The following is a 374,564-nucleotide window of genomic DNA, read 5'->3' on the forward strand; positions in this document are numbered from 1 at the left end:
GGTTTATAACGCTTTAACCAAATGACTTATAATGCTTAGTAAAAAAAACAGTTTTTTCTTAATTATTGTACTTACAAGCCTTTTTATGAATGGGCAAAAAGATTATAATACTAAAATTGATTATTATGTATCGCATTTTCAATATGACTCCGCTTATTATTTTACTCAAAAAGGAATCAAAGAAAATAAAGAAGACAGCCAACTAAAAGCGAATTATTATATTCGATATGCCAAAATATTAAAATCACTTTCTAAAGCAGATAGTTGTTTTTATTTTTTAGACAAAGCTGAAAATTATTATAAAAAAGAAAAAGACACTAATGAAATATTTCATATTTTAACCCTTAGGTCTGAAATTTCAAGATATTTAGTAAAGCAAAATTTAGCCAATAGTTATATCTACAATGCTGAAAAATTATTTAAAAAGAATACTAATTTGCAATACAAATATTACTTCTTAAATAGAAGAATGGCTATCCTTGCAGAGTATTACAATACGACACCAGATTCTCTTAATAAAGTCAAAGAAATTGGAAAAATAATTCTTGAAAACGCAGCTGAAATTAAAGACAAAGCTATAATTGTTTATACTTTAAATGAAATTGGCTATTTAGATTTTAATAGAAATCCTGAAAATGCTTTACCTTATTTTCTAAAAGCCTATAAAGTTGCAAAAGAATATGATATAAAAATTGCTTTTATAGACGTTTGTATTAATCTGGGAAGATTCTATCAACAGAAAAAAATAGATATTAATTCCGCTTCAAAATATTATCAAGAAGCAGTAAATCAAGCTAAAATTATAAATAATTTATGGCAAATTCAACAATGTTATAATGAATTAAAAAACATTAATACGTTAGATAACAACTTTAAAGAAGCAATGCTTTATGGTGATTCATTAAATGAAATCAATCAAAAAATTTCATTATATTCTAGTAATAAAAAATATGAAATTTTAGAAAATAAAATTATTATTGATTTAAAAGAAAAACAATTAAAAACAACTAAGAAAAACATTTATTATTTATTTACGGTTTTATTCATCTCTCTTTTAGGCTTTTTTATCCTTATCTTTTACAGTAAAAAAATTCAGCAAAAAAACAAATTACTTGAAAAATTATCAGAAGAAAATCAATTTCTAATTAGTGAAACCAATCATCGAGTAAACAATAATTTACAGTTGATTACTTTATTAATAGCCGACACTTTAAGAAAAAAACAAAATGAAGAAAATAAAAACGATTTTATTCGAATTTTGTCAAAAATTGAGACAATAGCTTCTCTTCACAGACATTTGTATAAAAATAAAAACAAGAACGAAATAGCTTTAAATGAATACCTCTTTGAAATTAAAAATAACTTTAACGACATTGCTAAAGACAAGAATATAAATATAGATTTTGTTATTGATGATTTAAAAATCCATTCAGATGATGCTATGTATCTAGGATTATTGATAACCGAATTAATCATTAACTCAATAAAATATGCATTTATAGAAAATCAAGAGAAGAAAATTACTGTAAACATAAAAAAAGAGCTTCAAAGTCTTCATTTTGATTATAAAGACAACGGTAAAACAAGTATTAATAAAGAAATACATCCAAAATTAATTCATCAACTTTGTTTACAATTAGAGGTGGAATATACGATCGACACTTCTAATGGATTTCAACTTTCATTTTTAAAAAAATAAATATACCATCACTCTATGCTTAAAATTCTAATTATAGAAGACCAAGTACTTATCGCCAATCATATTAAAGATATACTTGTTGAAAATAATTACACCAATAATGATTTAGCTTACAAATTATCTCAGGCAACTTTAAAATTAAAAGATTTCAATCCCAATTTAATTTTATTAGACATTAATGTGGAAGGCAAGGATTCGGGTATTATTTGGGCGCAAGAAAATTTAAACGATCAAAAAGTGATTTTTATTACGGGCCAAACGGAAATAGAAACCATAAAAAAAGCATTAGCCTCTAAACCTATTGCTTATTTAACCAAACCTATCAAACCAATAGACTTAATTGCAGCTATTGAATTAGCTATTGAACAATCTAAACTAAACCATATTTCCATAAGAGAAGGTTATAATGAAATTAAATTAGCTATAGAAGACATTCTCTTTCTCAAAAGTGACAAAAATTATATTGATATACAAACCACATCAAAAATTATTACTTTGCGTAATTCTTTAGACAATTTTCATGAAGAATTAGACAAAAATCAATTCTTAAGAGTACATCGTTCTTACATTGTAAACAAAAATAAGATAACCAGCAAAAGCAATAATTTTATAAAAATTAATCAATTTGAAATACCTATTTCAAGGACATTTTCGTTCAAATTATAACTTTTATATACAAACTTTTACCATTCGTCCCATGAAAAGAAAAAGAATAGTTATTTGATTTACTTTTGTATCCTAACTCTAAATCACTCTTTATGAAACAAAAATACTTTTTAACTTTCTTACTCTCTTTTGGTTTTATTCTAATTTTTGGACAAAACAATGCGATTAATTTAACTGGAAATAATGGGTTTTTTTTTTCTGGCCCAAATGGAACTACTAATTATGCATTAAACGCAACTAATTTTACTGTAGAATATGATTTCTATTTAAACGCTCCTGCTAATCAAAATGCAAGATTTTCTTCTGCTGCAGCGGGTTATTCTTTTGTTCCAAAGCCTATCGATTTTTATATCGATGGTGCTGGAAATTCTATCTTAAGACTTGGAGATGGTACCAATACCGAAACCATTTCTGGAACACCTTCGTTTTCCGTTGGACAATGGTATCATGTGGCATTTGCCGTAAACAACACGGCAACAAAAAATATTAAAATGTATGTCAATGGGGTTCCTGTCGTAGATTATAATTTCACCATACTATTAGGAACTAACACTACTTCTTATGATTATATTGGTTTTGGAAGCGGGAGTTCAACTAACATGGATTGTAAATTTGATAATTTACGCATTTGGTCCAGTCTAAGAACAGATATTGAAATTGCGACTAATTACAATAGTTGTTTAAATAATAACGAACCCAACTTGGATTATTATTTTAATTTTGAAAGAAGCAACAATGCTATAATTAAGAACCAAGTAATCAATCAAAGTTGTAAAATCGCTGTCGCTAGTTCAAGCGCAACCTATTCTACTGGAATAGGTTGTACCGTTCCTTATGTTCACGCACCCATAACCGTAACTGGTGATTATGCAGGTATTTATTATTATGTGGATGATGTAAACGGCAAACCTCATTATAAAACTGATGATTTCGACTGTAACTGTATATTAGCAGAAAGCCTTTGCGATTTTGCGAATAGTAATAATAATAATGCTATCTATGAAATTTATTGGGATAACACCCAATGGGTTTTAGTTCCTGGAGATTGTGTTTGGCTCTTTACTTCTTGTGCAAATACTACGGACTTCGAGCCAAGTTTATTAGCTACTAATGCTAATGACACTCCCTTAGCTCCGTGTACTGGATGGGTTTTTGACTCAGCAACAGCAAGTGGTACTTTTACTTCAGATGATTGTCCAGCTTTAAGTAATATGAGTTTTAATAGCGAAGGCTTTACGTTGTACCCAAATCCATCTAAAGGAATTTTCTTTATTTCGAGTACAGAAGCATTAAACCTAGAAATATTTGATTTATTAGGAAATAAAATTTTAGATCAAAAAATGGATACTCCAACCACTTCTTTTGATGTATCTAAAAATGCGAAAGGAGTTTACATATTAAAAGTGACAGATAAAAAAAGAAATACTAACTTTCGAAGAATCATAAAAGAATAAGAGGTCCATTTAAAAAAAGACTGTCTAAAAAGGTGTCACTCTGAATGTATTTAACTCCGTTGAATCTTCAATTTCAGAATCTTAAAAATGTTGATTATTAGTTTAATTTAGAATCTGAAACAAGTTCCGATTGACAAAAATCATTGCTTTTTGGATAGCTTTTTTTCATTCATATACAAACTTCTGCCATTCGTCCCTTTTAAAAGCCATCAATCCTTATAATATTTAATTTTACATCATAAAAAAACACTATTCTATGAAACAAAAATACTTTAAATTATTATGTGTATTATTTTGCCTTTCGAATTCAATGATGGGGCAAAATAATGCTATCGACCTAGCAGGAACAAATAATTATGTGAGCCTCCCCAATACTTATTCATTAAACAATTCAGGATTTACAATAGAATTTGATTTCTATATGCATTCCTTACAAAATTATAATGGTGGAGTATCTGCCACTACCAACACAGGCTTGCCACAGCCTATAGATTTTTATGTTGATAGCACGGGTAAAGCCAAATATGTTTTTGGCGATGGTGTAAACTATGAAATTATCGATTTAATCACATTAAATGCAGGGCAATGGTATCATATTGCTATTGTTCTAGGTCAAGACGAAATAAGTGTATATATTGATGGTGGTTATATATCTTCTTTTTTCCCTAATAATTTTGGTTTAATACCTGAATATGGTATCGGGAATGTTAGAATTGGTGACCGTATGGATGGTGTGACCAATGCTAATGCTAAATTTGATAATGTTCGTATTTGGTCAGTAGCAAGAACAAATACCGAAATAGCCAATAATTTTAACACCTGCTTGACAGGTAATGAAGCTGGTTTAGAAGTTTATTATACCTTTGAAAGTATTTCAGGAAATACCGTTATCGATCTTGCTACAGCTAATGGTAGTCAAGACGGAAACATTGTGGGTACTTTTTCAACTGCCTCAGGTGCTGGTTGTTCTCAAAGTATAAATAACACCGCTTTACCTACCACGAATTATACCACTCAAGTATATACTGGAGACAATAAAACACTAGCTACTCTTCAAGTTACCGGAACCGATATAAAATGGTACGATGCCTTTACTTCAGGAAACATATTAGCCCCTAGTACAATACTAAATGATAATAGTATCTATTATGCATCACAAACAATTGGAGGTATAGAAAGCAATCGCTTGCCAATAAGAGTAAAACGTATTTCTGACAACCAACAATATTTATGTGATGTAACCAATCCTACTGTTGCAGATTTATCAAGTACTCCTAGTAATGATGCAACAGCGCAGTGGTTTAGTGTTTCAACGAATGGAACTCCATTAACTACTACTGATGTATTAAATAATCAAGACTATTACATACAACAAATTACAACACCTTCTATAACAAATTTAGGAAATGGGTTTAGTGTACCCTGTGGTATAGCTATTCAACCCGACGGAAAAATACTTATCGCTGACTTTTTGAATAATTCAATTAAAAGAATGAATGCTGATGGTACTGGAGTTGTAACACTTAATTCTAGTTTTAATAAACCGCAAGGAGTAGCTGTTCAATCGGATGGAAAAATTATTGTAGCAGATACCTATAATAATAGTATCAAAAGAATGAATGCTGATGGCACGAATGTGGTAGTACTAGGTTCTGGATTTGCTAGACCTCAAGGAATAGCAATACAAGCAGATGGTAAAATTGTGATAGCTGACAATGAAAATAATGCTATTAAACGTATGAATAATGACGGTACGGGAATCGTAACGCTTGGAACTGGATTTATGTTACCTTATGATGTAGCCATTCAATCGGACGGAAAAATTATTGTTTCCGATTATGGAAATTCTAGAATTAAACGTATGAATGAAGATGGTACTAATATAGTAACTCTTAGTACAGCATTAAGTTCGCCTATAGGCGTGGATGTTCAAGCTGACGGAAAAATTATTGTGACCAATTTAGGTACAAACGAAATAAGAAGAATGAATAGTGATGGAACCGGAATAGAAACATTAGCTTCTGGTCTTAATGGTCCTTTTGGTGTAACGGTTCAACCGGATGGTAAAATTGTATTTTCAGATTCAAATAATAATTTGATAAAAAGAATAACGGAAGCCACTATTACAAATAGAGTTCCTGTTGTGGTTAAAAACTTGACCGCTACAATTTCTAATGTAAATGGTGTAAGTACATGTGGTGCCGAAGACGGAACGGCTACTTTAATACCAACTGCTGGTGTACCGGTTTATGCTTACCAATGGTCAGACAATGGTACAGCTGCTGCTCGTAATGATTTAAAGGCTATAACTTATACTGGTACTATTCAGTATTTAAATGGCTGTATTGCTACTGCAACAATTACAATAGATGATGCACCATTTACAAGTCCTACGGTAACATCACCAGTAGTTTATAATCAAAATGATACTGCAGTACCTTTAACAGCAACCTCAGGAAGTGATGACTTACTTTGGTACACTTCTGCTACGGGAGGAATAGGTGATAATAATGCACCAACGCCTAGCACAAGTACTGTGGGCAGTACTTCTTATTTTGTTTCAAGTACTTCTATTTACGGATGTGAAAGTGAAAGAACAGAAATTGTAGTTCAAGTAGGCCCTTTACAACCTGCTAATTATCTTACATTTAAAGGGGATAATGACTACATAGAATTAACTCATTTTGAAAAACCAAATGTATTTACCATTGAAGCATGGGTAAAGACCAATTATGATTATAACAACACAATTATTTCATGGTCAAAAAACTCTAATGATACGAGCCATACCAAATTGCGTGTAGATGATGGAGATGTAGATTTTTACATTTATGACTATGTAAACGATATTAATAATACCATTTCTTCTTCTATAAGTATTAATACTAATTGGCATCATATAGCAGTAGTTAAAAATGCGAATGCAACCAACAATTTAGAAATTTATATTGATGGGGTTTTAGGTGTAACTGGTACTGCAAATATCAATATTACGTCAGATAATTTATTTATTGGAGGAAGATCCTATAATAATTTAACCCCTTCTGAATTATATGGAGGAGGATTAGATGAATTACGTATTTGGAATATTGCTAGAACTGTTACAGAAATTAATGCTTCTAAAGATTGTGAGTTAATAGGAAATGAAAGTGGATTATTAGCTTATTACAAATTCAATCAAGGTAATGATAGCGCAGATAATACAACTGTTACTACATTATTGAATGAAGTTTCTGGAGGATCAAATGGTACATTACAAAATTTCACTTTAAGTGGTTCACTTTCTAATTGGTTAGCTGGATCTGCAGTGGCTTCTGGAATCACTTGCGCAAGCTTATCTAATACTAATTTTAATAATTCTGAAGATTTCTTAATATATCCAAATCCATCTTCAGGTATCTTCAATTTACACTTAAAACAAGCTGCAACAATTGAAGTTTTTGATTTATTAGGAAATAAAATTTTAGAACAAAAAGTGGATACGCCAACAACTTCTTTTGATGTATCTAAAAATGCGAAAGGAATTTATATCCTAAAAGTGACGGGTAAAAACGGAAACACTACCTTTAAAAGAATCATAAAAGAATAAGAAATCTATTAAAAAAAGACTTGTGAAAATCAAGTCTTTTTTCATTCATATACAAACTTCTGCGATTCGTCCCTTTTAAAAGGGACGAATCCTTATAATATTTAATTTTACATCATAAAAAATACTATCCAATGAAACAAAACTACTTTAGTTTATTACTTGTATTATTTTGCCTTTCAAATACCTTATTCGCGCAAAATAATGCTATCGACCTTGCTGGAACAACTAATTATATTAGTATTCCTAATACCTATTCTTTAAATAGTAATGCATTCACTGTAGAATTTGATTTCTATATGAATAGTTTGCAAAATTATAATGGAGGTGTAACTTCTACATCAACAATAAATTCTAATATTCCTGAACCTTTAGATTTTTATGTAGATAATACAGGCCAAGCTAATGTAGTTTTGGGTAATGGTTCGCAATTTGAAACTATTAATTTAACCACTTTAAGTGCAGGACAATGGTATCACATAGCTATAATTGTGGATAATGTAACTTTGAGAGCGCATATAAATGGCAACTTAGCTGCTCTTTCTCTTATAAGTGTTCCTCTATCAAGTACAGGAAACATTAGAATTGGAGATCGTATGGATGGCGCAACCAATGCCAATGCTAGATTTGATAATGTGCGCATTTGGTCTGTTGCAAGATCTGCAACAGAAATACAAAATAACATCAACAGTTGCTTAATTGGAAATGAAACTGGTTTAGACATCTATTATACTTTTGAAAATATTTCTGGCAACACGGTTGTTGATATTGCAAGTAATAATGGTAGTCAAAACGGTACTATTGTTGGTACAACATCAAACACTACTGGTACAAATTGCACACCAAGTGTTCCAGCAGCACCTACAACTTTATATGCTACACAAATTTTTACTGGTGACAATAAAACAGTGAGTGACCTCCAAGCAACAGGAAATAATATTAAGTGGTATTATGATGCTGCAGGTAATTCATTATTACCAAATAATTATCCTTTATATGATAATTTAACGTATTATGCTTCCCAAACTGTAACAGGTGTAGAAAGTACCAATCTTTTACCCGTAACATTAAAAAGAGTTTCTAATAACACACAAATTGTACCTTCTACAAGTACTGTAGCAAATTTAGTCGCTACTACTAGTACAGGTGCAACCGCAAAATGGTTTACAACCGCTTCAGGTGGCACAGCACTTAGCAATACGGATGTAATAACTCCTGGTACCTATTATGTAGAGCAAGTAATCCCAACAACTATTCAAACGCTAGGTAGTGGTTTTAATAGTCCAGAAAGTGTTGCTATACAAGCTGATGGTAAAATTGTTGTAGCAGATACACAAAGTCATTTAATAAAACGCATGAATGCTGATGGTAGTAATATCGTAACATTAGCTTCCGGACTTAACTTTCCTGGTGGCTTAGCTATACAATCAGATGGTAAAATTTTGTTTACTGAAGCAAACAGCACTACTATAAAACGTATGAATGCTGATGGTAGCAACATAGAAACATTAGGGTCTGGATTTAGTGGACCTTATGGAATTGCCATTCAAGCTGATGGCAAAATCATAATTACTGACGCCAATGATTACCTTATAAAACGTATGGATGCAGATGGTAATAATATTGTGACTTTGGGTAGTGGATTTAATAGTCCTACAGGTGTTACTGTACAGGCTGATGGTAAAATTGTCCTAGGCGACACAAATAATAATGCTGTAAAACGAATGGATTCTGATGGCAGTAACATTGTAACTTTAGGTTCCACTTTTAATCGCCCTTTTGGAGTTGTTATACAAGCTGATGGTAAAATCGTGGTAGCAGATGCAATCAATGATGTTATTAAACGTATGGATGCAGATGGCACTAATATTGTAACTTTAGCTTCAGGTTTTGATCGTCCTTTTTCGATTGCGATTCAAAATGATGGCAAAATTGTTGTAACGGATACTTATCATGATGCTATTAAGCGTATAACTGAAGGATCAACAAGCAACCGTGTAGCGGTACAAATAACCACTACCTCTACAACGGCTTCTTATTTAAATTTTGATGGGAATAAAGATTATATTCAATTAACTCATTTTGAAAAACCCAACGAGTTTACCATTGAAGCATGGGTAAAAAGTGATTATGAGAATGGAAATATTGTATGTTGGGGCAAAAATTCAACCGATACAAGTCACACAAAATTAAGAGTTAATGATGGAGATGTAGATTTTTATATTTATGATTATGTGAACGACATAAACAATACTATTTCGTCTTCAATTAGTATCAATAGCAATTGGCATCATATTGCTGTAGTCAAAAATGCGAATACAACCAACAATTTAGAAATTTATATTGATGGTGTTTTAGGTGTAACGGGTACTGTAAATATCGATATTACTTCTGATAATTTATTTATTGGAGCAAGAGGTTATAACAATTTAGCACCAGGAGAATTGTTTGATGGCGATTTAGATGAAGTTAGAATTTGGAATACTGCAAGAACGGCTACTGAAATTAATGATTCTAAAGATTGTGAATTACTTGGAAATGAAAGTGGTTTATTGGCTTATTACACATTTAATCAAGGGTATGACCAAGCAAATAATAGTACTGTTACTACTTTAATAAATTCCGTTTCTGGTGGTTCTAATGGTGTATTAAATAATTTTAATCTTTACGGAACAACTTCAAATTGGTTACATGGTTCTCCTTTAACTTCTGGAGTAACTTGTGCTAGTTTAGGGAATAGTTCATTTAGCAATTTTGAAGATTTCTTGGTATATCCAAACCCTTCTTCTGGAATTTTTAATATTGATACAGACCAAGAAATTGAAATCCGTGTTTTTGATATTTTAGGAAAAGAAATAATTACAAAAACTAATCGCAAAACAATAGACATTTCAAGTTATTACAAGGGCGTTTATTATTTGGAGATTATCTCTAAAGACGGAGGAAAGAGCTTACACAAATTAGTTAAGAAATAATGAAGTTTTTTCATAAATATAAACTAGAAACACTATTAACCATCTTATATATAGTATTGATTTTACTTGCTATTTATATTTATCAAATGTAAAAGAAGAGGCTGTTAAAACAGCCTCTTCTTAATTAAAAGAAAGTATTTCTTAATTACAAAAACTACTTTCAACTAAAAAAATTAACAAAAAATCTAATTGAATTTTAAAATACCCTTGTCAAATAATAAAGGTTTCCATATCTTAAATGAAAAGGCAATTAAAATAATATTGGCAATTAAAAAGGTAAGCGTTAAGATAAGTTCACCTAGTTCATGCGGTTCTAAAAATAAATGAAATAAAAAGATATTTATGGTTATGGGTAAAACCAATACTGCACCTATTCTAGAGCAAACTTGACTGATGAGCAACAATCCTGCAAAAAGTTCAGCAAGTCCAAGAAATTGCCAGAAAAAACCAGATTGTTTTAATCCAAACACATAATTTTTAATTTTTAAAACTTCTTCATTTGGAGCTACTTCTTCGCCTTTTTGCACTTTTTCGATTATCTCTGTTGGTTTAGATGAAGGCTTAAATTTATTTAAGCTACCATAAATCATAAAACCGCCCAAGTACAAGTTTAATAGTATAATTACAATTTTAAATGCTTTCATGATACAATTACTTTACTATTTTATATTCAAATACAGGATAACCTCTTTCACCACTATCATTCGTTAAGGCTAAAAATCTAAGTTTGTATATATTTTCTTCCCCATCTTTTATGATATAAAAACGATCATCTTTTATACTTGGTAAAGAACTAGGTCCACCACCATTTCTCCATGAAGAACCAATAACTCTTTGATCAGTAATAGATGTAGCAAATTGAGTCTCATCAACATTCGCTAAAGAAAAGCTTTCAAATTCTGTAGCTGTTTGTGCTGCTTCAGTTGCTAAAACTTCATACACTTTAGTACCTCCTAAAATATTTGTAGTAATAAAATCTGAAAAATAATAGGTAATACTCGAAGTTCCGTAAGGATAATAATTGGTAAATCCACTAAAATTTAAATCCCATTTTGCTTGTTTGGGTTGTACATTTACAATTTGTCCGCTATTTAAACTTACAAAAACGAAGTTATATTCTGCATTTTTTGAAATAACTACCGACTGAGCAGTTGTTGCATCTAAATCAGCATATTGAAGTAAATAATCATTACCTTGTTTTGTAATTCTAATCTTTTTCCATCCTCTTGCATTTCCATCCATAGCAACCGAACCTGTCGTAGGTGTAGCATTTCCTACTTCATAACCTAAATTCACGAGATATACTTTGTTCTCTTGATTATCTGTTGAAATTTCAGCAATTGCTGTACCTTCACCATTTCCATTTCCTTCTAAAATTCCAGTGGGATTATCTACATAACCCATAGTAGATAAAGTAGAATAACCTACAGCGACACTAGCATCTTGTGTTTGAATTTCAGTTATATCTGTAGAAGTGGTTTGCTTAACAGCCATTTTTATAGAACCATTAATAATTACTCTAAAATCAGCATCAGTAGAGAATCCTAAGTCCCAAGAATCTCTTAAGATAGCAGTTTGTTCATTAGAACTTAAATCGACATATACTTGATTTTGTTCATTAGGACCACCAAGTAAAGGAGAAACTATAGCTTCAGCAACTGGAGCATTTTGATTGTTGCTTTCAGAACCATTATCATCATTAGAACATGATATAAATAGAATGGAAAATAATGTGAATAAGAAAAATTGATTTTTCATAATATAAAATTAATTTGGTTATTAAAAATTTAGATTACAGGTTAATTTTAAAAAATAGCTTCTGCCATAAGCTAATAATATCTGTGATGAGACTTCGTGTCCACCGCTTTGATTTAAATTGGATTGATTTACGTTATTAACATCTAAAAGATTTCTAGCGCCCAGTGTTAACTCAAAAATGTCGTTATAAAATAGCTTCCTGACAGATAAGTCTAACCAACTATACGGTTCAATTTCTGACAAAAGATAGCCGTCTGTTGCAGCAATATATTGTTGCGTCTTTCCTGTAAATTTATAATATGCAGAAAGTATAGTTTTGTATTTTAAGAAGGTGTATGAAACGTTAGAATTTAAGTTGAAATTATACAAAAAAGTATCGTCTGAGGAAAATTCTAAATTATCAATTTGTCTTGAAATACCAGTTAAAGAACCTCCTAAAGAAAAATTCCATTTTTTTGATTGATAATTATTTGACCATGTAAAATTTAAACTCCTAAACTTACTTATGTTTATATATTCATAAATAGGTGTTGCTCCTTCAAACCCAGTTAATGCACTAGTAATTTTATCGTTAACAAGTAAATAATTCGTTATGAAATTAGATTTTAAATACCCATTATTTAAATCCAGTTGTTTTTTAAGGCTTATTTCATAAGAGGTACTTTTTTCAGGAACTAAATTTTCATTTCCAACAAAATAATGACCGTCAAAAATGATTTGATTATAAAGTTCTGTAAATGTTGGCGTTCTATACGATTTGCCCAAAGAAGCTCTAAACTCATAATTTTTAGGCAACAATATTCGGTTTCCAAGTGAGGCCGCATATTGGTTTTTAAATAAAGATTGAAAAGAATATCTAAGACCAGAACGAATAGAAAAAGAATCGCTCAAATTGATTTCAGAAATACTAAAAAAGTCGATATTATCTATACTTTTACTGACTTCTTTTTCTTGATTATTTTCTTCATCTACAATTGCAAAGCCTTTATTTTTAATGGCTTCATAGCCTAATTGTAAATCCATCTTAGAATTTGAAAAAGAAGGGTTAAATGTACCAATTGAATAAAAAACCTCCATCGATTGATCTTTTCTTTTAATAGAATTCAATTCAACATCATTTGTAATATTATATCTATATTCCTCCGTTTCTCTCTTTTGATATTGGTAAGACAATGACACATTATAATTCCATTTAGAAAACATTTTGCCTACTGCATTTAAATGATTATATAATCTAGAGGTAAAATATTTTTGATCATCACCATACTTGTATGCCCCATACATTGTATTATAACCAGACTGAACTGTTGCACTATAATAATCCACTTCTTCATCTAGTTTTTCAAACTTGTAAAACATCCTAAACAAATCATTTTTATAAGATAGAAGTACATTATTCTGCCATTGCTCTTTTGGTAACCATGAATATCCCCTAGTGCCATCATTTATAGTATAAGTTTTACCATTATTATTTCCTAAAAAACCTTTAAAATCATTTCGATTACTGCCTATACTTACAAACCAGTTCTCTTTAAATTTATGAGATAACTTTACATTTTGAATATGTCGTCCTTTTTCAAATAAAGAAAACTCTTTCCCTACAGTTTCTTCTTGTAATGAGGTGGTAATATTCCATTTTTTATTGCTTGTTTTTTTAGTAATGATATTTAAGATTCCTGTTACAGCATTAGCCCCATGAGTAACTCCCATAGAACCTTCAATAATTTCAATTTGCTCAATATCATTTAAATTAATTTGAGATAAGTCGATATTATTTCCAAATCCAGATTCATTAACTAAAGGCACATTGTCAATGAGTATTTTAAAATATCCTGCATCTAATCCAAACATAGCAACAGTAGATTTTCCAGAATTACTACTAGGTCTAACTGTAATGTTTATATATTGATTTAAAATATCTCCTAAATGGGTTGCTCCAAGATTAGCAATGTCTTCAGATGAAATTATCCTAACATTGTGAACTGATTTTTTTAACGATTGCGGTTCTATTTGGCCTGTTAAAACCACTTCTTTTAAAGCATGCATTTGTAAAGAATCTTGTTCTTTATTTTGAGAAAAAATGACAAAAGTATTCAAACTAAATAGCAGGGCAAAAGATAATTTTTTCATTATTTAGAATTAATCTTAATAAAATTATTTTTGCAAATATATATGTTATTTTTATTTGTTCTAAATTAATTTAATATTTTTGTATCAGAAATTTTTTAAAATTAAACTATAATCATGAACAAATTATTTACCATTTTGATTGCATTTATCTCATTTCATTCGAGTTATGCACAAGAAAAACAAAAAGACATCGAATCTATTAAAAAAATGTGTGGATGCTATGAAGTAAAATTTAATTTTACCGAAACATTTCAAACCATAAATGATTCTACACATAAACCATCACCAACAAAAAAAGATTATGGATTAGAATGGGTAGAACTTGTAGAGGATACTCCTAATAAATTAGTTCTTCAGCATTTGTTAATTGTTAGTGATAATATGATTATAAAACATTGGAGACAAGATTGGTTATATGAAAACACTACTTTATACCAGTTTGAAAAAGATAATACTTGGAAATATGTATCATTACAACCTAAAGACGTTAAAGGGCAATGGACACAAAAAGTATATCAGGTAGATGATAGTCCGCGTTATGAAGGTACTGCATCTTGGATACATAAAGATGGTAAAGACTACTGGATGAACACCACTGACGCGCCACTACCAAGAAGAGAACATACTATTCGTAAAGATTATAATGTATTAGAGCGAAGAAATATTCATGAAATAACTTCTTATGGTTGGTTACATGAACAAGACAATAGAAAACTAGTGCGAGATGGTAAAGGGAATGATACTGAAATTGCACAAGAAAAAGGACTTGACTTGTATGTTAAAGTAGATAATTCGAAGTGTTTAGCGGCACAAAACTGGTGGAAAGTAAATCAAAAGCTTTGGAAAAATGTGAGAGAAAAATGGCAAACCGTTTTTAACAAAAAGCAAAATATTCAATTAGAAAGTACCGTAGATAACAAACCGTTATTTTCACATTTATTTGATTTAAAACCAGAAACAAAAAAAGAGGAAACAGATAAAATTATTGATTCATTTGTAAAATAAATCACTATGTGCAATCATTTTAAATACTTAACAAAAAACAAAAATGGCTTTTTAATTTATTGTTTTAAATCTAAAGCCTATCAGTTGTCTTATAAAAACTTAAATTTTAATTTATCTGATTATGAGTTAAATAGCTTAGTTAAGTATTTAAAAAACATAGATTGTTCCTATTGGGAAAAAGAATATGAGAATTCTATTTATGAGAAAAAAATTCCAATTCCAACCCTGCAAAATAATTTTATGATTCTCTTAGAACGTCATGAAGTTGCTGAATTAGTATCATTATTAGACTTTAAAAAGAAACCTGGATTTCTTTCATATATAGATATTAATTATCCCATGAACTTAAATTAAAAAGCGAGATTAAAATCTCGCTTTTTAATTTATTTTATTGTTCAGGTGCAATCTCTAATTCTAAGCCATCGAGATCTTCTGTTAGATGTATTTGACAGCCTAAACGGCTATTTTCTTTAACATGATAGGCCTCAGAAAGCATAGCTTCTTCGTCATCGTTCCGTTCAGATTTTAAAACATCATTTAAAACATAACACTGACAGGAAGCGCACATGGCCATTCCGCCACAAATACCAATAGTTCCTTCTTCTGCTAATTCATAAGAACGAATTAACTCCATAACATTCATATTCATATCGGTAGGAGCTTGTACTTCATGAAGTACTCCATTTCTATCTGTGATTTTTATGGTAATATCTGTCATTAATTAAAAGTAATTAGGAGTTAGTTTTTAGTTATTAGTATTTTTATTCATAGAATTTATCAAGCCATATAACATTTTTGAAATTTGATTTGTCATATCTAGAATCGATTTCGACTTTTCTAAACTTACAAAATTTAATCGAATAGCTAAATATAACATCGAACGAACTTCACTAACTGAACCAAGAGAAAAAAATAAAAAACGAGTAAAATCAGCATTTGAACTCCTTTCAAAACCTTCAGCGATATTATTTGAAATCGATACAGTAGCTCTTGTAATTTGGTCCTTAAAAGCAAAATCTTTGCATTCTCTAAAAATTGAATAAATTTCAACTGCTAAATCCTGAGATTTTTGCCAAACTATTAAATCTTCAAATTTTTGCACAGCCATCCTAAATCCAATTTCCTAACAACTAACAACTATTTAATCTATCGATTTTACAACTGCTTTTTCAGCTTCTTTACGTGTTCCATCAAAACCATCTACACCAGAAACAGTTGTATATTTTAAAACATATTTTTTCCCAGGATTTAATTTATTATACACGCTTTGACACATTAAAGTCGCTTCATGAAAACCACAAAGTATCAATTTTAGTTTACCTGGATAAATATTCACATCACCAATAGCGTAAATTCCTTCCACATTGGTTTGATAATCTAAGGCATTATTCACCTTAATCGCATTTTTTTCAATTTCCAAACCCCAATTCGCAATAGGTCCTAGTTTTGGTGTTAATCCAAAAAGTGGAATAAAATAGTCTGTCTCCACATTCATGCGTGCGCCATTGATTTCAATATCTAAAGATTGGATACGTTCGCTTCCTTTAAAACCAACAACCTCAGCTGGAGTGATTAATTTAATTTTCCCTTCAGATTTTAATTCTTGTACTTTTTCAACAGAATCTAAAGCGCCTCTAAATTCATTTCTTCGGTGTACCAAAGTGACTGATTTAGCCACATTAGAAAGGAAAATACTCCAATCTAAAGCAGAATCTCCACCACCTGCAATTACAATATTTTTATCACGATATTTTTCAGGATCTTTTACAAAGTAATCTACACCACGATCTTCTTGTTCATAAAACTCGATGTCTTTTAAAAGTGGTTTTCTAGGTTCAAAAGTACCTAATCCACCCGCAATTGCAATGGCTTTCGCTTTATGAGGTGTTCCTTCTTTTGTGGTAACAATAAAAGTACCGTCTTCTTGTTTTTGTATTGTTTCGGCAGTTTCTCCTAAAGTAAAACCAGGTTGAAACTGTTTGATTTGCTCCATTAAGTTGTTCACTAAATCCCCTGCTAATACTTCTGGATAACCTGGAATATCAAAAATGGGTTTTTTAGGATATAATTCTGCTAATTGTCCTCCTGGTTGAGGCAATGCATCAATAATATGACATTTTAATTTAAGTAATCCTGCTTCAAAGACCGCAAAAAGCCCTGTAGGACCAGCTCCTATGATTAATATATCTGTTTCTATCATGTATTCAAAAGTTTAAAATCAAACAATAAATAAGTTCAAATTTCTATAATTTAAACCTGTTATTCTATGACTTTTATCATTTAATTAAGCAATGTTTTCTACCGTTTCAATTTGAGGTACATACTTTTTAATCGTAGTTTCTACTCCCGCTTTCATGGTACTAATACTTAAACTACAACTAGTACAAGCTCCTTCTAAACGAACTTTTACATGCTTATCATCTACAATATCCACTAATGAAATGTCTCCTCCATCTGAATTTAAAAAAGGGCGAATTTCATTTAATGCTTTTTCGATGTTTTCTATGATTTCTTCTTTATTCATCTTATTTTCCTTTAACAGCAGCACAACCTGCCATTGTCGTTATTTTTATGGCTTCTGTAGCCGGTAAATTTTCATTTCTATTGACAGTCTCTTGAACCACATTTCTTGCTAGTTCTTCAAAAGCTTTTTCTAATGGTGTTGCTGTTTGTAAAGCAGCCGGACGGCCATAATCTCCAGCTTCTCTAATACTTTGCACCAAAGGAATTTCACCTAAGAAAGGCACATTCAAATCTTCAGCTAAATTTCTAGCTCCTTCTTTTCCAAAAATGTAATATTTATTGTTAGGTAATTCTTCAGGAGTAAAGTAGGACATATTTTCAATGATTCCAAGAACGGGTACATTAATACTTTCATTGGTAAACATGGAAACTCCTTTTTTAGCATCTGCCAATGCAACAGCTTGAGGTGTACTCACTACAACAGCACCTGTGATTGGTAAGGATTGCATAATAGACAAATGAATATCTCCTGTACCTGGTGGTAAATCAATTAACATAAAATCGATTTCTCCCCAATTCGCATCAAAAATCATTTGGTTTAAAGCTTTAGCAGCCATTGGTCCTCTCCAAATTACTGCTTGATCGGGCTTTGTAAAGAAACCTATCGAAAGTAATTCCACACCGTAACTTTGCACGGGTTGCATTTTGGATTTCCCATCCACTTCAATTGATATAGGCTTTGCATTTTCAACATCAAACATGATAGGCATCGAAGGTCCATAAATATCGGCATCTAAAACACCAACTTTAAAACCCATATTAGCTAAAGTAACTGCTAAATTAGCTGTAATTGTAGATTTCCCTACTCCTCCTTTACCCGAAGATACAGCAATAATATTACTGATTCCTGGGATAGCTTTCCCTTTTATTTGATTAGGTGTATCTTCTTTTGCTGGAGTTTCAACTTTAATATTTACTTTTATTTTAGCTTTTTCATATACTTTTTCATGAATGACTTTCATGATATCTACTTCAGCTCTTTTTTTGATATGCAATGCAGGAGTACTCAATACTACATCTACCACAACTTCGTCTCCAAAAGTAATCACATTTTGAACAGCTCCACTTTCAACCATATTCTTACCTTCTCCAGCAACCGTTATTGTTTCAAGAGCTTTAAGAATTTCTTTTCTATCTAACTTCATTGTTTTTTACTATTTAAAAGTTTAATTGTAAATGATTTGAATCATTTATTTAAACTAATTCTGAATTGCAAAGATAGTTAGAAGTTTAAAAGTTTAAAAGTTTATATCTTTAAACTTTGTAAATAATAGCATAAGATTTTTCTATTTTATTATAACTGATTAAACTCTATTAGATTCTTTTTGAAATGAGTATATTGAATTTGCAAATTATTCTTTAAAACTTCATATTCAGAAAGCAACAAATTATTCTTTGCCATTGAAAAAGTATAAGCGTCTGTTTTTCCTAGTACAAATTTTGATTGTGTCGTTGTAAATGTTTTTTGAGCGAGGATAAGAATTTCGTTTAATTTTTTTTGGAGCACAATATAGTTCGCTTCTTTTTCATTTTCTAAAAGTAATTGATTTTCTAATTTTTGCTTTTCTTGTTCTATTTTTAAAACATGTTGTTCTTCTTCAATTTTAGCTGCATTTATTTTTTTATTGTTTTTAAAACCGTTGAAAAGCGGTACATTTAATTGTATGCCAAATTGTTGGTTTTTATTATTCTTAAGTTGGTTTTCAAATCCTTCTATCATATTATCCGAATGATTTAAAGGTTTATAGTAAAAAGATGAGATTTGATAAAATGCTGATAAAGTAGGCAAATTATTTGCTCTTAAACTATTCCTTTCTATTGTGCTTTTTTCATGATTAAATTTTGCAAAAGAAATTTTTGGATTGTTAAAATTATATTGAAACTCTTGTATTTCAACCTCAATTTCTAAATAAACCTCATTTATAGGATAAACAGTATCGTTCATTAACTGAAATAATGCTGCTTTATTTAGATTCAACAACTGATTGGTTTCAATAATTTTCTTTTCTTCTTGTAAAAACAATAGTTCCATATCGTACAAATCGCTTTTGGGTTTGCTTCCTAAATCGACTTCTTCAGAAATTCTAGCTAAATTATTTTTTAAATTTTCAATTTGCTTTTTTTGAATTTTAAGCAATTCTTGAGTAATTAAAGCTTGATAATAACTATCTAATATTTGCAATTTATATTCGTTTTCTATAATTTCTTTCTCTGCTTGGGCTAGTTTTATATTGATATTGTTTTTTTGAGCATTAGTAATGGAATTGAAATTCAACAAATTCATCTGAGCATTTAAATAGAAATTATCATATTGAATATTAGAACTTACTCTACCATTTGTCGCAGGATCTATTGTAGAACCGAAATTATAACTTTGACTCCCAAACAAATTCACTGTTGGTAACATTTCATTCAATAGAGAAACATTCGTTTTTTTAATCTTTTTTATCTCTAATTGCTTTATCTTAGTTTCGATGCTATTTTTAAGTGCTGTATCTATGCATTTTTGTAATGACCAAGATTGTTCCTGGCCATTTACAAAAAGACTTTTAACTAACAAAAACGACAAAAGGAACAATCTACTCATATTTTAGATATTTTAAAACATCTACTTTTGTAGCTTGATATGCTTTCGAAAGAACAATTATGAGTGTTAAAAAGAGGAGCACCACAAATCCTATTACAAAAGGAATAAAAGAAACATCTATTCTATACGCAAAATTATTTAACCAAAGGTTTAATAAATAATAAGCTGGAAAAATGGCCAATACAAATCCGATGAGACAAAAAAGAACATATTGTTTTGATAATTCTTTTAACAAAACATGCGTTTCTGCACCTAAAGTTTTTCGAATGGCAATTTCTTTCATCCTCCTTTGAATGGAATAGCTTGCTAAGGCAAAAAGTCCAAAAAGAGCTATTAGTATTACAATAATATTTAAAAAGGAAAAGACATTTTTTTGATTAATAAATTTATCAAAAGTTTTAGCATAACTTTTATCTACAAACTCATAGTTAAAAGGATAGTCTGTATCTACGTTTTTTATCCAAAATTTCTCTATAGCATTTAAAGTTGACTCTAAATTTTCCGCATTAACTTTTACATATATTGTATTCACGTTTTGCAACATCCAGTCAATCGTTTTAAAATGAAAAAAAGACATGGGAGGAATTTCTGCTTGTGGGCCATATAAATGAAAATCTTTAACCACTCCTATTATTTTTAAATCTTTACCATTCCAACTAATTGTTTTACCGATAGGGTCTTTTTCACCTATCATTCGTTGTACCGTTTCATTAATTAGCATAGAATTAATTGTATCTGAAGCAAAATTTGAGTCAAAATTTCTTCCTTCTTTCATTTCTATTTTTAACATTTCCAGCAATCCAAAATCGACTGCCATATTTTGTCCTTGAACATTTCTATCTTTATATTGAAAACTAGAAGATGAAGATGCCCCATCACCAAATTTAAAAGTTCCTGTAGATACTTGATTTACACCTTGTATTTTACTAATCTCTTGTTTAATAGTATGGTATCTTGTAAGTAGTTTTTTCCTGTACCCTTCTTCTTTATAATCATAAGGATTTCTATATGAAATAGCAATTACCTGATCTCCTCTAAAACCTAAATCCTTATTTAACATGTATTTTACTTGCTCATAAACCACGTAAGAACCTACGATAAAAAAAGTAGCAATAGCAAATTGAAGTATTAATAAACCGTTTCTAAACCAAATTCCACTTTTACTTCTAATAAAATTTCCTTTAATAACTTTTAACGTTTCAAAATTAGATACATAAATAGAAGGGAATATTCCTGCTACAACTATGGTAATAATAAAGATGAAAATTATTTGCAAATAAAATTGCTTTCCGTGTATGATTAAATCTTTATCTAAAAAATCATTATAAAATGACAAGGATAGTTCTACAATGACTAATGCTAAAAAAATAGAGAACAAAACTAAAATTACAGTTTCAAAAATAAATTGTTTCACAATATTACTTTTTGTTGCACCTAAAACTTTTCTTATTCCTACTTCTTTTGCTCTTTTAACCGCATTAGCTGTGGCTAAGTTCACGTAGTTTACAATGGATAATATTAGAATTAAAATAGATAATCCAAATAATATCAAAAGTGTTTGATAATTTCCTCTTCCTTCAGGGTAACCATGTGCTTTTGAGTGCAATCGAGAAATTGCAAGTGGCTCTAAAATATTTTTTATTGAACCGTATTTGTCTTTGTACTCTTCTATTGAAATCCCTTCATCTTTAGCTTCTTTACTCAATTTATACTTTAAAAACAACGCGTCCAATTCATTTTCAACTTTTTCCTTTTTAAGAGGATCTTTAAGTTTTAAAAGTAATCCATAATTAAAATTACCCCATTGATCTTTATTTTCTAATAATTGCTTATCAATAATGTTTGTAACTGCTTCTGGTGCAATTGAAGATTTTTTATTTAATCTATAAACCCCTCTTACAACTAATGTTCTTCCAGAATAATGAACTTGTTTCCCTATTGGATTAACATTCCCAAATAATCGTTTAGAAACTTCTTCAGATAAGGCAATACTATTATTATCTTGAATAGCTGTTTTTGGATCTCCTTTAATAAATTTGAAAGGGAAAAATTCGAAGAAATTATTTTGCGCATCAAATATTTTTTCAATTAATTCTTTTTTACCATTATATTCTATTATTTCATTGTAGTACCAAGTATTAAAATAACAATGTGATGCTACATCTGACATATCTTTAATATAAGATTCTAAAGGGCTTGCCGTATAACCCCAAATAATCCCTTCTCCTAAATCGCTAATTACTTGGTGTATTCTTTCTTTTTCTGGATTCCAAGCATTATAACTTTGTTCTTCATTCCAATACAAAATAGCAAATATTAACCCTGCTATTCCTATACTTAATCCAGTAATATTAAGAAAAGTAAAAAGTTTATTGGTTTTGATATGATATAGGAATAAATTTATCCAATTTTTTAACATAACTGTTGGTTTTTGATTTGATGATTATTTGTTAATTATGGCTCCCGATGAATTTTGCTCTTTATTTATTTGTTTGGGGTTGCCATAATATTCTATTCTACCACTAGAAGTAGCCTTAGCTTCCAATGATTTAGTTACACTTATTGAAACACTTGCAGATGAGTGTGCTTCTAGTTTTGCTTTTTCTACCGTTAACTCTTTTAAATTACAACTAGCAGAACTATTTGTTTTTACATTTATACTCGAAGTGTTTCCAGTGAGATCAACAGCACTTGAACTTGATGATTGAAGTGTTGTTGAGGCAGCATTTATTTTCCCTTTTAACAAGGCACTTGAAGACACGTCAATTGTTAAATTAGAAGTGATAAAGTTTCCATATAAATAGGCTGAAGAGCTTAAATTAATATTTAAATTCGTTGATTTATTTATATTTTCTATTTTAATTTTTGCAGAAGAATTGGCTTCAATGTTTTCTAAATTTGGTCCAGAAACAACAACTTTTAATACTTGAAAAGTAATTCCATTTACACTTTTTACATTTTTAAAATGGAGTGATTTTTTTTGTTTGCTACTTTTAATTTCTTCTGTATCAACGTAAACTTTTAATGTTTCATTTTCTACCACTGTTTTTATCAACCTCAACTTTTCATTATCATCTGTTTCAACTTTTAGGCTTTTAGTATTAGAAACTGTATAAATAATTTCTACCGCTGTTGAAGCTCTTAATTTTGTAAAGTTGCTAATATTTCTATTTTCTGAAACTTGTGCAGCAGCTACAAATCCTATTAAAAAGGTGGTTAATGTGATTATTATTTTTGACATGATTTTAAGTATTTCATCTTTTATTTATCTTAAACTATTCTGGTTTATTCCAAAAAATTTTTGGATTATTTGTTTTATAATTTATAAACTTCACTCCTGTTTTATTGTTTGTTTCTTCCATTTGTGGTGTTTGCACAATACCGTCGAGAGGTAAAAGTTCTACATAAACAATTTCTTTGTCTTTTTTTACTGTTTCACTATCATATTCACTAACTAAAGGGGTTAAAAAACGATATAGGTTCTTTGCCATATAATTTTCTAAATATTCTTCTTTAGTTTTTAGATATTCTCTATTCCAATTAGCATCCGCATTTAGCACTAAAGGTTGACCAGTTATAAGTCTATCTCTTACTTCTTCTATTCCTAATAAATTCCCTTTTTCGTTCATAACATAGGCATCAAAAGTAGGATCTATCCAAATCCATTTTTCTAATTCAGTACTATATACCATATTTATTACATGACAATCTTCAAATTCTGTTTCTTTGGGCATACATGTTACATGTCTAGATTTTATATTAAGTGAGAGATAACATTCATTTAAAATTGTTGCTAACATTCTACAGTTGACTCCTCTATTTTCAGATTTACATATTTTTATTAAATCAATAGCGTTTTTAAGCGTTGGATTATCACTTCCCCCATCGTGCTTAACCAAATTATGCACCCAATGCATTAAGTTGAATATTTTAGATAGTTCGCTTCCTTTACCCGCAATGGAATCTAATTTTAATTCTTGTCGAATTTTAATCAGGCTTGGATTATCATTAGATTGATAAGTAAACTTTGGAATAAATCGAATATCATTGTTATTGTATTCAGAAGCCTTTTTTAATTTAGTTAAATAGGATTCAACATATTTAATTTTAGTAAGTGCTTTCTTCTTCCCTTTGAGAAGTACAATAAAATCAAAATCGGTTAATTCTGTTATTGGTATTGTGATTGAATCTAAATCTGTAATAAAAACTAAATTTTCTCCTATTGCAGTTGTATAAAATATATCTGGAGAAATTTCTGGAGAAATTTTCCAATTTCCTTTCCCAAATTCTTTACCATTTCTTATGTCTGCAAATTCAGAATTGGCTTTTATAATTTTTAAATCCTTTTGTGAAAACACATTTTGAATTAATAGTAATGTGAAAAGTATGATTAAAATTTTATTTTTCATGGTTAATTTCTTTGTAATTTTTAGTATAATATATTATGTAGCACAACAATTATTTATAGTTAAACAAATACTTCAACATTTCTAGAATTGTTTTTTTCTGAGAGTATCATTCCATCTTTCATTAAAATTGTTTTTTGTGAAAAAGAAGCATCATAATCTGAGTGAGTAACCATTAGAATAGTTGCGCCTTGTGCATGTAAATCAGTTAAAAGTTCCATAACTTCGTTGCCATTTTTAGAATCTAAATTACCTGTAGGCTCATCGGCTAAGATAATTTTTGGATTATTAATTAATGCTCTAGCTACAGCAACACGTTGTTGCTGTCCTCCCGAGAGTTGTTGTGGATAATGTTTTAATCGATGAGAAATACCTAATCTCTCAGCCATTTTTTCAACTTTTGCTCTTCTCTCTGATGCAGATACATTATTGTAAATTAATGGCAGCTCGATATTTTCAAAAACGGAAAGCTCGTCAATAAGATTAAAATTTTGAAATACAAATCCAATATTTTGCTTTCTTACTTTGGCTCTTTCTGTTTCTTTTAATCCAACCATTTCTTTTTCTAAGAGTTGATAACTTCCAGCAGATACACTATCTAGAAGTCCTACAATATTTAATAATGTAGATTTACCACTTCCACTTGGTCCCATTATGGTTACAAATTCTCCCTGATTGATTGTGATTGAAACCTCATTTAATGCTTTTGTTTCCACTTCTTCTGTTTGAAAAACTTTTGAGATGTTTTTAATTTTTATCATTTTTAAATATTTTATTTATTGTTCAATATACAACTCTTCAATCTCTTTATAATTTTTATAGGATGAGGTAATTACTTTTTCATGAGGTTGTAATCCTTCTAAAACTTCATAATAAAGTGGATTTTCTCTACCAAATTTAACAGCCCTTTTCGTTGCTCTATTTCCATTTACAACAAAAACCCATTGCCCTGCCGTATCTTGATAAAAAGCTCCTTTAGAAAGAACAGTTCTTTTTTCTTTTCCAGAAAGATTAATTTTAACTCCAAATGATATTCCTTGATTTAAGGTTAATTCCTCTTGATGAATAAAATTTAACTCAACCAAAAATCTTCCATCTTTTACTTCAGAAATTATTTTCGCTATTTCTACATTTAAATTCTTACCATCATACTCAACAGTTCCAGTAAGTCCTTCCCTCAATTTATTCAAATAAAATTCATCCACTTCTGCTGTTAATTTATATCCTTTCATCATATCTATTGTTCCAATACTGTTTCCTTGAACAAAAGTTTTTCCTAAAATAGGTTCAAATGATGACAAACGGCCTGAAAGTGGAGCTACTATTAAAAAATTGTTTTTATTTTTTCTTAAAATAGACAAACTCTGATTCATAATAGCAATGGATTGATTTAATTGAACTATTTGAATACTGTTTGCTTGTTTTTCTTTAGATACACTTTGCTTTATAATATCCATTCTTTCTTTTTGAAAGCGATAATTTTCTTGAGTTACAATCCATTCATTTTTAGCTAATATTTCTTTATCATATAAGTTTTTGTTTAAATCGTATAAGTTTTTTGCATCTTGAAAATCGTGTTCTATAGCTATCAAGTCTTTAGCTAAATTTAATTCTTGATTTCTGAGATCTAATTTCGCTTTATTAAGATTATTAATTTGCTCTATAATGGCGGTTTCTTGTTGCATATAATTAAGCTCTGTATTCGGATTATATAATCTTACTAATGGCTGTCCTTTAGTAACCCTATCTCCATTCTCCACATAAACTTCCTGAACAGACCCACCTTCAATTACATTTACTAACATAGCATGTAAAGGAGTAACTTTGGCCTGTATTAAAACAAAATCTTCAAAAAAATCGTTCTGTACATTTTTAATTATTATTTCTTCTTTTTTTACATTCAGACTTCTTTTTTTACTCATGGAAGCAAACACAAAATAACCCATTATTAAAATTAATGGTAAGACTATTAGTAACTTCTTTTTTTTACTACTTTTACGACTGATGATGGTGTCCATTATTGATATTTTAATTTATTAACAACAATTTTGTGCCATCTTTTTAAAATTTACAAAAGCTTGTTTTACAATACTTTAAAATCGAATTTTTATTCCAACTGTCCGATTATGAACACCATTTGTACGAAACCGAACAATACATGAAAAAGACGCAAGCAAGTATATTGATTATTGATGATCAAGAAGATATTATTTTTTCTGCCAAAATACTTTTAAAGAAGCATTTTGAAGTAATCCATACTTTGACTAATCCAAAAAACATCATACAAATTTTAGCTGATAATACAATTGATGTAGTTCTTTTAGACATGAATTATCGTATTGGTTTTGAAGATGGAAAAGAAGGCTTATATTTTTTAAAAGAAATAAAGAAGTTATCTCCAAAAACAAGTGTCATTTTAATGACCGCTTTTGGAAAAGTCGAAACCGCTGTTGAAAGCTTAAAATCGGGTGCTTTTGATTATGTTTTAAAACCTTGGGACAATGACAAACTTCTAGAAACTGTTAAAAAAGGAGTGGATGAATCCAGAAAAAATCAAAAAAAAATCAAAAAAGATTTAGGCGATCAAAGCTACTTCATTGGAAAATCGTCAAACATACAAAAAGCCTATTCTTTGGCTGAAAAAGTTGCAAAGACGGATGCAAACGTTTTAATTTTAGGAGAGAACGGAACGGGCAAATTTGTCTTAGCACACTATATACATTCTCAATCCAATAGAAAAGACAGTACTTTTATGCATATTGATTTAGGTGCTTTGAATGAAAACATCTTTGAAAGTGAACTATTTGGCTATGCTAAAGGTGCATTTACTGACGCTAAAACAGATACTGCTGGACGTTTAGAATCTGCACAAAATGGCACTGTTTTTTTAGACGAAATTGGAAATGTTCCATTACATCTACAGGCGAAACTATTACAAGTTATTCAAACTAAAACGGTAACAAGACTTGGAGAATCTAAACCAAGACCATTAAATCTTCGATTTATAACGGCTACCAATTTAGATTTAAAAGCTGAAGTAGCTAAAAAATTATTTCGCGAAGATTTGTTTTATCGCATTAACACTATGGAAATTGAATTACCTCCTTTACGAGAACGTCTCGAAGACAAAATTCCTTTAGCTTATTTTCTATTGCATAAAATGATGTTTAAATATGAGAAAGACTCAGTAGTTTTTAACCAAAAAGCGTTGGAACAAATAGAAAAACATGCTTGGAATGGAAATATTAGAGAAATGGAGAATCGGATTGAACGTGCCATTATTCTTTGCGAGAATAACATAATTACTTCAACTGATTTAGACCTAGATTTTGTTACTGTTTATGATGAAAAAACGGATGATTTACCTCTATCTGATATAGAAAAAGCAACTATTGAAAAAGTATTAATAAAAAACGATTTCAATATTAGTAAATCAGCTGAAGAACTTGGTTTATCAAGAGCTTCATTATATAGAAGAATAGAAAAATACAATATTACAACACTATAAATATGTTCCATTCTTTCAAAATATACAATCAATTAATATTACGACTACTTTTTATTCTTTTGGGTTTTATAGGTATTCTATTTTTTATATACCAATCGCTTTTCTATACTTCCTTTTTTACTGGTCTTTTACTTGTTTTATTATTCATTGAACTCTTTTTTTATGTAAAAAATGCTTTTTTATTTTATGATAAAACAATTTTAGCAATACTACAAGATGACTTCTCAGCCGATTTTTCAAAACACAAATCCTACAACAATTACAAAAACTTATTTTATCTATATGATACTTTAAAAAACAAACGCAAAGAACAAATATCTACAGATCTTATTTATCAATCCATTTTCAACAATATTGAAACTGGTATTTTAATACTAAAAAAACAAAATGATGATTGGATTATCTTCTTAATGAATGATTATTTCTCTACTCATTTTAAAGTTCCAAAAGTTTCTAAATGGTTTTATCTCAAAAAACAACTCCCCTCACTTTGTAATATCATTGAAGAACAAAATTTTAATGAAATAAAAACCAGCCTTCAAATTAGAGTAAACAAGCAAGATACTCAAACCTTTATTATGCAATCTTCTAGAACAAAAACTTATAATCAAGAATATTATGTTATTTTATTAGATTCTATACAAAAAGTAGTTGAGAAAAAAGAAAAAGAAGCTTGGATTAATTTAATGAAAGTCATTTCACATGAACTTTTAAATTCGCTAACTCCTATTAGATCACTTTCTCAAAATTTAAAAGAGTTAGTTGAACAAGAAAACTTAACAACGGAAGACTTTGATGATATGAAGCAAAGTGTTCAAACCATGCTCAATCGTAGTAATCATTTACAACAATTTGTAGAAAGTTATCGAAAATTAGCCATGTTACCTACTCCTCAAAAAGACAAAACAGAGTTGAATGAAATAATTAATGAAGGATTAAAAATAATGCAACCCTTATTCAAAAAAGAAAGCATTACCGTTCACAATACTATAGATTTTAAACATTGGTTCTTTGTTGATAAATTACAAATGGAACAAGTAATTATTAATCTGCTAACTAATAGTTTATATGCATTAGAAGGCAAAAAAAATAAAGTTATAACTATTGCAGCCGAAACAAAAGAAAAAAGATTATTCATTTCAATTATGGATACAGGTAATGGTATCGATGCAGCAATTGAAGATAAGATATTTCTACCTTTTTTCACTACTAGAAAAGAAGGTGCTGGTATAGGATTAACCCTCTCAAAAAATATAGTTGAAGCTCATGGCGGTTATTTAACCTATTATAATAATGAAAACATCACTTGTTTCACTATTTGCCTAATTGAGTGATGCTAAATTAAAAATCAGGTTCCCAAAAATGTTTTTCAAAATCAACTATCTTGTTATCAATTACTTTTATACCTTCACTTTCTAATAATTGTTGCATTAAATTTGTTCCATCAAAATGATGTTTTCCAGTTAAAAGTCCTTTTCTATTTACTACTCTGTGTGCTGGCACATCTTCCATATTATGACTTGCATTCATTGCATAGCCAACCATTCGAGCAGATCGAACTGCTCCTATTGCTTTCGCAATTGCTCCATAAGAAGTGACTTTACCTTCCGGTATCAATCGAACAATTTCATATACACTTTCAAAAAAACTATCGTTATTTTTTGCTTTTGCTTTCATGATTAAGAAGTAATCATCTTATAAATTGAAGAAATTGCTACAATACCTGTAATAGCTGCGATAAAAAAATTAATATTCTTTATTAAGAAGCTTACTCTATCCTCTATTTTTCTAAAAACCATTGCATAAATATAAAACACTAATAATGTGCCACTTCCCGCACCAACTATAAAGAAAAAATTAGATAAAGGCGAAAAATCGAAAATATTTTTTGATGATAACGTTAAACTTGAAAAAACATAATAAGGTATAGCAAACATATTGAAAGAAGAAAGCATCATACCATATAAAAAACGATTGCTTTTACTTTTGATTTCTACATCTTTCTTAGGTTTTTTAGACTTAATTCCGCTGTAAATAAAAAATAGGGTTAATAGAATAAATATAACTACAGCGAACTTCTTTAAGTTTTCACTCACTGCTGGGTGACTGTCTAAAAATTTAGCAAAATAAAGTCCTAAAAAACATTGAATAATTACAATTGTAGCCGCTCCATATCCAAAAAGCATTCCGGATTTTTTCGTTTCATTTACACTAAGCTTGGCCACCATCATGTTTAACATTCCTGGCGGAATAATACCAATGAAAGCGATAAAAAAACCTAATAGTAAAGAGATCAAATATTCCATTTATGATTTTATCTTAAATTGTATATAGGTAATTGGCTTATTAATTTCAAGATATTGTTTCTCATAAAACGTTTGTATATTAACTACTTCATAAGGTGCTCCTTCATTTTTATATACATTATGATTCGCATACAAAACTTCATGTCCTTCACCGTGCAATAATCCTAAAGTGTATCCATGCATAAATTCACTATCCGTTTTTAAATGCATCAATCCATTTGGCTTTAAAATCTTTTTATAGCGTTCCAAAAAATTAGAATTCGTCATTCTGTGTTTAGTACGCTTGTATTTTATTTGCGGATCTGGAAAAGTAATCCATATTTCATCTACTTCGTTTTCTGCAAAACAATGCTCAATAAGTTCTATTTGGGTTCTTAAAAACGCTACATTATTCATTCCCCCTTCTACAGCAGTTTTTGCTCCTCTCCAAAAACGAGCTCCTTTAATATCTATACCTACAAAATTTTTATGCGGATATTTTTCAGCTAAACCAACAGAATATTCCCCTTTTCCACAACCTAATTCTAAAACAATCGGATTTTCATTTTTAAAAAAATTGCTATTCCATTTACCTCTTAAAGCAAAATTATCTGAAACTACTTCCTCTCTTGAAGGTTGAAATACATTATTAAAAGTTTCGTTTTCTTTAAATCGCTTTAATTTATTTTTACTTCCCACTCTTTTTTAAATTTTTGACAAAATTAATGAAATAAAGTTTTGATAATGATTGATTAACTTTAATTAAAGGTAAAATTTATTTTTTTGCAAGATATTTATTGAATTAAACCACTTTATTTCAATAAAATAGAAATGATTCTTATTGGTAGAAAATGAAAAAAAGAAAAGTAGAACTAGTAGTTATTTCAGATGTACATTTAGGTACTTATGGTTGCCATGCTAAAGAATTATTAGAATATTTATCATCCATAAAACCCAAAACGTTGATTTTAAATGGTGATATTATTGATATTTGGCAATTTAGAAAATCGTATTTTCCTGCAAGTCATCTCAAAGTAATTAAGAAAATAATTTCTCTAAGTACAAATGGTACAAAGGTGTACTATTTAACAGGTAATCATGACGAATTCCTTAGAAAATTTACAGACTTACATTTAGGGAACTTACATTTACTTAACAAATTAGTTTTAGACATTGATAATCAAAAAGCATGGATTTTTCATGGTGATGTCTTTGATTCTTCAATAACTCATGCAAAATGGCTGGCAAAATTGGGTGGATGGGGATATGATTTATTAATTTTAATCAATAGATTTCTGAACTGGATTCTTGTAAAATTTAATCAAGAGCCTTATTCACTTTCAAAAAAAATAAAAAGTAATGTAAAATCTGCTGTTAAATTTATCACTAATTTTGAAAAAGTTTGCACTGAATTAGCTATCGAAAATCAATACGATTATGTAATTTGCGGACATATACATGAACCTAAGATTGAAACTGTTACAACTACTAAAGGCACTACTATTTATTTAAATTCAGGTGATTGGATTGAAAATTTAACAGCTTTAGAATACAATAAAAAGAAATGGAAACTACACAAATATAAACCTGAAGTAGAGTATAATAGTGATGAATTGTATTTTGACTATGAAAATCAATTAGCTGAGCAATTTATAACTTTACTTAAAAAATAAATCTATTCCTAATGCCAAAAAGAATTCTTATAGCACCACTTAATTGGGGCTTAGGTCATGCCACAAGATGTATTCCCATTATTAAAGCACTTGAAAAAAATAATTTTGAGCCTATTATTGCTTCTGATGGTGTTGCACTAGATTTATTAAAAAAAGAATTTCCTCATTTAACACATATATTACTACCTTCATACAATATAAAATATGCTGAAAAAGGAAAAAATTTTAAACTTAAATTATTTTCTCAAGTTCCCAACATCATAAAAGCCATTAATCAAGAAAAAAGAGCAACTAAAGAAATCATCGAGACATACCATATTGAAGGAATCATTTCAGATAATCGATTGGGAATTCATTCAAAAAAAGTACCTTCTGTATTTATTACACATCAATTGAATGTTTTGACTGGTAATACAACATGGATTACAACAAAATTACATCATTATTTTGTAAAAAAATTTAACGAATGTTGGGTTCCTGATAAAGAAAAAGGACCAAATTTATCAGGTGAGTTAGGTCATTTAGAAGAACCATTCAAAAATATAAAATACATTGGCCCTTTAAGTCGTTTATATAAAAAAAACATACCTATAAAATATGAATTAATGATTATTCTTTCTGGTCCTGAACCACAAAGAACCTTATTAGAAAAAAAAATAATTGACGAATTAAAATTCTACAAGAAAAAAACGTTATTCATAAAAGGAGTGGTTGAAAACCAACAAACAGTAGTTGAAAAGAATAACATTACTTTTTATAACTTTATGAATAGCGAACAAATTGAAACTGCCTATAATGAAAGTGAAAAAATTTTATGCCGTTCGGGTTATACAACCATAATGGATTTAGCACAATTGAGTAAAAAAGCATTTTTCATTCCTACTCCTGGTCAATATGAACAAGAATATCTAGCTAAAAAATTTAAAAAAGAAGGTATCGCACCAAGTTGTAAACAAGAAAAATTTGACATTTCAAAATTAAGCAACATTGATTTATATAGAGGGTTTAATCATTACAATACCGACGTAAGTTGGAAAAAACTATTTAGTCTTTTCTAATGTAAATGAAAACTCAGAGCCAATTCCATATTGACTTTCTACATAAATTTTTTCATCATGTCCTTCAATTATGTGTTTAACAATAGCTAATCCCAAACCTGAACCTCCTTCACTTCTTGCACCACTTTTGTCAACACGATAAAATCTTTCAAACAATCTAGGAATATGCTGCTTTTCAATTCCTTCTCCATTATCTGTAATTCTAACAATAATTTTATTATTAACTAAATCTTCAATACTCACTTCGGTAGTACCTCCTTGTTTACCATATTTAATTGAATTCATTACTAAATTGGTTATAACTTGTTGGATTTTTTCTTGATCAGCTATGACTTTTATAGGCTTATAATTGGTGTCAAATGTTAATGAAATATTTTTTTTAGACGCCCTCATTTCTAATAGTTCAAAAACATTCTGAACCACTTCAACTATATTAAACTCAGACAATTCTAAATTCAAATCGCCAGTTTCTAATTTAGTTATCATATCTAAGTCTTTAACAATGTAAATTAACCTTTCTACACCTTTTTCAGCTCTCTGCAAATATTTCTTACGAATATTTTTATCATCCATTGCCCCATCAAGTAAAGTTAGTAAATAACCTTGAACTGTAAATAAGGGCGTTTTTAATTCATGAGAAACATTTCCTAAAAATTCTCTTCGGTATTCTTCTCTAATTTTTAAAGTTTCAATTTCTAACTTTTTGTCTCTGGCAAATTTCTGCACTTCTCTTGTAAGAGTTGCCATATCAGTGGTTATCGGTTGGTTTCTAAAGGAAGCATTTTCAAGAAGAGAAACATCGTCATATATCTTTTTTACTCGTCTGTAAATAAACCGTTCAACCCTATATTGCAAAACAAAAAATGCGAAAACAAATATTATAAAAGCAAAGACGAAGACAAACCAGAGGTTGCTTTTTAATAAAAAATAATTAAAGGCCAATAGTACTCCTGAAGAAAAAAGAGTAATATAGGAAGCTGATTTTACAGCAAACTTATACGATTTTTTAAAATTAATGACCATTAAAATTCTACCTTATAGCCTACTCCTTTGATAGTTTTGAAAAAATCATCACCAATTTTTTCTCTTAATTTTCTAATGTGAACATCAATTGTTCTACCTCCCACTACCACTTCATTGCCCCAAACTTTATCTAAAATTTCTTCTCTTGTAAATACTTTTCCAGGTTTAGTTGCTAGTAGATAAAATAATTCAAACTCTTTTCTTGGCAATATAATTTCTTCTCCTTGATGAATGATTTTATATTCTTCCCTATTGATTTCAATATTACCAAATCGCAAAGTATCCGTAGTGGTGGAATCGTCTTTTAGCCTTCTTAATAAAGCTTTAACTTTGCTCACTAAAATTTTTGGTTTGATAGGTTTCGCTATATAATCATCTGCACCCGCATCAAAACCAGCTACTTGAGAGTAATCTTCAGAACGAGCCGTTAAAAAAGTAATAATAGTATTTTCTAATTCGGGATATTTTCTAATATTTTCGCAAGCTTCTATACCATCCATTTCAGGCATCATTACATCCATAATAATCAAATGAGGTAGTTCTTTTTTTGCTTTCGTTATAGCTTCTTTACCATTTGATGCTGTGATAATTTGATATCCTTCTTGAGATAAATTGTAACCTACGATTTCTAAGATATCTGGTTCATCGTCAACTAATAATATCTTAATTTCTTTTTTTTTCATAAACTTTTGGCATGTTTCTTAGCGGTAAAGGTAAAGATAATATAAAAAGATTCAAGTGCTTAACAATAATTTAATCACTTTACATTTTATTAACCTTATGTAAACGTTTTTATAATTTCCAAGTAACAGTCTAGTAACTTAATTACAATTCCTTTGCACCAAAATTCAACAACACAATGAAATTAAAATTTTTACTAGGCTTTTTGCTATTAACTACGTTAACATTTTCTCAAAATGGAACCGTAAGCGGAGTAATTACAGACAAAGAATTCAATAACGAACCCCTTCCATTTGCAAATGTTCTTATTAAAGGCACCACCATTGGAACATCTACAGATGATAACGGAAAATATAGTTTATCTATAAAACCTGGTAGTTATGTTTTAGAAATAGGTTATTTAGGATATGAAACTAAAGAAATTCCTTTCACTATAAAAGCAGGTGAGAAAAAAGTAATCAATTATACTTTAGCTGCAAGTGGTGTTCAACTTGAAGATGTTGTAATTACACATACAGTAACTAAAGAAAGTGAAGCCGCTGTTTTACAAGACATTCAAAAAGCAGTAGAAATCAAACAAGCTATTGGTGCTCAGGAAATGTCTAGAAAAGGAATTAGTGATGTAGAAGAAGGATTGACTAAGGTAACCAATATTTCAAAAGTAGAATCGAGAGGTTTATTTGTTAGAGGCTTAGAAGATAGATACAACAACCTTTTAATCAACGGCTTACAAGCACCATCAAATAGTCCATTCAAAAAGATTATCCCATTAGATTTGTTTCCTACTGATATTGTAGGTGTACTAAATGTTTATAAGACTTTTAATCCGAATATTCCTGGTGATTTTGCAGGAGCAATGATAGATATAGAAACTTCAGAATCAACAAAATCAGAAACCAAACTTTCAATCGGTTTTGGATATACTACAATGAATAATGGGGAAGATTTTTTAATTTCTTCTGATGCAAATTCTACTCAAGGCTTTTTTGGATTAATAAAAAAAGACAGAGAACTACCTAGTGTATTTGGATCTGTACCAAGTGGTTACCAAATGACTTCGGCTGAATACAAGAATGCTCATGAAAACAATTCATGGAATGTAGATCAGTCTTCAAGTCCAATTAATTCTAGCATAGGATTCTATCACTCTGACAAATATAGTTTTGAAAACGGTAATAAGTTTAGTTATTTACTTTCATTGAATGCAGATAATAAATATTCAATAAGAAAAGGAGTAGATAGAACATTCAATCAAGGACAAGGAAACTATGACAAAAACTTATTTAGAGAAGATTATAAATACAATACATCAAATTCTGCGTTGATTAACTTAAGGTACAAAGCAGATAGAGGTTATATTTCTGTAAATTCATTTTATTTAAGATCAACAGAAAGTTTAATTTCTGATGGTTTAGGTTATTTAAATAGTTTAGAAAACAACCCAAATTTTAAGATTCGCTTAAATCAATTTGAGCAATCTGATTATTTCAATAATCAAATTCTTTTAGGTTATGATTTAACCAAAAATGGCGATCATAGTATCAAAGCTGGTGGTTCATTTGTTAAAACTAATTATGCTCAGCCAGATAGAAAGACAATCGTTGGTACTATGGTAGATAGCGAAAAAATTGATATTTCTTACGGAGGTAACAATCTAAACAGACAGTATCTTCAAATTAAAGGTAATTACTATATGTCAGGACTTTTAGAGTACAATTGGAAATTTGGAAAGGAAGAAAATGACAAAAAAAACAAACTATCTGTTGGTATAAATTCATTTAGAAATAATATTACATCAAAATATAGATTTTTGGCAGGAAGAAATTTAATACCAACTCAATTTGTTACAGAATTAAATACAATTGACGACGTAATAAACGAGGATGTATCAAATGGAATAGTAGCTTTTAGAGAAGAATCTAACGCTGACTATAAAGTAAAGTTAGACCAATTTGTAAATGCTGGATATTTTAATTTATTTTGGAATTTTGGTAAAAAAATCGAGTTGAATGCAGGTTTGAGAGCAGAGAGTTCTTTACGTGAAATAAAATTCCGTCCAATTTCTGCCTCAATTGATGACCCTTATTCTAAAGATAAAGATAATCAATTGGATTTACTACCATCAGCAAATATCAAGTATGCATTAAGTGAAGAAAGTAATATTAGATTTGCTTTATCAAAAACTATTGTTCGTCCTGTAACAATGGAATTATTACCTATTCAGTTTGTGAATCCAGATGCTACAGTAGAGTTAGGAAATCCAAATTTAAAAAATTCGGAATCATACAATTTAGATTTAAAATATGAAATGTTTACTGATAAAAACGAAATGTTTGCAGTAGGCCTTTTTGGGAAACAAATTAACAATCCAATTGAACGAATATTTATACCAACAGCTAGCAGTGGTGGTCAAATAACTACATATAGTAATTCAGATCAAGCTACATTATTTGGAGCTGAATTAGAATTCATTATACAACTATCAAGAATTAGTAAACAATTAGATAATTTTTCATTTGGGTTTAATACTTCCTTAATGAAAACAGATGTAAAAGTAAATAAGTTAGTAAATACACTTGAAAACAACAATAGTAGAAGTTTACAAGGAGCATCAGAATGGCTTATAAATGCTGATTTAAAATATGAATTTGAATTAGCCAAAGATTTAAAAAACTCAATGACATTAGTTTACGGTGTTTACGGGGATAGAATATATGCTGTTGGAACTGCTGGTTTAGATCACATTTATGAAAAACCTTTTAACAAATTAGATTTTGTTTGGTCGAGCCAAATCAGTGAAAATTTATCGGGTAAATTCTCAGTTGATAATATTTTAAATCCATATTATAGATATGAGTTAGGAGATAAAAGTACAGTAAATATTGTAGAAGATTCATTAATCATGAGGGAATACAAAAGAGGAGTTGGCTTTTCATTTGGATTGACTTACTCATTCTAACAAAATTAAAAAGAGCTTTTCAAAATTGAAAAGCTCTTTTTAATTTACCTAAACTTAACAATACTAGAATTACTTAATCTTTTCATAATTTCCTTATAACAATAACAAAACTTCTTGAATCTATTTTTGTATCAAATTATTAAACAACAATTACAATGAAAAAATTACTATTTAGTGCTGCTTTTTTAAGTTTAATTTTTACTGGATGTTCATCAGATGATGATGAAACTATTAACAATGGACCTTCAGTTGGAGAAATTACTGGTGATATAACCACTAATACAAGTTTACCTCTAGGAAATTATACTTTAAAAGGAATTGTTAGAGTAAAAAGTGGTGCAAAATTAACAATAGCTGCAGGTTCAAAAATCACAGCTGATGTAACAAATGGAGTTGATGCTTTGGTTGCTGAAAATGGAGGAAAATTAGAATTAATTGGAACTGCTGCTGAGCCAATTGTATTAACTGAATTATCACAAACGCCAGGATCTTGGGGTGGAATAATTATATATGGTGATGCTCCTATAGTAGGTGCAAGTGGTGTAACATCTGCAACATCTGAAGATGGGCTTAACCTACCTTATGGAGGAAGTAATTCAAACCACAATGGAGGCACTTTAAAGTATGTTAGAGTTGAATATGCTGGTAAAAAAATTACTGATGGAACAGGAGAAATGAATGGTTTCTCATTTTATTCTGTTGGTTCAGGAACTACTTTAGATCATTTAGTATCATATAAAGGAGCTGATGATGGTTACGAATTTTATGGAGGTACAGTGAGTGCTACAAATTTAATCTCTTACGGAAACTATGACGATTCTTTCGATTGGCAAGATGGATGGAGAGGACAAAACAACTCAAATTGGTATGCATATCAAACTGTTACTGGTAATTTCGGTATGGAAATTGAAGCAAAATCTGTTAATAATGATTTTTGGCCAGTTGTTACAAACATTACTTTAAAAAGAGCTCCTGGTACATTAACTGAAAATGCTTCCGTAGAATATGATGCTATACAATTTAAAAAAGAAGGTAATGGAGTATACTCAAATATTTTAATTGAAGGGTATTCAGATGTAAATGCTGTTGCTGTAAGAATTCAAGATGCAAATACAAATACCAATCAAGTAAACGGGAATAAAATTAAATTAACCGATGTTAAAATAGTAGGAGGAACTACAGAAACAGGCTCAGGTTCATCATCATTTACTGTTGCTTTCCCTTCTGGACAATTAACAACATCTTCGACAGCTGCTGGTGCTAACTTAACTGCTGGTGCATGGGCTACTGTTAATGGTGTTAATTTACTACAATAAGCTATATTTTATATATTAAAAGATAATAACATTTTTTCTATAATAAAAGTTAAAAATCCCTCAAAATGAGGGATTTTTTATTTGGCATTGTTATTGCAATAAAAAAAAGTGTTATATTTACAATCTAATCAGTATGCTAGTGATAAAAAAATACTTTTATATTATTCTTTTTTGTACTCTTTTATTTTCTGTAGACACATTGTCACAGAACAGTAAAAACAATACTTCAAGTACAAGCACTACTCAAGAACCTTCAATTGAGGGTCTTACTATTTATCCTAATCCAGTTAACAATGGAAAAATTTATATTACCTCAAAACTAGGCCTTGAAAAAAAGGTAGAAATTTTTGATGTCTTAGGTAAAAAAGTTTTTGAAGCCATAGTAACAACCAAAGAAGTTAATATTAGCTCATTAAACACTGGAGTTTATATTGTAAAAGTAAAAGAAGGAGACAACTCGGCTACTAGAAAACTAATTATCAATTAATTAGTCCTTGTTTTATATTTCTAAATTAACTATTATTTTACATACCTATTTTCGTAAAAACGAAAATAGTTACTATATTTGTACACATTAAAAAAACTTAAAAAAATGAAAAAACTTTACTTTTTATTTACTTTATTTATAACTTTTCTGTCATTTGCACAATCTACAGATTTATATTTCAGCATGTATGCAGAAGGTTCTTCTAATAATAAATTTTATGAGATTTACAACGGAACAGGATCGTCAGTTGATTTAGGCAACTATTCCGTAGAACTATATGCTAATGGTGCTACTACAGCTACCAATACTTTAACATTTCCTGCATCAACTATGTTAGCTTCAGGAGATGTATATGTAGTTTATAATTCATCATCTAATGCAACTATAATAAGCGCAGGAGACATCAGCTCTTCAACATGTAATTATAATGGAGATGATGCATTAGCACTTTTAAAGTTAGGAAGTGTAATTGACGTAATTGGACAAATTGGAAGCGACCCAGGAACAGCATGGAATGTTGGAAGTACAACTGGAGCAACTGTAAATCATACTTTAGTTAGAAAAAATTCTGTTTGTAGCCCAAATCCTGTAGCTTTATCTTCTTTTGGAACAGACGATACTACTTCAGAATGGATAGTATATGCAATTGATGCAGAATGGGGTCAAATTGGATCTCATAGTGGCTGTTCAACTTTACCATCATTAGCAATATCATCTCCATCTAACGCAACACTTTTCAACCCTTTAACAACTTCTGTGAATGTTTCTTTTTCTGTTGCCAATTTCACAGTTGCTAATGGTACTGGAGATGGTTATATTAAATACTCTGTAAACGGAGGAAGTGCAGTAGATCAATTTGATACTTCAGATATCGTTATCCCTGTTACGCAAGGAGGTTCTTATGCAGTTGCATTAGAATTAGTTGATAATGCAGGAAATCCTTTATCAACTCCTATCACTGACAACGTAGTGTTTTCCGTAGACATCTTGTATGTAATGCAAGATATTGCTGGTTTAAGAGCAGATGTACTTTCAAACGGCGTTGGTAGATATTACCAAATTAACTCTACACCAACCATTACTTACAAAAGAGCAACTAGAAATCAAAAATACATACAAGACGGAACTGCTGCTATTTTAATTGACGATAATAATGGTATAATAACTGTAGGAAACCAAGGAGATGGATTATCTGGGCTAGTAGGACAATCTTTTGATTTTAATGGTTTATTGGAATTTGTACCAGTGCAAAATGCAACTGTAGCTACTGGAGCTACAATTACCCCACAAGTAGTAACAATTGCCGATGTTATAGCTACACCAGAAGATTACGAAAGTGAATTACTTCAAATTAACGGAGTAACTTTTGATGCTACAAATACAACATTTGCAACTAATACAAATGTACCTGTAACTGCACCTACAGCAACTACATTCAGACCTATTTTTTCTGAAGCAGATTATATTGGTCAAAACATTCCAACTTCAGCAACAAATATTATCTGTTTTGCTGGTCAAAGTACAGCTGCAAATGTTCCAACTACAAATCAAGTGTACTTAGTAGCAAGAAGTTTAGCTGATTTAACATTAGAAACTAAATCTTTTGATGCTATCGCTGGTTTAAAAATGTATCCAAACCCTTTAACAGGTAACATCTTAAACTTCTCATCGAATGCAAATGCAGCTATGACTGTTCAAGTATATGACGTTTTAGGTAAAGAAGTAGTAAAAGGAAATGTAATCAACAATACTTTTAATACAGGTAACTTAAACGCGGGTATTTACATTGTAAAAATTACAGAAGAAGGAAAAACTGCTACTAGAAAATTAGTAGTGAAATAATAATTCCTTTAAAATATTTATTAAAAAGCACCAATATTCTCTTGGTGCTTTTTTTATTTTATACTTTTGCAGGTATTCGAAACAGAATATGGTTTCAGTAATTCATTATGATTCACACAGAGGATATATTTACAATTTCAAGCAAAAAAGATTTTGAAAAACTTACCTTAAAAGTTTTTCGTTACCAATTTGACAATAACAAAGTCTATAACGAATTTTGTACTTTATTGAAAAAAGATAAATCTAATGTAAAAACAATCCTAGATATTCCTTTCTTACCCATACAATTTTTCAAAAGTCATGAAATTGTGAGCACAACCAACTCTGTTCAGGAAACTTTCACAAGTAGTGGAACAACCGGTATGCAAACTAGCAAGCATTTGGTAACCGACGTTTCGTTATACGAACAAAGTTACCGTAAGGGTTTTGCAGAGTTTTATGGCAACATTGAAGATTATTGCATTTTAGCTTTACTTCCTTCCTATTTAGAACGCGAAGGTTCTTCTTTAATTTATATGGTTGATGATTTAATCCAAAGTAGCACCCACCCAGATTCTGGCTTTTACTTAAATAATTATGAAGATTTGATTGCCAAATTGATTGCCTTAGATCAATCGGGACAAAATGTAATTTTAATTGGGGTAACGTATGCTTTATTAGATTTAATAGAAAAACATACTTTTCAATTGAAAAACACGATCATTATGGAAACGGGTGGTATGAAAGGAAAACGAAAAGAAATGATTCGAGAAGAATTACACGCTATTTTAAGCCACGGTTTTGGTGTACCTGTTATACATTCCGAATACGGCATGACCGAGCTTCTATCGCAAGCGTATTCACTTGGTAACGGTATTTTTGAATGCCCACCTTGGATGCAAATTCTTATACGCGATACAGAAGATGCTTTATCCTATGTTACTAATGGAAAAACAGGAGGAATTAACGTTATTGATTTAGCCAATGTCAATTCGTGTTCGTTTATTGCCACACAAGATTTGGGAAAAAAATATCCCAACCATTCTTTCGAAGTGTTGGGACGTTTTGATCATTCTGATATTAGAGGTTGTAATCTAATGGTTTTATAGTTCTCGACTCCGCTCGAACTGACAATCTCGACTGGCTTGAACCATATACTTAAACAAACCACTGGATTATTTAACCCTTATTACATAATAGTTTTTCCTCCCTTTTTGCAATAATAAGAACTGATTAGCAATTAAATCTTCTTCTGTAATTCTTCTTTCTTCCGTAACTTTTACTTTATTTAAAGAAACTGAATTTTGCTTTAATTCTCTTCTAGCATCACTATTTGAATCTAAAAAATTAGTCTTAGTTGCTAAAGCCGAAACCATATCCAAACCAGCATCAAAATCAGCTTTAGAAATAGAAGCCATTTTTATACCTTTAAAAATATTCAACAAATCATCCTCAGACATATTGTTTAGTTCTACCATATCTTTACTAAAGAATGCATTTGATGCAACAATAGCTCTTTCAAGTTCTTCTTTTGAGTGTACCAATATCATTAATTCTTCAGCCAAACGTTTTTGCAATACTCTTAAATGGGGCGCTTCGTTATGCTCCGCAATTAATTTTTCTACTGTATCTTCGTCTAAAAACGTGAAAATTTTAATATATTTTTCTGCATCAACATCGGTAGTATTTAACCAAAATTGGTAAAAAGTATATGGAGTGGTTTTATCGGCATCTAACCAAACATTCCCTCCTTCCGATTTTCCAAACTTAGAACCATCTGCTTTTGTGATTAACGGACAGGTCATGGCATAGGCTTTGGAACGCTCTTCATTATCCACGTTCATTCTACGAACTAATTCTGTACCCGTTGTAATATTTCCCCATTGATCACTTCCGCCCATTTGCAACAAACAATTGTATTCTTTATTCAAATGGTAGAAATCGTAACCTTGAATTAACTGGTATGTAAATTCTGTAAAACTCATTCCTTCACTCCCTTCGTCACCACTTAAACGTTTCTTTACAGAATCTTTTGCCATCATGTAATTAACGGTAATACGTTTCCCCACATCTCGCGCGAAATTAATGAATGAAAAATCTTTCATCCAATCATAATTATTGACCAATATAGGAGCAGCAGCATCTGTTGCATTGAAATCTAAAAAACGAGACAAAACGCGTTTAATACCTTCTACATTATGATTTAATGTAGCTTCATCTAACAAATTGCGCTCATTTGATTTTCCAGAAGGATCACCAATCATCCCTGTTGCACCACCTACCAAAGCAATAGGCTTATGACCAAACTTTCGCAAATGCATCAGTAAAATGATGGGCACTAAACTTCCTATATGTAAAGAATCAGAGGTAGGATCAAAGCCAATATAAGCCGTGGTCGACTCTTTAACTAATTGCTCTTCTGTTCCAGGCATCATATCATGAATAAGCCCTCTCCATCTTAATTCTTCTACTAAATTCTTCATTTTTATAATTAATTTTCGCAAATATATCAATTTTAAAAACCAAATTTCCTATTCCAAATTCCAAATTTTATTAAAATTTTAAAAAATATTCTGAAATTCATTTTATCAAAAGTCAAACAATCTCTTTATATTTACCCTATGATATTAGTTACAGGCGCAACAGGTTTAGTTGGTTCTCATTTATTACTTCAACTCATTACAGAGAACGAATCGGTTATAGCATTATATAGAGATAAAGATAAAATTCAAGCAGTTAAATCTGTTTTTGAATACAAAAACCATTTGGATTTATTTGAAAAAGTTCAATGGATACAAGGCGATATACTTGACATTCCTTCTTTAGAAATTGCTTTTCAAAATGTAAAAGAAGTATATCATTGTGCTGCTTTAATATCATTCGACCCAAAAGATGAAGAAAAATTAAGAAAAACAAACATTGAAGGAACCTCAAATATCGTTAATTGTTGCATTGATTTTAAAATTAATAAACTGTGCTATGTGAGTTCAATTGCTGCGTTAGGTGACACTAAAGAAAATGAATACATCATTACTGAAGCAACCGAATGGAATCCTGAAAAGCTACATAGCGACTATGCGATTTCAAAATACGGTGCTGAAATGGAAGTATGGAGAGGACATCAAGAAGGCTTAAATTGCATTATTGTGAATCCTGGAATCATCTTTGGCTATGGTTTTCCCCTGCAGGGCAGCAGCACTTTCTTTAATGCTACTAAAAAAGGAAACACCTTTTACACTAAAGGAAAAATTGGCATTATTACAGTTGAAGATGTTGTTACTATCATGGTTTTATTAATGAAAAACAATATAATGAATGAGCAATTTATTTTAGTTGCAGAAAATCCAACTTATGAAAACGTTTTATATTGGATTGCTGATGCTATGAATTTAAAAAAGCCTTTTATTAATACAAATAAAACCCTAACTAAACTGACTTGGAAAATGGATTGGTTTATTACAAAATTAACCAACAGAAAACGCAAGTTCACAAAGAATTTAGCTATTGCATCCCATAATAAAAATAGCTATTCCAATGATAAAATTAAAGAAAAATTACATTATAAGTTTATTGAGATGAAAGATTATCTTGCTTCTTTGTCAAAGACTTATTATTAAACTCTCTTTTTCTTTCCTGATTTTTTTCAGAATTTTTCCTATTCTCTTGAGCTAATAAAGTATCTATTTCAACTTTAGATTGGTCTATTCTTTCTGAAACTTTCTGAAACATTTTATGGTAATTCTTTATATCCGCTGCATAATAGCGCTGATTTTGATAATAGGTTGTACTATCAATATTATACTTCAGATAAATATAATTTTTTATTCTAATTTTATTTTCTGTTAGCTTATTAGGCATATATGCTTCTGCAGCTTGTAATAAGGCGGTATCGTATAAAATATTCAACATTGTCTCTTCATCCAATAACTTATCTGGTTTAGGCACAGGTCTCTCGTTACAAGAGAATAAAACAACAAGAGCGAACAAAAAAAACTTTTTCATTTTTACAACTATTTAATAAACCATAAAAAATTAAATATCTAAATCTATTTTTCGATTAATTTTAAATCAAAAACAAACTTTATAAATTATTCTCTTTCAAACAATAACCTCTTTGCTGCTTTTAATTCTTTAAATCTTCCATTTGAATAGATCAATTTTCCATTTACAAAAGTATGGGTAACTCTAGATTTAAAATTAGTTCCTTCAAAAGGTGACCAACCACAATGATATAGAATATTTTCTTTTTTTACATTCCAAGGCAAATGAGGGTTTATGATAACTAAATCTGCATAATAACCTTCTTTAATAAAGCCTCTTTTTTCTATTTTAAAAATTTTTGCAGGATTATGACACATTTTTTGAACCACTTTTTCAACCGTTATTTTTCCTCTATGTACTGCCTCAAACATAGCCACTACAGCATGTTGTACTAATGGTCCTCCAGAAGGGCAAGTAGTATAAGGATTTATTTTTTCTTCTAAAGTATGTGGTGCATGATCCGTTGCTATCACATCGATTTTATCTTCTAATAGAGCTGTCCATAATGCTTCTCTATCTTCTTTTGTTTTTACCGCAGGATTCCATTTAATCAAAGAACCCTTGTTTTCATAATCTTCATCACTAAACCATAGATGATGCACACAAACTTCGGCTGTAATCTGTTTTTGTTCCAATGGAATTTTATTGGTAAACAATTCCATTTCTTTAGCTGTTGACAAATGAAATACATGTAATCTTGCACCTGTTTTTTTTGCTAATTCTATTGCTTTAGAAGAAGACAAATAACAAGCTTCGGCACTTCGTATTAAATGATGGTATTTCACTGGAATATCATCACCATATTCTGCTTTATATTTTTCTAAATTAGTTTTTATAGTGGCTTCATCTTCACAATGTACGGCAATAAGCATTTTAGTAGAGGAAAATATTTTTTCTAATACTTCTTGGTTATCTACAAGCATATTTCCTGTAGAAGAGCCTAAAAACAATTTTATTCCAGCTACATTTCTCGGATTAGTTTTTAATACTTCGTCTAAATTATCATTGGTACCACCCATCATAAAAGAATAGTTAGCATAAGAAGTCGCAGCTGCAATTTCATATTTTTGTTCTAATAATTCTTGGGTTACAGCATTGGGCACTGTATTAGGCTGTTCTATAAACGAAGTTATTCCACCGGCAATAGCGGCTTTACTTTCAGAGGCAATATTTCCTTTATGTGTTAATCCAGGCTCTCTAAAATGAACTTGGTCATCAATAGCACCCGGAATTAAATAACTTCCTTCTGCATCGATAATAACACAATCAGAAGATTTCAAACTTATTTGTTCGGCAATCTCTTTGATGATTTCGTTTTCAATTAAAACATCTCCTTCAAAGATTGCTCCTTCATTGACAATTTTAGCATTTTTAATTAAAAAAGTACTCATTATAGTTGGTTAAAGATTTTTCTTACTCTTAGCATTATTACTCCAAAAACAGCTTCCCTAATTATTGATCCACTCATTTTTGATTGCCCTTTTGTTCGATCAGTAAAAATAATAGGGACTTCTACTATTTTAAACTTTTTAACATAGGCTCTATATTTCATTTCTATTTGAAACGCATAACCTATGAATTTTATTCTATCTAAATTAATTTTTTCTAAAACATTTCTTCTATAGCATATAAAACCAGCTGTAGCATCATGTATTTTCATACCCGTTATCATTTTAACGTAGATAGATGCAAAGTACGACATTAAAACCCTGTTTAAAGGCCAGTTTACTACGTTTACACCGGTGGAGTATCTAGATCCGATAGCTACATCGGCATTGCTAGAAGCGCAAGCAAATAAAAGCCTTTCAAGATCTTTAGGATTATGAGAAAAATCGGCATCCATTTCAAAAACATATTCGTACCCATGAGATAATGCCCATTTAAAACCATGAACGTATGCTGTTCCTAATCCCGATTTTTTCGTCCTTGTTGAAAGAAAAAGTCTATCCATGTATTTTTGTTGAAGTTCTTCTACTCTTTTTGAAGTACCATCGGGAGAATTATCATCTACGATTAAAACATGAAAATGAGATTCCAAAGAAAAAACTGCATCTATAATATTGTCTATATTTTCTATTTCATTATAGGTAGGTATGACTACTATTGCCTTCAACATTTTAATTAATTAATTTTCGCTTACAAAAATAAACTATTTATCAACTATATCTCTTAATAAATTTATAATAATTAAGTGAAGTTATTTTTTGTAAATTTGCTTCAAATGTTAGCAATACAGTTTCACGAAAGAATTATACAAGTTAACGATTGGGCAACAATTTTATTTGTCCTTAGTTTTGTTATACTTGCTATTAACAAAAATGTATTTCAAGCTCGATTTAGTGAGTTTATAAAATTAGCTATTTCTGACAAATACACTAAAATTTATAAAGACACCAGTAATTTAATGAGTGGCTTTACAATTTCTATGTTTGTCATTCAACTTTTTTCTTTTGCTTTTTTTATTTATCTGTTTTTAAAACAATTTCAAAATACAAAAACAGATGATGGTATTTTGTTTCTACAAATATTTACTTTTTTAAGTGTATTTATTTTATCCAAGTATTTGATCGAAAAAATTATTGCAACAACTTTTAAGATTGAAGAGTTTAATGAACAATTTAACTTATTTAAAGTTAGCTATCGCACATATTTTGGAGTATTACTTTTGCCTATTGATATAATCCTATTTTACAATCCACTTATAAATAAAAATTGGATTTTTTATACTGTGATAATAGTTGTAATCATAGCAAATTTAACTATCTATTTTACCGCCTTAAAAATCTATCAAAATTTGGTATTCCGTAAAATATTTTATTTTATTTTATATCTTTGCACCCTTGAAATAGCACCTTACTATTTTATCTATTATTTTATTACAAAAAATTAGAACAAAGCGTATGTCAAATTTAAAAGTGAAAACAATTTTGGTTTCACAACCAGAGCCTAAAGTAGAGAATTCTCCCTATTTTGAGTTACAAAACAAACTTAAAGTTAAAGTTGACTTCAGACCTTTTATTCATGTAGAAGGTGTTCCGGCCAAAGAAATCAGGGCTCAAAAAATCGATTTAAACAATTTTACAGCTATCATTTTAACTAGTAGAAATTCTGTAGATCATTTTTTTAGAGTTGCTGAAGAAATGCGCTTTAAGGTTCCTGAAGACATGAGGTATTTTTGTCAATCCGAAGCGGTTGCTTTTTACTTACAACGTTACGTTGTTTATAGAAAGAGGAAAATTTATGTTGGTCAAAAAGATTTTGTAGATTTAGCACCACTAATAAAAAAATACAAAGATGAAAAATTTTTGTTACCCGCTTCTGACCAATTAAATTATGACATTCCTCAAACGCTGGATAGTTTAAAAATTTCTTGGACACCTGCAATTTTTTACAGAACAGTAATGAGTGATTTATCAGACTTGAAAGACGTATATTATGATGTTTTGGCTTTTTTCAGCCCAACAGGAATCAAGTCTCTTTTTAAAAATTTTCCAGACTTTAAACAGAACAACACAAGAATTGCGGTTTTTGGTTCAACTACTCAAAAAGAAGCAATTGATAGTGGTTTGCGAGTTGATATAATGGCTCCATCACCTGGAACTCCATCTATGACTGGAGCTCTTGAAAAATATATTTCTGAAGTAAATAAAGGCAAATAACAAGTACATTTTCATTATACTTATAATAATAAGGGTTCTAAAATTTATATTTTAGAACCCTTAATTATTTAGTTTATGTTTATTATAAAGCTGGACCAGCTTTAACTAACTGTTTTCCTTCTTCATTGTCTGTATATTGCTCAAAGTTTTTAACAAATCTAGAAGCTAAATCTTTAGCTTTCTCTTCCCAATTTGAAACATCAGCATACGTCTCTCTTGGATCTAAAATAGAAGAATCCACATCATGCAAAGCCACAGGCACATTAAAATTGAATACAGGAATCACTTTAGTTTCCGCTTTCTCGATTGAACCGTCTAAAATAGCATCGATAATCGCACGAGTATCTTTTATAGAAATTCTCTTACCTGTTCCATTCCATCCTGTGTTAACCATATAAGCGGTTGCCTTATGCTCCTCCATTTTCTTAACCAATTCTTCACCATATTTAGTAGGATGCAAAGATAAAAAAGCCTTTCCAAAACAAGCTGAAAAAGTAGGTTGTGGTTCTGTAACACCTCTTTCAGTTCCTGCTAATTTAGCCGTAAAACCAGATAAAAAGTAATATTTAGTTTGTTCAGGAGTTAATTTAGATACTGGAGGCATTACTCCAAAAGCATCAGCCGTAAGAAAAATTACTTTCGTAGCATGACCTGCTTTAGATACTGGTTTAACAATATTCTCAATGTGCTCAATTGGATAAGATACACGCGTATTTTGAGTTACTGATCCATCTGCAAAATCGATTTTACCATTAGCATCTAAGGTTACATTCTCTAATAAAGCATTTCTTTTAATCGCCTTATAAATATCTGGTTCATTCTCAGCACTCAAATCAATTGTTTTAGCATAACAACCTCCTTCAAAATTAAAGACACCATCGTTATCCCACCCATGCTCATCGTCACCAATTAATTCTCTCTTAGGATCTGTTGAAAGTGTTGTTTTACCTGTACCAGACAAACCAAAGAAAACTGCAACATCACCATCTTTCCCTTTATTAGCCGAACAATGCATCGAAGCAATTCCTTGTAAAGGCAAGTAGTAATTCATCATGGAAAACATTCCTTTCTTCATTTCTCCACCATACCATGTTCCTCCAATTAATTGAATTTTTTCAGTTAAATTGAACGCTACGTATACTTCAGAATTTAAATTATGTTTTTCAAAATCTTTGAATGATGCTTTAGAAGCATTCATTACAATAAAATCGGGATCACCAAAATTTTCCAATTCAGCTTCAGTAGGTCGAATAAACATATTTTTAACAAAATGTGCTTGCCAAGCTACTTCCATTATAAAGCGTACTTTTAAACGTGTATCTTCATTGGCTCCACAAAAAGCATCAACTACATATAATTTTTTTTCAGATAACTGATTTACAGTAGTTTCTTTAAGCGCATTCCACGTTTCTGTTGAAATTGGTTTATTATCATTTACCGCTTTATCAGAAGTCCACCAAATAGAATCTTGGGTTACCTCATCTTTTACAATATACTTGTCTTTTGGAGATCGACCTGTAAATTCTCCTGTCATAACATTCACTGCACCAAGTTCTGACAATTGACCTCTTTCAAATCCTTTTAAATCTTCACTTAATTCTTCTTGGTATAAAAACTCATAAGAAGGATTGTAAATAATTTGTGAAGCGTTTTTAATTCCATATTTTTCCAACGAAATCGTTTTCGTAAATTGGGCGTAGCTATTCATAAAAAATGAGTTATGTTGTATGTTTTTAAAGTGCAAAATTATAAATTTAATTTTAGAATGAAGAACGAATTGTCATTTTTTAGCAAAAACACAATAAAACATGTACATCCAAGAAACAATTAACAACAATCCACCTATAGGTGTTAGTGGACCTATTAACTTAGTTTTTATTGTAGTTAATGCCAAAGTGGCTAAAACATAAATAGATCCTGAAAAGAGAGTTATACCAATAATAACTAAATAAAAAATCACTCCTTTTTCTTTCAATGTTAATATAGAGGAATTGGCCAAAAACAATAAGAACAAGGCATGATAAATTTGATAACGCACACCCACTTCAAAAGTATTTAGCTGATCTACGGTGAGTACTTTTTTTAAACCGTGAGCTCCAAAAGCACCTAAAATGATTGCAATAGTCCCTAAAAGCAAGGCTGTTAAAATAATTTTCTTTTCCATTTTATTTTTTTACAAAAATAGGAACTATTTTTTTTTCAATAATTTACCATTTTTTAGTTTTTTTTAACGCACTTAAAACAAATGTGCTATTTTGTTTTTTATATCTTGCATCACAAAACCAAACCATAATTCCATATGAAAATAAAAAGTTTTAGATTAGACAGAAATTACTTATCGCTATCTTTAATTTGTCTTCTTCTACTTATTGGACAACATTCTGAAGCACAAAGTAGAAAAAAAAGAAAAGAAAAAGAAGCTGCAGCTTTAGCAGCAAAAGAAAAAAAGAGCGACAAGAAAACCATTGCGGAATTAATCAAACAAAGTAAAAAAATAGAAGGTCTTTTTACCATCTACCAAGACACAGTGAATGGAAGCATTCAAATGCTTGTTAAGGAAGACCAAATAGGAAAAAACTTTATTTACTTCAATCAAATTGCCGATGGAGCAGCCGATATCGGTCAATTTAGAGGTTCTTATGGAGAATCTGTAGTATTTAAAGTAGAGAAATATTTTGATAAAATTGAATTTATTACACAAAATACTTCTTTTTATTTCGATCCAAACAATCCCATTTCAAAATCGCAAGATGCAAATTTGAGCCATGGGAATATGGCAAGTGAGAAAATATTAGCATCTGATACAGAAAAAAAAATATACTTAATATCGGCAAATGACCTTTTTTTAAAAGAGACCTTGTCACAAATAAAACCTTCAAAATCTCCATCTGCTTCACCTTTCTCCTTTTCATTAGGTAACTTAGACAAAGATAAAACTAAGATAAATGCTATAAGAAATTATCCTGAAAATACTGATGTTGCTGTAGAATATGTTTATTCTAATCCCTCTGTTTTAAATAACGGTTCAAACTCTTTATCTGATGGTAGAAATGTAAGCATAAAAGTGTATCATAGTTTTATCGCAATACCTGAAAACAATTATGAAATTCGTCTTGATGACCCAAGAGTAGGTTATTTCACCACAGAAGTTAATGATCAAACAGCGACAAATTCAACTCCTTACAGAGATTTAATTCATCGCTGGAATCTAGTAAAAAAAGACCCAAATCTTCCTCTATCTGAACCAGTCACTCCTATTACTTGGTGGATAGAAAACACGACACCAATAGAATGGAGACAAACTATTACCGAAGGTGTGCTAGAATGGAACAAAGCTTTTGAAAAAGCTGGATTTAAAAACGCTATGGTCGTTAAAATCCAACCTGATGACGCAACTTGGGATGCTGGTGATATTCGTTACAATGTATTAAGATGGACTTCCTCACCTAACCCAGCATTTGGAGGCTATGGACCAAGTTTTGTAAATCCATTAACGGGTGAAATTTTAGGAGCTGACATAATGCTAGAATATGTACATTTTACCAATAGAGTTTTATATGATAAATTATATGATTTATCTGCTAGTGCAACAAATGAAGAATTAAATACTTCAAAAACCAATCCTCATTTTTGCTCACTTGGACATATTATGCACGAAAACACGATGTTCGGTCAAGCGCTTCTTAGCACTGTAGCTAATTCTGATTTAGAAATGGCACGCATGAAAAAAGAAGCCATGCTCGCTTTGGTAATGCACGAAGTAGGTCATACTTTAGGTTTAAACCACAATATGAAAGCAAGTCATATTTTTTCGCCAGAGCAATTAAACAACCCTGATTTTATTAAAGGTAAAGCTTTAACTGGTTCGGTAATGGATTATGCAGATATTAACATTACATTAGACAGAACAAAACAAGGACAATATTATGATACTTCAGTAGGCCCATATGATATTTGGGCAATACAATTTGGTTATACTCCTTTCCCATCGGAATTAGAAAAAAAATCCTTATTAAATAAATCTACACAACCAGAATTAATTTTTGGTAATGATGCTGATGACATGCGTTCTCCTGGTAAAGCTATTGACCCAAGAGTAATGATAGGAGATTTATCTAATGACCCTATAACTTATTCGATAAACCGTTTTAAATTGGTTGACAATACAATGAAAGAGGTAAAAGATAAATTTACTAAATCTGGTGAATCATATCATGAATTGAGGAGGGTTTATTATTTATTAAGCAATCAAAAGAACATTGCTGCTGGAGTCATTTCGAGGTTCATTGGTGGTGTTTATGTGGATAGAGCTATGGCTGGACAACTATCCGAAGCTAAACCCTACACTCCTGTTAGTTTGGAGGATCAAAAAAGAGCAATGAATGCACTAGAAACCTATGTATTTTCACCTAATGCTTTTAATGCGCCTAACGAACTTTATAACTTTTTAGCCATGCAGCGAAGAGGATATAACTTTTTTAATGGTCCTGAAGATCCAAAAATTCATTCACAAGTTTTACAATATCAAACCAATATCTTAGATCATATATTGCATTTTAATACTTTACAAAGAATTGTTGACAGCGAATTATATGGAAATAAATACCATTTAACTAATTTTATGGCCGATTTAAGTAATGCTATTTTTAAAGCAGATGTTTATAGTAACATTAATACTTTTAGACAAAATTTACAAGCCGAATACACGAATCGATTAATTGAAATAGCAAAAAACGATCCTAAAAATAAAAATTCTAATGTAGTTAAATCAGTTGCCTTACAAAACTTAAAAACTATAAGAAAAATGCTATCCACTCCAGCGAGTATCGATTTATCGACTAAAGCTCATAAGGATTATTTAGTAACTCTAATCGACAATAATTTGAAAGAAATAAAATAAGCTTACTTTTCTTTTTAAAACAATAAAGCGTCCAAAATTTAAAATGGGCGCTTATTTTTTATACAAAATTTAAAAAGCAAAAAGGCTACACTACAAATAATTTATAATATATTTTATATAAAATTTTTATAAATATAACATTTTACTATCTTCGTGTGATATTTTTGAAAATCTAATCATGAGAAACATTTTAGTTATTGGTGCTGGAAGAAGTGCCTCATCTTTAATCAAATATTTATTAGAAAAATCTGAAAAAGAAAAATTACATATAACTATTGCTGATTTATCTTTAGAATTAGCTGAAAAAAAAGCAGGCAATCACCCAAATGCCAGACCTATTTTATTTGATATTTTAAATGCTGAACAAAGAAAAAAGGAGATTGAAAGAGCAGATATTGTTGTATCGATGCTACCAGCATATATGCATTTAGATGTAGCAAAAGATTGTCTTTATTATAACAAACATATGGTAACTGCTTCATATGTAAGTCCGGCCATGCAAGAGTTAGATTCTGAAGCAAAAGAAAAAGGATTGATTTTTATGAATGAAATAGGTCTAGATCCAGGAATAGACCATATGAGCGCAATGAAAATCATAGATGAAATAAGGGACAAAGGAGGAAAAATGATATTGTTTGAATCCTTTTGTGGTGGATTAGTTGCTCCAGAAAGTGACACTAATTTATGGAATTATAAATTCACTTGGAATCCAAGAAATGTAGTCTTAGCAGGTCAAGGTGGCGCTGCTAAATTCATTCAAGAAGGCACATATAAATACATTCCATATAATAAACTATTTAGAAGAACCGAATTCTTAGAAGTAGAAGGTTTTGGAAGATTTGAAGCCTATGCTAATAGAGATTCTTTAAAATATAGAGAAGTATATGGTTTAGAAAACGCGCTTACTGTTTATCGAGGTACTATAAGAAGAGTTGGCTACTCTAGAGCTTGGGATATTTTGGTTCAACTAGGTATGACAGATGATTCTTATACCATTGATAACTCAGAAAATATGACGTATAGAGAGTTTACCAATTCTTTCTTACCTTATCATCCAACCGATACGGTAGAAATTAAATTAAGACATGCGCAAAAAATAGATCAAGACGATATTATTTGGGATAAACTGTTAGAATTGGATTTATTTAATGGCGAGAAAAAAATCGGTTTAAAAAAAGCAACTCCAGCTCAAATTTTAGAAAAAATACTATCTGAGAAATGGACTCTTGAACCAAATGATAAGGATATGATTGTTATGTATCACAAATTTGGATATGAAATAGAAAACAATAAGTACCAAATAGACGCTACTATGGTTTGTATTGGCGATGACCAAACCTATACTGCTATGGCAAAAACAGTAGGACTTCCTGTTGCTATTGCAACTCTTAAAATATTAAATGGTGAAATCAATTCATCTGGTGTACAATTACCCATTTCAAAAGAAATTTATATGCCTATATTAGAAGAACTAGAAGATTACGGGGTAACATTTAAAGAAATGAAAGTAGATTATATGGGCTATAATCCTTTAAATGTAAGCAGTTAAAGAATATATATTTAAAACAAATATTCTAATTTTAATTACTAAATTAGTAGTTTTATCCATTTACACTTACAAACAAAACAAACATGAAAGTAAATCAGTTACAAATTGAAATAGACGGAATTGACAAAGAAATTCTACGTGATCTTATGGAAGATGCTAGAAAACCCATTTTACAAATCGCAAAAAAAATAGGAATTTCTGGAGCTGCCATCCATCAAAGGTTGAGGAAATTAGAACAAGCAGGTGTAATTTCTGGCTCAAAGTTTACTGTTGACATAAAAGTTTTAGGCTATTCCACAATGGCTTTTGTAGGAGTATATTTAGAAAAAGCATCAAGTAATTCTGATGCAGTAAAAGAACTTAAAAAAATACCTGAAGTATTAGAATGTCACTATACTACTGGAAATTGGAGTATCTTAATAAAAATCATTTGTAAAGACAATGAGCATTTAATGCAATTATTAAATAAAAAAATTCAGGCAATTAATGGCGTGTCTAGAACAGAAACTTTTATATCGCTAGAACAACAAATAGATAGACAGATACAATTCTAAATATCTAAATCTATATAAATAAAAAAAGTCCAAATTTTGAAAATTTGGACTCTTTTTTATATTACAACTAAACATTTAATCTCTAGAACCTAGAATTCGAAATGCCCAATATAAAAGCGATGCTAATGATCCTAGTGCAGCTACAACATAAGTCCTTGCTGCCCATTTTAAAGAGTCTTCAGCTCCAGCATATTCTTGTTGCGTTAACATGTTTTTGTTTTTTAACCATGCTAAAGCTCTATTACTAGCATCATATTCTACTGGTAAAGTAATAAAACTAAACAAAGTAGCCACTGACATTAAAATTAAACCTGCCACAGCAACATAAAACCCAATACTTGTTTTAGCCGCAAATCCTAAAATTAAACCACCCATAATTAACCATTGCGATAATCCTGAAGACACATTTACCATAGGCACCATTTTTGAACGCATCGTTAACCAACTATAAGCCTGAGCATGTTGTACAGCATGACCACATTCATGTGCTGCTACTGCTGCTGCTGCTGCATTCCTTTGATTATAAACTGCTTCACTCAAATTAACAGTTTTATTTACTGGATTATAGTGGTCTGTCAATTGACCTGATGTAGATATCACTTTTACATCATATATACCATTGTCTGCTAACATTTTTTCTGCAATTTCAGCTCCACTCATTCCATTTTGTAAATGTCTTTTGGAATAATAAGCAAACTTACTTTTTAATTTAGCACTTACTAACCAGCTAAAAAGGGCAATACCACCAATTAATATTAAATAAGTAAAATCCATAATTTAATTTTTAAAACATAAAGTTAGTAAATAAATAGCAAAATACATTCCATTTTTTAAAAATGACAGTTTGGCATTTGTCATTACAAGAAAGCCACTTAAAACATACTATAATTTAAAAATTAAAGGTCTGTATTTTATAAAAGCTATGACATTAGCCTTTTACCAACAAAAAAAACTATAGAATTTTACAGCATCAAAAAAAACGGAAGCAAAATTCTAGTTTTTTTAAATCATCAATTATAATCAAAAAACATGAAAAAATTTATTTTCTTATTTGGCATATTAGCCATAACATCATCCATCTCAGCCCAAAATGTTCTTACAGAAAATTTTGATAATTTAAGTTGGCTTATTCCTAATGGATGGATAATTCACAACTCTAGTGAACCTTTAGGTTCAAGTTCTTGGGGTTCACCTAACAATCACTTTCCTCCTTATAATGGTGGAAACAGTTCTTTTATTGCAGTAAATCATCAATCAACAGGAAATATTGGCACAATAAGCAATTGGCTTATAACACCTACTGTATTATTAAACAATGGAGATATCATTAGTTTTTACACAAGAACAGATCATGGTATTTACCCAGACAGACTTGAATTAAGAATTAGCACAAATGGCGATGCTACTATTTTACCCACTTCTTCAAGCAGCTCTCTAGGAGATTTTTCCACTTTAGTCTTAACAGTTAATCCTAACTTAATAGCTAGTGAATATCCTACTACTTGGACTAATTACTCCTATACTATTAGTGGTTTAAGTCAGGCAACAAATTGCAAAGTAGCTTTTAGATATTATGTTACCAATGCGGGTGCAAATGCTCCTAATTCAGATTTTATTGGCATTGATGCAGTAACAATTTCAAGTTCTACACTAAGTAATCCTAATTTCCAGCCTGATGAAGTATCTCTTTATCCTAATCCTTCTACCGATTTAGTTACAATTAATACAGATAAAGACATAAAAAAAATAGAATGTTTTGACTTGTTAGGAAGAAAAACGAATATTCCCCTTCATCAAAACAAAACAATTAGCTTAAGCAATCTAAAAAAGGGTCATTATATTTTAAAAATAACTATTGATGATAATGCAATTACAAAATCTATCGTTAAAAATTAAGATTATGAAAAACATAATATATATATTATTTTTCTTAAGTGTATTCATACTATTTATCTCTTGTAGTAATGAACTACCAGCAGATCATTATATTCAACGATTTAGTAGAAATATCTCTTTTAAAATTATTGGGGAATACAGTGGGGAATTATCAATAAGTTATTCAAATCCAAATGACAATCATGGTGTTACACCAGGAGAAATTACCACTGTATTACCATGGCAAAAGGATATACTTTATAACGAATCAACTAAATTAACGGGTTTAAGCATCAAAGGAAGTGATGGCCTACCTAATGAAATTGTACAGTTATTAATCTATGCTGACGGTGAATTGATAGAAACAGAATTTGCTATTGCTGATGAAAATGGGAAAATTTACGGTGAAACTAGCATCATTTACTTCTATCATAATCCTAATAACTAACTTGTTAACTATCCATTTAAACAGTATTAAGTCAAATAGTACTTACTTATTTCAATAAATTAATCCCATAAACACAAACACAAAATGAAAAAATTACTTTTATTAATTACTACTTTTTTAGCTACTTATAATTTAGCAAATGCACAAGCTCCTTTAGAAAATGGCAAATTACAATTAAATGCAGGATTAGGAACTTCGGGTTGGGGTACACCTATATATGTAGGATTAGATTATGGCTTGGGTAACAACATTACTTTGGGGTCAGAAATTTCATATCGTTCATATGATAGTTACGGATTTAAAATGAGTATTCTTGGAATTCAAGGAAATGCAAATTATCATTTTAATGAGGTTTTAGAAATTCCAAGTCAATGGGATTTATATGCAGGACTAAGTCTTAATTACTACAATTGGAATTTTAAGGATGACTATGCTGAGCAAGTGGTAGATGATACCCATTTTGGCATAGGTATTCAAATTGGTGGGCGTTATTTTTTCACAGATAATTTTGCTATAAACTTAGAAGGCGGTGGTGGAAATGCAACAAGTGGTGGAAAAATAGGAATTACATATAAATTTTAAATGATTTAAAAACAGTTCACTGTTATTATGTACTCCTAATTTATTCCAAACAAATTTATTAACATTAAAAATAATTAATCATGAAAAAAACAATTTTAAGTTTAAAAAATGCTTCGCTTATTACAAAAGACGAACTAAAGAAAATTAATGGTGGGGTAAGTCTTGCTTGTTACCGAGTAATTTGTGGTCTTACACAATCACAATGCAATGCGTATCCATTAATGATTTCTTACAATCCTTCAAATGGTTGTTGTTCCATTGAAACGGGTCGCTGTTAAAAAATTGCTATGAAAAAGATGGTTACTAATTAAAAAAGAAATTCTTTAATCAAAATAATAAGATGATAGACTAAAAAGGGTAATCAAATTGGTTTTTTGTAGTAAAACATTTCCAAATTGTACTCGCATTTGTTTTATCTCATCTTACTATTACATTGATAATAAGGTTAATTGTCCATAAGAAATTCATTATGGAAATATCATAAGGAATAATAGTTTTTAATTTATACTATTATAATTTGTTTTGTTAAATAAGGTGCTCAAAAATGAGCACCTTTTTTTGCAAATAATCTAATCTTTTATTCAAGTTTTTAATTATTTAAATCCAAAAAACATCCTGATATCAGGTATAAAAAATCACTTATCTTAAGGTATTGTAATAAAGTATCTTATAAGGTACATTTGAATAAAATGCTTCTAATCTTTTAGAAATAAAAAAGATTTCCATAAAAAATTGGAATTTAAAAATAATGTCAAAATCCCAATTGACATAAAGTGTTTGGGAACTATTAATTTAATTTTTTAAACAATTATGAAAAAATCAATTTTAAATTTAAAAGGAGTTCAAGAATTAAAAAGCGATGAACTAAAAAAAGTAAACGGTGGAGCTAATGGATGCTGGTTACAAGCTTGTGGTGTTACAAAAGAATACTGTGTAAATGAGTTACAAGGAATCTTTAACAAAAACACAGGATGCTGTGGATATGTCCCATTTTATTGCTAAAATAAAATGAAAATTATCTTCAAAAGAACTCTTTTACTTTTCAATAAAAGTATGTGTCCTTTTAAGATAAAAACTTCTCTTATAAAAAAGAAAGGCTGTCTTTACAACAGCCATTCTTTTTAAAATTTAATTAGGCATTTTTGCCTTATTTACATCCATAACTGGTAATAATCCATTGGAAGGAACATAAATAATTTGTGGTAAATCACCCTTATCTGCTAATTTTTCTAATGTACGAATAAACAAATATTGATTATAGGTTTCACTCAATGTTCCATTTTCTACGCGCATGGCTTCTGCCATACCTTTGGCTCTTTCAATTTCTGCTTGTGCATTCAATTTTTCAGCTTCTAATTTAGCTTTGGCTTCTTCTACCAAAATTCTTCGGTTTTGTTCTGCTTTAGCCATTTCTGCTTTTCCAGCCATTTCTTGTTGCCAAACATTATATCTTGGTAAACCAAACATAAGCAGTGCGACAAATAGAAAAATAAAAAAGAATACACTAATAATTAATTTTCCAACATTTCTTCTTTCCATGTTTTTAAAATTTTGAGTTACTTATTATACGCAAAAAATAAAAAATGTTACAAAAAGAAATGATAAAATGCATCAAGAAACGTTTTTAAATTCTCTGTTTTTTTTCGCTTCTTCAAATAATTGTCTTCTTAAACTTTGCTCTCTTTCTATACAAACTCTTCTGTAAGATTCAAATTCTTCTTCTAAGTCTTTTAAAACAGTTCTCGAATGATGAGTTACTGTGTTTGCTGTTTTAAATTTGTAAAACAAAATTCCTGCTATGGCTAATGCACCTAAAAACAAAACCCACATAGTTATCGAATAATTTTCCTTACTTATTTGTATTCCTAAAAATGAAATACTGGCTTTTTCTTCATTCAATAACTCATTAGTTTGTTTAAGTTCCTGAAGTTGATTTTGTAAAACAATGCTGCTTTTTTTATTTTCAGCTATTTCTTGATGTAAGTTACTCATCATTTGCTCTTGCTTAGCAACATAGTTTTTCAACGTATTTTGAAAACCAGAAATAGCCGCCTTATCAATCACCTTATAGTTTTGATAACTTGATGATTTTGTAATTAAAGTGTGTAAATTAGAAATAATTTGCGGTTCGTTTTCCTGAGCATGTAATTGGAAAAAGACAACACTAAAAATAGCCAGTGTAGCCATCAATTTTTTTGATAGTTTGTTCATGATAGATTTGTTTGTTTTGTTTGCTTTACTTAGGATAATGAAAAAAAAGCAATTTTATTGTGTAAAAATCTAATTTTAAGGTTTTTTTTAGATATTTCATGCTTTTTTATAAGAATTTTCAATAAAAAAATCCCAAACAAACTATTTCAGTCTGATTGGGATTTACTATAAAAGATAAAAAATCTATCCTACTAAATTGATAATTTTTCCTGGAACGATAATTACTTTATTAGGTGTTCTTCCTTGCAATTGATTTTGCGTTCTTTCATCTGCCATTACAATCTCTTCTATTTGTGCTACGGTTAAATCCAATGGTAATTTCATTGTAAAACGCATTTTTCCGTTGAATGAAACGGGATATTCTTTTTCGCTTTCTACCAAATATTTTTCTTCAAAAACTGGAAACGGTATTTTCGCAATCGATCCTTCGTGACCTAAAGCACTCCACAATTCTTCTGCAATATGAGGTGCATAAGGAGATAACACAACTGCTAAAGGTTCTAAAATAGCACGGTGGTGACATTTTTGTTGGGCCAACTCATTCACGCAAATCATAAATTGGGAAACCGAAGTATTGAAAGAAAAGTTCTCGATATCTTCTGTCGCTTTTTTAATCGTTTTATGTAGCGATTTGTACATTTCTGCTGTAGGTTCGTCATTGGTTACTATCAAACCATTATCATCAAAGTACAAACGCCATAATTTTTTAAGGAAACCATACACACCTGTAATTCCTGCAGTATTCCAAGGTTTAGCTTGTTCCAATGGCCCTAAGAACATTTCATACAAACGTAAGGTATCAGCACCATATTCTTCACAAATATCATCTGGATTGACCACGTTGTATTTCGATTTCGACATTTTTTCTACTTCGCGACCAACAATGTATTTCCCGTCTTCTAAGATAAATTCTGCGTTTTTATAATCTGCATATAAAGGATGCGCTTTGAATTTTTCAATATCCAATTCATTGGTAATATCATTGATACATGATAAATCTACGTGAAGTGCTTGTATTTTATATTCTAACTCACTTTCTAATTTATCATCATCAAATTTTATATTACCTAAATCTTTGAGTTTAACTCCTTTTATAATGTTTTCTTGTAATGAAAATAAATTCTTTGAAACAAATATTGGTTTTTTATTTAAAGTATGAACCCTATACACAAAAGCACTCATTCCCAAAATCATTCCCTGATTAATCAATTTTTTGAACGGTTCTTCGGTTGGTGCGAAACCTCTATCTTTTAAGAATTTATTCCAAAAACGAGAGTACAATAAATGTCCGGTTGCGTGTTCGCTCCCTCCTATATATAAATCTACATTTTCCCAATACGCTAAGGCTTCCTTACTTGCAAATTCGTTTTCATTGTGTGCATCCATATAACGCATCCAATACCAAGACGAACCGGCCCAACCTGGCATGGTGTTTAATTCTAAAGGAAAAACTTTAACGTTATCTATTAACTCACAACTGACAACTGATAACTTTTCTGTATCCCAAGCCCAAACCGTTGCGTTTCCTAAAGGCGGTTGTCCATCTTCTGTAGGTAAATACTTTTCTACTTCTGGTAAAACGATAGGTAAATGTTTCAAATCGATCATTTGTGGTAACCCATTTACGTAGTAAACAGGGAAAGGTTCGCCCCAATAACGTTGCCTTGAAAAAACGGCATCACGCAAACGGTAATTGGTTTTTCCTTTGCCTTGCCCTATTTTTTCAAGAGCTTCAATTACTTTTTTGGTTCCTTCTTTATATCCTAAACCATTTAAGAAATCCGAATCCACTAATTCAAAACCTTCTTTGGCTCCAAAAGCGGCTTCCGAAATATCTTGATTGAAAATATTTTTAATTTCAGGCATACCTTTCGTCCCTTTGAAGAAATTGGCAAACGCATAATCACGTTCGTCTCCGCAAGGAACTGCCATAACTGCACCTGTTCCATAACCTGCTAACACATAATCCCCAATCCAAACGGGAATGGGTTCTTTAGTAAACGGATGTTCGGCATACGCTCCTGTAAATACTCCAGAAATCGTTTTCACATCGGCCATACGCTCTCTTTCCGAACGTTTTGAAGTCGCTTCGATATACGCTGCAACCGCTTCTTTTTGTTCTGGTGTTGTAATTTTAGCCACTAAATCGTGTTCTGGTGCTAAGGTCATAAACGTAACTCCAAAAATCGTATCAGGACGTGTGGTAAACACATCGATTTGAAGAGGCTTCTCGACTCCGCTCGAAGTGACATTAAAAGAAACCATTGCTCCAACCGATTTTCCAATCCAGTTGCGTTGTGATTCCTTTAAAGATTCGGTCCAATCGATAGTTTCTAAACCTTGTAATAAGCGTTCGGCATACGCAGAAATACGCATCGACCATTGTGTCATTTTTTTACGGATAACCGGATGTCCTCCACGTTCCGAAACACCATTTACAATTTCGTCATTGGCCAAAACCGTTCCTAATGCGGGGCACCAGTTTACTTCTGTTTCTGCTAAATAGGTTAAACGGTATTGTAATAGTATTTTTTGTTGTGCTTCTGAAGAAAAGGCATTCCATTCTTCTGCAGAAAAAGCAACAATATTATCATCACAAACTGCATTGACAGTAGCATTCCCTTCTTTTTCAAATAATGCAATTAAAGTAGTAATATCTTCTGCTTTATTCGTATCGTTATTGTACCACGAATTGAATAATTGGATAAAAATCCATTGTGTCCATTTGTAATAATCGGCATTTGAAGTACGTACTTCTCTACTCCAATCAAAAGAAAATCCGATTTTATCTAATTGTTCACGGTAACGTGCAATATTTTCTTTGGTCGTTTTATCTGGATGTTGCCCCGTTTGAATCGCATATTGTTCTGCTGGTAACCCAAATGAATCATATCCTTGCGGATGCAACACGTTAAAACCTTTATGTCTTTTATATCTTGCAACGATATCAGAAGCAATATATCCTAGCGGATGGCCCACGTGTAAACCAGCTCCTGATGGATAAGGAAACATATCTAATACATAATATTTTGGTTTACCAGAGGCTTCAGTAGGATTTTCTGCAGCGAAAGTTTGGTTATCTGCCCAATATTTACGCCATTTGGCTTCGATTTCGTTATGAAAATATTTCATTTTTAGATGTAAAATTTAAAAGTTTAGAGTATTTTTCTACTCCTTAAAAAAACTGGTACAAAAATACATTTTAAAATATTAAAGTTAAAACTTTGTTGTGATATTCTATGTAAACAAAATTTCTTTACTATTTTTACCTCATATTTTAAAATTTATGGCATCTTCATTTGAAAATTATAACAAAAGACGTTTAATTTCATCTTACTTTTCGGTTGTGTTAAGTATTTTTTTAGTTCTTTTTTTATTAGGAACTTTAGGTTTATTTGTAATTAATTCAAAAAAAATAACAAATGATTTTAAAGAAAATATTCCCATGACTGTTTTTTTTAAAAATGAAGCAAAAGATAGTGTTTTGAATGCTTTTGACACACAATTAAAAAACGCAAGTTATATTAAAGAATATGCTTTTGTACATAAAGATAGTGCAGCCAAACATAATGTTGACATTGTAGGAAAAGATTTTATGTCTTTTTTAGGCTTTAATCCTTTACAAAATTCGTTTGATATTAATTTAAAAGGAGATTATGTTGTAGCAGATAGCATTAAGAAAATTGAGCATGACATCAAGAAAAACGAAATGGTTTCTGAAATTATCTATGATAAGCAACTAGTAGATTTAGTTAACGACAATATAAAAAGAATAAGTTTATGGATGTTGATTATTAGCGCTTTCCTAGCCATTGTAGCTATGCTACTTATAAACAGTTCGCTTCGTTTGTCTATCTATTCACATCGATTTACCATTAAAACGATGCAAATGGTTGGCGCAACCAAATCGTTTATTAGAAAACCTTTTATTTGGAGAAGTATTAAATTAGGATTAATTGGATCTGGCTTGGCTATTATTGCCTTAGTTGCACTTATGTATTATGTAGATGATTATTTACCTAGTTTAGGATTACTAAAAGATTATGTATCTTTAACTATTGTATTTAGTGGTGTGCTAATTATAGGAATTATTATTACCTCTATTAGTACCTTTTTTGCTACTCAACGTTTTTTAAATTTAAGAACAGATGATCTTTATTAGATTTCGTCTCAATAAATTATATAATACTATTTAGAAAGAAATTAAAATATGAAAAACAAGAACGAAGAAAACAAACCTGATTTTTTATTTGGAAAAGCTAATTATACTTTTTTATTAATAGGATTAGCAGTTATTGCACTAGGTTTTATATTAATGAGTGGTGGCGGTAGTGAAGACCCAAATGTTTGGAATGCGGACATCTTTAATTTTAGAAGGATTCGTTTAGCACCTACAACAGTTTTAGTTGGCTTTGGTATTGTTATTTATTCCATCTTTAAAAAAGAAAAATAAAAAAACACCCTTAAACAGAAGTTCAAGGGTGTGTTACTTAATTTAATTTACAGTTGCCCAATTGTGCTTTGTTTGTTTTTTGTTTGTTTATTTGTTTGTTTATTTGTTTGTTGATACAAATTAAGTGCAATTAAACTTTTTATATACCCCTGAAAAAAGGGGTTTTTTTATTTTTTATAATAAAAAGTATAAAAAAAGAAAATACCCTTAAAACTTAACTCATTTTAAGGGTATTTCTTAATTTAATTTACAGTTGTCACTTGTTGTTTGTTTGTAAAGCAAAGTAAATGCTTTTTTATCGTTTAAAAACCCCCGAAAAAAGGGGGAAATGTTTTTTTTAAAAAAAACACCCTTAATCAATTTTGAATAAGGGTGCTTTCCAATCTAATTTACAATTATTTAATAACTCTGTTTGTTTTTTTGTTTGTATAGTACAAATGAAAGCATTTAATTTTCATTATCAACCCCTGAAAATAGGGGGTTGTGTTTAACTTTAAAAAAGAAAACACCCTTAAATAAGCATAGGCATTTAAAGGTGCTTCTTAATTAATCTACAATTGCCCAATTGTTGTCTATTTTGTTTGTTTATTTGCTTGCTGTTACAAAGTAAGTGTATTTTAAAAAAACAAATACCCCTAGTTTCAGGGGTATTTGTTTTTTTTTAAATTAAGTTAATTTTCATGGCATATTTTATTAGCCCCACCACATTTGTGGCACCTGTTTTATACAGTAAATTTTTCCGATAACCTTCTACAGTATAATTAGATATACTTAGAATTTCAGCAATTTCGCTAGTTGTTTTTTCTTCAATAATCAATTTCAGCACATCTATTTCTCGAGGAGTAATTTCATTAGATTTATCTGATTTTAATTTAAAATTTTTAATATAATCATCATAAATATCCGCTTGAAAAAAAGATTCTCCTTGAAGAATTTTTTGAATAGCGTTTAATAGATCTATACTAGAAACATTTTTATTTAAGAAACCGTTTACTCCTAATTGCATTAATTTATGAAAAGTAGCTTGATTAGCCAAACTACTTAGCACTAATATTTTTGATGTTATATTTCTACTCTTTAATGTTTTAATTAAGAAGAATCCATCTTGTTCTGGTAGTTGCAAATCGGAAATGATTAATTCGGGTGAAAAAGAATTGACTAATTGCAATGCTTTTTCTACAGAAGAAACTTCAATTACTTCATATTTATTTCTTAATACCGAAGCTATACTTTCTGCGAAAACTTTATGATCGTCGACCAATAATATTTTTTGTAGCATTATAAAGGTAATTTTATGTCTAAAATAGTTCCATTTTCTGAAGATACAATATTGAATTTACCTTTAAGCATTTCAATTCTCTTTTCAATATTTTTTAATCCAATACCCGTTTTTGAGCTATTTTTAGAAAATCCTACACCATTATCTTTAATAACCAAAAACAATTCGTCTTCCGACTGAATAATATCCAACTGAATTTCTGACGCTTTAGCATGTTTTAAAACATTGTTCATAGCTTCTTGTAAAATTCTATAAATATTCAGCAAGATAGAGTCATCTAAGTTATTAATTTTTTCGTTTATTAATATATTCTTTATAATTTTTATTCCTTTTTTCTCTGCAATCAAGCACAAACTATTTATGAGTTGAGAAAATTCTATATCCAAAATTTTATCTGAGTTCAAATCATGAGACCAATCTCTTACTTCATTATATAGTTTATCAATTTTATTAACAACCGAATTAATATTGGTTGCATCCAGATTATCATTAGTAAGTGCCACTTTTAAAGCACCTATTTCATTCGCAATACCATCGTGTAATTCTAAAGACAACTTAGAACGCTCTTCTAATTTAGCTTTAATCTTTTCTTTAATTATTTCTGTTCGTTGATTTTCTAACATGGATTTCAACTGCTCTTCATGCAATAATTTTTGGTTATTTCTTAATTTTTTTTGTGTTTTTAATTTATTAAAATAAACAACAATCAAAGCAATTAACAGAACAGTAACTATTCCAAAACCAATAACAAATAACGACTTAATGTTTTGTTCTTTTTGGATAATTTTCTCCTTTAATGCTAATTCTTTTTTATTCTCTCTTAATTGAAATCGCGATTCTAAATCGCTTCCTAATTTGGCTTTTTCAACATCAAAAATACTATCGTTAATTTTATCAAATTTAACTAAGCTTTCGTGTTCATTGATAAAATCACCTTGACTAGAATAATAATCTTTATAGGCTAAATATATATCTTTTAAAACCTGAATATTTCCTTGATTATTTTCTAGTGCTTTATCTAAATTAAATTTAATTAATCTTTCATTTTTTTCAACTTTAGCTAAATGTGCTAAATTCAAGTAAGTACTAGACAATAAATTTGAGAAACCTTTCTCTCTTTGATAATGCAAAGATTCATAGAGACATTGATTAGAGTTCTCTATATCACCTAACAATAGGTAAACATACCCTAATTTATTGAGATACAATGAATATTCAAACACTTCTTTTTCATCAAATAATGCAAATCCTTTTAATAAATTTTCTCTTGATTCTATGTAATCTCCTTTTTCGAGTGCAATTTCACTTTTTCTTAAATAATAATTTTGTTCCGCTATTTTTCCTTGAATAAGATTAAACGATTTATCATAATATTCACTGGATTTTTCTAATTGTTTTTCTCTTAGAAGTAAATCTCCCATCAACATGTACATTAATCCTTTTTGTTGAGGAAATTCTATCTCGTTAATTTTTAAAAGTGCCTGTGTTAATTCCTGTATTAAAACATGATTATCCACATAATCTGTTCCCCAATTTGCATAATCAATAACTGCTTGATAATAATATGATTTAGCAAAAAAATACTGCTTTGAATAAGCTAATTGCTTTTGAAAAAAGAATCTGGCCGAATCTGCATTTCCAGCAAGATCATAGAAATATCCTAAAAATCGATATGAAATGATTTTCTCTTCATTGGTTTTTGCCTTATTATAAAAATGACGCGCCTCCTCTTTCACTTTCAGAGGATCGCTCATGTAGCGCTCAGCTACTTTTTCTTTAACAACCTCAAATCCTTTAATATCAGAATTTTGAGCTGTTAAAAATTGGAAAAACAAAATGAAAAAAATAGTAATGTTAATTCTCATTATATCTAATTCTAAAAAAGATTCTCAATAGCGATTTCTAAACTACAAAAAAACAACAAAACTATGATAAAAAAACATATTTTTGTAAAATTATGAATACACTACAAGCTATTATCCTTGCAATTATAGAAGGAATTACCGAATTTTTACCTGTTTCTTCAACAGGGCATATGATTATCGCTTCTTCTTTTTTTGGAATTGCTGAAGAAGATTTTACTAAACTTTTCACTATTGTTATACAACTAGGAACTATTCTATCTGTAATTGTTCTTTATTTTAAAAGATTTTTTCAAAGTTTAAATTTTTATTTTAAATTATTCGTTGGTTTTATTCCTGCAGTATTTTTTGGTCTTTTATTAAATGATTTTATTGATAGTTTACTTGAAAACCCTATTGTTGTAGCCATTTCTCTAATTTTTGGGGGATTAATATTATTAAAAGTAGATGATTGGTTTGATCATTCAGAAGACACAGAGATTTCCTATTATATGGCATTCAAAATTGGTCTTTTTCAATGTTTAGCCATGATTCCTGGTGTATCGAGAAGTGGAGCAAGTATTGTGGGTGGAATGAGTCAAAAACTATCTCGTACTACCGCAGCTGAATTTTCATTTTTTTTAGCCATACCCACCATGCTAGGCGCAACTGTTAAAAAATTGTATGACTATTATAAAGCTGGGTTTGAATTAACTCAAGATCAAACACAACTGTTATTAATTGGCAATGTGGTTGGTTTTATTGTAGCCTTAATCGCAATTAAATCTTTCATTGGTTATTTAACAAAACATGGTTTTAAAATATTTGGGTATTACCGAATAGTTGCTGGAATAGCAATATTGATTATTCACTTTTTCATTAAAGAATTAATTATTATCTAATGACTGCAGAAGATTTTCAAAATGGTCAAATTATCTTAATAGACAAACCTTTAACTTGGTCTTCATTTCAGGCGGTTAACAAACTAAAATATTTATTAAAAAAACATTATAATTTACCTAAAAAATTTAAAATTGGCCATGCGGGAACATTAGATCCACTTGCCTCTGGTTTATTGATTATTTGTACCGGTAAGTTTACAAAAAAGATAACCGAAATTCAAGCACAAGAAAAAGAATATACTGGCACTATAACTATAGGTGCTACGACACCTTCTTATGATTTAGAAACCGAAGTTGATGCAACATTTCCTACGCAACATGTTACAGAAGAATTAATTCACCAAACAGTCAATCAATTTCTAGGTGAAATTGATCAAAAGCCACCTGTTTTTTCCGCAATTAAAAAAGATGGCAAAAGATTATATGAACATGCTCGTGCGGGTGAAGAAGTAGAAATTAAAGCCCGAAAAACTACTATTTATGAATTTGAAATTACTCGAATTGCATTACCTGAAATAGATTTTAGAATTAAGTGTAGCAAAGGAACTTACATTCGTTCTATTGCTTATGATTTTGGGACAGCATTACAATCGGGAGGTCATTTAACGGCATTAAGAAGAACCAAAATTGGAAATTATAACGTTTCAAACAGTGTTTCGCCTTTAGATTTTGAAAAAAATATGACATATGAAATTTAAAATTTTATTTTTTATTCTTTTTATTTATCAATGTAGTTTTGGTCAAGTAGAAACTACGATTAATGGAGATAAAACCTCATCTAAAAAAAACACTTATACACAATTTGATTTAGTTGTTCCACTAAAAGGAAATAAAAACAGAGGCGAATCTTATTCAGATGGATCAGAAAACAACAATTGGTTTGTTCCCGATGGTATTGGAGCTAAATTTGGATACGGCATTCATTATAATAAGTGGATTGGTATAAGTGCCAATTCAGGATTAGATTTCTATAGTAGTTATAAATTAGTAGCTACTCCCATTTTTACAAACTTTAGATTAAGTCCTAAAATAGGGAATCAATCAAGAATTACCTTACAATATGGCATTGGAAAATCCTTTGCTATTGGCAGAGGTAATTTACAAGGTACCTATCAAAAAGGAAGTATTGGCATAGAAACAGCTGAAGGCATTTGTTTATTTATTGAAGGTAATTCTCATGGATATAAAGTAAATAATTCAATCGACAAAGTATATAGTATTAACGTCGGTATTTGTTTATTTAATTTTTAAAAGCTTAAAAACGGCCTAATCAACAACCCCTAGAAAAAGGGGTTAAAATACAAAAAAGATAGTTTTTCTTTGTTTCTTTACTAACCTTCTAAAAAAGCTGGTACTTATGAGAAACAATACCCTAACTCGTAGAACACTTTTAAGAAAACTTTTTTTAAATTCTAATAATAACCTACAAACAGATCCTTTATTCCAAAAATATTCAAGAAAAGTATTTAATGGTCGAAGAACTTATGCTAAAAAAGAGAAATTAGAAGAAAAAAGTAATTCTGAATTAGAAAGGGTTAATCCAGTTACATCTGGTCTTAATGAATATACTGGTACTTGGACAGATAGACAAGCTATTCATCTCTTAAAAAGAACTGGTTTTGGATTTAAAAAAACAGATTTAGACATTATTTCTAATTTATCCATGAATCAAGCAGTTGATTTGGTTTTAAATATAGATTACTCAATCCCTTTACCCCCAATAAACAATTATGAATTAGACGAACCTGACGAAAACAATCTCCCTTATGGAGAAGATTGGACAACTAATCCTTTTGTAGACAATAATACTGGAGATAATACTGATAGAGAAAGAATGAAAAGTCTCAAAGCTTGGATGACAAATCTAGCTATGAGTCAGGATGTAACTATAAGAGAAAAAATGGTTCTTTTTTGGTACCATTTTATACCTGTAGATTTTAATTTTATCAAAGCAAGTTCTAATGAACATATTTCAGGAAATACAGCACGTGTTTGTTATTTATATATTAAAAATTTAAGGGATTTTTCAGGTGGAAATTTTAAATCTTTAATACGTAGCATAGCAACACAACCTGCTATGATGTATTATCTAAACAATCAAGCTAATACAAAAACGGCACCTGACGAAAACTTTGCTAGAGAAATTATGGAGCTTTTCACATTAGGGAAAGGTTCTAATAGTCAATATTCTCAACCCGATGTTATTGAAGCTGCAAAAGTACTAACTGGTTGGAGGGTTCAGAATTTAAATACTCCAAACCCAACAACAGAATTTGTTCCAAATAAACATGACGAAAGTAACAAGCAATTCTCTCCTTTTTTTAACAATACTACAATAGCTAATAATGGCGCACAAGAGTTAGATGATTTTATTGATATGATTTTTTCAAAATCTGAAGTAGTTTCTCAATACATCTGTAGAAGATTATATCGTTTTTTTGTTTATTATGATATTGATTCATATATTGAAACTAATGTGATCGAACCTTTAGCACAACATTTTGTAGCAAACAATTGGGAAATTCTTCCTGTCTTAGAAAAACTATTTAAAAGCCAACATTTTTATGATATGGCAAATAGAGGAGTATATATAAAATCTCCTTTAGATTTATTCATCGGTTTTATTAGAACATTAAATATCAACACTACTGTTTCAGACACTAATAATTATAACGCACAATATTATGTGTGGCAAAGATTAGATAATTTATTAGACGATATGGAGCAAAGCATGGGTAGTATTCCAAATGTAGCGGGTTGGCAAGCATTTTATCAAAACCCATCTTTTCATGAATATTGGATCAATTCCAATACGATTCAAAAACGTTTTGCGTACATCTCGTATATTTTTTACGGTATAACCTTTACACACAATGATTTAACAACAAAAATTAAAGCAGACACATTAGCTTTTGCACAACAGTTTTCAAATACAATTTGCTCAGATCCTAATTTATTAGTAGACGAATGTGTAAAATATCTTTTACCAATAGATTTAAGTACTGAACAAAAAAACAATATTAAAATTCAAAACTTATTAACGGGTCAAGCTACCGATTATTATTGGACACAAGCTTGGAATAATTATATGCAAGACCCTACTAATGAAACCTATAAATTAGCAGTAACTACTCGCTTAAACGGTTTGTTTTTAACTATTATTCAATTAGCTGAATTTCAATTAATGTAAAACTGAAAAAATGAAAAGAAGAAAATTTATTCAAACATCTGCTTTAGTTGCTGCACCATTATTATTTAATAAAATACCTGTTTTAGCTTCTTCCCATCTTGAAAGTAGTAATTTGCGAACTTTAGCTAATGCAGCTGCGAATTGTGGCAAAATTTTAGTAATCATTCAAATGAGTGGTGGAAATGATGGATTAAATATGGTGTTCCCAAGAGATAAATGGTCTGAATTAACAAATGCTAGACCCAATATTTTACTTAATGAGAATGAAGTATTAACATTAAATAACAATTTAACAACTGGCCTACATCCTGCGATGCCAGAGCTACAAGAATTGTACAATCTCGGAGAATTAATGATTGTGCAAGGTGTATCTTATCCTAACCCCAGTTACAGTCACTTTAGAGCTACTGATATTTGGTTTACTGCTTCGCAAAGTGATGAAACTTTAGATACAGGCTGGATAGGAAGAGCTTTAGATGAAATGTATCCCAATTTTCCTGAAGCTTATCCAAATAGTGATATGAGAGACCCGTTAGCCATACAAATAGGTTCAACACTACCCTTTTCATTACAAGGCCCCAATATTAATATGGGATATAGTGCTCCTGACCCTAATCAACTCTTAAATGTAATTAATGAAACTACCGATCCAGCACCTAATACAGATTATGGTTTAGAACTCACTTTTCTTCGCTTAATGAAAGACCAAAGTAATGCATATAAAGAAACTATTCAAACAGCTTACAATGTTCCTCAAGAGCAGACTACAGCATATCCTGATGACAAATTAGCGGCTCAACTTAAAATCGTAGCTAGATTAATTAATGGTGGCTTACAAACACCTATATATATCGTTAATCATCCTAATAGTTTTGACACACATGAAAACCAAATTATGGAGTCGGATAAAAAATTAGGAAGACAACCCGAAAATCTAGCCCTCCTATCAAAAGCTATTGGTGCATTCCAATCCGATTTAAAAAAAATGGGAAAATCAGATAAAGTAACAGGAATGACTTTTAGCGAATTTGGACGCAGAATAAAAAGTAATGATAGTTTAGGAACCGATCATGGTTCAAGTGCTCCAGTTATTTTCTTTGGAAGTTCTTTAAATACTGGTGTTGCCAATGTTATAGGAACCGAACAACCCGTTTCTGGAATGATAGGTTCTTCTCCAAATTTGCCCCAAAATGCTACCGTAAACAATCAAGTTCCTATGCAATACGATTTTAAACAACTCTATGCAACTATCATGAAAGATTGGCTTTGCATGACAGAAGAGCAATCTAATAGTGTATTAGGAAATAATTTTGAAACCTTACCTATTTTTAGAAATGGATCTTTCAATCCACCTGTCGACGACGATTTCATCCTTCTTTTCCCCAATCCGATTAGTAATAATCAAATTAATGTGGCATTTAAAAAGTTTATCAATACCCATGTAAAAGTTAGTGTACACACGGTAACTGGCAAACTTATCTATGCTAACACACATTTTGTACTAGGTGATACCTTAACCTTCTCACCTAGTACAATTCTTTCAAAAGGGGTATATGTTTTAGAAATAACTTACCGTACTACTCAATTGAGGAAGAAATTCTTTGTGTAAAAGTGTCTTGTGGTTTAAATAAATATTCATTTACTATGTCTAAAATTTCCTGTTGTGTAGTCAAACCTTTATCTTGTAAATACCATTTTTGTAATTCTATTTTAACAGGTTCATCAACTATTCCATGTTTAACTTTATAATCAGCAATTAATTTTCGTGCAGGCTCTGGTCTTGGTCCCCAATCTGCAATAGTTTCTTTAGTAGTACCATCCAAAATAATTAATTTTGGTATAGAACGGCTTCCATTGGTTAAAAATAAATCCATCAAATCAATATGATTATCCCTTAGTACAATGCGTAAGTTTATATTCTCATTTTGTAAGGCCATTTTATTTAATATAGGTAAAATCTGAGCCGCATCTCCACACCAACCTTCGGCAATAACTAACCAATCTAAGGGTTGCTCAATCTCTTTTAATGCTTGCGCAACTGTAACATCAATTTCTATTGTCTTATCTAACCTTTTAACTCTAGCTTCATTTAATTGAGAATAATGCAATAAAGCTTCACTTTGCGTGTGGCCTGTAGACTTACCTTCTTTGATGAGTTTAGAAACTAATGCCATATAATCTATATAGTTATACGAATCTAACCATGCTTTTTCTATAATATTTTTCATATCTCTTTCTTTTATTTTACAAATTTAAGGCTAAATTTGAAGATAATATGTTCGTTAAGTTACATAACGAATATCCAAAATATAAAAAACAAAACAAGCAAACAGAAAACATATGGATTTTCAATCAAAAGAAATAGGTATCGCTTTATCTGGTGGTGGATCAAAAGGAATTGCTCATGCTGGTGTGCTTCAATTTCTCGATGAAGCAAAAATTAAACCTACTATCTTATCGGGTTCCAGTGCTGGAGCTATTATTGCAGCTATGTATGCTTTTGGGAAAACCCCTAAAGAAATCTTATCTTTCTTTCAATCTATTTATTTTTTTAATTGGAAACATTTTACTTTGAAAAAACCAGGAATTATTGATTCTGATTCTTTTAAAATATATTTTAATACGGTTTTTGGCGAAACTAAAATAGGAGACTTGCCTATTCCTGTTAAAATTACTGCAACCGATTTGGTTAAGGGTAAATTAAAAATTTTTAATGAGAATACTAAGGTAGTAGATGCTATTTTAGCTTCTGCTTCTTTTCCAGGTATGTTAACACCTTATGAAATTAACAGTAAATTATATAGTGATGGAGGCATTTTAAATCACTTCCCTACCGATTTATTACAAGGACATTGTGATTGCATTATAGGTGTATATGTAAGCCCTATTCAAAACATTGAAAGTAAAGATTTGAAATCAATAAAAGCAGTTACTACAAGAGCTTTTGATTTATTATCTGCGCAAGGCAATTATCAAAAGTTCAGTTTATGTGATTATATTATTGAACCTAAAGAATTAGCAAATTTCAGTACTTTTGAAACCAATAAAAATAAAATGCAAACCATTTTTAATATTGGTTACACAGAAGCAAAAAATACTTTAACAGAAATTCCTGCATAATTGTATCAACATTTTTTTTCTGTAGATATATAGTTATATTTGCATCACAAAATAAACACACGTCCTGATGAAATACAAAAGAATTCTTCTTAAGTTAAGTGGAGAAGCATTAATGGGAGATAGACAATACGGAATAGATCCCAAACGTTTAGCTGAATATGCTCAAGAAATAAAAGAAATTCACGATAAAGGAGTAGAAATTGCCATTGTTATAGGTGGTGGAAACATTTTTAGAGGCGTTGCAGGTGCTAGTAATGGGATGGATCGTGTTCAAGGAGATTATATGGGAATGCTTGCCACTGTTATAAATGGAATGGCTTTGCAAGGTGCTTTAGAAGATGCAGGTATGCAAACCCGTTTACAAACAGCTTTAAAAATTGAAGCTATTGCTGAGCCTTATATAAAAAGACGTGCTACAAGACATTTAGAAAAAGGAAGAATTGTTATTTTTGGTGCAGGAACAGGTAATCCTTACTTCACAACAGATACAGCTGCAGTTCTAAGAGGTATTGAAGTGCACGCTGACGTTATTTTAAAAGGAACGAGAGTTGATGGTGTTTATACCGCTGACCCAGAGAAAGATGCAAACGCTGTAAAATTTGATTACATCTCTTTTGAAGAAGTATTAGCAAAAGGATTAAATGTAATGGACACAACTGCATTTACACTTAGCCAAGAAAACAAATTACCCATTATTGTTTTTGACATGAACAAAGAAGGTAATTTATTAAAAGTGTGTGAAGGTCAAACCGTGGGTACAACAGTAACAATATAAATACATATTCGATTACTTGATGTTTCGATTATTCGAAGAATCAAAATATCTAAAAATTAAAATATCTAAAAAATGACTGAAGAAATTAATTTTATAATAGACAGCGCAAAAGAATCTATGGAAGGTTCCATTGCTCATTTAGAAAAAGAATTTTTAAATATTAGAGCTGGTAAAGCGTCACCGCAAATGCTTGGTGGTGTTTTTGTAGATTATTATGGCTCACAAACCCCTTTATCTCAAGTAGCTAATATTAATGCTCCTGATGCGAGAACATTAACCGTTACTCCTTGGGAAAAAAATATGTTACAACCTATTGAAAAAGCAATTATGATTGCGAATCTTGGGTTAAACCCAATGAATAATGGAGAAAACATTATCATTAGCATTCCTGCATTAACGGAAGAAAGAAGACGCGAATTAGTAAAACAAGCAAAAGCAGAAGCAGAAGATGCCAAAATAGGTATTCGTAACGCTCGTAAAGATGCTAATACCGATATTAAAAAAGAAGAAAAAAACGGTACCTCTGAAGATATTTGCAAAAAAGCAGAAGAAGACGTTCAAAAATTAACCGATGCTTACATTAAAAAAATTGACGAACATTTAGTGATTAAAGAAGCCGAAATCATGAAAGTATAGCTTATAGCATTTATAGAAAACATTAAATCCCGAAATAAATTCGGGATTTTTTACTTAAATAATCAGATGAAATTCTTTATCAAATTCTGGAACATGTAACTAAAAAAAATGAGAGATTTAATTTATTTAACTATTGTTTGTGTTATTCTATCCTGCAATTCCAAACAAGAAACAATTAAAGGAGACTTGTTTTTTAAACTTGTAAACATTTCATCTCCTTCAGGAATGTCTTCAGAAGAAATAAGCAAAATTGAACATATGCTTAAAAACGTTGAAGAAAACAATAACGAATTAATAGCTTATTACAAAACTTTAAAAAATAACAATGTTTTAGGGAATCCTTATTTATTACTCAAAGTAAATAACGATGTACAAACTATCTTTCTTTCAAAAAATGAATATGAAAAAATTAAATTGTACACATTAGATGATTTAAGAAAAAGAAATAAAACAGTTGAAATTGAGTTAAAAATTAAAAAAATAGATAAAGACATTTTTTTCTCTGATGAAATTATATCTGTAAAAGAAGGGGAAGGCGAAACCCCTTGGCAAAAATAAAACATTCAAATAAAAATAGATAACATAATAAATTTATGTAAGATTGTAGTATTATCAACTTATTATTAATGAAATACTTCCCTGCTCCATATATAACAAGCATTTTAGGTCTAGGTAACCCATATGATTGTAATTAATAAAAATATATTATGAAACTTTTATTAACTATTTTAATTTATAAAACTTCATTATTTATGCAAAATAATAATTTTGAGAAGATATTAGGAAGAGACTTTTCAACTGTTACATTTCTTAGGTGATGATTTTGAAAACAAACTTTTTCAAAAAAAATTTTATCACACTAAATATAAAAATGAAACAATATATAAAAACTTTTATGGAATACCGTTTAATTGTGTTTCATTTCAAACGGATGAAAAAGAAATAATTGAATCAGTTACAGTTCATTTTGTTAGAGTTACTAATAGGGCTTTTTATGACCAATTGATTGAAATATATGGAAATCCAAATCAAATTAAAGTTATTGAAAAAAGAGAAGAAATTAGTAGGCACATTTCTACAGATGAGACATTTAGACAAGAAATGACACAAAACATCATAGAATTAAGAGAGGGTTCTTTTGAAGAAAATCCTTTATACATTATATGGGAAAAAGAAGATTTTACTATTACAATATTTTCAAGATACAAAAATGGTATTAGTGAAATCACTTTCAAAAATAAATAGTTTTTTAACAAAACCAGATGAAAATAAATTCAATGAATATGAAAATCAAAATACAGAAAATATTAATTGGAATTATTATACTTACTACAAACTTAGTATTAGGACAAAATAATAGTTCCATAAACTGGACTGAAAACGAAAAGGCTCAATATATTAAATTAACAGCATTAGCCAATTATGTTTACCAAAAAGAAAATTCTGAAATCTCAAAAGACAGTTTATTTATAAAATACATATACTTTGACAATGTTTTAAATGATACACTAGTAGAACGAAAAGAAAGAAGAATTCTTGCATTTGATACTCTTTTCTATTATTTCAGAAAAACAGTTGATAGTATTGGCTTGGAAAATCTTGACGCAAAACCTGTGAGATTTTATAAAAAACATAAAATTTATGACCCTTTCAACGAAGAAAAAAGCAATCAAACAACTATTGGAGGTGAAAAGATGTACACAAAAGACGACAATATTTTTGCTTATTTTAACAAAAAAGATCCTGAAAATCCAATAGGAGTTTTATTATTTGAACCTGAAACTAATAAATTAGGTTCTTGGATTTTGATAAACCAAGGTGGATATCATTATTTTCTATCATTTAATTTACTATAAACAATGAAGTATTTAATGCAATTAAATATTTAGTAGAAATATAAAACTTTCAAAAATCCTGAAAAATTTTCAGGATTTTTTGTTTTTAATGTTAATGATTTTCTAATCTTTCTCTATGCAGACAAAAAACAAGTAAATTTATGTAAGTTTGTAACTTAACAAATGCCTTTAAATGAGACACATCTTTTTTTGGTTTGTTTTGCTAAGTACTGCTATCTCATTTGGTCAAAACAAAATAAAAGCTCAAATCATAGATATCGACAGTAGAGTTCCATTAGCTTATGCCAAAGTGGAATATCTAAACAAAACTATCACAACAACTTGGGAAGGAAAATTTGAGTTAGACATAACGCAATATGACAAACCATTAACAGTGAAATATAAAGGGTATCAAACCAAAAATGTTTACATTTCACCTAACCAAGAATTGGTCACAATAAAAATGGCCATCGATTTAAATACTTTTGAAAAAGTAGAGATTTATACTGACAATAAAGTCAATAAAGTAATAAAAAAAGTAATCGACAATAAGCGTTTTAATCAACCTGAAAAAGCACTAGAAAGTTTTCAATACAAAAACTATGAAAGCTTGTTAGTTACTGCTAATCCGGATTCCATTTCCGGAAAAATTGAACCTATTTACAAAAGAAACCTTTTTGGTAAAGGTATTATAAAATTAGATTCATCTAATTACAAGTTCAAAAAACTAGTTGAAAAAAATCATTTATATCAGACTGAAAAAGTAAACCTCATTCAATACAATAAAAAAGGATATAAAGAAACGGTTATAGCTACTAGAATGGCAGGCTTTAAAGAACCATTATATGAATATTTAGGCCTCAATTTATTTTCATACTCGGTTTACGAAAATCCATTTGAAATATTAGAGACTCCCGTTCAAAATCCTATTTCAAATTATGGTCGTCGATTATATAATTTTTATATGGTTGATTCCATAAACATTCAAAATCGCAAAACTTACAAAGTTTTTTTTCAACCTAAAAAATTAAAATCCAGCCGATTAAGGGGATTACTCTATATTGATGCGGAAACATTTGCAATAGCTAGAGCCTATTACAGAATTTATGGTATAGTTTATATTAATGCAGATTACACCTTTGAATATCAAGACAAGGAAGAACTATGGTTCCCAAAGAAAAGAAAAATAACCGTATTAAAAGGCAACAATGTTGACGATATAAAAATTTTGGGCAACACTATCAAGTTTAGCTCCTCTCTAGATCCTTCTCCAAATTCTAATGCCACCGATCAAGTGTATCTCACGATTGAATCGATACCTTTTGATATTGAACTAGATAAAAGATTAAATATAAAAAACAAGGGAATAAAAATTTCCATAGAAAAAGATGGTCTAAAAAGAGAAGATAGCTATTGGAAAAAATTTGCTAAAGACACAATAGACACTAGAAGATTAAGAACTTACACTTCATTAGACAGTCTATCTGAATCTAAAAAATTAGAAAGGAAAATTTTCTTGGGTAAAAAAATATTAAATGGCTATTACCCTATAAGTTATGTTGATTTAGACTTAAGAAGTTTGATTAAATTTAACAATTATGAAGGTTTTAGGCTAGGATTAGGTGTTGTAACCAATGATAAAGTTTCCGAAAAATATAAAATTGCTTTTTATGGTGCTTACGGCATAAAAGATGAAGCATTTAAATTTGGAATAACACCTTCTTACCTTATCGATTCTCAATCAGAAACATGGATTAGCGCTTCCTATTCTGACGATTTGAATGAAATTTCTCAAATTACTTTTGCAACCGATCCAAAACGATTCAAAATATACGATCCAAGACCCATTAATATTTCTACATTCTATGGAAACCAAAATGCTTCGGTGTTTGTAGAAAGTAACTTTTTTCCAAAAACAGACACTTACTTCTCTTTATCTACCAGTAAAATTAATCCTAAATTTGATTATACGTTTGTAAACAATGCTATTTCATATACTCAATACAACATTACAGCTGCGCAATTAGCATTACAATGGAATCCATTTAGTAATTATATGCAAACACCAAAAAGTAGGATAGAAATTGAAAAAAGACATCCAAAGTTTTCTTTTCAAATTACTCAAACACTACCAAAATTATTGAATAACGATTTCAATTTTACAAAAGTAGATTTTAAAACATTTTATGAAATTCCCTATTTATCGGGACAATCAAGTTCAATATTGTTTCAAACAGGAATTGCATTTGGAGATGTCCCTTTAACTCATTTATATAGTTTACAACCCAACAATTTAAACAGAGATGCCTTATTGCAAAGAATTACTTTTGCTGGTAAAAACAGTTTTGAAACTATGTATTTTAATGAATTCTTCTCTGATAAATATGTATCATTACAATTAAAACACACCTTTAATAGAATACGACTTGCCTATAGAATAAATCCTGAGTTTTCTTTTATAACAAGGTTTGCCTGGGGAGGAATTAATAAAGAAAACGCACATTTAGGTTTCCTATTCAACTCTTTAGAAAAAGGTTTTATTGAAAGTGGTGTGGAATGCAATAAACTTTTTAGAGGATTGGGAATTACTACATTTTTTAGATATGGTCCTAATCAATTACCTAAATTTGAAGACAATATTGCCATAAAAATTTCTTACTTCATTGATTTAGGGTTTTAAATTTTCCTTAAATCTTTTGGTTGTTTCCTAAGTAATTAAGTAAGAATCATTACCTTTGCGCTCTAATTTTTGAGACGATGATTAAATGGCTAACGACCAGTTTTTGGGATTTTATTGCTAGCAAGATATTACGCAACAGAATAGGACTTTTAGTTGCACTAGTGCTTTTTACCTTGTTTATGGCATTCCAATGGAAAAAAATCCGAATGACCTATACTGAAGCAAATATATTACCAAAGGATAATGACATTTCTGTACAATATAATCTTTTCTTAGAAAAATTTGGTGAAGAAGGAAACCTTATCGTAATAGGTTTTAAAGATGATGCCTTTTTTACCGAAAAAAATGTTAGGCTTTGGGAAGACTTCATCAATGAAATTAAAAAAGACAAAGCAGTTGATTTAACTTTATCAATTAGTGATTTAAAGATACTAAAGAAAGATACTTTAAACCAAAAATTTAACTTAGTTCCATTTGTAAATAACTCAAAACTTTCTGACACTTATTTAAAAGAAAAGAGAGATGAACTATTTAACAATTTGCCTTTTTATGAAAGCATGCTGTTTAATAAAGAATCGGGAGCGGTTCGCTTTGCTATTTATATTAATAAAAAAATTGTAAATACACCTAAAAGAAAAGAATTTGTTAACAAATATCTTAGCGAACAAAAAATAGAAGCTTTTGAAAAAGCAACTGGTATTGATTTAAAAATATCAGGAATGCCATATATTAGAACTTTAAATTCGCAAAGTATTTTAAGCGAAATTGGATTATTTGTTGGTGCTGCTTTAGGTATTACCTCATTACTTTTTTTCTTTTTCTTTAGAAGTTTTAGAGCTACATCTATTTCTATGATTATAGTTACCATAGCGGTGATGTGGTCTTTTGGAACCATTGGTCTATTAAACTATGAAATTACAGTTTTAACAGCAATTATTCCACCATTAATTATTGTGATAGGAATACCTAATTGCATCTTTTTAATTAATAAATATCAGCAAGAAATCAAAAAACATGGAAATAAAGCCAAGTCTTTACAACGTGTAATTTCTAGAGTAGGAAATGCTACTTTAATGACAAACCTTACAACAGCTGCAGGTTTCGCAACCTTTATTATTACGGATAGTGATTTACTAAAAGAATTTGGAATCATTGCCTCGTTAAATATTATCTTTTTATTCTTCTTGTGTTTGATAATAATTCCTATTATCTATAGTTACATGCCATTACCAAAAGACAAGCACTTAGCACACTTAGAAAAAAACTATATCCAATTTCTTATTGATTGGATATTAGTTACAATAAAGAAAAAAACAGTTGCTATTTATTTTGTTGCTGTAGGATTATTAGTTTTTGGTCTTATAGGGATTACTCAAATGAGAATATCTGGTAGCATAATTGAAGATATGCCAAAAAACACAGGTTTCTTTGAAGATATTCGTTTCTACGAAAAAGAATTCGATGGGGTCATGCCATTAGAAATCATGATCGATACTAAAAAACCAAAAGGAGCCTTAAAATCGGCTACATTAAAAAGAATTAATGAACTTCAAGAAACCATAGAAGAAATTCCAGAGCTTTCAAAACCCGTTTCATTAGTTAATTTATTAAAATACGCTAAGCAAACTTATTATAATGGTAATCCAGAATACTATGAATTACCTACTAAGCAAGAAGAAGCTTTCATTTTATCTTACATAAAAAACTCAACGGGCAAAGGAAAAGAAAATCTTCTAAAAAGCTACATCGACAGTACGGGTCAATTTGTAAGAATTACCACCTTTATGAGAGACATTGGTACAGACAGAATGAAACATACTGAAGATCGATTAATTCAAAAAATTGACAAACTTTTTCCAAAAGAGAGATATAATGTAACTATTACGGGTAAAGCTTATATTTTTGAAAAAGGCACACATTATTTAGTTAAAAACTTAGTAGTCTCACTTGTGTTTGCCGTTTTTCTCATTTCTTTATTAATGGCTTATTTATTCCGTTCGTTTAAAATGATAATCATCTCCTTATTACCTAACATTCTACCTCTTATTATAACAGCTGGAATAATGGGCTTTTTGGGAGTTCCTATTAAACCTTCAACCATCTTAGTTTTCAGTATTGCTTTTGGTATTTCAGTAGATGATACTATCCATTTTTTAGCCAAATACCGTCAGGAATTGATTGCAAACAATTGGAGGATAAAAAAATCGGTATATAACACCGTTAAAGATGCTGGAGTAAGCATGTTTTATACTTCTGTGGTATTATTTTTTGGTTTCTCAGTATTTACGCTTTCTAGTTTTGGAGGCACAATAGCTTTAGGAGGATTGGTGGCTACTACTTTATTATTTGCCATGTTATCTAATTTAATTTTTTTACCTGCATTATTACTTTCATTAGAACGTTCTATAGCTAATGAACAAGAATTTACTGAACCAACAATTGATATTTTAGCAGAGGATAAAGAAGATATTGAAACTGAAAACGAATAATTTTATATTTGCATATTAAATTTAAAAACAATGAAACATATTAAAGTCATAGACCTATTAAACAATACTAAAACATTACAAGAAGTAACTGCAAAAGGTTGGGTAAGATCTTTTAGAAATAATCAGTTTATTGCTTTAAATGATGGATCTACACTAAATAATATTCAGTGTGTAGTAGATTTTGAAAATACACCTGAAGACATTTTGAAAAGAATTACAACGAGTGCTGCCATTGCTGTAACTGGAACATTACAAGAAAGTCAAGGCAAAGGACAATCGGTTGAAATTCAAGTTACAAAAATTGAAATTTTAGGTGATAGTGATGCTGAAAAATATCCTATACAATTAAGAAATCGTCCGAGTTTAGAATTTCTTAGAGAACAAGCTCATTTAAGAGTTCGTACAAATACATTTAGTGCTATTATGCGTGTGCGTTCTGTATTATCATTTGCTGTACATCAATATTTTCAAGAAAAAGGATTTGTTTATGTAAACACACCTATTATTACAGGTTCAGATGCAGAAGGAGCTGGAGAAATGTTTAAAGTAACTGCTTTACCATTTGATAATACACCAAGAAATGATGAAGGAAAAGTAAATTATAAAGAAGATTTTTTCGGTAAAGAAACAAATCTTACTGTTTCAGGTCAATTAGAAGCAGAAACATATGCCATGGCTTTAGGGCAAGTATATACTTTCGGACCTACTTTTAGAGCTGAAAATTCTAATACTTCTAGGCATCTAGCAGAATTTTGGATGATTGAACCTGAAGTTGCATTCAACGATTTAGCAGACAACATGGATTTAGCAGAAGATTTCATTAAATATGTAATCAAATATACTGTTGATAAATGTGAAGATGATTTAAAATTCTTAGAAGGAAGACTATTAGAAGAAGAAAAATCAAAACCGATAGCAGAGCGTAGTGAAATGAGTTTATTAGAAAAATTAAATTTTGTACTAGACAATAATTTCAAACGTGTTTCTTATACTGAAGCTATTGATATTTTAAAAAATAGTAAACCAAATAAAAATAAAAAATTCAATTACATCATTGATGAATGGGGTGCAGATCTACAAAGTGAACATGAGCGTTTTTTAGTGGAAAAACACTTTAAATGTCCCGTAATCCTGTTTGATTATCCAGCAAAAATTAAAGCATTTTATATGCGATTAAATGATGATGGACAAACGGTGAGAGCTATGGATATTCTTTTCCCTGGAATTGGTGAAATTGTAGGAGGTTCTCAAAGAGAAGAACGTTTAGAGGTATTAATTGAAAAAATGAAAGTATTAGGTATTGAAGAAGAAGAATTATGGTGGTACTTAGACACAAGACGTTTTGGTACTGCAGTACATTCTGGTTTCGGACTTGGTTTTGAAAGATTAGTTTTATTTGTTACTGGAATGACAAACATCAGAGATGTAATTCCTTTCCCAAGAACACCACAAAACGCAGAATTTTAATATTCCTTATTTAATCGTTTAGTCGTATATTTGTATATTCGACTAAACGATTACTAGTTTCTGATCCCAATTTACAATGCTAAAACAAAGTTTACAATTCAAATTATCTCAAAAATTATCTCCTCAACAAATTCAGTTGATGAAGTTAATTCAATTACCTACACAAGCTTTTGAACAACGATTACAAGAAGAACTAGTAGAAAATCCAGCACTAGAAAACGGGAAAGAAGAAAATTTTGAATATGATGATTTTGGAGACTCTTCAAATCAAGATGACTATGATGACTATGAAGGAGAAAGGATTGATACTGAAGACATTAATATTGACGAATATTTAAGTAATGATGAAACTCCGGACTATAAATATCAAGCTAATAATTATAGTGACGATGACGAAGACAACAGTATGCCTTTTATTGCAGGAGTTACTTTTCATCAAGATTTACTGAATCAATTAAACACATTCATATTAACGGATGAAGAAAGAGATATTGCCGAGTTTTTAGTAGGAAGTATTGATGATATGGGATATATAAGAAGAAGTATCCAAGATATCGTAGATGATTTAGCTTTTACTCAAGGTATTTATACCGATGAAAAGATGGTTACAAGAATACTCGGAATCGTACAAGAACTTGAACCCTCTGGAGTTGCTGCTAGAGACTTACAAGAATGTTTATTGCTACAATTAAAGCATAAAACACCTACTGACTCTATAGAATTAGCCATTGATATCATTGAAAATCAATTTGACGCTTTTACTAAGAAACATTATGAAAAATTACTTTTAAAGTATGAAATCTCTAAAGATCAATTAAAAAAAGTAATTGATGAAATTGAAAAATTAAACCCTAAACCTGGTGGAGCATACGATGGCAACCAAAAACCTATTGAACATGTTGTACCCGATTTTACTATTCGCATAATTGATGGCGAACTTGATCTTCAGTTAAACAGTAGAAACACTCCAGAACTACATGTTTCAAAAGATTATCAAGACATGTTACAAACCTATAAAGTTTCTTCAGAAAAAACGAATTCTCAAAAAGATGCCGTTCAATTTATAAAACAAAAATTAGATTCTGCAAAATGGTTCATTGATGCCATTAAGCAAAGACAAGAAACACTCTTTGTTACTATGAATGCAATTATGCATTATCAAGAAGAATATTTCCTTGACGGTGATGAAACCAAGTTAAAACCAATGATTTTAAAAGATATTGCCGATTTAATTGGTTTAGATATTTCAACCGTTTCTAGAGTAGCTAATAGCAAATATGTTGAAACGCCCTACGGAACTAAATTGATAAAAGATTTCTTTAGTGAAGCTATGAAAAACGACCAAGGTGAAGACGTTTCAACAATAGAAATAAAAAAAATACTCGAAGTGGTTATCAATGAAGAAGACAAGAAGAAACCATTACCAGATGACAAACTAGCCGAAATGTTAAAAGAAAGAGGTTATCCTATTGCTAGAAGAACTGTTGCTAAATATAGGGAACAATTAGACATCCCTGTCGCTCGATTAAGAAAAGAAATATAAGAATGGATTTAAAAAAAAATTTACCTTCCTTTTCTTATATTTTTCACCCCATATTTATCTCCATATATGGCACATTATTTTATTTTTTTGTGTCACAAATGTATTTATATCAGACACTTCTTTATGTTATATTATTACAAGTAAGCATTATTACATTACTACTTCCTTTATCTTTATATTATCTCTTTTATTCCATGGGCTTGATTAAGTCGTTTACTGAAGCAAGTATTAAAGAAAGAAAAATCCCTATATTAATTCAATCCATTTTATTACTTATTCTAATAAAATTTAGCTCTTCTTTTGATAGTATTCCTCCTTTATATTATTTCTTTTTTGGAGGTTTTTTAAGTAGTATGCTGGCATTTATTGCTGTAGCTTTAAAATTCAAAGCCAGTTTGCATATGATAGGTATTACTTCTCTAACTACATTTATTTATGGCTTAAGTTTACATTTAGAACTAAACTTAATTTTTACTATCGCTTTTTTAATAATGATAATTGGATTCGTTGCATCCTCCCGATTATATATGAAATCGCACAATATTATTGAATTAATAGCAGGAAGTTTAATAGGTATAATATCACAAATAACTTTTTGGATATATTGGTTATAAAATATAAAAAACAAAACCGATATTAAAAGAATTTAACCCCAAATCCTTACTTCCTATATCAACATTATCAAAATTCGATTTTAATCCATAATAAGCATACAGATTAATCGTATTATAACCTACACTTAGATAAGGTCCGTATTGAAATTTTGTAAGTTCATTACTGTTTTGAATATAATAGCTCTCATTATTCGAAACAAATATACTTTTACTTGCTAATAAATAGCTTACTTTAAAACCAGTATAAATTCTCCAAAATTTATGACTCTCATAAGAAGCATTTCTCCATCTTATTTCTAATGGTAATTCTAAATAGTGCAATCGCAATTTACTTTTATCATAAGAATTATCAATGGTATATATATTATTTTCAGTAGCATCTATCTTAGCAACTTTAAGATTGTGCTTAATATCATTATATGAATAGCCTAGTCCTAAGGCAACTGCCCAATTTCTATCTTTAGTAAAAGGCATATCTCTTAAAAAACCAAAAGTTAAGCCGGAAGAAAATGAGTATTGTGAATATCCTTCGGGGGTATTTCTTAATAAGTTGTAAGTTACCGTAAAATAAAATTGATCTTCTCTAAATAACGAATCCACAGCAATTTTCTTAGAACTCTCTTGCGAAAAAGCCATAGTATAAATTAAAAATACGGGAAATATAAAAAACAACCTATTCATTAAAATCATTTTATAATTTAATAGCATAAATGTAATAAAAAAAGGTACGCCATGGCGTACCTTTTATATAGTAACTGAAAAGATTTATTTTTCTAGCGGATTACCTTGATTAGTTGTATAGTTAACTTTTAACTGTTCCACTTTACGTAACTCTGTTTTGATATCTTGAATCAAACCCATTCTTACGTCTTTATCTACTTTAAATGAAGCCGTTAAGTATTTTTCATCTTCAGAATTTCTTTCAGCTCTTTCAGTAATTACAAAACTCCTAATATCAGCAACTGATGAAATTTTATCATTCAACTGAATACGATCTGAAGCTCCTAAAGAAGCATAATTAGGTTTTGGCTTACCAGCATAAATATACATTACGTAATTCTTTTTATGCAACTTAGCCGTTTGATCTGCTTTTGGCAATCTATTCTCAATCATCAAATCACTGTCTTTCATTGTAGTGGCAGTCATGAAAAAGAACAAAAGCATAAATACGATATCTGGTAACGATGCTGTTGAAATTGCAGGTATAGCACCTGATTTTTTCTTTTTAAATTTAGACATAATTTCTAAAACTTAAAGGGTTATTAGTTCTTTCTTGGTTCTGCCTCAGAAAGCCTCATAGGATATAAATCTTGAATAGTCTTTACCATAGGCTCTAATTTCTCAACCAATCCTTCTTCTGCTTTTGAAGCAGGATCATTAGCTACATATTCTATCTCAGTATATTTTCTATTATAACGTCTCATACTTTCTCTATCTCTAAGAAAATAATAAGCCGCTACTAGTTCATTTTGAACTGCAATATATGTTTGATATGTAGTTTGACCGTCATTCATTAAAGAAATAACTGCATCATCAGGGCTATCAGACGACAAAGGGTCTTTTTTTCCTTGACAATAAGAACATTGTTGCGCACCATTATTATCTAAGAAATCAATAGCAGCTTGTCTTAAATCTTTAATATCCATAGGCTGTTCATTAACTAAAAGCAAATTATCCTTGTTTACTAAAACACGCATAATATTTCTTTCGTTAATAGGCGGAACTGGGGGATTATCTTCCCATCTAGGCAATAATCTATTGATTCCCTGATCAACTCCAATGGTTGTTGTGACCAAGAAGAAGATTAAAAGTAGGAAAGCAATATCTGCCATAGAACCAGCATTAACTTCTGGTGCTTCTCTTTTTGCCATAATTATTTTCTAATTTTTGTGAATCCAGCCCAAACCATAGTTCCAATTGCAACTACTGTTAGGATATAAAAAGCGTTTAATCCCGCTCCAACTAGTTTAGGTGTTGATCCAGAATAAACTATTCCATTAGCTTTAACTTCATCGCCATTTGCAAGTAAATAAGAAATTAAAAGTACACCAGCAAATAGAGCAACAGAAATTAAAGTCTTCTTTAAATTCGCTTTATCAGAAAACAAATTCTTTAATACATATATCAATACAATACCAACACATATAGCTAATACTACATAAGATAAAAAGATTAAAGGTGAAATCCATTTGTTCTCTGCACCATCCTCACTTGCATTCATAAGCAAACCTAAAAAGATAACGCTTAATACTGCAATGATGATAACTGCAATTTTTGTTAATTTATGTAAATTCATGAGAATTATCTTTTTTTGTTATTATTTTCTGTAGTCTGACAAGATATCAATTAAGCTAATTGAAGCATCTTCCATATCGTTAACGATAGAATCGATTTTAGCAATGATATAATTGTAGAAAACCTGTAAAATAATTGCAACAATAAGACCAAATACTGTTGTTAATAACGCTACTTTAATACCTCCAGCAACTAAAGATGGCTCCATAGATCCTGCTGATTGAATTTGGTCAAACGCTTCGATCATACCGATTACCGTTCCCATGAATCCTAACATCGGTGCTAACGCGATGAATAATGAAATCCAAGATACATTTTTCTCTAATTGTCCCATTTGAACTCCTCCGTAAGCTACAACAGCTTTTTCAGCAGATTCAATACCGTGAGAATGTCTATCTAAACCTTGATAGAAAATTGACGCAACTGGACCAGAAGTATTTCTACAAACTTCTTTAGCAGCTTCAACCCCACCAGATTTTAATGCATCTTCTACATCAGAAATTAATTTTTTAGAATTAGTTGTAGAAAGATTTAAATAAATAATTCTTTCAATAGCAATTGCTAATCCTAAAATCAAACAGATTAATACAATTCCCATAAATCCAGGACCACCTTCAATGAAACGTTGTTTCATTTTTTGAGTAAATGTTGGCTCTTCATCTGTTGTTGTAACAACTTCCTCAACACCTTCTTCTGTTGCTGTATCAGCTGCAGCTACAGTGTCAGCAGTTGTTTCTTCAACCATTTCAGTAGCAGTTGCAGTCGTATCAGCTGCAGTAGATTCTTGAGCTTGAATGTTACCAAAAGTCATAAGCCCTGTGATTGCTAAAATAGAAAATAATCTTTTCATCGCTTTTGTTCTTAATTTAATTAGTTAATTGGGTTAAATTTATAAAATTATTTATGAAATTAAAAATATTTTATTCTTGCGGAGAGGAAGGGATTCGAACCCTCGATGCCCTTTAGGGGCATACATACTTTCCAGGCATGCTCCTTCGACCTCTCGGACACCTCTCCATTGAAAAATGTTCAATTTCAAGGGCGCTAAATAACGCAAAAAATCTCACGTATAAAAATTTTAATGCTTTTTTTTATCATATTTCTCCTCTTAGGCTCGTTTCAAAAATAGTTTTAAACACTTTATTTGCCACTTTTTGCCCTAACATATACATCAATTTTGTAATAGCTGCTTCAGTAGTAATGTCAAATCCTGAAATTACACCTATATTTTTTAATTGTGTACTTGTCTCATATTGCCCCATCGTTACGGCACCACCACTACACTGAGTAACATTTACTACATGAATGTTATGCTTTATTGCTTCTTCGATTTTTTTTACAAACCAATCTTGTGAAGGAGCATTTCCTGAACCATAAGTTTCTAAAACAATACCTTTTAAACCTTTTATATTTATTATTGCATCAATAACTTCTTTTGTTATTCCTGGAAAAACTTTTAAAATCACGACATTGGTATCAAAATCAAGATTTACTTTTAATGCTTTGTTACCTTCTTTTTTTAAAACCGCTTCTTTATTTACTTTTAAATGCACTCCTGACTCAGCTAATTCCGGAAAGTTTGGTGATGCAAAAGCATTGAAATGCTCGGCACTAATTTTTGTAGTTCTGTTTCCTCTATATAGCTTATATTCAAAATACAAACATACTTCTTGAATAACAGCTTTTCCTTTTTCTTTAAGTGAAGCAATTTGTATCGCAGTTATTAAGTTTTCTTTTGCATCTGTTCGTAAATCTCCAATAGGCAATTGAGAACCCGTAAAAACGACTGGTTTATTTAAGTTTTCCAGCATAAAACTTAATGCAGAAGCGCTATAGGACATGGTATCGGATCCATGCAAAACAACAAAACCATCAAATTTTGTGAAATTTTCTTTAATAATTTTTGCTATTTGTTGCCAATAATCTACATTCATATTTGAAGAATCTATAGGTTCTTCAAAAGAAATAGTATCTATTTCACAATCTAAAAGTTTTATTTCTGGTATTTTATTAAGCAACTTTTTAAAATTAAATGCCTTTAAAGCACCAGATATGGAACTTTTAACCATTCCAATTGTACCTCCTGTATAAATAAGTAGAATGGTTGGCTTATTTGACATCTTGATATTTCATTTTATTTACCACTGGATTAGCATACATTGCTAAAAAACCTTCTCTTATAGTTGGGTTATCATAATCTATACGCATTTCAAACCTTCTTTGAAACAACTGCTTTTCTTCTTTTGTATAGTGTAATGCAAAAGTTTCTGTGTTATTTAAGATGTCATAAGCGATGTAATTTGTAGGCCACAATTTATAATTTTGAAGAATAGCATCGTCTATAATATTAGCTAAAGCTTGTATTTGCTTATTGGTATTTTCATGTTGCTTTTTTATAAATTCTAATTCAGAACCTATAACATCACCTACATGAATATGAATGTGCTTTTTTTGACCTATAATTCCGCTTAAAAGAGTTATAAAATCTTCATTTTTTTCTTTTATATATACTTCATCTTTAGCTTGTGCTAATAGTTGAGGCATTTTTAAAGCGTCGGTTGGATCATATTCATAAGAAATTGAAACGGGTACAACTTTCAATTTCTTAAAGAAATCCATAACATTTTCTTCATCAGAAGCCATAGCCACCATCTTAAGTACTCCTTGATGTGTAGCATCATTCCCATCTTTTGTTCTTCCTTCTCTTTGAGCTATCCAAACTGAACGATTTTCTCTACCTAAAAGGTGGTACATATATTCTGACATTAGCTTTGAACTTTGCAATAATTCTCTTGGTGAAAGATTTCTTTGCACTAAAAAATTTCTATTTAATTTAGATAATTTTAATACAAAATCTTTTTTAACTAAATTATCACCAATAGCTGAAGCTGTCATTATTAAACCATGATCGAAAAGCGATACATTTAATAAAGAAGTATCTAAAATAATATCTCTGTGATTCGAAATAAATAAATAAGGAGTATTTTTTTCTAACTTTTCAAATCCAGAAGTAGTTAATCCATCTGAACTTTTTTCTAAGACCTTTTGTATAGATTGATACACAAAGTTTATTTGAAAATCCCTTATAGAATGTGTTTTTTTTAACTGTTCTTTCCATATCTCATCTGGGGTTTCTGGAAAGGTAAAATTCATCATTGCTTTCAACATAGGATGATTTAATGAAGAACACAGCGCTTCATTAACTTCTGTATCATAATAAGGACGAATGCTATCGAATTTTGACATATTAATAAAAATCAATCCACAAAAGAACAAAAAAAATAATTAATGAAAGTAAATTCACCGTTAAATTCCGAAAATTGCTTTTGAATTAGCCGTTGTTTTTAACGCAATTTCCTCAACAGTAAGGGAATAAATTTCTGCTAATTTTTGAGCCACAAGTAAAGTATAGCTACTTTCATTGCGTTTACCACGATAAGGAACAGGCGCTAAATAAGGTGCATCCGTTTCTAAAACAATATGTTGCAAATCGATTTCATTTAAAAACTGATCAATTTTACCGTTTTTAAAAGTAGCCACTCCTCCAATTCCTAATTTCATATTTAAATTGATAGCTCTTTTTGCTTGATTAAAATCACCGGTAAAACAATGGAATATTCCAAACAAATCTGAAGATCTTTCTTGTTCTAAAATTTCAAAAACTTCATCAAAAGCATCTCTACAATGAATATTGATAGCCAATTGATATTTTTTTGCCAATTGAATCTGGTGCTGAAAAGCTTCTTGTTGCTGTTTTAAATAGGTTTTATCCCAATACAAATCGATTCCAATTTCTCCAATGGCATAAAACTTTCTTGAAGCCAATTGCTTTTCTACATGAACCAATTCTTCTTTGTAGTTTTCCTTAACATAAGTTGGATGCAATCCCATCATTAAAAAAATATTCTCTGGATATTGTTTTTCCAAATCATACATCTTTTGCGTACAACTCGAATCGATAGAAGGCAGAAAAAAACGCGTTACACCTACATTGAAGGCACGTTGCATCATTTCATCTCTATCAGCATCAAATTCTTCACTATATAAGTGAGTATGTGTATCTGTTAATTGTAATAATGTATCCAAAACGATTTATATTTGGTTGCAAAAATAGAATCTTTATTTGGCTTAAACTAAAAAAGCTACTGAATAATCAGCAGCTTTTTCCTAACTTAATTTCTATTTTTATAGTTTACTCAACAAAATTTGTGCCCCTTTATACTCTTCTGCTTCTTTTGGAATTTCTTCTAAAAAAACTTTACAATCTTCATATTCTTTTTGTTTTAATTTAGACATCGCCAAATACCACAAAGCTTTATTTTTAAAGACAGTATTCTGACTTTTAATATTTTGCAAAATAGATTCTGCTTTTACAAACTGATCTTCTTCCAATAAAGCAACAGCATAAATCAATTTCTCTTCAACTCCTAATTCTTTTCTATTTATACTTTCAAAAGAAGCTATTGCTATCTTGTAATTCTTATTATTAAAAGCTTCTTCAGCTTGTTTTAGATTTATATCTGTTTCTCCTCTTTCTGTAAAATAAGCTTTTTCATGTTCATTGAAATCGGAATATTCTGGAATTGTATTTTTCATAAAAAACCAAATAGATAAGAATAACAATAAACTCGCAGCAACAGCATACCATCTATAAGATATAGGTATAATTTTTTTCTTTTTTTCTTTTGATGCGTCATGATATTGTCTAGAAATAATTTTCAAATTATTTTTAAAATTTTCTGTTTCCGATGAAAATTCATTTTGTAAGTAATAATCTGTAGCTCTATACAATTCAAATTCCTCTTTCAATTCTTCATCTATTTGAAGTTGATTTTCAAAGTCTAACTTTTCTTGTCTTGTCATCTCGTTTGCCAAATATTGGTCGAAAACTAAAAACATTTCCTCTTTCATTTTACTGATTCTTTAAAGATTGATACTGAACCGATTCTTTAATTAATTTTGTTAATTGTCCTGTGCATAGTGATTTTTTCTTTCTCACATAAGCATAGGTTACGGCTAACTTTTGAGCAACCTCTTCCATACTCTTCATTATAAAACTCAATTTGAGTATTTCTTGACATTTTTCTCCTAATTGTTGAAACATTTTTTCAAACAAGGCTTGTTTTTCTGCATACATTTCAGTTTTGAAAAGCGTTTCTAGAAGCGATTCATCTTTAGATACATTATCATTTTGTAATGTTACCCCTTTACGAGAAGATTTTTTTAATTCGTTTAACCATCGTCTTTTACAAAGTAAAAAGAAATAAGCATCGAAAGGACAAGATATTGTTAAACTTTCTTCTCTAGCTTGTTTAAAAATAATAATCAAAACTTCTTGAATTACATCTTCCGCTTCGTCTGCACTTCCATTATTATTTTTTATAAACTGTATTACTTTAGGTACAAATTTTTTATAAATAGCATTAATAACAACGGGATCATTATTCTTCAAACCATCTATATACAATTGATCTACATGGGTGTTTTTGTCGCTCATTTCTACTTATTTATTAGCTAAGATAGAAAGTTTAGCATAGAAAGTAAAATTATAAGAGGTAACATTTTTTAGTTAAAAAGTATCTATAAATAAAATAGCTATAAAATGTAAATATTTGAGAGGTAACAATTTTACATCTTTATTGATATATGATAAAAACTATAAATAAAAAATTATGAAAAATGTAAATCTATTAAACCGTAAAAAAAATGTGATTTTCCAATTCGCATTTTTAGTAAGCCTGATTGTCACACTATTAATTAGTTGTGAAAAGAGCGATGATAATGATTGTAATGGAGATTGTAATCCAAAGCCAACAGCTGCCGAGTTTGAGGCCATAAGAGAAGATGCATTAATAGGTATGACACAAAATTTCCAACTTAATGTAGCCAATGGTCTAACTACATTTACCTCTTCAAATGGGGTTGAAATTGATATTAATCCTGCTTGTTTGTCTTTAAATGGCAACGCTGTAACAGGACTTATTGATATTAAATATATAGAAGTTTTTGATGGAGGAAGCATGCTAGTCACAGATAAAACAACGATGGGAGTACTCCCTACTGGTGATTTAGCGATGTTAATTTCAGGTGGAGAATTTTACATCAATGCCACTCAAAATGGACAGCAATTAACCTTGAATTGCGGAATGAACCTAAGAATCCCTACCCATCTTACAAATGAAGAAAATGACATGAAATTATGGAATGGTGAAATGGATGAAGATGGAAATTTAGAATGGCGAGAAGAAAACGACCCTACAGGTGGACAAGGTGGTGTTTTTTTAGAACAAGGAGCAAATGGATCTACTTATTATGCTTTCTTTAATAATTTTGGCTGGACCAATGTAGACAAATTCTATAATCATACTGGTCCAAAAACTCAAATTTTAGCAACTGTACCCGCTGGATACAATTTTGACAATAGTGCAGTTTATCTTCATTATGATGGAGAAGGTAATGCATTAGCCAAATTAGACACCTATGATGCTACCACTGGGCAATTTTCTGAACATTATGGTCAAATACCTATAGGTTTAGCTTGTCATATTATTTTTGCAACAGAAGAAAATGGACAATGGAGATATGCCATAAAACCTGTAAGCATAACAGCTAACACGATATATAATTTCACTCTTGGCGAAACAATTGTAGGAACAGAAGCACAACTTGTTGCTGCAATTAACGCGCTACCATAATTAGTTTAGTTTGTTTTGAGAAAGTGATGACTTGTTCATCACTTTTTCTTATATTTAAACCTAAAATCTGATATTATGCTAAAAAAAATAGCTATTCTTTTTTTTATCTTTTCATTTATTGGATTGTATTCTCAAGTAAAAAAACAAGATACAATAGTTCCAAAAGCTATTATAAAATTGCAACAAGAAGGAAATACTCTTTATTTTGACTCAGATAAACCTGCTTTAAATCAAATTGCTGGTGCTCCAAAAGCATTTTACAGTTATTATTGGGAGTTTGGAGACGGAGAATTTAGCACAAAAGAAAGGCCCAAACACACCTACAAAAAATCAGGTGATTATGAAGTAAAATTATGGGCAACTAACAATTATGATAGTGGAAAAACACCTACAACTAGGCCAAAAAAAATTCAAACAAAAGAAACGGCAGAAGTTTCCGACAATGAAATACAGATTCTAAATGACAACATAGAATTAAGAAGAAATAGAGAACCTTTACCTGAAGAAGATTTTGTAATTGTTTTGAGTTATAAAAATGATAAAAACTATGTAACCAATGGATCAATTTATTTTTATTATAACGAAAAAGATTTTAAACAAGATAATTTTGAATTATTAGAAATTAGAAGATATTCTGATGAAAGCATTACAGAATTAGAAAAAAAATTAGCTTATAATCCTGATTATGATGACCAAACAGCTGAATATGCTTCAACAGAAAATGAAGTTTATAATTCCCATAAATTTCAAGATACTACTGAGAAAAAGAACCTCCCTTTATCTATAGAAGAAGCAAAACAAAAGTTTAAAAATGGCAAAAAAATTACGTTTAAAAATCTGAACCCAAACGAGCAAAGAAACATCTTTTTTACATTAAAAACTACTCCAGAAATGATTAAAGATACGAGTGCTATTTTAAAAGTAAGAAGTATCTATGTTCCAGATGATAATTACGAAAACCATAAAATAAAAGACATGGAAATGGAGATTGTAACTTCTCATGATCCGAATAAAATGTCTACAAGTGGCTTATTTATCAATTACAGATTGGTGCGCTTTAAACGAATTAAGTTTAAAACTCGATTTCAAAATGATGGTGAAGGTCCTGCGAGAACTATTCGTTTAGAAACGGATGTACCTGATATGTTTGACAAATCGACCCTTCAAATTGAGAGTATGTATCCAGAGTGTCCCATTTGCCCAAAGAATGAAGAAGTTCGATATAGTTGCTTAGACACTGTAATTCGACAAAAACAAATTATTTTTACTTTTAAAAATATTTATTTACCTGGAACACAACAAAAAAATGTGACAGAAAAAGATTCAACAAAAGGATTCGTAAAATACAGTTTAAAATTTGGAGAAGATTTTCATAAAGTAGGGACGAAAAGTCGCACTAAAATAATTTTCGACAAAAATGAACCCATTCTAACCAATTATTCCAGAACCCGATTTAATCCAGGAATTTCAATAGGACTAAAAGCAGGTTATAATTATTTTCCAAAATTAAGTAATTCTAAAAGTTACTTTACTGGTTTTACTATTTCACCCTTTAAATCCTATCGATTTTATTGGCAAAGCGAATTTTATGCAAGCAAGCATGATTTTGAAAGCGAAAATACGAATACTATTTCAGCCGAACCTGAAAATGTTGGCCCTTTTAATACGGGTACGGGGCAAATTATAGATGTTGCCTTTGTAAGAAGAGAAAACGCAGTAGAGCAATCGAGAAAAATAATTGAAACTGTACCAATTTCATTAAGATATAATATCAATAACCACATCGGTATAGGTTTTGGACCACATATAACCACAATTATTTCTTCCTCATCAGAAAGAAAAAGCACAACAAGGTATTATGAGATTATGCAAGTACCCATCTCTCCTAGTTTAGTTCCTGGAAATGAATATACGCAATTAGCCCAATACGATTCTCAAACTTCAACTGAAAAAAAGGAAGTACAAACTCAGTTTTTCTTAGATACCACGTTTGGTTTTGCGAGAATTGGTCCTAGTTTAGGCATCCGATATTATAAAAATTTTAAAAATAATTTTGATTCGTGGCAATTCTATGCAATTTGGAAATTTTAAAAGTCTTCTTCTTCTCTTTTTTTCCATCTCAAGTTTATCTCAAAATTTAGAGGATAAAATTTATACTGCTATAGATATTTTTGTCGCTTATCCAAACAAAAAAGAACTGCAAATATTAAACGAAAAAGAATTTCAATTTTCTAAATCAGTTATTACTAATGATGAAAAATTGGCTTTAGTTATTTTATATTGTAACAAAGGTTCGTATGAAATGAAAAATAATTTTCAACAGGAAGCAATAACTTCATATGAAAAAGCTTGGCAATTGTTTTCTGAAAATAATCTATCGAATTACGATATAATCGAATATTGTTTAAAGCCATTAGGTACTCTATATACTAAAAATGGTAATTTTACCTTAGCAGAAAACATCATCAAGAAATATCTATTTTTAGCAGAAAAAAATCAAGATCAAACTACGATTATTTCCGGCTACATTAATTTATCAATAGTTTATAAAACTATTGGCAAACATACAATAGCCATTGAATTGTTGCAAAAGATAGCTCAAAACCCCAATGTTACTAATCTTCAAAAAAATCGTATTGAAGAAGAATTAACCATGAATACCATTGGTTTACAAAAAATACAAAAAAATAAAATTCTTGAAAACGAAAGTTTTATAAGTAAAAGCCCTAAAACAAATGCATTCGTAGCTTTACAAAAAGGACAACATAATTTAGCCCTTTCCTATCTCAATCAAGCCAAACAAGAAGTAATAAAAAATAAATCATTAGAAGCGAGAGAATTAGCACAATTATATGTACATGAAGCCAATATCTATTTTTTACTTAACCAAACGGAAAAATCTAAAGATTTCTATATAAAAGCCATACAAATTTTATTACCGATTGAAAAGAATATACATGCTGTTGATCCTAATTCTTTGTATCCAGAAACAACCTTCTTGTTAATTTTTGATGGTCTAGCCTTACTTGAGAAAGACATTAATAAGCAATTACAATGGTATGAATTAAGTTTTCATGTAAGTGATTTACTTTTTAATAACATAATAACCCAAGAAGCTCAAATCATTCATCAAACCGAGAATAGAATTAGAACCGAGAAATGCTTAAATATCTTATGGAAAGCATATCAAAAAAGCAAAGCAATACGTTTTCTTGAAAAAGCTTTTGAATATGCAGAAAGAAGTAAAAATAGGGCGTTGAAAGAAAGAAAATTACAAAAGAATTTATTAGATACATTTCCAGATAATAAAAATTTACAATTGCAAAATGATTTACTTGTGAAACAAGAATCTTTAATTAATGATTTTATACGATTGCAAATAACCCAAGAGAATCAAGAAAAATTAATCACAATTAATGATGAACTTACTACACTAACCATTACACTAAAAAATCTTACTAAAAATATAAACCAAGAATTTAAAAAGAATGAACAAAAACAAATTTTTAATTGGGCATTTTTTGAGCAGAAACTAAAAAAAGATCAGGCGCAACTCGCCTATTATTTTTGGTCTCATGAGACACTCTATCTTTTTTATTTTAATGACAATCAAAAAAGTTGGCACAAAATAGATATAAAAAATCATAATGAGTTAATTAAAAAATACATTCATTATTTTGATAATGCTCATGCTATTAATGAAGATATTTCCAATTTCATTACAACTTCTCATTCGTTATATAAAAATATAGGATTAAATAGTATTGAAAAAAATAAGAATTTGATTATTATTCCAGATGGATTACTGCATTTTGTGTCATTTGACGCATTGATTACAAAAAAAACAAATACTACCCTATACGCTGAAATACCTTTTCTAGTCTATCAAAATAAAATTGCCTATGAAACTAATGCTTCATTTTACTGTGAAAATTATGCACTTAAAAAAAAGGGTAGCATTGTAGGCTTTTTTCCAATTTTTAAAAATACTAATGCTTATTTAGCCTATTCATTAGAGGAAGCAAAAGCATTAAAGGAGAACAATGCCATTCTTTTTATGAATGAAATGGCTAACAGAGAAAATTTTAAAAAAAATATAGGCTTGTACAACATCATTCATCTTTCTACCCATGGAACCAGTGGTTCATTTAATACGCCTTCAACCTTAGTGCTATATGATGATCTCCTTCTAGTAAATGAATTGTACGGATTAAATAATTGTCATCCTGATTTAGTAGTTTTGAGCGCTTGTGAAACAGGCATTGGTAAAATTCAAAAAGGAGAAGGTGCTGTAAGTATTGCTAGAGCATTTCAATATGCCGGTGCAAAAAATGTACTTTTTAGTTTATGGAAAATTAATGATTATGCTACTTCAGAATTGATGACTAATTTTTATACTCATTACAACAAGAAACATTCCTTCTTCGAATCGAATTATTTATCGAAAATAGATTATTTAGAAAATAAAACGATTTCAAATACAAAAAAATCACCATACTACTGGAGTGCATTTGTATATTATGGCGCTATTGACAACCCAGAAACAAATTACATTTATCATTATGTATTAGGATTTCTTCTCCTAATTGTACTATTTTTGAGTTATGGAAGAATTGCAAGATTTCTTAAAAGAAAAGAAATATAAAAAGATAAAATTCACTGTTTTAAAAACCCAACATTTACTTATTAAAGCAAAAATAAATGGCATAAATGGTACTTTTATTCTCGACACAGGAGCCAGTAATAGTTGTGTAGGTTTTGAAGGTATAGAAAAGTTCCAATTATTTGCTGAAAACTCAGAAACGAAAGCTGCTGGAGCAGGTGCAACTGGAATGGAAACCCAAGTTTCAAAAAGTAATGCGCTGCAAATGAGCCGTTGGAAAACTACAAGCCTTGTGGTGATTATTTTTGATATGAATCATGTAAATGAGGCCTTGAACAGTTATAAAACCAAAGCAGTAGATGGTATTATTGGTGCAGATGTGTTGTTACAAGGAAAAGCTATTATTGATTATTCCAATCATTATTTGTATTTGAAATAGTGTACGTAAAGTTCCTCAAAATAAAAAACCCCAAATTCAATGAATTTGGGGTTACTTTATATAGAATATTATTTCTTAACTATTTTCATTGTTTTAATTTCATTAATTGAAATGACTTTTACCAAATAAGTTCCTGTATGTAAACCAGCAACATCTATTGAAGTTTCTTTATTATTAACATGTTTTGTAATAATTTCTTGCCCAAATAAATTGTAAATTGAAACGGCTGAGATTTCTTTATCAAATGAAAGATTTAAAATATCATTTACTGGATTTGGGTATAATTTTAATTCATTTATAACAAAATATTCGTTAGAAAGTGTTGAAGGATAGCATGAAATGTAAGTAAACGTGTTTCTTTGTATAAAAGTTTCATCGCCTATTTGACCTACAACATTGCTTCCTGTACCTCGAATAAAGCCATCGCTGTTTATTACTAAAACGTGATAACCTCCAGCAGAAATTTTGTTTGAATCAAGAGAACTACCCACTTGCGTTGGGATATATACATCAGAAGTATTTCCAGATGTTCCAAGACCTAACTGACCAGAATAATTATATCCCCAACTCCAAATAGAAAGATTATTTTTGGTAGCAATTGTATAACGAACACCGGCAGACACATCAAGCCAATCAGTTGCAGTTCCAACCTGAATAGGAGTTATTCTATAAGTAGTTGTTCCATCGCCAAGTTGCCCAGATGAATTTTCACCCCAAGTCCAAAGTGTTCCATCTGTTTTTATAACTGCACAATGATGTTGACCTCCAGCTAATTTTAACCAATTTGAATCTGTTCCTATTTGAGTAGGAATATTATTTTGAGACGAGGTTCCGTATAAATTAAATCTCGAACCCCAAAACCATAACGTCCCGTCTGTTTTTATGGCAAGAGAATGATTTATTCCTGTAGCTATAGTTTGCCAATTTGTAGCAACACTAATTTGTGTTGGAATAGGTTTATTCACTGTTGTGTTATCTCCTAGTTGCCCATATTCATTATTCCCCCAACCCCAAAGTGTTCCATCTGTTTTTAAAGCTATTGTGTGATTCCATCCATCACTTACGTCTAGCCAATTTGTATCAGTTCCTACTTGAGTAGGAGTATCTATAACGTAGTTTCCATTTCCAGTTCCTAATTTTCCATAACCATTACTTCCCCAACTCCAAAGCGTTCCATCAGCTTTTATGCCATATGAAGATGAATAACCAGCATGTACTTTAACCCAGTTATTTGCTGTTCCTATTTGTGTTGGAATGTTTTTAGTTACATCAGTGCCATCCCCTAACTGGTATAGTACATTTCTACCCCAAGCCCAAAGTGTTCCGTCATTTTTTATTGCTAAAGAATGATATTCTCCAGCACTAATGTTTTGCCAGCAAGATGAATTTATAGCTTGTAATGTAGTGAATGAACCACAATATAACCATTGCGTTTGATCGTTACCACAAACTGAAGCCACCCACCAATGGTAATCGGTATTGGGCGATAAATTATTAATATTTGCAGAAGTAGAAGTTGTGTTACCATCAATTCCTCCTATTACAGGCTCAGTATTATATAAATACAAATAAGCATCAGGTGTTGGATTTGCACTTATCCAATTAAGTGTAGCGGTTGTTGTTGTAATACTATCTGCCCAAAATTGGCTTGGAGGATTGCAAGTTGGGTTATTTGGACTCATTTTTACTAGACCAAGTTGTAAAGTTCCAGCCCAAATTGTTCCTGAATTTTCAGCTTTTATAGTATTAAAATAATTATCTGGCAAACCAGAATTATTATTAGTATAAGTAACACAATCACTGAAATTTTGTAAACCATCCCCATTAAATGCAATCCAAACTTTATTATTATTAATATCAAGTGCATTTAACTGGTATCCTGCAAGACAGGAAGTACTTTGATAGTATGAAGTAAGAAAATCTCCAGCAATTGTAAAAGTAAATAAGCTATCAAATCCAGCTACATAGATTTTATCTTCAGAAATTTTCAATATTTTATTGGTTCCTTGATAAATGAAATTATAATCATTTCCGTTAAATTTGTACATTATGCCATTATTAGTAACCCAAATTCCATCTATTTCGTCAATTTCAATAGAATTAATATTTGTTAGCGAATTATAAGTTGTCCATGTTATACCATTAAACTTTGTAAGACCAGAATCTGAAGTAATCCATAAGTTATTTGAACTATCAATCTCAATATTAAAGATATCATTACTTGGAAGACCTGAATTTGTGCTCGTATAATTTGTCCAAGTAGTTCCATCTAATAAAATAATTCCATTGTTTTGAGAGGCCATCCATTTTCTTCCTAAGTTATCAATTTCAGTTTCAATTATAGCATTTGAAGCAATATCTGAATTAGTTGTGTTATAAGATGTCCAAGTGCTCCCGTCAAAAGTAGAAACACCACTATATGATGAAATCCATAGTAATCCGTTATTGTCAGTTTTAATATCCCCAATATAGTTACTACCAATTCCAGAATTAGAAGTATTGTAAATAGTGTAGTCATAGGTTTGTGCAAACGAAATAATGTTCCACAAAATCAAGACAAATAAGTAATTTTTTTTCATATTTTTTATGCTTTTAAGAGAAAATACTTTATTAAATTTTTAAATATTTTGCAGTTAGTATTAGTCATATTTTTGTATTTGTAAGTTCTATTAGTTAAAACTGTACGATAGACTAATTGAAATACAAAATATTTAATTCTTCAAGTAAAAGTAAGATCTCTAAATAAATAGAACAATTTGTTTATTGGACTATTTATAAATAATCAGGTAATTAAAAAACATTATTTAACTAACATTCAAACACTTAGCTTTTGTTTTTTAATTTTTCAATATAATAGTTGAGAGAAAGTCCAGTTTGCTTTTTAAAAACACGAACTAGGGTATTAGCATCTTTATAACCTACTTCTTCAGCAATAGCTTGTAATGTATATTTACGAAAATAGGAAGAATCTTTAAGCTTTAGAAGTACATATTGAATACGTAATTCTTGAGTATAATCAGAAAACGTTTTCTGCTTTATCTGATTGAAATATTGGGATAAATAAGCCGTGTTTGTATTTAATTTTTTAGCAACAAAAGCTAACTTAAAATTGGGATTCAAAAAAGTCTCTTTTTGCTCTAATTTTTTTAAACCTATTTCTATTTTCTCAATAAGCTCATCATCAATTGTTTGTTTTGAAAGAGTTTCATTTTCATCAATTTTCAAATTATTAATATCTGAAACTTGAGACTCTTTTAAATTTTGAATAATTTTTAAAAATCGATAATGCTTCTCATTTTGTTGTTTGTGATAATAATAAAAACAAAAAATAACTACAATTAGAATTATTAGGATACTAAAAAGTGATATCTTAAAATAATTCTTAGAAGCAATAATTTTATTGGATTCCGCTTTTATTATATTTAAATCATAATTATGAAGAAAATTTAAGGATTTATTTTTTATTCCTTCTATCAATTGAATTAGTGTCAAACTTTTTTGAGCGTAGAAATATGCATTACTAGTGTCATTTTTTTCCTTATAACATTGCGCCATAATGTTATATGCCATTAATAGATTTTCTTTTGAGACCTTCGTTTTTTGATAGTTTCTTATGTATTTTTCACAATAAAAAAGTGCTGAATCTGTTTGTTTTAAATGACGAAAACAATCGGCCATCCCCAAATCAAATAATTGTTCTGTTCTTATATTTTTATGAATTATAGGATACTTTTTTCTCTTTCTATACAAAGACAATGATTTAATATAATTACCTTGTAAAGCTGCACTTTTTGCTTCACGCATACTCAACAACGCTTTTGTATATTCGGGATAAAAATTATCCTGTAACATCATTTTGGTTGCTACGTTAAAATAATAATTTGCAGAATCCAAAAGAATAGTTCTTTTTGACTGGATATAATAGTTTTGGTAAGCTTCACCTATGATATTGTATTTATCTGCAAATAATTTTTTGTTCATTATTTTTTTTTCGCCTACTCCTAATTTTAAGTGTGGTGTAGTTTTTAATTCCCTCTTTAGTAATTCAATTCCGTTGATATAGTCACCCATCGCTACTTTAATAGAGCCATACTGCTCATTAAAATGATTATTTGGCAAGCTCTTTCTATATTTATTAAGATAAAACAATGCCAAGTCATATTCTCCCATATTTTTATGAATATAGAAAACTTTGTTGACACACATTCCGATTAAATCTTGATAAACTTTACTTGATTTATCCATATTACTCTTTTCAATATTTTCTATAAGTTTGAGGAGTAATTGTTTGGATTGAATAAAATCTGATTTGTTATAAAAATAATTAGCTATATAATATTTACCATAAAGACCGAACAATTCATTTTCAGAATTACTAATCTTCAAAGCTTCTATGTAGGCTTTTTCTGGATTTGAAATAAGTTGTTCTTGTATATTTCTAGTTGTTTTAATTTCAGACTCATTCAGTTGTTGCGCATAGACATATGTCAAAGAAAAAAATAATATTATTAAAGTGTAAGTGAATTTATACATTTTGAAAAATTAGAAAACAATACTAAAATAAGAATAAAAAGATATCATGTAAATTATTTATAAGAAGATCTAACCTTGTTTATTAAGCTTTTAGATTTAAGCAAAATTTATACTTCAAAGCAAAACCCCCAAATGCTATGAATTTGGGGGTTTTGCTTTTATCTAAAAACTTCTCGACTTTGTTCGAAGTGACGCTATAATTCTCAATTATAATTCCAAAGCTTTCTTAGGATTGTTATCCATTAATAATTCTACTGGATTTTCCAAAGCTTCTTTAACAGCTACTAAGAAACCAACTGACTCACGTCCGTCGATAATTCTATGATCGTAAGATAAAGCCACATACATAACAGGAGCAATTACTATTTGACCGTTTTTAACGATAGCTCTTTCCACTACATTGTGCATACCTAAAATTCCAGATTGAGGAGGATTAATAATAGGAGTAGACAACATACTTCCAAAAACACCACCATTAGAAATTGTGAAAGTTCCTCCTGTCATTTCGTCTACAGTTATTTGTCCATCGCGAGCTCTTAAAGCCAAACGTTTGATTTCCGCTTCAACACCTCTGAAAGACAATAATTCTGCATTACGCATTACAGGAACCATTAATCCTTTTGGTCCAGAAACGGCTACCGAAATATCACAGAAATCGTAAGCCACTTTGTAATCTCCATCAATCATAGAGTTAACATCTGGGTACAATTGTAATGCACGAGTTACTGCTTTTGTAAAGAAAGACATGAATCCTAAACCAACATTATGCTTGTTTTTGAATTCGTCTTTATATTGGTTACGTAAGTCGTAAATCGCAGTCATGTCTACTTCGTTGAAAGTAGTTAACATAGCTGTTTCATTCTTAGCAGATACTAAACGTTCCGCTACTTTACGACGTAACATGGATAATTTCGTTTTCTCAGAACCTCTATTTCCTCCAGTAGGTGTTCCCATTGAAGGCACTGCATTCTTAGCATCTTCAGTAGTGATACGTCCACCTTTACCAGTTCCTACTATAGCTGATGGCTCAATACTTTTCTCTTCTAATATTTTTCTAGCTGCTGGAGAAGGTGTTCCAGAAGCATATGTTTTTTGTGTTTCAGCAGGAGCTTTTGGTGCTTCTTCCTTTTTAACTTCTGTTTTTACTTCTTCTTTTGGAGCTGTTGTACCATTATTATCTGATGGTTTTGCTGCACTGGTGTCGATTAAACATACTACTGCACCAACAGCAACCGCATCACCTTCTTCTGCTTTTAAAGTAATAATACCACTTGCTTCCGCTGGTAATTCTAAAGTAGCTTTATCTGAATCTACTTCAGCAATAGCTTGATCTTTTTCAACATAATCGCCATCTTGTACTAACCAAGTTGCAATTTCTACTTCTTTAATTGACTCTCCCGGTGATGGGACTTTCATTTCTAAAATCATATTCTTTTAGTTTAAAAGTTGACCCTATTGTTGCATTTGTTATAGGGCTGACATTTGAATTTTTTTATTGAACTATTGTTTTATCGAAAACCATTTCTATAGCTTTTTTCTGGCGTTTTTTAGAACGCTCATAACTTCCTGCAGCAGGAGCACTATAGGCTTTTGGTGATGCTAATCTTAATTTTACTAAATCGAAATTCATTAACATATAGCTGTAAGCTCCCATGTTTTTAGGCTCTTCTTGAGCCCAAACATAGTCTTCTGCATTTGGATAGCTAGCAATGATTGCTTTAATTTGATCGATAGCTAATGGGAATAATTGCTCTAAACGCACTACAGCCACATCATTTCTTTCCAATTCTTTTCTTTTAGCAATAATATCGTAGTACACTTTACCCGTACAAAGCACTAGTGTTTTTATTGCTTTTTTATCTGTAACATTTGGATCATCTAAAATTTCTTGGAATTGTCCGTTTGCTAATTCTTCGGCAGTAGAAACCGCTAATTCATGTCGCAATAAACTCTTTGGTGTAAAAACAATTAAAGGTTTACGGAATTTACTTTTCATTTGTCTTCTCAACAGGTGGAAAAAGTTAGCTGGTGTGGTACAATCTGCGATATACATATTGTGTTTGGCACACATTTGTAAATAACGTTCCATACGAGCCGAAGAGTGTTCTGCACCTTGGTTTTCATAACCATGAGGCAATAACATTACTAATCCGTTTTGATTGTTCCATTTGTCTTCACCTGCAGAGATATATTGGTCAATCATAATTTGCGCTCCATTGGAAAAATCTCCAAATTGTGCTTCCCATATGGTTAACGTATTTGGTGAAGCTAAAGCATATCCATATTCAAAACCGACAACTCCATATTCGGAAAGTAAAGAATTATAAATATAAAAATTCCCTTTTTTATCTTTGATATCGTTTAATAAAACTACTTCTTCTTCTGAGTCCTCGACTTTAATTACGGCATGTCTATGAGAGAAGGTTCCTCTTTCCACATCCTGACCCGAAATACGCACATCATAACCTTCTTGTAATAAAGTACCATACGCTAATAACTCACCCATTGCCCAATCTAAACTATCTTTTTCGAAATACATATCATTTCTATCACTGATAATTTTGGTAATCTTATTGATGAATTTCTTATCAGAAGGCAATTCACATATGGTTTTTGCTATTGCTGTTAATTTTTCTTTACTAAACGAAGTATCTTGTTTTTCAAGCATCCCTGTATCGGAAACTTGTTCAAATCCAGTCCATTCATTTTGCATGAATGGAGTAATCACTGTTAAATCTTTTTTACGTGATTCTTCTAAGTTCTCATCTAATTTTGCTTTGTATTTTTCTTCTAATTCTTTTACATAATTAGCATCGATAATCCCTTCTTTTTTCAATTTCTCTGCATAAAGATCTCTTGGATTCTTATGTTTAGAAATGGCCTTATATAAAATAGGTTGTGTAAATTTTGGCTCATCACCTTCATTATGACCATATTTTCTATATCCTAAAAGGTCGATAAATACATCGGTACCAAATTCCATTCTATAATCCAAAGCAAATAACATCGCGTGCACTACCGCTTCTGCATCATCAGCATTTACGTGTAAAACCGGTGATAAAGTTACTTTAGCCACATCGGTACAATAGGTAGAAGAACGCGCGTCTAAATAATTTGTCGTAAAACCAACTTGATTGTTGATTACTAAGTGAATGGTTCCTCCGGTTTTGTAACCATCCAATTTTGCCATTTGAATAATTTCATACACTATCCCTTGTCCAGCAACAGCTGCATCACCATGCAAAGCAATTGGCAATACTTTAGAAGGATTATTTGGATAATTTCTATCTTGTTTCGCGCGGGCAATCCCTTCAATAACTGCACCAACAGTTTCTAAATGTGAGGGATTAGGAGCTAAATTTAAATTGATTTTTTTACCCGAATTTGTTTCTCTGTCTGATGTAAGTCCTAAATGGTATTTTACATCACCATCAAAGTACATATCATCATCATAATCTTTTCCATCAAATTCAGAGAAAATGTTTTGTGTATTCTTTCCAAAGATATTGGCTAAAACATTCAAACGTCCTCTGTGTGCCATTCCCATCACAAATTGCTCTACTCCTTTTTCAGCGGCCGCTTCAATTAAAGCATCTAAAGCGGGTATAGCCGACTCACATCCTTCTAGCGAAAAACGTTTCTGACCAACATATTTTGAATGTAAAAACGTTTCAAAAGAAATGGCTTCATTTAATTTACCTAAAATATTTTTCTTTTGTTCGGCAGAAAAATTAGGTTGGTTATCATTAATATCCAATCTGTTTTTAATCCAATCTTGTACTTTAGGATCACGGATATACATATATTCCACTCCAATGGAAGAACAATAAACACTTTCTAGATGTTTGATAATATCAGCCAAAGTACTGGGTGGCATATTGACCATTTTAGCTGCATCAAAAACCGTATTTAAATCGGATTGAGATAATCCAAAATTTTCGATAGCTAAATTAGGCGAATATGTTCTTCTTTCTCTAACTGGATTTGTTTTTGTAAACAAATGCCCACGAGTTCTGTACCCTTCAATTAACTTAAGAACATTAAACTCCTTAAGTATCTTTTCAGCATTGTCATTTACAGTTGTAGTTCCGTTTGCCATGGCTGACAATTGCTCCACTGGACTTGCAAATTCGTTTGCAAAATCGAAACCTTGGAAAAAACTTCTCCAACTCGGTTCAACAGTATCTGGGTTTTGTAAATATTGATCGTATAAATCTGCGAAAAATGCTGTATGAGCAGCATTTAAAAAGGAAAACCTATCCATATATCTAGTCTAATGACGATTTGGTTAAAAATATTATGCAAAAGTAAAACATTTGATATAATCTTTTAAAGAAAATTGTACTTTTATAACATAATTTTTTTAGAAATGGTCTTATGAAAAAGAAAAAGCTATTTTTTTTAACATTTTGTTTGATTTTCACCTTTTTAATCACATTTTGTACTAGTATATATGCACAAGAAAATAATTTTGGAAAATCGAAAAGTTTATTTTGGGAAAAAGTACAATTTGGTGGTGGTTTAGGACTTGGTTTTGGGAATAATTATACGAATATAACAGTAGCTCCAAGTGGTATTTATAATTTTAATGACTATTTTTCAGCCGGACTTGGATTACAGTATAGTTATGTAAAACAAAAAAACTTTTATCAATCGAATATTTATGGTGGAAGTATAATTGGTTTATTTAATCCAATCGAACAAATCCAATTGTCTGCCGAATTAGAACAGTTAAGAGTAAATACTACTTATGATGAATATTATGGTAATTTTTCAGATAACTTTTGGAATACGGCTTTATTTCTAGGTATTGGATATAGAACCGAAAACATAACTCTAGGCGTTCGCTACAATATTTTATATAAAGAAAATCAAGGTGTTTATGCCGATGCTTTTATGCCATTTGTAAGAGTTTATTTTTAATTGAATTTATTTCTAAACCACACTTTTTGCCACTCTCTTTTTAACACTAAAAAAGTAACTTGCTCTGCTAATCCCACTAAATCTGAACCGTCTAATTTTTTAATTTCGCTTTCAGAAACATCAATAATATAAAGCAAGTTTAGATATTCAGCAAATTTGTATTGAATCAATCGATAAATTTTTTCGTGTACCAATTCTTTAAACCGAAAAGGAAAAATATCTAAAGGAATATCGATAGGTTCGTTTGCTAAAGCAAAATCTTTGTTTGTTTGCTCAATCAACTTAAAATACAAATGATTTTCTTCAGATTGATTAATCAAATCATCGATAGTTATAGGTGCTTTATACATTTCTATTCATTAATTTTTCTCCAAAAACTTTCAAAATTTCTTTTTTATCTTCGGAAATAGCCATTTTTGCTAATGTTGCAAAAGCTTTTAAAGTATATTGTCTTATTGCTTCTTGTGTTGCTTGAGAAGCACCTGAGCTCTCAAATATATCTTTAACTGATGCAATCTTATTTGTATTATCTGTAGGTTGAATAGAAAATAAATGTAATAATTGTTCTTTATCATCTCTAGTACTAAATTCTAAAGCTTTCAAAAACAAATATGTCTTCTTATTTTCAATAATATCGCCACCCACTTGTTTACCAAAAGTTTCTGGATTACCAAAAGCATCTAAATAATCATCTTGTAATTGAAAGGCAATGCCTAAATTTAATCCAAAATCATAAATCAATTCTGCATTTTCATTAGAAGTTTCTGCAACAATGGCTCCCATTTTCATGGCTGCACCCACAAGCACAGCTGTTTTATACTCAATCATTTTAAGATATTCCTCAATAGTAACATTATCTCTGATCTCAAAATCCACATCATATTGTTGTCCTTCACACACTTCCAATGCTGTTTTACTAAACAGTTTAGCTAATTGTTGAAAAATTACGGGTTCATAACTTTCAAAAAATTGATAAGCTAAAATTAACATGGCATCTCCTGATAAAATTCCTGTATTAATATTCCATTTTTCATGCACCGTTTGATTACCTCTTCTTAGGGGAGCATCATCCATAATATCATCATGAATAAGAGAAAAATTGTGAAAAACTTCCACTGCAGTGGCTGCCGGAATAGCCTTTTCATAAGAAGCATTAAAAATTTCTGCAGCCATTAAAGTTAAAACAGGTCGCATTCTTTTTCCTCCTAAAGAAAGAATATAGTCTATAGGCTCATACAAGTTTTTTGGGTCTTTGCTTGTCTTTAAGTTAGCAAAATGTTTGCTTATAACTTCTTGATATTGGCTAATGGTATGCATAGTAATTTAAAAATAATTGCCACGCAAAAATAGGTTTTTTATTTTGACCACCGAAGGGAAAATTAGTTCAATATCATACTTATTAAAAGAATGTTAAATTTATGTAAAAACTTTGGAAACTTTTTTTGTATTAAAAGTTTCCATTCTATATTTGCATCGAATTTTAATTTAAATCTAAATGAATATATAACAATTATGAAAGACCAAATTTTAGAAAAAGCAACCGAAATGTTCTTGACACTTGGCTTTAAAAGCGTAACTATGGACGATATTGCTTCTGAAATGGGAATTTCTAAAAAAACAATTTATCAACATTTTTCAAACAAAGACAGTCTAATTAAAGCTACTACTACTAATTTATTTGAACGGATATCATGTGGAATTGATGAAATTATTTTAGCAAATAAAAACCCCATTGAAGAACTTTTTGCCATCAAAGATTTTGTAATCCAAAATTTAAAAGATGAGAACACTTCTCCTATTTATCAATTACAAAAATATTACCCAAGAATCCACAAGTCGTTAACTATTAAACAATTTGACAAAATGGGAAGTTGTGTGGTTGAAAATTTAGAAAAAGGCATCATATTAGGACTTTTTAGGAGCGAAATTAACAAAGAATTAATTAGCCGTTTCTATTTTGCTGGAATGACCAGTATAAAAGATGCGGAAATATTTGATCCAAAAAAATTTAGTGCTAGAGAAATTCAATTAGCCTATTTAGAATACCATTTAAGAGGTATTTGTACACCAAAAGGAATCGATTTATTAAATAAACTACTAATCAATAATTAAAAATGAAACATAAAATTGTAATACTTTTATTACTTTTTACGGGTTTTGTAATGGCACAAGAAAGCCAAGAAAACTATACTTTTTCATTAGAAGAAGCCATAGCGCACGCATTACAAAACAACTATAAAGCAATAAACGCGTCAAGAAGTATTGAAGCCGCAAAAAAGAAAAAATGGGAAACAACAACTATTGGTTTACCTCAACTAAATGCTAATGTAAACTATCAAAACAATTTTGTCTTACAAAAATCAGTAGTTCCAGCTGAATTTTTTGGAGGAAACCCTGGTGAATTTCAAGAAGTTGAATTTGGGACAAAACACAATATGACTGCTAGCGCTACACTTAGTCAATTAATCTTTGACGGTTCGTATCTAGTTGGATTACAGTCAGCAAAAGTTTATTTACAAATTTCTGAAAATGCTAAAGAGAAAACAGATTTAGAAATTCGTGAAGTAGTAACAAATGCTTACGGTAATGTTCTATTAGCAAATGAAAGTGTTAAGGTCTTAGAAAACAATAAAAAAATACTAGATCAAACTTTATTTGAAACACAAGAAACTTATAAAAATGGTTTAGTGGAAGAAGAAAACGTTGAACAATTACAAATTACACAAAGCCAAATTAACAGCTCACTTTCTAATGCCAAAAGACGTTCCGAGATTGCCTTAAACATGCTAAAATTAGTACTAGGGATAGAAATTGAAAAATCGTTAACTTTAAAAGATAATTTGGATCAATTAGCTAATAACAATGTCAATTTAGCAATTTTAAGTTCAGAATTTAATGTACAACAAAATATCGATTACAAAATTGGATTAAACAATCAGGAATCAAATCGTTTGTTGTTAAAATTGGAAAAAAGTAAAGCTCTACCAAGCCTAGCGGCAAATTTTAATTTTGGTTACAATACTTTTGGCAATGAATTTACTATGTTTAATAGTGATCAAAAATGGTTTAATTACTCATATCTAGGAGTAGGTTTAAACATTCCTATCTTTAGTAGTCTAGGAAGAAGCGCTAGAACTCAGCAAGCTAAAATTGCATACGAACAATCAAAAACACAATTAAAAGAAACTGAACAAACTTTGCTTTTATCTTATCAAACTGCAAAAAATGATTATGAATACAGTATAGAACAATATAATGTATCCAAAGAAAATCTTCGATTAGCAGAACGCATAGAGAACAAACAAGGTGTTAAATTTAAAGAAGGTTTGTCTAGTAGTTTTGAATATACTGAAGCACAAAGACAATTATATTCTGCTCAACAAACTTATTTACAATCTATGATAGATGTAATCAATAAAAAAACAGCTTTAGATAAAATAACTAACCAATAATAATATTTCTTAAAATGAAAAAAATATATTTAACTATATTAAGTTCTTTGATACTACTTTCATGTGGTGGTGAAAAAAAGAATTCAACTGAAGCAGTAATTGCTAAAGGAGATTTAAAAGAATTAAGAGCCAAAAGAAGCGAATTAGTAACTCAATCTGATGCTTTATTAGAAGAATTAGCAAAAATTGATGAGGCTATTGGTAAGTTAGACGATAATGAAAAACAGACTTTAATTACCACAATAACAGCTAAAGACACTGTTTTTAATCATTATTTAGAATTACAAGCTACTGTACAAACAAAACAGAATTTAGTATTAAATGCTGAATATGGCGGAATTTTACAACAAGTATATGTTAAAGAAGGACAAAAAGTTTCTAAAGGGCAAACTTTAGCTAAAATTGATGATGGTGGCTTAGGATCTCAATTAGCACAAATGGAAACTCAAACTGCTTTAGCTAAAACAACTTTTGAAAGACAGCAAAATCTTTGGAATCAAAAAATTGGATCTGAGATTCAATATTTACAAGCAAAAACAAATTATGAAGCGCAACTTAAAGCGGTTTCACAAATGAAAGCTCAAATTGCTAAAACAATAGTTAGAGCTCCTTATTCTGGAACTATAGACGATATCATTTCAGAAAAAGGTAGTGTGGTAGGTCCTGGAACACCTATTTTAAGAATTGTCAATTTAGGGGATATGTATTTAGAAGCAGAAGTACCTGAAAAAAATATTGCTTCAGTTAAAAAAGGTACCGATGTTATTGTTGATTTCCCTGTTTTAGGAGAGAAAATAAATGCAAAAATTACTCAAGCTAGTAATTATATTAATCCTGACAATCGTTCTTTTAATATTCAAATTGCCATTCCAAATAAAAATGGACAAATAAAGCCTAATCTTACTTCAAAAATTCAAATTAAAGATTACACCAATCCTAAAACGACAATTGTACCTATAAGTATTATTTCGGAAAATGCTGAAGGGGAACAATATCTTTATGTTGCTGAAAACGCAACAAATGACGGAAAAGCAATAGCTAAAAAAGTAATCATTAAAACTGGTTTAACTCAAGGAAACTTTGCAGAAATAATTGACGGTATTAAAGACGGAGACTTAATTATTAGTGAAGGGGCTCGTAGCGTAAAAGACGGACAAAAAGTTTCCATAATAAAATAAATAAAATGAGTACTCAAAATACAGATAAAGAATTCAAACTATCGTCGTGGGCCATCGAAAACAAGATGACCATATATGTATCGATGATAATGTTCTTAATTTTAGGTTTATCAGCATATTATAGTATGCCAAGAGAAGATTTCCCAGAAATTAAAGAAACAAAAATATATATAAGTACAGTTTATCCTGGAAACACAGCTGAAGATATAGAACGACTAATTATCGATCCATTAGAAGACGAAATTAGAAACGTAAGTAACGTAGTAAAAGTTTTATCCACTTCTCAAGAAGATTATGGAATCATTACCGTAGAGTTTGACGAAAAAATTACAGTTGAAGCTGCTAAACAAAAGGTTAAAGATAAAATCGACACCAAAATTGGTGGTGAAGATTGGCCTACTTTTAATGGTGCAAAAGTAGAACCTAATGTATTTGACTTAAACCTATCGGAAGAAGTTCCTATCATGAATATTAATATTCAAGGGGATTATCCTGTTGATAAATTAAAAGTTTTTGGTGAATATCTTGAAGATGAAATTGAAGCGCTTGATGAAATAAAACAAGTAGATATTCGTGGTGCTCAAGAAAAAGAAGTAGAAGTAGCTGTAGATATTTATAAAATGATGGCATCTAAAGTAAGTTTTGATGATGTTATCAATGCTATTAGAAATGGAAACGTAACCATGTCTGCTGGTAATTTAGTTGCCAATGGACAAAGGAGAACGATAAGAATTTTAGGTGAAGTAAATAATCCTGATGATTTAGAACATTTTGTTGTTAAAACTCAAGGTGGAGCCGTTTATCTAAAAGATATAGCAAAAGTTACTTTTAAAGATGTGGATAAAACTACTTATGCAAGAGAGTTTGGAAAAAGTGTCGTAATGCTTGACGTAAAAAAACGGGCAGGAAAAAATATGATTAATGCTGCTGAACAAATTAGAAAAATTGTGAAAGAAGCAGAAGAAAATTATTTCCCAAAAGACTTAAAAATTACTATTGCTAACGATCAATCTTCAAGAACATTAAATCAAGTAGATGATTTAGTAAATAATATCATTTTTGGTATTATCCTAGTAGTAGGTGTTTTAATGTTTTTCTTAGGCTTTAGAAATGCCTTATTTGTAGGTTTTGCTATACCTATGTCTATGTTTATGTCATTCATGATTCTTAATGCAATGGGATACACCATGAATACGATGATTCTCTTTGGGTTAATCATGGGATTAGGAATGCTAGTAGATAATGGGATAGTGGTTGTTGAAAACGTCTATCGTTTAATGGAAGATGAAGGCATGAACAGAATTGATGCTGCAAAACAAGGAATTGGTGAGATTGCATGGCCAATTATCATTTCAACAGCAACAACTGTAGCTGCTTTCGTACCTCTTGGAATGTGGCCTGGTGTAATGGGTGAATTTATGATCTATTTCCCTATTACCTTATCTGTTGTATTAGGATCTTCCCTATTTGTAGCTATATTTTTCAATTCGGTAATGGTATCTCAATTTATGGATATCAATGAAAAGATATTATCTAAAAAAGCTTTAATCCGTTTGAGTCTTATTTTAGGTGGTTTTGGTGCACTTATTTTAGTAGCTGGTGGTGAAATGCGTGCTTTAGGATCAGTTATGATTTTTACTGCCATTATGTTTTGGTTGTACAAATATGTTATTAAAGGATGGACTGTTTCTTTTCAAAATAGAATTCTAACAAAATGGGAAAACTGGTATGAAAGCGGATTAAAATTCTTTTTATCTGGTAAAAGACCTTATTTTACCGTTGTAGGAATGCTATTAATGTTCTTTGTTATTTTAGGATTATACTTTGGATGGAGTGTAGGAAGTGGTCGTACAAAAGTGGAATTTTTTCCAGATAATACACCAAATCAAATTATAGTTTATATAGAATATCCTCAAGGAACAGATATTGCTAAGACAAATGAAATTACAAATTCCATAGAAAAAAGAGTTTATGCAGTTTTAAATGACAAATCGATAATTAATCCTGATGATAAATCTAATTATCTTGTTGAAAGTGCTGTTTCTCAAGTAGGTGAAGGAGCTGGAAACCCTCAAACGGATGGTGGTTCTAATGCTGAGATGCCTCACAAAGGAAAAATAACCGTTTCCATGAGAGAATATAAATTTAGAAATGGATTAGATTCAGAAGACCTTCGTAGAAAAGTTCAAGAATCTTTAAAAGATATTTATCCTGGTGTTACTATTTCTGTAGAAAAAGATGCTGTTGGTCCTCCTGCAGGGTATCCAATTAATATTGAAATCAAAGGTAAAGATTACAATGAGTTAATTGTTACTGCCGAAAAGATGAAAGATTTCTTAAACACAAAGAATATTCCTGGAGTAGAAGAATTAAAAGTAGACGTCAACAAAGACAAACCTGCCATGAGGGTTGTTGTTGATAGAGAAAAAGCAGGTGAAATGGGTGTCTCAGCTGGTCAAGTGGGTAATCAATTGCGTCGTTCAATTTTTGGTGAAAAAGCAGGTATTTATAAAAAAGACGGTGAAGATTATGACATTTATGTTCGCTTTAATGAAGACAACAGGTATAACAAAAGTGCTATTTTTAACCAAAACATCACTTTCAGAGACATGGCTAGTGGTCAAATCAAGGAAATTCCTGTTTCTACTGTTGCTACACAAAAAAACACCTCTTCGTTTAGTGCTATCAAACACAAACATTATGAAAGAGTGGTTGTTTTATATTCTGCCTTAGCTCCTGGATTTACAGACGCGAATGCAGTAGTAAAACAAATCAAAGCTGAAATGGGAACCTTTAAAAATATGCCTAAAGCAATCGATGTTGATTACACAGGGCAATTAGAAGAACAAGAAAAACAAATGAAATTCTTAATGGGTGCTTTAGTTACTGGTTTGTTCTTAATCTTTTTAATTTTAATTTTCCAATTTAACTCCGTTTCAAGACCAGGTATCATCATGGTAGCTGTATTTCTAAGTTTTATTGGTGTATTCTTAGGCTTAATGGTAACAGGATGGCCATTTGTTATTATGATGACCATGATGGGAATTATCTCTTTAGCGGGAATTGTGGTAAATAATGGAGTGGTATTGCTCGATTATACGGATTTATTGATTACAAGAAGAAGAGAAGAATTAGGTTTATCTAAAGACGAACAATTACAAAAAGAGGATATATTCAATGCAATTGTAACAGGTGGTAAAGCACGTTTACGCCCTGTATTGTTAACTGCAATTACCACAGTATTAGGTTTAATTCCTCTTGCTATAGGTTTTAATATCGATTTCTTTGGTTTGTTTGCAACAGGTAATCCTCATATTTACATGGGTGGTGATAACGTAATTTTCTGGGGACCTTTAGCATGGACTGTAATTTTTGGTTTAATCTTTGCTACTTTCCTTACTTTAATAGTAGTTCCCGTTTTATTCTATTTAGTAAACCTTTTTAAAATTTGGTTGCGCAATAGAAACAATAAAAAAGAACTTATTACTGAATAATAATTTTAATTTAAACAAGAAAGCTCCGAATTAACGGAGCTTTTTTTATTTTATAAAAAATTTATATAATACTATACGTCATCAAAATCTACAAAAATTGAATCTGTTGTGGGTACAGCTTGACAAGATAAAACTAGGCCATCAGCAATTTCACCATCAGTTAGAATGGCATTTTTCTTCATTACAGCATTTCCTTCTTTCACCCTACAAATACAACTGCTACATACGCCACCTTGACAAGAATAAGGAGCGTCTATACCTTGTTTTAAAACCGCTTCTAAAATGGTTTGTTTCTGACTCATTTCAAATTCTGTTTCTTCATCATCTACTAGAACCTTAATCTTAGTATGTCCTTCTAATGTTGAAATACCTGAATTCTCATTGGTAGTTGTAGTGAATAATTCAAATTTAATGTCTTTCTCTGAAATATTATTTTCTTTTAAAACATTGGAAACCAAATTAATCATTTCTTCTGGCCCACATAAATAATATTTATCAAAATCTTTCTCACTGTGTTTGTTTTTAATTATATAATTCACAGCCGATTTATCAATTCTTCCAAACAATTCTCCATCAACATTAATTTTACTATATACATAATGTACAAAAAAACGACCTACATATTGTAAATGCAATTCTTGAAGCTGGTTGTGAAAAATAGTCTCTTCCACATTTTTATTACCATAAACCAAAACAAATGTGCTTTTTGGCTCACTTTCTAATACCGATTTTATAATTGACATTATTGGCGTAATTCCACTTCCTGCAGCAAATGCAATATAATTTTTTTGTCTATCTGCTTGCGGTTCTAAAACGAATTTCCCTTCTGGTAACCCTACTTCAATCACATTACCTTCTTTCAGGCTTTCATTGGCAAACTTTGAAAAAAAACCCGCTTTTACAGCTTTTACAGCTACTCTCAATTCACCACTTTTTGGAGAAGAACAAATAGAATAAGCTCTTCTAACTTCTTGTCCGTCTAAGGTTAATTTCAACGTAACATATTGCCCTGCAACAAAATGATAAAAGGTCTTTAATTCTTCGGGTACATTAAATAATATTGACACTGCTGAAGCTGTTTCTCTTCTTATTTCTTTTACAACTAATTTATAGAATGTTGACATTTATTTATTTTTTTACAAAAGTAAGAAACAAAAACGGCTAACTAAGAGATAATTTTAAAAAAACGTAACATTTTAATAGTACTTGCTACCAATTAATAACCAACAAAAAAATTATGATAAAACAATTTCTTCAATTAGAATGGAAGGCATTTACTAGATCTTCTTCATTCTCCTCCAATCTCGTCTTAAAGATTTTTATGATTATTGGAGCTATTTATTTTATTAGTTTATTTACAGGTTTAGGAATTGGTTGTTATTTTATTCTTAAAAAAACGGGTTTGGATCCTTTCTTAACAGTGAATAAATTAATTATCTATTATTTGGTACTTGATTTAATTATTCGGTTTTTTTTTCAAAAAATGCCAACCTTAACCATTCGACCATTATTAACTCAAAATATTAAGAAAAATAATATTGTTCATTTTACATTAGGAAAAACAAGTATTTCATTTTTTAATTTCATTCATTGGTTTTTCTTTATTCCATTTTCAATTACATTGTATAAAAATGGTTTTTCAGCAGAAATATTTTTTTGGTGTATTAGTAGTTCATTTTCACTTAGTGCATCATCTTGTACACATGAATTAAAAGTCATTAAACCTATTAGAGCAAAACAGAAGATGATATACTTTATTTTTTGTCTCATAAATGTATTCTAAAGTTAATAGTATTTCTTTTATAAACGTAAAAATAGCAATATTCGTACAAAATGCAGGCTAATAAATCTACTTTTCTTATTCTTTAAACTCAAACCGCAATTGTATAGATATGCTTTTTTGTACGGGTTCGTCTATTTTTTTGGGTTCTTGGTTATTTAAATTATGTAAGGATAAACCCAAAAGACGAACAGAATTTTTTAATCGCTCTTGGTACAACAACTCTTTTGCAATATCAATTAACAAATTTTTATCTGAAATATAGTAGGGTAGTGTTTTACTTCTAGTTTGAAGAGAAAAATCGGAATATTTTAATTTTAGAGTAATGGTTTTACCAGCAATTTTACTTTTTTGCAAGCGTTTTTCTAGTTCGTTCGCTATACTGATTATTTTTTCTTCTAAAAACACTTCTGAAGAGAGGTTTTCAAAAAAAGTACGTTCTGCTCCTACCGATTTAATCGTTCGATTAGGCTTCACTTGACTGTTATGAATGCCTCTACAAATTTGATAATAATAGAGTCCGCTATTACTAAAATGTTTTTCTAGAAATTCCAATGGTTTTTGTTTCAAATCAAAGCCCGTAAAAATGCCTAATTGGTACATTTTTTCTGCTGTTACTTTTCCAATACCATAGAATTTTTTGATGTCTAGTTTTTCTAAAAAAGCTTCCACTTCGTTCGGATTGACCGTTTTTTGTCCGTTGGGTTTGTTGTAATCAGAAGCTACTTTAGCGACAAATTTATTGATGGAAATACCCGCAGAAGCAGTAAGTCCTACTTCTTCAAAAATGCGCTTTCTAATTTCCTGAGCGATTAAAGAAGCACTGGGATTGTTTTTTTTGTTTATGGTAACATCTAAATAGGCTTCATCTAAAGATAGCGGTTCTACCAAATCAGTATATTCAAAAAATATTTTTCTAATTTTTCTGGATATTTCTTTGTAGCGATCAAATCTAGGCTTCACAAAAATTAAATCAGGGCAATTGCGTTTGGCTTGTACACCACTCATGGCGCTACGTACTCCAAATTTACGTGCTTCATAGCTGGCTGCACTTACTACCCCACGCACTTCACTTCCACCAACAGCTAGAGGTTTTCCTTTCAAATCGGGATTATCCATTTGTTCCACAGAAGCATAAAAGGCATCCATGTCTATATGAATAATTTTTCGATATTGAATGGTTTCTTCCATACTACAAATTTAAAATATATTTTGGTTCCTTAACCGAATTTCAAGAATACGATTGCTCTTATTTAGAATCAAATACCTATTTTATTACAAAACAATAATTGGATTAAAAAACTTTCTCTTTTAAAGGAAAAAAGAAATGCAAAGGCGCTTTTTTGAAGTAGTTCCAAATAGATTTATTAAGTAGTCTAAATTCCGAAAAAGGAATATTTCTAGAACGAAAAGCAAGTAACATGGATAATGAAAAACTAACAATAAAATTTACAAAACCAATACTTATAATTCCCAATATAGACCAAATAAATGTTTTTAAAGAAATAGCAAAATTACTTCCATACAAACCTAGCGCAAAATTACCGCTTGCAAATGTAATATGACGTATATCTAAATTGAGTCCTAAAAAAACACCTATTGACCCTGTACTTCCCAAAAATATACCAAACCACATATTAGAAATAATTCCTGCCCAATTTCTATCTACCCAATTTGCCATTTTTTTTGTTCTTTGAATTCCAAAAGTAAGTTTAAGCAATGGATTTTCCTGAATTCTATATGGTACTTGAAAATGTTTATTTCTATTTGATATGCTTCCAGAAATAATGCCAGACAGAAATAAAAAAACTCCTGCAATTGCTGCATGTAGTAATGCTAAAGATGTAATAGGACTTAAATCGTTTATTAATTTAGCTGCTTTTGTACTCGCTAAATTATGCCCCGTTAGAAAATGAAAAAACCAAATAATACACAAAGCTACTGGAAAGACAAATACAACATTACCTACGAAAGCTATAAATTGCGTTCTAAAAATACGTGCAAATAGTTTCGCAAAACTATTATGCTTATTTGTCTCTTCTGATTTTGATTTTATGCCTTCATCTAACGTTTGTGCAATAGTTGCAGCAGTCATAGCAGGTTGTTTTGTGGCTAAAGTATAGCCAAGCAAAAAAATGATAATAAAACCTGAAGCATAATTTAAACTATATAAAAAGGCATGCATAAAGTCTGAAACTTGCATTTTTAAAAAAATCAATTTAAAGAAACATAGAAACCCGACTATTATACCACCTCCCATTGCTGCATATAACATTTTAAAATATTCTTTATATCCATCAGTCGCATATTTTTGCCCTGTTTTTGCAGTATGTTGTGTAATTTCATAAGAAACTATTTGAGTACTTTCTAACAATAATTGCCTCACATTATATTTTATGCAATTGTATTTAATTAGTTTTAATAAAATTAGAATGCTATTTTTTTCTCTATCTTCCTCTCTATCAACAATAACTAATTGCAAAATTTCTTTAAGACGAACCAATTGTTGTCTTATTCTTAATAAACTTTGATTAACCGACAAAGAAATGCCATATTTTGAACTATTAAAGAATGCTTTGTTAATAAATTCATGACAAGCGGCATGTTGTTTTAAGACTCTTTTTATGATTACATCATTACTTCCTACAAAATGATTAGGATTATTTCGAAGGGCAATATATAATTTATTGATTTTTTTTTCTAAAGTTAAAAAAGGGGTTTCTAAACTAGCATATTCAGGCACCATTTTTATTACTTCATTTTCTAATGCCCTACCACTCATTCGTTGCGATAATAATTGCATAGCGATTACTATTTCAGATAAAGCAGTTTCTTTTTTTATTTGAGAATAAATATCTTCAACTTCTAACAGTTTAACCAATTTTTGGAGTTCTTCAAATGGAATTTTATTTATCCAAATTGGATCTGTACTCAAATAAAAAACTTGGTTAAGAACAAATTGTAAAGTATCTTTTTCTGGTTGGAAAGGTAAAATTTTATCAAAAATTCTATTTCTTACTTCACTAAAAAAATGATTATCATTAAGAATAGCTGCATCAGTAAGTAATCTTGAAAATTTGTTTCTCTTAATAATACTTCTGAGATATTGCTTTAAAATTATTTTATAATGTGGATTTTCTTCTAAGAAAACCAGTAATTCTGCAATTGAAACAGTTTCAATCTCATCCGGATTTTTAGGTCTAAATACATGCACCAAATCAACTAAAAGAATGAGCTTATCATCGATTGCATCAAGATTTGAAAAATGATTTTCAATTATTTCCCCAACTGATAATTTTCTTCTAAATTTATGTCTTATCTTCATTTTAGGAATGCATTGGTTAGATTAAAAATCATTTCTTAAATTAGTCGAAATTATAAAATTAAATCGTACAAATGGTTGAAATCGAACGCAAATTTTTAGTGAAATCGAACGCTTTTATTAAAGAAGCCGTAAAGCATAGTCGTATCGTACAAGGATACTTATCCAGTGTGCCTGAAAGAACTGTAAGAGTACGTATAAAAGGCCAAAACGGTTACTTAACTATAAAAGGAAAAAGCACTAATTCTGGCATGACAAGAATGGAATGGGAAAAGGAAATTTCGGTTGAAGAAGCCGAACAATTATTAACGCTTTGTGAAAAAGGAATGATAGACAAAACCCGTTATGAGGTTATTGTTGGGGTACATGTTTTTGAAGTAGATATTTTTTCTGGTGAAAACCAAGGTTTAGTACTGGCTGAAATTGAACTTTTAAGAGAAGATGAAACTTTTGAATATCCCGATTGGTTAGGAGAAGAAGTGACTACAGATGAACGTTATTATAACAGTTATTTGAGTAAAAACCCGTTTACCAATTGGAAAAATTAAAATAAATCGAAATTTTCTTTGGTCAGAATTCCTTTTAATTTAAGAATGATAAAATACTCAATGGCTTCTGGTATAGAATAGTTTTCAAACACCTTATATTTCCATAATTTTTCATCGATGTCTTCAAAATTAATGTTGTGAAACAATTCGATATCCACATTTTCTCGAATTAATTGCTTGGTTTTAGCTTCTTCTAATAAAGGTCGGACGACATTTTCATACATGAATACTTTATAGTATTTGTACACGTCCATAGCATCATGATGGTATTTTTTTAAACTGATTAAGAAAATAGGATTGATATTCCTAATTTTTTCAATTGCCAATGTATAGATAACAATGATTTTTAAGAGCGGATTTTCCTCTTTGCTTTTGATTACACCCACTTCATCTAAAAAATTTTGCCATAATAAATCGACCGCTTCTTTTAAGAGAGTTTCTTTATTTTCAAATAGACAATAGAGCGTTTTTTTAGACAATCGAAATTCATTGGCAATATCATCCATGGTAATGATTTTGCTTCCATTTTTAAGAAAATGCGTTAATGCTTTCTCAATGATTTCTGTTTTTCGATCCATAAAAAATAAAGTTAAAAACCCTGCTTTCACAGGGCTTTAATTAGTTTCCACCGCCTAATGCTTTGTATAATGATATTACGGCATTCATTTGTTTGTATTTATTGTCGATATAGTTAATTTCTGTATTTAAAGCATTGTCTTTTGCTGTTAAAACTTCCAAATATGTTACTAAACCATATTGCAGTAATTCATCAGAATAGGTAGCTGCATTCGTTAATGCTTCTAATTGTTTTTCACGAATAGTTAATTTATCGGTTTCATTTTCATAACTCGCTAAGGCATCTGAAACTTCTTTTCCTGCAACCAACAAAGCTTTTTCATATTGTAAATAGGCTTTTTGTTGATTGGCTTTGGCTACTTCCAAACGCGTTTTATTTTGACGTTGATTAAAAATAGGCTGTGTTAAACCCGTGATTATATTCGCAAAAATAGACTTCGTATTGAACCAATCTTTTAATTCTAAAGCTTGTAAACCGCCCGTTGTATTTAGCGTTAAAGAAGGGTAAAAATAACTTCTGGCCACATTGGTTAGTTCAAAAGTATTTCTAAAATTGAGCTCAGCTGCTACTACATCGGGTCTTTTACTTAATAAATAGGCTGGTAATCCAACGGAAATATCAGCTTCTATTTTTTGTTCTTCAAAAGTAGATCGGGAAACGACTCCTGGAGCTTTTCCTAAAAGTTGGTTAAAAGAATTTTCTAAAACTTTACGATTGTATTCCAAATCTTTCAATATAATTTCTGTTGCGTATTTTTGAGCTTCTGTTTGTTGCACTGCAACTTCATTTACACTTCCCGCTTTCTTTAAAGCTTGAATAACCTCCACACTTGTGTTTCTATTTTCGATGGTTTGTGTAACTACTTGTATTTGCGCATCGGTAGCTAACAACTGATAGTATAAAGAAGCGATATTGGCAACCAATTGCGTTTGTATGGCTTGTTTTGCCGCTTGCGATTGTAAATATTGAGCAACCGAAGCTCTTTTATTACTTCTTATTTTTCCCCAAATATCGGCTTCCCAACTCAATTTTGTTGATAATTCGTATTGATCAATACTACTAAAAAGGCTACCAAACTGACTATTTTCAGAGGTTTCCTGATGTGTCCAAGTAGCATTGGCTGTTAATGTAGGAAGATAACCTGCTTTTCCTTGTTTCATCATTGCTTCAGAAGCGTTTATATTTTGAAGTGCAATCTGCATGTCTAAATTGTTCTCCAGTCCTTCGTTGATATATCCTTGCAATAAAGCATCAGAGAATAATTCTTCCCAAGAGAGCATCGCTATCGAAGTGCTATCCTTACTAAGTTCTGTTCGATATAAATTATCGGTTGTTACTTTAGGCGCTTCGTAATTTTTGGCTACAAAACAAGATTGTAGCAAAAAAATACTCGCTAATAAAAGAACATTTTTTATAATATATGGTTTTTTCATTTTAAATTTCTTATTCAATTGTAGCTTCTTCACTTTGAATCGTTTCTATAGTTTTACTACTTACTTTTTCTTGTAAAGCTTGGAAAATGATAAATAAAACCGGAATAATAAATACTCCTAAAACGGTACCTATTAACATACCTCCAATAGCTCCAGTTCCAATTGCGTTATTACCAATAGCTCCTGCTCCTTTAGCCAACATTAAAGGCAATAATCCTAAAATAAAAGCGAAAGAGGTCATTAATATAGGTCGTAAACGAGCCACAGCTCCTTGAACTGCAGCTTGTGCAATACTCCAGCCTTTCCTTCTCGCTTCTGCAGCAAACTCTACGATAAGAATGGCATTCTTGGCTAATAATCCAATTAACATAATCAAAGTAATTTGAAGATAAATATTATTACTTACATTAAAAAAGTAAGCAAAAACATACGCTCCAGCTAATCCTACTGGTAAAGAAAGTAGCACCGCAAAAGGCAACATATAACTTTCATATTGAGCGGCTAATAAGAAATACACAAATATTAAACACAACAAGAAAATATAAAGGGTTTGCCCTCCTGCACTAATTTCTTCTCTTGTCATTCCTGAAAATTCATATCCGTAACCTAATGGTAAACTTTGACTGGCTACTTCTTCCACTGCTTTAATAGCATCTCCTGTACTAAAACCTTCATTAGGTGCTCCCGTAATTTTTACCGAAGTAAACAAGTTGAATCGGTCGATGGCTTGTGGTCCAAAAACTTTTTCTAAAGTTAAAAATTGTGAAATTGGAGCCATTTGACCTTTATTATTACGAACCATAATTTTATTCAATGATTCTGGATCACTTCTAAATTGGGGTTCCGATTGATACACCACGCGATATTGTTTCCCAAATTTATTAAAGTTGGATGCATATACTCCTCCATAATAGCCTTGCATGGTTCCTAAGATATCGGTAACCGATAAACCTGATTTTTTAATCGCTGCTACATTCAAATCGATTCGGTATTGTGGATAATTTGGTGAAAAGGAAGTAGCTGCATATTTAATTTCCGGTCTGCCATTCAAAGCCTTTAAAAACGAATTATTCACCTCGCTTAATTCTTTGATAGAACCTCCTTTTTGATCTTGTAACTGCAACTCAAAACCATTGGTAAAACCAAAACCAACTAGAGTAGGACGTGCAAAAAATAAAACCTTTGCATCTTTTACGGCAGCTGCTCTTTTAAACAAATCTTGAACAATCGCTGTCACTTCTTGATTTTTTTCAGGACGATCAGACCAAGGTTTTAATTTTACAATTACCATTCCGTAATTGCTTCCTGTACCACTGATTAAACTTCGTCCGGAAATTCGAAGTACTTCTTTTATTTCAGGTATGTCTTTTACCTTATTTTCAATTTGTAATAATACCTCTTCTGTTCGTTCTAATGAAGTTCCTGGAGGAAGTGATACATCTGAAAGTATGGCTCCTGTATCTTCGCTTGGTACAAAAGCTTTTGGAGTAACATTTAATAATAAAACATAAATGCCTGCAAAAAGTGCTATACCTAAAAAGGCCAACCATTTGCGTTTGATGAAAAATTCCACCGATTTTTTATATTTTATTGTAGTAGCATCAAAAGCAACATTAAAGGCACTATAAAAACGTTTTAACACGCCTTTTTTCTCTTCGCCTTTGTCATGATGTTTTAAGAAAATAGCACATAAAGCGGGTGAAAGTGTTAACGCATTAATTGCAGATAAAACAATAGACACGGCTAATGTTAATCCAAATTGTTTATAGAAAACTCCTGCTGAGCCATTAATAAAAGAAACGGGAATAAATACCGCAGACATGACTAAAGTAATCGAAATAATCGCGCTACTTATTTCATTCATTGCACTATGAGCTGCTTTTTTAGGATTATGTTCTCCAGCTTCCATTTTGGCATGTACGGCTTCCACCACTACAATTGCATCATCCACTACAATTCCTACAGCTAACACTAAAGCAAATAAGGTTAATAAATTGATGGTGAAACCAAAAATACTCAAGAAAAAGAAAGTTCCTACAATAGCTACAGGTACAGAAATAGCAGGAATAAGTGTTGATCTCCAATCTTGCAAGAAAATAAATACCACAACAAACACTAATAAAAAGGCTTCAATTAAAGTGTGGATTACTTTGGTAATGGATTCACTTAAAAAGTCATTCGCATTAATTAAAGTGGTATACTTAATTCCTTTTGGAAAATTAACAGAAGATTGATCTAATACCTGTAGAGATCCTTCAATTACCTCTTGAGCATTGGAACCAGCTGTTTGCGCAATAGCAATAGCCACCGACTGATTCCCATTGGTTAACGTATTACTCGCATAATTTACAGCACCCAATTCAATTCTAGCTACATCTCCCAGTTTAAGAATCTCTCCATTTTCAGTAGAGCGTACAATAATTTCCTCAAACTCTTTCGTACTTTGCAAACGTCCTTTATATTTTAACGTATATTGAAAAGATTGATCCGCACTTTCACCTAATTGTCCTGGAGCTGCTTCAATGTTTTGTTCTGCCAATAAATTGGTTACATCTGAAGGTACTAAGCCGTAAGCTGCCATCACATCAGGCTTTAACCAAATACGCATTGAATAATCTTTTTGACCAAAAATTACTGCTTCACCCACTCCTGGAACACGCTTGATTTTGGGTAAAATATTAATGTTGGCATAATTTTGAAGAAAAGTCATATCATATTCTTTATTTTCACTGTAGAGTGAAAAAATCAAAATATTATCACTTTGTCTTTTTGCAGTTGTAACTCCAGCTCGCGTTACTTCTTGTGGCAATAAAGGGGTTGCTCTTGACACACGATTTTGTACGTTTACTGCAGCTAAATCGGGATTTGTTCCTAATTTAAAATAAATATTTATAGTTGCTGAACCATCATTATTAGACGTAGAAGTCATGTATGTCATGTCTTCAACACCATTAATTTGTTCTTCCAAAGGAATCACTACCGAATTCATTACAACTTCAGCACTTGCTCCTTGATAATTTGCGGCAACCGTTACAGTAGGCGGTGCTATTTCTGGGTATTGTGAAACAGGAAGTGAGATTAACCCAAGCACTCCCAAAATAACAATGATAATAGAAATCACTGTTGACAATACAGGTCTGTCAATAAATTTTGAAAACATATGTTACTTACTAGTATTTATTTTTTTGATGGGCTAACCACTTCTTCTATTGTTACTACTTGCGGTTGAATAGGTGTACCTTCGGTTACAATTCCAACACCTTCCACTAAAACTTTATCTTTTTCATTTAATCCATTATCTACTACAAAATATTTCCCTCCAGGAACGGGTCGTACTTCAATAGGTACTGCTTTTACCTTATTCTCTTTATCAGCAATTAAAGCAATACGCTTATCTTGCATTTCTATAGTTGCGTTTTGAGGAATTAAAATCACCTCATTCAAGCTTGTAGGAATTTGAATGGAACCACTTCCTCCAGAGCGTAATATTTTATTAGGATTTTTAAAGCTTGCTCTTACATTAAAGGAACCTGTTTGCGTATTGGCTTGGCCACTCATGGTTTCAATTTTTCCACTTTCTTCATAAATAGCTCCATTACTTAAAATTAATTTCACTGGAGGCATTTTTGTAATTTTATCTTGAAACGTTTTCCCATCAGCATGCAGCATCATGTCCAATTGCTGTTTTTCGTTCATTGAAAAATAGGCATAAATGGAACTAATATCCGATATTCTTGTTAAGGGCTCTTGCGTTTGACTACTTACATAACTACCTAAACGGAAAGGTAAAGTCCCTACAATTCCATTAACTGGACTTTTAATAGTTGCATAATTGATTCTGGCAATAATACTTTGATACGTACTTTTTGCAGAAGCTAAATTTGCCTTAGCGGTTTCTAATTGCACATCGCTAATGATATTTCTTTCGACTAAGGGCGCTAGACGATTTACTTCTACTTGAGCTGCATCTACTCTAGCTTTAGCTGCACCAGCATCTTGTGTAGCCATTTGCGTTTCTAATTTAAAAAGCAATTGCCCTTTTTTTACTTCTTGTCCTTCATCTACATATATTTTTTCAATGTATCCATCTACTTTCGGACGAATGTCTACATCTACTATTCCTTCTAAAGTTGTAGGGTATTCTGCTAATAAAGTCGTATTGGATTTTGCTACTTCAATTACTTTATAAGGTTGTACTGGTGGAGCTTGATTGGCTGTTTCTTTTTTATTACAAGAAAAAAAAGTGAGAGACAAAACAGTAATGCTCAGTATATATATTTTTTTCATTTTGAGAATCTAGGTTATTTATTTAATTGGTTTTTTTCTTCTATTTCTTTAAACTTCGTAATGGTTGTTAGTAAAAGTTGCTCTGCTTTTTCCATATGTTCTTTATAAGCATAACTATTTAACAAATTGATTTTCTCTTGTGGGCAACAAATATTTTTTTCTCTGTACTTTATAATTTTATCAATTAAAACTAATTCGTTGTTTACCAAGGTTAAGTAATTATTTAATCGCTGACTTAATGGCGATGCTTTGAAATATTTTTTTCGATCCCCTAAAACTGTGAAGTAATAAATCTTCTCCATTTTTAAAAGTAAATTTATATTCGTGGAGATAGAACTCTTACTAGCTTGCATTTTATCCACTAATTCTTCAAAAGTTAATCCCGATTTACATCCATCAATAATTAGAGTGCCTAAAATTCGGGATGCCAATGGTGGAATGTTATATAATTGTTCAAAGTGAACCCCAAACATTTCAATTAGTTCTTGCTTTTCTTGCTGCATGATAAAAATATTTGGTACAAATATAATTCAAGTTCGTTATTTACCGAACTAAACGAACTTAATGTTTTGTTAAAAATAAATCAAAAAAAAATCAGCCTAAGCTGATTCTATTCGTTTACAATTTGAAGATTTACTAGGATATATCCTATTTTTTTTTGTTCTGTGAGTTCCATAAAAGCAGCCTTAGATAAATCGATTTCTCTACCTTTAGTAAAAGGACCTCTATCTGTAATAGTCACAACAACTGATTTATTATTAACTATATTAGTCACTAACACTTTAGTACCGAAAGGTAATTTTTTATGAGCAGCAGTATATTTTGAATTATTAAAAATGGAACCACTTGCCGTCTTTTTACCATTAAACTTATCATGATAATAAGAAGCATGTGCTTTTTCTTTATAAAAGACTATTAGAGGTTTTTTTTCTAATACAAGAGAATCAGAAACCATCACTGTATCAACAATTATTGAATCTTTTCTAATTGTATCCCATACTATAGTTTTACTTGAAAACGAACGTTCAGGTTTACAAGTAAAACTACTTATACTTATAAGAAGAAATAAAATTAAAAAAGAAATACCATATTTTTTCATTTCTTCTAGTATTTATTGGTTAGTTTAACCAATTAGACCAAGGAATTCTTGACAAGATTAGCAAAAGACCTATCGTATAAAAAATAGCAATTTTCTTAAATTTACCATTATTACTTTCTTCTTTTTTATGTTTAGACCATCCTATAGTAATTAATACTAAAGCGATAATATTAATTAAAGGATGCTCTAAAGAAGTTAAACGCATACCCGCATCTTTCATTTCTCCTAACATGGCGAAACCTTTTTGAGAAACAAAATATAAAATCAATCCTAATAGCAATTGCATGTGTGATAGAATTAATGCAAAAAGTGAAATGCGTAAATCTTTATCAGAAAATAATTTTTTAGATACCACTCCCATGATTGCATTTATAGAGGCAAAAAATAAAAGTGCTAAAACGATATATGCAAAAATAGAATGTGCTGATTGTAATGCTGAATACATATTGGCTTATTTAAATGTTAAGTAACAAATATAGGAAATAAAAAAACCGCTTCACAAAAAAATTGTGAAGCGGTTTGTAATTTAATTAGATTTCTTTTTTTAGAAATTATATCTCACTGAAAAATTCCAAGTAGTACCTAAACCAAAGTAACCAACGTTGTTCGTTTTAATTCCATTAAAAGTTTGATCACCATCTTGTGCTTGATTAGTAGTACTAAGACTTGCTAAATAAACTTCTCCAAAAACATTGTTCACATTAAATCTAAAGTTTACAGAGTTTTTGTCATCTTTACCAACTAACATTTTGTAAGATAAACCTGCGTCTACTAAATCATATTTAGGCAATTCTAAATTCTCTTTTATAGCACCTACATCAGAATATAATTTATCATAATTTCTCCAATCTGCATCAATACTAAAACGTGTAAATATTTCATATTTAACTCCTAATCCCCAACTTGTTTGTGCAGCACCTCCTACTTTACCACCATCAACATCATCTCTTGTTTCTAAAAGTACATTTCTGTCTTGATCTCTTTTAACAGTAACAACATCCCCTACATATTGCCAATCCCCTACAGAAGCAAAACCTCTAACATCTAATTTTTTTATTGGTCTTGCTGTAAAGTCTAATTCAACACCTTGATGAAGTTGTTCAACACCTTGATTAGTCGTATAAATAATATCCCCATCATTTAAAACTGTAGTTCCAACTACCTGACCTGCAGTCGCTGTAGCAGAAGTAGAAGTAACTCTATCTTTCCATGAAGTTCTATATGCATTTAAATTAGCAGAGAAATAAGAAGAATTAAAACTATAACCTAACTCTAATCCTAATATTTTTTCATTTTCTGTCAAAGGATTTACATCATTCCCAAAATTTAAATAAATATTATCATGGTATGGTTGACGTGAGTAGTATCCTGCATTTGCATACACTGCATTATTTTCATTTACATTATAAGCAACGCCCCCTTTAGCATTATAACCTATATTGTTAACTGCATCTGCTTTTTCATTTTCAGGTAGATATTGGTATCTATCCCATCTTATATGTGATTGATTAGATAAAGATCCTTGAAAGAAAGCAGAAAAATTATCGTTTGAATATTCTAATTGTGAAAATACCCCTCCATAATTAATTCTTTCATCATAATCCCATGCATATCTTTCATTCTCACTTGCGAAATTGAATAAAGCACTCCATGGGTTTGATTCATATGTTGCGTAAATCTGATTATTAGGATTATTAACATTCAAAGTATTATTATCTAAATAAAATTGAGCTCCTAATAAATCTGTAATTTGTCTAAAGTGACTTCCTTTATATGTTCTAATATCTAAACCTGCATTAAAACTAATTTCGTCAGTTAATTTAGTTTCAAAATTAGTCACTAAACCAAACCAAGAGTGATTATTAACTGAGTTTCTTAAAGCATATGTAGATTTTCCAGTTGCACTAGCTAAGTTATTTGTATAAATCTGATCAAAATTAATTTGACCATCTGCATTTCTTACTCTTGAACCAATACTTCCTACACTTCCTCCTCTTCCAATTGAAGCATAAAGTACTGTAGATAAATTTGAATTTTCTGAAATGGTATAATCCCAGTTTAGATTAGCTACTGGTTTATGATAATAATTACCTACTTCACTTTTAAATCTACCATTTAATGTACCCCAATTGTTATTATATTTTCTTCCTTTATCTAAATATACACTTATTCTTTGCGAAAAACTTTGATTGTGATATTGAGGTGCTCCTGTTAATAAGAAATTAAAATTATGTTTGTCATTTGGTTTGTAACCAACAGATATAAAATAATTCTGACCATTTCCTTGTGTCCCAATCGTATATCCTTCTCCTTGCCAATGTGACATCATAATACTCATACCCCAACCTTTCTCGTTCATTCCAGTATTATAACCCGCAAGTGTTTTAAAATAACTATTGTTTGCAACTCCTAAAGAAGCAAAACCACCTTCTTTTTTATCAGTAGCTCTAGTTACAATATTGATCGTTCCTCCTACAGAAGATATTGCTAATTTAGATGAACCTAAACCTCTCTGAATTTGAATTCCATTTGCTATGTCAGTTAAACCTGACCAGTTTGACCAATAAACTAGACCATCTTCCATACCGTTAACTGGTTGCCCGTTAATTAATACTGCAGTATTGTCTTGTTCAAATCCACGAACTCTAATATTAGAATCTCCGTATCCTCTTGATTGATCGGCAACATAAATAGATGGTGTATTAACCATTGCTTGTGTAATATCAGAAGTACCTACTTTTTCTTGTATTTCAGTTGCTTTAATTGTTGAAACAGCAATTGGTGTTTTTCTATCGCTAGCTAAGTCGATAATTCCTTTTCCTATTACAACTACAGCTTCTAATTGGTTTTCATTAGCTTTTAATGCTATATTTCCAATATTTGTTGAACCCGTAAAAGGTATAATTTTTGTTTCAAAACCTAAATAAGAAACTACAATTTCTCCTGAAGCCATACTAGTTGTAAATTCAAATTTACCATCAAAACCAGTAGTTGCTCCATCCTTAGTACCTTTTACAGATACGTTAGCACCTGGAAGTGGTTCGTTAAAGTCCCCATCTATAACCATACCAGTTATTTTAGATTGAGAAAAAATGGTTTGGGTTGCTAATAAAAATAACCCAAGAATCATTAATTTTTTAAAAACTCTCATTTGTTGTTAATTTTTTTGCAAAATTGGTACATAGATTTGAGTTGTATGTTAAGCGAATGTTAACATTTATATTTGAATAATTTTAATTCAAAAAGGCCTTATATTGCTTTTTTGTGAATTTATTTTACAAAAAAGAAAGATGTTTTGAATTAAATTCATTTTTTTAGCATTAAAAAAATAATTTTGTTCAAAAAAAATGAAATTTTTTTATGTTTTTTTTAACAAATTCTATCTGCTCTCTATTAATATATTGATTTCTAAAAAAAGTATTCTGTATAAGTTTTATAATTCTAAATTTTACTATCCTAATTACAGGCAATAACATGATGAATATAAATCTATTCTTTTAATATAAGTTTCTATAAGTTTTTTAACAAATGCAAATCAATTCATTCTAAAATTATTATTTGTATTTCAATTAAAATCATTTCTTTTTATAATATGTACGTCTTTCTATTAAACCTTTATAACAAAAATCACAGATAATATCTGTGGTACACATTTTTACAGAATTTGGAGTGTTATTTAATTTATAAAACAACCCTTCAATTGGTTTTTTATATATAAATTTTTTCATTTCTCTCGCTAAGACTTTTTTATCTTCATCTGTTAATAAATCATAATAATTAAGTGGAACTGCTAATCTATCTTCTACATTTTCCAAACCTAATTGTTTTAATTTTTCAGCTATGACAGGATTATTTTCTATCATTGACAAATAACTCTCTATTTCTATTTTTTTACAACCTACAGCATTTTCCATAATATTATAAGATTTTGGATGTTTATCAAATACAATTAAATTTCAATAACATATTAAGCGTTTTTTGACTTCAATTTAAAAGTTAATAAAGTTGGTAAAAAACAAAAGTCAATTACTAAAAATGCAATTGACTTTTCTATAAAAACAGTATTTTAACACATTTAAAGCATATATTTTCTTAATAAAAAACTTGTGGAACTATCATGCGTTTTAATTTCTCCAGAATTTATTTCAGATAAAATTGAATTTGCCAATTGTTTACCAAGTTCTACACCCCATTGGTCATAACTAAATATATTCCAAATTACACCTTGAACAAATATTTTGTGTTCGTAAAGTGCAATTAAAGAACCTAATGCTTCTGGAGTTAACTTTTCAATTAATAAGGTATTCGTTGGTTTATCCCCATCAAACACTTTAAAAGGTAATAAAAAAGATGCCTTTTCACCTGTAATTCCAGCTTTTTCAAATTCCGCTTTTACTTGATTTTCATTTTTACCCATTAATAAAGCTTCTGTTTGAGCAAAGAAATTAGACATTAGTTTATCATGATGCTCTTTATTTCCGTGTAAGGATTTTCTAAATCCTATAAAATCTGTAGGAATTAATTTCGTTCCTTGATGAATCAACTGAAAAAATGCGTGTTGAGAATTTGTCCCCGGTTCACCCCAAATGATTGTACCTGTTTGATAATTTACTGGATTTCCATCGCGAGCTACACTTTTTCCGTTGCTTTCCATGATACCTTGTTGCAGATAAGGAGCTAACTTTTGTAAATATTGAGTATATGGAATTAAGGCTTCCGTTTCAGCTCCGAAAAAATTATTATACCAAATACTTAATAAAGCTAATACAACAGGAATATTTTTTTCAAAAGAACTCTCTTTAAAATGAACATCCATTTCATTTGCTCCTTTTAATAATTTATTAAAATTATCAAATCCTACGGCTAAACTAATACTTAAGCCTACCGCACTCCATAATGAAAAACGCCCTCCAACCCAGTCCCACATGGGGAAAATATTTTCTTCGGCTATTCCAAATTGTGTGACATTTTTAATATTAGTAGAAACAGCAACAAAATGCTTTGCAACATCTTCTTGTTTTGCATGTTTTAAAAACCAAGAGCGAATTGTTTCCGCATTAGAAAGTGTTTCTTGAGTGGTAAATGTTTTAGAAACAATAACAAAAAGAGTTGTTTCTGGATTTAGTTTCTTAATTACCTCATTAACATGATCACCATCAACATTGGAAACAAAATGGACATTCAGATGATTTTTGTAAAACTGTAAAGCTTCAACTATCATAGCTGGACCTAAATCTGAGCCTCCTATACCAATATTTACAACATCTGTAAAAGTCTTATTTGTAAATCCTTTTCTCTCACCATTAATTATTTGGTTAGAAAACTTTTCAATATCACTTTTTACTTTATAAATTTCAGGAATTACATTCTCACCATCTACTAGAATTACCTCATTTTCTTTAGCTCTTAATGCCGTATGAAGTACAGCCCTGTTTTCAGTCTTATTGATAGTCTCTCCAGAAAAATAGGCTTCAATAGCATTTTTTAATCCTACTTCATTTGCTAATTCAACCAATAAATTAATCGTTTCCTCAGTAATTTTATTCTTTGAAAAATCGACAAGAAAATCTTGCCATTCAATATTAAATTTCTCCGCTCTTTTTGAATCTCCAGCAAACATTTCTTTGATTGAAATAAATTCCATTTGTTCAAAATGGTTTCTTAATTTTTGCCAAGCAACTGTCCCAGAAGGGTTAATAGATTCTAAAATCATTATTCTTTAAATTTATTAGTCATTACACTATCTAATTCTTTTTTTAAAGGTTCAATATATTTTAAATATTGCTCTTTAGCTTCTTTTTTCATGGGTTCAGAATTTGGCAATTGTAATCGTAAAGGATCTACTTGCACACCATTTTTCCAAAAACGATAACACACATGAGGACCTGTTGCTAATCCAGTACTTCCAACCTTTCCTATAACTTGTCCTTGCGTAACATATTGTCCTTTTTTAACTAAAATTTTAGACATATGGAGATATTGGGTAGAATAAGTACCATTATGTCTTACTTTTACATAATTTCCATTTCCAGATGTATAACCTGCCTTTTCAACTACTCCAGATGCAGTAGTTTTGATAGGTGTTCCTGTTGCCGCTGCATAATCTGTCCCGTTATGCGCTTTCCATCTTTTTTGAACCGGATGAAAACGTCTTCCAGAAAAACGAGAAGATATTCTAAAATAATCTAAAGGTGCTTTTAAAAACATACTTTTTAATCCATTTCCATTTTCATCGTAATAATCGGCAACCTTTTGATTCTCTTCTAATTTATAAGGAAAAGCATAAAAATCTTTACCTTTATGTTTAAAATAAGTAGATTCGACTTTTTCAACTCCTGCATAGATTGAATCTTCAATAAAACGTTCATAAACTGTAACACAAAATTTATCTCCTTTTTGGATTTTAAAAAAGTCGATAGAATATTCATATACTTTAGCTAACCGTGAAGCTAAAGCAGGGCTGGCACCAGCATTAGCTAAAGTTTCGGAAAAAGAACCTTCGATTTCAGCAGCAATAGTTCTCTTTTTTAATGAAGTAGCTTTTCTTTTATTACTTACATGAACAGAATCTCTAAAATCAATTACAGCAAATTCGATCGCGTTTTTAACATATACTAATGCTTGAAGTTCATTTGGTTGTTCTTTGTTTAAAAAAAGAAAATACGGCTTACCAATTTTTATCATTCTAGGATTAAATGAATCTCTAACCTTTTCTATTACTTCAAAAGTTTTTAAACTATCTGGTAATTTATATTTATCGAAAATTAACCCTAAATTATCTCCTGATTTTATAGTATCTTTAATAACCTTGTAATTGTTAAAAATGAATCCAAATTCTTTAATTATGGGTTCTTTTTTTTCAATAGTTTTTATGGGTTCTTTTTTTTCTTTTTTATCATTACAAGAAATGATGATGGTAAACAGTAGTAATAATGCTAAGTATCTCAATATAATTGTTTTAAAAATTTTACACATTTTCACCCCAAGATGCTATTTCTTCTTTAGTCCATAGTTCTGGAAAGAAAATTCTTTTTTGATATTTTGGTAACATATATTTTTTCCAATCACTTCCGCCTGTTGCTTCGTGATTCCCTGGTACACTTTCAATATATTTTTTTGCTGCATTAAAATGTCCCATTACCCAAGTAATATTTATAGTTTTATCAAGATGGCGCATCGCTTCAATTAAAGCACTATTTTCTTGATCTTTTTGAGGCAATTGCTTGTACTTTCTCCAAAGATTTATAGTATTGTATTCTTCCATAAAATCTAGAAAAACCTTTTTATATTTTCTTTCGAATTCTTTTATAAGATAGGTTTTTTCGCCCGTTGCATAATCTTTTCCCGCAGCTTGCCAATATAAATGCTCAAAAGCATGTTCATAAGGTGTATTCCTATCAATAGTTGCTCTAAAACGGAAATCAATTAAATTTATCAAATCGGTAGTAGCAAATTCTATCAGTCTATACTGCGCACTTTGAAAACCGCTAGCAGGTGTTAAGGTATTTCTAAATTTTAGATATTGTTCAGGTTCCATTCCATCGGTCATGATGGTAAAAGAAGTGGTTAACATATCAAAATAACGGCTAATTCTACCTAATTTATCAGTAAAATAGTCTGTTTTAGGATTTTCTGTATAGGAAAGTTGCTTAATTTCCCATAAAATCATTTTAAACAATAATTCATTTACCTGATGATACATGATAAAAACCATTTCATCCGGTAAAGTGGTTCTTTGAATCTGTAAATTTAAAAGCGCATCAGTTTGTATATAATCCCAATAAGTTATGGGCTTAGACCATAAAAGGCCTTCTAAGTGAGTTTCTGTATTTTGGTTAATTTTTTTATATTTTTCATCAATTTTCTCTAATTGATGAATCATTTCTGGTGTTACTTCCATTAGTCTATTTTTACTTTAAAAGAGTGCTTCAATCCTTTAAAAGCATCTAAATCAGCCTTTAATGAGCCAACAGCGAGGCTAGCTTTAATTCGAACAGGGATTTTATTGTCATCGTCTGAAATCCAGACAGTTAAACTTTCTTCTTCCTTAAAAACTCTACCCGCTTGCACATATGGTCTGAAAACTTTACAAGAAATTTTGCCAAATTTAGTTTTTATATCTTCTTTACCAATATATTTTAACTTAAACTTTGTAGTTTCATTATCAAAAAACATATCTATAGCAATAGATTCTCCTTCTTTAAGTAAATCAATTTTAGGGTGATTTCTCAAATAATAGAATGAAGATACAATATCTTGTACATTTTCAGGTACAGAAAAGGTATTTTCGGTATCTTTTTCATAATCTTTAACTTTTACAGTATTATTATTTTGATCAAAAAATCCTTCTTGATATTTGGTATAGCCCCCTTCATCAATTTTTCTTAGAAATTGATAGGGTTTACCTGTTTCTTTATCAAAAAAACTTTGATAATCATCTTTTACTTCAAAAAACAACTTGGTCATACCTGTTGTCCATCCTTTCCCTAGCACGTGATGTACTTTTTGATTGTTGCGAGTAGCTTCTTTAATTTCTAAAGTTGCATACCCTGCATTTACTAACCCATAGTGAATTCTAAGTTTAAACCATTCTCCAGTGGTAAATGCATCTTCTTTTTGAATAAATGAATTGGTAGAAATAAAAACCAAAAGGAGTAGAATTATTTTTTTCATAATTTTATTTTTTAAAAAAGAGTGCAATTTCTGTTCCAAAAATAAGAAACAAAAAAACCCAGTCAAAATTAATGACTGAGTTTTTATGCTATTAACCAACCAAAAACTATAAATTATGAAAACTTACTAGCAAAATTGGACATAAAATTTATTTCCTTTTTTGCGAGTGCAAATGTATATAGTTTTTTGAGGATAATTTACTAAAACTTTAACTTTAACTCTTTTAACAGAATTATTTTTAATATTTAATACTATTTTTTAATAATATTAAATTATTTTAGCATTTTATAACGTACCTCGCAATGCCTGCTCTCTTTCGATAGATTCAAATAGTGCTTTAAAATTACCCGCTCCAAACCCTTTTGCTCCCATTCTTTGTATAATTTCAAAAAATAAGGTAGGTCTGTCTTCTACAGGTTTTGTAAAAATTTGCAATAAATAACCTTCTTCATCCGCATCAATCATAATTCCTAATTTTTGTAATTCATTGATATCTTCTTTAAATTTCGACATATGATCTTTTAATCTTTCAGGAATAGCATCGTAATAGGCCTGTGGTGGTGTACTCAAAAATTCCACACCTCTAGAACGCATGTCACTTACCGTTTTGATAATATCATCTGTAGCAACAGCTATATGTTGTACTCCTTCATCTTCATAAAAATCTAAATACTCTTCTATTTGAGAGCGTTTTTTACCATTTGCAGGTTCATTGATTGGGAATTTTATCCTTCCATTCCCATTACTCATTACTTTTGACATCAATGCAGAATATTCAGTAGTTATTTGCTTATCGTCAAAAGAAAGGAAATTTACAAACCCCATTACATCTTCAAACCATTTAACAGCTTCATTCATTCTATTCCAGCCGGTATTACCCACCATATGGTCAATATATTTTAATCCTACTGCTTCAGGATTGTAATCCGATTTCCATTCACTATAACCTGGCATGAAAATTCCATTATAGTTTTTACGTTCCACAAAAATAAAAACAGTTTCACCGTAAGCACCATAAATACCAGCTCGAACCACCTCACCGTGTTCATCTTTATCAACTGTAGGTTCAAAATATGATTTAGCACCTCGCTTTGTTGTCTCTTCATAAGATTTACGAGCATCTTCAACCCAAAGTGCAATAACTTTTACGCCATCTCCATGTTTTTTGACATGTTCACCTATTGGAGAATTACTGTTTAATGCTGTAGTTAATACCAACCGTATTTTATCTTGTTTTAACACATAAGAAGCACGATCTTTTACTCCTGTCTCCAAGCCAGCATAGGCTAAAGATTGAAAACCAAAAGCTGTTTTATAAAAATGAGCAGCTTGCTTAGCATTTCCAACATAAAATTCAACATAATCTGTTCCTAGTAACGGAAGGAAATCTTGTGCTCCTTCAAATATTTTTTCTAAACCGTAGTTTACTGATTTTATTTCTTGTGACATGATATTTCTATTTTATTTGTGTTGTGTCAATTATATAATTTTTCTCTTCTTCATATTCATAAATAGTATCTAACTCCTCTTCAATTGTATCGCTTTGATATTCAATATCATCAAAAGAGTTTCTTTTTTCATACTCTTTAAAAATTTCTTTACCTACTAATGTGCCATATATAGCAAATACTACTATAACAAACAGAAAGATAATTGCATTAATAATAATTGAAATTATATTTAGGATTTTTGCTATATCAACATTGTTTTTACTCTGTATAGAGAAGGCTTCTTGATTTTGGTAATATTCTTTTAAACTTTTATTTGCCATTACTAAACCTATTATGCTTAATATAACTGGTATAAAAGCAAAAATACCATAACAACAACAACCTAAAAAACCTAATACTAAAGATACAATTCCTAAAATTAATGCTGTAGGATCTGCAGGTAATTTATTGTAATTCATTATTTATTTTCTAACCAAGACTGATAATATTTTTCATCTGCAATGAGCATAGCCTCTTCTGTAACCATTAAGGGTTTAAAGGTATCAACCATTACAGCTAGTTCTTGTGTTTCCGTTTTACCAATACTTCTCTCTGTAGCACCTGGATGTGGACCATGAGGAATTCCAGCTGGATGTAAAGAAATATGTCCCGCCTCGATATCATTTCTACTCATGAAATCTCCATCAACATAATATAATACTTCATCACTATCTATATTACTGTGATTATAAGGTGCTGGAATAGCTAAAGGATGATAATCATAAAGCCTAGGAACAAAAGAACAAATTACAAAAGCATCGGTTTCAAAAGTTTGATGCACTGGTGGTGGTTGATGAATGCGTCCAGTTATGGGTTCAAAATCATGTATTGAAAAGGCATAAGGGTAATTATAACCGTCATAACCTATTACGTCAAAAGGATGAGTTGCATAAACCATATCGAAGATTTCGTCTCTCTTTTTAACTTTTATAACAAAATCTCCAGATTCATTATGTGTTTCAAGTTCTTCAGGTCTACGAATATCTCGTTCACAAAAAGGAGCGTGTTCTAATAATTGTCCAAACCAGTTTCTGTATCTTTTAGGGGTATAAACTGGTCTTCTAGATTCAACTATAAATAATCGGTTATCTTCTGTGTCAAAATCGATTTTATAAATCATTCCTCTTGGCACAACTAAATAATCACCATATTTGAAATCTAAATTTCCTAACATAGTTCTTAATTTCCCTGTTCCCTTATGAATAAAAATCACTTCGTCTGAATCGGTATTTTTATAAAAATAAGAGGTGGTTGATTTTTTTGGAGCAGCTAAAACAATATGGCAATCAGAATTAGTCAAAACAATTTTTCTACTTTCAAGATAATCGTCTTGTGGAGCTACTTGAAACCCTCTTAATCGATAAGATTGAATATTATTTTCTTTTGCAATTTTAGGCGCTACACTATATTGTTTTTTAATTTCCTTTACTTGTGTAGGTCTGTGTTCATGATACATATTGGTTGACATTCCGTCAAACCCTATAGTTCCAAATAACTGTTCATAATATAAATCGCCATTTTCTTTACGAAACTGAACATGTCTTTTAGATGGAATATTTCCGAGTTTATGATATATTGGCATTTTTTTAATGTGTTAATTCAACAAATTGTTAACGGGTCAATTATCACTATAAGGATCATTGACAAATTGGCACATTAATATACCTCACTCAGGACTTCTCTTGATGAGGAATTTTAAAAGGATTAATAAGTTGTCCCATTTTTTCATCATTACAAATATCGGAAAAAAAATCAAAATGTAAAACCTATACTAAACCATGTATAATGATCTTTTGTTTCAGGAGACCAAGAATGTTTTATTTCTATTGGACCTATTAATGATTCTAATCCGTAACCCAATCCATAACCACTATACATTGGTTTTTTTATCCAAGTTCCGTCGTCAAAAATATTATTACCAATATTAGCATAATTAGCTGTAAAATTAAAATGGTTTTTACGAAAAATCTCATAATCAAGAACAAGGCTTCCTTTAACGTAACTATTTCCACTTAATGCAACAAAATCATATCCTAAAAAAGGCCTTAAGTTATTAATTTGAGTAAAACCATAACCTCCTAATGCAAAATCTAAATAAGGAACTCTGTTTTCTCCTATTGAAAAACCGCCTTCAGATTGCAATTTAAAAGTAAATCTTTTACATAATGTAAAAGCGATAGCTCCATCTGCCTTAGCTATAGTAAATCGTTCAAAATTATTTGCTCTATCTGAAGAATACAACACAGGTTTTAAATCTCCTGTAAAATACCACCCTTTTTTAGGGAAATATTTATTATCAAAGGAATCATATTTTAAATAACCTACTAATGAAAAATAATCACTATTATCTATTATAGGATCTTCATTATTTAAAATAGTTGCTGATTTAATTTTTAAATGTTTTAATTCTACTCCTGCTCCTATAGAAAATTTTTGTGCAAAGATAGTTTGAATGTATGCCTGATTTGAAAAATCGGAAAAATCGATATTTAAGGATGATAGTCCGCTATTTTGTAATAACAAATTTCCAGAAAAATCATTTTTTAAATTTCTATTTAGAACGATATATTTTGAATTAAATCCATAACTAATGTAAAAACCATTATCTACATAATAATTTAAATTATATCTAAAGTTATCTCCAAGGCCAACGTCTAAGGAAAACACATCATTTTTAGCAATTAAATTTTTCTTAGTCACGTTGAGCAATAGAGCGCTTTTTAATAAATCATCATAATGTAATCCTAATTTTAAAAAAGTATTTTTTTTACTTTCTGTTAAATCAATTACTAATCGTTCACCCACATTGTTTTTTTGAAAATAATAAAAAATAGATTCAAAATTTTGGGTAGCATTTAAATTATTAATTCCTTTTTCAACCGCACTATATTCTACTTTAGAATTTGAATTAAATTTTAATTTCCCTACTATGTAAGCTCTAGTAAACTTATCTAAATTATTGATTTGTAAATCAGTAATATAGATTGAATCTACTCCTTTTTTTTGTATGTGAGGTCGAATATAATTTCCTTTTAAAGGCTCTAGTTCATTTAAATGTTTTTTTGCCTCTTCTTCTCCTTTTATAACTATTTCATTTCCTTTTTCAAAAGAAACCACTGTATATCCTTTTATATTTGGTTTTATATAAATAGTTGTAAGCTCGATTTTTTTTGACATTTTTTCAATCATAGAATAATTTGTCACTTGAGACAAAATTCCTGTTGCACCTTTTATATCATTCAATTTTTTTAACCCATCCTGAACATCTACTCCAATTATAATATTAGCTCCTCTTTTTAACAATTCTTCTACTGGATAATTATTGACAACACCGCCATCAATTAGCATTTTTCCATCTATTTCTATAGGATTATATAATGTAGGTATAGCACCACTTGCTAATAAGGCTTTAGGTAAAGTCCCTTTCTTTAAAATTACTTCTTCACCTGTTTCTACATTTGTTGCGATACATAAAAAAGGAATAGGTAACTTTTCAAAATCGTTAATATGATCCACATGTTTTGTAAGTTTAGACATTAAATGGTAATTGTACAAACCTTTTGAAAGTGCCTTAGGTAATTCTACTTTGAATTTATTAAAAGGTAATGAAAACGCATAAATTTCATCATTTCGTTTCTCATAAAACGTTTTTGATTCTCTAGGCGTATAATCTTGTAAAAGTGCATCTGTATCTATCTCTTTAAATAAAGAGTCTAATTCTTTACCAGAATATCCCGAAGCATACAACCCTCCTATTATTGCTCCCATGCTAGTACCCGCTACACAGTCTATTTTAATTCCTAAAGAATCAATCACTTTTAAAACCCCTATATGTGCCAATCCTTTTGCTCCACCTCCACTAAGTACTAATCCAATTTTAGGTTTGTTTTGTACTAACGAATCTTGTCCGTAACTCGCAAAAGCAACCCAAAGAAAAATAAATAACAACAACAGTTTTTTCATAATTGAATTAATGAGGAATGGTCTTGTAAAAGTCGGTAATTTTTTTGGCTTTTGAAAGTCCTACTACCTCTGAAATTTCTTTTTCAGAAGCATTTTGCAATCTTTTAACACTTTTGAAATGTTTCATTAATGTTATCATTGTTTTTTCACCAATTCCTGGAATAGATTCCAAACTATTTGTTAAAGCCGCTTTACTTCTTTTATCGCGATGGTGGGTAATTCCAAAACGGTGTGCTTCATTTCTGAGATATTGAATCACTTTTAAGGTTTCTGATTTTTTATCTAAATACAAAGGCACAGAATCTCCTGGATAATATAATTCTTCTAATCTTTTGGCAATCCCAATAATGGCAATTTTACCTCTTAAGCCTAAAGCATCTATACTATTTAAGGCTGAAGACAACTGTCCTTTCCCTCCATCTATGATAATCAACTGGGGTAAAGATTCTTTTTCATCTATCAATCTTTTATATCTTCTAAATACAACTTCTTCCATTGAAGCAAAATCATTTGGACCTTCAACCGTTTTTATATTAAAGTGACGATAATCTTTTTTACTTGGTTTTCCATCTTTAAAAACCACACAAGCTGCTACAGGGTTTGTTCCTTGTATATTCGAGTTATCAAAGCATTCTATATGCCTTGGTTCTACAGAGAGACGCAAATCTTTTTGCATCTGAGCCATAATTCTATTGGTATGTCTATCAGGATCCACAATTTTTATTTGTTTCAATTGATCCATACGGTAATATTTTGCATTTCTAAGAGACAAATCCAAAACCTGTTTTTTATCACCTAATTGTGGAACTGTGATTTTTAAATTTTCACCCAATGACAATGGAAATGGCAAAATAATTTCTTTTGATTTTAATTTAAAACGCTCTCTTAGTTCAACAACCGCTAATTCTAATAATTCTTCATCAGTCTCTTCTAATTTCTTTTTGATTTCCATAGTGTGAGATCGCACAATAGCCCCATGCGAAATTTGCAAAAAATTAACATAAGCCATTGTTTCATCTGAAACAATTGAAAAAACATCTATATTGGAAAGTTTTGGGTTTAAAACTGTGGATTTTGCTTGATAGGTTTCTAAAACCTCAATTTTTTCTTTTATTTTTTGAGCGGCTTCAAACTGCATAGTTTCAGCAAAATGCATCATTTGTTTTTTAAAATCCTTCAAACTGTCTTTGAAGTTACCTTTTAGAATTTGACGAATGGCTTCTACTTGTTTTTGGTATGCTTCTAATGTTTCTAAACCTTCACATGGTCCTTTGCAGTTTCCAATATGATATTCAAGACAAACTTTATATTTACCCGATTGAATATTTGATGGAGACAAATCGTATGTACAAGTACGTAGTGGATACAATTCTTTAATCATATCTAAAATCGTATTTACAATTTTAAAATTGGTATACGGACCATAATATTCAGATCCATCTTTCACCATTCGTCTTGTGGGAAATATTCTAGAGAAAGGTTCATTTTTGATACAAATCCATGGGTAACTTTTATCATCTTTTAAAAGAATATTATATCTTGGTTGTAATTTTTTTATTAAATTATTTTCTAGCAACAATGCGTCTGATTCTGAAGCCACTACAATATGCCTAATAGAAACAATCTTTCTTACTAAAACACTCGTTTTATAATTATCATGGCTTTTTGTAAAATAACTTGAAACCCTTTTTTTTAAATTTTTAGCTTTACCAACATATAAAATCTTATCCTCTTTATCAAAATATTGATACACACCAGGATTATCGGGCAAAGTTTGTATTTGAAGTTCTAGTGAAGGTTGCATTTTTGTATTATTTATAAAAAAATATCTTTAAAAAATAATTAGTATATAACTACCTAACAAAGGTACTAAAATTGTCTTGTTTTATTTATTCAGTAAGGAGTATATAAATTTTTAAATAGATTTTTTACTTTTAGCACCTTATTACAAAACGATGAAAGACAGAGCTATCTATTTATTAGGGGAACGCATTTTGCCAGGTGAAAGTAAAATAGTTGAAGTAGAAATTGCTAAACTACATACCATGACTAAACTAAAAATTCCTATTATTATAGAGCGTTCAAAAATTGACGGGCCAGTAGTTTTATTTAGTGCTGGATTACATGGCGACGAAATTAATGGAACAGAAATTGTGCGACAAATTATCCGTCGTAAAATTAACAAACCTAAATGTGGAACCATTATTTGTATTCCTATCATCAATATTTTTGGGTTTGTAAACCAAAGCAGGCAATTTCCAGATGGTCGCGATTTAAATAGGGTTTTCCCTGGCAGTAAAACAGGATCTTTAGCCAGCAGATTTGCTCATTTTTTAGTTAAAGAAATTATTCCAGTTATTGATTATGCTGTAGATTTTCATGCTGGTGGTGCCAGTCGCTTTAATGCTCCACAAATTAGAATTGTACCCCACAATCCTGAATTGAAAGAATTAGCCAAAGTTTTTAAAGCCCCTTTTACTTTATACTCCAAAAACATCTCTGGATCATTTCGAAGTGCCTGTACCAAGTTAGGTGTAAAAATGTTATTATTTGAAGGAGGAAAATCTTTAGATTTAAATTCAGAAATTACGCAAGAAGGTCTTGATGGTGCTAAAAGATTTCTATTTCATCTGGATATGCTAAATCCAAAAAAAGATGCTGACTTCACTGTAGATAATACATTATTTATTGAAAAATCCAACTGGATAAGAGCACATTATTCGGGCATGTTCATTGGTTTAATCCAAGTAGGTAGTTATGTAAATAAGGGAGAAACTCTAGCCACTATTTCAGATCCTTTTGGCAAAGTTGAACATAAAGTTAAAGCCCAAAATAGTGGCTATATTATTAATGCAAATGATGCTGCTATTGTCTATCAAGGTGATGCTATTTTTCATATTTCTACTCAATTAGAATTATAACATAACAAATATCATGTTTTATTTAATCGTGTCTAATTTATTTTGCAGAAACAAATTAGTAAATGAAATTCTGGAAAAAATTAAAACACGAACAATTAAAAGCAAGAATTCAAGAAGCTTTATTAGAAAATGTAAACTTTTCAAATGACGCTTCGTTAGGCTATCCAGCATCAAAATTAGATAGTAAAGTTTTTTACGACGATGCTCCCTTTTTAAAAGATGCTCCCACATTGCAAACTTATGTAGCCAATCCTAACAATATTGGTTGTCACACATTTGGCACTTCTGAAAAAGCCTTTAGTGGTACTCAAAAAATTGAAAAAGAGGTTCTAAATGTTCTTGCAGTTGACATTTTTAAATCTGAAGAAGACAATTTCGATGGTTACATTGCTCCAGGTGGAACGGAAGCAAATATTCAAGCGATATGGATTTTTAGAAATTATTTTATGAATCATTTTCAAGCCAATTTAAATGAAATTGCCATTATCGCTTCGGAAGACACTCATTATTCTATTCCAAAAGCAGCCAATTTACTACAAATTGAATGGATTAAAATACCCGTGGATTTTAACAAAAGAAATATACTTATAAGTCAATTAGATATTCTGTTAACAGAAGCTCAATCTAGAAACAAGAAATATTTTATTGTTGTTTCAAACCTTGGAACTACAATGTTTGGTTCAGTAGACAATCCTGAAGATTATATTCAAATTTTAGAAAAATATAAAGTCAATTATAAATTACATATTGATGGTGCATATGGTGGATTTGTTTATCCATTTAGTAATGAAAATTCGCTCATAAATTTCACTAATCCAAAAATTAGCTCTATTACCATAGATGCTCATAAGATGCTTCAAGCACCTTATGGTACAGGTGTTTTTATTTGCAGAAAAAATTTGATTAAAAATGTACTTACCAAAGAAGCTGAATATGTAGAGGGAATGGATTTAACTTTATGTGGTAGTCGTTCAGGAGCCAATGCAGTTGCAGTGTGGATGATTTTATTTACTTATGGCCCATTTAGTTGGTTTGAAAAGATAAGTATTCTACAAATGCGAACTTCATTTTTATGTAACGAATTAGATAAATTGAAAATCGATTACTTTAGAGAACCTTTTATGAATATTGTTACTATAAAGTCAAAAGCAATACCAAATGAATTAGCAGAAAAATATTCTTTGGTTCCTCAACAACACACTAATGATAATAAATGGTTTAAAATTGTTCTTATGGATCATGTAGAAATAGAAGATTTAACTAATTTTATAGAAGATTTAAGAATACTTTATCATGAAGAAAAAAGACTTACGAATTAAATATAAAAAACTAAGACAACAATTAACTAAAGAAGAAATTGAAGATAAAAGTTTGGCAATTGCCAATCAATTGTTAAAGTTGGATATATGGAATTATACTTATTATCACCTTTTTTTACCAATAGTAGAACTGCAAGAAGTAAATACTGAATATATACTACAAATTTTAGCCGGTAAAGACAAAGAAGTTGTGATTTCAAAGTCTAATTTTGATACAATAACAATGACTCATTATTTGCTTACTGAAAATACTAAAATTAAAAAAAACAATTATAATATACCCGAACCTGTAGATGGCATTGAAGTACCTTCTAAAAAAATTGAAATTATTTTTGTACCTCTTTTGGCATATGATACAGAAAAAAATCGTGTTGGATATGGCAAAGGCTTTTATGATTCTTTTTTTATGGAATGCAACAAAGAAACTGTTAAAATAGGACTATCTTTTTATGATCCTGAATATAAAATTGAAGATATTGGAATTAATGATGTTAAATTAGACCATATCATTACACCTACTTCAATATATTAGTAGTTTAAAACTTACAAAAAATATAAAACTGTTTTTTTTTAAATTATTCCAAAAAAAAACTTTTAAAACTTTGTTAAACTTGTAAAAAAAATGTTAATCTTTGTAATAACTAATTCTAACTTTATTAATTTATGAAATTTAACTTTAAATGGGTTTTAACGCTTATTGTAGCGTTTCTATTTCAAACTCCATTTGCACAAGAAAAAACCGTAACGGGTACTGTTTCAGATGCAATTGGACCACTATCCGGTGCAAACGTAATTGTAAAGGGTACAAAAAAAGGAACAACAACAAATTTTGATGGTGGCTATACTATCAAAGCAAGCGAAGGTGACATATTAGTATTCTCTTATGTGAGCTTTAAAAATAAAGAAGTTGCTGTTACAGGCACAGTGATCAATGTAATGTTAGAAGAAGATGTAGCTGAACTTGAATCGATTGTGGTAGTAGGTTATGGAACTCAAAAGAAAAGTGAAGTAACAGGTTCTGTATCTCAAATTAAAGGGGATGCTATCCAAGGTTTAGTGACTCCAAGTTTTGAAGGTCAGTTAGCAGGTAGAGCTTCTGGTGTTCAAATCACTACCACTAACGGAATAATTGGACAAGCTCCAAGGATTAGAATTAGAGGTATTGCTTCCATTTCATCTGGTACTTATCCATTAATAGTAATAGACGGTATGCCTGTTTATACAGGAGATATAGGTGGATATGCAAATACTAACGCTTTAGGAGATATCAATCCAAATGACATTGAATCTTATGAAGTTTTAAAAGATGGTGCCGCAACAGCAATCTATGGATCGAGAGCAGCAAATGGAGTAATCTTAATTACTACAAAAAAAGGTAAAAAGGGAACTATGCAAGTAAACTATAATAATGTTATAGGATTTGCGTCTCCTGTTGACACTTTTGATTTACTGGAAACTCCTGATTTTCTTTCGATATCTAACGAAAAAAGAACAAACAGAGGGCAAACTGCATGGGCTGTAGGAGATACATATAATACTGATTGGCAAGCTGCTGTATTAAACAAAGGAGCTTTGCAAATGGACCATAGTTTATCGTTCAATGGTGGTACTGAAAAAACCAAATATTTTTTATCAATAGGTTACTCTGAACAAGATGGTATTGCAAAATCGAATAGTATGGTTAGATATACCATGAGAACTAACATTGAACATGAATTAAATAGCTGGTTAACAATGGGAGGTGGTTTATCTCATACTCGCACAGAATATGATGGCTTAAACGTGGGTACAGGTTCTCTTTCAGGAAACATATTCAATGCTACAAGACAACTTCCAAATACACCAATTTATGATGCTAATCACCCAACTGGATACAATTTATCATCAGACAATAGTGTAGTGGGTCAATGGGATAATACAGACCCTGTAGGAGATAATATTACAAATATAGTTTATGTATTAGACTATAACAGATACTACTCTAAAGTAAACAGAACCATGGCTAATTTCTTTGCATCTGCAAATTTAATTGATGGATTAAATTTAAGAATTCAAGCAAGTATAGATAATCCTATTACTAGTGGATTTCTTTATTGGAATCCTGTACACGGAGACGGAAGAGGTTCAAATGGTAGATTACAAAACGATAATACAGATTTAAATCGTTGGAATTGGCAAAATATCTTAAATTACAATAAAACTTTTGCTGAAAAACACAATGTTGGAGCTACAGTTGTAACAGAATATCAAAAACAAAAAAATCAATATTTTGCTGGTATTGGAACAAATCTTTTAGATGAATTCTACAATCAAAACTTAGTTACTGGTTCATATGGAACACAAGAATCACAAGGTAGCGTAACTGAAAATGGAATAATGTCATATATCGGTCGTTTAAACTATAATTACGATCAAAAATATTTCTTACAAGGATCTATAAGAAGAGATGGTCTTTCTCAATTACCTTCAGCTAATAGATGGACAACATTTACAGGTTACTCTGCAGGTTGGAACATTGCTAGAGAATCCTTTATGGAATCTATCAATAATATAATTTCTGAATTTAAAGTAAGAGGTTCTTATGCTCAAGTAGGTAACACTTCAATAGGAAATTATCCATACTTTGGTTTAACTTCTGCTTCACAATATGGAACATTAAACGGAATAGCATTTACTCAATTTGGTAACGATCAATTAAATTGGGAATCAAGTAAAAAAACTGATTTAGGGGTAGATTTAGCCTTTTTAAACAATAAATTAAAACTTACTGCTGATTATTTTAAAAACGATATTGACGGTTTAATTTTAGATGTACCTACTGCTCCATCAGTTGGTGTGCCAAATAATACTATTTCGAAAAACATTGGTACATTAGTAAATAAAGGATATGAGTTTGCTTTAGAATATAATGTAATAAATAAAGATAAATTGAAATGGAACATCAACACCAATATATCATTTATCAAAAATGAGATTACTTCACTTCCTAATGGAGGAGCAGACATTATAGGAACCAATACAATTGTAAGAGAAGGTGAGTCAATTAATTCCTTATATGGTATAAAATACTGGGGAGTAAATCCAGCTAATGGAAATCCAGTTTATTATAAAGCTGACGGAACCTTAGTGCAAGGTAATATCCCTACAAGCACTTATTTTGTTTTTGACCCAAACAATCCAAGTGATTTAAGCAAGGATGCTTCATTAAGCGCAACTACTGATAGAGTTATTTTAGGAAATACTTTACCAACTTATTTTGGAGGTTTTTCATCAAATTTAACGTATAAAAATTTAGATTTTAATTTCTTAGTTAGATTTAGTGGTGGTAATAAAATATTTAATTCCACAAGAAGAGATTTAGTTACTCAAAATTTAAACAACAATAGTACAGAAATTTTAGGGAGATGGCAAAGTATTGATAACCCTGGTGATGGTGTAACACCAAGATTATGGGCAAGTTCAAATACTTTTGTGAATTTAACTAGTATGGCGACATCAAGATTTGTAGAAGATGGCGACTTTATAAGTTTAGACAATATTTCAATTGGTTATAGTTTACCTAAAATCGTTACAGATTTAATAAAAGTTGAAAATTTCAGATTTTTCATTCAAGCTCAAAACATGCTAATGATTACTAAATATAAAGGATTAAATCCCGAAATGGAAACTGCTGGTGTCGATTTAAATGGAACTCCTAGAGCTAAGATAGTATCAATGGGTGTGAATGTAAAACTTTAAAAAAAAATTGAAAAATGAAAAAAATAGTAACAAAATTAAGCTTTTTAGTACTTTTACTAGGATTAAATTCCTGTAGTGAAGAAACCATTTTAGAACTTTCTCCAATAAACAATATATCAGTAGATGATGCCTTCTCTTCAGCATCGCTTATAGAAAGTTCAATGAATGGGGTGTACAATGCTGCTGCTAAAGGTCAATACAATTCAACTGATCCAAATGGAGGAAGAGGATATATTTGGGGAGCTGCTTTTGTGCAACAAGGTGATTGTAGAGGAGAAGACGTAGTAAATACAGCTACCTTTTATCAATTGACTTATACAGCTACCTATGACCCAACAACCGCTAATAATATTTATTATTGGATAGACGGTTATCGATTAATCAATCGTTGTAATCTAATGATTGAAGGTGTAACGGGAGCTGTAGCAAAAGGTATAATTCCTCAAAGTGTAGCTGATAATTATATTGGACAATCCAAATTTTTAAGAGCGATTACACATTTCGAATTATTAAATCATTTTGCTAAAACATATAATGCAACATCGGGAGCAACCCATTTAGGAATTCCCTATAGAGAAGTAGGTGTTGACACACAAGCAGAAATTGATGCGGAGTTACTTAAACCTAGAAATACGGTCGCAGAGTGTTATGATAAAATCATAGCCGATTTAAATGATGCTGAAGCTTTAATCACCACAAATGAATTGACTAAAGCTAGTAAAAATGCGGCTATCGCTTTTAAAACTAGAGTCTATTTACACAAAAGAGATTGGAACAATGTAATTCTAGAAGCAAATAAATTGACTGATTACACCCTAACAGCTGAACCAGATGGTCCTTTTGACAATAATTACAGTAATACAGAATCAATTTTTTCAATTTTACAAGCTTCTGCAAATAATCCAGGTGTAAATGCTGCACTAGCTTCTCAATACAATAGAAGAAGATTGGTTTGTATCAGTCCTATTATTTGGAGAGACCCAAGCTGGTTAGTAGATGATAAAAGAAGAAATGAAACTACTGACGGTACTGGTAATCCAGATGGTATGGTTTTCACATTTTCTGGCAGAAAGTATACAGCAAAATATAGAGATGGTGTAAACTATACAGATGCAGCACCAGTTATTCGATATGCTGAAGTATTATTGAATAAAGCAGAAGCTTATGCTAGATTATCTACTCCAGATTTAACCAATGCCTTAACGAATTTAAATTTAGTAAGAAATCGTTCTTTAGCTGATCCAACAACTCAAGCATATACAGCTGCAACTCTTCCTACTGCAACCGATTTAGTAGGTGCAATTTTAAAAGAAAGAAGAATTGAATTTCTTATGGAAGGGAAAAGATGGGGAGATATTCACAGATTACAAAATGATGATTTATTTCCAATTGATGGAATACCTGCTAAAGTAGCAAATGGAAATCCAGCTTCATCTGCCTTTACTCTTGGCACACCTTATACAGGAGCTTTAGGCGTTAGCGCTATTCCTGGAAATGATTACCGTTTCCTATGGCCTATCCCACAAGTTGAGTTGAATACAAATCCAACATTAGCTGCTCAGCAAAATCCTGGATGGTAAAAAAATAGAATCTCAAATTTGTTTAGTTATTTAAAAGACTGCTTAATGCAGTCTTTTTTTATTATTTTTAATAAAATAATTGATATTTTAGCATTTCCTTAAAACTAAATATCTTTTATTAAGAAATACAAATCAAATAAGTATGAGAAAATATCTATTTATATTACCATTTCTTTCTCTTTTTAGTTATTCTCAAAATGATAATGAAGAGTTTAATAAAATGGTTGAAGCCGAAATGAAATCGGCTGCTTCTTTGCAAAACATACAGGTTAATCCTAATACCCAAAATTATGATGTAACCTATCAAGAATTGCGCTTTACTGTTGATCCAGCAATTTATCATATTGCAGGCCAAGTTACTACTTCATTTACTGCTTTATCCAATATGAGTAACGTTACCTTTGATTTAACCAATCAGTTAACAGTTAGTAGCGTAACAATGAATAGTAATTCGCTTAGTTTCGTTCAAAATAACAATAGCGAACTTGTTATAACACTTCCTACAACTATTACAACGGGTAATAGCGGAACTGTTGTAATTACATATTCAGGAGCTCCAGCCACAGGAGAACAAGCCTTTACAGCTACTACTCATAATGGTACTCCAGTAATTTACACCCTTTCCGAACCTTTTGGAGCCAGAGATTGGTGGCCTTGTAAACAAGATTTAAATGATAAAATTGAGAGCATAGATGTATACATCACTGCTCCTAACACTTATACGAGTGTTTCTAACGGTTTAGAGCAAAGTGCAAATGATAATGGAAATGGTACAAAAACCACACACTTTCATCATAGTTATCCTATTCCTGCTTATTTAGTGGCTATTGCTGTAACTAATTATCAAATCTTTACTCAAATAGCTGGAACTGCACCAAATGACTTCCCAATTGTAAATTATATCTATCCTGAAAATTTCGCGTCAGCTCAAACGCAATTAGCGCAAACCTTACCTATAATGGACTTATATGAAACTTTATTTGAGCCTTATCCTTTTCATAATGAAAAATACGGTCATGCTCAATTTGGTTGGGGCGGTGGAATGGAACACACTACTGTTTCATTTATGAATAACTTTGGAAGAGGCTTAATTGCTCATGAATTAGCTCATCAATGGTTTGGAGACAAAATTACTTGTGGCAGTTGGAAAGATATTTGGTTAAATGAAGGTTTTGCAACCTATTTAGCTGCTCTAGTTATTGAAAATTTGGACGGACAAGCTGCCTTTGTTTCTAACAAAAGTAACATGATTGCATTAATTACTTCTCAACCTAACGGTGCTGTTTATTTAACAGATACTGAAGCTCTAAATGTAAATCGTATTTTCAGTAGTCGATTAAGTTATAACAAAGGTGCAATGGTAGTGCATATGTTGCGTTGGAAAATGGGAGATACTGCTTTTTTTCAAGCTATTAGAAATTATTTAGCTGATACTAATTTAGCTTATAAATATGCCATTACAACGGATTTAAAATCTCATTTAGAAGCTGTTTTTGGTAATAGTTTGGATGAATTTTTTAATGATTGGCTATATGGACAAGGTTATCCTTCCTATAGTATTACTGCTCAAAATTGGGGATCGGGTCAAGCAAAAATTACTGTAAATCAGACACAATCTAACGCAAGTGTTTCCTTTTTCGAAATGCCTTTAGAAATAAGACTTGGTGACGGATTTGGACAAACACATGACGTTATAGTTGATCATCTAAGCGACGGACAAGAATTCATTGTATCTGTTCCCTTCTCAATTGCTAGTGTTGAATTTGATCCAAACAGACATATTATTTCTAACAATAATACAGTTACATTAGGGAATGAAAATTTTGAACTTGCACAAACGGTAACTCTATACCCAAATCCCTCAAGTTACAATCTTCGCATTCAATTACCTAATACTGTTCTTCTTAATGAAGTAACATTTTATAATTCTCTTGGACAAATTGTTTTAAATCAATACACTACAGATTTTTCTATTGAAAATTTATCAAAAGGAGTTTATTTTGTAAAAATTACTACTTCTGAAGGAATAATTCATAAAAATTTTATAAAAAAATAACCCTTAGTAAAAATAATATTAAAAAGTAAGGTGAAAACCTTACTTTTGCCTTTTAAATACAAAATAAAGAACGCATGATTCAAGTAGCTCAAATTCTATTTATACTTTCCGTATTAGTTATTCTTCATGAATTTGGTCATTATATTACAGCTAAAATGTTCAAAGTTAGAGTTGAAAAATTCTACCTATTTATGGATGCTGGTTTTTCCTTATTAAAAAAGAAAATAGGTGAGACAGAATGGGGTATTGGTTGGTTACCCTTAGGTGGCTATGTGAAACTATCCGGTATGATTGACGAAAGCATGGATACGGAACAAATGAAACAAGAACCTCAACCTTGGGAATTTCGTTCTAAACCGGCTTGGCAGAGGTTAATTATCATGTTAGGAGGAATTATTGTTAATATTCTTTTGGCTTGGCTAATTTATACTGTAATGTACACTACTGTTGGTAAAAAATATGTTTCAACTGAAGTTTTACAAAGAAATGGACTTCAATTTGGTGAAGTTGGAAAAAGTGTAGGTTTTCAAAATGGAGATAAATTTATTTCAGTGGATGGAAAGTTTCAAGAAAACTTTACTAGGATGACTATGGATGTTTTGTTTAGTAATGAGATCAAAGTGAATAGAAATGGGGAAACAGTTACTTTAAATCTTAGTGATGAACAGATAGGAGAAATAATAAGTAAAGAGGGTAAAAATTTTGTATATGCCAGATCTATTGGAACCAAAGTAGATTCAATTGTTCCTAAATCTTTAGCAGAAAAAGCGGGCTTAAAAGTAGGCGATTCTATTCTATCTATTAATAATAAGAAAATTAATTATTTTGACGAATTTGCTACTGAATTAGGAAAAAACAAAAATGGCTCCGTAAATATAACTGTGTTAAGAAATCAAAAAATAGATACTTTAAAAGCAAATGTGAGTAAGGAAGGTTCATTAGGTTTTCTTGTAAAACAACACACCAATGATGATTTTTTAATTGAACAAAAAATGAGTTTAGGTCAAGCATTCCCTGAAGCAGTTAAAGAATCTTGGGCGCTACTTATTTATAATGTAAAGAGTTTAAAATTAATAGTTAGACCAAAAACAGGAGCGTATAAACAAGTGCAAAGTCCAATTGGAATTGCTAGACGCTTACCTGATACTTGGAATTGGGAATTTATATGGAATTTTACTGCTTTATTTTCTATTGGATTAGCCTTTATGAATTTGTTACCAATACCAGGTTTAGATGGTGGACATGCCCTTTTTACCATTGCAGAAATGATTACAGGTAAAACTTTAAGCGATAAAGCTGCAGGTTATGTTCAGACTGCAGGAATGGTTATTTTACTGACATTAATGGCTTTAACCTTTGGAAAAGACATTATTCAACTTGTAATTGATAAATTTTTCTAATATTTTTTACAAAATAGTTTGTGTAAATAAAATTTCACGTTATATTTGCACTCGCAAAAAAGGTTAACACCTTCCTCCTTAGCTCAGTTGGTTAGAGCATCTGACTGTTAATCAGAGGGTCCTTGGTTCGAGCCCAAGAGGGGGAGCAACTTTTTTGCAAACATATTATAACCTATATGGTTATTCCTCCTTAGCTCAGCTGGTTAGAGCATCTGACTGTTAATCAGAGGGTCCTTGGTTCGAGCCCAAGAGGGGGAGCAAAAAAAGCCTAACAAATGTTAGGCTTTTTTATTATAACAAAATTAAGATTTAGATCATTTTCCCTTCTTTTAAATATTCTTTTTTTATTCCTTGTATTAAATGTTCTAACTGAATGTTTTCATTCTTTTCTTCAATCGTTTTCAAACATGCATATTGTATGATATTTACAATATTTGCTCCTGTAATATCATATTTTTTTGATAGTTCTTTAATACAGACTTCTTTTGACATTTTTATACCTTTAGGTAAGTTGTTTTCCCAAAGTTGTATTCTTTCATTATATAAAGGCATTTCAAATTCTATAATTGATTGAAAACGCCTTGTAAAAGCACTATCAATATTACTTTTAAAATTTGAGGCTAAAATAACTAATCCTGGATGATTTTCTATTCGTTGTAAAAGGTATGACACTTCTTGATTAGCATATTTATCATGAGCATCTCTTACATTGGTTCTTTTCCCAAAAATAGCATCTGCTTCATCAAAAAATAAAATCCAATCTTTATTAATGGCTTTATCAAACAATGCGGATAAATTTTTCTCTGTCTCTCCAATATATTTTGAAATAATCATAGACAAATCTATCCTGTAGACATCTCTTCCAGTATATTTACCAAGTAAAGAAGCTGTAAGTGTTTTACCAGTTCCAGGAGCTCCATAAAACATTACTCTATAACCTGGTTTAATTTTACTTTTCATATTCCAATCATGCAACAAAATATCATTAAATTGTAGCCAAGTTTCTATTTCTTTTATTTGTTTTAAAGTATTTGCATTAAGAATTAAATCTTCCCACTCTAAATCAGTTTCTATTAATTTAGCTGGAAAATTACTACTCAATTGCGGTTTTAAAATTTTACCCGATAAACTAATTTCTACATATTCTTCATCTAAAATAAGCAATCCACTCATTTTAGGTTCTCCATGAGGCACATCATCTAATTTAACAATATTGTTTTTAAATAAAACTGAATAATTATGGATATAATTATAAAATGAAAGACGTTCATCTATGTCGTTTCCAGCAATTAAAAATTGTAGTGTTTCCCCAGTGGGAAGAATTCCTCTGTGATTTTTTGATTTTATACCCCCAAATTCTGGCAATTCTCCTCCATTTGGTAAATATTCAGCCATTATACTACTTAGAAAATTGGGTTGAATATGTGGAACTAATGCCAATGCTAAAATTAAAATATCAGTTTCCGATAATTCAAATTGTTGTATTAACTGATGTAATGGACTAATAGATGAGCCTGCTTTAAAAGAAGGTTGTTCTATAGGCTGCTCAACCAAAAAAACCTTATTCAGTTGGTAAACAAATTGATTTTTTAAAAAGTGAAGTGTATTTTTCATTAGTATATTACTTATATTTTATAAACCTATCTGTAAATTCATAAAAAATATCTTAAAATTGAAGAACGCTCAATCATGTTGAATTTTTATTTAATTTAATTTTAAAAAATCCATTAATTGATTACTCAATTTTATTTGCTCATTTATAGACTTAATTAAATCTTTTGCTTTATATTCAATATCTTCAATTTCTGAAATATGTCCTATTAAGGTTTCTTTCCAATTTCCCAAATTATTAGCTTTTATAAATTCATATAATTCTTTTTGTTGATCAATATCTTTAAAATAATTGGGAGAATTTTTTAATGGAAAATAAGTATTAAAAGGCAGTGGCAAAACCCCTAAAGAAGAGAAAAGAATCGTATCTAACTTTGGTTTAAAAATAAAAAAGAGTGCCTCACTCTGAGTGCATGTCCTTAATAGTCCAAATTTACCATCCGTTAATCTAACTATTAATTCCTCTAATTGAGGTAAAATATGATTTAATAATCCAAAACTATTAAAATCTTCATTTAGTATAAAAGGTAAATTATCAAATACTAAAATAACTTTATCCAATCTAGGCTTCCAACTGGGAGGATTACTTAAAAAATCACTAATTTTCATAGCACTTTTAGGCAAGAAATCATCATTATCTTCATCTTCGTAATTATATATATAAAATGTCATCATTGCTTATTTATTATAAGATTTAAAATTTCTGTTTTATTATTAAAACTGGAAAGTAAACTTAAAAATTACTCCATTAATCTACAAACTTTGCCATAAAGATACTGCTCCTTTCATAATTTTTCCTTCAATTTGAATACCTAAACTTCCTTGCGTATAAAAAGATAAGACCCCTCTTACTGAGTCAAGACTAACCCAAACTTGATGACCCGCTACTATTGTTCCTTTTTGAACGTCACCTCTATTCAAAGTAAGTATTAAATTTTCAAGATCAGTTGAGTTCAAAATAGATCTAGCCAAGTTCTCTAAGTCAGTTATAGTTGTGCCTAGATCAAACATACTTACTCTAGATTCTATAGCAGCAAAAGAGTTTACAAAGAAATGTTTCCATGTATGTCCACTAGCAATATGAGCAATATCAGCATTTTCAATTGTCACAGTAACTGTTGTTCCATCAGCAATTGTAAATACCTTTTGTCCAACTTGACCTGTTCCTGCTACACTTCTTGCTGGAACATTTAAATTACCTGCACCTAAACACTCTCTTGCCAGATATTCTCCATATCTTAAACCGTCATACCATTTGGTCATTCCAGCTGTAGAACTTGAAGATACTTTGTCAAAAAATTGAATTATTTTATCAACCTTAGTAAAGTTATTTCTGAGACAAGCTTCCATAAAATCAAAAATAAATGTTGATCCCGAGGCTGCTTTAGATAAACCTGCAGTTATTGCTCTATCTACAATTCTTTTCACTTTAGCAAAATCACCAAAATGATTGATATATCTTAATAATTTATCAATGTCTTGAATTTCATCTAAAACTAATATCAAATCATCAACTACTCCGCCTGCCTTTGTTAATAGATCCTTAAATTTAGCTACAGTTAAATTTTGATAAAATAATATTTTTTCCAGTTTGGGTATTGTCATACCCGCTTCGTCTAAAAGTTTTACAAAATCATCAAGCTCTGTACCTAATGCTTCTAATTTTGGTAAAGCTGCATTTATATCTGCTAATCCTTCTAAGAACGGAACTAATTTATCTAACTTAGTACTACTACTCAATATCGTAACAAGTTTATTTGCATCAGTTACATTTGCAAACAATGATAACAATCGATCAGTATCTGCAAAAGCATCAAAAACTTTCACTAAATCATCTAACTCAGTTACTTTATCAAACAAAGCAACAATCTTATTAACATCTGTAGCTTCTTCTACAATTCGTAACATAGTTGCAAAATCGGTTGCTTTTGTCGTAATTCTTAGTAATGCTGCTGTATCATTTGATATTTCAAGTAAACCAATCAATCTTCCTAAATTTGCTGCACCCACTCGCTCCATAGCGATTACCATCTTATCAAGATTTGCTTGTGCGCCAACTAATAAATCTACAACTCTTGCAAAATCATCGCCAGAGCTTTCAAGAACCAATATCAATTTTGCTAGTTGTCTAGTTTTAGTAAGAATTCCTATTAAATTTTCTACTTTACCAATCTGAATGCCTCTTTCAATAATTGTTAAAATTTTACCAATATCTGAAGCATTAACTAAAATTTTGAGTAAATCATCTGCCTTTTCAACGGCTAATAACACATTAATTATTCTTTCTAAATCATCAGCAGAACTTAACAATTTGATTAGTGCTTCAACATCTTGAATTTTATCCATCACTTGCAATAATTTTTCAAGATTCGCTATACTATCTATAAGCGCTACAAATGCCCTTACATTTTTTACTCTTGCTACAATTCTTATGAATCTTGACCAGCTACCTACTCTTGCTACAATCTCTGCTATTCTACCTATACGAGGTATCCAGCCCATTAATCTTGCATATACCCCAGTACCAATAAGAGCAAAAGCAATTTCAAATAACGCTCTACCAAATAATCTTCCTCTTTCATAAGGAGATAATCCCTCTGTAGTGATTGCTTTGTAAATAAAATAAATAGCAGCTAAAACACCTACTACTATTCCTATAACAAGCAGTACCTTTAATATAACTGCAAATGCAACTCCAACTACAAAAACCAAAAACAGAATAACTAAAACCACCACTAAAATGATTATCCAAAAAATAAGCGTTCCCATAGCGTCCCATAATGCAGACAATAAACTAGTAAAGCCTTCTACAAATCCTCTCGCCATTCCAGAGATAAAATCAGTTACATCATCCCACCAAGAACGGTCACGATTAAATTCCTCATCAAGATTAGATGTAAATTGACTTAAAATTTCTGTTTGCTGAAGTAATCCATTACTAACCGTCTCACGCATATTTGCAATATCGGTAGTCAATTGACTATTCCATTTGGTTTCACTTTCGTCAATTTTTTCTTGCAAACCTGCATCAAGAGAATCTGCTACTGTTTTTGTTTGGGTTGAAGATTCTTTAGCTGTATCATCAATTGTTTTTACAGTATCTGTTTTTAGCTTAGTAACAGACGTATCATACCCATTAGCAGTCTCAGCCAAAGCAGTATTAATATTGTTTTGAGTAGCAACAAAATCATCTTTAAATTGAGTAGATATATCTGTTACTTTCTTTATAACATCTTTTATATATACATCCACATCTTTATGGTGTTCATCTATAGCTTTACCTAAATCTGTTTGAGCTTCAGCTACTTCTTCATTATACCAATAAATTTCACCAATATCATTCTTGAATTGATCAATTTCCTGTAAAGTTGTAGTTTCGCTTTGATTTACTTTTTCGAGAACTATTCTTAAAACATCATTTAATTCTGTATCTGATTTTGTAGGTAAAGTTTCAAGTATAATAATCTGTGAACTTACATTGGTTTCTAATTCTGTTTTTAAATTCTTAGTCTCTTGATCCAATGCAGTAAGTGCTTCTTTTGCCGAATCAGATACAGCTGTAATTGTTTCGTCACGTTTTTGATTTATGGCATCAATTGCTTCTTGCTTTTTATCTCCAAAATTTGAAGCTATATTTGAAGCATCGTCTCTATAGTTTTGAGCTAATTTTTCGGAATGACTAATAATCTCTGAAGAAATAATATCTCCAGACTCTTGAATTTTTGACACTGTTTCAGGCTTACTTTCCCAAGCTGCTTCAATAATATCATTTACATTATCCCTTCCTCGGTATTGACCCTGCTTTTGCAAAATAATTGCATCCACATTTTTAATATTTTGAGATGTTACTTTTAAGGCTTCTGTTGATTGATCATTACCTGTAGTAATTACATTTTGTGCTTTATCTTCTGCAACTTTAGTAATAAGATCTGTTTTTGTAACTATTACCTCATCAACTCTCAATAATTCGGAAACAGCTAAGTCTTTAGCATTTTGAATTTCGGTATCTCTTTTTAATGTAATTGCATTCTTTGATAAATCATAAGAAGTATTAATTTTTTCTAAAGCAACTCTTTTAGTCTCTTTTAGTCTAGTTATTTCGTTAGTAATTGTTTCTTTATTTTTTCTTTTTTCCTCATTAATTCCGTCTGTAAGCTCTTTCTTTTTATTTTTGAAATATTCTATTGAAGCCTGCTTTTTCTCATCTACATAGGCTAAAAATTGCTGATATGTTTCAAAACCACCTCCACCTTCAGTAGTAACAGTATTTGTCGAAGTTGTATCAGTAGCTGAAGTTTCAACAATTGATGTATCATTTGCAGTTGATTGATTATCTTCACTAATCATTTCTGGAGTAGTTGATTGATTAACCTCAGTATTTTCCGTATTTGAAACAGAGGTTGAACTACTTGCATTAACACTCTGATTAGTAGTCTGATTAGACGAATTGTTTGTATCTAAGTTGGTTTGATTTACAATTGTACTATCAGAATTATTACTTAAATCTCCAGCATCAGAATTTTGATCCTCTGGTTGCGAACTGGTATTTGTAGTATCATTTTCGACATCAGGAGTTTCATTGTTAGTTGTTGTTTCAAGTGTTGAGTTATTTGTTTCTGTTTCAGGAGAAGATGTAGTTTCCTCGTCTTGTTTTTGAATAGCTGGTTTGCTAGCACCTTGTTGTACCGTATGGGTTAATTCATGTGCTAAAAGATGTTTTCCTTCTTGTGAATTAGGGTTATATTTTCCTTCATTAAAATAAATATTATTTCCATTAGCAAAAGCTTGTGACCCTAATTCTTGATTCATCTGAACAGCTGTAGCATCGGTGTGGATTTTTACGTTACTAAAATCGGTACCAAATCCAGATTCCATTTCTTTTTTAGTGATATTAGATAGCGTTGAACCACCATGCTGGCTACTTTTTAGTTTCGATTCTAATGCAGGAGTGGGTTTTTCATTCCCTTCTTTGGTTTGAATAGTTTCGTTGTTTTCTTCTTGCTTTTGTATTTCAGAAAGGGGTTTCTTTTGAATAATTGGAGCAGGAGCAAAAAAATTGTCAGCTTTATTATTATTTTGTTTATTTGTAACTACTTGATCAGCAACTCTATCTGCTTCAGCCTCATATTTATCATTTGACTTACCTATACTCAACTTTGCTTGAACACCAAAGAAATCCTCACTGCTTTTTTGCGGTGTTTGCGGTGATTTTGATTTTTGTGAGAATAGGGTCATTTTTTGATAATTAATTATTTTATTTAGACGATTGAAAGGAAAGTGGATTAAAAGTACAACCTTTGATATCTCCTAAATTAATAATTTTTGATTCAATTGATTTATTTAAAATGTTGAGTAAGAATTCAGAAAAAGACATATTATATTCTTCAATTAATAGTTGGCGACTATCAAATATTAAAATATTGTAATGTTTTTGTTTGTTTTTATTTATTTTCCAATATAATGTATCGCCATTATCAGTGAATGCAAAAGGCATTATTCCCGTCCCTTCAGAAAAGAGTTTATGTGGATATTTTTTTTCAGTTATATCTTCGAAAACTATGAAAGCTTTTCTCTTTTCTTCTAAAAAATGTAATATATTAAATCTTGATTTATTTGAAAATGGATTAAGAATCCAAATTAATTCAGCCAAACAGCCCGTACCATAATAGTCAATATATTTTTTATAATCTAATGGAAGATTTATCTTGTTGTTTTTTTCAAAAGATTCCCATTTTTCTTTGTTATTTTTATGCTCCACTAACAAACCAAATAACTCGATTTTTGCTTTCAATTTTTCAAACTCATTCATACTCTTTTATTTTAAACATTTAAAACTGTTACTCCAATAGAAAGTCCCATGTTCCCTGTAGCTGTTATTGTAATACTTGTAGGTACAGGATTGGTACCAGTATAATTTGGTACAACAGTATAATCGACAGCTTCACCATTGTCTATAGCATTTCTGACTAAAGTTTCATATGCTTTCATGCCTGGATCGTTTGCTTGCGGAAATAATGGTACAATGTTTCTTCTAGATCCTTCACCACCAAATTGAGCACCTAAAAGATGTCCTCTCTCATGAGTTCCTGAAATAAAACCAATAGGAGTAGCTCTAGACCCATTATTTGCTGTAGGACTTCCTTCCATTTTTGCGTTTACCCCCATTGCTTTACCTCCAGAAATTGGATAATATGTTATAACATACGGCCCAGCTGCATCTGTCCATCCTCTAAAACTGGAAGTAATTCCACTTTTAGCAACGTATGTATCTTCTCTTTTACCATATACAACACCATCAGTACCTCTTGCAAATACCATTTTTGTCCCTTGTACAATATCGTATCTCTGAAAATCTGCACTAATTATTTTTATTCCATTGTGGAGCCTGATAGCCTGTCCTGCAGTTAACAATGGACCAGTTAAAGCTGTTGGTGGAGTCTTAGGAATACTTTTCGTAGACATTTGGACATAATTATAATCCCAAGTCTCACCTCCATCAGTGACAGAAGAAATATTTATAACTGAAGCATGATCGGTATTTACTTTGTTTTTAATTGCTTGAGCTTCATCAGCCGTAATTTCTCCTTCATCTTTTTCTTTTTCACTTTCCGAATCAATTTCAGCTAAAGCTCCAGCAATTGGTCCAGAAGCCGTTGCCGATTCAGGCTCTCCTCTACCCATAATTCTATCTAACAACGCCATTCCTCTATCAACCGCTTGATTCACTAACCAAGTTAATGCTTGATCTATCATTTCTCTAACTGCTCCAATGATTTCTGCTATTCTAGCTCCAATGCCAGACAATCCCACTTGGTTTGCCAAGAAACCAATAACCACAGGCATCGCTTGCCCCATAGTTCTTTCTAAATAATCTGCAGCAGTAGTAACATTACCTCTAGCTAAATCGGCTACTCCATTTACAAAAGAATTGACTACATCTAGCATTTCTCGCAAATACTTAATAAAGCTTTGGATCGCATTAAAAAAGGCCATCGCACCATTAATAACTGCCATGATGCCTGTTGGATCTAACATACTAATCAATCTGGCTGTAATTCTATTAACAATACGTTCCATGACAAAATTTTTAACTGCATCTAAAACCGTATTCCATAAATTACTTAATTGTTCTTGTATTTTATCCCAAACCGCAGCCATACCTCTTTCTTGGACATCTTTTATAAATGTCCATATTCCTTCTAGTGTATTTATCATTCCTCTAATTCGTGCCACTCTTTCAGGACCAATTCTTGGATGCTCTGCTAGTTTTTCCCAAATCTTCTCCATTGAAATACCTAGGACATCTAATACCCAACTAATTACTCCTTGTAACGAAAAATCAGTAAGTTCTGGAATTCCTGCATCTCTTAATTCACTCATTAACCAACCTGTAACACCTCCAATTAAATGGGTTACTATATGATCAAAGAATTGTACAAATCCTTGTTTTAATGCTCTTAGTATATTCTTCAAGAAACCTATTGGATCCTTCTTAATATCTTCAATTGCTTCAAAAGCTCTAGTAATGATATTGCCAATAAGATCAAAAGGGAAATTCATGATTTCTAAAATAGCAACAATTACTATTCTAATTATTTCAGCCATAAAAGCAATTAATCTTCCTATAGGTTCTCCGAATTTTTCAATAATTCGTAGGAAAGCATCAATTGGATGGATAAGATCATCAATAGTCATAGAATCCCAAATATCTGTAAATAATTGGATAATTGAAGCTGGGGTCATATTCAGTGTAGCAACAGCAGCTTCTATTTCTCCTACTATTCTAGCTATAGCACCAGATTGTTCCATTTGGGCATATTGTTCTTCACCACCATCCATCAGACTCATAAAACCTCGAATTAGATTTGGCACTGTTCTAGGAACAACTTCTTGAGTAAAAGGATCTTTTCCTATAATAACTTTAACCAAAGAATAGCCTCTAACACCTGCTGCTTGTTCAGAAAGCCAACTTAATAGTGATCCTTTAACCAGTTCTAATACTTTTAAAGCAACTCCTGAAGCAAAATCCCAAACCCTTTGTAAAAACCCACCTGCTTGCGTTACTAGATGGGTCAGATTTTCAGAAATATTTACAAGATTTGCAGGTTGGATTGCATCCCAAGCCATGTTAATTAATCCTCTCAGTTCTCCTAATAAAGAAGTAAAAGCACCCACTTGTGTATCGAGCCAATCGGCAGTTTCTTGAAGTGTGCCTTTTTCCTTCATCTGATCCAACTCGGTCTGCTTGTCTATTAGAATTAGGAAATCTTCTAGTATTTCAACAGTGGTTGCATTTACCTCTTCGTCTCGTAAAGGATCATATTTAATTATTTTTTTAATTAATGACCATGCTTTATTTTCTTCTAATAAAGGTTCAGCAACATCTATTAAAGCTTCTTTAATCCATGTAATTACTTGATCTACAGTTGCACTTACAAAAGAAGTAATTCGATCGACTAAATCTTCAAATTTTTCAGTAATTAAATCTATTATATCTGTATAAGGGAAAGAAACTTCATCCCAAACTTCTTCAACTAAATCTAAAATACTATCTATGGTTAATCCCACTTCACTTAATTTTCCTTCTACCCAATCGAAAACCTGTTGTAAAATACCATACTCTTGTAACTTATCAAAAATAGCCGTGCCAAAAGGAATCAATCCCATTAATCCTTCAATAAGATTGATAGGAGTTCTTTCCACATCAACTTGTCTCAGAGGATCATAGGCAATAATTACAGTAAATAGCGTATAACCTGGAATATGTCTCGCTTGATTAATAATCCAATCTGGCACATAATCTAAAAAGGAACCTTGAATCATTTCGGGTGCATCAGAAATTTCTGGTTTCATTCTTACTGAAGCACCTTGTTGGATTGTATGTGTTAATTCGTGAGCCAACAAATGTTTTCCATTGGTAGATGATGGATTATATTTACCTTCATTAAAATAAATATTATTCCCAGTTGCAAATGCTTGTGAACCTAGTTGCTGATTCATTTTAGTCGCATTCGCATCGTTATGAATTCTAACGTTACTAAAATCGGCTCCAAATCCTGATTCCATTTCCCTTTTTGTATTTTGAGGCAATGGAGAACCGCAACCTTTACTAGTATTTATACCCGTTTCTACGTCTGTAATATTATTTGTATTTGTATCACCTGATGCGCTCATTTGCAAACTACTCTCTTCTTCTGTAGTTTGAGACTCTTCTTCTTTTTTTTGTTGTACTTCTTCTTCAGGTTTTGATTGAATTATTGGTTTTGAAACAATTGGAAGTTTTGGAGTTGAAGCATTTTCAATTTTACTAGTTTCTACTTTTTGCTGTGGTATTTCTTTTTTTGATTGAATCTCTGTTATTGAAGATTCTGTTTCATTTTTAGGCGTTATTTCAGTTGTCTGTTCTGTTTTTTTCTGAACTTCTTCTTCAGGTTTATTTTGAATAAGTGGTTTTGAAGAGGCAAAAATTTCGCTTGTTTTTGTTTCTTCATTTTTTGGTTTATCTAATTTATTTTGAAGCGTTTCTTCTTTTTCTAATTGTACTACAGGAGAAATAACATCAACAAGTGGTTTTTGTTGAATTTCTTGCTGATTTTCTTCTAATTTTTGAATTCCGTTCGTTTCTTTTTTCTGAACTAAAGGAGAAGGGGTAAAAAAACTCTCCTGTTTATTCTTTGTGTTTTGATTTTGGCTTTTTTCAACAATTTTATCGGCTGTTCTATCTGCTTCTACCTCATATTTATCATTTGATTTTCCAATTGCAAGTTTTGCTTGAACCCCAAAAAAAGTCTCATTACTACTCTTTGTACTAAAAGTAGTATTTTTGGGTTTTGCATTACTTTTTGTTGAAAAAGCACTCATAAATGGTGAGTTTATATATTATTTTTTGATACAGCTCCTTGTTGAATAGTATGTGTTAATTCATGTGCTAAAAGTTCTTTTCCCGATTTTGATGTTGGGTTGTATTTTCCTTTATTAAAATAAATATCCTTACCGTTTGTAAATGCCAAAGCACCCATTTCCTGACAAAGTGCGATAGCATCAGTATCTGTATGAATTCTCACTTCACTAAAATCGGCTTGAAAAGCAGCATTCATTTCCATTAAAACAGACTTGTTCATGGCATATCCTCCCCCTTTCGTGTTTTTTAGTTTGGTTTGTGTACTTGGCTGAACACTACTACTTTTTTTTTGAACCGTTTCTTCTTTCTCGTCTGTCTTTTTTTGAACCTCTTGTTCTTCCTCTTTCTTTTGAACCGTTTCTTCTTCCCCTTCTTTTTTTTGTACTTTTTCTTCTTCCTTTTTTTGAATAGGCTCCTCTTCTTTCATGTCTTTCTTTTGTACTTGCGAAATAGCATCAGAAATAGGCTTTTGTTGCACCTCTTCTTCTTTAGCTTGAAGCATACCACCACTTTTAGTAGAATGGGCTACCACTTTACTCGCTACTTGATCTGCTTCAACCTCAAATTTATCTCCTGGTGTTCCTGTTTTTATCTTTTTTTGAATTTTTGGATCAAAAAAAGTAGCTGAAGCATGTCCTTCTCTTTTTCTTTTTTCAAATGATCTCATACTTTCTTGTTTTTACCATTCGGTGTAAATTAATTTTTCCAACCAAGGAATTTTTATAATACTTATATTCCAAGGGAGGCGTTCTAATAATATATCTTGTGTTTTTCTTTCGATAAAAATCTTGGGATTACTATCTTGAAAATCTATTTTTCCTTCTCTTTGCAAGAATTCATTTCTTAATATAGCTATAGAGGAACTCTTTAAAGCTGTCCAGTGATTTAAAACGGCCGCTAGCATTTTTTCTGCTTCTTCTTTAATCTGTAAAGGAATAGCTACTTCTCGTTTTATTGGAAAATCCATTGGCAAACCGCATAAAAACTTTTCAAATAACATATTATATTCATAGTCATTTTCTTGTTCTGTGGCCAAATAATGTAACAGATGTACAGCTAGTTCTTTATTTGTTATTGCCTTATTATTTTCGTCTAGAAGCTGGCAATTTTTGAAAAAATCTTTGAAAAAAGGGTGTAACAAGATTAAACCAGCATTTTGGATATAACTATTTTCTTCTTCATATGCTTCCTCTAATGAGTATTCTATTTTATTAATTAAATTATCTTCTTTTTGAGATTTCTTTCCTTCTTGTTCGCTTATTAAATCTTCTTCTTCCAATGGATTAATTTCATTGGCAGCTTTCAATAAAGTCATTCTTTCTGAAGGGGAAAAAGAAATTATTTTTTCCAGTTCTTTTATGTAAGTTAAGAAAGACTCTTTTTTACTTTTAAATAATGCTTCATTTGTAATATAAAAAGAGATAAGGTTATCTAACTTTTGTAAAGTAAAATAAGAGAATAAGGCTTCCCATAAAGATTTTTTCACAGTGAAATTGGCATGAGTAAACATTTTTATTAATAACTCACTTTTATTAATAACTTTCTTATAATCAATAGTTTTTGAGTTATTAAAAACGCTTATCAATAAAATAATTTGTTCATTAGTAAATTGATAAATAAGCCTTTGTTGTACCTTTTTTTGAATGAGAATTGCTTTAAATGGAGTTATAAAATCTTTGTTTTTTATTATTTCTTGGATATTTTCTTCATCAAAAAAAGCTGTCTTTTTTAATTTATTTTGAACTTCATGAAAACACCACCAAGGTAATTTTCCATTTTGCAAAAAATATAATAAGGTATTGCTTTTTTTATCGGAAAGGGATAAAATAGATGTAGGGATGAATCCTTTAGTTTCGTCTTTGGATTTAAAAAAATCTTTCTTTTTAGTTTGTTGTAGAATAGCTTCAATCTTTTGTCGAATCTGATTTTCTATCTCTCCTTTATAAGTTTCATTGTTTAAAGTAAAGTTGGAAATAGTTTTTGAATCAATAGTATTATTTGAAATCGTTAATGTTAAATTATCTATTTGTAAAACAACCTCATCAGGCACTGAAAGCCGATTTAATTCCTGTTCTATTAAGGCTAATAATTCATTTTCGACAAACATAGTCGCATTATTTTTTAGTCTATTAGCCACTTTCATAGAGTTTGTGTCTATTTCTAAAAAAACTTTTTCGATTATATGTTTATTTTTATTCATTTTATTTGGTTTGTATGTTTTTTTTTGTATATTTGAATCAGCCTTTCGAGGAATACTGGGTTTTGTGTTCTGTTTATTTTGTTGTTGTTATCTTGAGTGTATTTTCACTTTAGTTTTCGATTTCGATTTACTCATTTCCTTCCCCCCATCGAGCTTCAGATCAGCTAGCTTTATTAGGTCTGAAGCTTTTTTATTTCTATTAATTAAGCTAGCTGATTGGTATAAACAGTCCATTTGTTGGTTTTTGCAAATAAAATTCTGCTTTATTAGCATAACGATTGAAAATAGGTATCAAAGCATCTAAGTTCATATTGCTAGAATTATTAATATGAATAATATACTTACTCACACCATTTTCATTGTGCAATTTTTTTCTTAATCGAACAAATAAAGCTACATCATCATTTGTGTCATTTTGATGTTGCGCATAATGATCTAACATGGTACTATTTACCCAATTTCCATTAGTCCAATCACCTCCTATTGTTATTTCTAAATTTGTAAAGTTTGTACTTGCATTGCGAATTGCATTTGCTATTTGTTGTAGTTCCTGACCCACAGAAACATTTGGCATATTCGTTGGGATATTATTAAAATGTCGCATTTCTGTAATAAATCTTCTAAATGGAGATGTTACTGCATGATCTATTAATTTTCTTCTTAATATTTCCCATTTTCTCCAATCTTCATCAAATCTTCCAAAATCATCATCATCTTTATTAATCGGAGCATAATTACTTTGTAGTTTTTTGTAAATATCCTCGTTATATGCGTTTACAATTGAACAACTGATCTCTTTAGCTAGATATTTTCTGTTATTTCTAGTTATACCGCGATCCGTTAAAGTATAAACCGGACTTGTATTACTTAATGTAATGTCCTGTACTTCAAAAACAAAATTGTCCTTTTCTAATCGGGTAATTTTTAGTTTTTTTTGTTCTTCTATGAAATCAAATACTAATCCGGAAGGGAATCTTTGATTGATTCGTTCCATTACAACATGCAATCTTCTTAGAAAAATATCTTCGTTTAATGGTATTCTTAATATAACAGGTTTATTAATTAAACTAATCCCATTAATACTATATCTTCTAATATTTAAAACATAATGAGTGGGCATCGCTTTTACTTTACTAGGTGTACCTTTAAGACTTCTTGCCAAGTTATTGATGTATTTTAAAGAACTTATCCAAGGATACATACATGCAACAATTGTACAGCAATCCAAACTATCTTCCTCAGCAATTTTATAATCTACAGCAAAATCAGTTATGAACTCATCTCCTTCTTTTAACAATAATAACGTACCTCCCTTTTGAACTCCAGCTTTATGTTCAAATGATGGATTATTTTTCAAAAGAGTTTTTAATTCGTCCTTATTTTCAACAACATCTAAGATTTGAAAATCAAAATCTAATCCATGTAATGCTCTTTGATTTGTAAGTGTGTTATTAACCTCATCTATATCATCATTCAAATAGCCTTCAATTCTATAAAAATCATGATTTTCTAATGTATATTGAAGTGGAAATTGAATAAAATCATTCGATAATAAATTAGTTGTATGATAACTAAAATTAGCCTTAGAAATAAAAATATTACTTCTATCAAAATCCCAAGAATTTATAAATAAATTATCAATATTATAATAGTAAGGAATTGATTTATGCCCAAGTTTTCCAGTACTTTTAGAGGGAATAATTTTTACTTGATTAGAAGCAGGGGCAATTCCAAATTTTCCTGTTATTTCTATTAATCTTTGAATTAAAGTTTGAAAATTTCTAAATTTTCTATTTTGATCGTCTAATATAGGAGCTTTATAAAACTGATGACGATACATTTTATACATTTGAATATCGACAACTTTTCCTAACAAAAGATGTTTTGGAAAAGAACTGATGGAAGGATTACATTCGGCAATTTGTTGAATAAATAAATCCTTCAATTCTTTATAGGTTGCCAAAATATCTTTTAAAAGATCATAACGATAATGAATATCACTTGGAATAGCAGTGGGTATAATATCAAAAAGATTGGTAATTCGATTATTAATAGTTGTAGCTTGTGTACTAAAACCTAAATTAGAAAGTATTGTAGTAATACCATTTTTTAGACTCGTTTTAAATGCAGCATCACTTACAACCGTATTAAAAAGTTGCTTAATTTGAAGTGCAGATTGGATGCTAGAATATGTTGGCACCACTTTTTTAACCGCTAATTCTGGCAGGGCTTCGTACTCATTAAAAAAATCATATTTTATATATAAACTATCTTTAGATTGAATAATATCTGCGTTAGCTTGAGTTGTAATAAGTACTCTTAAATTAAAAACTTCTTCTCCTCCTTGATTTGAGCAATCTATTTGACTGCATAAAGACGCTTCTTTAGGATAACTTTCTAAATATAGAATTACTACATAATCTCTAATATTTGCTAAATCAGGAAATGCAGTTAATAATTGTTCTCCTGCTTCTAATGTAGAGCCACTTGGCTTTTCGGGAAGCAATTCAAATAAAGGAACAAGCGTGGTGGGACTATTTTTAAAATACTCATAATTTCCTTTATCTTCTGTAAATGGTTTATAAGATTTATAAATAATATTACTAAAATCAACACTAACCAGTTTTTGTTTGGTAGTTAAAGATACATCTCCTGTAGCTTTTTTTTGAAGTTTTATTAAATCTCCGTCCGTAGTTATTCCTGTTCCTTGTGTAATGGTTATAGCATCATTAGTATTGGTAATCGAAATTACAAAACCACAAGCAATACCTGTTCCTGTTAAAAACACCCTACTCAAACGATCTTGATCAGTAAAATAGTCAATTGTTTCGTTTAATTGATAATGTGTTAATACTTGATCTTCCACATAACTATGATATTGTCCTGTTATATTATCTAGTTTAGTTGCCATGACCTTAATTGTTTTATATTGTTCCTAAATTTGTTTTTCCTAAAATTACTTTACCTGTTAAATCTTCATTTTCATCTTCGCAATTGAATAATGTTCCTGTAGGAAAAATGGAATTCAACTTGCTTAATGAATGCACAAAATCGGGTAAAGCGTCTTGTTTATTTTTGCTCTTATCAATTAGAAAGTTTTTAAAATCTCTTTCAAAATCGAGTAGATCATTATCAATGGTATTGATATGATTTTTTCGGTATCCTATCCAGCATATTTTCCCAAGAATATGAGCAGGAATTTCCTGTCTTATTACATCTTCCGCATAATTTCTAAAATCGATATTAGAAAATCGATATGTGTAGCCTGGTAACACCACACTTATTTTAAAAGAATAAGGATCAGGAATGCAACATGTTTCATTACAATCATCGATACATATAGGCATAAAATGATTTTGGGTTGTCATTTCATCGTCTTTTGGAAGCAATAAAATATGTTCTACTAAAAAAATTCCTTCTTCAGTAAATTCTTCTTTAAAGAAAGTAATCAACTCAAGAATAGCTGTTTTTACTTCTTCAAGCGTATCATAAAATTTATATTGTTTGGCTATAATTCTATCTGGATCACTTACCGTTTCTATTTCAGGGTTAATAATGTGAAAGGAAAACTTTCCACTTTCTGCCTGATGAATTTCAAATGTATGAATGACTTTATGTGTGAAATTTGAAGTAAACCCTTCTTTAATTTCTGTTTCACTGGTTTCCAATATTTTTAAAATGGCAAAATACATTTCATTTGCTGCTTCTGTTTCTGTGGCATAATCATCTGTGGCAGAAAGTATAATTTGATTGGATGCATTTTTTATACGCCATCTAAAATTATCCGCTGGTGTTAGTGGTGTAGGGTCATAAATTTGAATGAATAAATTAGAAATATTTTTTCTTTTAATCCCTCTTTTTCCTGTTAATGGATTACTATCTCCTTTAATTCCAAGAAGTCCAGCAATCCTATTTTCTAGACCTGTTACATTAAAAGTATTCCAAAGATGGCTTACAGGTTGCTTATAATAGTTGAAACCGCAACCTCTATGACTACTTGTTGCATTATAACTATTTAAAAAATCAGCTTTATTTCTTAGTACAATCTCATCTGAAACACTTCCATACAAAGATTTCATTAGAAAAGCATATTCCGAAAAACGCTCTGCAAATCGGGCAATAAGATGATCTTTTAAGTTATTGTTTCTTTTTACTGCATCGTCTAAATGACCAAAAAGTGTTTCTGAAAGCACATCGGAATCGGCATCATAATCAGAAACTAATTCTTCAAAACCTTCTATATCAGAAACCACTTGGGTAAAATAAGTTTTAGTTAAAGGGTTATTTATTGAAAGTAACTGCTTTACATTACTTAAATGTTTAAAATAGCTTGCTAAAATTTGATCAAAAAACAGTAAATAACCTTTTAATTGTTTGGCTTTCGCTTTTCTTTGCGGTGTAGCTACATCTGAAAGTCCAATTGCTCCAATACCATAAGTTTCTGGAAAATCATTAGTAATACTAGTATAAAAATTAGTTTCGGTTATTCTTCCTTTTGGAATTGTCAACTCCTTATCTTTTGTAGCTTCTTTTTGTTTTAAAACGATGTCTTTTTTCAGTTCGTTTATATACTGAGTTACTTTGGCTTTATTAACATTGACAGGTAAAACTCCTTTGGTAAAACTAAAAGTGCTTTTATGACACAATTGTGGCTTTTTACCTTCATCAATACATAAAACCCATTCTTTAACATTTTCATCAATTTGATTACAATAATTAATCGAAATATCTTTAATGAGTTTAACGCCATCAATATTCATAATAATTTGCATAATATCGGAAAGACGCACATCTGTTCGTAAAGAAGAATTCGCTAATTCAGCCGTATCTATAAATCCATTATCTAACAAAGGTCCTTCAAAAATAACATCGCTAGTGTAGCCTTTTTCAATCATTTGTGAGAGAGAATAGAATGTTATTGAAGGAGATAAATAATTCTCCAGAGCTAAAACAATAAGTGCCTGTACATATTCTTCATCTGCTTCTGGATCGATTTCTATTTGTGTACAAACAGCTATTGGCTGTATTTCTACTTCTTTGATTTCAGCAATATCTTCACAAAGATTTCTGTTGGTATGAAATTTTTCAAGAATTTGTTGTTTTATTGTTGACTTTACACTTTCATCTTCTTCATCAATGTCTACTAAAAAGGTATATAGTCCTTTAATAGTCGTTTCTTTTATAAAATCCTCTGAAACACCTTCAAAATCTTCTTTATGATACGAAATTTTGGCTTCTTTACAGTTGATATATATTGTTTTGCTGTGTTTTTGTAACCAACAATTTTTAATTAATAAAGGATTAATATCCAATACTATTTTTCGATAATCAAATGCTGTTACCGCTTTATTTGGCAATATTTCAGAAGCTTTAAAGAACTGATTTTCAATTGTATTATTGGTTGAATTACTTAATAAATCTTCAATTGGGAGATTTATTCGCATACCTAAATCGGTAATAGCATAACATAAAACTTCTAAAATAGTAATTCCAGGATCATGTGTATTGTAATCTGTCCAAAACGTTGTTCCAAACGATTCTATATATTCTATTCCTTTTTTACGTAAAAAATCAAAGCTTAAATCGTCGTTTGAGCTTACATTTTTAGGAATACTGTTATTTTTAGTTACAACTGACATGTTTCGTTTTCTTCTATAGTTATTGTTTTACAGCCTTTAATGTTTGTAGAAATAAGATGTTCCTCTTCTTTGGCAGAAACTAAAATCGATTTTGGATTAGAAGGAGTCACCATTTTTTGCGGACTTCCTCCATTTTTTATCAATCTTACATTCTCTAAATAATCTACATAACCCAGTTTTTCTAAATAATCGATCAAGACACTAATATGAACACTTACCCCAAAAGTGATTGGAATGGTTTTATCATATGCCCAAGGTGACAAAAATTTAGTAATGTCTTTTCCTAATTCTTTGGTATAAAAATTAACATCAAATCCAGTCTTAAATTTGACAGCCAAACTTACTGTAACTACCTCATAATTAGGGTTGATAACAAAAGTATTTGTATGCATTGTATTCAACTGAGCAATATGATTTTGCACCTTATTTAAGGTGGCTGTACTTACTCTTGGTTGATAAATATCAAACACATTTTTATTAACCGTATCGGGTACAACAACAAGTGTAACATTTCCTGGTGCTTGAAAAGAATTTTCTGATGTATGATTAAGGCATTTTACTTTATATAATTCTGGGAATTCCTGTAAAATTATATGCTCATAATCCCACATCGTTATAGCTCTATTTTTATGTCTTAATCGTTCACTAACTCTTCTGTAATAATCTTCATTTGATTCTTCTGTTCTATAATCGAAACTATTGTAGGGTTGTTGTATCGATTTTACCATACTTACTCGTTGTGTTAGTTTAGAAATACTTTCAGCTTCTAAACCTGTTTCTAAATGGGCTAATTCATTGCTATTATTTTCAAACACAGCGAGAACTACTTGAGCATGAATTCCAATTAATTTACAAACCGCATCAAATTTTTTATGCATTTTACCTTTAAGCCAAACATAATTCTTAGGTAAAACCGTATTGTCTTGTGTTGCTTCTTTTGGCAAATTAAATTTTAAAATACCTGATCGTAAAAGATTGTCTGTTTCATTTAAAAGGATTTCTGTATAATCTAATTTTTTCCATTCATTATTGCCTAATATCGACCATTCAATCTTTTGATTTCTAGTAAAAGAAGGTGTTAAAGGATTTTCACTTCCTTCTAAAACCTGAAATAATAAGGTAACTTGTTCTAATGCTTTAGTGTTTTCTAAACCTATAAACAACTCACCGCCCGCACAATAAATTGGTAAAAGACTAATGTTTTTATCGCTAACAAAATCTAAACTTGATTTTAAATAAGGATGTTCTTCAGAGTAACCAAAAGGATGAATATGATATAAAAAAGCATCGTTTTTAAGATAGGTTTCTTCTAAAGATTGAGATACTTGCTTTTCAAAAAAACTAGTTTCGGATGCACTATAATTAAATGTAACATTTTCTGCTAAAGGTGTGTAAGGTTCATTAGGTATTACAACATTTGCATTTCTACTTGCCAATGCTAAGGCATAAAATTTGGGGTATAAATTATGTAGGAATGATTGCTTAGATACCAATCTAATTTTACCATTTTTAGCAGTTTGATAATTAGAATTTGATAAACTTACATCTGTTTTAAATACACTTCCATTTTTAGTAAACAACGTTTGATCGGCTTTATTTGCCAGTTCAGTCCAAATATTATTAGATAAAATATCTAAATCATATTTAAAATACGCATCGCTAGTTACAATTGCTCCTTCGGTTTTAAATTTATTTGTATTGTCTAACAAGTTTAACACATAATCATTTGTACTAATCGATGGTATAGAATTTTGTTTATACCCTTTATAATGTTCTGAGAAACTAGTGGGTGTGTTTTTCCAAGTAATACTAAAATCTATGTTTTTCCATTGTTTACCTAAAGCCTCTTCATATTTTACATAAAAATTAGAACCTGCTAATGGAATTGTTGTAAAAGGAAAAAAAGGTTTTAAAGCATTAATAGTACTATTATCATTTTCAAGAATTACATTTTTTATGTTTTGTACATCCACATTAATTGTAATTTCTTTTAAAATATTTGATGCCAAAGAACGATACAATTCATAACCTTCAGTAGTAGCTGTGTTTATTATAAATTTTGCCAAAGGAAGTGCATCATTAAATCCTTCACCAAAAATTTTAGCATCATAATTTGTAATAGCGTCTACATTTTCGTCTAATTGAAAAGCAATTTTTAAGATTTTATTCTGAACAGAAGTTACAAAAGAAGTACCCGTTTTTACGGCCACAGTCGATAATATCGTAGGCACTTGAAACCAACCTTTTTGAGTTGTTAAATAAATAGTGGTGTTATTAATTACTTGATTTATAGTTGTGTTTGTAATATTATTTTTAAAAGTAAATACAAATTCGATACTTCGTTTCCCTTCTTTTAACACTAAAATAGGAGCAGCAATGGCAAACCCTAAAGTTGCGCTTGGTAATTCAGGAAATGATATGTCTGTGTGCCCAAAAGGCCAGTATTGATTATTCTCAGCGGGAAACTGTCCGCCTATTCCATCCAAAGAATTAGCAATAGGACTTATTACTATCTTTTTATTTTCTTTATCGTGATAAATGTTTTTCAGAAGACTAACTGTTGTTTTGTTTGCAATTAACTCATCTGTAGATTTATAAATTCTGATTTTACCATTGGCATCTTTACCACCGTCAAAGCTAGTTCCTTCGTCTATTTTTTGTTGGCTAGCATTTTTAGCTAATTCAAATAGCAAATACACTTTATCTGGTTTTGCGGGTAATTTTTCAATTTGAAGGATATCTTTATAATAAAAATCTAAATGCCTTTTAGTTAACGCATTAAATCTTTTTTTACTTTGTTCCAATAATAATAAGAAGGTTACAAAAAGAGTTAAATGAGGCGTAAGTGCTCCTTCTTTTTTATAGTCTTCCAATAAAGTTTTTAAAGATTCTTTAATTCGTTGTAATTCAAAACTTTTTGTAAATGAAGGATTTTTATCATCTAATTGAAATGAATTAAAAAAAGAAGTCCAATCGTCTATACTTTGCGATGGATTATTGGTTTCAAAATAATTAACATGGGAAGCAAAATTGTAAGCAAACAAAATCCAATCCGAAACATCGAAATCTAACAATTGAATATTATTTGGCTGTAAAGCTGCTATATAACGTTGTTTTTGGTCTGTGCCATTTTTTGATAAAACGCTTACAATAGTATTACAATTCGTACTCATTTTTTAAGTTTTTATAAGTCGGTTCCTTCTGCTTTATAGAAAGGATACACCATATTAATTCTAGAATTAGTAGCTCTAATTTTATAGTCAATAATGACTAATAATTCTCCTTTTAAATCATCACCTTGTGTAATATCGATTTTTTCCACATCAATTCTTGGTTCATGGTAGAGAATAGCTGTTCTAATTAATTCAGACACATACGTTTTTAGCGTAAGATCTAAAGAACCAAATAACAATTCGTCCATATTACAACCATATTTAGGTTGCATAATTCGCTCCCCAATTTTAGTAGATAATAAAACTTCCAAACTGCTTTTAATATCCTCTTCATCTGAAATCATTACAACTGCTCGAGTAGTCTTTTTAAATTCTGGAGGAAAACTCCATCCTGTTCCTAAAAATGCTTTTCTGTTTTCCATAGTTTATCCTATTAAAACTGTAGGTAATCCAGCTACAATTGTACCTCCATGTGCCATTGAATCTCCCATTCTTGCAGCTGGTTTTCCTCCTATTAAAACGGTTCCAGATCCAGCAGCAATCGTATCTGGTGGTCCTGTACAGGTAGCCATATCGCCTACGCGCGCTGCCGGTAAACCTCCTATTAAAACAGTAGCTTCTCCTGCTGGCATGATAGGTCCGCCTACATGAGGTACGGTTCCAGTAACCATTGGACAAACGTGCATATCTGTTATTCTAGCTGCTGGTGCTCCCATTTATTAATTTATTTGTACTATACTTCCCTTTAAAACGGCTGTCGCACTTGAAGACAATTCGATGCCTCCACTTCCTTCAGCTTTTAGTTGTGTTGTTGCAGTAAGATTAACATTAGCTCCTTCAATGGTTACATCTCCTGTAGCTAATAATTCTATTTTGCCTGCACTTTCCATTTTTATGCCATTGCTATCCATTGTAATAACATTCGCATTCTCGTCTTCAATAACAATTGTTCCTGCATCTTCATCTAAAGCAATCTTTTTTCCTGCAGGAGTAGTAATGGAAACTACTTTCTTGTCATCGTCAAATAAGAGTTTCATTTCACTTCTTGTAATAAAACCTTTTTCGTTATTATCATCGCTAGCCACAATAGGTGCTGGTTTTCCACTACTATTTAGCATTCCTAAGACAACTGCATTATTAGGATCTTCATTGATAAAGCCTATAATCACCTCATCTTCTATTTCAGGTCTAAAAAATGCGCCTCTATTTTCTCCTGCATCTAAAGAAGCAACTCTACACCAAATACCTTGCTCTTCACTATTGATAATAGGAATTTTTACTAGTATGCGATCTTCTCCATCAGGATCATCCTGTAGTTGTGTTACTATTCCAATATGTAATCCTTTTATAGCTGGAATAACCCCAGCTGCAGCGGGTGTATGAATATCATAGGTTTCAGAAAACCATTCAGGATTAAAACCAAATTGTGCATCTACTGTCCAATTACCTTCTGTAATTTCATGAAAAACACCCGTTACATAAGCCTTTCCATTGAAACGATCTCCCACTCCTTCTAAAGTGATAATGGTATTGGGTTTAACTGAAGGAATCCCTTGAAATTTAACTCTCCCTCTCACTTTAGCTAATTGCTGAAATAATAATTTGGCATCCGCCCAATCTTGTAAAGAAACTTCTGAAACCGCACCACCATGTCGTAATTCTAAATTTTCTAATTCAATAGTATTCGCAAGATCAGAAGTACCTAAATTTCCATTCAAGGTAATACTTGGATCTGAAGCTTCGATTTCTACTAATTCTTGATTGGTATAATTCCAACTATACGATGACACTTTAGCAAACTGATTTCTTGCGTCTATTTCGGCATCAAAATCTAACATAGTCGCTCCAAAAGTGATGGTTTCTACCGATTCGGAACTTACATCTGGTTTTTTTATGGTGATTTTACCATTTTCAACAAAACAAAGCTTGCCATTAGCTTGTGCTCTGGTAACTATAAAATCCCAATCTGAAGTATTATATTGTATAATTTCTTTGTGAGAAAAATTGGTTGCTTCCACTTCGTTTTCAAGACTATAAGCTCCTATAATTTCTTCAAAAACCTCACTATCTTTTACTTCATAAAAATACTTACTCTTACGACCTATAGTTAATTTTACCGCTTCATCCTTACATTCAATTATTAAACACGAATTACCCTCTTTAATTTTAATGGTATGCTTAATTACAATTCCTTTATAAATCGTTTCTTCATCAGAATGATATCCGGCACTTATTTCTATTTTTTTACCCGGAATTAATAATTCTTCATTGCTTAATTTAAAATCTCTAGTAGCCGCTTCTCCATCAATAATAACTAGTTGAGCCATCGGAATTCGATTCACTTCATTGTGTACCACAATACTTTTTACTTGATAGGTTTTGGATAATTCTTCCCCTTCAATTAAAATTTTATGCGTTACTAAATCTGCACTTTGACTGGTTTGTATGACGCCACTATTATTCATTTAAGATTGCTTTTGTAGAGGTGGAAAAAAAATTTCCTGTCCTGTTTTTAATTTTCTGAAATTGATAATATTATTCGCTTTGGCTACTTCTAAGTAATATTTAGCATCTCCATAAATTTTATACGATAGTAAAGGCAAAGTATCTCCTTCCTTTACGATTCTTATATGTGTTAAATCGGGAGATTTATTATTTTCTCTAGCGGCTCTTAAATCATCTTCCACAAAACCTGTGAATTTTGCTTTTGCCACAGCTCTAATAGGGGTGCCATCTGGTTTAAAAAGTTTAAACTCGATATCCATTTCGGTAAGCGAACCTTTAAATAGTAAACTTCCCCATGAAATCACTAAATAATTTGGTTTATGCTCCTCTCCGTTGTAATCTAAAATTACTTTTTTAAACTTTTCAATATCATCAATAATACCACTTTCTAAGGCTTCTTTTCCTTCTATAACACCTGTTCTATCGAAAACAAATTCTAATTCTAAATTTTCTGGTAATGTCTTTTTAAAACGTGGAGAAACTGTACTTGTTCCTGCAGCTTGTTGTTCATCTTGTTCAATTTTATAATGAAAAGTGTATTTCTCAGGATTCATTAAAGTATCAAATTCTCCATCGGCTACTTTACTACTAAATTCTGGATCACTATAAGCTACCACTTTTAGTTTTTTTAATTCTCCAGCACCCATAATTATCGCTCTTTTTTACGTTCAATAACTTTCATTACTTGATCTACACATTCGCCTACAAGATCTGTATCTTTACTTTTTGAATCTCCTTTTGAACTGGTTGTACTGCTTTCGTTAACATTAATTTTAATGTGTAACTCTTTAATTTCTATTGGCATTATTCGTTTCTGTTTAAAATGAAATAATTATACGTTAGTTCAAAACTTTCCACCACTAGTTTACTTTCTTGTGCATTAAAATCTTCTACCGCCCATTTTACAGGGTAAGCATGTATTACTTTCCAGTATTGTAACGGTTTGTGCTCATTGTTTAATAAAGTAACTATTAGATTTACGGGTTTAAATTCAAAATTTTCAAAAGCATCTTTGCACCAATTAATGACTTTCGAATCGATTAATAAGCCTCTTTTCAAAACCAAATTGGGAAACTTAGTTTTTACAGGTAACTTATACTTAAATCTATTTTCACCTCCTTCTGCTATTTCTTCAGTTTCAATATCTACTGATAATCCCGAAACGGATTGAAATTGGTGATCTTTATCATCTGTTCCCAGACCTTCGAATTTTACAGAAAAGTGAAAACCAACTGGTGGATAATACTCAGTCGTTTTACTTAACGTTTTAGCCATGATTAATCATTTTGAATAGAAAGCCCTTCATGTACTAGCTCCATAGATTCAATGGCTACTTCATTACCATCTGCTTTTAAATCGGTAGATTGAATTTTTGTTGGCCATGCATTTTTAACTTTCCAAATCACTACTGGTTCATGTTCTTCATTTAACAATTTAATAGTGATATCTCTTCTTTCTATTGTGTTTAATTTTACAGTATTCCACCAGTTGTAGTATTCATTATCACTTTTAAAAGTGCCTCTTTTTAAAGTAATATTTGAAAATTTTTGCATGCCTGGCATTTTTATTTTAGAATATTCTGGGCTAGCACCTTGGCGATACTCTATAACTTCGGTTTCAACATCTAATCCTGAAACTTCAGTAAAACCTATTTTTGTTCCTCCCCAATCTACAGAGAAGTGAAATTTTGATAATGGATAACTCATAATACTAGTATTTTAATTTTTTTCAATGTTTTTAACTATTAAGCCTCTTGCATTTTGTGTGAAAAACGAAGGATTATAAATTCTGCTGGACGCACTACTGCCATTCCAATTTCTATAATCATATAACCATTTAAAATATCATCCGCAGTCATGGTTTGTCCTAAACCTACTCTCACGTAGAAAGCTTGTTCTGGTTTTGCTCCAACTAATGCACCTGCTCTCCATTGTAGGATTAAGAAATTTTCAATCATTGCTCTGACTCTTATCCAAGTATTAGAATCATTAGGTTCAAAAACAAATTGTTCGGTTGCTTTCTTGATTGATTCTTCTGCCATATTGAAAAATCTTCGTACTGAAATATAACGCCATTCATTATCATTACCCGCTAATGTTCTTGCACCCCAAACTAATGTTCCTTTTCCAGTAAAACTTCTAATTGCATTAATCGATTTACCTGCGACTGTATCTACGTTTAAATTATCTTGCTGATCATTAGTAATTTTTAAAGTAGGTCTAATCACATAATTCAAGCCTACATTGGCTGGTGCTTTCCAAACGCCTCTATCATTATCTACTCTTGCATAAACCCCTGCAATTGCAGCACTTGGTGGTAATGTAAGTGGAAGATTTGAAATTTTAGCTTTAATGATATTAAACGTAGCATTCTCTAATGGCTCAATATCTCCTAAATATCTTCCGTTCATTGCTCCATTATTTACATTAATAGCTTGAACTGCATTAACTTCCGTAATGATATTCCCAACTAGCGTACTCATTGTACTAAAAACATCTGTAGTAATGGCTAAAGTATTCGCTGGCAAACCTAAAATAGGAGTATAATTTAATAGTTTCTTTACTTCAGTAAGTACATTTGTAGTATTGGTTTTTACCAAATTTGCCACTTTTACATCAGTATCTGCTTTTTTCAATTTAGTAGCTAAATCTTGAATATTTTTTAATACACTTTCAATTTTATTTGTGCCTTCAAATAAGCTAGAAAATGCATTTCTTGCCGTAATCATATTATCATCAGCCGTACTTAATTCTTCTACTGAAGCAATCGCAGAATTAGTAGCATTAATAATTTCTTTTTTGGTATCCACTACCGCTTCTAAATCGCTAATTAAAGTATCTAAAAGCAAAGAGAAAGCCGCTGTTTTTGCCATAGTAAAGGTTTCCGAACCTGGAGCAGTATTGTTATACCCTGTTGGCCCTTCAATATAAGTTAATACATTGGCAATAGAACCTTCTAGTAAATCATTTGTAGTATCTGCATCATCATCTGAAATAGTTCTTAAATTCGCAATAAGTGGTGTTAAGGCTGTATTGGCATCTGTTATTTGATTTAAAGCAGTAGGCATCGCATCTGCATCATACGAAACATGATTGATTAAAATATCATCTGTATCATACACATAATCTAAAATCGTTTCTACATAAGGATAATATACTGCACCATATTTTAGATAATCTTTTTCAAGATTTAACTTTTCTCTAGCTGTTTCAGCATCAGCAAAACTTTCCACACAAGTATGCGTATCGATAATGGTAAATCGATCTTGCATTTCTTTACATTGTATTAAAGCATTATTATATAACGCATAAAAATCATCTACAGCTAATGCTTTCGCATCAGGAAAAACTATTAAGGTAGGTTCATCTTCGCTTCTTAACAAGTCCAGTCCGTCATTTAAAGCCGAAAACGCTACTAGATTTTCATTGCCCAACTCATCTTCAAATGTATCTACTGAAATAATATAACAAGGTCCGCCACCATTAGCAAAATAAGCCTGTAAAGCATAATACATTAAAAAGGGTTTTGGGTTACTGGGTTGATTCACTACAACATCACGTTGTAAATTACCATCCAATAAAGTATCCGTAATATCTACAGAAATAGAGGTTTCTGGATAAGCCGAACCAAAATAGGTTACATAATCTAACATCGATGTAATTCGTTTCGGTTCATTTAATAAATCTCCATCTGATTTATCGGTTGCTTTTTCCGTATAACCAATAAAAGCAGGAATTGCAGTTTCTACTTCGGCTATCGATGGAGGAAACTTTACAATTTCTTCAATATAAACACCAGGTGTTTTGTACGTTGTTGCCATAATTTTATTTTTTAGATGAATATTTGTGAGTACACTTTGGTTGCTATTTTCTGAATAGAATTTACCGATGGATTAGGATATTGAAAGTCATTTACTTCCGGTGGACTTGTAGTAAAATCGGCTGGAGTAATTTCTACAAAACCATTTTGTGTTAATGGTTTTTCTACAGTAGTTTCTACTTCAAAGGAGCTATTCGTTTTAATATATTTCCAAAAAGTTTTTCTATTATCAAAATGAATTTTAAAAGTAGGTGTAGGGATAATGATTTCTTGAAGTGGGGAAAGTAGGTTTAAATTGCTGTTATCCGCTTGCATTTTTAAAGAGACAACTCCAAAAATGCCTGTTTTTTCATTGGCTTCAAAAGAAGCTAGAATTTTAGCTTTTGACACCTCTGTAACTTTATAATCATCAGCTATAAAAACAGCCTCTGAAGCCAAAGGAATGTATTTAAAACTAACCGGTTCATCTACAGGCTTTGCGTTACTAATGTAAAACAACTGCTGTGACGTAGCGGTTATCGCGGTATAATTTTCAAAAAGATAATCTTTAATACGAATGATAAAATCTAAAGTAGTGTCTAAAGCGATGTTTGCAAAAGTGGCATTTTCATTATTAGGATCCACTTTAACGCCTATTTTGATACTGTTAGGTAAAGGAATAAAAACCAAATGATTATTCTTTAATAGCTTTGCAGTCGCTTGTGAAGGAATAATCTCTAAGTAATTTTTGTACTTATAATTTTTTAGCATTTTTGCTTTTTGGGCATCGGTCATACTACTAAATTCATCGGTACCATTATTTAAAAAATAACTATGAAGAACCGTTATTTCACAAAGGGTTTTATATGTTATTGTAAAGCTCATCGACTTAAGTATTGATTGGTTAACCCTTCTATTTTACTAATCAATTGTCCTTCACTTTGTACAATATCTCTTTCTATTTGAATCATACTTACTTTATATAAAGCCGAAGGCAATTGTCTGCCTCCTAGTGTTCCCCAGATAAAGTTCATTTCTTCAAAAGTGGGTGTGTACAATTCTACCGTAAACCTAAAATTTTCAATATTAGCCATAGTCGTATTGTTTCTATCATAGACCGTATTGGCTTGAGTAAACAATTTTTTCCCTTGGAAAAACTCGATAATTTTAGAAATATCATTTAACGATTTAACGTAAGTATTGCGATTAGCACTAAAAAGAATATACAAGTTCAAATTGACAATGTTGTTTTTGTAAACAACTTTGGAACCTTCTTTAATTTGATTGGGAAAATTTTTAAGTGTCGTTTCTTCACCTAAGTTTAATAAAGTAAGTGCTACTTTATCTTCAATTCTAGCAACAGCATCGCTGCTAGTTTCTAAAATACCGATATTTTCAGCAATAACAGATTTTGCCAAGCCACATTCTTCAAAGTATGCGTTTACCTGTTCTTCAATTATTTGAACCGCCTCAAATATCATGATGGATTAGTTTATGGTTTGCTAGCTCAAATCTAGCTGTAACTAATCATTTTCTTACAAGGCAAAAACTCCATTTCCAAAGGGGATTTTTCCTGTATTTTAATAGGGGATTTTTCCTGTTTACCAATGAATTAACTAATAACATTACTTCTCTACAAAGCTATTTCAAAACAGTTACCTTTTATTAGGCTTTTTTACGTAAAAAAGAATATAGGTGTTATTACGGGTTTTTGCGGTGTGAGAAAAGATAAATAAAATATCTTACCAAAGAGTAGAAATATTCCAAAATGGAATACCGAGTTTAAATAACGAATATTGCAATATGGAATATTAAATATATTTCTCTATGAACGAAAAAAAAATCAATCAATTTATTTCGCATCAGTTAGTAAAAGCGAGAGAAGAGATGCTTTTAACCCAAAAAAAAGTAGAAGAAAACGGAATAATTAAACAAAGTACTTTATCAAAAATTGAAAACGGAATAAAAAAAATAAGTGCTTCACAGTTATTCATTTTAGCAAATTTTTACAAAAAACCAATAAGTTTTTTCTTTAATAATGAAATCTAATAATACATATACAGTAATAGATTTTTTCTGCGGTGCAGGTGGATTTTCTGAAGGTTTCAGACAAATGGGATTTGAAATTAAATATGGATATGACCATTGGAAGCCAGCTGTTGAAACATTTAATCATAATTTTAATCTAGAATGTAAAGTAAAAAACATACTAGATTTTGAAACTTCTATTGATGAAATTGAAAATATTCCAGATACAGATATCATTATTGGTAGCCCACCTTGTGTAAGTTTTTCGAGTTCAAATAAATCTGGAAATGCAGACAAATCACTTGGTGTTAAACTAACCGAAACATTTTTGAAAATTGTTGCTGTAAAAAAACATCAACCAAATTCAATATTGAAAGCTTGGTTTATGGAAAATGTGGTTAATTCCAAAAGATATCTTCAGACCTCTTATACATTCAAAGATTTAGGTTTGGATGAATGGGCAAAGAAACATAAAATTGGAGTTAACAATATAGCTATTGACTTGTATGATAATACAACAATAATAAATTCCGCAGATTATGGTTCTTTTCAATCAAGAAAAAGAGTTATATCAGGTGAAATAATTAAAAAGAAAAAATTAATTATTCCACAACCTACACACCAAAATAAAAAATCTAAAACCAACTTGCCACTTTATAATTCGATAAGTATTATAAAAAATAATTTTCCCACACCATTTGATAAAAAAAGTAAAAAATTAATTAATGACCTGCAATATCCAATTATTCTAGAGCAAGACAAGATAACAGATCATTTTTATGATACAGGAGTTTATGAAGCCGAATGGAGATTTTCAAGACATTGGAAAACAAACCATCCATTTATGGGAAAAATGTCATTCCCAGAGAATGAAAATAACCCTAGCAGAACAATAACTGCTACAAAAATTGCAAATTCAAGAGAGTCCATAATATATAAATCCGAAATTAACCGAAAAGGAGACGGAGAATTTAGATTACCTACCGTTAGAGAAGCAGCAATTATTATGGGTTTCCCTATCACATATCAATTTGTAGGTTCTGAACACACTAAATGGAGATTAGTTGGAAATGCAGTTTGCGCTTCGGTTAGTAGGGCTTTTGCTGGTACAGTCTTACATTCTCTAGGAATTAAACCTGAGGAAAAATTATTTGTTAACGATAATGTAAATCTAGAGGGCGTTATTAATTTAAATAGTTATCAAACAAAAGTGTTTGATAGTCCTCCAATAAAAAATAAAAATGCCAGATGCAGATGGCAACCTATAAAAGATGGCAACCTAACCGTAACACTCTCTAACTATTGTATTGAAAAAAACAATAAAACTGATGGTAAATGGAGAACATCAATTCAATATGGAACAGGAAAAGGATTTCCTATTCAACCGATAGAGGATGGTTATTTCAAAAAGCTAGAGTCAATAATTTCAAAGTTTAAAGGTGGTAAAGAGTTTTTGAAAGTAATCAATAATGGTTTTTCAGAAAAAATTGCAAATGCAGAAAAACTTCAAGAGATGTTTGAAAAACAAAAATCTGATAATCATTTTCTGGAGCCAACCAGACTTGTTGATGAAGTTGCCAATGTAATAAAAAAGGTTTCAATTGATGAACCAAATTTTGTTCAACTCGACACTACTGTGTTTTTAAAAAAAACTGTGCCGACTAAACAACTTTTTGCATTGTATGCTATAAATAAAATTTCTTCAACTGCAAATAAAATCCTTTAATTATGAATAAAGATACTCGCATTTCAAATATTCAAGCAATTATTGATAGAGACAAAACTAGAACAGATTTACTAGTTCAAGAAATTATGTGGGAAAAACAATTAAGACCTGAAATTGTTCACAATATTCCTCTATCTAATCTTGTATATAACAAATATAACGGAAGAATTTTAAGCAGAACTAAATCTCTTGAAAAACAGAATCTAAATATTGATATTGAAAGCGATCGAGGCAGAGATCTTATAGAAGGTCTTTTATGGGATTCAAAAAAGGATAGAAATAATAAAACCTTAAAAAGCATTCAAGAGTTTGGGCAACAAAAAGTCGGTATTATTACTCGGGATGGGGTTATAATTGATGGCAATAGAAGAGCTATGCTTTTAAATAAAATTGATAGGCTTGGTTATTTTAAAGCAATCGTTTTACCAGTTACTCTCGAAGAAAACCCGATTGAGATTGAAAGATTGGAGACCACATATCAAATGGGGGAAGATGAAAAGGTTGATTATAATCCGATTGAAAAATATTTAAAAGCTAAACAAATTTTCGACAAATTAATAGTAAAATTATCAAAAGATGAAGCTATTAAAAATATTGCTGACTGGATGGGTCAAAGAGAGTCAACGATCCAAGATTATTTAGATGTCATGAAAACAATGGATGAATACCTTGAATATCATGAATATGAAGGGATTTATACACAGCTTGATGGCAGAGAAGATCAATTTATTAGTTTAACAAACTGGCTTAATAATTTTTATGGAGAAACCAGTAAAAAAGCTGGATGGAGTTATAAAAACTCAGACGTTGATGATTTAAAGATTATTTCATTTGATTATATCAGGGCAAGATATGAAGGAAAAGAGTTTAGATATTTAGCTCATGGTCTAAAAGGCAATCATTTTTTTGGAGATAAAGAGATTTGGAAGAGTTTTTCAAAGATTCACTTTGATGATTTAAAACATATAAATGAAAGTTCAATAGATTTTAACTCAACAAATTTAAAATCTCATTTGGATAAGCGTGATTCAGACTTTTCTGAATTAGTAATGGAGAAGTTTAAAGAAAACGTTAACAATCATTATCAAAAACTTAGAAATAGACAATCACAAGATGAGCCAGTTAAATTACTAAGCCAAGCTTTGGATAAAATTGAATCAATAAATACCAATAGTAAGAATTTTGCAAAGCCGGAATCTTTAGCTCTTTCAGAAAAGCTAGCCACTACAATAATTAATTCTCTACAAAAAAAATCTCCGATAAGGATTTTATCACATGTAGTAACTTTATTGGAGGATATTGAAATTGACAATTTAGTAGATGATGAAAAAACAGAAGCCCTAAAACTATCTAAACGAATTCAACAAATCGGATATGATATTAATAAAAGCTTATAATGGATAAAATTTTAATTGATATTATTGAAATTCACGGCTCAGATTTTTTTGTAATACATTGTGATATAGAAAATCTTTTAAGTAATAAGCGTTTATTAATGTCACTTAAAAGAATCGATTATTCTATTTCAGATGGAATTTTATTAATCCCTTTTAGAATAGAAAATCAAATAAATACTTTGATTGAAATAAAAGAACTTTTTGGAAAATTTAATTATGAAATAGATTATTCACAAAAAATAAATACAGATTTAGTTAACTATCAAAGAGAAGAAGAGGCTTTCGAGGAATTCTCTCGAAAAGCAAACCTAATAAGAAATAATCAATTTGATAAGTTTCCAGAATTAGTTGAAAATTTTCGAGATTTTCAAAACATAATTGATAGAGAACTGCTAAGAACATTATACCCTCTACAAGAATTGTCAGCTTTTCATATGGCTTTTTCGCAAAATTCTTGCAATTTTGCAGTACCCGGAGCTGGAAAAACTTCAATAGTCTATGCTGCCTACTGCTACTTAAAAAATTTACCCGAAGATGATAAAAATCACGTAGATAAACTGATGATTATTGGACCATTATCTTCATTCGCTCCATGGGAAAATGAATATTATTCATGTTTTGGAAAATTGACAAAATTTCAGAGATTATCAGGAAATATTGCAATTTCAAAAAGTACAAAATTGGAGCACTTATATGCTAGTAACCCTTATGAAATAACCCTTATTTTTCATGGAGGAGTAAATTTATTGCAAAATGAAATAATCGATTTTTTGAAACGAAATAAAACTATGCTAGTTGTTGACGAGGCACATAGGATTAAAAATCCAGACGGAGTATGGGGCAGAAGTATTGCGGAAATCTCTAAAGAAGCTGTTTCAAGGATAGTATTGACTGGGACACCTCTTCCTAATGGATATGAGGATATTTACAACCTATATAAATTTATTTATCCCTTTAAATATAAAGATATTTTAGGATTTCATTACCAAAATCTGCAAGACTTAACCAATAATGATTCCATAGAAGATGATGCTATTCAGCAACTAAAAGACAATATATCTCCTTATTTTATTCGCATAAAAAAGAAAGATTTAAATCTTCCAAAAATAAATGAAAAGGTAGTTTATATTGATATGGATCCACATCAACAAGAAATTTACAATTTCATAGAAGATGAATATTTACCATCATTAAGAAATAACCCTTCAGGAAGTGTTAAAGATGTGCTTAATAGAGCGAAATTAATCAGACTTAGACAAGCATCAACAAATCCTTCTCTTTTATCAAAAACTCTAAGAAATTCACTTGAACAAGGAAATGAAGAATGGGAAGGTGATCCAAATATTCAATTTTTAACATTAAGTGATGAATATATCGATGATTCTGAATTTTTTAATAAAATCTGTAATTATTCAAAATTTGAAATTCCTGCAAAATTTACGGAAATATTGAAAATCATTAAAAGTGAAATATTTCCAAATAATGGGAAGGTGATAATTTGGACTATTTTCATTCAAAATGCAAAAGAGTTACAGTCATTTTTACTTAAAAACGAAATTAAAAGTAATCTTCTTATTGGAGAAATACCACAAGAAGAGAGAGAAATAACAATAAAAAAATTTAATGACCCAACGGATTTTGATTTTTCAGTAATCATTGCCAACCCATTTTCAGTAGCTGAATCAATATCATTACATAAAGGTTGTCATAATGCTATTTACCTTGAACGTGATTATAATGCTTCAAATTTTATTCAATCTAAAGATCGTATTCATCGTGTGGGGTTGCCTGAAAATACAATTACTAATTATTACTACATTGTTTCAAAGAACTCTATCGATACGGTAATCAATAATAGACTTAATGAAAAAGTCAAAAGAATGGAAAAAATTATAGATGATGAAATCCCTTTATTTGCTAGAATTGACAATAACGATGAAACAGACATTATAGTTGACTTGATAAAAAATTATGCTGAAAGATCTAAGAAAATATAATAATCTTGGAACACCATCATATTATTATTACTTACTTGATACAATAAAAAAGAGTAATGATATTGAGTGGAAAATTAATGATATACGACAATTGACATACAACAAAATGTTTGATAATCGTTCCATTTTTGATGGCTGCATACCTTTAGCGTTACATATTGAAATTTTGATTTTAAAAAATGATTCTATTTGTATTAATGATAAAATTTTAGACTCATTAAATAGCCATAAGCAAATGGTAGATAAATTTAATGAATTTCTCTTCTTAACTTTTAAAAATGATGACGAATTATTTAATATTTTTAATTCCGAACATCTCAATTATGATATAATATACAAGTCCCTTCAAATAAGTAATTCAGCATTTGGATTTAAATTTTCAAGTTTTAAGCAGCTTCTATTAGATTTTGAAGTAATACAAAGACACCCAACTTTGGAACTAAACACCTATATTGTTAACACCAGATATAAAAAATTATTTGACAAAACTATTTTACCTGAAATAAGAAAAAGAAAAATAGGTGTTGATGCATTAGAAAAACAAATGCAACAACAACAAATCTATGGTGAAGAGGCTGAATTATATGTATTAAACTTTGAAAAAAAGCGATTAAACAATAAAGAAGTTAATTGGATTGCAGAATACGTTGCAAATGAAGGTTATGATATTGCATCATTTAATAATCATGATGATACTGAATATAATAGATTTATTGAGGTAAAATCGTATAAAGGCAAAACGCCATATTTTTATTGGTCTAGAAATGAATTTCAAGTTGCAAAATATAAACATGAAAACTATTGGATTTATTTAGTAAATAGAGATTCAATAAATGATATAAATTACAAACCTGTTATGATTCAGAACCCATATATAAATATTCTGGACAATGAAGACTGGACAAAAGAATCTGATAAATTAAAAATTACTGCAAATTTTAATATATAATTATGTCTAAAAGTATAGACTAGATAAAATGAATATAATTAATTCATATAAATTAACCTTCTAATTATGATATACCTTGAACTTAGAGTAAATGAAGCACGATTTGAAGAAGGTTGGAATTTTTCTGAAAGTGTTTGGGCTCCAACCAAAAAAGCAAATGGAAGTAGTTGGCCTTATTGGAGTTTAGTTGGTAAAATTACCAAAGGAGATTTAATTTTTCATTTAAGACAGGTTAATGGTCATAAAAGTTTTGTAGGCTTTTCAACAGCAGCAACAGACGGCTATATAACAAAACAAGGCTTTACAGATAGACACATATGGAGTTATAGCAATGAATTTTATAAAGCAGATTTAATCGATTATCAAGAATTTAATCCTGCTATTCCTTTAAAAGAATATTTTTCAACTCACAATGATGAGCTAAGGAATTATTTTATTCAAAATAAAAAACTATCAACAAACGATAAAAAAAGATTGTTCTATGTAATTCAAAGAAATATATTACAATGTCAAAATGGTGCATATCTATCAGAATTTGACTTTAGCTTAGCTTTCCAATTAAAAAATGAATTATCAAATATTAGACAAAATATAAAAGTAAAAGTTGATACTGATGTTGTAATAAAAGAATTAACACAGAGAATAGGGCATCAAGAATTCTCTGAAAATGTTAAAGCTAATTTTAGTTATAAATGTTGTTTTCCTAATTGTAAAGTTGAAGGAAAAGGCTTCTTAATTAGTGGACACATAGATCGATGGGCTGATAATGAAGAATTAAGAGGAAACACTGATAATGGTTTGTGTTTTTGTTTAATGCACGATAAAGCTTTTGAAAAAGGCTTTTTTACTTTGGATGAAAAGTATAAAATAAAATTATTAAAAAATAAATTTGAACAAAAAAGCTGGTTACTAGATCTACTTCAGAATGGAGAAGGTATAGAAATCAGTCCTAGAATAATAGATCCTTCAATCAAAGCACTAAAAAGCCATTGGAAAAGAATTGGTTATAATTTTAAATGATAACCCAAAACAAATAAACCACCAAGCCTACACCTGATGGTTTTTAAATCCAATTTTTCATGCGTTACTTTTTAGAAGTCGGTTTTCTGCGTTCACTTTTTCTCTTTCCTCCAGCCATTTCATATTGTGAACTGTTTTTACCAAACTTAGTGGCTACTCCTGTTAAAATACGTTCGTTCCAGTCTTTTAATACTGCAATTTGTGAGATTCAATCATTATACAAATCATCTATCGTACTTAAAACCATGTTGTAATCGCTTCATTTAGTGTCTAATACGTTAATTTCCGTTTCATAATTCGGAATCGTAATACCATTTGATAAATCCAATGCAACATCTATACTTCTTACTGCTGATAATCGAGTAATTGCCTTCTCAAAGTCTCTCAATCTAACTAATTTTTTACGAGCCATGGCTTTCTTTTTTAAAATTAAACAATGAATTTATTTAATTCAAAAAATCCAATTCTTGTGCTATATACATTTTTTTAACAAGATGTTATATTTTTTATAATTAATTTAACATAAATACTAAAATAAAAATTTAATTCCTCTAATTAGATTACTTGTTTACCTCATATAATAATTAGTTTTATGTAATCGATACCTAGTACTGTGTATTTAATTACGACTTCTCTGCAATTGATTATGAGTTCTTCGTATTTAATTACTAATTCTAGGCACTCAATTATTCTTTCTCTATACTCAATACAGGTTTACAAACTTATTGATACTATTTAAATAATTGTGTGAAATCTCACTAATGAAGGCGAAAGAAAATTATTAATTTATAAAACAGTTAAAAAACTAATTAATAACTTCAGTACACCTACAACAAATTAACAACTAATATAACTTTTATCATAAAAACTTGTGTTTTAAATCCTTAACTTTATAGTAAAGAAAAAATTCCTATTATAAAATTCTTTTAAAAATTGGAAATTAAATTCATGGAACAAAACAACTCAATAAACATAAGAATTAAAGCTTTCTTTGTAGAAATAGGAGAAATAACCTATTTTTCAAATCGGTTTTTTTTGGAATTCTTTAGCAAGCCTTTTGAGTGGAGAGAATTATTACGACAATGCTACAGCATGGGAAATAAGTCTTTACTATTAGTAATCGTAACAAACTTTATTATTGGCTTAGTATTAACCTTACAAACTAGACCTACTCTACAAGAATTTGGTGCTGTTTCTTGGATACCATCGATGGTAAGTATTTCTATCATAAGAGAAATTGGCCCTATCATTACTGCTCTAATATGTGCTGGTCGAATAGGTTCTGGCATTGGTGCAGAACTAGGTTCCATGCGAGTAACCGAACAAATAGATGCCATGGAAGTATCGGGCACCAATCCTTTTAAGTTTTTAATCGTTACACGAATAACAGCCACCACACTTATGTTGCCTTTATTAGTCATTTTTGGTGATGCAGTCGCTTTAGTAGGCTCATTTATAGTGGAAAACTTAAAAGACGATGTTTCCTTTGTTCTTTATTTCAACCAAGTATTCAATGCCATAGAATTTAGCGATCTAATACCCGCTACTATTAAAACTTTCTTTTTTGGATATGCTATAGGGCTCATAGGCTGTTATAAAGGATACAATAGTAAGAAAGGAACTGTTGGAGTAGGTATAGCTGCTAATTCGGCAGTAGTTTTTACCTCCATGCTCTTGTTTGTTATCGATTTTATTGCCGTATTTATAACCTATATTTTTATATAAATCCCAAAAAGATATGCTCACAGAACATGCACTAAATACGATACAAACTAATGAATCGAAATCCATTTTAAAGGTTCAAAATCTAAACAAATCCTTTGGAGAAAATCAGGTTTTAAACAACTTTAATTTGGAATTATTTGAAGGGGAAAACTTAGTTATAATGGGAAAATCAGGTTCTGGAAAATCGGTTCTGGTAAAATGTCTTATTGGTTTAATCCAACCTGATTCTGGCAGTATTAAGATTATGGGTGAAGATATTACCCAACTTTCACAAACCAAATTAGATGAATTACGAACAGAAATTGGGTTTTTATTTCAAGGAAGTGCTTTGTACGATTCTATGACAGTAAGAGAAAATCTTGAATTTCCTTTAAGAAGACATAAAAAGAAATTTGGTGAAATTGTTAACACAACTTCACTAGTAGAAAAAGCACTAGAAAGCGTAGGTTTACTAAAAGCTATCGATTTAATGCCTGCAGAACTTTCAGGTGGAATGCAAAGAAGAGTAGCTTTGGCTAGAGCCTTAATTTTAAAACCAAAAATAATTCTCTATGACGAACCCACAAGTGGATTAGACCCTATAACTGCCAAAGAAATTATTGAATTAATGAGAAACATACAACAAGAATACAAAACATCATCTATTATAATTACTCATGATGTAGATTGTGCCAGAGTAATTGCCAATAGAATGATTCTATTAATTGATGGAACTAATTATATAGAAGGAAAATTTACCGATTTAGAAAAATCAAAGGATGAAAAAATAAGAGCTTTTTTCAAATAACAAAATAAGAAACCATTAACTATGAAAAAAACAGCAAATGAAAAATTACGATTAGGAATGTTTGTTATAATTGGTTTACTATTATTTACAGCAGGAGTTTACTTCATCGGTCAGCGTCAAAATATGTTTGGCAAGAGTATAGAAATTAGCGCCCAATTCAATAATATAAATGGCCTACAAAAAGGAAACAATGTAAGGTATTCTGGAATAAATGTGGGTATTGTAAAAGACATTACCATGATTAACGATTCCATTATTAAAGTCGATTTACTTATCGAAGAAAAAATGATACAGCACATAAAAAAAGATGCCATTGCAACAATTAGCACTGACGGACTTGTAGGAAATATGATTGTTAATATTATTCCTGGAAAAGGAGAACAAATACTTGTAAAACAAGGAGATTTTATAAAATCATACACAAAAATTGGTGCAGATGATATGTTAAATACATTAAGTCTTACAAATGAAAATGCCGCTTTACTAACAGTAGATTTATTAAAAATAACCAATGCTATTAACAAAGAAAAAGGACCACTTGGAATGCTTATTAATGATAGTACTGCTTCAAATGATATTAAACAAATTGTTGCCAATTTAAAACAAACCAGTTATGAGGCTTCTAAAACAATCCGATTACTAAATGGTATTATCACATCCATAAATTTTGACAAAAGTGTAGCTGGCCTATTATTAAATGATACCTTACAAGCCAAAAAAATGAAAACAATTATTGCTAATTTAGAAATTACTAGCCTAAATATTAATAAAACGATCGATAGTTTAAATAAAACGATTGTCAATGTAAAGAATGGAAAAGGAGCTATCAATTACCTTTCAAATGACAAAGAATTTGTTGAAAATTTAGACCAAACCATTAAAAATTTAAATGAAGGAACTGATAAATTCAATCAAAATATGGAAGCTTTAAAAAGTAATTTTTTGTTTAGAGGCTATTTCAAAAAACTAGAAAAAGAAAAGAAAAATGAAAAACAATAATTTATAATTCCATAAAAAATGAAAACGGAACATTTGGAAGAACGTGTAAACGATTATATAAAATCAATTGAAATTGTAATACAAAAGAAAATATTTTGGAAACAAAAAACGCGAACTGTTTTATTAAAAACATTAAATAACATAGTTACGCAATACAATATTGGTTGGCAAGTTCAAGAACTAAATTGGATACAAAGTAACGAAGCCATTAATATCACCTTTGATTCTTTTCCACCAGAACTTATGGAAAAAACAAATCTTATTACTTCGTACCAATTCATTCAAGGTGGTTCTTTAGTATTTTCGCAATCTTACAGTGGAGATGTTCATGTTATTATTTTATTTCCAATAGTAGAAGATACATCCATTGAAAACAGTTCAATAGAATTAGGTATATTTAAACCCGAAGAGATTACAGAAAAAATGATTATTGAACGAGTTGACGAATTTTTAAAACAAATGATTCAATGGGAAGTTCCTAATTTAAAAACAAAATTAGGATTTCAGCCCTAAATATTTGATTTTACCCCTTCCTTTGAATAATTTATGCAACTCTCATAAATTTATAAAAACTTACTACATAAAAAAATACTGTTCTTATTTTGTTTTACCTCTTTTGTTGTGGCTCAACATACAGATAAAGAAAAGACAATTATAAATTACTTTATTAGACGATTGGCACAAAGCAGCAGCTGCTACACAATTTGATGCTTATTTTAATGCCTTATCAGACGAATCTATTTTTATTGGTACAGATGCTCCTGAAAATTGGGACAAGAAAGCGTTTATTACCTTTGCTAAACCTTATTTTGACAAAGGAAAAGCTTGCATTTTACACCATTAGAAAGACATATCTTTTTTTCAAAAGATGGCAAAACAGCGTGGTTTGATGAATTATTAAATACTCAGATGAAAATTTGTAGAGGAAGTGGTGTTTTAATCCAAGAGAACAAAACTTGGAAAATAAAACACTATGTTTTGTCTATGACTATTCCAAATGACAATGTAGATGATGTTATAAAAATTAAAGCACCTATAGAAGATGCTTTAATTGAAGAATATAAAAAGTAATTTTTTTAATCTATTTTATTGAATCACAATTTTTTGTGTTGCTTGTTGGTCCTCATAAGTAATTTTTACTAAGTATAATCCTTTGGAATACTTGCTCAAATCTATAGCATTTAATTCGGTAGCTACCTTAGTATTTAGAACTTCTTTTCCTTGGGAATCAAAAACACCTATTAAAGATTGTAAAGGTGCTTTTATAGTAAATACACCATTATTTGGATTAGGATAAATGGCTGTTTCAAGATTATTACTTACAAATGACGTATTGGAAAGTGTTGCAGTAGGAGGCAAATAAAAGTTACCTGTTAATAGAAATTGGTACAACGTTTTCAAAGTTTGATTGAAATAAGCATTCGGTTCATTCAAATTTTTTAAATCGGTGTAAGATGCATCTAAATGCGGTTGGTTTTCTCCGGCCATAGCTGCACAAGCAAAAGCACCTACAAAAGTAGCATTGTGCCATTGTCCTGTTACTGTTCCGTTTTGATTATAACCATCTTTAATATTAGCTGTACCTCCTAATGTAACTCTTACAAAATCGGAGCATTTTTTAGCATATATTTTTCCGTCGTTATTTCCATGCCATACATAATCCATTACAATACGCCAAGGCGTTCTAGCTGCATCATAATAATAGGTATGTCCTTGTGCATGATAGCCACTGCTTTGAGAAGAATAATCCCCTGAAGCCGCACACCAATCAGACACCAAACCACCCACAGCATTATTTTGGGTTAAATTCGCATTAATCATGACATAGGCTTTTGCGGCTACACTATTCCAAAACGTACTATCATTAGTAAAAACCCCAAAAGCTCTATAATAAGCTGGAGCAAAATAAGAAGGATTAGTCAACGAACTACCTCCAAACATATCTCCTGGTTTTAACACAAAAGTATTGGCTTCCACTTCGTGGGCTTTAATAGTAGCAATTAAAGTTTCTGCATCTGCCCTGTAATTGATTACAAGTTCTCTGCAATTTATTATCCATTTACCTTTCTCATCGCATAGTTTGCAATGGATAATTTCCCTTTTATTGCAAAAAAACTGCTGTTAGTTTAACAAAAAACGTCATTGGTTTAAAATATTTTGTTTCTATCAGTATTCTGTTTATGTTTGAGTCAACAAACAGGATAGGTTATCCTACCCACAAACAAAAACAAACATGTTAAAAACTACTCTTACACTTTTAAAACAAAAGGGGGCTTACTTATTTTTACTAATAAGCACCTTTATGACTGCCCAAACCAATCGCGTGGTGGGTTATGTTCCAGATTATCGCTTGTATGCGGTTAACCAAATCGATTTTACGAAAATCACTCATGTGAATTATTCTTTTGGTAATCCTGATGCTTCGGGTAATTTAGTGGTGACCGACATTACTCCGCTAAAAAATGCTATTGCTTCCTCTAATCCAAGTATCCAAATCTTACTTTCTATTGGTGGTGGTGCAGTAAATGTGACCCACTGGAATGCGGTGCTTGCTTCCTCGAGTTCGCGTGCTACTTTTATTACCCAATTAGTAAATTATACGGTAACGAATGCTATTGCAGGTATCGATGTGGATTTAGAATGGGATTTTGCTAGCAATACCAATTATAGTCCGTTTGTATTGGAATTGAAATCCGCTTTACAAGCAGAAAATAAATTAATGACAGCCGCTTTACCGGGCGGTACCTTGTTTAGTGTAATTACTCCACAAGCCTTAGCAGCATTTGATTTTGTCAATATTATGGCGTATGATTATACAGGTCCTTGGCAACCGGGTAGTCCAGGACAACATAGTTCGTATGCGCATGCACAAAGCGCTATCTCTTTTTGGAAATCGCATGTTACGGCAAGCAAACTCAATTTAGGGGTTCCTTTTTATAGTCATTCTTTTGTGAACGCTACTACTACTGGACCAGACCGTTCTTTTGGAGAAATTGTAGCGGCCAATTCTGCCTATGCAGATGTGGACCAAATAGGAACTGATCCTAATAATTATAACGAATATTACAATGGAAGACCTACCATAGCCAATAAAGTTACGCTCGCTCACAATGAAGGTTTGGGGGGTATGATGATTTGGGAATTGGGCCAAGATGCTTTTAACCAATATTCGTTGTTAACAACTATAGCTAACACAATGGCTACTTTAGAAACACCTGCTTTTGATGCGGTCGCTTATCATGTGTCTCCCAATCCAACTCAAGATTGGGTGACTCTTTCACTGTCAAACAATCAGCCTATTGAAAGAGTGGAAATATATGATTTTTTAGGAAAAATAATCCGTGTGGTAGCAGATAATAAAGATACCCGTTGTCGTATCAATTTATCAGATTGTGAAAAAGGAATGTATTTTGCCAAAGTGCGTTCGGAAAGCAATGAAACTTTAATAAAAATCATCAAACAATAAGTGTTTTGGTTATCACTTGTTCCAAATGAAAGTTGAGCATACGCATTTTCATAAAGAACCGCATCCTTTCAATTGAATTTATGCGGAAAAGAGAAAGATAAAAAGACATCGAAAAAAGAAATTTTTCAGCTAATAACACATCCGTTTTCTTTTAAAATTTGATTTGTAATACCTCCCAAAATGTATTGTTGTTTTTTGGGAGGTATTTTTTATTGTAAAAGGAAACAATAAGGCCAATAACTTACTGAATTGAAATACTGTATTTTTAACACGTTGCTTAATTTGATTAAAAAAATAGTTCTTAAAATAGTAATTTCTTAAAAAAAGATATTTATTTTATCAATATAGTAATTTTTTAAATTATAGCTTATTTTCAAAAGGGCAAATTTATTTTAAATAAACATTTTTTATATTTTTACCCTACAAAAAATAGGGTTAACTATAAAAATTTAAAAAATGGCACTAGAAAAACGTTGGATTGCTTCCTTTATAATTATTGTAATAATCGCTTTTGCTTCTTTATTTTGGTCGCACCAAGAAGCTCTGGTTTCAGCCACTTTTTTAGATACAAATGCCATTAATTTTGCCGACGTAGCTTGGTTGCTTACTGCTTCTTGTTTGGTTTTATTAATGACACCTGGACTTTCCTTTTTTTATGGAGGCATGGTGGGAAGAAAGAACGTTATTTCTACCATGTTGAAAAGTTTTATCTGTTTAGGGGTAATTAGTTTGATATGGGTAATTGTAGGATTTAGCCTGTCCTTTGGAGACAGTATTGGTATTACAATCGATGGGCAAACAACCTATGGTATTATTGGCAACCCACTAAATTTTACTTTCTTCGACCAAGTTGAAATGCTTCCTAATGCTACCTTGGGCTCGACCATTCCTTTTATATTATTTGCTTTGTTCCAAATGAAGTTTGCTGTAATTACTCCTGCAATTATTACGGGTGCACTTGCAGAGCGCATCCGCTTTATCTCTTTTTTATTATTCATCTGCTTATTCACTTTAGTAATATACACTCCTTTATGTCATATGATTTGGCATCCTAATGGTTTATTAGGCAGCTATTTTGGCGTTAAAGATTTTGCTGGAGGAACCGTAGTACACATGAGTGCGGGTTTTGCCGCTTTAGCGGGTGTAATTGTTTTAGGAAAACGTAAAAACAATGAGCATATTCCTACTAACATTCCTTTTGTAGTATTAGGCACAGGTCTTTTATGGTTTGGTTGGTTTGGTTTTAATGCGGGTTCGGCATTAGCGGCTAATGGTACTGCCGCTATGGCTTTTGCAACCACAACTATAGCTTCTGCTTCTGCTATGATTACTTGGATCTTTTTTGATCGTATTAATGGCAGAAAAGTTTCCGCTTTAGGAGCTTGCATTGGAGCAGTAGTGGGTTTAGTAGTCATCACTCCTGCTGCTGGTTTTGTAACGGTTCCCGAAAGCATCTTTTTTGGTTTTGCAGGTGCTATAGTGTCTAACAAAATGGTCTATTGGAAAAGACTTAAACAAATAGACGACACTCTAGATGTATTTGCCTGTCATGGTGTAGGTGGTATTATGGGAATGATTTTAACCGCTATTTTTGCGCATGGTGAAAATGCCAGCTTACTTCATGGTGGTTGGAGTGTTTTTGGACATCACATGGTGGCTTTACTACTTGTATCTGTTTTTACTTTTGGAGGTGCCTATCTTTTATTTAAGTTTACCAATGCGATTATTCCTTTAAGAGTGACTGAAGAATTTGAAGAAATAGGCTTAGACCTTTCCCAACATGGTGAAAAATTCTAACTACTGAAACTATGCTTCAACAAACAAAAAGCTACTAAGCCGTATCAAAGTCGTATCAAAGCCGACTATAAGTTGAGTATAACTAGAGCCTTCTTTTAGTGATTTTTTTGAAATAGTAGTTCAAAATGGTATGCGTACCAACTTTTTACTATTTTTATAAAATAATAACAAGAATAGGATGCTGTTTAATGATGGCATTTTACGTTTAATTTTTTTTACACACATGAAGAAAATAGTACTTTTCCTTTGCTTTACGACATGGGTTATAGGTCAAAATACAGCTAAAGAAGAAGCAGTAATAAACACACTATTAGACAATTGGCACAAAGCAGCAGCTACTGCACAATTTGATGCTTATTTTAATGCCTTATCAGACGAATCTATTTTTATTGGTACAGACGCTACTGAAAATTGGGACAAGAAAGCGTTTATTACCTTTGCTAAACCTTATTTTGACAAAGGAAAAGCTTGGCATTTTACACCATTAGAAAGACATATCTTTTTTTCAAAAGATGGCAAAACAGCGTGGTTTGATGAATTATTAAATACTCAGATGAAAATTTGTAGAGGAAGTGGTGTTTTAATCCAAGAGAACAAAACTTGGAAAATAAAACACTATGTTTTGTCTATGACTATTCCAAATGACAATGTAGATGATGTTATAAAAATTAAAGCACCTATAGAAGATGCTTTAATTGAAGAATATAAAAAGTAATTTTTTTAATCTATTTTATTGAATCACAATTTTTTGTGTTGCTTGTTGGTCCTCATAAGTAATTTTTACTAAGTATAATCCTTTGGAATACTTGCTCAAATCTATAGCATTTAATTCGGTAGCTACCTTAGTATTTAGAACTTCTTTTCCTTGGGAATCAAAAACACCTATTAAAGATTGTAAAGGTGCTTTTATAGTAAATACACCATTATTTGGATTAGGATAAATGGCTGTTTCAAGATTATTACTTACAAATGACGTATTGGAAAGTGTTGCAGTAGGAGGCAAATAAAAGTTACCTGTTAATAGAAATTGGTACAACGTTTTCAAAGTTTGATTGAAATAAGCATTCGGTTCATTCAAATTTTTTAAATCGGTGTAAGATGCATCTAAATGCGGTTGGTTTTCTCCGGCCATAGCTGCACAAGCAAAAGCACCTACAAAAGTAGCATTGTGCCATTGTCCTGTTACTGTTCCGTTTTGATTATAACCATCTTTAATATTAGCTGTACCTCCTAATGTAACTCTTACAAAATCGGAGCATTTTTTAGCATATATTTTTCCGTCGTTATTTCCATGCCATACATAATCCATTACAATACGCCAAGGCGTTCTAGCTGCATCATAATAATAGGTATGTCCTTGTGCATGATAGCCACTGCTTTGAGAAGAATAATCCCCTGAAGCCGCACACCAATCAGACACCAAACCACCCACAGCATTATTTTGGGTTAAATTCGCATTAATCATGACATAGGCTTTTGCGGCTACACTATTCCAAAACGTACTATCATTAGTAAAAACCCCAAAAGCTCTATAATAAGCTGGAGCAAAATAAGAAGGATTAGTCAACGAACTACCTCCAAACATATCTCCTGGTTTTAACACAAAAGTATTGGCTTCCACTTCGTGGGTTTTAATAGCAGCAATTAAAGTTTCTGCATCTGCCCTATAATTGATTGTTCCTGTACTTCCCCATTGATAATCTGCTACAATCAATGCCATAGCTGCATCTAGTTCTGCATCGGTCGCTCCATTTTGTCCTGGAGTTCCTAAGGAACATCCTTGGATTTTCCAGTTCATAACCCCATTTGAATTCCTATTGTCTTTGTAATAATTCCACAACCCATCAAAAGTAACTTTGTCTGCTTTATAAACGGTTAAAAGCATTCCATAGCCAATACCTTCAGAAACGGTTTCGGAAGCATTATCAAATTTCACACGATACCTACCATTTGAACAAGCTTCTACAAAGTTGGTTTTCCAAATATCATAACTAGCCGTTGCATCGGCAGCGTTTTTATTGGAAGCCATTAAACCATTAGAAAAAGTAAAATTTGCGGGAAAAGGTTGGGTTTGAGCGCAAAGACTAATATATAACATAGTCGTTGCAAGTACTGTAAAGTACTTCCAGTTGAGAGTTAAGTTCATGTTGTTTTTTATTTGTTTGTTTATGATAGCAAAAATAGAAAAATATTTTTTTAGTATGTGTAAATAATTAAAAGAGAGAGTTATTTAACGTTTTGTAGCTTGTTATAGAGCGTATAAACATACCAAAACTTGGTTAAACACTAACTATTACAAGTACAAAAGCGACTTTAAGTTATGCTCGAAAGTCACTATTGCTATAAACTGTGGTTGTGAGATGTATTTTATTTATTGTTTAATTAATTCCATTGTAATTGGAATTCTAAAAGGGATGTTACCGTTTTGATCAAGAAAACACTCAACATTCCAAATAAGTTTTTGAATATTATTTTCATTTTTGTATTCTAAAAACAAATTTCCACTTGGATTTTTTCTCAATGGTCTTCCATCAATAATTGGTTCAGAATAATGTAGTTCCATACAGCTATTTTCTAAAACTAAGGTTGTTTGAGGAGAAGTTAAAGGATAGCAGGTATATATTGTTGAACCAAATATGTAGCCAAATCTGTCATTATATGTATTATATACTTCTGTACCGTTATTTATGTATTTAAATTTACTTGTTATAAAGTCTGTATAACTAATTCCTCCCTGATCTCTCATTTCATGTTTGTAAAAAGTAATTTCAAAGGATTTGGTAGGGTTGGAGGCATTATCTTGCCAAACCCAAGTGCCAATAAATTTATTAAAAACACCATTTACATCTTTATAATATTTTTTAGGTGCTTCAAAAGAATTATATTCATATTTACTTTCAACAGGAACAATTTGTTGAGAATACCCTGCTATTGTTATAAAAAGTATTATTATTTTAAATATATTTTTCATCTCGCTATTTTTTAAAGTTTAACCCAGTTTGTAATATTATCTTGATTGTCGTAAACCGCTTGATAAAGAACTAATCCTATGGAATGACCGTTAATCATATAAGTATTTATAAATACAATAAATTTTTCTACATAACAGCTATTACTACCACCATTGCAAGGTTTTAAAACTTGCTCATTAAAATTATCATTAAATTTTTCTTTTTCATTAGCATCATTTCCTAAAATGAGATTTGTCTCGTTTAATTCGCTACTATTTCCAACTCTTAGAGCAAAAGTTCCTGCTTGAGTCACTAAAATACTGGTAAAATCTTCATCGTTATTTAAATCTCCAAATTGCTCTGCTGTTTTGTCGATATCGCCATCTGACCAAATAGGCACAAGTTCTTCTACTACAATATTAGGCAAACCTGTTTGAGGGTTAACACCTTTTGTTATATGTGCTTCATTTTGATGCATATGCAATACTACTTTTGTATTCACAAGAAGTTGATCACCATTATCATAAACCACTTGATTATCACCTCTCCAAGTAGGTTCTCTTACTAAAAAACTAGCCCCATCTTTAATAAAATGATATCCCATTTCTTTATATTCAGTAGTAAGTCTAGACTTTAAATCATCAATTTTTTGTTTAACAATAGTTTTTGTTCCGTCACTATTATTTGCAGTTAATTTATTTAGTGCTTTAACATGTCTATCTCTAGGCTCACTTAAAACAGGACTAGTAATAATAGGATTTCCGTCACTATCAGTCAAGGAAGGGTCTTGATTTAATGGGTCGCCTGTATTACCGCCACTTGTTGAACCTCCTGTACTACCTCCCGCAGAACCTCCATCTCCAGTAGAGCCACCTCCACCATACCATCCTCCATCAGAACCACCTGTATTACCCGAACCAGTACCGCCGCCGTACCAACCACCATCAGTCCAGCCTCCTGTCCAACCACCACTAGAACCTCCTCCAGTATCACCTCCATCATCTGAACCTCCTCCACCTCCAGAAGAACCACCACCGTCTGGACAATCTACTTCAACAGCAAAAACCATAGAAACCGTTACTTGCCCTTGCTCATTCCATTCTACTGGTATGTTTACTAATTCATAACAAGGTTCCCCACTTGACCTTTCTTCTAATGATGAAATTTCTGTTTTGCTCTTTAAATCTACGTATTGATTATTTTCTAAACTTGCTTTATCATTTTCTGTTAAATCATATTTTGAGATATACGCATTAACAAAACCATTACTTTCAGTAATAACTAAATTTTCTGTTTTGTCAATTTCATTTTCTCGGTAAATAGGAAATGTGTATGATTTGTATCCTTCTTTTTCAATTAAAAGTATTTGGTCCGTGTCAATAGAAAAATCAAATTGACTTAAATATACAAGTCTTGCGTTTTGATTTAGCGAATTGCTTTTTGATTGGTTAATTTTTTCTTGAACATTTTTAAATTTGTCAAATATTTTCCAATTACGTTTAACTTCATTGAAATTAATGTAACGAGAAGAAATTTTGTTCTCATTTTGTGAATTTTGATTTTCAATAAAATCGTCATTTATACAACTTGTAAAGTAAAGCATTGAGAAAAGCAGAAATGCTTTTGAAATTTGTTTTAACTTTTTTTCATTTTTCCGTTGGCTTTAAATTAATCATTTTTTACATGATTTTTGGTTAATATATCTCTAACTAATAGATATATTTTGTTAGCATGTCAAACATTTCATTTGTCATGTTTTCTAAATTGTAATCGTTTTTCCAGCCCCAATCTTCTCTAGCTCTAGAATCGTCGATACTTTCTGGCCAACTGTCCGCAATTTTTTGTCTAAAATCGGGATCATAATCGATAGTAAATGTTGGATAATGTTTCTTAATTTCTTCAGCAATCTCTTTTGGAGTAAAGCTCATAGCTGCTAAATTATAGGAAGAGCGAATCTTTATTTGTTCGCTAGGTGCTTGCATAATACTAATGGTGGCTTTAATAGCATCGTCCATATACATCATAGGCAAACCCGTATTCTCTGAAAGAAAACTAGTAAATTTTCCATCGGTAATGGCTTTGTGATAAATATCTACTGCATAATCAGTAGTTCCTCCTCCAGGTTCTGTACTCCAACTGATTAATCCAGGATAACGAATACTTCTTACATCTACACCATATTGTTTATTGTAGTATTCGCACCATCTTTCCCCTGTTTGTTTGGAAATACCATATACAGTTGTAGGTTCCATAATAGTATATTGTGGTGTGTTTTTAGAAGGAGTCGTAGGCCCAAAAACAGCAATACTAGAAGGCCAAAATATCTTCTGAATTTTTCCAGCTTTAGCTAAATTTAAAACATGGAATAACGAATTCATATTTAAATCCCAAGCAAAAGCAGGATTTTTTTCAGCTGTTGCAGATAGCAAAGCAGCCATCAAATACACATCTGTAATTTCATATTTTTCAATCAAATGCTCAATTTGATTGTAATCTAAAGCATTTACTACTTCAAACAAACCATTGTTTACCACATCATTTTCTAATTTTCTAATGTCTGATGCTACTACATTTTCTACTCCATAAGTAGCTCTTAATTTAGCGGTAAGTTCAGTGCCAATTTGTCCACAAGCACCAATGATTAAAATTTTTGTATCCATGCTTTAAATGAAATTATGGACAAATATAAGGTTTTCGTAAGGATGAATTATTTAATTTATACAAATAATTTCAAAGGTTAAATGTTAAGAAAATAGCCAAATACATTTTAGTTTAAACAAACATTAGTATTTTTGTTCTAATTATACTAAAGATGAGATATACAGTTGTACTATTTATATTGGTTTTAAGCCTAATTTCTTGTAATGATTTTTCAGAACAAAATGAAGAGTCAATGAAATTAAATGAAAAGAAAGAAATTGTTTTTAAAAATATCTCTAAGAAATGGACTTTTACATTTCCTGAACCAAGAGCTGAAGTAAAAAAAACACTTGAGGGATGGAATCAATGGGAACAATTTAAAAGAGAACTTCAAGAAAAACCTAAAACTTCTTTATTGGCTTTTCAATTAAAAGTAAAAAATGTTTCGAAAAGAGCTGACAGTCTTTGGTTAACCATTCCTTTAAAATTTGATATTCCTCAAGTAAGAAGTCGATTAGTCACTTTAAATACCAAAATTAAATCTTTAGATACTTTTATTCATTTAGAAGAAATTCCAGAAAAGAAAGTCCTAACACTTATTACAGAAATCAACGAAGAAATCAAAGGTGTTTATAATCAATGGGATGAAGTAATTATTAAACAAGCCATTCCAAAAGAAGTAGGTGAAGATGATATGATAAGAGCTTTAGACACTACTCGATTAGCTAATAAAAAATTTCAGGAAGAAATAGAAAATGATAAGAAAGATCCTAACGAGGTCGAAGAATAACAATAAATAAAACAAACAAACGTCTTGAAAGCTTCTGAAATAATCCAAAAGTATGAGAAAAGCACTACCATTTCTCAAATTTCTGAATCTATTGTGCATCGTAAAAAAATTCATGTTACAGGATTAATAGGGTCTTCCTTTTCTTTTGTAGTTGATGCTATTTTTAAAAAAACGGAGTTACCTTTCTTATTGCTTTTTAATGATAAAGAAGAAGCTGCTTATTACTTGAATGATTTAGAACAATTAATCAACGATCAAGATGTATTGTTTTACCCTGGTTCTTATCGAAGGCCTTATCAAATTGAAGAAACTGACAATGCGAATGTGCTTTTGCGTGCAGAGGTTTTAAATCGAATTAATTCTAGAAAAAAACCAGCTATCATTGTATCTTATGTAGATGCTATCTTTGAAAAAGTAGTTACTCGCAGAGAATTAGAAAAAAACACTTTAAAATTAAATGTTGAAGACAAGGTTTCAATCGATTTTATTAATGAAACTCTGTTTGAATATAATTTTAAAAGAGTAGATTTTGTTACTGAACCTGGAGAATTTTCTGTTCGTGGAGGTATTGTAGATGTATTTTCCTTTTCTAACGACCATCCGTATCGAATTGAGTTTTTTGGTAATGAAGTAGATAGCATACGTAGTTTTGATGTAGAAACACAACTTTCAGTTGAAAAACTAAAAAAGATTAGTATCATTCCAAATGTAGAAAACAAACTACTAGAAGAAAACAGAGAAAGTTTTTTAGATTACATTAATGAAAAAACGGTTTTATTTATCCAAAATACGGAAGCTTTAGGACAGCAATTAAATAAATTATTTGATAAAGCGAATGAAGCTTTTGGAAAATTATCAAGTGATATTAAGCATGCTAAACCCGAAGAATTATTTGTTAATGAGAAACAATTTCTACACAAAGCTTTAGATTTTTCTGTTGTAGAATTGCAAAATCAACCTTTATTTAAATCGGACAAAAAGTTTGAATTTCATATACAACCTCAACCTTCGTTTAATAAACAATTCGATTTATTACTCCATAATTTAAGCGACAATCACGCTAATCATATTACGAATTATTTATTCTGCTCCAATGAAAATCAAGCGAACCGATTTCATGACATTTTTGAAGATATTGATTCCGAAAATCATGAAGTAACTCGGAAGCAATATAAAACAGTTGTCTTTCCATTATACCAAGGCTTTATTGATGAGGAGCTACAAATTGCTTGTTATACCGATCATCAAATTTTTGAACGTTATCATAAGTTCAGCATCAAAAATGGCTATTCTAAAAAACAAACCATTACTTTAAAAGAATTAACCTCTTTATCTGTTGGTGATTATGTAACACATATTGATCATGGGATTGGAAAGTTTGGTGGTTTACAAAAAATTGATGTTGATGGTAAAAAACAAGAAGCCATTAAACTGGTTTATGCAGATAACGACATTGTGTATGTAAGTATTCATTCTTTACATAAAATTTCAAAATACAATGGAAAAGATGGTGCACCTCCTAAGATATACAAACTAGGAAGCAATGCTTGGAAAGCTTTAAAACAAAAAACAAAAGCCCGAGTAAAGCATATTGCTTTTAACTTAATCCAACTTTATGCTAAGAGAAGATTAGAAAAAGGATATGCTTATGCACCTGATAGTTATTTACAAAAAGAATTAGAAAGTTCGTTCATTTATGAAGACACTCCTGATCAGGTAAAGGCAACGCATGAGGTTAAAATGGACATGGAGAGCGACAAACCTATGGATCGTTTAGTGTGTGGTGATGTAGGTTTTGGAAAAACCGAAGTGGCTATTCGTGCCGCTTTTAAAGCTGTAGATAACAGTAAACAAGTTGCAGTTTTAGTTCCTACCACCATTTTAGCCTATCAGCATTATCGTACTTTTTCAGAACGATTAAAAGATTTACCTGTAAAAGTAGGTTACTTGAACCGCTTTCGAACTGCGAAACAAAAATCGGATACTTTAAAACAGTTAGAAGAAGGTAGTTTAGATATTCTTATTGGCACCCACCAATTAGTTAATAAAAATGTGAAATTTAAAGATTTAGGTTTATTAATTATTGATGAAGAACAAAAGTTTGGTGTCAACGTAAAAGACAAATTAAAAACTATTTCTGAAACTGTTGATACTTTAACATTGACCGCAACCCCTATTCCAAGAACATTACAGTTTTCTTTGATGGCAGCGAGAGATTTATCGGTAATTACGACACCACCGCCCAACAGATATCCAATTGAAACGCAAGTTATTTCTTTTAATGAAGAAATTTTAAGAGATGCTATTGCATACGAAATTGAGCGCGGTGGACAAGTCTTTTTTATTAATAATCGTATAGAAAACATTAAAGAAGTGGCTGGAATGATTCAGCGATTAGTTCCTGGAGCTAAAGTGGGCATTGGTCACGGTCAAATGGATGGAAAAAAGTTAGAAGAATTAATGCTTGCTTTTATTGAAGGAGAATTTGATGTCCTTGTAGCTACTACTATTATTGAAAGCGGGTTAGATGTTCCTAATGCCAATACTATTTTTATTAATAATGCCAATAATTTTGGTTTATCTGATTTACATCAAATGAGAGGACGAGTGGGAAGAAGCAATAAGAAAGCCTTTTGTTATTTTATTACACCTCCTTATTCGGCAATGACAGAAGACGCAAGAAAAAGGATACAAGCATTGGAACAATTTAGCGAATTAGGTAGCGGATTTAACATTGCTATGAAAGACCTTGAAATTAGAGGAGCAGGTGATTTACTAGGTGGGGAACAAAGTGGCTTTATTAACGAAATTGGTTTTGATACTTATCAAAAAATCATGAATGAAGCTATTGAAGAATTGAAAGAAAATGAATTTGCCGATTTATATCCTGAAGATAATGATGTAGAAACCAAAGAATATGTAAAAGACATTCAAATTGATACCGATTTTGAAATCCTTTTTCCAGACGAATACATCAATAACATTACAGAACGTTTGAATTTGTACAACGAATTGAGCTTAATAAAAGAAGAAGCTGGATTAGTGGTTTTTGAACAAAAACTAATTGATCGTTTTGGCCCCTTACCAAAACCAGCCGTTGCTTTATTAAATAGTGTTCGTTTAAAATGGAAAGCTACTGCTTTAGGTATAGAAAAAATTGTAATTAAGCAAGGCAAGATGATTGGTTATTTTATAAGTGACCAACAAAGTAATTTTTACCAAAGCAATCGTTTTATGCGAATTGTACAATACGTACAACAACATGGCAACATTTGTAGAATGAAAGAAAAACAAACGAAAAGTGGCTTGCGTTTATTATTGACATTTGATAATGTAAAAACGATCAATAAAGCGTTAGAATATGTAAATGGTATAGTGTAATTAATTTTACTTCAATTTAATTTCGATTAATTCACCATCTCTATCAATTTCTACAAATTCGTATTCTCTATTTTCAAGAGTATAATTGTAATAATACTTTTGATAAATAGGGCTCGAACCCATATATGCACCATAACCGTTATAATAATTTGTATTTCCTACTTGTTCATCATAACTACCTACAGCAGTAAAATCAATAATGGTTTCCAAATAATACTTACCTGGTTTAAGATTGGTGAATTTAAATCTACCATAAGCATCTGTTTTTGCCTCTATTCTAAATTCAAAAGCCTCTTGAGACATAAATACAGTGGTGTTTTTATTTTCATACTTATTTCTAAGTCTATACCATTCATCAAAATAGCTGGTACAAGGAAAAAGCATCACTACGGTTCCCTCTCTTGCATAATGTTTTTCTCCTAAAAGAGGTTTAAAACCATACATGTTTTTTTGTTTGGTAAAAGCCACTCCTTCTATCGTACTTTTACCTTCTGCTAATAAATTGGTTGCTTGCTTTTTATCAAAAAATACTTGAGGAAAATAGATGGTTTTTCCTTTTTGAGCATAAGCTGAAAATAGAAATATAAAAACAAGTACTGTATATATTTTTTTCATAGCGCTAAGATTTTTTTACAAATATATTATTATTTTTGAGTATAATTTATTACAAAATGAAAACTAAATTATTTTTTACAATATTACTAATCAAATCTTTAGCAATTTATTCTCAAACAGATAATCCTTGTGGCTTTAAAGACGATTTGCAAATAGGGACCTGTAAAGATTTTTATGAAACAGGACAACTTCGGAGTGTTGCGAATTGGAAAGATGGAAAATTAGAAGGAGACTACACTTTTTATCATCCAAACGGCAAAATACAAAGTAAAGGTTCTTACATTAAAAATGTTCAATCTGGAAAATGGTTTTTTTACACCGAAGATGGTTTCCCTGTAAGTGAAGAAAGCTATATTTATGACAAAGGTTTACGCATAAAAAACGGATTATTTCGTTTTTATAATAAACAAGGGATACTTATAGAAGAAACCCCTTATACAAAAGATGTTATAAACGGCTTAGGCAAATTGTATTTTGATAATGGCTTTTTAAAACAAGAAACTACCTATAAAAATGGAGAGATTGTTGGATTAACAAAACTCTACAAAGAAAAAATTAGGGACGTTTTAGATGGTATTGGAAAAATACAAAAAGGAGGAATTTTAGTAGGAGAATGGAAATATTTTCATGATGATGGAAAGACTATTGAAGTAATTGGCAGTTATAACGAAAAAGGGGAACAAATAGATAAATGGCAATCATTTTATTCGAACGGAATTTTAAAAGCGGCATCTTTTTATGTAAATGGAAAACGAGAGGGAGAAAGAAAGCTTTATAAAGAAGATGGAAGCTTAGAAAAAACGGAGATATACAAAAACGGAACTTTAGTAAAATAAAAAAGCCTGAAGAGATACTTCAGACTTTTTACTTTTTTCTCGAGTAGAAAAAATTACTGCTATTAACCATTACAAACATACGACTACATTTTGTTAAGTTGGATACAACTTTTCTGCCTTTCTTGTTAAAGTTTTATTTTTATAAAAAAACATAAAAAAAACCCGAAGTTTTCACTTCGGGTTTAAACTTTTTCTCGAGTAGAAAAAAATTACTGCTATTAACCGAGACAAACATACGACCACTTTTTGTTAAGTTGGATACAACTTATTTGCCTTTCTTGTTAAATTTTAAATGGATTTTGCTTTTTAGAAATAAAAAAGGTCGGAATGAGATGAAACCGACCTTTTAAATTTTACCCTTTCCTTTAATATGGAAATTTTACTGCTATTAACTAACACCAAAGATACTGCAGTATTTTGTTAAGTTGGATACAACTTTTCTGCCTTTCTTGTTAAAGTTAAGCTTTTACTATTGAGCATAAAAAAAGACCGAAAAATGAGAAATCGGTCTTTTAAATTTTTACCCTTTCCTTGTTATTGGAAAAAAATTACTGCTATTAACTAGTTCAAATATAAAAATATTAAATGTTAACTAGATGGTAAGTTTTTTACCTTTCTTGTTAAAGTTTTATTTTTATAAAAAACATAAAAAAACCCGAAGAGACTCTTCGGGTTTAAACTTTTTCTCGAGTAGAAAAAATTACTGCTATTAACCATTACAAACATACAACCACTTTTTGTTAAGTTGGATACATCTTTTCTGCCTTTCTTGTTAAAGTTTTGTTTTTATAAAAAACATAAAAAAACCCGAAGTGAGAACTTCGGGTTGATAATTTTTCTCGAGTAGAAAAAATTACTGCTATTAACCGTTACAAACATACGGCCACTTTTTGTTAAGTTGGATACAACTTTTCTGCCGATTTTGTTAAAGTTTTGTTTTTTACTTATTCGATAACCATTGCTCTGGATTTAAAGTAGTCGCATTTTGATACACCATAAACTTTAAAATTGCTTTTCCAGAAGAGTCTGTGATTATTTTTCCTAAATTTTGTTTTACAGAAATTTTATCTCCAACAGATACACTAACCGTTTCTAAATTTAAATACACAGTAATAAAATCTCCATGTCTAACAAATATGGCTTTTTTATCTCCATTAATTTTTTGAACTTGTAATACTTCACCATCAAAAACGGCTCTGGCAATACTTCCCGGCATTGCAGCAATTTCTATTCCACTATTTAAGTGGGTAACGTTTTTATGAATAGGGTCCTGATAATTACCATATTTAAGTTGAACATACCCTTTTTCAACTGGCCAAGGTAATTTACCTTTATTCGATTTAAAATTGTCGGAAACAATTTTACCTTCTGGAGTTAGATCAAATTTTGTTGAAGACCCGGAAGATTTAACCCCGGTAGCTTTTGCATTTTTCTTGTTGGCTTCAGCAATAGCATCTGCAATTAATTTTTTTATCTTTTTATCGATTTCTTTTCTTTCTTTCTCTTTCTTGTCTATTTCAGCAGTATATTTTTTCTTATTTTTTTGTAACTCTTTAGCCAGTTTTTCCTGTTCTTGTTTTTGGGTTTCCAATTCTTTTTTTTCTTCTAAATTTTCATTTAAGGCAACTTGTTTTTCTTTTTTACTAGCTTCTTGTTTCTTTTTTGTTTCGGCTAATTTTTCTTGTTTTTCAACAATTTCATCACCTTGCATCTTTCTGAAACTAGCATATTGCTTCATATACTGAATGCGCTTATAGGCTTGTAAAAAATTTTGGGAAGAGAGAACAAACATGATTCTGCTTTGATCGTTTCTACTTTTGTATGATTTAACAATCATTTTAGCATAATCTTCTTTAAGTATCTTTAATTCTCTGTTTAATTTATTTATTTCTAGCTGTTTTAAATAAATATCATCATCTAACAATCGCATTTGTTTAGATGTTGTATTAATTAATTGTTCGCTCAAACGGATTCTTGCCCTTTGCTCAGCAATTTGATTTAAAACCGATTTTTCTTTAGTATTCTCTACTTTTAATAAAGCTTTAAAAGCTGCTATTTCCTTGTTAATCTCTTCTTTACGCTGTTCCAGTTTCTCTTGTTCTGACATTTGTGCAAAACTAATTAGAGAAATGAAAAAACAGAATATTACACCTACTAATCGATTCATTTTGTTTTTTTGCAAAGGTAATTTTTTCTAACTTATTAATTTAATCTATGGTAACCATTTCATATCCTTCAGGAATGGAAAATGAAAAATTCAAATCTTCGTTAAAAGCTATATTTTTATAAATAAGGCTAATAATTGTTTCTTCTTTTTGACGTGCTTTTATATTAATTTCTTCCGGAAGAAAAGAAGTTTGGTGTTTTTGATATAAAGGATAAAAAATTTCAAGTTCTCTTTTTTCTGAAGGTTGACTAATCTTTTCTTTTTCTAAAAGAAAATTTGATGCTTCAAAATAAAATTCTTTTGTAAGATTATCATTTTTATCTTTATTAACTAGTTTGTAAAAGTTTTCTTCAATTTGAGATTGGTATTTTTCTTTGGTTAAATCATCAACTGGATATCCTAATAATAAATTTTGGACTTTAAAAAAGTCTAAATCTGTACCTAACCAATTGCTAAGCATACTAAAATCGCCCTCAAAAAAAGTATTATTTATTTTTTCATAATAACTTACTTTGTTAGGAGTAATTAAAACTTTTGCTAAAGGGAAACCTAACATTTTTACATTAATCCAAATAATTTCGTCTTTCTTAATACGAATATCTGCACTTACAGAATGAGATTGAGATTGATCTTTATACTTTGCATTTGCTTTTATCGCTATCGTATTAAAATCTATTTTGTTGATGTAATGGCTTTGTATAATCTTCATTGTAGAATAATCCTTGTTCGCAATTTCTCCATCATTTATGGCTTTTTTGCTTTTACAAGAAGAAAAGAAAAGGGAAAGCAATAACAAGGATAAAAAAAATTTCATATGTTTCATTTCTTAACTATTTCTTTTGCTTTAGATAAATATAATGTTTCTTTCTTTTGGTCACCTAAATTTTTATATACTTCAGCCAGTTGAATGTAAAATTGATATTCTAATTCTGCATCCTCTACTAAAAATTCAAGTCCAGTTTCTAAATAACTTTTTGCTTTCTTAAAATTAGTGGTTTTATTATTAGCGTATCCAGCATAATAATACAAATTCACTTGTGAAGGAAATAAATCGATGTAATCTTCCGTAAGTTTTGCTAATGCTTCAAATTGTTGCGTATTATCATAACTTTTAATTAATAAGATTACATTATTTAAATTCTCTACCTCTTTTTTTAATCCTTTTTCTAAATAAGGAATTGCTTTGTCGTAAAGCTTTTTATTAAAGTAAAATTTTCCAATTTCTAAAGGAGAATTAATGGATGTATCAGATGAAACATAATCTACCGCTTGCATTAACTCGCTTTCATAAGTATTGGTTTTCACAACAAAAAGAAGGAATTCGTTAAGCATGCGTTGCTTAATTTTCATATCTAATTTATCATTCTTTAAAACAGTAAGTAGGGCTTTTGACGCTTCAGCACCATTGTTTTCAACCAAATAAAATTTGAATAAGCTAATTTTAGCCCAATCCGAGTTAGGAATCGCATCTGCTAATTTTTTAGCCACTTCAAACGCTTTTTCTTCTTGATTGCTTTCAGAATATAATAAAATTAAATCGATATAATTTTGTTCTTCTTGCGGATTGTTTTTTATTGCTTTTTCTAATTCATTTTTTTCAGGTTTAGCAAATGAATTAGACTCTTGAATTTTTAGTTTATAAAATTCCATAGTTTTACTTAAAACCATTTCATTTTCCATTTGTTTTAACAATTCTAAAGCCTTGTCTCTTTGATTCGTGTACATATACAAAGAAATTAAGTCCTCCTTCATATTAGGATCGAACTCAATTAATTTTTGCACAATGGGTATCGATTTTTGATATTCCTTTAATTGATAATAAACATCATATAAACCATTCCAATACCATCTTTCTTTTGGGTTTAAATCAATTGCCTTTTGAAAAGCTTTTTCCGCTTGTGGATATTGTTTCAAATCTAGAAGATTTTTACCTAACTCATGATAAAAGACAGGATTATTAGCATCAGTTGTAATGCATTTTTCAATAGCAATAATGGCTTTGTCATAATTCTCAATCGCACGCTGTTTTAAACTTTCATAAAAATCGTTTTCTATTTTATCCTCAGCTAAAGCAATATCTTCTGGGTTTTCTTGAGCAAATAAAAAACTATGACTAACTAGCATTAGCCATAATACATATACAAAATGTGTTTTTATTTTACTCATCTTTTTTTATTCTAATACAGAATAATCTCCTATACTAATGCTTTTAAAACTGCCATCAAATATGACATGATTACCTATCATAGCATTATCTAAGGTAGCATTTTTAATTACTGAATGCGTTTGTATTAAACTATTTTTTATAATTGAATTACTTACTTTACATCCATTTCCAATAGAAACATTAGGTCCAATTTGTGCATTTATTAACTCCACATTTTCTCCTATATAACACGGAGGAATTATTGTACTGTTATCTATTTTTACATTTTTAGAAACCAAATTTTCACCATCTTGATTTAAAAAATGCAACATTCTTCCATTCGTTTCAACTGTTACATCTTTATTTCCACAGTCCATCCACTCATCCACTTTACCTGGTACAAATTTCATGCCTTTTTGCATCATTTGTTTAATTCCATCGTTAATTTGGTATTCACCTCCGTGAATAATGTTATTATCAAGCACCGATTGGAGTTCGTTTTTAAGAATCGCAATATCTTTAAAATAATAAATTCCAATAACTGCTAAATCGGAAACAAATTCTTTAGGTTTTTCTACTAACTCAATAATTTCACCATTAGAATTCAAGTTTACAACTCCAAAAGCTTCTGGTTTATCTACTTGTTTTACCCAAATAACACTATCAGCGGTTGTATCTAAATCAAAATCGGCTCTAATCAATGTATCAGCATAAGCTATAACTGCTGGTCCGCTTAATGAATCCTTGGCACACATGATTGCATGACCTGTACCTAAAGCTTCATTTTGATAATAAATTGTTCCTTTTGCACCTAATTTTTCAGCAATTTGAATCAATTCTTTTTCCACTTCTTTTCCAAAACTTTCATGAATAATAAAAGCTACTTCATCTATATCCTGATTTAGCACTCCTGCTATATCCTCAACCAATCGATGCACTATAGGTTTACCTGCAACAGGAATTAATGGTTTTGGTACTGTTAATGTATGTGGGCGCAAGCGAGAACCTCTACCTGCCATAGGGACAATTATTTTCATATTATAAATCCGCAACAGCGGGTATGTTTTTTGGTTAAACTCTTATATTTATTTTGACGTATTCTTTGTAGGTAATTTATCGAAACTTAATTTACTCTTTGTAAAAAAACACCTATTATTACTTTACTCCAGTACTCCCAAAACCACCTTCTCCTCGGGATGTTTCAGATAATGTTTCTACTTCTATCCATTCTGCTCTTTCATGTTTAGCAATGACTAATTGAGCAATTCTTTCTCCATTTTCAATGACAAAATCTTCATTGGATAAATTAATTAAAATAACACCTATTTCTCCTCTATAATCTGCATCTATAGTTCCAGGAGAATTTAAAACTGTAATTCCTTTTTTTGCAGCTAAACCACTCCTAGGACGCACTTGCGCTTCATATCCTATAGGTAATTCGATTAAAAGACCTGTTTTAACAATGACTCTATCAAGAGGTTTTAGAAGTATAGCCTCAGAAATATTAGCTCTCAAATCCATTCCAGCTGAAGCTATGGTTTCATAGGAAGGCAATTCGTGAGCGGATTGGTTAATTACTTTAATATTCATTCTGTATCAATAAAGAAAACAAATTTTAACTTTTTAAAATAGTTTTCAAAGTTAAAAAAATATACAGAAATTAGATGTTTTTTAAAAAATTGTTAACGAAATCTGTCTTTAAAAAATTATTTACCAAAAACCTTTTTTTCCAATAATTCTAATCTATTTAAAATAGAATTATTTTCTGCATACTTATTATCGCCCAAAGTTCCTACTATTGCATAATTTTTAGCCGAAGGAATAAATGCCTTAGAAATAAAAGTTTGCTTATCTTCCAAAATCAAATAATCAGTAGGATTAGACAAAGAATTAGTAACTTCTTTTAAAAATAAAACTGAATTTTTACTATAATCAGATTGATTTGCAATTGTATCATTAACAAAATACACTAAATCGAAATATGCAAATATTTTTTGCAAATCAAATGTTTCAATATTTCCTGTAGCTGTCAATTCATGCTTTTGAAAAGAACTATCTTGTAAAACAACAGGAAAACTATCTTCAATCAAATTAAAATTAGCCAGTTGATTAACCGTTAGAGGTTTTGAAATAATATCATCCGTAGGAATACCAAAATAATTAGCAATTCTTAATAACGTTTCTATTTTGGGTTCAGCCCTTCCCTCTTCATATGAACTGATTACACCTCTATTTAAATCAATAAGCTCAGCAAAGGCTTGTTGACTCAATCCTCTTATTTGTCTTATCTTCTTTAAATTAGTTCCAAAATAAGTCATTTCGCTATTGTTTTTTGCAAATATACAAACTATTCTCTATTTTTTTGCTAAAAATATTTGCAACATAATTTTTTTTATTTAAATTTGTTATATTAAAATCTAATTCTAATAATATGAAACACTCAAAGCTTTACCTAAAAATTAAAAATTGGCTATTAGAATTAGAATACAATATTCAATTTGAAAACGAGCAACATCAAACTCTTATAATTGAAAAAGAAAGTGAAGGAATTAAAAATATGATGATTGTTATTGCTCCTCAAATATTAATTTTAGAACAATTTTTATTTCGTTGTAAGAACAATCAAAATGAGGTGTATAAACAATTACTAATTAAAAACCGAGATATTGTTCATGGTGCTTTTGTAATTGACGAAACAGGAGAAAAAGTAATTTTTAGAGACACTCTTCAAACTGAAAATTTAGATCAAAATGAACTGATAGCTACACTAAACTCATTGAGTTTGTTAATTAGTGAATATTCTAGTGAGATGATTGCTTTTAGCAAATAAATTAAAACAATAACAAATGATACTTCTTATTTTTAAAATTGCTTGCTTTTTAACAAAAATAATTTATCTGTTATTAAGATAAAATAAATATTAAACTTATAATTCATATTATCATGAACATAATAAAAAGACTTTTTAGAATTGGAAAAGCTGAAGCACACTCAGCTATTGATAGCCTTGAAAACCCTATAAAAATGACAGAGCAAGGTATTCGTGAAATGAAAGAACAATTAGATCAAAGTATACATGCCTTAGCTCAAGTAAAAGCACTTTCTATACGTAGAAAAAATGAAAAAGAAGCTTTACTAAATCAGTCAGAAGACTATCAAAATAAAGCCATGCTTTTGGTACAAAAAGGAGCAAAAGAAGAAATGCCCATTGAAGAAGCGGATCGATTAGCAAAAGAAGCACTGAAAAAGAAAGAACAATCCTTACAAGATGCACATATTGCAGATAGTGAACGTCAAAAATTGGAGAGTGATGTTGAAAAAATGCAGGTAAATATTAACTCCCTTAAATCTACTATTTCTAAGTGGGAAAGTGAATTAAAAACATTAAGAGCAAGAGTTCAAGTAAGTCAAGCTACACAAGATATTAATAAAAAAATGACTCAAATTGATTCGGATAGTACCATTTCAATGTTAGAAAAAATGAAAGATAAAGTGATTCAACAAGAAGCTCTTGCTGATGCTTATGGTCATATAGCGAATGCCTCAAAAAGTATAGATCAAGAAATAGATGATGCTATTAACACTTCCGATTCAAGAGCTGAAGAAGAATTATCAAAATTAAAAGAACAATTCAATAATAAGAGCCTATGAGTTTTAAAGAATTAATCGAAATTTCTTTTAATCCAGCAAACAGCATACTTTCTATTTTATTAATATTAAGTGTGCTGTATTGGATTTTTACCATTCTCTCTGGAGTGGGTGATTTTGATTTGGATTTGGATACGGATTTTAGTTCAGATATTGATATTGATGCCGATATTGATACTCCTGATGCCATGGTTGAAGTACCTCAAGATCCTTCCTCTTTTATTCAGTTTTTGAAATTTTTAAATTTAGATATTATTCCCATTACCTTTTTTTTAACTTTAGTATTACTTTTTACTTGGCTTATAAATGTAAATATTAGTTATTTAATTCCTTTACCCTATTGGATGTATTTTATTACTATATTACCCGCATTTATAATTAGTTTATTTGTAACAAAATACATTAGCATGCCTCTTAAACCTATTTTCAAAGAAATTAACCATAAAGGAGAAGAAGCTTATGATTATTTGGGAAGAATTGGAAAACTGAAATCGACCATTGAAAATGACAAATTAGGAATGCTTGAAATTATAATTAATAAAGACCCGATCAAATTGTTAGCAAAAAGCAAAGACGGCTCTTTGTTAAAAGAAGGTGAAAAAGTATGTATTGTGGACGAAAATCCTGATAAAAAATTTTATTTTGTTGAAAAATCATACGAATTATAAAATCATAATAAAAAAATAAATTAAAAATTACTTTATGACTACATTCTACATTACTCTTGCAGTGATTATTATTGCCTTTTTAGGTTTAATTTTTTGGATTTTATCCATGTATAAAAAAACGGTTCAAGGAGTTGTTCTTCTTAGAACTGGTTATGGTGGAGCTAAAGTCTTCTTTAATGCAGGAGTAGTAATTCCTGTTATTCATCGTTTAGAACATATGGATATTTCCGTTAAAAAATTAGAAATATCTAGAGAAGGTAAAGACGGATTGATATGTAAGGATAATATGCGTGCTGATATTCAAGTAGCTTTCTTTGTACGCGTAAACAAATCTGTTGATGATATTATAAATGTGGGTCAAACAATAGGTTGTCAAAGAGCCTCAGATATTGGTACCTTAAGAGAATTATTTGAAGCTAAATTCTCCGAAGCATTAAAAACAGTGGGTAAAAAATTCGATTTTATTGAATTATATGAAGCTCGTAGTGAATTTCGTCAAGAAATATTAAATATTATTGGTACAGATTTAAATGGATATGTTTTAGATGATTGTGCTATTGATTATTTAGAACAAACTTCTTTGCAACATTTAAATAAAGACAACATTTTAGATTCTGAAGGTATTAAAAAAATCACTGAATTAACTGCTTCGCAAAACATTAAAGCAAATTTAGTACGTAGAGAAGAAGAAAAAACAATTAAAAAACAAGATGTTGAAGCCAGAGAAACCATTCTTGAACTTGAAAAACAATTAGCAGAAAAAGAAGAACAACAACGTAGAGAAATTGCTAATATTCAAGCCAGAGAAAATGCAGAAATACTAAAAGTTGCTGAAGAAGAGCGTTTAAAATCAGAATCGGTACGAATTGCTACAGAAGAAAAATTACAAGTTGCTGAAGAAAACAAATTAAGACAAGTTGTTATTGCTGCTAAAAACAAAGAAAGAGCCGAATTAGTTGAAACTGAAAGAGTTCAAAAAGATCGATTATTAGAAGCGACTGAGAGAGAACGAGTAGTGGCATTAGCTGATATTGAAAAAGAAAAAGCGGTTGAACTTGAAAAGAAAAATATTCAAGATGTTATACGTGAACGATTAGTAAAAGAAAAAACGGTAGTTGAAGAACAGCAAAATATTTTTGATGTGGAAGCTTTAAAAGCTGCTGAAAGAGAAAAACAAGTACAATTAATCGTTGCCGCAAGAGAAGCAGAAGAAAACTTAATTGCTCAAACACGTGCTGCCGAAGCTCGTAAACAAGCCGCTGAAAAAGATGCTCAAAAGTATGTAATTGAAGCGCAAGCAAAACGCGATGCTGCTGAAAAAGAGGCGGATGCCCGTAAAATTATTGCTGAAGCGAAAGCAAAAGAAGAAGCAACTGTAGGTTTATCTGAAGCACAAGTAATGCATGCTAAAGCTGAAGCAATGGAAAAACAAGGATTTATCGAAGCTAACATTATAGAGAAAAAAGCTACAGCCAACAAACAAGAAGGCTTAGCTCAAGCCGAGGTAATCAAAGAAAAAGCTTTAGCTGAAGCTGCTGGAATTACAGAAAAAGCGGAAGCTATGAAAAAATTAAATGATGCAGGAAAAGAACATGAAGAGTTCCGATTAAAATTAGCTAAAGAAAAAGAAGTTGAATTAGCACAAATAAATATTCAAAAAGATATTGCGCAAGCGCAAGCACAAGTATTAGCTGAAGCTTTCAAAACGGCTAACATTGATATTGTGGGTGGAGATAATACTTTCTTTGAAAATGTAGTAAAACAAATTTCAACAGGTAAAGGAATTGATAAATTTATCCAACATAGTGAAAATGCACAATTAATCAAAGAATCTTTACTTTCTAATGATTCAGATGAAAATTTAGTGGGCAAAGTAATGAATATGGTCGAAAAATATAAAATCTCATCAGAAGATATTAAAAACCTAAGCATTGCATCATTAATTTTCCAATTAAAAAATGTAGCCAATGAAAATGAACAAGGAATTTTGACTCGTGCTATGAATATGGCTAAAAATTTAGGCATAGAAAATAAACCATTAAAATAAACTAAGACAAATGAAACAACAACAAGAAGGCTCTATTTAAAGCGCTTCTTGTTGTTGTATTTATTTCAATTTACAACTGTATTAAAAAATTTTACTCAAAATTAATGAGCAACGAAAAATTAAGTACGGGTACATATGAAATCATTCAAAGCAGATTGAATGACCAAAAGGAAGTTTTAATTCAACGTATTCAATCTCTAAATGAGGATCGAAAGAAAGTTTTTGGTGGAGTTGATTTTTCATTAATTGCTAATGAACGTATTTCAACTGACCAAAATTGCAATATAAAAGATATCTTTTCACTTGGTAAGTTATGCCTAGTAGGTTATAATACGCATTTAGGATTAAGGACAGAAATAAATCTTAATGATGTTTTTTCTGCTTACTTATTAAAAGATAATCGTTTTGAACCTCAACCTATACATTTTTTAGAAGATGAAAATTTTATAGAAGAATTTAAAAACCTTTATAAATACTATCGCAATACCATTTTTGTTCGTTTTCATCTTACCCAAAATTACTTATATTTTGTCTTTCAATTATCTAATAGTCCATCTGACATTAAAGCTTTTAAATGGCTAATCAAAGACAATACTTTAACTTTTGTTGATGCAAGAAGCGCTGCAGAAGTGAAATATCCTAACCAACAAGAATTTTCTTGGACTAAGGCTACTCGAGATATGCAACGAAAAGGAAGTCATCCTCATGTATCTTTAGCTGATAAAGTTTTTGTTGAAGCCATCGGTGGAGATATCACCATCAAAGTAGAAGATAACACTAGTACTGGAAAGGGGATTTATAGCGAAGATGTTATTCATAAGGATCAAACTTTAGATGATGCTGAAATTCATTTTTTTGATTATAACAATTTAGTCATTTTTAAAATTAAACCGTATCAAGAAAGTGAACGCTATTTCATTTATAATCACAAAGAGAAAAAAGTATCGCGTGTAGATTCGCTACAATATTCAATTATTTTATTGCCAGAAAATCAAGGGGTTATTTATCCAAATGGCTATGCTTTACAAACGGGTGAAATCAAAGTAATTGCTACAGAAAACAAACCTGTATATTTTAATCGTAGAATTGTAGGTATAAATGGCGAAAATTTCCTATTTGTTTTTTATGATGAACAGTCACATGATTATATTTTAATTCCCTACAATATCATTAAGCAAACTATAGAAACACCTATAAATTGCAATGGTTTCACATTGTTTGATAATGGAAAACTATCTTATTTTAAATCGAATGAAGAAACTAAACATCATTTAATTCAAATTTGGCAAACACCCTTTACTAAAGAAGTTACCATTGACGAATCGCTAAAAAATAATTTATTATATAAAATTGGAAATAAAGATTTAGTTCGCGTAATGGCAGAATGTCAAGAACTGAATATCTTATTATCTAAAAAAGATTCCTACTCAGGTTTGTATAACGATATTGTTAAACAAGCCACCATAATTTTAGACAGCTACTATTTTTTAGGTGAAAAAGAAATTCATCAATTAAACGAACCTTTATTAGAAATCAGAAAAATTGCTCATGCAGCCATTAATGAGTTTGAAAAAGCACAAGAAATAAAAAACAAAACAGCGCAAACACTTGAAGAATTAGAAGCAAAATGTGAACAAATCTTATCAGATACCCATTTGGTTTCATATCATTCTTTGGATCAATTTATTGCAATTTTAGCGCAAATACGTGGTTTAAGAGGTGAGCTAATTAGTGCTAAAGAATTAAAATATGCTGACATTTTATTAATAGAATCGCTTGAGAAACAATTACAAGATAGAGCTAATGAACTTTCTAATGCTTGTGTTTCGTTTCTTTTACAAGAAGATGCGCTTATTCCATATCAAGAAAAGGTAAGTGAAATAAATAATTTAATTACTCATCTAACTAAAACCATTGACGCAAAACCTTTAGAAAATGATATTGATGATTTAGCCATTCAATTAGAATTATTAGTAGATATCGTAAATAATTTAAAAATAGAAGACGCCTCTCACTCTACTCAAATTATTGAGAATATTTCATTAATTTTTGCTCAAATCAATCAACAACGAGTAGAATTATCTAATAAAAAGAAAGCCATTTCTGGAAAAGAACTTTCAGCCGATTTTAAAGCACAAATTACCTTGTTTGACCAAGCGGTTATCAATTTCTTAGAACTTGCCAATACTTCAGAAAAATGCGAAGATTTTCTAAATAAACTTTCTATTCAGTTAGAAGAAATGGAAGCAAAGTTTGTCGACTTTGATGATTTTATTCTACAAATTAATGATAAAAGAGAAGAAGTATATGGGCATTTTCAAACCAAAAGTGTACAATTAACCGAGGCAAAAAACAAAAGAACTACTCAATTGTTCCAATCAGCTGAACGCATTTTAAAAGGCGTAAAAAATAAAGCAACTAACTTTTCAACTGAAATAGAAATTAATGGTTACTTTGCTTCTGATTTAATGATTGAAAAAGTTCGTGATATTGCGAGTCAATTAAAAGATTTAAACGACAGTAATAAAGCTGAAGAAATAAATACTTTATTAAAAACAGCACAGCAAGAATCCATTAGAAAATTAAAAGATAAAAATGAGATTTATGAAGATGGCGATGCTGTAATTGCTTTTGGAGATTACAAATTTGCTGTAAACAAACAAAAATTAGATTTAACTTTGGTTTTAAAAGACCAACAATACTTCTATCATTTAACCGGAACCAACTTTTACCAACCTATCGAGTTTAAAGAAATAGATAATTATAAAGAAGTTTGGAATCAAGAATATATTTCTGAAAATCAAAAAGTAAAACGATTTGAATATATGGCTTGGGAAATCTTTCTAGAGCAACAAGATATTGTTCCCGAGTCTGTAAACAAACAAATAGTTCAGGAGTTTATGACTTCTCATTTTGGTGAAGGTTTAGTTAAAGGGGTTCATGATGCGGATGCTTTGATTCTTTTACAAAATTTACAACAATTAAATAATCAATTGGGCCTTTTAAAATATACCCCATCAGAAAGGGCTTTAGCACAATTATTTTGGTTTTTCTTAGAAGAAGAAGACAAAGTCTTTTATGAAAAACAATTCAGCGCTGTACGCTTGTTAAAAGAAACGTTTGCTAATGCCGAACAGTTTAAATATTTAAATAAACGTCTTTCAGAAAAAATTGAAGAATTCAATACTTCATTTGATGGTTTTGATTTTGTTTCTGCTTATCGATCTGCTGTATATCTCAAAGAAGAAAATAGAAATGCATTTTCTATTTCTAGAATAGCAGCAGATATTTATGAAAGTTTTTTTAAAAGTTTAAAAGAAAAAGGAAAAGACATCGTTTTTATCAATCAAATTAAGGATTTATACAATTATCCTTCCGCTTGCTACAGTATTGTAGAAAATGCTTTACAAACATTTATAATTGAAGGAAATTATAGCATTTCTCATAGTATTATAGAAGAAGTAGCTGCTTTTGTATTGACGCAAAATTATCACCCAGATCAAATAGTAAATGTCAATTCGTCTGTTGAAATTACTGAGTTAAAATCATTAGAAAACAATTTTGTTTATGTATTAGATTATTATGAGTTTTCCTCTCGTCTTGATTATTTTCATTCTAAACTTAAACCATTATTTTTAGACTTACAACTACTTAAAAAACAATGGATTGAAAAAAAGAAAAAAGAAATTAAACTGCATACATTCCATTCTCAAGTACTAACTTCGTTTGTGAGAAATAAGTTAATCAATGATGTATATTTCCCATTAATAGGTGCTAATTTATCCAAACAATTAGGCGCATTAGGAGAAAATAAAAGAACCGATAGAATGGGAATGCTTTTATTAATTTCGCCACCTGGATATGGTAAAACTACTTTAATGGAATACATTGCTGATCGAATGGGATTAGTATTTATGAAAATTAATGGTCCTTCTATTGGCCATGACATTACTTCAACAGATCCAAATGAAGCTAAAAATGCTGGAGCCAAACAAGAATTAGATAAATTGAATCTTGCCTTTGAAATGGGAGATAATGTAATGCTATATTTAGACGATATTCAACATTGTAATCCAGAATTTTTGCAAAAATTTATTTCTTTAGCTGATGGACAAAGAAAAATTGAAGGAATTTATAATGGAGAAGCCAAAACTTATGATTTACGATCCAAACGTTTCTGCTTAGTAATGGCAGGAAATCCTTATACTGAAAGTGGGGATAAATTTCAAATTCCAGATATGTTAGCTAATCGAGCTGACACTTACAATTTAGGTGACATTTCAGGGGCAAGAAACGATTTGTTTGATCTAAGTTTAATTGAAAATGCCTTAATGTCGAACGAATTCATGGTCAGATTAACACAACCTGCCTATCAAAATTTGTATAAATTATATAATGCTATTATGGAAAATAATACTAACTATGATTTAGAAGGTAATTTTTCATCACAAGAAATAGAAGATTTTAAACAAGTTTTACTAAAAACCATCCAAGTAAGAAATACCGTTCTAAAAGCTAATGCTTTGTACATCAAATCTGCTGCTATGGCTGATGAATATCGAAATGAACCTAATTTTAAATTACAAGGCTCTTATCGTGACATGAATAAGTTAGTAGCAAAAATTCAGCCTATTTTAACTGAAAAAGAAGTAGAAACTATTGTTTTAAATCATTATCAAAATGAATCTCAAACTTTAACCACTGGTGCTGAAGCTAACTTATTAAAGTTAAAAGAATTGATGCAAATTCAAACTGAAGACGAACAAAAGCGTTGGGAGGAAATCAAAACTACTTTTATGAAAAACAAAGTATTAAAAGGGTTAGGTGGTGATGATAGAATGGCTCAAATTGTAGCTTTACTTTCTGAATTTTCAGAAGGTTTGAATGGCATTAAAGAGGTATTAAAGAAATAAAAATAAAGACTCCTATATTTATATTAAAATTAGGAGGTCTTTATTTTCTTTTTAAAATTTTATTGACCAATATTTGTTCCTTTTTATACACAAAATAAGCATAAAACAAAATTGCAATTATTCCAAAAATATACGTTTCTCTTAAAATTTCTATATAGAAAGACAAAGCACTTAAAATAATAGATAATCCTAAATACATAACTATTTTACTTTTATCATAAGGTATGGGATATTTTTTTTGACCTAACTTATACGATATAAACATCATCGTTCCATAGGCTAAAATAGTAGCTATTGCAGAACCTACAAATCCAATAAGTGGTATTAAAATTATATTTAAAAGTAAAGTGACTATTGCTCCAACTATTGAAATATAGGCCCCAATTTTTGTTTTATCGATTAATTTATACCAAACGGAAAGATTGGTATAAATGCCTAAAAAGAAATTAGCTATAACAATTAAAGGCACAATATTCATCGCCATCCAATATTCTGATTTTGGCACTAATAGCAACTTTAAAACATCCGCAAATACAATAACTCCTAAGGAAATAAAGGAACCAAAAATGACAAAGTATTTTGTGATTTCAGCGTAGGTTTGAGGCGCATTTTCATTTTTAGCATGACTAAAGAAAAAGGGTTCAATACCTAATGTATAAGCCGTTCTGAAAAGCACCATAAACATTCCTATTTTATAACAAGCAGAATAGGCTCCAATATCGGATAAAGGAACATGCATCCATTTTAAGAGAATCTTATCAAAATGTTCATTAATAGCAAAGGCAATTCCTGCTATTAAAATAGGAAATCCATAATGAATCATTCTTTTCCAAAGTAAAGTGTCAAATTTCCAATGCAACTTGAAATAATTTGGTAACAAAACAACCAAAGTAAATAAACTAGCTATTAAATTTGAAATAAAAATATACCCTATTTGAAAATCTGCAACATAAATACTTCTTAAAAAACTTATCTCTTCCTGCCATTTGGGTAACAATACGATAAAGAAAACATTCAATACTAAATTAATAGCTACGTTAGCAATTTTTATGGCTGCATATTTTATAGGTCTTCCTTCGGCTCTTAATTTTGAAAATGGAATGATTACTAATGCATCTAAAGCTAAGATTAAAAGGGTATAAAAAATATAATCCTCTTTTATTTCACTCCATTGAGCAATATTTTGTCTAAAAATAAATCCTAAAATTAAAAATACAACGGTAGAAATCAAAAGAGAAATTGTACTGGTAGAGATAACCTTTTGTTTATTCTCTTCTGTATTATAAAAACGAAAAAAGGCCGTTTCCATTCCATAAGACAAAACCACATTAAAAAAAATCAGATAAGAAAAAATTACAGAAACTTCACCGTATTCTTCAGCTGGCATGTAATCGACATATAGTCTTACCAATAGAAAACTTAACATTCTAGGTAAAACCGTTGCTATACCATAAATGGCTGTTTGATTTAGAAGTTTTTTATACAGACTCAATTGAAAAATAGTTTATCTCGAAACAAAAGTAATTAAATCTTTTGTTTATTCCTCATTATTCTTTGGCTTCATAGATGGATAAGCTAATAACTCCTTCTCCTTTACATTTTCAAACTTTTGAACTATCCTCTTGTTATTTACTGTAAATGTAATAATTGCTTCATTGGTCTTTAATTTAGTTGCTGGAGCCTGATTTCCATATTCTTTCTGCGGATTTTCATCAAGTATCATATCATTTAATGGTGTTCTCATGTGAGCCACATAACTGGTCTCCGAAATTTTTTCAATTATTGCATCATAAACATCGTATCTTACATTTTCTAGAAAAATATCTTTGTTTAATGCTTCCTTTAATTCAATATAAAAATCGATGCCACTTCCTCCTCCTTTAATTCCAGCCACCCATTTTTGATAATATAATTCCTTAATTGGTAAAAGGGTATCTTGAGAATTATTTTCTTGGATTACAACCACCTTTTCTTGGTGTGCAACCCTTTCTTTTGTACTATTACAAGAAATGATAGATATGAAACTTATAAACCAGCTAATACATTTATACATTCTATTATTTTATTTTAATTATAATTAAAAACTAGCAAAAAAAGAGCCAAAAACAACTAATCCTTATTTAATAACGTTTCATTAAATAAGTTTAGTATTCTACTGTACTCATCTATCCAAGAATAGGTCTCTTTAAAACCATGTTCTTCTACTGGAAAAATGGCTAAGTCCCAATTTTTCTTTTTTAGTTCTATAAATCGTTGCGATAAACGTACTACATCTTGAAATTGTACATTATCATCAACCATTCCGTGTAGCATTACTAATCGATCTTGTAAATTTTCCGCAAAGTAAATTGGAGAGCTTCTTCTATAAGCGATACTATCCGTTTCTGGAAAATTCAAAATATTTGCGGTATACCCTTGATTATAATGCGCCCAATCGGTAACCGAACGCAATGCTGCACCCGCTTTAAATGTATTCGGCTGGGTTAATAAAGCCATTAGTGTAATAAAACCACCATAAGATCCACCGTAAATACCCACTTTATTGGCGTCTATTCCTAAAGTATTGACCAAGTATTCTTTTCCATCTAATTGATCGGATAAATCTAAACCACCCATATGCCTGTAGATTCCTGTTCTTACTGCTCTACCATAACCATCACTTCCTCTATAATCGATATCTAAAACGGTATATCCTAAATCGGATAATAAATTATGAAACATATATTCTCTGTGATACGAACTCCAGTAATTGTGTGCATTTTGCAAATAACCAGCACCATGAACAAAAATCACAGCTGCTTTATTCTTGTTCTCTTCCTTTGGTTGATACAATCTCGCATTCACTGATGCTCCGTCTTTCGCTTTAAAAGTAATCACCTCTGGAGTTTTCCAAGAATACGCTTCAAAGGCTTTAGTAGTAGAATGTGTAATTTGTTTTAAGGTTGCTTTTTCTTTCGTATCAGCCACATATATTTCCCATGGTTTATTTTTATAAGAATAACGTACCGCCATTTTTTTCTCATCTGGAGAAAGCACCACTTCATGTGCTCCATCTGCATTTAAAATAGGAGTTATTTTTTTAGAAGCAATCTCTAACTTATAAAATTCTCTATTCCCAGGATGATTCGTATTCGTTGTTATATAAAAGCTTTTTCCGTCAAGCGAAAGTGACGCTTCTCTAACTTCCCAATTCCCAGTTGTAAGTTGGTTTTTCTTCTTTGTGTTTAAATTGATGGTATACAAGTGAGAAAAGCCTGAAGCTTCCGATTGAAAATAAACCGTTTCTCCATCATTTAAAAAGCCTAAAACACCACCTCCAAAAGAATAATTTGGTATTCCAGGTCCACCTATCCAAGCTTCATCATGCTGATGATCTACTTCCGTAATTTTTCCTGTTGCTAAGTCTAAAGTCATAATCCACCTGTCTTTATTATCTTGACTTCTAGCTTCAAAAACTGCTTTCGTTCCTTTTTTATTATATATAGGTGCTACCATAACGATTGGCTTTTCTGATGCTTCTTTTTCTTTTAATTCGGGATACTCTTGATAGTATTCAGGATGTTTTTTAATCCCTGATAAATGCGCAAATGACACATAATAAACCGTATCTTTTTCGATATCAAAAATTCCCATTCTATGAGAACTTAGGTTAGTGACTGAAACTTTTGAACGAGCCGATTCACTTTTTGTATAGCCATTTTCCGTAATAAAATGTTCCACATTCGTTTCTTTGGAATTCGGATAATCGGATAATCGAAAGGTGACAAACTTTCCATCTGGAGAAGGTTTTAATTGTTCTAAAGAAGCACCTCCATAAAAGATGGATTTAGGTAAATCAGAAGGATTCTTTTTGGATTTTTCGGCAAACCAATCATTTTTTGCTTTATTATCTTTTATATATTGAAATAACTCCTCTTGTTGTTTTTCTAAATAAGTAGGTTCCTTTTCTTTTTTGGAACTTTCGGAACCGGTTCTGAAATTAGTTATTTGTTTAAAGTAGAAATCTTTGGTATTCAATTGATATACATTTCGGTTCATTTGAAAAAAAACAATCGCTGGATCAACCGCTCTTTCCACTGCATAAATGCGCTCGTTTGAAAGATAAACAGGCTTGCTTTTTTTTGTCTTTTTATCATAACAATATAAGTTGCCTCTTTTTGTATAAAATACTTCTTCAAATTCTCTTTGAGATTCCATATTTACAGTAGAATAATCAAAGGTATTTTCATCCAACACTTTTGGCTCTTGCATTCCAGATTGCCAATAATAGGTACTTGCTGAAATTTCATTTTTGGGATTCCATTCAAAATAAAGTGTATTCCCATCGGCAGACCAACGTTGATTATAGGGTTGATGACCAATAAAATCATCTCCTTTCATGATTTCTTCTAAGGGAAGGGTTTGTGCTTGTACAAATACTGAGGAGAAAATAAAAAGAGAGAAAAAGTACTTTTTCATGCTATTGTTTTTGGTAGAAACAAATATAAAAAATAAAAAAGAGCCAAATTTCTTTGACTCTTAATCTATATGATAAAGATTTGTTAAAACTCAAAAGCTAGAGAGGTTGCAACAAAAAAGTTGGTTGTCGTTGTGCCTGTATCTTTTGTAAAAATAGGTTCATCAGAATCAAACCATTTTGCTTCCGTTCTTAATTTTAATTTAGAATTTGGAATAAAATCTATATTAAAAGAAGCGCCAAATACTTCAAAAGGAGCACCTACTCCTACAATCACGTTCTCTTGATCTTCGAAATATTCTGCTCTAGCAGCCACATTCCATTTTTGAGAAATGGCATATTGCGTTATTAAAGTAATCGTTTTCCAATCTTGGAAATCATCTCCTGCTAAGTTTCTTTGGTAACCCATATCAAAACCAGCAATTGTTTTCCATTTGTCATTCCAAGCATAATCCACATACAAATCGTTGAAATATCTTGTTCTTAAAACATCTACTGCAACCGGTTCGTCACCGATAAAAGTACTCCAATTAATGGTTGTTTTTTCATTGGGTGTATACACTACTTGTGTTCCAAAAGTAGGCAATGCTTTATTATTTGGTTTTTCTATACGTTGCCAACCATTTGTAGTAACAAAAGCCAAACTCCAAGAATCATTAGGTGCATAGTTGTATTTTACACCTGTGAAATAAAAAGGAGAGCTTTCAGCCATAATCGAACGTGTTAACGTAAGATTAGAAAAAGTTGAAGCGGATTCAAACCCAATATAAGAAGGCATAATACCGGCTTCGACTACATGTTTTTTATCTGAATCTAAATAAACCCCTAAATAAGCTTCATGGAATAATTTTAAACTTTCAGCGGTATAATTATCGTCTACATAAGTACCTGCTTGAATGGCAATATTAGCATACACATTTTCATAACTAATTGTAGAGCGTAACATTCCAATATTGATATTAAATTCATTATGTCTACTGTGATTGTAAATCCATCCTAAGCGTGTAGGTGAGGTGGGTTGATTGAAATCGTAACCATAAAACGCTTCTAAATATCCAGAAACATCAATTTTTACTTTACTTTCCTCTGGATTTGTTTCTTGAGCGAAAACACCCGTTGTAATAACTAAAAATAGGGCTTTTAAAAAATTCTTATTCATTGTATATAATTAAATTAGATATAAAATTGGATGGGTTCATCCAATTCAAGTGGGTTAAAAAATGGCTTTTTGTCTTTTTATTCTTCTTGTTTTTTATAAAAGACTTGCGCTACGGTTTCCATAGGTTCTGGAATGTCTTCTTCTGTAATGGTGCGCAATGCTTTTTTAGAAATTCTTTTTAGCAAGACAATTCTATTGGCTTGTTTTTGAATCACTTTTTCAAAAACATTTCTTATCACTCTGGCATTACCAAAACTATCATCTCGTTTTTCAAATAACAGTTCAAAGGTATCTTTTAGCTTTTCTTTGGCTTCCTCAGTTAGAATAAAATCTGATTTTTTACAATAGATTTCAAAAATGGCAAATAACTCATCTGGTGAAAAATGATCAAAATGAAAATAACGATTAAAACGAGAACGCAATCCTGGATTAGAATCTATGAATACTTGCATGGGTTCATCATAACCTGCCACCACAACTGCAAAATCATCTCGGAAATCTTCCATTCGTTTCAACAAGGTATTGACCGCTTCCGCACCATAATCATTCCCTAGATTCTGACTTAAAGCATAGGCTTCGTCTATAAATAAAACACCTCCTTTGGCTTCAGTTACGATGGCATCCACTTTAGTAGCAGTTTGTCCTACATAACCTGCCACCATACCTTCCCGATCGGTTTCAATCATTTGTCCTTGAGATAAAAAATCCAATTGTTTGAAAATTCTTCCCAGTAAACGAGCTACCGTTGTTTTTCCTGTTCCTGGAGGACCAAGAAAAACAGTATGCAAGGTAATTTCAATGTTTTTCAATCCTTGAGCGGTTCTTTTCTGTTGCACTTTTAAAAGATTAACCAATTCCGAAACGTCTTTTTTTACATTTTCCAAACCAATTAACTCGTGCAATTCTTCTAACACTTTTTCTAAGGAATCGTTTTCTACTTCATACTCTTGATGCAAATTAAAATCGACTCCTAAAATTGCAGCTGTATTTTGATTTTTATGAATATCAAAGTCACAAACTAAAGCTAAAAAAGAAGCAAAAATTTGCTGCATTTCTTTCCATTTGTGATGCTTCTTTTGTTTCAGATACTGCAACAAATAGGTTTTGCTTTGGCTTAAATCAAATAAAATATTCTCTTGTAGAATTGTGTTGAAATGACTTTTAAAAGCATTGGTTGCGACCAATTTATTTAAGTTTTCCAATTCCTTTTCGTCTGCAAAATGTTGATTTCGAATAGCATCATAATAATACGCCAATCCAAACTGTGCTTTTTCAGAAAGATTTTTAACTTTACTAAATACATAAATCAAATCTGAAAGGAGTATTTTCTCTGTTTTTAATAAAAGTTTGTGATCGCCTTTTTGAGGCAACAATGTATTTATTTCCGAAATGGTTTGAGTTTCGTTATTTATGGCATCACAAACTGCTAAAGCTTCTGAAGTAGCTTTTTTGAGTTGGTGAATATAATCTACTGTTATTGTCATGAATGTATTTAATTGATGCTGTTTTTTTCTGCCCAAGACAAACTATTGGGTAATTTCATCGTTGAAAATTCGATATGAATAACTCTTCTTCTTGAAGCATTCGTTGTTCTGTTTGAAGCATGAAATAATAAGGGTTTCATTATCATGACACCACCTTTTGCAACATTACAACTTATTTCATTTCTTTCATTTAAATTTAATTCTTCTAAACGAATGATTCCGTTTTTGTGTGATTTAGGAATTATTTTTAATGCTCCATTTTCTTCATTGGTATCGTCTAAATGAATTCTCATGGTAACAATATTTTTTAAAATTTCCTCATTGGGTTGCACCGAAAATTGATTTTGTTTCACCGTCCAATTCGAAAAACCATCAATCTCTAATTTCTTATTAACGGAAATAGTTAAATCTTGATGATAGGCTACAAACCAATTCGATTCTTCAGGTTTATCAAAATAAATGGATTTTACCACAAAATAATTTTTACCAAAAAAACTCTCTAAAATATTTTTTAAAGTAGCATTAAAAAGTAATTTTTCAACGGAAGGTATTTCTTTTAAAAATTGACGAATAGCAAATAAATCTTTGGTTTTTCGAAAAGTTTCTTTTGAAGAATTACTTTCTCTTTCAATTTCCTTTCTAATAGCTTCTATCTCATTGGAAGAAAAAACAGCATCAATTACAGCATAGCCATTTGTTTGAACTTCTTCAACATATTTTTTTGTACTTCTATCAACCATAAAAAACTACGAAAGCATCATTTGATTGATAATTTGCTTGGTTAAGTGTAAATGTTCTTCTCCAAATTCTTTCCAAGCCAAGCCCAATTCTCGTAAATCGAATTTTGCAACAATAGAACCGTATTTTTGTTTTTCACCGTTTACTGTTGGGTAACCAATAACATAAATTACTTGAGCCAGTTCTACTGCTAATTCAATATCATGTGTAGAGAAAATAATCGTATTGTATTCCGAAGTAGAATTTAATAAATCGAAGGATTTTTTTACTTCAATAATATTTCCTACATCAAGTCCTGAAAAAGGTTCGTCCATAACGATGAACTGATCTGAAGAAAAAAGCTGTTCAATAATTGCTGTTCGTTGTCTTTGTCCGCCTGATAATTCATTAGGATACTTATCCGCGAAATTATCTAACCCCCATTTGTGCAAATATTCGATGATTTTTTCTTCCTTTTCAGCATCCGTTAAGCTCGTTTTTCGCAACGCAAATTTTAAGGTTTGATGTACTGTTTTATGTCTAAACAGTGTATATTTTTGGTCTACAAAACCAATATCTCCTTCTTTAATTTCTTTGGCAGCACCTTCTTCATTACTGGTAAAATCTTTAATTAAAATTTTTCCTGTTTTGGGTTCCACCAAACCAGTTAAAGCCTTAAAAAAAGTAGATTTTCCTCTTCCAGAACGGCCTACCACAGCAATCACTTGAGACGTACTGTTATGTCCTTCTCTCACGACATCTTTTTCAACTAAATTGATGTCTTTAATAATAATAGTGTCATCATAAGCAACACTAAGATTTTCTACATATAAAAGCGTTTCCTTGTATTCGAAATCCATAAATTTATATTTTAGAGTATCTAAAAAGTGCTCTTCTTAGAAAGTTAATAAACCAATCTAAGGACAACCCAATTAATAAAATAATAATTTGTAACGCGATGATTCTTCCATGATTCATGAACTTATCAGAATTTTTAATTAAAAATCCAAGTCCGCCTGAAGCTACTACTATAGATTCAACCGTTACAAGCATCATCCAAGTAATCGCTAGATTTTGACGAATCACATCAATTACATAATCTAGCCTTCCTAATACAATAACTTGCCAAAGCACCTCAAAACGATTGCATTTTAACGTTTTAGCATGATCAAATTCTTCTTGAGGAATGTCTTTAACCACAGCAATTAAAGAGGTTGTTAAGAAAGTCGTTAAGAAAATGACCATAATCCAGATTTGCATGTTTCTTGCATCGTGAATGACCATTGCTACATAGAAGGACAAACCTGTAAAAGGTAAAAAACGAAACTTTGTAACAAATTCAGAAATTGGTTTTAATAAAGGAATGGGCCAACTATATGCAAAAAGCAATGCAATAGTTGTGGCTAAAAAAATGGAAAGGAAACACAATTTCAACGAATTGAAAATATGCACCACTAAACCTTCATTATAAAGTTCAGAAAATCCTTTAAAAACTTGTTGTGGGTTTGGAAACAAATGTTTTTCACCAGATGTTCCAACAAACCAAAGTACTAGTAAAAGTACAATCCAAGCTACCAGAATTATCGTTTTCTTTGACTTAGAGATTGTCTGAAAAGGGGTAATTAATTGTATCATGTTATAATAAAAAGAGCTATCAAATACTGATAGCTCTTACTTTTAGTTTATTTATTTCAATAAAGTAATCACTACTCTTCTGTTTTTCGCTTTTCCTTCAGCAGTGCTATTATCTGCTGTAGGCTCATTAGCACCTTTTCCATCAATCATTTGGAAACGATTCAATGGAATACCTTTCTTTCTTAAATAATCTACAACTGCTTCTGCTCTGTCTTTAGATAATTTAATGTTTGAATCTGGATTACCCACATTATCAGTATGCCCAACAATCGTTAATTTCGTATTTTCAGCCTGAATTAATAGGTTGTAAATTTTTTCCAATTCGCTAGAAGAACTTGTTGAAATTTGAGCACTACCTGTATTAAAGTTAATTCTCCATTCCCCTGAAGCCATTACTTCCGTTGCTTGTTCTGTATAATCTGCCTTTTCTGGAGCAGTAGATTGGATATCGTTAATATTTTTAAGGTAAAATAAATTTACAGCATCTTCATAAGCTGATACTTTACCTACGTTTTCATTAAATCCAAATGGATTCAACTCCGTTAAATAAGTCCCAACTTGGTTATAAACCGATTTATATCTATTTACGCCATCAGACAAACCAAAATATTGCATGGCATCCAAGTAATTGAATACTTTAGAACCACCCATATTATAGGTTAATCCGTTTTTAGTTCCTTGTTGTCCTTTGAACATATCGTACCAATATTTAGGGCTTTCCATTTGGTATGTATCTGTTACCGCTTCAGAAGCTCTTACTCTCCAATCGTCATAATTTTTCATTTGATTAGACGCTGTTAAAGCCGATTTTAAAATATTTGAAACAATTTCCGGATTTTGACTTGCCCATTCTTTTAACCCAATTAAGACTGTTGGCATTTGGTTGTTAAATTCTTTTGTAGAAACAATATCCACAAAACCAGATAATTTATCAAAAACCAATTTATCACCGGGTGTCCAAGTAGCACAACCATCAATCTTTCTATTTACTGATTTTCCAGTTAATTTTCCATTAGAAACTTCTTTTAAAGAAACAGTCCAACCTGTAGTTTGAGATTTAATCAATTCTTCAGCCGATTTGATGTAATCATCGTTTTCAGAAGGATAAATATTAACTGCATCCGCATCATAAGTTGCTGGATCTGGGTTTACTTTTAAACCGTTTGCGAAACAATAGTTAACTGTAGTAACCCAATCACCATCACCTAAAACGGCAGAAATAACAGCACCTTTCATAGTTTGTGGATCTGTTTTCCAGCTTGGTGGTCCAATTAGTTTATCTTCACCATAACTCATCCCTACAGCACCCATTACTTGTAAATGATATTTGTCTTTTCCATATTTTTCGTCTAATGATTTTTGTACCGAACTGATATAAAAAGGAGCGCCATCACCCATAATCATTACAGCGAATGCACTTTTATCTGATGTTGGAAATTTAGCACCTTGATCAAATTCTTCAATAAATTTCATTTGCATATTGCGTAATTCAGACAACCAATCTTGACGAATGATTTCTAAGTTTACGCCATTTTTTTCCATTAGAGAACCTTTTGTTGTTTTTGGTCCACCATTAGAAACGATAATTCCAGATTGCGCATTCCAAGCATAACCCGCGATTCTTACTAACGGTTTATTGCTTACTTCGTTTGAAATATCTTTTGTAGGCAATTCAATTTTATCAGCATTTACCACATTGTTTACTTCCGCTTTGTCTAAAGTAATTCCGTCTAATTTTTTTGAAACTTCAGTTCTAAGTCCTGGAGATAAAAAATAGATTGCTCCTAAAATTCCTCCTATACCAAGAATAACAATAAGTAATTCTGATAATGTCGTAAGTTTATTTGTTCTAAGAATTTTTCCCATTATGTATAAAAAATTTAGTTTTAGTTGTTAAAATATATCTCCAAAGCCACCTGCGTTTTGCTTGTCTTCTTTGGACATTTTGTAATTTGGATTCGAATATTTAGTTGAATCTGGGATGGTATTATCACCGGTTTTAATTTTATCTGCTAAAGAATCTAAACGAGAATACAGTTCATCATTATCCACTGAATATTGAGACGTTAAAGTGTCTATATCTAATAAATTTTCTGATGTTCTTGCAATATCTTGAGCAATGGTTGAAGTTACTACTTCTAATGCATACTCTAATTCCCAGTCTTTGGTAAACATCATGGCATTTTTAGCACTTTCAGTAGCTGCTTTTGCATTTTTAGCAAATTCATACTCTTTTCTAAGCATGGTAATTGTGGCATCAAAATCGGCAATTTTAATATCTATAGCTGTTCCTGCCAAAGTTAATTTTCTGTCCATTTTACCTAAGACATTTGCTCTCACTCCATATTTCTGAATAAAACTTTTGCTTTGCTCATATTGATTTGAAATACGTTGCGAATTACTTAATTTCTTAGCCAATTCACTTTGCAAGGCTACATATTCATCCGTATCTTTTGCTCCAGCACCGTGTTGCCTAACCATTTCGTCCATTGCTGATTTTAATTTTTCAGATTGACGTTGCAAGCTTAATAATTCTTCTTGATAATCTTTGGCTTCTTTTTCAGATTTTGAAGCTTCCATTTCCATTTCATTTTTAAGCCCTTTCAGTTTTGCTTTGGTATTCTTAAAAACTTCACGGTTTTTAATCATTTTTTGTTTTTGTTCCTCTAACTCATTAAAAGGATTGCTTTGAATTAAAGCTTTATGAATATTTTTAGCCGTAAAACGCAACGCTTTCATAATTACAGGGAACATAATTACTAAGAAAATCAAGAAAATAGCGGTGGCAGATAATGCGATTACTTGACCTAACATAGTAAATAAAGGCGGAATAATATAAGTCCATGTTAAATAACCTCCAATTCCTAATAATCCGAGAGCGATTGCCCAAAAAAGTCCTTTTTCTCCTTTTTTTAATGAATTTGCTTTTAATGCAATTTCCCCTTTAGATTCATCAAAGTGCTTTAAAATTGGTAATTCTAATAAAGTACTTTTCTCTTGTTCGTATTTATTCATTGATTTTATAAGTATTGATTGATTCCGCTTATGACTAAATTGATTGAATCCACAATTTTTTGTTTCGCAAAATTATTGGCTTCTATTTTTAATTGCAATTCTCTAAGTTCTTGTTCGTTTTTACTATCGATATTTGCTAATAAAGATTTCTTTTCTTGCAATTCTTGCTGCATTTGAAGAATTTTAGCTTCCAAATCAGAAATTGAAACTGTTAAAGATTCTTTTTCTTTTTGAACCAAATTGCTTAAATCCTGTTTTTTCGCATTACCTGTAGTATCATATTTAGTATGTACCTTGTTAATTTCTTCAATATAAAACTTCGATTTTTCTAATAAATATTCTTTCGTTAAATCGGGTTTTATGGATTTACCCATCATAAAAGCCATCTGATAACTTTGCGGATTTGTGATTCCAACTGCTACAACAGATTTGTACATTTCGAAAAAATCAAAATTATCTAAATTTAACGATTCAAATCCTTTTTCATATACATTTAAAATTTCGTTTACAAAAGGGTTCGCAAAATTATCCTGAGATACTTGTGCAATTTTTTCTTCTGGAAATTTATTAATGTGAGTCGTTTGATTAGATAAATTAGGTTGGGTTACTTTTGTAGATTCTTCTTTTTTAGTATCATTTTCAGTTTCGTTTATAAATAAACTTTTCCAATTAAAACCTTCTTTTGACATGAATTAAGTATTATTTGTTTTTAATTATACGCAAAAACTTTGTTAAAGTTACAATTTTAAAAAAAATTCTTGAGTATAGTATTTCAAATATAAATAAAAAAGGCTATTTGGTTTCCCAAATAGCCTAATAAATATATTATAAATAAAACTAACTATTTAAAGCTTCAGCACCTCCTACAATTTCTAGAATTTCTCCAGTAATAGCCGCTTGACGCGCTTTATTATATGTTAATTTTAATTGATTTCTCAATGCTGTTGCATTATCAGTAGCTTTATGCATTGCTGTCATCCTAGCTCCGTGTTCTGATGCAAAAGAATCTCTAACTGCTTTATATAATTGCGTTTTTAAAGATTTTGGTATTAAAGTTAATACAATTTCTTCTTTTGAAGGTTCAAAAATATAATCTGATGAAATTTCTTCACCTCCTGAAATTGGCGCAAGTGGTAAAAATTGTTCTGTTTTAACAACTTGAGTGGCAGCATTTTTAAAATGGTTGTAAACCAATTCGATTTTATCATACTCACCAGCTACAAATTTATCCATTAAAACCTGAGCAACATCAGCTACATTTTCAAAAGTTAATTGATCAAAAATGGCACTTTGATTCTCAACAACTTTATTCGTTTTCTTTAAAACATCATTTCCTTTTTTACCAATTGCAAAAATATCAACGGTTTTTCCTTTATAAAATTCAGTACGACTTTTAACTTCTTTAATAACATTTGAGTTAAAAGCACCACATAAACCTCTGTTAGATGTTATGGCAACGATAAGCACTTTATGTACCTCTCTTTGTTCAGCAAAAGCTCCTCCAGTGTTTCCATCTAGAGTAGCACTTAAGTTTTGTAATAATTCCGTTAATTTTTCTGCATAAGGACGCATTGCAGTAATAGCATCTTGGGCTTTTTTAAGCTTTGCAGCAGAAACCATTTTCATCGCAGACGTAATCTGCATCGTAGATGAAACGGAACTAATTCTATTTCTAATTTCCTTTAAGTTTGCCATTTTTTTAATTTGTCAATTTGACAATTATCAATGTGTCAATTGATTAATCGACACATTGACTAATTGAAAATTAATTAATATTTTGCAGAAATTTCTTTTGCTACTTTAGCTAAAACATCGGTAATATTATCATCAAATTTACCTGCTTTTAATGCATCTAAAGTATCTCTGTGTTTTGCATTTAAATATGCTAAGAAATCTTTTTCAAATTCTTTTACTTTTTCTACTGGAACATCTTTTAATAAGTTTTTTGAACCAGCATAAATAATAGCCACTTGATCTTCTACAGTAAATGGATCATTTACTGCTTGTTTTAAGATTTCTACGTTACGTTTTCCTTTTTCAATTACATTTAAAGTAACGGCATCTAAATCAGAACCAAATTTAGCGAAAGCTTCTAACTCACGATATTGTGCTTGGTCTAATTTTAAAGTACCTGCTACTTTTTTCATCGATTTAATTTGAGCATTACCTCCTACACGAGATACAGAAATACCTACGTTAATTGCAGGACGAACCCCAGAGTTGAATAAATCACCATCTAAGAAAATCTGTCCGTCAGTAATAGAGATAACGTTTGTAGGGATATATGCAGAAACGTCACCAGCTTGTGTTTCAATGATTGGTAAAGCTGTTAATGAACCACCACCTTTAACGATTGGTTTTAACGATTCAGGTAAATCGTTCATGTTTTTAGCAATATCATCATCAGCAATCACTTTAGCAGCACGCTCTAATAATCTTGAGTGTAAGTAGAATACGTCTCCAGGATAAGCCTCACGTCCTGGTGGTCTTCTTAATAATAAAGACACCTCACGGTATGCTACCGCTTGTTTTGATAAATCATCATAAATGATTAATGCAGGACGACCTGTATCACGGAAATATTCTCCAATTGATGCACCAGCGAATGGAGCATAAACTTGCATTGCAGCAGGGTCAGAAGCATTAGCAGCAACAATTACTGTGTAAGCCATAGCTCCTTTTTCCTCTAATGTTTTTGCAATTGCAGCAACTGTAGAAGCTTTTTGACCTACAGCTACATATATACAATATACTGGTTTCCCAGCATCATAAAATTCTTTTTGATTTAAGATGGTGTCAATACAAACTGTTGTTTTACCTGTTTGACGGTCACCAATAACTAACTCACGTTGTCCTCTACCCACTGGAATCATCGCATCAATTGCTTTGATACCTGTTTGTAATGGTTCTGTAACTGGTTGACGGAAGATAACTCCAGGCGCTTTTCTTTCTAATGGCATCTCATATAACTCACCACCAATTGCACCTTTACCATCGATTGGGTTACCTAAAGTATCTACAACACGACCTACGATTTCTTCACCTACTTTAAGAGATGCAATACGTTGTGTTCTTTTTACATTTGAACCTTCTCTTATACCAGTAGATGGTCCTAATAATACCACACCAACATTGTCTTCTTCTAAGTTCAATACAATTCCTTCCAATCCATTATCAAATTGAACTAACTCACCGTATTGAGCATTAGATAATCCATACACACGTGCAATACCGTCACCTACTTGAAGTACTGTTCCAACTTCTTCTAATGAAGTACCAGATTGAAAACCTGATAATTGCTTTTTTAATATTGCTGATATCTCAGCAGGTTTAATTTCAGCCATTTTAATTTATAATTTTAACACTTAAAGAAGTGCGATCACTATTATTAATTACTAAACTCTCTTTTTAATTGTTGTAAACTATTTACAACAGAAGCATTATATTGTTTGTCACCTATTCGTAATACAAACCCACCAATAATAGATGGATCTACAATATTCTTAAGTGTTATTTTTTTATTTGAAAAACTAGCAATCTTAGCTAATACTTTTTCTTCTAAATCTTTTGTAATTGGAAATGCTGTAGTAACTATAGCAGTTTCCATATTATTCAATTCATCAAACAAAGTATTGTACTGAGAAGCAATGGTTGCTAAAATTTCGAATCTGCTATTTTCTTGTAGCAAACGAAATAATTCTTTAGTTTCTCCTTGTGCTGAAGCAAATACTTCAGATATAGCAGCAAACTTAGTAGGCCCTTTTACAACAGGACTTTTCAAAAAATCTTTCAATTCTTTGCTTTCTTTTACAGCAGCAACAATTTGTAACATATCGTTATTTACTTGTGCTGTTGTATTGTTTGCTTGTGCAATATCTAGAATAGCCTTAGCATATCGGATAGCTGCTCTACTGGTTGCCATAATTAACTTAATTTAGCATCAGCTAACATTTTCTCAACTAATTTAGCTTGAGCGTCATTGTTAGCTAATTCTCCTTTTAATATTTTTTCTGCAATTTCTAAAGACAAAGTAGAAACCTGAGATTTAATTTCAGCCATAGCTGCATTTTTCTCACCTTCAATAGTTGCTTTTGCTTGAGCAATCATTTTTTCACCTTGTGCTTGTGCTTCTTCTTTAGCGTCTGCAATCATTTTTTCTTTAATTTCACGCGCTTCTTTTATCATGGTATCTCTCTCTGCACGAGCTTCTGCTAATAATTTCTCATTATCAGCTTTTAAATTTTGCATGTCTTTTTTAGCGTTTTCAGCTGCTAACAAAGCATTTTTAATTCCTTCTTCACGTTCTGTGATAGAATTCATAATTGGTTTCCATGCAAATTTAACTAATAATATGATTAATATTACTAAAATTAATGCTTGCCAAAAAAACAATCCAAATGAAAAATCGTTAATTAATTTATCCATTGTTGAAAATTATATTTATTCGTTTAATTTCTTTTTAAAAACAAGACCTGCAACCAACCGTTGCAGATCTTTGTAATTTGTTTTAATTAAGCTTTTCCTAAGATTAAAGCAGCGAATGCTAAACCTTCTAATAAAGCCGCAATAATAATCATAGCTGTTTGAATTTTTCCAGCAGCTTCTGGTTGACGAGCAATAGCATCCATTGCAGATCCACCGATTTTACCTAAACCTAAACCAGCACCGATTACTACTAAACCTGCACCTACTAACATTGGAATTTCCATAGTGTGTATATATAATAATTAAACAAAAATTCTAAATTTAAACTAAAGCATTATCATGCTCTCCTAATAAATCCTCACTATGGTGTTCATCATGATGATGATCTTGCACTGCCATACCAATAAATAATGACGACAACATAGTAAAAATAAACGCTTGTAAAAATGCCACTAATATTTCAATAACAGAAATAAACAATGTAAGCGCTAATGAAATTGACATATCTGCTGCTAAATTTTTACCCACAAAAATCATCGCGATCAAACTCATAATAACTACGTGACCTGCTGTAATATTTGCAAATAAACGAATTAATAATGCAAATGGTTTAGTCAATGTTCCTAATAATTCAATAGGCATTAAGATTATTTTCATTGGAACTGGTACACCTGGCATCCAGAAAATGTGTTTCCAATAATCTTTGTTAGCGCTAACTTGTGTAATTATAAAAGTAAACAAAGCCAAACAAACCGTAACAGCAATATTTCCAGTTACATTAATCCCTAGTGGAGTCATTCCTAATAAATTCAACAACCAAATAAAGAAAAATACGGTTAATAAAAAGCCCATATATTTTCTATATTTTTTTTCTCCAATATTTGGTATCGCGATTTCTTCACGAATAAAGATAATCAACGGCTCTAAAATTCTTCCAAATCCTGTTGGAATTGGTCCTTTTTTATACGATTTTGCCAAACCTATGAACATAAATAACAATAATGCTGAAGTAAACAACATGGAAACCACATTTTTAGTTATTGAGAAATCCAATGGTTTTTCATTTGTTGGATGATGGTGCTCATCATAATTCAATTGTCCTTCCGCATTTGTTTTATAAATTTTACCATGATGTAAAGCATAGTAATTTCCATTTACTTCCGCAATTTCTTCTCCATGATGAAATTTGGAAGAAGAAAAAACTTGTACACCTGCTTCTTTATCAAATAAAATTACTGGTAAAGAAAACCCATAATGTTTTCCTTCTTTTTCATCAGAAAAGAATGTAAAATCGTGAGAATCTTGTAAGTGATGCTCTATGTAAGCATTAACTTTATCTTTTTTATCTAAAGACTCTGCTTCTCCGTGTCCTTCTCCATGAGCCTTATGAGCTTCAATGTGAGATTCGTGAGTAGTTTCAGTAGCTACATGAGTAGAATCTGAAATGGTATTAGCAGAACTAAAAAAGGGTAGTATCGCTACTGCGAAGGCTACAAATAAATGAAGTGGTCTTTTTGAAATCACCATAACGTTATAAAATGTTCTTTTTACGGTCGTTAAAAATTTTTGCAAAAGTACAATTTTAATTAATATTTCAAGTTTCTAAAATACTTTTTTTTGAGAATTTATCATTTTTTTTATCTAATAGTTGTTTTTGTTTAACAATCTCGCTGTAAAATAGACATCTATACATAAATAAAGAATAAACAAAATAAAAAAATAGCTTTTTTCGAATGTGTTCACTGGTTCACTATTTAATACGGGTGCTATAAAAATATAACAAGCTATCACTTTAAGTGTTAAGGTAACCAAAAAAACATAGCCTAAGATCGCTTCATTCTTACTTTTAACAAAATCATGAACCAATAATAAAATGGTACTACTAATGCTTAAAAAAGCAAAAATTTGATGGAAACTATAGTGCGTGTTTTCAAAATCATTTGCCCATTGAAAAACTGCAACTGCTAATCTATTGGCTAAATAAATAATAATAAGAAATAAAATATATTGTAGGTATAATGCTTTATTGAATTTCATTTAAGATTCTATTGATTGAATTGATACTATTTCTCTCCTTTATTAATTTGATTGACTTGCTTAATCACAAAATACAAAGCTACAAACACACCCAATAAAACACTTACCTTTTGAATGTAATGGGTTTGGTATTTTTCATCTAAAAAAACACCTAAATAATTAAAGCCAAAAATTACAACTCCCATTTGAAAAGGAATCGTAAGTAATGCCAACCATTTATTGTACTTGTTATTTTTCATTTCACAAATATAAAATAAAAAAGAGGTTGCAAAATACAACCTCTTATTATAGTTTAACAAAACAACTTTTAGGTTGGTAGTTTTTTTGATTTTATTAAAGATACCAGCGGGACGGACGCGCTAGTGTCTTCCCAATAGGCTAAAACTTGATTTTGGTTATTTAATAATTGATAAAATGAAAATTAATAAAATGAAATTAATAAATAAATAAGTTTTTATAAAACGCTTATAAATATTTAAGTTAAGGACTTGTAATTTAAAAGACCCTAAAATAATTAAATCACATAAAATATTAACAAGTAAAAAACTAAATTTTAAAATTATTATTACTTCTGGGACACCATTAAAAAGGTCTTTCTTTTCTTTAGATACGATTTCTAAATTCTCACAAATATATTTTGATAAAAAAAACATTTGTTCTTGAAAAAGAAACCAAATTGAAATTTTAAAACCAATAACTGTTATTACTATTATTATCTTTTTATAATTTAACATAATATTATTTGATTTTACTACTAACAAGTTTACCTTTATCATTATACATGTATCTTGTATTATCATCTATAAAAATATTCTCATAGATTTTACCTCTACCTAAAGAAGTTAATCCATTAATTGAAATTTTATAAATTCCTGTTTTTGCTTTAAAAATAGATATAGTAGAATTATCTTTTAAAGCTGCTCCAGTAAAAAATCCTTTTGTTCGAATTGTAAAAACACCTTTTTTTACCATTGTAATTGATTTAATATAATCCCCAGTATCTGGATTTATAAAAGAAAATGCGTCACCATTAATATAATCCCCAGGTTTCATACCTGCTAAAATTTTATCAATAATAATTTCAGCAGTATCATTATCATTAACCCCCAGTGTTTTCAATGTATGTTCTTTACCACTTTTTTGAAATAATCCATTTTTATGCATCGCATGATTCAACCCACTCACCACAAAACCGGTTGCCGCTCCTGTCCAAAAGTTTCCTCCTGTTAATGCCGCTCCTGCACCACCACTTATGGTTCCAAAGGTTAAAATACCTACTGTGCTTTGCGAGAATTTACCTCCAAGACCTGCCCAACTTTCACCTTCTGTTGCTAATTTACCTCCTGTCCATAACCCAGATGCCATACTACTCAAGGCTCCAGCAGCAAAACTTTGAAAGAAATCGCCTCCTTGTACACCAGAAATAAAACCTTGCGAAGTACCATGTGCCAATGTTTGAAAGACAAATCGTGTGCCAAATTGTTTTATCCCATCTGCAGCTTCTCCAATACCAAAAGAAATTGCTCCACTTAATGCTCCCATGAAGGATGCTTTTACAAAACCTCCTGGTGTAAAAGGAACATCCGCCAATAATGCTGTTAAAGTATAACTGGTAGCGCTTATTACGGCTCCTACTATAACTGCAACTAGTATATCTGCAATTTCTCCACTTGGATCGTTGTATTTTAATGGATTGTTTAATACATATCCATAGCGATTGTAGTTTTGGGTGTTGTAAGGATCTTGTATGTTGTTATCAGGTTGTAAGAAACGGTGTAATTTCGCATCATACAAACGCCCGTTCATATGCACCAGTCCCACACTTGTTAAATGTTCGTGACCTGTATATCCTCTATCTAATACAGAAAAGTTAGTTAAAATTGCGCCTTGTCCATCAACTACCTTTATTACTTCTCCCCATGCATCAAACAAACGTTTCTCGACTACATTTCCTGAAATATCGGTAATAGCTACAATACTTCCTAGATAATCTCTATGTAAGAATAAATATTCTCCTGTAGTACCATCTGTTTTATATACTACTGGTGCGGTATATCCATCACCACCCACATAAGTAACAAACTCTACTTCATCTGTAAAAGTATTGTGCTTAATTTCCATACTACCTTCTACCGAATAATATTTACGGTACTGACGCTGCATTTTATCGGCTTGTGTGCCACCATAAAACATTGCACTACGGTTATTTGCATGGTTGTAAGTAAAACTGATTCTATCTACTCCTGTTTCATAAATCTCAAATGGACTCTTCCAAGTGTTATAGGAGATATTTAATTGCCTTTCTGTAGGAGTCGCTTCACTTGTTTTTCTAATTTGAATGTCATCAAACCATAAAATACCCGTACTATTATTATCTAAACGAATACTTAATTTCTTGATATTAGCTGGTACTAAAAAGGTCTTTTCAATTTTAAGCCATTCCGTAGAAGTAGCCATCTGTACTTGATCCACTAAAGTAAAATAACCTGTTTCATTTTCTGTTTTCATAAACAAGAAAATTTCAGCTTGCGGATTACTTCCATCACTCTTAACCCAAGCAGAATAGGTATACTCGGTAGGCACTTGATTGTCTATTTTTACCCAATCTTCTGAATTAACAACTTTCTCTCCTGTGGTCGTATTATTAATTTTAAACGAAGTTGTTCCACTATGAGATACCGTACTATCAAAACTAAAGACGCTTGGCTCATAATTAAACCAACCCATTTGTTTTTCCATATCGTCATTAAATAATCCCAATCTATTTTGATAGTATGCTTTTGCTTCTGCCGTTACATCTATAGAGGTATTTTGATATTTTTTTGATGTGTTACTATAATTGTAAGTACCTAGAGTATTTTGTTTAATACGGCCATCATTCTCATAGATTTGTTGCACTTGCACTCCTTTTGCATTGGTATAATGTGTTAAGCGGTCTAAGTTATCGTATTGAAAATTCTCTGTCCAATTAAACAAGGTATTGGTTCTTGAAGTCAAATTCCCTCTTTGTGGTTCAAAGGTTGTATATAAATTTACAACGTCTTCAAATGGAGTTACATTTTCTTTAAAATGTCTTGAATGTTGTAGATATCCAAATTGGTCATATCCTAGATTTAGACCAATATTGTTCCCGTAGTTGGCACTGGTTAATTGTCCTCTTGCATTAACGGCATTGGTTTGCCATAAAACATGATTCGAATCAGCATCTAATACTTGCCAATGATAACCATTTTTATAGGTGTTTCTAAACCATTTGTTAGATTGCTTTCCATTGGTTTGATTAACCATATTGTAAAACTCTCTTTCTGATCTTCCAAAAGCATCATATTGTGTTTGTCTTTCAAAATAAGCAAGCGGTTTTGTTTCAATAGCTTTGATTAATCGTTTATAATTATCATAAGTATATATATGTTCGTCAAAAGTGGAATTTATAAAATCTTCAAATTTACTATAGGTAATTAATTTGCTAGTTGGGTCATAAGTAAAGGTTTCTTTAGAATTTGTATTTGTACCTACAATGGTCTTTTCAGTTATTTTACCAAAATTATCGTAGGTCATTCTCGTAACACCATTTGGTGTGCTTTCATAATAACTCTCTCCTAAAACATTTTGTTTGTATTCATACGTTCCTGCTGAAGGGTCTATTAATTTTGTACGTCTTCCCCACTCATCATATTCCATCTGAACTTTTGACCCACCATAGTCGGATTCTTTTAAATTACCATTTGCATAATATTTAAAATTAATTACGCCTCCATTATCAGAAGAAGATACGACATGTCCGTTTGCATTTTTAGTAGAACTCGTTGTCTTTGTACCATCTGTACCCGTAACGGTTAAGCCTGAATATGTAAGAGTCGTTGTTAAACCTGTAGGCGCTACGGTGCTCACTAATCGATTATAATCATCATAAGAAGATACCGTCCATAAAGATGGTGTGCTTGTATAGGGTTCACTTTCTTTAAATTTTCTTCCTTTACTATCGTATTCTACACTTGTATAAGACCAAGTACCATCTATTAATTTGGCACCCTTCTTTTTAATTCTTCCTAATGCATCGCTAATTTCAACACTACTACTTCCATCATCTCCATTTTTAGTAACTGTGTATTCGTTACTTTGTTTCGCGTAACTGATGTTTACATTTTTATTTAAATAATCTGTTATTTTAATCACTTTACCCCAATTATCATATACTGTTTTACTAGTTAAATCATAAGGTGATTTTACTTCTGTAACTAAACCGTATATTGGGTTATAGGATACATTGGTAGATACCAAGCCTTCTATATCTTTAGTTGTTTTTACAAAACGCTCTGTCGCATCATAGGTATATTCTACTACTCTAGGTGCACTTAGTGCTATTGGAGCCAAATATCCACTACTACTTATTGTTTTTTTCGTTAAATTACCTACCGCATTATATTCGTAATCTTCTACTAAAAAATTATCGCTATCCACTGAAACATTTCCTTTCTTTTCCGTTTTAGTTAATTTATTATTAGTATAAGTAAATTTCTCTTCACTTGAAAAAGTATCATTATAAGCGGTTGTAGTTGTATTTACTTGTAATGGCCTTCCTATATGATAATTTGCTCCAGTACCTGATGGGTTATTATCAAAAACAGTCGTTGTAACTTTTATTGCATCTGGACTACTTGGATTTGTTGTGTAATTTTTCGTAGTTACTGTAGTCGGTAATAAATACGTATAATCATAATTATATTCTACCTTATTAGTAACTCCAGTAATATAATCAGTACTTTCTTTATTTAATAAATACAAATAATAACTGTTGTTTTGAATATATCCTTGATAAGAATTTTTAGAACTATTTACAATTCCTATGGGATTACCTGATGTAACAAATGTAAAAGCTGATCCGTTACTTACCAATTGTGTATAAACTCTCTCAGGTGCTCCTCTCCAATCGTATCTGTTTTCGGTAACCGTCCAAATGCGTTTATCTATTGCATTTTGATACCATTCGCTTCTTGCCGTCTTTTTAAAACCAATACTTCCTAAACCATGTAAATGCATTTGTAATCCATGGTATCTGAAATCCTGATATCTTGTAACCCCATCAACCGTATTAGTCGTTTTACTAACCAAATAATTTGTCGGTAAACGCTTAATTTCTAAATAAGGATAATTTACACTATTAGAGGAAGAATAAAATTCGTTTAAATTGCCTAGCTCGTTATTTAAGTTACTAGGCTCCATAGTTGCATATTCCACTTCATTAACTACATTACCACCAGATGATGTTACTCTTTTAATTCGAGTATCTTGAGCTACATCCTTATTAAATTTAATAAAATAAGCTTTATTATAATGATTATGAACTACTGCAATATCTCTATTCAATCCAGCAAATCTATAATTTGAAACAACTGGAATAACAATATCGGGTGAGTCACTATCATGATTACAATTTTGTATTGTTCCAAAAGGTCCACTAATAGTCTCACAAGGAGAGACATAATCTGCTGTAAATTTATTCGTTCCACTTATTTGAGTATTCCCTGTATTATTAGCAAAAGTAGTTATTTGCCATTGTGTATTGTGGTCATTAATCGTCCAACTTGGCTTATAATAATTAAACCAAACTCGTACTAAATCTGATTTACCATCTCCATTGGTATCTAATGCATAATACTTACTAAAATGCGTTTGTGTATTGTAATACGATCCTGTAGTGGGCCAGTATTCTACAATATCATGCGTTTCTTTTTCAAAAAAAGAACCTCCAGAGGGCTTAGGATTACTATAATAAATATGCCAAAGAGAATCATTTGGTCCTCCTTCCGAATCAGGTAACATAATATCCACTTTAGCATCTCCATTGTAATCACCAAAAAGAATTTGCTTAGTATTAGAGTAATTTTCAAGTGTCCCTTCCCCTATTAATTCAATTTCAACCCACGGAGCTTGAGTTAATTGATTAAAGGTAAACACTTTATAAGTCTTATTATCATTAATGATTATCATATCTGATTTACCATCACCATTATAATCATTTATATATATCTTTTCTAAATTTCTTTCGAAATAGAAATCATCAAATTCAATAAAATCCTTAGAACCTAATATAGTACTTGCGTTTTGATCTAAATTAATCAAATAAAATTTATTATTATAATTTCCTATATTTGAATCTTGTAAAATACATTGACAGTTTTGTTGTTCATTATTTTCATTAACACAATCTATATCTAAACTATAATAATCAACTTGATGATATTGTAAAACAATAACTTCGGAAATACCATCACCGTTGAAGTCACCTTCAAAATAATTATTATTTACATTAATTATATGATCACTATTTTGATCTCCATTCAATGCACCATCACAATCAGAATAGCTATATACAATATTCTCAATATTATATAATTTTGAATAACTAGTTATAATATTATTGTTGATGAGATTTTTAATTTCAAAGGTCAAATTATTCAAATTCGGAATAGGTCTAATAATTGAATTAAATTGATTTAGTTTATTATTAAGTGTAGTTGTGCCTACAAAATTTTTAAAAATTGGATGAGTGGGTATAGGAGCTTGTCCAGAACTCCCTTGAAACAAATTACGATATAATCCATTGTCTGCAATAAAATCCAATCTGCCATCCCCATCAAAATCTCCGGACAATTGAATATCACTAAAATTTAAATTATTTGAATAGGTTGTTTTTATTTCGGTCCCTTGATTTGAAGTTGTTGTTGTATCGTATTCAAAAACCACTGGATTAGCTGGCTCTAATGCTCCATTAAACTCTTGAATTTGAGAAACTCTTTCATATCCAAGCTGTGGGTCAACTATATGGGTTAATTGGTATTTTCGAAATAAAACACCATTTGTTTTAACTTGTATATTGTCCAATAATTCTGCTTTTTCATGTTTTACACCTTTTATATATGCATATTCAGCTCTTTTTGCTAATTTATAATTTAACTGTATACTATTAAAAGGGGTTACCAAACCGTTAACATTAGCACTAAATTTTATTTCACTCACGCATAAAGCCTTATTAAAAGGCTTAGAATAATGATACGTTATAAAATTCCCTTTTACATCTTCAAACCGAGTTATGTAAAAAGCAGTTAAATCTACGGCATTCATACCTCCATAATTTCCATACCACGAACGAGAACCGTCGGGACTTGTAACTATAAAATAAATGGATGTTCCTGAACCAAACAATTCTATTTTGGAATTGGATAACACCTCTGTTTTGTAAACAGAACCGTCTTCCCAATAATTTCCAGAAACCAATTGCAATCTTTGTCCGTCTAAGGCCAACTTATCATTGGCATCAAAATCCACTCCGTCAACATACCCATCTAGGTCTTTTCGGGTTGAAATTCTACTAATAGCTGAAATGGAGTTAATACTCCATCCTTGTCCTGCAATTCCTCCCAACTGTCCGCTGGCATAAATTAAATTAATTGTAGGCCCCACATCTTGTATACTCGCAGGTAGTGCAATGGGTAAGGTGTAAATGGCTTGACCATTTTCTGAAACTTCAAATTTACCTTGAGTATCGTGATAATTATTTGTTTGTGAATAAGAACCTATATAAATAAGTAAAAGAGCAAATAGTAAAAACTTCCTCATGTGTTATGGTTTGATAATAGTAATTGATTGCGATTCTCCTTTAGAATAAAACAGTAAAATAGTATAAGTTCCTGAAGGATATTCTTGAAATGAAATGGTTGTAGTAGTCTCCTTTTCTAAATTAGAGATTGCTTTCATCTGTTGTCCTGTAAAAGAATAAACTTCAATCTTTGTTACTTGATTGTTATCAATCAATTCCCATTTTAGAAACAATTCTTCTTGAACTGGATTTGGATAATAAGAAATAATGTCTTCTGGAAAAAATTTTAATAATTCCTCCTCTTTAATTTCTGAAATGGTTTTAGATAAGGGCTCTTCCTCTACTACCATTGGCCTAGGAATAGAAAAACTTAATTCTCTTTTTATTTGATTTCCAGCATTGTCATAACTAAAAGAGATGCTATTTGCATAGTTTTGACCAAATCCTAAGTAAGAAATAAAAAGCAGCCAATAGAAAACTGTTTGTTTCATATATATTTGTTTTAAAATCACACAAAAATACATCTTTTATTCATTCATTTTATACAAAAGCTTGACTACTTTTAGTAGTCAAGCTTTTGTATAATAATAAAATAAAAAAGAGGTTGCAAAATACAACCCCTTTTAAAACTAATTCATCTTTTTATTTAAAATTCATATCGAACCGTAAAGTTCCAAGTTCTTCCTAAACCAAAGAAAGCATTGTTAGCATTTGCAATTCCTTTATAAATATTTCCATTATCGTTAAATGTAGGGTTACTAGCAGCATTTGAATCATATGTTGAAGGATCAATGCTGTCTGCTTGATAACTTGTATTGGATTCGGAAATATATTTTCTATTAAATACATTATCAATATTTAAACGTAAATCCACAAAATTAGTTACGTTAATTCTAAATCTATACGAAGCAAAGGCATCTACTACAGAGAAACTTGGTAGTCTTACAGGAGATTTAAAAGCAAATGTTTCACCATAGTAAATTGGGTCATATTTTTCTAAAGCTGGAGAAGAATACATTTTGTCTGCATATTTTAAGTTAGAACCAAATCTGAAGTTTTTGAAAAACTCATAATCAACGCCTATAGAAGTCATAAGTTGAGGAGCACCTCCGATTTTTTGATTTTCAATTAACAAAATAGAAGGTTCGTTTAACTGTCCACTTGTATTAAGTGATAAATCTTGGAAAATAGCATTTGAACTATAATACCAATCTCCTAATGATAGGGTTCCATTTAAGATTAACCTTCGTACTGGTGCAGCTGTAAGATCTAATTCGATACCTCTATTGATTCTGTTGATGCCAGAAGTTGTTCCCCAGTTACCAAGTTCTGGAGTGTAATAGGGTGTTTCCGCATCTTTATGATCTGAAGAATAAGCACTTATATTTACACTTAAATTTCTTGATCTGAATCCGTATCCCACTTCTATAGATTTGAATTTTTCATTTCTATAATTCGGGTTGATTTCATTATTTAATCCACTAAATACTGTTACAAAAACTGGAGGACGAGAAACAAATCCTGCATTTGCCCAAATATTATGTTTAGATGTGATATTAAAGTTGATTCCAAACTTTGCATTATATCCATCCATTGGTATTTCACTTGTTGATTCACTTGTGTTATTGTCGATATCGTAATTCCCTGATCCAAGATTAGATTCAGCATAATTAGCTAAAGTATAATCGACTCTTTGAATAAATTGTCTATTGAATCCTCCTTGCGCCAAAAGGTTAAACTTCCAAATATCATATTCTATTTGTGCATAGGAACCTAAGTACGCTATTTTAGCATCATATTTATAATCAACAGGATTAGCTCCTAAGTTTTTCTTGGTGAAATCAAATAATGGTTCTGGTAAAGAAGTATTGTTTGTGTTAATTGCATACCAAATACCCGCTGGATTATTTGGAGCATCAATATAATCTGTCGCATAAGCATCTCCACCAAACAAATCGTTTACAATTCGTGTTTTGTTATATATAGTTTTACGAGTATCTAAACCATAGTTCAATTTTAAATTATTTGTTAATTGTGTGCTTAAATTTAAAATTCCTCCATAAAAGGTTTGATTAGTTACTTCTGAAAGTAAGCTTATTCCAGAAGTTCTACTTACAAAACCTCCTCCTAAATCACCATCCCAAATAGAGTTTATAAATTGTCCATTATAGTTTTCATTTCGTGTTCTTACACCATAATAAGGTATGCTGGTAGGTTGTCCTGAATTAAAACTATAAATCGTATTTAAATCTACTTGCCCGTTTCCATCAACAAAATCTGACCATCCTAATCCTAAAATTCCTCCTGAAAAGTTAGTATTACCACTTGTCCCTTTAGAACCGTATAATTTTGTAGATAACTGAGTTTTATCTGTAAAATTGATGTCCCATTGGAAAATTCCTAAAGGTTTGTGACCAAAATTTACTTTCGTTGCGTATTGTTCGTTATCTAAATATCCCCAATCACGGTTGTATTTGTAGTTTGGTTCACCGCTTCCGTTTCCTCTTCTTGCATAAGTAGCTAAAGAAATGTTAGAAATTCTTTGATTATGCCATTGAGGAGATCCAAAAGTTTTAAATTGGAAATCATGTTTTCCTTTTTTATAGCCTAAAGCTAAATAATAAGAATAAGCTTCAAAATTTGTAGAATTGATATATCCATCTCCAGAAGTTGAACTGAATAAAACGTTAGCTGAAAATCCACTTTTTAATAATCCAGTAGCATAAGACCCAACAAATTTTCTATAGCCGTCATTTCCTGTTGCATTATACAAAAATCCACCTTTATCATAATTAGCATCTCTCAAAATCATGTTAAAAGTACCTGCAACAGATGAGTTTACTAATTTAGATGCTCCTAATCCTCTTTGTAACTGGATAGAAGAAGCTACATCATTCATTGAAGCAATATTAGCCCAATCTACAATTCCTGCTTCTAAATCATAAACTGGAATACCATCAATCATTGGAGAAATATTGTTTTGTTCAAAACCTCTCACATTCATTCTTGTATCGCCAAAACCACCACCCACTCTAGAAGTATAAACACCTGGCATTTGGTTTGTCAATTCAATAAAATCTTTGTTAGAAATTTTTTCACGCATTTCATAATTTCTCATTGTAGAAGAGGCAATAGGTGTCTTTCTATCTTTGATAACGTCGATACTTGAAGTAGTAACGACAATATCTCTTTCAGATACCGAATTTTCCTCTAAGAAAATAACCCCTAAATCTACCGTTGACTCATTTCCTTTTCCATAAAATGGAATAGATTTGGTAACAAAACCATTCATAGAAATTTCTACAGTTCCAAAAGTTTTTGTTGTTGTTAATAAGAATGTTCCATCGAAATCTACTGTAGCTTGTTCTACGGTTGTAGTACCTTCTGCAGTAATTGAAACTAATGCACCAAATAAGGTGAGTTTTTCTCTATCATCTTTAACGATTCCTTTAAATTTTGTTTGTGAGAAACCTTGAATAGAGATAAAAATTAAAAGTAGTAAATAGCAATAACCTTTTTTCATATAACCCATTTTTAAAGAGCGCAAAGATTATTTATAAAAAAAGTTAAAAAAAAATTGCTTTTTTTAACAAAATAACATCTAACTGTTATATTTATATTCTACAAGTTATATTTATGTTTTTTTAATGTTAATTTTTTTAATTAGTAGTATTAAAAATAGAGTTAAAAAAAGGAAAAATTAAATTTTAACTGTATTTTTATAAAAAATTGAGAAAAATTAAGTTTTTATTAATTTTCTATATAAAAAGAAAAATCCCTCATTCAAAAGGGATTAAAATATAATTATTCATATAGAATTACACTATTTTTTTTCAGCTTTAGGTATTTCATTCGTTACTTTTTGTTGCGATTTCATTGTACAAGTAGCTTCAAAAGCAGCTCCAGATTCTACTGATAATCTTCCTACTATTACTTCACCTTTTATTTTTGCTGTTGATTTTACTGTTAATAATTCGTCTACTTCTAATTTACCAGTATATTTACCTTCAACATCAACATTTCTACATTTAATATCACCTTGAACTTCTCCTGTTGGACCAATAACTAATTTTCCACTAGATGTATAGTTCCCGATTAAAATACCATCTAATCTAAAATCTTCTTTTGTTTCAATATCACCTTTTATGATTGTTCCTTGTACTATTCTATTGGTTTTACCTAAAGGGTTGCTCTCTGGTGTTTTATTTTTTTCAAACATAGTTCGTAGAGTTTGGGGGTTATGTATTTGTTTTATTTAATCCATTCTTGCAATTTCTTCTTTATTTGTATAATTTTATAGTCATCCGAAGAAATAATGTAAACATTATCTTTAATTTTATATTCTTTATATTCTTGTAACACGCTTAAGGTTGCTCGTGCTACTTCCTCAGTTATAAAACCATGTATTACAACAAAATCTTCTTCTAAAGTATAGATGTCATTTGATAATTTTAAATCATCATTTCTTCTGTCTTCTAAATATTTCTTTAGTTTATCAAAGAGCTTTTGTTTGCTTTCAGTTTCTTCAGGAAACTTTTTTGGAAAAACTAATTTCCATGTACTTGTTTCAGAAGTAGCAAAATCCATCGCTTCTAAACTTGGAATATGTTTTGAAAGCAAGCCTTCTGCTTCTTTTCCTTCTTCAGTATTAGGATAAGTTAAAGCTACATAATTTAATATTTTTTTATATTCTTCTACTCCTTTTAACCTTCCAACCACATTGGCTTTTAACATTTCAAATTTAGGCAAAGACTCTTCTCCAACATATTGATCCATTTTTTCTTGCACCTCAATATAAACTTCTCTAAGTTCATTTTGAGCATATCTTTTATACAATTTATTGAAAACCACTTCTGGTCTAGATTCATCATCATCTACATTTAGCGATGGATTTAATAGAATTTGTGCGTATCTACTATCTGGATATTCTGTAATGATCTGATTTTTATAGATTTCTGCTTTATTTCTATCTAATATTTCATATATTTTAAATAAATTATATTTTGCTGGAAGTACTAATCTTTCTTCGGGATTATTCTTTAGCAATTGCTCTAATCTTTTAGCTGCTAATTCATATTCTTTAAATTTTTCCTTATAAATAAGTCCCAGTTGATAATAGGCATAATTTCTATCCTTTACTAGTGTATCTATTTCAGTCTTTCTAGTTGGTAATTTTGACAAATAAAAAGAAACATCATATTCAGGCTTTGCATTAATAGCATTTATGGAATCTTTTTTAGCTATATTTTCATTATCTTGATTGTCCTCATCATCAATAAAAGAAGTGCTGTTTTTAGCCTCAGATAATTTCCAATTGTCTTTCAGTTTTCTATTTCCCCATTTGTTTTGAAAATCTTTTTTCCCATAAGCTACGGTAACTGGATTATAAAAATAAAAAGTGCTTTGTTGTTCATCTATTGCAGATGGAGGAAGATTTCCCGGAGGCAAATTGCTAAAATTATTAGGTAAACTATTTTGAATTTTAGTTTTAGCTAAATTTTCTTGTTTAATAGCCTCTTTCTCTGCTTTTTCTGATTCAATTTTAGCTTGAATGGAATCCGCAATTTTAATTTTTTTAATATGTTCTTCGAAGAATTTTTTTCTTTCAAGTTCACCCATATGCACTAAAGATAAAATACTATCATTATCATGAGCAATGGTTTCATACTTTATAACATCTTCTAAGTTATCTCTTTTTTTCTTAATTTTTCGATATTCTTTAGTTCTATTATCCATTTGAATCAAAGTACTATCGTAGTATTGTCCTGCTGTTTTATATTCGGCTTTTTTAAAATAAATTTCTCCGATATTCCTATAATTTGAAGCAGCTAAATACCTGTCTTGTGTAACTGCTCTCAATGATTTATTATACCATTTTTTTGCCGTTGAATCTATTTCTTGTTTATCATAAAATATACCCATCTGATGATACAAAACATCCAAGAAGGGTCTATTCTCTCTATCTTCAATTAACTTATTAAATTTTTCTGTAAACAATAAAGTGTCTCCATTTTTGTAATCAAATTGCATGGCCTGTTTTGCATGAGCTTGAATAACGTATCTTCTAGGTGCTTTTCTATTCATATCGATTACTTCTTGAAAAGCAGTATAAGCACTGTCATTATATTCCATTGATTCATAAAGTTGACCTAAAATAAAACTATATCTAGCTTTTTCTTCTTTATTTTTAGTCTCACTTTTAGCGATCTTTATAGTTGCTATCGCACTATCTTTGGCACCAATATTCATATATGCTTCTGTTAACATGGCGTTAGCATCTGCTATATCTTGACCATCAATCTTCTCTTCTTCTAATAATTTTTTTAGATTTTTTATTGCAGTTTCTTCATTTTCAAGTCTAATATTCACTTTTTCTCTCCATACTTTAGCATGATAAATTTTATCGCTTGTAGGGTATTTGTAAAGAATATAATTAAAAGCTTCTAATGAAGGTAAAAATCTGTTATCATAGTATCTGGCTTTTCCAAGTAAAAGGTAAGCTTCATCCATTTGTGGGTTTTTTTCTTTACCTTTAATATTCATGGAATGCTTTTGGATTGCTTTTACCGCTTTTTCTTCAGCTCTTTCAAAATTTGGATTTTTTTTATCACCAGGCATCATATCTTCTTCTTGAACTGGCATCCTTTCTATTGGTAAAATTTCCCAAAAATTGTCTTTATATGTAGTAACTAATTCTGCTTTACCTGCATCTAAAGCCAAATTACCATTATATAAAATATTATATTCTGTGGTAACAGCATGAAAATTTCTATTGATAAACTTGTCTTTCTTAACGGAACAGGCTATAAGAAAAAAAAGAAAACCAATTATAAGCGTATATTTAAGTATATTTTTTTTCAAGATAAAAAAGCTTTATTTCTTTAACTGTATTTTTCTCTTTTTAGTATAAAGAATGGTAAAAATACACTTCTTTTTTTGATGTAAAAAAAAACCTAGCCTTTTTTACCTTAATCTTGAATACTTTTTAGCTCTTTTATCGCTTTAAATGCAATATCTATTTGATTATCACTAACGATTATGGTAAATTCATTAGTAGTAGAAATAACCTCATGTATAATAATACCTTCCCAAGCTAATCTTTGAAAAATATAGTAATACACTCCGGGTACTGATACATTTTCTTGAGGTAACTTAACTGTAATTGAAGATAAATTTTCTATTTTATGAGTGATCTTCTCTGTTTTTAATAAATCTGCAACTAAATAAGCAGCAGACGTACTAATGATTATATTGGATTCATTTACCCCTCTAGAAGAAGTATAAAAAACATCCGATTCTTTATTAATTTCTGATAATAACTTAGCTTGATTGTCTAATAAAGTCTCCGAAATTGTAAATGCATAATCAGTTAAAGAAGAACGAACTGTAATTTCACCCGTATTTTTTAAAACGCGAGAAATTTTATGATTAATTTTAAAATCCAATTCTTCAGAAAGTCTTTTTAAAGACATAACAACCGCTCCTTGTTTCACATCTTTTCCTAATTCCTTTTCTAAATAGGGCATCATTATTCTAGATAATGAAGTAAGATTAATAATCCCTTGAGACAAGGAATTTAATAAGAATGGTTTAGATTTAATATATTGTTCTACAACGGAAGAAATAGTTTTCATTTGTCTTATTTTTTACAAATATAATAAAAAACACAAAATGTTATATTTATAACTTAAAAATAATAAAAAGCTTCTTCTATGTGTTCTATTACAAATTCGGAATTTTCTCTGTGAATGGCAACAATGTCAAAACGAATAGTAACATCCATATCATGAGAAATTACATATTCATTTATTGCTTTTACTAATAATTGAATCTTTTTTGGTTTTACAAAGTCTTGAGGCAAACCAAAATCTAAACTAGATCTCGTTTTTACTTCAATTACAGCTAAAATACTCTCTTTTTTTGCAATAATATCAATTTCGGCTTTATCATATCTCCAATTGGTTTCTAAAATTTCATATCCATTGGCTTCCAAAAATGCTACAGCTTTTTCTTCACCTAATTTACCTAATTCGTTGTGTTCTGCCATGTTAAAAATTCCAAAAAATAAATTCCAAATCCCAAAAAATAAAAAAATTATAAATTAATTATTAAATTTCAATTTGATTTCATTTTCGTTGACTTCAAATTCAACTTGGCTTCCTAAAATTAAGGTACGATTATCTTTTTGATGACCTGCACAAAATTCAAAAGCGATTGGAATTTGATATTCTTTTGCTATCGCTGTAATGATTTGCACCTCATTTTGTCCAAAAGGGATTTCATTATCGTGCATGTCTCTCATACTACCTACAATGATTCCTTTAGCCTTTTCAAAATAACCATTACGTTTCAAATTATACATCATACGATCCACATGATATAGATATTCGTCCAAATCCTCAATAAAAAGAATCTTTCCCTCGGTACAAATTGAAGAAACAGAACCTAGCAAACTATATAATATGGAAATATTTCCTCCGACCAGCTCTCCTTTAGCCTTTGCTTTAACATCATACGATTTGGAAGGAATTATATATTCAATTTTTTTACCAAATAAAGCATCTTTCAATGTTTGTTTTACATTTTCTGGAGCATTTGGAACCGTAAAAGGCATAATAGAATGCAAGGTAGCTATTCCTAATGTATTTAAATGACTATGCAAAACCGTAACATCGCTAAAACCCATAATCCATTTTGGTTTCTCCGAAAACTTAGAAAAATCTAACAAATCGATGATTCGAACGGTACCATATCCACCTCTTGCACACCATATTGCCTTAATATTGTCATCATCCATCATTTTTTGCAAATCAGCAGCACGCTCGACATCAGTCCCTCCTAACTGACAACTATCTAAACCTATAGTTCTACCTAATTTTACTTTTAATCCCCAAGATTCTAAAAGTTCAATGGCTGGTTTCGCTTCCTCTGGCATAAATTTTCTAGCAGTACACACAATGGCAACGGTATCGCCTTGCTTTAAATAAGGTGGAATTTTCATTTTTTCTTGAGAATAAGTGTTTAAAATGATTAATATTAATATAATGCAACTGTAAAACTTCATATTTTGTAAAAGTTTACTTCAAAAATACATAAAATAACACACAAAAATTCGTCAAATCATTCCTAAAGGATTATTTTTGCATGTTTTTCTGAATCTTTATTCAGAATTTAAAATTTATCATATTATGTTAGAAAATCCGAAGAGATATACCATAACTGCTGCATTACCTTATACTAATGGTCCTATACATATTGGTCACTTAGCAGGTGTGTATGTGCCCAGTGATATTTATGCTAGATATTTACGTTTGCAAGGAAAAGATGTCGTTTTTGTTTGTGGAAGCGATGAACATGGTGTCGCAATATCAATGAAAGCAAAGAAAGAAGGAATTACACCCCAAGAGGTAATTGATAAATATGATGGTATTATTCGACAGTCATTTATTGATTTTGGAATTACTTTTGACAACTATTCTAGAACCTCAGCACCAATTCATCATGACACGGCTCAGGATTTTTTTAAAAAATTATATCAAGAAGGGAAGTTTATCGAACAAACTACCGAACAATTATATGATGCTAAAGCAGATCAGTTTTTAGCCGATCGTTTTGTAACAGGAACTTGTCCGAAATGTGAAAACCCAGAAGCTTATGGAGACCAATGTGAACGTTGTGGTTCTTCATTAAATGCTACCGATTTAATTAATCCTAAATCGACCATTACAGGTGAAACTCCCATTTTAAAATCTACAAAGCATTGGTTTTTACCTTTAAATGAATATGATGTGTTTTTAAGAGAATGGGTTTTAGAAGGTCATAAAAACGATTGGAAACCAAATGTATACGGTCAAGTAAAATCTTGGGTTGATGGTGGTTTAGAACCAAGAGCCGTAACTCGAGATTTAGATTGGGGAATAGATGTTCCTGTAGAAGGAGCTGAAGGAAAAAAACTATACGTTTGGTTTGATGCGCCTATCGGTTATATTTCTGCAACCAAAGAATGGGCTGCAAGAGAAGGTAAAGATTGGGAACCATATTGGAAAGATAAGGAAACTAAACTCGTTCATTTTATAGGAAAAGACAACATCGTTTTTCATTGTATTATTTTCCCAGTAATGCTTAAAGCGGAAGGAAGCTATATTTTACCAGATAATGTTCCGGCCAATGAGTTCTTAAATTTAGAAGGAAACAAATTGTCAACTTCAAAAAACTGGGCGGTTTGGTTGCATGAATATTTACAAGATTTTCCAGACAAACAAGATGTATTGCGTTATGCATTAACTGCTAATGCTCCAGAAAGTCAAGATAATGATTTTACTTGGAAAAATTTTCAAGCGAGAAACAATAACGAATTAGCGGCAATTTTTGGCAACTTCATCAATCGTGTGGTGGTGTTAACCAATAAATATTATGATGGCATAGTTCCGACTCCAAATGAATTTACTGAAGTAGATGAACAAACATTGACAGAATTAAAAGCCTATCCGGCAGTGATTGCTAGTTCTATTGAACGTTTTCGTTTTAGAGAAGCTTTAGGTGAGGTTATGAATGCAGCGCGTTTAGGGAATAAATATTTAGCGGACGAAGAACCTTGGAAAATGGTAAAAGAAAATCCTGAAAGAGTGAAAACACAAATGTATGTAGCATTACAAATTGCTACTGCTTTGCAAACCTTATGTGAACCTTTCTTGCCTTTTACATCTAATAAATTAAAAACAATTCTGAATACAAGTACGTTAGATATTAATTGGAATACCATTAGTAAAAAAACAGATTTACTTCCTGATGGGCATACCATTGGTCAAGCCGAAATTTTATTTGCTCAAATTGAAGATACAGAAATACAAAAACAGTTGGACAAATTAGAAGCTTCAAAAAAAGCGAATCAAATAGCGAATGCTAAAGCAGAGCCACAAAAAGAAGTGGTTACATTTGATGATTTTACAAAACTCGATATTCGAGTAGGAACAATTATTGATGCAGAAAAAATGCCTAAAGCGAATAAATTATTAATTTTAAAAGTAGATACAGGTATTGATGTAAGAACGATTGTGTCTGGAATTGCAGAACATTTTACTCCAGAAGAGGTTGTGGGTAAAAGAGTAACTGTTTTAGCCAACTTAGCGCCAAGAGCATTACGAGGCGTAGAAAGTGCAGGTATGATTTTAATGACTAATAATGCAGAAGGGAAATTAGTTTTTGTAAATCCTGATGCTGAAGGTGTTTTAAATGGTGCTTTGATAAGTTAAGTAAACACTTTATATATAAAACAAAAAAGCTATTTAAAAAGCATAATCTTGTCAAGCTGAACTTGTTTCAGTTTCTTTAAAATATTTATCGCCATTTTTTTAGATTCCGAAATAAATTCGGAATGACAAAAATAATACTTTTTAAATAGCTTCTTTTCTATCAATTATTACAACTCATAATCAATAAAAGATAAAAATTCGAAATCTAAATTTTTATCAAAATTTAAAAGTGCTATTCCTATGCCTACTATTCCGTGAGAAAATGATAATTGAGCATTTACATCAAACTTATTGAAAGTAGTATCAAAACCTGCCCATTTTGGATTTTCAGTTCTATAGTTTTCTGTTTGTTTATACCAATAGGCTATTGTTTCCTCTAAAAAAGTTAAATTGGCTTTTTTCTGAAACAACTGCATAAAAGATGCAATACCTAAACTTCCATAAAATAAATTAGCATCGGAAACTAATTGCTGTTTATCATCTCTAATATGGCTCGCATGGCTTAAAATTTCAATAGCTAAATTTTCATATTCTTTAATTGCACAAATTTTTCCTGCTCTATAAAATCCATAAGCAATTCCTAAATCTCCATATAAAATATTAAATGATGAAAAACTATTGTCTGTATCGCTATTTGTAGAAAAAGGGAATAAAAACATTTCATTTGTCAATTTTTGATCGGTGATAAACATTAACGCTTTTTCAATCAGTCTTTTTACCCTATCTTTTTCAAAACCAATTTCGTAGAAACTTATTAAGCTATCTGTTATTCCCATTACCCCATGTTTGATGCCTAATTCTATTACCTTTCTTCCTTGACGCTCTATGTTTGACGTCCAAAATATTCCTTGGGAAACCTCATCTTTTTGCGATAACTCTTCAATCTTGTCTAAAACATCTGAAAAAAGACATTGATAATCTTTGTTGGAATGCTTCATTCTATTTATAAAATAATTGACATATTTTAATGTGCCAGAAATTGGACTTAAATTGTCTTCTTTTAAACTATCCACTAAAAAATCTTCGATAATTGAATCGTAATTTTCAAAATAAAATTCGATATCTGATGCATTTAAAATACCTTTTTCTTTATAAAAATTGAGTAATTTGCCAATACTTATGATATCTTCTATTATGTAACTCCCTTTATAAGATTCATTCAATCCTTCGATTGCCTTTTCTAAATATGCCAAACACAAATTTATTTTGTTTTCATAAAAATAAAACAAAGAAACTCCTGCTAATCCATTAGTTACGCCCATAGAAGTAAAAATAGAATGATTTTGCTCGATTACTTGTTCAATATCTTTAATCGTATTTATTGTGCTTTTTTTTATTGTATTCATATTTTAACTTCCTAATTCTAATTGGTTTTTAACTAAACTAAAATAATCTCCTTTTTTTTCTACAAGTTGGGCATGACTACCTACTTCACTTATTTCCCCTTTATTTAATACTACAATTTGATCGGCATGTCTTACAGTACTCAATCTATGTGCGATAATCACTACCGTTTTTCCTTTGAAAAAATCAAATAGATTATTATGAATAATTTTTTCATTTTCAGCATCTAATGCTGAAGTCGCTTCATCAAAAAAGACATAATGAGGGTTTTTATATACAGCTCTTGCAATTAGAATTCGTTGCTTTTGTCCTCCAGATAAACCACTTCCGGCTGCACCTACTTTTGTATCATATTGTAAAGGCAAAGATTCTATATATTCATCTACATTAGCTACTTTTGCGGCCAATTTTAATCGATCATAATCTATTTCTTCATCAGAAGTAGCAATATTTCTTTTAATGGTATCTGAAAAAATAAAGCCATCTTGCATTACTACGCCACAATTTTTCCTGATACTTTTAGGTGAAATATTTAAAATATTCTGACCATTAAAACTAATATGCCCACCTACCGAATTATAAAATCGTAATAAGAGTTTCATTAACGTTGTTTTACCACTTCCACTCGCACCTACAATCGCGGTTATTTTTCCATCAGGAATGTACATATCAATATTTTTTAGAACAAAAGGAGATCTTGGTCCTTCATATTGAAATGAAATATTACTCAATTTAATGCCCGAATTTATATTTGCAGTTTTTAAACCTAATGCTTCATAATTTTCTCTTTCTTCTGAAGATTCATTTTGCACTTCATTTAATCGAGCTAAACTCAATTTTGCTTCTTGCAAGGAACGTAAAAAAAGAATCAATTGATCTACAGGTGAATTCATCATTCCAATAATATAGGAAACACTCAATAAAACACCCAATGACATATCTCCTTGTACAACTAATAATGCAGTGTAAAAAGAAACACAAATATTTTTTATATGATTTATAAAATTAAAACCCGAAGTTTGAATTTGATCTAATCTTAAAATTTTAAGATTAATTTTAAATAGCTTATTTTGAACTTCTTTCCATTGATTGCATTTATATTCTTCGAAATTATTTAATTTCATTTCTGAAACACCATTCAATATTTCATATATAGTTTCTTGATTGTTACTATTTTCTATAAACTTATGGTAATCTAAAATCTTCCTTTTCTTTAAAAAGTAATAGGACCAACCAATAGATAAAAGAGTTAAAGCACTATAAATCAGCAATACTTTTAAATTATAATAGGCTAATACTACAAAGAAAACGGTAAAAGTAATTGTGGAGAAAAAAGTAGTAATAGAATGGGAAGTAAGAAAATATTCAATTCTATCATTATCCTGAATTCTTTGTTTAAAATCACCTATTAATTTAGAATCGAAAAACCCCAAGGGCAATTCCAAAATTTTATATAAAAAATCGGATATAATTTGAATACTAATTTTTGTTCCGACAATGAGAAGTGACCAGTTCCTAAAAATTTCAATTATTATGGCTCCAACATATAAACTTAACTGAGAAAATAAAATTAATTGTATATAATCTATATCCTTATTGGTGATTCCTTTATCTATAAGAAATTGGGTTAAAAAAGGAAAAATCATATTAATTGAACTTCCCAAAAGCATTAATAAAACTACGTAAATTAATCTCTTTTTATGCGACTTAAAATAGTTTAAAAAATAACTTAAAGAGATTTTTTGAGGTTTTTTAAATTCTGTTTCGTAAAATTTATCCTGTGGTTTTAAGAAAAGAGCTACACCTGTTGTATTGTCTCCTAGCCAAGATTTTTTAAATTTTTCATCATTAAGTTCTATAAATCCATGTGCGGGATCAGCAATTTTCCATTTTGTTTGTTTTGTAAACAATCCTTTTTTGTTTACGCCTCTTAAAACTACATAATGGTTGTTATTCCAATATAAAATGCAGGGAAAATTATTACTTTCAATCTCTTGTAATTGTTCAAAACTTAAGCTTCCAGAAAAAGTTTCATACCCTATTTCTTGAGCTGCTTCATCAATTCCTAATAATGAAACGCCTTCTTTGGTTATGTGACAACTTTCACGTAAGAAATGTAAGGAAATATCTTTTCCATAATGGTTAGATATCATTCCTAAGCAAGAAGGCCCACAGTCCATTTGATCATATTGTCTAATAAATTTCATTTTTCTCTAATTTTTGATTGTATTTTCTTTTTCCCAATTCTTTACTATAAAATCTTTCTAAAATTCCGTAGAGTATCATTTCATGAGCTCTTGGATTAGATTGTATAAATCGGTTAACTGTCATATGAATATAACTAGCTAACACATTTTTATTGATCGGTTTGTAAGCCATTTTTTGTAATTGATTTACTCGTTCAGTAAAATCTATTAATGGAGTACTCATTAACCTATCTATCTCATCATTATATTTTCTAAATTTAAGATTGATGTCTTTCTTGATTGATTTTATTTCGCCATGTTCTTCCCAAAAACTTACAAATAAGCTTTCTGTTAATTGATGTCTTTCCTGAAGAGAAACATCAAAAGCAGTAAAGGAATCGTCAATCGCCTTTAAAACATATAACCAAATCCTGTTTTCTTGTATAGATTTTAAATAAGACAACACTTTTAAAGTAAAAATGGAATCAATTGTAAAAACAGTTTCAGCATTTTCAATATTTTCTGGAAGATAGCGTTCTAATTCTCTATTGTAAGTAGATAAATCTAATTTCCAAATTTTCTTTTCTTCTAAAAGAGGGTTAAATGTTTCGTTTATTATTTGTGTGAGTGTGCTGTAATAATTTTTATCTGTAAGTCTGAATCGAATTCGAATATGAAACTCTGGATCAGCATAACGAATAAAAAACCACTTATCAATTATCTTTTGTTTCGATAGATAATTTACCATTTCTTGAACTTGTTGCAATAAAATGGTGTCTGAAGTTACTTTACCCGTATAAATTTTAAAATATACCCACTCATCTCCGAAAATAAAAGATCGTTTTACGGATGCTTCTTCATTAGAATACGTTTCAACTTGTTTTGCACTATTATCCTCCTTTTGTGATTGTACAAAAACAATGGTTTCATTGGCAAACTGATTCTTTTCTTTCATATCATAAACACATTCAGAAATTTGAACCGTTTCTCTCTTCTTAATTTCTTCCCAAAGAATAGAAAGTGTTATTGGATTTCTTGTATCAATTATCATTTTCTCTTCTCCATTCTCTTTGAGATAAACAAATTGTGGTATGTTTAACTGGTTGAGATGTGTTTTTAAATCATGGCTGTTTTTGTAGGTTTCCTTTTTTAAAACCCAATGCGCATTTCTTACTACTATAGTATCACCAAAAACCAACCTTGGACAATAAGATAAATCCTCTAAATTAAATCCACCAAAATTGATTCCATAATCGATAAATCGGTCTTGCATTTGTAAATCGCATAAAAAATGATAGGCTGGTAAAGAATTATAATGAAAGTTTTGTGCTGAACTTAAATAAGGAATAACTTCTTTTTGAAACTTCGCAGAACGTAACACAATCCTATTTCTCTTAATGCTTATATATAAATCATTAAGATCAATTATTATATTTTTTTCAGATGCTTTGGAAAGCAAACTTATTTCAGCTTGTCTATGTACCTTTCTAAGTAATATATTTCCAGTTCTATTTGATGGCAAATGAATGATCTCAGCTGTAATTTTATCTTCATTTAATTGCTGCTCAAAATCGGTGATTTTTTTAATAACTTCTTGCATTTGCGGGTCGTTATTTCCAAATCTTCCTATCAAATTAGTCGCTGTTGATCCTGCTGCATATTTTAGAAATATCTTATCATTTGCATAGCTATAGGATAAAGGGAAAGTGCCTTTTTGTATCGATTTTTCATTTTTATACACTTCGAAATTGATTTGATCTAAGTCTATTTCTTTTGCGTTTGCATTTTTCAAAAATAAATTCAACCAAAAGTTATTTATTTCAGGCTCAATTTTGCGATGACTAATTGTATTCTTAATGGGAGTAATGGTAATATCATCTAAAAGATCCGAGAAAAAAACATCTTCCTTTTGCGTTGCTAAATATCCTATTCCTAACTCATTATCTAATACTTCCATTAAACGAACTTCCTGGTCTTCATATCGAGCATAAAAATTTTTTTTAAACGTTTCTAAATTATCGATTGGAGTAGTTTGACTGTATGAAATTTTTGAAAGTTTATGAATAAGTTGCTCTATTTTTTCATCTCCTATGGCATAATTTACATTCGTTTTATTTTTTCTCAAATTAGAATTAATAACATATTTAGAATCAAAAGGAATTCCAATTTGAGTTAACTCTGAAAATATTCCCTCATAAATACCTTTAGTATTAAAGACTTTTTCATCAAGTTGTGTGAGGTAATTATCAACCTTAATCAATTTTTGAAAAATGTGATTTATATTTTCTTTCTTTTGAATTTGCTCTTTATTTTTATGATAAAACACTAAAATCTGCTTAATAGATTGAGAATCATTTAAACTAATTTCTAAAGAAGATAAATAAATTCTAGATTGAATAAGTTCTTCTATATATTTTTCAATTTCTTCATTATTAACACCTTCTAATACATTGCTTATTTCTTGTTTGAGTTCTTCAAAAGTGATTTCATTTTTAACTTCATGCAATAAGTAAGTTAATAGTTCATCCTCTTCTATAGAAGATAAAGTATAGCTAATTGTATCATTAACATATTGGGGTTCAATATATCTTATTTTGTCACCCACTTTATAAATAGAATTATTTTTTCTAAACGTAACCAATTTTTTTACTAAAGTATCTTCGTTTAAGAAATGTATAAGTTTTAAAAGATATTCCATATCGACAGCGGAAAATCTTTCAAAGTCTTTAGAATATGCCTGAGTTTGGTTGTTTACAATGGAATAGGTTGTGAATAAGCCAAAAGGCACCGTATTTGAGATTGCTCTTAAATAATACTTTAAAATAGTTTCGTTTATTTTTCCTCTTTCTTTATTTCCATTCACTATTTTTTCCCACTCACTGTGTAATATTGGTGAAGCTAAATAAACGGCTTCAGAAAAGTATTCATTATAAAATAATGCATCAATAAACCTATCCAACTCATTTATTTCGTTTGGAATAGCTTTATACTCATCCAATGAGAAAAAAGGAATTCTAACTATTTTATCTGAAAATAAGTTGATGTTTTTCATTTAATATACTTTTAAAATTTTTTGTGATGTAAGCTCTTTCATTAGCTTCAAATTCTCAATTTTTTTATCTAGATTCTTTTCTGTATCATAGATGATAAACTCATCAACTTCATATCTTTTTTGAAGATTTTCAAGAGTTTCCAAAAAGCTTTCTTCAGAAACAGGTAATGTTTTAATAGCCTCTTTACTATTGATTATTTTGGCTTCTTTTTCTTTAACTATTTCAGGAGAATCGGTAAAAGTAACTGCAATTGCTAAGGCTACTTCTGGCATTTCATTATGTGTATTAAAAAACTCTTCTCTGTATTTTCTTAATTCTTCCACACCTGGATCAAAATCAAAAACATCTAAGCCATGCATTAATGATTTACAAATGTTTAGTTTTTTTTCTACCGCCATTTCTCTTAATCTGTAACTGTTTGACAAATACCAAAGTGCTGGAGACAATCCTTTATAAGGAGGAATGATAATATTTCTTTTTTTATAATTTTCTTCTTCATTTTGAAGTAAATCACATATACCTTCTAGATTACTCATATAATCTTTATTGTCAAAAGAAGGATTATTGGTGTTGAAATAATTATGAAGATGTGAATGTTCTGGTCTTCCTTTAGACAAACCAAAGTCTATTCTATCGTTAAAAATATTATTTAACAATTTATAGTTTTGAACTAACGAATAAGGTGAATAATAACCAATTAAAGAGCCTGCAGATCCAACTCGAATAGTATTAGTCATTCCAGCAATAAGTGAAATTAATATTTCTGGGTTATTATATGGATGTAAAGAATTTGATCTATGGTGTTCTGAAATCCAAAATCTAGAAAATCCTATTTCATCTGCAGCTGTAGCATAAGAAAATATATCTTCTAATCCATACATGGAATTTTTTTGATCGCTTACCCCAAATTCCAAAAGTCCTATTTTAATTTCTTCATTTCTCATAATAATACAATTTTTGACCAGTTATTATTTTTTTGTTGTTCAAACTCTAAAAGTGTAAGAGTTGTTGCAGGTAAATTATTTATAAAATTTAAAGGGTGCTCTTTTATGGTGTCTTTTTCTAAATAGTCTAAAGTTTTTGAATACCAATAAAATGCAGCTTCTTTAAATTGCGAATTTCCAGTTTTTAAATAGAGATAGTGATAACTTTTTAAGACTCCTGAACTTCCATAAAAAAATCGATAATCTTCTATAGCTGTTTCCTGAATCTCTTTTCTTTCTATACTATCTAAAGCTATTGTGGTAGCTAGGTGAATAAGTTCTTTATTCACAAATTTCTTTTTTAAAGAAAAAATCAAAGTTGAGAAATTTATATCGCTATTAGACCAGGCTAAAACAGGTCTAAAATTTAATTCTCCTTTTACAATTTCTTCTTTATGAATACTTCTTGGTAAATAATACTTTTTGTTATTAAATGAATAATCGTTGTCTTTTATAATTTTGATTAATTTCTTTAATAAAAAAGTTATAATAACATCTGCTTTTTCATTTTCAATTGTGTTCAAGACTGCTATTATAGCACAGATGCCATGTGCATAACCTATATGAATACCTTCAATATATGCAGCCTTATTATAAAAAAAGAAATTATCCTCTTTTTTTATTTTTGCTTCTATTATTGATAAAATTTTATCAATACTTTCTTTGTCTTCAACAAAATTTAAAAAAAACAATATGCCGAAAGGTCCGTTTATAAAATCGTAATTGTTATGCTCTAACAAACGTATGGCTTCATTACATACTACTAATTTTATTTCGTTTATTTCTTTTTTATATTCTTCTCCTAATAAATTTGCGTTAACTAATAATTGAAGTATGAATCCTAAACCACTTAATCCATTTTCCAAAGTTGATTTAAGTAATAAATCAGATTTTGAAGTTTCTATATTTTGAAATATGATTTCTAAATATTCTTCTATTTTAAGGAGATGGAAATCCTCTTTTGAGTGTTCATATAAATTGAAATAATAATAAACCATCCCTAATTTTCCATCCATCAATCCATCAGATATTAATTCCTGCTTATTTTGTGTATTTATTCTTTCTATTAATTGATGCGAAACGGTCATATTAAATAATTTTAACTAGTTAAAAGTAATTTTTCAATTTCTTTTCTACTGGGATTCAGTTTTATATCCTTATTCTTGTTTTCGTATAATTTTGGAAGACTTTGATTAAAAATCCATTTTAAATCGACGAGTTCTTTATACATTTTGGATGATATTTAAGAGTAACAGTTTAATATAAAACTGTTACTCTTATTAAATAGTCTTATTGTGTTTTGTTACATGATAATAGTACACATGATGCAGCTGCTCCTTCTTGTGCTCCACCTTTTAAACTAGACATTTGAGACTCTTGTAATTTTGTGATTGCCTCTTTGTTTAATGTTAACCCTTTGTTTAAATTGATTTTTTTCATCTTGTTTTTGTTTTAATGATTAATTATTGTTGTTTGTTACATGATAATAGTACACATGATGCAGCTGCTCCTTCTTGTGCTCCACCTTTTAAACTAGACATTTGAGACTCTTGTAATTTTGTGATTGCCTCTTTGTTTAATGTTAACCCTTTGTTTAAATTGATTTTTTTCATCTTGTTTTTGTTTTAATGATTAATTATTGTTGTTTGTTACATGATAATAGTACACATGATGCAGCTGCTCCTTCTTGTGCTCCACCNCAAAATATACATATTATGAGCACAGATAAAGACGCAAAATTAAAAGCCTTACAATTAACATTAGACAAATTAGATAAAACCTACGGAAAAGGAACTGTAATGAAGATGGGTGATGCTGCTGTAGAAGAAGTAGAGGTCATTTCATCAGGTTCATTAGGATTGGATTTAGCTCTTGGTGTAAATGGATATCCAAAAGGCAGAATTATAGAAATATATGGTCCAGAATCTTCTGGTAAAACAACTTTAACCCTACATGCTATTGCAGAAACGCAAAAAGCAGGCGGAATTGCTGCTTTTATTGATGCTGAGCATGCTTTTGATCGTTTTTATGCAGAGAAATTAGGAATTGATATCGATAATTTAATTATTTCTCAACCCGACAATGGAGAGCAAGCTCTTGAAATAGCGGAAAGTTTAATTCGCTCTGGAGCTGTTGATATAGTGGTTATTGACTCAGTTGCTGCTTTAACACCAAAAAGTGAGATTGAAGGAGATATGGGGGATTCTAAAATGGGTTTACATGCACGTTTGATGTCTCAAGCATTGCGAAAATTAACAGCAACTATACATAAAACAAACTGTACCGTTTTCTTTATTAATCAACTTCGTGATAAAATTGGAGTGATGTTTGGAAGTCCTGAAACAACTACTGGAGGTAACGCTTTAAAATTCTATGCTTCTGTACGAGTTGACATTAGAAGGTCTTCACAAATTAAAGATGGAGAAAATGTAATTGGTAACAGAACTAAAGTTAAAATTGTTAAAAATAAAGTAGCACCTCCTTTTAAAACAGCTGAATTTGACATCATGTATGGTGAGGGTGTTTCAAAAGTAGGTGAAGTTTTAGATTTAGCAGTAGAGTTTGAAATCATTAAAAAAAGTGGTTCATGGTTTAGTTACGGCGATACAAAATTAGGCCAAGGTAGAGATTCTGTGAAAGCCTTAATTAAAGATAATCCCGAATTAATGGACGAATTAGAAATTAAAATAAAGGAAACCATTAAAGCGAATAATGCTTAAAATTAAAAAATCACGAAATTTTCGTGATTTTTTAATTTTATACGCAACCCTTTTCACTCTTTCACATCTAAGTTATAAAGAATAAAATTTAAAAGATAAATTAAAATATAATGTATATTATGAAAAGAATACTTTTTTTACTAAGCTTATTTTTAGTACTAAACTCGTGTAGTCTTGATGAAGGAGAAAAATATCATTTTCAAATTTTAGCAGTTGAGGAAGCTATAGTACCAGACAGTTTTGAACTAGATGGTGTTTATGAAATTAAATTAAAATATTATCGTCCTACTACCTGCCACGCTTACGATGGTTTGTACTATGATAAGGATTTAAACATTAGAACTATTGCAATAAGAACAGTCGTTTTTGAAAGAGATAATTGTGCCCCAGCTGACACTGAACTCGTAGAAACCTCATTTAATTTTCATGTAACTAATAATGGTTCATACATTTTTAAGTTTTGGCAAGGAACAGATGCTAATGGTGAAGATATTTTTTATGAGGTTGAAGTTCCAGTTATTTGATATAAAGTTTTAAAATTTTGATAATTGACCAACTCATAAATGATTGTAAGAAAGGAAATACTAAGGCATTTGAACAAATATACAGACTATTAAGTCCTAAAATATTTGGAGTTTGCCTTAAGTATTCGAGAAACTATGAGGAAGCTCAAGATAATTTACAAGAAGGTTTTCTTCTTATATATGAAAAAATAGGTCAATTTCAATTTAAAGGTTCTTTTGAAGGCTGGGCCAAAAGAGTGGTAATCAATTTCATTCTTCAACAATATAGAAATCAAGGTGTATTTGAAATTGTTTCCGAAAATATACCTGATGAAGTGGAGATAGAAGTAGATGACGAACATATATCTATTGAATTCTTAACAAAAATTATTCAAGAATTACCTGATAGATATAGATTAGTTTTTAATCTTTATGTTATGGATGGTTATTCTCATAAAGAAATTGCAGAAATGCTAAATATAAATATTGGTACATCAAAATCCAATTTAGCTAGAGCAAAGACTATTTTAAAAAGTAAAATTGAAACTCATAATACTGTTTCAATTCCAAATACGAAATGAAAGAAAATAAAAATATAGAGCGATTATTTCAAGAAAAATTTAAAGAATTTGAGGCTTCTCCTCCAGAGGATTCTTGGGATATAATTGCTTCTAAAATTAAAGAAAAAAAGAAAGAAAGAAAAGCAATTCCTTTTTGGTTTAAAGCCTCAGGAATAGCTGCTTCATTTCTTATAGGCTCTTTGCTAATTTTCAATTATTTGTCTAATGACAATGATTTTAAAATTAATGAAGATAAAATTGTTTTGGACGAAAACAAGAATATAAAGGACAATAATAACACTGATAGTAATCAAAATAAACTTCCTCCTAATAATAGCATTGTAGAAAAAAATAAAATACCTTCTATAGAAGCAGAAACAACCAAATTTAAATCAAAACCCACACAAATTCAGCAAAAAATAAAAACATCGAAAGAAGAAAGTTGGGCACACAATTCTGATCAATTAAATGATTTATCAAATGAAAAAGATTTAGTTAAAAAAGAGGCTACTTTACAAAATCAATTAGTAAAAGTAGTATCTAATGAAGCTACTGTTAATGTTTCTTCCAAAAAGAATAAAAATCTAGATAATAAAGAAGATTCTTTTGGTACAAAGTCTAAGTTATTGACAGATAAAGAATTTAAAAATGCAATTTCAAATTCTGCTCAAACTACTTCGGTTGAAGTTGACAGTACAAAGAAAGTTTTAAAGAACAATATACTATCTATTAAAACGGCTTCAATGACTAATTCTAAATTTATTAACAAAGAGCATGAGAATTCATCGACAGATAGTAATAAAAACAGTATTGCTTCAACTATGAATGAAACTGACAACAACTCAGAAAATGAAGCAACATTTTTAGAAAAAAACAAAGGTTTGCTGCTAGAAAAATCACAAAAATTAAATAATAATAATGACATAATTGTCAATTTAGAAGATAAAGACAAAAAAAATAATGCTATTATAGAAAACAAAAAAAATCAAAATGGCATAATTAAAGATAGTACTATAGTAATTGCAGAAGTTAAAACTGAAGTAAATGCTCTAGAACAATTGCTAAAAGAAAAGGAAGAGGGAAAGAATGCTGATGAAAAAGAAGAAGAGAAAAGAAGTAAATGGGTGGTAAGCACCAATGCTGCACCCGTTTATTTCAATTCCATTTCTAATGGTTCTCCTATAGATGAACAATTTGCAAATAATGAGAAAAACTATGCCCAAACACTTAGTTATGGTGTAGGATTACAATATGATCTCACAAAAAAAATTAGTATTCGTTCAGGAATTAACTCAATAAATATAAATTATAATACGAATAACGTCTATTATTCAAGTACTTTAAGAGAAGTTAGTGGTACCAATCTAAATATTACTAAAAATAGTAATGGTCAAAATTTAGTTCTAAGAAACTCTCCTGCAACAACAACTTCTTCCGATATTTCTTCTTTATCTATTGATGTAGAAAATATGAATGAGGCAAGTTTAGCTAGCTTAAATCAAGAAATGGGCTATATAGAAGTTCCATTAGAATTAACTTACAAAATAATAGATCAAAAAATAGGCATTCAAGTTATAGGAGGAATGAGTACCTTATTTTTAAATAAAAACAATATATCCCTTGTATCAAATGGATCCGAAATGGAAATTGGAAAGGCAAATAATTTAAACGATATCCATTTTAGTAGTAATATTGGTTTGGGTTTTAATTACAAGTTCTTAGAGTCATTTCAATTGAATGTTCAACCTGTCTTTAAATATCAAATCAATACTTTTAATTCTAATGCTGGAAATTTCAAACCGTATATTGTTGGTTTATATTCTGGACTTAGTTTTAATTTTTAATTTGGTTAAACTTAAAAATTTTAGTTAGTAGTTTTATTGTTCTTTTGATAAGGCATAAAACTGAAAAAGTCCCAAAAATTTGGGACTTTTTTATTATTTAATTTAAAGTATTAATTTTTAACTAATGCTTCTTTAGACCATTTTTTTACTTCTGCGATTCTACTATTTGCAAAATCTACTTCATTTAATGCTTTATCACTCCAAAAAAACCATTTACCAGTCTTTTGTCCTTTTTCATATTCTCCCATCGCTTGCTTTGAACCATCTAAATTATATGAAATCCATTTTCCATGAAGTTTACCATCTAAATAAGATCCCTCTTGTTTAATCTGACCATTTTCATAAAAATAAGTAGCTTTAACCATATTACCAACCACTTCATATTTTGGTTGAATTTCTTGTGCAAACATCATTCCTGAAGCCAATAAAACTGCTGCAATAACTATCTTTTTCATATTATTTATAATTAATAGGTTAACGATTATATAACAAATATAAAAAAAAATTTACACAAAACAAACTTTTACTTAACAATTTAGTAACATTGAAAAGTAAGCATAAAAAAACCAACGTGAAGCACGTTGGTCTTTTATATTAAATTAAAATTTATTTATTGAAAAACTCTCCTAATGTTGAGTCCAATCCATCCGATGATGGTCTTGGTGCATCAGCAAAAATAACTTTTCCATCTGGTCCAATTAAAATAAATCTTGGAATAGCATTTACACCAAAAGCTTTAATAAAATCTGAATTCCAATTATTATCTGCAAATAATTGTACACCTCCTAATTGTTTGTCAGTTACAAATTTTTTCCATTTTTCGTAATCTTTTTGAGTATCTACAGATATACTAACGAAAACAATATTATCATTATGATATTTCTCTTCTATTTTTTTCAGGTAAGGTATTTCAGCTCTACAAGGAGCACACCAAGTTGCCCAAATATCTATATAAACATATTTCCCTTTAAAATCTTCTAATTTAGTCTTACCGCCTTTATGATTTTCAAAATTAAAAGTGGGACTAGCAATACCATTCATCTTTTCAGATGTTTTCTTTTGTACATAATACTGACTCAACATCATGGATTCTTGTTGAATCATCGCGGATAACATTTGTGATAAAGATGCATCTATCCCTGCTTTTTGTAAAATAGCTAAATCATTATTTTTCTTCTTATCTAAACTCGATTGAAAAGTGGCTTCATCTTCAGTAAATAAAACATCTAACTCTTTCTCAAAAACCTCATCACTTAGTGCTTTTTGTGCTAAATAATTATTTTCTACAGCACCTTTACCTTCATATTTAATAGATTCATCAAAACTTTTTGCATCCATAGATAATTTTAAATCATATCCATTTTTAAGGAACAGCATGGTAGTTTCTGAACCATCAAAAAGTTGGAATAATCCTTCATTTGGAATTTCAAAAGCATCTTTAAATTGCCCTCTTTTATTAAGACGTAACGTTTTCTTAAAGTTTTTTCCAGAAGCTAAAACTATAGAATCTGAATTACGATTTGCGATTTTACCTTCAAAAGTAACCATTTTTGAAGCATCCTGAGCATGAACAGACAAAACAGCAAGCCATATTAATGTTACCAATTTTTTCATAAGACTTAAATTGAATTAAAAATAATCCTCAAATCTAATAAATTTACTCGATAAAATTAATATTTGTTATTACTTTTGCATAAATTTTAATAAAATGTATAGAAGTCATTCTTGTGGAGAACTTACTGCTTCACATATAAATACAGAAGTAACATTAGCTGGTTGGGTACAAAAAACACGTGACAAAGGTTTTATGATTTGGGTAGATGTTAGAGATCGATACGGTATAACCCAATTAATATTTGATGAAAAAAGAACGCAACCAAACGTTTTTGAAAAAGCAAAAACACTAGGTAGAGAATTTGTTATTCAAGTAAAAGGAACTGTCATTGAAAGGGAATCAAAAAACCCGAATATGCCAACTGGTGAAATTGAAATTTTAGTTTCCGAATTGAATATCTTAAATGAAGCCATGCTTCCTCCATTTACAATAGAAGATGAAACGGATGGTGGGGAAGATATCAGAATGAAATATCGTTATTTAGATATTCGTAGAAACCCAGTAAAAAATAATTTATTATTCCGTCATAAAGTAAGTATGGAAGTTCGTAAATACCTTTCAGATAAAGGTTTTTGCGATATTGAAACACCTTACTTAATTAAATCTACTCCAGAAGGTGCAAGAGATTTTGTGGTTCCAAGTAGAATGAATGAAGGACAATTTTATGCTTTACCACAATCGCCTCAAACTTTCAAGCAGTTATTGATGGTAGGTGGTATGGATAAGTATTTCCAAATTGTAAAATGTTTTAGAGACGAAGATTTACGTGCAGACCGTCAACCAGAGTTTACGCAGATAGACTGCGAAATGGCTTTTGTAGAGCAAGAAGACATTTTAGATATGTTTGAAGGTTTAACACGTCATTTGTTAAAAGAAATTAAAGGTATTGAAGTAAATAAATTTCCTAGAATCACCTATGATTATGCTATGAAAACGTATGGAAATGACAAACCAGATATTCGTTTTGAGATGAAGTTTGGTGAGTTAAATGCTGTGGCACAACATAAAGATTTTAGTGTATTCAATTCGGCTGAATTAGTAGTAGGTATTGCTGCTCCAGGTTGTGCTTCTTATACTAGAAAAGAAATTGATGCGTTAATTGATTGGGTAAAAAGACCTCAAATAGGTGCTTCGGGAATGGTATATGTAAGATGTGAAGATGACGGAACATTTAAATCATCTGTTGATAAATTTTACGACCAAGAAGATTTGAAAAAATGGGCTGAAATTACAAATGCAAAACCAGGTGATTTAATTTTAATTTTATCGGGTAATGCTGACAAAACAAGAACCCAACTTTCCGCTCTTAGAATGGAAGTGGCTACACGTCTAGGATTGAGAAAATCAGATGAATTTGCTCCTTTATGGGTGGTTGATTTTCCATTATTAGAATGGGATGAAGAAAGTGGTCGCTATCATGCGATGCACCATCCTTTTACTTCTCCAAAACCAGAAGACATTCAATTAATTGAAACGAATCCTGGAAAAGTAAGAGCGAATGCTTATGATATGGTTTTAAATGGAAATGAAATTGGTGGTGGTTCTATTCGTATTCATGATAGAGAGTTACAATCTAGAATGTTTGACTTACTCGGATTTAGTAAAGAGGAAGCACAGGCACAATTTGGTTTCTTAATGAATGCTTTTGAATATGGTGCTCCTCCACATGGTGGCTTGGCTTTTGGATTAGACCGATTAGTATCAATTTTAGGTGGTCAAGAAACCATTCGTGATTTTATTGCTTTCCCAAAAAACAACTCGGGTAGAGATGTCATGATTGATGCCCCATCAAAAATTGACAACAAACAATTAGAGGAATTACATATTAAATTGAAATAAATAATTAAAAGGACTTATAAAGTCCTTTTTTTAATCTTAAAAAAATGAAATACTTTATATTAGCCTTGCTTATCTTATTTTTCATCTTAGTAGGCTATGGCTCATATTTGAATGCTGAAGTGGCCAAATCTGGAGACAAATGGATTGGAATTGGTGTATTACTAATCGCATTTGGAATAATGCCTCTTTTTATTGCTTCAAGATATAAAAAAAGTAAATTAAAAGAATTCTTGAACAACCAACTCAATAAAAACAGCGAAAAAACTGAAAATCAGTAAATTTCTTTCTAAAAATCATTGTCGCTTTATTATTAATTTTATCTTTGAGAATTATTAATATTTATTTTTTATTTAATGCGAACAGGCACAGTTAAATTCTTCAATGAAGAAAAAGGTTACGGTTTCATCACTGATGAAGAAACTGGAAAAGACATCTTTGTACACGCAAGCGGAATGAAGGGTGATTCTTTATCACAAGGAGCGCGAGTGAGCTACGAAGAAGAAGAAGGAAGAAAAGGTAAAATAGCTGCTCAAGTAGTAGTTATCGAAGACTAATATAATTATTTTTTGATTACCTAAAAAATTAAAAAGTCCTGCAATTGCAGGACTTTTTTTACAAACTTAAAAAACAAACTATTTATTTAACCCAAATAAATATTTTTACTGATTTAATATATAGGCACTCTACTCTCTTACTATTCTATTCACAACTTATTTATAAAAAGAGTATCATTGAATTTATTCAATTTAAAGAGGCTGTCCAAAAAGTATAATCCTGAAAAGCTAAAATTGTCTTCGCTTATTTAATTATTGCCGATCAATTATTTTATACCCCAAAATAAATTTAGAATGACAAAAACAAGACTTTTCAGACAGCTTCTTCTCAATAAAAAAAGGCATCCCTCTTCTTATCTCTCAAAACGATATTTTTTTGTTGAAAATTCATAGGGATTAGGACCAAAATTGAGTAATTCAAGCTTAAAATCAGATCTGTTAATATGAGTAATTAAATCATTTTTCTTAAAAATATTAATATAATCTAAACCTAAAGTTATTCTAACATCTCCATTTAACCTTGAAAAACCATAAATTTGATAGCTATTTACGGGAATTTGAGTAGTAGCAAATAGTAGTTCACTTCCTTTCATTTTTAAATAATCAAATTGATATCCTTTACAAACAACAGCAGGTTGTTGAATATTAGATTGGTCGATTATTTTACTTGTTTCTAAAGGTTTTAATATCGTATCATACATTTCTTCTGATGTTACTGCAGAGATATTTTGTTTTAAAATAATTTTATCCCCTTTTTCAGTTGTACCATAAATTTCATAATCTCCATTAGGATAAGAAATTACAGCATCAATCATATCATCATTTGGTATATATAATATTCGTTCAAAAGTTTCATCTACATAAAACCAAAGTTGATTCTTTTCTCCATTCATCTCATATTGATAAATCAATGCATTTGGAAAATACTGTATGTAATCTTGTTTTTTTGAGGATTCTGAAACCAAAGATTTTTTTTCTTGATTAAGTAAACTCTTATGTTGTCTTTCCTTTCGACAACTCAAAAAACAACAAAATAAGAGACAGACTACTAATATATTTTTCATTTATTTATTTTTTGACAGATTAAGCTGAGTCATATACTTATTAATTCCCTTTTTTAATACCTTTAAGTTCAGCTTGAATTAGCTCATATCAAGTATAAAATTAATTTACGGTTATTTGAAAACGAACAGGCTTAATTGTTCCTTTTACACCAATAGGTTTTGCTTCTAAAATCACTTCATATTTTCCAGAAGACATTTCTGATATTCTGTCATTTGAATTGGTTTGAATATTTGATAAAATCGAAATAAAATCAAAAGTCTCCACAGGCATAAACATATCACCAGGAAAAAATGGAATTGGATTTCTTTTACTACTTCCTATTATTTTGCCTTCTTTTTTAACCGTAGTTGTAAAAACAAATTGCACCACTTCTTTTTTATCTTCATTTAGAGGAATTGCATCAGTAGTAAAAATAAAATGTAGGGGATAATTTCCTTCTCTAAAAGCCGCATAGAGATTTACTACCTTATTATTTTTTAATTTAATTTCCATTTTTGATTGCTCACCCAAAAGCATTTCACCTTGAACCAATTGCGCATTTGCAAAAAGACCGCATAATCCTATAATTGCAATTAATAATGTTTTTTTCATTTTATTTTGTATTAAATTTATTTCCCATCAAAATATTCATTCAGTACTTTTGTAGGTCTCTTATCGTGAAAATCAATGGTATATTCAATACCTGCACCATATTTTTGAGTTTGACGAAATAAAGTATAAGTTATAACAAATGTTCTCTTTGCCACCTTATCTGTTACAGTAACTGTCATTTTAGCTCTTGTTCTTCCATCCCCATAATCAAAGACTTGAGGCACTTCATTAAAAGTAAAACCAAGTTCTGTTTTTCCTCCTACTTTATGATAAATGTGGGTTTTCCCATTTTCTATTGTGAACTTCGGCACAGTAGAGTTTGAATCTCTATTTGTAAATATTTGAGCGGAAATTTTACAGCTAAAAAAGAGTAATACAATAAATACAATATTTTTCATTGGATATTATTTTAAATTTTAATAATTATTTTTTTTTATAATTTTTGTTGTATAATTTGCTTAGCTACAGCGATAGCTTTTTGTTTATTAATAGCTTCGTTATCGCTAACTTCAGCCGTTATTTCGAACTCTAATCCTTTATAAAACACTTTTAAATGTTTGTATTTGTTGTCCCATTTTGCATTATCACCCACATTTGAAATATCTGTAAAAGAAATACCATCCATCATACTGTTTGCCATTTCTTTAGCTGAATTTGCTTGTTCATTAGTCGCTTTTCCTTCTCCTTGCATTTCAGTCATTTTCTTATCCATCGCTTGGTTTGCTATTTTTATCTCTTCAGCAGTAGGTGTATGATAATCAAATTTAAATTTGTCTAAAGAGGTATTTCTTACCCATGTAATTTCCACAAAATCATCAATGGGTATATTCATTTCTTTATTAGTAATTGGGTTATTTACTTTTTTCATTCTTCCTTTATCCCAATTGTAAGACACACTATGCGTTGCTGGATCTTTTAAAATTTTACTGTATTTTTTTTTCGCTTCGTTAGGTACATAACCTGTTACTTCGCTGGCAATTTCTAAGGTTAATAATTCGTCTAGTTTTCCATTGTATTCGTCAGAAGTTTTGCCAATGGCTTGTTCAACAGCTTTATTGTTTTCTTGTTCCATTACTGTTGAACTTCCTTCGTTTTTGCACGAAAAAGCGAAAAGAAAAATAGAGGTTAGTGCTATTATTGTTGTTTTCATATTTTATTTTTATTATAATTTTTTAGAACTGTAATAAACTCCGTAATCAACCACATTGTGATCACCTTGTATTCTAAAGAAACCCGGTTTTACTTCATCCTTACCAATAGCAGCAGTAGATAAATCTGAATAAAGTTTTCTTTCAATTTTATAGGCGTTTTCAATAAAGACTTTAACTGATCTTTTCCCAACAACTTCATCACTTAATATACCATCTTCTTTTACTTCAAACTGAAATTCGAAATAAGCTTCTCCTTTCATTTCTTCAAGAGAATTATATCCGTAGTCATTAGGATTAAATTTAAAGCGTATAGGAGCATTCATTAAATGAATTACATATTTATCATTAGATTTTGCTTTTGGGATTTCAAAAATTCTACCGTATTTATCCAAATATTTTGCCATATAGGGTTGAATCATCTGTAATTCATTTGTATTTTTATTTTTTATATAAAATCTTATCCATCCTATTCCGTAGATGTCTTTAGAAGGATCATTTATTAAATAATCTAATTGACATTCATAAGTTACATCATTCGCTTTTTTTAAATTACTTGCTGGTGATGCAGTTAAGTTATTAAAGGTATTAGAGCTTGAACTATTAGCAATAACTTTATTATTTTTCACATGTTTGGTTCCATCCCAATTACCACCTGTTAATGCGGTTGTCCAACCCCATTTTCCTTTAAAACTATTGCCTTCAAAAGAATATTCTAAATATCCCTTGTTACCGTTATTTGTAAAAGTTCCAGTTAATTTTTTTGTTGTAGGATTATAGGTTGCATCAATGTTTCCCACATCGTGGTATTTTCCTGTAACTTTATTGCCAACTTGTTGTAAAATAATGTAGCCTTGCGTTGTGTTCCATTTTCCACTCCAAACATTTGTAACGTTTTTAATAGCATCGCTTCCGGCAACTTTAGAAGTTACTTTCCAAATGTAATCTGGGTTTGTAGAATATTTATTATCTGTAGCATAACCCCAATTTCCATCAAAAGAAGAAATACCGCCTTCAAAAAAGTGCAGTTTACCAAATGGACAAAAGAAAACAAACTTCCCTTCGGCAGCACCATTATGAAAACTACCTACAATTTCTTTTGCTTTATTACTTGAAATACCTGTAATAGTACCAATTCCTTTATAATCGCCATAAATCATGCCTCCGTTTGGATATTCAATTCCTAGTTCAACAGTTAAATTAATGGTTCCATAATTGGTATTATAAACTCCATCTATAAAGGTTTGTTGCGCATTAGAAATAAGACTCAATACTAATGCGATAATTAATATTATTTTTTTCATTCTGTTTATATTGTTTTTCCTTTAATTAATACTCAAGAAAATACTCTGTATATCCATTAAAGGATACGGTTTTGTTTGCTTGCTTTATTTCTGTAACAGATAAATGAATTTTATCTGCCCCTTTTTTCATTTCAAACTCTAAAATGCCATGATTTTTTAAATTTTGGAAACCCATTTTATCGGCCATAAACATCGTTGTAAAAGGAAGAATATCATGTTGAAACAACATTGGTTTTGTAGTAACCCAACATATTATACTATTAAATTGATTTTCATTTGATAAAACTACTTCGTAAGCGCTACAAGAATATCCTGCAATCATTTTATTTTGGTTCAACTTTTTAAATGTGGGTTTCTTATAAGAATCTGATTGTATCAAAAAGTTTTTAGAAGTATAGGTTGATGCAATTTTCTCATTTTTATCTGAAAGTCCGAAAACAGAACTTAAACCATCATTTCGGATACACCAGTACTGAAAAGTTCCTTCACTGGCATTTTGCGGAATCATTTCTAAACCCGCATTTTGCAAACACTCTTTATCTAGCAAAATAAGGGAACCTTCTTTGTTAATATAATAGCTGTAGTTTGCTTTATGAGTGCCTTCAGAATCAGATGAAATAACTTTTATAGAAATTTTTTGTTTGCCATAAAAAGGAGCTCCATTATATGGTTTTGTTTTTACATATTCATTATTAATTTCTGTAGTAGCTAAACCTCCATTTGCATTATTATTATTTCCGCTACCATTATTTCCGCCCGAATTATAAAAATAATTGTCCTTACAATACTGTTCACGCAATGTTTTTTTTGCTTGTTCCAAATATTTAAGCATTGTGGCATCTGCTCCATTTTTCTTTGCGTTTTCTATTTCAACATCCATTTGTTGCATAATAGAATCGCACATTGTCTTTTGAGCGTTACTTATAAAACTAATTAGTACTATTATTGTTAAGATTAAATGTCTCATTTCTTAATGATTTTTTTGGTATTTTTTTTATCTGTAGATGTATCCAAAACTGTGATGTAATAAATTCCTGTTGGCACCGAAGTAAAATCGATAGTATTGTTATCCATTCTAAGATTTAGTTGTTGTCCTTCTACATTAAAAACCTTTATTTGATAAGTCTCACTATTTTCCAAGTTTAGTGTTACAAAATCTTCAGTTGGATTGGGAAACATTTGAATATCTTCAGTTGCAAAAGATGTCGTTGCTAAAGTTTGTGGATTAATTCTAAAAACTTTTGTCCCCGCATAAGTTCCATCGACAGATGCATTAAAATATACATAACCATTTAACTCCATAAATTGTGCAGGACTTGAGCTTGCATTACCTGGTGCAATGTCTTGAATAAGAAAAGCCTGATCATTAGAATCTAACATCCATAATTCAATGCCAGTAGTATTGTTTGAAGTATAAGAACTAAAGAAAAGAAAACCTTGACTTACAAAAAGTTCGTTGGAGAAAATATTGTTTACTGTAGGCGTTGTAATCATTATTGTTCCGTTTTCTGTTCCATCTGTTTTCCAAATTTGGCTTCCATTGGCTCCATCATTTTTATTAAAATAAAGCTGATTATTAAATGCTGTTAAACCACCTGGTGACCAACTACTATTATTATTTCCAGGAGTAATATCTTTAACCATTAAAGTTCCTGCATTCGTTCCATCCGTTTTCCATAGTTCAAGACCATTTGTATTGTCTTTAGCAACAAAGAAAATGTTGGATCCAACTTCTACAAAACCATTTTCTGAAACCGTTGAACTATCATAATAACTCGCGCTTACAAATATGTCTTTTAATAGACTGGTCCCATTGACAGTACCATCGGTTGTAAAATATTCACCCCCATATTGTTCACTCAGAGCGGGAAAATAAACTTTATTTCCAATTTTTTTTGCTCCATAGTACATTTGAGACATATCTGGTGAAGTATTAGGGAACAAATCAGCAATCATTTCAGAGACAATTCCATTTGTTCTCCAAATCGCCCATCTGTGAGCAGACGTATAGGCATTAAAAAGTATAGCGTTATCATTTAATGCAACTAGATCGAACCCAATATTTTGCAAAATTTGAGAATCGCCTTGCGTAATTTGAACTTCAGAATTAGGAGTGGTTTGCATTCTCCACAAACTTCTATTGGTATTATTCCCTTCGGTAAAAAAGATAAATCCGTTTGCTTTAGTAAAACCACTTGGATTGGTTATAGCGTTATTATCTACCATTTTATAAGTTCCTCCAGTAGTTCCATCTGTCCTCCAAATTTCATCTGTATTGGCTTGGAAATAAATCACATCATCTATAACGGTTAATAAATAAGGATTACTACTTCCAGCTCCAATAACAATATCCATCAAAATAGTTGTTCCTGCTGTTGTTCCATCGGTTACCCAAAGTTCATTTCCAAAAGTAGGTTCTGTTCTTACAAACACTATTTTGTTATTTACTTTTGTAGGATAAGCCCAATAGAAATTTAATATTTGTTCTACTTGAGCAATCCCAAGTATTGGAAACAATAGAAATATAAATAGTTGCTTTCTCATTGTTTAATAATTTTCTTGGTTACAGTAACCGATTTCTCTTCGTTTGCAAAAATCAAATAATAGGTTCCAGAACTTAAAAAGTTTAGATTTATTGAACCTTGATTAACAAAGACTCTTTTGAGTTCTTTTCCTGTTACATCATAAATTTGAACTTGCCATTGTGTTATGTCTTGATGTTGTATAAACAATTCGTTTTCAACCGGATTAGGATATACAACTAAAGTTGTATTCTGACTGTTTACCTCATCTATACTTAAAGCATTTAACACTGCGATTTGATATAGAATAGATTCACCTACTAAAAGGTTTCCATCAGAATAGGTTCTATTAAAAGCTTCACCAACTAATGATTTTCCATTAGTGGAAGCAGTATAACCGCCACTAAAAGCTTGACGATATAATTGTTGCGAAAAACAATTGACCGATAAGAAAAGGAATAGTAGAATTGTTTTCATTTTATTCCTCGTATTTAAAAATAATTGCTCTTATCCCTGCATTATTACCATTTCCATCCCAATTATTTGAAAGAATTCTAAAATAATAAGAATATAATTCGTTATTTACTATAAAATTTGAGAATGTATCTGTGATGATTTGAAATGATGGACTATTAGTAGTATCATAATACCACATTGCAGCTGGATTATTTGTGACTGAATTATCAATGCGTACCAAATCTAAACCTATATTAGCTGTACTATTATCTTTAAAAATTACCTTAATTTCTGTAACTTTTACCTTATCTGGAAAATTTACATTTACCGTAGAATAATTATCTGCAACAATACTATAAAGTCCCGTATTATGATAATATCTGAAATTTTCTTTTTGAGAAAATTCTGCTCCACTAATACTCAAATATTTTACCTGAACAGGCTTTCTTTGTAATTGTCCATTCGCATCAGCCACAACTTCTCTAGTTCCTGTTCCTGCTAAATCGTCCAGTAATAATCCGTTTTCATTAATCTCACCTTGATAACCATTTGTATAAAAACTAACGTTATTTGAATTCAACAATATAAATTCATCATTTTTACCTAATTCTCTTGCGGTTTCTGCTCCTTTTGCATAAGGCACCGCTTTAAAAAATTCATCCGATAAGGTTACAAAACCACTTCCTGAGTCAACTTCGATTTTTAATTTTAAATCAACCGTGTCAAAATATACAATAGACAAGTTGTTTATCAATGGTGTTCCTTCACCAATATTCGCATTTACAAAACCATTTGCATCTGTAGTTTTTATATGTTGTTCACTAAAAAAAGGAGTTCCGTTTTGAGTAATACTAAATTTTAGCGTAACATTGGTATTGGCTAAAGCATTCCCGGAATTATCTGCAATAATTCCAGACCAAGCGATTGTTTTATTTGCAGTTTGAGCAAAACCGAAGGTTGTTATTAAGAGTGTAAAAAGTAGAATAATTTTTTTCATTGTTCTGATTTTTAGATGTTTTTATAAGTGTATGTCACTTTGTAAGTCACATTGTTAGAAGTATTTACAAAATCACTTTGAATGACAAAACCGTCTGTATCATACTGATTTGTAAATGGATATAAAGTTTGCGTATTATCATCAAAAATTGCATTTACAGGATAAATAGATTGAAAAAACATTTCTGAATGTGTAAACTGCATCGCATTAATCAATGTTGGCATGTATTCTTTACTTACAACGTTGTAAAGCGGACCTTTTTTATTTGTATCGAAACTATAGTCAAAAACATTACTATAATATGTTCTTCTTGAAACATCATTTAAATTGTTTACGGCAAAATTTAAACCTACGGCACTTGAAGAATAGGAATTGTAGTTTGCATCGTGATTGAATACTATAATTTCGTCATAATATGCATCGTGATATTTTCTTAAAACATTTCCATTGTAAGAATATGTTATTGTAGAAACGTCACCATTGGTTCGAACCGAACTTTTTGGAATACCATTTTCATAAGTAAAAGTGATGTTCTTAAGGTTTGGATTGATTAAAGTTGAATGGGTTATTTTAGAAATTCTCTTATTGCTATCATATTCATATTTTAGTGTATTGCTACTAAAACTATTAGAATCTGTTCCTTCTACTTTAATTTTATCAATAACTTTAACTGTTGTAATTTGTGGTTGCTCATCATCATTGGAACAAGAGAATGATAACATAGCTAAGCATAATAAGAATATTTTTTTCATTGTTAAATGTTTTTATAGGTATATGAAATTGTATAAATTGTAGAATTATTATTATCAGTAAAATCACTTTGAATTACAAAACCATCTTCATCATACTGATTCATAAATGGTATGAAAACAGCATTATTATTATCAAAAAAACCATTAACTGGGTATATGGATTGAAAGAACATTTTATTATTCGCAAATCTTACAGCCTGAATGGTTGCAGACATAAAGTTCTTGTTAGGTAAATTATAAAAAGGCCCTTTTTTACCTGTGTCATCGTAACTATAATCTAAAATATTGGTATAATATGGTTTGGTAGTTATATCCCAAAGTGTATTGATTGCAAAATAATGTTCACAAGTTGATGCGTAGGTTTTGGTAGGTTGATCAAAAGTAAATGTACACGTTATATCAGTGTCAAGTATTTCTAATTTTTTTAAAATTTCATCTTCAAATACAAATTGTCTTAATCCATCATCACATGATTTTGGTACACCATTGTCATACTTAAAATCTATAGCATCATCTATTTCTCCATTATCTAAAAAATCTATTTTAGAGATTAGCTTTTGATTATCATATTCATAGTTTAATTCATAAAATTCGGTACCATTATTATCTGTTATTTTTAATTTAATTGTGTCAATAACTTTAATTTTTTGTGGTTGCTCATCATCATTGGAACAAGAGAATGAGAACATAGCCAAGCATAATAAGAATATTTTTTTCATTTGTTTATATTTTATAATTTTTATTGTTTAATAGATTAGCTTCGCTGATTTGTGTTTCGTTCGGCATAACTCTAATTTTTAATTTGGCTCTGCGCTTACTGTCGCACAAATTCGACACGTCTATTTTGTGCTTTTTCTGAAGCATTGGCGTTTTTATTTAATGGTACACTTTCCCCTTTACCATCTGTAGTTAATCGATTTGTATCTATTCCAAATTCATTTACCAAAGCTCTCTTTACCGATTCTGCTCTTTTTTGAGATAAGATTAAATTATCGGTATCTTTTCCATCGCTATCAGTATGCCCAACAATTTTGATGTTTCCAGTTAAAGATTGAATGCTTTCTGCAATTTGTTTTAAGATGGTGTAGGAATTGGGACGAATAACATCTGAATTGACGTCGAAGTAAATGTTTTGAGTTACAAACTTCTTTTTAGTTGTTATATCGCTTTTAGGATTAGCATTACCAGTGGCTAAGCGTATGTTAGAAAAATTTATTTTAAATGCATCTACAAAATAAATATCATGTTGGAAGGTTAAATAATATTCTTTATTACTTAAAAAGAATTCCTCATTATCCATTATTTTTTCTTTATTTACCCATACTGATAGTTTATTATCTATTCTTTTCAGACTAATTCTTGCATAAAAATTATCTAATTCGGGTTGCCAAGTATAAAAATTGATACCTTCTTTCGATTTTACAACTACTCCATCCGATTTTACTGAATATTGTGCTAAACCTGTTTTAGGAATCTGAGAAACAGGACTTAAATCTACCCCACTACTTATATCAAAATTAGGGTCTTCTAATCTTCCTGCTTGTGCTTTTTCAATAAAACGTACACTTAAAGTACCTGTTTCTTTATTAGGTGTATATACATCAAATTCTAAGGTAAAATCTTTTGGTAAAGTTTTTAAAGCTATAGGAAAGAATGTCCCTCCATCATTCAATTCAAGCCAGTTTTTGCCTTCTAGATTTCTTACATTTAGGCGTTCATTATCATACGCTTTCCATCTACTTTTTGAACCATCGGCAAAATCTTCGAAGAAAATAATTTTTTCTGCTGGAACAAAATCAAAGTCTTTGTATGCAGAATAATCTGTATTACCAGCTTCATCTGTTTTTGTTACTGGTGGATCATAATTAGTATTTGATGTCTCATTATCGGATTCATTCTTTCCTTTCTTTTTCTTCTTGTCTTTTTTCTTAAAGATACTTCCTATACCTTCTTCAATCTTATTTAAAGTTTTATCTACCGCATCATCACCTCTTTGTTCTGTTCTATCATAAACCTTATCTTTTGTTTTTTGGGCAACTTTTCCCCCAACAGTCTCTTGACCTATGGAAAACAACCCATTTAAGAGACATACTAGTACAATCGTTTTTTTCATAATCATGAATTTTTATCGTTTTAAGTGTTGGTTAGTGTAGAAAAAATAAAAAGGTAAACATGGATTAATATTTTTTTTTTATTTTGGCTATGTTTACCTTTTTAGAAATAGCTACACTAATGAATAAATCAGATGAATTGATAGATTTACTAAAACAAGGCAATGAAAAAACAATTGCCCGTATTTATAATGACAATCGTAATGGGTTTATATTATTCGCTTCTCGTTATGAAATAAATGTTGATGAAGTAATTGATATTTATCAAGATGCGATTATCGTATTGTGTGAAAATGCTAAAAAGGGTTTGTTAGATAATTTACAAAGCAATATTAGTACCTATTTATTTAGTATAGGTAAGTATATGATTTTCCATCGGTTGAAAAAAAATAAAAAAAATGTACTAAATGAACAGCAATTACCAGACAAAATAGATTGGGATTTTTATGAAGAAGAACAAGATCATTTAGAAGTTCAATTGTTACAGAATGCTTGGACCAAGTTAGGTGAACAATGTAAGAAAGTGTTACATCTATTTTATTATGAAGAAAAAAAATTAGATGAGATTATGGAGCATTTGGCTTATACTAATAAAGATGTATTAAAAAGCCAGAAATCGAGATGTTTAAAACAATTAAAAGATTTAACAACAGCAAAAGATGGATAAAGAAACGCTATTAACGAAATATTTTGAAGGCACTTTAACAGAAGAAGAAAGCATTTTATTTCATTCTTTATTAGAAAACGATACCGAATTTAAAAATGATTTTAACTTTCAAAAAAATGTTAAAGCTGCTATTGCATTAGAAGAAAGAAAAGAGTTAAAAAATAAACTACAACACTTAGAAGCAACAAGAAACAAAAGCAAAAATACGAAATTACCGAAGATGCACTGGGTTTCTATAGCAGCAAGTTTTATTTTATTTGCTATTATTGGATTTTGGTTTTATAATTCAGAAAACCAAACTGGAAAACTATATAAAAAATATTATCAAACTTTTCCAAATGTGGAAGCACCTGTTGTAAGAGGTTTTGATACAGCAGACATCAAATCGAATGCTTTTTATGCCTATGATAGTAAAAATTATGAAAAAGCTTTAGACTTATTTTCAAAGATCTACGAAAAAGACAAAGACGATTATGCGCTTTTCTACAAAGGACTCTCTTTAATGGAATTAACCCGCTTTAAAGAAGCTATTACTGCTTTTGAAATGTACCAAGAAAAACCTAATAGTGCTTTTAACAGTTATATTAAATGGTATTTGTCTTTATGTTATTTACAAATAAATGAAATAGAGAAAAGTAAGGTTTTATTAAATAAATTAGTCACTTTTGAAAATCCTTTTCAAAATCAAGCTAACCATTTACTTGATGATTTAGAGTAATTTCTTTTATAGACGGCAGCCATTAGTATTAAAAACAAAAAGCCAACTAACAACCATAACCATAAAAAAGAAGTGGGTTTACAAATGGGTGTAGTATTACCGTTAAGAACAAAACCAGCCCAAAAATAAGGATGATTTTTTAGTGGATTTTGTTTTACAAATTCTTGCTTTGCCATAATCAATGCGCTATCTTTTGGAAGTCCCTTTCTTAGATTTTTATAGAACAAAATCATGATTTCAGAAGTTTCTTTGTCTGGTACTTGCCATAAGCTTACAACAGAACTTTTAACGCCTGCATAAGTGAAAGCTCTTGCTAAACTCATTATTCCTTCTCCATTGACAAGTTTGCCATTCCCTGTGTTACAAGCACTCAACACTAATAAATCTGTAGGAATATAATAATTGTATAATTCTGAAAAATATAAGGGTTGATTGTTTGAAAATAACAAACAAGATTGTGAAAAATCATTCTCATATAAAAAAGAATGCATGGCAAAATGATAAACATTAGCAACCGATTTTGTATTTAGAAAGTTTTCTTTAGTTGCTAATTCATTATTGAACTGCTTTCCATCAAACAAATTACAAATTTCTTGAGATTCTTTTTGAGCAAAAGGTAAAGGAGGTATCTTTTGATTGTTAAACCAAGAATTATTAGTGTAATTTGGTGCAAAACTGGTTAATGAGATCGTATTAGAACCAGTCTTTGCTTTTTTACTTAAGAGCCACATGGGAAAAGAATAATAATAAGAAATAACAGGAAGAGCATTAACATTTTTATTCAAGACCACTTCAAATGGTAGATAATTTAAAAAGTTATCGGGAATAATAGCTAATTTATCTCTTTTTATCTCTTTAGGAAAAAGTATTGTATTCAATTTTGATGCTCTTTCGTGGATAAGAGTGTTAGGTTGTTTTATTTCTTGAACCAAATCAACAACTAAAGGTTTAATTTTATTTATGGAATTCAGAAGAAAAACTTGCAATTCTTTTTTGCTTATCCACAATCCATATACATTTTCATCTGCTACATAAAATTTCCAAATAGATTCATCATCACTTAATTTTTTCTGTACTTCTTCAAAATCAAAATCTGCATCTACTTGCATAAAATTAGGGAAATCTTGCTTTAAGCTTTTTTTAATTGTTGTAATTTTTTTCTCTAAAATACTTGTTTTGATTGCGTTTTTATCTTTGTTATCCTTTATTAAACCTTCATAATACATCTTTTCATTTTGCGTTTGCTCTAATTCTGTATAAAGTTTTGTTAATTCATTATTATCTAATAGGACTTTCTTTTGAACTTCTTTAAATAGATGTTGTGAAACATTCCTTTCAATTAGATTTAAGAGTTCTTTTTTTTCACTTACAGATTTTTGTTTTTGACTACAAATAAATAACAAAGTTTCTGTGATTTTGCTTTGTAAAACACTTAATCGCTCATTATATTCTCCATTATTGTAGAACTCTTGGAACATATGAGAAGCAATTACAGCCAACTTTTCTGCTTTTTTTAAATCTTCTGCTTTTTTTAAGGCTATAAACTTCTTCATAAAAATAAGAGACGATGAAGCAAAAATATTAATATAATGATGTGAATTCAATTCTTTTATTTTTTCAATATCAATGGTAAGAATAGAAGCCTGTTTCTTTAAAAACTGATTAGAAATTTCCAAAACTATTCGCTCCACTATTTGAGTTGCTTCCTCATGACGATTAAGTCCAGAAAGATTGAGTGCTTTTATGGTTTCTATAGAGTATTTACTAGAATTAAAAGGAGGGAATATAATATTGTTTAAAGCTAAATCGCAATGCATTCTTCCTTTTTCATATTGCTTTAAATAATAATGTATCGAGCCTAACAAGGCATTTGCTTTCATTTCATAGAAAGGAAGGTTAAATTGCTTGCCTTGTTGTTGCAATTTTTCTAAATAATATATTGCGTTTTTATAATCTTTCTTTTCATAATATTTATAACTAAATGCATCATAACAAGACATATAATAATCTATATCTTCTTTTCTACCAATTCCTGATTTTTTGTTAATTCTATTATAAAAAGCATTCAATTTTATGAGAGCTTCATCTAAGAGATTTGCATTTAATTTCTCTAAAATTTGCATTTTATCATAAATTCTTCTTGCGAATGCCAAATCTAAAAAAGCCACTTTTGATGGATCTTTTAATAATTTTTTATAGAATATATCATATTGTAAATAAATCTTATAAGCTTCTTTTATATCACCATAATTTCCAATATAAAAATACCAATTATTATAAGCAGTTAAATAATCTGTCAGGTGGTAATTTTGAGTCTTATTCATTACTGCTATAGCTTCTTTCGTATATTCTATCTCATACTTTTGATTATGTACTTCTGAATAATAATATGATAAATCTAAATAGTAATTCGCTAATTTTTTAGGAAAAAATTCTTCAAGGTAGTTTCTTCTTTTTTGAATGATGGTTTTATAGGCATCTATAAGTTCAAAACTTTTTCCCAAAGCCATTAAGTCCTGTATTTGCTTTTCGGCATTACGAATTTCTTTATTTATTGCAACTGTGTCTTGCTGGGCAAAGGTTAATTTCGATAAAAGAAGAATAAAAATGAAACTTATTTTCCAAGTGTTATTTACTATGTAAGTTGCTCTTTTTGCAATAATATATTTCATTTTCATTTTTTTAAATAAACAGAAAGAGATTACAAAAACGCAATCTCTTTCTCAAATTTACTTTATTTAACTTATCTAAAAAAATTTTATTTTGAAATTAATATAGTTACCGCATTTCCTCCAAATCCAACGGCATTTACTAATACTTTTCGAATTTGTTTGGGTAATTTTTGTTCGTAAAATGGAATCGGAATAGCTTTTTGATGTTCTAACATAAGTATTCCTAATTCAAGACTCAACATTCCAGAAGTTCCAAAAGTATGTCCTAATTTCCATTTGTTTGTGGTTAAAAAAGGGAGTCTTTCCCCAAATACTTTTTGTATGGCCTTATATTCAGAAACATCTCCTTTTATGGTTCCAGGTGCATGCATCACTACTACGTCTACTTCATTAAAATCGATTCCTTTCAAAGCCATTTGCATCGATTTCTGAAAACAATCGGCTTCCGTTGAAATGGAAATATTGTGCTCTAAAATTTCTGTAGCATAGCCAATACCTTCCACATAGGCCAAAGCATTATTCTTTTCTCCTATTTCCAAAGCAATTACGCTAGCACCTTCTCCCAAGACCATTGTATTTTCTTTTTTATTCAAATCAAAAGCTCTACATGGATAATCACCCGTTCTTTTTGAATAAATATTTAACGCTTTCATTTGAGCTATAGTAAAAGGCGTTAAAGGTGCTTCAGAACCCCCAATGATAAATTTTTCAACCATACCTGCCTGCATCCAAGCTACACCATTTAATAAAGCATGCAAGGAAGTGGAACAAGTAATAGAATGCGAAATTTCTGGTCCAGAACTTTGCAAATCATTGGCTACCCAACTCGAAATATTTCCTAGAGTTGTAGTAGGTGAAGCCAAAGTACTTACTTTATTAGTTGTAATAAATTCGGAATGAAATTTTTCAAATAATGTGGTTGCTCCTCTTGAAGATCCAATATTAATACCAAAAACTGTTTCTTTTTCCCAACCGGTTTGCTGTATTAACTGTCTCGAAACATATAGAGCATATAAAACCGAAAGATCTAAGTTACGATATTTTGCATCGGATTCTTGAAGCGCTTTAATTTCTGCTTTTATCTCTTTTGGAAGCGTTGCAACCCAATTTTTTTGTTCCCCAATTTCTTTTTCGGTAATAGCCGTTTTATCCTTTAGATAGTGGTTCCAAATGGTTGATTTTTCATTTCCTAATGCGGAAATTGAAGCTAAAGCGGTTATGGCAATTTTTTGGTTCAAAAGGTTTATGGTTTTTCGAATAACCCTGATGGAAACGTCATCCTTTTCTTGAGATACAATCGAAAGAAAAGATAGAGTGCACAGCAGGAAAATGGAATGCAAATATACCGAGACATTTGTTCCTTACAAAATTAAATCAAGGTTAATGCTTCTTCGATAGCACTATATACTTGTTCTAATTGCATATCATTGATGATGTAAGGTGGTAAAATGTATATAATATTCCCAACAGGCCTTAAAATGATCCCTTTTCTTATAAAAAAATCATACAAAGTATTACGAAGTGTTCCATAATAATCCTGTTTCCCTTCTACTTTTATTTCTAAGGCAAAAATGACCCCAAAAACACGAGTAGTTTGCACTTTAGGATGGTTTTTGATACGTTCCGAAAATGCTAAATGGTGTTGGTTCACTTGATTGATATTGCCTTGTATTTCTTCGGTTTGTAACAATTCAATAGCAGCTAATGCCGCAGCACAACCCGTTGGATTCGCAGTAAAAGTATGACCATGAAATAAAGCTTTGTTTGTATCATCATCATAAAAAGCATCAAAAATTTCTTGTGTAAAACTGGTAATTGCCATTGGAATTGTTCCTCCAGTTAAGGCTTTTGACAAACACATCATATCAGGTTGTTGCTCCAAATAATCACAAGCAAAATTTTTACCCGTTTTACCAAAACCAGTCATGACTTCGTCTGCAATTGTAAAAACCTTATATTCTTTTGCAAGTGCTATCAACTGATCCAAAACTGTTGCCGAATACATGACCATTCCTGCTGCACCTTGCACCAAAGGTTCAAAGATAAACGCAGCATATTCGTTGGTCTCCAATAAGGCTTTTAGTTGCTTTAAAACCATGGCTTCGTTTCCTTCCGTTGGTACAGGAACTCGAACTACTTCCAACAAAGAACCTTGAAAAGCATCGGTAAAAAAAGAAATTCCGCTTGCAGCCATAGCACCAAAAGTATCTCCGTGAAAAGCATCTTCAAAAGCAATTATTTTGGTACGCTTTTGTCCTTTATTATAAAAATACTGTAAGGAAGCTTTAATGGCAACTTCCACAGCAGTAGAACCGTTATCGGAATAAAAAAACTTCTTTTGATTAGAGGGCAAAATTTGACTTAATTTTTCTGAAAGACGAATAACCGGTTCGTGTGTAAAGCCACCGAATAAAACATGTTCTAATTGTGTTAATTGATTGTATATCGCTTGTGCAAGATAGGTATTAGAATGACCAAATGGATTTACCCACCAACTCGCAATAGCGTCAATAAATTCTTTTCCATGTTCATCCCAAAGTAAAGCGCCTTGTCCTTTTATAATTACAGGATGAGAAAAAGCTGTTTTATGTTGTGTATAAGGATGCCAATTGTATAAAGTATCTTTTTCAGAAAGTGTCATGTTAAATCTTGAATTTAGGAATCAGAAGTTAAAATCAAATTGTATACAAAGATAAAAGTCTGTTTTCTTTTCTCTTTGTTATTTTACTATTATTTAATGTTTAAAAGACTTTCTTTGAATTTATCCGCATAATAACGAATGACATTGGCATCAAAGTAGGGTTCGTTTTCAATCCTTCCTAAACAAGTCAACTGTGTTTTTGAAAGAATAATAGCTTCTGTTGCTTCATTTTCATCTCCATTAAAAATAATTCCAGCAACTGGAATCTTTCTGTTTTGCAAAGCTTCAATTGTGAGTAACGTATGATTGATGCTTCCTAGATAATGTCTTGAAACCACAATTACCTTGTAATCCGGCTGAATTAAATCGACTATAGTTGCTTCGTTATTGAGAGGTACCAAAATTCCTCCAGCTCCTTCTATAACTAAATGGTTTTCAGTCACGGGCTCCTGAATTTGTTTCAATTGGATAATTATTCCATCCTTTTCTGCAGCAAAATGAGGGCTTGCTGGTGTATTTAACGCATAGCTATTAGGATGAAAAACAGTGACTGAATTCGTAATATATTGTTTTATTTTATGCGTATCGGACGTGTCTAAATCTCCGGCCTGTATGGGTTTCCAATAATCAGCTTGTATCGCTTCTACTACAATAGCGGAAGCAATTGTTTTTCCAACATCTGTTCCGATTCCTGTGATAAATAGTTTCATTTTATAAATGGTAAATAGTTCAGACAAAGGTCGGGAAGAATAGAGAAAAAGACAATTAAAAAGACTTTCAATTTAAGATAATTTCTTTTTAAGAAGCAGTAGTACTTGTTCCATTTGCGCTTTGGTATTGTAGGCATGCAAACAAAATCGAAGTCTTTCTTCACCTTCAGGAACAGTAGGAGATAATATGGGTTTTACATCGAAACCATTTTCCTGTAAATAAGAAGCCATTTCTTTCACCTTTTCATTTCCTGGAATCACTATTGATTTTATTGATGAGTGAGAAATGGGTGTTCGTAAGTAGGGACAATTCGTATTAAAATATTCCGAGTTCTTTTCTAACTGTTTTATTGTGGTATAGCTAATAGCCAATTCCTGATACGCAATTAAAATGGTGGCTACTGAATGCGGTGAGAGAGCCGTAGTGTAAATTAAGCTTCTGCTAAAATTAACAAGGTATTCTTTTAAATCTTGACTTCCTAAAATGGCAGCTCCATGACAACCTAAGGCTTTTCCAAAAGTCATTATTCGAGCAAAAACTTTATCTTGTAGTTGAAATTGTTGCACTAACCCTTCTCCTTGACATCCTTTTTCAGTTCCTAAAACACCTAACGCATGCGCTTCATCAACTACTAGCAATGCCTTATGTTTTTCACAAATTGCTACTAATTCTACTATATTTGGACTATCACCATCCATGGAAAACACAGACTCTGTAACTACATAAATTTCAGCATGATTAGCTGTAAACCTTTGCAAGAGTTTTTCTAAGTCACTTATATCATTATGCTTAAACTTATAGGATTTAGCCAAACCCATTTGAATTCCATCACGGATTGAGGCATGACATAATTCATCATACAGTATAATATCATTGCGTTGCGGAACTGCACTAAAAAAGCCCACATTAGCATCATAACCCGAATTATATATTAAAGCAGCCTCTGATTGATGAAAATGAGCAATATAGGATTCTGCTTCAAAATATACTTCATGATTTCCAGATAATAATCTAGAACCAGTTGCTCCATTTCGAATTATTTTTTTAGTTGCCAAATAGTAGTGCACTTTATTAAAAATAGCTTCGTTTTGGGAAAATCCTAAATAATCGTTACTTGCAAAATCGATTAATTGAGATTGTGGCTTAAGACTTCGTAAAGCGTTATTTTCTTTACGAAAATGAAGTTTTTCAAGTAATATTTTTGGTAAATTCATAGTCCAAAAATAAAAAAAGTCCTTCTAAAAGAAGGACTTTAATTCTATAATTTAAGTTATTATTTTAGTCAGCTAAAACAATTACTTTATTATCTTTCATTTCGATAGTACCTGAATGAATTGGCAACCAAAATGTTTGCTCATTAATCTTATTGAATTTAGAAACAAATTCCTTTTCAATAGAAATGTTTTGAGCGTTTATCTTAACGTTTCCTTTTGTTAATAAAGACACGATAGGCGCGTGATTATTTAACATCTGGAATTCACCGTTTACTCCAGGAACTGCTACAGAGGTAACTTCTCCTTTAAATAATGTAGCTTCAGGTGATACTATTTCTAAAATCATATTTTTTTAGTTAACAGTTGATGGTTGATGGTTGATGGCTGTTTTACAAACAACTAACAACTAACAACTAACAACTAAATTATGCTTCTGCCAACATTTTCTCTCCAGCTTCGATAGCTTCTTCAATAGAACCTTTAAGGTTAAATGCTGCTTCTGGTAAGTGATCTAATTCACCATCCATAATCATGTTAAACCCTTTAATCGTTTCTTTGATATCTACTAGTACACCTGGAATACCTGTAAACTGCTCTGCTACGTGGAAAGGTTGAGATAAGAAACGTTGTACACGACGTGCTCTAGATACAACTAATTTATCATCTTCAGATAACTCTTCCATACCTAGAATAGCAATAATATCTTGTAATTCTTTGTAACGTTGTAAAATTTCTTTTACTCTTTGAGCACAAGCGTAGTGGTCTTTACCTAAAATTTCTGGAGTTAAAATACGAGAAGTAGAATCTAATGGATCTACTGCAGGATAAATACCTAACTCAGCGATTTTACGAGACAATACCGTTGTTGCATCTAAATGAGCAAAAGTAGTTGCTGGTGCAGGGTCAGTTAAGTCATCGGCAGGTACATATACTGCTTGTACCGATGTAATAGATCCTCTTTTTGTAGAAGTAATACGCTCTTGCATAGCACCCATTTCAGTTGCTAATGTAGGTTGATAACCTACGGCAGATGGCATACGTCCTAATAACGCAGATACTTCAGAACCCGCTTGGGTAAAACGGAAGATATTATCTACGAAGAAAAGCACATCTTTTCCTTGACCATCTCCAGCTCCATCACGGAAATATTCAGCGATAGTTAATCCAGATAAAGCTACACGAGCACGTGCTCCTGGTGGCTCATTCATCTGTCCAAACACGAAAGTAGCTTTAGAATCTTTCATGATGTTTTTATCAACTTTTGATAAATCCCATCCGCCTTCTTCCATAGAATGCATGAAATCATCTCCATATTTGATAATTCCTGATTCTAACATCTCCCTTAAAAGGTCATTTCCTTCACGAGTTCTTTCTCCTACACCTGCGAATACAGAAAGTCCTCCGTGACCTTTAGCAATATTGTTAATCAACTCCTGAATTAATACTGTTTTACCTACTCCAGCACCTCCAAAAAGACCAATTTTACCTCCTTTTGCATAAGGCTCAATTAAGTCAATTACTTTAATACCTGTAAATAAAACTTCTGTAGAAGTTGATAAATCTTCAAATTTTGGTGCTGGTCTATGGATTGGTAAACCATTTGAACCTTCTTTAGGCAAATCTCCTAAACCGTCAATTGCATCACCAATTACATTGAATAAACGACCAAACACTTCAGAACCAATAGGCATCTGAATTGGTGTTCCTAAAGAAACAACTTCTTGTCCTCTAGATAAACCGTCTGTAGAATCCATCGAGATAGTACGAACAGTATCTTCACCAATGTGAGATTGTACTTCTAATACTAATTTTGTTCCGTCTGCTTTAGTGATTTCTAATGAATCATAAATTTTAGGAAGCTCAGCATTTTCCGTGTTAAATACCACGTCAACAACTGGTCCGATAATTTTTGCAACTTTTCCTGTAACTTTAGACATTACTTATGTATTTATTAAATAGCTATTTAGTATTGAAAAACTCTTCTATTTTTCAGAGTGCAAAGATAGCTTTTTTGTCGACAATTTTGCAATTTATTTTTTGAATTTTTTGCAATAAAAAAGCGAAAATTTAAATTTTCGCTTTAATTATGTTATTCTACGGTAACCGATTTTGCTAAATTTCTAGGTTGATCCACATTACAGCCCCTCATTACTGCTATATGATATGATAACAATTGTAAAGGTATAGTAGTTAAAAGTGGCGTTAAAGCTTCATTAGTTTCTGGAATTTCAATAACATGATCTGCCAAAGCTTTTACTTGTATATCTCCTTTGGTAACTACCGCAATAATTTTACCGCTTCTCGATTTAATTTCTTGAATATTACTCACCACTTTATCATAATGTCCTTTGTTAGGCGCAATGATTACAACTGGCATTGATTCATCAATTAATGCGATAGGTCCATGTTTCATTTCTGCTGCTGGATAACCTTCAGCATGAATATATGAAATTTCTTTTAGCTTTAAAGCTCCTTCTAAAGCAACTGGAAAATTATATCCTCTACCTAAATACAAACAATTAGGCGCATCTTTATAAATTTTTGCAATCTCCTTTGCTACATCATTCGTTTTCAATGCTTCTGCTACTTTTTCAGGAATCAATTCTAATTCTAGCAAATAGCGTTGGTAATCCGAATTAGACATTTTACCATTTGCTTTAGCCAATCGCAAAGCTAATAAAGTTAAAATGGTTATTTGTGTAGTAAATGCTTTGGTAGAAGCTACTCCAATTTCTGGTCCTGCATGAGTATAAGCACCTGCATGAGTTTCTCTTGAAATAGAAGAACCTACCACATTACACACTCCAAAAACAAAAGCTCCATTTTCTTTTGCTAGTTTTATTGCTGCTAAAGTGTCTGCTGTTTCTCCTGATTGAGAAATTGCAATTACAACATCTTCTTTATTTATAATAGGATTTCTATATCTAAATTCAGATGCATATTCTACTTCAACAGGTATTCTTGCAAATTCTTCTATAATGTATTCAGCAACTAAACCTGCATGCCATGAAGTTCCGCAAGCTACTATAATGATACGTTCCGCATTTAAGAATTTTTCAATATTATCTTCAACACCAGCCATTTGAATAATCCCTTTATTAGCTAAAAGTCTTCCTCTGTAAGTATCTTTTATAACATTAGGTTGCTCATAGATTTCTTTCAACATGAAATGCTCATAGCCTCCTTTTTCAATCTGCTCTAAATTCATTTGTAATTCTTGTACATAAGGATCTACTAATGAATCGTCTTTTATCTTACGTACTTTCATTGGCTTATGCAAACGCACAATTGCCATCTCTTCATCTTCTAAATAGATAGCATTTGATGTATATTCAATAAAAGGTGTTGCATCTGAAGCAATGAAAAACTCATCTTCTCCAATACCTATTGCTAAAGGACTACCTAATCTAGCTACAACAATTTCGTTAGGCTTTTCTTTATCAAAAACTGCAATCGCATAAGCACCAACCACTTGATTAAGAGCTATTTGAACTGCTTTTCCTAATCCTACATTCTCTTTTTTCTTTACATCTTCAATTAAGTTCACTAAAACCTCAGTATCTGTATCAGATTGAAATGTATATCCCCTTTTTAGCAATTCCTTTTTTATAGGTTCATAGTTTTCTATAATTCCATTATGGATAATAACCAATTTCCCCGAATTTGAATAATGCGGATGCGAATTAACATCATTAGGAACTCCATGAGTTGCCCAACGCGTGTGCCCCATTCCTACATTTCCATATTTAGTACCTTCTGCTTCTGCTTTTGTTTCTAAGTCTGAAACTTTCCCTTTAGTTTTAGACAATTTTGTATCTGTACCATCATACAATACAATACCTGCACTATCATACCCTCTATATTCTAATCTTTTAAGACCTTTAATTAAAACAGGGTATGCTTCTCTATGCCCTATATAACCTACAATTCCACACATAAATCAATTAATTAGGTTTCGTATAATAAATTTCTAATTTCAATTTTTTATCATCAACGGAAGTATTATTTCCATACACTACCGTTCCTGATGGACTAATAATTGACCCTACAGGCAATTTTTCATTCCCAAAGCTTGTTGAATTAAAAACGTTATAACTAGACGAATTTGCAATATTTTCGGTAACAGATAAACCTAGTCTAACATTTTTATTTGTATTTTCATTGGTTCCATTAACTATTCTATTAATATGATTATTCAGTCTAATTCTATATTTTACCGCTTCATCTGAATCATCAACTTCTAGAATACCTCCAAAAATCAGTTTATTATTTTTAGGATCGGTTGCCGTTGAACTATCAAAAGTATAATCTAATATTGGAGTATTATTAGTTGCATCATAAAGATAAATTCTAGTAGCATATTTTTTTGCATCTAATGTTTGACCATTTATCTCACCTTTTTTAGCATAAAAAGTTAAAAAAGCATCATTTATCAATAGATTTCCATTTCTTAATTCATCCAATTCATCTGGAACATTATTAGCATCGTTGTCTGGCCCGAATAGGTCAATAAATACAACAGAACCTTCATTTCCTTTCATATACAATAATTCATCTCCAGTCGTGCTGTTAGAATCATTTAAAGCAGTTCCATAAGCTGAAGAAAAATTATTTTGAAAAAAATTAACCGTATTACCAGACAAATTAATTTTTAAAGATTTTTTCTTTAATTCATCTGTAGTCAATGCCGCTTTTGAATGATACTGAACAGTAATGTATCCTTTTGAAAAATCTAATAAAGCCATTGCATTAGAACCTGAAATAGCATCGACTTTAAAATACAAACCTCTAAAATGTTCTTTAAAAACATTGTTGTTTGCTAAATCGGATGCATTGGCATTGATAATTTCGGTTTCAAAAACGGTTTTATCTAAGTTAATCCACATTCCAGGAGCCAATCTCTCTTTAACTACTCGCTTTGTTAAATCTGTAGTAACCTGATTTTCACTATTTAAATATTCTCCATTACCATTGGTCTTATAAATAATAATTTCATCCTTACTAAATTTAAAACCTGCATTTTCTAGAGGATTAGAAGAATTATTCAGTTGACCACCTACTACGTTAGACTCAATTGAAGTATTCTCGTTAGAATAATATTTTTGACGTGTTGAAGGATCAACCGCGTCAAAATCTCTTAATAAATATCCGTTTTGATATATTTTTAAATCAAAAGCGGTATCTTCATCTCCATAAATTGAACTAAGTTCAAATGTATTGGGTTCGATCCCTTCTCCAGATGCTGTTTGAGTACTTGTGTAAGGTATATATAAATAAACTGAGTCATTAGCTTGTATTTCTCTTTCTATTCCAAGATCTGGAGCTACGCTTGCCAAGGCTACTTGAGTAACAAAAGAAGCAGTAGTAGTACCAAAAAAATCATCTTGATGATACACTCCTAACATATTTGAAGATAAATTATTTGACTGAACGGCACCTGTTCCTTTAGAGTATGCAATTACACTAAAATCATCTCTTTTTTCTAAACCAAAATGATCATCCCCTAAAACATCAGAACCTATACTATTAAAATCTTTATCACACGAAGTAAAAATTATTGCATTTAGCAATAAAACAATGTTCAAAACAATTTTTTTCATTCAATTAAAACTGTAATTTATAAAATATATTTTTTGATAAAATTAGTATAAAGTTCACTAACATTATCTTTAGTTGCGAAAGGTAAAAAAGGTTTTCCTGAAGTTTCTATATATTTTGTTAAAGTTGGATTTAAGTTATCCGAACCCATAATCAATCCATCTGAATGATCGATTGTTAACTTCATCAAATTCTCGTAATCTGGCATTTGAATATCTTTAGTAACTTCTTTTGATATATTATCAAAACTCATTTTACCTATTAATTCTTCATTTAATTTTCCTTCAAATCCTAAATTATAAACAGACGTTATAATTTTTGTATCCGCAAAAATACCTTCGTTTTTATAATAATGTTTTAAATAAACCGGCAATAATGAAGCCATCCATCCATGTACATGAATAACATCAGGAACCCAATTTAATTTTTTAACTGTCTCCACTACTCCTTTTGCAAAGAAAATAGCTCTTTCATCATTATCTGGATACAAAACCCCTTCTTCATCCGTAAAAGTAGCTTTTCTTTTAAAATACTCATCATTATCTATAAAATAAACTTGAATTCTTTCTTTTGGAATTGAAGCTACTTTTATAATAAGAGGCATGTCCATGTCATTTACTACTAAATTCATCCCAGATAAACGGATTACTTCATGTAGCTGATGTCTTCTTTCATTAATATTTCCATATCGTGGCATAAAAATTCTTATTTGCCCTCCGATATCATTAATCATTTTTGGAAATTCGTATGATTGTAATGAAACTTCGTTTTCTGCTAAATAAGGCACCACTTCAGATGATACGTACAATATCCTCTTGTCTTCCATAATTTTTTTGTTTAACTTTTGTTTTTAAAAAACACGCAAAATTACAAAAATTTATGGATTTATCTAGTAAAATAGTAAGTTTGCATCCTAATTAATCCAAAACTATATGGTTGTTTTTAACGAAAAGGGTCTTTTATCCTCTCATTTAAGTTCTTTAATTAAAGAAAATAAAACAATAGGTTTTGTCCCTACAATGGGAGCTTTACACGAAGGACACCTCTCTTTGATAGAAAAAGCCTTAAAAGAAAATCATCTTGCTGTAGTTAGCATTTTTGTAAATCCTACACAATTTAATAATCAAGAAGATTTAGAGAAATACCCACGTACTTTAGATTTAGATATAAAAAAAATACATTCTTTAAATAAAGATATTATTGTATATGCCCCTACTGTTGAAGACATTTATCACAAAAAAGTGGTTTCAGATCATTTTGATTATGATGGATTAGAATTAAAAATGGAAGGAAAACACAGAGCGGGACATTTTGATGGTGTAGGCACTATTGTAAAACGCTTATTTGAAATTATTAAACCTAATAAAGCTTATTTTGGTGAAAAAGATTTTCAACAACTACAAATAGTTAAAAAATTAGTAGAGAAATACAAACTTTCTGTACAAATAATAGGTTGTCCAATACACCGAGAAAAAAGCGGATTGGCCATGAGTTCAAGAAATGAAAGATTATCATCTGAAGCAAGAAAAAAAGCAGCATTCATTTATAAAGAACTTCAAAAGGCAAAAAAACGCTTCTCTACTCAATCTGCAAAAGAAGTTACTACACACATTGAAAATTCTTTTAAAAAAGATGGAGATTTTAAATTAGAATATTTTGAAATTGCCGACGAGGAAACGCTTCATATTTGCAAAAGAAAAATTAAAAATAAAAAATACAGAGGATTTATTGCCGTTTTTATAGACAATATTAGGTTAATTGATAACATTCCTATGTATTAAAAAAATTAGACTTTAGAATTATTAAAAAAAAAGAATAAATTTATTCAAAATAATTAACTTTGCACCATGCATATTCAAGTAGTAAAATCGAAAATTCATAGAGTTACTGTAACAGGAGCCGATTTGAATTATATAGGTAGCATTACCATTGATGAAGTATTAATGGAAGCTTCAAACATAATCGAAGGGGAAAAAGTTCAAATTGTTAATATTAACAATGGGGAACGTTTAGAAACTTATGCCATAAAAGGGCCTAGAAATACGGGAGAAATTACTTTAAATGGTCCTGCTGCAAGGAAAGTTCATCGTGGTGATATTATTATCATTATATCTTATGCTTCTATGGATTTTGAAGAAGCTAAAAAATTCAAACCTACATTAGTTTTTCCTAATGAAAAAGACAATTCGTTAACCTAGGTTTTGGATCCAATTTTTAAAAAAATTTTAAAAACTGTAATTCCATTACTAATTGGAATTGGTCTTATCTATTATCAATTTTCTTCCTTTACAGAAACAGAAGTAGAAAAAATCAAAGAATATTTTAGAAATGCTAATTATTTCTATGTTTTCTTATCTGTTTTTATTTCCTTATTTGGTTATTGGTCTAGAGCTTACAGATGGAAATACTCTTTAAATCATTTAGGTTATCAGCCCAAGTTTCATAATTCTTTCTTTGCGGTTAGCATTTCCTATTTACTAAACTTAACCATACCTAGATCGGGCGAAATAAGTAGAGCCGTAATTTTAAAAAATTATGAAAAAGTTCCTTTCGATAAAGGTTTTGGAACTATCGTAGCTGAAAGAGTTGTAGATTTCCTCATTTTTTTACTATTTGTTATAACTGCCTTTATCCTTCAGTTTGACAAAATAAATGCGTTCATATTCTCACATGTTTCTCCAAAAAAAATAACCTTTTTACTGCTCATCGCATGTTTAGGAATAATCGTGTTTCTATTTTTATGGAGATGGTCTAAATGGTCCATCATCCTCAAAATTAAAGGTAAATTATTAGGTTTAGCTGAAGGAATGACTAGCATATTAAAAATGAAAACGAAATGGAAATATTTAGCTCATTCGTTTTTTATCTGGTTTTCCTATTTGATGATGTTTTATGTTTGCATTTTTTCAATTCCTGAAACAGCATCTATGTCTTTTGATATTGTAATTATGGGATTCATTTTTGGCACACTCGCTGTTGGTTTTACCAATGGTGGTATTGGTGCTTTCCCTATCTCAATTGCAAAAGTATTATTACTGTATGGAATTGCTGAAGACGCTGGAACAGCATTAGGATGGATAATTTGGACTTCACAAACCCTTCTTACCATTGTGTTAGGATTAATTTCTTATTTGCTTTTGCATCTCCTCAATAAAAATTAATTAGTATATTGCCACATATTTTTAAAGTATACATCTTTATTTTAAAAAAACATATCCCTAAAAAAACACAAACTAACTTATAACTATATGAAAACGAGATTTCTTTTACTATTGCTTTTAGTAACTTCATTCGCTTTTTCACAAAGAATAACAGAATCAATACAATCCAAAAAACTGGAAGAAGAAAGAACTTTTACGGTTTCTTTACCTTCAAATTATGAATTTGATATTGAAAAAAAATTTCCCATCCTTGTCTTATTAGACGGTGAATACCTTTTAAATCCATTTGAAGGAAATTTAAAATATGGAAATTATTGGGATGATTTACCCGAAATGATTATTGTAGCTATAAATCAAAATTATGGTGAAAAACGTTTTGATGATAGTGATTATGATCAAACAGGTTTGCCCTCTGATAAAGGCGCTAAGTTTTTTGAATTTATTGGATTTGAATTATTACCTTATATTGAAGGAAAATACAGAACACAACCTTTTAGAATCATCGCAGGTCATGATACAACAGCTGGTTTTTTAAACTTCTATTTATACAAAGACGACCCCTTATTTAACGGATATATTTCGCTAGGTGCAGAACTAGCTCCACAAATGGTTAAAAGACTTGGAGAAAGATTAACCCTTTTAAAAAAGCCACTTTTTTATTATCATGCCATTGGTTCGGGTGATCTTGTAGATATTAATACAAATGCAAAAGCACTAGACCAAACTATTGCAGCTATTCCTAACAAAACATTTAATTACCGTTTCGATCAATTTAAAGGCGCTACACATTACTCGTTGGTTCCACAAGCTATTCCTCAAGCGTTGTATTTTATTTTTGAAGGTTACCAACCTATTTCTATGATGGAATACAAAGAAAAGATTGCAACTTTAGACAAAGGATACACGCAATATTTAATAGACAAATACACCAAATTAGAAGAAAAATTCGGTCTAAAATTAAAACCAAGATTAACAGACTTTAAAGCAATTGAAGCCGCTATTTTAAAAAATAAAGCGTATTTTGAATTGCAAGAATTAGGTAAATATGCCGACAAACATTACCCTAAGACTACTTTAGGCACCTATCACCAAGCCTTATATTATGAAAAATCGGGTGAATTTAAAAAAGCGGTTAAAGAATATAGAAAAGGTTATACTCTAAATGAAATTAGAGAGATTACAAAATCTTTTATGCTAGATAAAGCAGAAGGTTTAAAAGATAAAGAAGACAAATCTACCGTTGAAGAATATGCAGAACCTACTCCAGAAGAAGGTAATGGAGAAAAAAAAGAAGGAGAATAAAGTGATATGGCTAAGGTAAAAACAGCTTTTTTTTGTCAAAATTGCGGTACTTCTTTTTCAAAATGGCAAGGTCAATGTCATGCCTGTAAAGAATGGAATACTATAGTAGAAGAAGTCATTCAAAAAGAAGAAAAAAAGGCATGGAAAACAGAAACAAGCTCACTTTCCAAAACACCTAAGCCATTATTAATCAAAGAGATTGATTCTGCTCAAGAAATTAGATTAAACACCACCGATAACGAATTAAATCGTGTGTTAGGTGGCGGTTTAGTTCCTGGTTCTTTAACACTTTTAGGTGGCGAACCAGGAATTGGAAAAAGTACGCTTTTACTTCAAATTTCTTTAAAATTACCGTATAAAACCTTATACGTTTCGGGTGAAGAAAGTCAGAAACAAATTAAAATGCGTGCGGAACGAATTGTCCCCAACAGCGACAATTGTTACATTCTTACTGAAACCAAAACACAAAATATTTTCAGACAAATTCAGGAAATGGAACCTGAAATTGTCATTATAGATTCGATACAAACCTTACATACTGATTATATAGAATCTTCAGCGGGTAGTATTTCTCAAATTAGAGAATGTACCGCAGAACTGATAAAATTTGCTAAAGAGACTAATGTTCCTGTGATTTTAATTGGTCATATTACTAAAGACGGTACCATTGCTGGTCCAAAAATTTTGGAACACATGGTAGATACAGTGCTACAGTTTGAAGGTGATCGTAATCATGTGTATCGTATTTTGCGTTCTCTGAAAAACCGTTTCGGTTCTACTGCTGAATTAGGTATTTATGAAATGCTAGGCAACGGTTTACGAGAAGTAGACAATCCTTCAGAGATTTTAATTTCACACAAAGAAGAAGCCTTATCAGGAACAGCAATTGCGTGTACTTTAGAAGGAATGCGTCCTTTAATGATAGAAATTCAATCTTTAGTAAGTTCGGCTGTTTACGGAACACCTCAACGAAGTACAACAGGATATAATGCCAAACGCTTGAACATGATTTTAGCTGTTTTAGAGAAAAGAGCGGGTTTTCGTTTAGGTATGAAAGATGTTTTTTTAAATGTTACCGGTGGAATTTCGGTAGACGATACCGCTATTGATTTGGCTGTTGTAGCTGCTATTTTATCTTCAAACGAAGACATCAGTATCGAGGAAGGTTTTTGTTTTGCAGGTGAAGTAGGTCTTTCTGGTGAAATTAGACCTGTAAATCGAATAGACCAACGCATTCAAGAAGCAGAAAAACTAGGTTTTACTACTATTTTAGTTTCAAAACACAATAAAATCACTTTAAAAAATACTGCTATCAAAGTAGTTTTAGTATCCAAAATTGAAGATGTAGTTAGTGAGTTATTTGGGTAATTCAAAACAATAATTAGACGGCTTGGCGTGAATTGGCATAGCATAAATAGTATGTAAAGCGGCTCTAATTTGTGCTTCATTTTCATAGCAAGTTACCTCTTTTTCCCACTGAAATTGTGGCAATAAAGGATTTTGCAATTGGTAATAACTGGTAGCAACAGCTAACAATTGGGTTCTATTTGCAACTAATTCTGCTGTATAAATTTCTTCTGTAGCGACTTGTTTGGCTGACAAAAATTCGAAATAAACGACACGTCTTTTTTCATGCATTTGTAAAACTCCTGAACTATGCGCCAACATCATATCATGAACCAAAATATCACCTGCTTTCATAGGTACTTCAATAGCTTCTTCTTGTGCTAATTCACAAATGGTTTTTGAACTCAAATGGCTTTTGGGCACTACTTTTAAAGCCCCATCACCTACATGGGCATCGTCTACATAAATGCCTACCGTAAAACAATTGCCTGTGCGTTGATGCATCATGTCTTGATGCCATAAAACGGGTAATTGGTCACCCGAATTTTTAATTACCGCAAATTCTTGAATCGCAAAAAAATCTGGGCCACAAATTTTTTGAGCCATGTCTAATAAAAAAGGTAAGCCCAACAATTCTAAACAGGCTAAATTATTTTTATAACACAACAATTCCACATTCGTAATGAACTTTTTTTCTCCAACAGAAATGGTTACTTTTTGGAAGTCATTTTCATCAGCTATTACCTCATCGAAAAAAGTACGTAATTTTTGTAATAATGCTGGAGACAAACAATTTTCTATTTTTACAAAACCTTGTTCGTAAAACTGTTCTAATTGCGCTGTTGAGATTTGTGAATGCATAAAATGGTTCTCTTTTACTTAAACTTACTCAAAAAATCATCCTTATATGTACTCGAAATTTCAATTTCCGATTCATCTTGCAACGTAATAAAACCTCCTTTGTTATACGCTTTCACAAAATTAACATTGATAATATGTGATTTGTGCACCCGTAAAAATGGAAACGGTAAAATTTCGGAGAAATGTTTTAAAAACCGACACACCATCTTTTTAGAACCGTCGACTAAATGCAAATCGGTAAAATTACCATTGCCTTTTAAGCGCACAATATCTTTCATTTGAACCACTTCAAAACCTTCCAAAGTAGGCAAAATGACTTGTTGTTTCTCGGGCTTGGGCTCTCTGAAATTTTCTACAATAATTTTATTCCGATTGATTAAATCGTGTTTTGCTAACTGTTGCTGCACTTTGTTAACGGCTACAATTAATTCTTCTATACTAATGGGTTTCAGTAAATAATAAGCTGCACTTTGATTTAAGGCTTTTAAAGAATATTCCGAGAAAGCAGTAACAAAAATGGTTTCAAATTGCAAGTCTTTACAAGCTTCTAACACATCAAAAGCATTTCCAAATGGCATTTCCACATCTAAAAAAACCAATTGCGGTTCCAAATCATGCAACAAAGGCACTGCTTCTTTAATATTAGCCGCTTCACCAATAATTTCGACTTGCGGACAATATTTGGTGAGATAGTTTTTTAATACTTCTCTAGCAGCTGTTTCATCTTCAACAATAACACTTCTTATCTTTTGTAATCCTGTCATATTTTATCTAATAAAGGTACTGTAATAACAACAATGGTTCCCGTTTCTGGTGCTTCTTTTTCTGTAATAGAAAAACTAATATTCATTTTATATAACTCATTCAATAATTTAATACGTTCCAAAGTATTGGTCGTTCCTCTCGACTGATGCACCTTTTGATTAACGGTTTTTAGAGCTTGACTTTGGGTTAACCCAATACCATCATCATCAATTGTAATTTGCACTTTTTTAGGAAGCAATTGAAATTGCAAAAGCAAGTTGCCTTTGCCTTCTTTATAGCGTAATCCGTGCCAAATGGCATTTTCCAAATGCGGTTGCAAAATCATATTGGGGATAAAGGTAACTTCAGCATCAATCTGTTCGTCTATCCTAATTTGATACTCAAATTGATCTTGAAAACGCAAATGTTCTAACGCGAGATATTTTTTTAATTGCTCCAATTCATTGCTAATGCTAATAAAGTCTTTATTAGAATTTTCCATCATGTTTCGCATTAAATGAGAATACGAACTCAAGTATTTATTGGCTTCTAATTCTTTATTTTCAGAAATAAATTGGTTCACACTATTCAAACTATTGAAAATAAAATGCGGATTCATTTCTCTTCGTAAAGACTGCAAGGCAATTTTTTTATTCTTAGTTTTAATAGCGTATAAGGCTTTTACAATCAATGCAAAAAAGATAAAAAGTAACGCTAAAGAGCCAATCAAAAAATAATTGAATCGGTTCTTTTTGCTAATTAATTCGTCTTTTAACGCTTTTTCTTTCTCTAATTGTAGAATTTTCTTTTCGGAAATTTGAAATACTTTATCCTCTATTAAAGAACTATCTGCAGCTACAATTTCATCAAAATGGGTTAAAAAATCATCATAAAGCAACACACTTTCTTTATCATTCCCTTTTGATTTGTAATACGCTACTAGTTGATTTAAACTATTCTTAACTTCTTTAGAATTTCCTTTTTCAGTAGCTAAAGTATAGGATTCTTTCAACGATTGTACACCTTTTTCAGGTTGATTGAATTGAAAATAAATTTCCGCTACTTCTTGTAATTGCTTTATTTCAGTTTCGAAATCCTTATTTTTTCTCGCTTCATCTAACAAGTTCAATTGAATGGTTAGTGCTTTTTCATACTCATTCTCCTCTTTATAAACTTCTGCAATTTTATTTTTTATTTTAATGGCTTCCTCAGTATCATCTTTCACATAATCTAAAGCATTTTTATAACTTTCAATAGCTTCTTCCGTTTCAGCAGCAGATAGATCGGCTTCTGCTTTTTTTACGTAAGCATTGGCAACCTCTTCTTTTATCGCTTCTTTTTTGAATTCTCTAACAGATTTGTCTTTCGATTTTTCTTCTAATAATTGAATATTCGAATTAATATAATCCGATTGTGCTTTTGGGTTGCTTTGGTTGCGTAGTCTATTGGCATCATTATAATTCAATCGCTGAGACATTTCATCATCTGCAATTCGACCTGCACTTTCATAACTTTGAATCGCTGGAACCATTTTATTTTGTCTCTCCTGCACTTGAGCAATAGAACGCGTGACTCTCGTTTTATCTTCCACTTTTTTTAATTTGGTATAAAGAGTTTCTGCCTTCTTATAAAATTCTTCTGCTTTGGCTAAATCGCCTTTTTTTTGGTAAACCAAAGCCAATTCTTCATAATTCTTTGCAGTCTTAAAATCATCGTTTGTATCAATCGATCGCTCTAATTTTTCAACTGATTTAGATAAAGAAACTTTGGCTTTTTTGTCTTTAATAGTATCCTGAGCCTTTATGTGTAAAGACATTATAAAAATTATAAAGAATAAATATGTGATTTTTTTTACTTGCATTGTATGGTTTAATTATACAAGGTAAAGATAAATTTTTTACCAATTATTATTTTATTGGTTTACCAAGTGAAAAGCCGTTTTTACCAAGTCTCCAAAATTAGCATTTGTTATCAACCTAAATTTGAATCAAATAACAAAAATAATAGCTAATTTAATCTTATTCTTTATGATTTCCTCTTTTTTATCTTCGTCTATTACAACTAAAAAATCAACATCTTTTACACCTGCTTTAGTAGATTTTGATGCTTTTGAAAATCTTACAAAAGAAGTTAAAGAGTACAGACAACAAAGATTAATTGATTGGGTCACTTTTACAGAATATTCAAAAGAAAAGAACTCCCTTATTTTAGATACACGCTCTAAAGCAATGTATGACAAAAAACACCTTAAAGGTGCTATCCATTTGAATTTTTCCGATTTCACTCAAGATAATTTAGCTGCTATTATTCCCTCTTACACTACTAAAATCCTAATCTATTGCAATAACAATATCGAAAATGAACCAGTATTTTTTGCTTCTAAAATAGTATTACCAAAAGAAAACAGTTCATCTAAACCCATTTCATTAGCATTAAACATCCCCACATTCCTCAACTTATATGGATATGGTTATCGAAATATTTATGAATTATCTGAATTAGTTTCTCTTAATAAACACAATCTTTCTTTTGAAGAAACTGTATTATAAAATAGTAATAAAAACAAAAATTATGAAAACCACAAAAAAAACAATTCTTATTACTGGACTAATAACTGTATTAGTTACTGTCGCTTGGAAAAGCAATTCTCTTATTGATAAAACAATAGAAAAAGACACATTACCCGATGTAGCATTAATAAATACAGAAGAAAAACCTTGTGTTTTTATGTCGGTTATGGGAGAACAATCTGTTGCAGGATTTGCTACCTATAAAATGGAAAATTCCTTTAGTGAAAAAATTACAGCGGGTGAAAATTGGATTATAAAAGCACAAAATCAAGATGGTGGTTGGGGTGCAGGTTCTCATTTTAACCAACAAGAAATGAATCCTCATGCCGTAAGTTCTGATCCAGCTACAACTTCAATGGCTGCCATGGCTTTATACCGTTGTGGCTATTCTATTTACAGTAAAAAATACGGTGAGGAACTAAAAAAAGCCTTGTATTTTATTTTAAAAGAAATTGAAACCAATGCGGATCAACCTTTTATTACGCAAATAAGAGGCACGCAAATACAAAGGAAATTAGGAGAAAATATTGATGCTGTTTTAGCACTTCAATTTTTAAATCAGGTCGTAGATACCTTAGAAGACAAAGAATTAACAAAAAGAGTAGAAAAAGCCATTCAAAATTGTGTGGATAAAATTGAAAAGTCTTCAGATACAAATGGCAAAATAAAAGGGGCAGGTTGGGCTGGAGTTTTGCAATCTTCATTTGCTAGTTCAGGTTTAGAACAAGCAGCAAAGAATAAAAATATTAAAGTAGATAAAGACAAATTAGATAATTCAAGAAACTACCAAAAAAGCAATTACAATGCAGAAACAGAAGCGGTAAAATCAGATGACGGAGCAGGTGTGGTTTTATATGCTGTAAGCAGTTCGGTAAGAGGAAGTGCTACAGAATCTAAAGAGGCTGAAGAAATATTAGAAAAAGGTAAAAAGGAAGGAAAAATATCTCAAGATGCAAAACTTACTAAAGAAAATTTAGAAAAATTAGGTATTAGCAAGGAAAAAGCAGCCTCTTATGATGTAGCAGATAAAGTATATCAATCGGCTAAAGTAAAAGCCATGAGGGAAGATGTAATGAATGGTTTTGGGAACAATGGTGGTGAAGAATTCTTAAGCTTTTTACAAACAGGAGAATCGATGATCGTAAAAAAAGACAACGACTGGAAAAACTGGTATGACAATGTCTCGGGCAAACTAATTAAGATTCAAAATCAAGATGGTAGCTGGAACGGACATCACTGTATTACAAGTCCAGTATTTTGTACAGCAACTAGTTTATTAATCCTAAGTATAGAAAATGACATTCAAAAACTTCAAAAATAAAATTAAAAAGAGCAATTATGAATACTAAAATAATATATATCAGCACTTTATTGGCATCCACTTTAACTTTTGGAAGTTGCAACAATAGTAAAGCAGAAACATTGGCAAACCGTGAAGTTACCGTTGAAAAAACAATTGAAAAACCACTTTCTGACAACAAAATCCAAGTAGCTATTTTGTTAGATACGTCTAATAGTATGGATGGCTTAATTGAACAAGCAAAATCGCGTTTATGGAACATCGTAAATACCCTAACTACTTTAAAATATGAAGGGAAAACTCCAGAAATAGAAATCGGATTATATGAATATGGGAATGATGGCTTATCCTCTGCTTCTAATTACATCAGACAAGTGGCTCCTTTAACAAGCGATTTAGACTTAATATCTGAAAAATTATTTGCTTTACGTACCAATGGTGGTGAAGAATATTGTGGAGCAGTTATTCAAGATGCAGTAAAACAATTGACTTGGAAAGATGGCAATAAAAACATGAAGTTAGTTTATATCGCTGGAAATGAGCCTTTCAATCAAGGAAGTGTAAATTATAAAGAAGCAGTAAAAAATGCTTTAAAACAAGATATTTATATTAATACCATATTTTGTGGTGATCATGAAGAAGGCATTCGTACGTTTTGGCAAGATGGTGCCATAACCGGAAACGGGAAATACTTTAATATCGATTCTAACGAACGTGTACGTTATATTAATACACCTTATGATGATGAAATTACTGTGTACAATCAAAAAATCAATGAAACCTATGTGAGTTATGGAAGAAAAGGAGCTGAAAAGAAAATGAATCAAGTAGCACAAGATGCTAATGCAGAAAGTGTTTCCAAAGCGAATTATGTAGAACGATCAGTGAGTAAGTCCAAAGCGGTTTACAAAAATGAAAGTTGGGATTTAGTAGATAAAGTAAGTGAAGATGAAAAAGCTTTGGACCAAATCAAGGCAGAAGAATTACCTACAGAATTAAAAGGAAAAAGTAAAGCAGAAATTAAAACCTATGTAGCGCAAAAATCCGCTGAAAGAGAAAAAATTCAAAAGGAAATTAGTACGTTAGCCAAAAAACGTCAGGAATATATTGATATCGAAATGAAGAAAGAGAAAAAACAAGACGATTTAGGGAATGCCATTGCTACCTCTATCATCGAATTAGGTAAAAAGAAAGGATATCATGTTGAAAAATAATTGGTATTTTTAAATATTATTTCCAACCTTTAGTTACCAAAAATAATCTTTATACAAAAAGTACACACATGAAAAAAATAATAGTAGGATTACTTCTTTTAGCAAGTGTTTCCATTTGGGCTCAGAAACCCATTTTCACGACAGCAAAAGTAAATGCCGCAACTGTTTATATAAACAGTGCCGAATTATCACAATCTACAACAGTAACTTTACCCAAAGGCAATAGTGAAATTGTTATCAAGAATGTAGCCGATTATGTAAATGAAAGCACCGTACAAATTAATGCTCCCAAAAACATTACCGTGTTGTCGGTTCAGTTTACCAAAAATTATATTTCTGAATATGAAATTGATGAAAGTAATCCTACTATTAAAAAAGTACGAGATAGTATCGATTGGGTAACCAAAGAAATTGCGAAAGTGATGAATCAAAAAGCATCACATTCCAAAACCATTGAATTATTAGACAAAAACCAACAAATAGCTGGTGCAAATGCTACTTTAAGCGTTACCGAATTGATGAAATTAGTAGATTATTATACTAGTAAAAGAACGGAATTGAGTAACCTAGTAAATACGTTTTCTGAAAAAGAAAATAAATTAAGAGAACAATTGGCTACTTTAAATTCCAAATTAGAAATCAATACCCGAAAAGAAGAAAAAACGTCTAAAGGAAAATTAATTCTACAAGTAATGAATGATTTAGCTGGAACAGTTGATTTAGACATTAATTATTTAACGCAAGGAGCATCTTGGTATCCTTTTTATGATTTAAGAGCAGAAAGTATTAGTAGTCCAATTGACATGCTATACAAAGGACAAGTGACTCAGAATACAGGAATCGATTGGAAAAAAGTAAAACTAACTTTATCGAGTGGGAATCCGAATCAAAGTAATGAAGCTCCTATTTTAAGTGCTTGGTTTTTACGCTTTGGTTATCCAAATTATGGAAATTATAAAAGAGAAAATTCCACATTAAATTCTATTCAGGGTTATGCTGCAGGAATAGAAGTTGTAAAAGACAATGTTGATTTAAGTGAATCAACTGTTTCAGATTATACTACAATTTCTGAAAATCAATTGAATGTAAGCTTTGATATCGACATTCCATATGATATTCTATCTAATGGAAAAGCCCATAGTGTTGCGTTAAAAGAAATTCAATTACCTGCTTCTTATAAATATTATGCCGTACCAAAACTAGAAAAAGAAGCTTTTTTATTAGCGGAGCTAAACGATTATTCGAAATTTAATTTATTACCAGGAGAAGCCAATATCATTTTTGAAGGTACTTATGTAGGAAAAACCTTTATTAATGCCAATGCTACTTCCGATACCTTAAATTTAAGTATGGGAAGAGATAAAAAGATTTCGATAAAACGAGAAAAAGTAGTGGACAAATCGGGAACCAAGTTTTTATCTTCCTATAAAGAACAAGTATTTACGTATGATCTTATTGTACGAAACAATAAAAAGGAGGCTATCAATATGATTTTGAAAGATCAATATCCAATTAGCACGGATAAAGAAATTACAATCGAACTTCTAGAAAAAGATAAAGCTTCGGCTAATGAAGAAACGGGTGTCTTAACTTGGAAAATAGAGTTAAAACCCAATGAAACAAAGAAATTCAGGATTAGTTATAAAGTGAAGTATCCAAAAGATAAAGTTATTGACAATTTATAAACTTAAAACGTTGCAATCAAATGACGGGTATATTGAAAAATTTTAAATAAACCTATTAGATTAATATATTTTGCATCATCATCGGGTGCATGATAATCTAAATGAGTGCCTGTAGTAAAACTAAAACAGGCACTTTTTTTATTTATAAAAGGTTTGGTATCTAATAATTTTAATTTCTCTTCTCCTTCTATCTTTAAATTAAGTGCTGTGCGAAAAGTTTCCATTTTTTTAAAATGAGACGTAGCGATTGGATTGGCAAAACACTTTAAAATTTTCAAATCGTTGTCCATTCTTCCTACCATATCAAAATTAATGACAGCGATAATTTCTTTAAATTTTTTCTTTTTCTTTGAAATTAATTTCGAAAAATATTCAGAACCGTATAGGCCGATTTCGTGACCCGAATAAAAAGCAAATAAATAATTTTTATCCTTACTTCCATTTTCTATTATATCTTTATATAAAAGCATAATTAGTGCCACACCTGATGCATTATCATCTGCTCCATTATGTATTTCATTATCTTTAAACTTAGTCGATAATCCATTTCCAAAACCTATATGATCATAATGTGCCGAAAGCAAAATCGTTTCATTTGAATAGTTATTAATAAAAACATAACCGTTAGTAATATTCAATTCTTTTTTATCTTTTTGAATAGAAAACTCTTGTCTAAAAAAACGATTCTTCCCTAAGCTGTCCATTTTTGTTTGAATATAAGAAAGCGCTTTTTTTTCATCTTCACTTCCAGACATTCTACCTTGTAAACTATCTTGAGATAGATAATAAATAATATCTTTTAATAATGTAACCTCTATAGAGTCTTTTTCAATTTGTCCAATAGCTTGAAAGGATAGGAATAAGAGAATAAATTTAAATTTCATTATTTAGATTTTATGCTAAATATAAACAAAAAAAGACCCAAAAAGGGTCTTTCAAAAGTTATTTCTTGAGATTATTTATGCTCAATTGGTCTTTTAACAGTCGTTAAGTGTGCTGGAATATTACCAAAACGAATAGCGTTTCCATCCCACCAGATGCCCATACCTTTACCATCTAAATTAGAATCGTTAAATAATACTTGCTGAATATTTCTATCAAAACTAGGGTCAGAAACCATTTCAGTAGCTTTATCCATACGGTTATCAATTCTATTTCCTACAGAAATCCATGAAATAGCTACTGTACTAGTACCATTATTCATTTCTCTAATTGTAAATCCATTTTTATCTACAGAAGCAATATATACACCATTACAATTTCCTTTAGGTGTTACCGTTACTTCAGGTGTTTCTCCTAATAACTGTTTGTAAGAATCATCAAAAGAAATATATGCTTGACCATTTACTAGTTTAGCGCTTCCTTTTGCATAAATTGTAGATTCTACACTTGTTACTGCATAAACTGGCGTTTTTACATGATTAGCCGCTTCAACTAATTCCACATTTTTACCTAAAGTATAAACATTTCCAGAGTTATATGCAGCAAATAATTCCCCTGAGTTCAACTGACCGATTACTTCACCTTTCGTAACAGAACCGATCAAGTTACCGAAGAATCCACCACCAATACCGATTGTCTCATTAGTTGGAAGATAACCTGATCCTACAGTAAGCGCAGTAGTAGCGTATACACCATAGAACTGAGTTGAAGATGATTTGTAACCAAGCGCACCCCAGTAAGCAGCGTAAATTTCACTACCAATCACACCTCCTGTACGTGTAAAATCATTATAATTCCATCCACCTACACCGAAAGAATAATCATCACCCCAAAAAGACATACCTGTTAGTGCCGTATTACTTCCGTTTTGTCCATAGTTGGTTCCTTGATTTTGACTGTTTCGGTCACGATATCCATAAATTGTTGCCTGACCATCACCAACTGCAGTTTGTTGTTGACGATATACAAATAATTGAGCGCTTCCTTGTACTGGATAATTCACTGAAACAGATGTTCCATTGTCTTGAACTAGTGAATTTCCTATAACAGAACCACCAGTTGTCCATTTAGTTAAATAATTACTAGCACCTGTACCTGTAATACCTCCTGCTGGAGCAACCCATTGTCCGTCTCCTCTTAAAAATGTAGTGCTACTTGCAGTACCCGTAGCCGAAATTTTAGGAATAGTAACACTTGCATCTGCAATTTCTGTTGTTCCAACTGCATTAGCAGCAATAGTAGGATTCGGATAAGTTCCGGCTAAGCTTCCTCCTGCAGCTCCAGAAGGTGTTGCACTTGGAGCTACCCATTGTCCATCTCCTCTTAAATAAGTAGTATTATCTGCAGTACCAGTAGCCGATATTTTAGGGATTGTAACCGAGCTAGCCGTTAAATCTCCACTTTGTATTGAATTTGATAAGTTTAATTTACTATAAGCAATTCCTGCAGCTGCATTAATATCTGCATTTAATATTGTATTATCAAAAATTTTGTTTGTTGTTACCGTTCCATCTGCCACTTTAGAAGTAGTTACAGAGTTGGCTGTTAAATCTCCATTTACTATACTATTTGATAATGCTAATTTACTGTAAGCAATAGCCGCAGAAGCACTTACATCTGCATTTACAATTGCACCATCTGTTATTTCAGTAGATCCTACTGCTCCAGAAGCAATCGAAGGGTTAGGATAAGTTCCGGATAAGCTTCCTCCTGCAGCTCCAGAAGGTGTAGCACTTGGAGCTACCCATTGTCCATCTCCTCTTAAATAAGTAGTATTATCAGCAGTACCTGTAGCCGATATTTTAGGGATTGTAACCGAGCTAGCCGTTAAATCTCCACTTTGTATTGAATTTGATAAGTTTAATTTACTATAAGCAATTCCTGCAGCTGCATTAATATCTGCATTTAATATTGTATTATCAAAAATTTTGTTTGTTGTTACCGTTCCATCTGCCACTTTAGAAGTAGTTACAGAGTTGGCTGTTAAATCTCCATTTACTATACTATTTGATAACGCTAATTTACTGTAAGCAATAGCCGCAGAAGCACTTACATCTGCATTTACAATTGCACCATCTGTTATTTCAGTAGATCCTACTGCTCCAGATGCAATAGTAGGATTCGGATAAGTTCCAGCTAAACTACCTCCTGCCGTACCTATTGGGGAAGAAGAACCAGCGTACAATGCATAAGGCACGCTCATTATTTGACTTGTACCCACAATCGTATAACTTGTTCCACCTGTTGGATCTGTTTCTGTTTTAATAAAATAAGGTCCTGCTGACCAATCGATTGTAGCCATAGAACCAGAAACTACTGTTCCTGTACCTACAGTAAGAGTTACTAATCCGTTTGCATTAGATGTAGGGTTTTGCGTCTCTACATAAACAGCTGTTCCAGTTGATGTAGTTTGTAAAACACTAATTCTCATACCGATTGGAGCACTTGCCACTAAAGCATTGCCACCATCTCTAATAATAGCTTGATAGGTAAATCCTTGTGGCGATTGGGAATAAGTAGTTATTCCGAATAATATAAATATAAAGAGTAAAATTCTATTTTTCATAAATATCTATTTTTTAGTTATTTTTAATTAATTTAAATGTCTTAAGTATTTGATTGGAAGAAAAAACATTTAGAAAATAAGTAGCTATTGGCAAACTCTCAATGTCAATAGCCGTTTGATTGGATAAAATCTTTTCAGATTTAATTAATTTCCCATTTACATCAAACAACTCATATTTCATTTCATTGGGAAATTGGGAAATAGTAAGTTCCAAGGTAACTTGAGTAATAGCAGGATTGGGGTACAATGCCAAATTTATACCCGTAGTTGGATTTGGAATTGACAGCGTGTAAATTTCAATTGGTTGTTGTACTCCTTGTGTCAATTCTCCATTTGCACCTGAGACCGTTTCATAAAATACTTGTCCGTAAGAATAACTTACAGAACCATTTGAGCCAACAGCGTTACCGCCAGAAAATACTATACTTTCTTGACTATAACTCAAACTCAAATAAAGTAGTAAAAATAAAGTAATTGTTTTTCTCATATATGACTATTTTAATTTTATTCTCTTTTTGGAAATTATTAGACTTTATATTTGATAAATTATCAAGAATATTCTAAACAAATTTAAATGCTTTACCTCTTTTAAAAACAGGTATTTATACCTGTTTTTAAAAAACTTAAATCTTAAATTCTTGTATAAAGTTAAAATAAAAAATATTTAAAAAAAATGTTAAAATAAAAAAATATAAAGAATTTTTTTATTATTTTATTAAACAATTACAAACAAAAAAACATCGAACATGAAAACAAACAAAAAAACAAAATTATTAAGTAAAACCTATAAAGTAGGTTTTATCCTATTTCTACTTTATTGTACCCTTTTAAAAGCACAAACCATCAATTTACAAACTTTTGCTACTGGTTTTTCGAGTCCAGTTGAAATCGTTCACGCAGGCGATTCTAGATTATTTATTGTTGAAAAAGGAGGGATTATCAAAATTTTAAATGATAATGGTACAGTAAACACAAATGCTTTTCTTAATATTTCTTCCTTAGTAAGTACAAATGGAGAAAGAGGATTATTAGGTCTAGCATTTCATCCTAATTATAGTACCAATGGGTATTTCTTTGTAAATTATACAAATACTTCTGGAAATACGGTTATTGCAAGGTATAGTGTTCCAACACCAGGTGCTAATGAAGCTACACCAACTGGCACAATCTTAATGACTATAAATCAACCATATGATAATCACAATGGTGGTTCCATAAAATTTGGACCTGATGGCTATTTATACATAGGCATGGGAGATGGAGGGAGTGGTGGTGACCCTCAAAACTATGCTCAAAACACTATTATTGACACAAATAACCCTTCTCGTGTGTTTTTAGGGAAAATGCTTCGTATTGATGTTAATACAACTGTTGCACCATTTTATGGTATACCTGCTACCAATCCTTATGTGGGTCAAGCAGGAAAAGAAGAAATTTGGGGACTAGGTTTAAGAAACCCTTGGAAATTTTCTTTTGATAGTGTAACTGGAGATTTGTGGATTGCCGATGTAGGACAGGGAGCACATGAGGAAATCAATAAAACATCTGTACCACTACCTAATGATTTAAATTTTGGTTGGAGATGTTATGAGGGAAATGCTTCTTATAATACTTCTGGTTGCCCATCCGCTTCCTCTTTAGACTTCCCTATTGTTGACGTAAATCATTCTACAGGAGCTTGTTCTATAACAGGCGGTTATGTTTACAATGGTACAATGTATCCTAATCTTCAAGGGAAATATTTATTTACCGATTATTGTGATTCAAGAATAGGTATAGTAACCTCAACTGGAGGATTAAGTTATACTTCTTCTTTTTCAGGTAATAATTTTGTAACATTTGGTGAAGACTTAAATAAAGAATTATACATTGCGGCTATTAATAACGGAATTATTTATAAAATTACAGACACTTCACTTTCTAATGAAAATTTTGAAAAAAATGGCTTTGCAATTTATCCTAATCCAGCTAAAGAAAGCTTTACCATTTCGAATACAAATAACATCATTACCCAAAAAATTACTATATATGATTTATCTGGTGAAAAGATATTGACTAAAGAAAGTAATGGCAATACTACAATTACTATTCCCAATTTATCTGCTGGTATTTATTTATTAAAGCTATTAGACAATAAAGATGTCACTTATACAACTAAATTAGTTATTCAATAACTTTATACAAAAAGGGCAATTAGTTTGAATTAATTGCCCTTTCTATATAACTACTTTTTAGTTTTATTTCTTAATAAATTCTTCGAAAATTATGGTCTCTGCTTTGATTAATTTCAAGAAATAGACACCATTATTTAGATTGCTCACATCTATACTTGAAGTAATTAATTTTTCCATTTTTACTACTTTACCTTGATAATCAATAATTTCATAAGAATACAAATTAGGCCTAAAATCTACAATATCTAAATTTAAATATTCTTCCACTGGATTAGGGTATATTTTTAATAGAATAGCATTTTCTTCCGATTTAACTTCGTTAGATAAAATAACCGAATTAGCTATTGGTGTAGCACTTCCCACAATGTTAATAGTGTAATCTTCTGTTTGGCCATAGGAATATGTTTCACAAGATGTTGGTACACCATTATATTTTAAAGAAACTCTCATTCTTGTATTTCCTAAAATTGCGGTTGTTGGTACAGTAAAACTACCTGAAACAGGTGTAGTTGTTGAAGCCGTTTTAGACCAAACTTGTTCTCCTGAATCTAAAAAATCTCCATCTTTATTATAATCAATCCATACAGCATAACCTTCTGAATAAGTGGAGCCTGGCCAAACTGGAGTTATGGTTATAGAATATGAGGCTCCTGCAGTTAAATTTGTAGAAATAGAAGTAAAATTTTCATAACCCGAAGTACCCGAAGAAGCGTTATTAATAGTGCCAACAGCTACTCTTCCAATATATTCTTCAGTTGCATTTTGGCTTGTAGAGTTACAATATGTTACTGTATTATTTAAAGTAGTAACAGCAACCGTGTTACTAGAAGTTGATATATTCCCTGCTGCATCTTTTGCTTTTACATTAAATGAGTATGCTGTAGCAGCATTTAATCCAGTAACATTGTATGTTGTATTTGCTGAAGAGCCAATAAGTGTTGAACCTTGATATATTTCATAACTCGTAACTCCTATATTATCGGTAGCTGCTGTCCATGATAGATTTGTACTATTCTGAGTTGTACCAGAAGCAACAAGGTTAGTAGGTGCCGTAGGAGCAACGCCATCTATTTTAGCTCCTAATGCAGTTATCCAAATCCCTCTACCGTAAGTCGCTGCTACAAGGCTACTTTCTACATAATTAATTTCTAAATCAGTTACTGATACATTTGGAAGATTGGTATCAAAGGGTAACCAAGACGACATGGTGTCATCTTTATGATAGACTCCTAAAGTAGTTCCTACATATAGCATGTTATTTGGATCTTGCCCTTGATGTACAATTACATTTTTACCAATAGAAGGAAGCCCAGTAGAAATACTAGCAAAAGAAGTTCCTCCATTCGTAGATTGATATACTTGCCCAGAAGTACCTTGTGTTACCGCATAAAGAATTGAACTATTTGTTGTATGTACACAAATATTTTTAACCGTTGTTGGAAAAGTATATAACAGTGTAAAATTAACTCCTTTGTCGGTACTTTTGTATAATTTACTAGCATCAGAGACATACATTATATTATCATTAGAAGGGTCTATTATTACATTCTCAATGGCGGTTGAAAAAGCGGTAGTTCCTGCTACCCATGAACTTCCATTTAATCGATATACTTTTTTATAGCCCGCAAAAACTTGTCCTGTTGCATTAATTGCTAAAGGTGTTACCCAATTTCCTGTTTCACCACTAGGTTGACTAATAGTGCTACTTAAACTACTTCCCCCATTCGTTGAAACATAAAGACCACCGCCATTTTGTATAAAACCATAATATTTATTGCTATTATTAGGATCTACACCTGTGTCCATACCATCAGCACCATAATAATTTTTCCATTGATTACCACTATAACCATAGCCTCCATTATCTTGCAATCCACCAACCATATTAGCGGTAGACTGTTTAGAAACAGCTATTTTATAAAACTGACTAATTTGCAATCCAGCTGTCTTACTTGTAAAAGAAACCCCATTATCGGAAGATTCATAAATACCTCCATCACTTCCGCAATACAATTTAGATCCATAATATCTTAAAAAATGAATGTCTGCATGCGTATAAGTAGCTGCTGTAGGACTACTCCAATTGTTTACTTTAGTAAAAGAACTTCCTCCATTAGTACTCTTCCAAATATTAAGCACTCCTGTAAAAATTAAATTGGCATTTGTGGGAGAAATTTCTAACGCAAAATCATACCATGCTTGAGAACTTTCAAACACATCAGTAGTTGAAGTCGTTTTAGTAAAAGAATCTCCGCTATTTATAGATCGATATAAGCCTTGAAAACTATATGAATTTGAAGAAGTATTTGCACTTAAAAGATATACATAATTTTCATTAGCTGGTGTAACGCCTATTGCTAATCTACCTGAACTTGTAGGCAAACCAGACGTAATTTGTGTAAATGAAGTACCCGCATCGGTAGATTTATAAAAAGCCGAAGTAGTTACTGCATAAATAGTTTTAGGATCACCTGGTTTTAATTTTATATCTTTAATATTACCAGAAAGAACATTAGTCCAGCTTACTCCTGCATTTGTCGTTTTATAAACTCCTACACTTGTAGCAACCCAAAGAACATTGGAATTAGTTGGATCCATATAAATATCGCCCGCTCTAGTAGAAGTATTAGTAAATGAAAGTCCAGTAGTATTCCATGTTAAACCCCCATTAGTAGATTTTAAAACACCTATAGAATAAGTATCTCCAGCATCTTTATCTCCCGTAGCAATATAGATAATATTTGAATTGTTTTTATCAGTAACAATTCCTGAAACACCTATTTGAGGTAATTCATCTGATAATGGACTCCAATTTGTACCTCCATCAGTTGTTTTCCAAATTCCTCCAGCTGGTGTACCCACATATATTACACTTGCATTATTGGGATCAACATAAACTACATTAACTCTTCCTTGACCCGCAGACCAAGATCCATTAATAGTATGATTAAACGGCCCTACGGGTTGCCAATTGCTTGATTTAGAAGCAATTGCAATTTGATTTTTTTGTATTTGACTTTTCTTCATTAAAAAAGCAGCCTCTATTTCTTGTGGAGTTATTACTGTACCATCTGGATGCTCGTTATTTCTCCAATGATATTCCCATCGCATAAAAGGTTTGTAACCAGAGCCTTTTTTATCTTTATCATGAGTTAGCCAATATTGGTTAAAAGATGACACCATTTCATCTATGGTCACTTTTCCTTTTTTAGTCTGGAGGTTTTTATTTTCCATCCAAGGAGCGTCTTCGTTAAATTGAGCCTGTAACCTTATGTTACAAGAAAGCAGAATTCCTAATAAAAGGAACGACTTTAGCAGTAAGCTACTTTTTTTCATAATTGTTTTTGTTTGTTTGTTAGTATAGATTAAAAAGCTCATAATAAAGTTATTATGACTTATTTTAATTCTAAGATAATTCAAAAAAGGGTTCAAAAAATTTTATTAATCCTTTTTTTTAATAAAATAATCATTTTTAACTATAACTGTAGTTTTTCTGTAAACTACAAATTTTCAACACATTGCAAAAAAGGTCACACAAAATTGTGTGACCTTTTATATTGTAAATACAAGTGTCTTTTTAAGGTGCAGGATTAGGAATTAACTCCTGAATTTTTTCAATTTCAGAACACAATTCTTCGGATAAGGAGGTATTAAATGCATTAATATTTTCTTCCAATTGGCCTAAAGTTGTTGCGCCAATAATAGTTGAAGTTACAAAATCTTGTTGGTTTACGTAAGCCATGGCCATTTGTGTTAATGTCAAATTATTGGCTTCTGCCAATTCTTTATACAATTGTGTGGCTTTGTAGCAATTTTCATTGGTGTATCTTTTAAAATTAGGAAACATAGCCATTCGATACTCAGGTTGGATTCCGTCTAAATATTTACCTGTTAAAAACCCAAAACCTAAAGGAGAATAGGCCAATAATCCTACATCTTCACGCAGGGTTATTTCACTTAAACCGACTTCATACAATCTATTTAATAACGAATACGGATTTTGAATACTCACAATTCTAGGCAAATTGTGTTTTTCGCTTTCCATTAAATAACGCATCACACCATAAGGGTTTTCATTAGAAACCCCAATGTGTTTTATTTTACCTTCTTTAATTAAGCCATCAAAAACATGAAGAATTTCTAGAAAAGAATACTGCCAGGAAGCGTCTATTTCTTGTAACCCTCTTTTCTGAAACATATTCATTACTCGTTCTGGCCAATGCATTTGATACAAATCAATGTAATCTGTTTGTAAATTTTTCAAACTTAATTCTACAGCTTCAGTAATGCTTTTCTTTGAAAAATCAAGAGGCTTTCTAATGTATTCCATTCCTCTATTAGGTCCTGCAATTTTAGTGGCAACCACCAGTTTTTCTCTTTCGGTTTTCCCAATTTTATGTAACCAAGATCCTATATGTCTTTCTGTACTTCCAAAGATATGTTCATTGCCTCCAATAGGATACATCTCAGCAGTATCGATAAAATTAATTCCTCTTTCAACAGCATAATCCAATTGTGAATGCGCTTCTTGCTCTGTATTTTGATTTCCAAAAGTCATAGTACCTAAACATACAGTACTAATTTTTACATTGGTTTTAGGTAAAGTTGTGTATTTCATTTCTAAGTTGAATAGATTGAGTTTCCCAATTTTTAGGAATGGTAAAGTTACGGAGATTCTATAAAAGAAAAAACCTGCTTGTAGAACTACTTCGCAGGTTTTTAAAAATTTGTATTACAAATACATCTTACAATTCGTTCATTAATTTTGAAATTTCATCTAATTTTGGAGTTAAGATAATCTCAATTCTTCTGTTTTTCGCTTTTCCTTCTGCTGTTTCATTACTTGCTAATGGTGCATATTCTCCACGACCAGCAGCCGTTAAGTTCTTTTTATCTATGGTTTTGTTTTCAGCTAAAATATTGACAATAGCCGTTGCTCTTTTTGTAGATAAATCCCAGTTGCTATCAACTCCTCCACCTATACTTCCCGTAATTTTATCATTATCAGTATGACCTTCAATTAAAACCGAAATTTCAGGATTTTGTCCTAATACTTCTCCTAAAGCTTTTACCGCTTTTTTACCTTCAGTACCAACAGTCCAACTACCCGATTCAAATAATAATTTATTTTCCATAGAAACATACACTTTTCCATTTCTATGCTCTACAGTTAACCCTTTTCCTTCAAATGCATTTAATGCTTTCGATAACGTTTCTTTTAATTTTTTCATTGCAGCTTCTTTATCTGCCATCATTTTTTCCAATTCGGCTAAACGACTAGAAGATGCTTCTAGATCTCCTTTTAATTTGTTTAAACGGTCTTGTTCTGCATTTAAGGTTTTTTGTTTTGCTTCTAATTCAGCTAACAATTCACGGTTTTTCTTCATGTTACTCTCCAAAGCATCATTACTGTTTTTCTCTAAAGCATCATAAGACGCTTTTAAGTTGTCTAAATTTTTCTTAGTGGCTGCATAATCAGTAGCTAATTTATCTCTTTCGGCTTTAACCTTATCTAACTCTGTTTGTAACGCGTTTTTATCTAGTTCTAATTTGTTTTTTTCAGCAGTCAAGGTTTCTTTTTCATCTGCTAACGCATTTCTTTCCTTTTTAAGATCAGCATATTTACTTTCTAAATCTTGGTAGATTTTTTTTGACACACATGAAGTTGCTAACGTAGTTATTACTAGTGCAAGGGCAATTTTTTTAATCATGATTACTTTATTATTAGGTTTTTTTATTGTTCAATTCTAATAGCCCTGATGGAAACGGCATCCTTTTTTATTTTGTTATCTCGACTCCGCTCAATATGACAAAATAAAAAAGATACAGTGTACAGCAGGAATAAGCTCCAAATAAAAATTAGGATTTAATTTCAACTAAAACGGGGCAATGATCGGAATGTTTCGCTTCGGGTAATATTAATGCTCTTTGTATTCTATCTTCTAAAGGAGCAGCTGCCAAACAATAATCGATTCTCCAGCCTTTGTTATTATTTCTTGCATTGGCTCTGTAACTCCACCAACTGTAATGGTGTGGTTCTTTATTTAAATGTCTGAAAGTATCAATAAAACCGTTTTTCATAAAAGCATCTATCCAAGCTCTCTCTTCTGGTAAAAATCCTGAAACTTTAGCATTTCGAATAGGATCATGAATATCAATTGCCTCGTGACATATATTGTAATCTCCACATACTACTAAATTGGGAATTTCTTTTCTTAGTTCTGTAATATAATTTTGGAAATCATCCATGTATTTAAACTTATGATCTAATCGATCGATATTGGTTCCTGAAGGCAAATACAAACTCATTATTGATAGATTATCAAAGTCAACTCTAAGATTTCTTCCTTCAAAATCCATATGTTCAATTCCTGTACCAAAAACTACGTTTTTAGGTTGAACTTTTGATAAAATAGCCACCCCACTATAGCCTTTTTTTTGAGCGGAAAAATAATATTGATAGGGATAACCTGCCGCTTCTATTTCAAGTCTTGGAATTTGATCTTCGGTTGCTTTAATCTCTTGTAAACAAATTACATCTGGACTGGCTTGTTGCAACCAATCTAAAAATCCCTTTGTTATTGCTGCTCTGATCCCGTTGACATTATAAGAAATTATCTTCATATTATTGTTTTGATAAGGCTCAAAAGTAGTAAAAAGAGCTATCATTTTAAAATAAAAATAGCAGGCATTCTAATGAATTAAAACATTTTTTTTGCAAATTGTTTGCAGGAATGCTAGTATATTTGCTTCCGATATTAAGTAGAATTATTATCTTTGTTTTTCGCTCAAAATTTAATTAAATGGGATTAGTCACTGCCAAGGAAGTAGCCAAAGCTATAAATACAGATAAATATGGTTTTTTAGGAACTTTTTCCGGATGGTTGCTTATGAAAATTCTTAAGATATCCACACTTAACAAAGTGTATGATCGGAATAAACACTTAAGTGAAGTGGAATTTTTAAATGCTATACTAGATGAATTCCAAATTAAATTTGAAATTCCTGAAGAAGATTTTAAGCGCCTTCCTAAGGACGGTGCTTATATTACTATTTCTAATCATCCATTAGGAGGAATAGATGGTATATTACTTTTAAAATTAATGCTTGAAAAAGAGCCTAATTTTAAAATCATTGCCAATTTTCTACTGCATCGAATTGAGCCTATGAAACCTTATATTATGCCAGTAAATCCTTTTGAAAATCATAAGGATGCCAAATCTAGCGTAATTGGTATTAAAGAAACGTTACGTCATTTATCAGATGGGAAACCATTAGGTATGTTTCCTGCTGGCGAAGTATCGACTTATCGAGATGGAAAAATAGTAGTAGACAAACCCTGGGAAGAAGGCGCAATTAAGATTATTAAAAAAGCTAATGTACCCGTTGTTCCTATCTATTTCCATGCTAAAAACAGTAAGCTCTTTTATTTTTTATCCAAACTAAATGACACGCTTAGAACGGCTAAACTACCTAGTGAATTACTCACTCAAAAGAAAAGAGTTATTAAAGTTCGTATAGGAAAACCAATTTCTGTTGCGGAACAAAATGAATTTACTTCTATAGAAGAATATGGCGAGTTTTTACGTAAAAAAACATATATGCTTTCTAATGCATTTGAAAAAGAAAGCAAACTAATTAATACCGATTTACTTAAACTCCCTAAAAGTAGTCCAAAACAAATAGTAAAGCCAGCTAATCACGAACAAATTCTTGAGGAGATTACTACATTAAGAGAACAAGATTGTCGCTTGTTACAAAGTAAAAATTATGAGGTATTTTTAATTACTGCTGATAAAATTCCTAATATATTACATGAAATAGGTCGTTTACGAGAAATTACTTTTAGAGAAGTTGGAGAAGGAACGAATGAATCTATCGATTTAGATCAATATGACAAATATTATCACCATATGTTTTTATGGGATGATGAAGCACAAGTTATTGCTGGTGCCTATCGAATGGGATTAGGTTCTCAAATTTATAGCAAATATGGTATTGATGGTTTTTATTTGCATGACTTATTCCGGTTTGAACCTGAACTATATGACATGATGAGTAAGTCTATAGAAATGGGTCGTGCATTTATCATTAGTGAATACCAACAAAAACCAATGCCTTTATTTTTGTTATGGAAAGGAATTGTACACACAACACTTCGCCATCCAGAGCATAAATTCTTAATTGGAGGTGTAAGTATTAGTAATCAATTCTCTGAATTTTCGAAATCATTGATGATTGAGTTTATGAAATCGCATTATTATGATCCTTACATTGCACAATACATTCATCCTAAAAAGGATTATAAAGTAAAATTAAAAGACGCGGACAAAGATTTTGTTTTTAACGAAACCGAAGCTGATTTAAATAAGTTTGATAAAATTATAGACGAAGTAGAACCTGGCAACTTACGCTTACCGGTTTTAATTAAAAAATATATTAAGCAAAACGCACGAGTAGTGGCTTTTAATGTAGATCCACTATTTAATAATGCAGTAGATGGTTTAATGTATATTAAAATTGCCGATTTACCAGAAAGCACTGTTAAACCAGTAATGGAAGAATTTCAAGCAGAATTAGAAAGAAAAGAAGAAAAGAAAAAATAATAAACACAAAAAATGGCTCTTAGAAAAGAAGCCATTTTTTGTTTATTTTAGAAAAATTCATTATTCTAAACCTATTTCATTTATTTCATAATTATGTTTCTTAGGGTCATTTCCATACTGATTTCTTCCTGTATTCCCTTCGGTTAATAATAATACCAATAACCATATTGGTCCTACTATAGGGATAAACCATACTAAAAAGAAAACACCGCTTTTTCCTACGTCATGTAGTCTTCTTATCATAACTGCTATTGTAGGAATAATTGTTCCTAATAACACAATTAAATATAAAGGTCCGCCTGCATCTTCATCAAAATTTAGTCCAAAAAGATTGTCAATTAGATAAGCTAAAATTGCTAAAATAATATTTCCTAGAACAAAATACCAATATTCAGACCTTCTTGCTCTACCTCTAAAAGTAGCATAATTTTCTAAAAGAACTCTTTTATACCAATATAATAACATAGATATCTTTTATCTTCTATTAAAACCATGCTTTTTTATTCGCTTGATAGGTTTGGTAAAAATCTTCATCCGTTTTTGTTAAATAGATGATTCCTTCTACCAATCCAATTATACTTGAAACTGTACCACAAGTAAAAAGTGATATAACCAACATGATTATTCCTTCGTTTGTATAACCTAAAAGAAATTTATGTATTGCAAATGGTCCTAATAAAATTGCTAAAATTCCACAAGCAACTTTTTTATTGTCTTGATATTGTGGTGTTGGTTGATTCCATTCTTCAGTTGGTCTTGTTGTTTCCATTTTGTTTATTTATTTATAGTCATTAATTAGTTGTTTAAATTCATTCCATTGATTAATAGAAATAATTTTCTTAGATTTTATTTTTTTTCCTTTCAAACTATTTAAAATATATTTTGCTCTATCTTCAGACTCAGGATGTGTAGAAATCCAATATGTATATTTATGTATTTCATTATCTAATGCCATTTGATACATGAAATCTGCAAAAGGTCTTGGATCAATTTCTGCTTTAGTCATATATTTTACGCTTTGTAAATCGGCTTCCCGTTCTAAATTTCTATCATATGCTGAAGACGACAATGTATGAATTACCTTTTTAATAGTTTGACTATTGGCTCCAGTCATAGACAATAGAACCGAAAAACCAATTTCTTTTGACAATTTTTTCATTACATGATTTTCCTGTAGATGAGCAATCTCATGACCAAGCACACCTAACAAAGCTTCTTCGTTTTTACAGTCTAAAATTAAACCGCTATACACTACAAGATGATTATCTGGCATTGCAAATGCGTTTACCTCATCTTTATGAATAAGATGTACTTTTAAACTATCTCTTACAATATTATTTTTTTTACATAATGGTAATAATAAAGAGTCTAACTTTTGAACAATTATTTCATCATATATAATTTTTTCTGATTCTTCAATTTCTTGCCATAATAATTCTCCAACTGTATTTTCTGTATTAGATTTTATCGATTTAACTCCAAAAAAATTGACTAAATCTAATTGTGATAATAATAACCAAGTTGCAAAAAATGAAACGACAATAACAAATCCTTTAATTATAACTTTCATTTGTTTTGGTAATTAAATTAGTAATATCAGCAAAAAAATACAATTCTGAATGAATTCCTTTTCTTACTCTTGTGGCTAAGATTAACGTAGTTATAAACTCGACAATGTTAAATAATATCAAAGTAATAATGTATGCGATATAATAATTTGTTGCTTTTTCGTTTGAGAATATTACTCCTATAGTCCACCAAAAACCCGCACTATTAAAAAAGAACAAACCAAGCTGAGATAATAAAGCTTGAGTACAATGCCATTTTACAAATGGAGTGCTTTTTCTATTACCTAGATAAAAGAAAAATGTCGCCATTAAGTTTAATATAGGTAATGGCAAACCACCTATTACTGCAACCAAAGACATTAAGTAACTATTTGAAGCTCTTTCTAGCTCTGAATCTACAGGTTTATAATAAAAAGTCTTATCTGTTATCATAAATTTTTATTGATATTCCAAATCCAATTAAGCAATACTAAAACAATTAAAATAATAGCTGTTTTCTTATCGCGCAGAAATAATTCTATCTTATTATAAAAAAGATAAAATGACTCTCTTTTGAAGATTAAATCTAAGAGTATCCAAAATGGGCTAACTATCATAATAACTGCAACTAAAATCCCAAAAGGATTAATAAAGAGTGAATCTATTAAATTGCCTTTTGAAATTTCTACAACTGCCCTAGTAGTTCCACATGAAGGACAAGGTATGTTGGTTATATTTTTTACAAAACAAACTGTCACTTCTTGTGAATCATGTTTTATATGTTTTAAATTATAAAATAACCAACAATACCCAATAAAACAAGTTATTAAAATTAAGAAGTATAACTTGTTTTTTTTCATATTTTACATAAAAGCTCTACTGAATTGCTCCATATTCTTTTCTTTTGTTGCGCCTTGAATTAAAAACCAATCAACAATAGCCCAAACACCCAATCCACCACATGTTAAAAGTTTTCCTACTCCCATACCTGTATCACCTATATAAAAACGGTCTATTCCGTAAGCTCCAGCGAAAATAGATATTAGTAAAGCAGTAGTAGGATCTTTAAATTGAAGCATTTGTACCATTGGCCATTTATCATCCTCTATTTGTAAAAGCTTTTCTCTGATTGCATTTAATTGATGACCTTCGAAAAATTTTGCATTTGTCATCATGAACATGTCAACTTTTTGTGAATCCATTATTTATTTAAAATTAATTAGTTAATTATTTAAAAGCGCTATCAATAGGCTCCCAAAGTTCAATTTTATTTCCTTCTAAATCTACTATCCAAGCAAACTTTCCATAGTCATATGTCTGTAGTTCACCTATAATTGTTACACTTTCTTGTGATAATTTTTTTAAAAGTGTTTCTAAATCGTGTACCCTAAAGTTTTGCATAAACTCTTTTTTTGAGGGTTCAAAATAAGATGTTTCCTCAGAAAATGGACTCCATTGTGTAGAACACGCATTCCCATTTATATCTTTCCACCAAAAGGTAGCTCCGTAATCATCTGTATTCAACCCTAAATGATTGCGATACCATTCTTTGAGTGCTGTTGGGTTTTTAGTTTTAAAAAAGAAACCTCCTATTCCTGTAACACGAATATCTTCTTTTTTTTCAAATTCTTCAAAATATAGTGCTTTAATTTTATTAACAATTGTTTGTGCTAATTTTTCATGACTCTCAAAGGTCCAACCCGCAATATGTGGTGATAACAATACATTGTCCGCTTGTAAAAGGTAGGAAAAAGCAGCTGGTAATTCTCTCGACTCCGCTCGAGAGGATTCAAAGAGCGTTTCAAAAGACAATTTTTCATATTCTAGTACATCTAATCCTGCTCCAAGTATTTTTTTATTTTTTAAGGCATCTACTAAATCGGAGGTTACTACACTTTTACCTCTTGCTGTATTAATCAACCAAAAGGACTTGGTAAAACCATTAATAAAAGTAGCATTTACCATTTTATCGGTTTCCGGTGTCCAAGGAATGTGCAAACTCAGCACATCTGCTTTTTCTTGTAATTCTTTTAAGGTGACTTGTTTTGCATTGGCATCAGCCACATTGGGTAAAATATCATAACACAACACGTCCACATCAAAACCGCGTAATTTTTTTGCAAAAGCTTTACCCATATTTCCGTAACCAATGATACCCACTGTTTTGCCGTCTAACTCATGCCCGCGGTTGGCTTCTCTGTTCCATTTCCCATTTTTTACTTCCGCATCAGCTCTATTGAGATTATTAAACAAAGACAATAACATCCCTAATGCATGCTCGCCTACTGCATTTCGATTTCCTTCAGGAGCTGCGATTAATTGTATTCCTTTTGTTTGTGCATATTCACAATCAATACTTTCCAAACCAGCACCTACTCTTGCAATAAATTGTAGTTTTTTTGCTTTATCTAAAAACGCTTTGTCAATTTTAAAGCGACTACGAATTACAATTCCGTGATAATTTTGAATTTTAGCTTCAATTTCTTCTTTAGAAGAGACATAATCTGCTTCGTTAGTAAATCCTGCTGCTTCTAATTGGTTCCAAAGTAACGGATGATTGGAATCGATGTGTAAAATTTTGATGGTTTCGGGTTTCATTTTTCTCTTTTAAAAAGTTAAAGATAACTATATTTTAAAAAAAGGAAGAAAGAAAGATTTTAAAACCCTAAAATGGCTTTTGCAATTGTAAAGAAGATAATAATTCCCATAATATCATTACTGGTGGTGATAAAAGGACCTGTTGCCAATGCGGGATCAATTCCATATTTATCTAAAATAATGGGAATAAAAGTCCCTATTAAAGAAGCCATTATAATTACAGAAAGTAACGCTAAAGAAACTGTTATTCCTGTTTGAAAATCAATTCCTAATAAAAAATGACTTCCTAACATTAAAATTAAAGAAAGTATACAGCCATTTAATAAGCTTAATGAAAGTTCTTTTAATAATCGATTTAAAAGCGAACCTGATAAGGCATTATTGGCCAAACCTTGTACAATAATCGCAGAAGACTGAACCCCTACATTTCCTGCCATCGCAGCAATAAGCGGTGTGAAAAAGAACAAATTGCGATGTTCTTCCATAGCGGGTTCATAAATTCCTAAAACACGAACCGAAACAAAACCGCCAAATAATGCTAAAACCAACCAAGGTAATCGTGCTTTGGTTAGTTCCAAAATACTATCATCTGCTTCCACATCTTGTGAAATACCCGCAGCCAACTGATAATCTTTATCCGCTTCTTCTTTAATCACATCGACCACGTCATCAATTGTAATTCGCCCAACCAATCTTCCTAATTCATCAACTACTGGAATGGCTTCCAAATCGTATTTTTGCATGATTCTCGCCACTTCAACATTTTCGGTATTGACTTTTACATAATCAACTTTTGGAATGTATACTTCGCTAATTGGTGTTTTGGTAGAAGTGGTTAAAAGGTCCTTTAAAGACAACCTTCCTTTTAATCTATTTTCGTCATCGACTACATAGATAGAATGTACACGAGAGACATTTTCAGCTTGAGCACGCATTTCCTTGACACAAGTTAGCACATTCCAATTTTCATTGACTTTTACTAACTCTTTCGCCATTAAACCTCCAGCGGAATCTTCATCATAGCGTAATAAATCAACAATGTCTTTTGCGTGTTCAACATCTTCTAATTCAGAAATTACTTCTTCTTTTCTAGATTGAGGTAATTCGGCAATGATATCGGCAGCATCATCGGTACTTAACTCATCAATTTCTTCTGCAATTTCTTTAGCAGACAAACTTCTAAGAATTTTTTCACGAACTTCTTCGTCTAATTCTAATAGAATTTCGGCTGTTTTTTCAGAATCTAAAACATTAAAAATATAAATGGCTTCATGAGATTCCATTTCTCCCATGATCTCAGCAATATCAGCAAAGTGAATATCTTGAAGTAATTCTAATACCTCTTTTTCCTTATTATCATGAATAAGAAGTTCTAATTCTTGCAATAAGTCTTTACTGATTTTAAACTCCATCGGCCGCTATTTTTTGAGTTAGTATTATAAATTCTTCGTAAGAAAGTTGTTCCGGACGAAGGTCAAAGATACTATCTTCTTTTAAATTATCAGAATTTATCATGCTTTTCAAACTGTTTCGCATGGTTTTTCTTCTTTGATTAAAGGCTTGTTTTACCACAGAAAAAAACAATTTTTCGTCGCAGGGTAATTCAAAGTTTTCTTTTCTAGTTAACCGTAAAACACCCGATTTTACTTTTGGTGGTGGATTAAACACATGTTCATCGACTGTAAAAAGATATTCTGCCTCATAAAAAGCTTGTGTTAATACAGACAAAATACCATATACTTTACTTCCTTTTTTCTCACAAATGCGTTCTGCCACTTCTTTTTGGAACATCCCAGAAAACTCTGGAATTTGATGTCGCATTTCTAAGGTCTTAAAAACAATTTGACTCGAAATATTGTAGGGAAAATTCCCAATGATACCAAAAGGTTCTCCTTTAAAGACTTCGTTTAAATCGTATTTTAAAAAATCCTTAGAAATAATATGTCCGTGTAATTTTGGATAGTTTTCCTCTAAATACGCAACCGATTCGGTATCTATTTCAATAACGCTGGTTTCTATTGGTTTTTCCAATAAATATTTTGTTAACACGCCCATTCCTGGTCCTATTTCAAGAATTTTATTATACCCTTTTAATGATAAGGTATCGGCTATATTTTGAGCTACACTTTCATCTGTTAAGAAATGTTGCCCTAAGTGTTTTTTTGCTTTAACTGACATGCTTTGGATTTAGAAATTAGAAATACGGAAATTTACTATTAAAAAAATTTAATTCTCTTTTCCATAATGTTCACTCATGACCTCAAGTTCGGTTCGAAATGCTAACATTTTATCTGCAAATAGTTGTAAACCTTCTTGTCTTAATCTAGGTGCATGATTTTTATAATATTCTTCCAGTTTTGCCCTAGAATCAGTAAAATATTGTACTGAATAAGTGGTTCCTCCCATTTCTTCTTCTACTAAGACTTTTACCATTCTAGCACTGATAAATAGACCTGTTGAAAGCACATCATCAATATGTTTATTCTTCATCCATTGGAGCCATTTTTCATGTACACTTTCATCAATATTTACAGTTACATTATATATAATCATAGTTTTATTATTTTTTAAAGATTTGCATCGCCTCTTAGAATTCTAAATTGTTTTCGAGCTTCTGTAAAATAAATACTATCTGCATGTTCAAAAATCATTTTTTCATATAAAGGTTTCGCTTTATCTGGTTCTTGTATTTCGTTACGATAAATCTCAGCAGAAAAAAACAAAGCTTCATCGACAAAAATTCCATCAGCGTGGTCATCAAGAATTTGTTTGTAATAAGAAATGGCTTGTTGGTATTCTTTTTTTCTGTAATAAATAGTTGCTATTTTGTATAAAGCTTCATCTTCAATAGTATCTCCTTTATATTTTTCCAAAATAGTTATGAATTCATTTAATGCTTGTTCTTGCTTTTTTTGGTACAATAACAAATCTGCCTTAGCAAATGCTGTTAATGCTACTCTAGTACTATCTTCATAAGAATTGTCTTGAATAAGGAGAAACAATTCTACCGCATCATTTGCAATAAGTAAACTAGCCGATTGTTTTAAAACTTTTACTTGTTGCAATGCCCAATCAAAATCATTTTTGTAATAATTTGCTCTTGCCATTTTCATACTTGCTTCATGTGCAATTGCATCGTTTTTCATATTATCTTCTACTTGTGCATAATATAAAATCGCTTGATTAAACTTTTCATCATAGATTAATATATCGGCTAATTCCATTTTTACTTCAGCAATTTGCCTATTATTTAAAGGTAGTTCCAAAGCTTTATTTAAAATTAAAATGGCTTCTTTTGGATTATTCAAATTAAAAGCTTGGAAGTGTGCATCTAAACGAATTAGTTCTATTGCATTTGATGTAAAACCGTATTTTTCAAGTAAAGTTTTTAACTCGCTTGTAATTTTTCCATACTCTTGAACAGAAACTTCTTCTATTTTTATTCTCATTAAAAAAGCATGTGTTTCAACTTGTAATATTGCATCGTTTGTGTTTTCTAGAACAAATTCCATCATGGTAATTGCATCTTCTTTTTGATTGTCTTCAGCTGCCATATTGGCTAAAGAAACAATACTAGACAGGCTTTCTTGATTGCGTTTATAAATTGCTTTTTCTTGAATAAAAGCTTTACCATATTCTTTTTGTTGGACATATAACCAACTTAAAAATTGATTCCAATAAATGTCTGGATTTTTCTGTGTCCTTACTAATAATGTTTTTTTTAGATAATTTAGAAATGTACTTTGCGCTTCATCTGCAATAAAACGAGTTAAATAATTTTGAACTACGGCTGTATTATCTCTCTTTTCATATGCAAAATCTAACAATTTATCAGCCATTACCTCAATATTTCCTAATTGCCCCTGTAACAAAGCTATTTGATAGTCAAAGTTTAATTCAGGATTAATCTCTTGTCCTTTTTCATACGCTTTTAATGCCCAATCTATTAGTACTTTTTTTTCAAAACCGTTTCCAATTTGATAAGCATAAGCGGGTTGCTTTTCAATTTCTTTTATTGCTAATTCATATTGTTTTTTAGCTTTATCCTCTTGTTTTTGTAATTGATAATGATATCCTAAATCTATATAAAGAATAGGTTGATCAAATCTTTTTTTTCTTTCGAGAATCATTTTTTCAGCTTTTTCAAATTGTTCTAATTGCTGGTAACAATCAATTATTCGCTGAAAAAAATAATAATTAGATGGTTGCTTAACAATAATTTGTTCCAAAAGTGTAACTGCTTTATCAAATTCTCCTTTTTCATAATAATCCAATGCTAATTGCTCATTTTGAGAATGGACAGTTAGATAAAAGAAAAATAAAATAAATAAAGCAATCTTTTTCATCGTTAAGCAATCATTTTATTAGTAAGATTTTAAAAAAGAGAAATGATTTTATAGTGAAAGTTAGCAACCATAACCTCTTTTGTTAAAATAAATAATGTACTAAAGTAACACTTTTGCGTCAAATTAGTACATTATTAAGTGAAGATTAACTATTTAGTTAATGATATCGAAACCTGTATATTTTCTTAAAACTTCTGGAATTACAATTCCTTCTGGAGTTTGATAATTTTCCAAAATTCCCGCTAAAACTCTTGGCAAAGCTAATGAACTACCGTTTAATGTATGTACCAATTGGTTTTTACCTTCTTTATCTTTAAAACGTAATTTTAATCTATTCGATTGGAACGTTTCAAAATTAGAAACAGAAGAAATTTCTAACCAACGATCTTGAGCAGTTGAAAATACTTCAAAATCATAAGTTAAAGCAGATGCAAATCCCATATCTCCTCCACACAATCTTAATACTCTATATGGTAATTGTAATTCTTTTAAAATATCTTTTACATGTTCCACCATTCCATCTAAAGCTTCATAAGATTTTTCAGGATGTTCAATGCGTACAATTTCAACTTTGTCAAATTGATGCAAACGATTTAAACCTCTCACATGTGCACCATAAGAACCTGCTTCTCTTCTGAAACAAGGTGTATAACCTGTACAAAGAATAGGCAATTCGCTTTCGTTTAATAATACATCACGAAATAAATTGGTCACAGGCACTTCAGCCGTAGGAATTAAATACAAATTATCTTCTCCCACATGATACATTTGCCCTTCTTTATCTGGCAACTGACCTGTTCCAAAACCTGAAGCTTCATTCACTAAATGAGGCACTTGAAATTCTTGGTAACCCGCATCTGTATTTTTGTCTAAAAAATAGGTAATTAGAGCACGTTGTAACTTAGCCCCTTTCCCTTTATATACTGGAAAACCTGCACCTGTAATTTTCGCACCTAAATCAAAATCGATGATGTCATATTTCTTAGCTAATTCCCAATGAGGTAAAGCACCTTGATGCAATTTTGGTACTACACCTTCTTCAAAAATATTTAAATTATCGTCAGGAGTTTTCCCTTCAGGTACAATTTCAGCTGGAAGATTAGGTATTTTATACAATTCTGTTTGTAATTCTTCTGTAACTGTGTTTAACGTTTCGGTTAACTCTTTAGTTTGGTCTTTAAAGTTAGCTGTTTTTTCTTTTAAAATTTCCGCTTTTGCTTTTTCACCACCCTTCATTAAAACACCAATGTCTTTGGATAGCTTATTGGATTCTGCAAGAATATTGTCTAATTCTACTTGAGTTGCTCTTCTTTTTTCATCCAGTGCAACTACCGATTCAATTAAGCTTTGAGCATCTAAATTCCTTTTAGCTAATCGCTTAATTACTTCTTCCTTGTTTTCTCTAATAAATGCTACCTGTAACATGATTTTTAAAATTTTAAGTGGCAAATTTAATGAATTTGACTTTAGTTTCCCGAAAATATATATAAAACCTCTTTACAAATAATTATTATTTAATTAGAGAACTGACACAATTAAATTTTCATTTTGAATTCAAAAACATAAAAAACTAATAAACAGCTAATTAAATATTAAAATAAATTACACTAAAAAAATACTTAACATAATTTTAAATTTTAAATAACTTTTTACGAAAAATTGGTACTATTTTTGCGGGAATTTATTTAAATAAAAAAGTTAAAATGAAGCCAAGCTTTTCTCAAAAAATCGACTTATCAAAAGTTATTGTATTCCTTAGCGCTATTGCATTATTACTAAGCTTAGTAGCTATTTATTTTGCTAAATCAAGTTCAGAATTAGTATATGTAGATGTTAACAAATTAATAGAAGGGTATTCTAGAACCAAAATTGCCAAAGCCGAATTTGACAAAAAAGCGACTACTTTAAAAGCTAATGTTGATTCATTAGTTACCAGTTGGCAAAAAGAATTACAAGCTTATGAAAAAGAAAGAGCTTCGCTTAGTCCAAAAGAATTACAATTAAAACAAGAGCTTTTGGCTAACAAACAACAACAAATTAACGGTTACCAAGAGGCTATTCAACAAAAAATACAAGAAGAGGATAAAAAAACGACTCAAACCGTAATCAATGACATTAATGATTATGTAAAAGAATATGGAAAAAACAAGGGTTATAAAATCATATTTGGTGCAAGTGGCGGTGGAAATATTATGTATGCAGATGAATCAACAGATTTAACACAAGAAATTTTAAAAGGTTTAAACGCAGAATATGATAAAAAGAAGTAGTCTATTTTTTTTATTTATTTTTCTTTCTTCTTGTAGTACCAAAACTTTTGATACTAAAGAAGCACTTTTTTTGTTTATTAATGATGAAGATAATGGTTATGTTTACACCAAAGAAGTAAATGGTGTAACTTATACTTTACAATACCGACCCACAGATGTTATGGTACAACAAGAATTAGGGGAAACAAAATTAAAAGAACAAGTTCAAAAATTAAGAGAAAAATACAGTAAGAATATGTATTTTAATCTTTCTATGTCATTAAACGGACAAGAATTATTGAGCAATGTAGTACGAGACAAAGCGCAATTTGGTCAAATGGTAAACGATTTAGCTTTTAACATGAATGAGAAAGTACATGTGTTTAACGCTGAAAAAGACACGTTGGCAATGACCGATTTTGTGTATCCTAGAATGTATGGCATGACTAATGCTACCACTATATTAATCGTCTATCCTAGAGACCCAAAATTTTTAAAAGAAGAGTATTTAAATTTTACCATTGAAGATTTAGGTTTATATACAGGAGAAGTAAAATTTAAAATACAAACCCAAGCCCTACAAAAAGAACCACAATTGAATTTATAAGCAAGCATAGAATTTATAGACATGAACAATCCAAAACCTTTCCACAAAAGAATTGCTTTAGTATTATTAGCTATCTTTTTACCTTCTTTATTACCCGTGAATTTATTATATGCCAGTAATAATGGTCCTAATGCATTTGAAGCTGCTTCCTTTGAACCAATAGATGCGGCTGATATGGTAAATCTTGCTACAGGAGACATGTCATATACAATGCCTTTGTTTAATATTCCGTCACCTGAAGGTGGCTATCCATTAACCCTTTCATATAAAGCTGGAATTGCAATGGATCAAGAAGCTTCATGGGTTGGTCTAGGTTGGTCATTAAACCCAGGCGCAATTAATAGATCTGTAAATGGTTTTGCTGATGATGTTGAAAATGGGACCAATGAAACATTTATTTTCGACCAAGGAGGTTCACAAGATTATTATTCTACAGGAATTGGCGGAAATGTTAATGGTATTACAATAGGTGTTGGTGCATATTGGGGTTCCAATAAAACTTTTGGAGGAAGTGTAACTTTTGGAGTAGGACCTGCGGTAGGAACACTAGGAGCTGGAACGTTAGGAACAAATATTGGAGTTGGCTACTCAGGTTCAGTAGATGATTTTGTAAATAACATTTCAAATGGGGTATCATTTAAAACTTTAAAAAATCAAGGTTCGGGTATTTCGTCTAATGGTTTAGGGGTTTCTAAAGGGGTTTCTAATATATCTTCTGGTGATTATAATGTAAGAGTTTCTTCGGAACAGTTTGGCGGTTTTTTATTTTATTATGGTCATACAAAAATACAATATAGTTTATTCAAACAATCTTTTGACTCATTTTCAGGAACATTATACCCATACAGCGCATATAATAGCTCCCTACCGCAATACTTTAAAAAAAACTTTGATACTAACAGACTAGTTCTTTACAACAAGGAAATTGATGACATATTCAATATTAATGATGCAGTAAAAATAAATAACTATACCAGCTTATTACTTCCTAATTTTGATCATTATACAGTAAATGCTCAAGGTTTAAATGGAAATATAATTGCTAGTTTTAACGAAGAAACATCTTTATTTTCAAGAGGAAATGAAGATTTAATTCAAAATACTGGTAATAATGCATATAACAAAACATATTATCTATTTAAAAATGATCCCAATTTACTAGATTATAGTTTAAAATTAAATTCAAAATTATTCTTTGAATTTAATAACACAAATAGTTCTTTTCTAAGAATTGATAGAACTTCAATTCAAAGAAATACAAGTATCGAACAAGAACTATCAACATTAAATGCAAAAGAATTTTTTTCAGCAACAACAAATAATTCTTATATTTATAATGAAAATCTAACACCTGAAGGGAATCAAATAAAAATAGGCAATAGAAAACGTACGGGTAAATATATAGAATCGTTTACAAATTCACAATTAACTTCTCATTCTGTCTCTTTTATAGAAGCAAAAAATCTTGACAGAACTAATATAAAAACTTACGAACCTAATGCAATTGGTGCTTTTAGAATAACAGATATAGACGGTAAGACATATCATTATTCGTTGCCTGTTATAAACTTTCAAACTTGGTATAAAAACTTCGGTAATCCAAACAATGAAAATGCAGAATTTTATTTAAATGAATCAAACAATCCATACGCAACAGATTGGTTGTTAACCGCTGTAACTGGACCTGATTATGTAGATATTAACAACAATAATATTGTTGATAATGAAGATTACGGGTATTGGGTTGAATTTGATTATGGAAAATGGACGGATGGCTATATCTGGCAAACTTCTTCTGGAGAAAAGGATTTAGTACAAGGTGATTTTAAAGATAATAATAGATATGAATATTATAGAGGCCGAAAACAAGTCTATTATTTGGATGCAGTACGAACTAGGACACATACTGCTTATTTTATAAAAAGCTTAAGAAAAGATGCTCAAGGAAAAAAAGTTGAGCAATTTACAAACAGAGTTACAAACATTAATAACTTTAACCCCTACACTGATGCTTCAAGCTATTCAGCATTTTATGATATAGCTGGAGGTTCTTGGGCATATCCAAATATACCAGTAATTGGTTCAATGTATAATATGCCTACTGGCACATACAATGGCCATCCAATTAAACGTATTGCAGGTTATAAAAAGAATTTTATTTATTCCGATTTTCCTGCAAATTATTCTCTAAAATTAGATAAAGTTATACTTTTAAAAAACACAAACAATATAGCAATTAATAAAGCAAACGGCTCAAATCTATTACAAAATAAAAAAGCCTACTATTCTAAAAATAGAGTTTTTGAAGTTACTAACGCATTATTTGAATTTGGGCAGGACACATACGATTTCACCACCGAAATGAATGGTAATTGGTCTTTACCATTAAGTCCATTACAAGAAATTGACATTCATAATAACGCCAACATAATTGATCAAAATGATTTGGCTGGTTTGAACATTAATGATAAAGCTGAAAAAATTATTAATTTTAATTATGACTTAAATTATCCTTTAATGCCTAATTCTCCTACTTCTATAGCTAATGGAAAGGGGAAACTTACGTTAAATAGTATTGAGTATTTAGGTAAAAAAGGAGTTTCTTATATGCCAAAATATCAATTCTACTATAAAAACCCATCTACACCCTTCGAAATAGACAAAGAAGATGCATGGGGCTATCATAAAGATGATGCTTCTTCATGGAGCCTTAGAGAAATCATAACCCCCACAGGTGGGCACTTACGATTCGATTATGAGTCAGATGATTATAATGCGGTAGCATCTCTTTCTTCTAGAGTTTTTAGTAAAGGACTATCTTTTTACTTGTATAAAGATAATAATACTAATGAATTATATTTTAGAGTAACGCGTAATACTGATGAAGCAGCTTTAGAAAATTTTACAAGTTTTCTAGATTATTTTTCTTTTGAAGAAAAAGTAACTTTAGATCTGTTTATATGTAGAAGGAGTAAGTATGGAGGGCATTATAGACAAACGGAATTAAACATTGATGGTAAAAAAGGACAAGTTTCAAATGTTGATGCTAACTCTGTTACATTTGTTATTTCAAACACGTTAGCAAATTGGTACTCCGATAATCAAAGTGAAGGGTGGTTATTAAATAGAAATTTTTCTAATACATCTGTAAGATTTGACGATGGTAGCTTTGATGGAATAATAATGAGAAATCCTGGTTATAAAAATTGTCCCGAATGGAGAGATTTAGGATTATTTGAAACATATGAAAATGATGATCTTAATTTTCATTATAAATTAGCATCATCAAATACTCCAAATAAAGGTAAAGGTGGAGGATTAAGAGTTAAATCGATAAGTGTTATTCAAAATGGGCAAATTGAAAGCATTCAAAAATATTTTTATAATAAGCCTGATTTTGATAAAGAAGTTTCCTCTTTTAATTATAAATCATCTGGATCTACTTCTTTTGTTCCTTATAAAGAACCCGTAGTTCTCCCATATGCATCTGAACTACCACCACCAATTGTTTTATATAAAAATGTTAGTGTTGAGAATTATGGTAAAAACACTAATGAATTATTAGCTAAAACAGACTATAGTTTTGAAACTTTACAAGGTTATCATACTCAAAATAATTATTTGTATTCTCTAGGAGATAAACTAACTATTGAACAAACTCAAAATGAGTATCCAATTCTTAATAAATTAAAATTTTCAAAATTTGAAATCAAAAATAGATACAATGATTTAGGTAGGTTACTAACTATAAAACAATATAATAGTAAAGGACAATTAACAAATAGTCAAAAAATTAATTACAAAACGAATTTAGATAATGAAGGAGAAACTGGTGTTAAACAAGAATCTTTCATCAATAGGAGTAATCTTAAGACTTCTCCAATACGTGAAATCACAGCAACTAGTAAAATTTCATATCCAAGTAAAGTAGAATCTATAAATTATACATCAAATAATTCTACAAGTACTGTTAATTATGATAAATATGATTTTCTTACGGGGGAACCTTTAGAAACAGTAACTACTGATAGTTATGGTAAAAAAGTAAAATTAAAAACTATACCTGCTTATAAAAAATATCCAGGTATGAGTAGTAAAGTAGATGATATAAATAATGCCAATATGCTCTCTCAAACAGCTGTAACTTATTCCTATATTATAGATAATAATAATCAGGAATTAAAAACTGGTGTAGGAATAACCACTTGGAATAATGAATGGATATATCAAGATGTAGTAGGAAATAATTCCAATCCAAATGAAGAAATAGCTAAAGAAAAAATATGGAGAAAACATAAATCTTATACTTGGAATGGTTTAACAGATTCTAATGGAATTTTTACAAATTATGATTCTCAAAATGGTGATGATGGTTTTGTTTGGGGTGTTGGATTACCACAGACTAATACTAGATGGAAACAAATTTCAGAAGTAACTCTATATAATCATTATTCTATGCCTTTAGAATCAAAAGACATTAACGGCAACAAAGCGACAACTAAAATGGATGTTGACAACACTAAAGTTATTATAACTGGAAATGCTGCCTATAACGAAATGTATTATTCAGGTGCCGAAACTTCTTTTAAAAATCAAGGTTATTGGATTGGTCAAGAAGTTCGTAACAGTAATGGAACTATTACAGATGAAAAAGCTCATACTGGTAAATATTCTGTAGCTGCTACAGATGCTACACAATTTGGTGTTCTAATGAGAAATGGTCATCGTCCTGGCAAATATAAAATTTCGGTATGGGTACATAAAGACAATTATCAAAAAGCAAGATTGCGTTGGTTTAATAATGATACAGAAAATACTTTTGAATCTAATGAAAAATATTTTGCTGGGGATTGGGTACTTTTAAATTATTATACAGATGTTCATTACATGAATAATACAGTTGCCTATTGGTATGTTAACTCTATTGATAATACAACCGTGTATTTTGATGACTTAATGATTCGACCTATTGCCTCTTCCATTACTGGATGTGTATATAATGAGTATGACGAATTAACATACATTGTAGGAAACAATGGTTTAGCTACTCGTTTTGAGTATGATGCTGCAGGTCGTTTGATTAAAACCTATACAGAAGTCTTAGATGATTCAGCAAATGGAATTACTGGTGGCTTTAAACTAAGCGCTAAAAATAAAATTAATTATAAATACATGAATTAATTTTTTAACACGCTTTTTTTAAAGTTTAATTTATAAAGACTAAAAAACATGAAAAATTATATAAAATCAACCTTTTTATTTTTACTAATCGGTTCAAGCCACTTACTATTCAGTCAAAGGAGTGGAAATATTATTACTGACCCAAATGATGATATAGGTGGAGGTGGTTCTGGAACTACCTACACTTGGTATTACGATGGTGATGGTGATGGGCTTGGAAATCCATATATTAGCACCACCACTACTGGAGGTACTTTAACACCGATACATTACGTTGCCAATAATAATGATTGTAATGATAACGATGCTTCTATTGGATTACCTCGTATTTGGTATTTAGATGCTGATGGTGACGGTTATGGAGTAAGAGACAATACAGACTTTATAATTAACGATCCTGATGAGCTAGATCCTCATTTAGATCCTAATCCAGGTGGAGGTTCTATTCCAATAAACAACAGCACTGTCACTGCTTGTTCTCCTCCACCTGGTTATGTTGGTAATCATGATGATTGTAACGACAACAATCCAAATATAAATATTATCATTTTTTTTGCTGATAATGATGGTGATGGATTTGGAGATATTAATAATTCAACAACTAGCGCTATTCTTAACGCTTGTGTACCAATATATGGCTATGTTACCAATCGTTCCGATTGTAATGACAATGATCCTAACCTTCACCCTTTTAGCACATGGTTTCTAGATGTAAATAATGATGGGGTATACGATGAAGGTGTAGATACTTATTATACAGGATGTAACCCTCCTTCATCTAATTATTTACTTTTAACGGGTACTTCAAATTTAAATTGGACTCACGAAATCAATTATGATATTCAAGGAAACATTAGTAACATTAGTAGAACTTATTTTGATGAAATTGGAAAACCAAATGTTTCGCTATCAAAGGACATGATGACTAATCAAACTTGGAGAGCAGAAACCATCTATGACAATTTTGGAAGACCCTATAGAAGTTCTTTCCCTACTGTAAGCCCAAATAGTTTTGAAAAGATTGATGTTTTATCAGATCCTGTTGCCAAAACAACCTATTTAGATCATTATTATAGCAACAACAATACATTACACCCCTATCAGGCAACTGCAGCATACCCTTATTCTGAAATAGAATATGACCAACTGAACCCTGGAAATGCAATTCGCGCTTATGGCGGTAATAAAATTAATGATGATTGGAAAACGGGTTACTCTTTCACCGTACCTGCCGCTCAAGAAATGTATTATGCTTTTGGTTATAATTACTTTGCTGGGGATATCGTTAACAATCAAAAAGAGATTATTACAAAATTTTATAAAACTATTACCGTTGATCCGCACGGTGTTGAAACCGTTACTTTTACTGATGGTGAAGGAAAAGTACTTGCTTCTGCAAAAGAAAGACCTACTTCTACCCTTCAATATGATGTATATTCTACTATTGGTACACAAGGATTTGTAGATGTCTATATTCCAGCCCGTGTAAGCCCTACCGTTATTACCTTTTTAGGTGGCCAATCTTTATATAAAATTTACAATTTAAAAACGGGGCAATTAGAAACTGCTGTGAGTGCTGGTAATGCCTATCGTATTGAAGCCATTACTCCACCACTTACCGATCCAAAAACCTATATCAATACGGTAACGGGTGCTATTGAGCCTGAAGCAAATGCTTTAGGTATAAAATATGTGGTTCGCTATTATGATTATACGCTTAATTATTATGATAAATCAGAGCGATTAATTAAAACGATTCAACCGAATGGCTTTGATATCACCAGTGTAAATGGAAATAAAGTAAAAGCAACACCAAATCATACTTTTGCAACTACTTACAAATACGACACGCTAGGGCAATTAATTGAGACCACCAGTCCTGATGAAGGTACGAGTTTATTTGCTTACAGAAAAGATGGTACCTTACGTTTTTCTCAAAATGCTTTACAAGTACAACAAAACAAAGTATCATATGTTGACTATGATTCTTTAGGAAGAATTATAGAGAGTGGAATCTTATCAGGAATATCGTGGACAACCGCTGTAACTGCTGTAGATAATCCTTTACCTTCTGGAACAGGAATTTCTAGACTTGAACAAAATTTTGTCATTTATGACTATGAAAACAACTATCAAGGCATTACTCCTCCTGTAAATAATTTTGCAAATCTTGGTTTAAACCCTCAAACATATACTCAAAAAAATTTAGCAGGCAATGTAGTGGCTAATTATAATAATGAAACTTCTTCTTGGTACAGTTATGATTTATATGGAAGAGTAGAATGGATGGTTCAAAACATAAATGGGTTAGGCATTAAAACCATTCATTATGAATACGATGCAAAAGGACAAGTAAAAAAAGTAATTTATCAAAAAGACGCAACAACAGATAAATTTGAACATTTTTACACCTACGATTTCAATGGTCAAATGACGAAAGTAGAAACTAGTTTCAAAGAAGGTCCTTTAACTACTAATGCGGATTATGATTACAATATTGATGGTTCATTAAAACGAACTACAATTGCTAATGGCTTACAAGGTTTAGACTATGTCTATACTTTGGATGGAAAATTAAAAAGTATTAACCATCCATCACTTTCTTTCGATAAAGATCCAGGAGGCGACACTAATGATGTTTTTGGAATTACTTTAGACTATTATACGGGTGACTATTCTAGAGATAATACCTATATGGAAAGTGCTGCTACAATACCAGGTATCAATCAAGATAATTATGATGGTAACATTAAAGCTACTCGTTTTGCAACTAGAAGTACTTCTATGGATTTAACAGGTACTAATACCATTCAACAAAAAGCATATGCCTATACCTATAACTACAATAAATTTTTAACCAATGCTACTTTTGGTAATGTACTCGCAGATAATAGTATTCAAACCCTTAGCAAATACCGCGAAGGAAGTTTAACCTATGATGCAAATGGAAATATTAAAAAACTACAAAGAACCGATCAAAACGGAACTATAATTGATAATTTTACCTATAATTATTTTGCAGGCACAAACAAACTTAACTATATAGGAGATTTAATTGCAGCCAATACAAATACTACAGATATAGACAATCAACTGGCAAATAATTTTAGTTACAATGCAATTGGGCAATTAGAGAGTAATGCACAAGAAAACCTAACCTATGAATACAATGCTTCTGGGCAAGTAACTGTAGTTAAAAAAAATGGCCATGAAGTGGTACAATTCTTCTATAATGAAAGAGGAGAACGCTATAAAAAAATATCCTATAAGACTATTGCCCCCTTTACTCAAAACCATACAGATTACTATGTAAATGATGAATCAGGGGTAACTATGGCGATTTATAGACAACCTCATTTAGGAACAATAGCCTTAGCAGAACTTCCTGTGTATGGTGAAGGTCGTTTAGGAGTATATACTGTAGGACCATCAGTAGCTAGTAGTTATTACCAGTATGAAATTACCGATCATTTAGGCAATATTAGAGCGGTTATAAAAGAGCCTACTACTAGTAGTCCTAATACTATAGCTAGCTATGCCGATTACTACCCCTTTGGAGAAGTTTTGCCATTACGTAATGCTTTTGACAATTACCGTTATTCTTTTCAAGGACAAGAACTAGACCCAGAAACAGGTATGGAAGCCTTTAAACTGCGTTTATGGGACGGCCGTATAGGAAGATGGTTAAATCCAGACCCTCAAGGACAGTATTTTTCCCCTTATTTGGGTATGGGGAATAATCCAATTTCTAGAATAGATCCTAATGGAGGTTGGGATTATTTTTATAATCAATTAAAATTTTATAAAGGGGCAGGAATTGGTATAGGAAAAGGTTTGTATGGTTTAGGAAAATCAATATGGTATATAGGTGATACTGCCGAAGGAATAGGGAATTTAGGTTTACTAGCTGTTTCTACATCTGGATTTTTTGGCGGTATAACTATGGGTGGAAACAATCATTATACAAACGCACTGATTTTTGATGCTAGATTTGGTACTCATACTGCAGACAATGTTGAAGCAATAGGTACTGCACTAGAAAAATTTGGAAACGATTTAATTAGTGAAAATGCTGAAACTGCAGGTGAAGCATGGGGCCAACTGGCTTTTGCTGTTGCTGGAACTAAAGGATTGGGTAATATTAGTAAAGCAAAAGTGGTAACTAATATTACTTCGAAGGTTAATAAGGTTGTTAAATTAACAAATAATGTCACTAAGATTGAACAAGCAATTGCACCCATTGAGACAGGAATATCAATAGGTTTAGGGATTGATGATGATTTATCTCTTCTAAGGGGGACAGGAGCAATAACTTATAAAAATGCTGGATGGCAACAAGCTGGGTTAACTAAAGTAGACTGGGGTAGATCAATAATGGATAATTTTTACTTTAAACAATCCTTCAAAGATGCAGTTCAAAATGCAAATAAAATTAAGTTTAACGTAACAAATTTCGACCCAAATTATATTAAACCAGGAATTACAAATTTTGAATTTAATTATATTTTAAGTAACCCTTCATTACTCCAAAAAACAACATTTATACAAGATGGAATTAATGTTACTTGGAATGGTGTAAAATTTATTAAATAAAAAAACAATGAAAACTATAACAGATATAAAAGAAGCAAACACTTTATTACAAATATATACGGGAGCTACTCTTGAAATAGTTATGTATAGTATAAATCTAAAAAGAATTGCACTTAGGTTAATATTGCCAAATGTAAAAGAAGTAATTTATATTATTGGTATAGGATGTGAAAGTTTGGATGGTCGTTTTAATTACAAATATGTCAATTTAAATATTTCAGTAGAAATAAATCATGAAAACAATGATAGTACAACTATAATAAGAGATAAATCATTAAAATTTATACTTAAAACATCAGGGGGATTTACATTAGTGCAAGGTATTGAATCAGAATTTGGCACTTCCTTTGACGATTTTATAAAGTATAGAGAATAATGTAAGTGAATAATGTAAGTGGAAGTTCTTTTACTAATTCACAAACTAACTCCACATACCAATAAAATAAAAAATATGACTATTGAATATAATATAATAGACAGCAAAAATATTCATTTTCATTTTGATCATTCAGGTGCAATATCTTTCATAAATATTCTAAAAAAATTAATAAAAGAAAAAACCATAATTATATATTTTGAGGAAAATAAAAAATACAGAGGAAAAGAATTAAGAGGTTTCGAATTTAAAATAAATGATGAAGATGAATTTGTTTCATTTCAAAACGGACTTCTCCTTTTTGAAATTGAAAATGAAATGGCTCTAGAGTTTATTTTATTCATAGAAAGAGCAATCGAAGAAAAAGGGTTTAGAACTCCTGAAATAATTACATTTTCACCTAAAAACATAAAAAAAAATGTAGAAATAACAATCTGTGGCTTTATAAAAATGGATTAAAATCTAGTCCAATAAAAAATATTTTTCTAAATTTTTGATAGTAATATTGAAAATAATTTGGTTTAAATAATATCTTAAATTTAATTTAAGTAAAAACAATACTATTTTTGCTTTTCAAACAAACACCATGAAATACTGTATTTTTATACTTACCCTATTATATAGTAGTTTTGCCTTTTCGCAAGGAGAAGCGAATATTTGGTATTTTGGAGGCAAAGCAGGTATCGATTTTAATAGTGGGTCTCCTGTAGCACTAACCGATAGTCAAATGCAAATTGATGAAGGTTGCACTACGATTTCTAATAGTCTAGGTCAAGTTCTATTTTATAGCAATGGTTTACAAGTATGGAATGCCAATCATCAAGTCATGCCAAATGGCAATGGACTGTTAGGCAGTAGTTCCAGTACACAGTCTGCTATTGCCATTCCTAAACCAGGTAGTACTTCTATTTACTATCTATTCACCACAGATTCTGATGCGGGTACAGATGGTGCGAATTACTCTGAAATAGACATGGGTTTAAATGGAGGTTTAGGGGATATTACCAGTAATAAAAACATCTCTCTTTTTACACCTTCTTGTGAAAAATTAACAGCGGTAAAACATCAAAATGGTATTGATTATTGGGTAATATTACATGAATTTTTTGACATTACTGCAACAAATAGTTTTAGAGTATATTTAGTAAATGCAAATGGGGTAAGCAACACACCAATATTTACCACAATAGGAAGTTCTTATCCTGTTGGTTATTTAAAAGTTTCTCCAAATGGTGATAAAATTATCAACGCAAGTTATTATGGTATTGTAGAGTTGTTTGATTTTGATAGTGCAACTGGTATCCTTTCAAATCAAAAAACGGTATATAATATACCCTCATCAAGTAACTATGGGGTTGAATTTTCACCTTCTGGCAACCTTGCCTATCTTACAACTGGAACATCAGTAGCAACCTTCAAATTATTACAATTTGATTTAACTAGTGCCAATATTCCTGCAACAGCCACATTAATTCATGAAGTTACAAATGATATTAATCACCAAATAGGTGCCTTGCAATTAGGACCAGATGGAAAATTATATTGCACAAATTTTGATTACGATTATCTATCCGTAATAAACAATCCTAATACGTTAGGCGTAGGGTGTAATTTTGTTGCTAATGGTGTCAATCTTAACGGTCGTTTGTGTAAAGCGGGGCTTCCTCAATTTATACAGTCCTATTTTTCAACTGGCATTATTGCTGAAAATCTTTGCTTAGGCAATGCCACTTCTTTTTCGTTAACTAATGTTGATAGTGTAATTGCTGTAAACTGGGATTTTGGTGATGGCAATTCAGGTTCAGGGTTAAATCCAAATCACACCTATTTACTTACTGGGGATTATACCATTACTGCCACAGTAACTACTTTATCTGAAACCATCACTCAAACCAAAGATATTAAGATTTCAGCTGTTCCAACAGCTACACAACCAAACCCAATCTATATTTGTGATACAAATAATGATGGGTTCCATAATTTCGATCTAACACAATATACATCCATTATTCTTAACGGTCAATCTCCTACTGAGTATGGAGTTAATTATTATGCCAATGCGACTGATTATGCTAACAAACTGGTAATAACAAATCCTACCACCTACCAAAATTTAGTAGCGTATCAATTTCAAACAATAATAGCGGAAGTATATAATTTAGAAAATAGAAATTGTACAGCAATCACCACTTTTGCTATTCAAGTGTTTGAAACACCTACTCCAGCAACAACTATTCCTGCCATCAGAAAATGTGATGATGTTACTTTTGGCACTAACAACGATAACCGAATCGTTTTTGATTTAACGCAAAACGAAACGACTATTTTAAATGGGCAATCAGCTAACGATTTTACAATTTCTTACTATACCGATTCTGGTTTTACCAATGGCATAGCCACTCCTAACTCGTATGTTAATACAAATCCTACGGAAACCATATATATACAGGTGGCTAACAATTCTAATACAAGTTGTGTAGCAACTACTACTTTTGAAATTGAAGTGTATGCAAATCCTGTCATCAATTCTCCTGTTACTCTAAAACAGTGTGATGATGATAATGATGGCTTTAGTGCTTTCAATCTAACTGAAGCGGAACGTTTAATTGTAACCAATACCTCAGGAGTAACCATTGCTTATTTTGAAACACTTACTGATGCCGAAAACAATAACAATCCAATTACTAATGTTACGGCTTATACCAATCAAACAGTAAGTACAGATACAATATATGTAAGAGTAACGAATGCTAATGGTTGTTATAGTGTTTCTGAATTGCATTTAGTGGTGTCAACTACTTTAATTTCAAACAGCATTCAAGAAACTTTTACCGTTTGTGATGATATGGCTTCTGGTTCTATTACTGATGGAATCGCTACTTTCGATTTTAGTAGTGTGAATGCACAAATTTTGGCACAATATCCTAGTGGACAAATACTAGATATTACTTATTATCGTAATATAACGGATGCCTTAGCAGAACAAAATGCGATTGCAGATATATCTAACTATACTAATATTGGTTACCCAAATTATCAAGAAATATATGTACGAGTTGATAGCCAATTAAACAATGAATGTCTTGGTCTAGGACATCATGTTACTTTATACGTGGAAAGAATTCCTATAGTAGAACCTCAAAATTACAATCATTGTGATGATGATCAAGACGGTGTTTTTGGTTTTGATACTTCCAATTTAGAAACTGACTTATTGAATGGGTTAACGAATGTTACACTTAGTTATTTTGATGCTCAAGGCAGTTCGATAACCATGACTCATCCATTTTTTACTATGTCTCAAATAATTACAGCTAGAGCTACTAACAATTCAGCTACTGGTTGTTATTTCGAAACCACCATAACTTTTACAGTAGATGATTTGCCAGAAGCATTTTCAATACCTGTGGGTTTAACTACCGTTTGTGATGACGAAGTAAATCCTAGTTTCCAAGACGGTTTATATGCTTTTAATACCAGTAGTTTTGAAAGCACTATTCTAGGTAATCAAACTGGAATGATAGTAACTTATTTTGATGAAAATGGAAATCCATTATCTAGCCCATTGCCTAATCCCTTTATTTCAGATTCCCAAAATATAACAGTTAACGTATCGAATCCATTAAATACGAGTTGTGCTGCTAGTATGATTATTCAATTACAAGTAAATCCAGTTCCAGATATTGAATTAATTGGAGATGGATTGGTCTGTAGTGATAATACTTCTTTTACACTTAATATCGATGCTGGTTTAATAGATCCCAATACCCAAAATGAGTATAACTATCAATGGTATTTAGATCATTCACTTTTACCGAATGAAACGAATTATAATCTTGTGGTAAATAATGAAGGTGTTTACTCAGTAATAGTAACTAATGCAACGAATTGTTCGAGAACCAGAACAATAACAGTTACGGCATCTGATGTAGCTACCATAAATAACATTCAAATTAATGATTTAACCGACACGAATTCTATTATCGTTTCGGTATCTGGGAACGGAAGCTATGAATATAGTTTAGACAATGAAAATTATCAATCTTCCAATATATTTACTAATTTGGAAGCGGGTATTTATACAGTATATGTAAAAGACAACTATGGTTGTGGAGTGACCACAAAAGAAATAAGTATTTTAGGGATTCCCAAATTCTTTACACCTAATGGAGATGGATTTAATGATACTTGGAATATTAAAGGAGTAAACAATACTTTCAATCCCAAAACGATGATTTATATTTTTGATCGTTATGGTAAATTACTAAAGCAAATTAGCCCTTTAGGAAACGGATGGGATGGTACTTTTAATGCACAACAAATGCCATCAACTGATTATTGGTATGCAATTGAATTAGAAGATGGAAGAACGTTAAAAGGACATTTTACATTGAAAAGATAACCATTGCCCTATTCTAAAAAAATAACTACTTTTACCAACCTATAGGTTACCCAAAAAAATAGTGAAGAAATGAAAAAAATAGTGACAGTAGCTCTGGTAAGTATTCTATATTCTTGTCAGTCCGTTACCGTAAAAGACAATACATACCAAATAAGTAAGGCAACCGTAGAATTAGGTACTTTAGGCGAAGCCAAATCTTTAGCAGGTGTGCAAAATAATTTTGAAACTACGGCTTACCCACAACTGAATGAAAAAATAAAAGTTCAAGTAAATATTGTACCTTTTACCAAACGCATTCACAAAATCAATACGGAAAAAGCGCTATACAATCAAAAGCAAATGACGGTGAAATATGTGGATAGCTTGCCAGTTAAACCCGAATTGCTCAGTATTGAAATTGCAGATAAAAATGCCTTTATCAACGAATTGAATTCAGAAAGCAACCAATCGGTACTTACTTTTATTCAAAATAACGAAAGAACATCACTTGTTTCTGGAATTTTAACCAATGCTACGCCATCAGAAATAGAAAAAATAAGACAAGCCGATACGTTTTATTTGGTACAAACTGATAAAGCAAAATATCAAATTGCATTGTACAAAGAAGACAAAAAAACAGGGTTACTCTATATCGATACCAATCAAATTTTAGGATATGAAATAAGTACTTTTTGCTGGACTGAAACCAGTAATCGAAAATGGCAAATTGGCGATTTAGTATCCAAAGGACATTCTTGTTCTGGGTTAACTACCAAAAAAGTGAAAGAAGCCAAAGAAAAAAGTTTATATAGAATGTAATGCGAAGCAATATGAGGTATATTTTTTTAAGTTTTTTATTCCTATACTTAGGTTGTGAAGAAATTGTATTAGAAGCAGATATTTCTGATAAACAATTAGTAGTCTTAGCACCTACTGATAATGCACAGTTTAATTCTACTAGTGTTACTTTTACGTGGGAACCTTTAGAAGATGCTACAAAATATCAAATTCAAATTGCAAAACCTACATTTGAAAATGCAACTGAAATTATCTTAAACACAGAAACTACAGAAACTACGTTTACCCAACAATTGAATGTAGGCACTTATGAATGGCGCATTAGAGCCTTAAATAGTTCATACAGTACGCCTTTTGTAACTCGAAAACTAACCGTTTTAAGTAACAACGACTTTAGTAGCAATGTGGTGGTTTTAAATAGTCCTACAAATAATTTGATTACTAATACAGCCTCACAACAACTTAGCTGGTCGTCTATAATTGGTGCTACTAGTTATCAATTGCAAATTTTCGATAATTCAAGCACACTAGTGGTCGACCAAAATCTAACAACTACTACTTACAATTACACCTTTACAGACAATTCATTTACTTGGAAAGTAAGAGCTACAAACGGAAGTGATTACACCTTATACAGTTCAAGAACTATTTTAGTAGATACCACAAGCCCTAACACGCCTACACTTACAGCACCAGTAAATAACAGTAGTACATCAGGAACATCTGTTACTTTTAATTATTCTAGAACGCCTATTAACGGAAGCACAGAATTTGACAGCTTGTACGTTTATACAGATAGTAATCTATCCAATTTATTTGTAAAAAAACAAATAACAAATTCGCATACAGAAACAATTGCTACTTCAGGTACCTATTTTTGGAGAATGAAAGCTTTTGATGCAGCTGGAAATAGCAGTAGTACGACTAACTCATTTAGTTTTACAATTAATTAGTCATAAACTGTATGAAAAATAAAAAAACGGTATATTTATTACTGGCTTTAGTTATAGCAATATGGGGCATGATTGTATATCAGTTTTTAGGTTATACCAATACAACTATTGAAGAACTTCCTAATAAAGATATCTCTCTAATACCAAAACTAGATTATATTACCCTAGATACAACGAATATAAAAACTGATTACCGAGATCCATTTACAGGAAAACTTAATACAAAAAAAGTAGAAAAAAAAGAATCAATATCAATATCATTTCAGCCTAGCACTATTACAAATACGAAGCAAGAAAGTGAAATAACAATTAATTATAAAGGCATCGTTTCTGATCTTACTGAAAAAAGTAAGGTTTTTATGGTTATCATAAATGGAGGAACTTATTTAATGAAAATAGGCGAAAAAGAAGAAGATGTTAATCTAATTAAAGGAAATAGAGAATCCATCACTGTAAAACATAAAGGAAAACTAAAAACGATTCATATAGTTGAATAATTTTTTAAAAAAGAAACTTTCTTCAGGAGCATTACAATTTGCCATATATACTGCTGGAATTGTGGCTTTACTTCTTTTTGGGCTTATTCTTTACTTGCATACTTTTTCTTTTTTTGGTCAACAAATAAACAATAGTAATACCACAATTAAGGCTACAGACTATGGTTTTTCTTTTATATTGAATGAAAACGAAATTCAAAAAGACACTTTTGCAATTCCTCTTTACGAAAATACTACTACAGAAATAAAAGGAATGAATGAAACTTGGGGCCTTTTTCAAAAAACAAAAATCATTTCAAAAAGTAAACAAAAATCATTTCAAAAAATTGCTCTTTTAGGCTCAAATATTTCGCCAACTAAAAGAAAAGCTTTGTACTTAAAGGATCTTTTTAAACCCTTAGTAGTTGTAGGTAATACTAAAATAGAAGGCAATGCAATATTACCAGAAGCAGGTATTCGTCCTGGAAACATTGCTGGCAATAGCTATTATGGTAATCAATTGCTATACGGTTCAATGGACAAAAGTGCTGAAAAATTACCTGATTTAAACCCTCTTATTCATGAAAATATTGCCTATTTATTAAAAAAGGGTAAACCAAATAGTAATGAAGCCTATTTGGATTATACTACTCAAAATAAAAACTCTTTTTTCGAAAATACAAAATGGATGTACAGCAATTCTATTTTAACAGTTAAAGAAAAATTTATTGGTAATATTATAATTAAATCGGATACATTAATTACAATTACAGCATCATCCTATTTAAAGGATGTTATCGTAATTGCTCCTCATGTAATTATTGAAGACGATGTGTCTGGAAATTTTCAAGTAATAGCATCAAGTCGCATTCATATTGGTAAAAACGTAACTTTAGATTATCCTTCTGCCCTTGTACTCAAAAAAGACAAAATAGAGGGTGTAAAGGAAAATAATATAACTATTGAAGAAAACAGCACTGTAAAAGGATTAGTTTGTTATTTTACTAAAGCTTTAGTTAGTAACTTTACTACAGAAATTATATGTAATGAAAATACTACGATTCTAGGCGAAGTGTATTGTGAAGGTAATTTCGAATTAAAAGGAAGTGTTATAGGTACTGTTTTTGCACATCAATTTATCTCTAACACAGCAGGAACTATATTTATTAATCATTTATATAATGCTTCCATTAATTCAGAAAAATTACCAAATTTTTATAGTGGCTTATTGATTGATAATGAACCTAAAAGTATAATGAAATGGTTATATTAAAAAAAATAAAATCGGCTACATTAATAGAAACATTAATTGCTACTATTTTGATTATTGTTATCTTTTTAATTGCCAGTTTAGTAATTAATAATTTGTTTTTTAATACCTTTCATCAAAAAAAAGAAATAGCCATTACTCGTCTCAATGAATTAGAATATAAATATTTGAATAATGACATAAAACTTCCAATGGAAGAAGAAATCGAAAATTGGAAAATTTCTGTTACTGAAGAAAAAGACAAACATACCTATATCCTATTTGTTGCCACTCATTCGATTACCAAGAAAGAAATTAGAAGAACACTAATTAAAAATGAATACTAAAACTAAATCTTTTACCTTATCTGAAATGCTAGTGGTTTTAATCATTACAGCAATTGTAGTAGGTTTAGCATTTTCTGTACTAACCTTGGTTAGAAAACAAATTTTTATCTTACAAACTAATGCCGAACAAACAACAAAAAAGGAATTATTTGAATATAAATTAAATTTGGATTGCAATCGCTATTCTGAGATTAAGCTTTTAGATGATAATACACTCCTTCTCAAAAGTGAAATTGATTCTGTTTTATACACTTTTAATATTCCATTAGTTGTTTTAAATAATCAAGATACAATAGCGACAAATTTGCATGAAATAACTTATTTTTATAAAAACAAATTAGTCAATCAAGGTAGAATTGATGCCATTAAAATAATGATTGAACCCAAAAAAGGCATTTTCAAACCTCTTTTTATTTATAAAACGAACGACGCTACCGAACTAAATGATTTACAAACAAATGGCTTTTAAAATAGAGAATACTACTCCAACAGCTAAAGACAACTCTAATTCTTTTCAAAAAATTCTTGAAACTGAAATTACATTATTTAGCAAACCTTTTTCTAGCAAGAGAAAATATTCTTTTTATCTTGAAATGAGCGTTTTATTGAAAGCTGGAATTACATTAAAAGAAGCATTAGGTTTAACTATAGAAAATATAAAAAATAAAAAAGATAAAGCAATACTGGAAAAAATTTTAGATAATATTATTAATGGCAAATCTTTTTCAGACAGTATTTATGAAGCAAAATCCTTTTCTGATTATGAGTATTACTCATTAAAAATAGGAGAAGAAACAGGGAATGTTGCAAAAGTAACTGAACAATTAGCTTACTTTTTTGAAAGAAAAAATGAACAAAAAAGAGTAGTTATAGCCGCTTTAACTTATCCTGCTATCATTTTAAGTACGGCTTTATTAGTAATTATCTTTATGTTAAGCTATGTTGTACCCATGTTTCAGGACATTTTTAAACAAAACAACATTCAATTACCTTGGATTACAGAAATAATTATTAGTTTATCTGATTTTGTAAAAAATTATGGTAGCTATTTTTTAATTGGTTTTATAATTTTTCTAATCAGTTTTAATTCTTTCAAAAAAAACAAAACTTTTAAAAGTATTTTACATCGAATAACTATAAAAATTCCAATTTTTGGATCGTTTATAAAAAAAGTGTATTTGGCACAATTTACGCAAGCCGTTAGTTTGCTTACAAGTTCTAAAATTCCAATTTTAAACAGTATTCAATTAGTAAATAAAATGATTGATTTCATTCCTCTACAGGAAGATTTAACAAAAGTGGAACAAGATATTTTAAAAGGGTTTTCTCTTCATGAAAGTTTAAAAAAAGGAACTTTTTTTGACAATAAAATGACATCACTTGTTAAAGTTGCAGAAGAAACAAATCAAACCGATTTTGTTTTTAAACAACTTAATGATCAATATAATCTTGAGGTAGCACAGCAATCTAAAATAATGTCTACTTTGTTAGAACCTTTTATTATTTTAATTGTGGGATTAATTGTTGCTATTTTACTTGTTGCTATGTATTTACCAATGTTTCAACTTAGCAACGCTATTGGTTAATTTTCAGGGTTTAAATAAGTTTTCTTTTCCAAAATAATTTCTGTAATTATGTATTTGTTGTTTTCTTTATAATTATTTTTTTTGACTGTGGTAAAATGTTCTATTTTACCAAAAATTGCATTTTTTTCTAAATAATTCAAAAGCAACAATGTAGCATTAAATTCACCTGTAACAGTAAAAGAATAATGAGTAATTTTTGTGTTTTTTTCTATAATAATTTTAGGTTCTTCAAACGCAACAACACTAATGTTTAATTTGGCGGTATTTTCATTTATTATTTTAAGAAGATTATTTTGTTCGTTTTTAATAGCTTGATTATAATGTAATTCTTCTAATAACAAATCCAATTTTTTGTTTTTTATAACCAATGCTTTAGAAGCGTTATTTTGATTGATTATATTGTCTAATTTTGCGTTCAAGTTATGAAGATTTTCTGCATAATAAAACGTTTTAGAAATAGCCAATTTGTAAATCAATACAAATGAGATTAAGATAATCAAAAGTAATATTTTATTTTTTTTATTTAGTTTCATTTAGATAAATATATATTATAAATGACAACTCTTGGCTCTCGTTTTTGCCAAAATCTATAATTGTAACTTCTTTAATAAATTTTTGTTGTGAGAGTGATTCTATCCAATTGGTAAAATCTATAGCATCTGTCGTGATCCCTTTAATTACAATTTTATTTGGATCGAATATGGAAAGATTATCTTCTTTTCCTTTTTTGAGAATGGGTTGATACTGAAATTCATCTAAGAGAATCGTATTTGGTATCAATTGAGATATTTCATTAATTTTATTTGTTACTTTTTCAGAACTAGTTAAAGCTATTTCTTTTAGTTTTTTTTCTTTATCTAAAACATTCTTTTTAAGAGATTGTATTTTAGATTGTAGTGCAATTTCTTGATTATTTTTTTGTAATACTGATTCATACTTGTTAAAATAATAACTAAAAAACATGTAATTGATTAGCAATATAATCAATAAGCCAAAAATTATATATTGTGAAAGTTTTTTAAAAAAAGTGTTTTGGAAAAAATTGTCTTTCGTAATTATATTAAATTCTTTTATAGAACCTATTCCATAATTGAAG

The 374,564-nt window shown here is 30.5% G+C and carries 304 protein-coding genes, 3 tRNA genes and 3 pseudogenes; 123 read left to right on the forward strand and 187 right to left on the reverse strand.

Annotated elements, in window-relative coordinates; genetic code table 11:
• Positions 1–85: 85 nt before the first annotated feature.
• The 5 genes from HALO113_RS07480 to HALO113_RS07500 all read left to right on the forward strand — a co-directional run bounded on the left by HALO113_RS07480 (position 86) and on the right by HALO113_RS07500 (position 10,380).
• Positions 86–1,699: a sensor histidine kinase gene (locus HALO113_RS07480; protein ID WP_159778426.1), complete on the forward strand. Its 1,614-nt coding sequence runs from the start codon at positions 86–88 to the stop codon at positions 1,697–1,699.
• A 15-nt stretch (positions 1,700–1,714) separates the two neighbouring features.
• The gene (locus tag HALO113_RS07485) at positions 1,715–2,365 is read left to right on the forward strand and encodes a LytTR family DNA-binding domain-containing protein (protein WP_159778427.1); all 651 of its coding nucleotides are present in this window, start codon (positions 1,715–1,717) and stop codon (positions 2,363–2,365) included.
• A 92-nt stretch (positions 2,366–2,457) separates the two neighbouring features.
• Positions 2,458–3,819: a LamG-like jellyroll fold domain-containing protein gene (locus HALO113_RS07490; protein ID WP_159778428.1), complete on the forward strand. Its 1,362-nt coding sequence runs from the start codon at positions 2,458–2,460 to the stop codon at positions 3,817–3,819.
• Positions 3,820–4,075: 256 nt separating this feature from the next.
• Positions 4,076–7,408, forward strand: coding sequence for a LamG-like jellyroll fold domain-containing protein (locus HALO113_RS07495; RefSeq protein ID WP_159778429.1), 3,333 nt, complete (start codon positions 4,076–4,078; stop codon positions 7,406–7,408).
• A gap of 131 nt (positions 7,409–7,539) precedes the next feature.
• Entirely contained in the window at positions 7,540–10,380 is a 2,841-nt protein-coding gene (locus HALO113_RS07500) for a LamG-like jellyroll fold domain-containing protein (protein WP_159778430.1), read from the forward strand.
• 185 nt (positions 10,381–10,565) lie between these two features.
• On the opposite strand, the gene HALO113_RS07505 is transcribed toward HALO113_RS07500, so the two are convergent.
• Genes HALO113_RS07505 through HALO113_RS07515 form a run of 3 tightly spaced genes read right to left on the reverse strand, consistent with a single transcriptional unit; the run spans position 10,566 to position 14,268 of the window.
• Positions 10,566–11,024 carry a DoxX family membrane protein gene (locus tag HALO113_RS07505; protein WP_159778431.1) on the reverse strand — a complete coding sequence of 153 codons (459 nt, stop codon included), beginning with the start codon at positions 11,022–11,024 and terminating at the stop codon, positions 10,566–10,568.
• Positions 11,025–11,031: 7 nt separating this feature from the next.
• Positions 11,032–12,138, reverse strand: a complete 1,107-nt coding sequence (locus tag HALO113_RS07510; protein WP_159778432.1) for an HmuY family protein — start codon at positions 12,136–12,138, stop codon at positions 11,032–11,034.
• Positions 12,139–12,159: 21 nt separating this feature from the next.
• On the reverse strand, positions 12,160–14,268 hold the full coding sequence (locus tag HALO113_RS07515) for a TonB-dependent siderophore receptor (RefSeq protein ID WP_159778433.1): 2,109 nt from the start codon (positions 14,266–14,268) through the stop codon (positions 12,160–12,162).
• A 114-nt stretch (positions 14,269–14,382) separates the two neighbouring features.
• Between HALO113_RS07515 and HALO113_RS07520 the strand changes: the two genes are divergently transcribed.
• Positions 14,383–15,273: a DUF6607 family protein gene (locus tag HALO113_RS07520; protein WP_159778434.1), complete on the forward strand. Its 891-nt coding sequence runs from the start codon at positions 14,383–14,385 to the stop codon at positions 15,271–15,273.
• A 6-nt stretch (positions 15,274–15,279) separates the two neighbouring features.
• Positions 15,280–15,627, forward strand: coding sequence for a DUF6686 family protein (locus HALO113_RS07525; protein WP_159778435.1), 348 nt, complete (start codon positions 15,280–15,282; stop codon positions 15,625–15,627).
• A gap of 34 nt (positions 15,628–15,661) precedes the next feature.
• On the opposite strand, the gene HALO113_RS07530 is transcribed toward HALO113_RS07525, so the two are convergent.
• The 11 genes from HALO113_RS07530 to HALO113_RS07580 all read right to left on the reverse strand — a co-directional run bounded on the left by HALO113_RS07530 (position 15,662) and on the right by HALO113_RS07580 (position 26,807).
• Positions 15,662–15,991, reverse strand: a complete 330-nt coding sequence (locus HALO113_RS07530; protein ID WP_159778436.1) for a 2Fe-2S iron-sulfur cluster-binding protein — start codon at positions 15,989–15,991, stop codon at positions 15,662–15,664.
• A gap of 27 nt (positions 15,992–16,018) precedes the next feature.
• Complete coding sequence (locus HALO113_RS07535) at positions 16,019–16,381, reverse strand: four helix bundle protein (protein WP_159778437.1); 363 nt, start codon at positions 16,379–16,381, stop codon at positions 16,019–16,021.
• A gap of 33 nt (positions 16,382–16,414) precedes the next feature.
• A complete protein-coding gene (locus HALO113_RS07540; protein ID WP_159778438.1) occupies positions 16,415–17,473 on the reverse strand; it encodes an NAD(P)/FAD-dependent oxidoreductase in 1,059 nt (352 codons plus the stop codon).
• Between the two features lie 84 nt (positions 17,474–17,557).
• On the reverse strand, positions 17,558–17,797 hold the full coding sequence (locus HALO113_RS07545; protein ID WP_130733409.1) for a NifU family protein: 240 nt from the start codon (positions 17,795–17,797) through the stop codon (positions 17,558–17,560).
• 1 nt (position 17,798) lies between these two features.
• Positions 17,799–18,941, reverse strand: a complete 1,143-nt coding sequence (locus HALO113_RS07550) for an Mrp/NBP35 family ATP-binding protein (RefSeq protein ID WP_159778439.1) — start codon at positions 18,939–18,941, stop codon at positions 17,799–17,801.
• A gap of 149 nt (positions 18,942–19,090) precedes the next feature.
• Positions 19,091–20,383, reverse strand: coding sequence for a TolC family protein (locus HALO113_RS07555; RefSeq protein WP_159778440.1), 1,293 nt, complete (start codon positions 20,381–20,383; stop codon positions 19,091–19,093).
• Entirely contained in the window at positions 20,376–22,802 is a 2,427-nt protein-coding gene (locus tag HALO113_RS07560; RefSeq protein ID WP_159778441.1) for an ABC transporter permease, read from the reverse strand. Before HALO113_RS07560 ends, HALO113_RS07555 begins: the two co-directional genes overlap by 8 nt.
• A 24-nt stretch (positions 22,803–22,826) precedes the next feature.
• The gene (locus HALO113_RS07565; protein ID WP_159778442.1) at positions 22,827–23,624 is read right to left on the reverse strand and encodes a GIN domain-containing protein; all 798 of its coding nucleotides are present in this window, start codon (positions 23,622–23,624) and stop codon (positions 22,827–22,829) included.
• Between the two features lie 34 nt (positions 23,625–23,658).
• The gene (locus tag HALO113_RS07570; RefSeq protein WP_159778443.1) at positions 23,659–24,792 is read right to left on the reverse strand and encodes a transglutaminase domain-containing protein; all 1,134 of its coding nucleotides are present in this window, start codon (positions 24,790–24,792) and stop codon (positions 23,659–23,661) included.
• Between the two features lie 59 nt (positions 24,793–24,851).
• Entirely contained in the window at positions 24,852–25,550 is a 699-nt protein-coding gene (locus HALO113_RS07575) for an ABC transporter ATP-binding protein (RefSeq protein ID WP_159778444.1), read from the reverse strand.
• A gap of 15 nt (positions 25,551–25,565) precedes the next feature.
• Positions 25,566–26,807, reverse strand: coding sequence for an efflux RND transporter periplasmic adaptor subunit (locus tag HALO113_RS07580; RefSeq protein ID WP_159778445.1), 1,242 nt, complete (start codon positions 26,805–26,807; stop codon positions 25,566–25,568).
• A gap of 140 nt (positions 26,808–26,947) precedes the next feature.
• Here HALO113_RS07580 and HALO113_RS07585 point away from each other — a divergent pair, with 140 nt between their 5' ends.
• Positions 26,948–28,297 carry a sigma-54 dependent transcriptional regulator gene (locus HALO113_RS07585; RefSeq protein ID WP_159778446.1) on the forward strand — a complete coding sequence of 450 codons (1,350 nt, stop codon included), beginning with the start codon at positions 26,948–26,950 and terminating at the stop codon, positions 28,295–28,297.
• Positions 28,298–28,299: 2 nt separating this feature from the next.
• Entirely contained in the window at positions 28,300–29,631 is a 1,332-nt protein-coding gene (locus HALO113_RS07590) for a PAS domain-containing sensor histidine kinase (RefSeq protein ID WP_159778447.1), read from the forward strand.
• A gap of 7 nt (positions 29,632–29,638) precedes the next feature.
• Here the strand turns inward: HALO113_RS07590 and HALO113_RS07595 are convergent, their stop codons facing one another.
• From HALO113_RS07595 to trmB, 3 genes are read right to left on the reverse strand one after another with little or no spacing between them, the layout of a single operon-like run.
• Positions 29,639–29,974 carry an MGMT family protein gene (locus tag HALO113_RS07595; protein WP_159778448.1) on the reverse strand — a complete coding sequence of 112 codons (336 nt, stop codon included), beginning with the start codon at positions 29,972–29,974 and terminating at the stop codon, positions 29,639–29,641.
• Positions 29,975–29,976: 2 nt separating this feature from the next.
• Entirely contained in the window at positions 29,977–30,603 is a 627-nt protein-coding gene (locus HALO113_RS07600) for a LysE family transporter (protein ID WP_159778449.1), read from the reverse strand.
• Entirely contained in the window at positions 30,604–31,281 is a 678-nt protein-coding gene (gene trmB / locus HALO113_RS07605) for a tRNA (guanosine(46)-N7)-methyltransferase TrmB (protein ID WP_159778450.1), read from the reverse strand.
• A 152-nt stretch (positions 31,282–31,433) separates the two neighbouring features.
• Here trmB and HALO113_RS07610 point away from each other — a divergent pair, with 152 nt between their 5' ends.
• Positions 31,434–32,255 (forward strand): UDP-2,3-diacylglucosamine diphosphatase, encoded by an 822-nt coding sequence (locus tag HALO113_RS07610; protein ID WP_159778451.1) that lies wholly within the window; start codon positions 31,434–31,436, stop codon positions 32,253–32,255.
• Between the two features lie 11 nt (positions 32,256–32,266).
• Positions 32,267–33,313 (forward strand): glycosyltransferase, encoded by a 1,047-nt coding sequence (locus HALO113_RS07615; RefSeq protein WP_159778452.1) that lies wholly within the window; start codon positions 32,267–32,269, stop codon positions 33,311–33,313.
• On the opposite strand, the gene HALO113_RS07620 is transcribed toward HALO113_RS07615, so the two are convergent.
• Positions 33,296–34,336: a cell wall metabolism sensor histidine kinase WalK gene (locus HALO113_RS07620; protein WP_159778453.1), complete on the reverse strand. Its 1,041-nt coding sequence runs from the start codon at positions 34,334–34,336 to the stop codon at positions 33,296–33,298. The two genes, HALO113_RS07615 and HALO113_RS07620, sit on opposite strands and share 18 nt — an antisense overlap.
• Positions 34,336–35,019, reverse strand: coding sequence for a response regulator transcription factor (locus tag HALO113_RS07625; RefSeq protein WP_159778454.1), 684 nt, complete (start codon positions 35,017–35,019; stop codon positions 34,336–34,338). The genes HALO113_RS07620 and HALO113_RS07625 overlap by 1 nt, the downstream gene beginning before the upstream one ends.
• A gap of 176 nt (positions 35,020–35,195) precedes the next feature.
• Here HALO113_RS07625 and HALO113_RS07630 point away from each other — a divergent pair, with 176 nt between their 5' ends.
• From HALO113_RS07630 to HALO113_RS07650, 5 genes are all read left to right on the forward strand, one after another.
• On the forward strand, positions 35,196–37,976 hold the full coding sequence (locus HALO113_RS07630) for a TonB-dependent receptor (protein WP_159778455.1): 2,781 nt from the start codon (positions 35,196–35,198) through the stop codon (positions 37,974–37,976).
• Positions 37,977–38,131: 155 nt separating this feature from the next.
• Positions 38,132–39,292, forward strand: coding sequence for a hypothetical protein (locus HALO113_RS07635; RefSeq protein ID WP_159778456.1), 1,161 nt, complete (start codon positions 38,132–38,134; stop codon positions 39,290–39,292).
• A gap of 133 nt (positions 39,293–39,425) precedes the next feature.
• On the forward strand, positions 39,426–39,779 hold the full coding sequence (locus HALO113_RS07640; protein WP_159778457.1) for a T9SS type A sorting domain-containing protein: 354 nt from the start codon (positions 39,426–39,428) through the stop codon (positions 39,777–39,779).
• 105 nt (positions 39,780–39,884) lie between these two features.
• On the forward strand, positions 39,885–41,621 hold the full coding sequence (locus HALO113_RS07645) for a T9SS type A sorting domain-containing protein (protein WP_159778458.1): 1,737 nt from the start codon (positions 39,885–39,887) through the stop codon (positions 41,619–41,621).
• Between the two features lie 107 nt (positions 41,622–41,728).
• Positions 41,729–42,709, forward strand: a complete 981-nt coding sequence (locus HALO113_RS07650; RefSeq protein WP_159778459.1) for an acyl transferase — start codon at positions 41,729–41,731, stop codon at positions 42,707–42,709.
• A gap of 66 nt (positions 42,710–42,775) precedes the next feature.
• On the opposite strand, the gene tyrS is transcribed toward HALO113_RS07650, so the two are convergent.
• Complete coding sequence (gene tyrS, locus HALO113_RS07655; protein WP_159778460.1) at positions 42,776–44,083, reverse strand: tyrosine--tRNA ligase; 1,308 nt, start codon at positions 44,081–44,083, stop codon at positions 42,776–42,778.
• Positions 44,084–44,221: 138 nt separating this feature from the next.
• On the opposite strand from tyrS, the gene HALO113_RS07660 reads away from it, so the two are divergent.
• The gene (locus HALO113_RS07660; RefSeq protein ID WP_159778461.1) at positions 44,222–45,217 is read left to right on the forward strand and encodes an NAD-dependent epimerase/dehydratase family protein; all 996 of its coding nucleotides are present in this window, start codon (positions 44,222–44,224) and stop codon (positions 45,215–45,217) included.
• Here the strand turns inward: HALO113_RS07660 and HALO113_RS07665 are convergent.
• From HALO113_RS07665 to HALO113_RS07675, 3 genes are all read right to left on the reverse strand, one after another.
• On the reverse strand, positions 45,168–45,602 hold the full coding sequence (locus HALO113_RS07665) for a DUF4296 domain-containing protein (protein WP_159778462.1): 435 nt from the start codon (positions 45,600–45,602) through the stop codon (positions 45,168–45,170). The genes HALO113_RS07660 and HALO113_RS07665 overlap by 50 nt on opposite strands.
• A gap of 86 nt (positions 45,603–45,688) precedes the next feature.
• On the reverse strand, positions 45,689–47,032 hold the full coding sequence (locus tag HALO113_RS07670) for a dihydroorotase (RefSeq protein WP_159778463.1): 1,344 nt from the start codon (positions 47,030–47,032) through the stop codon (positions 45,689–45,691).
• Positions 47,032–47,757, reverse strand: coding sequence for a polyprenol monophosphomannose synthase (locus HALO113_RS07675; protein WP_159778464.1), 726 nt, complete (start codon positions 47,755–47,757; stop codon positions 47,032–47,034). Before HALO113_RS07675 ends, HALO113_RS07670 begins: the two co-directional genes overlap by 1 nt.
• 105 nt (positions 47,758–47,862) lie before the next feature.
• Between HALO113_RS07675 and HALO113_RS07680 the strand changes: the two genes are divergently transcribed.
• Together HALO113_RS07680 and HALO113_RS07685 are read left to right on the forward strand one after the other, a co-directional pair.
• Positions 47,863–48,531 carry a DUF4271 domain-containing protein gene (locus HALO113_RS07680; protein WP_159778465.1) on the forward strand — a complete coding sequence of 223 codons (669 nt, stop codon included), beginning with the start codon at positions 47,863–47,865 and terminating at the stop codon, positions 48,529–48,531.
• A 10-nt stretch (positions 48,532–48,541) separates the two neighbouring features.
• Positions 48,542–49,300, forward strand: a complete 759-nt coding sequence (locus tag HALO113_RS07685) for a uroporphyrinogen-III synthase (RefSeq protein WP_159778466.1) — start codon at positions 48,542–48,544, stop codon at positions 49,298–49,300.
• Between the two features lie 82 nt (positions 49,301–49,382).
• On the opposite strand, the gene pckA is transcribed toward HALO113_RS07685, so the two are convergent.
• Both pckA and HALO113_RS07695 read right to left on the reverse strand, forming a co-directional pair.
• Entirely contained in the window at positions 49,383–51,008 is a 1,626-nt protein-coding gene (gene pckA, locus HALO113_RS07690; protein WP_159778467.1) for a phosphoenolpyruvate carboxykinase (ATP), read from the reverse strand.
• Positions 51,009–51,080: 72 nt separating this feature from the next.
• Positions 51,081–51,464: a DUF423 domain-containing protein gene (locus HALO113_RS07695; protein WP_159778468.1), complete on the reverse strand. Its 384-nt coding sequence runs from the start codon at positions 51,462–51,464 to the stop codon at positions 51,081–51,083.
• A 135-nt stretch (positions 51,465–51,599) separates the two neighbouring features.
• Between HALO113_RS07695 and HALO113_RS07700 the strand changes: the two genes are divergently transcribed.
• The 3 genes from HALO113_RS07700 (at position 51,600) to HALO113_RS07710 (ending at position 56,303) form a co-directional block, all read left to right on the forward strand.
• Complete coding sequence (locus tag HALO113_RS07700; RefSeq protein WP_159778469.1) at positions 51,600–54,200, forward strand: zinc-dependent metalloprotease; 2,601 nt, start codon at positions 51,600–51,602, stop codon at positions 54,198–54,200.
• 178 nt (positions 54,201–54,378) lie between these two features.
• Positions 54,379–55,749, forward strand: coding sequence for a saccharopine dehydrogenase family protein (locus HALO113_RS07705; protein WP_159778470.1), 1,371 nt, complete (start codon positions 54,379–54,381; stop codon positions 55,747–55,749).
• Between the two features lie 83 nt (positions 55,750–55,832).
• Positions 55,833–56,303 (forward strand): Lrp/AsnC family transcriptional regulator, encoded by a 471-nt coding sequence (locus HALO113_RS07710; protein WP_159778471.1) that lies wholly within the window; start codon positions 55,833–55,835, stop codon positions 56,301–56,303.
• Positions 56,304–56,378: 75 nt separating this feature from the next.
• On the opposite strand, the gene HALO113_RS07715 is transcribed toward HALO113_RS07710, so the two are convergent.
• Positions 56,379–57,077: a zinc metallopeptidase gene (locus HALO113_RS07715; RefSeq protein ID WP_159778472.1), complete on the reverse strand. Its 699-nt coding sequence runs from the start codon at positions 57,075–57,077 to the stop codon at positions 56,379–56,381.
• Between the two features lie 255 nt (positions 57,078–57,332).
• On the opposite strand from HALO113_RS07715, the gene HALO113_RS07720 reads away from it, so the two are divergent.
• The 5 genes from HALO113_RS07720 to HALO113_RS07740 all read left to right on the forward strand — a co-directional run bounded on the left by HALO113_RS07720 (position 57,333) and on the right by HALO113_RS07740 (position 60,210).
• A complete protein-coding gene (locus HALO113_RS07720) occupies positions 57,333–58,199 on the forward strand; it encodes a T9SS-dependent choice-of-anchor J family protein (RefSeq protein ID WP_159778473.1) in 867 nt (288 codons plus the stop codon).
• Positions 58,200–58,203: 4 nt separating this feature from the next.
• Positions 58,204–58,626: a hypothetical protein gene (locus tag HALO113_RS07725; protein ID WP_159778474.1), complete on the forward strand. Its 423-nt coding sequence runs from the start codon at positions 58,204–58,206 to the stop codon at positions 58,624–58,626.
• 84 nt (positions 58,627–58,710) lie between these two features.
• Entirely contained in the window at positions 58,711–59,208 is a 498-nt protein-coding gene (locus HALO113_RS07730; RefSeq protein ID WP_159778475.1) for an outer membrane beta-barrel protein, read from the forward strand.
• Between the two features lie 80 nt (positions 59,209–59,288).
• Entirely contained in the window at positions 59,289–59,486 is a 198-nt protein-coding gene (locus tag HALO113_RS07735) for a hypothetical protein (protein ID WP_159778476.1), read from the forward strand.
• Between the two features lie 532 nt (positions 59,487–60,018).
• Positions 60,019–60,210 carry a hypothetical protein gene (locus HALO113_RS07740; RefSeq protein WP_159778477.1) on the forward strand — a complete coding sequence of 64 codons (192 nt, stop codon included), beginning with the start codon at positions 60,019–60,021 and terminating at the stop codon, positions 60,208–60,210.
• A gap of 126 nt (positions 60,211–60,336) precedes the next feature.
• Here HALO113_RS07740 and HALO113_RS07745 read toward each other — a convergent pair whose 3' ends face one another.
• From HALO113_RS07745 to HALO113_RS07755, 3 genes are all read right to left on the reverse strand, one after another.
• Complete coding sequence (locus HALO113_RS07745; protein WP_201297585.1) at positions 60,337–60,747, reverse strand: hypothetical protein; 411 nt, start codon at positions 60,745–60,747, stop codon at positions 60,337–60,339.
• A 72-nt stretch (positions 60,748–60,819) separates the two neighbouring features.
• Positions 60,820–61,419 (reverse strand): hypothetical protein, encoded by a 600-nt coding sequence (locus HALO113_RS07750; RefSeq protein WP_159778478.1) that lies wholly within the window; start codon positions 61,417–61,419, stop codon positions 60,820–60,822.
• 183 nt (positions 61,420–61,602) lie between these two features.
• Entirely contained in the window at positions 61,603–64,551 is a 2,949-nt protein-coding gene (locus HALO113_RS07755) for a leucine--tRNA ligase (protein WP_159778479.1), read from the reverse strand.
• 154 nt (positions 64,552–64,705) lie between these two features.
• Here HALO113_RS07755 and HALO113_RS07760 point away from each other — a divergent pair, with 154 nt between their 5' ends.
• Both HALO113_RS07760 and HALO113_RS07765 read left to right on the forward strand, forming a co-directional pair.
• Positions 64,706–65,581: an ABC transporter permease gene (locus HALO113_RS07760; RefSeq protein ID WP_159778480.1), complete on the forward strand. Its 876-nt coding sequence runs from the start codon at positions 64,706–64,708 to the stop codon at positions 65,579–65,581.
• Between the two features lie 48 nt (positions 65,582–65,629).
• Entirely contained in the window at positions 65,630–65,872 is a 243-nt protein-coding gene (locus HALO113_RS07765; protein ID WP_159778481.1) for a DUF3098 domain-containing protein, read from the forward strand.
• A 661-nt stretch (positions 65,873–66,533) separates the two neighbouring features.
• Here the strand turns inward: HALO113_RS07765 and HALO113_RS07770 are convergent.
• Together HALO113_RS07770 and HALO113_RS07775 are read right to left on the reverse strand one after the other, a co-directional pair.
• Positions 66,534–67,151 (reverse strand): response regulator transcription factor, encoded by a 618-nt coding sequence (locus HALO113_RS07770; RefSeq protein WP_159778482.1) that lies wholly within the window; start codon positions 67,149–67,151, stop codon positions 66,534–66,536.
• Positions 67,151–69,016, reverse strand: a complete 1,866-nt coding sequence (locus HALO113_RS07775) for an ATP-binding protein (RefSeq protein WP_159778483.1) — start codon at positions 69,014–69,016, stop codon at positions 67,151–67,153. The genes HALO113_RS07770 and HALO113_RS07775 overlap by 1 nt, the downstream gene beginning before the upstream one ends.
• 92 nt (positions 69,017–69,108) lie before the next feature.
• Here HALO113_RS07775 and HALO113_RS07780 point away from each other — a divergent pair, with 92 nt between their 5' ends.
• From HALO113_RS07780 to HALO113_RS07800, 5 genes are all read left to right on the forward strand, one after another.
• Positions 69,109–69,894: an undecaprenyl-diphosphate phosphatase gene (locus HALO113_RS07780; protein WP_159778484.1), complete on the forward strand. Its 786-nt coding sequence runs from the start codon at positions 69,109–69,111 to the stop codon at positions 69,892–69,894.
• Positions 69,894–70,592 (forward strand): tRNA pseudouridine(55) synthase TruB, encoded by a 699-nt coding sequence (gene truB / locus HALO113_RS07785; RefSeq protein WP_159778485.1) that lies wholly within the window; start codon positions 69,894–69,896, stop codon positions 70,590–70,592. The genes HALO113_RS07780 and truB overlap by 1 nt, the downstream gene beginning before the upstream one ends.
• Entirely contained in the window at positions 70,582–71,145 is a 564-nt protein-coding gene (locus HALO113_RS07790; protein WP_159778486.1) for a hypothetical protein, read from the forward strand. Before truB ends, HALO113_RS07790 begins: the two co-directional genes overlap by 11 nt.
• A gap of 106 nt (positions 71,146–71,251) precedes the next feature.
• A complete protein-coding gene (locus tag HALO113_RS07795; protein WP_159778487.1) occupies positions 71,252–73,084 on the forward strand; it encodes a DUF1800 family protein in 1,833 nt (610 codons plus the stop codon).
• Positions 73,085–73,094: 10 nt separating this feature from the next.
• The gene (locus tag HALO113_RS07800; protein WP_159778488.1) at positions 73,095–74,693 is read left to right on the forward strand and encodes a DUF1501 domain-containing protein; all 1,599 of its coding nucleotides are present in this window, start codon (positions 73,095–73,097) and stop codon (positions 74,691–74,693) included.
• Here the strand turns inward: HALO113_RS07800 and HALO113_RS07805 are convergent.
• A complete protein-coding gene (locus tag HALO113_RS07805) occupies positions 74,662–75,312 on the reverse strand; it encodes a thioredoxin family protein (RefSeq protein ID WP_159778489.1) in 651 nt (216 codons plus the stop codon). The genes HALO113_RS07800 and HALO113_RS07805 overlap by 32 nt on opposite strands.
• 112 nt (positions 75,313–75,424) lie before the next feature.
• Between HALO113_RS07805 and HALO113_RS07810 the strand changes: the two genes are divergently transcribed.
• The 11 genes from HALO113_RS07810 (at position 75,425) to HALO113_RS07860 (ending at position 88,243) form a co-directional block, all read left to right on the forward strand.
• On the forward strand, positions 75,425–76,204 hold the full coding sequence (locus tag HALO113_RS07810; protein WP_159778490.1) for a patatin-like phospholipase family protein: 780 nt from the start codon (positions 75,425–75,427) through the stop codon (positions 76,202–76,204).
• Between the two features lie 67 nt (positions 76,205–76,271).
• Complete coding sequence (gene pyrH / locus HALO113_RS07815) at positions 76,272–76,979, forward strand: UMP kinase (protein ID WP_159778491.1); 708 nt, start codon at positions 76,272–76,274, stop codon at positions 76,977–76,979.
• A 72-nt stretch (positions 76,980–77,051) separates the two neighbouring features.
• A complete protein-coding gene (frr, locus tag HALO113_RS07820) occupies positions 77,052–77,615 on the forward strand; it encodes a ribosome recycling factor (RefSeq protein ID WP_159778492.1) in 564 nt (187 codons plus the stop codon).
• A 108-nt stretch (positions 77,616–77,723) separates the two neighbouring features.
• A complete protein-coding gene (locus HALO113_RS07825) occupies positions 77,724–78,173 on the forward strand; it encodes a hypothetical protein (RefSeq protein WP_159778493.1) in 450 nt (149 codons plus the stop codon).
• A gap of 444 nt (positions 78,174–78,617) precedes the next feature.
• A complete protein-coding gene (locus HALO113_RS07830; RefSeq protein ID WP_159778494.1) occupies positions 78,618–78,860 on the forward strand; it encodes a hypothetical protein in 243 nt (80 codons plus the stop codon).
• 38 nt (positions 78,861–78,898) lie between these two features.
• Positions 78,899–79,471 (forward strand): hypothetical protein, encoded by a 573-nt coding sequence (locus HALO113_RS07835; RefSeq protein ID WP_159778495.1) that lies wholly within the window; start codon positions 78,899–78,901, stop codon positions 79,469–79,471.
• A gap of 172 nt (positions 79,472–79,643) precedes the next feature.
• Positions 79,644–82,130 carry a DUF5686 family protein gene (locus HALO113_RS07840; RefSeq protein WP_159778496.1) on the forward strand — a complete coding sequence of 829 codons (2,487 nt, stop codon included), beginning with the start codon at positions 79,644–79,646 and terminating at the stop codon, positions 82,128–82,130.
• A gap of 77 nt (positions 82,131–82,207) precedes the next feature.
• Positions 82,208–84,619, forward strand: a complete 2,412-nt coding sequence (locus HALO113_RS07845; RefSeq protein WP_159778497.1) for an RND family transporter — start codon at positions 82,208–82,210, stop codon at positions 84,617–84,619.
• Positions 84,620–84,649: 30 nt separating this feature from the next.
• A complete protein-coding gene (asnS, locus tag HALO113_RS07850) occupies positions 84,650–86,086 on the forward strand; it encodes an asparagine--tRNA ligase (RefSeq protein ID WP_159778498.1) in 1,437 nt (478 codons plus the stop codon).
• Between the two features lie 76 nt (positions 86,087–86,162).
• Positions 86,163–87,629, forward strand: a complete 1,467-nt coding sequence (rpoN, locus tag HALO113_RS07855) for an RNA polymerase factor sigma-54 (RefSeq protein WP_159778499.1) — start codon at positions 86,163–86,165, stop codon at positions 87,627–87,629.
• Between the two features lie 98 nt (positions 87,630–87,727).
• Positions 87,728–88,243, forward strand: a complete 516-nt coding sequence (locus HALO113_RS07860; protein ID WP_159778500.1) for a hypothetical protein — start codon at positions 87,728–87,730, stop codon at positions 88,241–88,243.
• On the opposite strand, the gene HALO113_RS07865 is transcribed toward HALO113_RS07860, so the two are convergent.
• The 11 genes from HALO113_RS07865 to HALO113_RS07915 all read right to left on the reverse strand — a co-directional run bounded on the left by HALO113_RS07865 (position 88,238) and on the right by HALO113_RS07915 (position 96,035).
• Positions 88,238–88,924, reverse strand: a complete 687-nt coding sequence (locus tag HALO113_RS07865; protein ID WP_236554621.1) for a porin family protein — start codon at positions 88,922–88,924, stop codon at positions 88,238–88,240. The genes HALO113_RS07860 and HALO113_RS07865 overlap by 6 nt on opposite strands.
• An 84-nt stretch (positions 88,925–89,008) precedes the next feature.
• Complete coding sequence (locus tag HALO113_RS07870; protein ID WP_159778502.1) at positions 89,009–89,482, reverse strand: biopolymer transporter ExbD; 474 nt, start codon at positions 89,480–89,482, stop codon at positions 89,009–89,011.
• A gap of 23 nt (positions 89,483–89,505) precedes the next feature.
• Entirely contained in the window at positions 89,506–90,114 is a 609-nt protein-coding gene (locus HALO113_RS07875) for a biopolymer transporter ExbD (RefSeq protein ID WP_159778503.1), read from the reverse strand.
• Positions 90,115–90,116: 2 nt separating this feature from the next.
• Positions 90,117–90,539 carry a hypothetical protein gene (locus tag HALO113_RS07880; protein WP_159778504.1) on the reverse strand — a complete coding sequence of 141 codons (423 nt, stop codon included), beginning with the start codon at positions 90,537–90,539 and terminating at the stop codon, positions 90,117–90,119.
• A gap of 21 nt (positions 90,540–90,560) precedes the next feature.
• On the reverse strand, positions 90,561–91,388 hold the full coding sequence (locus HALO113_RS07885; protein WP_159778505.1) for a MotA/TolQ/ExbB proton channel family protein: 828 nt from the start codon (positions 91,386–91,388) through the stop codon (positions 90,561–90,563).
• Between the two features lie 79 nt (positions 91,389–91,467).
• Positions 91,468–91,555 (reverse strand) — tRNA-Ser (locus HALO113_RS07890).
• A gap of 77 nt (positions 91,556–91,632) precedes the next feature.
• Positions 91,633–92,658: an asparaginase gene (locus tag HALO113_RS07895; RefSeq protein WP_159778506.1), complete on the reverse strand. Its 1,026-nt coding sequence runs from the start codon at positions 92,656–92,658 to the stop codon at positions 91,633–91,635.
• Complete coding sequence (locus HALO113_RS07900) at positions 92,648–93,784, reverse strand: 1-acyl-sn-glycerol-3-phosphate acyltransferase (RefSeq protein WP_159778507.1); 1,137 nt, start codon at positions 93,782–93,784, stop codon at positions 92,648–92,650. The genes HALO113_RS07895 and HALO113_RS07900 overlap by 11 nt, the downstream gene beginning before the upstream one ends.
• Before the next feature lie 60 nt (positions 93,785–93,844).
• Entirely contained in the window at positions 93,845–94,624 is a 780-nt protein-coding gene (locus tag HALO113_RS07905; RefSeq protein ID WP_159778508.1) for a TatD family hydrolase, read from the reverse strand.
• Positions 94,625–94,723: 99 nt separating this feature from the next.
• Positions 94,724–95,449 (reverse strand): tetratricopeptide repeat protein, encoded by a 726-nt coding sequence (locus HALO113_RS07910; RefSeq protein WP_159778509.1) that lies wholly within the window; start codon positions 95,447–95,449, stop codon positions 94,724–94,726.
• Between the two features lies 1 nt (position 95,450).
• Positions 95,451–96,035, reverse strand: a complete 585-nt coding sequence (locus HALO113_RS07915) for an RNA polymerase sigma factor (protein WP_159778510.1) — start codon at positions 96,033–96,035, stop codon at positions 95,451–95,453.
• A gap of 175 nt (positions 96,036–96,210) precedes the next feature.
• Between HALO113_RS07915 and HALO113_RS07920 the strand changes: the two genes are divergently transcribed.
• The 4 genes from HALO113_RS07920 to HALO113_RS07935 all read left to right on the forward strand — a co-directional run bounded on the left by HALO113_RS07920 (position 96,211) and on the right by HALO113_RS07935 (position 102,275).
• Positions 96,211–97,233 carry a hypothetical protein gene (locus HALO113_RS07920; protein WP_159778511.1) on the forward strand — a complete coding sequence of 341 codons (1,023 nt, stop codon included), beginning with the start codon at positions 96,211–96,213 and terminating at the stop codon, positions 97,231–97,233.
• Between the two features lie 75 nt (positions 97,234–97,308).
• Complete coding sequence (locus HALO113_RS07925) at positions 97,309–99,324, forward strand: PKD domain-containing protein (RefSeq protein ID WP_159778512.1); 2,016 nt, start codon at positions 97,309–97,311, stop codon at positions 99,322–99,324.
• Complete coding sequence (locus tag HALO113_RS07930; RefSeq protein WP_159778513.1) at positions 99,287–101,878, forward strand: CHAT domain-containing protein; 2,592 nt, start codon at positions 99,287–99,289, stop codon at positions 101,876–101,878. The genes HALO113_RS07925 and HALO113_RS07930 overlap by 38 nt, the downstream gene beginning before the upstream one ends.
• Positions 101,838–102,275: a retropepsin-like aspartic protease gene (locus HALO113_RS07935; RefSeq protein ID WP_159778514.1), complete on the forward strand. Its 438-nt coding sequence runs from the start codon at positions 101,838–101,840 to the stop codon at positions 102,273–102,275. Before HALO113_RS07930 ends, HALO113_RS07935 begins: the two co-directional genes overlap by 41 nt.
• A gap of 68 nt (positions 102,276–102,343) precedes the next feature.
• Here HALO113_RS07935 and HALO113_RS07940 read toward each other — a convergent pair whose 3' ends face one another.
• The 4 genes from HALO113_RS07940 to HALO113_RS07955 all read right to left on the reverse strand — a co-directional run bounded on the left by HALO113_RS07940 (position 102,344) and on the right by HALO113_RS07955 (position 111,072).
• Complete coding sequence (locus tag HALO113_RS07940; RefSeq protein ID WP_159778515.1) at positions 102,344–104,854, reverse strand: T9SS type A sorting domain-containing protein; 2,511 nt, start codon at positions 104,852–104,854, stop codon at positions 102,344–102,346.
• Between the two features lie 244 nt (positions 104,855–105,098).
• Positions 105,099–106,808, reverse strand: coding sequence for an AraC family transcriptional regulator (locus HALO113_RS07945; protein ID WP_159778516.1), 1,710 nt, complete (start codon positions 106,806–106,808; stop codon positions 105,099–105,101).
• A gap of 207 nt (positions 106,809–107,015) precedes the next feature.
• Positions 107,016–108,236 carry a 2-oxoglutarate dehydrogenase complex dihydrolipoyllysine-residue succinyltransferase gene (gene odhB / locus HALO113_RS07950; RefSeq protein WP_159778517.1) on the reverse strand — a complete coding sequence of 407 codons (1,221 nt, stop codon included), beginning with the start codon at positions 108,234–108,236 and terminating at the stop codon, positions 107,016–107,018.
• Between the two features lie 64 nt (positions 108,237–108,300).
• Positions 108,301–111,072 (reverse strand): 2-oxoglutarate dehydrogenase E1 component, encoded by a 2,772-nt coding sequence (locus HALO113_RS07955; protein ID WP_159778518.1) that lies wholly within the window; start codon positions 111,070–111,072, stop codon positions 108,301–108,303.
• A 113-nt stretch (positions 111,073–111,185) separates the two neighbouring features.
• Here HALO113_RS07955 and HALO113_RS07960 point away from each other — a divergent pair, with 113 nt between their 5' ends.
• Complete coding sequence (locus HALO113_RS07960; RefSeq protein ID WP_159778519.1) at positions 111,186–111,731, forward strand: hypothetical protein; 546 nt, start codon at positions 111,186–111,188, stop codon at positions 111,729–111,731.
• Here HALO113_RS07960 and HALO113_RS07965 read toward each other — a convergent pair.
• Both HALO113_RS07965 and HALO113_RS07970 read right to left on the reverse strand, forming a co-directional pair.
• Positions 111,728–112,081 carry a hypothetical protein gene (locus HALO113_RS07965; RefSeq protein ID WP_159778520.1) on the reverse strand — a complete coding sequence of 118 codons (354 nt, stop codon included), beginning with the start codon at positions 112,079–112,081 and terminating at the stop codon, positions 111,728–111,730. The two genes, HALO113_RS07960 and HALO113_RS07965, sit on opposite strands and share 4 nt — an antisense overlap.
• On the reverse strand, positions 112,074–113,048 hold the full coding sequence (locus tag HALO113_RS07970; protein WP_159778521.1) for a polyprenyl synthetase family protein: 975 nt from the start codon (positions 113,046–113,048) through the stop codon (positions 112,074–112,076). The genes HALO113_RS07965 and HALO113_RS07970 overlap by 8 nt, the downstream gene beginning before the upstream one ends.
• 195 nt (positions 113,049–113,243) lie before the next feature.
• On the opposite strand from HALO113_RS07970, the gene HALO113_RS07975 reads away from it, so the two are divergent.
• The 4 genes from HALO113_RS07975 to HALO113_RS07990 are packed head-to-tail and all read left to right on the forward strand — an operon-like array spanning position 113,244 to position 119,855.
• On the forward strand, positions 113,244–113,843 hold the full coding sequence (locus tag HALO113_RS07975) for a TetR/AcrR family transcriptional regulator (RefSeq protein ID WP_159778522.1): 600 nt from the start codon (positions 113,244–113,246) through the stop codon (positions 113,841–113,843).
• Positions 113,844–113,845: 2 nt separating this feature from the next.
• Positions 113,846–115,183, forward strand: coding sequence for a TolC family protein (locus HALO113_RS07980; protein ID WP_159778523.1), 1,338 nt, complete (start codon positions 113,846–113,848; stop codon positions 115,181–115,183).
• 14 nt (positions 115,184–115,197) lie between these two features.
• The gene (locus HALO113_RS07985) at positions 115,198–116,361 is read left to right on the forward strand and encodes an efflux RND transporter periplasmic adaptor subunit (RefSeq protein ID WP_159778524.1); all 1,164 of its coding nucleotides are present in this window, start codon (positions 115,198–115,200) and stop codon (positions 116,359–116,361) included.
• A 5-nt stretch (positions 116,362–116,366) separates the two neighbouring features.
• Positions 116,367–119,855, forward strand: coding sequence for an efflux RND transporter permease subunit (locus HALO113_RS07990; protein WP_159778525.1), 3,489 nt, complete (start codon positions 116,367–116,369; stop codon positions 119,853–119,855).
• Positions 119,856–119,926: 71 nt separating this feature from the next.
• Here the strand turns inward: HALO113_RS07990 and HALO113_RS07995 are convergent, their stop codons facing one another.
• Positions 119,927–120,979, reverse strand: a complete 1,053-nt coding sequence (locus HALO113_RS07995; RefSeq protein ID WP_159778526.1) for a ferredoxin--NADP reductase — start codon at positions 120,977–120,979, stop codon at positions 119,927–119,929.
• 113 nt (positions 120,980–121,092) lie between these two features.
• Here HALO113_RS07995 and HALO113_RS08000 point away from each other — a divergent pair, with 113 nt between their 5' ends.
• Entirely contained in the window at positions 121,093–121,638 is a 546-nt protein-coding gene (locus HALO113_RS08000; RefSeq protein WP_159778527.1) for a DUF5687 family protein, read from the forward strand.
• Between the two features lie 75 nt (positions 121,639–121,713).
• On the opposite strand, the gene dinB is transcribed toward HALO113_RS08000, so the two are convergent.
• Together dinB and HALO113_RS08010 are read right to left on the reverse strand one after the other, a co-directional pair.
• Positions 121,714–122,826 (reverse strand): DNA polymerase IV, encoded by a 1,113-nt coding sequence (dinB, locus tag HALO113_RS08005; RefSeq protein ID WP_159778528.1) that lies wholly within the window; start codon positions 122,824–122,826, stop codon positions 121,714–121,716.
• A gap of 103 nt (positions 122,827–122,929) precedes the next feature.
• Complete coding sequence (locus HALO113_RS08010) at positions 122,930–124,960, reverse strand: recombinase (RefSeq protein WP_159778529.1); 2,031 nt, start codon at positions 124,958–124,960, stop codon at positions 122,930–122,932.
• Positions 124,961–125,031: 71 nt separating this feature from the next.
• Here HALO113_RS08010 and HALO113_RS08015 point away from each other — a divergent pair, with 71 nt between their 5' ends.
• Positions 125,032–125,505: a CYTH domain-containing protein gene (locus HALO113_RS08015; protein WP_159778530.1), complete on the forward strand. Its 474-nt coding sequence runs from the start codon at positions 125,032–125,034 to the stop codon at positions 125,503–125,505.
• Here HALO113_RS08015 and HALO113_RS08020 read toward each other — a convergent pair.
• From HALO113_RS08020 to uvrC, 18 genes are all read right to left on the reverse strand, one after another.
• The gene (locus HALO113_RS08020; RefSeq protein ID WP_159778531.1) at positions 125,502–126,083 is read right to left on the reverse strand and encodes a TetR/AcrR family transcriptional regulator; all 582 of its coding nucleotides are present in this window, start codon (positions 126,081–126,083) and stop codon (positions 125,502–125,504) included. The two genes, HALO113_RS08015 and HALO113_RS08020, sit on opposite strands and share 4 nt — an antisense overlap.
• Positions 126,084–126,123: 40 nt before the next feature.
• On the reverse strand, positions 126,124–127,515 hold the full coding sequence (locus HALO113_RS08025) for an efflux transporter outer membrane subunit (protein ID WP_159778532.1): 1,392 nt from the start codon (positions 127,513–127,515) through the stop codon (positions 126,124–126,126).
• A 10-nt stretch (positions 127,516–127,525) separates the two neighbouring features.
• Positions 127,526–130,675, reverse strand: a complete 3,150-nt coding sequence (locus HALO113_RS08030) for an efflux RND transporter permease subunit (protein ID WP_159778533.1) — start codon at positions 130,673–130,675, stop codon at positions 127,526–127,528.
• A gap of 17 nt (positions 130,676–130,692) precedes the next feature.
• Positions 130,693–131,802, reverse strand: coding sequence for an efflux RND transporter periplasmic adaptor subunit (locus HALO113_RS08035; RefSeq protein ID WP_159778534.1), 1,110 nt, complete (start codon positions 131,800–131,802; stop codon positions 130,693–130,695).
• A 14-nt stretch (positions 131,803–131,816) separates the two neighbouring features.
• Complete coding sequence (locus HALO113_RS08040) at positions 131,817–132,305, reverse strand: GbsR/MarR family transcriptional regulator (protein ID WP_159778535.1); 489 nt, start codon at positions 132,303–132,305, stop codon at positions 131,817–131,819.
• A gap of 107 nt (positions 132,306–132,412) precedes the next feature.
• Positions 132,413–132,901: a septal ring lytic transglycosylase RlpA family protein gene (locus HALO113_RS08045; RefSeq protein ID WP_159778536.1), complete on the reverse strand. Its 489-nt coding sequence runs from the start codon at positions 132,899–132,901 to the stop codon at positions 132,413–132,415.
• Positions 132,902–132,920: 19 nt separating this feature from the next.
• Positions 132,921–133,346 carry a hypothetical protein gene (locus HALO113_RS08050; RefSeq protein WP_159778537.1) on the reverse strand — a complete coding sequence of 142 codons (426 nt, stop codon included), beginning with the start codon at positions 133,344–133,346 and terminating at the stop codon, positions 132,921–132,923.
• A 99-nt stretch (positions 133,347–133,445) separates the two neighbouring features.
• The gene (locus HALO113_RS08055) at positions 133,446–136,052 is read right to left on the reverse strand and encodes a TonB-dependent receptor domain-containing protein (protein ID WP_159778538.1); all 2,607 of its coding nucleotides are present in this window, start codon (positions 136,050–136,052) and stop codon (positions 133,446–133,448) included.
• A 424-nt stretch (positions 136,053–136,476) separates the two neighbouring features.
• Positions 136,477–136,815 carry a hypothetical protein gene (locus HALO113_RS08060; RefSeq protein WP_159778539.1) on the reverse strand — a complete coding sequence of 113 codons (339 nt, stop codon included), beginning with the start codon at positions 136,813–136,815 and terminating at the stop codon, positions 136,477–136,479.
• A 161-nt stretch (positions 136,816–136,976) separates the two neighbouring features.
• On the reverse strand, positions 136,977–138,614 hold the full coding sequence (gene pgi, locus HALO113_RS08065) for a glucose-6-phosphate isomerase (RefSeq protein WP_159778540.1): 1,638 nt from the start codon (positions 138,612–138,614) through the stop codon (positions 136,977–136,979).
• On the reverse strand, positions 138,614–139,852 hold the full coding sequence (locus HALO113_RS08070; RefSeq protein WP_201297630.1) for a peptidoglycan DD-metalloendopeptidase family protein: 1,239 nt from the start codon (positions 139,850–139,852) through the stop codon (positions 138,614–138,616). Before HALO113_RS08070 ends, pgi begins: the two co-directional genes overlap by 1 nt.
• A 16-nt stretch (positions 139,853–139,868) precedes the next feature.
• Positions 139,869–140,801 carry a tryptophan 2,3-dioxygenase family protein gene (locus tag HALO113_RS08075; RefSeq protein WP_159778542.1) on the reverse strand — a complete coding sequence of 311 codons (933 nt, stop codon included), beginning with the start codon at positions 140,799–140,801 and terminating at the stop codon, positions 139,869–139,871.
• Complete coding sequence (locus HALO113_RS08080) at positions 140,801–141,574, reverse strand: DUF3108 domain-containing protein (RefSeq protein WP_159778543.1); 774 nt, start codon at positions 141,572–141,574, stop codon at positions 140,801–140,803. The genes HALO113_RS08075 and HALO113_RS08080 overlap by 1 nt, the downstream gene beginning before the upstream one ends.
• 285 nt (positions 141,575–141,859) lie before the next feature.
• Complete coding sequence (gene hppD, locus HALO113_RS08085; protein ID WP_159778544.1) at positions 141,860–143,023, reverse strand: 4-hydroxyphenylpyruvate dioxygenase; 1,164 nt, start codon at positions 143,021–143,023, stop codon at positions 141,860–141,862.
• A 7-nt stretch (positions 143,024–143,030) separates the two neighbouring features.
• On the reverse strand, positions 143,031–143,483 hold the full coding sequence (locus tag HALO113_RS08090; RefSeq protein WP_201297587.1) for a CCC motif membrane protein: 453 nt from the start codon (positions 143,481–143,483) through the stop codon (positions 143,031–143,033).
• Positions 143,483–144,646, reverse strand: coding sequence for a homogentisate 1,2-dioxygenase (locus HALO113_RS08095; RefSeq protein WP_159778545.1), 1,164 nt, complete (start codon positions 144,644–144,646; stop codon positions 143,483–143,485). The genes HALO113_RS08090 and HALO113_RS08095 overlap by 1 nt, the downstream gene beginning before the upstream one ends.
• Before the next feature lie 170 nt (positions 144,647–144,816).
• Complete coding sequence (locus tag HALO113_RS08100) at positions 144,817–147,027, reverse strand: patatin-like phospholipase family protein (RefSeq protein ID WP_159778546.1); 2,211 nt, start codon at positions 147,025–147,027, stop codon at positions 144,817–144,819.
• Positions 147,028–147,034: 7 nt separating this feature from the next.
• Complete coding sequence (gene uvrC / locus HALO113_RS08105) at positions 147,035–148,831, reverse strand: excinuclease ABC subunit UvrC (RefSeq protein WP_159778547.1); 1,797 nt, start codon at positions 148,829–148,831, stop codon at positions 147,035–147,037.
• 151 nt (positions 148,832–148,982) lie between these two features.
• Here uvrC and HALO113_RS08110 point away from each other — a divergent pair, with 151 nt between their 5' ends.
• From HALO113_RS08110 to HALO113_RS08150, 9 genes are all read left to right on the forward strand, one after another.
• Complete coding sequence (locus HALO113_RS08110; protein WP_159778548.1) at positions 148,983–149,948, forward strand: succinylglutamate desuccinylase/aspartoacylase family protein; 966 nt, start codon at positions 148,983–148,985, stop codon at positions 149,946–149,948.
• A gap of 62 nt (positions 149,949–150,010) precedes the next feature.
• Positions 150,011–151,267 (forward strand): aminotransferase class I/II-fold pyridoxal phosphate-dependent enzyme, encoded by a 1,257-nt coding sequence (locus HALO113_RS08115; RefSeq protein ID WP_159778549.1) that lies wholly within the window; start codon positions 150,011–150,013, stop codon positions 151,265–151,267.
• On the forward strand, positions 151,242–151,799 hold the full coding sequence (locus tag HALO113_RS08120; RefSeq protein WP_159778550.1) for a 5-formyltetrahydrofolate cyclo-ligase: 558 nt from the start codon (positions 151,242–151,244) through the stop codon (positions 151,797–151,799). Before HALO113_RS08115 ends, HALO113_RS08120 begins: the two co-directional genes overlap by 26 nt.
• Positions 151,800–151,930: 131 nt before the next feature.
• A complete protein-coding gene (locus tag HALO113_RS08125; RefSeq protein WP_159778551.1) occupies positions 151,931–155,005 on the forward strand; it encodes a TonB-dependent receptor in 3,075 nt (1,024 codons plus the stop codon).
• Positions 155,006–155,019: 14 nt separating this feature from the next.
• Positions 155,020–156,585, forward strand: a complete 1,566-nt coding sequence (locus HALO113_RS08130; RefSeq protein WP_159778552.1) for a RagB/SusD family nutrient uptake outer membrane protein — start codon at positions 155,020–155,022, stop codon at positions 156,583–156,585.
• A gap of 142 nt (positions 156,586–156,727) precedes the next feature.
• Positions 156,728–158,641: a M1 family aminopeptidase gene (locus tag HALO113_RS08135; protein ID WP_159778553.1), complete on the forward strand. Its 1,914-nt coding sequence runs from the start codon at positions 156,728–156,730 to the stop codon at positions 158,639–158,641.
• Positions 158,642–158,715: 74 nt separating this feature from the next.
• On the forward strand, positions 158,716–160,041 hold the full coding sequence (gene rseP, locus HALO113_RS08140) for an RIP metalloprotease RseP (RefSeq protein WP_159778554.1): 1,326 nt from the start codon (positions 158,716–158,718) through the stop codon (positions 160,039–160,041).
• 72 nt (positions 160,042–160,113) lie between these two features.
• Positions 160,114–160,187: transfer RNA gene (locus HALO113_RS08145), tRNA-Asn, on the forward strand.
• 38 nt (positions 160,188–160,225) lie between these two features.
• Positions 160,226–160,299: transfer RNA gene (locus HALO113_RS08150), tRNA-Asn, on the forward strand.
• Positions 160,300–160,350: 51 nt separating this feature from the next.
• Here the strand turns inward: HALO113_RS08150 and HALO113_RS08155 are convergent.
• The 20 genes from HALO113_RS08155 to HALO113_RS08250 form a co-directional block, all read right to left on the reverse strand.
• Entirely contained in the window at positions 160,351–161,655 is a 1,305-nt protein-coding gene (locus HALO113_RS08155) for an ATP-binding protein (RefSeq protein WP_159778555.1), read from the reverse strand.
• A 90-nt stretch (positions 161,656–161,745) separates the two neighbouring features.
• Positions 161,746–162,327 carry a hypothetical protein gene (locus tag HALO113_RS08160; protein WP_159778556.1) on the reverse strand — a complete coding sequence of 194 codons (582 nt, stop codon included), beginning with the start codon at positions 162,325–162,327 and terminating at the stop codon, positions 161,746–161,748.
• 78 nt (positions 162,328–162,405) lie between these two features.
• Positions 162,406–166,887: a DUF4157 domain-containing protein gene (locus HALO113_RS08165; RefSeq protein WP_159778557.1), complete on the reverse strand. Its 4,482-nt coding sequence runs from the start codon at positions 166,885–166,887 to the stop codon at positions 162,406–162,408.
• A 19-nt stretch (positions 166,888–166,906) separates the two neighbouring features.
• The gene (locus tag HALO113_RS08170) at positions 166,907–167,461 is read right to left on the reverse strand and encodes an SMI1/KNR4 family protein (RefSeq protein WP_159778558.1); all 555 of its coding nucleotides are present in this window, start codon (positions 167,459–167,461) and stop codon (positions 166,907–166,909) included.
• A gap of 11 nt (positions 167,462–167,472) precedes the next feature.
• Positions 167,473–171,513, reverse strand: coding sequence for a DUF4157 domain-containing protein (locus HALO113_RS08175; protein ID WP_159778559.1), 4,041 nt, complete (start codon positions 171,511–171,513; stop codon positions 167,473–167,475).
• An 11-nt stretch (positions 171,514–171,524) separates the two neighbouring features.
• On the reverse strand, positions 171,525–172,220 hold the full coding sequence (locus HALO113_RS08180; protein ID WP_159778560.1) for a DUF4157 domain-containing protein: 696 nt from the start codon (positions 172,218–172,220) through the stop codon (positions 171,525–171,527).
• A 12-nt stretch (positions 172,221–172,232) separates the two neighbouring features.
• Entirely contained in the window at positions 172,233–173,753 is a 1,521-nt protein-coding gene (locus tag HALO113_RS08185; protein WP_159778561.1) for a contractile injection system tape measure protein, read from the reverse strand.
• Between the two features lie 208 nt (positions 173,754–173,961).
• On the reverse strand, positions 173,962–176,664 hold the full coding sequence (locus HALO113_RS08190) for a hypothetical protein (protein ID WP_159778562.1): 2,703 nt from the start codon (positions 176,662–176,664) through the stop codon (positions 173,962–173,964).
• Positions 176,665–176,677: 13 nt separating this feature from the next.
• Positions 176,678–179,392 carry a hypothetical protein gene (locus HALO113_RS08195; RefSeq protein ID WP_236554623.1) on the reverse strand — a complete coding sequence of 905 codons (2,715 nt, stop codon included), beginning with the start codon at positions 179,390–179,392 and terminating at the stop codon, positions 176,678–176,680.
• On the reverse strand, positions 179,380–182,565 hold the full coding sequence (locus HALO113_RS08200; protein WP_159778563.1) for a baseplate J/gp47 family protein: 3,186 nt from the start codon (positions 182,563–182,565) through the stop codon (positions 179,380–179,382). Before HALO113_RS08200 ends, HALO113_RS08195 begins: the two co-directional genes overlap by 13 nt.
• A gap of 11 nt (positions 182,566–182,576) precedes the next feature.
• The gene (locus HALO113_RS08205; RefSeq protein ID WP_159778564.1) at positions 182,577–182,987 is read right to left on the reverse strand and encodes a GPW/gp25 family protein; all 411 of its coding nucleotides are present in this window, start codon (positions 182,985–182,987) and stop codon (positions 182,577–182,579) included.
• Between the two features lie 3 nt (positions 182,988–182,990).
• Positions 182,991–183,281 carry a PAAR domain-containing protein gene (locus HALO113_RS08210; RefSeq protein WP_159778565.1) on the reverse strand — a complete coding sequence of 97 codons (291 nt, stop codon included), beginning with the start codon at positions 183,279–183,281 and terminating at the stop codon, positions 182,991–182,993.
• Positions 183,282–183,284: 3 nt separating this feature from the next.
• On the reverse strand, positions 183,285–185,030 hold the full coding sequence (gene vgrG / locus HALO113_RS08215; protein WP_159778566.1) for a type VI secretion system tip protein VgrG: 1,746 nt from the start codon (positions 185,028–185,030) through the stop codon (positions 183,285–183,287).
• Positions 185,031–185,717 (reverse strand): LysM peptidoglycan-binding domain-containing protein, encoded by a 687-nt coding sequence (locus HALO113_RS08220; RefSeq protein WP_159778567.1) that lies wholly within the window; start codon positions 185,715–185,717, stop codon positions 185,031–185,033.
• Positions 185,718–185,719: 2 nt separating this feature from the next.
• Positions 185,720–185,875, reverse strand: coding sequence for a DUF5908 family protein (locus HALO113_RS08225; protein WP_201297589.1), 156 nt, complete (start codon positions 185,873–185,875; stop codon positions 185,720–185,722).
• On the reverse strand, positions 185,875–186,345 hold the full coding sequence (locus HALO113_RS08230; protein ID WP_159778568.1) for a phage tail protein: 471 nt from the start codon (positions 186,343–186,345) through the stop codon (positions 185,875–185,877). The genes HALO113_RS08225 and HALO113_RS08230 overlap by 1 nt, the downstream gene beginning before the upstream one ends.
• A 2-nt stretch (positions 186,346–186,347) precedes the next feature.
• Entirely contained in the window at positions 186,348–186,776 is a 429-nt protein-coding gene (locus tag HALO113_RS08235) for a phage tail protein (RefSeq protein WP_159778569.1), read from the reverse strand.
• A 38-nt stretch (positions 186,777–186,814) separates the two neighbouring features.
• Entirely contained in the window at positions 186,815–188,890 is a 2,076-nt protein-coding gene (locus tag HALO113_RS08240) for a phage tail sheath C-terminal domain-containing protein (RefSeq protein WP_159778570.1), read from the reverse strand.
• Between the two features lie 11 nt (positions 188,891–188,901).
• Complete coding sequence (locus tag HALO113_RS08245) at positions 188,902–189,753, reverse strand: hypothetical protein (protein WP_159778571.1); 852 nt, start codon at positions 189,751–189,753, stop codon at positions 188,902–188,904.
• A complete protein-coding gene (locus tag HALO113_RS08250; protein WP_159778572.1) occupies positions 189,750–190,349 on the reverse strand; it encodes a DUF4255 domain-containing protein in 600 nt (199 codons plus the stop codon). Before HALO113_RS08250 ends, HALO113_RS08245 begins: the two co-directional genes overlap by 4 nt.
• 346 nt (positions 190,350–190,695) lie before the next feature.
• Here HALO113_RS08250 and HALO113_RS08255 point away from each other — a divergent pair, with 346 nt between their 5' ends.
• The 7 genes from HALO113_RS08255 (at position 190,696) to HALO113_RS08285 (ending at position 198,239) form a co-directional block, all read left to right on the forward strand.
• A complete protein-coding gene (locus tag HALO113_RS08255; protein WP_140963417.1) occupies positions 190,696–190,917 on the forward strand; it encodes a helix-turn-helix transcriptional regulator in 222 nt (73 codons plus the stop codon).
• Positions 190,907–192,622, forward strand: a complete 1,716-nt coding sequence (locus tag HALO113_RS08260) for a DNA cytosine methyltransferase (RefSeq protein WP_159778573.1) — start codon at positions 190,907–190,909, stop codon at positions 192,620–192,622. Before HALO113_RS08255 ends, HALO113_RS08260 begins: the two co-directional genes overlap by 11 nt.
• Positions 192,623–192,624: 2 nt before the next feature.
• Entirely contained in the window at positions 192,625–194,019 is a 1,395-nt protein-coding gene (locus HALO113_RS08265; RefSeq protein WP_159778574.1) for a hypothetical protein, read from the forward strand.
• Positions 194,019–196,016, forward strand: a complete 1,998-nt coding sequence (locus HALO113_RS08270; protein ID WP_159778575.1) for a DEAD/DEAH box helicase — start codon at positions 194,019–194,021, stop codon at positions 196,014–196,016. The genes HALO113_RS08265 and HALO113_RS08270 overlap by 1 nt, the downstream gene beginning before the upstream one ends.
• Positions 195,991–196,965, forward strand: coding sequence for a DUF3883 domain-containing protein (locus tag HALO113_RS08275; protein ID WP_159778576.1), 975 nt, complete (start codon positions 195,991–195,993; stop codon positions 196,963–196,965). The genes HALO113_RS08270 and HALO113_RS08275 overlap by 26 nt, the downstream gene beginning before the upstream one ends.
• A 66-nt stretch (positions 196,966–197,031) precedes the next feature.
• Positions 197,032–197,985, forward strand: coding sequence for a hypothetical protein (locus HALO113_RS08280; protein ID WP_159778577.1), 954 nt, complete (start codon positions 197,032–197,034; stop codon positions 197,983–197,985).
• Positions 197,986–198,044: 59 nt separating this feature from the next.
• The gene (locus HALO113_RS08285) at positions 198,045–198,239 is read left to right on the forward strand and encodes a hypothetical protein (protein WP_159778578.1); all 195 of its coding nucleotides are present in this window, start codon (positions 198,045–198,047) and stop codon (positions 198,237–198,239) included.
• Positions 198,240–198,244: 5 nt separating this feature from the next.
• On the opposite strand, the gene HALO113_RS08290 is transcribed toward HALO113_RS08285, so the two are convergent.
• Complete coding sequence (locus HALO113_RS08290) at positions 198,245–198,397, reverse strand: hypothetical protein (protein WP_159778579.1); 153 nt, start codon at positions 198,395–198,397, stop codon at positions 198,245–198,247.
• A gap of 536 nt (positions 198,398–198,933) precedes the next feature.
• Between HALO113_RS08290 and HALO113_RS08295 the strand changes: the two genes are divergently transcribed.
• The 5 genes and pseudogenes from HALO113_RS08295 (at position 198,934) to HALO113_RS08315 (ending at position 202,567) form a co-directional block, all read left to right on the forward strand.
• Positions 198,934–199,710, forward strand: a complete 777-nt coding sequence (locus HALO113_RS08295) for an ABC transporter permease (protein WP_159778580.1) — start codon at positions 198,934–198,936, stop codon at positions 199,708–199,710.
• Between the two features lie 13 nt (positions 199,711–199,723).
• Positions 199,724–200,497, forward strand: coding sequence for an ABC transporter ATP-binding protein (locus HALO113_RS08300; RefSeq protein ID WP_159778581.1), 774 nt, complete (start codon positions 199,724–199,726; stop codon positions 200,495–200,497).
• Between the two features lie 21 nt (positions 200,498–200,518).
• Positions 200,519–201,496, forward strand: coding sequence for an MlaD family protein (locus HALO113_RS08305; RefSeq protein ID WP_159778582.1), 978 nt, complete (start codon positions 200,519–200,521; stop codon positions 201,494–201,496).
• Between the two features lie 18 nt (positions 201,497–201,514).
• Positions 201,515–202,009, forward strand: a complete 495-nt coding sequence (locus HALO113_RS08310; protein WP_159778583.1) for a hypothetical protein — start codon at positions 201,515–201,517, stop codon at positions 202,007–202,009.
• 108 nt (positions 202,010–202,117) lie between these two features.
• A pseudogene (locus tag HALO113_RS08315) lies at positions 202,118–202,567 on the forward strand (nuclear transport factor 2 family protein).
• A gap of 15 nt (positions 202,568–202,582) precedes the next feature.
• On the opposite strand, the gene HALO113_RS08320 reads toward HALO113_RS08315, so the two are convergent.
• Positions 202,583–203,590, reverse strand: coding sequence for a glycosyl hydrolase family 8 (locus tag HALO113_RS08320; RefSeq protein WP_370519378.1), 1,008 nt, complete (start codon positions 203,588–203,590; stop codon positions 202,583–202,585).
• Between the two features lie 139 nt (positions 203,591–203,729).
• Between HALO113_RS08320 and HALO113_RS08325 the strand changes: the two genes are divergently transcribed.
• The 3 genes from HALO113_RS08325 (at position 203,730) to HALO113_RS08335 (ending at position 207,474) form a co-directional block, all read left to right on the forward strand.
• Positions 203,730–204,962 (forward strand): glycosyl hydrolase family 18 protein, encoded by a 1,233-nt coding sequence (locus tag HALO113_RS08325; protein ID WP_159778584.1) that lies wholly within the window; start codon positions 203,730–203,732, stop codon positions 204,960–204,962.
• 456 nt (positions 204,963–205,418) lie between these two features.
• Complete coding sequence (locus HALO113_RS08330) at positions 205,419–206,759, forward strand: ammonium transporter (RefSeq protein WP_159778585.1); 1,341 nt, start codon at positions 205,419–205,421, stop codon at positions 206,757–206,759.
• A gap of 223 nt (positions 206,760–206,982) precedes the next feature.
• Complete coding sequence (locus tag HALO113_RS08335; RefSeq protein WP_159778586.1) at positions 206,983–207,474, forward strand: nuclear transport factor 2 family protein; 492 nt, start codon at positions 206,983–206,985, stop codon at positions 207,472–207,474.
• A 15-nt stretch (positions 207,475–207,489) separates the two neighbouring features.
• Here the strand turns inward: HALO113_RS08335 and HALO113_RS08340 are convergent, their stop codons facing one another.
• The 4 genes from HALO113_RS08340 to HALO113_RS08355 form a co-directional block, all read right to left on the reverse strand.
• The gene (locus HALO113_RS08340; RefSeq protein ID WP_236554627.1) at positions 207,490–208,905 is read right to left on the reverse strand and encodes a glycosyl hydrolase family 8; all 1,416 of its coding nucleotides are present in this window, start codon (positions 208,903–208,905) and stop codon (positions 207,490–207,492) included.
• Between the two features lie 225 nt (positions 208,906–209,130).
• Positions 209,131–209,730, reverse strand: coding sequence for a DUF6705 family protein (locus tag HALO113_RS08345; RefSeq protein ID WP_159778587.1), 600 nt, complete (start codon positions 209,728–209,730; stop codon positions 209,131–209,133).
• Positions 209,731–209,741: 11 nt separating this feature from the next.
• Positions 209,742–211,313: a hypothetical protein gene (locus HALO113_RS08350; protein WP_159778588.1), complete on the reverse strand. Its 1,572-nt coding sequence runs from the start codon at positions 211,311–211,313 to the stop codon at positions 209,742–209,744.
• A gap of 106 nt (positions 211,314–211,419) precedes the next feature.
• The gene (locus HALO113_RS08355) at positions 211,420–212,370 is read right to left on the reverse strand and encodes an NAD-dependent epimerase/dehydratase family protein (protein WP_159778589.1); all 951 of its coding nucleotides are present in this window, start codon (positions 212,368–212,370) and stop codon (positions 211,420–211,422) included.
• Between the two features lie 152 nt (positions 212,371–212,522).
• On the opposite strand from HALO113_RS08355, the gene HALO113_RS08360 reads away from it, so the two are divergent.
• Together HALO113_RS08360 and mfd are read left to right on the forward strand one after the other, a co-directional pair.
• Positions 212,523–213,140, forward strand: a complete 618-nt coding sequence (locus HALO113_RS08360; RefSeq protein ID WP_159778590.1) for a hypothetical protein — start codon at positions 212,523–212,525, stop codon at positions 213,138–213,140.
• Positions 213,141–213,209: 69 nt separating this feature from the next.
• A complete protein-coding gene (gene mfd, locus HALO113_RS08365; RefSeq protein WP_370519379.1) occupies positions 213,210–216,521 on the forward strand; it encodes a transcription-repair coupling factor in 3,312 nt (1,103 codons plus the stop codon).
• 6 nt (positions 216,522–216,527) lie between these two features.
• Here the strand turns inward: mfd and HALO113_RS08370 are convergent, their stop codons facing one another.
• The gene (locus tag HALO113_RS08370; protein WP_159778592.1) at positions 216,528–217,136 is read right to left on the reverse strand and encodes a carboxypeptidase-like regulatory domain-containing protein; all 609 of its coding nucleotides are present in this window, start codon (positions 217,134–217,136) and stop codon (positions 216,528–216,530) included.
• Positions 217,137–217,192: 56 nt separating this feature from the next.
• Here HALO113_RS08370 and HALO113_RS08375 point away from each other — a divergent pair, with 56 nt between their 5' ends.
• Positions 217,193–217,972, forward strand: a complete 780-nt coding sequence (locus tag HALO113_RS08375; RefSeq protein WP_159778593.1) for a toxin-antitoxin system YwqK family antitoxin — start codon at positions 217,193–217,195, stop codon at positions 217,970–217,972.
• A gap of 940 nt (positions 217,973–218,912) precedes the next feature.
• On the opposite strand, the gene HALO113_RS08380 is transcribed toward HALO113_RS08375, so the two are convergent.
• The 6 genes from HALO113_RS08380 to HALO113_RS08405 all read right to left on the reverse strand — a co-directional run bounded on the left by HALO113_RS08380 (position 218,913) and on the right by HALO113_RS08405 (position 224,603).
• The gene (locus HALO113_RS08380; RefSeq protein WP_159778594.1) at positions 218,913–220,139 is read right to left on the reverse strand and encodes a murein hydrolase activator EnvC; all 1,227 of its coding nucleotides are present in this window, start codon (positions 220,137–220,139) and stop codon (positions 218,913–218,915) included.
• Positions 220,140–220,179: 40 nt separating this feature from the next.
• Positions 220,180–220,953 carry a DUF4292 domain-containing protein gene (locus HALO113_RS08385; RefSeq protein ID WP_159778595.1) on the reverse strand — a complete coding sequence of 258 codons (774 nt, stop codon included), beginning with the start codon at positions 220,951–220,953 and terminating at the stop codon, positions 220,180–220,182.
• A gap of 5 nt (positions 220,954–220,958) precedes the next feature.
• On the reverse strand, positions 220,959–222,305 hold the full coding sequence (locus HALO113_RS08390; protein WP_236554629.1) for a lipopolysaccharide assembly protein LapB: 1,347 nt from the start codon (positions 222,303–222,305) through the stop codon (positions 220,959–220,961).
• A 6-nt stretch (positions 222,306–222,311) separates the two neighbouring features.
• On the reverse strand, positions 222,312–223,322 hold the full coding sequence (locus HALO113_RS08395; protein ID WP_159778596.1) for a sugar phosphate nucleotidyltransferase: 1,011 nt from the start codon (positions 223,320–223,322) through the stop codon (positions 222,312–222,314).
• 118 nt (positions 223,323–223,440) lie between these two features.
• Complete coding sequence (gene dut / locus HALO113_RS08400; RefSeq protein ID WP_159778597.1) at positions 223,441–223,875, reverse strand: dUTP diphosphatase; 435 nt, start codon at positions 223,873–223,875, stop codon at positions 223,441–223,443.
• Positions 223,876–223,991: 116 nt separating this feature from the next.
• Entirely contained in the window at positions 223,992–224,603 is a 612-nt protein-coding gene (locus HALO113_RS08405) for a helix-turn-helix domain-containing protein (protein WP_159778598.1), read from the reverse strand.
• A 113-nt stretch (positions 224,604–224,716) separates the two neighbouring features.
• Between HALO113_RS08405 and HALO113_RS08410 the strand changes: the two genes are divergently transcribed.
• The 5 genes from HALO113_RS08410 (at position 224,717) to HALO113_RS08430 (ending at position 233,561) form a co-directional block, all read left to right on the forward strand.
• On the forward strand, positions 224,717–225,115 hold the full coding sequence (locus HALO113_RS08410) for a molecular chaperone Tir (protein WP_159778599.1): 399 nt from the start codon (positions 224,717–224,719) through the stop codon (positions 225,113–225,115).
• A gap of 113 nt (positions 225,116–225,228) precedes the next feature.
• Positions 225,229–225,936: a PspA/IM30 family protein gene (locus HALO113_RS08415; RefSeq protein WP_159778600.1), complete on the forward strand. Its 708-nt coding sequence runs from the start codon at positions 225,229–225,231 to the stop codon at positions 225,934–225,936.
• Complete coding sequence (locus HALO113_RS08420; protein WP_159778601.1) at positions 225,933–226,601, forward strand: hypothetical protein; 669 nt, start codon at positions 225,933–225,935, stop codon at positions 226,599–226,601. The genes HALO113_RS08415 and HALO113_RS08420 overlap by 4 nt, the downstream gene beginning before the upstream one ends.
• A 34-nt stretch (positions 226,602–226,635) precedes the next feature.
• Positions 226,636–228,648, forward strand: a complete 2,013-nt coding sequence (locus HALO113_RS08425; RefSeq protein ID WP_159778602.1) for a flotillin family protein — start codon at positions 226,636–226,638, stop codon at positions 228,646–228,648.
• A gap of 104 nt (positions 228,649–228,752) precedes the next feature.
• Positions 228,753–233,561 carry a DNA repair ATPase gene (locus HALO113_RS08430; protein WP_159778603.1) on the forward strand — a complete coding sequence of 1,603 codons (4,809 nt, stop codon included), beginning with the start codon at positions 228,753–228,755 and terminating at the stop codon, positions 233,559–233,561.
• 40 nt (positions 233,562–233,601) lie between these two features.
• On the opposite strand, the gene HALO113_RS08435 is transcribed toward HALO113_RS08430, so the two are convergent.
• From HALO113_RS08435 to HALO113_RS08570, 28 genes are all read right to left on the reverse strand, one after another.
• Complete coding sequence (locus HALO113_RS08435) at positions 233,602–235,053, reverse strand: lipopolysaccharide biosynthesis protein (protein WP_159778604.1); 1,452 nt, start codon at positions 235,051–235,053, stop codon at positions 233,602–233,604.
• Between the two features lie 45 nt (positions 235,054–235,098).
• Positions 235,099–235,614, reverse strand: coding sequence for a hypothetical protein (locus tag HALO113_RS08440; RefSeq protein ID WP_159778605.1), 516 nt, complete (start codon positions 235,612–235,614; stop codon positions 235,099–235,101).
• A 56-nt stretch (positions 235,615–235,670) separates the two neighbouring features.
• Complete coding sequence (locus tag HALO113_RS08445; RefSeq protein WP_159778606.1) at positions 235,671–238,019, reverse strand: alpha/beta fold hydrolase; 2,349 nt, start codon at positions 238,017–238,019, stop codon at positions 235,671–235,673.
• 83 nt (positions 238,020–238,102) lie between these two features.
• Positions 238,103–239,176, reverse strand: coding sequence for a porin (locus HALO113_RS08450; RefSeq protein ID WP_159778607.1), 1,074 nt, complete (start codon positions 239,174–239,176; stop codon positions 238,103–238,105).
• A 77-nt stretch (positions 239,177–239,253) separates the two neighbouring features.
• On the reverse strand, positions 239,254–240,660 hold the full coding sequence (locus HALO113_RS08455) for an AAA family ATPase (RefSeq protein ID WP_159778608.1): 1,407 nt from the start codon (positions 240,658–240,660) through the stop codon (positions 239,254–239,256).
• 8 nt (positions 240,661–240,668) lie between these two features.
• Entirely contained in the window at positions 240,669–241,400 is a 732-nt protein-coding gene (locus HALO113_RS08460; protein ID WP_159778609.1) for a phytanoyl-CoA dioxygenase family protein, read from the reverse strand.
• A gap of 6 nt (positions 241,401–241,406) precedes the next feature.
• Entirely contained in the window at positions 241,407–242,237 is an 831-nt protein-coding gene (locus HALO113_RS08465; protein ID WP_130733161.1) for an ATP-binding cassette domain-containing protein, read from the reverse strand.
• A 4-nt stretch (positions 242,238–242,241) separates the two neighbouring features.
• A complete protein-coding gene (locus tag HALO113_RS08470; protein ID WP_159778610.1) occupies positions 242,242–243,012 on the reverse strand; it encodes an ABC transporter permease in 771 nt (256 codons plus the stop codon).
• Positions 243,013–243,063: 51 nt separating this feature from the next.
• Entirely contained in the window at positions 243,064–244,878 is a 1,815-nt protein-coding gene (locus tag HALO113_RS08475; RefSeq protein ID WP_159778611.1) for an OmpA family protein, read from the reverse strand.
• 27 nt (positions 244,879–244,905) lie between these two features.
• Positions 244,906–246,027 (reverse strand): hypothetical protein, encoded by a 1,122-nt coding sequence (locus HALO113_RS08480; RefSeq protein WP_159778612.1) that lies wholly within the window; start codon positions 246,025–246,027, stop codon positions 244,906–244,908.
• A gap of 5 nt (positions 246,028–246,032) precedes the next feature.
• Positions 246,033–246,716: a hypothetical protein gene (locus tag HALO113_RS08485; RefSeq protein WP_159778613.1), complete on the reverse strand. Its 684-nt coding sequence runs from the start codon at positions 246,714–246,716 to the stop codon at positions 246,033–246,035.
• 148 nt (positions 246,717–246,864) lie between these two features.
• Entirely contained in the window at positions 246,865–247,722 is an 858-nt protein-coding gene (gene atpG / locus HALO113_RS08490) for an ATP synthase F1 subunit gamma (RefSeq protein WP_159778614.1), read from the reverse strand.
• A gap of 74 nt (positions 247,723–247,796) precedes the next feature.
• Positions 247,797–249,371: a F0F1 ATP synthase subunit alpha gene (atpA, locus tag HALO113_RS08495; protein ID WP_159778615.1), complete on the reverse strand. Its 1,575-nt coding sequence runs from the start codon at positions 249,369–249,371 to the stop codon at positions 247,797–247,799.
• Positions 249,372–249,415: 44 nt separating this feature from the next.
• The gene (gene atpH / locus HALO113_RS08500) at positions 249,416–249,949 is read right to left on the reverse strand and encodes an ATP synthase F1 subunit delta (protein WP_159778616.1); all 534 of its coding nucleotides are present in this window, start codon (positions 249,947–249,949) and stop codon (positions 249,416–249,418) included.
• 2 nt (positions 249,950–249,951) lie between these two features.
• Positions 249,952–250,452, reverse strand: a complete 501-nt coding sequence (locus HALO113_RS08505) for a F0F1 ATP synthase subunit B (RefSeq protein WP_159778617.1) — start codon at positions 250,450–250,452, stop codon at positions 249,952–249,954.
• An 86-nt stretch (positions 250,453–250,538) separates the two neighbouring features.
• Positions 250,539–250,736, reverse strand: a complete 198-nt coding sequence (atpE, locus tag HALO113_RS08510) for an ATP synthase F0 subunit C (protein WP_159778618.1) — start codon at positions 250,734–250,736, stop codon at positions 250,539–250,541.
• A gap of 37 nt (positions 250,737–250,773) precedes the next feature.
• Positions 250,774–251,979 (reverse strand): F0F1 ATP synthase subunit A, encoded by a 1,206-nt coding sequence (gene atpB, locus HALO113_RS08515; RefSeq protein WP_159779583.1) that lies wholly within the window; start codon positions 251,977–251,979, stop codon positions 250,774–250,776.
• A gap of 114 nt (positions 251,980–252,093) precedes the next feature.
• A complete protein-coding gene (locus tag HALO113_RS08520) occupies positions 252,094–252,489 on the reverse strand; it encodes a hypothetical protein (RefSeq protein ID WP_159778619.1) in 396 nt (131 codons plus the stop codon).
• A gap of 26 nt (positions 252,490–252,515) precedes the next feature.
• Complete coding sequence (locus tag HALO113_RS08525; RefSeq protein WP_159778620.1) at positions 252,516–252,728, reverse strand: AtpZ/AtpI family protein; 213 nt, start codon at positions 252,726–252,728, stop codon at positions 252,516–252,518.
• Positions 252,729–252,884: 156 nt separating this feature from the next.
• Positions 252,885–253,223 carry a hypothetical protein gene (locus HALO113_RS08530; RefSeq protein WP_159778621.1) on the reverse strand — a complete coding sequence of 113 codons (339 nt, stop codon included), beginning with the start codon at positions 253,221–253,223 and terminating at the stop codon, positions 252,885–252,887.
• A 4-nt stretch (positions 253,224–253,227) separates the two neighbouring features.
• The gene (locus HALO113_RS08535) at positions 253,228–260,109 is read right to left on the reverse strand and encodes an RHS repeat-associated core domain-containing protein (RefSeq protein WP_159778622.1); all 6,882 of its coding nucleotides are present in this window, start codon (positions 260,107–260,109) and stop codon (positions 253,228–253,230) included.
• A gap of 3 nt (positions 260,110–260,112) precedes the next feature.
• Complete coding sequence (locus HALO113_RS08540) at positions 260,113–260,580, reverse strand: T9SS type A sorting domain-containing protein (RefSeq protein ID WP_159778623.1); 468 nt, start codon at positions 260,578–260,580, stop codon at positions 260,113–260,115.
• A gap of 155 nt (positions 260,581–260,735) precedes the next feature.
• The gene (locus HALO113_RS08545; protein ID WP_159778624.1) at positions 260,736–263,612 is read right to left on the reverse strand and encodes a TonB-dependent receptor; all 2,877 of its coding nucleotides are present in this window, start codon (positions 263,610–263,612) and stop codon (positions 260,736–260,738) included.
• Between the two features lie 300 nt (positions 263,613–263,912).
• The gene (locus HALO113_RS08550; RefSeq protein ID WP_159778625.1) at positions 263,913–264,308 is read right to left on the reverse strand and encodes a polymer-forming cytoskeletal protein; all 396 of its coding nucleotides are present in this window, start codon (positions 264,306–264,308) and stop codon (positions 263,913–263,915) included.
• A 32-nt stretch (positions 264,309–264,340) separates the two neighbouring features.
• Positions 264,341–266,950 carry a gliding motility protein gene (locus tag HALO113_RS08555; protein WP_159778626.1) on the reverse strand — a complete coding sequence of 870 codons (2,610 nt, stop codon included), beginning with the start codon at positions 266,948–266,950 and terminating at the stop codon, positions 264,341–264,343.
• 107 nt (positions 266,951–267,057) lie between these two features.
• Positions 267,058–267,723: an aspartate kinase gene (locus HALO113_RS08560; RefSeq protein WP_159778627.1), complete on the reverse strand. Its 666-nt coding sequence runs from the start codon at positions 267,721–267,723 to the stop codon at positions 267,058–267,060.
• Between the two features lie 53 nt (positions 267,724–267,776).
• Entirely contained in the window at positions 267,777–268,136 is a 360-nt protein-coding gene (locus HALO113_RS08565; RefSeq protein ID WP_159778628.1) for a YraN family protein, read from the reverse strand.
• A 54-nt stretch (positions 268,137–268,190) separates the two neighbouring features.
• Positions 268,191–269,090 carry an LD-carboxypeptidase gene (locus HALO113_RS08570; RefSeq protein ID WP_201297591.1) on the reverse strand — a complete coding sequence of 300 codons (900 nt, stop codon included), beginning with the start codon at positions 269,088–269,090 and terminating at the stop codon, positions 268,191–268,193.
• Between the two features lie 187 nt (positions 269,091–269,277).
• Between HALO113_RS08570 and metG the strand changes: the two genes are divergently transcribed.
• Entirely contained in the window at positions 269,278–271,341 is a 2,064-nt protein-coding gene (gene metG / locus HALO113_RS08575) for a methionine--tRNA ligase (protein ID WP_159778630.1), read from the forward strand.
• Between the two features lie 167 nt (positions 271,342–271,508).
• On the opposite strand, the gene HALO113_RS08580 is transcribed toward metG, so the two are convergent.
• From HALO113_RS08580 to HALO113_RS08615, 8 genes are read right to left on the reverse strand one after another with little or no spacing between them, the layout of a single operon-like run.
• Positions 271,509–272,687: a lanthionine synthetase LanC family protein gene (locus tag HALO113_RS08580; protein WP_159778631.1), complete on the reverse strand. Its 1,179-nt coding sequence runs from the start codon at positions 272,685–272,687 to the stop codon at positions 271,509–271,511.
• 3 nt (positions 272,688–272,690) lie between these two features.
• A complete protein-coding gene (locus HALO113_RS08585; protein ID WP_159778632.1) occupies positions 272,691–274,892 on the reverse strand; it encodes a peptidase domain-containing ABC transporter in 2,202 nt (733 codons plus the stop codon).
• The gene (locus HALO113_RS08590) at positions 274,879–277,923 is read right to left on the reverse strand and encodes a lantibiotic dehydratase (protein WP_159778633.1); all 3,045 of its coding nucleotides are present in this window, start codon (positions 277,921–277,923) and stop codon (positions 274,879–274,881) included. Before HALO113_RS08590 ends, HALO113_RS08585 begins: the two co-directional genes overlap by 14 nt.
• The gene (locus HALO113_RS08595; RefSeq protein WP_159778634.1) at positions 277,924–278,868 is read right to left on the reverse strand and encodes an LLM class flavin-dependent oxidoreductase; all 945 of its coding nucleotides are present in this window, start codon (positions 278,866–278,868) and stop codon (positions 277,924–277,926) included. It abuts the gene before it with no gap.
• Entirely contained in the window at positions 278,865–279,995 is a 1,131-nt protein-coding gene (locus tag HALO113_RS08600; protein WP_159778635.1) for a lanthionine synthetase LanC family protein, read from the reverse strand. The genes HALO113_RS08595 and HALO113_RS08600 overlap by 4 nt, the downstream gene beginning before the upstream one ends.
• Positions 279,996–280,006: 11 nt before the next feature.
• The gene (locus HALO113_RS08605; RefSeq protein ID WP_255477883.1) at positions 280,007–280,138 is read right to left on the reverse strand and encodes a hypothetical protein; all 132 of its coding nucleotides are present in this window, start codon (positions 280,136–280,138) and stop codon (positions 280,007–280,009) included.
• Between the two features lie 59 nt (positions 280,139–280,197).
• Positions 280,198–280,347, reverse strand: a complete 150-nt coding sequence (locus tag HALO113_RS08610) for a class I lanthipeptide (RefSeq protein WP_201297593.1) — start codon at positions 280,345–280,347, stop codon at positions 280,198–280,200.
• 23 nt (positions 280,348–280,370) lie between these two features.
• A complete protein-coding gene (locus HALO113_RS08615; RefSeq protein WP_159778636.1) occupies positions 280,371–280,520 on the reverse strand; it encodes a class I lanthipeptide in 150 nt (49 codons plus the stop codon).
• 102 nt (positions 280,521–280,622) lie between these two features.
• Between HALO113_RS08615 and recA the strand changes: the two genes are divergently transcribed.
• The 4 genes from recA (at position 280,623) to HALO113_RS08635 (ending at position 284,534) form a co-directional block, all read left to right on the forward strand.
• The gene (gene recA, locus HALO113_RS08620) at positions 280,623–281,627 is read left to right on the forward strand and encodes a recombinase RecA (protein ID WP_159779584.1); all 1,005 of its coding nucleotides are present in this window, start codon (positions 280,623–280,625) and stop codon (positions 281,625–281,627) included.
• A gap of 119 nt (positions 281,628–281,746) precedes the next feature.
• Positions 281,747–282,151 (forward strand): hypothetical protein, encoded by a 405-nt coding sequence (locus tag HALO113_RS08625; RefSeq protein ID WP_159778637.1) that lies wholly within the window; start codon positions 281,747–281,749, stop codon positions 282,149–282,151.
• Between the two features lie 17 nt (positions 282,152–282,168).
• A complete protein-coding gene (locus tag HALO113_RS08630; RefSeq protein ID WP_159778638.1) occupies positions 282,169–282,711 on the forward strand; it encodes an RNA polymerase sigma factor in 543 nt (180 codons plus the stop codon).
• Positions 282,708–284,534, forward strand: coding sequence for a hypothetical protein (locus tag HALO113_RS08635; RefSeq protein WP_159778639.1), 1,827 nt, complete (start codon positions 282,708–282,710; stop codon positions 284,532–284,534). Before HALO113_RS08630 ends, HALO113_RS08635 begins: the two co-directional genes overlap by 4 nt.
• A 110-nt stretch (positions 284,535–284,644) precedes the next feature.
• Here the strand turns inward: HALO113_RS08635 and HALO113_RS08640 are convergent, their stop codons facing one another.
• Both HALO113_RS08640 and HALO113_RS08645 read right to left on the reverse strand, forming a co-directional pair.
• Positions 284,645–284,989 carry a toxin-antitoxin system YwqK family antitoxin gene (locus HALO113_RS08640; RefSeq protein ID WP_159778640.1) on the reverse strand — a complete coding sequence of 115 codons (345 nt, stop codon included), beginning with the start codon at positions 284,987–284,989 and terminating at the stop codon, positions 284,645–284,647.
• 151 nt (positions 284,990–285,140) lie between these two features.
• Positions 285,141–286,148: a TlpA disulfide reductase family protein gene (locus HALO113_RS08645; protein ID WP_159778641.1), complete on the reverse strand. Its 1,008-nt coding sequence runs from the start codon at positions 286,146–286,148 to the stop codon at positions 285,141–285,143.
• Between the two features lie 94 nt (positions 286,149–286,242).
• Here HALO113_RS08645 and aspS point away from each other — a divergent pair, with 94 nt between their 5' ends.
• The 3 genes from aspS (at position 286,243) to HALO113_RS08660 (ending at position 288,542) form a co-directional block, all read left to right on the forward strand.
• On the forward strand, positions 286,243–287,988 hold the full coding sequence (aspS, locus tag HALO113_RS08650; RefSeq protein ID WP_159778642.1) for an aspartate--tRNA ligase: 1,746 nt from the start codon (positions 286,243–286,245) through the stop codon (positions 287,986–287,988).
• 44 nt (positions 287,989–288,032) lie between these two features.
• A complete protein-coding gene (locus HALO113_RS08655; protein ID WP_159778643.1) occupies positions 288,033–288,266 on the forward strand; it encodes a hypothetical protein in 234 nt (77 codons plus the stop codon).
• A gap of 75 nt (positions 288,267–288,341) precedes the next feature.
• On the forward strand, positions 288,342–288,542 hold the full coding sequence (locus HALO113_RS08660) for a cold-shock protein (protein WP_159778644.1): 201 nt from the start codon (positions 288,342–288,344) through the stop codon (positions 288,540–288,542).
• 353 nt (positions 288,543–288,895) lie between these two features.
• Here the strand turns inward: HALO113_RS08660 and HALO113_RS08665 are convergent, their stop codons facing one another.
• The 12 genes from HALO113_RS08665 to HALO113_RS08720 form a co-directional block, all read right to left on the reverse strand.
• Complete coding sequence (locus tag HALO113_RS08665; RefSeq protein ID WP_159778645.1) at positions 288,896–289,606, reverse strand: hypothetical protein; 711 nt, start codon at positions 289,604–289,606, stop codon at positions 288,896–288,898.
• 100 nt (positions 289,607–289,706) lie between these two features.
• Positions 289,707–290,198: a hypothetical protein gene (locus HALO113_RS08670; protein ID WP_159778646.1), complete on the reverse strand. Its 492-nt coding sequence runs from the start codon at positions 290,196–290,198 to the stop codon at positions 289,707–289,709.
• 17 nt (positions 290,199–290,215) lie between these two features.
• Positions 290,216–290,596, reverse strand: a complete 381-nt coding sequence (locus HALO113_RS08675; protein WP_159778647.1) for a hypothetical protein — start codon at positions 290,594–290,596, stop codon at positions 290,216–290,218.
• Positions 290,597–290,631: 35 nt separating this feature from the next.
• Positions 290,632–291,348 carry a hypothetical protein gene (locus HALO113_RS08680; protein WP_159778648.1) on the reverse strand — a complete coding sequence of 239 codons (717 nt, stop codon included), beginning with the start codon at positions 291,346–291,348 and terminating at the stop codon, positions 290,632–290,634.
• 12 nt (positions 291,349–291,360) lie between these two features.
• Positions 291,361–292,650 carry a hypothetical protein gene (locus HALO113_RS08685; RefSeq protein WP_159778649.1) on the reverse strand — a complete coding sequence of 430 codons (1,290 nt, stop codon included), beginning with the start codon at positions 292,648–292,650 and terminating at the stop codon, positions 291,361–291,363.
• 25 nt (positions 292,651–292,675) lie between these two features.
• Positions 292,676–293,617, reverse strand: coding sequence for a hypothetical protein (locus tag HALO113_RS08690; protein ID WP_159778650.1), 942 nt, complete (start codon positions 293,615–293,617; stop codon positions 292,676–292,678).
• Positions 293,614–295,194: a T9SS type A sorting domain-containing protein gene (locus tag HALO113_RS08695; protein WP_159778651.1), complete on the reverse strand. Its 1,581-nt coding sequence runs from the start codon at positions 295,192–295,194 to the stop codon at positions 293,614–293,616. Before HALO113_RS08695 ends, HALO113_RS08690 begins: the two co-directional genes overlap by 4 nt.
• Entirely contained in the window at positions 295,191–295,649 is a 459-nt protein-coding gene (locus HALO113_RS08700; protein WP_159778652.1) for a T9SS type A sorting domain-containing protein, read from the reverse strand. The genes HALO113_RS08695 and HALO113_RS08700 overlap by 4 nt, the downstream gene beginning before the upstream one ends.
• A gap of 1 nt (position 295,650) precedes the next feature.
• A complete protein-coding gene (locus HALO113_RS08705; RefSeq protein WP_159778653.1) occupies positions 295,651–296,625 on the reverse strand; it encodes a hypothetical protein in 975 nt (324 codons plus the stop codon).
• 11 nt (positions 296,626–296,636) lie between these two features.
• Positions 296,637–297,377 carry a hypothetical protein gene (locus tag HALO113_RS08710; RefSeq protein WP_159778654.1) on the reverse strand — a complete coding sequence of 247 codons (741 nt, stop codon included), beginning with the start codon at positions 297,375–297,377 and terminating at the stop codon, positions 296,637–296,639.
• Between the two features lie 2 nt (positions 297,378–297,379).
• Positions 297,380–298,096, reverse strand: coding sequence for a hypothetical protein (locus HALO113_RS08715; protein ID WP_159778655.1), 717 nt, complete (start codon positions 298,094–298,096; stop codon positions 297,380–297,382).
• 95 nt (positions 298,097–298,191) lie between these two features.
• On the reverse strand, positions 298,192–299,490 hold the full coding sequence (locus HALO113_RS08720) for an OmpA family protein (protein WP_159778656.1): 1,299 nt from the start codon (positions 299,488–299,490) through the stop codon (positions 298,192–298,194).
• A gap of 119 nt (positions 299,491–299,609) precedes the next feature.
• Here HALO113_RS08720 and HALO113_RS08725 point away from each other — a divergent pair, with 119 nt between their 5' ends.
• Entirely contained in the window at positions 299,610–300,155 is a 546-nt protein-coding gene (locus tag HALO113_RS08725; protein WP_159778657.1) for an RNA polymerase sigma factor, read from the forward strand.
• The gene (locus tag HALO113_RS08730; RefSeq protein ID WP_159778658.1) at positions 300,148–300,873 is read left to right on the forward strand and encodes a tol-pal system YbgF family protein; all 726 of its coding nucleotides are present in this window, start codon (positions 300,148–300,150) and stop codon (positions 300,871–300,873) included. The genes HALO113_RS08725 and HALO113_RS08730 overlap by 8 nt, the downstream gene beginning before the upstream one ends.
• On the opposite strand, the gene HALO113_RS08735 is transcribed toward HALO113_RS08730, so the two are convergent.
• The 10 genes from HALO113_RS08735 to HALO113_RS08780 all read right to left on the reverse strand — a co-directional run bounded on the left by HALO113_RS08735 (position 300,840) and on the right by HALO113_RS08780 (position 314,535).
• On the reverse strand, positions 300,840–303,545 hold the full coding sequence (locus HALO113_RS08735) for a CHAT domain-containing protein (protein WP_159778659.1): 2,706 nt from the start codon (positions 303,543–303,545) through the stop codon (positions 300,840–300,842). The two genes, HALO113_RS08730 and HALO113_RS08735, sit on opposite strands and share 34 nt — an antisense overlap.
• Before the next feature lie 86 nt (positions 303,546–303,631).
• Positions 303,632–304,783 (reverse strand): beta-ketoacyl synthase N-terminal-like domain-containing protein, encoded by a 1,152-nt coding sequence (locus HALO113_RS08740; RefSeq protein WP_159778660.1) that lies wholly within the window; start codon positions 304,781–304,783, stop codon positions 303,632–303,634.
• Positions 304,784–304,914: 131 nt separating this feature from the next.
• Positions 304,915–306,186 (reverse strand): adenosylmethionine--8-amino-7-oxononanoate transaminase, encoded by a 1,272-nt coding sequence (bioA, locus tag HALO113_RS08745; RefSeq protein WP_159778661.1) that lies wholly within the window; start codon positions 306,184–306,186, stop codon positions 304,915–304,917.
• A gap of 89 nt (positions 306,187–306,275) precedes the next feature.
• Complete coding sequence (gene bioD / locus HALO113_RS08750) at positions 306,276–306,896, reverse strand: dethiobiotin synthase (RefSeq protein ID WP_159778662.1); 621 nt, start codon at positions 306,894–306,896, stop codon at positions 306,276–306,278.
• Between the two features lie 72 nt (positions 306,897–306,968).
• Positions 306,969–308,111: an 8-amino-7-oxononanoate synthase gene (locus HALO113_RS08755; protein WP_159778663.1), complete on the reverse strand. Its 1,143-nt coding sequence runs from the start codon at positions 308,109–308,111 to the stop codon at positions 306,969–306,971.
• A gap of 64 nt (positions 308,112–308,175) precedes the next feature.
• A complete protein-coding gene (locus HALO113_RS08760) occupies positions 308,176–308,457 on the reverse strand; it encodes a F0F1 ATP synthase subunit epsilon (protein ID WP_159778664.1) in 282 nt (93 codons plus the stop codon).
• Positions 308,458–308,536: 79 nt separating this feature from the next.
• Positions 308,537–310,048 (reverse strand): F0F1 ATP synthase subunit beta, encoded by a 1,512-nt coding sequence (atpD, locus tag HALO113_RS08765; RefSeq protein WP_159778665.1) that lies wholly within the window; start codon positions 310,046–310,048, stop codon positions 308,537–308,539.
• 152 nt (positions 310,049–310,200) lie between these two features.
• Positions 310,201–312,048 (reverse strand): glutamine--fructose-6-phosphate transaminase (isomerizing), encoded by a 1,848-nt coding sequence (glmS, locus tag HALO113_RS08770; protein WP_159778666.1) that lies wholly within the window; start codon positions 312,046–312,048, stop codon positions 310,201–310,203.
• A gap of 7 nt (positions 312,049–312,055) precedes the next feature.
• Entirely contained in the window at positions 312,056–313,711 is a 1,656-nt protein-coding gene (locus tag HALO113_RS08775; RefSeq protein ID WP_159778667.1) for a DUF4270 domain-containing protein, read from the reverse strand.
• A gap of 17 nt (positions 313,712–313,728) precedes the next feature.
• Positions 313,729–314,535 (reverse strand): glycogen/starch synthase, encoded by an 807-nt coding sequence (locus HALO113_RS08780; RefSeq protein WP_159778668.1) that lies wholly within the window; start codon positions 314,533–314,535, stop codon positions 313,729–313,731.
• A gap of 106 nt (positions 314,536–314,641) precedes the next feature.
• On the opposite strand from HALO113_RS08780, the gene panC reads away from it, so the two are divergent.
• From panC to radA, 5 genes are all read left to right on the forward strand, one after another.
• Positions 314,642–315,490, forward strand: coding sequence for a pantoate--beta-alanine ligase (panC, locus tag HALO113_RS08785; protein ID WP_159778669.1), 849 nt, complete (start codon positions 314,642–314,644; stop codon positions 315,488–315,490).
• Between the two features lie 66 nt (positions 315,491–315,556).
• Positions 315,557–315,907 carry an aspartate 1-decarboxylase gene (gene panD / locus HALO113_RS08790; RefSeq protein WP_159778670.1) on the forward strand — a complete coding sequence of 117 codons (351 nt, stop codon included), beginning with the start codon at positions 315,557–315,559 and terminating at the stop codon, positions 315,905–315,907.
• 3 nt (positions 315,908–315,910) lie between these two features.
• A complete protein-coding gene (locus tag HALO113_RS08795; protein WP_236554632.1) occupies positions 315,911–316,870 on the forward strand; it encodes a lysylphosphatidylglycerol synthase transmembrane domain-containing protein in 960 nt (319 codons plus the stop codon).
• 87 nt (positions 316,871–316,957) lie between these two features.
• Positions 316,958–318,172 carry an alpha/beta hydrolase gene (locus HALO113_RS08800; protein ID WP_159778671.1) on the forward strand — a complete coding sequence of 405 codons (1,215 nt, stop codon included), beginning with the start codon at positions 316,958–316,960 and terminating at the stop codon, positions 318,170–318,172.
• A gap of 6 nt (positions 318,173–318,178) precedes the next feature.
• Positions 318,179–319,540, forward strand: coding sequence for a DNA repair protein RadA (gene radA / locus HALO113_RS08805; protein WP_159778672.1), 1,362 nt, complete (start codon positions 318,179–318,181; stop codon positions 319,538–319,540).
• Here radA and HALO113_RS08810 read toward each other — a convergent pair.
• From HALO113_RS08810 to HALO113_RS08820, 3 genes are read right to left on the reverse strand one after another with little or no spacing between them, the layout of a single operon-like run.
• Positions 319,529–320,380 carry a phytanoyl-CoA dioxygenase family protein gene (locus tag HALO113_RS08810; protein ID WP_159778673.1) on the reverse strand — a complete coding sequence of 284 codons (852 nt, stop codon included), beginning with the start codon at positions 320,378–320,380 and terminating at the stop codon, positions 319,529–319,531. The genes radA and HALO113_RS08810 overlap by 12 nt on opposite strands.
• A 14-nt stretch (positions 320,381–320,394) precedes the next feature.
• Positions 320,395–321,144, reverse strand: coding sequence for a LytTR family DNA-binding domain-containing protein (locus HALO113_RS08815; RefSeq protein ID WP_159778674.1), 750 nt, complete (start codon positions 321,142–321,144; stop codon positions 320,395–320,397).
• On the reverse strand, positions 321,141–322,940 hold the full coding sequence (locus tag HALO113_RS08820) for a histidine kinase (protein WP_236554634.1): 1,800 nt from the start codon (positions 322,938–322,940) through the stop codon (positions 321,141–321,143). Before HALO113_RS08820 ends, HALO113_RS08815 begins: the two co-directional genes overlap by 4 nt.
• A 211-nt stretch (positions 322,941–323,151) precedes the next feature.
• Here HALO113_RS08820 and HALO113_RS08825 point away from each other — a divergent pair, with 211 nt between their 5' ends.
• From HALO113_RS08825 to HALO113_RS08840, 4 genes are all read left to right on the forward strand, one after another.
• Positions 323,152–323,673: a rhodanese-like domain-containing protein gene (locus HALO113_RS08825; RefSeq protein ID WP_159778676.1), complete on the forward strand. Its 522-nt coding sequence runs from the start codon at positions 323,152–323,154 to the stop codon at positions 323,671–323,673.
• A gap of 22 nt (positions 323,674–323,695) precedes the next feature.
• Positions 323,696–325,015, forward strand: a complete 1,320-nt coding sequence (locus HALO113_RS08830; RefSeq protein ID WP_159778677.1) for a hypothetical protein — start codon at positions 323,696–323,698, stop codon at positions 325,013–325,015.
• Positions 325,016–325,032: 17 nt separating this feature from the next.
• Positions 325,033–326,208: a VWA domain-containing protein gene (locus tag HALO113_RS08835; RefSeq protein WP_159778678.1), complete on the forward strand. Its 1,176-nt coding sequence runs from the start codon at positions 325,033–325,035 to the stop codon at positions 326,206–326,208.
• Positions 326,209–326,276: 68 nt separating this feature from the next.
• Positions 326,277–327,893, forward strand: coding sequence for a DUF4139 domain-containing protein (locus HALO113_RS08840; protein ID WP_159778679.1), 1,617 nt, complete (start codon positions 326,277–326,279; stop codon positions 327,891–327,893).
• Between the two features lie 2 nt (positions 327,894–327,895).
• Here the strand turns inward: HALO113_RS08840 and HALO113_RS08845 are convergent, their stop codons facing one another.
• The 3 genes from HALO113_RS08845 to HALO113_RS08855 all read right to left on the reverse strand — a co-directional run bounded on the left by HALO113_RS08845 (position 327,896) and on the right by HALO113_RS08855 (position 331,888).
• On the reverse strand, positions 327,896–328,777 hold the full coding sequence (locus HALO113_RS08845; RefSeq protein WP_159778680.1) for a M28 family peptidase: 882 nt from the start codon (positions 328,775–328,777) through the stop codon (positions 327,896–327,898).
• A gap of 71 nt (positions 328,778–328,848) precedes the next feature.
• On the reverse strand, positions 328,849–331,401 hold the full coding sequence (locus HALO113_RS08850; protein ID WP_159778681.1) for a hypothetical protein: 2,553 nt from the start codon (positions 331,399–331,401) through the stop codon (positions 328,849–328,851).
• A gap of 13 nt (positions 331,402–331,414) precedes the next feature.
• Positions 331,415–331,888, reverse strand: a complete 474-nt coding sequence (locus tag HALO113_RS08855; RefSeq protein WP_159778682.1) for a T9SS type A sorting domain-containing protein — start codon at positions 331,886–331,888, stop codon at positions 331,415–331,417.
• Positions 331,889–332,147: 259 nt separating this feature from the next.
• Here HALO113_RS08855 and HALO113_RS08860 point away from each other — a divergent pair, with 259 nt between their 5' ends.
• Complete coding sequence (locus HALO113_RS08860) at positions 332,148–333,575, forward strand: PQQ-dependent sugar dehydrogenase (RefSeq protein WP_159778683.1); 1,428 nt, start codon at positions 332,148–332,150, stop codon at positions 333,573–333,575.
• Positions 333,576–333,638: 63 nt separating this feature from the next.
• Here HALO113_RS08860 and HALO113_RS08865 read toward each other — a convergent pair whose 3' ends face one another.
• The 4 genes from HALO113_RS08865 to HALO113_RS08880 all read right to left on the reverse strand — a co-directional run bounded on the left by HALO113_RS08865 (position 333,639) and on the right by HALO113_RS08880 (position 340,199).
• On the reverse strand, positions 333,639–336,911 hold the full coding sequence (locus tag HALO113_RS08865; protein ID WP_159778684.1) for a GEVED domain-containing protein: 3,273 nt from the start codon (positions 336,909–336,911) through the stop codon (positions 333,639–333,641).
• 241 nt (positions 336,912–337,152) lie between these two features.
• A complete protein-coding gene (locus HALO113_RS08870; protein WP_159778685.1) occupies positions 337,153–338,193 on the reverse strand; it encodes an aldo/keto reductase in 1,041 nt (346 codons plus the stop codon).
• A gap of 127 nt (positions 338,194–338,320) precedes the next feature.
• Positions 338,321–339,286 (reverse strand): OmpA family protein, encoded by a 966-nt coding sequence (locus tag HALO113_RS08875; RefSeq protein WP_159778686.1) that lies wholly within the window; start codon positions 339,284–339,286, stop codon positions 338,321–338,323.
• A gap of 148 nt (positions 339,287–339,434) precedes the next feature.
• Positions 339,435–340,199, reverse strand: coding sequence for an exodeoxyribonuclease III (locus HALO113_RS08880; protein WP_159779586.1), 765 nt, complete (start codon positions 340,197–340,199; stop codon positions 339,435–339,437).
• A gap of 179 nt (positions 340,200–340,378) precedes the next feature.
• Here HALO113_RS08880 and HALO113_RS08885 point away from each other — a divergent pair, with 179 nt between their 5' ends.
• Entirely contained in the window at positions 340,379–342,181 is a 1,803-nt protein-coding gene (locus tag HALO113_RS08885) for a lysophospholipid acyltransferase family protein (protein WP_159778687.1), read from the forward strand.
• Between the two features lie 60 nt (positions 342,182–342,241).
• On the opposite strand, the gene HALO113_RS08890 is transcribed toward HALO113_RS08885, so the two are convergent.
• The 12 genes and pseudogenes from HALO113_RS08890 to serS form a co-directional block, all read right to left on the reverse strand.
• Positions 342,242–342,646, reverse strand: a complete 405-nt coding sequence (locus HALO113_RS08890; protein WP_159778688.1) for a DUF805 domain-containing protein — start codon at positions 342,644–342,646, stop codon at positions 342,242–342,244.
• A 19-nt stretch (positions 342,647–342,665) separates the two neighbouring features.
• Positions 342,666–342,950, reverse strand: a complete 285-nt coding sequence (locus tag HALO113_RS08895; RefSeq protein WP_159778689.1) for a TM2 domain-containing protein — start codon at positions 342,948–342,950, stop codon at positions 342,666–342,668.
• A 9-nt stretch (positions 342,951–342,959) separates the two neighbouring features.
• Entirely contained in the window at positions 342,960–343,751 is a 792-nt protein-coding gene (locus HALO113_RS08900; protein WP_159778690.1) for a M48 family metallopeptidase, read from the reverse strand.
• Positions 343,735–344,181 carry a hypothetical protein gene (locus tag HALO113_RS08905; RefSeq protein WP_159778691.1) on the reverse strand — a complete coding sequence of 149 codons (447 nt, stop codon included), beginning with the start codon at positions 344,179–344,181 and terminating at the stop codon, positions 343,735–343,737. The genes HALO113_RS08900 and HALO113_RS08905 overlap by 17 nt, the downstream gene beginning before the upstream one ends.
• Positions 344,178–344,588 (reverse strand): DUF2752 domain-containing protein, encoded by a 411-nt coding sequence (locus tag HALO113_RS08910; protein WP_159778692.1) that lies wholly within the window; start codon positions 344,586–344,588, stop codon positions 344,178–344,180. Before HALO113_RS08910 ends, HALO113_RS08905 begins: the two co-directional genes overlap by 4 nt.
• A 3-nt stretch (positions 344,589–344,591) precedes the next feature.
• Positions 344,592–344,930: a TM2 domain-containing protein gene (locus HALO113_RS08915; protein ID WP_159778693.1), complete on the reverse strand. Its 339-nt coding sequence runs from the start codon at positions 344,928–344,930 to the stop codon at positions 344,592–344,594.
• Between the two features lie 433 nt (positions 344,931–345,363).
• A pseudogene (locus HALO113_RS08920) lies at positions 345,364–346,326 on the reverse strand (2-hydroxyacid dehydrogenase); the annotation flags it as partial.
• 59 nt (positions 346,327–346,385) lie between these two features.
• On the reverse strand, positions 346,386–347,738 hold the full coding sequence (gene mgtE, locus HALO113_RS08925) for a magnesium transporter (protein ID WP_159778694.1): 1,353 nt from the start codon (positions 347,736–347,738) through the stop codon (positions 346,386–346,388).
• A complete protein-coding gene (gene rsmA, locus HALO113_RS08930; RefSeq protein ID WP_159778695.1) occupies positions 347,728–348,504 on the reverse strand; it encodes a 16S rRNA (adenine(1518)-N(6)/adenine(1519)-N(6))-dimethyltransferase RsmA in 777 nt (258 codons plus the stop codon). The genes mgtE and rsmA overlap by 11 nt, the downstream gene beginning before the upstream one ends.
• Positions 348,505–348,552: 48 nt before the next feature.
• On the reverse strand, positions 348,553–348,879 hold the full coding sequence (locus HALO113_RS08935; RefSeq protein WP_159778696.1) for a DUF4286 family protein: 327 nt from the start codon (positions 348,877–348,879) through the stop codon (positions 348,553–348,555).
• A gap of 14 nt (positions 348,880–348,893) precedes the next feature.
• Positions 348,894–350,672, reverse strand: a complete 1,779-nt coding sequence (locus HALO113_RS08940) for a tetratricopeptide repeat protein (RefSeq protein ID WP_159778697.1) — start codon at positions 350,670–350,672, stop codon at positions 348,894–348,896.
• A gap of 153 nt (positions 350,673–350,825) precedes the next feature.
• The gene (gene serS / locus HALO113_RS08945) at positions 350,826–352,097 is read right to left on the reverse strand and encodes a serine--tRNA ligase (RefSeq protein ID WP_159778698.1); all 1,272 of its coding nucleotides are present in this window, start codon (positions 352,095–352,097) and stop codon (positions 350,826–350,828) included.
• Between the two features lie 278 nt (positions 352,098–352,375).
• Between serS and HALO113_RS08950 the strand changes: the two genes are divergently transcribed.
• The 14 genes from HALO113_RS08950 to HALO113_RS09015 all read left to right on the forward strand — a co-directional run bounded on the left by HALO113_RS08950 (position 352,376) and on the right by HALO113_RS09015 (position 373,468).
• Positions 352,376–352,942, forward strand: coding sequence for an OmpH family outer membrane protein (locus HALO113_RS08950; protein ID WP_159778699.1), 567 nt, complete (start codon positions 352,376–352,378; stop codon positions 352,940–352,942).
• On the forward strand, positions 352,926–353,528 hold the full coding sequence (locus HALO113_RS08955) for a hypothetical protein (protein WP_159778700.1): 603 nt from the start codon (positions 352,926–352,928) through the stop codon (positions 353,526–353,528). The genes HALO113_RS08950 and HALO113_RS08955 overlap by 17 nt, the downstream gene beginning before the upstream one ends.
• Before the next feature lie 21 nt (positions 353,529–353,549).
• Complete coding sequence (locus HALO113_RS08960) at positions 353,550–358,709, forward strand: hypothetical protein (RefSeq protein WP_159778701.1); 5,160 nt, start codon at positions 353,550–353,552, stop codon at positions 358,707–358,709.
• Positions 358,710–358,757: 48 nt separating this feature from the next.
• Positions 358,758–363,302 (forward strand): RHS repeat domain-containing protein, encoded by a 4,545-nt coding sequence (locus HALO113_RS08965; protein WP_159778702.1) that lies wholly within the window; start codon positions 358,758–358,760, stop codon positions 363,300–363,302.
• 7 nt (positions 363,303–363,309) lie between these two features.
• Positions 363,310–363,678, forward strand: coding sequence for a hypothetical protein (locus tag HALO113_RS08970; RefSeq protein WP_159778703.1), 369 nt, complete (start codon positions 363,310–363,312; stop codon positions 363,676–363,678).
• 75 nt (positions 363,679–363,753) lie between these two features.
• Entirely contained in the window at positions 363,754–364,137 is a 384-nt protein-coding gene (locus HALO113_RS08975; RefSeq protein ID WP_159778704.1) for a hypothetical protein, read from the forward strand.
• Between the two features lie 127 nt (positions 364,138–364,264).
• A complete protein-coding gene (locus HALO113_RS08980; RefSeq protein ID WP_159778705.1) occupies positions 364,265–368,080 on the forward strand; it encodes a T9SS type B sorting domain-containing protein in 3,816 nt (1,271 codons plus the stop codon).
• A gap of 69 nt (positions 368,081–368,149) precedes the next feature.
• Positions 368,150–368,878, forward strand: a complete 729-nt coding sequence (locus tag HALO113_RS08985) for a hypothetical protein (RefSeq protein WP_159778706.1) — start codon at positions 368,150–368,152, stop codon at positions 368,876–368,878.
• Between the two features lie 11 nt (positions 368,879–368,889).
• Positions 368,890–369,810 carry a hypothetical protein gene (locus HALO113_RS08990; RefSeq protein WP_236554636.1) on the forward strand — a complete coding sequence of 307 codons (921 nt, stop codon included), beginning with the start codon at positions 368,890–368,892 and terminating at the stop codon, positions 369,808–369,810.
• An 11-nt stretch (positions 369,811–369,821) separates the two neighbouring features.
• Positions 369,822–370,307 carry a hypothetical protein gene (locus tag HALO113_RS08995; protein WP_159778708.1) on the forward strand — a complete coding sequence of 162 codons (486 nt, stop codon included), beginning with the start codon at positions 369,822–369,824 and terminating at the stop codon, positions 370,305–370,307.
• A complete protein-coding gene (locus HALO113_RS09000; protein WP_159778709.1) occupies positions 370,300–371,559 on the forward strand; it encodes a hypothetical protein in 1,260 nt (419 codons plus the stop codon). Before HALO113_RS08995 ends, HALO113_RS09000 begins: the two co-directional genes overlap by 8 nt.
• On the forward strand, positions 371,547–371,882 hold the full coding sequence (locus tag HALO113_RS09005; RefSeq protein WP_159778710.1) for a hypothetical protein: 336 nt from the start codon (positions 371,547–371,549) through the stop codon (positions 371,880–371,882). The genes HALO113_RS09000 and HALO113_RS09005 overlap by 13 nt, the downstream gene beginning before the upstream one ends.
• Positions 371,872–372,351: a type II secretion system protein J gene (locus HALO113_RS09010; RefSeq protein ID WP_159778711.1), complete on the forward strand. Its 480-nt coding sequence runs from the start codon at positions 371,872–371,874 to the stop codon at positions 372,349–372,351. The genes HALO113_RS09005 and HALO113_RS09010 overlap by 11 nt, the downstream gene beginning before the upstream one ends.
• Positions 372,341–373,468: a type II secretion system F family protein gene (locus HALO113_RS09015; RefSeq protein ID WP_159778712.1), complete on the forward strand. Its 1,128-nt coding sequence runs from the start codon at positions 372,341–372,343 to the stop codon at positions 373,466–373,468. The genes HALO113_RS09010 and HALO113_RS09015 overlap by 11 nt, the downstream gene beginning before the upstream one ends.
• Here HALO113_RS09015 and HALO113_RS09020 read toward each other — a convergent pair.
• Both HALO113_RS09020 and HALO113_RS09025 read right to left on the reverse strand, forming a co-directional pair.
• Positions 373,465–374,001: a general secretion pathway protein gene (locus tag HALO113_RS09020; RefSeq protein WP_159778713.1), complete on the reverse strand. Its 537-nt coding sequence runs from the start codon at positions 373,999–374,001 to the stop codon at positions 373,465–373,467. The two genes, HALO113_RS09015 and HALO113_RS09020, sit on opposite strands and share 4 nt — an antisense overlap.
• Positions 373,988–374,564 (reverse strand): annotated as a pseudogene (locus HALO113_RS09025) (hypothetical protein); the annotation flags it as partial. The pseudogene HALO113_RS09025 and the gene HALO113_RS09020, both read right to left, overlap by 14 nt.

The sequence above is a fragment of the Flavobacterium sp. 9AF genome (assembly GCF_902506265.1).
Taxonomy (GTDB): Bacteria; Bacteroidota; Bacteroidia; order Flavobacteriales; family Flavobacteriaceae; genus Flavobacterium.

Coding starts and splice junctions, on each gene's coding strand:
- HALO113_RS07870 (WP_159778502.1), bottom strand. CDS start 89,482: ATGTCTAAATTTAAAAAGAAAAAATCAGGTGCTATACCTGCAATTTCA.
- HALO113_RS08075 (WP_159778542.1), bottom strand. CDS start 140,801: ATGGAAGTAACACCAGAAATGATTCATCAATTAGAGAAAATTGATGAA.
- HALO113_RS07670 (WP_159778463.1), bottom strand. CDS start 47,032: ATGAGTACTTTTTTAATTAAAAATGCTAAAATTGTCAATGAAGGAGCA.
- HALO113_RS08200 (WP_159778563.1), bottom strand. CDS start 182,565: ATGAGTACGAATTGTAATACTATTGTAAGCGTTTTATCAAAAAATGGC.
- HALO113_RS07775 (WP_159778483.1), bottom strand. CDS start 69,016: ATGAGAATTAACATTACTATTTTTTTCATTTTGTTTTTCCAATTTTTA.
- HALO113_RS08870 (WP_159778685.1), bottom strand. CDS start 338,193: ATGAAATACACAACTTTACCTAAAACCAATGTAAAAATTAGTACTGTA.
- HALO113_RS08100 (WP_159778546.1), bottom strand. CDS start 147,027: ATGAAAAAACTGTTGTTGTTATTTATTTTTCTTTGGGTTGCTTTTGCG.
- atpE (WP_159778618.1), bottom strand. CDS start 250,736: ATGGAAATTCCAATGTTAGTAGGTGCAGGTTTAGTAGTAATCGGTGCT.
- HALO113_RS08665 (WP_159778645.1), bottom strand. CDS start 289,606: ATGAAAAATATATTAGTAGTCTGTCTCTTATTTTGTTGTTTTTTGAGT.
- HALO113_RS08975 (WP_159778704.1), top strand. CDS start 363,754: ATGACTATTGAATATAATATAATAGACAGCAAAAATATTCATTTTCAT.
- HALO113_RS08310 (WP_159778583.1), top strand. CDS start 201,515: ATGAAAACGGAACATTTGGAAGAACGTGTAAACGATTATATAAAATCA.
- HALO113_RS07970 (WP_159778521.1), bottom strand. CDS start 113,048: ATGCATACCATTAGCCAATATCAAGAAGTTATAAGCAAACATTTTGCT.
- HALO113_RS08615 (WP_159778636.1), bottom strand. CDS start 280,520: ATGAAAAAAATCAATTTAAACAAAGGGTTAACATTAAACAAAGAGGCA.
- HALO113_RS08235 (WP_159778569.1), bottom strand. CDS start 186,776: ATGAGTTATCCATTATCAAAATTTCACTTCTCTGTAGATTGGGGAGGA.
- HALO113_RS07755 (WP_159778479.1), bottom strand. CDS start 64,551: ATGAAATATTTTCATAACGAAATCGAAGCCAAATGGCGTAAATATTGG.
- HALO113_RS08720 (WP_159778656.1), bottom strand. CDS start 299,490: ATGAAAAAAACGATTGTACTAGTATGTCTCTTAAATGGGTTGTTTTCC.
- HALO113_RS08980 (WP_159778705.1), top strand. CDS start 364,265: ATGAAATACTGTATTTTTATACTTACCCTATTATATAGTAGTTTTGCC.
- HALO113_RS07700 (WP_159778469.1), top strand. CDS start 51,600: ATGAAAATAAAAAGTTTTAGATTAGACAGAAATTACTTATCGCTATCT.
- HALO113_RS08585 (WP_159778632.1), bottom strand. CDS start 274,892: ATGAAATTTATTAGACAATATGATCAAATGGACTGTGGGCCTTCTTGC.
- HALO113_RS07840 (WP_159778496.1), top strand. CDS start 79,644: ATGAGACACATCTTTTTTTGGTTTGTTTTGCTAAGTACTGCTATCTCA.
- HALO113_RS07580 (WP_159778445.1), bottom strand. CDS start 26,807: ATGGACACCATCATCAGTCGTAAAAGTAGTAAAAAAAAGAAGTTACTA.
- panD (WP_159778670.1), top strand. CDS start 315,557: ATGCATATTCAAGTAGTAAAATCGAAAATTCATAGAGTTACTGTAACA.
- HALO113_RS07805 (WP_159778489.1), bottom strand. CDS start 75,312: ATGAAAAATATTATAGAAAAAGCATGGTTAGATTCGTATAACTATATA.
- HALO113_RS07705 (WP_159778470.1), top strand. CDS start 54,379: ATGAGAAACATTTTAGTTATTGGTGCTGGAAGAAGTGCCTCATCTTTA.
- HALO113_RS07640 (WP_159778457.1), top strand. CDS start 39,426: ATGCTAGTGATAAAAAAATACTTTTATATTATTCTTTTTTGTACTCTT.
- glmS (WP_159778666.1), bottom strand. CDS start 312,048: ATGTGTGGAATTGTAGGTTATATAGGGCATAGAGAAGCATACCCTGTT.
- HALO113_RS07560 (WP_159778441.1), bottom strand. CDS start 22,802: ATGTTAAAAAATTGGATAAATTTATTCCTATATCATATCAAAACCAAT.
- HALO113_RS08385 (WP_159778595.1), bottom strand. CDS start 220,953: ATGAAATTTTTTTTATCCTTGTTATTGCTTTCCCTTTTCTTTTCTTCT.
- HALO113_RS08625 (WP_159778637.1), top strand. CDS start 281,747: ATGAAAAGAATACTTTTTTTACTAAGCTTATTTTTAGTACTAAACTCG.
- HALO113_RS07955 (WP_159778518.1), bottom strand. CDS start 111,072: ATGGATAGGTTTTCCTTTTTAAATGCTGCTCATACAGCATTTTTCGCA.
- HALO113_RS07620 (WP_159778453.1), bottom strand. CDS start 34,336: ATGGTCATTAATTTTAAAAAATCGTATAAGTTTGCTGTAAAATCAGCT.
- HALO113_RS08305 (WP_159778582.1), top strand. CDS start 200,519: ATGAAAAAAACAGCAAATGAAAAATTACGATTAGGAATGTTTGTTATA.
- HALO113_RS07660 (WP_159778461.1), top strand. CDS start 44,222: ATGATATTAGTTACAGGCGCAACAGGTTTAGTTGGTTCTCATTTATTA.
- HALO113_RS08525 (WP_159778620.1), bottom strand. CDS start 252,728: ATGAAAAATAACAAGTACAATAAATGGTTGGCATTACTTACGATTCCT.
- HALO113_RS08220 (WP_159778567.1), bottom strand. CDS start 185,717: ATGGGTGCTGGAGAATTAAAAAAACTAAAAGTGGTAGCTTATAGTGAT.
- HALO113_RS08175 (WP_159778559.1), bottom strand. CDS start 171,513: ATGAGTGCTTTTTCAACAAAAAGTAATGCAAAACCCAAAAATACTACT.
- HALO113_RS07675 (WP_159778464.1), bottom strand. CDS start 47,757: ATGTTGAAGGCAATAGTAGTCATACCTACCTATAATGAAATAGAAAAT.
- HALO113_RS08055 (WP_159778538.1), bottom strand. CDS start 136,052: ATGAGAGTTTTTAAAAAATTAATGATTCTTGGGTTATTTTTATTAGCA.
- HALO113_RS08035 (WP_159778534.1), bottom strand. CDS start 131,802: ATGAAAAAAATATATATACTGAGCATTACTGTTTTGTCTCTCACTTTT.
- HALO113_RS08180 (WP_159778560.1), bottom strand. CDS start 172,220: ATGAGATCATTTGAAAAAAGAAAAAGAGAAGGACATGCTTCAGCTACT.
- HALO113_RS08340 (WP_236554627.1), bottom strand. CDS start 208,905: ATGAACTTAACTCTCAACTGGAAGTACTTTACAGTACTTGCAACGACT.
- aspS (WP_159778642.1), top strand. CDS start 286,243: ATGTATAGAAGTCATTCTTGTGGAGAACTTACTGCTTCACATATAAAT.
- HALO113_RS07500 (WP_159778430.1), top strand. CDS start 7,540: ATGAAACAAAACTACTTTAGTTTATTACTTGTATTATTTTGCCTTTCA.
- HALO113_RS07710 (WP_159778471.1), top strand. CDS start 55,833: ATGAAAGTAAATCAGTTACAAATTGAAATAGACGGAATTGACAAAGAA.
- HALO113_RS07965 (WP_159778520.1), bottom strand. CDS start 112,081: ATGTATAAAGCACCTATAACTATCGATGATTTGATTAATCAATCTGAA.
- HALO113_RS08760 (WP_159778664.1), bottom strand. CDS start 308,457: ATGATTTTAGAAATAGTATCACCTGAAGCTACATTATTTAAAGGAGAA.
- HALO113_RS07625 (WP_159778454.1), bottom strand. CDS start 35,019: ATGAAAAAAAAAGAAATTAAGATATTATTAGTTGACGATGAACCAGAT.
- atpD (WP_159778665.1), bottom strand. CDS start 310,048: ATGTCTAAAGTTACAGGAAAAGTTGCAAAAATTATCGGACCAGTTGTT.
- HALO113_RS08905 (WP_159778691.1), bottom strand. CDS start 344,181: ATGATAACAGATAAGACTTTTTATTATAAACCTGTAGATTCAGAGCTA.
- HALO113_RS08850 (WP_159778681.1), bottom strand. CDS start 331,401: ATGAAAAATAGAATTTTACTCTTTATATTTATATTATTCGGAATAACT.
- HALO113_RS08955 (WP_159778700.1), top strand. CDS start 352,926: ATGATAAAAAGAAGTAGTCTATTTTTTTTATTTATTTTTCTTTCTTCT.
- HALO113_RS08475 (WP_159778611.1), bottom strand. CDS start 244,878: ATGGGAAAAATTCTTAGAACAAATAAACTTACGACATTATCAGAATTA.
- HALO113_RS08775 (WP_159778667.1), bottom strand. CDS start 313,711: ATGAAAAAAATTGTTTTGAACATTGTTTTATTGCTAAATGCAATAATT.
- HALO113_RS08990 (WP_236554636.1), top strand. CDS start 368,890: ATGAGGTATATTTTTTTAAGTTTTTTATTCCTATACTTAGGTTGTGAA.
- HALO113_RS07495 (WP_159778429.1), top strand. CDS start 4,076: ATGAAACAAAAATACTTTAAATTATTATGTGTATTATTTTGCCTTTCG.
- HALO113_RS08290 (WP_159778579.1), bottom strand. CDS start 198,397: ATGGCTCGTAAAAAATTAGTTAGATTGAGAGACTTTGAGAAGGCAATT.
- HALO113_RS08880 (WP_159779586.1), bottom strand. CDS start 340,199: ATGAAGATAATTTCTTATAATGTCAACGGGATCAGAGCAGCAATAACA.
- HALO113_RS08090 (WP_201297587.1), bottom strand. CDS start 143,483: ATGAATTACAATAAATTACCTGCAGATCCTACAGCATTAATTTTAGGA.
- HALO113_RS07535 (WP_159778437.1), bottom strand. CDS start 16,381: ATGGCTGTGCAAAAATTTGAAGATTTAATAGTTTGGCAAAAATCTCAG.
- HALO113_RS08640 (WP_159778640.1), bottom strand. CDS start 284,989: ATGAAAAAGATAGTTATTGCAGCAGTTTTATTGGCTTCAGGAATGATG.
- frr (WP_159778492.1), top strand. CDS start 77,052: ATGACTGAAGAAATTAATTTTATAATAGACAGCGCAAAAGAATCTATG.
- HALO113_RS08560 (WP_159778627.1), bottom strand. CDS start 267,723: ATGAAAACTATTTCTTCCGTTGTAGAACAATATATTAAATCTAAACCA.
- HALO113_RS07800 (WP_159778488.1), top strand. CDS start 73,095: ATGAAAAGAAGAAAATTTATTCAAACATCTGCTTTAGTTGCTGCACCA.
- HALO113_RS08375 (WP_159778593.1), top strand. CDS start 217,193: ATGAAAACTAAATTATTTTTTACAATATTACTAATCAAATCTTTAGCA.
- HALO113_RS08470 (WP_159778610.1), bottom strand. CDS start 243,012: ATGATACAATTAATTACCCCTTTTCAGACAATCTCTAAGTCAAAGAAA.
- HALO113_RS07925 (WP_159778512.1), top strand. CDS start 97,309: ATGCTAAAAAAAATAGCTATTCTTTTTTTTATCTTTTCATTTATTGGA.
- HALO113_RS09015 (WP_159778712.1), top strand. CDS start 372,341: ATGGCTTTTAAAATAGAGAATACTACTCCAACAGCTAAAGACAACTCT.
- HALO113_RS08415 (WP_159778600.1), top strand. CDS start 225,229: ATGAACATAATAAAAAGACTTTTTAGAATTGGAAAAGCTGAAGCACAC.
- HALO113_RS08260 (WP_159778573.1), top strand. CDS start 190,907: ATGAAATCTAATAATACATATACAGTAATAGATTTTTTCTGCGGTGCA.
- HALO113_RS07945 (WP_159778516.1), bottom strand. CDS start 106,808: ATGTATAAATTCACTTACACTTTAATAATATTATTTTTTTCTTTGACA.
- HALO113_RS08960 (WP_159778701.1), top strand. CDS start 353,550: ATGAACAATCCAAAACCTTTCCACAAAAGAATTGCTTTAGTATTATTA.
- HALO113_RS07825 (WP_159778493.1), top strand. CDS start 77,724: ATGAGAGATTTAATTTATTTAACTATTGTTTGTGTTATTCTATCCTGC.
- HALO113_RS08860 (WP_159778683.1), top strand. CDS start 332,148: ATGAAAACAAACAAAAAAACAAAATTATTAAGTAAAACCTATAAAGTA.
- HALO113_RS07935 (WP_159778514.1), top strand. CDS start 101,838: ATGGAAGAATTGCAAGATTTCTTAAAAGAAAAGAAATATAAAAAGATA.
- HALO113_RS08095 (WP_159778545.1), bottom strand. CDS start 144,646: ATGCCAATATATCATAAACTCGGAAATATTCCATCTAAAAGACATGTT.
- vgrG (WP_159778566.1), bottom strand. CDS start 185,030: ATGAATAATAGTGGCGTCATACAAACCAGTCAAAGTGCAGATTTAGTA.
- HALO113_RS08330 (WP_159778585.1), top strand. CDS start 205,419: ATGGCACTAGAAAAACGTTGGATTGCTTCCTTTATAATTATTGTAATA.
- atpA (WP_159778615.1), bottom strand. CDS start 249,371: ATGGCTGAAATTAAACCTGCTGAGATATCAGCAATATTAAAAAAGCAA.
- HALO113_RS08950 (WP_159778699.1), top strand. CDS start 352,376: ATGAAGCCAAGCTTTTCTCAAAAAATCGACTTATCAAAAGTTATTGTA.
- HALO113_RS08195 (WP_236554623.1), bottom strand. CDS start 179,392: ATGTCAGTTGTAACTAAAAATAACAGTATTCCTAAAAATGTAAGCTCA.
- HALO113_RS08815 (WP_159778674.1), bottom strand. CDS start 321,144: ATGACAGGATTACAAAAGATAAGAAGTGTTATTGTTGAAGATGAAACA.
- HALO113_RS09010 (WP_159778711.1), top strand. CDS start 371,872: ATGAATACTAAAACTAAATCTTTTACCTTATCTGAAATGCTAGTGGTT.
- HALO113_RS08045 (WP_159778536.1), bottom strand. CDS start 132,901: ATGAAAAAATATGGTATTTCTTTTTTAATTTTATTTCTTCTTATAAGT.
- HALO113_RS07770 (WP_159778482.1), bottom strand. CDS start 67,151: ATGCTACAAAAAATATTATTGGTCGACGATCATAAAGTTTTCGCAGAA.
- odhB (WP_159778517.1), bottom strand. CDS start 108,236: ATGATTTTAGAAATGAAAGTCCCATCACCGGGAGAGTCAATTAAAGAA.
- uvrC (WP_159778547.1), bottom strand. CDS start 148,831: ATGCAACCTTCACTAGAACTTCAAATACAAACTTTGCCCGATAATCCT.
- HALO113_RS07490 (WP_159778428.1), top strand. CDS start 2,458: ATGAAACAAAAATACTTTTTAACTTTCTTACTCTCTTTTGGTTTTATT.
- bioA (WP_159778661.1), bottom strand. CDS start 306,186: ATGACACTTTCTGAAAAAGATACTTTATACAATTGGCATCCTTATACA.
- HALO113_RS08040 (WP_159778535.1), bottom strand. CDS start 132,305: ATGCAGCAAGAAAAGCAAGAACTAATTGAAATGTTTGGGGTTCACTTT.
- HALO113_RS07975 (WP_159778522.1), top strand. CDS start 113,244: ATGAAAGACCAAATTTTAGAAAAAGCAACCGAAATGTTCTTGACACTT.
- HALO113_RS07760 (WP_159778480.1), top strand. CDS start 64,706: ATGGCATCTTCATTTGAAAATTATAACAAAAGACGTTTAATTTCATCT.
- dut (WP_159778597.1), bottom strand. CDS start 223,875: ATGAATATTAAAGTAATTAACCAATCCGCTCACGAATTGCCTTCCTAT.
- asnS (WP_159778498.1), top strand. CDS start 84,650: ATGAAACATATTAAAGTCATAGACCTATTAAACAATACTAAAACATTA.
- HALO113_RS08915 (WP_159778693.1), bottom strand. CDS start 344,930: ATGGATTCACAAAAAGTTGACATGTTCATGATGACAAATGCAAAATTT.
- HALO113_RS08280 (WP_159778577.1), top strand. CDS start 197,032: ATGATATACCTTGAACTTAGAGTAAATGAAGCACGATTTGAAGAAGGT.
- HALO113_RS07845 (WP_159778497.1), top strand. CDS start 82,208: ATGATTAAATGGCTAACGACCAGTTTTTGGGATTTTATTGCTAGCAAG.
- HALO113_RS07610 (WP_159778451.1), top strand. CDS start 31,434: ATGAAAAAAAGAAAAGTAGAACTAGTAGTTATTTCAGATGTACATTTA.
- tyrS (WP_159778460.1), bottom strand. CDS start 44,083: ATGAAGAATTTAGTAGAAGAATTAAGATGGAGAGGGCTTATTCATGAT.
- HALO113_RS07900 (WP_159778507.1), bottom strand. CDS start 93,784: ATGTCAAAATTCGATAGCATTCGTCCTTATTATGATACAGAAGTTAAT.
- HALO113_RS08430 (WP_159778603.1), top strand. CDS start 228,753: ATGAGCAACGAAAAATTAAGTACGGGTACATATGAAATCATTCAAAGC.
- HALO113_RS07730 (WP_159778475.1), top strand. CDS start 58,711: ATGAAAAAATTACTTTTATTAATTACTACTTTTTTAGCTACTTATAAT.
- HALO113_RS08240 (WP_159778570.1), bottom strand. CDS start 188,890: ATGGCAACAACGTACAAAACACCTGGTGTTTATATTGAAGAAATTGTA.
- HALO113_RS08155 (WP_159778555.1), bottom strand. CDS start 161,655: ATGAAAAATACACTTCACTTTTTAAAAAATCAATTTGTTTACCAACTG.
- HALO113_RS07810 (WP_159778490.1), top strand. CDS start 75,425: ATGGATTTTCAATCAAAAGAAATAGGTATCGCTTTATCTGGTGGTGGA.
- HALO113_RS08780 (WP_159778668.1), bottom strand. CDS start 314,535: ATGGAAGACAAGAGGATATTGTACGTATCATCTGAAGTGGTGCCTTAT.
- HALO113_RS09020 (WP_159778713.1), bottom strand. CDS start 374,001: ATGAAACTAAATAAAAAAAATAAAATATTACTTTTGATTATCTTAATC.
- HALO113_RS07515 (WP_159778433.1), bottom strand. CDS start 14,268: ATGAAAAAATTATCTTTTGCCCTGCTATTTAGTTTGAATACTTTTGTC.
- HALO113_RS08115 (WP_159778549.1), top strand. CDS start 150,011: ATGAAATTCTGGAAAAAATTAAAACACGAACAATTAAAAGCAAGAATT.
- HALO113_RS08030 (WP_159778533.1), bottom strand. CDS start 130,675: ATGTTTTCAAAATTTATTGACAGACCTGTATTGTCAACAGTGATTTCT.
- HALO113_RS08020 (WP_159778531.1), bottom strand. CDS start 126,083: ATGGATCGAAAAACAGAAATCATTGAGAAAGCATTAACGCATTTTCTT.
- HALO113_RS08450 (WP_159778607.1), bottom strand. CDS start 239,176: ATGAATAAGAATTTTTTAAAAGCCCTATTTTTAGTTATTACAACGGGT.
- HALO113_RS08295 (WP_159778580.1), top strand. CDS start 198,934: ATGGAACAAAACAACTCAATAAACATAAGAATTAAAGCTTTCTTTGTA.
- HALO113_RS07555 (WP_159778440.1), bottom strand. CDS start 20,383: ATGAGTAGATTGTTCCTTTTGTCGTTTTTGTTAGTTAAAAGTCTTTTT.
- HALO113_RS07565 (WP_159778442.1), bottom strand. CDS start 23,624: ATGTCAAAAATAATAATCACATTAACCACCTTTTTAATAGGATTTGTA.
- HALO113_RS08125 (WP_159778551.1), top strand. CDS start 151,931: ATGAAATTTAACTTTAAATGGGTTTTAACGCTTATTGTAGCGTTTCTA.
- HALO113_RS08595 (WP_159778634.1), bottom strand. CDS start 278,868: ATGAGAAATGAAGAAATTAAAATAGGACTTTTGGAATTTGGGGTAAGC.
- HALO113_RS07740 (WP_159778477.1), top strand. CDS start 60,019: ATGAAAAAATCAATTTTAAATTTAAAAGGAGTTCAAGAATTAAAAAGC.
- HALO113_RS07995 (WP_159778526.1), bottom strand. CDS start 120,979: ATGTCAACATTCTATAAATTAGTTGTAAAAGAAATAAGAAGAGAAACA.
- HALO113_RS08420 (WP_159778601.1), top strand. CDS start 225,933: ATGAGTTTTAAAGAATTAATCGAAATTTCTTTTAATCCAGCAAACAGC.
- HALO113_RS08845 (WP_159778680.1), bottom strand. CDS start 328,777: ATGAAATTTAAATTTATTCTCTTATTCCTATCCTTTCAAGCTATTGGA.
- HALO113_RS07990 (WP_159778525.1), top strand. CDS start 116,367: ATGAGTACTCAAAATACAGATAAAGAATTCAAACTATCGTCGTGGGCC.
- HALO113_RS08985 (WP_159778706.1), top strand. CDS start 368,150: ATGAAAAAAATAGTGACAGTAGCTCTGGTAAGTATTCTATATTCTTGT.
- HALO113_RS08970 (WP_159778703.1), top strand. CDS start 363,310: ATGAAAACTATAACAGATATAAAAGAAGCAAACACTTTATTACAAATA.
- HALO113_RS07665 (WP_159778462.1), bottom strand. CDS start 45,602: ATGAAAAAGTTTTTTTTGTTCGCTCTTGTTGTTTTATTCTCTTGTAAC.
- HALO113_RS08245 (WP_159778571.1), bottom strand. CDS start 189,753: ATGAGCTTTACAATAACATATAAAACCCTTTGTGAAATAACGGTTCTT.
- HALO113_RS07860 (WP_159778500.1), top strand. CDS start 87,728: ATGTATTTATATCAGACACTTCTTTATGTTATATTATTACAAGTAAGC.
- HALO113_RS08230 (WP_159778568.1), bottom strand. CDS start 186,345: ATGGCTAAAACGTTAAGTAAAACGACTGAGTATTATCCACCAGTTGGT.
- HALO113_RS08255 (WP_140963417.1), top strand. CDS start 190,696: ATGAACGAAAAAAAAATCAATCAATTTATTTCGCATCAGTTAGTAAAA.
- HALO113_RS08675 (WP_159778647.1), bottom strand. CDS start 290,596: ATGAAAAATATTGTATTTATTGTATTACTCTTTTTTAGCTGTAAAATT.
- HALO113_RS07650 (WP_159778459.1), top strand. CDS start 41,729: ATGATTCACACAGAGGATATATTTACAATTTCAAGCAAAAAAGATTTT.
- HALO113_RS08025 (WP_159778532.1), bottom strand. CDS start 127,515: ATGAAAAAACCATATATTATAAAAAATGTTCTTTTATTAGCGAGTATT.
- HALO113_RS07725 (WP_159778474.1), top strand. CDS start 58,204: ATGAAAAACATAATATATATATTATTTTTCTTAAGTGTATTCATACTA.
- HALO113_RS07485 (WP_159778427.1), top strand. CDS start 1,715: ATGCTTAAAATTCTAATTATAGAAGACCAAGTACTTATCGCCAATCAT.
- HALO113_RS07915 (WP_159778510.1), bottom strand. CDS start 96,035: ATGAGCGACAAAAACACCCATGTAGATCAATTGTATATAGATGGTTTG.
- HALO113_RS07600 (WP_159778449.1), bottom strand. CDS start 30,603: ATGGAATATTTGATCTCTTTACTATTAGGTTTTTTTATCGCTTTCATT.
- HALO113_RS07545 (WP_130733409.1), bottom strand. CDS start 17,797: ATGAATAAAGAAGAAATCATAGAAAACATCGAAAAAGCATTAAATGAA.
- HALO113_RS07715 (WP_159778472.1), bottom strand. CDS start 57,077: ATGGATTTTACTTATTTAATATTAATTGGTGGTATTGCCCTTTTTAGC.
- HALO113_RS08550 (WP_159778625.1), bottom strand. CDS start 264,308: ATGTTTGAAAAAAATAAAACACCAGAGAGCAACCCTTTAGGTAAAACC.
- HALO113_RS08940 (WP_159778697.1), bottom strand. CDS start 350,672: ATGAAAAAGATTGCTTTATTTATTTTATTTTTCTTTTATCTAACTGTC.
- HALO113_RS08390 (WP_236554629.1), bottom strand. CDS start 222,305: ATGAGTAAAATAAAAACACATTTTGTATATGTATTATGGCTAATGCTA.
- HALO113_RS07550 (WP_159778439.1), bottom strand. CDS start 18,941: ATGAAGTTAGATAGAAAAGAAATTCTTAAAGCTCTTGAAACAATAACG.
- HALO113_RS08300 (WP_159778581.1), top strand. CDS start 199,724: ATGCTCACAGAACATGCACTAAATACGATACAAACTAATGAATCGAAA.
- HALO113_RS08810 (WP_159778673.1), bottom strand. CDS start 320,380: ATGCATTCACAAATCTCAACAGCGCAATTAGAACAGTTTTACGAACAA.
- HALO113_RS08890 (WP_159778688.1), bottom strand. CDS start 342,646: ATGTTATTATATTGGTATAAAAGAGTTCTTTTAGAAAATTATGCTACT.
- HALO113_RS08000 (WP_159778527.1), top strand. CDS start 121,093: ATGATAAAACAATTTCTTCAATTAGAATGGAAGGCATTTACTAGATCT.
- HALO113_RS08135 (WP_159778553.1), top strand. CDS start 156,728: ATGAGAAAATATCTATTTATATTACCATTTCTTTCTCTTTTTAGTTAT.
- radA (WP_159778672.1), top strand. CDS start 318,179: ATGGCTAAGGTAAAAACAGCTTTTTTTTGTCAAAATTGCGGTACTTCT.
- HALO113_RS08610 (WP_201297593.1), bottom strand. CDS start 280,347: ATGAAAAAAATCAATTTAAACAAAGGGTTAACATTAAACAAAGAGGCA.
- atpH (WP_159778616.1), bottom strand. CDS start 249,949: ATGGCAACCAGTAGAGCAGCTATCCGATATGCTAAGGCTATTCTAGAT.
- truB (WP_159778485.1), top strand. CDS start 69,894: ATGACTGCAGAAGATTTTCAAAATGGTCAAATTATCTTAATAGACAAA.
- HALO113_RS08325 (WP_159778584.1), top strand. CDS start 203,730: ATGTTAAAAACTACTCTTACACTTTTAAAACAAAAGGGGGCTTACTTA.
- pyrH (WP_159778491.1), top strand. CDS start 76,272: ATGAAATACAAAAGAATTCTTCTTAAGTTAAGTGGAGAAGCATTAATG.
- HALO113_RS08110 (WP_159778548.1), top strand. CDS start 148,983: ATGAAAGACAGAGCTATCTATTTATTAGGGGAACGCATTTTGCCAGGT.
- HALO113_RS07960 (WP_159778519.1), top strand. CDS start 111,186: ATGAAAAAGAAAAAGCTATTTTTTTTAACATTTTGTTTGATTTTCACC.
- HALO113_RS08405 (WP_159778598.1), bottom strand. CDS start 224,603: ATGACTTATTTTGGAACTAATTTAAAGAAGATAAGACAAATAAGAGGA.
- HALO113_RS08600 (WP_159778635.1), bottom strand. CDS start 279,995: ATGACCGTTTCGCATCAATTAATAGAAAGAATAAATACACAAAATAAG.
- HALO113_RS08565 (WP_159778628.1), bottom strand. CDS start 268,136: ATGGCAGAACACAACGAATTAGGTAAATTAGGTGAAGAAAAAGCTGTA.
- HALO113_RS08190 (WP_159778562.1), bottom strand. CDS start 176,664: ATGGCAACTAAACTAGATAATATAACAGGACAATATCATAGTTATGTG.
- HALO113_RS08485 (WP_159778613.1), bottom strand. CDS start 246,716: ATGTCAAAAGAAGGTTTTAATTGGAAAAGTTTATTTATAAACGAAACT.
- HALO113_RS07865 (WP_236554621.1), bottom strand. CDS start 88,924: ATGAATAGGTTGTTTTTTATATTTCCCGTATTTTTAATTTATACTATG.
- HALO113_RS08935 (WP_159778696.1), bottom strand. CDS start 348,879: ATGATTATATATAATGTAACTGTAAATATTGATGAAAGTGTACATGAA.
- rseP (WP_159778554.1), top strand. CDS start 158,716: ATGATTCAAGTAGCTCAAATTCTATTTATACTTTCCGTATTAGTTATT.
- HALO113_RS07985 (WP_159778524.1), top strand. CDS start 115,198: ATGAAAAAAATATATTTAACTATATTAAGTTCTTTGATACTACTTTCA.
- HALO113_RS08270 (WP_159778575.1), top strand. CDS start 194,019: ATGGATAAAATTTTAATTGATATTATTGAAATTCACGGCTCAGATTTT.
- pgi (WP_159778540.1), bottom strand. CDS start 138,614: ATGATTTTAGAATCTATTAACCCTTCTGGGACAGTTGCTTGGCAAAAA.
- HALO113_RS09005 (WP_159778710.1), top strand. CDS start 371,547: ATGGTTATATTAAAAAAAATAAAATCGGCTACATTAATAGAAACATTA.
- HALO113_RS07835 (WP_159778495.1), top strand. CDS start 78,899: ATGAAAATCAAAATACAGAAAATATTAATTGGAATTATTATACTTACT.
- HALO113_RS08440 (WP_159778605.1), bottom strand. CDS start 235,614: ATGTATAAATGTATTAGCTGGTTTATAAGTTTCATATCTATCATTTCT.
- HALO113_RS08130 (WP_159778552.1), top strand. CDS start 155,020: ATGAAAAAAATAGTAACAAAATTAAGCTTTTTAGTACTTTTACTAGGA.
- HALO113_RS07570 (WP_159778443.1), bottom strand. CDS start 24,792: ATGAAAAATAAAATTTTAATCATACTTTTCACATTACTATTAATTCAA.
- HALO113_RS08965 (WP_159778702.1), top strand. CDS start 358,758: ATGAAAAATTATATAAAATCAACCTTTTTATTTTTACTAATCGGTTCA.
- HALO113_RS08445 (WP_159778606.1), bottom strand. CDS start 238,019: ATGAAAAAGTACTTTTTCTCTCTTTTTATTTTCTCCTCAGTATTTGTA.
- HALO113_RS07590 (WP_159778447.1), top strand. CDS start 28,300: ATGTTCCATTCTTTCAAAATATACAATCAATTAATATTACGACTACTT.
- HALO113_RS08225 (WP_201297589.1), bottom strand. CDS start 185,875: ATGCCAATAGAAATTAAAGAGTTACACATTAAAATTAATGTTAACGAA.
- HALO113_RS08710 (WP_159778654.1), bottom strand. CDS start 297,377: ATGAAAAAAATATTCTTATTATGCTTAGCTATGTTATCATTCTCTTGT.
- HALO113_RS08705 (WP_159778653.1), bottom strand. CDS start 296,625: ATGAAAAAAATTATTCTACTTTTTACACTCTTAATAACAACCTTCGGT.
- HALO113_RS08350 (WP_159778588.1), bottom strand. CDS start 211,313: ATGCTTTACTTTACAAGTTGTATAAATGACGATTTTATTGAAAATCAA.
- HALO113_RS08170 (WP_159778558.1), bottom strand. CDS start 167,461: ATGAATGAGTTTGAAAAATTGAAAGCAAAAATCGAGTTATTTGGTTTG.
- HALO113_RS08455 (WP_159778608.1), bottom strand. CDS start 240,660: ATGACAATAACAGTAGATTATATTCACCAACTCAAAAAAGCTACTTCA.
- HALO113_RS08700 (WP_159778652.1), bottom strand. CDS start 295,649: ATGAAAACAATTCTACTATTCCTTTTCTTATCGGTCAATTGTTTTTCG.
- HALO113_RS07940 (WP_159778515.1), bottom strand. CDS start 104,854: ATGAAAAAAAATTACTTATTTGTCTTGATTTTGTGGAACATTATTTCG.
- HALO113_RS07595 (WP_159778448.1), bottom strand. CDS start 29,974: ATGAAAGCAAAAGCAAAAAATAACGATAGTTTTTTTGAAAGTGTATAT.
- HALO113_RS07750 (WP_159778478.1), bottom strand. CDS start 61,419: ATGAACAAACTATCAAAAAAATTGATGGCTACACTGGCTATTTTTAGT.
- HALO113_RS08580 (WP_159778631.1), bottom strand. CDS start 272,687: ATGAATACAATAAAAAAAAGCACAATAAATACGATTAAAGATATTGAA.
- recA (WP_159779584.1), top strand. CDS start 280,623: ATGAGCACAGATAAAGACGCAAAATTAAAAGCCTTACAATTAACATTA.
- HALO113_RS08380 (WP_159778594.1), bottom strand. CDS start 220,139: ATGAATCGATTAGTAGGTGTAATATTCTGTTTTTTCATTTCTCTAATT.
- atpB (WP_159779583.1), bottom strand. CDS start 251,979: ATGGTGATTTCAAAAAGACCACTTCATTTATTTGTAGCCTTCGCAGTA.
- HALO113_RS08855 (WP_159778682.1), bottom strand. CDS start 331,888: ATGAGAAAAACAATTACTTTATTTTTACTACTTTATTTGAGTTTGAGT.
- HALO113_RS08335 (WP_159778586.1), top strand. CDS start 206,983: ATGAAGAAAATAGTACTTTTCCTTTGCTTTACGACATGGGTTATAGGT.
- HALO113_RS08875 (WP_159778686.1), bottom strand. CDS start 339,286: ATGATTAAAAAAATTGCCCTTGCACTAGTAATAACTACGTTAGCAACT.
- HALO113_RS08010 (WP_159778529.1), bottom strand. CDS start 124,960: ATGAAGATAAGACATAAATTTAGAAGAAAATTATCAGTTGGGGAAATA.
- HALO113_RS07645 (WP_159778458.1), top strand. CDS start 39,885: ATGAAAAAACTTTACTTTTTATTTACTTTATTTATAACTTTTCTGTCA.
- HALO113_RS08210 (WP_159778565.1), bottom strand. CDS start 183,281: ATGGGAGCACCAGCAGCTAGAATAACAGATATGCACGTTTGTCCAATG.
- HALO113_RS08410 (WP_159778599.1), top strand. CDS start 224,717: ATGAAACACTCAAAGCTTTACCTAAAAATTAAAAATTGGCTATTAGAA.
- HALO113_RS08670 (WP_159778646.1), bottom strand. CDS start 290,198: ATGAAAAAAACATTATTAATTGCAATTATAGGATTATGCGGTCTTTTT.
- HALO113_RS08655 (WP_159778643.1), top strand. CDS start 288,033: ATGAAATACTTTATATTAGCCTTGCTTATCTTATTTTTCATCTTAGTA.
- HALO113_RS08590 (WP_159778633.1), bottom strand. CDS start 277,923: ATGAAAAACATCAACTTATTTTCAGATAAAATAGTTAGAATTCCTTTT.
- mgtE (WP_159778694.1), bottom strand. CDS start 347,738: ATGGAGTTTAAAATCAGTAAAGACTTATTGCAAGAATTAGAACTTCTT.
- HALO113_RS08680 (WP_159778648.1), bottom strand. CDS start 291,348: ATGAAAACAACAATAATAGCACTAACCTCTATTTTTCTTTTCGCTTTT.
- HALO113_RS08205 (WP_159778564.1), bottom strand. CDS start 182,987: ATGGAAAACAGAAAAGCATTTTTAGGAACAGGATGGAGTTTTCCTCCA.
- HALO113_RS07895 (WP_159778506.1), bottom strand. CDS start 92,658: ATGTCAAATAAGCCAACCATTCTACTTATTTATACAGGAGGTACAATT.
- HALO113_RS08885 (WP_159778687.1), top strand. CDS start 340,379: ATGGGATTAGTCACTGCCAAGGAAGTAGCCAAAGCTATAAATACAGAT.
- HALO113_RS07720 (WP_159778473.1), top strand. CDS start 57,333: ATGAAAAAATTTATTTTCTTATTTGGCATATTAGCCATAACATCATCC.
- HALO113_RS08530 (WP_159778621.1), bottom strand. CDS start 253,223: ATGTTAAATTATAAAAAGATAATAATAGTAATAACAGTTATTGGTTTT.
- HALO113_RS08660 (WP_159778644.1), top strand. CDS start 288,342: ATGCGAACAGGCACAGTTAAATTCTTCAATGAAGAAAAAGGTTACGGT.
- HALO113_RS08465 (WP_130733161.1), bottom strand. CDS start 242,237: ATGGATTTCGAATACAAGGAAACGCTTTTATATGTAGAAAATCTTAGT.
- HALO113_RS08535 (WP_159778622.1), bottom strand. CDS start 260,109: ATGAGGAAGTTTTTACTATTTGCTCTTTTACTTATTTATATAGGTTCT.
- HALO113_RS08120 (WP_159778550.1), top strand. CDS start 151,242: ATGAAGAAAAAAGACTTACGAATTAAATATAAAAAACTAAGACAACAA.
- HALO113_RS07585 (WP_159778446.1), top strand. CDS start 26,948: ATGAAAAAGACGCAAGCAAGTATATTGATTATTGATGATCAAGAAGAT.
- HALO113_RS08265 (WP_159778574.1), top strand. CDS start 192,625: ATGAATAAAGATACTCGCATTTCAAATATTCAAGCAATTATTGATAGA.
- HALO113_RS08685 (WP_159778649.1), bottom strand. CDS start 292,650: ATGAAAAAAATAATATTAATTATCGCATTAGTATTGAGTCTTATTTCT.
- HALO113_RS07780 (WP_159778484.1), top strand. CDS start 69,109: ATGAATACACTACAAGCTATTATCCTTGCAATTATAGAAGGAATTACC.
- HALO113_RS08715 (WP_159778655.1), bottom strand. CDS start 298,096: ATGAAAAAAATATTCTTATTATGCTTGGCTATGTTCTCATTCTCTTGT.
- pckA (WP_159778467.1), bottom strand. CDS start 51,008: ATGAATAGCTACGCCCAATTTACGAAAACGATTTCGTTGGAAAAATAT.
- HALO113_RS07635 (WP_159778456.1), top strand. CDS start 38,132: ATGAAAAAATTACTATTTAGTGCTGCTTTTTTAAGTTTAATTTTTACT.
- HALO113_RS08895 (WP_159778689.1), bottom strand. CDS start 342,950: ATGGAAACAACAAGACCAACTGAAGAATGGAATCAACCAACACCACAA.
- dinB (WP_159778528.1), bottom strand. CDS start 122,826: ATGGAAGAAACCATTCAATATCGAAAAATTATTCATATAGACATGGAT.
- HALO113_RS08395 (WP_159778596.1), bottom strand. CDS start 223,322: ATGAAAATAATTGTCCCTATGGCAGGTAGAGGTTCTCGCTTGCGCCCA.
- HALO113_RS08545 (WP_159778624.1), bottom strand. CDS start 263,612: ATGAAAAAAGGTTATTGCTATTTACTACTTTTAATTTTTATCTCTATT.
- HALO113_RS07765 (WP_159778481.1), top strand. CDS start 65,630: ATGAAAAACAAGAACGAAGAAAACAAACCTGATTTTTTATTTGGAAAA.
- HALO113_RS08825 (WP_159778676.1), top strand. CDS start 323,152: ATGATTTCCTCTTTTTTATCTTCGTCTATTACAACTAAAAAATCAACA.
- HALO113_RS08835 (WP_159778678.1), top strand. CDS start 325,033: ATGAATACTAAAATAATATATATCAGCACTTTATTGGCATCCACTTTA.
- HALO113_RS07910 (WP_159778509.1), bottom strand. CDS start 95,449: ATGAAAGAGGAAATGTTTTTAGTTTTCGACCAATATTTGGCAAACGAG.
- rpoN (WP_159778499.1), top strand. CDS start 86,163: ATGCTAAAACAAAGTTTACAATTCAAATTATCTCAAAAATTATCTCCT.
- HALO113_RS07520 (WP_159778434.1), top strand. CDS start 14,383: ATGAACAAATTATTTACCATTTTGATTGCATTTATCTCATTTCATTCG.
- HALO113_RS07530 (WP_159778436.1), bottom strand. CDS start 15,991: ATGACAGATATTACCATAAAAATCACAGATAGAAATGGAGTACTTCAT.
- HALO113_RS07880 (WP_159778504.1), bottom strand. CDS start 90,539: ATGAATTTACATAAATTAACAAAAATTGCAGTTATCATCATTGCAGTA.
- HALO113_RS07875 (WP_159778503.1), bottom strand. CDS start 90,114: ATGGCAAAAAGAGAAGCACCAGAAGTTAATGCTGGTTCTATGGCAGAT.
- HALO113_RS07735 (WP_159778476.1), top strand. CDS start 59,289: ATGAAAAAAACAATTTTAAGTTTAAAAAATGCTTCGCTTATTACAAAA.
- HALO113_RS08755 (WP_159778663.1), bottom strand. CDS start 308,111: ATGAATTTACCAAAAATATTACTTGAAAAACTTCATTTTCGTAAAGAA.
- HALO113_RS08050 (WP_159778537.1), bottom strand. CDS start 133,346: ATGTATTCAGCATTACAATCAGCACATTCTATTTTTGCATATATCGTT.
- HALO113_RS08910 (WP_159778692.1), bottom strand. CDS start 344,588: ATGAAAAAAAACAAGTTATACTTCTTAATTTTAATAACTTGTTTTATT.
- HALO113_RS08250 (WP_159778572.1), bottom strand. CDS start 190,349: ATGATATTTGAGGCGGTTCAAATAATTGAAGAACAGGTAAACGCATAC.
- HALO113_RS08645 (WP_159778641.1), bottom strand. CDS start 286,148: ATGAAAAAATTGGTAACATTAATATGGCTTGCTGTTTTGTCTGTTCAT.
- HALO113_RS07885 (WP_159778505.1), bottom strand. CDS start 91,388: ATGAAAAGATTATTTTCTATTTTAGCAATCACAGGGCTTATGACTTTT.
- HALO113_RS07525 (WP_159778435.1), top strand. CDS start 15,280: ATGTGCAATCATTTTAAATACTTAACAAAAAACAAAAATGGCTTTTTA.
- HALO113_RS08725 (WP_159778657.1), top strand. CDS start 299,610: ATGAATAAATCAGATGAATTGATAGATTTACTAAAACAAGGCAATGAA.
- HALO113_RS07540 (WP_159778438.1), bottom strand. CDS start 17,473: ATGATAGAAACAGATATATTAATCATAGGAGCTGGTCCTACAGGGCTT.
- HALO113_RS08345 (WP_159778587.1), bottom strand. CDS start 209,730: ATGAAAAATATATTTAAAATAATAATACTTTTTATAACAATAGCAGGG.
- HALO113_RS08060 (WP_159778539.1), bottom strand. CDS start 136,815: ATGGAAAATGCTGTAGGTTGTAAAAAAATAGAAATAGAGAGTTATTTG.
- HALO113_RS07505 (WP_159778431.1), bottom strand. CDS start 11,024: ATGAAAGCATTTAAAATTGTAATTATACTATTAAACTTGTACTTGGGC.
- HALO113_RS08690 (WP_159778650.1), bottom strand. CDS start 293,617: ATGAGACATTTAATCTTAACAATAATAGTACTAATTAGTTTTATAAGT.
- HALO113_RS07980 (WP_159778523.1), top strand. CDS start 113,846: ATGAAACATAAAATTGTAATACTTTTATTACTTTTTACGGGTTTTGTA.
- atpG (WP_159778614.1), bottom strand. CDS start 247,722: ATGGCAAACTTAAAGGAAATTAGAAATAGAATTAGTTCCGTTTCATCT.
- HALO113_RS08460 (WP_159778609.1), bottom strand. CDS start 241,400: ATGGTTGATAGAAGTACAAAAAAATATGTTGAAGAAGTTCAAACAAAT.
- HALO113_RS07575 (WP_159778444.1), bottom strand. CDS start 25,550: ATGATAAAAATTAAAAACATCTCAAAAGTTTTTCAAACAGAAGAAGTG.
- HALO113_RS08185 (WP_159778561.1), bottom strand. CDS start 173,753: ATGAATAAAAATAAACATATAATCGAAAAAGTTTTTTTAGAAATAGAC.
- HALO113_RS07680 (WP_159778465.1), top strand. CDS start 47,863: ATGTTAGCAATACAGTTTCACGAAAGAATTATACAAGTTAACGATTGG.
- HALO113_RS07510 (WP_159778432.1), bottom strand. CDS start 12,138: ATGAAAAATCAATTTTTCTTATTCACATTATTTTCCATTCTATTTATA.
- metG (WP_159778630.1), top strand. CDS start 269,278: ATGTTAGAAAATCCGAAGAGATATACCATAACTGCTGCATTACCTTAT.
- HALO113_RS08080 (WP_159778543.1), bottom strand. CDS start 141,574: ATGAAAAAAATAATTCTACTCCTTTTGGTTTTTATTTCTACCAATTCA.
- HALO113_RS08425 (WP_159778602.1), top strand. CDS start 226,636: ATGACTACATTCTACATTACTCTTGCAGTGATTATTATTGCCTTTTTA.
- HALO113_RS08015 (WP_159778530.1), top strand. CDS start 125,032: ATGGTTGAAATCGAACGCAAATTTTTAGTGAAATCGAACGCTTTTATT.
- HALO113_RS07695 (WP_159778468.1), bottom strand. CDS start 51,464: ATGGAAAAGAAAATTATTTTAACAGCCTTGCTTTTAGGGACTATTGCA.
- HALO113_RS08830 (WP_159778677.1), top strand. CDS start 323,696: ATGAAAACCACAAAAAAAACAATTCTTATTACTGGACTAATAACTGTA.
- HALO113_RS08285 (WP_159778578.1), top strand. CDS start 198,045: ATGCGTTACTTTTTAGAAGTCGGTTTTCTGCGTTCACTTTTTCTCTTT.
- HALO113_RS08275 (WP_159778576.1), top strand. CDS start 195,991: ATGCTGAAAGATCTAAGAAAATATAATAATCTTGGAACACCATCATAT.
- HALO113_RS07745 (WP_201297585.1), bottom strand. CDS start 60,747: ATGGAAAGAAGAAATGTTGGAAAATTAATTATTAGTGTATTCTTTTTT.
- hppD (WP_159778544.1), bottom strand. CDS start 143,023: ATGTCACAAGAAATAAAATCAGTAAACTACGGTTTAGAAAAAATATTT.
- HALO113_RS08735 (WP_159778659.1), bottom strand. CDS start 303,545: ATGAAATATATTATTGCAAAAAGAGCAACTTACATAGTAAATAACACT.
- HALO113_RS07920 (WP_159778511.1), top strand. CDS start 96,211: ATGAAAAATGTAAATCTATTAAACCGTAAAAAAAATGTGATTTTCCAA.
- HALO113_RS08355 (WP_159778589.1), bottom strand. CDS start 212,370: ATGGATACAAAAATTTTAATCATTGGTGCTTGTGGACAAATTGGCACT.
- HALO113_RS07615 (WP_159778452.1), top strand. CDS start 32,267: ATGCCAAAAAGAATTCTTATAGCACCACTTAATTGGGGCTTAGGTCAT.
- HALO113_RS08360 (WP_159778590.1), top strand. CDS start 212,523: ATGAGATATACAGTTGTACTATTTATATTGGTTTTAAGCCTAATTTCT.
- serS (WP_159778698.1), bottom strand. CDS start 352,097: ATGTTACAGGTAGCATTTATTAGAGAAAACAAGGAAGAAGTAATTAAG.
- rsmA (WP_159778695.1), bottom strand. CDS start 348,504: ATGTCAGTTAAAGCAAAAAAACACTTAGGGCAACATTTCTTAACAGAT.
- HALO113_RS08820 (WP_236554634.1), bottom strand. CDS start 322,940: ATGTCTTTACACATAAAGGCTCAGGATACTATTAAAGACAAAAAAGCC.
- HALO113_RS07790 (WP_159778486.1), top strand. CDS start 70,582: ATGAAATTTAAAATTTTATTTTTTATTCTTTTTATTTATCAATGTAGT.
- HALO113_RS07630 (WP_159778455.1), top strand. CDS start 35,196: ATGAAATTAAAATTTTTACTAGGCTTTTTGCTATTAACTACGTTAACA.
- HALO113_RS07480 (WP_159778426.1), top strand. CDS start 86: ATGAATGGGCAAAAAGATTATAATACTAAAATTGATTATTATGTATCG.
- HALO113_RS08370 (WP_159778592.1), bottom strand. CDS start 217,136: ATGAAAAAAATATATACAGTACTTGTTTTTATATTTCTATTTTCAGCT.
- HALO113_RS08635 (WP_159778639.1), top strand. CDS start 282,708: ATGAAAGAAAATAAAAATATAGAGCGATTATTTCAAGAAAAATTTAAA.
- HALO113_RS07685 (WP_159778466.1), top strand. CDS start 48,542: ATGTCAAATTTAAAAGTGAAAACAATTTTGGTTTCACAACCAGAGCCT.
- HALO113_RS08480 (WP_159778612.1), bottom strand. CDS start 246,027: ATGAATAAATACGAACAAGAGAAAAGTACTTTATTAGAATTACCAATT.
- HALO113_RS08995 (WP_159778708.1), top strand. CDS start 369,822: ATGAAAAATAAAAAAACGGTATATTTATTACTGGCTTTAGTTATAGCA.
- HALO113_RS08540 (WP_159778623.1), bottom strand. CDS start 260,580: ATGAAACAAACAGTTTTCTATTGGCTGCTTTTTATTTCTTACTTAGGA.
- HALO113_RS08520 (WP_159778619.1), bottom strand. CDS start 252,489: ATGAAATTCAATAAAGCATTATACCTACAATATATTTTATTTCTTATT.
- HALO113_RS08160 (WP_159778556.1), bottom strand. CDS start 162,327: ATGATGACATTTTATATATATAATTACGAAGATGAAGATAATGATGAT.
- HALO113_RS08865 (WP_159778684.1), bottom strand. CDS start 336,911: ATGAAAAAAAGTAGCTTACTGCTAAAGTCGTTCCTTTTATTAGGAATT.
- HALO113_RS08695 (WP_159778651.1), bottom strand. CDS start 295,194: ATGAGAAAGCAACTATTTATATTTCTATTGTTTCCAATACTTGGGATT.
- panC (WP_159778669.1), top strand. CDS start 314,642: ATGGTTGTTTTTAACGAAAAGGGTCTTTTATCCTCTCATTTAAGTTCT.
- HALO113_RS08730 (WP_159778658.1), top strand. CDS start 300,148: ATGGATAAAGAAACGCTATTAACGAAATATTTTGAAGGCACTTTAACA.
- HALO113_RS08840 (WP_159778679.1), top strand. CDS start 326,277: ATGAAAAAAATAATAGTAGGATTACTTCTTTTAGCAAGTGTTTCCATT.
- HALO113_RS08165 (WP_159778557.1), bottom strand. CDS start 166,887: ATGACCCTATTCTCACAAAAATCAAAATCACCGCAAACACCGCAAAAA.
- HALO113_RS08570 (WP_201297591.1), bottom strand. CDS start 269,090: ATGAAAATTCCACCTTATTTAAAGCAAGGCGATACCGTTGCCATTGTG.
- HALO113_RS08800 (WP_159778671.1), top strand. CDS start 316,958: ATGAAAACGAGATTTCTTTTACTATTGCTTTTAGTAACTTCATTCGCT.
- bioD (WP_159778662.1), bottom strand. CDS start 306,896: ATGAAACTATTTATCACAGGAATCGGAACAGATGTTGGAAAAACAATT.
- HALO113_RS08605 (WP_255477883.1), bottom strand. CDS start 280,138: ATGTATAAAGAACTCGTCGATTTAAAATGGATTTTTAATCAAAGTCTT.
- HALO113_RS07795 (WP_159778487.1), top strand. CDS start 71,252: ATGAGAAACAATACCCTAACTCGTAGAACACTTTTAAGAAAACTTTTT.
- HALO113_RS08900 (WP_159778690.1), bottom strand. CDS start 343,751: ATGAAAGTTATAATTAAAGGATTTGTTATTGTCGTTTCATTTTTTGCA.
- HALO113_RS08505 (WP_159778617.1), bottom strand. CDS start 250,452: ATGGATAAATTAATTAACGATTTTTCATTTGGATTGTTTTTTTGGCAA.